This window comes from Akkermansia sp. BCRC 18949 (assembly GCF_045011645.1).
GTDB lineage: Bacteria > Verrucomicrobiota > Verrucomicrobiia > Verrucomicrobiales > Akkermansiaceae > Akkermansia > Akkermansia massiliensis.
Genome location: NZ_CP123619.1, coordinates 2,356,220 through 2,817,592 on the forward strand (window position 1 = coordinate 2,356,220; position 461,373 = coordinate 2,817,592).

A 461,373-nucleotide genomic window follows, 5' to 3' on the forward strand; every position below is an offset into this window, starting at 1 on the left:
CCATGAACCGATGTCAGGATATACGGGTAAACCGGAGGTGTTTTATCACCATATCATTCACCAGACGGTTCATATTCTCGGAAAAAGAGTCGTACACCACTTCCACGCGGCAGGGACCGGGCGTCATCACCACCTCCACCGCCGTGGAATAAATGAAATGCTCCCAGTTGCCGGAGCGTGACGTATGGGGAAAAGCCAGCGTGCCCGCGCGCCGCCCGTCCAGGTACAGGCTGCGCAGGGCGCAGGTGTTCCCGTCTGAAACGTCAAAAGTGCCGTTCGCGAAAAAGGCGTCCACCCGGTACACGCCGGGCTTGTCTATGTTGACATTATAGCACAGGGCGTCCGGAGACTCCGTAACGCGGGAAAACCAGACTTCATCCCCGCTCAGCCCGCAGGGGCGCGTCTCCATGCGGGCATCCGCGGAAGGATAGTCATTGGGTTCATTCAGATAAGACTCCCTGCCGTCCAGAGCGACCGCCATCACCTGGAAAGACACGTCCCCCCGACTGGGGGCAGGCATGTAATGGCAATACTCCGTCTGGGACACAGGAATGCCGTTCCGGTAAACACGGTAATAATCCGCTCCGGCCACGGCCTCCCAGGCGATTCCATGGCGGGCTGCCTTCCACTCCGGAGCCTCCAGGCTGCCGCCCATGTGGGCCAGATTCACCTGCCCCGCCCCTTCTTCTGCGGCAACCATCTCCAGTTCCACGAACACGCGGCCCTTCATGCCCGGAGAAAGCACGGGGGGAGCCTCCTGCCCGTTGACCAGGCACCGCGCTATCCGGCGCCCGTGGCCGCGCAAGCGCACATCCACCGTCATGCCGCGGTATTCCAGCCCGGCCAGTTCATGAACTCCTTCAAAAGACTCCGGAACACAGGGGCGGAACTCCATGGAATCCGGCTGAAGGCGGATGCCGAACAACCCCTTGTAAAAACTGCCCAGCATCCCGGCAATGCTCCAGAGCTGGCTGTCCGAACTGAGCAGCAGCCCTTCATCCAGGCCCGTTTCCAGAAGCACGTTCTCTTTGTTCGTCCCACACAGCAGGGCGGCGCGCACCATGCAGGCGAACGCCAGAGCCAGGGCAGACTCATTCTCCACCGCGGCGGCGGCCTGCGCGTAATAGCCCTCCAGGAACGGCCACATGGCACGGTTGTGGTAAGGCGGCACGCCGTCCGGCATCTGGGGATGGAAACAGGGAATGCCGTACACGCAATGGGGGAGAACGGCTACCATTCCGGCGGCATGCGGACCGTGAGCCTGCCCCAGAAGCACGCAAAGCAGATTGCCCAGGGAATCCACCTTTTCCGACAGCACGGGGTAACCCCGGCCATACAGGTACTGCCCGTACAGGGCATGCTCCGGAATCCGGAAAAACCGCTCGATGACGGCGGACAGGGAGACGCTTTTTTCCTCCCATTCCCGCGCCTTCTCCTCCAGCCCCAGTTCCCGGAACATCCGTGCCAGAACCTTGCGGGCCTCCGCATGCAGAACCATGGTGGAAAGGCTGCATGAATCCCCGATGTCCGCGGAAGTCATCCACGCCGGGTAACTCTGTTCCCGCCAGTCCAGGAAAGATGACTCCCCTTTCACCAGGCCGCCGGTAGCCGCAAGCACCTGTTCATCCCGCATGCACGTCTTTTCCAGCACGCGGCAGGAACGGGCCAGCCAGCCGGCGTCCCCCGTCAGGCAGTAAACCTCCCAGGCGGCCATTCCCCACACCACGCGGTCGGAGGAAATGGGCCAGGAACCGCCCGTGCCGGTATCCTGCTCCACCTCCCCGTTCCGCACCCGGGCATTCAGGCTCTTCATGCAGGCATGGACATTCCACAACCCCAGCCCCAGATGGGTGGCGTAGGAAATATCCCGGGTCCACACGGTGGGCCAGTTGGCTCCCGTCCGGAACGTCCCTTCTTCATTGAGCAGGGAACCGGCCTCGTTAAGCGCCAGGCTGTAGGCCTTATTGAGCACTTCAAAGCTTCCCCGGTAATGCGGGGCGTTCCCGGTCTCCGGCAAAACGCGCCATTCGGAATAACGGCCGTTCTTCATGGTCTTCACCTGGCCGTCCCGCTGCACCTCCGCCCAATGCGCGGCATCCTGGCGCACGGAATTTCCGGTCAGTGTAAAGGCCTCACCCCGGTATAATATGCGGTCTTGGTCCATAAATAAGCGGATGCTGCATCCATCTTTCTTTTTAACACGGGGGAAAACTTCTGTCCCGCAGAAAATGAGGCTTACGGAGCTTTCAAGGCACAAAAAAACCGGGCTCCCCGAAAACGGGAAGCCCGGCACAAGAGCAAATCAACTTTAATGCTTCAACAGAGAGGAAACGGCGTCACGTTCTTCCTTCAGTTCATTGACGGTGGCGTCAATCTTTTCCTGGGAGAACGCGTTGATCGGCAGGCCCTGCACGATTTCCCAGCCGCCGTCCTTGGTGGTGCGGACCGGGAAGGAGCAGATGAGGCCCTTTTCAATGCCGTAGGAGCCATCGGAGCACACGGCCACGGAATACCAGTCGCCTTCCGGCGTCTGGGTAGCCAGGCTGCGGACGGTATCCACGGCGGCGGAGGCGGCGGAGGCGGCGGAAGAAGCGCCGCGGGCCTTGATGATGGCGGCGCCGCGCTGCTGCACGGTGGTGATGAAATCACCCTTGAGCCATTCCGTATCCTTGATGACTTCCGTCACGGGCTTGCCGCCGATCCTGGCGTTGGTGAAATCAGGGTACTGGGTGGAGGAATGATTGCCCCAGATGGTCATGTTGGTCACTTCCGTCACATGGACGCCAGCCTTTTCAGCAAGCTGGCTCTTGGCGCGGTTTTCATCCAGGCGGGTCATGGCGAAGAAACGGTCGGAGGGAACGCCGCTCGCATTGTGCATGGCGATCAGGGCATTCGTATTGCAGGGGTTGCCTACAACCAGCACGCGCACGTCCTTGGCGGCGCTGCGGGCGATGGCCTGGCCCTGGCCGATGAACACCTTGCCGTTGATGTCCAGCAGGTCCTTGCGTTCCATACCGGCCTTGCGGGGCACGGAGCCTACCAGAAGGCACCAGTTGGCGCCGGCGAAGGCTTCATCCGGATCAGAGGTGGGAACGATTTCATTGACCAGCGGGAACGCGGCATCACGCAGTTCCATTACCACCCCTTCCAGAGCATTCATGGCCGGGGGAATTTCCAGCAGGCGCAGGTTGATCGGCTGGTCCGGTCCCAGCATGCTGCCGGAAGCAATACGGAACAGCAGGGAATAGGCAATTTGGCCGGCGGCTCCTGTAACGGTAACGGTGATAGGTGTTTTCATAACGTTCAAATTAAAATAAACAGATCTTTTCTGTCTGGTCCCGGTTATAGCACAGGGAAGAACGGCGCTCAATCAGGAACTTTTTATTTTGACAGAAAAAATCCTCTTCCCCATTATGCTTGAACATCAGCCCTGCAGGCCTTATCCTTTAAATCAACCAAGTTTTTACCATATATTTGCACTGATACCATGAATTTAACGATCATCGGCAGTGGCTACGTGGGGCTTACCACGGGCACCTGTTTTGCGGAAATGGGCCACCACGTCATCTGTGTGGACAATAACGCGGAAAAAATACGCACCCTCCAATCCGGGTCCATTCCCATTTACGAGCCCAAGCTGGAAGAACTCGTGAAAAAAAACGTGGCCGTCGGACGGCTGGAATTTTCCCCCTCCATTGCTGATTCCATTGCGGAAAGCGAAGTCATCTTCATTGCCGTGCCCACGCCGCCCAATACGGACGGCTCCGTGGACCTCACCTACATTGAAAAAGTGGCCCGGGAAATCGCCCAGGTGCTCCAACCGGAAATGGGCTACAAGGTCATTGTGGACAAATCCACCGTACCCGTCAAAACCGGTGAAAAAGTCCGCCAGACCATCAAGCGCTATGCAGGAACGGACGTGCAATTCGACATCGTTTCCAACCCTGAATTCCTGAGGGAGGGATGCGCGGTGGACGACCTGCTGCATCCCGACCGCATCGTCATCGGCGCCAACTCGGAACGTGCCATGGACGTCATCAAGCGCGTCTACCAGCCCATCCACGCGCCCATTCTGGAAACGGACGTCAACTCTGCGGAGCTCATCAAGCACGCCGCCAACTCCTTCCTGGCCCTGAAAATTTCCTACATCAACGCCGTCGCCAAGGTCTGCGAAAAAACGGGAGCGGACGTGGAACTGGTGGCGGAAGGCATCGGCATGGACAAGCGAATCTCCCGCCACTTCCTCAACGCGGGACTGGGCTACGGGGGCTCCTGCTTCCCGAAGGACGTCAAAGCCTTCATCAACATCAGCCGCACGCTGGGCATTCCCTTCACCCTGCTGGAGGAAGTGGAACATATCAATGACACCCAGCACATCCACTTCCTGGACCAGATCAGGGACCGCCTGTGGGTGCTCAAGGATAAAAAAATAGCCGTCTGGGGCCTGGCCTTCAAGCAGAACACGGACGACATCCGGGAATCCATCGCCCTCAAGCTGTGTGAAAAGCTCCGCAGGGAAGGAGCCATCGTCACCGCCACGGACCCCAAGGCCATGCACACCGCCGCCCCAATCCTGGAACCGCTGGGCGTTACGCTGGAGGAAGACATGTACGAATGCGCCCGGGATGCGGAAGTGCTGATCATCGCCACGGAATGGAGCGAATACGCGAATGCGGACCTGCAAAAGCTGGCGGACGTCATGCGCAACCGCATCATCTTTGACGGAAGGAACATCCTCTCTCCGGCCAACATCCGGGCCGTTGGATTTGAGTACCATTCCGTGGGCAGGCCCTCCATTGAAGAAGCCTGACCGCTGCCGGGAATAATTCCGACTCCAAACGCCCCATTTGCAGAAAGGCCCCCGGAGCGCTGAATGCTCCGGGGGCCTTTGTTATGTATTCGCTAATCCTGTTGGCCGATCAAAACTCAAACTGCAATCCCGCGCGCAGGTAGAAACCGGGATCGTAATGGTACTTCTCCAGCTCATGACTCCCGTTGCTGGTCTTGATGGTGCCGGAGTTCCCAAAGGAAAAACCGACGTCCGCCACCAGTCTGGGACGAACGCTGCCCCAGTGTCCCAGGCCTACGTCGGCTCCCACGCCGGCGACGCCGGAAATCCACTCGAACTGGCGGACGCGGCGGTCATGGTGAATCGTCCAGGTGCCGGACACCACGGAAACGAAAGGCCCCCACGTCAGCCCCTCGCTCACCTTGCTGGTATAGGAAAGCCGGGCTCCTTCCAGTTGAAGGGTCCAATTGTTCGTTGCCTTCCATTCAAACTGGATAAGGGGAAGGAGGGGAAAATCTCCCAGCTGCGGATAACAGCCGACGCCGATACCATAGCTGAATCGGTCATTCAAGGGACCTGCGAGAAGGGCATGGCCGCCGAAAAACAAATTATGGGTCGTCCAGGTATCGAAATCCGTGGAAATCTGCGGCGTTACGCCGAAAACCAGGCTCGTCTTCCCCCTGAGCTTGTAAGACGCGGTCACATTCAGCCAAATCGTGTACAGCTCATCCACATCCATCTCGCGCGCGCCTTCTCCATTGAACCAGCTCAAACGAAGGGCGGCCGTGGAGGAAAAGCCCCAGGAACCGCTGGACATCCGGCACAAATTCAGGTCCGTCATCCAATTCTGTATGTTCACGCTCCCATGTCCGTTTCTGGAATCCATGGGGCCAAGCAGCTCAAAATAGGACTGCGTGGGAAAAACGGGCTTGGAGGCGTTCTCCCCCGTGGGAGCCGGAGAGCTATTGTAGCCTCCGGAATAAGCTTCCGCATAATAGCCGGTATCATAACCGTCTGAGGAATCGGAATCCGGATAAGGCTGGGCGTTCGCCTGGGCGACCAGAGTCATGCCGGCCATGAGAGAGAAACTTGATAATAATCGAAGGAACATGATCGGAAATTATATATCAGTGCACATTCGGTCAATCAAAACATATACAAATGACTAATTAATATTTTCACGCCCGAACAGCAGCGCGATCATAATCATCACGAGTACAAGAAGTAAGTACCAGCGGGCCGCTTTGCTGCTCCGGATACACGCCCCCGCACAAACAAGAGACACGACAAAACAAACCGCCGCCGCCAGGAGCATTCCCCGCGCCAGCATGGGAAAATCCAGCGCCCCTGCCCCCGCCGCAAGAAGCGTCCCTATCACATACCCGGCAAATGACCACCTCAACCCCGCCAGCCAGGAAAAAGAGGCTGTCTTCTGTTGGCTCTGCTTCATTTCATCACTCTGCGTGCCAGTTTCCGAATCTCAAGTTAAAAATCCGGCCTTCTCCATGATATGAACAAAAAGGATCTCCCTCAACACGGGAATGCCTCCCAAAAGCAACAAAAAAACACGTTGAAAAATAGACCGGGCACAAAAAGGCGAAGACCTCCCATATCTGGTTTTATGAATTAAAAAAACTCCGGAATACTGCGCCTACAGGATTTCTTCTCAAGATAACATTATTCAGGTTCCATATACGGTTCAACATTTATTTGTTTTTCCTGACTGCTTCAAGCCTCTTATCAATTTGCTCTGCTAGGGAAAGAACAGAACAAGACGTATCCATGGAAACAAGGGCTACTACCGTATTACCGTTCACGAAAAAGAGGGACGACTCGTTGCTCGACGGAATCATTCCGCCAAAATCGCCCAATACCCCCTGCCTTCCCAAACTGTAATCTCCCAGTTTGAACGGATTGACGACCACCGTTGCTATTTCGTCATCCCAAGACCATTGTTCAGGCCTGTCCGGGGTTTTCTGAAAACGCCGTGAATACAGCTCGTTCATGGCCGCAGACTGAGACTGGCAATAGCCGACAAAAAGCCAAATATCGCTCTTGTCATCGTCTTTCCCTTCCGTATGAAGGCGCGCAACCACGCCGTTTTCCTGTTCATCCACCACATCCACGTCTCCCTTCTTCCAAACAGTCTTCAACCATGCCTGATTGATAGCACCCTGATCGGGATTGGGCAAAATAACCTTCTTGTCGGGAGAAAGCGAAAGAGATGAGAAATATGTATCAAAGTTTTTCCACTTTAAACCTTCCGATAAATCAGATTCCCCACGAACGCTAAAAGGAAACTTTCCGGGAATGCCATAGTCGGGAGCAAGTTTTTTTCGTTCTTCCCGCTGCTTCTCTTCTTTTTGCCAACGGAGTTTGGATACTTCCCTGGCCCTACGGTCCCGCTGTTTGATAGATCGGTTGAATTCCATTAATTTTTCTTGGGCTAAATCAAAATCATAAACAGCCGGCGCTTTCCCATCCAGAACGAGAGACAATGCTTTAAGTACAGGCAGCATTTCACGCGTAGAGGCATATCTCGTCTTTACCGTTTCGGGGGTAACAAAAGTAGCCGGATCGGTAAATCCCTTGAACGCCAATCCAGCGTTTTTAAAGGTAAAACAAAGAATATCATCACCTTTGGTCATAACCCAGCAATCGTCGCTTAACACTATTTCCTTATAAATGGAAGGCATGGACCAATAATTGAATGAAGCCCCTTCAAAAATAATCATATCAGTCCGTATGCCGAAAATGCTGGTGGAGTACCAAACATCCATTGATCCATCGATACGGCTGTTCTGGTTACAATAGAGAACAGAATTCCAGCTGTCGGATGTAACGAAAAAAATACCTTTCCCTACTTTTAATCCATGGAGGATTTTTTTGAGGTCTGGAGCCTTTTTCAAAAATTCTTTACTCCCAAAATGAAATCCAGTATTTTCTAACCTCTGTAATCCTTGCAACCTTATATTCTGAATAGCATCTCTTGTTGATGCCTTTGCTTCTGGGACTACTATCATCGGCTCCAGCGCAAAAGACAAAACAGGAGTATATGATAGCACAAATAGTTTCAATAATATGTTTTTCATTTTAATTCTGGGATAATTGACATAATTTTAGTTGGAATGATTATACCATTATTATCACGATATAAAGATTGTATTGTATTATTTCGATAAGAATCAGGATTTTCTCCAATCACAGGACCAGCACAAGAATCACAAATACACTCAACATTAATAATAACATTAAAACCTAAACTAATATTAATATTAGATTTAACGTACATATGATTAAAAAATCCAGATCTAATATCGTAAAGAGGATCTTTATTCGAAACAATAGGTTGCCTTAAAGATAAATAATTATTATATTTTGGGTTTTCATAAAATGGATTATTACATAAACCTTTACCTACTAAATCAACAGTATGTATTCTTCCAAATTGTTCTTGATAATTACATTTTGCATCGATTCCCAGAAGCCGGATAAGAGATGATAGAGAAAAGGCTTGATCATAACAATTAACTATTTTACCATTACTTTGTTCAAGATAGGAATCCAGATTAATGCTTATTGAAATTGGTGTTGCTTCAAAATATTTTGGAGCTCCATTTACTACATCATATTCCCACCCCATTTGATTAAAAGTGTATTTAGTAATATTCCCTATTATTAGTATGGAGGAGTTTTGATCGAAGCCTATGTTACCTGAATCTTCTATTGCTACATCCAAAGCCTTAATCCAAGGTTTCTTCTTGTTGTCATTCATATCCCATGGTGACTTGAGTGGTTCCTTGAACAAAACATACCCATTCCTAACTGTTGTTTCAAAAACAATTGTCTCGTTAGTAAGAGCAGTTCCTTGAATCTCTGTTAATCTCCAAGTCCATTGTTGATTTCCTTTATTCAATTTGGAATCAATATTATCTTTGAAAGAAATTTCAAATTCTGTGTTGTTATCAAATTCCTGTTCATCCAGTTCTGGGAGGAAATTTTTCGGAACTTTTCCCTCATCCTTTGTCTTTATCTTCGCTTTCTTTATGATTCCAGGTTTTACTTCCGCTTTAATTTTTAGATCAGGTTTTTTACCGCCAATATAGAGAAAAGGTTCCGATTTCGTTGCTTTGCCATTCTTATCAAAAGTTGCTTCCGGGACATCTATGATTTTCCCTTTATAAGTTTTTAATAAATCCATAGCATCCTTGTCATGCTTACCCTGTACGTGATTGAAACTTATTTGATGGATTAGGAGGCTTGGAGTTAATAATTTGTGTGCGGCTTCAAGATCAGTCAAATGTTTTTTCTGTCCGTTTTTAGTCTCATAAAAACTCATCTTGCATTTTACCGTGATCACTTTTCCCCACTGTTCCTTGTTAGACGAATGGACAGTACAAGTGTCCTGATCTCCATTTTTGACTTCCAACTTTTCCGTAACGGTCCATTCGTACTTTTTCTCTTCGTCCAATTCGTATCCTGCATGCGGCTGCGGCGGCTCCACGACAACAACAGTGAATTGCCCCTTAGCTTTATACTCCTTGATTTTCTCTGGTTCAAAAATGGCATATTTATTGCTGTTCTCATCTTCTGGATCCTCTCCTTCTGCTTCTTCTATAGTACATATGGGAAGTGACTGAGGATCCACCTTGATTTTACCTCCCGGCTCCCCGCTCGCCCAACTCGCTTGCAGAATCAGAGAACAGGCAATTAGAACAATATAATAATACCGCAATATACTCATATGTCTTTTATCGATTAAAATATTCATTCAGCCGTAATCTCATTTTATTTACATTTGATTCACTGTATTGCTTTGTTCCAATGATAAATTGTTTCCAATCAACTTTCCATCTATCCATCATTCTGATTTCCTGGGGAGTAAAATCAATGACATTGGGACTGTTGGGGAATTTATAGCTGGAGCGATAATAAGAATCCTTCATTTGCTCCGTTGACCATGTCTCAAGCATCTTTTGTTCAAATTTCTTGATATCGCCTTCATCCCAGATCTTTAGATGCCACTTCCAGTTTTCTTTCAATGGACCGGGAACTGAAGCCTCATTCCATAGTTTCCTGAACGTATAAAGCAGTAATTTTTGGGAAAGGCGAAGATGCAATGGAGAATCGGCCCGTTTCACAAAACAGTTGCTCCAAGCTTTCAGTAGATTTACCGGAACATCAGCATTTTTTATGGAAGTAAGTTCCGGAGGGGAAGGCATCCTGGCATTCTGATAGCCGCTTTCCAGACATGCATTCAGAAAAACACCACCAAGAGTCGCCTCTTTAGAGCCATTTCTGGAAATTCTTAAAAAATAGAATCCGGCCCGGTCCGTATAAAAATTTTTATATACTCCATTATTCCCGAAATCCCGGCATCTCGTACGGACCATAACAGGAAGCGACATGATACGGGTTAGTTCAAGGTTTACAATATTTTCCGATTTTTTCCCATTCCTTTGAATCAGAACCTCCTGAGGCAAACGAGATTCGACAAAACGAGCTTCGATCAGGTAATCCCGATCATAGCGTGAAATGTCATTGGATAAGGGTTGGTTGAAGTAGAGGGAAATTTCATTTTTACCAGCAGGAACGCGTACAAGAACCCATAAGTCTGGACCATCAAAAAAGGTACCGTGCATATAACCCTGATCACTCCATTCGGAACAGGGACGGGTCGCGTCGTTGATGTTGTACAGACAAATTCGGGACGCTGCATTTTCTTCATAGAATTTCCCCGATATCCAGGCATCTTTGATTTTCTTCCTCGGCCCGAGAGTTACTCTGGCGTCATACAAATAGCCTCGGGAATCCTTTCGTTGATCAAAACGATGCATGATATTTCCCCATGACTTTTTTGCCGAACGTCTTAAGGAAAAATGGCGTCCGTATCTGTTGCACCAGTCGCCCTGTGTTTCCCAATCATCACAGGCAAAACAAATACCATAAGGCCTTTCGCCAAGCGGCAGAGATTGAAACTGGTTCAAAGAATTATGCCATGCCTGATCATCTGGAATGGAAAAAATTTTTGGATGTTTGATTTCATCTCCAAGACGACGTCTTTTCTTTTTACTGGCTGTTGTTTTTCCAACGACCCGAAACCCTTCTCCAAAAACTCCAGCTAAAACAGTCCCATCAGGAAGATCAACAAAACAACTGACTGTGCCTCCCTTTTTTTTCTCTGCCAATTTAGTGTTCACAGAACTTTCATATTGCATATTTGCCGGATTAAGCAAGATGGGAACTTGATTGCGGAAGCCTATCCACACTCCTTCCTTTACGGGATAAAGGCTCGTCACATAATCTTCGGGAAGAGGCCTCAATTTACCTTGGGAAGATTTCATAATTCCCTTCGCTTTCAGTTTTTCCACGGCATCCATTCCCCGGATAAAAATCTCTTTGTCACCGCGTTTTATTCCCAGTCCTGACGTTGTGCCCACAAATACGGAATTACCATTGGCAGCCATGGTATTGCACAAATTTGACGGCAGCCCTGCACCGAAAAGAACCGGAGGTTGCGAAAGCTTGCGTGCATCATCCGAATGCCATTTTGACTGAAAAAACTCACAGGTCTTGTATTCATCCTTAAGAGTCATCCGGGCCATTCCTGCCGTTAAGAAGCCTACCCACAAATCTCCCGACCTATCAAAGGCTAGTGCTGAAACTTGATCTTCAGGCAAACCATCGGCCCGCGTGACATCCTTCCATGAATCCGTCAAAGGGGAATAAATAGCAATGCCTCCCGAGGTTGCTACGGCAACATCCCCTGTTGCAGAAGAGACGCTAATGTCAAAAACACGGCCACCCGGCAATGTCGTCTTACGGGTGTATGTTTTCCATTGTTTGCCATTCCAAATACACACTCCCCAACAGTCTGTTCCCACCCATATTCTTCCCTGGGCATCTTCAGCCAGGGCATAGAAATTTTCAGTATCTGGAAAATCTGCCGCTGTTCCTGCCTTTTTCCAGACATTTTTATCCAGCTCCAAGTAGAATAATCCCTCACCCTGGGTTGAAGCCCATAAAATACCTGAAGAATCCACTAAAGCATCCGTTATCCTGCTTCCGGGACAAGGAGGAAGGTTGGAGAAATTTTCCACCCCAAGAGAGAAGGAACATGATGCAAGCAAAGTTGAGACCATTAATCCCAATAGCTTCAGAAATGCCGTGAATCTCATATTCATCGGATGAAATTCTAATAATTCCTACAACAAAAAACTAAAATAGGGCTTATCAGCAACAGTAGTTCTTCTGATATTTGCTATTATGTTGAAATCAAATTAAAAAGTCAAAAATTATTTCCTTCCTTATTTTGGAATATTCAAGACTCTCCCTGGTTTTTCCCATTACTGGGAGTAAAAAATGGTCGGGAAGACAGGATTCGAACCTGCGACATCCTGCTCCCAAAGCAGGCGCTCCACCAGGCTGAGCTACTTCCCGTATAAAAAAGGGATTAAAAAATTGGGAGAAAAAAATGGTGGCTCGGGACGGGATCGAACCGCCGACACGGGGATTTTCAATCCCCTGCTCTACCGACTGAGCTACCGAGCCACTTGCTTGCACGCAGAACGTGTTTGCGGGACAGAATCTAGCACCGCATCTCCGGTATTGCAACCACAAAATATCATTTTTCCAATTTTCCTGCGTTTTGCCGTGTCCGGCCCAAGGAAGTTCTTCCCTGTGAATCAGGAGGAAGTCTGAGCCAGAATACCGCTCAGCAACAGCGGAAAGATCAGCGCCACCCAGGAGAGGGTGTACAGCAGGAGAGGGGGCATGTTCTTTTTCAACCTGTCCAGCACGAACATGAATACCCCCGCCATGGCCAGCCCGTAATAGATCCACGCGTCACCGGTGTATTCCCGGGCGGCGGCGGCCAGGCAGAAGACGACGTAGATCACAATCACCCCCATCCAGACCAGGGAAACCATGTCCCGGGCGGCGGAGTCCTGCCCGTCTTCCTCTTCTTCTTCATTCCACCGTTTGCGGCTGAACATGCTGAGGATGACCAGAGCGACGAGATACCAGGTGGGCGTGGACAGCTGGCCGCCCCAGCCTCCGCCCATCGTTCCATAGAAGTAGGCAGGGATTCCCGCTCCCGTAGAAAAGGAGACGGCGGCAAAGAATGATGCCATGACGAATCCGGAGGACAGGCTCCCCTTTTTGTGCGGATTGGAGGAAAAGTAGAGGAAAAGCAGGCTGCAAATACCCGGAAGCAGGGCAAACTGGAAGATGACCACGCCCAGTTGGAAGAACATGATCCACAGCCCCGTCACGGCCGCCACCACAATGAGCAGGGAGATGACGAAGCAGTGCTTTTTGGCAAACAGCAGGCATTCATCCGAGTATACTGCAGGGCCTCCCCGGAATATTTTAAGCACCCGGTCCAGCATGTTGACGCACCAGACGGCCACAAAGAGGAATTGGTACAGCCAGGGGGTGGAGACTACCACCAGATGGGACTGGCTGACGGCAAAAGCCCATGCAATGGCTGCAGAAGGAATCTCCAGTCCCATCAGGGAAAACCACGCCCACCAGGGGGGTCTCTTCAGCACCTGCTCCATTTTCCGTTACATCATCCCCATAACCGTTCCTCCCGCAAGCTCCCGAACCGTCATTCACAAACTTCCGCATTTTTATGCGGGGATGCTTGACATGCAATAAAACACTCCTATACTGGTGCTCCCCTTGCGTCGGAAACGCAATACATCACCATGAAGAAAGATATTCATCCCCAGTACAATCCGGTCGTTTTTGTCGACATCACCACCGGACGCCGCTTCATCACCCATTCCACCGTTCGCTCCCCCAAGACGGAAGTTATTGACGGGGTTGAACATTTCGTGGTTTCCTGCGGCATCACCTCCGACTCCCACCCGTTCTTCACCGGCAAGAACCAGTTCGTGGACACGGAAGGCCGCATCGACAAGTTCCAGAAGCGTTTCGGCGCTGTCCGCCGCAGCGGCGGCAAGCCCAAGCTCAACAAGTAAGGCTTGTCCCCAACAGTTTTCCAACCCCGTTTCCTTTCCGGAAAGCGGGGTTTTTTATTTGCAGGCTTCTCTTTGCCCCTTTTTCCTGCTTCACTGGCGGCAGCATGACGTTGACACCAGACCATTTTGACAAGCAGTCTGCGGAGCTTCTCCGCTCCGGCCGTCCCGTCCTTGCCGGAATCAGCGGCGGACGGGATTCCATGGCGCTGCTTTCCCTGCTTTCCCAAATGCCGGGGTGCCACCTCATTGCCTGCCACGTGAATCACGGGCTGCGCCCGGAGGCGGAGGAGGAGGCACAGTTCGTATGCCGGTACGCCGCCTGCCTGGGGGTTCCCTGTGTCCAGGAACGGGCGGACGTCCGCGGCATGGCCCGTTCGCGTGGAATTTCCATTGAAGAAGCGGCGCGGGATGCCCGGCAGGCCTTGTTCCTGAAATGGGCTGCCGGCTATCCGGGGGCTTTCGTGGCCCTGGCCCACCACCGGAACGACCAGCAGGAGACAGCCCTTCTCCACCTGTGCCGCGGGGCTTCCGGCATTCACGGCATGTCACCCGTTTCCACCTGGGCCAACGGATTGACTGTCGTACGCCCCCTGCTGGATTTTTCCCGGAAGGATATTACCGCCTACCTGGAGCATCGCCATATTCCATGGCGGGAGGATTCCAGCAACCAGTCTGCAGAGTATACCAGGAACGCCCTGCGCCATGAGGTCATTCCCAGGCTGGACACGCTGTTCCAGCGAGACACCAGCCTTTCCTTTTCACGCGCCTGCCGCATTGAGAACCAAATCCGCACGGCGCTTTCCCAGGCGCTGGATTCCATGAATCTGGCAGACCCCCAGGGGCGCCTGTTCCTGCCCAAGGTCAACCAGCTTCCCGCGGAGCTGAGGCAATGCGCCGTGCATGATTACCTGCGCCGGCAGCATATTCCGGACCTGACGGAGGACGCCGTGCTCCGGGTGATGAGCATTCTGGATACGGACGGTCCTTCCCGGACTTCCCTGCCCGGCGGCAAGCTGGCCGTACGCAAGGAGAAGCGCCTGATGGTCACGGATGCGCCGCGCCCAATCAATAAAGGGGAGCAACCCCCTGCGGGTACAGCAGGTGGAATTTAATGGCTTCATTCCCCACCACCAGAGCGGTGCCGAACATCCTGTCTTCATCCGTCAGCCGCGGGAGCTGGGCAATCGGGAAAAGCAGCCCTCCCAGAATGAGGCCGTAGTTGTATACGGACGGCATCATGCAGAGCAGCTTTTTGGAGATGTCCGCGGCGTCCAGGGTCGGGAAGACCCACACGTCACTGGGCTGAAGCATGGAGTTGCGGTGAACGCGCACGCTGTAGGAGTCCGGGGACAGGGCGGCGTCAATCTGGATTTCCCCTTCCACGGAGATTTCATTGTTCAGGCAGTCCTTCTGCACCATGCTCCGGGCCAGCGCGGTAGCGGCCCTGGTGCGGTCCGCAGCCAGTTCCGGCACGGACCCGGCGGTGGAGGCGCTCAACATGGCGACGCGAACGCTTTTGCCGAGCATGTGGCGGGCCATTTTGGCCGTTTCCACGGCAAAGTAGGCCATGTTTTCCACGGTGGGATCAGGGGTCACCCCGGTATCCGCCAGGAAGTAGATGCCGCGGCCGCCAGATTTTTTAGCAAATTCGGGAACGAGAACGATCGAGATGGCAAAGAGGGGCTTGGTAGGAACGGGTTCCTGCCGGTATTTGTTCACGGCGCGGAAGACGGAAGCCACCCTTTTCATGTTCCCGGCCACAATGGCGTCCGCCTGGCCGTAAAGCACCATCATGGCGGCAAAGTGGACCGGCTCGGAGACGATTTCACGGGTGTTCATGGGCAATCCGTTGCCGAACATTTGTTCCGCCCGTTCATAGCGGTCGCAGAACATTTGAAGGTCCGAGCTTTTTTCCGGCTCAATGATGCGGACGAATTTCAGGGAAATTCCGTTCATTTCCGCCATCCTCCTGATGACTTCCTTCCTGCCCAGCAGGATGGGCACGCCTGCCTGTTCCGCCACGAAGCGTTCGGACACGCGCAGCACGCGAACATCCTCCCCTTCCGGGAAAACGATGCGCTTGGGATGACGCTTCAGGTTGTCCAGGAGCGGTCCTGTAAAATCATTCAGCGGGGAAAAGCCTTGCCAATCACTCATATGTCACGTGTCCTATTTAACGCGACTCTAAAAAATCCTGTCCATAAAATCAACCCATAATGTCAAAGACGGCAAATAATCGGCAAATACGTCCTCCGGGTTGAACCGCCCGCGCCGCCGTGCTAACATGGGCATTCCTCCATGTACTGCGATTACCATACCCATACCCCCCTGTGCCTGCACGCCTCCGGCACTCCGCAGGAATATGTGCAGGCAGCCGTCCGCGCCGGCCTCCGGGAATACGGCATTTCAGATCACGCCCCAATGCCCGGGGAGCCTTTTGACGACTGGCGCATGAAGCAGGCGGACATGCCGGCCTATCTGGACTGGCTCACGGAGGCCCGGGAATGCGCCGCACCGCACGGCCTGACGGTCCGCGCCGCGCTGGAATGCGACTGGTTTCCCGGCATTGGGCCATGGATAGAGCACTTGCAGAGCCTGCACGCATGGGATTACCTGATCGGGTCCGTCCATTATCTGGGGGAGAAGGAGGAGTTTGACAATCCCTACAAGATGGATTTCTGGAACCGGACGGATGTGGAGGACGCATGGAGGCAGTATTGGGAACGCTTCCGGGAGATGGCGGCTTCAGGCCTGTTCCACATCATGGGCCATGCAGACCTGATCAAGAAGTTCGGCTTCCGCCCTTCCGGAGATTTGCGTCCTTATTACGAACCGTCTCTGGAAGCCATGAAGGAGTCCGGCGCCTGTCTGGAGCTTAATACCGCCGGCTGGCGCAACAAGTGCGCCGAACAGTATCCGGACGCGCAGTTTTTAAAGATGGCGGCGGAGATGAATATTCCCCTCACCATCAGCTCAGACGCCCACAAGCCGGAGGACGTGGGCCGGGATTTTGAGCGCGCCGCGGAACTGGCCCGCCAGACGGGCTTCACGCATCTGGCCTCCTTCCAGGAGGGCCGCATGGAGCTGTATCCCCTGCCCGGAATCTGACCTTCCCCTTTCCTCTGCGGGAAGGGAATGCTTCCCGGGGCCGCGGCGTCTGCCGCCTGGGCAGCCCGTGCCTTGAGTTTCCTGTACCGGCAGCCCGTTTGCTGCGGAGGCTGGCGCACGCTTTCCGGAAGAAGAGGAGGAACCCGCGGACGCACTTTCAACCACCGTACAAGCCAGGCTTCACAGGCAAAGGCATTGGACGCGGTGGAACGGGGCGGGGAGGGACGGGATGGGGCCTTGGCGGCAGGGGGGAAGGCCGGATAATGACGGGCGGCGGCGGATAGTTCCACGTCCTGATAATCGGAGGGACAATGATGCGCTCCGTTCTCGGCTGGCTGGCCACCTCCCTTACTTCCCCCTGCAACTGGGAGACCTGCTTGTTCAAGTCCGCAATTTTCTTCTGGGTTCCGTCCTTCAGAGCCAGGTATTTCTTTTCCAAATCCTGCCAGTACTGTTCGGCGGTCTCCCTTTTTTTACGGATGGCGTTCACCTGTTCCTGATAGGTTCCCATCCTCGCACGGAAGGTACGGGCATCCTCCGGCAGTCCCACGCGGTCCGCTTCCAGGGCATTCCATTGCAGGGCCATGACTTCCGCCTCCACCTGGGAGAGTTCCCCCAGCAGCAGAAACATGCGGGAGATATCCGCTCCTTCCAGATAACGGGGATGCCGCTCCGCTTCAGACAGGGATTCCCTGATTTTCCTGGCTTCTTCATCAGCCGCCTTTCTGGCCTCTTCCGCCTTTTTCCTGCGCGCCGCGTCCTCCAGGCGCCGCTGGTCCAGCCTGGTTTTCACGTCCTCCGGCGTCATCCTGTAATCCTTCTGCTGGGCATCCGTGAGCTCCTTGTAGGAGACCTTGGCCACCCCGTCCGTGTACTGGACGCTGACAAAGTCGTCTCCGGAAGACACCACGCTGGCGTCTTCCAGCACCCTGCCGGACCGCAGGGTCATATTTTCCGCCAGGGCCGCAGGCAGCAGGGCGCACAACATCAAAAAACAGGTTCCAGGCTTCATATGATTCTCCTCTTCTACGTTGGTAAGAGGCGTGGGGAAAGAAATTTATTCAAAAAAAATAGAACCAGAGGTTAATACTGGCGCCGCGGCCCGGTTTTCGCTAGCATCACGCGAGTCATTTACACGTGTTATGAGTCTCTATTCTTCATCCTGGTCCCCTTTACCCTCTCTTCCCGATCTGGAAGGTTTCGCCGGCATGTATGCCGGAACATGCGGAGAAACAATGATTTGTGCCGGCGGCACCAATTTCCCGGACAAACCCATGCTTGAAGGCGGCGCCAAAACGTGGACGGACCGCATTTTCACGCTGTCTCCGGGGGAGAATGGGTGGACGGAGGCAGGAACGCTCCCCGCGCCTTACGCGTACGGAGCCTCCGCCAGCACCAGGGAAGGCCTGCTGTGCATCGGCGGCTGCGGCAAGGAAGGCCACCGGAAGGACGTTTACCTGCTGAGCACTGCGGACGGAGCCGTCACTGTGACTCCCTTCCCTCCCCTTCCCATAGCCCTGGCTTACACGGCCGCCGCCGTTCTGGGCGGCAAGGTTTATCTTACGGGAGGCTGTGAGCGCCCCGGGGAGCAGGACTGCACCAACCGGGTTTTCATGCTGGACGCACGCGGGCCGGAACAGGGCTGGCAGGAGCTGGACCCGCTGCCGGGCCGCGGACGCTTCCTGCACCAGATGGCCGCGGCGGACGGCGTCCTTTACGTGCTCGGCGGCATCGGCCTCCGGGAGGAGGATGGCAAACAGGCCCGGGAATTGCTGACGGAAGCCTGGAGCTTCACGCCGGAACGCGGATGGACGCGCCTGCCGGAGATGCCTTACGCCATCGCCGCGGCCCCCACCCCGGCCCCGGTTTCCCGGAACGGCGTGATTTATTTGCTGGGCGGGGACGACGGCTCCGGAAAGAAGTATACCCCGCAGACCAACCCCGGCTTCAACAACCAGTCCCTGTGCCTGGATACAGCCGCCATGGAATGGCACGACGCAGGGCCCATCGCGGCGCCCAGGGCGGTCCTTCCGTGCTGCGCGTGGCAGGGCCGTTTTGCAGCCGTGAACGGAGAACTTAAACCCGGCAGGCGCTCCCCTGAAGTGTGGAGCATCACCCTTTCCTGATTTTTCACCCACATCCCATCCCTATCTTCCAGCATATGCACATTTCACGTCACCTTACCCGGTTTTCCAGGGCATGCGGCTCCGCTTTCGCCGCCCTGCTGCTGATGGCGGCCCCCGCTGCCAACGCCTCTTTTTCCGTGGATGTACACCCGGCCGGAGCCATTCCCGACCTGCCGGACCCGGCGGGCCGCGCTGGAATGGCGGCTGGAACCGTTACGGAAAGTGACGGCACCCAGTCCATCATCGCCGCAGGCGGCGCCAATTTCCCCCAGGCCGCTCCGGGAGCCTCAACGCCGGAAGAACGCGGGCCTAAGGCGTACCACCAGGATATTTTCAAACTCCGCAACGGCCAATGGAGCAAGGCGGGGACGCTGCCCGCTCCGCTGGGTTACGCGGCTTTTGCAAGCGTAGGCAAGGGGCTGGCGGTAGCCGGAGGCCATAATGCGGAAGGCATCCTGAAAGACGCCCTGCTGATCAAGGCGGACGGCTCCGTGGAAAAGCTTCCTCCCCTTCCCGTCCCCGTTACGGAAGCCGCCTTCGCCGCTCACGGAAACAAGCTGTTCGTCATCGGCGGACGGGACAGCGACCAGCCGGAAGCCGCCCTCAATACTATCTATATGCTGGACACCACTCCGAATACGGCCAAAATGAAATGGGCGTCCCTCCCGCCCTTCCCCGGTGCGGGCCGCATCCTCTCCACCGCCGCCGTCTGTGACAGCACCCTGTTCATCGCAGGCGGCTGCACCCTGTCCAGGGATGCCGCCGGAGAAACCGCCAGAACGTACCTTTCCGACATGATCGGCTACGACATGACGTCCAACGATCCCGCCGAATGGGGAGCCGCGGGCAAACAGCAGCCTGCCGGACCGGGAACGCCCGTAGCCGCCGCCGCAGGCCCCGCCCCGGTACGTGAAAATTCCATCATCCTCATCGGCGGGGACAAGCGCGGCAATGCGCCGGACCCGTCCAAGCCCGTGGTGCAGTCCCGCGACATCCTGGTTTATGACGTCATCGGAAACAAATGGACGCACCAGGGGGAGTGGCCCGTCGGCATCGCCACCGCGCCCGCCGTCGTGAAGGGTTCCGAGATCATGACCATCAGCGGGGAAACCGCCCCGGGCGTCCGGACCCCCGTGAACGCCTCCGCCTCCGCAGGGTACCATTTTGAAATGAGCACGGTTGATTACGCCGTTCTCATCCTGACCGTCATCGTCATGGCGATCATCATCGTTTCCGCCGTGCGCAACGGCGTTAAAAATGTTTCTGCCGTCACGGACCCGAACACCAGGCCGGGCCTGTGGGCCTGGGTGGCCGTCATCGTCCTGTGGTTCGTGGTCATGCTGAACTATTTTGACCGCCAGCTCCTTTCCGCGCTGCATGAACCCATCGTCCGGGACATTCCGCAGACGGAAGCCCAGTTCGGCATGGTTACCTCCGTCTTCCTGCTGATTTACGCCCTGCTCAGCCCGGTGGGCGGCTTCCTGGCGGACCGCTACAGCCGCCGCCTGATGATTCTCTGCTCCCTCGTCGTCTGGTCCGTGGTTACCTGGTGGACCGGCCATGCGGAGGATTACACGTCCCTGCTCATCGCGCGCGGCGCCATGGGCATCAGTGAGGCCTTTTACATCCCCGCCGCCCTGGCCCTGATTACGGACTACCACCGGGGCAGCACGCGCTCCATCGCCACGGGGCTGCACATGAGCGGCATTTACGTGGGCATGGCCGTGGCCGGCTTCGGGGCCACCATGGCTTCATGGACGGGCTGGCGCATGACGTTCGCCCTGTTCGGCCTGATCGGCGTGGCGTATGCCATCGTCCTCATCCTGTTCCTGAAAGACCCGGCCAAGGCCCCTGCGGATACGGCGCAGGCCAAAAAGCCGTCCGAACCCAAGGAAAAAACGGTCCTGATCAATGTGGACAATGACGAACGGGCCATCAAGGAACCCGCGTCCAATCTTTCCACCGGCGCCGTGCTTTCCAGCCTGCTGAGCGGCCGCCCCATGTGGATGCTCCTGGCCGTGGTCGCCTTTGCAGGCGCCGGGAACTGGTTCCTGCTCACCTGGTACCCCACCCTGCTTCAGGATAAATACCAGCTTTCCTCCGCGGAGGCAGGCCCCGCCGCCACCCTGTGGAGCTCCGTAGCCAAGTACGTGGCTGTGCTGGGCGGCGCCATTCTGGCGGACATGTGGTACCGGCGCAACGCCCGCGCCCGCGCCCTGGTGCCCGGCATCACCTTCACCATATCCGGCCCGCTGGTGGTTCTGGCTCTGCTGCCCGGCATCTTCGGCTGGGACATTGCGGTTCCCCTCGTGCTCATGCTGGGCCTCGTCGCCACGCAGGGGCTGGCGCAGGGATCGCTGGACGCCACCCTCATGCCTGTGCTACGCTCCCATATCGACGAGCGTTACTCCGCCACCGGCTATGGCCTCCTCAACCTCACGTCCGCGGGCGTGGGCGCCCTTATCTCCTTCTTCGGGGGATGGTTCAAGGACCAGGGCGTTCCGCTGACCACCACCCTGGCGGCGGCAGGATGCCTGATGCTGCTCTGCGGACTGCTGCTCCTGATGCTGCCGCGGCCCAAACATTAACAGCAACCTTCTTTCATATCCCCAACCCCAGCCTTATGAAGAATCCCGCATGCCTGTACCTGGTGACGGGAGCCCTGTGCTCCCTCTCCTTCCTTCCCCTCGCGCAGGGGCGCACCTGGACCAGCGTCCAGGGGAAAAGCCTGGAAGCCGAGTTCGTCAGGCTGGACGGCCAGAAAGCCGTGCTGAAACGCTCCGGCGGCCAAACCGTCTCCATCCCCCTCGCCCAGCTTTCCCGGGAAGACAGAGATTTCATCGCGGCCCGGGGAAAGGGAGGGGCTGCCTCCTCCAATCCCGCGGACAATTACCACCTGCCATGGCCCAGGACCGTCAAATGCCAGGACAATTTCAAGGTGGAAACCATCAAGGAGGAACAAGGGGAGTATATTTATGAAACGCCCCATTTCCGCTTCATCTGCGACGCCAAGCTGGGCGCCGGCATGATCAAGCGCCTGGGCCTTCTCTTCGAGGCCACCCACCTGGCGAACAAAACGCTTCCCATCGGCAACATCCCCCCTCACGACGATTCCGCCAAATTCCCCGCCTACCTGTACGAAAAGTTCAGCACGTACCTGGAAAACGGAGGCCGTGAAGGCACGGCAGGCATTTTCCTGGGGACGACGCGCAGCGGAGACCGCGGCAAAATCCTGGTCCCGTTTGATTCCCTGGGCGTCAAGACCATGGGGAGCACGTACATCATTGACCGCGACAAGGATTCCTCCACCCTCATCCATGAACTGACGCACCAGCTCATGTCCCCGGAGGCCAAGCAGGCAAGCTGGTTCTGTGAAGGCTCCGCGGAATACATGGGGATGACCCCGTATTCCGGAGGCCGCTTCAACTTCGGGGCCAACCGTTCCCACATTGTCTCCCGCGTGACGGAATACGGCAAGAAAAATACGGGGGGCCGCGCCCTGGGGGACGACTTTGAGGCGCCCAGCCTGGAGTCCTACATGAACATGCCCTATTCCCAGTTCACGGGAGAGAACGCCAACCTGAATTACGGCCTGGCCGCCCTGATGGCCTACTATTTCTACCACATGGACGGCAAGGGGGACGCCCAGCGCGTGAAGAACTACATGAAGGCCATCCAGTCCGGCAGCAGTGAAAAAGAAGCGCAAAAGCTCCTCCTTGATGGCCGGAGCTATGAGGAGCTGGCCAAGGAGATTGAACAGAAATGGCGCAAGGCCGGCGTTAAAATCCGCTTCCGCTCCTCCTCCTGACCCGCGCCGCGCATGCGGAAAGACGCTTCCGTCAATGGCCGGAGGACAGTCTGTGCCCTGAAAAACCGTTGACATGGCAGGGAAAGGCGGCACACTTTCCACCAGCAGGGGCTATCAGACACGCATGGCAGAAGACGCTTCCATAACCGCCCTGATGGACAGGGTGGCCCGCACCGCACCCTTTCACCGGGAACTCGCGAAACTGGGCACGGAGGAACAGGCGGTTTTCGACCATACCTCCCTGCCCGGGGTTCCGTTCGTGGCGGCCCTGTGCATCAGGACCATTCCGGACACCGCCCGGGCCTGGGTGATCGCGCCCCATCTGCGCGCGCAGGAATCCCTTGCCGCGCAACTGGAAACATGGGGAGTGCGCAACATCCTCTTCGTCCCGGAAAAAGAGGTGGCCCTGGGGGAGGAAGTGGGAGACCCGGAGCTTGCCGCGGAACGGCTGAACGTCCTTCACCGCATCGCTTCCGGCCATGTGGGCAGGCAAACCGTCGTTCTGACGGAAGGCAGCCTGAATGACGAGGTTCCCTCCCCCGACGGCATGCAGAACCAGGGAATGACCCTGAAAACGGGAGAAACGCACGCCCCTGACGATTTGATACGGCTGTTTGAGGAGGCGGGGTTCGAGGGCGTTCCTCAGGTCATTTCCCGCGGGCAGTGGTCCCGCCGCGGCGGCATTCTGGACGTTTTCCCGCTCCAGTCCTCCCATCCCGTACGCCTGGAGTTTTTTGACGACGAGATTGAATCCATCCGGGAATTTGACGTGGACTCCCAGATTTCCTTCCGGAAGACGGAGCACGTCAACCTCGTCCTGACGGAAGCGGCAGGCGTGGAAACCCTGCGGGCCTGGATCAAGCCGGGCGACCTGGTCATTACGGCCCCTTTCTGCAAGGAACGGGGGAACGTGTGCATCCTCACCGCACCGCCGGAGAACGCGGAGGGGGAGGAGGACTTCTCCCTGGCCATCCATGACAATCCCCTGGGCAGCTTTGACGCCGGGGACTTCGTGATGCAGGAGATCCGGCGGGAGCTGGCGGAACGCCAGATCCGAGAATGGCTGGACCGGAAATGGAACGTCAGCATGTTTTTTCCCAACGAAGGGGAGGAAGAGCGCTTCCGGGACATCTGCGCCGGAACGCCCGCGCTGCTGTCCATCACCGCCCTGCGCGGGGACCTGCCCGGCGGCTTCAGCATTCCGGGAGCAAAAACGGCCGTTCTCTCCTCCTCGGAGCTGTTCGGCAGGTACCAGTCCGCCACGGCGCGCCGCCGCGCCAGCCGGGAGGACAAGGCGCGCAAGGCCCGCGCGCAGGCCTCCCTGAAGGACATCAACCCCGGAGACCTGGTGGTGCATACCAGCTACGGCATCGGCAAATTCATCAACATTTCCACTTCCCCGGACTCCGGAGACGAGGAAATGAACATCCTTTACCGGGACAATACGATCCTGCACGTCCCCCTCAGCCAGGCGCACCTGGTTTCACGGTACATAGGGCTGGGCAGCAAGACGCCGGAACTCAACAAGCTGGGGGATTCCAAATGGCAGCGCGCCAAAAAGTCCGCGGAACGCTCCGTGGCGGACTACGCCGCCCAGCTCCTCAACGTGCAGGCGGAACGCCAGACCGGAAAGGGCTACAGCCACCCTCCGGACAGCAAATGGATGTGGGAGTTTGAAAGCTCCTTCCCCTTCCGGGAGACCCAGGACCAGCTCCGCGCCATCGCCCAGACGAAGGCGGACATGGAAGCCACCCGCCCCATGGACCGCCTGATCTGCGGGGACGTGGGCTTCGGCAAGACGGAGGTGGCCATCCGCGCCGCCTTCAAATGCGTGACGGGAGGCCGCCAGGTGGCCGTGCTGGTGCCCACCACCGTGCTTGCGGAACAGCACTTCCGCACCTTCAAGGAGCGCATGAGCGAATACCCCGTGCGGATTGAAATGCTCAGCCGCTTCAGCAGCGCGGCGGACGTCCGCTCCACGCTGGAAGGGCTTAAGTCCGGGGCCGTGGACATCGTCATCGGCACGCACCGCCTCATCTCCGAGGACGTGTCCATTAAAAACCTGGGCCTGGTGGTGATTGACGAGGAACAGCGCTTCGGCGTCAGGCACAAGGAGAAATTCAAGGAACGCTTCAAGGGCATCGACGTGCTCACGCTGTCCGCCACGCCCATTCCCCGCACCCTGTACATTGCGCTGATGGGAGCGAGGGACATGAGCTCCATTGAAACGCCGCCCGTCAACCGGCAGCCCGTGCAGACGAGCGTATGCCCCTATGACGAACGCATCATGAAGAAGGCCATGGAGCGCGAACTGGAACGCGGCGGCCAGATTTTCCTGCTGCACAACCGCGTCAAAACCATCGAACTGTTCCGGGACCGCATCCAGGCCCTGGTGCCCAAGGCCCGCATCGTCATCGGCCACGGACAGATGCCCAAGGACGAGCTGGAGAAAGTCATGCGCACCTTCGTGCAGGGGAAGGCGGACATCCTGCTGGCAACCACCATCATCGAATCCGGCATCGACATCCCGAACGCCAACACCATCATCATTGACCGCGCGGACCGCTTCGGCCTGGCGGACCTCTACCAGCTCCGCGGCCGCGTGGGCCGCGCGGGGCACCGGGCCTACGCCTACCTCATGCTCCCCAGGTCCGCCGCCACCACGGGAGACGCCCGCAAGCGCGTCTCCGCCATCAAGCAGTACACGGAGCTGGGTTCCGGCTTCAAGATAGCCATGAGGGACCTGGAAATACGCGGCGCGGGCAACCTGCTGGGCACCCAGCAGAGCGGCCACATTGCCGCCATCGGCTTTGACCTGTACTGCCAGCTTCTCCAGCAGTCCATCGCCCACATGCAGGGCAGGCACACGGCCCCCCGGCCGGACGCGGCCCTGAGAACGGATTTCATCGTGAACAGCGAGACGCAGTTCGCCGCCAAATCCCGCAAGGATTATCTGGGCGCCTTCCTGCCCCGGGATTACATCAGCGACGCAGCCCTGCGCATTTCCGCGTACAAGGACCTGGCGGCAGTCCGCACCCTGAAGGAGGCGGACGCCCTGCTCCGCGCGTGGGAAGACCGCTTCGGCCCTGCACCGGAAACGGTGCATCACCTGCTGGATTCCCACAAAATCAAGATACTGGCCTCCAAAGCAAACATCTCCATGGTGGAAATCAGCGGACAGCGCCTGATGCTCACCAGGAACGGGGATTTTATCCTGCTGTCCAACAAATTTCCCCGGCTGGCGGGCGTCTCTCCCGCAGACAAGCTACGGGAAGCGCTGGAAATGCTGAAGAACATCTAAACCGCGCCACAGCCTTCCCGGCCGGGCCATCCAGCGGAAACAGGAAAGCCCCGGCGCCGGGGCCTTCCGCCCCGAACGGCTTCCGACAACGGACGGAAACCGCATGCCGCGTTCTCTCCTTTCCCGTGGTAAAATCCTTCCATCAAATTCGCAGCTCTTCCGCGCCGGAAAACTCCTTCTTCCTCATCATTTCCATGATGCCGGACGTATTGGCCGGAGCCATGATGACCTCTATCGACCATTCGGAACTGTCCATTTCCTTTGCGTAATCCTCCATGTTTATGGAGACCTCCAGGACGGGAGACTCCCGGGTAAGGGCCGTACGGAAAGAACGGGACATGACCTCCTGCCCGTTCCGCAACAGAATCACCTTGTCAATAAGGATACTTCCCCCTTCCACGGAGGTCCGTACCAGCCGCAGTCCTGAAAATTGGCTCATCTTCCTGCCGGGAATGGAGCAGCGCATCCTCGTATAGGTTTCCTCCTTCTGCCCCAGAAGCTCCCAATGGGATAAAATGGGGGCCGACAAGGTAAGCCGCGACAGGTCGTAACCGGAACCGGCCAACAGCCTGGACAGGCGCGCGACCATCTCCGCGGAATATTCCACCCCCCACCCCTGGGAATACAAGACACCCAGCATATACAGCACGGAAGGATCCTGCGCGGCAAAGGACATCAGAAGGAAATCAACCGCCTGAGAATAGTTCTGGGACAGGCTGACCGGGCACTGAAGCATATCCGGGAAAAATTCCTTGCCCCCCACAAGAAGAAACGCCAGATCCCTCTGCGCCACAATAAAGCCCCCCATGGCCGCCTTATAAAGCCAGGCGCCTCCTTCCTCTCCGTATCTCCCATCCCGTTCAAAGATGAGACGGGCTATTTTATACTGGGCGGCGGGATACCCCGCCTTGGCGAACTTCCGCACCTGCGTCTTCTCCTGTTCCGTCAGCACGATGGAATCAATTTCCGTACGGTTCCTTTTCCGGGAGGCGATGAGCATTTCCCGGATCCTGCCGTTTTCCGGCCTGTTCAGCGAATCTCTCACCTCGGAGTCATACATCGCGCAAATGAATTTAAAATGGGGCCTCACGGTTTTCCCGCTCTCCAGCGTCGTAACCTGGGAAGAAACAACCTTCAGCGGATGAGGAACATTATCCTTGGTTTCAAAACTGAACCTGTAAGGCGCATCCACATTCAGCGCCGGAAGATCCACAAAGCGGAACCCGGTGAGCACAGGACTCTCGATCAAGGTGAAGGAAAAACCGTTGAGAGACCGGGAAACCAGCTTTCCCTCCTCATCACGTATGGTCAAATACAGAGGCGGGCACATCTTGTCTTCCTGAAGCACTCTCAAATGGACACACGCAAGGGAAAAGCGGTCGGGAAGCAGGGATGGAAGAGCATGGCGCGACAAAGACGGACTATCCAGCCTGACGTCAAAACGTTCCACGGGACTCAGCAAGGAAACGCCCCTGGATTCTGAAATAATCTGGGGAATGGGGGTGGACATTACACTGGGAAAGCGAAGCCCTAAAGCATCGTCCTCCTCCGGGCCGCCTCCCCAGTCATAAACAAAATAGCCGAGGGTTGCGCCAATCACGCCCGCAACAACGAAGAGCCCCAGCACCTTCCTCCATCCGGCCCCCCACTTTTCGTGCCCTTCCGACATGATGCGGGAAGAGGACAAGGCAAACAGATTGAAAAAACGCTTACGGGCGGACTTGAACTCCTCACTGGAGAACTTAATGGTTGAGAGCGCCCCTCCTTCCACTCCCAGATCCTTCATCCACTCTTCCGCGGAGTTATAACGATCTTCCACCCGAGGAGAAAGGGCCTTGTCTATGGTCCTGAGAAAATTTTTCGAATAATGGGAGGACAAGGGCGCGGACAATGCCAAAGGCTGTATAGTATCGTGAATCAGCCGCTCCTCTCCTCTGGGGGGCGCACCCCCCTTCAGCAGGGAATAGAACGTAGCGCCCAGGGAATAAATGTCGCTCCAAGGTCCCGTGTTTTTCCTGCCGAGAGCCTGTTCCGGAGAAGAAAAGCCATGAGTCGTCAGGACGGTCTGGGTATGGGTGCTCTCCATGTGGCGCGACGCGCCGAAATCCACGAAAACGGGAGTTCCCTCCTGTGTAAGCAATATATTTCCCGGTTTGATGTCCCTGTGGCAGATGCCTTTTTTATGAAGGTAATCCAAAATCTGGAGGATGTGCATCAGCAATCCCTTCAACTTGGCTTCCGAATAACAGTTTCCGGCAAGCAGCTGCTGTTCTCCCAGGTAATCCAGAGGAAGCCCCTGAACATAATCCATGGAAAAATAAGCCGTGCCGTTGCACTCAAAAACGGAAAGAACCCGGACAATACCTGGAGAATCCAGCCTCGCAAGAATGCGGGCTTCATTCAAAAAGTTGGAAAGGGTCCACTTGAAATACTCGGCGTCATGCTCATTATTGGGAACCACGCGCCCCGTAAACGGATCTCTGTAAGCATAGGAAGAAGGAAAATTCTCTTTTAAAACCACTTTCCTCTTCAGCATCAAGTCCCGGACCAGATAGGTAATGCCGAATCCGCCGCTTCCCAGCACCTTCAATATTTTATAATGCTCCAACGTCGCTCCGTCCGGGAGTTCCTTGGAATAAACGGAAAACTCGTTCCAGGAAGAGGGAGGGGTCAATTTGGATCCATGCACGGAAACATTATTCAAATGAGCATCTTTTCCCGGAACTGCCGCATGGTGAAAATCGGGAACACTATTTGAGCCGCAACTCTCCATCCTAATATCTGATCAGGAAATTACTTTTATCTTTTCCACCTAATTTGTAAAGATTATTCTTTTGCCGCTCACCGGGTTGGTTATTTCTCCATAACCTCTTGCATGGGAAACAAGACATCCGCCATTTTTCATCTTCATGAACAGCTCACGGCTTCCACGGATTTAACGGAGAACCACCCGGCCTTCACGCAGGGAGGGCCTTTTCCCCCATTCCGGAAAGTAGATGCGCTGGCTGCTGCCCTTCCAAAACATACTTTTGCAATAAACGGGCCAAGATGGACGTATTCTGACAAAGATATGATTGTAAAATCTCTCATTATTTTCAGCAATATGGCAGGATGCCTCCTGCCCGGTTCCGGACAGGCGGGAGAATTGCATGCCTCTCTGCAATCCCCGGACGGCCGTCTGTCCTGGATGCTCCACGCGGATAACCGGACCGCCCATTCCCTGAAAAAGGGAAACAGGACGGTTCTGGAGCCCTCCGGCCTGGGCATCGTGGTGAACGGCAAGGACCTTGCCGGAGGCATTACGGGATGGAGCGTGAAAAAAGTGAAGGACAACATCCGCGACACCTTTGAAACGCGCGGCAAATACCCCTCCGCTTCCGTCCATTTCAACGAATACGTGGTTTCCGGGGATAATTCCGGCCTCCGCCTCCGCGCCCGCGTTTTCAACAACGGAGTCGCCTTCCGCTACGAGTGGACGGAAGACGTGCAGAAAGCGCCCGTGCTGAACATCGGGGAAGAAAAAACGTCATTCGCCTTCCCGGAAAAAGCCGTCCTGTGGACCCAGGACTCCGCTTCCGCACTGGGTCCCTGCGAGGGAGTCTGGTCTCCTTCCAGAATAGCCGATTTCAAGAAAGACCCCGGCAATCCCCGCAGCCATGTCCGCACCATGCCGGTTGCGGCGGAACTGCCGGGCGGAGGCTTCGCCCTCATCCAGGAAGCCGCCAATTTCAACAGGCAGTGGAGCGGCATTAAATTCTCCCTTCAGGACGGCGCATGCAGGACGGTATATTTCCAGGACCCGGAAGGCTTTTCCGCCCCCTCTTCCGCAGAGATGCCCTGGCGGGTCATCCTGGTGAACGACGACCTGAACGGCCTGGTCCGGAACGACGTCATCCCTTCCCTGGCCCCGGAACCGGACAGGAACCTTTTTCCGGAAGGAGCCAAAACGCCCTGGATCAAGCCGGGCCGCTCCACCTGGACCTGGTGGGACCGCGGAAACGTCCGTGAAGAGGACCAGTACGCCTTTGTCGACATGGCCTCCGAATTCGGCTGGGAATACCACCTCGTTGACGAAGGATGGAAGAAATGGGGCAAAACCGTGCCGGAAAGCATGGACAAGGTGGCTCAACTGGCCAGCTACGCCGCCGGCAAACAAGTAGGCATCTGGGTATGGGTGCGCTGGTCAGACGTCAACACCCCCGCCAACGACTGGGAAAGCATGCGCAGCTTTTTCAGAAGCCTTGCCAAAACGGGCATCAAGGGAATCAAGATAGATTTCATGGATTCCGCCTCCCGGGAACGCCTGGCCTTTTATGACGCCGTCGCGGAAAACCTGGCTAAAAACAAGCTCATGGTCAACTTTCACGGCGCCAATACCCCCACGGGGGAAGAACGCTCCTGGCCGCATGAAATGAGCCGGGAAGGCATCTACGGCGGGGAACAGAACATCTGGGCCGCCATCGGCGGACGGCACTACTGCGCATTGCCCTTCACCCGGCTGGTCTCCGGCCACGCCGATTTCACTGGCGGCTACTTCGGCCACGGGCCCAAGCTGCGCGGCTCTTCCTGGCCCCTCCAGATGGCGGCCAATATCATTTATACGTCCCCAGTCCTCCACTGGGTATCCAACCCCGCAGACATGGAAGCCGCCTTCCCGAAAGGCTCCCCGGAACGGGAAGCCGTCCGGAACATTCCCTCCGTATGGGATGAGACCATCGTCCTGCCGCCGTCCGCCATCGGGGAATGCGCCGCCTTTGCCCGGCGTTCCGGGGACCAGTGGTACATTGCCCTGATGAACGGGGACGGACGGGAACGCACCGTTTCCATTCCCCTGGACTTCCTGAACAGGAACACCGCGTACCGGGCCACCATCCTCCGCGACCTGCCGGAAAAGAACGACGGCTGGAAGGTGGAAAACCGGGAACTCCATTCCGGGAGCACCCTTTCCTTCACCATGCGCGTCAAGGGCGGCGGCATTGCCCGCCTGGTCCCCGCCGGAAAGTAGCGTTCCCTTCCGTCTGCTCAACGGGAGTTCATCAGGAAAGGGGAAGAGGCTATTTTCCTCTTCTCCCTTTCCATTTGAAGCGGCCTTTCCGGAAAGGGAGAATTCCCATCATTTACGGCCTCCGGCAGTCACCAACTTCATTACCCGCGGAAAGACCGGAAAAGACGGCAAAAGGGTCAGTCCTGGCCAGCCTTCTCCATGGTGCTCCACGCCGGGAGCCACTGCACGTCCCGGAGGCGGTAGCCGCGTTCCAGAAGAGCTCCGTGCAGGCCGGGAAGATGGGCCGCGCCATAAAAAATGCCTATCCTGCGCACGCCCTTGCCGCGCCATTGGTCAAACACTTCCATGCACTTGGAATTCCGGCCTTCCAGAATCACGGTATCCTCCAAATCATTCGGAGCATGGGCAAAAATGCGCATCAGTTCATTCTTCAGTCCCGCCTTGTTCCCGGCAAGCAAATCCACCATCATGCCGAATTCATTCGGCTGGTACGCCCCGGGCTTCTCCACCAGGGAGGACAGCATGGATTTAAGCATCAGGCTGGCGAAGTTTTCTCCCTTACTGGCCTGCGCCTGCCGGAATTCCTCCAGCGTCATGTCCGCATGGATAAAATGGGGCGCGGAATAATCAATGCCCTGATGCTGGGTTTGAAGGCCCAGCGCGGCGCTCAATTCCCGGTACGCGCTTCCCAGCAGCCCCAGCAAAAAAGACTTTTCCTCAAGGGCGGCTCTCTTCCTCCACTCCACCATCCGGTTCCATTCCCGCGCCTCCTCCAGCGTCAGCCCTCCCATAGGCTTATTGCGGTCTATTTTACGGCGGAGCTCCTCCTCCCTCCGAAGCCCCTCCCCGCCGATCATTTCAAACAGCAGCACGTCATAACTGCCGAACAGCTTGTTCAGCCGGGCATAATAATCAGCCTCCGCCACATGAATGGCCCCGATAAGCGCCACTTCCGCGCCTTCGTCATTCACATACGCGGCCACGGGCGTAGACAGGCTCTGGCTGTTGCGGGACGAGGATTCCAGAAGCATGTACCGGGCCGGATACCCCCCATGCTCCTTCTTCCCCGCAACGGAGGCGTCCGCCGCAAGCGCGGGAGAGCACAACAGGAACACGGCCAGGAAGCTGCGCAGCATTTTCATACATGTCCAGCCTAGCGCGGGCCACACGCAGAGCAAGCTCAAAAAAGGACTGTGCCGCCTTTCCCTGCATCCCCCTCTCCGGAACCGGCAGCCACCGGAGCACGAACGGGTTTCCCTTAAACCGCGGGAGCCGGCAAACTTCCGCAGTTTGCGCCGCGTCAGCAGGGAGCAAAAAAATCCCCGCACCCGGAAACGGGCACGGGGAATGAAAAGGTTCATTCAAGGCACCATGCGGAAAACGATCCGCCGGCCGTGAACGGTTACTTCTGGCAGCAGCAGCCGCACTTGTCGGTCAGGGCTCCCACGCCGGGAAGCACCTTGCCTTCCAGCAGTTCCAGGGAAGCGCCGCCGCCCGTAGAGCAGAAGGAAAGCTTGTCCTGGACCTTGAACTTCTTGGCCGCCGTCACGGAATCGCCGCCGCCCACGATGGAGATGGCGGAGGAATCCGCCAGGGCTTCCGCAATTTCCTTGGTGCCCTTGGCAAAGCAGTCCATTTCAAACACGCCCATCGGGCCGTTCCACAGAACGGTCTTGGCGTCCTTGATGATGGCGGAGAATTCTTCAATAGCCTTGTCGCCGATGTCGATGGCCATGCCGCCTTCCGGCACCTTGCCGCCTTCCGCGAAGGGAGCCGTGCAGAAGGTTTCAGCGCCGTCTTCAAACTTCATGGCTACGCGCACGTCCGCAGGAAGCAGGAATTTCACGCCCTTGGCCTTGGCTTCCGCCAGGATTTCACGGGCCAGATCCAGCTTGTCGCCTTCAATCTTGGAAGCGCCCAGGTCATACCCTTCAGCCGCCAGGAACGTGTTGGCCATGGCGCCCCCGATCAGGAACGTATCAGCCTTTTCCATCAGCTTGGAAAGCACTTCAATCTTGTCGGACACCTTGGCGCCGCCCATGATTACCACGAAGGGCTTTTCCGGGTTTTCCAGCTTGCCTTCCAGGTATTCCAGTTCGCGTTCGATCAGGAAGCCCATGGCGCTCTTTTCCGCAAAATGCGTCACCCCTTCCGTGGAAGCGTGGGCGCGGTGGGCGGTGCCGAACGCGTCGTTCACGAACAGCGTGGCATTGCCCAGAAGAGCCTTGGCAAATTCCGGATCGTTCTTCTTTTCACCGGGATAGAAGCGGACGTTTTCCAGCAGGACCACGTCGCCGTCCTTCATGGCGGCGCGGGCGGCTTCCGATTCCGGGCCGATGGCGGCGGGAACGAATTTCACTTCCTTGCCGAGCAGTTCGGAAAGGCGGGCGGCAACGGGCTTCAGGGAAAAAGCGGGATCGGGTTCGTTCTTGGGACGGCCCAGATGGGAGGTGAGGACAAGGCGGGCGCCCTGGTCCAGCAGGAACTTGATGGTGGGGAGGGCGGCCACGATGCGGGCGTCATTGGTAATTTCCCCATCCTTGAGGGGGACGTTGAAATCCACGCGCATCAGGACTTCCTTTCCCTTGGCATCAAGGTCACGTACAGTAAGTTTAGCCATATCGGTTTATATTGTTTGGTTCAATGGAATAAAAAAGGGAGGGCATTTCTGCCCTCCCGGATAAATCCCCGGCCACCTGGACAAACCCGGTTCAGGAACCGGAAGGTTGAAGCAGGCAACCGGCAAGACTTGTCGTGCAACTGAAGAGCAAGCGTTGTTCGGAAGAACTTACTTGCCGCAGGAGCAGCCGCAGCTCACGCTGTCGCCCAGCTTCTTCATGGCTTCAGCGGCGCGGTTGGAGTAGCCCCATTCGTTGTCGTACCAGCCGCAGACCTTCACCAGGTTGCCGCCGACCACATACGTGAAGCCGGAGTCAAAGATGCAGGAGTGGGGGTCGGAAACGATGTCCTGGAGAACGAGGGCTTCTTCAGAGTAATCCAGAATGCCCTTCAGCGGGCCTTCAGCGGCTTCCTTCATGGCGGCGTTCACTTCTTCCACGGTCACGTTCTTCTTGAGAACGGCCACGAAGTCGGTCAGGGAACCGGTCGGGGTCGGCACGCGGAAGGAAGCGCCGTTCAGGGAGCCCTTCAGGTTCGGCATCACTTCGCCGATGGCCTTGGCGGCGCCGGTGGTCGTCGGGATGATGTTGATCGCGGCGGCGCGGGCGCGGCGGGGATCGGAGTGGGGAAGGTCCAGGATGCGCTGGTCGTTCGTGTAGGAGTGAATCGTGCTCATCATGCCCTTTTCAATGCCGAACTTGTCGTCCAGCACCTTCACCATGGGAGCGAGGCAGTTGGTGGTGCAGGAAGCGTTGGAAACGATGTCGTGCTTGGCGGGATCGTATTCGCTGTCGTTGATGCCCAGAACGAAGGTCAGGTCAGGATCCGGGGAGGGAGCGGAAATGAGCACCTTCTTGGCGCCGGCTTCAAGGTGCTTCTTGGCGGCGTCACGCTTGGTGAACAGGCCGGTGGATTCCAGAACGACGTCTACGCCCAGCTTCTTCCAGGGAAGGTTGGCGGGGTCGCGTTCCACGGTGATGAGGATCTTGTGACCGTCAACGACCAGATATTCTCCATCAATGGAAATTTCACCGTCAAACTTGCCCTGCGTGGAGTCATACTTGAGCAGGTGGGCGATCATTTCAATGGGGGTCAGGTCATTGATGGCAACAACCTTGTTGCGTTCTTCCTTGGACATGGCGCGCAGTACGTTGCGACCAATACGTCCAAAACCGTTAATAGCATATTTGGCCATAAGATTGAGGGCTTCAGATTTGATTAATTACTAGTCCCGGACTTATTTAAGTACCATGGACGCCGTAAGTTTAAAAACGATTCAACCAGCCGTCAACACTATTGTTCCCCCATCATGGCAGTATGCTCCCGCGCCTGCGCAGACCGCAGGAAGCCCTGCCCGCGGGCATGCTCCCGCATGGAAGTCAAATGCTTGCAGAGCCGGTCCCCGGGTGGGGAAGACGGTCAGTTCATGGAGCGCAGGGCGGCGCGGATCAGTTCGTCCGCATCCGCGTCCGGATGGTCTTTCAGGTGGGCGGCGATCGCCTTGCGGGACTCCACCTGCTTGAACCCGAGCGCAATCAACGCCAGCTCCGCATCCCCCGCTGCCTGGGAGGTGGCGCCCTGCGCCTGGGCCTCCCACGTAGCGGCCAGTCCCACCTTGTCCTTCAGCTCCAGGACAATGCGTTCCGCCGTCTTCTTGCCCACGCCCTTGGCCCGCGCAATGCCGGAAACGTCCCCGCTCACCACCGCCTGCTTGAACTGCTCCACGGACAGGGAACCAAGAATGGCGATGGCCGTGGCAGGGCCGATGCCTGAAACGCGGTCGATCAGCAGCAGGAAAATGTCCCGCTCCGCATCCGTGGCAAAGCCGTAGAGCACCTGCATGTTCTCCCGGACATGCAGGTAGGTTTTCAGCGTCAGCTCCCTGCCGGGAAGAGGGTTCAGCCTGTCAAAGGTGGAGAGGGGCACAATCACCTCATACCCCACGCCATGAACATCCAGAATCAACCGCTGGGGATATGATTCCGCTACCGTGCCGCGCAGAAAAGCTATCATGCCCATAACGTGACACAATCCGGCCCGCGCTCAAGCCAAAAACGCATCTGCGGAAACCGGCCCCATCATCTTTTCTGGAGCACGTGCAGCCTGATATGCTCCAGATCCTCCCGGTGATAAAAACAGCGCACCCGGAGGCCGCGGGCGGTCTTCATCCGGCACCGGTATTCGCGCAGCAGCCCCTTTTTCACGAGCCTGTAAATGTAGCTGCGCACCACCCCCAGCATGTCGATAGCCTCAGCCATGTCCATGTAGCACGGTGGCACGCGGCGGCGTACAGGCTCCCGCCGGGCGAGAATCCGGTCCACATCCGCACGCCGCCAGTACAGGGCCAGGGAACCCGTACCCTTGCGGACCACGCGGAAGCGGGCTCCGTGACGGTGCAGGTACTGGCGGGCGGCGGACGCGCTGCAGCAGAGCCGCGAGGCGATGGAGGACGTTTCCACGAACGCGCTGCCCGCTTCCGCATAAGGCTGGCCGGATTTGGGATTCGTTCCCCGACGGCGGATTTTCACATGTTCCGGGAAGCTCAGCTTGGGATTGTTAATGTATTCCCGTCCTCCTACTCCGATGAATGTTTTCTTAAAATGGTATATCATGGTTAATGAGTTTTTACATTGGGATTGCGAAGCTCCATGCAGACATTCCGCACGAAACTCTAACATTTTTGGAAGATTCCAAAAATGCATTGAGTCCAAGAATGTTCAACATTTTTCTTTGTTTTTCTGTTTTTCACATTCATACTGAACTCATTTCATCGCAATATATGCCCGGAGGCCGTATCAGCCAATCACGGGAAAAGGGCCTACGCCCCCGGCGAAAACAGCATGTTCCTCAACTCTTTCCGCCCCGCAGGCCTTCCGTTCCGGTGAATACAGAGGTTCACGGGCACAGGGAAAAACCCCCTTCCACCAGCGTTTTTACTGGCGCCGTACGGTTCAAGGGAAAACTTTTTTCCCGCTATGATTCTACCATACGGTTCCACGCATGCACGGCCCATTTCCAGAAAAGGGCCTGGGAAATTTCATGACAGGCCTTCCGCGTTCCATCTCCCCAGCGGCCTGTTCCCATCCCGGACGCCGGCCCACGTGTTTTTTCCGGCATTCCATGGATTTTCCGGGAACCGGGGCAATAAAAAACCCGGCTTCCCTATGGAAAGCCGGGCATGAAAAAAGAATGTTTCAGGGCAGGAGCTTCGCGGGCCGCCCTTCAAAAATCCCGCGCTGGGGAACGAAGATGCGGTCATTGGGCTGAATGGGAATCGCCCTGTCCTTGATGGAGAAGTAATCGTACGTCACGGTTTTTCCGCCGCGCGTCACCTGCACGTACCGGGAACCCCAGTCCGTAATGTCGCCCGCGCCCACAATCGCTTCCAGAAGCGTCATGCCGTGCCGCCACAGGACGTTTTTCTTCATGGCTACGCCGCCGCTCACCAGCACAATGTGCTCCGTCAGCCGCGCGTCCGAACTCTGCACCTTCACCAGAAAGGTGGGGGCCGTGTACAATTCCGCCTTCTTATAGGCGGCCATCAGCATATCTTCAATCTGGCGCGCCGTCTTGCCTACCACGCGCAGCACGTCGTGGCCCGGCGGAAGCTGGGGCATGCGTATCGTCCCGTTGCCGTCCAGCAGATACTGGCCGGAAATGGCCGTAGCGTCATCCGCAGGAATGCCGCGCACCTGAATTTCAATGGTGCCCTGCGCAGGCACGGCGTCCGGAGACTGGGCGGACGCCAGCCCCGCCGCACCCAGCAAGAGGCAAAGGAGGGAACAAATGTATTTTTTCATGGAGCAATGGGTTAGTACAGATCTTCACTATCATGGGACTGGGTGGCCGCCAGCTCCTTGGCCTTTCCGGAACGCTCGGCCTTCTTCATGGAAGAGGCGTCCGCATTCTCGCCGGAGGAACCGCCATCCGCAGAATAATAGGAGTAATAAGTCGTGTAATACTGATACTGGTGATCGGACGTGATGTCCACATTATTCATCACCACGCCGGCCAGGTTGCCGCCTACGGATTCAATCACCTGCTTCTGCCTCAGGAGGGCTTTCAGCGGCAGTTTGCGGGGCTGGACGACCATGAGCGTCATATCCACCTCGCTCACGATGACGGCGGAATCACTGACGCCGAGGATGGGCGGGGAGTCCACCAGCACGATGTCAAAGCGCTGCTTCACTTCCTGGAGCAGTTCATTGAATTTGCGGGAATTCAACGCGCCCGACGGGTCGAAGGGCGTGGGGCCCGCAGGCATCACGTACAGGTTTTCAATGGGCGTCTGGAAAATCACTTCCTCCAGCGGGTAGTCTTCCAGCAGATAGGAGGTCAGCCCCACTTCATTGTCCAGTTCATAATACCGGTGAAGCTTGGAACGGCGCAGGTCGGCGTCAATCATCAGGGTGGCATAGCCGCCCTGGGCGCAGATATAGGCCAGGTTGCACAAGGTGGTGGTCTTCCCTTCCCCGGCACTGCCGGAAACAAAGGTCAGGGAAATTTCCTCCAATCCCTTTTTATTGAATTCTATATTTGTTCGCAGAATACGGTAGGCTTCCGCGTCCGGGCCCATCACATCGGAAGAATGAAGGATCGGCACATTCTTGGGGATAATGCCCAGCACCGGAACCTGCAGGGCCCGTTCCACGTCCTCCATCGTCTTCACGGAAGTGTCCATGAATTCCAGCAGCAGGGCCAGCCCGATGCCCAGAAGCAGCCCGGCCCCGGCGCCCACCGCCAGGTTGATGGTCACGTTCGGCTTGTAGGGAGCGGCAGGATAGGTCGGAAGCTGGTACATTTCAATCGCTTCACGGGGAACGCGCAGACGGGCGATTTCATCCTTGTACCGGGAATCCAGGTCCTTGAGCTGGTCCAGCGCGGCGTCATAATCACGGCTGGCCTGTTCATACATGGGAACCTGCAGGACATGCTTCTGGAGAGCTTCCTCCTTTTGAGCGACGGTCGCCTCCCAGTGCTTCCGGCTTGCGGAAACCATTTCCAGCTTGCTTTTCAGGGAGGAGCGCAGCCCGATCAGCTCCTTGTTCAGCTTCTCTCCCAGAATCCTTTCCGTCTCCAGCAGCGCCAGCATCTTGGGGTGCCTGGCCCCGATGTTCTGGGCTTTCAGGTTTTCCTTCTCCTTGAGCTTGTCGGAAAATTCGGCATAGGTTTCACGCAGGGCCTTGGCTCCTACGGATTCCGCATTCAGCAGGTCGGAACTGATGACGTAATCCAGCAGCTTGTCGTCAGGCAGACGCTGCAGTTCCTGCACGTAGGAAGCCAGTTCCTTTTCATCCTTTTCAAACTGCATGGCCTGGGATTTGGCGTTCCGGAAGTCTTCCTCTTCCATGCCGGCCGTCAGAGTGCTCCGGTTTTCACCGTTTCTCCAGGTAGTGGGAAGGTAGGAGCTTTCCGCAATCAGCTTCTTGAGGGACATCATCTTTTCATTGACGGTATCCTCCTGTTCCCGGAGAACGTCCTTCAAACTTTTGATGGCGGTTTCCACCAGGCGGTTTTCACGCATTTCACGGTCCTGCTTGTAAGCCTCGGGAACCGTCTTGGCGATGTTCTGCACCAGTTTGGGATCCGGGCCGGAGACAATGACGTCCACCAGGTCCGTCGCACGCACGGGAGCCACCTTGATCATGCCGGCCAGATTGGATGCCGCCATTTCATCCGTCATGCCCCATTCCGCGGCAAGATTCAGCTTCCTGGACACCACCTTCAGAACTTCAGTGGAAGTCAGCACGGAATACTGCATGGGAATGTAGTTAGCCGTCACGTTGGAGGAGGCGACCACGTCCCCCCCCTGGCCGATTTCCATTACGGGCTTGGGCAGCTTGATCTGGAACTGGCTCGTCGCCCGGTAGGAGGGCGGCATCAGGAAAGTCACTACCACGGAAATGACCAGCACCAGAAGGAAGACCAGGAAGACTTCTTTCCAGCGATTTTTTAAAACTTGCAAATAGTCAATGTTGCGTACGATGCGATCACTGTTCTGCTGATCCTGGGCATTCATGAAAGATAGTGAGGTAGTAAGATAAAAACTCCTCTAATTGTGAATGAACATTCGCAATTAGAGGAGTAAGGACATTAATGGTCAGTCAAGACTTAGAAGCTGTAATTCACGCCGAAGGAGAACACGTTGCGGTTGTAGGAGGGCATCGGGTAGTTATAGCCGCCGTAGGAACCGTTGGTGTAGGAGTACTGGGCCGTAAGAGCCAGCGCATTAGTCAGCAGCAGCTTGATGCCGGCCGTAGCATTGAAGGTCAGGTCAGACGTATCACTGTTGCTGCCGGAGCTCAGGCGGCTGTACTCGCTGGAAATCAGGTTTACGCCGCAGTTCAGGCTGGCGCGGTGCGTCAGTTTCAGCGTGCTGTTCACGCCGAAGCGCCACGTTTCATTGGAATAGTAACTGGCACCGCTGTAGGGAATGTACGTATTCGTCGCTTCGTTGGAGTAGCGGATGAACGTGCCGATCATGAAGCGGTCGCTCATGCGGTGGTTCAAACCGAATTCTGCGGAAGGATAGGTCCTGGTACCGTAGCTTTCCACATATTTGAACTGGGGACCTACGCGGAGCGTGGCGGACGTATTTTCAGCCACAGCGTATTCAGCACCGGCCATGACGAAGTTGGAGAATTCGTTGTTGCCGTATTCGCGGTCGCAGTAGGAACCGTTCCAGCTCAGGGAAATAGCCAGGCGTTCCGTCCACTTGTAGCGGTTGGTGAAGTCCATGCCCACATAGTCGCGGTTGTCCGTCTTGGCGGAGTCCTCCTGATAGTTGATCATGGAGAAGTTGGCGCCCAGCGTGGTGGAGTAGCGGGAGGTCCATGCCTTGCTCACGGAGCTGGAGACGTACACGTAAATGTAGTCGCCGTCCCGGCGGGCGTTGGCAATGCCGTTGGAATAGTTGGGTTCCGGCTGCCACGCAAAGGACACGCTGCCGTTGTAGCGCAGGGTCTGGTCAAAGCTGTGGGAAAGGTTGGCGGAGAGCGTGGAGTTGGAAAGTGATTCGTTCGTCTCTCCCTCAAGGTCCTTCAGGTAAAAGATACCCCCAAGCTTGGCGGAGAAGGAGTACTGGGTCACGGAATCGTAGTTGGCCAGGGAGGCGCCGATGTCCGTGCTGATGAAAGCGGCTTCCTGCTGGTCATAGTTGGAAGCGTTGACGTTGTCGTCATAACCGCCGGCCAGATTGAATGTCCACTTCAGGGGAAGGGATTCTTCCAGACCGACCGGTCCTGCCAGGGTGTACAGGGACTGCCCGTTGGCATGGACGGCAAGCATGCCGGCAGCCATCAAGGAGAGATAAAAAAGACTCTTCATGCTATTGATAAATGGATCGGGTTAATTTCCGGCAGGATTGGAGATGGGAGCGGGGCTTGTAGCAGAGCCGCCCACGGGAAGACCGCCCGGCAGGACCAGGGCCCCTCCGGATGCCTCTTCACCAGGCCTCACCAGACCGCTGGTCTGAGTGGTCACCCCTTGCAGAGGATTGTCAGGCGTCTGGGCCGCCACGCCCACGGCAATGCCGGGAACGGCATTGGCTACCATGGAGCTGCCCAGAGCTTTCGTAACCGCTTCCGAGATGGGAGAGACGGACGCATACGGGTGGGGCTGCACAGCCACAGCAGAGGCAATCACGTTGCGTACGTTGGCTTCCGTTACCTGGGTTCCATAGCTTTTAACGGCGGCGGAAGCAACAGCGGGCGCGCTGCCCGGGAAAGCGCCTGCGGCCATGGATACCAGGGAGCCCATCACCTGGTCAGACACGCCGGCCTTGACGGCGGCGTTCAGAATCTCGGTCACGGCTTTCATATCCAGGGCGCCGGCCTTCAGGCTGGCCTGGACAACACCTGCCATTTGATTCATAAAAGCCTTTTCAACAGCAGAGGCTTTAACCTTATTAACAGCCGGAACGGCTGCCGGAGAAGCAGTTTGCTGAGCCACACCGGGGAGGGCGCCCGCAAACGCAAGTGCCAGCGCACTGAGCGCCGTCTTTGTCATGAACCTGGCTTTCATAAAGGAAGTATCTAGCAGGTGAATTTAATGAAAAAATGGAGCGGGTAACGGGAATCGAACCCGTGTGATCAGCTTGGAAGGCTGGAGCTTTACCATTAAGCTATACCCGCACAACGGAGGCATTATGTTCAAGCCTCGGGGGTAAGACAAGTTTTTTTTCATTTCTGTGTTAAAATATCAAAAAAGAAGACACGATTTTTCTGTGGTCTTGACATACCTGCCTTCTGCCGCTAAATAGGCATCCGCATTTCATGCGGGCGTCGTTCAATGGTAGGACGCGAGCTTCCCAAGCTTGAGACGTGGGTTCGATTCCCATCGCCCGTACCACTTTTATACCGCAAGCAATTGTTCCTCAATGCTTGCGGTTTTTCTTTACACTTTAAAAAGACGAGCATTCCGGAGGCTTTCGCTTTCCGGAAAATAAATTTCCCCCATCCCCGCTTCCCGGGTATTCCGGGAGAATTTCCGGATAAGAAAATGCCGCTCCCTCTTCCGCTGCGCCGGAAGCAGCCGCCTCCGGCGCAGCCGTGAATTACAGGCCTTTACCAGCCAAGAACAAATTTCCGCTGAATTTTCGCCAAAAGAAGAACCTTGCGGATCATCGTTCGGGTTTCATTAAGGAGGTTGAGGTAGAGGAGCGCCCGCCGCATGTCGGATACGTCCTCCGCCCGCAGGATGATCTGCTGCTTGACCGCCTCCGCAAATTCCTCATCCAGCGCGTCCATGCCGGCCAGGCATTGGTCCAGCCCGGTATAGTCGTTGCTTTCCATCATTTCCCGGAAACGGGGGTACAGGGAGGAAACGCGGTTGTTCATCCCCCTCAAGTGCTCTATCCTGTCCATGTCCAGCCCTTCATGATTGTTGTCTATGTAGGCATGGCTGGCCGTGGTGATGTTGGAGAGGGATTCAAAGACGGAGGTGGCGTATTCCACCATCTGCACGTAGCGCTTGCCGCGGTCCGCCTCTTCATCCGGGAGTTCCCGGACGACGGGCATGACTTCCATCGCCATCCGGTCGCTCAGGGAGCGGCGGATGCCGCGAGCTTCCTTCCGGAGCTTTTTCAGCCGCTTCCGGTCCTCTACGTTCAGGGCTTCCAGGTTCATTTCATAGATTTCCGCCATGCGTTTCATCAGCTCAATGATTTCTTCATTGTAGCGGGCGGCGCAGGCCGGATCCCGGTAATTGGCCACCTTCGCCAGCGCCCCGGCCTGGGTTCTTTTTTTATGGAGCCTGGAGCTTTTCAGCAGCAGGAAGGCAGCCAGGGCGCACATGGCGACAATGCCGAACAGGCCTCCGTAAACGATGCACGCCGCCACCATGAAGCACATGGTGAATGCGGCAAAGGCCGTAAAGAACCACCCGGAAATTACCGTAATCACCCCCGTGATGCGGTACACGGCGCTGTCCCGCCCCCAGGCTTTGTCCGCCAGGGAGGAACCCATCGCCACCATGAACGTCACATACGTGGTGGAAAGAGGAAGCCGGAGGGATGTAGCCAGGGAGATCAGCAGGGCGGCGACCGTCAAATTCACGGAAGCGCGGATCAGGTCAAAGGAGGCTCCGTTATCCGGGCCGTCCGGCACGGGCTGGAAACGTTTTTCAATGAATCTTCCCACGCAGGCGGGCATGATTTTTTCCACCGCACGGGAGGCGTTCAACGCATAGCGCACGGCCATGCGGGCCGGGGGGACGGAGCCGAACCGCTCCACGCCCCCGCCCTGCCTCGCCAGGTTGACCTCCGTATCCGTGACGGTCTGCGCCTTTTTGGAGAACATGAGGGCCAGCACCATGATGACGCCCGCACTCAGCAGGTAGCGCCAGTCCGCCGTGACGGGGACCATGAGGCCGCCCATGGTGAGGGTGGAAAGGTCCGCGCCCTGCGCCGCAGCGGCGGACGCTATCTCCATGGAGGACTGCCCCGCCATGAAAACGCCGATGAAGTTGACCAGGTCGTTTCCGGCAAAGGAGAGCGCCAGGGCCATGGTGCCCGCCAGGACGGATATTTTCAGGATGTTGATTTTGCAAATGTTCTGGAGAACGGCCATCAGGACGGTCCAGAATACCAGGCTGCAGCATACGTACAGCCAGATGTGGGCGTCCAGGTGGCGGATCATGTCCTTGGTGACCAGCGTGCTGCCTTTCAGCCCCTTGAAGATGGCGAAGTAGGTGATGGCCGTCAGGGCCAAGCCGCACCAGACGGCCCCCAGGTATTTGAATGATTTTTTGTAGTTGAAGGAGAAGATGAGGCGGGAAATCCACATGACCGTTATCCCGCAAATGAAGGCGACGAAGACGGAGGAGAAGATGCCGGAGATGATCGCCAGCGCCTTGGAGGAGTTGATGTAGCTGGACAGTTCCTGCGCTGCGCCCGGCTCTGCGGACCAGATTTTGAACAGGGCAACCGCCACGGCGCCGCCCAGCAGTTCAAAGACGATGGAGACCGTGGTGGAGGTGGGAAGACCGAAGGTGTTGAAGACGTCCAGCAGAATCACGTCCGTCAGCATCACCGCCAGGAATATCAGCATGATGTCATGGAAGGTGAACTGGGCCGGCATGAATACGCCGCTTCTGGCGATTTCCATCATGCCGCTGGAGAACAGGGAGCCAATGATGATGCCCAGGGCGGCCACCAGTATGATCGTCCTGCGCGGCGCGGCCTTGGAACCGACGGCGGAGTTCAGGAAGTTGGCGGCGTCATTGGAGACCCCGACGACGAGGTCAAAGCAGGAGAGCACCAGAATCAGCCCTATGATGAAGTAATAGATTGGGTCCATAAGCGTAATAAACGGCCCTCTATTACAGGAGGCCGCTTCCGCACGCCCGTTTTAAAACGTGAACATTCCGTCACATTGATGCAACAATATGATTTTCAATGAAAACCATAGCGCTACACCTGCTTCCCGTGAAATCTTCCGTTTCTTCCGGGTACTTCCGGAGCCTAGTTTTCCTCCGGTTCTCCGGCAGCCACGGCCCATCTTCCTGAAATCCCTTCCCGCGGAGTGGCGGCTGCCGCCTTCCATACAAAACAAAAAGGCCCCCCGGAAAACCGGGGAGCCTTGAAGTCGATTGCCGTGTCTCGCAGAAACGGACGGGGGCTTACATCATGCCCATGCCGCCCATTCCTCCCATGCCGCCCATGTCGGGAGCGCCGGAGCCGCATCCGCAGCCCTTCTTCTCGGGCTTGTCGGCAATGACGCATTCCGTGGTAAGCAGCAGGCCGGCGATGGAAGCCGCGTTCTGCAGGGCGGAACGGGTTACCTTGGTCGGGTCCACCACACCGGCGGTGAGCAGGTCTTCATATTTGTCCGTGGCTACGTTGTAGCCGTCGGCCGCTTTCTTCATCCCCTTCACCTTGGCGACGATGAGGGCGCCTTCACGGCCGGCATTGCTGGCCAGTTGGCGGAGCGGAGCTTCCACCGCACGATAGACGATTTGAGCGCCGGTTTCCTCGTCGCCTTCCAGCTTGAGGGTGTCAATGGCTTTCTGGGCGCGGATCAGGGCCACGCCGCCGCCGGGAACGATGCCTTCTTCCACCGCAGCGCGGGTGGCGTGCAGGGCGTCGTCCACACGAGCCTTCTTTTCCTTCATTTCCGTTTCCGTAGCGGCACCCACATGGATGACGGCCACGCCGCCGGCCAGCTTGGCCAGGCGTTCCTGGAGTTTTTCACGGTCGTAGTCGGACGTGGTGTCCTTGATCTGGTGGCGGATCTGGGAGATGCGGCCTTCAATGTCCGCAGACTTGCCGGCGCCTTCCACGATGACGGTTTCATCCTTGGAGACGACCACGCGCTTGGCCTGGCCGAGGTCTTCAATGCCCACGTTTTCCAGCTTGATGCCCAGGTCTTCCGTGATGCACTTGCCGCCGGTCAGGATGGCAATGTCTTCCATCATGGCCTTGCGGCGGTCGCCGAAGCCGGGAGCCTTCACCGCGCAGATGTTCAGCACGCCGCGCAAGCGGTTGACCACCAGGGTGGCGAGAGCTTCGCCTTCAATGTCTTCCGCGATGACCAGGAAGGGACGGCCGCTCTTGGCCACTTTTTCAAGCAGCGGAAGGAAGTCCTTCAGGTTGTTGATCTTCTTTTCGTGGATGAGGATATAGGGGTTTTCCAGCACGGCTTCCATCGTTTCCGCGTTGGTCACGAAGTAGGGGGACAGGTAGCCCTTGTCGAACTGCATGCCTTCCACCACGTCCAGCGTGGTTTCAATGCCCTTGGCTTCTTCCACGGTAATGGTGCCGTCCTTGCCCACCTTGTCCATGGCTTCCGCGATGATGTGGCCGATTTCGGCGTCCCAGTTGGCGGAAACGGTGGCAACCTGGGCAACTTCCTTGCTGGAGTCAACAGGCTTGCTGATTTTCTTGAGTTCTTCCACCACGGCGTCCGCGGCCTTCATGATGCCCCTCTGGAGGGAGATGGGGTTGGCGCCGGCGGTGACGTTGCGCAGGCCTTCGCGGTAAATGCTTTCAGCCAGCACGGTGGCGGTGGTGGTGCCGTCCCCGGCCACGTCGTTGGTCTTGGAGGAGACTTCCCGGACAAGCTGGGCGCCCATGTTTTCAAACGGGTCTTCCAGTTCGATTTCCTTGGCGACGGTCACGCCGTCCTTGGTGATGAGGGGGGAACCGAATTTCTTGTCGATCACCACGTTGCGGCCGGCAGGCCCCAGCGTGCTCTTGACAGCTTTGGCAATCTGTTCCACGCCGCGGAGGAGAGCCTGGCGGGCGGTTTCGTCAAATTGGATTTGTTTAGCCATAATATCAGGTTATTTTAAAATGATGTTGAGTGAGTGTGTCGTGTGATTTAGCCAATGATGGCCAGAATGTCATTTTCAGACAGGATGAGGTAGTCTTCTCCGTCCAGCTTGATTTCCGTGCCGCCGTACTTGGAAATAAGAACGTGGTCGCCCGGCTTCACGGTGAATTCAATCAAGGCGCCCTTGTCATCGCGGCCGCCGGTGCCTACGGAGATCACTTCGGCTTCCTGGGGTTTTTCCTTGGCGGTGTCCGGCAGGAACAGGCCGCCGGCCGTCTTGGTTTCAGCTTCAATGCGCTTGACCAGCACACGTTGTCCTAGGGGTTTGATGTTTGCCATAGTATGTTGTTTTTGTGTTGTTATAGATGAATATATGGATGTAATGTTCCGCCGGAGGGGAAGTTGCTCCCCCTCCGGCGGGAAGGGGTTGCTTATTTGTCGTCGTCGACGATTTCGGCGTCCACCACGCGGCCTTTCGCCTTGCGGGGGCCGTCGGAAGCTTCTTCCTCCGGAGCGGCTCCCGGCATGGGGCCGGCTGCACCGGCGGACTGCTGGGCGGCTTCCGCTGCCTTGTACAGGGCTTCCAGACGGGATTCCAGGTCTTCCTTCCCGGCCTTGATCGCGGTGTATTCCTTTTTGGAGATGGCTTCCTTGAGGTGCATCACCTTGTCTTCGATCTCGCGCTTGAGGTCTGCGGGAATCTTGTCCCCCATGTCCTTGAGCTGGCGTTCCACGGAGAAGCAGAGGGAGTCCGCCTGGTTGACGGTGTCAATTTCCTCGGCCCGCTTCTTGTCTTCTTCCGCATGGGCTTCCGCATCACGCTTGGCACGTTCGATTTCATCCTTGGAAAGGCCGCTGGAGCCCTGGATGGAAATCTTCTGTTCCTTGCCGGTGCCCTTGTCCTTGGCGGAGACGTGCAGAATGCCGTTGGCGTCAATGTCAAAGGTCACTTCAATCTGCGGCACGCCGCGCGGAGCGGCGGAGATGCCGTCCAGCTTGAAGTTGCCGAGAAGCTTGTTGTCCTCAAACATCTTGCGTTCACCCTGGCAGATGCGGATGTCCACGGCGGGCTGGTTGTCCGCGGCGGTGGAGAACACCTGGCTCTTGCGCACCGGAATGGTCGTGTTGCGCTCGATCATCGGCGTAGCGATGCCGCCCATCGTTTCAATGGACAGGGTCAGCGGGGTCACGTCCAGCAGAAGCACGTCGTTGACGTCCCCCTGGAGCACGCCGCCCTGGATAGCGGCGCCTACGGCCACCACTTCATCCGGGTTCACGCCCTTGTGGGGTTCCTTGCCAGCCAGCGTATGGGCCATTTCCTGAACGGCGGGCATGCGGGTCATGCCGCCCACCAGCACCAGTTCGTCAATGTCCCCGGTCTTCAGGCCGGAGGCGGCGATGCAGTCCAGCACGGGCTTGCGGGTACGGTCCAGCAGGTCTTCCGTGAGCTGTTCCAGCTTGGGACGGCTCAGCGTCAGCTGGATGTGCTTGGGTCCGGAAGCGTCCGCCGTGATGAACGGCAGGCTGATGTCATAGCTCTGGGTGGAGGAAAGGGCGATCTTGGCCTTTTCAGCTTCTTCCTTGATGCGCTGGATGGCGTCCGGCTGGTTGGAAAGATCCATGCCGGAGTCCTTCTTGAACTCGTCCATGATCCAGGTGATGATCGCGTTGTCCCAGTCGTCGCCGCCCAGGTGGGTGTCGCCGTCGGAAGCCTTCACTTCAAACACGCCGTCACCGATTTCCAGCACGGAAATATCGAAGGTGCCGCCGCCGAGGTCGTACACGGCAATGTTTTCATTGGACTTCTTGTCCAGGCCGTAAGCCAGGGCAGCAGCCGTCGGTTCATTGATGATGCGGCGCACCTTCAAGCCGGCGATTTCACCGGCGGCCTTGGTCGCGTTGCGCTGGGCGTCATTGAAATAGGCGGGAACGGTAATCACGGCTTCCGTGATCGTCTCACCCAGCTTGGATTCCGCGTCGGCCTTCAGCTTGGCCAGGACCATGGAGGCGATTTCCTGGGGAGAAAAAGTCTTCTTTTCCCCGCCTACGTCCACGCGGATATAGGCGTCCCCGTTGGGGGCCTCCACAATTTCATAAGGCACCTTCTTATCTTCTTCCGTCAGCTCGCTGTACTTGCGGCCGATGAGGCGCTTGGAGGAAAACACGGTGTTTTTCGGGTTGGTCACCGCCTGACGTTTGGCGGCCTGCCCCACGAGGCGTTCACCGCTCTTGGTGAAGGCAACAATGGAGGGAGTGGTGCGCGCACCTTCGCTGTTTTCAAGTACGGTACCCTGACCGCCTTCCATCACAGCCATGCACGAGTTGGTCGTGCCCAAGTCGATTCCTAATATTTTAGCCATATCGTTATCTTAGATTGTTTTAAATGGATTTCGTTGAGATTTGATTTCCCCATGACCTGAAGTGTCATGCAGGCAAACTCATGTTCTTGCCTCTCTTTCTGCAAATGGCATGCCAGCCTTGTAAGCCCTGTTGAAAAATAAACATAAACAGCATAAATTCATCGTATTATAACATCGCATCATTTCGACAGCTCTTTTTCCTGCCGAGCAGCAATGGGACATATTGTCACACCAAAAAGAGACAAAATGTCACACGCGGCCATTTTGTCCCACACCCCCCGGACAGCCTGTCCCCGGCGCCCGTCACGAAGCTTCCTTGCAGGAGGAAGCTTCCGCTCCGGTTCCGCATTTGCCGTAAGCCAGGCGTTTCATGAAATCCTTGTAAAGCAGCGTTTCCATGCGGCCGTCCCCGTATTCCACCACCGCGCTCATGGTTTCCACCCAGTCCCCGCAATTCAGGTACCGCACCTCCCCCACCATGGTATCCGCCGGATGATGCACATGCCCGGCAATGATACCGTCACACTGCCTTTTCACCGCCAGATTCTGGAGCTGCTCCTCATATTTTCCAATGAAATTGACGGCGGATTTCACGCGGCTCTTGATGGCGCGGGAGACGGAATAATATTCCCTGCCCCGCCAGGCGCGGTATTTATTGTAAAGCCGGTTGACCGTCAGCAGAACGTCGTAGCCCAGGGAGCCGAGCATCGCCAGCCACCGGTGGTTGGTGGAGATGGCGTCAAAACCGTCTCCGTGCACGCACAGGTAACGCCTGCCGTCCGCCGCCCGGTGCACGTACTCCCTGGCCATTTTCAGGCCGCCCAGATGAAAGGGAAGGAATTTTTCCAGAATATCGTCGTGGTTCCCGCGCAGGTACAGCACTTCCACATCCTCCTGCTCCATCTTTTTCAGCAGGGTGCGGATCAGGCGCGTATGCCGCCTGCGCCAGCGGCTGCCGCGGGAGAGGGCCCAGGCGTCCACAATATCCCCTACCAGAACTATTTTTTCCGCACGGACATGCTTCAGGAACCTCCGGCATTCGTCCGCCTTGCAATCCTTCGTGCCCAGATGGAGGTCTGACAAAAAGACCGTGCGGCATTCCAGCACCGCATCCCGCGGGGGGCGGGCGTAGCCGGTTCCATTCTCCTCCCGCGCCACGGAGGCCAGCAGTTCTTCAAACCTGTCATGGATGGAATCCCACGCTCTGGCGCGCACGGTCCTGCGGGCCTGTTCGCCGAGTCTCCGGATCATCCCCCTGTCCTCCAGCAGACGGCGCATGGCGGAGTAAAAACCCTCCGCGTCCCCCTTCTCCGCCTGAAGGCCGTTGATGCCGTCCAGCACCACATCCGCAGAAGCGGCGTACCGGTAGCTGACCGTAGCCAGGCCGCTGGCCATCCCTTCCAGCAGAACGTTCCCGAAGGTTTCCGTCTCACTGGCGAAGAGCAGCACGTCCATGGCGGCGTAATGGCGCGCGAGGTCCTCCCCGCTGCGCATTCCGCAAAACACGGCGTCCGGAAACTCACTGCGCAGGCTGCTCATCATGGGACCGTCCCCCACCACGACCATCTTCATGCCGCAGGCCGGGAACTCCTGCTGCAGGCGCGTGTACAATCCCAGGGCCGTCACCAGGTTCTTCTCCCGGGCCAGACGCCCCACCACGCCGAACACCACTTCATCCCGCCAGGCGCCCCATGACTGGCGCAGGCCGGCATCCCTCCTGGCAGGGTCAAACAAGGCGGCATCCACCCCGCGCCCCATTACGGAAAGGCGTTCAAATCCCAGCCCCTCCAGCGCGCGGCGCATCTCCTCCGTGGGCACCACCGTCATCCCTGCCCGGTTGTGGAGCTTGCGCAGGTAATTCACGGCGGCGGTTTCCAGCCCGGAGAAATGGTAATCCTTCATGTACTGGTGAAAATTGGTGTGGAATCCCATCACCACGGGAATCTCCAGAGCGCGGGCGGCCTTCACGGCGGAGGCCCCCATGGGGCTTTCCGTGGCAACATACACCACATCCGGCCTCTTCTTCATCCATCTGGAGCGGAACCTGTCTGCGGAAGGCAGCCCTATTTTCACATCATGATACATGGGGAGGGAGAGAGACGGCATGGCCGTCTCTCCGGGAACGGAAGCTCCGTCCCTCCCGGAAGCCCTCAGCACATGCACCAGATGCCCCCGCGTCCGAAGCCCCCGGACCAGCCGCTCCAGCGTCAGGGCCACTCCATTCACGTCAGGTTCATACGTATCCGTTGCCACATCAATTCTCATGCGCCGGCACCATGGGCAGAAAGGCCTTCCCAGGCAAGCTGAGGAGGGAAACGAAACCGTCACAGGCTGCTGTCATCCGTCCCCGTCCCCAGCAGGAGAAACAACCGTGCCGGACAGATTCCGGCATGTCCCCCCCCCCCCGCTTTTCCTGCACGGGAAACGGAACAGAGGAGGCGGCCTCCCCCACTCCCTGTTTGGAAGGTGCCGCTGCCAAAACCGCACATTTCCGTAAAAAAACAGACGAATCATTGAATATCAGACGCTCTGAAACTACATGCGGCCATCCGCGCATTATAAATCCGCCGTCAACCAAATTTTTTGAGAAAAAATGATTTTCATCGTATCCAGGACGGGAAAAATCACAATGGAATCCAAAGGCCGTGAAATCTGATATTCTTATTAACCATTGATAATGTTTCTATTATTTATTAAAAAAATTATTCCTTCCCGACAGCCGGATTTATAATCCGCCAAAATGCATGCATACGAGATACATAAAACGGAAATGAAGGAATATTTAGAAAGATTTTTAATAAAAATAATAATGATTCCCATGTTCTGAAAGCCGGGAAAACGTGGCGGAACGCCGGATGCTTATCTCTGCCTTTTCCCGGTCCGGAAACCGCAGCCTGTTACCTCCTTCATTGCTCCTGATACTCTTACATATTATCCTTCAACCTGCTTTAAACACCCCGGATTAGGAATCCGGCGTCAATACTAGTTTTTCATATCAAGCCTGTTTCTCCAAATCAATCCAGTATTTTCCTAGACGAAAGCCTTGATAAAATATGTTTGTTAGAATAAAGCATAAATACTTGAATATAATGATTGTTCATCTTATTTTAGCGCTGTCGGCCATTTCATCCGGATTCCTAATTCGCTATTGAAACAACCGACCCCCATCCCCTACCCCATTCCCCCAATGAAATTGATAGATTGCTATCGCTATGCAGCCATGCTTTATGCATCCGCCTGCTGTACCGCCTCGCCGCTTTACGGCCCTCTGGAAACAGGCTTGCAGGAAGCCCAGCTTCTGAGTTCCCTGAAAGCCTGCAAATCCCTGGAAGGTCCGGGAACGGACGCCTACCTGAGCCGCACTGGATTGAACGGCGCCTACAAAACGAAAAAGCCCATTGGCGGCCTTTTCTTTTCACTTCATTTTGAGTACAACAAGGATGGAGGCCTGAGAGCCGTCTCCTTTTACTCCAGCACCAAGGCAGGCAAGGACGAATACGATACGCGCCTGAAATCCCTGTACAAGCGCATGCTGAACGGACTGACGGGCCTCTATGGCCCGCCCATGAATCTGCCGGACTGGATTGAGAAGGAGTCCCTGCCCGCGGAACGCGTGCTGTACATGCACATGTGGCGCATTCAGCCGGGCTGCTTCCTGATGGCCGGCCTGGCCAACATGGGGGCCTCCGGCTACATTCCCGTTTTCCGGATTTCCCCGCCTGCCGGCATGCCGCCCAAGTCCAAGAAGGACAGGGACAAACTCAAATCCGAATGGGCCGCCATTCCCGAATTTTACGAATTCACCAAGGCGGAACGCTTCCTGGCCAATGCGGTGTTCGCCATGTCCCATAAAAAATATCAGGACGCGCTCCAGCTCTTCCAGAAAGCCGCAGACCTGGGCAGCCCCAACGGATACTGGGGACTGGCCTACCTGTACCGGCTGGGACCCGCCGGCGTGGAAAAGAACGCGAGCCTGGCGGATGAACACACCAAAAAAGCGGCCCTGATGGGATTTGCGCGGGCTGCCATGAAATTCGGAACAACATGGGAGCAATTCTGCAAGAACCAGGATTTCACCGAAGCTGAAGCCAGGGAATGGCAGAACAGGAACCTTCGGGCCGCCAGGGCCGGCTATGCCTCCGAACAATACAACCTGGGCATCATCTACCAGCACGGCTTCGGCGTGGAAAAGAACCTGGCCACCGCCAGGGAATGGCTGGAAAAGGCGGCCTCCCAGGACCATACCCAGGCCAAAGCGGCATTAAAGACGCTGCCGGACGCCGGAGCCGGAAACGCGGAACTCTCCTGACCATCTTCCAACAACCAACTCCCCCAATACCAAGCCGGCTGTAGCTTCTCCGGAAGTACACGCAGCCGCTCCGGCAAATCCCTATGAAATGCCAGACCGGCAGGGAGGCGGCCCCAACCGCTTCCCTGCCAAAAAGCCGGAAATGCAACGCCGGCGGAAACCGCGGGAAGCATCAGCAAATGCGGGGCAGCTGCATCCCGGAAGGCATGCCCAGCACCCGTTCCACCCCCAGCCGCCCCGTCATCAGCAGGGGCGCCGTTCCAAACTCTTCCACACGGCCTATCGCGCAGGCCCCGGCGGACACGCCGCAGCCGCGCATCAGGCGCAGGGCCTCTTCCTCATGCTCCCGGGGAAGAATAGCCAGATAACGGCCTTCACAGGCCACTTGAAGAGGGTCCAGCCCCAGCAGGCCGCAGGCTGCTCTGACATCCTCCCGCACGGGAATGGACACTTCATCCAGTTTCACCGTCAGGCCGGAGGACTCCGCAATTTCCGAGAGCGTGGCGGTTAACCCGCCACGGGTCACGTCACGCAGGCAATGCACGGGGATTCCGGCCCGGACGACGGCAGCCACGGATTCATGCAGCGGGGCGGAATCACTCTCCAGTCCCTCCCCGAAAGACAACCCGGCCCGCAGGCTCATGATCGTCATGCCGTGCCTCCCCAGATCACCGCTGACCAGCACGGAATCCCCCGGACGGACGGAAGAAGGGCTGATTTCCAACCCATGGCGCACCACGCCCGCCCCGGCGGTATTAATATAAATGCCGTCACCCTTTCCGCGCTCCACCACTTTTGTATCTCCCGTCACGATGCGGACGCCCGCCGCGCGCGCCGCCGCCGCCATATCCTGCACCACGCGGTTTAGCGCCTCCAGCGGAAGCCCTTCTTCCAGGATAAAGCCTGCCGTCAAGTACAACGGGTCCGCGCCGCTCATGGCGAGATCATTCACCGTGCCGTGCACCGCCAGGGAACCGATGCTCCCTCCCGGAAACTCCAGAGGCTGCACCACAAAGCTATCCGTGGTCATCGCCAGCCGCCCCGGCGGAAAATCCAGAACGGCCGCATCATTCTGCACGCCGCCGGAGGGAGTGCCGAACGCGTTCAGAAAGACGGAACGGATCAGGTCATTCATCAGACGGCCTCCGCCGCCGTGGGCCATCTGGATACGGTCGGAAACAGGTTCCGGAACAGGACATTCAAACATGGAATCAACTTCTTTTATAACGGTAATAGGCGGCGCAGGCCCCTTCCCCAGACACCATGGGCGCGCCCAGGGGAGCCAGCGGCGTACAGGACGTGCCGAAAAACGGGCACTCCGCAGGACGAATCAGCCCCCTCAGCACCTGGCCGGCCAGGCATCCGGAAGCTTCATCCGCGCCATGGGCGCTTTTTCCGCATCCGAAACGCAGGGCGGCATCCATGCCCTCCCACTCCCGGCGCAGCCTCATGCCGCCGCCGGGAATCAGGCCCAGGCCGCGCCAATGGCGGTCTTCCGGCTCAAAAACCTCTTTCATCCTTTCCTGCGCCGCCCTGTTCCCCTCCGGCTTCACATAGCGCCCGTAGGCATTCTGCACCGTGCACCCCCCGTTCTCCAACTGGCGGACGCACATCAGGATGCCGAGGAGCAGGTCCGGAGCCTCAAACCCCGTCACCGCCATGGGCGTCCGGTAACGAGCGGCCAAACGGCCGTAATCCCCCTCCCCCATGATGGCGCAGACATGGCCGGGGGCCAGAAAGGCGTCCGGCCTCCCCTCGTCCTGATCCATCAGCCATTCCAGTGCGGGGGGAACCTGCACATGGGCACAGAGCACGGAAAAATTGGCGTAACCCAGCGCGCGGGCCTGCTGCATGGCAAGAGCCGTGGCCGGAGCAGTCGTCTCAAATCCTACGGCGAAAAATACCACTTCCGCTTCCGGATGGCTCCCGGCGAAAGCAACCGCCTCCAGCGGTGAATACATCAAAAGGACGTCCCCGCCGCGAGCCTTGGCGGAAAACAAATCTCCGCGGGAGCCCGGCACCCGCATCATATCCCCGTAGCTGCACAAAACCACGCCGGGCCGCAGGCTCAACTCCACGGCCTGGTCAATCAAATCCACCGACGTAACGCAAACCGGACAGCCGGGGCCGTGAATCAGACGAAGCCCAGGAGGAAGCAGCTCCTCAAGCCCCAGGGAGGCAATCGCATGCGTCTGTCCCCCGCACACCTCCATCACCGTCCACGGACGCGTCACGGCATGGCGCAGCTCCTCAAGCAACTGCTGAACTTCCTCCTGCATAAGCCATTAAAAATGTTCAATCCGGCAAACGACCCTCCCCTTACACGGGATCGGTATTCTCCACGATCTCCCGCATTTCCCTACGGGTTTGAAGCGCGGTCTTCTCATCCAGCACGCTCAGGGCCATCCCTACATGAACAATAACGTAATCCCCCAGGACGGCCTCCGGCACGCAGGCCAGGTTCACTTCACGGGTCACGCCGCCGAAATCAACCACTCCCAGCCTGAACAGCGGGTCCGTCTCATTAATGCTCACGATCTTTCCGGGAACAGCCAAACACATATTATTATCCTTTCCATTGGCGCACGACTGCCGCAGCCTGCCCCAGGGAAATTCCCCCGTCATTGCACGGCACCCGCTGCGGCAGGGACAACTGGCACCTTCTAGACTGTGCCATTCCCGCCAGGCCTTCAAGCAAAAAGGCATTCTGAAAACATCCGCCGCCCAGCACCAGCCTGTCCAGTGAGAAACGCTCCGCCACGTCAAAAGCCAGGTTCACCAGGCTCTCATGAAACTTGCGGGCGATGCAGCCGCGGGAAACGCCTCTCAGCAGGTCATCGTCCACGGCTTTCAGCATCGGGCGCCAATCCAGTTCCAGCAGGCCGCCCTCCTCATGCATGACCCATTCATACGGTTCCCCCGGCATTTCTTCCCCGGAAACCGCCGCAGCCCATGACTCCAGCATCATGGCGGCATGCCCTTCGCATCCCGCCACGCCGTCAAAGCCGCACCAGAAAGCCATGGCGTCAAACAGGCGCCCCATGGATGAAGTGGCGGGAGCTTGAATATTACGGGCCATCATCGCCTCCAGGGCTTCCCGCTTCTGCAAGGTCATTCCACCCTGCAGACGTTGTTCAAGCCCATCCGTGCGCCACGGCGCCATCTGCCGCGCCAGGGAACAGGCGCACCGGGCAGGTTCCCGGACCGCTTCATCCCCCCCGGGCAGCAAAAACGGCCTGAGCCGCGCCACTCTGCGGGGAGCGCCTTCCTCCTCCATCACAAAAAACTCTCCGCCCCATACCGTCCCGTCCGTGCCGAATCCCGTGCCGTCCCAGGCCGCGCCCAGGGCGGGCAACGGCGTCTCATTCTCCACGGCACAGGCCAGAACATGGGCCTGATGATGCTGCACCGGAACGACTTCCACATTCCATGCCCGCGCCAGACGCCTGCCCAGGGTAAACGACGGGCCGTCCGGATGGGCGTCCACGGCAATCACCTGCGGCACAGCACCCAGCGTGCGCCCCAGCGTCTCCACCGTCCGTTCAAACGCGTTCAGGGAAGCCGCGCTGTCAAGATCGCCCAGATGCTGGCTCATGACGGCCACGCCGTTCTTCAGCCAGCAAACGGTATTCTTCAACCCGGAGCCCAGCGCAAGAACGTCGGGAGCTTCTGCAGACGTGCGCCACACGGGCCGCGGAGCATACCCGCGGGCACGGCGCACCATCATGGCCCTTCCGTCCATGACGCGGACCACGGAATCATCCACGGGCCGCACGACCGGACGGTCATGCACAAAAAACACATCCGCCACATGGCCCAGTTTCTGCAAGCCTTCCTCCACGGAAATGCACAGGGGCTCCCCGCTCAGATTGCCGCTGGTCACCACCAGGGGCTTTCTCCATACATCCATCAGCAGGGCATGAAGGGGGGAGGACGGAAGCATCACCCCCACAAAACGGCTGAACATGCACACGGAAGGAGCCAGGTCCACATCCTTCCTTCCGGGAGCCAGTACGATGGGGGCCGCCGGAGAAGCCAGCAGGCGCTTCTCCTCCTCCGACAAACGGCACAGCTTCCCCGCCGCGTCCACATCCGGCACCATCACGGCAAAGGGCTTGGCATCCCGCTCCTTCAGCCTGCGGAGACGCCTGACGGCGGCTTCCGAAGAAGCGTCCGCCAGCAGTTGAAAGCCGCCCACGCCCAGCAGAGCCACGATCAGGCCGTCCGCCAGCACCCACGCCACCTGTTCCGCGGGAGTGTCAAACCCGTGGCCGAACCCCAGTTCGGAACCGTCTGAAAACAGCACCTTCATGGAAGGACCGCACGACGGGCAGCCTATGGGCTGGGCATGGAAACGCCTGTCCTCCACATCCCGGTACTCCCTCAGGCACTCCGGGCACATCTGGAACTTCTTCATGCTGGTGCCCGCACGGTCATACGGCATCTCCTCAATAATGGAATAGCGGGGGCCGCAGTGCGTGCAATTGGTAAACGGGTAATGATACCGTCGGGAGGCGGGGTCGCGCATCTCCTTCAGGCACTCCGGACACGGGGCCAGGTCCGGCAGCATCATCGGAACGCCGCCGGGAGTAGAATCGCTTTCCACAATGCGGAACTCTTCAAACCCGGCAGGCTCGCACACGGTCTGCTCCACGCCATACACGCGGGCGTGCTCCGGCAAAGTATCCATCAGCGCGGCAAAAAAACGTTCCGGAGCGCCGGGCTTCCCCTCCACATGGATTTCCACGCCGGACTCCGTATTGCGCACGAACCCCTTCAATCCGTGCCGCACAGCCAAACGGTACACATGGGGACGGAAACCGACCCCCTGGACGATGCCGGCTATCTCAAACTTCAACGCCGCAGCGGCCTGTTCAATGGTGGTGATGGCCATGGTGCTGGATCCTGCCTTCCCGGACGCGGCGCGCGCGTTCCACAATCTCGTCGCACCACGCGTCCATTCCCTCTCCGGTCTTGGAGGACAACTCAATCACGTGCGCATGATGGGCTACCTTGTTCAGGGCGGCCAGGGCGGCGTCCCGGTCAAAATCCACGGCATCCGCCAGATCGGACTTGGTCACCAGGGCCACATCCGCGGAATGGAACATGGGAGGATACTTCAACGGCTTGTCCTCCCCTTCCGTCACGGAAAGCAACACCACGCGCATGCCTTCCCCCAGATCATAGGAAGCCGGGCAAACCAGATTGCCCACGTTCTCAATAATCAGAACGTCAAGATCGTTCAAAGGCATCTTCTTCATGGCTTCTGCAATCATGCGGGCGTCCAGATGACACATGGTGCCCGTCGTAATCTGCACCACGGGAATATCCGCACGGCTCAGGCGTTCCGCATCATTATCCGTCGCCAGATCCCCCACGATCACCCCCATGCGCACACGGCCGCGGAGCATCTCCGCCGTCTTCTGCAGCAGAGAGGTCTTGCCGGACCCGGGTGAAGAAAAAACATTGATAACCAGAAGGTTCTTTGCTGCGAAAAAACCTCTGTTGCGCTCTGCCAGCCGGTCATTGGCGTCCAACACAGGAACATGGACGTCCATGCCGTGGCCGTGACTTTCATGGGTGTGCTCACCTCCGCATCCGCATTCTTTACACATAATCAATACTGATATTAGATTCCAAAAAAAAGAAAAAATCTCATTTATCCTACGTCATATCCTGGAGACGGCAAGGTCAAACTCCCCTTGAACCGCATTTCAGGCCCGGACATCCCGGGGCAGAATACGCTATCAAACAATTCCCGGAAAAACCGTTTAAAGAAACAGTCCGAATAAATAAGACAAGTTTACAATGCAGCTCTTCTGGCCTACCATCCCAATCAGGAAAACAGCAATGAAAAACGCGGAAGCAACAGTCGGAAATCTCATTGACCATCAGAAAGTGGCATTCATCAGCTCTATTGATGAACAGGGCTATCCGAATACGAAAGCCATGCTGCCGCCCCGGAAAAGGAAAGGCATCAAGGTCTTCTACTTCACCACCAACACCTCCTCCATGCGCGCAAGGCAATATCAAGACAACCCGAAAGCCTGCATTTACTTTTGTGACCGGAGATTCTTCAGAGGCGTCATGCTTCTCGGCTCCATGGAAGTGCTGGAGGACAGAATCTATAAGGAAATGATTTGGAGGGAGGGTGACACCATGTACTACCCGGAGGGAGTGACCGACCCGGATTATTGCGTTTTGCGGTTTACCGCCACGCAGGGCAGATTCTACAGCAACTTCAACTCTGAAAACTTTAATATCATATAAAGCTTTCCACGCCACATGGCCCCACCTCCTATAAAGGATTCCGGGTATGGAGGCAGAACGCCGTCCTCCCGGAAAGGTTCTCCGCCGGAAGAGAGAAAAATAAAAACAATCATGGTCGTTGAGGAGGCATATTCCGATAAACGGCCTTCCGTTGAAATTCCTTCATCGTAAGCATGTGGACTTGCCAAGGCATGGGAATTCTGTAAACTGTTTCGTCCTCAGACAACATCCTTTTTCCCAGGTTATGCCAGACGCTCGCTTTCAACCACTTCCCGGATTCCGTGATTTTGCACCGGCGGACTGCGCCGTGCGCAACTATCTCTTTAACGCATGGAAGAGGGTGGCGCACCGCTATGGATTCCTGGAATGGGAAGGCCCGACCGTGGAAGCCACGGAGCTTTACCTTAAAAAGAGCGGGGGCGAACTGCCCACCCAGCTCTTCCGCTTTACGGACCAGGGAGACAGGGACATCACCATCCGTCCGGAACTCACCGCCTCCCTGGGCCGCATCGCCGCCGCCTGCCAGCGGGAATACACCAAGCCGCTCAAGTGGTTTGAAATCGGCTCCTGCTTCCGTTACGAAAAACCGCAGAAAGGACGCCTGCGCGAATTCTACCAATTCAATGCGGACATTCTTGGGGAAGGCTCCGCGTGGGCGGACTCCGAACTGATTGCCCTGGCCATCGACTGCATGAGGGAGCTGGGCTTTACGCAGAACGACTTCATCGTACGCGTCTCCGACCGCGAAGCCTGGATCAGGTTTGCCGCGGAACACAGCGTGCAGGAGCAGGACATTCCCGCCTTCCTGGGCATTGTGGACAAATTTGAACGAGACCGCCCGGAAGAATGCCAGCGCAAGCTGGACGCCTTCCACATCAGCCGCAGCGACCTGATGGCCTTCATTGAGAACCCTCCCGCCGGAGCCTCCGAACGCTATGACATCCTGCTGAAAGACCTGGAAGCCCGCGGACTGGACGGCTACGTCAGGCTGGACCTCTCCGTGGTGCGCGGCCTGGCCTACTACACCGGGCTGGTCTTTGAAATCTTTGACACGCAGCGCAGCCTGCGCGCCGTGGCTGGCGGTGGCCGCTACGATACGCTGGTAGGCGCCCTCTCCAACAATGCGGTGGACATGCCGGCCACCGGGTTTGCCATGGGGGATGCCGTCATCACCCACCTCATTGACCAGACCCCCCATGCCAAGGCGCTGAAGGATGCGGCGCTGGCCGCCGCGGGATGCGACGTCTTCATGGTGCAGGCCTCCGAAAACCGCCGCGCGGAAATGCTCTCCATCGCCTCCGCCCTCCGGGACCAGGGGTACAGCGTGGACCTTCCCCTCACACTCACCAAAATCAACGGCCAGCTCCAGAAAGCCGTCAAATCCGGCGCGCGCGCGGCCCTGATTGTGGGAGACGAATTCCCTGCCCTGGAACTGCGCGACCTGCATGCGCGCTCCTCCTCCACTGTCGCCATGGAGAACCTGTTTGACGCCCTGGCCTCCCTGACCGGCCGTGATTGATACGTTCCTTCCTCCCTTCCATTTTCAACAAAGATGAACTCATACCGCACTCATACCTGCAGCGAATTGCGCGCTGCGAACATCGGCAAGCCGACCACCCTCATCGGCTGGGTAGATTCCGTCCGTGACCACGGCGGCGTCATATTTATCGACTTGCGCGACCGCTCCGGCATCACGCAGGTAGTCTTTCACCCGGAAGTCAACCAGGACGTGGCGAAGGCCTCCCAGCAGCTCCGCTCCGAAGACATGATCCAGATATCCGGCACCGTGGCTGCGCGCCTGAAAACGGACACGGTGGACACCACCAATGCGGACCTTCCGACCGGGGAAATTGAAGTCTCCGCGGACACCCTGAACGTCATCAACAAGGCGGACGTGCTCCCCTTCCAGCTGGACCGGGCCCTCTCCAATGAAGACCTGCGCCTCAAGTACCGCTTTCTGGACCTGCGCCGCCCGTCCATGGTCCGCAACATGCAGATACGCCACCGCGTGACCAAGACCACGCGCGACTATCTGGATGAACACGGCTTCCTGGAAATTGAAACGCCCATCCTTTCCAAATCCACGCCTGAAGGCGCGCGCGACTTCCTGGTCCCCTCCCGCCTGGCACCCGGCAAATTCTATGCCCTCCCCCAGGCCCCGCAACAGTACAAGCAATTGCTCATGGTAGCCGGCATGGAACGCTACTTCCAGATCGCCCGCTGCTTCCGTGACGAAGACCTGCGTGCGGACCGCCAGCTGGAATTCACCCAGGTGGACATTGAAGCCTCCTTCATCACGCCGGAAGACATCTACAACCTGGTGGAAGGCCTGCTCAAGCGCGTGTACAAGGAATCCCTGGACGTGGACATTCCCACCCCCTTCCCCCGCATGACGTGGAGGGAGGCCATGGACCAGTACGGCTCCGACAAGCCGGAACGCCGCTTCGGCATGAAGCTGACGGACGTCTCCTCCATCTTTGAAAACAGCGGGTTCAAGGTATTCGCCTCCGCCGTAAGCAATGGAGGCGTGGTCAAGGCCATCAACGCCAAGGGGTTCGGCTCCGCCTCCGTCGGACAAATCGACGCCCTGACGAAAACCGCCGTGGAAGCCGGAGCCAAGGGCCTGGCCTACATCAAGGTGCGCGAGGAAGACTGGAGAAGCCCCATCTCCAAATTCCTTTCCGACGAAGAAAAGCAAAAACTCACGGAAGCCCTCAACATTGAAACCGGAGACCTCGTTCTCTTTGCGGCCGGTCCGTGGGAACCCTCCTGCGATATCCTGGGCCGCGTGCGTCTGCAATGCGCCGAATTCATGGAACTGCTTAAGGACAACACGGAACGCGACTTCCTGTGGGTCATCGAATTCCCGCTGGTGGGCTGGGATGAGGAAGAACAGCGCTGGGTGGCCATCCATCACCCCTTCACCCGCCCCGTCAAGGAAGACGAGGAAAAACTGCTCAAGGGAGAACTCTCCTCAGACCTGCGCGCCCAGGCTTACGACGTGGTGCTCAACGGGACGGAACTGGGCGGCGGCTCCATCCGAATCCATGAACGCGACTTGCAATCCGCCATGTTCAAGGCGCTCGGCGTCACGGAGGAACAGGCCCGCGAACAATTCGGCCACATCCTGGACGCCTTCAGCTTCGGCGCTCCGCCCCACGGCGGCCTTGCGCTGGGCCTGGACCGCCTGGTCATGATGATCTGCAACGCGGAATCCATCCGTGAAGTCATCGCGTTCCCGAAAAACAATCGCGGAGCGGACCTGATGAGCGACTCCCCCGCCGCTGCGGAAGAGCGGCAATTGCGCGACATTCACATCCAGGTGAAACTGCCCGCTAAAAAATAACCGGAATCTTTAAACACAAACCCCCGGATGGAAGTTTTTCCATCCGGGGGTTTTTCATTCAAAGAGCTTCCTGCATCCGGAACCACGCCAACGGCAAGACAGAAATCCCTTCCTATAAACCGTGCCCGGCGCCCGTCAGACGCCGCCGGATATCCGCCATCTGCCGTAAATTCTTCATGACGGGCAAACGGTGACGCTTGTCCAGCGGCTGCGGAGGAGGATTGCCCGTCGTCACCATGGTGAAACGCTGGTAACCCTTCACCTCCGGATAACGTCCCCAGTAATACGCCGTCCACCCGCTGTCCGGCGCGTCCGGACCAAAGGGAGCATAAACCATGTGCCGTTCCTCTCCAGGATATAAATTAAAAGCGCTGGTGCCTATCACAATATCTTCCGGCGCGTCCGGCAGCAGCTCCAGCCTGCGAACATACTCCCGGATTTTTACGGCCGCATACGCCTTCAAGGCATACAGGCAGCCGTAAACACGCTGTTCCACGGAACCGCTGCCCCAGAACACCATCTCCCTCCGGTCGGCAAAACGCAGCAAATCATCTCCCGACACCATCACCGTATCCGCATCTATCTTCACCAGGGTATCCCCTTCATCGTCCATGCTCCGGAGCATCTCCCCCAGCATCCCTTCAATACAGGCCTTCCCCCTCAAATTGCCGCCTCTTTCCCAAAAGGACACGCGCCATTCCGCCCCCAGTTCCTCCGCCTGCGCCTTCACCTCATCCGGGCAAGGATGGCGCCCGTCGTCAATCACGACCAAATGGGCTCCGGGGAGGGCATGCCGGACACACAGCAGATTCTCCCCGACCAGGGCGGCGTCTCCCGAATAAACGAACAAATGAACGTGAATGCTTGCTTTCTTTTTCATCATCAATAACTCTATCGCTGGAACTCTTTTTCCTGTTTGCGATCATCATGACAGGAACTGCCGGACATCTCCATCTGCCGCAACGGGCCTTGTTCAACAGGCTCCAAGGAAAGCTCCGGCAGGGAAGAAGGAGAGCCAGACACTGCGGCCTCCTTCCGCGCCTCCTGCTTCAACCGCAGCACGCCCAACTTGATTCTGGAGGCCATATTGCCCAGGGCATTCGCCCGGGAAGGAATCAGCCAGCCGCCAAGAACACCCTGATGAAGGAAATCCGTCTCTGCGGCCAGCACTTCTCCCGGCCTCAGTCCGGAAAACAGACGCACCCACAGAGCCATCAAACCTCGGCTGATGAGGGAATCGCTATCGGCATCAATCCGCACCAGACCGCCTGCAAGCTCCAGCCGCAGCCATACCCGGTACTGGCATCCCCGCAGGAGGCAGGCTTCCGTTTTCCATTCCTCCGCAAAGGGCGGCAACTGTTCCCCCTGGCGCATTAAAAAACCGTACAGAGCCCCCTCCCCGGACAGGGCGGCCAGCTCCTGCAGTAGAACCTGCCGCCGTTCTTCAAAACAATCCATATGTTCTTATTCGTTATATATTAAAAGCAATTCCGACCGTTCAGAAAACCCTCTTGAAAATTGACTTAACCGGAACGGTCCGGCTCCCTAGCCCTTCAATACACACTCGTCCCGCGCTGCCATCATGGAACCGGACCCGATTTCAATATTCAAAATCCGGCAGGGATGCTGGCGCTGTTCCGAGGCGCAATGCTGTAATCCCTGAATCAAAACCCTCAGGTCACCCGCCCGGTCATCTATTCTCCATCCGGAAATGAGCAAACGAAGACACTGCACTGCCTCATCTCCATTCGTTTGAAACCAGATGACCATCGTTTCATCCGTGGCGACGCGGCAGCCCCTTCCGGTGAGCCTGAACATTCCGGAATCTCCGATGCAGTCCATGCTGTCCCACACAACCTCCTTAATACCGCATTCGGCGGAATTCCTGACGGCAATCTTTCCACCGGGAAACCATCCCATATGGAACAATAAGCACCGCATCAGGTAGGCGCGCCTTAACGCACAATCCTCCTGATGGGTGCCAAGACCGAGCGACTTCCTGGCGCCGCAGAACTTGCTCCCCCGGTCAATGGTTAGTCTGACCTTATAACTTCCGGATGTATTCTTCCGCAATTCGATTGATCTATAGATGGACATGCAAATATTCATACAATATCCAAAAACTATATATATAAAATCAAACGGGCCTAGAATAAAAATGTTAGAAAACAGCGCAACTTCATCAAAAAAAGCAATATTAGAAAACTATGCAATAAAGAAAAAATCAAAATATTCCATATCGGGAACGCTTCTGGCGTTCATGAAGAATCCTGCGCAGCAGACCTTTCTTCCCCCTCCCGGCATTTAAAAAACCGGCAATCCTTTATAGACGGGTCTCAAGAGAGCTTTCTAAGGGAGCTTCCACTTGGCCCCTCCCTATAGCCAATCAGAGAAGGCAGGTCAAGCTGCTTTTTTTATTCCCGGCCACTTTCACCCAAAGTAAAAAAACATTCCTTCCTAACAAGCAGAAAGAACCTGAAACCATTTTAAAAACAGACAGCGAAAGCCTCTTCGCTTTTCAAGAACCAAACAGGCTTTCCGTGAATAGTCCTCAATCTTCACACACGATTCGCTCCCCGAAAGAAACGCTTCAAGTATCGGACCCATGCCAGCGAAACCAATCCTTTCATGAAGTCCATACATACCATCCCATGCACAAGACCACAGGCAATAGGACAAAAACAGCTCTCCTCAAAAGGCAGCACCATTTAAAAAGGGAATCGATACTCATCTCCCTCTCTTCCAATAGCATTGATAGTCTATCCTGACACAATGGCCAATAACCCGTAGCCCCTGGAATAACATTAGGCACCACTTGCCTTTTCTTCCCCGTTCGCGTTGTACCTTGCACCCCAAACCCCGCTTTACCCCCAGTTCAGAAAGCTCCAAAGCTGTCTCCTAATAAAAATGAATTGGAGGTGTAGGACATGCAATCCATGCTCGTTCCCATCAACTGAGCTCCCTATGAACAAAAACCGAGGCACATATGTACCTCGGCGTATAATTTACTTTATATTAAAAAATTAGATAAAGATATGATATCGCAATCTCTTTTATCAACAGTAATTTTACTTTTATCCTTATACATATTAAGAACGGCATCTACGACTGCATCAATATATTGCTCTGTTGAATCTGACCTTGCATAATTTTCCCGGCATATTGACCGTTATTTCTTTTCTGAAAATCAACCTTCGAATTTCATATTTTGTATTGTCGATTCATCCGGCCGATAACCAGTTATTCTCTTAAATACGAGAAACTTACTTCAAGAAGAAGAGGAATTTTCTACAAATTTAGAAGGATTTATATTTTCCAATTCCCCTAGCGTGTAGCTACTTTAGTCTATTTGTCTCTCTTGAGGGATCCCATCTGCGTTAGTCTTTAAATCCCAAATGATCTACCTAAGTACATTTGTACGTCTTGTCCCATCGCTCCTTTTTATTGCTGTCTAGCACATCTGTACTATCTGCTGAGATGCTGATATTACGGATAACTAAAAACATCAAAACCTATAGATGAACTGAAATGAGTGCCAGTAATCAAATAACACAGTAGAATCAATATATTAGTTAATGTAGTATATTAAGCCCAAATTCTCGTTACAGCATTCACAGGAATATCGAAATTGCATTGCCATAGCTTGGATCATTTCTATATTCAGTGTTACTCTTAGATATTTAAAAAATGAGGTTGCTTTAATTTGATAAAACAACCTCATTAAATGATGTAAAGTCAATAAAAACTAAAACTAATCCTTCTCAACTTGATTCACTATTTTATCATAAAACCATTTCTGAAAATTTTTACATTCATCCACCGTCATAGTTTTTTTAACAGTATTACCATTGAAAGAATACAAGTTATGTATTATTTTATGATTTTTTGCATCTTCATAAATGCCTAATGGACTTTGCAATATTTCCGGATCAATCAAGCCGGCATCTACTAATCCTTTAAATATTTTATTCATTAAGTCAAATTTCACTAAGCCTTTTCCATCAAATTCATAGATGGAATTTGCTATGACATTAGCAGTTATCTGATCTACAATTTGCCGTAAGAGAATTTCAAGCTCCTTCATATCACCCTTTTCTTTCCTCAATACTGCCATTTCAGCAGATAATGAAATAATATAGGAAAGTCGGTCTATTTGTTCCTGACACATTTGTATATCATCCTGTTCCGGATCACATACAGAATTCTGGGTTGAAAGAAAAATTATACTCCAAACAATATTTGCAGCGAAAAGCACCCCTATTGCACTCCATAAAAAATATTTACTTATATTACATTTCATGCTAGTTTATCTTAACTTTTTACATTTCTCTTCACATTCTTTTAATTTTGACGAAAAAAGCTTATTGAATTCTTCTTGTTTCTTTTCTTCAATTTCCTCTTTTTTTGGTATCTTGTTGATAGATCCCAATCCGTCAGTATATGGATTCCCGTTACCAAAGGTTCTGCTATTAATTGTAAATGAACCTGTCATTGGAGCAATTGCTTCTCCATACAGCGCATTTTTTAACCAACCTTCACACTTGCATTTACACCTACATGTAAATTCTACTTTTACGTTCACCTGTAAAGAAAGCAAAAAGGGTGCCGCCGTAGTGAAAGACATCCCTAAAGCATCTAATCCTTTAACTGCGGTTTTTACAAGTTTAGGACGTTTAGTGTGCTTTTCAATTACTGCTTCAGACACTTTACGTACATATCTTTCGGTTTCCCGTGTACCAGCAAACTCCTCAGTCACTGTAATATCACTAGGGTCCTGTGTTAAAACGCAACCATCTCCATACCGTTCTTCTCTGGAAGAAAAAGACAGACCTAGATACTCACTAATTGATACAGGATTATTTTTTACAAATCCATATAAATGGACACCACCTTTTTCTCCAATCGGATCTCTGGATATCCAGCGACCATCTTGTGGATTGTAATGGCGGTAATTGTAGTAAATTAAACCTAAGTCTTCGTCATGGTACTCGCAGGAATAAAGGAATGGCATAGACGCGGTCTTAATTCCTTCCGAACTCAAGGTTTCTCCGTAGGGCGTGTATTCAAACTTCGCCTGACGGTTTCCCGAGGAGTCAAACAGAGCGCTTACGCTTTTGAGCAGATCGTGCGCCACATAACGGGTGGTGGCCACGCTCTTGTCCGCATTGTGCGTGCACATCGCCAATACCCGTGTCGACTCCGATTCAGAGGGATCCCAAAACCACGTACCCAGCAAGGGCGGATTGGAGGTATTTTGCGTGCAGTCCATGCTTGCCACCATTAGATATCCCATATACGCGAATCTTGTACGTCTGGTCAAGTTATTTCCATCATATTCCACTTTTTCCACACGTCGGCCAAGATAGTCATACACACATTCCACCTTTTTGCTTCCCTGTGTAAAGACCACCGGACGATTGTCCGCATTATACTGGACAGACCATATTCCTGTGGAAGTGTTCACACTCGTTTGATTACCGTCAGAGTCATACACAGGTGCGAAGGCTGTTCCTGAACGTGTCACAGTAGCATACTGGTTCAAACTATTGCTTCGATAGGTACTGGAAATGCCTTGTTCTGCCGCCGTCTGGCGGTTGCCGATATTGTCATAGTCATAGCTGAAGGCTCCTCCCGCGTTCATGGTGTCTTCCGTCAATTCCCCTCGTGCATTGTAGCCATATGTGTGGCGACGGGAAAGAGCAGTTGAACCCACATAGTCTTCCCGTACGGAAGGACGCCGCATACTGTCCCACGTATAGGCGTGCTTGAGCGCAGGAATGGAGGAAGTTCCCTTCACGTAAGTCAGGGACACCGGCAAAGGAAGATTGGCATGAAACACTGTGTTTCTAACCAATCCATTCGGATAGGTCAAACTGTTGAGCCAGCCCGTAGCCGAATCATATCCATACGTAAAGGATGAACCATTAAGCGACATTGCAGAAAGGCGGTCTGCGACATCATATTCCAGAGCGACCTGCTGTACCATTGTTCCATTCAGAGAAAACGTATATCCGGACGAACGATCCAAAGAATCACGCTGGTACTCAAGCAGGCTTGCTACCATGCCAGAAGTTTGTTCGTAGGCAATATCTTCAAGATCCCAATAGTAAAAGGAACGTGTTCCGGATGCATCCTGGACGGAAGATAACCGATCCATCCTATCATAGGAAAATGACACAGACGGAGTTCCATCACTATGCGTTATAGAAGCTATTTTTCCTGATACAGTATCATACTGGTATTCCGTCGTCACTCCGCGGGACTGGATGCGAGTTCCCAGACGCCCCCAGTCATCATGGTAATACGAAGTCATGGAACCATCCGCATAAGTCTTATTCACCACAAGTCCACTCACAGGGCCATAAGTCCAGCGTGTGATATCGGAATCCGAGGATGGAATCGCATCCAGAACAGATCCTGATGCACGATAGGTATGCAGAGCCACAATACGGTCCATGGCATCATATTCCCATTTGATGGGCTGGACAGCCGTTCCATACTGCTGCACTAAGCGTCCACGAAAATCATAGGAAAACCATGTCTGCTTGCCATCAGGAGTTACAATACAATTTGCCAGCCCTGTAACCGCATCATAGGAGGTAGTAGTCGTCTCTCCGTCCTGGTCCGTTCGGCTTGTTTCCCTTCCTGTGGCATCGTTGACGATGGTCATGTCTTTACCACGGGCATCGCGGATTGTAAGCATATCTCCGGTCATACTGTAAGTACGCTTGTACTGGGTCATTGTCCCATCTATTTGTATCAGGCGTACGGTATCCCCGTTCAGGATGACTTCTTCCTCTTCCCTGTCACATCCCTTCCGTCCCCTTAGAACACGTATATTACCGTTTTCATTGTAAACTTTTTCCCAAATGGAACGGTATTCCGGTAGCCTCTCCCTCATAACGACTGACTCCAAAGATTGCAGGGCACTGTCCGTTCTGGAGACTAATGTATATGTATATTCGAAGTCAGCATCCAATCCCTCACAAATAGCCTGTACGTAGTCCATACGCCAGACAGCATTTACCGCTGAAGCAGACAATCCGGGAGGAGGAAAAGACAGGCGGGTATAACGGGAAACCACTGAATACCTGTATGGAGAATTATCAGGCCAGTCATTCCAACTCCTCATCCATCCCGTCAGTTCTCCTCTGTTATTATAATGGTACCACAACGGGCATTCATTCTTTTGCTGTTCACATACTATTTGCCCGAATCCGTTATATTCGGCGTTGTACTGGTCTACCATCACAGCGCCGTTAGAATGTAAAATTCTCAATATCTTGCCATCTGCATTTTCCAGAATATTTTCTATCATATCTCCGGATGAGGAAAGACGGCGTATATATTTCCAAATCCCGGACCAGTCCGCCTTATATTCATAATAACGCGCCTCCCGTCCTGTGCCGGACTCTTCCACAACCAGGCCGGAAGGAGCTTTCCTGGTCACCAGCGTAGCTCCGGGCGATGTTGTTTCAGTCATTGTCAATCCGTCTTGGGAATAAGAATAAAGGGAGGTTCGCCCCATCTTATCCGTCCGGGAAGTGACTCTTCCCAGTAAATCATATTGGGAAGAAACCGTCGTTTTCCTGTCCCCTATGGAGTGGCTCACTGACAAAATCCTCCCCATCCCATCGTATGTCGTTTCCGTTATACTATCCGGACAATCGGCATTCATATCTACATCATTCCAATTTTCCACAGCCACGGCAGCATCCCTTTCCACACACACCAGACGTTTGGCCCCATCATAGGTATAACGCGTCTGCAGCCCTCTTACATCTGTTTCCCACAACGGTCCCGCACAACTCCATTCCATCATGGAATACAAGCCATTGGCGTAATCTGTCCGGATCAAACGATGTGAAGGATCATAAGACATCCGGCGAAAGTCAATGGAGACAAATCCCGGCGAATATAAATGAACTTGATGGTCTGTAGCAATTTCATCGCCGTTCTCTGCATAATAGCGAATTATCCTGGAGGACTTTTCTGAATCCGCCACATCTATATAGTCATCCTCTGTACATTTCCAAACAGCGCCATAATCACTGCAGGTAGAATATTCGCGACGTGAAATATTTCTGGCCTCTCCATTATTTACTATATCAGGATTATCCACATCTTGCACGTTTTCATATTGATATCTGCATTTCAACCGTCCTGGCGCATACACGCAGTCATGAGCTGTGTACCATTCCTCAACCGTAGTTACCGAATTCAGAACACCCACATTTGTAGAACCCAGATAGGTGCGTGTGGCGGTTTTCGAATAAACCTGTTCTGTCTTATTGTATTCATACTGTGTTTTTTCCAGACATTCGATCCTCTGAGGAGATACCAGTTCTACAAGCTCCTGAGAAATTCTCCGGTCATTGAACAATTCATCTGCATATGAATAGGAAGTCCTCATAGAAATATCCCCATACCACGGCTCCGTCCGTTGAATCACGTTCCCGTTGGAATCATACTCCATCTCCACCACGGCTCCGTCCGGGCGCGTTTCCCTGATGCGTTTGCCATAATTGGGGGAAGAAGGATCGCTGCCGTATCCGTACGTCCATGTTCTTTCCAGCGGGGTTCCATATCCTTCCGTGCGGGAGATAAGGACGTCCCCGTACAAACGGCGCTGGTATACTTCCTTTTCTGCGGAACACAGCACGGCATGCTCGGTTCCGGCCACGCCGCTGTACACATACTTGAATTTTTCCTTCTTGTCCGTATAGTACCCTCCCGCCACCATGGCCTGTCCGTTAATATCCTTGGCAACCAGGTTTTCATGGCCGGGCGCCGGAAGGCATCTGGTGACGATGCTGATGGCGTCATCCCCCTCTCCTTTCACCAGGGTCAGATCGTCCGGGTAAAGGCCCGCGCGCCATTCACTGATAAAACCTCCCGGTTCTTCAATACGGAATGTCTGCAACAGCATCTGGGTCACTTCCGGATTTTCTTCATCCACAGCCCTGGCGACCATCGTCTCCGTATCCGCGAACGACCAGGACAGCTTCCATGTCTTGATCGGAACGGCTCCTTTGCGGATGATATACGTGCCATCGTTGTGCCGCCCCGTCACGTCTGCGGGGGCATACCATCTAATGCTCTGAACATTGCTTAGATCCAGCAAGCCGTCCGTCTTGTTCCACACCTGCTTCAGCATGAACAGGGAAAGGGAGTTGAAAGTTTCCACCGCAGTGCCGGGTTCGTCGTAGGCGTCCTGCCTGACTACCTTAAGTTCCGCGGCCAGTTCAGCAAAGGTGATTTTCACGCCGCGCGGCGTCACGATATGGTCAAATATAGCGGAATTGGGGCGGAAGCGCATGGTCATGCCGCTTTCCTGAACTTCTTCCAGATAGGAAACGCCATCCACGGTCACGCGCCGCATCCTGTCCTTGAACATCTGGGTACCGCCAAGAACCTCTGCCCCGGAAACATTTGGAGAGGCAAAGCTGTAATAACGCGGAAATCCTTTTTCAGTCTTCACCACCGCCCGGGAAACGTCTTCCGGTTCTTCCGGGCGGCTGATGGATGCATTGAGGGTTTCAGCCACTTCCAGACGGCGCTGGGAAATGTGCTCGTACTGGAAAGCGGTCCCCCAGCATAACCCGGCATCCATCATGTTCAGGTTCAGCATCAGGCGGCCTCCACTCAATTCCGGCCACTTGGGAAAGCGTCCGAATTCTATGGAGAAGTCCACGCTGTTGTTGTCCGTACTTCCTGTACCGGAGTCGCCCTCGGAACACGGGCACGGGTATTCCGTCTCCGGCCCTATGGGAGTGACAGGGTACCACGTATTGGGCCACGGCATCGGAGACGGTTCATCATTGGAAACGAATGTAACGGGATGGCTGGGCATTCCTCCGGATTGTTCCGGAGTGGATAACTGATTATCAATTTCTTTCATTGTTTTATTGTCGTTGAGGCACCTGCCGGGAAGAAGAGAAAACGCCGCCATGGAATTTCCCCGGCTCCATTCCCGTCAGATGCTTTGGGTCAGGTTCAGGCGGCAGGTTGACGGTCCACGGAAACAGGACGGTTACAGATGGCGTTCCGCAGGCATCTCATGACGGAGATGCGGGCGCGGCGCGCCACCTTGTCCTGATAACGCCGGCTCATGGATACCATGTCCATGTCCGCCAGGGATTCCGCAGACGGAAAGGTCGTCCAGTTGTAATGCCCCCACAGGGGGCCTCCGGTTCCTCGCGTCCATGCTCTGGCGAGGAGTGGGGCTCCATCCGGGAACAGGGCGGTAAACGCCCCCAGGATGACGGCGCCCTCCGGACATTTCATCACGGAGGAGGATTGCTCCAGATGCTGGAGAATGGCCCGAAGCACAGCAGGCTTCAGGGCATAAAGTTCATTGCACAGCAGGCCGGACCGAAGACAGGTTCCGGATAATCCCGCTTCGGAACGGGCAAATTCCCTTAAAAAACCGGCATGGAGAATGAGATTGTCCGGCTTGGTGCGCACCAGCACATCATGTTCATGGCGCACAGCCTGAGCCATCAGAGCCAGAATAGCGGCCGCATGTTCGGAGGACGTATCAGTTTTCTTCAGCACTTTCCATTCCACGGACATGTTCCTCAGCACTTCCCTGACGGTTTGGGGACAGCGTGCCCGGTCATCGTCCAGAATAATGACAGACGCTTCCGGAACGGCACGGCGGATGCCCTGTACAGCTTCCACCAGCAGAGGAGCGTTGTTTGCCTTGCAGGGAATGAAAAAGATGATTCCCGGCTGCTCCACAGGATCAGGCTGCGGAGAATTTGATATGGATTCATTCATACAGATAATCGTTGAGTTGTAATGAAATGATGCGTTGCATCAGTTCCAACCTTCATCATTACCCTGTATGAATGCACGCTGTTTTAACGGGCCTAGGACATTGGTTTCAAATAAATTGAGGCATTTTCACGGTGGCAGGAATGAGTCTGTCTTTTCCTCTCATGCGTTTCTTCCGGCTCTTCCTCCGCGTTGCCCCTCGGCAAGAAAAGAAAATGAATACCCGGCCCCATTTCCACCGATATGGACATTATCACAAGCAGGAGATACCCTCTTCTCCAACCAGCCGTTCAGACTGCCGGAAAAAGTCTGCAACTGCATCCATTCCGTCCACCCCTCCTGTCAAATTATCTCTTTCCTCTCATCCGACGGAAGACTCAATATGCTGAATCCCATAAAAAGGCCCTTCTCCGCCCCGTACGTTTCCGCCAGCCAAAGCCTCTTTGCCGCGTGCATGAAGAAGGGCGGTTTGAATGGACATGCAATACCCTTCAAACCGCCCTGCCTGCAGGATTTCCATGACAGAAGAAACAGCCGGTAAACGAACACCGGGTGCCCTGCCTTCAAAGATTTTACCGCCTCATTTACCGGAAACAGAAGGCACCGGGCCTTCCAGTACGGCAGTAGCGCCCCTTGGAGCCGGTGGCGCTACCTCCAGGAACCTCTCCGTCACCGTCTCTTTTCTTTCCTCCGGATGGTCGATCAAAGAGATAACACGGTCCACCGCCTCGCATGCGTTGGGGTGCATTTCCTTCCGCGCCTCCCTCACAGCGCTGCAAGCCGTCCATGTGAATTCCTCCGTATGGGCATCCGCCTGTTTCATCACAGGCGCCAGAATCATGCCCTGATAAATGATCGCTCCAATAATGATCACCAGGCCGACACACCCGCAAGTCAGCGCGCCCCTGGCAGAACCATACGTCCTGTCATCACTCCTCTTTACCGCTACCGCTCCCAGAATAATAGCCAGAATGGCACAGAGAAGGCCGGGAACAATTGCTACCCACCCCAGACATGGAAGAAAGGCGAGCAACGCGAGAATCAATCCTACAATACCCAGAACCAATGCAAGAATGGTTGAAACGGTATCGGGGACGGAACGGCGGGGATCCGAGTAGTTTATTTTGTTCATCTTTCATTTTTTCATTGGATTTCCAGACACGGAAACGCTCTAATGTTAAAGAAAGCGTGTAAAATCTGTCAAGGAACCTCCCTGTTGCCCCTTGACGGCCCTCTCCTGTTCCAACATCCCGGGCTCATGTCAAAACAAAGGCCGAACGCTTCTCAATGCGCTAAAAATAAATACCATGATTGCATGGTCAATCATACTGCTTCCCTAGCTGCATGCCTTCTTCAGAACATCGCCAGTATGACAAAAAACGCATGACACATCCATGGCCCTGCACCGGTCAGGAAGTTGTTTTTCCCTTTCCGCCTGCTGTTTTTTCATCCCGGAAGACCATTTTTCTTCCCCAAGCCTGCCCTCCTCCGCCAACACCATGCCAGATAAAACACGGCAGCTCCTCCATTGAGCAGCCCAGCCATAAACCAGACCGGAGCGCCCCGGTTCCTCTCCCATGCGGCGCGTATATTTCCGCGGGCCATTTCCACATACCCGCGCGTCATGCCGCACAAAGGGCATTCCCGGTGCGGCACGGCCACGGAAGCCGCCAGTGAATTCATCCCGGCAGGACTGACTGCCAGGGCCATGAGGGACGGCGCCAACAATAGTAAGGACAGGATGGCCCATGCAGGCAGCCACACTTTCCTGATCATCCAGCTATTGCGGCATGAACGCCACGCAGAGCGCATGCAATTCATCGCCGTGCTCCCTTGAAATCGTTTCAGAAACTACAGGTCCTGGGAACCCGTTTCATCAGCGGGGGAGGAATCCTCCGCATCCCTGAGCCTTTTCAATTGCTCCTGGTTCTGCTGCTCCATCTGTTGAAGCTCTTTCTGGATCTCCTGCGCCTTCTTTTCCACATAATCCTGGTGCTGTTCCATGTAAGTCACGGTCGCGCTGGCCATCCATGCCTGGACAATGCCTGCTGCGGCAGATGCCGCCAACGCAATAATGGCGACGACAAGAGCGCCCTTGGGAGAGCCCTTGCTCACAGCCACAATACTCATGATGAGGGCAATAATGGCCAGCAGAGCCGCAGGAATCAGGGTAATCCAGCCCAGGCACGGGAAAAATCCGATCAACGCCAGCACCAGGGCAATAATGCCGAGGACCAAAGCAGCCGTGCAGGAGGGGGAACCGCTGCAGCAGGACGGAGGGGGAGAAGAATCAGGAGCATTCATCATCGTGTTATTCTATGGAGTTCAGTGAAAATTCCCTTTGGAACCTTCATCCCTTCCCTTACTGGAAGAGAGCATTCCTGTCAAGATGTAAGCTCTGCCATTCCGGACATCCGGCTGTCATTCCACGCCTCAAAGCATCAGATACCCCACCACCACAGCGGCTGTTCCCAAGAAGGCGCTGACCAGCATTAATTTCCGCTTCCCGCGGTTTTTCCACATCAGCAGAATTCCGGTAACATACAGTATAATCAGGGAAAGAGCCGCCCCGTATCCTAACGCAGTAAACCACCATCCCGCCTTCCCCTTGTGAGCCAGCATCAGATTGGGGTAAATGCCAGGCTCCACCACTTCCGCCCGGAGGGCATGGCCTTTCCTGAGGAACAGCACATGCGTATCCGTCATAGGACCCAGGAGGTAGTTCCCTTTGAACGGCCTTACCTTTCCTTCCGGCAATGCCACTCCGCGACGTTCCAGTTCTCTGCAGGAATCCTCATAGGGCGGCTGGTCGGCGGCATTCAGCTCATGCACCGCCACATGGGAAGTGAAGTGCTGGTCCACGCCGCCCATGTACAGCAGGCCGGTCACGGCATACACCACGATCATCGGCAGGAAAAACAGGCTCAGGACCAAATGAAGGGAATGGGAAGACAACGCTTTCATCATTATTCAAGTAATTATGTTATTATCCGTGGAGCAATTCCGCCAACGCTTTTCCCAACCGCCCGATCTGGACGTCCCGATGGGCCGCCGTCACCGTAACGCGCAGACGGGCCGTTCCGCGGGGGACCGTAGGATAACGTATGGCGGGAGCCAGAAAACCGCGTTCCAGCAACGTACCCGCTGCGGCCAGGGCGGCATCATTCTCTCCCATTACCACGGGGAAGATGGAGGAAACGGGCCTGCCGGGCATTCCCAGCGCGGAGGACAAGGCATCCGCCAGCACGGAAACATGACGGCGCAGTTCCTGCCCCTCTGCGCTCCGGATCACTTCCACTGCGGCCAGGGCGGCGGCGGCCAGGGCGGGAGGCGGAGCCGTGGAATAGATCAGGGACCGCGCAGAATTGATCATCACATCCGCCCAGGCGCGGGAACAGGCTACATAACCGCCGCTCACCCCGGCGGCCTTGCTCAAGGTCCCCATCTGAAAATCTATCCGGGAGGAGACGCCCAGTTCCTCCGCCAATCCCGCCCCGTGTTCTCCCAGCACACCGAATCCGTGTGCTTCATCCACCAGCAGCAGAGCGCCGAATTCATCCTTCAGGCGCACGATTTCCTGAAGAGGCGCGCGGTCTCCGTCCATGCTGAAAACGGATTCCGTCACCACCAGGATTCCGCCGGAAGGATTCGCGCTCCGCAAATGCTCCAACTTTTTTCCCAATGATTCCATGTCGTTATGCAGGAACGTGGACAAGCGGGCACCGGACAGCCGCGCCCCGTCAATCAGGCTGGCATGGGACAGCTTGTCCATCAGCACCGTATCCTCCCGGTCCGCAATGGAGGTAATCACCCCCAGGGAGGTTGCGTAACCGGAGGAAAAGCTGACCGCCGCTTCAGTCCCCTTCAGATCAGCCAGGGCCTCCTCCAGACCGGAATGCGCCCGGCGCGTCCCCGTGACCAGGCGGGAAGCCATGGCCCCGGCCCCGCCATCACGCGCCGCACGGGAAAAAGCCTCCGCCAGGGCCGGATGATGAGCCAGGCCCAGGTAATCATTACTTGCCAGGTTGACTACCTCCCGGCCGTCCTCCATGCGGGCCATGCCGCCGGGCAGGCAATCCACATTCCGCAGAACGCGCAGCAGTCCCGCGGACTTCAACTCTGATAAAAACTGTCCAGGATTCTTCATAAGCGTTCTCGCTCCAGAAACATGTTAGCCGCCCACGTCAAGGCTCAGCACTACATTATGGCCGCCCATGGAAGCGGCGGACTTAACCAGCATCCGCCTCCCATCCAAAGGCAATTCTTCCGCAACACAAGCCGCACCTGCCGGGGAACTTACCCAGAAAGGATTAGGTGGCAAAGCCCCCTCCCTGATAAAAGCCAGCATCAGGGCCAGTTCCAGAATGCCGCTGCCGCCAATGGCATGACCCGTCCAGGGCTTCATCATCCTTAAATCCGGAAAGCCGGTTCCAAAAACCCGTTTTAAAGCGGCCCGCTCGGAAGCGGCATTCCCCGCCGTTCCACTGGCATGGGGGCAGACGGTCAAAGGAACCCTTCCATCCCAATTCCGCAGGGCGGCATCCAGCAGGGCGGCAATGCTCTTTCCATCCTCCGGCATTCCCAGCGGGCTGTAGGCATCTGAATTCACCAGATAATCCTTCACGTAAATGCCGGGACCGGAAGACAACTCCAGCGCCATGGCCGCCCCTCCCTCGGAAATGCACATGCCGTCGGCATGGGGACCGTAGGGATCATTCATTCCGTTGCGGGAAAGCATCCCGGAAGCCCAGTACGTCCCCAGCAGCTCCCGGCACAAGGGCAAATCCAGCCCGATAGCCAGCGCCCTCCTAACAATTCCCTGACGCATCAGCATGGCCGCCATGCCCACGGCATCCAGACCGGCGGCGCAGCCGCTCGCCAGCACGTGGTAAGGCCCGCGAATCCCCAGTTCAATGCTGACGCAGGAGGCAAGCTCACTGTGCAGGGAATTGGGAACGGCCAGAATCTTCATGGACCGCCGTCCGGGCCACGGGCTCAGCCAGCCGGAGGCGTTCCCCCGGGAACTGCCCACAATCAGGGCCGCATCCTTCAATTCTTCCTCTCCCCAACCGGCTTCTTCCACGGCCTGCCGCGCCAGCAGCAGCGCCAACTGGGAGGCAGGGCCGTTCCTGCGGCTGCATAAAAGCTTCCTGTCCGGAATCCACCCGCTCAAAACATCGCCCCACGGATGCCCCGCTCCCCACAGTTCCCTCAACGGCTTCAACACGCTGCGCCCTTCCCTCACTCCGGTGAGATGGGCTGCCGCCCCCATGCCAAAGCCGGAAGCCAGCCCCAGGCCGCATACCCGCGGCTCCGGTCTTCCGTGACTTTTTCCCCCCGCAATCATGACGGCGGCCAGACTACTGCCGCACCCGGAAAAACTCAAGCTTCCGGTACGTCAGGAACAGCCAGGAAAAACGGTACCCCTGCCGTCTTGCAACGGGCTTCCTTTTATGGCAATCATAGTCCCATGACCATTCAGACCGCCGGATTTTTATCTCTTCTCTTCATGGCCATTTGCCTTCCCTCCCTCTCCTTTTCCTCACCGCAAGGAAAATTCCAGGCGGCTGACTGGGCGGTACTCCATTCCTCCCGGAACGACCAGCGGCACGTCTCCTCCCGCGGCGTCGTGCAAACAATGCTGGAAAACATTCAGCCGTCATGCGCATTCTCTCCGGACATGAGACCGGAAGACTTCCCCGCCTGGCAGAAGAAAGTCTGGGAAGCCATGGAAAAACTGATGAAATTCCCCCTTCATGACAACCTTCCCGCACCCGTCCTGGTAAAAACCGTGCAGAGGGAACACTACCGGGTAGAAAAATGGGAAGCCTATCCCCTCCCGGGCGCTGCCGTACCGTTTCTGGTACTTGTTCCGGATACCGCTTCAGAAAAAAATCCGGTTCCCGTGCTATTCTGCATCCCCGGTTCTGATCAAACCAAGGAAGAACTGGCGGCGGAAACGTCTCCGGACCTGGCCCAGCCCCCCGTACCGCAGCCGGGCAGCAACGCCATGGCCTGCCACTACGTCAAACAGGGCTGGGCCGCCGTTGTGGTGGATAACGCCGGAACGGGAGAGGAGGGCGACGCCGAGCACGCCGCCGGCCGCTCTTCCCACGACTATGAAAACCTGGCCCGTTCCCTGCTGGAAATGGACTGGAGCTGGCTGGGCTACACCTCCTATATGGACCAATGCGTTCTGGACTGGGTAAAAACACGCCCCTGGGTGCAGAAAAACCGCATCATCCTGAGCGGCTTCTCCCTGGGAACGGAACCCATGATGGTGCTGGGCGTCCTGAATCCGGACATCTTTGCCTTTGTGTACAATGACTTCCTGTGCCGTACCCTGGAACGCGCCAAAGTCATGACCATGCCCAGCAGCAGGGGAGTGCGCTCCGCGCCCAACTCCATCCGCCACCTCATTCCAGGTTTCTGGAAGCAGTTTGACTTTCCAGACATTGTGGCCGCTCTGGCTCCCCGCCCCGTAATCTGCACGGAAGGCGGCCTGGACAGGGACTTCCAACTCATCTCCGCGGCCTACCGCACAGCCGGAGCGCCGGACCATTTCCAGTACCGCCACCAGCCCCGCTTTGCAGACCCGGCCCAACGCTGGCACGGAGAACATTTGCCCGCAGGGCTGGACAGAGACGCCTTTTTCCGCCTCGCCAATGTGGACCCGAGCAACCACTTCTTCAAAAAAGACCTGGTCATTCCCTGGCTCAAGGGCCTTTTAAGCAGGGGACAGCAATAAGCGGGAAAACCATCCCGTTCTCAAACACGAGTTGTGCGGAATAACGGAACAGAACGTTTCCCCTGCCTTCAGGAATGCAGAAACAATCTGCGGCACACCTTCCGGAAGGCACGGCCCAGCTTCCCGAAAAAGCCGACGACTGCACGGGCTTCCCTGTTAACGTCCATAGTCTTGAACAAATAACGCCGTACGGCATCCACCAGGGAGCAGCCTGCATACACCGCAACAGCCATTGCCAGTACCTTCACGACCATCAACGCAGGGGAAGAAGACGCGGCCCATTCAAAGACATCCCATAAAAACCATTTGCCTATCAAAACATTGCAATGCAGCACATAAACACTGAACGAGGCGGCCGCCAGCCATGAAATGCAGGCAACCGTCCTGCGGGATGAAAAACGCATGCGGGAAAAAATCAGGAACAGGGCAACCGCCGTTCCTACAATGAACGGAGAATTATAGGCAATAAACGTTCCGCCGCCCCTTATCTGTCCAATCAGGTACGGGGACACCACGTCAAGAACCATCTTGAACGCCCAGACAAAACATACACACCCGGCATAAAGCATCCATAAGGCGCCCGTCCTCATTCCAGTCAACAGGCCATGCTTTTTAATATACATTCCCAGCATGTAGAGAACGCCCAGCCACCAGATGGAATACCCTCCCTCTACAGGAAACACATCCCTGTGAAGCAAGGTGGGAACCACGGAAAACAGAACAAAAACGGTAACCAGAAGATACTGGAACTGTGATTTGGTAAGCCGGTTCCCCAGGACATTAAGGAAAGGAATAAAGAAAAACAGCCCTACATACGCCGTCACATACCAATACTGGACGGTTAAAACGGGAAACAACGAATTCAGGACGTCATTAAAATGAACCACCTGGGAGGAAAACAGCAGCACCAGCAGCAGACTGCCCGCCGTATAAAAAATCACCTGGAACCATAAGGTAACCACGCGTTCATACCTGAACGTCCCGTCACAGCATACATACCCAGTAATCAGCGCATAACAATTCACCCCGCAATAGGCGGCAATCTCCAGAAGCCACCCTACCCGGTAGGAAGCGGAATCATGATTGTCCAGCGGCAATACATGAGTGGCGGCCAAAAGATGAAGAACCAAAACCAGCATCATGGCGACAATGCGCAAGGCGTCTATTCCATAATTCCGCGACAGGGGAATATCCAGACCACCATAGGAAGAAGGCTTTCCTTTTCCCTGATCACCAGCCGACAGCAAGCTCATGGGGATATTTCAACGGATTTCTTATCCGTGGTCAAGTTCCAAGCTTGAGGGAAAAGTATTTGAGAAAAAACCTCCGCTGGTTTAAGGGTATCCCGCCGGGAACGGCAGGCTTCCGGCTTTCTGATAAAGCATAAAATCCCAGGAGGGGGAAAGCGGCATATCCTCCTGTTCATATATCTTTTCAAGGGCCGGGAGGCCCTTGTTCCCAGGGATTTCCTATTCTTTTTACACATGGCGTATCATGCTGCATCCCTGTGAAGAAAGGCTTTTCTTTCGGAAAACCTTTCCATCATTGATGAAAACGCGGATAAGAAATCCGCTGCCCATGATCAGGCAATCCGGCTGTCCAAATCGAACACCTGCCCGGAGGCTGCCGTGAGGACTTCCTGCAAAAACAGAATAAACGCCGCGGCCTGCTCCGGCGTATTAAACCTGCCCAGAACATGCCTGGACAAAGCAGACTCCTTCACGCTCTCCCTCAACCCGGCCGTCATCTCCGTCAGCATGAACCCCGGCAGCACCAGATTAACGCGTATTCCCTCCTTTCCCCATTCCCGCGCCAGGCTCTTCACCAAGCCTTCCAGCGCAGACTTGGAAGCGGCATAGGCCGCCTGGGACGGAGCCGGGCGAAGCGCCGCATAAGAACCCACCATTACCACCTGCCCCTCCCGCTTCTCCCTCGCCATGGCTGCGGCGGCACAGCGGGCGCACCAGGCGGCTCCCGTCACATTCACGTTCATCACCTCGTCCCACTCCTTCTCCGTCTGTTTCAGGAATGGCCTGTCTCTGGTAATTCCGGCGGCGCACACCGCCAGGTCATACGGAGCATGTTCGTCAAACCAGCGGCGCACGGCGGAACGGTTCCCTACGTCCAGTTCAGCGTGTGACGGAGCATCCGCCTCCCATCCTGCGGCGGTAAAACACTCCACGGCAGCCCGCGCCAAACCGCCGTGGCCGCCGCTGATAAACATCCTTCCCATGCTGGAACCTCTCCGGAATCGTTAAAAGCCTCACTTGGGGTCCACCCACCGCCCGTACTCCTTGATCAGGTCCACCAGCCGCTCCACGGCCTCCTCCTGGGGAATGTTGAACTTGACGGGGGTGTGCTTCACGTACAGGTTGATCTTGTTCGGCGCGCCGCCCACATAGCCGAAATCGGCGTCCGCCATCTCGCCGGGACCGTTCACGATGCACCCCATCACGGCAATCCTCACGCCCTTCAAATGCTCCGTGGCCTTCCGGATGCGGGCCGTCGCCTCCTGAATATTGTACAGGGTGCGTCCGCAGGACGGGCAGGAAACGTAATCCGCACGCGTCAGGCGCGTCCCCGTAGCCTGCAAAATATTGAATCCGAGGAAGGAAGCCAGCCGGGGATCCGATTCCCCCTGAATCAGCACGGCATCTCCAATGCCGTCGCTCAGCAGGGAGCCGATATTGCGGGCGGCCACCAGCGGCACGTCCTCATCGGAAACGGAACCGGGCACCAGCGTATCCTTCAGCAGAATCAGGTGCCTGTCTTCCATGCGGGAAGCCAGAAGGCGGAACGCATACACGGGTTCCATGTCCAGGCCGTTCTTCACGGTGACAACGGACGGTTCGGCCAGTTCCTTCAGCGGCTCCAGCTCGTCACCGCAGCGGGGGTCCACCTCAATGGCCTCCAGTTGGCCGAAGGCCAGCTCCGGCATCATGTCCCCCATCGCATCCCGTTCCGTCTGGAGGGCGTAAAACCCCGCATCCGGCACCACCACGCGCACGGGCTGCTCCCAGCCCAGGCGCACCCCGTAACACATCGCCAGCCCTCCCTGCCTTTTGGAAAACTTCAGGGGATCATAGCTCAACTCCGGTTCGGGGAAGGAAGAAACGGGATCATCGGAACGCTCCGACGGCTGGAACGGATTGGACAGGCGGTAGGCCACAGGCACTTCCCGCACGGCGTCCTCCGTCAGGGAAACGCGCAGGGTATCCCCAATGCCGTCCGTCAGCAGGGACCCGATGCCCACCGCGCTCTTGATGCGGCCGTCCTCTCCGCCCCCGGCTTCCGTCACCCCCAGATGAATGGGATAATTCCAGTCCGGCCCCAGGGCATTCATGCGTTCCACCAGCAGGCGGTAGGCGGCCACCATCACCTTCACGTTGGAAGCCTTCATGGAAAACACCAGGGAATGGTAATCCAAGTCCCGGGCAATCTGAGCAAACTCAATCGCGCTCTCCACCATCCCCTCCGGCGTATCGCCAAAGCGGTTCAGAATGCGGTCGGACAGGGAGCCGTGGTTGGACCCGATGCGCATCGCGCGGCCATGCTCCCGGCAAAACAGCACCAGGGGCGTAAACTCCTCCCTCAGGCGGTCCAGTTCCTCACGGTATTCGGCGTCCGAATACTCCCTCACTTCAAACTTCTTCTTGTCGATGAAATTGCCAGGATTAATGCGTATCTTCTCCACCCACTTGGCGGCCTCCATGGCGGCGTCCGGCTTGAAATGAATATCAGCCACCAGCGGCACATGGCAACCCGCCGCGCGCAATTCACGGGAAATATTCTCCAGATTGGCCGCATACGCCTTGGTCTGGGCGGTCAGGCGGATAATCTCGCACCCCGCCGCGGCCAATTCCAGAGCCTCCTTCACGCAGGCATCCGTATCCCGCGTATCGGACGTCAGCATGGACTGGACCCGGATGGGATTGGAGCCGCCCACCCCCACATCCCCCACCATGACTTCACGGGTCACGCGGCGCGTATAACGGTAAGGACTCGGACAATAGGAAGACTGCATGAAACCACTCTACCGCGCCAGATTCCCCTGTCAACCATCCTTCAAAAACGGAAAGCCTTTTCACGTCAACCCATCAACATTGAAAAGGGAACGGAGCCGTTCCCGCTGCACGAAGACTTGATACGCTTTACAGCAAATTAACTATAACCAAGAATAACCATCATGTTTGAACCGCTCAGGAATGTCTTCATGCGAATAGCAGAAAAAAAGCAGGTAAAACTCCCCTCAACAACACCGGGAACAAGCTTTGGCTTGACACACAAAAAATTAACCCTGGACCACATTTCCTCCATGGGAGTCAAGGCAGGACTCTAAAAAAGATAAAGCACTGCCGGTTCCCACTAATCGCATCATTTCATCAATCCCTGTCACTTCTCAAGTTACCCATAACGGCAACGGCATCAGGAAAAAGAGCGGGCATCAGACAAGTTTTTCCGCAACTAAAAGCCCTTCTGAATCCGGAACCGGGTTACAACCTGGGAAATGCGGTTACACTTCCCTATTTCCCTGCATCGTTTGGGCAGATTGTATAAAGTGGTTCCTTTTAACATCATAGGGCTGCGTTATTTCTTTGGCGCTTCTTCCCATTACCCGGACTCGAATCACCAATCGACGCACTTCCAAACTTGAGCTATTTTGCCAATATTCGCTAAGCAATTAAATTTCAATCACAAGAAACCTACCGTGTTTCTTCGGGTTTCATGAACAACTGCATATTCTTAAGCAAAGCTTCGTCCATTTGTTTTGCCAATGGCAAAACGGAAATATCCATCGTCTCGTTTTTCAGCATAACGGCCGTATTACCCCGTATGAAACTAATTGAGGAGTATTCTCCCTGGGGTACGGGGACTCCCAATTCATTGATTACCGGTTTGAGGCAGACATCGTAATCTCCCACCAGACCGGGATGTACCTGCAGGATTTTTTTCAGGATATCCGGCTTGATAAGTTGTTTTGATTGCTCCGCCTGCATCGCGAACATCGCTCTCAAGGCCTGGTCTTTCGTATGAAGATGCAGAATCGTGTAGGTGACGGGATAATCCCGTCCATTCTTGTTCACGCTAAAAGTACCGGAACATCCGTTGATATGAGATTCGTCATGACCTTTTTCCGCAATAAAAGGGATATTTACGTGCTTCTTGAGCCAGCGCACCGTTCCGATGCCGCTATTAATATTGGGTATCATTTCAGGCCCCTTGTCTTCGTTCCCGTCCGGCATATTCAGGTTGAGAATATTATCATTCCGTTGCAGCTCACGAGCATTCCGATCAATCCTGTCGTATAAGCCCTCGGGCATGCCTTTTGTTAATTTCCTTAATTCTTCTTCATGCCTGGTCCTCTTTTGATAAGGCATCTTTGAAATATCCTTCCACTTTTTCACCGCCTGCCGCGTCCTTTTCGGAAAATACCCGAATTGGCGTTTTCCATTAAGTGCGGCGAGTATGGTCTCTGATATTTCAAAAAGTTCTTTATCCTTAAGCTCTTTTCTAATAAGCGGAAAGAACCAGTGGTCAGCGGCAATGAGGGAAAACCCCTCCTGTTCTGCAAAGAATTCCCCACATAATTTTTTATCTTCGTCTAAAATAAACGGGACTTGCAGAAATGCCATTTTTATACCGTCACCAAACATGGTCCATCGGTATTCACGGTTACGGTTGACCGGAGGTCCCTGTTTTTGTGAGACAAGCATTTCATCTACTGCTTTCTGACGACTGTAGACGGGGTTTGGGGAGTAGAACATTTTGACGGCCATGTAGACGTTTCCCATGATATCGACAATGACCCAGTAATTCTGCTCATAGTCCCATCCCAGGTAGTACTGAGATATATTGAGCCCTTCCATGTCTTTTGCCGCCTCGGACTGTCCAGGAACAGGATTCCCGCCTGGTTTAATTTCCTCATACAGGTTATACAGACGGGCCTTGCGCTCAGCAGGATTGGATTTTATGGTGGTCTGGTTCCATACTGCGGCCGGTTTTATTTCCCAGACTGTTTGGCCGGGATACAGGTCATTCCCTGCAACAGGCGCCCCATGAAGAATCTGCCCTATGAGGGTTACGGCAATGAAGAAAAAGGGGAGAATTTTCATACTGTGCGTGCAAGTCATGATGGTTATTTGTTAAATGAGAAGTAGCAGCCGCCAGGTTCGGTAAAATTACTCCTGTTTTCATCGGATTTCAAATCGTCTTTTATGTAATCACTTTCCGATTTGTTGGTAGGACCTGCATTGTAGGGAACAGGGTTATGTACTTTACCTCCATAAAGGCACCAGGCATGGCCGGAGCGCCAGGATTTTGTCTCCTCCTGTCCTTGTGCGTTTGTTGTTTTTCTAGTTTCCGTCCACCCGACTCCTCTGGAACTGACTCCGCCCGAGCCGAGAACCGACGCAGAATATTCCATAAGACCGGCAGCTTCCACACAGATGATTTTTGCCGTTCCTTTGTCGATGGCATCTACCATTCCGGCTACCGACAAGGGCATGGGGTTTTGTTTCTGATCCACATACAGGGAGCCGGTTTTTCCCACTTCCGGGTTCCATTCATCGTAATAAGAAGCACTGTTGGATATACCGCGACTAAGCCTGTCCATAAGCTGATCATGGGTGGTCGCTCCGCTGAAGTTCCACTTCCCAAAAGCTGTTTTCAGCAGGGTTTTCCAAGGCTTGTCCAGATTACCCCTGTCAAGAAGAACATAGCATTTGCTGATGGTCATTTGTTCCTTGGCGGATAACTTCACTCCCAGAACAGAGAAACTCCAGGATGCATTTTCTGCGCGTCCCCGGCATTTTCTCTCCACGGCTTCCTTGGCGGTGACGACACCCTCGGCTTTTCCATTGGCAATGGACAATTCAGTTGCTTCAGAGGCAAATATTCCGTCGGTGCACGTTGCCTTGATTGTTTTCATGGAGTCCGGCAGCGCCTTGAAGGTGACAGTAAAGGAAGGAATATCCCCTGCATAGTACCCTACGGGTGATTTATCGTCATCCGGTGTTTTATCCTCCCTTTTGAATTCCGGAACCGGAACAGGCTTCCCTCTGAATTGATCGTGAATGGTGAAACCATTGCCCCCGGCATTTTCCCTGAACTTGGCGAACTGTATTTGAATTAACGGAGCTATGGCATCCATTTCATCTTCGGCCACCTCTCTTTTTCTCTTTGGACCGACCACCCCCATGTTCACCTTAACTTTGACCTTGAATTCAGTTCCCCAGTATTCTTCACTGGGAGAGCAAATTCCCGTAGAAGAAAATCCTCCCTTTCCCCTGGGAGGGTCGCTCGTCATGATTGGCGCAGGTTCCCATATATACTTTCTTGTTTTACCATATCGGTATTCTACCCATTCCTGTTCTGAGTCAGGAGTAAATTTGGCAACAGCTTTAAATTTGTAAACTTTGCCTTCCTGCTTGTCCAGTATGGCTTTATCCCCATCTTCGGACATGGCGACATTCTCGCCAGGAGTTATTTTTACTTCGCACTTGTAATCCTCCGCCGCGTGTAACGGCATCAGATGAAACAGTAATGCCGGCAAGAAGATGGCAGTAAATAATTTAATGCTCATTATTTTTTATTCTTTAACCATTCTTTCATTTGTTGAACGTCAAGTTCCGGTTTCTTGTTTGAACCCGGCAAATACTGTTTCCAATCAATTTTCAAAGCGGACATTTTTCTGACTTCATCGACTGAAAAGGGAATGGTGGTATCCGGCGCGAATGTAGCCCATTCAGAAGATCTGTAGAAATAGACCGTATCCTGCAAACTGGCCCACGCTTTTTTCATTTGTTGCCGGAAGTCCTTCCTGTCCTCCGTTTCCCATATTTTCAGTCTCCATCTCCAGTTCTTTTTGATTTCATCTGGAGCCTGGGTAGCAAGAAGGTGTCTGTAGGCATAAATTCCAAGTTTTCTTGATGAGAAGATTTCTTTCCCGTTTAACAGCCTCATGTCTTGGCTGGCAGCCCATAATTTTAAGAGGCTAGAAGAAAGTTTACTTGCCTGCTCGGAGTTCAAAGGAGGGGGAGATGGTATGCAAAGCCCATAGTAGAATGATTTTTGATTTAGTCTTTCCAGGAGTTTGTCGACAGCAATTTTCGTTTCGTCCAGGGATGAGATAAATACTCCGTTGAGGGTTGTAGAAACTGAGTAGTTTTTCAATATTCTGACGTAGTACCACCCTGAGCCTTCGACGATGAAATTCTTGTAAACTCCACATCCGGCAAATGATTTAACCCTGCTTCGCGCCAGAACAGGCAGGGGTATGTAATCCTTAAGCCCGTCATAGGAAGGTTCCCGGAATAAGTCTTCTTCCTGAACTTCCTCCTCTTTTCCAAGTCCCAGGAAGGAGTCAAAATCAAAATTGGCAGGTAGTTTTCTGATTTCGAGTATGTAATCCTTGAGGCTGTTGTCCAGATCATTGTCGGCAAGCGGGGTTGGATCATAAAAATAAAAGGAGAGGAGCTGTTTTTTGTCCGGAACCTGAATCAGCACGCCAAGGTCCGGACCGTCAAAGTCTCTGTCTACGGATTCTCCCCGGTCACTCCACCGGGCAAGCGTTCTGGTCGTGCTGATGGGGCAGTAAAGGATGTTTTCGTCACCCCGTTCATTTTCCCAGATAACTTTTCCGGATACACCGCTTTCACCCACTTTGACGTGTGGACCCTTGACGGATTCGCATCTGTATGCATTGTCAAAAGCCTCAAGGACGGAACCCATAGGACCGGCAGCTCCGCACAGGAGCATGTAACTCCGTCCATAGCGTTCGCACCAGTCGCCCCGGGTAGCCCAGTCTTCATACCAGAAAAGGGCTTTTGCAGGGGGATTTGTTTTTTTCATTCCATCAATTGCTGTCCTGGTTTTTAAAAGTTCCGACAGTTGTCCAATGCCCGGGAAAGAAGGATGCTTCACATCATTCAACGGGAAAATCCGTTTTCTCTCTACATGGCCCAAATGCAATAATCCTTTTCCATACGTTCCGGCATACAAGCTGCCATCCGGCAGAGAAGCAAAACTGGTCACGCTGACCAATTTTTCCACTTCATCGTCACAGGGCATATCCACAGTCTGAATTTTTTGTAAATTTTTCCGCACAAAAGAAACGCCCTTTTCCCTGAATCCTATCCACATCCCTTGGGAAGACGGATAAAAACAGGTGATATAATCCTCCGGCAAAAGAGAATCGTCATTGTTTTCCCTACGGTTCATTTTCAAGAGTTTTTGAGCATGCCGGACAGACGTTTTCTCATCCGGTTTCCATAGTCCTTCATTTTTCGCCCCATAGTCCCTGCCCCTCAGAAAGTTCCAGTCTGTTTTATTTTTAGAGTACCCGAGTCCGGAATTGGTGCCTACCCAAATCCAGCCCGATTCGGCACAAATCGCGTTGCAAAAATTTGAAGGCAGGCCTTTCCCTCTGGCTTCAAATGGTTGGCGAACTCTCTGCAGCGTATCCCAATACCACTTTGTCTGCACTACATTCCACCGTGAATATCCGTTGGAAGGTTCTGCTGAAGCCACTCCGGAAGTTTGAAAAGCTGCCCAAAGAGTTCCTTTTCGATCAAAGGAGAGAGAAGCAATCTGGTCCTCCGGCAAACCTTCCGCCCTTGTGTAATCTTTCCATGATTCCGTTTCCGGTTGATAAACAGTCAGGCCGCCGGAAGTAGCAATAGCCACATCTCCACTGACAGGAGATACAGCCATGGCGAAGATCCTCTCCCCCGGCAAGGCATTTGACTGGTTGTACTGTTGCCATGATTTCCCATTCCACACAGCCACTCCTTTATTGTCTGTCCCCACCCAGATACGCCCCTGCCTGTCTTCGAGAAGAGCATAGAAATTTGTTGTATCAGGCAGCCCGTTTCCTTTTTGCTGCTCCCATTTTTCCCCTCCGTATGGCAAGCGCATCAATCCCTTCCCTTCCGTCGCAACCCAAATATCTCCTGAACGGTTGCAAACGATAGACGTAATAAAGGAAGCTGGACAAGCAGGCAATTCTCCGCCATTTGAAGGAATGCCCATGTATAAAAAACAATAGATCCAAATAAATAAATAAGATCTAACAATCAGAAACATAAAAAAATAGTAAAATAAACACGTAAAAAGTCAATTGTTAAGTCTAATTGCCAAGGAGCGCAAAAAAGATGACTGAGCCACTGGTACAGATCCAGTTCAACGAAACCGGCCCAGTCTGCTGAAAAATAACTAAACTAAAAATGAACCCCTGAAAAGAGGAACACGCTTCCTCCCCCCCGGTTTGTTGAAAATTAATTCATTGGAAATAAACGTAGAAGATGTCAACGACATCGAACTTGACTCCGCGAGAAATAGTCTAAGCCGTTTTTAAGTCATTAATTTCATCATCAACAATTCCTCCGGGACATTTCACAAGCATAAGCTTTTCCCAAATCCGCGGCATGCTTTTCCGCCCCTGCGGAAAGCCGGATGGAGCCGGCAGGCGGAATGCCTTCAACGCAGGGCCTGTCCTCCATCAGCCCGAGGATTTCATCCCTGGTCAGCATCACGTCACGATGAAGCATCCCCATGATGCCGACGGCGGCATAGGCGGCCCACGGAGGAACGGGCAAAACCGGACGACGGGCCCCGTCACCTTTCCCAGCATGGAAAACAATCCACGGAACGTATACGTTTCCGGCCCCACTGCTTCAATCACGCTGTTTTACCCGTCTTCCCGCAACGCTTCCCGGGACCGCCAGGAGCGGTCAAATCCTGTACATGAACCGGCTGAAGGCGGCTTTCTCCATTCCCCGGAAACCGTTACAGCATGGACTGCACCACAAACAACACGACGGACCCCACATAAACGGCCGCCAGCACCACGGCGGCGCAACACAGAAAGAGCCTGTATCCACAGGCCAGTACCATCCTTCTGAGCTGGGATTCCGGATGCCGCCGCGCCCACCACGCATACAGCAGAAAAAGCAGAGCCGTTCCGGCTGAAACAAACAGAGATTCTTTCAACAGAGGCGGATAATAATCAAACACCACCCTGTTCCGCCCCTCCTGAAGGCGCACCGCCATCAATTCCCCCACCTTTTCCACGGGCACGTCCACCCCGTTCCGCGTGGCCTTCCATCCACGGTCATGCACCACCGGAACCATCAGCGCCTCCCCCTTTCCGGCAGAGAGGGACACTTCCACATGGCCTCCGCGTCCGTGCGCCTCCAACCCGTATTGATCCTGGCCTTTCCCCAGAACCGGAACATCCTGCTCCGGCATTCGCGCCGCAGCCGCCAGAAGAGGAGCCTCCACCAGCCGCCGCATCCTTCCCTCCACCACGGTTTCCCCGGTTACACCCGCACGCTTTAATTCCAATGCTCCATTATAGGTGCGGCACGTCCCGCCGGGGGCCTTCTGCGCTTCCGCCATGACGGGCACCGCGCGGCCATTGACGCGGAGTTCCTCCGTATCCGTCTGCGGGAAGCCGTACACCGCGCCGGGATATTCCGGCACGCTCATCCGGTAAAAGTTGCCATTCCTCTCCGTCCGCACTTCCACGGGAGCATACAGGGGGCCTTCCGCTGACGGGCAAAGCGCGGCATGCAGGGCATTGAGATTGCTGAACACGCCGGCTTCCGCATCCAGCCGCAGCCCCAGCGCGCTCTGGGGAACCACCAGCCCCCAGCGGGCGCCCGGAAGCCTGTATAAATACATGCCTTCCCGGGAAAGCACGCTCTCCATTCCTTCCACGGGACGGGACGCCAGCAAAAAGCCATGGCCCAGCAGCAGATCGGAAAACAGGGTACCCCCCTGACCATACGTGCGCGTGAATTCATCCCGGTACCCCAGGTTTTTCAGAAAACGGAAATGGCTGATGCTCGTGGTATGCCGGAAGTTGCCGATGCTCGGGACAGGCCCCAGGCAATCCGCGTTGTCCACCAGCAGGCGGTCCCTGTCTTTCACGCGCAGAAGCCCGGCGTACCCGTCCATTCCGCGCGCCAGCCATTCCGCATTCAGGGCCAGTACAGCGGCCTTTTCCTCTTCTCCCTGCTTCCAGAACGCGGCAGCCCCCACGGGCAGCCCCAGCAGCATCACGGCGGCTATGGACCACACCAGCCTTTTGCCTTCCGCATGCCGCCAGCACAGCCACGCGCATGAAAAAAACAGCAGAGGCAGAAGGCGCGCCACCAGGTCCATATCCGTCACGTGAAGGACAATCAGGGAGACGGCAAACGCCGCCACGGGAAGGCCAAGGCTCCATCCCCAGCCCCAGCGCCGCCCCGCCGGCTGCGGCAGCCTCCCGCCGGACAGGATCCAGGCGCAGAACGACGCCACCACCAGATTGGGAATGAACCCGAACCGGACCGGAAAATCCACGTAGCTCCACAGATGGGCGGCGCGGTGAAGGGGTTCAATGAACGCAGGGAGCACGGACGCCGCCAGCAGGAGAAGAAACAGCCGCCTCTCCCTGTTCGCCGGCGGAGCCTCCTTCCTCCCGTAAACCAGATAGACGGCAGCCAACGCGGCGCACGCCATTCCCGGCAGGCAGGCATACAGGCGTTCCAGGAATTTGGGAGGGTCAAACGGCCAGGACAGTTCAAAAAAAGTGGGGGGAGTCATGAACAGGGACCGCATGGAATCCCGGCTCATCTCCATCATGGGCAGCCAGTAATAGCAGGTCGCCAGCGTCACCGCCGCCGTGTACCAGAACACGCGCGCCAGCCGGACGCGGCGTTCTGCCGTCCCTTTCAGGGGAAGCGTGAAGGCCCACGCGAACAGCCACCCGGTCACGACGGCCATGAAAGCGCTGTACATGGAGGTAGCCAGCAGGAAGAGGCCGACGGCATACAGCCACCCCCTCCCTCCGTTCACCAGCTGGTAAAGGCCCAGGGCAAACAGGGGGAACATGGCGGCGTGGTCCAGGAACTGCATGAACCCGTACTTGGTCTGGAAAAATCCCCCCAGGGCATAACCCGCCGTCAGCAGCACGGTCCAGCATACGGGCAGGGAGGGGAAGACGCGTCTCAGGAACCAGGAAGCCGTCAGGCAGATGCAGGCCGCGTCCGCCAGCATCACCCATACCATGTCCTTCAACAGAAAGGAGTCTCCCATCGCCACCACAATCCAGGTGGAGGGAACCAGCAGCTGGTGCGGCAGGGAGGGGCTCACGCGGATGCCCGCTCCTCCATTGACATCATAAAAGAAGGATCCGTCCAACGTTCCGGTCATCAGGGCGGAGGCATAATATTTCAAGGTGGGATACACCATCTGCCCGTTATCCATGTATTCCAGGTAATGGCCGCCAAGCGGCCAAATTCCGCGCACCGCCAGGAACAGGAACAGAACGGCCAGGGCGAACGCAACAGACGCCAGAGACGTCAATACCGGGCGGGAAGAAGCGGGTTCCATGGCTCAATCAGCGGACAAACGGTTCGGCGGCCTGGACCAGGCGCAGGGCGCGGGCGCATTCCTCCACATCATGAACACGGTGAATACGGGCGCCGTGCAAATGTCCCCATACCGTCATCACGGCGGTGCTCAGCGGCGCCCGCCCCTGCTCCGCATCACCCAGAACGGCTCCCAGCATGCGCTTGCGGGAAAGGCCCAGCAATACCGGACGTCCCGCCACCTCCAGCCTGTCCATATTGGACAGCAGGGCCAGATTGTGTTCCAGCGTCTTGCCGAAGCCGATGCCAGGGTCCCAGCAAATCTGCTCCGGGACCAGGCCGCGGCCCAGCAGAAAATCATAACGCTCCTCAAAATAGCCGCGCACCTCCCGCACCACGTCTTCATAAAAAGGCGCGTTCTGCATCGTTTCAGGCCGTCCCTGCATGTGCATCGCCACTACGCCGCAGCGCGCCTCCGCACACAGCTCCGCCATTCCCTCCTCCTGCAATCCGGAAATATCATTGATCACGTCCGCTCCCGCTTCCAGCACAGCCGCCGCCACGGCGGCATGGCGCGTATCCACGGAAATCACGGCGTCCGTGCATGGGCGGAGTTCCCGCACCACGGGAAGCACCCGGTCCAGTTCTTCCTCCACGGAGACCTCCGCCGCACCCGGCCTGGTGGATTCCCCCCCAATGTCCAGAATAAGGGCTCCCTGCCGCTCAAGCTCTTTTGCATGGGAAACGGCGCGTTCCACCGTATGGAAACGCCCTCCGTCGGAAAAGGAATCCGGAGTGACGTTTACAATTCCCATCAGCACGCCGCCGCGCGCCACATTCAATATGTCTCGCCTTACAAGCCAGTTCATCTAATTACGTTCTTGTCAAAGGCACTATACATCACTTTAATAAGTCAGAAACACTTTTTTCACCATGAAAACAACGCCCCTGCTTCTCATCATCCCCCTGCTCATGACGGCCGGAGCCCTGGCGGCCAGCCAGGATGATTTCAACGTCCAGACCGCTTCCTCCCGCATGGTCAAGCATGAAGACGGGTCGCGCAGCTACTTTGAAAAGACCGGGGACGGCAAGGGGATGAAAAAAACCACTTACAACATCCACAACGTTCTCGTTTCCGTAACCCTCTACAAAAGAGGCCCCTTTGGAGAACTGCGCTCATGCCTGATCTTTGACGGGCAGAAGAACGAACTCTTTTTCGTACGCTACGGTTACGACGGCAACGCCAACCTGAGGGAGGAGCAAATGTTCGATTCCAAGAGCAAGGAACTCGTGCGCCGCTTCCTTTACACATATGACGACATGGGCAACCGCAGCAAGCCCGTGTGCATCACGCTGGTCAAGAGCACCAAGGACATTGAGACGCACGCCGTTCCCACCGCTCCGGAAAAGGACCCCTTTGCCGACGATTTTAAAAAGAAGAGCAAGTAAGCGCCGGATCCGCGGGGCAATGGTTCCCCCCTTCGCGCATGCCATCCGTTTTCTCCGTCTTTCAACCGGCCGCCGTCTCTGTGATGCGCGGCCGGTTCGACGTTATACCGCCGTGCGGGAAAATTGCGGCGAGTTCCGGAGACGGACGTTTTCTTTCCCCAGAAAAAGACCTGGTCCAAAGGCATGCCCGAGGTTTGAAACACGGCAAATCCGCGCCAACCACCCTGGCCAGGCGCACGACGGCCCATTTAAAGGAGGAACAGCTTCCTAAAAAGCCCTTTTATTCTCCATCGCTGGCTTCCAGCCTGTTACGCCAGCGGCGGGCCACCCAGGGGCGCACCAGCCCGTAAAGCAGGTAAATGGAGAAAATGACCGCGGGCATCACCCACGGGAATTTGAAGATGCAGATGACCGTCAGCACAATGAGCACGATCGCGTACATGGTCCCCCGCGTGCGCATGTTGATGTGCTTGAAGCTGGGATAAACCACCCGGCTCATCATCAGGACGGACACCCCCGCCATCGCCAGGGCAATCACGTACTTGAAGACGCCCAGGTCCATGGCCCCGTTCGGAGCCCTTCCCGCCAGGTACATCACCAGGTACATGGTGGAAACCACGGCTCCCGCCGCCATCGGAACGGGCAGCCCCACAAAGTCGCTGCTCTGCCCCTCCTTGCGGGGAGCGGCGGCCATGCAGTTGAACCGCGCCAGGCGCAGGGCGGCGCACAGCAGGTACAGGATGCCTATGCCCCAGCCAACCTCCGGCGGAGAAAGCTGGAACAAGACGGCCTTGGCCACCAGCAGCGCAGGGGCAATGCCGAAGGAGACGATGTCCGCCAGGGAATCGAATTCCCGGCCGAAGGGGCCGTCCTGCCCGCGCATGCGGGCAATGCGGCCGTCAAACAAGTCAAACAGGCACGCCGCGAAAATCAGGAACGTGGCATTCTGGTAATAGGAGAAGGCCGCCACGGCGTCGCTGTCCGCCTGGTTGATCCCTTCAAAAATCGTCAGAATGGCGAAAAACCCGCACACCAGGTTCCCTGCCGTAAACAGGTTCGGCAGAATGGGAATCTCAGGTTCGTCCGGAAAAATCTTCTTGTCCATGATCGGTGTCCAGTGGGGCGCCCCGTGAAGGGCTTACCCGTTAATAATGTTGCGGGCCGCCGCAGCCAGGGCCTGGGGATCGGCATCCTGCGGAGCGGAACCGCGGGCCTGGTCCGGACGGCCGCCCCCCTTGCCTCCGGCAAGAGCGGAAACCTCGCGGATCATATCCCCGGCGGACAATCCGTCCGCAATGGCATCTTTGCCACAATAAGCGCCCAGGAGCAAGGAAGAACTGTCCACGCACAGCAGGAAGGCGGCGCCCGCATACTGGCGCTTTTTCAGGCCGTTCAGCAATTCCTGAAGCAATTCCCCGGCCCCTTCCGCCACCTGGATCAGGGAGGCGGGGTCATCGGAAAGCCATTCATTCAGCAGGGCGTCAGCCCTGGCGGCGGACTGCCCGGCGCGAGCCTTCCTAAGCTTCTTTTCCGCCTCCAGCGCTGTCTGCTTGAAATGCTCCACGGAGGCGTCGAAACGCGCCAGGGAATCATTCACCGTCCGGATGTCGGAGGCTCCCAGGGCGGACAGCCCCGGCTTGTCTTCAATCGTGGGAACCGGAACCTGTTCCAGCCCCATGTCCGCCAGCTCATAATTGACTTCCTTGATCTTTTCCACCGCCTTGGCGATTTCCAGGCTCCGGGCGACGACGTGCTGGCGGATCATTTCCAGGGCGGCGTCCCCCGTCATGGCCTCAATGCGGCGCACGCCGGAGGCGATGGCCCCCTCGCTCTTGATCTTGAACAGGCCTATATCCTTCGTATTGGCCATATGCGTTCCGCCGCAGAATTCCATGGAAACGCCGTCCAGTTCATTCCTGCAGCCGCCCACCTGGACCACGCGCACCACGTCCCCGTACTTGTCGCCGAAGAACTGGGCAATCGCGGAATTGCCCTTTACGTCCGCATAGGCGCGTTCCGTGCAGTGCACCGGGAGGGCCGCCTCAATCCAGCCGTTCACCTTCTCTTCAATCAGGCGGAGCTGGTCCGGCGCCACGGCGGCGCTGTTAAAGTCAAAACGCAGGCGGTCTTCCGAAACGAAGGAACCCTGCTGGGCCGCATCCGGGCTGACTACCTGGTGCAGGGCGCAGTGAAGAAGGTGGGTGGCGGTATGGTGCGCCTCAATGCGGCGGCGGCGTTCCGCGTCAATGCTCAAATGCACGCGGTCGCCGGGTTTCACGTCCAGCCCTTCGCGGGCTTCCACCACATGGGCTCGGGCATTGCCGATCTGCTGGACGGCCATCACATGGTAGCTCTCCCCGCCGATTTCAATCAACCCTGCGTCAGACACCTGGCCGCCCATCTCCGCATAAAACGGAGTCTTGTCCGTAATGATGAACAGGGAATCCCCCTGGCGGCTCACTTCCAGCACCGTGGCGGCGCATTCGTCCACATCGTATCCCGTAAATTCCGTCACGGCGTCCGTCTTCAAATCCAGGGCGCGCACCACCTCGCTCTTGCGGGCGGCGCGGGCGCGTTCCCGCTGCTCCTCCATCAGCCTGTTAAACCGTTCCATGTCGATGTCCAGGCCGCGTTCCTCCGCCAGCAGCGCGGTCAGGTCAATGGGGAAGCCGTACGTATCATACAGCTTGAAGGCGAACTCGCCGCTCACCTTTCCGGCGGAAGCCGTCTCAGCGTCAAACAGCTCCAGGCCGCGGTCCAGCGTTTCATTGAAGCTGGCCTCCTCACGGTTCAGAACTTCCTTCACGGTGGAGGCGCGGGCGGACAGCTCCGGGAACACCTGGCCGAAGGATTCCACCAGCGTATCCACCAGTTCCGCCAGGAACGGCTGGGTGAAGCCCAGGCGGCGCCCGTAGCGCACGGCGCGGCGCAGAATGCGGCGCAGCACGTAATTACGGCCATTGTTGCCGGGAAGAATGCCGTCCGCTATGGAAAAACTGAGCGTGCGCAGATGGTCGGCAATCACGCGGAAGGCAATCGCCTCCTGAAGGGTGTCGTCCCCCGCCTCCACTCTCTTGGAACCGGGCGCCGGATACACGTCCGCGTACTTCCGGCCGCTCAAGGCCTCCAGACGGTCGAACAGGGGGCGGAACACGTCCGTGGCGTAATTGGAAGGCTTGCGGGAAAAATCCTTGAACCCGTCCGTGCACTGCATGATGGAGCACGCGCGTTCAAAACCCATGCCCGTATCCACGTGGCACGCCGGCAGATTGCGCATGGAGCCGTCGCTCTCCGCATTATACTGGATAAACACCAGGTTCCAGATTTCAATGCACTGGTCGGAATCCTTGTTCACCAGGCTGCCCTTCGTATTCCCCTCCGGGGTCAGGTCCACGTGCAGCTCGGAACACGGGCCGCAGGGGCCGGTTTCCCCCATCATCCAGAAATTATCCTTCACGTTCCCGTGCACGATCTGCACGTCCGGGTCCAGCCCGCGGGAACGGAACAGCTCCGCCCAGTAATCCCATGCCTCCTGGTCAAACTCCCCGGGGTCGCCCTTGGTCTTGTCCGGGGCGTACACGGTGGCGTACAGGCGTTCCGCGGGAAATCCCCACCGTTCCACCACCAGTTCCCAGGCCCAGCGGATGGCTTCCTTCTTGAAATAATCCCCGAAGGACCAGTTCCCCAGCATTTCAAAAAACGTGTGGTGGTAGGAATCATAACCCACATCCTCCAGGTCGTTGTGCTTGCCGCCGGCGCGGATGCACTTCTGGGTGTCCGTGGCGCGGGCGGGCGTCCAGGGGGGAGTCCATACGCCCAGGAAATACGGAACAAACTGGTTCATGCCGGCATTTGTGAACAACAAACCGGGGCTTTGGGGCATCAAAGAAGCGGAGGGCACGACCGTGTGCTGTTTCTCGCGGAAAAAGTCCAGAAAGCTTTGGCGTATCTCGGTGGCGGTCATCATATCAATAATAGGAAAAGTAAAAGTCGCCGGATTATGCCTGTTCCGCCCCCGTTAGTAAACCGCTAATTCCTTCTCCGTCATGACGGCTGCATTTTTGCTTGTAATAAATTATACATGCGTATAAATAAAGACATGAAAAAGCTGGTGATCCTCCTGATTCTTCTTGCGGCGGCAGGAGCGGCAGCCTGGTTCATCTACCGGGAAGCTCCGTCCGGGCCTGAGGACAAGGCCGTTCTTTACGGCAATGTGGACCTGCGCCAGGTGGACCTGGCCTTCCTGATTTCCGAACGCATTGATTCCGTGCTGGTGGACGAGGGAGATACGGTTGTTCCCGGCCAGAAACTCGCCACGCTGGAAACGGTGCGGCTGCAACAGGCCGCGGACGAGGCCCGGCAAACCGCGGAAGCCGCCCGCCAGAACTACCTGCGCGTTAAAAACGGACCGCGCGCGGAAGAAATAGCCCAGGCAAGGGCGAACGTGCAGGCGGCGGAAGCTACGCTGAACAACGCCGGGGTGCGCAGCAAGAGGCTGGTGGCTCTGGCTGAAACCAAATCCATCTCCCGCCAGGAGGCGGACGACGCCATCGCCTCCCAGCAGGTGGCCGCCGCCAATCTGGACGTAGCCAGAAAACAACTGGAGCTGCTGCTGGCCGGTTCCCGCGTGGAAGACATCGCCCAGGCCCTGGCCCAGTACAACCAGGCCAAAGCCAACCTGACCATCAGGGAACAGAACCTGAAAGACGCCGTGCTTTACGCCCCCAGCAATGCCGTGGTGCGCAACCGCATTCTGGAAAAGGGGGACATGGCCTCCCCGCAGAAACCCGTTTACAACCTTTCCCTGAACCATACCAAATGGGTGCGGGCCTACCTCACGGAATCCCAGCTCGGCAAAGTGAAGCCCGGCTTCTCCGCCACCGTGCACAATGACAGCTTCCCGGATACGGACTTCAAGGGAACGGTGGGCTTCATCTCCTCCGTGGCGGAATTCACCCCTAAAAACGTGGAAACGCCGGACCTCAGAACAGCCCTGGTCTATGAAGTGCGCATCATCGTGGACGACCCGGACAACCAGCTGCGCCTGGGCGCCCCCGCTACCGTCACCATCCCCCTGGACCAGAATGCCGGAACGCAGCCTCCGGAACAGCCCAGGCCATGACTACGGACTCCCAGCCCCTGATTGACTGCCGGAACGTCCAGAAAATGTTTCCGGACCCCGCCGGCGTTCCCTTCGCGGCGGTGGACGGCGTTTCCTTCCGCCTCTCCGCCGGGGAAATCGTGGGACTGCTGGGGCCGGACGGCGCGGGAAAAACCACCCTCATCCGCCTCATCACGGGACTGATGAAACCGCACGGCGGCTCCATCTCCGTGCTGAACCTAGACTCCGTGAAAAAAAGCCGGGCCATCCAGGCCTCCATAGGCTATATGCCGCAGAAATTCGGGCTTTACGAGGATCTCACCGTACAGGAAAACATGGAGCTTTACGCCCGCATGCACGGCGTCTACGGCCAGGACAGGGAAAAACGCTTCCGCAGCCTGCTCTCCATGACCAATCTGGAACGCTTCACCACGCGCCTGGCGGGCAAGCTCTCCGGCGGCATGAAACAGAAGCTGGGCCTGTGCTGCTCCCTGGTCTCCTCCCCGCCCCTCATCCTGCTGGACGAGCCCACCGTGGGCGTGGACCCGCTCTCCCGCCGGGAACTGTGGAACATCCTGAAGCAATTCTCCGGGGAGGAAGGCGTGGGAGTGCTGGTCAGCACCTCCTACATGGACGAATCCGCCTACTGCAACAGAACCCTCATCATGTATGAAGGGCGCCTGCTCATGGACGCCCCGCCCTCCGACGTCATTGCCCGGGCGGAAGGCATGTGCGTCACGGTGCGCACGCCGGAGGGGCTGCATGCGCGCCAGTTCCAGAGCAGGCTGGCCGCCGTGCCCGGCATCATCAACGCCACCCCGCAAGGCAACACCGTCCGCATCATCGTTCCCCCCGGCCACCCTGCGCGGGAAAAGCTGGAGGAATACCACCCCAAACCCGCGCAGCCGGACTTCTCCGACGGCTTCATGACCCTGCTGGCCGATCAAATGGACCTCGCTCCGCAGGACATCCCCGTCCCCGCCGGACCGCCGGAACCGGAACAGGCGGAAAACGGGGACACCGTCATCCAGGTAACGGACCTGGTGAGGAAATTCGGCAGCTTCATTGCCGTCAACCACGTCAGCTTCTCCGTCCGCAGGGGGCAGGTCTTCGGGCTGCTGGGCCCCAACGGGGCCGGAAAAAGCACCACCTTCCGCATGCTTTGCGGGCTGCTGCCCGCCAGCGGCGGCACACTCAACGTGGCCGGGGCGGACCTGAGGACCGCCGCCGCGCGGGCGCGCAGGAAAGTGGGATACGTGGCCCAGAAATTCTCCATGTACGGCATGCTCACCACGCGGCAGAACCTGGAATTCTTCGCCGGGGCCTACGGCATGGCCGGAAAGGAACGGCAGGAAGCCATCCGTTCCATGGAAGAGGAATTCCACCTGACCCCGTACATGAACGCCCCCGCCGCGCACCTGCCCGGCGGCTACAAGCAGCGCCTCAGCATGGCGTGCGCCCTCCTCCACTCCCCGGACATCCTCTTTCTGGACGAACCCACTTCCGGCGCGGACCCCCTGGCCCGGCGGGACTTCTGGCTGCGCATCAACGCCCTGGCGGAAAAAGGCGTCACCATCATCATCACCACGCACTTCCTGGGAGAAGCGGAATTCTGCGACAACATGCTCATCATGATGGACGGGACCACGCTGGCGGAAGGCTCCCCGGACGACATCCGCAAACACGCCCCTCCGCGGGAGGACGGCGCCCCCGCTTCCCTGGAAGACGCCTTCCTGTCCATCACGGAGGAACACATGAAGAAAGGAGGGGAAGAAGCATGATCGCCTCCCTCAAAAGAATCGGAGCCCTCATCGTCAAGGAACTCCACCAGGTGGTCCGGGACCCCGGCAACGTGGGCATTGCGGTCATCCTGCCGGCCGTGCTCCTGCTCCTCTTCGGCTACGGCATGAGCATGGACATCAAAAACGTGCGCATCGCGTACCTGGCCGTTCCCGCCTCCAGCCAGTCCACGGAGCTGGAAACGCGGCTCACCCTCTCCAGGTACTTCCAGACCGCGCGCGTCTTCTCCACCCGGGAGGCGGAAGAAAAGCTGCGCACCCATGAGGCGGACGCCTTCATCGCCCTGCAAAGCGACGCGCCGGACACGCTCAACGGCGGAGTCACGAAAGTCCAGATTGTGGTCAACGGCGTCAACGCCAACCAGGCCACCCTCATCCGCAACTACCTCCAGGCCGTCGTGGGGTCCTGGGCAGCCTCCCTGAACGGCCAGGCCGCCCCCGTGCTGGACGTGCAGACGCGCACCCGCTTTAATGAAGCCAACGACAGCCACTACTACCTGGTCCCCGGCGTCATCGTCACCATCATGACCATGATCGGGGCGCTGCTCACCTCCCTCGTCATGGCGCGGGAATATGAACGGGGCACGCTGGAAAGCCTCTTCGTCACGCCCGTGGGCAGCGGGGAAATCCTGACGGCCAAGGCAGCCACCAACTTCCTGCTGGGCATGGTCAGCCTGGCCATCTCCATGATCTTCGCCGCCTTCGTCTTTGACATCCCCATCCGCGGCTCCCTCATCCTGCTGCTGGCGGTCTCCGCCCTGTTCCTGATCGTGGCCCTGGGGCTGGGGCTGGTCATCTCCACCGCCACCAAAAACCAGTTCCTGGCCTGCCAGTTCGCCATCATGGGCACCTTCATGCCGGCGCTCATGCTCTCCGGCTTCCTGTACGACATCCTCAACATGCCCCCCGCCGTCCGGGCCATCACCTACATCATCCCGGCCCGCTACTACGTCACCCTGCTCCAGACCCTCTTCCTGGCCGGGGACATCCCCTCCGTCATCATTCCGTGCTGCATCACGCTGGGCGTCTTTGCCGTGGTGCTCATGGGCATCGCCCGGCTGAAAGCCCCCAAATCCCTCGAATAACGCCATGGACTTCCTCGTCAGAATAGCCTCCCTCGTCAAAAAGGAACTGCTGGCCGTGCTCAGGGACAAAAAAAGCCGGATGGCCCTCATCATCCCGCCCATCCTCCAGATAGCCATCTTCGGCTATGCCGCCACCATGAACGTCACCCGCGTGCCGTACGCCGTGCTGGACAAGGACGGGGGAGAAACGGCCGCCCAGTACATCGCGGACCTGGAAGGCACGGGCATCTTCCGGCGGCAGGCCACGGCGGCCACGGAAAAAGACATCGACCGCATGATTGACAACCGGGAAATCGTCGTGGGGCTCACCATCCCCCCGGACTTCTCCCGCAACCTCCAGACCGGGCGCCCCGCCTCCCTCCAGCTCATTGCGGACGGCCGCAACACGAACACGGCGGCCATCGCCCTCAGCTACGGCCAGCAAATCGCCTCCGCCTACGGGGCGGACCTGCTTGCCAAAAGCGGCGGCTCCTCCCCGGTGGAAATAGAATCCCGCGCCTGGTTCAACCCCAACCTCATCACCCGCTGGTTCATCGTCCCCGGCCTCATTGCCGTGCTCGTGCTGATCAACTCCATCCTCTCCGGCGCGCTCTCCATCGCCCGGGAACGGGAGGAAGGCACCTTCGACCAGCTCCTGGTCGCCCCGTACACCCCCGGAGAAATCCTGCTCGGCAAGGGGATTGCCTCCGTCATCACCGGAATCATGCAGGCCGTCTTCGTGGTGCTGGTAGCCATGTTCTGGTTCCGCATCCCCTTCCAGGGATCCATCTGGCTGCTCTCCGCCGCCCTCCTGCTCTTCATCGTCACGGCGGCGGCCATCGGGCTGTGCATCTCCTCCTTTGCCCAGTCCCTCCAGCAGGCCATTGTGGGCACCTTCCTGCTGCTGGTGCCCATGGTCATGCTCTCCGGCTTTGCCACGCCCATCTCCAGCATGCCGGAAATCTTCCAGGACCTCACCCTGCTCAACCCCATGAGGTACGGCCTGGAGCTCATCCAGCGCATCTTCCTGGAAGGAGCCGGATTCCTGGACCTCTGGCCCCTCTTCGCGGCCATCATGACTGTTACGGTGGTGGCCGTTCTGGCAGCCATTTTCTCCTTCCACCATAAAATCTCCTGACGGAACACTTTGCTTTCCCGGCCCCGGAACATTCTGGCGCCCTTTTGCCATTAGTCTTTCGTCTTTAATATTTTCATCACGCCAATCCCGTCACCCGTATAAAAATACTTGCATCCGGCCCGTTTTTTCTATTCTATCTCTCTCGTTCCTTGAGAACATGGGCTCGTCGTTCAATGGATAGGACATCGGTTTCCGGTACCGACGATGTAGGTTCGATTCCTACCGGGCCTACCAGATTTTTCATACCGCAAGCTACTGTTTATCAGTGCCTGCGGTTTTTGTTTGATTGAAATCGCAAGACATCGGAACGGCGTTTGATTACCCCTCCGCACCGTCTGGCGGCAACGTTCCGCCTGTGCAGGTTATTCCGCACCACATCCTGCCGGCCTCCCGGAAACATCAACCGCAGGACATTCCCCGCCCACTTAAAGGGCGGTCCCTTTCTTCGGCATGAAAAGGCGGGACATGTCCGCTCCCTCAAGCTTCAGAAGCCTGATTTTCGCGGCAATTCCGCCGGCATAGCCCGTCAGGCTCCCGCCTGCGCCCACCACCCGGTGGCATGGGATGATGATGGAAATGGGGTTATGCCCCACCGCTCCTCCTACTGCTTGAGCAGACATGCTCCTTCTATTCCCGAGCGCGGCCATCTTCCGGGCAATCTCTCCGTAAGTGGTAACCTCTCCGTAGGGAATGTCGCAGAGAATCTTCCATACGGCCTGGCGGAACTCTCCCCCCACGGGGGCCAGCGGCAATTCGGCTACCGGAGGCCTGCCGCCCGCAAAATACCTGTCCAGCCAGTCTCTTGCCGCGGCAAATACCGGCAGGCCGTCCCTTTCCTCCATGTCCCCGCTGATGGTATCTCCAAAATACTTCTGGCCCTCCAGCCACAAGCCCGCGAGATGTTCTCCATCGCTCGCCAGCGTGAGCGAACCAAGGGGTGACGAATAGTGGGTTGAGTAATACATCATCTTTCTATTGTTTCAGTGAATTCCATAAATTGACGGCAGCATAGCCGCGCCACGGCCTCCAGCCTTCCGCCAGAGCAAGAATTTCCTTTTGCGTGCGCGGGGCGAGCGCCTCTCTAATGCCGGGATCGGTTGAAGGAAAGGCATCCGTCCATCCAAAGACCCGCATGGCGATATACTGCGCCGTGCATATTCCGATTCCGGGGAGCCCCGCCAGCTTTTTCATTTCAGCCTCAGGATCGGCCCGGAAACTGAAATCAATGCTCCCTTCTTCAAACGCGCGCGCCAGCTCGACAACCGCCCTGCCCCTGGATGCGGTCATTCTGGGAATGTCCCATCCGGCGCTTCCCGGGCCGCTCAGGGAAAGAATCTTCCCCGGCGCAGGAAACGCATGGGTCAGCCCCTCCATCCCCGTCCGCACGGGCTCGCCATGGCTCCGCGCCAGCCTCCCCGCCAGAGCATTCGCGGCTTTCATGGAAATTTGCCGTCCCAGCGCTGTCCGCACCGCCAGCTCGTAAGGGTCAAAGCAGCCGGGCAAACGGGTTCCCGGAACATACAGCCCCGGAGACAGGCCGTTCATGGAAGCCAGCGTTTCATCCACCGCGGCCGGGTCACAGTACAAGTCAAACAAATGCCGCACCCTTGCAAGCACCTGGGACAAGACTGGAAGCAGAGACCTCGCGATCACCACGATCAGCGCATTTTTCACGGGGCAATGGCCCACCCGTATCCAGCCATAGACATCTTTCCCCCTTCTGGTTGCAAGACGCACGGTGCGGCCATACTCCCCGCCGCGTACGGCCTCCACGCCGGGAATGGCCCGCAGCGCGAGGAACTCAAGCAGCCTCTCCCACCGGTAGGGAGGGCGGTAAGGCAGCGTCAGCGTTATTCCGGAACCCTCCTCCTCTTTTCCCCCCTTCCCCAGCTTCCGCAATGCCGCCGGGGAAAGCCTGTATTCCTTTTTGAACAATTCATTGAAGCGCCGCAAACTGCCGAACCCCGCGCTCATGGCAACGTCCAGAACAGAAAGCCTCGTGCTTGTCAGGAGATTCTTCGCCAGCAGCAGCCGGAGAGTCTGCAAATACTGGATGGGGGAAACATTGAACTCCGCGGCAAAAGCCCGGCGCAAATGCCGCCCGGTGCAGCCAAGGTGAGCGGCAAGCTCTTCCAGGCTTTCCATGTCTCCGCAATTCTCCTCCAGGAAACCGGCCGCACGGCGCGCCAGGGAAGCGGCGGCGTCCACCGGGCCGGTTCCGGGCGCAAGCTCCGGGCGGCATTGCAGGCAAGGCCGGAATCCGGCCCGTTCCGCTTCAGCCGCTGTGGCGTAATAGGTGCAATTCCCGGCCCTGGGCAGCTTTGCGCGGCATATGGGGCGGCAGTAAATGCCCGTAGATGCCACCCCCACGAAGAAATGGCCGTCAAAACGGGCATCCTTGGATTTAAACGCGGCATACCAGGCCTTTTCATTTCCTTTCATGGTTTTGCAAACTCCACGGTTGAGGCTCATGATAGCAAACCGCGGACATGATTCCCGCCATTTTCGGACATGCATCCAAAAAAATTATTTTGACATTGGGGAATAATTATATAACCAATTACGTAATCAGTTACATTTTTAACAATACAACAGGAGACGGGAATATGGATTTCTTCAACCGGACAGGAAAAATGGCCATTGGAAGCAGACTGCGGATGCTGACGGATAAAATAACGAATGACGCCGCCCTGATCTTCCGGATGTCCGGCGTGGACATCCGTCCCAAATGGTTTCCCGTATTCTTTGTCCTGTCAGAGGGGGAAGCCAAGACCATCACCTCCATTGCCAGGGAAATAGGGCATTCCCACCCGTCCGTCAGCAACATTGTCAAGGAGATGGGCGCCAGGGGGCTGGTGAAAGAAAAGAAGGACAAAGCGGACGGACGGAGAAACCTCGTCATGCTGTCCGCCAAGGGAAAGAAAATGTCCGATATCATGGCGGAACAATATCCCGACGTGGAAGCCGCCGTGGAACAAATATCCCGCCAAACCCGGAACGACCTGTGGCGCGCCATTGAAGAATGGGAAGGGCTGCTGGCGGAAAAAACGCTGCTGGAACGGGTGAAGGAAGCAAAAAAGGAACGGGAAGGCAGGGATGTCTCCGTCGTTCCCTACGATCCCCGCTACCGGGCCGCTTTCAAGGCGCTCAATGAAGAATGGATTACGGCGCACTGGCAGATGGAAGAACCGGACCATCACGCGCTGGACCACCCGCAGGAGCACATTCTGGACAAGGGCGGCCACATCTTCGTGGCGCTTTACAGGGAAGAGCCTGTCGGCGTGTGCGCCCTGTGCAGGAAGGATGACCCCGTACATCAGTATGAACTGGCCAAACTTGCCGTCAGCCCCAGCGCGCAGGGCAAAGGCATCGGCATGCTGCTGTGCCGGACCGTCATCGCCAAGGCGAAAGAACTGGGCTGCAAAAAAATCTTTCTGGAAAGCAATACCCTGCTCCGCCCGGCCATCCAGCTATACAGGAAGGCGGGATTCAGGGAAGTGGAGATTTACCGCCCCTCCTATGAAAGGGTGGATATCCAGATGGAACTGGCGCTCCAGTAATGCGCCGCCATCCCGGCCCGTTCCGGAGGAAGGGCCACTATCCTTTCCTCCGGCCAAGAAATTCATGCCCCTCATATCGCCGTCAAATGGTCATCACTCGTTTTCCGGTGAAGCAGCCTGGCATCTGGTGAACAAATTTCATCAAAAGACACGAAGATGATACCCCCGGTTTGAGAGCTGGACATCAGGGCGCCAAAACAATCAAGGCCATAATCGTCCCTGACTGCGGGAGAATCGATGATTTTCAGAATCACGTTATGATCCTCGCCCCCGTCCGTGGTGATATGGTCGCCTATTTCAATCTCCTCTCCGGAAAAATACCTCTTCATCGCCGTTTCCTGATGTTCGGTTTTTATCATGAAGTCACCATTTCTCCAACTGGTTCCGTGCCCGGCAGTTTTTTCTTAGGGAAAAATCCGGGGCATGCCGTTCCTTCATGCCATGAACATAACACCTTCACCTCAAATACCCCGTGATCAAGAAAAAAATGTGGGCAGCCAGAGCCTCTGATCTTTTTTAAAAAATCTCCCTTGTTCCGGACGATGGCGAAAGTCGCACTGCCATCAAGGGAAAAGGCAAAGGCGTCCGCGTCCTTCGCCTTTTCCATGCCCCAACGCCAACAAGGCCGTTTCCTCCGTGCAGAGGGGAAACTGCCTGCTGTTTTTCCCTCCAGCCCGTTCCCTTCATTTTTCCGCTTCCTTATCAAGCGCAGCCACTCCCTCTTTTATCGGGTTCCCGGCAAAAAAACGAATCTCCGGACTAGGAAGAAAAGAAGTTCCTTTCAGCACGGCGCGACCGGAGAAAGAGATACTTTCCCTATTAGTCTGACGGCGCTCCATTTTCCTCTGGAAATTCCGGTGCTCAACCACCTTCCTCCAAACCGTTTCATTCAAAATCGCCGCCTTTTCCAAAAACCTCCCTTTCTTTCATTTTCAAGCCTTTCTTTACCCTGTCCAACTGGACTTGGCAGGCAAATCGCGTTATGATGCGGCCGCTCCTTTCCTCATGATTTCCGCTTTAACCGGGATCATGAAGCGCACCCATGAAACAGAGAAAAATCATCCATGTGGACATGGATGCCTTTTACGCATCCATCGAACAGCGCGACCATCCCGAGTACCGCGGCAAGCCCATCGCCGTAGGAAGACCGGAGATGCGCGGCGTGGTGGCGGCGGCCAGCTATGAGGCGCGCCGCTTCGGCGTGCGTTCCGCCATGCCTTCCATGAAGGCGATGAAGCTTTGCCCCAAGCTGATTTTCACCCGCAACCGCATGGACGTGTACAAATCCGTTTCAGCGCAGATACGCTCCATCTTCCACCGTTACACGGACCTGGTGGAACCCCTTTCCCTGGATGAAGCTTTTCTGGACGTCACGGAAAACAAGCCGGGCATTCCGCTGGCCGTCGACATTGCACGGCGCATCAAGAGGGAAATCAGGCAGGAACTTCATCTGACGGCTTCCGCTGGCGTTTCCTACAATAAATTCCTGGCAAAGATCGCTTCCGACTACCGCAAGCCGGACGGCCTGTTCACCATTCATCCCTCCCGCGCGGAGGAATTCATCGCGCGGCTCCCCATTGAGGCCTTCTGGGGCGTCGGCCACGCCACCGCCGAACGCATGCGCGCCCTCTCCATCACCAACGGGGCGCAGCTCCGGGAACGCAGCCTGGATTTCCTGCTCCGCCATTTCGGCAAGATAGGGGGGATCTTCTACAACTTCGCCCGCGGCATGGACAACCGCCCCGTGGAACCTTCCCGCATCCGCAAATCCGTGGGCTGTGAAGAAACCTACCGGACAGACGTCACCAGGGCGGAGGCCCTGGAACAACACCTTCCCCTGCTGGTGGAAGAGCTCACGGGGCGCCTGGCGCGCTCCGGCTTCCGGGGCAACACGCTTACCCTGAAGGTTAAATTCCCGGACTTCGTCCAGAAGTCCCGCTGCATGACCGTTCCGGATTCCCTGACGGAGAAGGAGGACATCCTGCCCCTGGCCCGGACTTTGATGGAAGACCTGGATTCCGGGGACCGCACGTTCCGCCTTCTGGGGCTGTCCGTCTCCCACCCCCAGGAAGAACAGCGGCAAGGAATCTGGGAGCAGCTTTGGCTGGATTTAGAGTACTAATCCTCCCACAGACTCCCATATTTTTAGTATTCTCCCCTTAAAATCAACCTTATCCACAAGATATTGGTGTATGAATGAGCGAAATCCGCTCCAACCTGGTCATAGGTACGTATGAATCAGGAAGAACGTAGACACTGGGCATCATGGATAGGAACCATTGCGGAAGGGGTGGCAGGCGTCATGGCTGTGGACGGCGGAATTCCCGCCTCCCAGGGCGTGCCTGATCCCGGCCCATCCCGAACGCGCCGTCCCCTCACGGAAACGGAAAAGCGCATCATTGAGCACCAGGGAACGGAACCGCCCTTTTCCGGGCAGTTCGTCAGCTTCTTTGAACAAGGCACCTATGGCTGCCGCAAGTGCGGGGAAGCCCTGTTCCGGTCGGAAGACAAATTCGACGCCGGATGCGGCTGGCCCTGCTTTGACGATTCCCTGCCGGACGCCGTCAGAAGCATCAACGCAGGCCAGGGGCGGCGCACGGAGATCACATGCGCCCGGTGCGGAGCCCATCTGGGGCACATCTTCACCGGAGAACGCCTGACGCCGAAAAACACGCGCTACTGCGTCAATTCCCTTTCCCTGGAATCCCAGGCTGCGCCGCAGCCGGCCATGGCGAACAGCCCCCATTGACGCGCACGGCACGGAAAAAAGGACCGGACGGAAAAGCCGGGAACCGGATAAAAGCTCCGGGAAAATTCTATTTTCCGGAAGAAACGCGCCTCTGAAACATTCATTCCCGCGCCTGCGTAATGTGGTATCATGAGAATGACCACCCTGCGCATCATCCCGGTCCTGCTGGCCCTTTTCCTGGCGCACGCCATGGGCGGGGAGCCCAGAATCGCCATTTTGGGGGACAGCATCCCCTATTCCGGACAATGGCCTGCCCTGGTGGAAGCGGCCCTGCGGCAGACTCCGGCCTACCGGCACGCGGAAATCGTCAGCATGGCGCTCCCCAGTGAAACGGTCTCCGGCCTGTCGGAACCGGGCCACGCCGGGGGCGCCTTCCCCCGCCCGTGCCTTCATGACCGCCTGGATTCCATTCTCTCCAAATACGCGCCCACCCTCGTCATTGCCTGCTATGGGATGAACGACGGCATGATGCAGCCCTTTTCCGAATCAGGCTTCCAGGCCTATCAACAAGGCATGGAACGGCTGAAAAAAAGAGTGGAAGACGCCGGGGCCCAATTCATCGCCATCACGCCGCCTCCCTATATGGCGGATACCCCGGAAAAGGATGCGGCCCGTTACAACCAGGTGCTGGACACTTATGCCGCATGGCTCGCCAGCCGTAAAAAGGACGGCTGGAAGGTTGTGGACATGCGCCCGGAGCTGGGCCGCCAAATCCGGGAAGCGAAGAAAAGGAATGCCCGCTTCATTTACGCCGGGGACGGCGTCCATCCCGGGCAGGAGGGCCACTTCATGATTGCCAGGGCCATTTGGCCTCCCCTCGCCTCCATCCTCCGCGTGCCCGTCCGCGTCCGTTTTCCGGAAGGGGACGAGTTCAGGAAAGCCCTGGAGCGCCACAACCTGTACAAGCTGGCGTGGCTGACGGAAACGGGCCACCGCCGCCCCGGCATCCCGAAGGGGGTTCCGGTCTCCGTTCTTCCCTGCATCCGGGAGGGAGTGGCCGTCTCGGAATGGCACGGCTTCCCGTCCCTTCACTTCAAGGTAGCGGGCAGGAACGCCACCCTCGTTCTCCCCAAAACCCCGGCGGAAAACAGGCCGTGGATCTGGCGGCAGGAATTCTTCGGGAACGAGCCGCAGGCGGACATAGCCCTGCTCAAGGAAGGGTTTCATGTGGCTTATGTGGACGTGCAGAACATGTACGGCGCGCCCGCAGCCATGGACATCATGGACCGGTTTTATGAAACATTGGTCCGGGACTACCGCCTTTCTCCAAAAACGGTGCTGGAAGGGTTCAGCCGCGGAGGCCTCTTTTCCTTCAACTGGGCTGCCCTGCATCCCGGCCGGGTGGCCGCCATTTATGCGGACGCCCCCGTTTGCGACGTGGCGAGCTGGCCCGGCGGCAGGGGGAAGGGAACAGGCTCCCCGGAAGACTGGCTCCGCCTGCTGGACGTTTACGGCGCTACGGAACAGGAAGCCCTGAGCGGAAAGCTGAGCCCCGTCAACAGGCTGGCGCCGCTCGCCAACGCGCGCATTCCGGTGCTCGCCGTGGTGGGGGACGCGGACAAAGTGGTGCCCCTGGAGGAGAACATGGCCGTAGTGGAACGGAAATACCGCGCCATGGGCGGCAGCATCCGGGTGATCCATAAACCGGGAGCAGGCCACCATCCCCACAGCCTGCCGGACCCGGCTCCCATTGTGGAATTTATCCTGAAATCCGTTCGCGGGACCGGCTCCGCCGCGGCGGAACAGGGAACGCCCGTATCCGGAAAGCCCTTGTCCCCCAGCAGGAAAGCCCCTTCCGCATTCCCCGTTCGCCCCGCACTGGGGAACGGGGGGGATTAGCTTGACTTTCCTGTAATGTCGCCTATTCTGACTCAAGCATTATTTGCAACCACTCACACTTATTATGACCGACCGCAGAATTGTTATCACCGGCATCGGAGTGATCAGCCCCTTGGGCAATGATCTTGCATCCACCTGGGAAGCCATGAAGGCTGGCCGCAGCGGCATTGACACCATCAAGTCCATGGATGTCACCGACTACTCCACGAAAATCGCCGGTGAAGTCAAGGATTTCGATCCCACCCCGTATTTCAAGACGCCCAAGGACGCCCGCCGCGTGGACCGCTTCACGCACTTTGCTATGGGCGCCGCCGGAATGGCTCTCAAGGACTCCGGAATGGATCTGGAAGCGGAGGACAAAACCCGCATAGGCGTCATGGTGGGCAGCGGCATCGGCGGCCTCGGCACGCTGGAAAGCCAGCACGCCACGCTTCTTTCCAAGGGGCCGGCCCGCGTGTCCCCCTTCATGATCCCGTACATGATCAGCAACATCGCCTCCGGCCTCATCTCCATGGAATACGGATTCGGCGGCCCGAACATGTCCATCGTCACGGCCTGCGCCACCTCCAACCACAACATCGGGGAAGCCTGGCGCATCATGAAATTCGGCGATGCGGACGTCATGGTCTGCGGCGGCGCGGAAGCCACCATCCTGCCTACGGGCGTCTCCGGATTCAGCAACATGAAAGCCCTCAGCTCCCGCAATGACGAACCCCAGCGCGCCTCCCGCCCGTATGATGTGGACCGCGACGGCTTCGTCATGGGCGAAGGCTCCGGCGTCGTCATTCTGGAAACGCTGGAACATGCCCAGAAACGCGGCGCCAAGATTTACGGGGAACTCGTCGGCTACGGCATCTCCGCAGACGCCCACCACCTCACCGCTCCGGACCCGGAAGGCCGCGGCGCCGCACGCTGCATGCAGATGGCCCTGGAACACGCAGGCATGAAGCCGGAGGACATTGACTACATCAACACGCACGGCACCTCCACCCCGCTGGGGGACATCTGCGAAATCAAGGCCATCAAGGCCGTCTTTGGCGACCACGCCAAAAACGGGCTGCTCATCAGCTCCACCAAATCCATGACCGGCCACCTTCTGGGCGCCGCCGGCGGCGTGGAACTGGCAGCCTGCCTCATGGCCATGCAGGAAAACATCATCCCGCCCACCATCAACGTGGACAACCAGGACCCGGAATGCGACCTGGATTGCGTGCCCAACAAGGCCCGCGAGGCCAAAGTGGACGCCGTCCTGAGCAACTCCTTCGGTTTCGGGGGGCATAACTCCTCCGTCATCGTGAAGAGATTCGCCTGACCCTTTCAGGAAACCCCTTCCTGGCGGAAGCGCTGATGTTTGTGTCCACCGCAGCCATCGCGCTTCCGCCTTCTTCATTTCACAGCCATGCCTTCCAAAACGCACCAGGACATTCTGCTCATGCGGTGGGCCCTGTTCTCCGTAGCGGGGATCATCCTGATCGTGGTGCTGTATTCCCTGGGCGTCACCCCCGCCTGGGCGCAAGCCCTGAAGGGAGCCATGGCCTCCGCTCCGTTTCTGCTGGCTGCAGATGCTCCGGCCCTCTCCCCCGGCATGGGCTTCCTGCTGTGCATTGCGCTGACGCTGGCCCTGGTTTACGACCTGATCCTGATCCGCGGAATACTCCGTAAAACGGCCGTTCTGGCCGCCTTCCTTCTTCTGCTGGCCTGCTTTACCCCGGTGCTGGGGCTGTGGGGCATCTTCTTCAACGCCGTTCCGTGCCTGCTCTCCGCGGGGAGCGCGGGTGCGCTCGCCATCCTGTGGCCCCAGCCGTCGCCCGGCCCGCATCATTCCGAACCTCCCCCCACTCATGAATAATCTGGACTATCCCCTTCCCGTGCTTGAACTGGTAACCGCCCTCAAGCAGCTTCCGGGCATCGGCACCCGCGGTGCGGAACGCATGGCCTTGTGGATGCTCCAGGGGCACATGGGGGAAGCGGAGGCGATTGCCCGCACCATCGGCCAGGCGGCGGAACACGTCACGCCGTGCCCCGTCTGCGGCTTTTTCAGCACCGCCGGAGAACCCTGCGCCGCCTGCCGGGATGAAGAACGGGACAGTCGCCTCATCTGCGTGGTGGAACAGGCCACGGACGTCATTCCCATTGAGCGCAGCAGCGCCTACCGCGGGCTGTACCATTGCCTGGGCGGCAAGCTCTCCCCGCTGGACGACGTGGAGCCGGAAGACCTCAATATCCAGTCCCTGGTGGAACGCGTCACCCGGCAGCCGGGCTGTGAAGTCATTCTGGCAACGGGGTCCGACGTGGAGGGGGAAGCCACGGCCACCTACCTCCACCACCTGCTCAAAGAACTGGACTGCAAGATTTCCCGCCCCGCCCAGGGCCTGCCCGCCGGCGCCGGCCTCAGCCATGCGGACACGCTGACGCTGATGAAAGCGCTGGAAGGCAGGACGGCCCTTTGAAAACGCTCTAAAAACAAACCCGGACTCCCTTTGAAAACAATCAGTCACGCATGTAGCAACATCGCTGACAACCAATTCATTAATACACAGCAGATTAAATCTCACGGGCGTATTGTCTGGATTGACATCTGCCGGGTACTCACCATGCTGTGTATTATAGCATCCCATGCCAATGTATGGAACTATTTCAGCGATAATATAATAGGCGCTTGGTCCGTCTTCGTTTTCTTTTTCATTTCAGCCTTGTTTATTAAGCAGGACAGTAAAAAGGCGCTCAATTACAGTCGTTTTCTCAAACTGTTCATTCCTTATCTTCTCTGGTGCCTGATTGGAGCGTTGATCTACTTCAAATTCAATCTTCATGCCATCTATGCCAACATGGTTGCCGTTTTCGGCTGTAATATCTTCAACACCTTCCCCGCCTACGGAATACTGTGGTTCTTGAGGGAACTGCTGCTGTTAAGCCTTGTCAGCCCTCTGTTAAGTAAATTGAATGATGCGGCACTGTTGTTATTTACCGTCATTTTCCAAATTCTGGGGGCTGCCCCCGAATTAATTTACCATGCGGGTTTAGATGGCATCCCCTTTTTATTTAAAGCACAGGGAGCGTACGGAATGTCCTGGTTCCTGCTTGGTATTTTTTGCGCGCGCAGGAAGCGCATCATCCGTCTTCACGCATGGATTTGCGAGCACCTTGCCCTTGTTTCATTCTTGACGCTGGTAATGCTGCTGTGCGCCGCAGTAGGCAAATACGCCATGCAGGATGCTGGAGACAGCCAGCATGCCGCCCTCATATTGATATCCGTCCAAAACATCTTCATGGTCATTTTCCCCATGGTATGCGCCATAGCCTGCACCCGGCTATCTCCGGGAACGGCTACTAAACTATCCAGCCTGGCGCCTTCCGTCTTTTTCGTCTATGTCTTCCACCCCATAGGCATTATGCTATTCTATCACAGCATACCCGCCAGCATTGAAAACAGCACGCTGCACTCCATCCTGAAATTCTTTGAACCAGTTCTTGTCTTTGCTGTTTCAGTCTTTGTATTCAACATCCTCAGACGCTTTAAAACGGTGGGAAAATGGATATGCCTTTCCACATGAAAATGCCATAACGGCTAAAAACAGAATAAAAATCCGGAGGAAGGGGCCACGGAGCCCGCATGGCAGAATCCATCCCGCAAATAAAATGGATCTGCACAAACGTACCCCCGCCGTGTGCCAAAAAGTCCACGTTCCCAAATATGAGGAGGGGAATGAAAACAGCTTGAAATATGCCGTTTCAACCTCAATCCCCCGTCATTCCGCCAGGCCGTCCACGCGGGCGCGGTCAAAATCCGCCGGGCAAATCGTCACGTTCACCCGGTCGCCCGGCTTGAGCACATCTCTTAACGGAGCGTTCTTTTTCTCCACAAAAGCCACAGTAGTCTTGCCGTTCGGCAGGGTGGCGCGGAAAGCCGTATCCGCGATGCGCTCCGCAATAACGGCCACTGCCTGCACCGTCTGGTAGGGATAAAGTTTCATCTGGAAAAATCAGGTTACAAATTCATCAATCCGTTCATCAGGTCGCTCCCGGTCTTGAGCCCCTTCTCCGCGGCGTCCTGAAGCTGGGGCATGACGGGAGCGGGAACCTGGTCTGCGGCCGGAATCCTGACCCCCCCGTTACCCTTTTCCGTGCCATCCTTCCCCCTGCCTTCCCCGGCCCCCTTGTTCAGCAGGCGCGACGCGACGTCCGCCACTTCCGCCACCTTGCCCATGCCGATCTCCGCCAGGCGGTCTCCCGCCGCCTTGATAAGCCGCGCGGACAAGTCTTCCGACGGGTTGTCCAGCGTGCCGCCAATGTTCACATTGGCCCACACCAGATTGCCTCCGGCTCCCTGGCGGGAAGCGGAAAACACGTCGGAAAAGCCCGGCAGGGCGCTCCACAGGCCGTCGGACCGCAGGCCCACCTGCAACCTTCCGTTAAGCTCGCCTCCTTTTCCGATTTCCAGCCAGCCTTCCACCCTCACCAGATTTTCGCTCTCCACCAGAATGTCGGAGACATGCCAGGCGGCTTCCTTATAGCGGAACTGGGCGGACGCCTTGTGCAGGGGGAGCTGGCGGAATCTGGAAGAACCGCAGAAAAGGGCCAGCCTGTCCAGGACGGGAAGCCCGGTCAGCATCCCGTCCTGCAATCTTACCAGCCCGGCCACATGCGTCACGCCGTCCCGGCCGCCGCGCAGGTCCACCCCGCCGCTCACACTGCCCTGGACATGCTTCTTCCAGTCATTCTCCAGGATGGAAGAGGCGGGAACGCTGTTCACCACCATATTCGCCGTCCAGGAGGAGGAAAGGCCGTCCCAGTCCCCCTTGATGTCCACATAGCCGCCGGCATCCGTGGTCAGGCGGCAGGAGGGAACGTTCACCCGCCTGCTGGAATGGTTGAACTGCGCCGTGCCGGACATCAGGGAAAACTCCGGACAGCCCTTGAAGGGAAGGAGCAGCCTGCCCCCCTGCACGTCAAACTTGTACTGGCTGGACCCGGCATCATGGGTACTCTCCACACGGGTTCCGTTCAGGGCGTACAGCCTGCCGGGAACACCGTAGGAGACGGACAGGGAATCAATGCTCCCCTTTTCCAGGCGGAACGTATCCGGCAGGATATTCTTTTCCACCCAGCTCCTGGGTCCCTCTTCCTTTTCCCGGAAACGGAAGGGCGCCGGAGCCAGTTGAAGCTTCAGCTCCGCAATATTCACGGAGGTAATCACAAAGGCGCGCTTCAGCAAATCCCAGCGGCTGAACTCCGTTTCAATGTTTTTTGCCTGGAGGGAGGTTAAGAACTCATGCCCTTCCATCGTCACGCCGTCGCACCGGATGCCGGAACCGTCCCAGTCCAGCGGGGCTATCCTGGCGGCATCCACATTCATGTCGTCAACGGCGGACTGCCCCAGCATGGTTAAAAAATCGTCACTCTTCAAATAGGACCTGACATACAGGTAGGAGCCGGCTACCGCCGCCACAGCCAGCACCAGAGCCCCCAGCACGCCCCACAGCAGCAGCTTTTTCCAAATGCCTCCGGCACGGGGCTTTTTCCTGCGTATCCTCCTCATTCTGGACATGGTAACAGACTATATCAAATCCGGCGGCGGTCAAGCCTCCGGATTGGACCTCCGGCTGCCGCAAGCCACGGATAAACGGACATCCGCGCCGGTTTTCCCCCGCCTACCGCGGGCCGTGGTACACCTTGTGCCTTCCGGACGCCATGGTGATAAAGAGCAGGAACAGGGTGTAGGCCGCCAGAAAGCCCATCGGAATAACCGCGCCATGCTCCCCGCGTCCCAGCGCTTCAATGGGGGCGGCCTGCTTCACCCAGATGTTCTGGGCCAGCCAGGTCAGGAAAATCGCCAGCAGCAGCGTGGGCGTCACGAACTTCATGATGAAGCGGTAGATTCTGGGAATGCGGATGACGGAACCGTCTTCCAGATCCATCAGCCCCCGGTCCACTCCCAGCTTCCAGGAAAACAGAATCATCATCACCATGGCGCTTACAAAGAAACACAGGGTGCCCAGGAAGAAATCATACGTATCCATCGCCAGCAGGTTGCCGCTGTACCAGGCGACGATCAGCGTGCCCGTGGCCGTGAAAAAACCCTGCACCACCACGGCCATCTTGCGTTTCAACCCCATGAACTCTTCAATAAAGGACAGGCCCACCTGCATCATGGAAATGGAGCTGGTAACCGCCGCCACGGTCAGGAGCAGGAAAAACAGGCTGCCGAAGATCACGCTGGAGCCCATCTTGGCAAAGGCCTGCGGAAGCACCATGAACCCCAGCGCAAAAGTTCCCTGCCCGGCGGCTCCGGCCACCCCCAGGAACGCCACGGCGGCAGGCACCGTCATCATGCCGGCAATGCCCACCTCGCACACCTCGTTGGAGGCGGCCGCGGAAAGGCCGCTCAATGCGATGTCCTCCTTCTTCCTGACGTAGCTCGCATAAGTCAGGATCAGCCCCGTCCCTACGGAAAGGCTCAGGAACACCTGCCCGGCCGCCGCTATCCAAAGTTCAATGTTTTTCAGACCGTCCCACAACGTCACCTCGGTCAGCCTGCGGGTTCCGCCGGACATTTCCACCTGCCGCACGGCTTCATCCATGGCCCCCCGGTGGGAGGCGGACACCATGGAAACCGTCTTCCACTCCCCGCTGTCCCGGTCCTGCTCCTCCACCAGCACCTTGCTGGGATTCCACATATACCCCAGCCCCTGCTCAATGCTGCGGTCCGGATAGGATGGGTCCGGCGTGCCGATGCACAAAATGCGCACCAGCAGCACCAGGGAAATCAGCAGGAGTATCGGCATGAACCAGCGTGAAAACATCTCGATTCCCTTGCTGATGCCCCGGTAAATGATTCCCAGGTTCAGCAGGATGACCCCGCCGACGATCCAGAGCAGCCCGTTGTCGGACAGCAGGGCGCTCCCGTCCCCGTACATCCCCGTGAAACTGAAAAAGGTCTGCGCCGTTCCCTCAGCCGTGGCAAATACCTCCGGCTGGGTCAGCATCTTCCAGAAATAGCCGCAGCACCACGCCTCCACCACCATGTAGTAAAAGGCCACGGAGGAAGGGCCCAGAACCGCGAGCACCCCCAGGAACTTCCACAGCCTGGACCCCTTGGTCAGGTACCAGAATACGCCGGGGGCGCAGTGGGCTCCCATCTGGCCGCCGCGCCGCCCGATGGACCACTCCGCCCATGCCACGGGCACGCCCACCAGCACCAGCATGAGACCGTACGCCACCATGAAGGCGCCCCCGCCGTACTGGGCCGCCAGTCCCGGAAAACGCAGAAAGTTGCCCAGCCCCACGGCGCTCCCGGCCACAGCAAGAATCACGCCAATTTTGCCGGACCACTCGTCTTGTTGCGCCTTTGAGGATGACATGCAGGCAATACTGACAAAAAAAGCTTCATTTTCAAGAGAAAACAGGCCCTTTTGCCACAGAGAAGGCATCATTGCCACTTGACTTTCGTTCGTTTTTTGGAATCATCCTTTTAGAACCAAACCAAAAAACCGACCATGCTCCTCATAGGAAAACCGGCACCTCATTTCAGTGCAAACGCAGTTGTAAACGGTACCATCGTACCGGATTTCAGTCTTGACCAGTTCAAGGGTAAAAAGTACGTGATCCTGTTCTTCTACCCGAAGGACTTCACGTTTGTGTGCCCCACTGAATTGATCGGCTTCCAGGAAGCCCTGGGCGAATTCGACAAGCGTGACGTAGCCGTCGTAGGCTGCTCCACGGACAGCGAATTCTCCCACTGGGCCTGGGTGAACACCCCCCGTGACCAGGGCGGCATCCAGGGCGTGAGCTACCCCATCGTTTCCGACATCAACAAGACCATTTCCGCCGACTACGGCGTTCTGGCCGGAGACGAGGAAATTGACGAAGACGGCAACGTGGAAGTCAACGGGGAACTGATCGCCTACCGCGGCCTCTTCCTGATCGACAAGGACGGCATCGTCCGCCATCAGCTCATCAACGACTTCCCGCTGGGACGCTCCATTGATGAAGCCATCCGCGTGGTAGACGCCCTCCAGCACTTCGAACTGTACGGAGAAGTCTGCCCCCTTGGCTGGCACAAGGGTGAAGCGGCCATGACCCCGTCCCACGAAGGCGTGGCCTCCTACCTCAGCAAGTAAGCTGCCCCGGCAATATTTCAAGGCCGTTCCCTTTTCCGGGGAACGGCCTTTTTGCCGCTTTTCTCTAACATATAAGTATTGACAACGAACCCTTCCGTTCTAATTTACCCGGAATGAACTACTTTATGCCGGCTTTCCTGTTGATTTCTGCCCTTGCAGGCTCCGTCTGGGCCGCAAATGCCCAAGCGCCTGAAAACATCAGGGACCTTGAAACAGCCTATCAAAAATTCTGCACCAGGCGCGGGGAAGCTCTTCTTCCCGCATTTTCAAAAAAACTTCTCGCCCTCCAGCAGCAGGCGGTCAATCAATCCGACTTTGAAAAAGCCAAACAGATTCAATCCGTTCTTCAAAACATCAAAAAAGATATTCTCTCTCCGCCTTCTTCCAACACCATCGACCCGTTCTTCATAGGAAAGGCGTGGAAAAAGAACGGGGACAGCAACGAATTCACGCAGTTTCTGGATGCCGGGCTGAGGCGGTTCTCAAAAGACGTTAAACAAACAGCATTCCAGCCCCAGGACCAGTGGGCGGACCCCGGAAAATCCTCCCGGGAAATAGTGGTCTTCACCGGGGAGCCCCTGCGCATCTGGGTTAAAAAAGACGACTCCACCATCATTCAGATTTACAAGGACTCCAGTACTGACTGGCTCACCCTGCAAGACGGCAGGCAAAACATCATCAAATCACCGGAGCCGGGATTGAACAACCTGCATCAGGAATTCCTGACGGAATACTCCAAGGCGTGCCAGCCGTTAACCCGGAAATATCTGGCCGCCGTGGAAAAAAGGCAGAAGCAGCTGGCCCAGCAGGGAAGCATGGAGGAAGCGATCGCCATCCACAATTACATGAAGCCATTCAATTCCGAGGGCAGACTGGTGGACCAGCTGTTAAACGGAATCTGGAAGAACCAGGCGGGAGAGCTGTATGACTTTTCCAATAAATCAAAAGCGGCCAAGAAAGGCCCGGACGGTTCCCTGAAATTTTATCTGGTTTATACGTGCGCCAGTCCTGCAGGGGAATGGAAAATGGCTCGTGTGGACCGGGGGACGGAAAAGGGCATGGAAGTCATTTTCTTTTCCGCCGGAGGAAAAGTGTACCTCATTCCGAACAGGCCCTCCCGCTTTTTCTCTATCTTGACGCGCGTATCCGGTACCTGACGGCCCTTTAAGGCGCACATTCCCGGCTATCCCTCCTTCCCCGGCCGCGGCCTCTCCCTTTCCGGAAATGCCGGAACTGTCATAAATCAGGAGGAATACGCGCACGCCCCTTGAGCCGCACAAGGGTGTTTGCTACATCCTTGGCATGAATATGGATTTCATGGCAGCCGCATCCTCCAGGGAAGATATCTGGACAAGAACCATGGATTTTCTGAATATGCCGGACTGGCTCAAGCTGGAGATGGTGCAGTCCGTGGGCGCCAAAATCCTGCATGTGGTGATATGGCTGGTAGTCAGCTGGATTCTCCTGAAGCTGCTCTGCCAGGTGCTCCGGAAAATCACCGCCCTGAAAATGTCCCCCCAGGCGTCCCGCCTGACCGTTAAAATAGTCAAGGAGGCAGGCTACATCATCATCGGCGTGGAAGCCTTCGCCCTGATGGGGTTCGACATCCTCACCCTGCTGGGCGCGGCCAGCATCATCGGCGTGGCGGTCGGCTTCGCCTCCCAGACCTCCCTGTCCAACATCATCAGCGGCCTCTTCCTGGTGGGGGAAAAGCAAATCAACCTGGGGGACATGATTGAAGTGGGCGGCATCACCGGCAATGTGGACTCCATCAACCTCATGTCCGTCCAGCTCCGGCTGCCGAACAACACCATGGTCCGCATACCCAATGAAATGATCATCAAAAACCCGGTGAGCAACATCACCCGCTTTTCCACGCGCCGCTGTGACCTGGACCTGGGCGTGGACTACAATTGCGACATTGAACACGTCGTGAGCATATTGCAGGAAGTGGTCAAACAGAACAAGCTCTGCCTGGACGACCCGGCTCCCGTCATCATGTTCACCGGATTCCAGGATTCCTCCCTGGGATTCAAAATCGGCGCCTGGTGCCTGAAGGACAACTTTCTGGACTGCCAGAAAACGCTTGCCCACGACATCAAGCACCGCTTTGCGGCAGAGGGCATTTCCTTCCCCTTCCCCACCCGCAGTCTGGAGAGCAGAAGCCCCATCCAGGTGGAAATCTCCGGCACGGCGGAGAAAAATCAGTAGGTGCTCTCTTTTTGCTTTCTTTTTGCCCCGTGAAATTTCAATCTTGTCTGCGTAAAATCCGCATCTATGTCTGACACATCCGCACCCGCCTATCAAAGAATCCTCCTGAAACTCAGCGGAGAAGCCCTGCGCAGCCCCGGCAGCATGGACAACATTTCCCCGGAAATCGTCGCCCGCATTGCTGAAGAAATCGCCCAGGCGCACCGCGCCGGCGTGCAGATCGGCCTGGTCGTGGGCGGCGGCAACTTCTGGCGCGGGGCTAAAGCCAGCGTGCGCGGCATGGACCGCGCCACGGCGGACTACGTAGGCATGCTCGCCACGGTGATGAACGCCCTGGCCCTCCAAAGCGCGCTGGAACGCGCGGGAGTCCCCTGCGTGGTGCAGTCCGCCATTGAAATGAAAAACGTGGCGGAATCCTTCATCCGCCTGAAAGCCCGCACCTACCTGGACAACAATAAAATCGTCATCTTCGCCGCCGGCACCGGCAATCCGTTCTTTTCCACAGACACTACGGCGGCCCTGCGCGCCAGCGAGATCAATGCGGAAGTGGTCATGAAGGCCACCTCCGTGGACGGCGTTTATGATGCGGACCCCAAGAAGGTTTCCGACGCCAAGCGCTTTGACGCCATTTCCTACCAGGAATGCCTGGAACGCCAGCTCAAGGTGATGGACTCCACGGCCTTCACCCTGTGCATGGACAACAAGAAGCCCATCATCGTATTCGACATGCACACGCCGGGCAACATCACGCGCGCCCTGCTCGGGGAACCCATCGGCACCACCATCAGCTGAACTCCGCACGCCCCTTTTTCCAACCTACAAAAAACACTTAGCACCCACCACAATCATGGACGCAGAAACATTAATATTGGAAACGGAGGAATCCATGCTCAAGGCCGTGGACTTCGCCAAACAGGAATTCTCCGGCGTGCGCACGGGAAAAGCCTCCCCCGGCCTCGTTGAAAACCTGGACGTGCACGTCTCCAGCTACGGCTCCGTCATGAAGCTGAAGGGCCTGGCCGTCATCAGCACGCCGGAACCCCGCCTCATCCTCATCCAGCCCTTTGACCCGAGCACCGTCCATGACATCGGCCGCGCCATCAATGAAAGCAAGTTGAACCTCAACCCGCTGGTGGAAGGCCGCTCCATCCGCCTGCCCATTCCCGCCCTCACGGAAGAACGCCGCAAGGACCTCGTGAAGCTTGTCAAATCCCAGGCGGAAGAAGCCCGCGTGCGCGTACGCGGCGCCCGCAAGGCCGGCATGGACTCCGCCAAAAAGCTCAAGGCGGACAACATCGTCACGGAAGACGGCCAGCGCGATCTGGAAACGCAGATCCAGAAGCTCACGGACAAGTACGTGAAGGACATTGACGAGCTGGTGGCCGTCAAGGAAAAGGACATCATGACCATCTGAGCCAGAACCATCCATCCCCAACCATTTTACGACAATGACAGACAACGTAACAAACTTCCTCGCCTCCGGCATTGAAATCAAGGGAACCATCCGTTTCCAGAACGACATGCACATCGACGGCAAAATCGAAGGTGAAATCATTTCCGACAAGGGAAAAGTCACCATCGGAGAAACCGCCCAGATCAAGGGCGACATCACCGCCGGAGACGTGCGCATCTACGGCAACGTAGAAGGCAAGGTCACCTCCGACCGCTGCGAACTCAAGCAGCAGGCCCGCGTCGTCGGGGACATGAAGACCCGCAGCCTCGCCATGGAAGAAGGCGCCCACCTGCTGGGCCGCACGGAAATCGGTTAAAACCGAGAACCTCATTTTTTCATCAAGCCGTTCCTTCCTGCGCGAGGGAACGGCCTTTTTACGCCCGGTGGCAGGGCAGCCCGGCAGAAAAAGAGGAATACTCCGCTTGAAAAACCGGTAAAGACGGAAAACTCCCATCCGGGAGCGGAAGGCTCCCGCCTTTCGCATTTACGTCCGTCCGAAGCAAAGCTGGGCTTTCTTCCCTTTCTCCCGCAGCCGCACTTGATGAGGACCGGGAGGCCCTCATTCCCGGGCGGAACGCCGATTCCCACTTTTGCGGCAGGCAGGCCAGGCCCCCGGTGGAACCTGGCCGCCAACAGGGAAAAAAACGGGAGGTGGAGCAAAAGCCGCTCCGTTATCCCGCTTCCTCAGGAAAGTCAGGAAAGGGGCGGACGCACGATGGACCAGGAACGCGGCTGCGCGGGGTCCAGCACCTTCTTGATAAAGGCGTTCACCTGGTCCAGCTCCATGTTCCTGATGGCGACTGTCTGCCGTTCAAACGCATCCAGGGGCAGCCCGAACAGGATATCCAGAGCCAGCATCTGGCACAGGGCTCCGTTGGACTGCATGGCCAGCAGGCGGGAGGAAAGGGCGGACGCCTTGGTGCGTTCCAGCTCCTCTTCCGTCATGCCGCGCTCATGAATCATCTCCAGAGTCTTTTCCAGCCGCCGCCCGGCTTCCTCCAGTTGTTCCGGAGAGGTGCCCAGGTAGAAGCAGATGCCTCCGGCGTCCATGCCGATGAACAGGGAGGAGCTGGCATAGTAGGCCAGCCCGGCTTCCTCCCGGATGTTGGTGAAAACGGGACCGGCCATGTCACTGCACCAGGCCTGGAACAGCAGCGCCTGCGCCATTTCCGGGGAAGCCACGTCCACGCACGGCATTCCCACCACCAGCACGGCTTGCTGCTTGTCCAGCACGGACACCTCCCGGCCAGCGCGCAGCGCGGGCGTGGGAGTCAGGACCGGCGGCATTCCGGCCCTCATTCCGCCAAGGCGCTTTTCCAGAAGAGGGAGAACCTCCTCCTTCCTGACATCTCCGGAAATGCATATCACGGCATTGGAGGCGCAGATGATGCGTTCATACTGTTCCTTCACGTCCCGCACCGTCAGTGAAGAAAGGCTCTCCGGCGTGCCGGACGGGGAATTCCCGTAGGAAACATGGCCGTAGGCCACCTTCCGTTCCTGCCGGAACGCCACGGAAAGCGGATCTTCCAAATCCTCCTCCGCATCCGCCACAAAGGACTCCTTCTCCCGGAGGAAGGCGTCCTCCGGGAAGGAGGGATTCATCACCACATCCGCCATCAGCTCCAGTCCGGAATCCAGGTCTTCCGCCAGAATCTGGCAGCCCACGCTCAGGGAATTGTTGCCTGTGGAGGTATTGATGGCCCCTCCGATGTCCTCCAGAAAACGCGCTATGTCCCCTGCAGAACGCGTGGCGGTCCCTTTCAGCAGGCATTCGGACATCAAATCCGTCACCCCGGCGTCATGTTCATTCTCCGCACGGCAGCCGGCCTTGAAGGCCAGGCAGGCATAGGCCAGCGGAAGGCGGTGGTCCTCACGAATCACCACCTTCATGCCGTTGCCAAGCACATGCTCGCTCAGGGCCGTTTCCGTCCCGGCGGCGGAACCGTCTTCCTCCGCGGCGTTGCTGCCCACGGGATCCAGGCTGACTTCCGTCACATTCGGGGAGGACAGCCAGGTGGAGCACACGCGGTGCAGGTCTTCCGTGGTCACCCGTTCAATGGCTTCCTGCCATTCTGAAGACAGGTTCAAATTGCGCGCCCCGAACCAGTCCGCCCCCATTTCCGAGGCCACTCCGGCGGCGGAACTCCTGCGGCGCAGGCGGCTGACCCGCGTCTGCTTGCAAACTCTCTTCAAATCCTCCGTAAAATCCTCCTGTGCCAGATTCCGCAGTTCCTGGAGCACCAGGTCCCGCACCTTGTCACGCTGGGCGCGGTCCACGTCAATGCTGATGGTGAACGCCCCTTCGTCAGTCTCGGACTGGTTGGAATGCACCTCAATGCTGTACACCAGCCCCAGGCGGTCGTGGAACTTTTCATAAAAACGCGCGGAACGGCCCCCGCCCAGGATGCTGGCCAGGGCGGAAAGAGCCGGCGTATCCGGATGGCCTGAACAGGGCAGGCGCCAGGCAAGGTTCAGTTTGGAATAAGGCACGGCAAATTCCTTGCGCACCCTGCGGGAACCGAACTGGTGCGGTTCATGGGGAATAAGCTCCCGGTTCAGGGGGCGGGACTTTAAATCCTCCACCAGCAGTTCCAGATGGGAAAAAATCTCCGCGGCATCCACATCTCCCGCGATGGAAAGCACCACATTGTTCGGAACATAGCGGCTGGCATGGTAATCCAGCACGTCCTGGCGCGTCAGGCAGTCAAACGCGGCGGGTTCCCCCAGCACGGGCCAGCGGCGCGGATGCTTGAGATACAATGTCTGCATCAGAAGCTGGTAAGCCACGGAATCGGGATCGTCCGCGTACATGGCCATCTCCCGGCGCACCACCCCCTTCTCCCGCTCCAGTTCATCCTCCGGGAACGTGGGGAAAAACACCAGCTCCGTCAGAAGGTTCAGGAAAATCTGCCAGGAATCCGCAGGGCCGTCTATATAATACACAGTGCGGTTCACGCTGGTATAGGCATTCCAGTGGCCGCCGCGTTCCTGGACCTTGCGGGCCAGGTCCTGCCCGGAATAATGCTCCGTTCCCTTGAACACCAGGTGTTCCAGCAAATGGGAAAGGCCGCTCCCCTGCCAGTGGCCCTCATTCATGGACCCGGTGCCCACCCAGTACTGAAGGGACACTACGGGATGGGACTTGTCCTCCTTGATCAAAACCGTCAAACCGTTTCCGAAACGGCGCGTCACAGGCTCCTTGGCTGAACTCATGTTTCTTAGCGTGCCTTAAGACGGCAGGCCATGCAAGCCGCCGCTCCGTCCACGCCGCGGCACTGTCAGACTTACCCCGGTTTTAAAAAACGCAGTTGAATCGAAAACCTTCCTAAAAAAAACATGCTGACTGCACATTTTTTTGAACAAATCTTAAACTCTGTTACTCTATCAGTCGTAGAACGGCAGATTATGTGCCGTTTATCATCAACAACACCAACCTCACACATCATCATATGAAAAAGATCCTCGCTGTAGCAGCCTTTGCTTTCGCATTCAGTGTCAACGGTTACGCCCAGGAAGCCGCCGCTCCGGCCGATTCCTCCGCCCCCGCTGCTCAGAAGTGCTGCAAGAAAGACAAAAAGTGCGACAAGAAATGCGACAAGGAAGGCAAGTGCGGCAAAAAATGCGACAAGCCCTGCAGCAAAGGTGAAAAGCCCTGCGACTGCTCCAAAAAGGAAGAAGCTCCCAAGGCCTAACCTCACGGAAACCATCACAATGAACGCGAACCCTTGCCGAACCCTTTCGGCAAGGGTTTTCTCCACCGGGTGGGCGTAAAACCGTCCGTCCCGTTGACCATGAAATTACTTGATTTGAACCTTCAACCCATTTTATAAATTGTCATCATGAAAACGACTTCCATTCTTACCATCGGCTGTGCGGCCATCGCGCTGTCCATCACCTCCTGCACCAACTTCGGTTCCCCGAACGCCTACAACCTGAACGAAATCGGCGGCGCACAGGAAACCTATACCGGTACGGTCACCAGTGTGGAAAACGTCAAAATCCAGGCCAATAACGCCAATACCGGCACCGGCATCGGTGCAGTGGCGGGCGGCCTGACCGGCGCCATGTTCGGCGGCGGCAACGCCAAGTACGCCACGGCAGCGGGCGGCGCCATTCTGGGCGGCATCGCCGGCAACCAGATTGACAAGGCCGTGAACAACACGACCGGGGAACGCATCACCGTGCGCCTGGACCAGAAAAGGAACGGCACCCGCAACTACACGGTCGTGCAGGTCGCCAGCAGGAACAACCCGATCCAGGTCGGACAGCGCGTGCGCGTGATCATCGGCAACAACGGTTCCCGCGTGCTGGCCTACTAATTGGCCCTCCTTCACTGACCAGCTACATACCGGCATGATCTTCGGCACCTTACCCGGCGGCGCTCCAGTAGAACTGTTTGAACTGTCTTCCGACAAGCTGACGGTACGCATCAGCAACTACGGGGGGCGCATCATCTCCGTCGTCAAGGACGGCATGGACATGATCGTAGGGCCCAAGCACTTTGAAGACATGCTGAAAGACACCTGTTATTGCGGTGCGATTTGCGGCCGTGTCGCGAATCGCATCGCAAAAGGCAGGTTCTCCATTGACGGAGACTCCCATTCCGTGGCCGTCAACAACGGCCCCAACCACCTGCACGGAGGCGTGCAGGGCTTCGACAGCAAAATCTGGCAGGTGCAGGAAGCCACGCGCAACACGCTGGTGCTTACCCTGCACTCCGCAGACGGGGAGGAAAACTATCCCGGCAATCTGGAAGTGGTAGCCACCTATACCGTGGTGGAAGAAACCCTCCACCTCCGGCTGGAAGCGTACGCGGACGCGGCCACCATCGTCAACCTCACCAACCACGCCTACTGGAACCTTTCCGGCAAGCCCACCATTGACTCCATGACGCTGGAGGTGCGGGCTTCCGCCTACACCCCGGTGGACGCCACCAACATTCCGGACGGCCGCATCCTTCCCGTGGAAGGAACGGACTTTGACCTGCGGAAGGCAGCCCTGCTGGGAGAACGCAACTCCGCCGCCCATCCGGACACCGCCGCCGGACTGGACCACAACTACGTGCTGGATTCCGAACCCGGCGACAAAATCGCCGCCATCCTTCTGGACCCGGAATCCCGCCACCGCCTGATCGTGGCGACGGACGCGCCCGGCCTCCAGGTGTATACCGGGGAATACCTGCCCCAGGCGCGCCAGGGAATCGCGCTGGAAGCCCAGGGCTTCCCCAATGCCGTCAACACGCCCCACTTCCCCAGCGTCATCCTGCGTCCCGGCCAGTCAGCCACGCGCAATATCACCTGGACCGTCAGGTAAAAGGCATATCCGCAGTCCCCTGCGCGGGAAAGGCAGGAAATGTTCCGGCGCGCCAAACTCCGGAACCCCGTCTTTCAGCTTTTCAGGCGTGCGCTGTCAAGACGCCGCATAAAGGGCTTCCGCCACCACCTTTTGCAGGCCTTCCGCCATGCGTTCCATGGAACGGCCCACAAAAATCAGGTCCGCCACGGAAATCAGATTGTCCTGATACTGTTCCGGCAGGCGCGTGAACGTATCCGTCATGGCCGCCGCATGCTCCGCCAGCGTCTCCAGCGCGGGAACCAGCTCCGCCAGAGCCTTCCCGTCCCAGGAGGAGACGGCCTTGTTCACCGCTCTGAACTGCTCCGCCATCTCCCGGTAAACGGGGTCCGCCTGGGCGGCCTCCCGGATGCGGGGGCGCTTGTTAAGCTTGTTGGCCCTCTTGGCGATCGTCACGGCCTCATCCCCGATCCGTTCATACATGGAAGACATGCGTATGGAAGCCAGCACCACCTTGAGATCGGAGGCTACGGGACTGAAAAAAGCCAGCAGATGCAGGCCTTCCCGGTCCACCGTCATTTCCAGCTCATCCAGCTCCTCATCCTCCGCAATGGCCTGGTTGGAGGCGGATTCATTCTGCTGCAGCAGCCCGGCGGCAGCCAGGTCAAGGGCGCTCTGCGCCTTGTAGGCCATCTGGAGCAAATGCGTATTCAGGGAGGAAAGGGCTGCGTCAAACTCCCTCAGGGTGTGCGCGTCGTGATTCATGATTAGGAATATTGGCTTGATGACTGGCGGCGCTTTTGCCGGCATGGTAAAAAATGTGCTGGCGGCGCAGGCTGTTCCTTTTGGCGGAGGATGCGGCCAGCCTCCGTACAACGCCGGAGGAAAGGGAAAAATGCCCGGCTCCCTTTCTGGAAGTAAACTTTGAAAAAACCATAAACAACTCTCTGTTAACTGAATCTTCCCGTGATATAATCCTCCGTTTCTTTCATGGAAGGATTGGAAAAAATCTTCTCCGTGGAATCAAACTCCACCAGTCTTCCCAGCATGAAAAAACCGGTCAGGTCGGAAACGCGGGTGGCCTGCTGCATGTTGTGGGTAACCACGATGATGGTGAACTCCTCCTTGAGCCGGTGCATCAGCTCTTCCACCCGCACTGTGGCAATGGGGTCCAGGGCGGAACAAGGTTCGTCCATCAGCAGGATGCGAGGCTTCACGGCAATGGAACGGGCGATGCACAGGCGCTGCTGCTGTCCCCCGGAAAGGCCGTTGGCGGAAGCATGCAGGCGGTCCTTCACTTCATCCCATAAGGCGGCATGCCTCAGGCTTTCCTCCACCGCTTCATCCAGAATGCCGCGGTTCCTTACCCCCGCCAGCTTCAACCCGTAGGAAACGTTCTCATAAATAGACATCGGGAAGGGATTGGACTTCTGGAAAACCATCCCCACCTCCCGGCGCAAATGGATGGGGTCCAGGGACGGGGAAGTCACGTCCACCCCGTCAATGCGGATGGAGCCGCCCGTGACGCGGGCCTCCGGAATGCGGTCATTCATCCGGTTGATGCAGCGCAGCAGCGTGGACTTTCCACATCCGGAAGGGCCGATGAACGCCGTCACCCGGTTCCTGGGAACCTTCATGGTGACATGGAACAGGGATTGCTTGCTCCCATAACAAAAATCCAGGGAATCCACCTCTACGGCGGTCTGGTCGGCGGCGGCTGGATGCGGAGTCATGTTCGGTCAAATGGCGCGTCCTGCGCCGTTGACCGCATGGTATCCCAAAAACGAAGCTCCAGGTCTACTACGGGTTTGTGACAATTTCTTAACCTGGCTTTTTGAGAAAAAGAAAAACACGCAGCGGATTTAGAATCCGTCAGCAGACTGGAAGAAACCAGGGAGATGTCATGGTACACCTCTCCCAAGTCTTTCAGCCGGCCGTTTTTACTGTTAGCCAGTATCGTATCAAGGGAGATGAGTTTTCTGACTGTGGACATGTCGTTTCCGGAACTCGATGCCATCATGGAAGAAAGGTTGAGGGGCTCCAAATCAGGACCGGGCGTGTCCCACGTGGAGCGCATCACCGTCAGGGCATCCGTGCTTTCTTCCGAGGCATGCGGCATCAGGTTGATGCGCGCCTTCTGGTTTTCTCCCGTTACCCACCACGCAATGTATTTGCGCACGCTGGAATTTCTTTTAAGGCCAATGGTTTTGGATGAATCGTCCACACGCACCATACGGGCGTAGATTTCCTTTTTGTCTTGGTTCTTGGCGCCTACGGGCGTTCCTACTGTGCCATGGTCCACCAAGGCGACACTGCGGAAATTCTGGTTGGTAAGGGAACGTTTGCCCAGCAGGCTTTTGCCCGCTTCCAGCGTGCTGAGCCTGCGCAGGTCCGGATCGGAAATGAGCCAGCGGCGGAACATGGACTTTCTTCCCGTATCGTAGGTGGAAGAAATGTTCATGCCCTGGGAGTTAGTCTTGTTGAGCCAGGTGTCCCAGCTGTTCCAGACGCCCAGGATGTACGGGGCGTTGCCTTCGCTGGCGCCGGAGGAAAGGATGCCCGAGTTGGCGGAAACGCGCTGGTCGGGCCCCAGCTCACACTGGAGCTGTCCGAGGGCCACTTCGAGGGAAAACCTGGCGAGGGATTTGGCCTCCGCGGCAAAGAGCTGTTTTTCGGAAATGCGGACCTGTGAAGATGCAATGGTAAGAAGGCCAACGCTGAGGAGGGCCAGGAGCATCATCAGGGTGATGGTGGCAATCAGGGCAAAACCCTTGCTTATATGTTTAAATCTTTGGGTTTGCGGAATTGTTCTTTTCATCGTAATTTTCCTGAAAATTATTAAAATATTTTATAAAAACTGGGAGACGCAAAGCTGCTGCCAATAGGTTTTCCGGCACGTCATATCAACATACAAAATAGTTCTTTCCGGGCAAGAAAAATAGTTCTCGTTTTGCAAGTAAAAACGTATCTCTAAAAAGAAAAGACCAAAAGTGTTTTTGCATTCACACTCATTTAGTTTTATAGTCAATTAAAAGTAAACGGATTCTAAATTCGGTGGATTGAAAAAAGACCTGAATATCATATTCTCTCAAGAAAAGCTGCCTGAGGAATTCCGTAGCGACACCGCAGACATCGGTCTCCGGCCGTATACGTCCGAGGACGGCAGCCCGACCGAGCAGAACCGGCCCATTGCCTCCTGGAACCAGCTCTTCCTGTGGGCCAACGTGTGGGACTCCTCCACGAAGAGGGAAGGCCAGGACGCTTCCGCCACATTGCAGTGGAACGGGACCTCCCCCAGCACATTGATTGCGTCTGACGCCACAGCGAACATGGAAATGATGGACAACCGCTACACGTACATGCGCCATCCTATTCTGCTGCGCTTCTACTCCTTCGTCGGCGTCCAGTACGCCAGATCCGGAGGAACAAACGGCCAGAATCCCTCCGTAAATGGCGGATTCATCAATCTGGCCTTCTCCGTCATTCCCGTCTATGTATGGTGGAACCCATACAACGTAGACATGAAATTCCAGGGGGCCAATGGAGAAGTATGGGGGGCCTACTTCGGCGAACACCGCTTCATGCCCCTGATGTTCTCCCACAACATCAAAAACGGCGGCGGTGTGGGGGCCATGGGCAACTATACGGAACATCCCCTGACTCCCTACGTTCAAAATGCCATAAACAAAAACGACCGCCAGGTGGCGGACTTCGGCGCGTCCTTCCGTGACAAAGTCACCTACCAGTCGGACGGCTCAACCAACAAGGGTAATCCTTCTACCCTGAAAGCCGGAGAAATCGTCATTTTCGCTCAGCCTATTCCCCTGATTGATGACGTGTCCAACCCCTTCCACGGCAACTCCGTCTACCGGTCCAAAGATAATGGTATTGACATTAAAACGGATAACTTTGCCATGAAGGAAGGCTGGTCCCTGGATTCCGCCCAGACCACAGGCTACTCCGTCAACATGTACTCCGGCCTGAAATACCAGAATTTTGACGGCAACAAGTACCTGGACGGAGACCCGTTCATGGCCTCCGCCATTTTCGCCCAGAATGATGACGACCTGAAAGGCTGGTCCGGCACGACCGCCGACCGGACACCCTCCGACCACATCCTCAGCCATAAATATACGGACGAATTCGGAGCCGGTTCCAAAAAGCTGGGAACCTTCACGATGGGGGCCGGTCTCATGAGAGCGGAGCAGATGGGACAACCCACCAAGCTGAACGGCGCCAATACGGCAGACCCCGCCATCTTCTCCAAGACGATGCCCGCCGTGCTGAACCTGAACTGGGGCGCGTGGGAAAAACCTCTGCTTGAAAACATCAAATTCCCGGCGGACATGTGGAAAAACAATACCGGACCGGAAGAGAACAAGGAAAGGCAGGGCTATTATGGCGAGGCGGATCCGGACGCTCTTTTCATCGCCTACTACGGGGTATCGGTCAAATGGGGCAAGCCCCCGGTGATCGGAGCCTACCCGGAAGGCAAGGACTACCGCGCCAAGACATGGCAGCACTCCAGCCCTCTCTTCTGGGGTGGGCAGATGCCCACCGCCTCTGAGCTCGGACGCCTCTACAGCCCCTACCAGTTTGAAGTCAAAAACGCCAACAGCGACTTCTTCCCCATCACCATCTCCAACATCCTCTCCAACGACGGCACCAGGCTCTCCCCCTTCGGCGGACCGGGCGCCGAGCAGGTCAACAAGATCGTGGCCGCGGAACTCCCCTTCCAGCAGCCCTCCAGCCTCGCCGGCTTCGCAGGCTGCCGCCTCACCCCGGGATGGTACAGGAGCGACTCCAAGGCGGCCGTCGCCAAGCGCTTCGCCTACCAGTCCGGCGTGCCGGGCGTGGGGATCGGCAACGCCTTTGCCGACCCCATGCTCCCGCCCGACAAGGTCTTCTCTCACAATGAAATCATGGGAGACGCCTCCCTGGGCGACTTCTGGGACCACGGCCTGATGGTCAACGACGCCCTCTGGGACTCCTGGTTCGCCTCCTCCCTGGCCGCGCGCCCCTCCAGCATCGGAGGCACGGGCAGGGAGGAACTTAAAACCGTGCTTCAACAGGCCTTCTCCACGGACGCCTCCTCCAACAGGGCCGCCGGCATTGCCAACAGGCGCTTCGTGCCCGACCTCCAGGGCAAGCCCTCCGAGGCCGTCGTCGAAGAACTCTCCAAGACCGACGAAGGCTACAAGCACGCCTCCAAGTACCTCACCGTGGCCGGGGGCTTCAACGTCAACTCCACCTCCCAGCGCGCCTGGGAAGCCACCCTGCTTGGGCTCAAAAAGCGCAAGCTCCTCTACTCCCGGAGCGGGACTCCCTCCGTGCTCAACAACAGCCAGACGGCCTTCTCCCGCTTCGGGGTGGCCAGCAGCGACAAGTCCCACGTGGACGACTACGGCTCGGTGGGCGTAACCCAGGGCATCCCGGACGGGGAGGCCATGGCGTGGTCCGACCTCAGAACGCTCAGCGACTCGCAGATCAAGTCCCTGGCCCGGAACATGGTCCAGGAGGTCAAGAAGAGGGGTCCCTTCCTGAACATGTCCGACTTCGTCAACCGCCGCCTGCAGAGCGGGGAGATGGGGGTGAAGGGGGCGCTTCAGGCGGCCATCGACGAAAGCTCCATCAACAGCACCTTTGACGAACTCTCCGACATGGTCATCACGCCCAAGGGAGGGTACCCGAACCAGGACGCGGCCAAGGGATCGGTGTACACGGCGGCTCCCGGCTACCTGATCCAGTCCGACGTGCTGGCGGTGCTGGGCAATATTTTAACGACGCGCGACGACACGTTTACGATCCGGGCCTACGGGGAGCTGACCAACCGCGAGGGTGTGGTGCTGTCGCGGGCGTGGTGCGAGGCGGTGGTGCAGAGAGGGATCAACTACGTGGACCCGGTGGACAGCCCGGAGACGCCGGTCAAGAAGATCAACATGAAGAGCGGAGCGCTGGAGGAGACGGAGCTGAGCGCGGTGAACAAGGCATTCGGGAGGAAGTTCAACATCGTCTCCTTCCGCTGGCTGTCTCCCGAGGAGGTGTAATAAAAGAGAGAGAGAGTTTTTTTCTTCTTCCCGGCCAGCGCCGCTTCCCATCCACGGGGAGCGGCTCTTTTTGCGCTTCCGGGGAGGGAGGGAAGGCAAGATAGGGGTTATAAGGTTTAGAGGGGTGATAGGGGGTGTTGCAATTATAGACGCATATTTTTTAAGTGAGCCTCCATTTGAGAATTACGAAAAATATAAATCTGCAAGTACGAGGCCGGCCTGCTGACATGTTTACTATCCAGAAAGAGAAAGAACGTCTTTTGTTCGCGGAACTTACAAGGCAGCCAATTAAAGAAAACAGGCCTTCTGAAATCCTGGCAAAATGGGCCTTTGCGGATTTCAAGCCGCGGGGGCCTGCATCTTTTATCCCGAACCTCCGAAAGAGGGTTTCTATCATTCCATGTAACCACCCCCGGCATGAGAATTATTCCACTGCATTCCAGAGCAGTTTTTATGTGAAGCGGGAACGGCTTTTTCACGAAATCCATCGCGACAGACAGACCAGTGCAGAGACTTCTGCATTTTTGCTCGATGGGGAAGACCTCAACGAACGAATTTTCAGGCTTTTCCCGAAGGCGAAAAAGTGAAAAGTTGTAAAGCGGATATTATTTTACTCTCCTTGCCGTTATTTAAAAGAGCCAAAGACAAGGTACAGCCCACATTCCATAGGGACGTCATTAACCCGCTTCTATAAACGTTATCCACCACTTATTTTTTAAGCTCAGCAACAGCCACTTCATGCAATATGTCAAATTCAGCAGGAGCAATTTCAGCAAGCAGTTTCATATGCTCCTGTTTCCGTGCCTATATCAAGCATATTCCGGCCACTTACACATAGTTTGCGATTGATGATTTTATCGTAAAATTCCTGCGGATAAATATCACGGAACATTGCACAGGATGCCGAAGTTCCGCCCCAGTCAAATGCTTTTCCTCCGCAGATGTCTTTATCTCACTTTTTCCGCCAAGAGGGCCCTTCCCACAAAACGCATCTTACCCGGCCAAGGCGAATAACCAAGGCTTCCTATCCTTTAAATGCAATTATTTTCCTGTGGAGATGTCACATAACTTGTTTTTCATCATTACTCCATGTACCTGCACATAAGCCATTTTATTCATTCAGATACTATTTTACCCTGTGCAGATGAGGTCATGCGTAACAGAAATGCTGAATCCGCAGGCTTTCCCGGCAGAAAAAGGGGGCCAATTACCGCTGGAATTTTCTATTTTTTATCTTCAACATCCCTACTTTGAGCTTGCACGGCCTTCCTCATTCCTGTACTTCACAAGGGATATAAAGTCCATCAAGGCTTGCGTCCGTACCCTGTTGCACGCCCCGATGGATTCAGCCTGCTGCATTCTCTCCCGCAAGACTGTCCGTCAAGGGTCCATGCGCCGGCCAAAAGCCCCCTTTTATTTTTCACTCCCCCGAATATATGCGCATTTTACCCATCCTCGCCTTTACCTGCCTTCTCGGAAGCGTTTCTTTCGTCCATGGACAGACCCGCACTCCTTCCAAGCCGGAGCCGGCTAAACCGGAAACGAACGCCCCGGCGGCTGATACCGTGGACAAGTCCCTCTCCCCCGCCGCCGTCAACGGCATCCGGTTTGTCCTTAAGACGCCCATGCCCCTCCCCTCTCCCATTTACATGCCCATTGATTCCAAAAGGCTGGAGAAAGTGGAAATCCGCGCCGCCCTTCCCGGACGCCGCAGCGTTTATCCCAGGAGCAAGATTATTACCCTGTTCGGTGGCCTGGACCAGAAGGGGATGCCGACCAACAAGCTTGTCAGCAAGCCCCTTCCGACCGACCTTGGCCCCAAAACCCTGGCGCTGGTAGGCAAGAACAGCAGCGGAGAGTTTACCCTGGATTTTATCAATGAAGCGGAACTTCCGCTTAATTGCGTTTACATTCAGAATCTGACCGGGCGCACCTTCACTCTGGAGCTTCCCAAGCCCCCCGCGGGAGAAAAGAGCGCCATTGAATTGCCCAGCAAGTCCATTTACATTTTCGGCAAGGACTCTACGGACAGCAACGTTTCCCGCACCACTGCCGCCAATTTGACGTACATGACTCGTTTGAAGAACGGCAAAGTCGTGAAGGTGAAGGACAGGGGCATGATGCTGACCACCTACCCCGGGCGGAAAGTAGTGATGATCATTTCCCCGGATTCCACCGGACGCACCGTCGTTCTAACGGAGCTGATGATTTTCAAGGAAAAACCGGTGGCAGCCTCTTCGGGCAAGTAAGTTTTCCCCCTCAGCCTCCGGCAATACGGGGGCGAAAGATATTCAAGAGCCGGAAACCAATCCGGTTTATTCGGAAAAACGGGCAGTAATGCCCGTTTTTTTACGCCATCATCCCATCCTGCCGCCATTCCCGGTGAATAAAATGCTCCGCGTTTTCCCGGCAGGAGAAATTGCCGCCGCCATTTAGTTTCCTCATGCGGCAGCCCATTCCTCCGGGACAACAACGACACGATTCCCACAAGAGAAGGAAGTAAAAACAGCAGGTAAGGCAGAAAGTTCCTCCCGGCCAAAACCGGACGGCATGAAGAGCACGAAGATGCCTCGAATACTCCAGGCTCCCGGGCAGTTCATCTCTTCACCTCCCGGAAACCAACCGAGCTTAATAGACCTTCGGCACCAGTCCCTGGCGGCTCATCTTGTCCTCCACCTTGCGGCGGTTTTCCTCCAAGCGCCGTGCGTCATAGGAGTCGTCCACAGGCTGGGCATCCGGAATGTTTTCTCCGCGGCCGGCCTGGTACTGCTGCACCTGCGGAAGCACCCCTTCCACCAGTTCCCGGCATATCCAGGAGGGGAGAATGTAGGTTTCCGTACGTCCGGCGCGGCTCAGGGCCAGCCCCACAAATTTTCCGTTAACGTCAATGACCGGGCATCCGGCGCGTTCCGGGAACAACGTCATGTCCGACTGGATGACCAGCGGGAATTCGTCCCGCTTCAGGCTCATCCGGTTGCCCATGGAGTTCATCATGTCCAGGCGCTTCTGGGGGAATTTCATCACTTTGGGCCTGGGGCCCGTGAGGAGCTTCCCTTCAACCACCTGGTCCCGGCGCTTCACTTCCACGGGAACCGTCTCACCGGGGCGCACCCCGACCATGGCGGCACGGATGGAGTACATGCCGTCCACCGGCTTCCCATTCAGCTTCATCAGCACATCGCCGGCCAGCAAACCGCTGCGGTGCGCTCCGCTTCCAGCCTCCACGCCGCCGATCATGACTCCCTCCCCGTCCCAGCGGGGATCGGAAACGATGCCCAGGTAAGGTTGGTCGTCCGCCCGCAGGCTGCGCTGCGCCACGGAAACAACCCCGAAGTCACTGACATGCCCCGTGGGGGACACGGCCGCAATCACGTCCCCTTCCTGCGCCTGCACGTAGGAGTTCAGGTCAATGGGGGGAGCGGGAAGCCCCGGGACGTCCATCATCAGCAGATCGTGTTCCGGCAGGGCAAAGAGCACCTTGGCGTCATACACCCGTCCGGAAGAGTCCACCAGCATGACCGGCCGCCGTTCCTTCTGAAGGTCGCTCAACTTGGTAAGCACTTTCCCTTTCCCCACCACCGTTCCCAGGGCCACCTGGGTATTGCCGGCCACCAGCGCCACCACGGACTGCCCCACAGGTACAGCCACCTTGTCCCATTCCCGGAAGATTTCCTTGGCCTGGCTATCCAGCACGATTTTGTCCTCCGGGGCTATCATCTGGTCCGGAGGGAGCGGGGACGCTATTTCCTGGGCACACGCGGAAGCCGCCGCGAATGCCGCCCATAAGTATTTCATGATCATCCTTGAGTTTGTTCCTGGTATTTCAGGCCGGACATCAGATCGCCGCGCCTGCCGAATGTAAGATCCGCCTTGTAGGCCGTACCTTTCCTCACCACTACCACCGGAACGGTTTCCCCGGGACGGTGCCTGCCCAGCTCACGGAGCATGTCCCGCACGGAACGGAGGCTGCGGCTGTCCATGTGGGTGATGACATCCCCCGGCTTGATGCCCGCGGTATCCGCCGGAGAGTTGACCACCACGTCTTCCACTACCACTCCGTCCACGCCCAGCACGTCCATCATGGCAAATCCCAATACGGGGGATTCCGGGTCAGCCATGGGATGAAGTCCAAGCTGGCCCCAGTGCCGCCCGGAAAGAAGCTTGTCCCAGTCCTTCCGGAATACGGAGACGGGGACATGGTTGTTGATTTTCAACATGGGGCCGATGGAGGAATGAATGCCCACCAGTTTGCCGGACAGGTCAAAGAGAGGGCCGCCGGAATCCCCGCCGATGAGCGTGCATTCCGAGATGAGAAAACGCTGTTTTCCGTCCGTGCACAGCCTTCCCATGCGGATGGGCGCGCGGCGTTCCGGGTCAAAGCCCTTGGAATGGCCCAGGGCCACCACAAAGTCCCCCACATGCAGCCCGTCGGATTCCCCCAGTTCCACATGGGGATAGTTTCCGCCGTCCATGATCTGCACCATGGCGGCGTCCCGCGTAAAGTTGGCCCCCAGCACGCGGCCCTTGACCACGCGCCCGTCGGCAAAGACCACGCGCATGATTTCATCGCCGCCCACCACGTGGGCCGCCGTCAGGATGAGCCCCTGCGGAGTGACAATCACGCCGCTGCCCGTCTCCCCCCCGTCGGAAACCAGCGCTACCGTAGCAGCCGTGACCCTGGAAGCCACCTGATGCACATGCTTCTGCAAGTCCGCCATGGAAGAGACATTCCCCGCAAGACTCATTCCTCCTAACAACAGGGACACAAGCCCCCCAACGACCAAGTAATAAAAACTCGTCATCCTGAATGCTGATATCATGAAATTATCGATAATCGAATGATAGGACATATCCTACCATATAAACGTTCAAACCGGTACGAATTTGTCTAAGGATTGCGACATGACGCTCCATCTTTTGCTTAGACCATTCCGGTTGTTTATGATAAAATTTCCTCACGGATGGGTTTAAACGACAAATCACGGAAACGAAATGCCGGCTCCTGGCGGGAACGCATCCAGGACGGTGAGGCGGCTTCCCGTCCCCAAACGGAACGTAAAAAAAGGCCTGCGCCCCGTCCGTCCTATCCCGGTTTGCCGCAGGAAGATCCCGGTCCGGCAGTCATTCCCGGCCCCACCCGCAGAACAAGAAATTCCCGCAGCGGTTCTTCCCGGCATGACACACCGCCCCCGCGCCCGCGGCGCGCTGCCCGTCCGGCTCCGCAGGAGGAGTATGAGGACTACCCTGAAGCGGAAGGAGAATCCCGTTCCGCACGCGCAGGAAGGCCGCGCAAGCCGCGCTTCACGATTTTCGGCGCCCTGCTGTTTGTCCTGCTGATGCCGTTCCGCTTCATCGGCTCCCTGACGCGGAATATCCGCTGGTTCATCAGCTGGCCCCTGCGCATCCTGCTGGGGTGCTGCTTCGTCGGCATTGTAATCGGTTCCATCCTGGTGTTCCTTTACGGAACCATTTCCAACCGCTATGACATTTCCGAGGTCAAGAGCAACATTCCGGAACGCACGGTGATTCTGGACCGCAAGAACCGGACCATCGGCACCCTGCACGGGGAAAACCGCAAGCGGGTGTCCCTCCGGGAAGTCCCCCCCATTTTCATCGACGCCCTGATTCTGCGTGAGGACAACCGCTTTTACGACCACGGCGGCGTGGACTGGATAGGCGTGGGCCGCGCCTTCGCACAGGTGCTCAAGCACAAGAGGGCCACGCAGGGAGCTTCCACGCTGACCATGCAGCTCGCCAAGATCACTTACAACCACCGGGAGCGCAACCTGCATTCCAAGCTGACGGAGGTGGCTCTGGCAAAGCGCATTGAAGCCACCTACACGAAGGATGAGATTCTGGAGACCTACATCAACCGCATTTTCTGGGGACACACTTTCCTGGGAATTGCGGCGGCGGCGCGCGGGTATTATGACAAGGAGCCCCGCGACCTGTCCCTGGCGGAATGCGCCACGCTGGCCGGCATCATTTACGGCCCGAATGATTTTTCCCCCATCAAACACCCGGAGGAAGCCAAAAAAGTGCGCGACATCGTCCTGGGACTGTTGAAAAACGAGGGCAAGATCACGGAGGTGCAGTATCAGGCGGCCCTGGCGGAACCCATCGTCACCCGGACTCCCCAGTCCCGGTCGGAGGAGAATTACGCCATGGACCTTGTGCGCCGGGAACTGGACGCCATTCTGGAAGAAGAAGACATCCGCCTGGGCGGTCTGGTGGTCCACACCACGCTGGACCTGGATTTGCAGAACGCCACGCTGGACGCCATCAACAAGCATATGGAAGCGCTGGAAGCGCGCAAGGATTTCAAGAAGCACCTGGCGTCCCTGCAAGCCAAACGTGAGAAGAAGGGAATCCTGAAGAACAAGCTGACCACCAAGGCAGAATATGAAGCAGCCCTGGCCGCCTGGAAGGCGCTGCCCGCGGAACGGAAGGAGGGAATGCAGCCTCCCATGCCCAATTACATCCAATCCGCCGCCGTAGTCATGGACAACGCCACGGGGGCCCTCCTCGCCGTCGTCGGCGGACGGGATGCGGAGGAATCCAAGCTGAACCGCGCCATCCAGTCCAGAAGGCAGACCGGCTCCCTGTTCAAGCCGTTCATTTACGCCACGTTTTTCCAGCAGGGCAATTCCGCGGACACCCGCATTTCAGACGACCGGATCGCCTACGGGGAGGTACGCGGAGCCGCCAACTGGTCCCCCCGCAATTCGGACGGCACGTACCGGGGCATGAAGCCGGCCTCCTTCGGCCTCATCCTTTCCCGCAACACCATGTCCGTGCGCATCGGCAACCGGGCCGGGCTGTCCAACGTCATCCAGTCCGCCCAACTGGCGGGCTTCCACGGGAATATTTCCCGCACCCCGGCCCTTTACCTGGGCACGTGGGAGGCCTCCCCGCTGGACATCGCCAGCGCCTACAGCGTCTTCGCCAACGGCGGCGTGCGCCCCACTCCGTACATCATTGACCACATTACAGATTCCCAGGGCCAGCCGCGCTTCGCCATCACCAAGAGCAAGCGCACCGTGTATTCCCAGCGGGCAGCCAACATCACCTCCTCCATCCTCCAGCAGGTCTGCAAACCCGGCGGCACGGCGGGCAGGATCACTGCGCTGGGCTTCAAGTCCCCCTGCGGCGGCAAGACCGGGACCACGAACAATTACACGAACGCGTGGTTTGCCGGATATACTTCCAATCTCACGTGCAGCGTATGGGTGGGGTTTGACTCCTCCACCAAGATTCTGGAGAAAGGCTACGGCGGCACGCTGGCCCTTCCCGTATGGGTGGACATCATGCTGGCCGCCCAGAAGGAGGGCTACCCCGCCAACGCCATCCGCACGCGGCCCGGTTCGGAAGGACAGGCCGTGCTCGTCTGCCGGGAGTCCAACCAGCTGGCCCATTCCGGCTGCCAGTATGCCAAGACGGCGTATTTTGAAACCTCCGCCGGCTACCAGGCCCCCACCAGGATGTGTGAAAAGCACATCCCCATGGCGGAACCGGATACGGAAGAGAATATTCCCTATGCGGAGCCGCTGGACGGCAGTGACGACAATATTCCCCTGGCCGAACCCGTAGAAGAAACGGACGCCATCCCCTACGCCACCCCCATCTGATTGCCTTACCTTTCTTATGACTTCTCCCCTGATTCCCTGGTTTCTGACCCTTCTGCTGCTGGCCGCCTGCGTGGCGCTGCTGATTCTGCTGCTGCGCTACCGGGACCGCTCCGTCCGGCTTGAAGCGGAATCCCGTTCCTGGCAGGAACGGGCGGAGGACAGAACACAGATGCTCCACCGGGCGGAAGAGGTGCTGAAGGATTCCTTCGCCGGCATCAGCGCGGAAGTCCTCCGGAATTCGGAAAAACAATTCCTGAACCTGGCGGAAACGCGGCTGCAAAGCCAGCGCCAGCAGGCCAACCATGACCTGGAATCCCGCAAACAAGCCATTGAGTCCATGCTGAAGCCGGTGAGCGAGTCACTGAAACTCGTGCAGTCCCGGCTGGGAGAGATGGAAAAGGAGCGCGTGGGCGCCTATACGGACCTGAAAACGCAAATCCGCTACATCCTTTCCGGGAATGAAGCCCTGAAGAATGAGACCGCCAGGCTTTCCCAGGCCCTGCACCACAACAGCTCGCGCGGCCAGTGGGGGGAACTCCAACTGCGCCGCGTGGTGGAGCTGGCCGGAATGGTGGAATACTGTGATTTCACGACGCAGGAGACCCGTTCCAGGGAAGAGGACCGGGTGCGCCCGGACATGGTCATCCACCTGCCGGGAGGCCGTTCCATCATCATTGACGCGAAGGCCCCCATGTCCTCCTACCTGAATGCCGGGCAGACGGACAGGCTGGAGGAGCGCAGCCAGTGGATGTCCCGCCACGCCGCGGACGTAAAGAGGCATTTGCAGCAGCTGAGCGCCAAGAATTATTTTGCCCAGTTTTCCCCGTGCCCCGAATTCGTCATCATGTTCCTGCCGGGGGAAGCTTTTTTCCAGGCGGCCCTGGAAGCGGACCCCTCCCTGATTGAATTCGGCGCGGAGAACAAGGTGATCCTTTCCACGCCCTCCACCCTGATCGCCCTGCTGAAAGCCGTCGCCTACGGCTGGAAGCAGGAGCAACTGGCAGACAATGCCAAGAAAATCTCGGAAGCGGGGGCGGACCTGTTCAATACCTGCTCCATCCTCACCGGCCATTTTTCCTCCCTGGGCAAGAGCCTGAACCAGGCAGTGACCCAGTATAACAAGACCGTTTCCTCCTTTGAGCACCGATTCATTCCCCGGGCGCAGAAGTTGAAGAATCTGGGCGTCACTTCCACCAAGGACCTGCCCGGTTCTCTGGAAGACATCACCGTGCAGGCCAAATCCGCAGACATTCCGGACATTCCGTCCTAAACGCGCAGCAGCAACACGGCAGCCATGCCCGCGTCCGGTTCCGGGCCGGGAATGCCGCCAGCCCTTGCGTCCACTGAATTACTTTGCATCCGCAGGATGCGCTGGTGTTCAAAAAAGCGTGTTCGCGACTCCCTCATTGTTTTGGATGCCGCAGGCCACGGGGCGCTCCAGGATATTCAAGGGATCGTCCTGTGGGCGGAAACGGGAAACGGCAGGCTGTCTTCATCCCGCAGCCGGGCGGACAGTTCCGTTACAGAGGCGCACACCGGCACACGGAAGGCGTCCAGCGCGGCGCGGGAACTGTAGCCCCACCCTACCAGAACAAGCCGCGTTCCGGCGTTCACGGCCGTGTTGCCGTCGTGGGCTGAATCCCCCACCATGCACACCTGCTCCGGCTCCATTCCCCAGGAACGGACGATGGACAGCAGGGAATCAGGCTCCGGCTTGCGCGGAAAGCGTTCGGAAAAGCCCATCACCTCCCGGAAGGGCACCTCTGGCAGGATATGGCGCACCAGCGGTCCCGTGACCACATGAGGCTTGTTGGACAGAACGCCCAGGGGGTGGCCTGCAGCGGCCAGTTCCAGCAGCATTTCACGGATGCCTGGGTACGGCACCGTGCCGTCCTGCCAGGTATGGGGGTATTCCCGCATGAATCCCCGGTGCACCGCTTCAAAGGCTTCCTCCGGCACTTCTCCGTTGAAACAGCCTTTCAGGGAAGCCAGGCAGAGTTCCCGCGCGCCCCTGCCCACCATTCCCCGGATGGCATTCACGGAGTGCTCCGGATACCCCAGGGACTTCAAGGCCAGGTTCAGGCCGCGGGCGATGCCGGGAATGGAGTCCACCAGCGTTCCGTCCAGGTCAAAGACAAAACCTGTTTTCATGGCCTCAGTGGCAGAAGCCCCGTTCGGAAGTTTCCACGAACTTGACGATTCTTTTCAGACAGGCATTTTCCGCGTAGTCCGAGTTCCGGAGCTCTTCCAGCGCTTCATGAACGGTCAGCTTCTTGTTGACGAAAAGCTTTTTGTAGCACATGCGTACGGCCCGCAGGTCTTCCTCGGAAAATCCGCGCCTCTGCATGCCGATGGAGTTGACGGAGCGCGTCACGGCCGGATGGCCTTCCACAATGGTGTACGGCAGCACGTCCTGGCTCACGCGGGCCATCGCGCCCACCATGGAGTGCTCCCCGATGCTGACGAATTGGTGCACGGCGCAGCATCCCGCCAGAATGGCGTAATCCCCCACCGTAACGTGGCCGGCGGCAGTGGCGAAGCCGGAGAAAATCACATGATTGCCGATCTGGCAGTCATGCCCGGCGTGGCAGGAAACCAGGAAGAGGTTGTTATTCCCTATCCGCGTCGTGCCGCCGATGTCCGTAGCCCGGTTGATGGTGGCGTTTTCACGGAAGACGTTGTTGTCCCCCACTTCCAGATAGGTCGGTTCCCCCTTGTATTTCAAATCCTGGCTTTTCAGGCCGAGGACGGAAAACGGAAAAAATTCGTTGCCGCTTCCGAAGGAGGAAGGTCCTTCAATGACCACATGGCTGTGCAGCACGCAGCCCGGGCCCAGCTTTACATGTTCTCCGACAACGCAAAAGGGACCGATTTTAACATCATCCGCGATCTCCGCAGTAGGATGCACTACTGCCGTTGGGTGTATTTCTGGCATGGCTGGGACGAGTATGAAACAAATTCAGGTGATTAAAAGGCTAAATCCCGCGCGGCCGGTCTTTTTGTCACATTTGCCCGGAGGCGCCCATGTACGCCTCCATTTCCGGCAGCCAGGGAATCAGCAGCACGTACATGACCTGGAGGCACAGGATGACAAGCACCAGCGTCATCACCACCTTGCGGAGGGTGAGTGAGTCGTTCAGCACGTCCGTGGTGCCCAGCTTCCTGTCCCAGGGAGTGAAGCCGAAGCGGCGCACCCACCACCAGGAAAAGAACAGGGCCAGCAGCATCAGGGAGGGGGCAAAGCAGCCCAGCCCCAGCACCATGACGAACAGGGAGCGCCGGAACGCCGTGGAGAAGGAAAGGCGCTTCCCCCGGTAGTCCCTGACGGAGACGCCCAGCATGGCTTTCCCCGGAGTGGTGCCCAGCGTTCCCAGAAAGGCGGTTTCAATGAGCACCATCGGGAGACAGAGGTAAAGGAGGGCTTCATAGGAACCGGGAAGAAAATCGGGGCTGAAGGCCAGGCCGAAGATCCTGAGCACGACCAGATACAGCGTCATGTGCATCATCACGTCCGCCATTCTTCCCAGAAAACGGACGTACGGGTAGGGAACTACCAGAGGCGTGCCTTCCTCCACAGCCGTTTCCTCTTCTTCCGGCAGGGAATCCGCGTCCGTGGTGCCGGCGGCGGCATCTTGCGCCGCTTCATCCTCCGGCACATCTTCCTCCACATTACGCCGTTCTTCCTCTTCCTTGCGAACGGCGAACATTTCCTTCAGCGCCGGCAGGTCATGGATGCGCACCCATTCCGCGCATCCGGCATGCCACGCCCGGGCGGTTTCCGGAATGAGGCCAGCCTCCAGCATGGAGATTACCTCCACCTCCGGCAGGGGGCCCTTTTTTTCATGATCCTGAATCCAGTAAATATCCATGGGCGGTTTCCTGTTACATGCTGCGCAGGGAGCGGGCCGGGTCCTGGCGCGCCGTGATCAGGGCCGGAATGATGGAGGCCACCACGACCATGACGAAGGCTTTCACCGCCTGCCACGCCAGCTCCGCCCAGTCAATCACCACCGGAATGTTCGCCGTGCCGTGGAAAGCCACGGGGAACGGGTCAAAGCCTATTCCCGCCAGAAAGCCCTGGATCTGCATGCGGTATTCCAGCACCAGCAGTCCCAGGCCCACGCCCAGGAGAGCTCCCACAAAGCCGATGATGACCCCCTGCCACAAGAAGACGCGCACCACCTGGAACGGCGTGGCGCCCAGGGCCTTCATCACGGCGATTTCCTTTTTCCTCTGGATGGAAACGGTAAACATCACCGCCATAATGCAGAAGGCGGAAATCAGGGAGATGAAGGACAGCACAAAGCTCATCATCATGCGCTCCTTCTGCATGAGTTCAAACCACGCGTTAAAGCGGTCATGCCAGGTTTCCAGCGTCCACGCGGAAGAGGGCTTTTCCTTTTCCAGAGCCTGCATCACGGGGGACAGCATCGTTTCCACATGGTAGGGGTCGTTCACGCGCAGGGCCACGGCCTGCACCACGTCATCCTCATAACCCAGCAATTCCTGGCCGATGACCAGCGGAATGAAGAGATCCGGGCTGGGCGTATGCTGGGAGGCCCGGTAAATGCCGATCACCTCCAGATCCTTCGGCATGACCAGCTCCCTGATCTTGCGGAAGCATTCCATGTCCGCCTCATTCCTCTGCCCCGCCTTGAAGCCGCCCAGAATGGTTTCCCATTCCTTCCGCGTGCCTTCCGGGAAGGCCACCCTGCCGTTGTCCACGGCTTCCCCGTCATTCAGCACGGCAAGCAAATCCATCAGGCTGGAGCGCTCCGCATCCCTGCGGGGGACGGACAGCAGCCCGTTGAGCAGGGTGAATACCTTGTCCACGGAGGCCTTGCCGGCCGTTTCACGCTCTCCCTCCCTTTTCAGGGACTTGCCCCACTCCTTCAAATCATTGAGTTCCCGGGCGTTCTTTTCCGCCAGCATCGGCAGTTCCGTCTGCTGGTAGGCGTGGGAAATTTCCTGGAAATTGCGGGTAGTGTACACCCGGACCACATCCCCCACGTTCAGCCCCATGTTCTCCGCCACGATGGAGGAAACCACAGCCTTTTCCCCCATGTCCAGCTCCGCATTGCCGGCCACCACCAGGTGCTTCAAATCTTCCAGCTGGGCGGCGTTTTCCGTATCGATGGCCCGGAAAAAGCAGGGCCTCTGCCGTCCCTGCACGTCTACCAGCGCGTAGTCTTCTATCAGGGCATACGTGGACTGGACTCCGGGAACGTGCTTGAGCTTCTCGCTCAATTCCATCCAGTCCGGAATCACCTCCCTCACGCCGAAGTCATTCCGGTAGCACACCTGGACGTGCGGGGAGTGCGCAAACAGGTTCCCCTGGATTTCCTTCTGGAGGCCGCCCATGACGGACAGCACGACGATAAGCACCATCACCCCCAGCGATACGCCCAGCAGGCAGATCAGGGTAATGATGGAAAAGAAAGTCCGCAGCGGGTTCAAATACCGCAGCGCCAGGCTCAGGCTGATGTACCGGCTCAATAGGTTCTTCATGAATAACGCGGCACACCTTGCCTGATAGCGGCCCCCTTTCCAAGCTTAAAACATGTTCCGGGGAAGGCCGTCCGCTACTTGGCGGCGGCGGCCTGCCATTCCGTGCACAGCCAGCGGGCCATGGAGGCGATCACCTTCTCGCAGGCGGGAGCGGAATCCTTTGAATCCATGACGAACACGGAGACCGCCATTTTCCGCCCATTGGGAAGAACGATGATGCCGACGTCATTGACGGCGGTGATCACGCCCTCCGGAGTGGTGAAGCCCGATCCGGTCTTGTGCGCCACCACATAATCCTGCGGCAACTTCCCTTTCAGGCGCGTAGTCCCCGTAGCGCAGCCGGCCATCATGTCCCAGAGAAGCCGCTGCGTGTCCTTGTTCAGTATCTTACCCTCGTCAAACGCGCGCAGCAGGGCATTCATGGCTGACGGACGGCTCGAGTTGGCGTACTGCAATTCATGATTCCGCAGCATCTCGTCTTCCGTAAACCGGACGTTGATGCCGCTGATGCCCCATTCCTTCAAATCCTTCTGCACGGTCTCCGTCCCGCCGATGAGGGCAAACAGGAGGTCGCACGTGTTGTTGTCGCTCTCCTGAACGGTCACGCGCAGCAGTTCCTTTAAAGAAAAATCACCGCCCTGCGGAAAGCGCTCCCGCAGGGGACTCCACGTGTCTTTTACCAACTGCTCCGGGCGTATATGGATGATCTGTTCCAGATTCAGGGCTCCCTGGTCCACCCGCTTGAGCACGGACAGGGCCAGCACGAATTTGAAGACGCTCTGCATGGGATAGGCAGTCTCATCACCTACCGCCACGGCCTCCCCCGTGTCCAGCATCACTGCGGCCATGCCCACACGGGCTTTCAGGGAATGAGCCAGCTTCTGCACAGCGGCGGAATCAGCCGCGGGAGACGCGGCCACCACGGGCATAACACCCAGAGAAAGAGCGCAGGAGCACACCATGCAGCCACGCAGAAAAGAACCGGTGAAAGTCATGGGCGCCATTCTATACCACGCTCGCAAAAACCGCAACAGCAATCCATGCACTTCCCCCCTTTTTTCCGTCATCCGCAAGCCGGGCAGAAGCCTTGCCACACGCCTCCCTTCCTGATAAGAAGGGAGGCATGCCACCCGTCCTTTCAGAAACCCTCGTCTGGTGCGTCACCCTGCTGCTGTTCGGCATGGGGCTGATCGGCACGCTTATTCCCATGCTCCCCGGCATCATTATCATTGCGGCAGGGTGCATCTGGCAGGGAGTGATGGGCAGCAGGCACCTGGCGTGGTGGGAATGGACCGTCCTGGCGCTGATGGTTGCGGGCGGCCTGGTCATTGACAAGCTCTCCGGAGGCATGGGGGCCAAAAAATTCGGCAGCACCGCCGCCGGCATCTGGGGAGCCATCATCGGCGCCGTGGTGGGCGGCATCCTTTTCACCCCCATCGTGGGCCTTCTGTTCATGCCGTTCCTGGGGGCGCTGCTGGCGGAACTCATCTTTGCCAGAAAAGACATCATGGCCGCCTTCAAGGCAGGCTCCGGCGCGGCGCTGGGAATGCTCACCGGGCTGCTGCTGGAATTCACCTGCGGCCTGCTCATCATCGCCTGGTTCTGCTCCTGCTACTTCCTGTTTTGACGCAAAAAACAGGCCGCGGCGCTGCCTTGCGAAAGCTTCCGGCAGAAAAAACAGACGCTTTTTCTTCCGCTGAAAAAAAACCATTTCCCTAACGTATTCCCTTAAAGACCACTCTACGTACTTATCCGGGCGAGTTGCCGCGGACTTTCATTTCCCCCATTTTTCCGGCTTATGGATGCACCTATTCTGATACCCGTCGCCATGATGGCAGGCTTCATCATTCTTGGAGTCATTCTTTCCATGGGAAAATGCTCCTTCCTCATCGCAGGCTACAATATGATGAGCAAGGAACAGAAGAAGCAGTACGATGAACGCGCGCTGTGCCGGTTCATGGGAAAGCTCATGTACTGCCTGGCCTTCGCCATGCTGCTGTGGCTCATCAGCATTATCCTCCAGAATTCCGTGCTCCTGTCCGTCTCCCTGTGCCTTCTGGTGGGCAGCATAGCGTTTGCAGTCATTTATGCCGGTACCGGAAGCCGGTTTAAAAAATAGCGGCTTTTTACATCAACCTCCTCTTTTACGGGACACCCATCCTCTCTCATGACTGTCTCTACAACCTTGAAATATTTCTTCCTCCCCTGCCTTCTTGCGGCGGCCGTCCCTCTCCGGGCCGCTCCCGCCCCCATGCAGGCCACTTCCACCGAACCTGCACGGATCTGGACGGATGGCTACGGCACGGGCAACGGAAGGCTGGGCATTCTTTCTTTTGGCGTTTTTCCGAAGGAAATCGTCGTTTTCAATGAAGGAAGCATCTTCGCGAAGAAGAATTTCCAGATGAAGGAAGGCGCCGCGGAGGCCCTGGACAAGGCGCGCGAACTTTGCAAGGAAGGAAAATACCGGAGCGCGGACCAGGTGTTCCGGAAGGATATCCTTCCCCCCGGCAGCATCGCGGGGGATTACCAGCAGGGAGGTCTCCTCCAGGTGGAATTCCAGGGGCTTCCCGCCGCTGCCTCCTACCGGCGCACGCTGGACATGCAGCGGGGCAAGGCTTCCACCCGCGTTCAATTCGGCACGGGAGAATTGTCCACGGAAATCCTGGCGGCTCCGTCCAGCGATTGCGCCGCTTACCGCATCACCTGCACCCTTCCGGCCGGGTGCCACGTTGCGCTGGACTTGCAGCATCCGGACCCGTCCGCCCGGATTGACGCACGGCCCGATGGCTGGGTCCTGACGGGACAGGGAAGCAACGGGGGCACCCGGTTTGAAAACAGGGTGGTCATCCTGGCTCCCGGCGCCGCCATATCCCGCAAGGGGAAAACGGTCGTTCTGGATTCCGCGCGGGAAGTGCTGGTGCTTTCCTCCACCTCCACGGATTACAATATCCGGAAGCCGGAAGAGCCCCTGACCCATTCCCTGGCAGACAAGAACAGGCAAATTCTGGCGAAGGCACAGAAAAAAGGCTGGAAAAAACTGGCGGCGGAAACGGAAGATTATTTTTCACGTCTCATGATGCGCTGCCAGGTGGACCTGGGGGATTCCCCTCCCGAGGTTTCCGCCATGACCACCCCTGAGCGGCTGGAACGGGTCAAACAAGGGGAAAAGGATCCGGACCTTCTGGAACAGCTTTTCCAGTTCGGCCGCTTTTGCACGATTGTCCACACCAGGCCGGGGCAGCTTCCCTGCGGCTTGCAGGGATTGTGGAATCCGGAGCTGCGGGCGGCGTGGATGGGCTGCTATTTCCTAAACATCAACAGCCAGATGAACCAGTGGCCCTCCTATGCCACCGGCCTGGGGGAATTCCAGCAGCCCTATCTTGAATTCGTCCGCAGCCTGCGCCCTCATGGAGAGGAATTTGCGCGCTTCATCAAACGGGACGGATTCTGCTTCGGCCATTACACGGACTGCTGGAAACGCACCTATTTTTCAGGAAATAACCCGGAATGGGGGGCCAGCCTCATGAACGGGGCGTGGGCGTGCGCCCACCTGGTGGACAGCTACCGCTTCACCGGAGACAGGGAAGACCTGAAGAAGTCCCTGCCCATTCTGGAATCCAACGCGCGTTTCATCATGTCCTGGTTTGAGGAGGACGATCAGGGGCATTACCTTTCCGGCCCCGGCGTCTCCCCGGAAACCGGATTTTACGCGCCGGACGGCACAGGCCCCAACGTGCTTTCCTACGTTTCCAACGGGACTTCTCATGACCAGCTTCTGGGCAGGGAGTCCCTCCGCAATTACATTTACGCCTGCGGAGAGCTGGGCATACGGACGCCTACTCTGGTTAAAGCCGTTCAATTCCTCAAAAAGATTCCCCAGCCTGCCATTGGCTCCGACGGGAGGGTGCTGGAATGGAGGCAGCCTTTTGAAGAAATGCAGAAGGGCCATCGCCATATCAGCCATCTTTACGGCTTGTTTCCCGGCACGGAATGGGACGTGCTCAATACGCCTGAATATGCCGCCGCCGTGCGCAAGTCCGCCGATTTCCGGCGCAAGTACGCGGACAAGGGGAACAACGGCATCAGGACCGGCTGGAGCACCGCATGGCTCATCAACCTTTATGCCGCCCTTGGCGACGGAAACACCGCGGAGGACAGGATGTACGCCATGCTGAGGCATTACATCAATTCCAACCTTTTCGACCTGCATCCCCCGTTCCAGATCGACGGCAACTTCGGCTTTGCCTCCGGCGTGGCCCAGTGCCTGATTCAGAGCCAGATCACGCAGGACGGCTTCCAGGTTATCCTGCTGGCTCCGGCCCTGGCGGACGATTGGAAGAAGGGTTCCGCCACGGGGCTGCGCACCCGGGGAGGGCTGAAGGTGGACCTGTCCTGGCAAAACGGCAGGGTGCAGGCCACAGCCACCGCCACCCGTCCCGGCAGGTTCCGGTTCATGCACCAGGGCAGGAAAAAGGATCTGGCCATGAAAAAGGGGGAAACGGCGCGGCTTGATTTTCCGCCGCTTCCCCACTAGCATTCCTTCCTCTCCCCACCCTCCAACTCCCCCATGAATGTCTCATCCAGAACTCTCAAGTACGGGCTGCTCACCGCGGCGGCCTGCGTCGCCCTCGGCTCCTGCTCCAAGCTTTTTTCCCCCTGCGGAAGCGGAGAAATTCCGGACACGGACCAGACGGAAACACTCCTGAAAGCACACGTGTTCCATCTGGCGGATTCCATCGGGGAACGCAACGTCTACAAACCCGGCACCATGGAGCGATCCGCCCGCTACATTGAAAAAACCCTGGCGGACATGGGCTATGCCGTCACGCGCCAGGCCGTGAACATTCCGCCCTCCGGGGAATTCGGCGCCGTGAAGGACAGGACGGCGTACAACCTCATCGCCACCAAAAAGGGAACATCCCTCCGCCCCAGAATGCTCATCGTGGGCGCGCATTACGATACCAAGGTAGGCATGGACAACTGGCACGACCACGGTCCCGCCAGACCCGCCCGTACCGGAACGCCGGGCGCCAATGACAACGCTTCCGGCGTGGCCGCCCTGCTGGAAACGGCGCGCGCCCTGACGGCCACTCCCACCCTGCACGACGTGTGCCTGGTGGCTTATGCCAATGAAGAGCCGCCCTTTTACCAGACGCCCTCCATGGGCAGCGTGGTGCACGCCAAATCCGTCGCCCGCCATCCGGGCAAGGACAGAATCATCGGCATGATTGCCCTGGAAACGCTGGGCTGCTATTCCCCGCGGGTGAACAAAAAACGCCAGTCAGCCGTGGTTGCCGGATTGGCCGGGCTGCCGGACCGCTGCGACTACGTGGCCTTCATGTCCACCAACACGGGCCGCAAGCTGGCCCGCTCCTGCGCGGAGGAATTTGCCGCTTTGAGCCGCTTTCCGGTCCGTTCCGCCGTGTTCCCGTATTACACCCGCGGCGTTTCCTGGTCCGACGACTGGGGATACATGAAGGAGGGCATTCCCTCCTTTGCCGCCACGGACACGGCCTTCCTCCGCTGCGACGACTACCATGAAACCAGCGACACGGCTGAAAAGCTGGATTATCCCCAGTTTGCGGAAGTGGTGCAGGGCCTTTCCCAACTCGTCATTTCCCTCGCCAATAAACCATGAGCATGAAGCTTGCCTTCCTCCTTCCCGCCCTTTTCCTGGCCTTCCCTCACGGCCACGCCGGAGCCGCGCCGTTTGAACCGTCCGTGCTGGAGGCCCTCCAGCCGCCCGCGGAACACGGAGCCTTTCATTCCGGGTGGATTGCCCTGGGGCTCAAGGCGGCGGACCTGGAGGAAAAACAAGTATCCCCCGGACATATTACGGACGTGGGGGAAGCGCAGATTCAGCTCTACTTTCCCGCCGGATGGAAGCCGCAGGACAGGCGCGCGGCCCTGTGCATTTTTCCGGGCGGGGGCTATGCCATCCAGGCCATTGAAAAGGAAGGCGGCCATATCGCCCGCTGGGCGGCGGAGCACGGCATGGTGGGCGTCGTCGTGAAGTACCGCGTTTCCGGGAGCAATGATGCCGTCGGCAGGTTTCCCGGCCCTCTGCTGGACGCCCGGCAGGCTCTGCGCGTAACGCGCCGGCATGCCTCCGCGCTGGGGGTTGACCCGCACCGCATCGGCGTCATGGGCTTTTCCGCAGGCGGCCATCTGGCTGCCATGGCTTCCACGCTCTGGAACCGCCCCCTGCCGGAAGAAGCGGAAAACCCGCTGAAAAGCGTTTCCGTCCGGCCGGATTTCTCCCTGCTCATCTACCCCGTCATCACCATGGACCCCAAAACCACCCACGGGGGCACCCGCAGCAGGATTCTGGGGCCTGCCCCCGGCGCAGATCTGGCGGAGCTGTGTTCCGCGGAACGGCAGGTGACGCCGCAGACGCCGCCCGTGTTCCTCGTCCACGCGCTGGACGACGGCGTAGCCAGCGCCAACAGCAGGCTGATGGAACAGGCCTGCCGGGAAAAGGGCGTTCCCTCCAGCCTGCATTTTTATCCCTCCGGAGGGCATGGGTACGGCATGGAGAAGCGCGGCCAGCCCACGGACAAATGGCCGGAGGCCGCGGAACAATGGCTCGCGGAACGGGGAATTCTCCCCTCCCCGGCTCCTGCCTGCGGGGATGCGCCTTCCGGTACGGGCGCCCCCCCGGAACACGGCGGGAATGAATGCGCTAGGCCCTGATTTGTGCCGCACCGCAGGGTTGACCGGAAACGGGCCCGGTGCTACCTTTTTCGGGCATGAGTGCGCCCGAAAAGAATTATAAAGACACCATCCTGTTGCCGGAGACCGGCTTCCCCATGAGAGGGGACCTGACGAAAAACGAACCAGTACGCCTGAAAAAGTGGGAAGACACCGGGCTGTACGAACGAATTTTGTCCCGCAGGATAGAACAGGGCGCACCCCGTTTCCTCCTTCACGACGGACCTCCCTTTGCCAACGGAGACGTGCACATGGGCACCGCCCTGAACAAGATTCTCAAGGACCTCGTCCTGAAGTCCAAGACCATGGCCGGCTACGCCGCCCCCTACGTTCCGGGCTGGGACTGCCACGGCCTCCCCATCGAATTCAAGGTGGTGCAGAAGGCCCGTGACCTGGACGCGGCTGAAATCCGCCGCCGCTGCGCGGAATTTGCCGAAGGCTTCATTGACATCCAACGGACTTCCTTCCGCCGCCTGGGCGTTTTCGGTGACTGGGAGCATCCCTACCTGACCATGAAGCCGGCGTATGAAGCCAACATCCTGCGCGTGTTCGCCAAGCTGGTGGAAGACGGCGCGGTCTACCAGAGCCGCAAGCCCGTCCAGTGGTCCTACGGGGCCTATACCGCGCTGGCGGAAGCGGAAATCGACTACAAGGAGAAGATCAGCTCCTCCGTGTTCGTGCGCTTCCCTCTGCTGGACAATCCCCTGGACCTGAAGGCCTCCATGGTGATCTGGACCACTACCCCGTGGACATTGCCTGCCAACGTGGGCATCGCCCTGCATCCGCGCTTCACGTATGTGGCCGGCAAGTTCATGAAGGACGGCCAGACGGAAACCCTCATCATCCTGAAAGACCTGCTGGACGCCTTCGCGCAGAAGACGGGCTGGGCCCTGGCGGAAACCATCCGCGAGTTCAAGGGCGCCGAGCTGGAAAACTGCGAGGCCCGGCACCCCTTCCTTCCCCGCACGTCAAAAATCATCCTGGCGGACTTCGTGACCACGGACACCGGCACCGGCGCCGTGCACATCGCTCCCGGCCACGGGGCGGACGACTACAACGTAGGCCGCCTATACGGACTGCCCGTCCTTTCCCCCGTGGACGACGACGGCAAGTACACGGAAGAAGTGGGCGTTCCCTCCCTGGTGGGCAAGCACGTCTTTGACGCCAACAAGGACATCATCTCCATGCTGGAGAAGGACGACAACCTTTTCGGCGTGGAGGAATACCGCCACCAGTACCCGCACTGCTGGCGTTCCAAGACGCCCATCATCTTCCGCGCCGTGGAGCAGTTCTTCATCTCCATGGACAGGCTGCGACCGCAGGCCCTGGAAGAAATAGACAAGGTGCAGTGGCTGCCCGCCTGGGGCCGCAACCGCATTTACGGCACCGTGGAGGCGCGCCCGGACTGGTGCATCTCCCGCCAGCGCACCTGGGGCGTGCCCCTGCCCGTCTTCTTTGACGAAGACGGAAAGGCCGTTCTGGACGCCGCCCTGGTCCGCAAAATCGCGGATATGGTGGAGGCCCACGGCTCCAACATCTGGTTTGAGCTTTCCGATGAAGACCTGTGCGAACGCCTCGGCCTGCCGAAGACCTGGAAGAAGGGCAAGGATACGCTGGACGTCTGGATCGATTCCGGCTGTTCCCACATGGCCGTCATGGACGCCCGCCCCGGGCTGGACGCCCCGGCGGACCTGTACCTGGAAGCCACGGACCAGCACCGCGGCTGGTTCCAGAGTTCCCTGATGCTTTCCGTCGCCTGGCGCGGCAAGGCCCCGTACAAGGCCGTGATGACCCACGGCTTCGTGGTGGACAAGGACACCGGGAAAAAGACCTCCAAGTCCGACGCCAAGAGCGGCAAGCCCATTGACGCCGCCTACTACTACGACAAGTACGGCGCGGACATCGTGCGCCTGTGGGCCGCCTCCGTGGACTGGCAGAATGAAGTCCCCTTCGGGGAAGACCTCTTCAAGCAGGTCACGGAGCCCTACCGACGGCTGCGCAACACCCTGCGCATCCTGCTGGGCAACATCAGCGGGTTTGACTTCGCCACGCAGGCGGTCGCCCCGGAACACATGCCCATCCTGGACCGCTGGATTCTGGAACGCCTGAACGCCGTCATCAAGGAAACGCTAAAAGCCTATGAAGCCTATGACTTCCGCAAGGCGTTCAGCGTCATCAACCAGTTCTGCACCAGCGACCTTTCCGCCCTGTACGTGGACACCACGAAGGACCGCCTGTACTGCGACGACGTCACCTCCGTGCGCCGCCGCGCCACCCAGACGGCCATGACCATCGTCTTCAAGGCCCTGTGCCGCCTGCTGGCCCCTATCCTGGTCTTCACGGCGGATGAAGCCTGGGAATACGCCGGGTATGAAGGCAGCGTGCACGAGCAGGACTTCCCCGCGCCGATGCCGGAGTACGACACCCAGGAGGCCTCCTCCGCCATCTCCCGCCTCCAGGAAATCAAGTCCGTCATCCAGGTAGCCATTGAAGAGCAGGTGAAGTCCAAGGCGTTCTCCAAGAACAATGAGGCCTCCATCACCCTCACCGTTCCCTCGAATGAAAGCGAGGACGTGGTGGCGCTGCTGGAAGACCGCGCCTTTGCCACGGAATTCTTCATCATTGCAGACCTGGACGTGAAGAGCGGTCCGGAGCTGGCAGCCACCGCCGCCAAAACGGAACACGCCATGTGCCCGCGCTGCCGCCGGTATGAACCCGCGGCGGACGGCAGCGACGTGTGCGAACGCTGCTCGGAAGTCCTTTCCTGAACTGAAACCATTCCCCGATCTTTTATGGATACCCAGACGGAAAAGGAACCCGGCCCCCATAAGAAAACGCCTCCCGGCTGGCTCTGGTGGAGCCTGCTGGGCGTAGGGCTGTATGTACTGGACCAGGCAAGCAAGCTGTGGATCGTCCACCGCTTCCCGCTGAACTACCTGAACGAGAAAGTCCACAAGTACGCCTACCTGCCGGACTTTCCGGGCTTCCACCACGTCAATGCGGACGGCACGCTGGACTTCGCCACGAACGGGCACATACCGGCGGCGGACATGGCGCAGTTCCAGGACCTGAACCCGAACACGGTGGACGCCCTGAACAGGCTGAGGGAGCTGGAACCCATTTCCTTCCTGGACGGCGCCGTGAATATCACCCGCGTGCACAACACGGGCGTGGCCTTCGGTATGGGGAACGGAACGGCATGGTCCAGCTACCTGTTCCTGGCGATTCCCGTGCTCGCCATCGTGGCCTTGGTCGTACTCTACCGGAAAAACTTCTTCCATACGGTATGGCTCAAGCTGGCCTATGTGTTGCTGCTGGCCGGGGTGGCGGGCAACCTGACGGACCGCCTGATGCAGGGCTTCCTGATTCCCTACGAACAGCCGCACGGCTTCTTCACGAAGCTCATGAACGGCTACGTGGTGGACTTCATTGACGTCACCATTCCCCTCTTCAACTACCGCTGGCCCGCCTTCAACGTGGCGGACTCCTGCATCTTCGTGGCGGCGATCATCTTCTTCATCGCCAGCATCTTCTCCGCCAGGAAGAAAGAGGAAAAACCATCCTGAAACGACCATGACCATCCGGACCATTATTCTGTCAGGACTGCTGCTGTGCGGGGGCCTCGCCTCCGGCAAAAATGAACTGTCCTTCAAGGAAACGGTGGTTCCGGTAAAGGTGGCTCCGGACCAAGACAGCATCACGGCCTCCTTCCCCTTCACCAATACCTCCGGCGTTCCCGTCACGATCAGCAAAATCCATGTCTCCTGCGACTGCACCACCGCCGGGGCGAAGGATAACAAGCTGACGTACGCTCCGGGGGAATCCGGCGTTATCAGCGCCGTGATGAAGACCGGCAACTTTTCCGGCACCGTGGACAAGGACATGACGGTGCACGCCAACGGCTCCGCCTACAAGCTGGTGATACGCGCGCAAATCCCGGACATCATCCGGATGGAACCCCGCAAGCTGGAATGGACCAGGGGAGAAGCCCCTGCCCCCAAGACCATTAAAATCACCATCTCCAAGGAACTGCCCGTCAACCTGACCACGGTGGACCTGACCGGGGACGCCTTTGACTATGAGCCCGTGACCGTGAAGAAAGGCAGGGAATACAAAATCATCGTCACTCCCAAGTCCACGGCCAAGCCGGCCTTCAACACCATCTGGGTGCGCACGGATTCCACCGTGCCGCGCTACAAGCGCCAGATGGGGTTCCTGACCATCAAGGAAAACTGACCTTCCCTTCCCCACATGAGAGACGCCCTTTCCACCGCCCTGAAGCTCCTGCTGGCCGTATTCCTGCTGGCCGTGGGCATCGCTGCGCTGGACCTGCGCGTCATCCAGCCGTTCCGCACGCCGCCCTGCAATCCGGAGACGCTGGAGGAGGGGCATGTGTGCCTGGCCCAGGTGCTGAAGGAATGGCCGGGAAAAGTCATCTGGATAGACGCCAGAAAACAGGACGACTTTGAACGCCACACTATCACGCAGGCCCCCGTCTACCCCATCCGCCCGGCGGACGCCAATTACCAGGAACTCCTGGCCAACGCCATGGAAGCCCTGATGACGGCGGAAGACAAGGGCTGCTGCATCGTCATCTTTTGCAGCAGGGACTGCACCTCCAGTGCAGCCGTAGCCAATGAACTGAAAAAGCCGGAATACGGCATCCGCGCGCCCATCTTCATTCTGGAAGGGGGCTGGGACGAATTGCGCAAAGAACCCTCACTCGTACCATAGCCATGCTTGACACAGCAACCATCCGCCCGCAGTTTCCCATCCTGGAAACCAGCGTGCACGGCAAACCGCTCATTTACCTGGACAATGCGGCCACCACGCAGAAGCCCCTGGCCGTCCTGGATGCCACCCGGAATTATTATGAAACGCAGAACGCCAACGTGCACCGCGGCTCCCACTACCTGAGCCAGCTTGCCACGGAGGCGCATGAAGAGTCGCGGGAAACGGTGGCCCGGTTCATCAACGCGCCGGAAACGGCGGAAGTCCTGTTCACCTCCGGCTGCACCATGGGCATCAACCTGGCGGCAGACACCATCGCCAGGTCCGGAATGGTCAAGCCGGGGGACGAAGTTATCCTGACCGCCTGTGAGCACCACTCCAACATCGTCCCCTGGCAGATGCTCTGCGAACGCACGGGCGCGGTCCTCAAGGTAGTCCCGCTGACTCCGGGCCAGACGCTGGACATGGAGGCCTACCGGAACCTGCTTTCCCCCCGCACCCGCATCGTGGCCGTGGGCCACGTCTCCAACACGCTCGGAACAATCAATCCCGTGCAGGAGATCACCGCGCTTGCCAGGGAAAACAGGCCGGACACCATTGTGCTGATTGACGGCGCCCAGGCCGTCTCCCACATGAACGTGGACGTTCAGGAACTGGGATGCGACCTGTACGCCTTTTCCGGCCACAAGCTGTATGCTCCCACCGGCATCGGCGCGCTGTGGGGAAAAAGGGAGCTGCTGGAAAAGCTGCCGCCGTGGATGGGCGGCGGGGAGATGATCAAGGAAGTCACCTTTGAAAAAACCGTCTACAACGACATCCCTTTCAAATATGAGTCTGGGACGCCCAACATTGGCGGAGCGGTAGGTCTGGCGGCGGCCATCCGCTACGTCTCCGGACTGGGGCTGGACAACATCGCCGCCCATGAACAGAAACTGACGGACATGGCCGTGGAAGGCCTCAAAGCCATGCCGCGCCTGACCGTGCTGGCCCCGGACGTGCCGCACAGCGCCGTGGTCTCCGTCCTGGCGGAAGGCATCCACCATTACGACCTGGGCACCCTGCTGGACCAGATGGGCATTGCCGTGCGCACCGGGCACCATTGCTGCCAGCCTCTCATGTGCGCCCTGGGAACCACGGGAACCACCCGCGCCTCCTTTGCCCTGTACAATACGGAAGAGGAAGTTCAGACTTTCCTCAAGTCCATGAACCGGGCTCTGGACATGCTCTCCTGACCTCTCCGCCCCCTTCTCTCCTTGTTCATCATGAAAACGGCTTCCGCCCTTCTTCTAGGCCTGCTCATGGGCCTTTCCGGCTGTTCCCTGCACCACCAGCAGCAGGAAAGGGCGTACGCCCATTACCAGGATGACGCCGCAGCCATCCGGGAAGCCCAGGCCGCATGGCTCATCCTCTCCTCTCCCCGCCGCAGCAGGGAATGGCCGGAAGCCAGAAAAAAATACAACGCATGCATCCGGAAGCTGGCCTCCCACCTGAAAGAGGCCAAACGGGAGGGCGGCATGAATGAGAAGAAGCGTCAAAGCCTCCCCTTCATCATTGAAAAATCTCCTTACGCCAAGGACAGCAACCCCTGGTTCTACGAGGCCATCTTCATGTCCGACGAAGTGGACCCCACCTTCCGCCTGCGGGAAAGCGTAACCGTGGAGGGAATGGGCATTCCCCTGGCGGGCCTGGCGCCCCAGGGCGTCTCCCGGCCCCATGCCAACGTGCTCAAGGACAACGGGAACGTGCACACGCTGACGGCCATCCTGGACTTTGACCGCATGGTGGACGGGAAGCCCACCCTCCGCACCATTCCCCGTCTGATGAATGAGCACGTCTTCATCGGCAAAAACAAGGTGCGTCAGCCCCTGGCGGCCAACTTCTCCGTTCCCATCGCCCTTTTCTGGAAGCTTTCCGACGCGGACGGAACGGAACTGCTGGGCGCGTTCCGTCCCAAAAAGGCCATCAATACGATGGGGCTTTATTTTTCCGAACCCTATGACCCTCGGAAAATTCCCGTGGTCTTCACCCACGGCCTGATGTCCGGCCCCGCCACCTTTGCCAACCTGACCAACCGCCTTCTGGTGGATCCCGTCATCCGGGAAAACTACCAGTTCTGGTTCTTCGGCTATCCGTCCGGCCTGGCCTGGACCATTCCGGCCAGCAGGCAGCGGAAGGCCCTGGAGGAACTCATGCAGGAATACAATCCCCGCGGCGACTCCAGGGAAATGAACAACATCGTCATGGTGGGGCACTCCATGGGCGGCCTCATCACCCGCTTCAACAACTCCACCAAGCCCTGGACGCTGATGAAGGGCCTCTTTGAGCTTCCCCCGGAAACCTTTGCAGACATGACGCTGGAGAACTGGAAAACCGGGCTGGAACCCCTGCACTGTGACGAGCCCATGCTTGAACAGCTCCAGAACAATTTTATCTTCTCCCCCGCCAGGGGCGTCACGCGCATCGTGTACATGGCCACCCCGCACCGCGGCTCCACCTTTGCGGACAACTGGATAGGGCGGCTGGGCCAGCGCCTGATCGACCTCCCGGCGGACATGCTGGAGGAAGTCACCCGCATCGCCACCCTCAGCCGCGGCATGTTCCTGCTCAATCCCCTGCAGCTGAAGGACGAACTCACCAGCATCCGCCAGCTTTCCCCGAACTCCTCCCTGGTCAAGTACATGTCGGAGCTGCGCGGGGACCCGAACGTTCCCGTCCATTCCATCATCGGGGACAGGGGCAGGAACGATACGCCCCACTCCTCCGACGGCGTGGTCAAGTACCGCTCCTCCCATCTGGACTGGAGCGCCAGTGAAAAAATCGTCCCGTCCGGGCACAGCGTGCAGGATGACCCGGCCGCCGCCGTGGAACTGCGGCGCATCCTCCGGGAACACCTGATGAAGGTCAAGGGGCGCCAGACGCTGGAGGAAGCGGACGCACGGGCCGCCACCCCGGTGTGGCAGACCAACCCCGCCCCGCCCATCATCCTGAAAAGGCCGTAATGCAGGAATGCGGCTCCCCGCCGGGCCTCTGGAAATAACCCGCTCTTTCGCATGCATGATTTCCTGTCCCAGCTCCTGTCATCCATCATGGTTGACTGGACCGCGTTCAAAGCGAAAAAGGAAGAACGGTTCCTGAGTAAAAAGGAGGTTCGGGCAATCGTGGACAAACACAAACTCCCCGCTGAATTTGCCGGTTCGGCCTTCCGGCTTCTGCCTCTCCTGTTTTAACCGGACGGCAGGGAAAAAGGCCGTCGTCCGGCCACGGAACGAAGAGGAAACAACCCTTCCTGAAAACGGAGGGGGCATCCGCCTTTTCCAACAAACTTCCCCGTCAGGAAAAACCATTGCGCCAGCGGAAGGAACAGGCCCGTCAACCGTATGGATACGGAAAGAACGGCCCCTCGGGACGCCTTCTTCAAAGGAGAGCGTCCGCCCCGCCCGGAAAAGGCCGTTCCGGCCCGGCACGAGCGGTTTCCATTCAGCGTCAGGACATCCCGCCAGCAAAATATGCCCGCTTATAGAGTTGCTTCCGGCAAGGATTTTAAGGTAGACTGTTTGCCGATACTATTCCACCTCCCTTTTCCATGCCTGCCGACGATTCCCTTTCCATGGACCAGATTTCCGCCCTCTTCCCCCAGTTGGAAAACATCCAGCTTGTCGGGGCCAAAGGCCCCCAGCAAATTTTCACCGCCACCCTGAAATCCAATTTCGCTCCCGTCATGCTGCGGGTGGTCCCCACGGAGGAAGCCGGAGTCTTCGGCTGGGATCCGGAATTCATCGTCCGCTCCCTTACCATTGTGGAACAGGCGCACCAGGGCCTTCTGCGCGTTTACGAAGTGGGACAGGCAGGACCGTTCACCTTCATCATTTCCGAACACTCCCCCTATCCGCGCCTGGCGGACCTGGAAACCCTCCCCCAGATATCCCCCCAGGCGGCGCTCAACCTGGTGCGGAACATGGCGGAAGGCCTGCTGACGCTGCACCGGAAAAACATCTTTCACGGCGGCATCACGCCCAAGCTGATTTCCCTGCGCGCGGACGGCGGAGACGCCCTGCTGCTGCCCATCAACATTTATCCCGCGCAGCCCCCGGTAGACATGGGGGACTTCGCCTCTCCGGAATGGGTCACCGGGGCGGAAGCCGCCTTCACGCCGGGCATGGACATTTACGCCCTGGGGCTGACGCTCTACATCCTGCTGACCCGCAAGACGCCGATGGAAGCGGGCTTCGCCATGCCCTCCACCCTGATCAAGTGCAGCGACGCCGTGGACGCCGTGATCTCCCGGGCCATCAATCCGGACACCCGCGAACGCTACCGGAACCTGGGGGACTTCATCACGGACCTGGACAAGGCCATCGCCAGCCCCACGGGAAGAAACGCGGCAGCCATTCCTCCCCGGCCATCCTCCACGCCCGTCCCCGCCATGAATATGCAGAAAGGGCAGACCAATGTTTACTACTACCTTATCCCGGCCCTGATCGTGGGCATTGTGCTGACCTACACCTGCATCCTGTACAAGAAGGACGTCGTCAGAATGCGCAATGACTACAACGAACAGGTGCAGAAGGAAAACAACGCGAAGGCGGATGCGGCGAGAAAAGCGAACAGGGAAGCGCGCCGCCATGCTCCGGCAACGCCTGCGCCCTCTGCCCCGGCCGTCGCGGAAAACACCACTCCGGCCCCTGCGGTTCCCGCACCTGCCCCGCTCCCGCATCCGGAGCCCGTGCCTGCAGCTCCCAAACCCTCCGCCGAACCCGGCAAAGTCAACTGGAGCCTTCAGCCCGGCGTCAAGGTGCGCCAGAGCTCCAACCGCAACATGCTGGGCGCCTACGGTCCGGAAAAGGCCGTGGACGGCAATACCAGCTCCGAGCTTTCCGACGTTTCCATCAGCGCCACCGGCGTGGCGGAAGGAAAAACCGCCTGGTTCGGCATCGACTTCGGCAAGGAGACCAACCGCACCATAGAAAAAGTGGTTATTTACACGCCAGCCAACCTGACTCTGCTGGGCACCATGGAGGAATTCAAGGTGATTCTGTACGATAATGACAAGAACGTGCTGGCGGAAAAAACCTTCAACACCACACCCTCGGAAAAATCCACCAACGTCACCACCTGGAAGCTGGAAGCTCCGGTCAAGGCGCGCGCCCTGCGCGTGGAATCCACCGATCCGGCCCATCCGCTGGCGCTGACGGAAGTGGAGGCATACGGCCCGGAAGAAGCGGCGGAAACACCGGCCCCCGCACCTGCGGAAGAATAATGCCTGCGGAAGCGTTTTCAGCCGGAATTCCGCCCCTCCGGAAGCTTGGCATCCTCTTGTTCCTCCTGTGCCTGTTTGCCCTGGCGCTGGCCGGGGGCACCCTCTATGTGCTTTTCCACGATCTTCCCCTGATTCAGCAAGCCATCTCGGAAATGCTGGCTCAAACCATGAAGGAACTCCAGGAAGGGGACCGCACCTCCCTTTCCCTCTCCCTTGCCAGGGCGGATGCAGGCTCCGCCGCTCCGTTTACGCTGGACGGCGGCCTGTTTTACCTGTCCATGGCCGGGCTGGTGGTCTGCTGGCTGATGCTGGTTTACCGGCTGGCGCAGAATGCGGAAACGGTGAAGAAGGAAGCCATGCGCTCCTCTCCCCTGCTCTGCGTCCTTTCCTTCTTCCTCCCCGTGGGCAATATCTGGATGCCCCTTCAAGCCATGCTGGATGTCAACAAGGCCCTCTCCTTCCCCGGCCCTTCACGCGGAAAAGGCTGGATATGGCTGGCCTGGGCCGTCAGCGTGCCGGGTTCCCTGCTCATCTTCCTGTATACGCTGTTCCAGCCCCTGTTCCGTTTCTCGGAGACGCTCCGGGCATGGGCGAAAGAAAGCCCGGAAAACGTGCTTGCGCTGGACCGGGAGCTGGAAGCCCTGCTGAACGGCATGGTGCGCCCCGTCATCATGTACAACGGAACGGCCTTCCTGGTGAGCCTGGCAAGTTCCGTGCTGATGATGCTCCACTTCTATTTCCTGCAAAAGAGGCTGGCCAACCGCCTGCCTTCCTGATTAGCTCCCTCCCCCCGGCAAAGCCCCGCCGGAAGAAACGGAAAAGCCGGAGGGCTTGTTCCATCCCGTTCCTTTTTCTTGCCGGCTTTCTTTCAGCCTCTCTCCCCCTTTCCGGAACTTTCACCGGGAAAAACCGTGTTGCCCTCACAGGGGGGGGCACGAAAATTTTTTCACGCCTTCCTTTCCCGTCCGACCCCTTCTTCCTCCGGGGTGGAATAAAACCTTCCGGGCATAGAAAACCCGGCCTCGCCTCACGGCGGGCCGGGCCAGCAAAAATAGCAATTTTTCCGATTACCGGTTGGCGGACTTCACGATCATGGCGTCCTTGCCGATACGGCCGCGCAGGTAGTGAAGCTTGGCACGGCGGACCTTGCCTCGGTTCACGACTTCAATCTTGGCGATGCGGGGGGTGTGCAGGGGGAACACGCGCTCCACGCCTTCACCGTAGGAAATCTTGCGGACCGTGAAAGCTTCATTGATGCCGGAACCGCGCTTGGCGATCACGATGCCCTGGAAAATCTGGATACGTTCCTTGCCGCCTTCAATAACACGAGTGTGAACCTTGATGGTATCACCTACGTTAAATGGGGTCACATCCGCCTTGAGTTGCTCTTGCTCGATTTTGTTGATAATGTTCATCTTGTGTTATCTATTGCTGGTGAATATCAGTAAAAGGAAAACTTACGGGACGCAGAATATGGGCCATAATCCCCTAAAAGGCAATCCAAATTTGCCGTACGGCCTTAATTTTATTTTTTAGGCGGGGGCGGCGGCGGAGCTATCCTTGCATGCCACTCCTCCAGCGCCGGGAGAAAGGCGGAGGAAGACATGAGGGCGCGGACGCTGTCCATCCGCAGCAGGAAGGCCTTGTCCCCGCCCTGGGCGCGGTCCGCCAGCAGGGACTCCAGCAGAAGACGGGCGCGGGTGCGGGCGTCCGGCGCGCCGTCAAGGGCGGAGAAAACCAGCTCCCCGGCCCGTGCCGGCTCCTTCCGGTACAGGTATTCCAGCGCCAGCGCTTCATAAAGGCAGGAGGAGGGTGCCTTCCGGGCGGATTCCAGCAGGCGCGCGGAACGGTCCCGCCAGCGGTCCCCGAACTGTACAGAGGAAGCCCACCAGCCCTGGAAATAGCGGTCCTCTTCCGTCGGCTTCACGTCCATGTCCTTCATGCGGGCGTACGGACGGTAGAGGGGGTCCCCGAACACCACCCCCTGCCAGGACAGTACGGGCATGCTCATCCAGGAGGCTTCCGCCACGGTATAGCCGTCCAGCAGGCGGTCCGCAAAAATGTCAAAGCGGTGGCACGCGCCCAGGAACGGTTCATACACGTTCCCCACCGTCACGTCCGCCCCCTTTTCCAGCAGGGCGGAACTCCACCCCCTGCCGGGAATCTTGAAATCGGAGGCGCTGAAGGAATGCAGGTGCATGGCGACCGCTCCGGGCCGGAAACGGAAGGTTGGGTCCGTAAACGGACCGTTCGCATTCCCGGTGTACCAGCCGCAGTAAAGCGCCGTGTCCCGGCTCAGCGGAAATTTCTCCGGAAGAGTCTGGGGCCAGTCATCCAGGTAAACGGGGATTCCCGCTTCCCGCACGCGGCGGAACACGGCGTCCAGCCACTGGTCCCCCTGGGCGTAGGGGCCGCCCCGGTCCACCACCGCCCACCCCCACAGGCCCTTCTTCTCCACCTCCGCAGGTTCCGTGACCAGCCGCAGGCAGGTATCCGCCGTCAGGCCGTCCAGGCGGCACACCAGGAACGTGGGCAGGCCGGAGCCCACAAAATCCTCCTTCCTGTCAAAATAGGGGTTTCCTACCCAGGCCTTCCTCTCATAACCGTCCACCGCCAGCAGCGCCAGTTCGGAATCCACGGCGGCGCGGTCCGTCTGCATCTGGTTGATATCTTTCCCGGGAGGGGGAACGGGCGCTTCATGGCGTATCTTCATCGGCAGGTCCGCCATCAGCACCAGCGCAAAAATCTTCCGGTCCATCATGGGGGCGGAGGCAATGCCGGACGGCACCCACCACCGCTGCTCCCGCGCCGTCCGCAGCAGGGGCGCACGGATCAGGTCTTCATACTCCTTCCGGGAAATCTCGTTGGCCGAGGGGCAGTCCAGGGAAACCAGGTTCCCTTCCGGCACGCCGCGCACCCGCGCATACTCCCTGGCCATGCGGCGGCTCAGCTCGGATTTTCCGTTGTAAACCACGGCCACATGGGCGGGCAGCAGCTCATAGGCACACGCGGCGGAAAACCACGACGCCAGCAGGAACAATACGGCTAATCCCCTCTTGAACATGCCCCTACCATACCTCATCTTCCGGGGCAATCAAGCAGGTGAAACGGAGCGGGCGCGATTTCGCCATTTTTCCGCTTTTCGCTTCACATCTAAAAAAAATCCGCTTTAATGGCTCCTGATGTATTGCAGGCTTCCACCTGCATTCCCTACAACCATCATACGCATATGATTCAACAAATTGACCATATCGGCATCGCCGTCAAGAGCCTTGACGCCACCGTTCCCTACTACCGTGATGCGCTCGGACTCGGAGAGCCCCACATTGAGGAAGTGCCCACGCAAAAGGTGCGCGTCGCCATGTTTGACGTTGCCGGAGTCCACATCGAACTGCTCGAACCCACCTCTCCGGAAAGCGCCATCGCCAAGGCCATCGAGAAGAAAGGGGAAGGCATCCACCACATCGCTTTCAAGACCAACGACATTGCTGACAACATCTCCCAGGCCAAGGAAGCCGGCCTTACCGTGCTGAACGACCCGCCCGTCCCCGGCGCGCACAATACGCAGGTCACCTTCCTGCATCCCAAGTGCACCTTCGGCGTGCTGACCGAATTCTGCCAGCACCCCGGCGGTTGCGGATGCGGCAAGTAACATTCTCCGAATCCACCATACCACTATACCAATGGCTATTGATCCCAAATTGATTGACGATCTGAACAGCCGCCGCAAGAAGGTCATCCTCAGCGGCGGTCAGGAAAAGATCGACAAGAGACACGAAAAGGGCGAAATGACGGCCCGCGACCGCATGGGGTACCTCTTTGAAGAAGGCACCTTCTCGGAAATCGGCATGCATGTGCGCCACAACTGCCACAACTTCGGCATGGGCAAGAAGGAAATCCCCGGCGACGGCGTCGTTTCCGGCTTCGGCCTCGTGAACGGCCGTCCGGTCGCCTGCGCGGCCTCCGACTTCCTGGCCCAGGGCGGCTCCCTCGGCTACATGCACGCCATGAAGATTGCGGACGCCCAGAAGTACGCCCTGAAAGCCGGCATCCCGATGGTGACGGTGAACGACTCCGGCGGCGCGCGCCTCCAGGAAGGCGTGGCGGCCCTGTCCGGCTACGCCCAGGTGTTCTACAACAACGTGCTGGCTTCCGGCGTGGTTCCGCAGATATCCATGATCCTGGGGCCCTGCGCAGGCGGCGCGGCCTATTCCCCCGCCCTGACGGACTTCATCATCATGCGCAATTCCGGCAACGCCGGCATGTACATCACCGGTCCCAAGGTGATTGAACAGGTCACGTATGAAAAGTGCACGATGGACGACATCGGCTCCGCGGCCATCCACGCATCCGTGTCCGGCAACGTCCACTTCGTGGCGGACAGCGACGCGCACGCCCTGGACATCCTGAAGAGGCTCCTTTCCTTCCTTCCCGCCAACAACGCGGAAGAACCGCCCCACAAGCTGGACACCCCGCTTGACCTGAGCGCGGACGAAGGCATGAGCGACCTGATTCCCGGCGACAACCGCACGCCCCTGGACGTCCAGCCCATCATCAGCCGCCTGGTGGATGACGGGGATTTCCTGGAAGTGCACAAGGACTTCGCCAAGAACGTCGTCGTCGGCTTCGGCCGGGTCTGCGGCGTGGTGGTCGGCATCATCGCCAACCAGCCCAACGTGAAGGCCGGCTGCCTGGACATCGACTCCTCCGACAAGGCCGCCCGCTTCATCCGCTTCTGCAACGCGTTCAACATCCCATTGGTGAACCTGGTGGACGTGCCCGGCTTCCTGCCCGGCAAGAACCAGGAACGCGGCGGCATCATCCGCCACGGCGCCAAGCTCATCTTCGCCTATTCCCAGGCCACGGTTCCCAAGGTCACCCTGATCATGCGCAAAGCCTACGGCGGCGCCTACATCGCCATGTGCTGCAAGGACCTGGGCGCTGACGCCGTTTTCGCCTGGCCCGGCGCGGAAATCGCCGTGATGGGCGCGGAAGGCGCTGTTCCGGTGCTTTACGGCCGCGAGCTGAAAGCCGTAGAAGACCCCGCGGAAAAGGCCAAGCGCCAGGGAGAACTTCTGGAAGAATACCGGGAGGCCTTCTACAACCCGTACGTGGCGGCCGGCATGGGCCAGATCACGGAAGTCATCAATCCGGAAGAAACCCGCGCCAAGATCGCCTTCGCCCTGCGCACCCTCCTGAACAAGAAGGAAGTGCGTCCGGCCAAGAAGCACGGCAACATTCCGCTCTAACATCCATCTTAACGGATTCATATGTTACTTACGACACTCGCCTTTGCGCAGGGCATGGCCAACATCATGGAGAATCTGGACTACCAGATCGTCGGCATTCTGGTGGTCATGATGTGCCTGGGTGGCCTGGCCGTCATTCTGACCATCAGCGGCTCCATTGCCGCTTCCATCCAGAACAAGGCCAAAGCCAAGGCCGCAGCGGCCTCCGCCGCTCCCGCTCCTGTGCCTGCCTCCGCCCCTGCGGCAGCAGGCAAGCCGGGCATGACTCCGGAAATGCTCGCCATCCTCTCCGCAGCCGTGGACTCCGCCATGACGGAGCTCACGCCGGAAATGGTGGCCGTCATCTCCGCCGCCGTGGACGCAGGCCTGGACGGCATGAGCCACCGCATCGTGGAAATCAAGCAATCCCCGGGCTCCGGCTATGCGGCCGCAGGCAGGGCGGAAATCTTCGCCTCCCACCGCATCCGGCCCAGTCATTGAACCACTGCATTATTCACCCTTACCCCCGCCCCCGGCGGGAATCATTTAACTTAATATTCCATACCATACATTATTATGAAGAAACTTCGCATCACCGTAGACGGCAAGGTATTTGACGTATCCGTAGAACTCCTGGACCAGGTCTCCTCCACTACCTCCGCCCCGGCTCCGGCCCCCGTTGCAGCCCCGGCTCCCGCACCCGCAGCCTCCGCCCCTGTCGCGGCGCCCGCTCCGGCTCCCACGCCCGCCCCCGCCCCGGCCGCCGCCGGTGCAGGAGACGTGCCCAGCCCGCTCGCCGGCAAAGTCGTTTCCCTGGACGTTGCCCCCGGCACCGCCGTGAAGGCCGGTGACCAGATCCTGACGCTGGAAGCCATGAAGATGAACACCATCATTTACGCTCCCGCCTCCGGCACGCTCACCGCTTTCTGCGTAAGCGCGGGCGACACGGTTCAGGAAGGACAGGCGCTGGCCAAGATTGGTTAATCTCGGCGGGAGCCGCCCGGCCCCCCTAACACAGGTCCGGACTCCGACTCAGACTAAAAACCGCTACAATAATTATTCCATATGAGTCTTTTTGATTCATTAATCACCTTTTTACAGGGGATGGGCATCTTCTCCCTATCATGGCAAATGGTAGGGATGTGGGGCATTGCCGTTCTTCTCCTGTACCTGGGTGTAGCCAAGCAGTACGAACCTCTTCTGATGGTTCCAATTGCCTTTGGCGCATTAATTGCCAACATTCCGGACAACGGAATGCTCATCACCCAGCTGAACCAGCAGGTCATCTCCTCCAATAAGGCGGGGGAAGTGACCGCCACGTCCCTCAACAACGTGGGCTACCTGCGCGTTCACGTGGCCCCGCTCCAGCAGGCCCCCGTCAAGGTGCCGGCCAACCTGACCACGCCTGAAGCCCGCGCCCAGTATCTGGCAAACATGGAACAGCCCATGCAGGTTTACCCCGGCAGCCCGCTGACCGTCTCCCAGATCAAGCCCGTGCGGGAATCCCAGGAAAAAGCCAAGGCTGACGCCGCCCTTCTGGGGGACGACAGCCTGACGGTGGACCCCAACCTGAAGGACTTCCACAACGTGACGGAAGCGGACGCCAACGATCCGGTGTACCTGCTCACGAACGGTGGAGTCACCACCGTTCTGCGCCAGAAGGGAGTCAACTACTTTGACACGGAAGGTAACCAGGTTCCGGTGAATCTGGAAACGCAGAAGCTGGAACCCCTGGTGGTCTCCGCCGCAGGCAAGTACGTGGCCGTGGGCCAGCACACCCAGGAATTACTGGTCACCTCCATCCATGGGGGTCTGTACGACTGGATCGGGCTGGGCATCAAGGCTGAAATCTTCCCGCCCATCATCTTCCTGGGCGTGGGAGCCCTGACGGACTTCGGCCCGCTGCTCGCCGCACCGCGCACCCTTCTTCTGGGTGCAGCGGCCCAGGTGGGCGTGGCCGCCACGTTCTTCATGGCCCTGTTCATGGGCTTCACGCCCAATGAATCCGCCTCCATCGGCATCATCGGCGGCGCTGACGGCCCCACCTCCATCTTCCTGACGATGAAGCTGGCTCCGCACCTGCTGGGCGCCGTGGCCGTGGCCGCGTATACGTACATGGCCCTGGTCCCGCTGATACAGCCGCCCATCATGGCTCTGCTGACCACGAAGAAGGAGCGGGTCATCCGCATGAAATCCCTGCGAACGGTCAGCAAGAGTGAAAAACTGTTCTTCGCCGTGCTGGTAACCATTGTCACCATCCTGCTGATTCCGGACGCCTCTCCGCTGATCGGCATGCTGATGCTGGGCAACTTCCTGCGCGAGTGCAAGGTAACGGAACGCCTGGTGCAGGCCTCCCAGAATGAAATCATCAACATCGTCACCATCTTCCTGGGCACCTCCGTGGGCCTCACGATGCAGGGTGACCGCTTCCTGCAGAAGGAAACGCTGCTGATCATTCTGCTGGGCATTGTCGCCTTCGGCGTAGCCACCGCGGGCGGCGTGATCGCCGCCAAGCTGATGAACCTCATCTGGCGCAAGAATCCGGTCAATCCCCTGATCGGTTCCGCAGGCGTCTCCGCCGTTCCGATGGCGGCCCGCGTCTCCCACAATGTGGGCCAGAAGTATGATCCCTCCAACTACCTTCTCATGCACGCCATGGGACCGAACGTTGCGGGCGTGATCGGCACCGCAGTCATCGCAGGCTACTACATTGCTACTCTGGCGAGATAACCTGACAGAAATTATTCCAGGCCTCGGCCCATCCCATGAATTCCACCGCCCCATCCCCCACTCCTCCAGAGGAGGAAGGACCATGCGGCGACTGGACCTATCATGAATGGGCCGAGGCTTCTTCCACCAATGACCTGGCCCGTTCTCTGCCCCCCCGCCACATTGCCGTCTGCCGCGTGCAGAAAAGCGGCCGCGGCAGGTTCAACCGCAAATGGGTAGGGGAGGAAGGCGGCCTGTGGTCCTCCTTCACCGTTCCCCTGGATACTGCGGCCGGCGTACACTGGGGCCATCTGCCCCTGGTTGCAGGGCTGGCCCTGCTCAACATGCTCCGCAGCATGGGCATTGCCAACGCGCGCCTGCGCTGGCCCAACGACGTCCTCATAGGAAAATCCAAACTGGCGGGCATTCTTGTGGAGCGCCCCTCCGCGCACATGGCCGTCATCGGCATAGGCATCAACATTTTCAATGACGTGGCCTCTATAGCCGGAGAAATCAAGGACCCTCCCGCAAGGCTCGCGGATCTTGTTCAGGACTGTCCCTCACTGCATGACGTCATGGCTTCCCTCGGCAGGCATTTGGACCAGGTTTTTTCTACCTTTGCCCACGGCGGCATCCCCACCCTTCAGGAGGGGCTGGCGCAAGCATGGGCCGGGGAAAGGTCGGTTTCCATCCTTACGGATGACGAAACCATCCGGGGAATCTTTACGGGGATTGACGATCAGGGCAATCCTGTGGTATCCCTTCCGACCGGTTCCCTCCGGACCGTTCCGGCACATCTGATCAACAGGCTTGTTGAAGAACAAGCCTGACCGCTCCGTTGACACGGAGTTTCTTTCTCTTTCATCCAACAAAAATCACTGACATGAGTTACAAGGAACTAACACCAGAAGAAGCAGCAAGCCTGATTAAACACGGCCACCACATTGGCCTGAGCGGGTTTACTCCCGCAGGGACGGCCAAGGCTGTGACGGCTGAATTGGCAAAAATTGCAGAAGCGGAACACGCTAAGGGGAACCCCTTCCAGGTGAGCGTCTTCACCGGTGCTTCCACGGGCGATTCCTGCGACGGGGTTCTTTCCCGCGCCAAGGCTATTCGCTACCGCGCCCCCTACACCACCAACGTTGACTTCCGCAAGGCGGTGAACAATGGGGAAATCGCCTACAACGACATCCACCTGTCCCAGATGGCCCAGGAAATCCGTTACGGGTTCATGGGCAAAGTAGACATGGCCATCATCGAAGCCTGCGAGGTCACGGCCGACGGTAAAATTTATCTGACGGCCGCCGGAGGGATCGCTCCCACCATTTGCCGCCTTGCCGACAAGATCATCGTGGAATTGAACGCCGCCCACAGCAAAAATGCCATGGGGCTGCATGACGTTTACGAACCCCTGGATCCTCCCAACCGCCGTGAAATCCCCATTTACAAACCCAGCGACCGTATCGGGAAACCATACATCCAGGTTGATCCGAAAAAGATCGTGGGCATCGTGGAAACCAACTGGCCGGACGAAGCCCGTTCCTTTGCCGCGGCTGACCCCCTGACCGATAAAATCGGGCAGAACGTGGCGGACTTCCTGGCCGCCGACATGAAGCGGGGCATTATCCCCTCCACCTTCCTCCCGCTTCAGTCCGGCGTGGGCAACATTGCAAACGCCGTGCTGGGCGCCCTGGGCCGCGACAAGACAATCCCCGCCTTTGAAATGTACACGGAAGTCATCCAGAACTCCGTCATCGGCCTGATCCGGGAGGGCCGCGTGAAATTCGGGAGCGCCTGTTCCCTGACCGTTACGAATGACTGCCTGGAAGGCATTTACAGGGATATGGACTTCTTCCGCGACAAACTGGTGCTCCGTCCCTCGGAAATATCCAACAGCCCGGAAGTGATCCGCCGCCTCGGCGTCATCTCCATCAACACCGCCATTGAAGCCGACCTTTACGGGAACGTCAACTCCACGCACATCGGCGGCACGAAGATGATGAACGGCATCGGCGGTTCCGGCGACTTCACGCGCAACGCCTATATTTCCATCTTCACCTGCCCGTCCGTCGCCAAGGACGGCAAGATCAGCGCCATCGTCCCCATGGTCTCCCACCATGACCATACGGAACATGACGTCAATATCATCATTACCGAACAGGGCGTTGCGGACCTTCGCGGCAAGAGCCCGAAAGAACGGGCCCAAACCATTATTGAGAACTGCGTCCATCCGGATTACAAGAACATCCTCTGGGATTACCTGAAACTGTCCGGCGGCAAGGCCCAGACTCCGCAGTCCATCCGGGCCGCCCTGGGCATGCATGCAGAGCTGGCCAGGAGCGGAGACATGAAGAATGTCGACTGGGCCCAATACCAGTAACCCCTGCCTGCCGTCATTCGCATTGACGCCCATGACTCCACGTTAACCCTACAGGACCGCTCCCGCGCAGGGAGCGGTCCTTTTCCTTTTTCCCGTCCTTCTCCACTTCCCGCTCCTCTCCCATGAACTGGATGATTTACCCCGCAGCCAAGGCATTTATCAGAGCCTGCACCTTCCTCTTCGGAGCAGGCGTCACGGCGACCGTCCTCATTCATCTTTTCATGCCCCTTTTCCTCCACTGCCCACGGACAGCCGCGCCCTTCCTGCTTTTGGGAACATGGTCGGAACTAATCTCCATCCTGGCCCTGTCTTTCCTCCTATCCTGGGGAAGCAGGGTCCTGCTGGCTTCCCAGGGGAGCAGGATCACAAGAATTCTAAGCGCGCTGGCCTTCCTGCCCGCCCTGTACTCCCTCCTCATTCCGTTTGCGGGGATGCCCGTCTTATTGCAATACGCGGAAATGGACAGGGTTTGGGAGTCCTTCCTCCTTCTGGCGGCCATCATTTCTTTCTTTTCCTTCCCTTATACGGCGGGATACGGATCCGCAGGCAGAAGGACATTCCTGGCCTGGGGCATTGCGGCGGCAGGCTGCGGACTGCAAAGCGTCCTGTTCTTCCTCTCCACCCTGTTGCGGCAGTGCCTGTCCTCCGTGGCTCCCTCCCTGGCAACGCCAGCTGCGTGGCTGGCCATTATCCTGTCCTGCGGCCTCGAAATCCTGCTAGCGGCCCTTTCCGTTATTCTGGTGCGGCGCCTTTTTAAAAACGCCATGTCCATAGCCTCCATGCCGGAATTGATGAATCCTTCCATGCCGGACAGCCGCCCGTAGGCCCCTCTCTCCATTCCTACAGGCTTTCCGAAAGAGTTCCTGCCTCATCCTGCGAAATGAATGCGCGCGCTCCGCGCCGCGGCCCTTCTTACAGCCCGGGTGCGGCTCCCGGAGCGCCGAAGCCTTTTACGGCTTTGAATAAAAAACCGGCGGCATCATTTATCCGTCCGGGAACACGGCCGTCCCTACGGGCAGGCACTGCAAGGGAGGCACCCACGCCCTCCGGGAATCCCGGGCTACGGCAGGGAGCCAACGCAACCCGGGCCATTTTCCCAGGCAGGGGAAACAGGAGCGCCGCTCGGAACGTTACTTCACCAATTCGTCCAAATAACAGCCGTAGCCGTTATTTTTCATGGCTCCGGCCTGAATACGCAGCGTTTCTGCGGAAATCCAGCCGTTGTTGAAGGCAATCTCCTCCAGGCACGCCACCTTGAAGCCCTGGTGGTGTTCCAGGGTGCGGACAAACATGGAAGCCTCCAGAAGGGTGTCGTGCGTGCCCGTGTCCAGCCACGTATAGCCGCGCGCCAGCTTTTCCACGCGCAGAAGGCCCTGTTTCAGGTACTCCTGGTTCACGGAGGTGATTTCCAGCTCTCCCCGGGCGGATTTGGGAATCCTCTTGGCGATCTCCACCACCTGGTTGTCGTAAAAATAAAGGCCCGTCACGGCGATGTCCGACTTGGGCTTGAGCGGTTTTTCCTCAATGGAAACGGCCTTTCCTTCTTCATTGAACTCCACCACGCCGAAACGCTGCGGATCGTGCACCTGGTAACCGAAAATGGTCGCCCCTCTCGTCAGTTCAGCGGCGCGCCTCAACTTCTCCGTCAGGCCGCGACCGTAAAAAATATTGTCCCCCAGCACCAGGGCCACGGTATCTTTTCCGATGAATTCCTCCCCGATGATGAAGGCCTGAGCCAGTCCCTCCGGCCTGGGCTGTTCCCGGTATTCAAAAGTTACGCCGAACCTGCTTCCGTCCCCCAGCAGATCCTGGTACAGAGGCAGGTCCCGCGGAGTGGAAATGACGAGGATTTCCCGTATCCCGGCCAGCATCAGCACGGAAATGGGGTAATACACCATCGGCTTGTCGTAAACGGGCAGCAATTGCTTGCTGACGGAAAGCGTGACGGGATGCAGGCGCGTGCCGCTTCCCCCGGCCAGAACAATACCTTTCATATCAATTTCCTAGCCATTGGTTCCCAGACGTTCCAGACGGTATTCCCCGGACAGGATTCCCCGCCACCAGTCCTCATGATCCAGATACCACTGAATGGTTTTCCTGAACCCGGAGGAATGGTCCTGGCGCGGAGACCAGCCCAGCTCCCTCCGTATTTTGGACGCATCAATCGCATAGCGCAGGTCGTGGCCGGGCCTGTCCTGCACAAAGGTGATCTGCTCCCGGTAGCTCCGGCCGTCCGCGCGGGGCCGCAATTCATCCAGATGGGAGCACAGCAGCTCCACCAGCTCCAGATTCGTTTTCTCGTTATTGCCGCCGATGTTGTACGTTTCGCCGGGTTTTCCGGAGGAAACGACCGTCAGCAGGGCTTCGCAGTGGTCCTCCACGTACAGCCAGTCCCGCACGTTTTCCCCCTTGCCGTACACGGGGATGGGCTCGCCGCCCAGGGCCTTCAGGACGACCACGGGAATCAGTTTTTCCGGGAACTGGTAAGGGCCGTAGTTGTTGGAACAGTTGGTAATCAGCACGGGCAGCCCGTACGTATCATGCCAGGCGCGCACCAGATGGTCGCTGGACGCCTTGCTGGCGGAATAGGGGGAATGGGGGCGGTACGGCGTGGATTCCGTAAACAGGCCGTCCTTCCCCAGGGAGCCGTATACTTCGTCCGTGGAAATGTGGTGGAAGCGGAAACGCTCCTTCTTCTCCCCCTCCAGGGAACGGTAATATTCCAGGGCGGCCTGGAGCATGGAAAAGGTGCCCATGACATTGGTGGTCATGAAATCCCCCGGATCGTCAATGGAACGGTCCACGTGGGACTCCGCCGCCAGGTGCATCACCCAGTCCGGTCCGTATTCCCGCAGGGTGTTCCGCATCAGGGCGGCGTCCCGAACGTCGGCGTGCAGGAAGCGGTACGCCGGAGAGTCCGCCGCGCCGTCCAGGGAACGGACGTTGCCGGCATAAGTCAGGGCGTCAATATTCAGGACTTCATGGCCGCGCTCAAGCAGCAGCCTGACCAGATTGGAGCCGATGAATCCGGCGCCCCCCGTAACGATAACTTTCATAACACTGTTTTCAGGGAAAGATGCGGCGCCATCATACAGCAGCGGCAGGGTTTTTCAAAACAAATCCGCCCATGCCGCCGGGAACATGGAGGCATGGGCGCGGAAAAGCGGGGGCAGGAACCGCGGAACCGGCTAGCAGCTCAGTTCCCGGCAGAGGTTGATGATGTCCGGATTCACGGAATACTGCTGCCCGGCCACGGCGTCCAGGGAGGCATAGCCGTACTGTCCGTCATGGTACACCATGATCTGGTTGATGTCCCCGTTGTTCAGGGCTTCCACGGCGCGGGTGGCAAAGCGGGTGCCCATCAGGCGGTCGCGGGCGGTGGGAGAGCCGCCGCGCTGCACATGGCCCAGCACGGTCAGGCGGGTGTCCATGCCGGCGCGTTCCGTCAGCCAGCGGGTCAGGTACTGCGCCACGCGGGTGCCTTCCGCCACCACGGCGATGATGCAGCTTCCTTCCTCATTGATGACGGGCTGGAGGCGCTTGTAAATGGATTCCAGGTCGTAAGGGATTTCAGGGACGATGCAGATGTCCGCCGCGCTGCAAAGGGCGGTGGTCATCGCCAGGTAGCCGCAGTCCCGGCCCATCGTCTCAATCACGAAGGCGCGGTGGTGGGAGCGGGCCGTGTCGCGGACGGAGTCGATGCAGTCCAGAATCACGTTCTGGGCGGTGTCCACGCCCAGGCAGTAGTCCGTGCCGGCGATGTCGTTGTCAATCGTGGCCGGAATGCCGGCGAAGGGTACTTCAAAATCGTTGAAAAAGTCGTTCAGCGCGCGGAAGGAACCGTCGCCGCCCATGATAACGAGCTTGTCGATGTTGCGGTCCTTCAGGTGTTCGTAGGCCTGCTTGCGGAATTCATAGTCGAAAAAGCGCTTGGACCGGGAGGAGCGGAGGAGAGTGCCGCCCCTGTAAATCATGTCGCTGGTCAGTTCCCTGGTGGCTTCCTTGATTTTTCCATCGATCAGTCCTTCCAAGCCGTCATAGACAACGTACGGGTTCATTCCAAGCTGGCGGGCATGATCCACAGCCGCCCTGATCGCCGGATTCATTCCGGCGGCGTCACCGCCTGATGTCATAATGGCTATTCCACTCATAAGTAATAAGGTTAACTTGTCCGGGGGGAAATGTTACCGGGCCGGGCAAATAATGCAAGCGCGGAGTTTTTGCTGGCGCAATAAACGGCAACGCTTCATGATGCAGCGGCATGAACGACACCGCAGCAGCCATTCTGAAGGCCACGGCCGCCCTCCGGGACGGTACGGAGCGGCTCCAGTTCGGAGACCCGGTCCACTTTACCTACAACCCGCTCACCTACGCCTGGGCGCCGCATGAGCAGTACGTGCGCGCCTACGGGAACGGGGAAAAGAGCCACTTCTTCCTGGGCATGAATCCCGGCCCCTTCGGCATGGCCCAGACGGGCGTCCCCTTCGGGGAAGTGGATGCGGTCGTCAACTGGCTGCACATCCGCGGAGAAGTCGGCAGGCCGGAGCACACCCATCCCAAGCGTCCCGTGGAGGGCTTCGGCTGCCCTCGGTCGGAAGTCAGTGGGCGCCGCCTGTGGGGGCTCTTTGCGGAAGCCTTCGGCACCGCGGAAAACTTCTTCCGTCACAACTACGTGGCCAACTACTGCCCGCTGATCTGGATGGGGGCAACGGGAGCCAACATCACGCCGGACAAATTACCGGCGGAACAGCGCGCCGCCGTGGATGCAGTGTGCATGGAGCACCTGGTTTCCCTAATCACCATCCTGAACCCGCATACGCTGGTAGGGGTGGGAGCCTACGCCACGCAGAAGCTGCGGGACGCCGCCGAACGGCTCCCCGGCAAAAGCTTCACCATCGGCACCCTGCTCCACCCCAGCCCCGCCAGCCCCATCGCCAACAAGCTCTGGCCGGAACGCCCCGTCCAGCAGCTTAAGGAGCTGGGCATTTTATGAAGGGTTGAGAGTTTAGAGTGGAGAGTTTAGTGATGGAGGGAATTACTAGAGTAAAAAGCAGGAAATTTGCTGTTCGGATCGTTCGTTTGTACCAGTTTTTGTGTAATGAGAGAAAGGAGTTCGTGCTTTCAAAACAACTGCTGAGAAGCGGTACCGGCATTGGAGCCAACCTGGCGGAAGCGGAATGCGCCATCAGCAAAAAGGATTTCCTTTCCAAAATTTACATTGCCTTGAAGGAATGCTCGGAAACCCTCTATTGGCTGGATTTGCTTAAAGACACCTCTTTCCTGACGGAAGAAATGCACGCCAGCATTTACCGGGATGGAGAAGAACTCAAACGCCTCCTCACCTCCACCACAAAAACCGTCTCCCTCCAAATCAAAAAATAATTCTTAATCTAAAACCACTCTCCACTCTCCACTCTCCACTCTCCACTCTCCACTCTCCACTCTCCACTCTCCACTCTCCACTCTCCACTCTCCACTCTCCACTCTCCACTCTCCACTCTCCACTCTCCACTCTCCACTCTCCACTCTCCACTCTCCACTCTCCACTCTCCACTCTCCACTCTCCACTCTCCACTCTCCACTCTCCACTCTCCACTCTCCACTCTCCACTCTCCACTCTCCACTCTCCACTCTCCACTCTCCACTCTCCACTCTCCACTCTCCACTCTCCACTCTCCACTCTCCCGCCTCAGGCCTTTTTACTGGACAGGGAGAAGAGGGTTCCGTACAGTTTGCGCGATATTCAAGCGTTCCGAATTTATGGCAATTTCAGATTACATCGTGACCATTGGCCTGGAAGTCCACTGCCAGATCAAGACGAAGAGCAAAATGTTCTGCTTCTGCGAGACCGGCTTTGGCTTTGAACCCAATACGCGCGTGTGCCCCACCTGCCTGGGGCTGCCGGGCGCGCTGCCCGTGCTGAATGAGTTCGCCATTGAACGCACATTGCTGACCGGCCTGATGCTGGGATGCTCCAGCCCGGAGGTTTCCCAGTGGGACCGCAAGAATTACTTCTACCCGGACATGGCGAAGAATTACCAGACTTCCCAGCTGGACCTGCCGCTGTGCCTGGGCGGGGAGGTGCCCCTGTATCCCTGGTCCTACCCGAACGACGTGATCAAGGCCGGCGTGCCCCCCTTCCGCACCGTGAAGCTGACCCGCATCCATTTGGAGGAAGACGCGGCGAAGATCACCCACCACGCCAATTATTCCCTGATTGACTACAACCGCGCGGGGTCCGCCCTGATGGAGATCGTCTCCGACCCGGACATTGATACCCCGGAGGAAGCCTACGCCTACCTCAAGTCCCTCCAGCAGATTCTGAATTACGGGGACATTTCCGACGCGGACATGGAGAAGGGCCAGATGCGCTGCGACGTGAACATTTCCCTGCGTCCCCACGGCCAGAAGGAACTGGGGGCAAAGGTGGAGATGAAGAATCTCAATTCCATGTCCGCCGTGCGCCGCGCCCTTCATTATGAAATCCAGCGACAGGCGGAAGAACTGGACATGGGCATGGCGCAGATCCAGTCCACCCGCCGCTGGGACGACGAACGCGGGGAAAGCTCCATCATGCGCACCAAGGAAGACGCGCACGATTACCGCTATTTCCCCTGCCCGGACCTGGTGCCCATACACACCGCCCCGCTGGTGGAGAGGGTGCGCAGCCAGATTCCGGAACTGCCCCAGGAACGCCAGAAAAGGTTCATGGAGGAATACGGCCTGAGCGAATATGACGCCAACGTGCTGGTGGGCGACCTGGAACTGGCCCGCTTCTTTGAAGAGGCGGCGCAGGGAACCGCCAGCGGCAAGAAGATCGCCAACTGGGTCATCAACAACATTTCCGCCGTGCTGAATGAAAAAGGCATGCGCCCGTCCGAATGCCCGGTGAAGCCCGGCGCCATCCGGGACCTGATCGCCATTATTGACGACGGCACCGTTTCCAACAACCAGGCCAAGGACGTATTCACCAAAATGTGGGAAGACCCGTCCCTCAACGCCGCGCAGGCAGCCAAGCTGCTCGGCTTTGAAAAGGCGGATTACTCCTTCCTGGACGGCATCGTGCAGGAGGTCATTTCCGCCAATCCGGACAAGGTGGCGGAAATCCGGGGCGGCAACGACAAGCTCCTGAACTGGCTCACCGGCCAGGTGATGAAAGCCGCCAAAGGCAAAGCCAACCCGAAGATCGTGACGGAAGCGCTGAAAAAGGCTCTTTCAGAACAGTGACCAAAAACTAAAGATGAAAGACCAAATATTTTCCGGCACTAGCTTTAGTATTTGGTCTTTCCTATTTAGTATTTTTGTTCAAGCCCTCAGGGCTTGAACAGCTTCCGGTTCCCGGCCAGCGTGTTCCACACCTGCTTCACTTCCCCGGTCAGCGTCTGCTTGACCATGGCCAGGGAAAAGTCCGCGGCCTGTCCCAGGCTGATGTAGGGGGGCAGCGCGATGGCATCCCGGTCCACACGGGCATCCAGCAGAGCCGCGCCCGGGTAGTCCAGGAACGTTTTCACCATCTGGTCCACCTGGCTTGACTTATCCAGCACAAAGCCCTTGATGCCCACGGCGTCCGCCACGGCGGCAAAGGAGGGGTTGTCCAGGTTGATGCCCCACGGAATCAGGCCTGCGGCCTGCATTTCCAACTGGATGAAGTCCAGGCAGTCGTTATTGTACACCACCAGCTTCACCGGCAGGTTGTACTGCGCTATGGTAATGAGGTCCCCCAGCAGCATGGACAGGCCGCCGTCTCCGCACAGGGCGACTACCTGGCGGTTCGGGTACGCCTTCTGGGCCCCGATCGCCATCGGCATGGCATTCGCCATGGAGCCGTGATTGAAGGAAGCCAGCGTTTTTCTGCCCAGCGTGGAGCACAGGAAACGCGCGCTCCAGATGCAGGGGGTGCCCGTGTCCACGGTAAACACGGCGTCCGGAGCCGCGTGCTTGTTCACGGCGGTGGTCACCTGTTCGGGGCGGATGGGCGATTCCTTGTCGTTCCCGTCCATGTAGGCATTCATGTCCTTCACATCCTTGGCGTGACGCTTCAGGGAGGCGTCCAGGTGGTCGGAATCCTTTTTCTCTTCCACCATTCCCAGCAGGGCGTCCACCGTGGCGCCCACGTCCCCGCAGATTCCCAGGTCCAGGCGGCAGCGGCGGCCCAGCACTTCCCCGCGACGGTCGATCTGGACGATGGAGGGCTTGGTGGGAAGGAAGTTGAAATAGGGGAAATCCGTCCCCCACATCACGATCAGGTCGCTCTCATGCATGGCCTTGTACGCGTCACCCCAGCCCAGCAGTCCGGTCATGCCTACGCCCACGGGGTTGTCATGCTCAAAATAGTCCTTGCCGCGCCAGGTGTAGGCAATCGGGGCCTTCACGCGGGCGGCGAGCTGCACCACCTTGCGTTCCGCTCCGGCGCAGCCGCCCCCGCAGAAGAAAGTAATGCGGTCGTGTGAAGCGAGCATCTGGGCCAGGCGTGCCACGGATTCATGGTCCGGAACCACTGTTTCCCGGGCAAAGGCGGGTGGATGCACCAGGTCTTTGGCCTCCGCCGGCGCGTCCGCCACGTCGCCCGGCAGCACGATGACGCCCACGTCATGCAGGGAATAGGCATGCTGGATGGCGGACATCAGCACGCGGGGAGCCTGCTCCGCCGTGGAAGCCAGTTCCGCATAGGAGCTGCATTCCTTGAACAGCTGCTCCGGATGGGTCACCTGGAAATAGTCCACCCCCACCTGGCTCTGGGGGATGTGGGAGGCGATCGCCAGCACGCGGGCCCTGCTCCGGTGGGCATCATAAAGGCCATTGATCAAGTGAAGATTGCCGGGGCCGCTGCTGCCGCAGCACACGGCCAGGTTACCGGTCAGCTGGGCTTCCGCACTGGCGGCAAAGGCGCCCACCTCCTCATGCCTCATGTGGATCCATTCGATGGTTTTTTTTCTGCGGAGGGCGTCCGTAATGGGGTTCAAACTGTCTCCCACAATGCCGTAAATGCGCTTTATTCCCGCTTTTTCCAAGATTTCAACAAGCTGATCAGCTACCGTATACATGCAGATTAGACCAAGACCGGTTGAAAAAAATCAATGCTTGTGTGTCATAGATACCGGAAGTTCCTTCCGCGCGGAAAACCATGACAGATTTCCAAACAGCCGCCTCTCCTGCCGGGAGGCTTTTTCCTTGAAGAAACCGCGTTGGGGTCTATCTTGGCAAGGTAGTTCCATTTTCCTTGATACCAAACCATGAAATTCCTCACTAAAGCTCTCCTGATGGCCGCCGTTCTGGGAAGCGTTGCCACCGTTCCCGCAGCAGTCGTCTTCCCGGGCCCCACCCCCGGCGCGGCCAATGCGGAGCAGGCTCCCTCCGGCTATACCCTTTCCAACAACATCCTGACGGCCAAATTCATCAACCGGGGCGGGAAGCTTTCCTTCGGAGGAATGACGTCCAAACTGGGCCCTGTAGCCAAGGCCGGGGACGAATTGTTCATCATCAACCTTCAGGACGGCCAGAGCATCAAGTCCTCCGGCCTGAAGGCGGGGGACGTCAAACTCGTCACCCTCCAGCCCAACCCCAAGGCGTTCAAACTGGCGGACCGCTTCCCTGGAAAAGCCGTCACGGCCTCCTTCCAGGCGCTGAACGGCTCCCTGCACATTTCCTGGCGCGCCGTACTCAGGGACAATTCCCACTACCTGCGGCAGGAACTCCGCCTGGTGAGCACAAAGCCCATCCAGATGAAGAGCATCGTGGCCATGCAGTATGACCTGGTGGAAGGGAAGGCGGGTTCCCCCTCCGTTTCCGGAAATGCCAGGGGCGCGCTCATCGTGAACGACCTGGCGTTCACCGCCCTGGAAACGCCCATGGGCATCAACACCGTGGGAGGCTCCGGAAACGCGGCAGGCGGGGAGTCCACGGCATGGAACGCGGACAAATGGTCCACGGTTTCATGGACGGGCAATTTCAACATTCCGCAGGAGCTGAAAAAGCAGTACGGGGAACAGGTAGCCTGCGCGGAAGGCCCCGTCACCATTGACGGCAAGGGCTCCTGCACCATTACCTTCCAGTACAAGGGAGGCGACAAGGGAAACAACAAGCTGAACACCGCCGGCGTGCAGCTCCTTTCCGCCAAGGGGGCCGTCCTTGATTCCGACTTCCACGCCGGGAGTACCGGAGACGCCAATGCCAACAATTCCTACACCGTAAAAGTTCCCGCCAAGGGGAATTACCTGCTGCGCTACTGGGTCCAGACCAAGAGCGAACCGATTGCCAGCAAGGGGGAAATCACTTTCTCCCTGCCCGTGCGCACGCTGGAGGAAAAGGAAGACGCCCAGGCGGACGATTCCCAGCTCGCCCAGGGCGTCTGGAGCCGCAAAACCACCATGCAGCCCAGGGAGGTGTGGGAGGTGTCCTCCGTCCTCGGCATCTTCGCCCCCGGCCAGCAACGCCGTTCCTTCCTGGCCTATATGGAGCGGGAGCGCGTGATGCCCTACCGTCCCTTCATCCATTACAATTCCTGGTATGAACTGAACATCAACCGGAACAATGATTCAGACCCCGCCAAGCGCATGACGGAAGAACAGTGCCTGGCCGTCCTGAAGGATTGGCAGGAACAGTTTTTCCAGAAGCGCGGCATGTCCATTGACGCCTTCGTCTGGGACGACGGCTGGGACGAGTTCAACAGCCTGTGGGATTTCCACAGGATGTTCCCGCAGGGCTTCAAGCGCATTGACGCCGCCGCGGGTAAACAAAAGGCCGGCATCGGCACCTGGCTGGGCCCGGTGGGCGGCTACGGAGCCTCCAAGGGCAAGCGCCTGGCCCACTGGAATGTGAAGCACCCGGACAACAAGATCGGCAACTTCCAGCTTTCCAACAAGGAATACTTTGACGCCTTTGTGGGCCGCTGCTCCCAGATGGTGAAGGATTACAATATGAAGTACTTCAAATTCGACGGCATCAGCACCCATTTCCACGCCAAGGGCCCCGGCAACGAGGAGGATGCGGAAGGCATCATCCGCGTGCTGAACGCCCTGCGCAAGAAGAAGGGGGACCTTTACATCAATTGCACCGTGGGCACCTGGGCCTCCCCGTTCTGGTTCCGTTATGCGGATTCCGTATGGAGGCAGGAAAACGACTTCGGAACGATCGGCGTGGGCGACAACCGCGACAAGTGGATCACCTACCGCGACCGCCTGGTGCATGAGGTCTTTGTGCAGGGTTCCCCGCTGATGCCCATCAATTCCATGATGACCCACGGCCTGATGGTCACCAAGTTCGGGCCGCCCGCGTGCATGCCCCGCGACCCTGAAAACGTGAAGAAGGAACTCCGCTGCGCCACGGCCTGCGGCACCTCCCTGCAGGAGCTTTACGTGGACAGGGACCTGATGAACGCCAAGGACGGCATGCTGTGGGACGAGCTGGCCAAGGGCATTAAATGGATACGCCGCAACGCGGACGTTCTGGACGACGTGCACTGGGTGGGCGGCAACCCGTGGAACAAGGAGGCCAATGAAGGGGCCGTGTACGGCTGGGCCGCATGGAATAAAAACAAGGCCACCCTGGCCCTCCGCAATTCCTCCGACCAGGAAAAGAGCCTGTCCGGCACCCTGCGCGGCATCCTGGACATTCCCGCGGACGTCAAGGGGTCCATCACCTTCAAGGATTCCTATGACGACCAGCGGGAGCTGGACGGCTTCTCCGGCAAGACCGTAAACATTGACAAGGAGCTCACCTTCACGCTGAAGCCCTTTGAAGTGCTGGTGTACGAAGGAGGAAAGGTCAAATAAAAGCTTCCGGAGTCCCGGAGCCACGCTCCTGCTCAAGCAGAAGCGGCACTTGAAAAGCTACATTGGGGGGAGGCTGGAAAAGCAGCCTCCCTCCATTTTTTCCACCCGTCCCTGCGCCCGGGTCAGAACGTTTTCTCAAACGTCACCGCTTCCAGCGGGTCGGAGGGGTTGACCGGCATCACCAGGCATTCCGCATTCTCCCCGCCCAGGTACAGCGTCAAACTGCTGCCGGGGGAATAAACGATGGAGACGCCGTAATATCCCCCTTTCTTCACCAGGGACCAGGTTCCGCGGCAGGAGGAAACGAGGTCCTCCTCCAGCACGGAAAGGTCATCCCTGTCTTCCGGGCGGGAAATCCACCTGCCCCACGCCTCCGGGCGCGGGAAGGAGGAAATCTCGCACGTTCCGTCTTCATTCAGGAGAAGCGTGGAGGAGCTGACCTGGAAAAAGCGCTTCAGCTCCGGAGGCCGGAAAAACCACCGCTCCCTGGGGGAGGATTCCACCTCGTACTTTCCGGACAGGGCCTGGAGCTCCGGCTCCTGGATCCACAGGAAAGTCTTTTGATGCATCACCTGGCGGCACGCCAGGCCCACCACGGCCAGCAGGGAAAGGAACGCCAGGGCAAACGCCCACAGGGCCAGCCGCTTTCTCCACCACGCATACACGGCGGCCAGTCCCGCCACGCTGCCCACGCAGACCCAGAACCCCCAGGAGCGGGAGAGGAAGGCAAGGGCGTCCGCCAGTACGGAAAGGCCATGAGAAAGATCATTCCACATAGGTACTTCAGAATCGCCGGAACTCCGTCAAAGTCAAGGCAACAATGCCGCCTTTTACGGCACGGGAGGCAAGCCGCGCCGCTCCTTTCCCAAAAACTCCCGTCATCATCCCTGAAAATCCTCCTCCGCACTTTTCTCACGGACTCCAATCAGGTAAAGAAACATCTCAACCATGAAGAGTGCAGCACATCACCAGGGACTTTCGGAACAGCAGGTTCTGGAAAACCGGACCAAATACGGGGTCAATATCCTGACGCCCCCGGTAAAGGAACCCCTGTGGAAGCAGTTCCTGGAAAAATTCTCAGACCCCATCATCAAGATTCTGCTGGTGGCCCTGCTCCTGTCCGTAGGCGTGGCCTGCTACCAGTTCTTCACCGGAGCGGAACCGGCCAGCGTCTTCCTGGAGCCCGTGGGCATCCTGGTAGCCATCCTGCTGGCTACCTGCGTGGGCTTCGCCTTCGAGGTAAGCGCCAACAAGAAGTTTGAAATCCTGAACCAGGTCAACGACGAGACCATGGTCCAGGTGATCCGCGGCGGCAATATCTGCGAACTTCCCCGCCGGGACGTGGTGGTGGGAGACATCGTCATCCTGAACACTGGGGAGGAGGTTCCGGCGGACGGCGTCCTGCTGGAAGCCGTTTCCCTCCAGGTCAACGAATCCACGCTGACGGGGGAACCCCTCATCGGCAAAACCACGAATGAGGCGGAATTCAAGAAGGACGCCACCTACCCCTCCAACCACGTTCTGAAAGGAACCACCGTGGCGGACGGCCACGGCATCATGGAAGTGACGTCCGTAGGGGACAGGACGGAATACGGCAAGGTCTATGAAGGCTCCCAGATCGACAACAAGGTGCAGACTCCCCTCAACCGCCAGCTTTCCAGGCTGGGCGACCTCATCACCTGGGCCAGCTACGCCATTGCCGCCCTCATCATCATCGGGCGCCTTACCCTGTACTTCTCCCACCTGCCCGGCCCCGTGGAATGGCTAAGCGCGGGAACCTACATTCTGAACACCGTCATGATCGCCGTGACCGTCATCGTGGTTACGGTGCCGGAAGGGCTGCCCATGAGCGTCACCCTGAGCCTGGCCCTGAGCATGAAGAGCATGCTCGCCAACAACAACCTGGTGCGCAAGATGCACGCCTGCGAAACCATGGGGGCCGCCACCGTCATCTGCACGGACAAGACGGGCACCCTGACGCGCAACCAGATGAACGTATACAAGGCGGACTTCTACGGCCTGGGGGACGCCGCCCCGGCGGATGGCGAGCTGGGCAACCTGATCCGGGAAGGCATCGCCGTCAACTCCACCGCCTTCCTGGACTATGCGGACCCGGAACACATCAAGGCCCTGGGCAATCCCACGGAAGGGGCGCTCCTCCTGTGGCTGCACGGGCTGGGCGTGAATTACCTGGACCTGCGGGAAAACGCCCGCGTGCAGGAACAGCTCACTTTTTCCACGGAACGCAAGTACATGGCTACCGTGGTGGAATCCCCCCTGCTGGGCAAAAAAGTCCTTTACGTGAAGGGCGCGCCGGAAATCGTGCTGGGCCTCTGCTCCACCGTCCTGACTCCGGAAGGCCAGGTTCCTGCCGCGGACATGCGCCCCGCCATTGAGGAACAGCTCCTGGCCTACCAGAACCAGGCCATGCGCACGCTGGGCTTCGCGTACCGAATCCTGGATGATGACGCCCCGGTGTTTGAGGACGGCCGCGTCATCCGCAAAGACCTGGTTTACCTGGGCATCGCCGCCATTTCCGACCCCGTCCGGGACGACGTGCCCCAGGCTGTGAAGGACTGCATGGACGCGGGCATCAATATCAAGATCGTCACGGGAGATACCCCCGGCACCGCACGGGAAATCGGCCGCCAGATCGGCCTGTGGACGGAGGCGGACACGCCGGACCGCCTGATGACGGGCGTGGAGTTTGAACAGACGCCGGATGCGGAACTGCTGGACCGCGTGATGGACCTGAAAATCATGTGCCGCGCCAGGCCCATGGACAAGGAACGCCTGGTGAAGCTGCTCCAGAAGAAGGACCAGGTGGTGGCCGTCACCGGGGACGGCACCAACGACGCCCCCGCCCTGAACGCCGCGCAGGTGGGCCTCTCCATGGGGGACGGCACTACCGTAGCCAAGGAGGCCAGCGCCATCACCATCCTGGACAATTCCTTCATGAGCATTTCCCGCGCCGTCATGTGGGGACGCTCCCTGTACCGGAATATCCAGCGCTTCATCGTCTTCCAGATGACCATCAACGTGGCGGCCTGCCTCATTGTGCTCATCGGCGCGTTCCTGGGCACGGAATCCCCCCTCACGGTCACGCAGATGCTCTGGGTCAACCTCATCATGGATACCTTCGCCGCGCTGGCCCTGGCCTCCCTGCCGCCGGACGAACGCGTGATGCAGGATCCGCCGCGCAAGACGACGGACCACATCATCACCCGCCCCATGGGCAGGAACATTCTGGGCGTGGGCATCCTGTTCGTGGCCTTCCTGTTCGGCCTGCTGCAATACTTCAAGCATGCGGACGTCACCAGCCTCACGCAGTTCAGCCTCAGCGGCTACTTCGGCAGCTACCTGGACTTCTCCTCACCGGAGCATGAACTGACCGGCTATGAACTGTCCCTGTTTTTCACCATCTTCGTCCTTCTCCAGTTCTGGAACATGTTCAACGCCAAGGCTTTCAACACGCACCAGAGCGCCTTTGCCCGCATGGGCGCCAGCATCGGGGGCTTCGGAGTGGTGGCTCTGCTCATCCTGGCCGGGCAATACCTCATCGTCACCTTCGGCGGCAAGATGTTCAACGTGGTGCCCCTGAGCTGGACGGACTGGGGCATCATCTTTGCCGGCACCTCCCTCGTCCTGTGGATCGGAGAGCTGGTGCGCGCCTTCACGCCGGACAAATCCTCCGCCCGCCCGTAAGACGTCCCGCCGCGTCATCCGGGTGAAAATCCACCTGCATGACACGGACGGCGCTGCCGCCCGGAAAGCCTTCTTTCAACAAAGGAGGCCGCCGGCGTGTCATTCACAGCATGGACTTGACACGCCTGACGGGCTCTATCTCCGGTTCCGCCGTTCTCCTCTTCTTGTTCTCCCTCCTTTTTTCCGGGTGTAAAAAGACGGAACAGGTGCCGCATGAAACGCCCACGCTTATTTACGAACAGCCTGTTGCCATGGACATCCCGGTGACGGGAAGCTGGGTGGGCCATCTGGACGGCGTGGACAACGCCTCCATCGTTCCCCAAATCACGGGCTACCTGCAAACGCAGAATTACGCCAACGGCGCCATTGTGAAGAAGGGGGAGGTGCTTTTCCGCATTGACGATTCCACCTTCAAGGACCAGGTCTCCAAGGCCAAAGCCACGCTGGAACAGGCGCAGGCCCAGCTCCAGCAGTTGAATTATGACGCGGAGATTTACAAGCCCCTGGCCGCGGAGAACGCCATTTCCAAGCAGAAGTACGAGGATACGCGCCTCTCCGCCATTGCCGCGGAAGCGCAGGTGCAGCAGGCCACGGCGGCCCTGGCCCTGGCTGAAAAGAATCTTTCCTATACGGTGCTGTATGCCCCCTTTGACGGAATCGCCGGCATTTCCAAGACGAATATAGGCGACCTGGTCAGCCCGGAAAGCGGCCCCCTCGCCGTCGTATCCTCCGTCAATCCCATCCGCGTCAACTTTGCCGTCACCCAGCAGGAATGGATCCAGCAGGCCGGCAAGAACGGGAATGAAGGCGTCCAGACGGGCAGCAAGCTGGATATCACGCTGAAAGACGGTACCAAATACCCGGAACAGGCTACGGTGGTAGCCATTGACCGGGCGTTCAACCCCCAGACGGGCACCATCCGCGTGCAGGCCAACCTCCCCAATGCCGATTACCTGCTGCGTCCCGGCATGTTCATCATGGCTACGGCCCGGCTGGCTACCGTCAAAAACGCGCTGACCGTTCCGGCAAAGGCTCTTCTTTCCACGCAGGGGCGCTTTTTCGTCATTGCGCTGGATGAGAACAACCACCCTTCCATCATCCCCGTGCAGGCCGGAACGCAACTCGGCGACCGGCAGCAGGTCATTCCGCTGAAACCGGGTTCCCTCACCCCGCAGAGCAAAGTGGTCGTGGACGGCCTTCTCCAGGCGGAAATGGCCTCCAGAAACCCGGACGCACGCCTGAAAGCGGTACCCGCCAGCAACCAATAAGCCCCTCCCGCCATGGCCGATTTCTTCATCAAGCGCCCCATCCTCTCCATCTGCCTCTCCATCATCATCGTCCTGCTGGGGACCTTCTCCATTCTGCGCCTGCCCATTTCCGAGTATCCGGACATCATCCCCCCTTCCATCCAGGTGACGGCCACCTATCCCGGAGCGGATTGCGAGACGGTGGTCAAATCCATCGCATCCCCCATTGAGCAGCAGATGTCCGGCGTGGACGGCATGTCCTACATGACTTCCGTCAATACCAACAACGGGCAGATGAGCATGATGATCCTCTTTGAGATCGGCACGGAGGCGAACATGGACCAGGTGCTTTCCTACCTGCGCTACGGGCAGGCCACCTCCCAGCTTCCGCCGGAAGTCAGCGAACTGGGCGTCTCCCTGCGCAAGACCAGCGGGCTGCCCGCCCTGGTCGTCAGCCTTTATTCCCCCCAGGGAACCTACGACGGCCTCTGGCTGGCCAATTACGCGTATATCAACATGGTGGACGCCATCAAGCGCGTGCCCGGCGTGGGCGACGTGCAGGTGTTCGGCTCCGGCCGCTATGCCATGCGCATCTGGCTGAATCCGGAAAAGATGGCCGCCCTGAACATCACGGCCCGTGACGTGATGCTGGCGGTGCAGGCCCAGAACGCCGTGAACCCGGCGGGCAAGATAGGCGCGCAGCCCGCTCCGCCGGACCAGCAGCTTTCCTTCACCGTGAAGGCGCCCGGACGCCTGACCAGCGTGAAGGAGTTTGAAAACATCGTGGTGCGCGGACAGGGCAGTTCCATCGTGCGGGTGGGTGACGTCGCCCGCGTGGAGCTGGGTTCGGAGACTTACAGCCTCAGCTCTTCCGTAAACGGCATGCCCGCCGCCTCCATCGGCATTTACGAAGCGCCCGGAGGGAACGCCATCCAGCTGGTGGACAATATCAAGGCCCTGCTGAACGATACGGACATGCCCCCCGGCATGGATTACCTCGTTTCCCTGGACTCCACGCTGGCCGTCCGCGCCGGGATTGAAGACATCGTCAGCACGCTGGTGATCGCCCTGGGCCTGGTTGTGCTGGTGGTCTTCATCTTCCTCCAGGGCTGGCGCGGCACGCTGATTCCGGCTTTTGCCGTGCCGGTGTCCATCGTGGGCGCCTTCATCGCCTTTCCGTTTTTCGGCTTTTCCATCAATACCATCTGCCTGATGGGCCTTGTGCTGGCCATCGGCCTGGTGGTGGACGACGCCATCGTGGTGGTGGAGGCGGTGAAGAACCATATTTCCAACGGAGAAAAGCCGCTCCAGGCCACCATCGCGGCCATGAAGGAGGTATCCGGCCCCATCGTGAGCACGGCCCTGGTGATTTCCTGCGTGTTCGTGCCCACCCTGCTGCTGCCCGGCGTCACGGGCAAGCTGTTCGAGCAGTTCGCCGTGACTATCGGCATGTCCATCATCATTTCCGCCTTCTGCGCCCTGTCCCTCAGCCCCACCCTGTCCGCCAAGCTGCTGAAAGGAGGGAAAGCGGATTCCATCCCCCTGCTGGGGCCCTTCTTCAAGTTATTCAACAAGGGCTTCAACAAGGCGCGCGACTGGTACGTGGAAATTTGTGCCAAGCTCATCCGGCACATGTGGCTTTCCATCCTGCTGCTGGCCGCCATGACCGTCCTCCTCTTCCCTCTCGCCAAGCTCATTCCCACCGGCTTCCTTCCCAATGAGGATCAGGGCTACCTGTTCGGCGGCGTGGAACTGCCGGACAATACCTCCCTGAACGTCACGGCGGCCACCGCCGCGCGGATTGAACAGATCATCCGGGAAGATCCCGGCGTGGAAGTGGTCACCACCGTAAACGGGTTCAACCTCATCAGCTCCGTCCAGAGTTCCTCCAATTCCTTCTTCTTCATTTCCCTGAAACCATGGTCCGAACGCACCGCCCCGGGTATGACGGCGGACGGCATCGCCGCCCGGCTGAAAAGCAAGCTGAACGCGGAGATTTCCTCCGGCATGGCGTACGTGGTCCCGCCGCCGCCCCTGCCGGGCGTAGGCACATCCGGAGACGTCACCTTCCTGCTGGAGGACCGCCAGGGCATCGGGGAGAAATTCCTGGCCGCCAATACGTCCAAATTCATCGAGGCTGCGGAAAAGAGGCCGGAAATCGCGGGCATCAGCAATTTCATGTCTCCCTCCAACCTTCAGTACAATCTGAACGTGAATACGGAGCAAGCCACCCTCCAGAACATGAACGTGGATGAGATTTACGCCACCATCCAGGCGTATATGGGCAGCACCTTCCTGAACAATTTCAACATTTACGGTCAGGAATGGCAGGTGTACATGCAGGCGGACGCCCCGTACCGGAACAGCATCGACAAGCTTTCCATGTTTTACGTGCGCAACAATGACGGCGACCCAGTCCCGCTGGATTCCGTCATTAACGTCACTCACGGCTGGGCGCCGGAATTCCTGATCCGCCAGAACATGTTCAACAGCTCCCAGCTCAACGTCACCCCGGCTCCGGGCTATTCCTCCGGGCAGGTCATGAATGCCCTGGAGGAAGTCTTCGCCCAGACCATGCCGTCCGGCATGGGGTATGACTACTCCGGCATGAGCTACCAGGAAAAACAGGCGCAGAAAGGCATCACCATCGGCATGATCTTTGCGGCGTCCGCCGTGTTCGTTTTCCTGATCCTGGCCTCCCTGTATGAGAGCTGGTCCCTGCCCGTTGCCGTCTTCATGACCGCCCCCATCGCCATCCTGGGCGCATTCCTGGCCCTGTGGATGTTCGGGCTGAACCTGAACATTTATTCGGAAATCGGCCTCATCGTGCTGATTGCACTGGCGGCCAAGAATGCCATCCTCATCGTGGAATTCGCCGTGCTGGAACTGAGGCAGGGCACGGACCTGCTTACGGCCACGCTGGACGCGGCCAGAATCCGCCTGCGCCCCATCCTGATGACCTGCTTTGCCTTCATCATGGGCTGCCTTCCCCTGGCCGTAGCCACGGGAGCGGGAGCGGCAGCGCGGCAGGTGGTGGGCGTGGGAGTCATCGGCGGCATGATTACGGCCGTCTTCATCGGGGTGTTCTTCATCCCCTCCTTCTTCTACCTGATTGCCAAGCTGGCCAAACTGGACAAGAAAGCGGCGCGGGAACTCCAGGAAAAGGCCCAGGGAACAGCCGCCCCGGCCAAGTAGGCCACGCCGCACGCCCGGAACGGCAAAGCCCGCGCCTGCACGGGAGCCCTTTCCGCTACATCCAGAATATCCAGGCCCAGAAAGCCTTCACGAAGACGAGCACCACATTGATCAGCAACCCTACCTTCACCATGGTCATCTGAGGGAATTTCCCTGTGGCGAAGGCCAGGGCGTTGGGAGGCGTGGAGACGGGAAGCATGAAGGCGCAAGAGGCCCCGATGCCCACCAGAAGCACCAGCGGCGTGGCGGACATGCCCATGGCGGAGGCCACCGTCACCATTAACGGAGCCACCAGGGCTGCGCTGGCCGTATTGGAGCAGAATTCCGTCAGCGACGTGATGAAGAGGCTGATGATGAGCAGGATGATAATGGGACTCTGCCCCATGGCCAGGGAAGATACCTGGTCCGCCAGAAATCCCGCCGCCCCCGTCTGGACGAGGATGCTGCTGAGCGTGATGCCGCCGCCGAACAGCAGCAGGACGCCCCAGTCCGTATTTTTGGCGATGCCGCCCCAGTTGATGACCCCGCACAGGGGCAGCAGAACCGCGGCACACAGCGCAATGAGCGTGTCCATGGACGGAATGCCGCCCAGAGCGGAGGAAAGGAAGCTGCTGCACATCCAGCTCCCGGCCACCAGCACGAAGAGAAGAAGCACGCGCACCTGCCTAGCATTCAGCCGGGCCTCCGCATCCTCCCCTTCCGCCGGGGCCATGTCCACATGCAGCCCCAGCCGCGGGCGGAAGAACAGGTACATCAGGCAGAAGACAATCACTCCGAATACCAGGACAATGGGCATGGCAATCCGGAACCATTCCGCAAATCCCATGCCGAGCTCATGCGCCGCAATGGCGTTGGGAGGGGAACCCACCAGCGTTCCCATGCCGCCGATGGAGGCGCTGTACGCCACCCCCAGCACGGCAAAGGGTGCCGTCGTCTTGAGCTTTTCCGCCGGAATGCGGTCCAGCAGGCCGATGACCAGCGGGAGCATCATGGCCGCCGTGGCCGTATTGGACATCCACATGGAGAGGAACGCCGTAGCCAGGAAAATCAGGATCAGGGCCATCCCCAGGCTTCCGCGGGCCATCCGGAGGATTTTTCCAGCCAGCCAGGTATCAATTTTCTGTTCGTGGAGAGCCCCGGCCAGCGCAAAGCCGCCGAAAAACAGGAAAATGGTGGGATCCGCAAAGCCGGCCAATGCCTTCGCCCCCGGAAGAATCCCCATGAACATGGCGAGCACCGGCACCAGCAGGGCGGTCACGGTCACATGCAGTGCTTCCGTCAGCCACAGAATACCGATGAAGGTGAGAACGGCCAGCCCCCTGGCTACCTCCGGCTCCACGGGAAGCCACTTGAGCATGGCCAGGAAAAGAAGCACGTCACACGCAATGATGATGTAATTGCGGTGTCCTTTGGCGGTGTCGGTGGTACGGTGGCGCATGGCTGGAAAAACAAAATGGTGTTATTTCCTTTTGTACGCCTCCGGGGAATAGAGTCAATATCATTCCGGAAAAGTCCGGGAGAAGCCCCCATGCCGCGGAAGCATGGGCAGGAACGGGCCATGGCCCACAGCGAAGTAATCCGCAGGGGCACCCCAGGAAAAATCAGGCCGCCCACGGTTCCTTTGTACACAAGAAGGCCATGCCATGCAAAAAGCCGCCATGCAATTGCACGACGGCTTGTAAAAACTGTTTGATTGACGCGCGGAGGCAGTAACCTACGCCCGGGCAATTATTCAGCGGCGGGTTCGGCGGCCTTCTTGGCAGCCGGCTTTTTGGCGGGAGCCTTCTTGGCGGCGGCAGCCTTGGTTTCAGTCTTCTTGGCTGGGGCCTTGGCCGCGGTCTTTTTGGCGGGAGCTTCCTTGGCGGCAGGCTTGGCGTCCTTGGCAACGGGAACGGCCAGACGGATAGGCGTATTGGAATTCAACTTGGACTGTTCCTTCTTACGCTTGATGTATTCAACACGTCTGCGGCGCTTGGTGACTTTGCGGATTTGCTGTCCCATAGTGATAATTGCTATGATATTTACTAATTCTTAAGAGCTCCATGTGGCACATGGGCGTGGATACAACTACCAACCCCGCCTCCCATACGCAAGCACAAAGCATTATTAAGGCACAGAAAGACGGCGGCAGTCCCCGCTTTTTCCAACCGGGCCGGAAAAAGGGAACGGCGGCAGGCGGGGCGGAACGAAAGGATTCCCTACCACAATTTCAGCGCATCCACCCGGACCGGATGCTCCCAGCGCAGGTGGTCCCGGATAGCGGCGGCAATGAATTCCAGGCCGCGCTCCACCGCCGCGGCCAGTCCGTCCCCGGCGGCCAGCCGCGCCGCGATGGCGGCGGACAGGGAACAGCCCGTTCCATGCGTGCTCACATCCCTCACGCGCGGGCGGTTCCATTCCCCCAGCATGCGGCCGTCCGGGCCGGCCAGCACGTCCCGGCAGTCTCCTTCCAGATGGCCGCCCTTCAGCAGGACGGGGCACCCGTACCTGATGGCAAGGCGCGCGGCAGCCTCCGGCAGTTCCTCCCTTTCAGGGTTGACGGAAGAGCGCAGCAGCACGGCGGCTTCATCCAGATTGGGGGTCAGCAAGGCCGCGCCCGGCAGCAGAAGTTCTTCATAAACGGCTACAGCCTCCTCCCTCATCAGCCGGTCTCCTGCCGTAGCGATCATGACGGGATCCACCACAACGGGGATACCCGTACCTGCCAGCACCTCATGCACCGCACGGACGATGGCCGGGGAGTACAGCATGCCCGTCTTCACGGCGCTTACCGGAAAATGCTCCAGATTGATGCGCACCTGGTCCGCCACCAGCTCAGGGTCCACCTCCTGGATGCCGCGCACCAATCCCGGCGCCTCGGACACGACGCAGGTGACGGCCGTGAGCGCAAACGCCCCCATGGCATGGGCCGCCTTCATATCCGCCTGAAGCCCGGCCCCTGCGGAGCAGTCGGAACCGGCAACCGTCATCATTACGGGAATACTCATGCCCCTGTTTTTAATCGGGAGGGAAGCCCTTGAACATCCAAAAATCCGCACGCACCGCCTCAATGTCACAAATCCGGGTGGGAAAACGCCGCGGGAATGCCACAATCCGCCCATGACGCACGCCGCCCCTGCCTCGGACGAACAGGAATTCTGGCTTTTCATTCAGGACGCCCCTCTGCCGGCGGCGGAGGAATTGCAGAAGAACATGTTCCGCCTGGACGCCTGCTTCCGGCTGAACCTTTCCGGCGCGCCGGAAAACGCGCCGGACCATGTGCTGGAAGGGGAATACCTGGACGAAGAGGGAGAATCCCAGCTTGACGTGTTCTGGGTCATGGAAACGGACGATGCCCGCCAGGCCTTCAAAAGGGACCGCTCCGCCCTCCGGCAAATAGGGGAACGCACCAAGATGCTGCGTTTCATCCTGGAGGACGAATGCGCGCTGGGCCATGTGTTCGCCATGCTTCACGCCATTCTGGAACACCGGGACGGCCTGCTGGTCATCCCGGACGACCGGGGCAACATCATTCTGGAACGGCGGCAGGCCCTGGAATTCCTGAACCGGGAAATCCGGGAAGACTAGCGTTCCTCCGTCTGCGGGACACGGCTGCCCTCCCGCTCCGCATTCAGTTGGAGCGCCTTCTTTTTCCAGACTTCCGCCATGTCCGCATCCTGCGGGGTTCCCTTTCCGGTGCTGTAGCAGACGGAAAGCATCAGCATGGCGTTGACGTGGTCCTGCCCGGCGGCCAGCCGGAGCCAGTTGAACGCCTTGCCTTCATCCACGGGTACGCCGGAGCCTTCCAGATACGCCAGTCCCACGATGTACTGGGCACGGGCGTCCCCGGCGGAGGCCGCCTGCTCATACCATTTCATCGCGCGCTCCATGTCCTGCTCCACGCCCTCCCCCTTCGCATAAATATTCCCCAGATAGACGGAGGAAGGCGTATTCCCCCCGTTGGCGGCCTTTTCCAGCAATACCCGCCCGGAAGCAGGATCCTTGTCAAAGCCCAGCTTCCCCTCCATGTAGGCCCGGCCCAGCAGGCCCATGGCCGCCGGATGCTCTTCATCCGCCGCCTTGCGCCACAGCTCCAGGGCCTTGTTCCGGTCCTGGTCCGCGCCGTCCCCCTTGAAATACATCATGCCCAGCATGTACAGGGCATTCCCCCGCTGGGTTCCTGGACGCGCCAGCCCGTATTCAAACCACTCCCTGGCCGCTCCGGCATCACGCTTGACGCCGGTTCCGTACAGGAACATGGCGCCGATAACCGTCTCCCCGGAATATCCGGAACCCGTTTCCGCCACGGAGTCACACCAGGAGCGCACATCCAGCGGATGGACCCAGCCGTTCTGCAATCCCTCCGCATACAGGGCGGCCACGTCATTGAGCGTCTTCACGTGCTCCCTGTCATTCCCTTTCTCGCGGGCGGCTTTGGCGGAGGCGGCGTCCAGGCGTTCCCGCCAGGCTGCGGCCTCCCCCTTTTCTTCGGCAGGCTCTTCCCGTTTCCCGGAAGGGGCGGCCTGCTTTTCCCCGGCAGCGGGCTTGCGGTCACACCCGCACCACAGGAGGGAGGCAGAGGCGGCCACGCACAAGACGGCAATTTTTTTCATCATGCGCATTACCATAGGACAGCCGCACGGAGCTGCCAAGAAGAGAAATGACGGAAATGCCGCAGCCGTCCCCGCATGGGGACGCACAACATGCCTCCTGCCGCCGCGGAAGCGGGATTTTCTCTTTTAGCATTGAATATTTCCCTATTTTTGTTCTACTGGAACCAGTTCAACCTCTGATGAAATCCGTACCGCGCCTGTATCTCCTGACGTGCCTGGGCCTGGCGTCCCTGGGAAGTTTCTGCTACCGGGGTTCCGCAACGGAACTTCCTGTAAAATACATCTTTGAACTGTCGGATGAACCGGTGAAAGTGCGCCCTGGAAAAATAGACACCAAGAGCGTTTTCTTCCCCAAATACGCGCGAGGCACTTCTCCGGAAGCCCTGAAGCGGCAGGCGGCCCTCTTCCAGTCCCAACTAGGGCAGGCCGCTTCCCGGAGCAAGCCTGCCATCAGCATCCACATGAATGACGACAGGACGGAAACGGACGGCAATGCCCGGTCAGGCTATGAATTCTACCATCCGGACAACCAGGAAGGGCTCATCATCACGACGGAGACGCCGGACGAGGAAGTCTGGCTGAACGATGGAGACCCGGACAGCCCCTTTTTCCACACTCCCCGCTCCGCCACCAATACGGAAATCCGTGAAATCTCCACGCCTTCCGACGTCTGGCCCGCCTGGAACGAAGCGGAAGTCAACCTGCACATGAACCTTCCGGAATCGGAGCCGCGCCCCTTTGTGATTCAGCCGGCGCCGTCCGGAGCCATCCGCACCATCATTAAATCCTTCAATGGAGCCATTTTTGAAGCGGACACCCAGCCCATGCATCCCGTGTGGGACCAGCTCCCCCCCGGATACGTTCCCATTCCGGCGCTCCCCGCTTACCAGCCCACTGTGCTGAGGAAACTGCAATAGCGGCAGGAGGGGATCAAAACTTGAACCGGACGGCCCCGAAAACAGACCATCCGTTGAAGGCCCTGGCCGTTGTTGAGTCCACCCGGCTGGTGACATATTCCACCGCCAGCATCAGCTTGACCGCATTGACGGCCTCCGGGCACAGGTAGCAGTTCAGCCCCAGGTAAAAGGAATGCATGCTGTCCACCCACGCGGGGTAATGGGTGACGCTGGGCACATACCGCGTATTCAGCTTCACGGAGCGGTTTCCGAAGGAACACTGGTACTGAAAGACGCCTTCCAAGTGGGGGGAAATCCGGTAAACGGGCTGGAGAACCAGACCGTACACGTTCTTTGCGCCCGGCTGGCCCACGATCCCCACGCCCGCCAGCAGGTTCCCCATCACGGAAAAGGCGCCGCGGCTGGCGTCCCAGCTCAGGGAAAGCACGTCCTGCGCGCCCGTTCCACAGTAATCGGAAGAGGAGGGAACCTTCCTTCCCCGCCACTCCGTAAAATTATGGGCGTACTGGTACCCCAGAGTCTGGCTGTCCCACATGGGAGAAGCCACCTTCCATTTCATGGCGTTCAGGGCAAACAGGTTATCCGCGGAATGAAACTGGATTTCATCCTTCAAATCCGTACCGTTCGCGTTCAGGTAAACGCCGTAGGAATGGTACAGGCTCTTGGCGTCCTTCTGGAAATTGGCCTCCAGCCCCCAGTTGGAGATGGGAATCAATTCATTGCACAGGGCGGACCTCTCCACCGTTTTAATCCGGGAGGAAGCCTGGCAATATTCCGACGTCAGGTGCGGCGTCAGCTTCCCGGCCCTGAACTTGACGCCGGACATGGTCTTTTCCAGATAAAGCTCATACAGGGACCACTCCGTGCGGCTGCCGGTCCATTCTCCGCGCACTTCGCGGTGGCGGCCTTCCAGATCCCCCACGTTCGTCAGGTTAGACAGGCGCCAGGAGCCGTCCCCCATCACAACGTCGCCGCCCAGATAAGCGCGGCGCCACTCGCTGTTATGGCCGCCGGAAGAAGGGCAGAACTTGTTGGCTCCATTGGGGCTGACGGCTGCCGTCTGGTACTGGCCAATCAGGGTCAGCTTCACCCTCCTGATCCATGAGGAATCATCCCGGTACAGAACGGGCCCGCGGTCCAGCACACGGCACAGGGACGGCAGAGAATCCCCGGAAGCCGGGTGAAGCTGCGCCGTTCCCGCGCCGGCCTCCGCCGCAGGAAAAGCGGCGCACCAGCAGGCGGCAAGCAGGTATTTCCCCAGAAAAACAGGCTTCATCATAGGCTCGACAAACAGGTTGCAGGACGCACACCTTAAGGGGGGCCCTCCGAAAATCAAGCCCGGATGTTTCTTTTGGCGTTGCTGTTTTTCAAAAAGCCATGTTATGAAAAGCGGCAGCTATGGACACTACAACACGACCCTCTCTCTGGAAATACTTCATCCTATGCCTGACGAAAAAGTACTGCGCCTTCTCCGGAACGGCTCCCCGGCGAGAGTTCTGGGGCTTTTTCCTTTTCATGAACCTCTTCTCCTTCATCTTCAGTCTTGTCGGCGGAGTCATCGTCGCGGTCACTCTTCCGTGGGGAGAACTGGCGGCCATGCAGGACCCGGAACAAATGCAGGCTATCCTTTTTACCCGAATAGCCTCCTTCTTCTTCATTACCCAAATCGTCTTGCTGGTCCTTTATCTTCCTACCCTGGGCGTCACTATCAGAAGGCTTCGGGACGCCGGCTTCAACACGGCGTGGGGTTACGGTTACCTGGGCCTGGGCGTCATTATTTTCCTCAACTGGGCCATCCTGGAGCGCTTCCAGTATCCAGGGGGAACCGCGACGCAATTCCTGGGTATCATTTCTACCGCCTACTGGCTGCTCCTCCTCATTCTGGCATGCTTCCCCACCCGGCCCGCGGTGGAGAGCACGCCTGAATAAGCACTTCCCGTTCCTGCCGGGAGAGGCCGTAAACGCCTTCCATCAGCTCATTCATCCGTTCATCCCCTTCCGGGCAATAGCGGGCCGTGAGGGTATCCGCCAGCTCTTCCACCTCCCGCAGCACGGAAAGGCCGGGCACCCGGATGGGAACGCGGAGGATGGGTGCCGTATCCATCTGGAAAAAGTCCCCCTGCATCTTCCCCCTGCGGAGAAACCAGAACTGCATGAGACGTGAATTGAACAGGGCGGCCAGGTACTTCATGCTTACGCGTTCCGTGCGTATCACGTTGAACGCCATCATTACATAAGCCTCATCCTCCGTGTAGGAGAAGGTGGGCCGTGCACACTTCCGGACAGCCAGAATCTTGGGACCGGGAAGGAAGAACCGTTCCTTCCGGGGCCAGTGCACATGATAGTACTTCATGCGGCCCATGCGGGTTTCCCGCCGGGCTTCCATCAGGGGGCGGAACTTTTCCAGATGCCGGAGAAGCGTGACGGCCTGTTCCGACCCGTTGGACGGAGTCAGGTAGAGCAACACCTTCTCCGGAGCTTTCAACATGTATCTTCCTGCCAGGGCGGGTTCATACAGAGGCTTGAGAAAACGCCGTTCCGCAGCCGGCAGCCGGTTGAAATACCCCTGCGGCACTACAAACACCCCTTCCCCCCTCCGGACGCCGGACCGCTGCACTGCCTCCGGCACCAGACTCTCCAGCGCACGGGCGGAAACGACATCGGGGTTCGGAACAATCCCCTGCGTCATTTCCTTTGCGGCATCCAGCCTGAAATTCCGGCATCTCTCCATCTTCTCCAGAACGTTCCATTCGGCTGCGGAGCAGAAAAACAATCCTTCCTTGACGCATGCCCCGGTATCTTCCGGCAAAGAAAACCGGCAGTACGGTTCATGTTCCAGAAAGGATTCCACCTCTTCCATGGGACCGCAAAAACGGCGGTATTCCGGAACCGGGAGTCCTCCCCCATCCCCCTTCTTTTCCGCCAGAACGGTCATGGTATGAACCCGTGCGGCTTCAAACACCCGGCAAGCCCCGAAATCCGACAAACGCAGCAATCCGCAATCTTCCAGCAGCTTGCGGCGAAGGGGAACCGCTCCGGCATTCGCCATCCACCTGTTGGGAACAACCAAATGCATCACGCCCCCCTGTTTCAGGGCATCCAGCCCCACACAGGCGAACACGTACCAGTAATCCATGCGTGAAGAACAGTAGGAAGCCAACGGAGAAGACTTCAGACGGTCAAACAGCTCCTTGTTCCCTTTTTCCCCGACAAAAGGGGGATTCCCGATTACCAGGTCAAAGCCTCCGTCCGCCATCACCGCTGAAAGGCCCTGCCGCCAGACGCCATCCGCAGACATGTCCAGGCTGTCCCCGCACAGCAGGTGGTCCCGGAAATCCCCCTTTCCTCCGGCAGCTAGCCATGCACAGTGAAAACGGAAACGGGCTACCTCCAGAGCCTCCGCACAAACATCCACCCCGTAAATATTCTCTTCCAGAATGGCACGGAATAAATCGGCCTCCGCATATTCCGGCTCCAGACGCTTTCTGCGCGCGGCAAGCTCCCGAAGCATTCCCATGGTGAATGCCCCCGCCCCGGCGGATAAATCCAGCACCCGGATATTTCTCAGCAACCCGGCTTCCTCATTACCATTCCGGGGAGCAGGCAATCTGGATGCCAGCCAGGAGGATACCGCCTCCCGGGCCATCCAGCGGACCAGGAAGCCGGGAGTATACACGGTTCCGGAACGACGGCCATCCGTCAGGGAGCGTTCCAGCAATCCCTCCAGCACGGAAGGAGTAACAGCCCGGTGAGCATCCTCTTCCCGCAGGGAAAAAGAGAATCCTTCCGGAAGACGGAATTCATGGTCCGCCTGCCGTTCCTGCAAATTGTTCACCAAAGCCTCTTTCAACCGCCTCCAGGCTTCGGGACGGCTCCCCTTTCCCTTCTCCAGGGCGAAACACCGGGCCATGAAACAATCCTGAACGCTCCGCTCCTTCACTGCCGTATTCGTACACTACCAGACCGGACCACGCAATCAAAAGCAGGAATTGCCCCGGATACCTCCCTCACTACATTTCTGTACGGGACGCTTTTCCTTAACGTTCCATACATGTTTTCCGCAGGGAAAGGCGGTCCCAGTTCTCCTGCAACCATCCGGGGAACATCCGCAGCTCTTGCAAAGATAAAACCTGTATAGTATCAAAAATATATCGTAATGCCAGAAACTCTGCACAGGAAGGCTGTGGATGCTATGTTTCAGAAATCATTCATAAAATCATGGAGGGAAGGCACTCCGGTTGCAGGTATCCCTGGCGTCCTGCTTTTCTATTACCCTGGAAAATGTGACAGCACCTATATTCTCAAGGCAATGTTTACAGCCACGACGAATGCCAAACACCGCTAGAATCACAGGCAATATGAAAAAGAATCTATTAAAAATATCTTTTCTGATTACATTGGTTATTTTAATCATTCCGGCAACTATTTTATTTACAAAAAGCAATTGTGCCCATATTCAAATAAAATCAGAATCCGGAGATATTGTTTTTTCCGATGATGTATCATTTAATCAAAATCCGTATTTTTTGAATTTTGATTCCGACAACATCCGGGATTTTCTAGGAAAAAATGATATTGGAGATACGGACAACATAATCATTTATAATAACGATCATGTCATTTACCGGGGATATAAGGGATATCTGCGGTCTTTGAACGATTCCAAGCAATGGGGACTTCCCGGAAGATTCATTAAAAACGGCACCGTATTGACGGACATGTTTGCCGTCTCCACTTATTACAATGGACATGTTTTCAAAGAACCGTATTCCAAACAATATTTTCTTGAAATGTCATGCGTGAACGAAAACGATCCTTTCCCCATGTACGGAGAAAATCAATAAGAACGGCATTCGCATGGAATTTTTTATGTTGCCGTTATTAAAACACTAAATGTAATTTCCAAGAGATTTCAACACCTGATTTTAAATAACTGCCTGTCCATATTATCGTGCATGCTTGCACCGCCCGAAAAGAGGCTTGGCAGGGCAAATGAGAATCGGAAAGAACAAATCGTTTTTTCAACGTTCCCTATCAAACAAAAGTCCGGCTTTGCCATCAGCAAGCCGGACTTAAAAAGAGATGGTACCCCGTCACGGGCTCGAACCGTGGACAAACTGATTAAGAGTCAGCTGCTCTACCAACTGAGCTAACGAGGCACTGGAATGGTGGCGTTCCTGCAAGGAACGACCGGATGGTACCCCGTCACGGGCTCGAACCGTGGACAAACTGATTAAGAGTCAGCTGCTCTACCAACTGAGCTAACGAGGCACTGGAATGGTGGCGTTCCTGCAAGGAACGACCGGATGGTACCCCGTCACGGGCTCGAACCGTGGACAAACTGATTAAGAGTCAGCTGCTCTACCAACTGAGCTAACGAGGCATGTATCCGGCAGTTCCCCGCGACAAGCTCCAACTCTGAAGATGGAGCCACTGGTCGGAATTGAACCGACGACCCACGCATTACGAATGCGTTGCTCTACCCCTGAGCTACAGTGGCATCGCGAGAAGCGCGGAAGCAAGTAACCATAAGAGCCCCCTTTTAGCAAGTCTTTTTTGCAATAAGACCGTTTTTTTACGCCTTGAATCCGGAATAGAAACCAAGTACGGCAGGTGACAGTAGAAGAGCTTGCATAGGAGGGGGAAACATGGTGGAGTTCATGTCCTCAAAGAGCTTTTCTTTCCCTACTTATCATGAAGGCATATTACATTTTCCAGCAGGCGGACGAAGAAACGATCAGCAACATTCTGGACTGGATGCGCAACCAGGAACGCGCCATTTACCGCGCCGCCGTGCGTGAACTCGGCGCCCTGAAAAAATTGCGCCCGGAATTCATCCAGCGCAAGCCCCTTCAGGAGCAATTCTCCTTCATCCAGAAAATGCTGGCGTGGAAACCCAGCAATGAAATCGGGGACCACCTGCTCCAGGTCTGGCTTCTGCGCAAGCATCAGGACATGCTGATTACTTTCCTGAATACGCTGGACATCCCCCATGACGGCAACGGCATTGTGAACGAACTGCCCGAAACGCTGGACAAGGAAAAACTCGCCAAGGCCGTGGACGAATTGTTTGAAAAATACCCTGCCGGCGTAGCGTCCGTTTACCTCCAGATGTTCCAGCTCCAGACGGAAGACGGCTGGGACGAACTGGCCGAGGTTCTGGCGAACGACCCCCGCGTCACCATTCGCTGACTTTTATCATTCTGCTCCCGTGAAGGGAATATTGGAGCCGCTCCGGAAAGGAGCGGCTCTTCTTATTTTATATTGACTGTCAGTCAGTATACTGCTATCCACGGCAGTACCCCATGAAACGTTTCCTCCTGCTGCCGTGCGCCTGCATTTCCGTCAATACGACCGCCCAGACGCTGAACGCCGGAACCGTTTACCGCAATTGGGAACTGGATGACCGCGCCTATGTGAAAAACGGCTTCGTTTACATCAAAGCCGTTCAATGCGACCAGCGCAAGGAAACTCCGGTCATCGGACCGCCCATGGCCCAGTCAGACTTCATTTCACAAATGGAGGATATTCCGGGAACGGAAAAGACCGTCTTTTTGCAGCTTAACAAGAAAGACCTTCCCGATCCCATAGAATACAAAGACCTCCTGAACATGGTACTTGAAGAGAATTTCACCGTTCCTCCCCGGTTTTCCCTGTATGGAGCGCATCAAATTACCCTTCCCCACCTGAACTTGAGCAGGAAAGAAAACGCTTCTCCTACCGTAGCAGCCGTAAAGATCATCAGCGCTCCCTCCACAGGCCGGAGAATTCTGGCGGGAGCACAGAGCTGCGTGATTGACGCCCCCGGTACCGTGATTGCCAATATCCTTCTTATTCCGGTCGGCATTGTCGTTACCCCCTGCCTGGGCATGTATAACCTGTGCTCCGGGGAATGACGAACCAGGCCGTTCCAAACAAAAACTCGCCTCCGCGTTCGTGCCCGCCCTTGCTTCATCCGCATGCGGGCAATGTTTTTCCCGCACGTGTACGTATTCCATGACCCGGGAAACTCCGGATACCTGCCGCAGCCGCCGGCTGCCGTCATGAGGGGACCGTGTCCGGCGGCTCCGGACGGAACGTCCAGCCTTCATCCCCGTGATACACCATCATCCGGGTCATGCCGCCGTCAATGACCAGGTTTTCCGCATTGACGAAGCCGGAGCGGCAGAGGAAGAACACAGCCTGAACGATATCCTCCGGCGTTCCAACGCGCCCGGAAGGATGCTGGAGGCCGTCCTCCGGGGACAAGGCTCCAAAGGCCCCCGTGTCAATCCAGCCGGGGCTGATGCTGTTCACCCGGACGCCGAGGGGCGCGAGGCTCATGGCAAGAGCGTGGGTCAGGGAGATGAGGGCTCCCTTGGCCGCGCTGTAGCTTTCCGTATCCTTCTGGGACATGGAAGCGCGGGTGGAGGCGATGTTCACGATGGAAGCCCCGCGGGAAAAATGATCACGGAACAAAAGGCTGAGCAGGTAGGGGGCAGCAACGCCCACGCGCAGAACTTCATTAAAGTCCTCATAAGAGCAGCCGGAAAGAATACCGTGGCGGGTGATGCATGCATTGTTTACCAGGACATCCACCCGGCCGAAGTGCTCCAACACTTTTTCCGCAAAAAAACGCACGTCCTCTTCCACCCCCGCATCACCCGTCACGCAGAGATGGCCTTCTCCCGGCAATTCTTCCAGCAGGGAGGCCGTTTCCTCATGCTTCACATCCAGCACCGCCACGCGTGCGCCTGCTGCGGCGCAAGCCTCCGCAATGGCGCGGCCAATGCCGCCGGCTCCGCCCGTCACGACCACGGCACTTCCGGAAAAATCAACATCCATCATGGGCAGATTGTCCCGTTCCGACGCCGGATGTCAATAGGCGCTTTCCGGCATGCAGCCCTCAGTGCGTGTACATCACATAGCGGTAAAAGCCCATGGCGCGGGAAAGAAGAGGGGAACGGGTCACAACATCCGTCTCCACGATAAGATGGGCCATGGTACTGGAAACGGCCATTTCCGCTTCCTCCGCACGGCGGCTGATGCGTTCCAGATCCCTGGTTTTTACCTGGTTCATGCGGCCGGATTTCTGAAAATCATCCACGACGTAGCGCAGCCTTTTCAGCCTGGCCACCACTTCCACCAACTCCATGGCGCGCTGGTCCGCCGTTCCGGTATCCTTAATGCCGCGCAGGAGATGCTGGATTCTTTCCAAACACAGGCAGAACTCCTCCATGGTCATGATGGGATCAGCCCAGAATTCCTGAAAATCCACCAGCCTGGGCTGTTCCATCTCAAGCCCCACCACTGCTTTCTGCATGGACGGGGAATCATACATTCTGGCCGTCACCAGCTTCAGGAGCGCCCGGAAAGCGCGTTTGCGGTTCTCGTCCGCCCTTCTCCTCATCTTCTCCAACCCGTCGTGGCAATGCCGTTCAAAACCGGGGAGCCATTCTCCGTACTCCTGCTCCAGCCGGGTGATATTGTCCATCTGTTCCCTGACCATGCGCCCCTGAAGGGCTACGGACATGGCATAAGCCTCCGCAGCCACCTTGTTGTCAATCCCCTCCAGCATGTCCACCATGGTGGCGTACTGCTCCAGATACGCTTTCAGGAACGGCAGTATCCTGTCGTTCAAATACTGGGCCATCCGTTCGTCCGTCAGGCTGAGACCGTACTTTTCCAGATCATCCCTGATGACGGCGGAATCGTAATACTTGAGTTCATGAAGCTTCAGCATCGCCTGCATCATCCGGTCGCGGGCCTTGTCCACGCGCTCCCGGAGAATGGAATGGAAGGAGGGGTGAACCTCCCGGGACTCTTCATGCACGCGCGGATTCAGAATCATCAGCCGCCCGCAGTTCATGTCGTAAAGCTTCAGCCTGTCCGTCAACCGCCCCAGTTCCACCATCACGGCCTCTCCCGCAGCCCGGTCCTGGATGGAAGCGACCAGATCCGTCATCTGCTCCACGTCCTTCAGGCGCAGGGAAAGCAGTTCTTCATAGGATTCCACCGGGGAAAGCTTTTCAGCCTCCTTTTCCTCCGCAGCCCTTTCCCCTTCCTCCTTGTCCCCGCAGGAACACAGCGCCAGCAAACACGCGCCTCCCAACAGCGGCAAATTCAGGAACAGGGAAAAACGGGAACTGAGTTTCATGAGAAAGCGGCGTTGATAAGGGAGGCTCTGGAGCCCGGCCCGCATCGTGGCAACATGGTTACCGTAAGAAAGCGTCCCCAAAGTTCAAGGCCTTTTCATTTCATCCGGAAAAAACATTCCCGCATTCTTGATGTGCGGAAATATTCTTTTAAATATCATGAACACTCTCCCGAACCCGGAGGTCACACCTTATTACCAACTCCATCCTATCCGCCGTGATTCTTGACATTCTTCAATACGGACACCCCCTTTTGAGGGAGGAATGCAGCCCCGTGGTTCATATCAACAAAGACCTTCTTTCCTTCCTGGACGACATGCAGGAAACCCTGGCCCAGGGGGGCATAGGCCTGGCCGCTCCGCAGGTGGGAAGGGCCATTCAGATGGTCACCATCAATATTCCGCCCACGGACGCCACTACTACATGGCTGGAAGTGGACGGACGCCCGGCCACGCTGGCGCAAATCATGCCCTTGAATTTCATCAATCCCGTCCTGCACCCCTTCGGCAGGAATGTGCCGTACCGGGAAGGTTGCCTGAGCATCACCAAGGTGTATGCGGACGTCCTGCGCCGCTCCTGCGTGAAGGCCATCCTGACCCTGATGGACGGACGCACCGTGACCATCAAATGCAACGGGCTCCTGGCGCGCTGCCTGCAGCACGAGGTGGACCATCTTCACGGAGGCCTGTTCACGGACCTGGTTTCCCCGGAGGACCATGACAAGGTGGTGCGGAGGCTCCGGCTGACCCATCCGGACGCCTTTGAGGAAGACGACGACAGCTACGCCCGCCGCATGAAGGAGGAACGCCGCGCCCGGGCCCGGGATGCCCAAACGCCACCCACGCCCAGAAAAACCGCTTGACGCTCCGGGAGCAAATCCTCACCCCCTATCCTGTGCCTTCTTAAAAAATGCCCCGGCGTTCCATCTGGAAGCCGGGGCATTCGTTACACGGTAAAAAAGCGGATAAATCAGACAATCCAGTCCAGAACCACCTTGCCGGACTTGCCGGAATTCATGGCCTCAAAGCCTTCCCGGAATCCCGTGTAGGGCAGCCGGTGCGTAATGATGGGCGCTATGTTCAGGCCGCTGCGGATCATGGAATCCATCTTGTGCCAGGTTTCAAAAATTTCACGGCCGTAAATGCCCTTCATCTTCAGCCCTTTCCAGATAAACTTGTTCCATTCGATGCTGGAGCCATCCGGCTGGATGCCCAGCAGGGAAATGTTGGCTCCGTTCCGGGAATTGTCGATGATGTCTTTCAGGCAGGACGGGGCGCCGCTCATTTCCAGGCACACGTCAAACCCTTCCGTCATTTCCAGCTCCTTCATTACGTCCTCCAGTTTTTCACGGGTCACGTTCACGGTACGGTCCGCGCCCAGCGTCTTGGCCAGGCTCAGGCGGAAATCATTGATGTCCGTGATAACCACCGTCTTGGCTCCGGCCTTCTTGCAGACGGCGGCGGCCATGCAGCCGATGACTCCCGCGCCCGTAATCAGGACGTCTTCCCCCACCATGTCCCAGGACAAGGCCGTATGGACGGCGTTGCCCAGAGGGTCGAAGATGGAGGCGATTTCCATCGGAATGCTCTTGTGGATGCGCACCACGTTGTCCTGGGGAATGGAAAGATACTCCGCAAAGCAGCCGGGCCTGTTCACGCCCACGCCCTTCGTGTTCGGGCACAGGTGCTTCTGACCGGAACGGCAGCTGCGGCAGTGGCCGCAGACGATGTGGCCTTCCCCGGAAACGATTTCCCCGGGCTTGTATTCCGTTATGGAGGAACCCACGGATTCAATCACGCCGCAGAACTCATGGCCCACGTGCATCCCCACGGGAATGGTCTGCTGGGCCCACTTGTCCCAGTTCCAGATATGAAGGTCCGTGCCGCAAATGGCTGTTTTATGAATTTTAATCAGGACATCGTTCGGGCCGACTTCCGGCATGGGGACATCCATCAGTTCCAAACCGGGGCCTGCCTGCGTTTTTACAAGAGCTTTCATGCCCCCCATTCATGCTCTTTTTCCCCTGCGGCGGCAAGCCCAAAATTCGTTTCCGGCGCACCGGAAAACCACTTCCGGAACGGAGGTCTGGGGCACCGCCGCATCCCCTTCTCCCCGGCCCGGTAAAACCCCGGAAAGCAAACTCCGGAAAGGCATTCCTGTTCAATCAACAATTCAGACACACACGCAATTTGCCCTTTCCAATATGGACGAATCATGATACCAAGGCATACGGTTCACCTGTTGAACGCTTTACTCTACTTACAGAACCATGGCGAAATCATTTTTACCCACCATTTTCGAACATCCGTATGAAATCGACCCCAAATACGGAAAAAGCGTAGCGTACTTCTCCATGGAATACGCCATTGACAATTCATTCAAAATCTACTCCGGCGGCCTGGGCTACCTGTCCGGCTCCCACATGCGCAGCGCGCACGACCTGCGGCAGAACCTCGTAGGCGTCGGCATCCTGTGGAGCTACGGCTACTACAACCAGATCCGGGCGGAAGACGGTTCCATGGCCACGCAATACATGCGCAAGAACTACCCGTTCCTGGAAGACCACAACATCAAATTCCTCATTCACGTCTGCGGCGCGCCCGTCTGGGTGAAGGCCTACTTCCTGAATCCTGAAACCTTCGGTACCGCCCCCATGTTCTTCCTTTCCACGGACCTGGAGGAAAACGACGAGGAAAGCCGCAACATTTCCCGCCGCCTGTACGACGCCAACGGCTTCACCCGCATCGCCCAGTACGTGCTGCTCGGCAAGGGCGGCGCCCGCCTCTTTGACGAGCTGGGCATTGAACCGGAAATCTACCACCTGAACGAAGCCCACGGCCTGGCCGCCGCCTTCCACGTGCTTGCCAAAACCGGCAGCGTGGAGGAAGTGCGCAAGCGCTTCGTCTTCACCACCCACACTCCGGAGGAAGCCGGCAATGAAAAGATGGACGTGAACACCATGAACACGTTCTCCTTCTTCGACGGGCTTTCCATGGAACAGGTGCGCGCCGCCGTAGGCCTGACGGACAACACGTTCAACTACACGCTGGCCGCCCTGCGCCTCTCCCACATCGCCAACGGCGTCTCCAAGCTCCACGGCGAAGTTTCCCGCCAGATGTGGAAGGACTATGAAGGCGTGTGCCCCATCATCCACATCACGAACGCCCAGAACCAGAAATACTGGCAGGACCCGGAACTGGCGGAAGCCTTCCAGGCCCGCAACAAGGAGGCCTTCATCCGCCGCAAGCGCGCCCTGAAAAAAGCCCTCTTCCGCATGGTGGGCGAGCAGACGGGGCGCGTTTTTGACCCGAACTGCCTCACCATCGTCTGGGCGCGCCGCTTTGCGGCCTACAAGCGTCCGGACTTGGTCACCGGCAATCCCACCATGTTTGAACGCATGCTCCAGCGCACCAACTATCCGGTGCAATTCATCTGGGCCGGCAAGCCCTACCCGATGGACCACGGCGCCATTGAAATCTTCAACCGCCTGAATGACATGACGGCCAAATACCCACGTTCCGCCGTGCTTACCGGCTATGAACTGGGCCTGAGCCGCTACCTGAAGAACGGCTCCGACGTGTGGCTGAACAACCCCGTAGTCACCCGGGAGGCCTCCGGCACCTCCGGCATGTCCGCCGCCATGAACGGCTCCATCTCCGTCTCCACCAATGACGGCTGGATCTGTGAATTCGCCAAGGACGGGGAAAACTGCTTCGTCATTCCGGAAGCTGCTCCCCATCTCTCTCCGGAAGCCCGCGACCGCTCCGACCGCGACAACTTCTACAACATCCTGGACGACAATATCCTGCCGCTCTACTACGATCACAACGACAAGTGGATGGACATCGTCTTCAATGCGATGACGGACATCTACCCCGAATTCGACTCCGACCGCATGGCGGACCAGTACTACACGGAAATGTACAACAGCTAAGGAAAACTCTTTTCCCGCTTTTACGCAACGGCCGCCCTTCCCCGTGGAAAGGCGGCCGTTCCTTTTCAAGCCTGTTTCAAAAATCCATGGACCGGAGTTGAGCAGTCCTCAAAAAAGACCGGGGGGCTATTTGGCCTCCCCTTCTTCGCCGCCGGCGTCAGCCGCGGCCTTGTCCGAGGGCCGCTTGCGGCGGTGCGCAAAAACGTTTTCCTGCTGCCACACGCGGGAAAAGGCGGACGTGATGAGACCCGTGGAAATGGCGATGATGGATACGGCAATGAACATGATCACCCCGGTAAAAATGCGCCCCATGGGCGTAATAGGCACCAGATCGCCATACCCCACCGTGCTCAGGGTCTCCACGGCGAACCAGAGAGCGTCAAAAAAGGAGCGGAACTTCTCCGGCTGGGCTTCATGCTCCGCAATGTAAATGCCCAGGGAAGTGACGTACAGCATGAACAGGATCACGGAGAAGAACAGGAAAAACTCATCCCGGATCAGGTAAAAGGCCTTTTTAAAACTGGCCGCAGTTTCGTTAAACCGGGCCAGCTTGAAGATGGCCAGCACGCGGACAATCCGCAGGGAATAAAGAATCTGCCAGTCCAACCCGAAAAACATGCCCAGGAACGGCACGCAGACGATGAAATCCAGAATGCCCATGCCGCTGAAGATATAAGCCTTCCGCGGCTTGGCGCACAGCACCCGCAGGATGTACTCAAACACAAAGAAATAGCTGATCCAGTAATTCACCTTGGCCGCAATGCGGCCTACCAGCGGGTGAACGTCCGGAATGGCATTCAGCGTGTACAGCATGAACCATACCAGAATCAGCACCCTGACGACGTTCTCCCAGGGACCGAAATTGGCTGCGCCTTGCTTGGTGCGGGTAATCAGGGGCATGGCGGGAATCAGGGATGAAGGGCGGCTTTCCATTCGTCAGCCTTGAAGCCGACGCAGATCCTCCCGTTGGTGATTAAAATGGGGCGTTTGACCAGCATGCCGTTGGTAGCCAGCAGGGCCACCTGGTCCTCCAGGCTCATGCCGGGAAGCCTGTCTTTCAAATTCATGCTCTTGTACAGCAGGCCGCTGGTATTGAAAAACCTCTTGGACGGCAAGCCGCTCTCTTCAATCCAGGTCCGGAGCTCCTCCTCCGTGGGGTTCTGCTCCACAATGTGGCGGTCCTTATAGGAAACGCCCTGTTCATCAAGCCATTTTTTGGCTTTCTGGCAAGTCGTGCACTTGGGATATTCAATAAACAAGGAAGGCATACCTGCACGCTAGCCCCGTAAACACACCGGGTCAAGCGGCCAGCACAGCCATCCTGCCGTCATGACTTGATTGGAACACGCCGGGCGCATCCGCCGCAAAAATGGCGTACCCTGAAAGAGGAACCGGAATGCGTGCAGGCGCAGCGGAAAGCCGCCAGGCACGCCAGAACGTCAGAGCACCATGGCGCTTCCCAGTTGCGCGATGGAAACGGGATTGGGCTGCCGCTCCCTGAGCGCCTCCGCCAGAGCCAGGGAAGCTTTCTCCTCCCCGTGCGCCAGGATGATGTTCCTTTTGGGCCCACCGGTCTTGTCAAAATACTCCAGCAACTCTCCATGGTCTGCATGCCCGGAGAAGGAATCCATCTCCCGTATCCTGGCCCGGACGGTGTACTGCTTGCCCAGGATGGGAACCTCCTTCCACCCGTCCATGATCTTGCGGCCCAGCGTATGTTCCGCGCAATAGCCCACAAAAAGGACCGTATTCTTCGGGTTGCCGATGTTGTTTGCCAAGTGGTGGAGGATGCGCCCGGCTTCACACATGCCGGAGGCGGAAATAATAATAGCCTGCCCGTTCATCTTGTTCAGCTCCTGGGATTCCCCTACGGAACGGATAAGCCGCAGCTGTTCAAAACAGAACGGATCCTTTTCCCGGAACAGGAAATCGTACACCTCCTTGTTGAAGCACTCCGGATGAATGCGGAATATTTCCGTGGCGCCCACGGCCATGGGGCTGTCCACATACACGGGCAGCAAAGGCAGCGAGCCTTCATGATAAGCCCTGTTCAGCAGGTAAAGAAGCTGCTGGGTGCGTTCCACGGCAAAAGCCGGAATGTAAACGCGGCCGCCCAGCGCCAGAGCCTCCTTGATGGCCCGGCAGAAGGTCTCGTCATCACGGGAGGGAGCCTCATGGAAACGTCCGCCATAGGTGCTCTCCATCAGCAAAATGTCCACATCCGGAACAGGCACGGGGTCACGGAGAAGTTCATTATCCCCACGCCCCACGTCCCCGGAAAACAGGAAGCGTTTCTTCCGTCCGTCTTCCCGGTCCTCAATATCCAGGCACACCTGGGCGGCCCCCAGGATATGGCCCGCATCATAAAACGTGAGCGTCACGCCCGGAACGACGGGAATGGGCCGATCATACCCGATATTCACGAACTGGCGCATGCACCGTTCCGCGTCCTGCTCGGAATAAGTGGGGTAAATCTCCGGCTGCTGAATGCCCCGGCGCTTGTTCATCTTATTAATGAACGCGCAATCGTGCTCCTGGATGCGGGCGGCGTCCGCCAGCATGAGCTGGCAGAGGTCCCGGGTCGCAAACGTACTGTAAATATTCCCCTGAAACCCCTGCTTCACCAGATTGGGAAGGTTGCCGGAATGGTCGATGTGCGCGTGGGAAAGAACCACCGCATCCACCTCCGCCGGAGAAAAATAGGGAAAATCCTTGTTGATGTGCCAGGCCTCCTCACGCCGCCCCTGGTACATGCCGCAATCCAGAAGAATCCTGCTCCCGTTCACCTCCAGCAAATGCTGGGACCCCGTCGTCGTACCCGCCGCGCCGCAAAAATGAATTTTCATTAATACATGTGTACAACAAGCCCCCGGCCAACGCAAGAAATCAATGCCTGAAGCTTGCAATTCAAAGGACTTGCCCCTCTGAAAAGAGAAAGAAGGAAACTGCCGGGGCGTAAACAATTTCCCGCGCCGGAAACGGCAGCCCTTTTGGAAACCGCGATACGTCAATCAAGAAGAATCATGCCCTTTCTCTCTCCGCCAGCCTTGGAGAAGAAAACTACAGTTTGAACCGTCCTCCGCTCCGTACCGCATTTCTGCAAACGTCAAGCTTCACCTCCATCCCCGCCCGGTTTCCGGCCCTTGTAAAAACTTATCCGGCAATACACACAACGCCCCGGACCTGCATCATGACTGAAAACCGGAACATCCCGCGTCTAGAAATAATACCTGTATAACTACCGGGAAAAAGAACCCGCACGAACTCTCTGAGGAAAATTCCGTTATGAACGCGCACGCCTCTTGAAAAGCCATGGCTTTTCAAGACGCTCCCTCCCACTTTTCAGAAAACCTTTGCGGCCAGGGTACAAAAAGGGCGGGAATCTCCCGCCCTGTACATGCCGCCGTCAGGCTGCAAAAACTTACTTGTCTTCCGGCTTGGTTTCCGCCGGCGTCTCCGCTTCCACGTCAATGGGCTGGGAAAGCTCGGGAGAGGGGCGGGACTCCGGCTTGGAGGCGGAAGCATCGCTCACGGTTTCCTTTTCCGTCTTCAACAGCTCCTCTTCAAACTCGGACTTGGCCTTCTTGAACTCTCCCAGGCTCTTGCCTAGGCCGCGGGCGAGATCCGGGAGTTTCTTAGCGCCGAACAGCAGGAAAACGATCACCAGAATGGCGATAATCTCCGGCGTTCCCAGACCAAAAATAGCTAACGTGTTCATCATGGAGTGCTACGGTGTTTTTAACAGATTTTTTTCATGACGGATACTCCATAATACGCTTCATGCGTCATCAGAGGATTCCTGTTCCTGTTTTTGCTGCTCCGCAAGCCTTCTAACGGCAAAACGGTGGAAACGCCAAACGATCAGGAAAATCACCAGGGAAAGCGTAGCCATGCTGCCCCACAGCAGCCAGAACGCGGCGGAAGCCGCCCCTTCATCCCCCAGTTCTCCGGCCTGGTTCCAATAATAATAGGACAGCACCGGATTCCAGGACAGGGTGCTGCCCGGCAGAAGATGGAGGCGCGCCATGCGGTTCATGGCCGGCAGATAAGCCGCCTGGGCGGATGCTTTCATCAGGGAATCCCCCTGCGCATCATCGCCCCGCGTATAATACACCTGGGCCAGCATGTACATGGCCTTGGGGTCCCCCGTTGCGTCTGCCGCGCGCCGCAGCAGCCTGTAGGCTTCATCCGCATCCAGTTCCCCGCCCTTCCCGTTCTGGAGCAATTCCGCGGCCTTCAGGGCGGCAGGGGGGTAACCGATGGCGGCGGCTTCACGGTACAGGGCCAGCGCGCGCGCCGCCTGTTCTCCGGAAGGAGAGCCTTCCATCAGCATGTCCGCCAGGGCAGCCATGCTGTACGGATCCTTCCATTCCGCGCCTTTTTCAAACCAGTTGAGGGCTTTTTCCCGGTCAGGGGGCATATACTTGCCGTCCCGGTACATCATGCCCAGTTCCATGACGGCGCCCAGATCCTTCCGTCCGGCCGCCTTTTCAAACCATTCCACGGCCTTGGCCGCATCCTGCGGAACGCCCAGGCCATCCCGGTACTTGAATGCCAGAAGCCCCTGCGCCGTCAGGTTGCCGCTTTCCGCAGCATGAAGGAGATACGGAACCGACTTTTCCGGAGAGCTGTCCGGAACCAGCTTCCGTTCATAAACAAGGGCCGCCCACAACGCCGCCTTGGAATCGCCGGCGTCCGCCTCTTTCCTCCATGTTTGGAGGGCTTTTTCATAATAGCGGGCCGCCATTTCCTCATTCTTCGGACCGCCTGTTCCCTTGGAGGCCATTACAGCCACCTGGTACTGGGCCGCGGCATTGCCGCTGTCAGCGGCGCGGGCAAACCAGTACCGGGCCTTTTCAAGATTCTTGGGGTACAGGCGGCTGCCTGTATAAAACAGCTTGCCCAAATCCAGCATGGAATCCACGTCCCCGCCATTGGCCTCCTTCTCCGCCAGGGAAACATATTCAGACATCCATTTGGACGTCTCCGGGGCATTCCCCTCCACATCATAATGCACTGCCAGTTCCCGGGCGGCAGCTTTATCCCCGTTATGGGCTTTCTCCTGAAGACTGGACAGGTACGTCCCAAAATCCCCCTCACCGGCAGGAGCCGGGGAGGGAACATCCTGAGACGCATGAAGCGGAGGCTGAACGAGGCACAGCCCACACAATCCGGCAAGGAGCCACCATTTGCACTGCTTCTTCATACCGGAACAAGTCAATCATTAACGGCCCCTGTTTCCGCGGGAGAAACCGCCGGAAGATCTGCTGCCAAAGCCCGGTTTGCGAAAACCGCCTTCACGACGCTGGAAGCCTCCCTCGCGGCGGTCTCCTCCGAAACCGCCTTCGCGGCGTTTGAAACCTCCTTCGCGACGTTGGAAGCCTCCTTCGCGGCGGTCTCCTCCGAAGCCGCCTTCACGGCGCTGGAAGCCTCCTTCGCGGCGGTCTCCGCCAAATCCTCCCTCTCGACGCTGAAAACCTCCTTCACGGCGGTCTCCGCCAAAGCCGCCTTCGCGACGTTGGAAGCCTCCTTCGCGGCGGTCTCCGCCAAAGCCGCCTTCACGACGCTGGAAGCCTCCCTCGCGGCGGTCTCCTCCGAAACCGCCTTCGCGGCGTTTGAATCCTCCTTCACGACGGTCTCCACCAAATCCGCCTTCACGGCGCTGGAATCCTCCTTCACGGCGGTCTCCGCCAAAGCCGCCTTCACGGCGCTGGAAGCCTCCCTCGCGGCGGTCTCCTCCGAAACCGCCTTCGCGGCGTTTGAAGCCTCCCTCGCGGCGGTCTCCGCCAAATCCTCCTTCACGGCGTTGGAAACCTCCCTCGCGGCGGTCTCCTCCGAAGCCGCCTTCACGGCGCTGGAATCCTCCTTCGCGGCGGTCTCCTCTGAAACCTCCTTCACGACGCTGGAAGCCTCCCTCACGGCGATTGCCACCGAAACCGCCTTCGCGGCGTCCACGGAAACCATCTTCCCGGCGTTCGCGGGAACGGAATCCGGAATCATCCCGAAGGTCTTCCCCGTCCTTGATTTCATCCTCGTCTTCCGTATCCGCAAAGCGGGTTTTCATTTCCGGAGTAGGTTCATAAGAATCCCCAGCCTCAAAATCTTCCGGATTAAATACATAACCTTCATCGGAATCATTGTCTTTCCCGCTCTGTTCGCCCTTGGCGGAAGTCCCGGCGACAAGCTGGGAAGCGCCCAGGTACTTGCGCTGGCGGGGAGGATTCTTCAGCAGCAGGGCTACGTCCGCATCATCCAGGAATCTCCAGCTTCCGGGTTCCAGATCCCCCCCCCACAGGGAGCCGATGCGCACGCGCACCAGCTTGCGGACACGGAGACCCAGGCACTGGAACATCTGGCGCACCTGGCGTTTCAACCCCTGTTCCAGAACAATGCAGGCGCGGCGCGCGGAAGCGCGGCAGACGTACTTGGCCTTGGCATTGCCTTCCGGAATGCGGACTCCGCGCAAAAACTGCATCAGCACGGAATTGTCAAAATTCTGATCTACCGTCACCCAGTATTCCTTTTCAATCCCGCCGGTGGGGTGGGAAAGGGTCTGGGTCAGCTCCCCTTTGTTCGTCATGATCAGGAGGCCTTCGGAATCCGCATCCAGCCGTCCCACGTAATTCAGATGGCGCAGGCGCGGCGGCAGCAGGTCGTAAACAGTGCCTATGGCCCCCTGGGCTTCACGGCTGCATACGTACCCGCGCGGCTTGTTCAGCAGCACTACGACTTCTTCCATGGGGGTCATGTGGCGACCGTCCACCTTCACGAAATCCTTCTCCGTCACCCTCATTCCGGGCGTATCAATAACCTTCCCGTTCACTTCCACGCGTCCTTCCTCAATCAGTCTGTCAGCCACCCGGCGGGAATCAATGCCGCAGGATGCAAGGAATTTATTAATGCGGATACCTCCGTTTTCTTCGGAGCCATGTTGTTCTTCACTCATATTGGTATAATGTCCGCTATCTCAGCGGATGGTTTTGTATTGTTTGTATTACGGCAATTCACGCGCCCCAAAAAGAGGGATGGCCTTCTTTGCCGGAAGAAAAAAGCCTCTCGGTTCATAGACATCCGAGAGGCTTCCTGTATTAGGAAAATGACTTGCCGTGCATGACTCCGCCGGGAAACTCTCCGGAGGGGGTAAAAGCAGGCTTAAGCTTCATGCTTGGTCTTCGGCAGGCCGAGGGGGCTTTGGCCCTTCTTCCATTCGCCGCGTTCCTTGAGAAGCTTGACGCGTTCAAAACGCTTCAGGACGGAACGCTTGCCGCCTACGGTACCGGTTGCTTTGAGGCTGGAATGCTTGGACATGATCTTGTGTTTTGTAAAAGGTTCAGAAAGGTGCTTTACACCACCCTCACGGTGGCAGGCGGGGTTTTATAACGGAAGGCCCCGGTCTTGGCAAGAGAAATTTGACGCGTCGGCCAAATATCTCATTCCACGGCATCCTCCGGATGCGTTCTCAGCCACTCCCTCCATAAATCCGGACGGTTCAGCCGCGTACGCTCTAGGGACTTCCCGTGCTTCCACTTTTCAATGGCGGGATGATTGCCGCCCAGCAGGATGTCCGGGACGGCCAGCCCGCGGAACACGTTCGGCTTGGTATAGGCGGGCGCCTCCAGAAGACCGTTGGAAAAAGACTCCTCCACGGAAGAGCGTTCATCCCCCAGCACACCGGGAATCAGGCGCGCCACGGCATCAATCACCACCACGGCGGCAATCGCCCCGTTCGTGAGAATATAATCCCCGATGGACAGCTCCACATCCACCAGCTCTTCCACCACGCGGTGGTCCACCCCCTCATAATGCCCGCAGAGAATGATGAGGTGGCCGCCGGATGCGGCCAGCTCCCCGGCCAGGGACTGATTGAAGGTGCGGCCCTGCGGGGTCATCAGCACCACGCGCGTTTCCGGCCTGCGGAGTTCCTCCACGGCGGCAAAAATGGGTTCCGGTTTCAGCAGCATGCCCTGCCCGCCCCCGCAGAGGTAGTCGTCCGTCTTGCGGTGCTTGTCCACCGTCCAGTCACGGATGTTATGGCAGCGCACCTCCACCAGACCCTTTTCACGGGCCTTCCCCAGGATGCTGCCGCCCAGGGGAGCTTCCACCATCTCCGGGAACAGGGAGAGAACGTCAATAACCAGTCCAGCGGCCATAAGAAGGGAAGGAAAACGTCAGCGTTCGCGCTTGTGGCCGCGCAGCATGGCCTCAATGAAGGGGTCCAGGTTGCCGTCCATTACGTCCTGAATGTTGCCGGACTCCACGCCCGTGCGCAAATCCTTCACCATCTGGTAAGGCTGGAAGACGTAGGAACGGATCTGGTTGCCCCAGCCGATGTCCCCCTTTTCACTGTACTGGCGGTCAGCTTCCGCCTGCTTCTTGTCTTCCTCAATCTGGTACAGCTTGGCGCGCAGCATGTTCATGGCCTCCTCCTTGTTGCGAAGCTGGCTGCGTTCGTTCTGGCAGGCTACGATCACTCCGGAGGGAATGTGCGTGATGCGCACGGCGGTTTCCACCTTGTTCACATTCTGACCGCCCTTGCCGCCGGAACGGTAGGTGTCCACCTTCAAATCCTTGTCCAGAATCTCAATACTGATGGAATCGGAAACCTCCGGCGTAGCGTCCAGGGAGGCGAAGGAAGTGTGCCGCTTACCGGCGGAATCAAAGGGAGAAATGCGCACCAGGCGGTGGATGCCGCGTTCATTCTTCAAATAACCGTAAGCATACTCTCCATCCACCTTCAAGGTCACGGAACGGATGCCGGCGTCATCCCCGTCCGTGCTTTCCAGATAAGTCACGGAAAAGCCGCGGCGCTCACACCAGCGGATGTACATGCGCATCAGCATGGACGCCCAGTCACAGGCTTCCGTGCCGCCTGCCCCGGCGTGAATGGTCACATAACAGGAAGCCTGGTCCTGCGGGCCGTTCAACAAGGTCAGCAGCTCAAAATCCGCCAGGGACTTCTGCCATTTGGCAAACTCCTCCACGGCCTCCCGGCCCAGGTCGTCGTCATCCGCCTCCTGGGCCAATTCAATGGTAGCGTCAATATCCTCCAGACGGGATTTCAATGCGGAAAACGCCTCCATCCTGTGTTTCAGGGGATTCACTTCCGCCATCAGCGCCCGCGCGGCATTCTGGTCATCCCAGAAATCCGGAGCACTCATGCGTTCGTCCAACTCGGCCACTCGTTGTTGAATGCCGTCCAGGTCAAAGATAGCTCCCGAGCTCGGAAAGACGGCTGTGCAAAACAGCCGTGTCGAGCGCCGAGAGATCTGCAGCGATATGGGGATCCATGCGCGGGAACCTATCACGAATCACCTGAACGGAAAAGGGCAAAATACCGATTCTCCCGGTCATTCTTTTTTCAAGGAAAATTTCTCATGGAGATACTCCATAAGATTCTGGCAAGGGACGTGAGGTCCTTGTTCCCGGCAGTGCGGCTATCGGAAAAAGCAGGGGAAAGGACATATCCCACAGCCTGAACGAATCACAGGGCCGTGTATGGAGGTATCCCGTCCTTCCCGGATAGCCGGCACCCAAAGCGCAACGGAGGCTTGATCCAAATCCCGCCCGCCACCGGAACTAAAACCTACCCGGCAGAATCTTCCCCGGAACCCTCAAAAGGCCGTATCCGGCAGGACTTGAGCTTTTCAATCTCCTCAAAAGTCATGATATGCTCAATCTGGCAGGCAACCTCATTGGCGCGTTCTTCCGGAAGAGCCAGTTCCTCCCTCAGGAAATCAAACAAAATACCGTGGCTGACAATGATTTTTCCCGCGATTCTGCGGCCCTGGGGCGTCAGCTTGACGGGAGCATACTGCGTGTACTCCACCAGCCCCATGTCCGCCAGCTGCTTGACGGCAGACGTGACGGAAGGCATTTTCACCTTAAGCATCTCTGCAATATCCCGCACCTGGGCCGTTCCGCTCTTTTCAGACAGCAGCCCGATGGCCTCCAGATAATCCTCATTGCTCTTGGTCAGCTCCAACATGGTATAAGAGAACAGTTAATCCCTTAGGTGGAACTAACTCAAGACTTTTTCCATCCTTATTTGGAATGAGAAAAAAAACCGCCGCGAATATTACCATTCGCGGCGGTTAAATCAATCAGTGAATTACGGAGATAAGCTTACTTCTCTTCAGAAGGGCTCCATTCTTCGTTTTCACGGGTAGCCAGGTTGAAGGCGTGTTCCAGGCCCACCATATCGCTACTCGGGCGGAGAGCTTCAAAGGAGGCGGTTTCACGGCGGAGCTGCTCGGTGTCGTAATTGACGGCCTTGATGGAAAGGCCGATGCGGCGTTCGATGCTGTCCACCTTGATCACGCGGGCGGTGATTTCATCACCCACCTTGATCACGTCCTTCACGCGTTCCACGTGGTCTTCGCTAAGCTGGGAAATGTGAATCAGGCCGTCGATGTCCCCGTTCAGGTTCACAAAGGCGCCGAAGCTGGCGATCTTAGCCACCTGGCCGGTCACCATGTCACCCACCTTGAAGCGGTCGTTGATGGATTCCCACGGATCAGACTCGAGCTGCTTGATGCCAAGGGAGACACGCTGGTCTTCCTTCTTGATTTCCAGAACGATGGCTTCCACTTCGTCGCCCTTCTTGAGGACTTCGGAGGGGTGGTTGATCTTGCGGGTCCAGCTCATGTCGGACACGTGGATCATGCCGTCGATGCCTTCTTCCAGACCCACAAAGGCACCGTAGGGAGTAAGGTTGCGGACCTGGCCCTTGATAACGGTGCCGATCGGGAAGCGGGATTCGATATCCGCCCAGGGATTGTCTTCCAGCTGGCGAACGCCGAGGGAGATTTTCTGTTCCTTCACGGAAATGGAAAGCACCACGGCTTCGATTTCCTGGTCCAGCTTCAGCACGTCGCTCGGACGGGTGATTCTCTTGACCCAGGACAGTTCGGAAACGTGCACCAGGCCTTCCACGCCCTTTTCCAGCTCCACGAAGGCGCCGTAAGGCAGAAGCTTGGTCACGCGGCCCTTGACATGGGAATTGATCGGGTACTTGCGTTCGATGTCCGCCCAGGGATTGTCCGTCATCTGCTTCAGGCCCAGGGAAACGCGTTCCTTTTCGCGGTCCACTTCCAGAATCACGACTTCCAGGGACTGGCCGATGTGGAGCATTTCGCTCGGGTGGTTCACGCGGCCCCAGCTCATATCCGTGATATGAAGCAGGCCGTCCATGCCGCGGAGGTCGACAAAGGCGCCGAAGTCCGTGATGTTCTTCACGAGGCCTTCCACCTTGTCGCCTTCCTTGACGGTTTCAAGGAAGCGCTGGCGCTGGTCGGCGCGTTCGGCTTCGATCACTTCGCGGCGGGAAAGGACGATGTTCTTGCGGTCGTCGTTCACCTTGACGATCTTGAATTCGTAAACCTTGCCCACGTATTCGTTCAGGTCGCGCGGGGGAATGATATCCACCTGGGAACCGGGAAGGAAGGCTTCCACGCCAACGTTGACCATGAGGCCACCCTTGACGACGCTCTTCACTTTACCCTTGACTAGGCCGCCATCGCGGTACACGCCCACGATCTTATCCCAGTTCTGCTTATGGGCGGCCTTTTCCTTGGAAAGGACGACGATGCCTTCGTCGTTTTCGAGGCGTTCCAGAAGGACCTCGATCTGGTCCCCCACTTCGATTTCCTCGTCTTCAAACTCGGAAATGGAAATAGCGCCTTCGGACTTGTAGCCGATGTCCACCAAAACGACTTGGGGACGGATTTCCTGGATGGTTCCGGTAACGATGGAACCTTCACGCAATTCGCGGAACTTGCTGTCAATAAGTTCCGCCAGTTCAGTTGTGCTCATTTAAATGGTTGATGAGTTAGTATTGCCGATTTTTCTCATGGCCCCTTATTGGCCGGCGGGCAATCGGGGCGCCTTCCCCCGCCGGGCGAAAAATCGGTTGCCTTCAATACCAGTTTCACGCAAGAACTCAAGGCTTTTCTTGAAAAACTCCTTCCGATTTTTTTACGGCCCTGCGGCGCCCCGACGGATGGCGGCAAAAACAAGCGCACAAAAACCTTGTAGCCCTCCCTCCCCATGTTAAATTCCGGCTAATGGGAAAATGCGGAACATCCGCATCCGTCAACCACTCCCGCCGCAAAGCCATGAAAAAAATCATCCTGTCCCTCCTCGCTGCGGGGCTGTCCGGAACAGCCCTCCTTCACGCCGCGGAACCCGTCAAACTGGACCAGCCGGACCTGGAACGGGGGGCGCCAATTATGAAAGCCCTGTCCGACCGCCAATCCATCCGGAGCTTTTCTGAAAAAATGCTCTCCCAAAAAGATCTGTCAGACCTGCTCTGGGCCGCCAACGGAATCAACCGCCAGGAATCCGGCAAGCGTACCGCCCCGTCCGCCATGAACCGGCAGGACGTCAAAATTTACGTATGCACGAAAGACGCCTCCTACCTCTATGACCACAAGGCCCACGCCATGGTCCCCGTAAGCGACGGGGACGCGCGCCCGGCGGACGCGCCCATTTGCCTGGTTCTTGTGACGGACACGGCGGAACCCTGGGCAGCCATGGACGCCGGCATCGTCTCCCAGAACATCTCCCTGTTCTGCTCCGGAACGGGACTGGCTACCTACCCACGGGCCAGCATGAACAAGGAGGCCCTGGCAAAAGCCCTGAAACTGGCCTCCCCCCAAACGCCCATGCTCTGCCATCCGGTAGGGTATAAAAAATAACAACTTCCGGTTCCATCCTTTGGATGGGCCGGAAAAGGGGCCATCCGGAACCGGAAATGAATTCCGCAACAGGCGGAATCAGGGCTCCGGCAGAATATCCACGTAAATGCCGGGAGAGCTCCCTTCAATGGGCATCGCGCCTACCGTCCGGGCATAAAAATCGGCTGGCCCTACCCCGCCGATGATGCCGTAGGCATGCCCCATCTCACGGAGCGCGTTCAATGCGGAAACCAGCAAAACCTTGCCCACACCGCTCTTGCGCGCCTCCTCCGCAACCCCCATGGGGCCAAGAAAACCGCGCGCCGTCACGTCATAGCAGGCAAAGCCGAGAATCTTCTTCTCCCGTGTGGCAATATAACAGGAAATGGGCTGGCGGCTGAATGCAGTCTTCGTTTCACTCACCCACTTGGGAGAAAAATTCCGGCCTACCCATCCAGCCACCAAATGGCGTTCATAAGCCCCCGGCCGCCGGATCAAAATGCCGTCCTTCTCCAGCTTCCGCAACTCTTCTTCAATATCGGGCAAATCATACAGCCGTACCAGCATATCCATCATAACCCCGGCACCGTATCACAACCAAGTGCCGCGGCGAATAAAAAAAACTGGACAAACCCTCCTTTCAACCGTAGACTTCGCCGCACCACAAACAACGAGCTGTAGCGCAGGCTGGTAGCGCGCTTCGTTCGGGACGAAGAGGTCGCAGGTTCGAATCCTGTCAGCTCGACCATATTTTCCCATTGCAAGACCTTGTAATTCATTCATGTTACAAGGTCTTTCTCTTTTTCGACTTGTGTATTCCGCGACCTTGTTGATAAACTTTCTTGCCCCCGTACTTTTACTTGAACACCAGCTTGAGCCCTCTCTCCTGCGGTTCCATGCACAACAGCATTATCTTGTTCGTACGGAGAGATATGCACAGGAAAAGCGGCCTAACCATTCCGGAAATTTAATAGACCCCGACGCTCTGACGACTTGCGACATGGCTTTTATTCAAGGCCAGGCATCTGGCATGGGACTTTATCAGTCATCCGTCAAATTCCCATTGCCCAGAGCCTGCTTCTTTTTCTAAAATACAGGTAATGAGTGAATACTTCCTGAAACTCCCCGGCGATTCCCAGCCGAGAGCCTATTCCGAATATGAAGTCCGTGAATTTCTGGGACAGGGCGTGATCGACTCAACAACGCTCACCTGGAAACAGGGCATGGATGGATGGCAGCCTGTGGACCAGGTTCTGCCGTCAATGTCCCCCGTCCGGAAAGAATTGCAGGAGGCAGAGGAGGAAAACCAGCCAGCGGAACAGGAATACCGTTTGCGTTATCCTCTGGCCGGGCTTGCCAAATTATCCATCCTGGCGTGCTTCGTGCTGCTGCCTTTCATGCTCTGGAGCAGCTGGATTGTTTTCTCCAACAACGTCACCAATTATGAGGAAATCCAGATGCTCATCCAGCAGAACATGGCTCACCTGCCGTCCTTCGCGGTTCCGCTGGTTTTCCTTTTCAGCATCCTGTTCATTCCTTCCCTGCTCATCCAGTTGATCTGGCTGTACCGGGCATCCGCCAATGTCCAGGGCTTCCAAATTCCGGGGCTGCGGTTCACGCCATTCCTGAGCGTCCTCCTGAGCTGCATGCCGGTAGTCGGCATGGTGCTCAATGCCCTGATCCTTCAGGAATTATACCGGGCTTCAAAGAATCCGGCGGCATGGATGCTGCAAGCCCCCTCCCGGTCGCTGCGGCTGTATCTGCTCGTTACCACGGCTTTGACCCTGTGCGCGCTCTTCCCCTTTGGGGCGGAACATTACCTAACGGCATTTCTGGTGATCGGCTCGCTGATGACGGCGGCCAGCATTCTGTGGCTGGTCTGCGTCCTGCAAATCACCAGGAAGCAGCAGGAGCTGGTTTCCAAAAATCCGGACACACGCTCCTGACGGGGAAAACGCCGGGGTCAGCGGTCTCCCTTTTCCTCCGTGTCCGGACGGTCATCCGGAAGGATTTTATCCAGCGCTTCCATACTATTGTCCTTGTACAGGTTCTCCAGCAGCTTTTCCCATCCCGCCGCCATTTGAACCTGTTTCAGGGCAATAACGGGATCAGGCATCATCATTTCCGGGGAGGGAGCGTATTGTTTCAATACTTCATCCGGATTGATCCGGTTGAACGTCGTTTTTCCATAGCCCGGCATTCCCGCTTCATGGGCGATGGATTCAATCATCTCAAAATGCAGATGCGCCAGATAGTTGCCGTGCGCCGTTCCGACCGTGCCGATCTGCTCTCCGCGCCCCACCAGTGCCCCCAAAGGAATGTCGCTGACGGTTTTCAAATGAGCGTACAGGCTCTGCACAAAACGCCCGTCCGGCAGGCGGTGGAGCAGGACGACGACATTGCCCCAGTCCGGCGAAGGCTCTCCCGCATAAATCAACAGCCCGCGTCCGGCGGCCCTCACGGGCAGTCCCTCATCCGTGTTCTCGCCACCAATCCCATTCAAATCCTGTCCGGTATGCCGCCCTCCACGGGCGGCATTCATATCACCCAGTCCCTGGGCAACATAGGTAAAGGCGCCGTTTTCATCTCCGAGAGGGGACGTGAACGCATCCGCCAGCGGAGCCTTTGCCAGCTCCTGGGGCGTCAGCAAAATCATCCGGTAATCCACAGGCACCGGAGCAGACCGGGGAACATCCTCATCATAAATATTATGGCGCATCCCGGCATCCGGAGAGGCGGCATGGCTGGTTTTATACCAGGCAAACGCCGTAATCAGGATGCAGGCCGTTCCCAGAAGGCCCAGAATGACGCGGGATGTCGTCTTGTCTATCATCGTGCCGACTTTATATCCAATGAGCCGGATTTACAATCACAAGATGGTCAGTCCAGCGTCTCCGGAAACTTTTCCGTCCACAATTCGCGCGCCGCACGGATATCCTCCGCGGAAGCGCGTCCGGAGAGTTCCCAGACGAGCGGAACTCCATGCGGGAAAAAAGGCAGCAGGCGTTCAAACGGCACTCCGCCGCCCAGCAGGGGAACCTGGTGGTCCCGCGACGGCCACTTGACGTCGTTTACATGCCCACCTATCAAATGGGAAGACATCCTGCGGAGAAATTGTTCATGATTCAATATAAGGAGATTGTGCTTCCTTTGAATATGACCGAAGTCATGCCAGTACCCGATGAAGGGATTTTCCCCAAATTCCTGCATCAGCAGGCCCATTTCATCCTCGCTGGGAACCTGTTCATAATGGCTGCGCCCTTCAATGCCCAGCTTTACGCCAAGTTCCGCAGCATGGGGCAGAAGCTGCCGGATGGCCTCACGGGCACGTTCCAGATAAACGGGAGCAAGCCGGTTGCGGCGGCGCACAAACTCCCCCTTGGTTCCGGCAAATGACTCCGTTTCCACCATTCCCTGACGCGCCAGGCTCTGCAAATGAGCCGTATCCGTACGCTTCACCAGAGGTTCCACCGTCCCCATGTGCAGCACAATGTATCCGGCGCCCAGGGCGGCCCCCTGCTCCATGGATTTTTTCGTCAGCTCAATCGCCTTGGCGCGCACCTGCAGCAAATCTGCGGTAAACGGCCTACTGTCCGGAGCGTCCCCCACCTCGTCGATGGGTGCCGGGAAATAATTATGGACCCCGGCCACCTGAACCTTTCCGGCTTCCATCGCCCTCATGATGCCGGGCAGAAGGGAAAGCTTGATGCCGTGGGAAAGTTCCACATGGTCAAATCCCAGGGAGAGGATTTCATCAATCATCTCTTCCCCGTCCTGATGGCGGTGGGAGTTCCAGCATGTAGAAAATACCAGCATAGGCAACGGTCAACTGTTATGAACTGATGGAGCCGGGTTCCGTATAGGAATCCTTCATCCATTCCCTGACGGCGGCAGTCATGCTGCCGGCCACATCCGCTCGCGGTTTGACGAAGGCCGGGACAAACCACGGGAACGCCCCCACCAGGTCATGAATCACCACCACGTCCCCGTCACACGTATGCGCGCCGGAACCGATGCCCAGCGTGGGAATGGGGGAATGCACGGTAATCTGGCGGGCCGCATGAGGCGTCACGCCCTCCACGACCACAGCGCAGGCACCCGCCTCCGCCACGGCTTCCACATCCTTCACCAGGGCTTCCTCCTCAGCGGAGGATTTCCCTTTGATTTTATATCCGCCTTCCTCCAGCACCTTTTGCGGCAAGAGGCCGATATGCCCTACCACGGGAATGCCGGCATCCACAATGGCACGTATCTTTTCCGCCTGGGCGGCTCCCCCCTCCAGCTTGACGGCGTCCGCTCCGGCCTGGAACAGCCTCCTTGCAGACTGCACGGCCTGCTCCACCGTATCATAGGTATGAATGGGCATATCTCCCACCAGCAGGGCATTCTTCACGCCGCGCGCCGTGGCTTCCACATGGTGAATCATGTGGTCCAGCGTCACATGGGTGGTATCCGGAAACCCCAGAAGCACCATTCCCACGGAATCGCCTACCAGCACAATATCCACGCCGGCCTCATCCAGAAGGCGGCCCGTAGGGTAGTCATAAGCAGTCACCAGCGTCACGTGCCGCCTGTTCTTGCAGGCGCGGATGCGTTCCGCTTTTTCAAGAGATTGATTCATGATGTTCTATAAACATGCAGTTACCAGCGTTCCGATACCAGGAGCGGGTCAGCCTCATCCGTATCCAGTTCCGCCAGCAGGCAGGAAACCGTTTTAGCCTGGCGGGGCAGAATGAGGTCCGACCTGATGTCGGAAAGAGGCTTCAAGACAAATTTTCTCAAATGAGCCCTGGGATGGGGGAGAATCAGGCGGGGCGGATCGTTGACCACCATGTCCCCCGCGTAAATGATGTCCACGTCCGCCGTACGGGGTTCGCAGCGGATTCCGGAGCGGATGCGTCCCAGGGCGCGTTCTATGCCCTGGCAATGCACCAGCAGTTCTTCCACCGTACCGGGCCAGGTGAACTCCACCACGGCATTCAAATAATCATCCGCGCCATGCGGACATCCCTGCGGACTGGTAGCATACAGGGAGGATTGCAGGAAAGGATCGTCGGACAGGCTCATCTTCAGCAGATGGTCCCTGGCCTGAACCATCAGGCTGTTTTTGTCCCCCATATTGGATCCCAGTGCGATGCCGGCTCTCTTCATCAGCAAAAAAGGCATCATGGCCGTTCCGGGAAAGGGGGACGGCCATGATGCGGAAAAATTATAATTGGGAAAGGCCCAGAACGTCTTCCATGGTATACAGCCCCGGTTCCCTGCCCTGCAGCCAGAGAGCTGCACGGACCGCTCCGGAGGCAAACGTCATGCGGCTGGATGCCTTGTGGGTAAGCTCCAAACGTTCTCCGTCAGAGGCAAACACCACGGTATGGTCTCCTACTACATCCCCTCCGCGCAGGGAATGCATGCCTATTTCATTGGCGGGACGGGGACCCACCAGGCCTTCGCGGCCAAAAACCACGCTGTCTTCATAATTCCTGCCAATGGCGCCGGACAGGATTTCCGCCAGCGTCCGGGCCGTGCCGGAAGGAGCGTCAATCTTGTGGCGGTGATGCATTTCCATCACCTCAATGTCGCAGCTGCCGCCCAGGATCTGGGCCGCCTTGCGCGTCAGCCAGAACAGGGCGTTCACTCCTGCGGAATAGTTGGACGCGAATACGATCGGGATGGATGCGGCTGCATCCATAATCTCCTGACGTTCCAGCTCCGTATGCCCCGTGGTGCCTATCACCAGGGGCTTGTTATTGGCTACGGCTTCCGCCAGCAGGGTGCTGGTGAAAGCATGGTGGGAAAAATCAATGGCGACGTCGCATTTGGCGAGAGCCGGATAAAGTTCCTGCCCCTGGTCGTACGTGGCGCCCACGCAGGTGTCCGGATTCTGCGTCACCGCCTCCTGGACAGCCTGGCCCATGCGGCCCGAAATGCCTGTAACAAGAATGGAAATCATATAGTTGAGATATCAAAGAACGTTGAAACGTTGAAGAAGCGCGGAAAGCTGGGCTTCCTTTTCTTCCGGCAAAGGAACCAGCGGAAGCCGCACGCCGGGCTGGATATCCCCCCTCAGCGCCAGCGCCGCCTTGATCGGGACGGGGTTGGAATCCAGTGTCATGAGGCCCTTCATCAGTGGATAAAATGTTTTCTGGAGGGAAAGCATTTCACCCATATTCTGATCCAGGCCGGCTTTCACGATGGAATTCATGATTCCGGGAACCAGATTGGACGTTACGGAAACCAAGCCACTGGCGCCACAGGCCATAAAGGGAACCGTCAGGCCATCATCACCGCACAGGACGGTAAAATCTTCCGGAACCACCTGCATCAGCTGGTTCACGCGGTCCACGCTGCCGCCGGCCTCTTTCACGCAAATAATGTGGGGACAGTCCTTTGCCAGGCGTCCCACCGTCTCCACGCTGATTTCAATACCGCAACGGCCCGGGATGCTGTACAGCATGATCGGCAGGCGGGTGGCGTCCGCAATGGCCTTGAAATGGGCATAAACGCCATCCTGGGAGGGCTTGTTGTAATAAGGGCACACCTGAAGCGTTCCGTCCACGCCCATCTTCTCCGCCTCCTGGGTCATATGGATGGCCTCCGCGGTAGAATTGGCCCCCGTACCTGCAACTACCTGAATGCGGCCTGCCGCGCTCTCCACGGCCAGTTCAATCACCCTCAAGTGTTCTTTTACAGTCAAGGTGGGGGATTCACCCGTGGTGCCGACGGCCACAATGCCGGCCACGCCGGCAGCCACCTGGGCTTCCACAAGCATTCTAAAAGCCTCTTCATCGACCCGATTGCCGACAAACGGAGTCACAATTGCTGTATAAAGACCTTGAAACTTCATAACCTTACTTGGAAATATACTATATTAACAGACACTTTTTGTCACGACAGAATACAGAAATATGGCATGCCTGTCAGGCATCCCGGAATACCGTCCGGGAACAGACGGAACAAAATTCCAGACAGGAGTTGAACAAGGAAAGGGATGCTTCCGTCCTCATGCCGGGCTTCCAAGCGGCTTTTCTTCCATTGACAACGATGTATTCACGGTGAATATGACGCCCTTCCCTCCCGCACAGAAATAACGCCGCCGCACACGCGGAGGAAGCCAGCCTGGACTGGGAGACGTGCCGAAATACCGGACGGTGAATCACAACCTGGTTTATCCGGACGTCCTTCCTATTCAGACAATTCTCCAACCCTGCGGCATCTTCCTTCCAACATTGTTCCCTCCATCTTACCTTTCTTCCGGAACGGGAGACCATATTCACGACCATGGCGCCGGAAACAAAAACGTGCTCAAGCAGAATGGACAGGCGACTGCGTGCGGAACAATTCAGGCCCTGCACCTCAACCGCGGCATCCTCACAGTTGATCAAATAATCGACTCGTCCATAGAGGGTATGTACCAGCCCTGCGAAGGAAGCCAGATCCGGAGGATGGCCCAGACAGCCCGACATGCCAAAGTGATTGCCCCCTGGCAGACAGTCCACCACGCGGGAAGACTCTTCACCGGCTTCATGCAGCATGGCAACCACAGATCCCCGGCACGCAAACGCCTTGGCGGCGAGGTATCCTATGTTGCCGGCGTTCCCCAGGATGACCGCAACGGGCTTCTGAATGATATGGGATTTCATACGCCGCCATTTTTGATGGAAGAACGGGTGCCGTCAATAGCAGGGATATCCTTAAACCGTTAAGAAAGAAAGAGGGATAGTTAAGGAAATGTTACGTAAGGTAAGAACTCTATTACGACAGGGATAGCCGTCCTCCTTGGTTGCCTCATCCTCCTTCAGTTCCACTTAGCCGGAGTAGAGGAAGAGAAGGAGATTCAAGATTTTCCATCAAGAAAAGAACAAGCCCCGCCAGTTGAGGAACTGGCGGGGCCTGATGAAAAAAATCCCGGCGGCGACCTACTCTTGCGGGACCTATCGTCCGACTACCATTGGCGCGGCAGCGTTTCACTTCCGGGTTCGGAACGGGACCGGGTGGGACCACTGCGCTCTGGCCACCGGGCTTCAGGGGGAAGAGTTTTTCATTTTCTTCATCCTGCCTGCCCGGGAGCCCTTGGGGGGCTTTGAGGGGGATTTTTTAAGGGTTGTTGTGTGTGTGGCTAAGAAGATTTCCTCTCGTTACGAGGGGAAGGAATCAGCGTAAACTGACATCTGCGTGGCTGGTGGTGTTACTTTTAAACATACATCCAATGAACAAGACAACAGCAAGTTGTTATTCACGAACGGGAGTGATGTAATATGATGAAGTCTATTGGTGATTAGTATCGCTTGGCTCAATACATTGCTGCACTTACACCTGCGACCTATCAACGTGGTGGTCTTCCACGAACCTATAGGGAAAACTCATCTTGGGATGGGCTTGGCGCTTAGATGCTTTCAGCGCTTATCCCGTCCGCACTTAGCTACTCGGCCATGCACTTGACAGTACAACCGATGCACCAGTGGTGCGTCAGACCCGGTCCTCTCGTACTAAGGTCTGAACCCCTCAATTTTCCAACGCCCACAGAGGATAGAGGACCGAACTGTCTCGCGACGTTCTGAACCCAGCTCGCGTGCCGCTTTAACCGGCGAACAGCCGGACCCTTGGGACCTTCTCCAGCCCCAGGATGCGACGAGCCGACATCGAGGTGCCAAACCACGCCGTCGATATGAACTCTTGGGCGTGATCAGCCTGTTATCCCTAAGGTACCTTTTATCCGTTGAGCGACGGCAATTCCACTTTCTACCGCCGGATCACTTGGGCCTGCTTTCGCATCTGCTCGACTTGTTGGTCTCACAGTTAGGCGGGCTTATGCCCATGCACTCGACACCCGGTTGCCAACCGGGCTGAGCCCACCTTCGCGCTCCTCCGTTACTCTTTGGGAGGATACCGCCCCAGTAAAACTGACCGGCTGACACGGTCCTCTGGCCGGATTCACGGCTCAGGGTTAGATCCTCCAGTTTCAAAGGGTGGTGTCTCATTGATGACTCCGACGCCCCCTAAAGGGCGTCTTCAGCGTCTCCCACTTACTCTGAGCATTAAAACCGAAGAAACAATGACAGCTTACAGTTAAGGTCTATAGGGTCTTTCCGTCCTTCTGCGGGTAGGCGGCATCTTCACCGCCACTACAATTTCACTGAGCGCCTGGTTGAGACAGTGCCCAACTCGTTTCACGATTCGTGCAGGTCGGAACTTACCCGACAAGGAATTTCGCTACCTTAGGACCGTTATAGTTACGGCCGACATTCACCGGGACTTGGGTTCAGAGCTTCGCCTTGCGGCTAACCCCTTGCCTTAATCTTTCGGCATTGGTCACGTGTCACACCCTATACTTCGACTTGCGTCTTTGCAGAGTGCTGTGTTTTTGATAAACAGTCGGTTGGGCCATTTCTCTGCGGCCTGCATCGCTGCAGGCACCCCTTCTTCCGAAGTTACGGGGCTAATTTGCCGAGTTCCTTAACCAGGTTTCACTCTTACGCCTTGGTATATTCTACCCACCCACCTGTGTCGGTTTGCGGTACGGGTCGCTTAGCATACGCTGGGGCTTTTCTTGGCACTCGATCCAATGATGCGCTGAGTCCGTGGACTCAACTCGGAATTCAATAACCTAGTCATCTTTTCTCATGCGTCCCCCCAGTTTAAGGGTCGCGAGCTCAGGATTATTAACCTGATATCCATCGCCTACGCCTCTCGGCCTCGGCTTAGGTCCCGGCTAACCCAGGGACGAAACACGTTGCCCTGGAAACCTCGGGTTTACGGCGGCCGGGGATTTCACCCGGCTTTACGTTACTCATGTCTGCATACTCACTTGCATGTGCTCCAGGGTCAGTCGCCATCACCCTTCAACGCGCATGCAACGCTCTTCTACCACTCTACCGTAAGGTAAAGTCCAGAGCTTCGGTATAACGCTTGATCGCCAATCATTTTCGGCGCAGGATCACTCGATGAGTAAGCTATTACGCATTTTTTAAATGGTGGCTGCTTCTAAGCCAACATCCTCACTGTCTGTGTAATCCCACATCCTTTCCACTGAGCGTTATTTAGGCACCTTAGCTGCTGGTCTGGGTTGTTTCCCTCTCGACAATGAAGCTTATCCCCCACTGTCTCACTGCCACGTTCCATTGCACGGTATTCGGAGTTTGATAAGGTTTGGTAAGCGGGTGTGCCCCCTAGCCTTGTCAGTGCTCTACCCCCGCGCATCAGCACGTGACGCTGCACCTAAATGCATTTCGAAGAGAACCAGCTATCACGGGGTTTGATTAGCCTTTCACTCCTACCCTCAGCTCATCAGAGAACTTTTCAACGTTCACCTGTTCGGTCCTCCACATGGTTTTACCCATGCTTCAACCTGGCCAAGGGTAGGTCACCTCCGCTTCGGGTCCAGTACCTGCGACTTAATTCGCCCTATTCGGACTTGCTTTCGCTGCGACTCCGGGCCGGAAGCCCTTAGTCTTGCCACAAACACTGACTCGCAGACTCATTAAACAAAAGGCACGCCATCGCAGATTGCTCTGCTCTGACACTTTGTAGACATACGGTTTCAGGTTCTATTTCACTCCGCTCACAGCGGTTCTTTTCACCTTTCCCTCGCGGTACTTGTTCACTATCGGTCGCCAACTAGTATTTAGCCTTGCGCGGTGGTCCGCGCTGATTCATACATCGTTCCACGTGTGATGTATTACTCAGGATCCCACTAATTCCCACGCTGGATTTCGTCTACAGGGCTTTCACCTTCTACGGCCAGCCTTTCCAGGCTGTTCTACTATCCAGTATGGTCGAATATCTCGTGGTCCTACAACCCCGAAGGAGTACCTTCGGTTTGGGCTCCATCCGCTTTCGCTCGCCACTACTTACGGAATCGATTTCTCTTTCTTTTCCTCCGCTTACTGAGATGTTTCACTTCAGCGGGTTTCGCGTTTCATACCCTATGTATTCAGGTATGAACGATCGAGTATTGCCTCGATCAGGTTACCCCATTCGGATACCCCCGGATCATCGCTTGCTTGCAGCTTCCCGAGGATTTTCGCAGCTTGCCGCGTCCTTCTTCGCCTGTTGGCACCAAGGCATTCACCGTACGCCCTTACTTACTTCATCATATTGCAAAAGTTTTTTACCACTTCCACAATACCACAAAGCCCTTTCGTGACTTACTGTATTGTCTTATTTCTTGGTATGCATGTTTTAAATTGTGTATTGTAGTTGTTTTTCAACTACCCACTTTGTTGGAAAGCAATTGCTTCTCAGCAATTGTTTTCTTTGCCACGCAGATGTCAATTTTCGCTTTCCCTCAATAATCGATTTTTTTTGGTGGGCCTGACAGGACTTGAACCTGTGACCCCGCGCTTATCAAGCGCGTGCTCTAACCAACTGAGCTACAGGCCCGGTTTTGGGTCTCTGAGAGACAGTTACCAAATACTAAAGTTTAGTTACTAAAGTTTTCCGGCTCCCGCCTTCTTACCGAAACTGGTGGAGGCACGGGGACTCGAACCCCGGACATCCAGCTTGCAAAGCTGGCGCTCTACCAACTGAGCTATACCCCCAGTTGCGGTTCTTTTTGAAAAAAGGTCGTCACGCACGTCGTGCCTAGTTTCGCTCCAAGCGAACTGGCTGTTTACACATCTTTGGTTCGTTGCGGGCCCTCGCGGGTTCCGCTCTCTCTTCCCTCGGGAAGAGATCCGACCTGTGCATTTTTCATGCACTTTCTCCATAGAAAGGAGGTGATCCAGCCGCAGGTTCCCCTACGGCTACCTTGTTACGACTTCATCCCAGTTACCAGTCTCACCTTAGGACCCTGCCTCCTTGCGGTTGGCTTCAGATACTTCGGGTGCGACCGGCTTCCATGATGTGACGGGCGGTGTGTACAAGACCCGGGAACGTATTCACGGCGCCGTAGCTGATGCGCCATTACTAGCGATTCCGGCTTCGTGTAGGCGGGTTGCAGCCTACAGTCCGAACTGGGCCCAGTTTTTAGGATTTCCTCCGCCTCGCGGCTTCGGCCCCCTCTGTACTGGGCATTGTAGTACGTGTGCAGCCCTGGGCATAAGGGCCATACTGACCTGACGTCGTCCCCACCTTCCTCCCAGTTGATCTGGGCAGTCTCGCCAGAGTCCCCACCTTTACGTGCTGGTAACTGGCAACAGGGGTTGCGCTCGTTGCTGGACTTAACCAAACATCTCACGACACGAGCTGACGACGGCCATGCAGCACCTGTGTAACGCCTCCGAAGAGTCGCATGCTTTCACATGTTGTTCATTACATGTCAAGCCCAGGTAAGGTTCTTCGCGTTGCATCGAATTAAGCCACATACTCCACCGCTTGTGCGGGTCCCCGTCAATTTCTTTGAGTTTTAATCTTGCGACCGTACTCCCCAGGCGGCACGCTTAACGCGTTAGCTCCGGCACGCAGGGGGTCGATTCCCCGCACACCAAGCGTGCACCGTTTACTGCCAGGACTACAGGGGTATCTAATCCCTTTCGCTCCCCTGGCCTTCGTGCCTCAGCGTCAGTTAATGTCCAGGAACCCGCCTTCGCCACGAGTGTTCCTCTCGATATCTACGCATTTCACTGCTACACCGAGAATTCCGGTTCCCCCTCCATTACTCTAGTCTCGCAGTATCATGTGCAGTCCGGGGGTTGAGCCCCCGCCTTTCACACACGACTTACGAAACCGCCTACGCACGCTTTACGCCCAGTGATTCCGAACAACGCTTGAGACCTCTGTATTACCGCGGCTGCTGGCACAGAGTTAGCCGTCTCTTCCTCTTGTGGTACTATCTTTTTAATTTGCTCCCACATGACAGGGGTTTACAATCCGAAGACCTTCATTCCCCCACGCGGCGTCGCACCATCAGGGTTTCCCCCATTGTGAATGATTCTCGACTGCTGCCACCCGTAGGTGTCTGGACCGTGTCTCAGTTCCAGTGTGGCCGGACATCCTCTCAGACCGGCTACCCGTCATCGCCTTGGTGAGCCGTTACCTCACCAACTAACTAATAGGACGCGAGCCCATCCCCAAGCGCATTGCTGCTTTAATCTTGCGATTTTATGCGGTATTAATCCCAGTTTCCCGGGGCTATCCCACTCTTGGGGGCAGGTTACTCACGTGTTACTCACCCGTGCGCCACTAGAGAATTATTAGCAAGCTAGCAATTCTCCCGTTCGACTTGCATGTCTTATCCACGCCGCCAGCGTTCGTTCTGAGCCAGAATCAAACTCTCCATCAAATATAATTTTTGAAATTGCTGGACCAAATGGAATCTTTCGATTTCATCTGCGCCATGCTTCAGTCAGCTCTTCCCTCAAGTTGTGTCTCTTGAGGTCCTCTTCGCTCTGCCAAGCACGGCGCGCGTCACGACCTTTTTTCTTTCCCCTTGCTTCTACCAATCCGCCCCTCTCGGAGCTAGGTCGCTCCTTCGGGTTTTTTCTCCCTCACACGTCTCTCGACGCATTCAGGAAAACCCTCGGCGGGTTCGGTAGTCATTCCCTTGAAATCTTCTTATCGGCCCCTTTAATGAGGCTCTTCCGGGTGGCCGGCCCCGGCTTCATTCAGGCCCTCTTTCGAGTCCCTCCTGCCGCCGGGCTTTTCATCCCGTCGCCGTGTTGGCGTGCCGAGAAGTCTACCATTTTCACCCCCCTTGTCAATTTTTTTCGAGTCGTTTTTTGTGAGAGTCTTTCATCCATTTTGTCACGTCCATTCATAACTTCCAATTTATAAAATAGTTAGGCTTTTGTCATACTCCCCCTCCCTCGTGCCATTTTTTTGAACATTTTCTTTTCGGATGGCGCAGCAGTCTTCCCAAAGGTCCAGGAGCCCTTCCCTTTGCCGGCGAGAACGAGAGGGGGTTTTCTTCCTTTTTACGATATCGGCTCCCCGGAGAAAAGAAGGGGGGAAGAAGGGCTGGCCGAGCGAGGAGTTTCAACAGCCCAAGGGGGAAGAGGTTTTCTTTTTTCCTTTTACAAGGGCCGACGGCTCGCCTTCTTTGCCGATACCTTTATTTCTATCCCTTACTTTCTTTTTCTCCAAGGCCACGCACGGACGGGGATTCTTTTTTCCGCGACCTGTCTCACTTAACCCTTCCCATGAACAATCCCCGCCTGAATTTTGTCTAATCGCGCATGAAGAATCAGGAAATCCACTTGCCAACGCCCGACCCCGAGCATCCTTATGGAGGAGGGAACGGACGTTACCGTTTTCCGGATATCAACGGCATGAATTTGCTGGGGGATAACGTTTCCCTTCCACCCATCGTGCCTAAAAGCTTCCATATCATGCTGACCGTTTTTCATCCGGAAACCCTGTACAGCATGAAGAAGTGGCTTCCGTTCTGCGAAGACCTCCGCAAGCAGTACAAGCATACGCCCACCCCGGTGGAGTACAATATTCTGCTGGTCCTGCAGCCGCCTCCCATTGAGGGGGACGTTCCCGCCTTTACACAGGCCCTGGGGGATATTCCGGATTTCTACATGAAGACCAATTCCCTTATTTCCTATTACGACCAGGCTTTCGTGCGCCGCAGGCTTTCCCTCCACAAGAAGGCGGAGACCGCGATTGTACTGCTGGACGGCAACGGCAATATCATCTGGAAGGATGACGGCGGCTTTACGCCTGCACGCGCGGAACATTTAAAGGTTATTCTGGAAACCCTTTCCCCGCTGGCGCCTAAGACAAGGACGCATTAGAGGCGGATTGCATCTTCTTTGCCTCCTTCGCACTTTCCGTTTGAGCTTCCTTCCGGAATGCCTCATACTGGCCCCATGCCTACCATTTCTCTTGCTCTCGGGGAACGTTCCTACGATATCCACGTGGAAAACGGCGCGCTGGACCGCGTGGGTGAGTTTGCCTACCGCGCCGGACTGGACGGCAAGATTGCGATTATTACGGATACCTGCGTAGCCCCGCTTTATGCGGAACGCGTGATGAAGTCCCTGGAGAGTGCTGGGTTCATGCCCAGCCTGCATGTGGTGGATGCCGGAGAAGCGTCCAAGAATATGCTGCAGGCCCAGGAACTGTGTTCCGAGCTGGTACGGGCGGGCATTGACCGCACCGGGTGCATTGCCGCCCTGGGCGGCGGCGTGGTGGGAGACCTGGCCGGCTTCGTAGCTTCCATTTATTACCGCGGCATTCCTTTCATGCAGATTCCTACGACGGTAGTCGCCCAGGTGGACAGTTCCGTAGGGGGCAAGACTGCCGTCAATATTCCGGAAGGGAAAAACCTGGCAGGCGCGTTCCATCAGCCGGCCGTTGTCGTGATCGACCCCACCACACTGGTGACCCTGGACCGCCGCACGCTGGCGGAAGGCCTGGCGGAAGCCGCCAAGCACGCGGCCATCCGGGATGCTTCCATGCTCCATGAATTGAAAGGCCTGGGACCGGAGCTTTCCATCGGCTTTTCCCTGAATACCATCGCCAAACTCCCCGATCTGATTGCCCGGAACGTGGCGATCAAGGCCCGCATCGTGGAGAATGATGAATTGGAAACGCTGGATATCCGCGCCCTGCTCAATTTCGGCCATACCATCGGCCACGGCATTGAAGCCGCTGTTCCCTACGGCACCATCCTGCACGGGGAAGCCGTGGCGCTCGGCATGCGCGCCGCCCTGTTCCTGAGCGAACGGAAAGCCGGGTTGAGCTCTTCCGACGCCAAGAAGATTCTTTGCACCCTCCAGGCTCTGGAACTTCCCCTGGTTCTCCCGGATGACATTGATACGGAAACGGTTCTCAAGAAGACAGCGTCCGACAAGAAGTTCCGGGCCGGAACCATCCGCTTCGTTCTGCTTTCCAAGGCGGGGGAAGCAGGCATTTCCAAGAAGATTACGCGGGAAGATATGGCGGAAGCCATTGAAGAATTGCGCCGCCCCCTGCCCTGAGCTTCCTTTTTACGGCGTTGCCCCATCAGCCGGGCAAAAAAATTCCGGAGAACGGAAGGGGAGCATCTTTCCGCTCCTTTTCCTCCAGCATGTTTTTCCAGCAGGAGAAAGATTCAGAGTGTTTCCCTGAACCGCAGAAAAACCGTCCCCTCCGGAACAGCCTGGAAGCCGGGACATTTATTTTCCGTATCCGGCGCCCGAAAAGCAACGCCTCTCCCTTCCCGGAAGAACGGGATGGGAAAGGCGCAGAAACAGTCCATCGTTTCCCGGCACGGGGAATTTACTTTTTCGGCTCGTCCGGGGTAGGTTCAAAGCCATCCACGTCCAGAGGCACGCTGCCCGTGTATTCCCCGGCGTCAAACTGGATGCCCTTCAAGGCGTCTTCCAGGGACAGGGAGCCATAGCATTCCCGGCTGGCCAGACGGAGCAGTTCATTCATGATGTTCACGCTTTCTTGATGGGGAATGTCCTTGGGAAGGGCCACGGCCAGCTCCTTCACCTCCGCCGCATGGGCGTTTGCCGTAGCCTGGTCCTGAATAAGAAGGAGAACGGCCAGGATTTTTTCTCCCGGCGTTTTGGGAACGGCCTGTTCGCTGGCGGCAGAGGCATCCGGGGATTGATCCTGTTTTTTGCCGCCGTCACAGGAAACAAGGGCAAATGCCGCCAAAACCGCTGTAAAAGGAATGAGATTTTGCTTCATCATGATGATTGGTTGGAAAGCCGGAGGCCTCATTGGATTTATCATGAACACTGGGGATTCCGGAGTCAAATCAGTTTTTTACTCTCACGAAATGTTTTTTCAGACAAAATATTCCGCAGCGTGCGCTTTGCTTTCTGAACAGGGGGAGTAGCCCTGTTCAACCTAATAGCCAGAATATAGTGCATTCATTGGTTCCCTCAGTAGACGCAATTTCCGGAAACGGAGGTTGCGTCTACTTTTTGCGTCACCATTTCAATACAGCGTTTGATTCCATGGGCTGACGCCGTATAATTCCGCTGAGATGGGTTACCCTATTTGGAACAGACGCCGCTTTTTGAGAACCGCCGCTGGAACGGCCGGGTTCCTGGCAGCCATGCCCTGTCTGAACGCCGCGGAAGCCCTGACGGACGCAAGACCGCTCAAGGTGGGCCTGGTAGGCTGCGGAGGCCGCGGCCTGGGCGCCATGAAGAACGCGCTGGACGCCGACCCCGGAACGGTAGTCTGGGCGCTGGCGGACGTGTTTCGGGAACGGATTGATTTCGGCTCCAATTTGCTGACGGAACAGTACGGCAGCCGCGTCCAGCTGGACAAGAGCCGCCTGTTCGACGGCCTGGACGGTTACAAGAAGCTGCTTCAAACGGATATTGACGTGGTGCTGCTCTGCACGCCTCCCGCCTTCCGTCCGGAGCATCTGGCGGCGGCCATTGACGCCGGCAAGCACATTTATGCGGAGAAGCCCGTGGCGGTGGACGTTCCCGGCGTGCTTTCCGTGCTGGAGTCCGCGCGTCTGGCAAAGCTTAAAAATCTGGTGATTCTGGACGGGTTCTGCTGGCGCTATGACAAGGCGAATGAGGAAGCCCACCGCAAGCTTTCCTCCGGAGAACTGGGACGCGTGCTTTCCTTTGACGGGCTGTATTACACCACGCCCCCCAAATCCCCGCTGGCCCTGGATTCCCGCCCTTCCTCGGATACGGACGTGGCATGGGCCCTCCGCAACTGGACCGCCTGGAACTGGCTGAGCGGCGGCCAGTTCGTGGAACAGATCGTTCACACGATCGACGGCATGGTATGGTCCATGAACGAGCAACTTCCGCTGGCGGCCTTCGGCTCCGGAGGACGCGCCCAGCGCCGGGACGACGGCGACGTGTGGGACCATTACGACGTTTATTTCGAGTACGACCACAACGTGGCCGCCCACATTTCATGCAGGCAGTGGGTAGGCTGCCACGGGGAGATCGTGGACCGGACGGTTTGTGAAAAAGGGATGCTGGTCACCCCGTACCGCCCCCATATCCAGGCGGATAAGCGCTGGCGTTTCCGCGGGGAACGGGGCAATATGTACGCGGACACGCACGTGGCCTTTTACCGTTTCCTCCGCTCCGGAACCTGGAAACAAACGCTGGAAAGCGCGGCCAATAAAACGCTGGTCGCCATCATGGGGCGTGAAGCGGCCCATACCGGGCAGCGCATCACCTGGGAACAGATTAAAAAGAGCGCCACGCGGCTGGTGCCTGAAGACCTGACGATGGATACGCCTCTGCCTCCCGCCCGCATTCCGCGGCCGGGCAGAGCGGCCTGACGGCGGGTCCCGCCTTTTCTCTCTACCGGACCATGGCCAACATCTTTCCACCCAATACCAACAGGCGCTTTTACGGAGGCGTCGCGCTGATTGCGCTTGCCGCCGCGCTGGCGCTGGGTGGGGTGTATTACGTCAATTTCCAGATTCCGGAGTATGAACCCGTGCAGCCGGTGCGTTTTTCCCACAAGCTCCACGCCGGAGACCTGAAGATGAGCTGCACGGCCTGCCACAGCGCCGCCCAGCGCTCTCCCAGGGCCGGCATTCCGGATACGAAGTCCTGCCTGGGCTGCCACCAGCATATTCTCCCGGACAGCCCGCTCATCGCTCCGCTGCGAGCGGCGGCGGACCCCCAATTTCCCGGCTATACGGGGGAACCGGTCCGCTGGGTCATGGTCAACCACCTGTCCGGCCATGCCTATTTCAACCACATGGCCCACCTGAACCGCGGCATCGGCTGCACTTCCTGCCATGGGGACGTGGCAGGCATGGAACGCATCAGGGCTCCGCGCGATGCCCGCATGCAGTGGTGCCTGGACTGCCACCGCGACCCCGCACCGCACCTGCGCCCGCTGGAGGAGACGGCCAGCTCCCATTATTCCGCCGCGGATTACCTCCGCACGCATTCCATCCGGGACGGGGAGGGAAACCGCATCCAAACTCCGCTTCAATTGGGAGATTTCCTGAAACACCAGTGGAAGATTCAGCCAAGAATGGACTGCACCGCCTGCCACCATTGACCACCGGGCGCAGGCCGGCTCCCGGCAAACATGCCTTTCCAGTCATCATACCTTCCATTTTCGCGATAGATGAATGCCGGGCCGTTACTGTATGATGAAGTTATGGAATTGGACCTCGGCATTGTTTACTCCTGCCCTCCGGAAGAAGCGGTACCGCATATTCTGGCTTATTTTCAGCAGGAATTTTCCAAACCCTTCCCCGCCCCCAAACCTGTTTCGCATGAAGAAGAACTTCTCCTGGAACAAATCGATTCCGCCTTTGACGGCGTCATTCTGGAAGACGGCATCGGCCTGATGACGACGGAACTCATCGACATGTACGCCCCCAGGGAAACCTGTGACGCCATCGGCCCCTGTGAAGAGCGGACCGACTGGCGCCGCATCACCCCTTCCATGATCCGGGCATGCCGGGACGCCCTGGTTTTTACCGATCCAAAGGGATACCGTTTTCTCCTGCCGGCATGGCTGACGCTGGACCTCCGCGGCCAGCTTGAAACCTGCGACGCCATGGACTACCTTCCCCTCGTTCCGGAAAATTGCGGGGATTATGAATCCAGGGCCATCCTGCTGAACGATCCCCAGCTTGATGCCGTAATGAATTACATTGAATACCGTCAAAAAAAGGACGGATGCCCTTTTTCCACGGACTTCCGCTGCCCTGAAGATGTGTGCAGCCGGTAATCACCGCTTGATTTCACCTTCCGGATTGCCTAAAACAAGCCGTTCCCATTTCCCGTTAATCCACATCATCCTCCGGTTTGACTCCCCTTCCCCCATTTCACCAGAATGAAGCTCCCCAGGGCCACCCCGCTTTTCTTCCGGAAGAAGAGCGGGAAATGACGCGGCGCTCCTTCATGAAATGGATGGGCGCGGGCGCAGTCCTGGTGGGGGTGGGGCTTCCGGCCTGCCGCCGTGTGGAAAAATACCTGGTTCCCTATAATGAAGGACCGGAATGGTCCGTGCCCGGCGTGGAAACGGCTTACGCCACCTGCCTGACCATGGGCGGGAGCGCGCTGCCCGTGCTGGCCGCCTGTTATGAAGGGCGTCCCGTCAAGCTGCTTCCCTCCCTGCAATATCCGGAAGGCCCGGGCTTGCCGGCCACGGCCCAGGCTTCCATTCTGGACCTTTACGACCCAGGCCGCAGCAAGCATATCCTCTTTAACGGCAAGCCGGCTTCCGAGGACGAATTCCGCGGAGCCTTTTCCTCCTGGTCCCGCAACCTGCGGGACGGCGGCCATATCGGCATCCTTCTTCCCGCCACGGATTCTCCCCTGATGCACTCCATGCTGGAGGAAATCGGCAGGAAAAACCCCGGCGTGCGGATTTACCGCTATTCTCCCGTTCCCACGCCGGGCTCCGGCATGCAGGCAGGCTTGCCGCAGGAGGTCCGCTTCCGCGTGCGTTTCGCACGCGCCAAACGCATCCTTGCCCTGGATTGCGATTTCCTTCATGAGAATCCCTACGGCAATACGCGTGATTTCATTGCCGCCCGTTCCCCGGAGGGCCTCCATTACAAGGAAGAAAACCGGAACCGCACGCGCCTTTACGCCGTGGAGGGCCGCGTTTCCCTGACCGGAGCCCATGCCGACCACAGGCTGCCCGTTTCCCCCGCGCGCCTGGCGGTCTTTCTGGAGGAATTGTTCCGCTATCTCTCCGGTAAAAAAACCTCCCTTCAGACGCTAGAGCCTCCCCGGCAGACGGACCGCTCCCTGACGGAAAGGGAATTCACCTGGCTCCGCCACTGCGCGGACGATTTATTCAGCCATCCCGGAGAAAGCGTGGTCCTGCTGGGGGACAATCATCCGGAACTGTCCGCAAGCGTCTGGAAGCTCAACCTCCTTCTCGGCTCTATCGGAACGTGCGTCCAGTTGTTGAAGGCTCCGTCCACGCCGCCCCACGGAACGCTGGAGGATTTCATCCGGGACATCCGGAAGAAAGAGGTGGATATCGCCTTCCTGCTGGATTCGGGAAATCCCGTGCTGGATTCCGGGCACGGCTCCGCACTGGCGGAAGCCCTGAACGGAACGGAGAGCATTCATCTGGGGATGTATGAGGATGAAACCTCACGCGCCTGCCGATGGCATTTGCCGGCGGCCCATTTTCTGGAATCATGGGGAGTGGAACGGGACTGCCGCGGCAGATTCTGCTACCGCCAGCCCGTCATTCTTCCCCTGTACGGGGGCATTTCTGCGGAAGAAGTGCTTTCCGGGCTGCTTTCCACCAAGGGCCACCTCATCACGGCGGACAATTCGCCCACGCACCTTTCCCCCGTTTACCACCGGGCGCGCAAATGTTTTGAACGCGCCGTGAATCCGGAAAACAAGACTGCGGCCTGGACACAGGCGCTCCAGCGCGGCTATTCGGAAGAAACGGCTTATCCCCCCCTGTCCCCGCAGGAAGAAACAGCCCTCGGAACCACCATGGAGCAAGCGCCCGTTGCTCCCTCCGGCAACGGCGGAAGCGGATTGGAAAACGGCCTGCTGGAACTGCAATTCTGCCCGGATTATTCCATCGGGGACGGCCGCTGGAAGCGCAACGCCTGGATGCAGGAATGCCCGGACCCCGTAACGGGCGTCAGCTGGGCGGCGTCCGCACAGGTTTCCCCCGCCACCTTCCGGCGGCTGGGAGGCGCGGATTCCGGGCCGATGCTCTGCACTCTGACCGTCCCCGGCGGACGGATGGAAGCCATCCTGTGCCCCATTCCCGGAGTGGCGGAGAATCTGATAGTTCTTCCCCTGGGGTATGGCGGCATGAACCACGTAGCGGAGAGGCAGGAGAATTCCAACGGTTATGCATTCCGCAGTCAGGTGAAAAAAATGGCAGGCTGCGGAATTTCCCCAGAACAGGCCGCCCTGCGCGCCCTTCCGGAACGTACGGAAGCTATTCAAAGCCCCGTCGTGCAGCCCTCCCCCTTCGCCCTTCAGTCCGGCGCCTCTCCGGCTCCGTTCACGCCGTCCGGCGCGGAGGGCGTGTACCAATGGAGGATGGCGATCGACACGTCCCGCTGCATCGGCTGCAATGCCTGCGTGATCGCCTGCCGGGCGGAAAATAACATTCCCGTGGTGGGCCGTGACCAGATGGCGAAGGGACGCGCGCTGGACTGGATTCGCATTGACCGGTATTTCACGGAGGCAGGGGCCCTCACCGCCATTCCCGTGGCCTGCCAGCAGTGCGGCAAGGCCCCGTGCGAGTCCGTGTGCCCCGTGAACGCCACCGTCCACACCACGGAGGGCCTGAACGCCATGGTATATGCCCGGTGCTGGGGTACCCGGTACTGCGCCACCAACTGCCCGTACAAGGCGCGCCGCTTCAACTTTTTTGATTATGCCAAGGCCTCCGGGGAAGCCACGCGCCTCCAGCGCAATCCGAACGTGACCGTCCGCTCCCGCGGCGTCATGGAAAAATGCACCTACTGCGTCCAGATGGTGGAACGCGCCAAAATCAGGCACAAATCCCGCCTGATGAAGGAACACCCGGGCCAGCCCTCCACTTCCATCCACGTGACGGAGAAAGACCTGCTCCTGCCGGACGGCGCGGCGCAAACAGCCTGCCAGCTCGCCTGCCCGATGGGCGCCATCACCTTCGGCAACGTTCTGGACCCCGCCGCCGCCGTCTCCCGCGCCAAATCCCTGCCGCGCCACAGGAGCCTTCTTTCCTCCCTGGGCACGGACCCCGGAACGGGATACCTGGCCCCGGCCGGGAATCCCACCCCCGCCATGGAAGCATGAAATCCCGCCGGAAGACTTGTTAAAGACGCCTTTCCCACCAAAGAATAAGGCCGCTCCTTTCAGGGAGCGGCCCTACCAGTCAAAGGTCTTTACAAGCTGATCATTTAGTCTTCCACAATTTGTTCCACGGTCGTAATCGTTTCCACCACTTCAATGTTGGCGGCGTCAGCGAAATTGTTCACCGCCTTGAGCAGGGCGGGCGTCATGAGCTTGTCCTTCTGAATGCGTTCGCAATTTTCCAGCATGTCCACGATGGTATCCTGGGCATCTCCGTTCAGTTTGGTGATCCGGATGGCCTGTTCGGAAGTGAGCTTCATTTTTTCCATGGCCTTGTCCAATTGCTTGGCCTGCTGGGTCAGGGCATTGAGCTGCTTGATGGCGATTTCAACCGCCGCATTGTCCTTCACGTCGTCCAGAACCTTGTTGGCGGACGAAATCAGGTCGACATTCTGCTTAACCATCTGCACGGGATCGGCAGCGTTCTGAGCAAGAGCGGAGGCGGAGCATACGATGGCCACCACGGGGAGTATTTGGTACGTTTGAATCATTGTTTTATCGGTGTTCGGGTTGAAGAAGAAATATCTTCTTTGCCTCTTTAGATTCATTCCAAGAGAGAAACCGTTGCACCCCATATCTGTCATACAGTCCTTACCGTCTGACTGTCAGCAAACGGCAGGAAGACAATCTTACCCCGTCACACGTTTTTCCTCCCCGTTTTCCAGCAGAAAACGGAGGGGGCGGTACTTGGCGGATTCCAGATTGGGATCCTCCGCCAGAATGGCCTCCGCCAGCTCCCGCCCGCGGTGAATCAGGCGCGCGTCCAGCAGCCATTCCTCAAAGCGCACGCCCTTCAGGCCGCTCTGGGAAGTGCCCAGCACGTCCCCGGGACCGCGGAGCTTCAAATCCTGTTCCGCCAGGTCAAAACCGTTGGCCGTGGTCTCCACAATATGCAGCTTCTCCCATTGTTCCTCCTCCGGCCGGGCCTCCGTCATCAGGATGCAGTAGGACTTGTGCGCCCCGCGGCCTATGCGCCCGCGGAGCTGGTGGAGCTGGGAGAGCCCGAAACTCTCCGCATTATTGATAATCATGACCGTAGCATTCGGCACATCCACCCCCACCTCCACCACCGTGGTAGCTACCAGCACGCTGATGCGGTTGGCGCGGAAGTCCTTCATGACCGCCTCCTTTTCCTCGGAGGACATCCTGCCGTGCAGCAGTCCCACATCCACATGCGGCAGCAGCGCCTTCCACTCGTCCAGCTCCTTTGTCACGGCTTTCCCTTTCCGGGAATCCTCCCCGTCAATGAGGGGGGAAACCACATAAACCTGCCTGCCTTCCTCCAACTGGCTCCGGACGAACTTCAATACCTTTTCCTGGTCCTTCTCCGCGCGGATGGCCGTAACCACCGCGCCGCGGCCTCCGGGAACGCCGTCCAGGATGGAAACGTCCAGCTCCCCGTAAAAAGTCAGCGTCAGCGTGCGGGGAATGGGGGTGGCGGTCATCACCAGCACGTCGGGGCGCTCTTCGCGGTCAATCAGCTTTTCCCGCTGGTTCACGCCGAATTTGTGCTGCTCGTCTATCACGACCAGCCCCACACGTTCCGGCACGTTCTTCCCGTACAGCAGGGCATGCGTTCCGACCACAATTCCCCCCTGCTTCCCGAAGGATACGTGGGATTCCTCCTTCCTGTCCGCCGTCACCAGGGACACGGGAACGTCCAGCTTGTCCAGCATCTGCCGGAACTTCAAATAATGCTGTTCCGCCAGAATCTGGGTGGGGGCCATCATCACGGCGGAATACCCGTGTTCCACGGCCAGCAGCATCGCGCACAGGGCCACCAGCGTCTTTCCGGACCCTACATCCCCCTGAAGCAGGCGGTTCATGGAACGGGGCGCCTTCATATCCCGGTAAATCTCCCTCACGCAGCGCTTCTGGGCCTCCGTCAGCTCAAACGGCAGAGAATCCGCCAAATCCTTCACCAGATGGCTGGAGCCTGCCGTCTGCATGCCGGGCACTTCATCCGCCCGCCTTCTCCTGTAAGCCACGTTCAACTGCTGCGCCAGGCACTCCTCCAGCGCAAACCGCCGCCTGGTCCGGTCGCGCACTTCCGCGGTCTCCGGAAAATGGAGGTCCCTCAACGCCGTTTTGCACGGGATGTCCGGCACAAACTCGTAAATCTCCGGTTCCGGAACCGGGGAAAGCCGGGCCAGAGCCTCCCACACGATTTCCCGCAGCCTGCGCACGGCAATCCCCATGCGGCCGCTGTAAACGGGAACAATGCGGTTCAAATGGATGGACTGGTCATCCCCCTCCCGGATGATCTCAAAATCCGGATGGACGATGCTGAGCTTCTTCCCATACGGCTTCACGCGCCCGTACACGATCATCTCCTGCCCGGCGCACAGCATCCTGGCTACGCCCGGCATGCTGAACCACAGGCAGGAAAAACGGGCCTGCCCCAAAGATTGCTCATCCACCAGCACGGCTTCCACATACCGCCCGCGGCCCTTGCCGCCCTTCCCTCCCCAGCCTTTCCAGCCCACGTCCACCACCCGCCCCCTCAGGCAGACGGGCGCACCGGATGACAGGGAATCATAACGGTCAAACATGCGGCGGTCCTCATACCTGCGCGGCAGCATGAACAGCAAATCCCGCACAGAGGCCATTCCCGCCGCCTGCATGGCCGCCAGCTCCCTGGGGCGGATGAAGGCGCACTCCTCCAGGGGGGACGTTAAAAGCAGCTCTCCGGCCATGGGTCCAGGCGTATTCCTCACAGATCGCATCATGCCCGCGCGCCCGTCAGAGAGCGGCGGCGGGGCGGGTTTCCAGACAGCGCCTGTAATAATCCACGCGGGAGACGAACCAGCTCCATTTATGCCCCGGGCGGCCGTTGGTCAGCAGCGGGGCCGGGCAGTTCTTGCCCGTCCAGTAATAATGGGGCACCACATTGCGGAGGGGAATGTTGTACTGCTTCATCAGCACCGCCGTCAGCTTGGCGGAACGGTTCCAGGTGACGATGGGGTTGTGGCTCCTCACCTCCCCCATCTCAATCCCGATGGAATACATGTCTCCGGGACCGCCGCGGTCCGCATGGCGCCCCGTCTCGTTCAGCGGAATATGCTGGATGGCCCGGTACTGGTCCACCGTAAAATGCCAGTTCAGGGAACCCATGGCCCCCCTTTTCAGCGCACGGGCATGCGCCGCGGCGTCTCCCGTGGGGTTGGCCGTGCTGTGGATGGTGATGAAGCGCGGATGCATGGAATGGGAGGCGCGCCGCGCGCGGGAGCGCGGGGACATGAAATCGCGGCTGATGTGCACTTCCCGGGACATCTGGGACATGGTGCGCGGCACGGGGGGAACGTTCTGAATCTTGAAGCTGACGGCAGGCGGGCGCGAGGCGTCCGAACACGCCGCCAGCAGGGCCGGCAGCACCAGAAACACCGCATTTGCCATCAACGTTCTAACATTCATGATTCTTCCCTAGACTATCCGGCGCGAGCTGGCAAGCAGATTTCCAGTCAAAACAGGCTTTTTCACCCTTCCCGGAGCACAGCAGCGGGGAAACGGGAGCCCCCGCGGAACGCTCCGGAGCGGCCACCGCCGGAATCAGGGCAACGCCTTCCCCTGCACGGGGTTTCCCCTCCGGGAGCAACCAAACCGCCCCATAAAAAGCCGCACGGGAGACTTGCCAACGGCCATTTCCGTGCATACACTATTTCCACCATGAGTACCACTCACGAAGCAGCTAAGAAGTGGGTCGACGAAATCGCCCAGCTTTGCCAACCCGACTCCATCTATTGGTGCAACGGCTCTCAGGAAGAAAATGATGAGCTTTGCAACATGATGGTAGAAAAGGGCACCTTTATCAAACTGAACCCCGAGAAGCGCCCTGGATGCTTCCTCGCCCGTTCCACCCCCTCCGATGTGGCCCGTGTGGAAGACCGCACGTTCATCTGCAGCGAGAAGGAAGAAGACGCAGGCCCGACCAACCACTGGGCTGACCCCGTTGAAATGAAGGCCAAACTGAAGGGCTTCTTCAAGGGCTGCATGAAGGGCCGTACCATGTACGTGATTCCCTTCTGCATGGGTCCCCTGGACTCCCCCCTGGCCAAGATCGGCATTGAAATCACGGACTCCCCCTACGTCGTGGTCAACATGCGCATCATGACCAAGATGGGTGAAACCGTTCTCAAGCGTCTGGAAGACGAAGTCAAGGGCGGCGGCAACCCGAAGCGCGACGGCTACGGAACCTTCGTTCCCTGCCTCCACACCGTGGGCGCCCCGCTTGCAGACGGCCAGATCGACGTGCCGTGGCCCTGCAACGAAGAAAAATACATCTGCCACTTCCCGGAAACGGAAGAAATCTGGTCCTTCGGTTCCGGTTACGGCGGCAACGCCCTGCTCGGCAAGAAGTGCCTGGCCCTGCGCATCGCCTCCGCCATCGCCCGCAAGAACAAGTGGATGGCCGAACACATGCTCCTTCTGGGCATTGAATCCCCGGACGGCACGAAGGCCTACGTCGGCGGCGCATTCCCGTCCGCCTGCGGCAAGACCAACCTGGCCATGCTCGTTCCCCCCGCCTCCTACCGTGAAGCCGGCTGGAAGACCTCCATCATCGGTGACGACATCGCCTGGATCTGGCCCCATGAAGACGGCACCTTCCACGCCATCAACCCGGAAAACGGCTACTTCGGCGTGGCTCCCGGCACGTCCTACAAGACGAACCCGATCGCCATGGACACCATCAAGGAAAACGTCATCTTCACCAACGTCGGCCTGACCGACGACGGCGACGTCTGGTGGGAAGGCATGGACGGCCCCGCTCCCGCCCACGCCATCGACTGGCAGGGCAATGACTGGACCCCGGACTGCGGCCGCAAGTGCGCTCACCCGAACGCCCGCTTCACCGCTCCCGCCGCCCAGTGCCCGACGATCGACCCCGAATGGCAGAACCCGGAAGGCGTTTCCCTCTCCGCGATCCTGTTCGGCGGCCGCCGCGCCACCACCATGCCCCTCGTCTTCCAGTCCCGCGACTGGACGCACGGCGTTTACGTCGGCGCTACGATGGGTTCCGAAATGACCGCCGCCGCATTCGGCAACATCGGCCAGGTCCGCCGCGACCCGATGGCCATGCTTCCCTTCATCGGTTACAACGTAGGCGACTACTGGCAGCACTGGCTGGACATGGGCAAGACCGTTGCCAATCCTCCGCTGATCTTCAACGTGAACTGGTTCCGCAAGGACAAGGACGGCAACTTCATCTGGCCGGGCTTCGGCGACAACATGCGCGTCCTCGACTGGATCCTCCGCCGCGCCAAGGGCAAGGCTGAAGGCCAGAAGACCGTGCTGGGCGTCTCCCCGACCTACGACGAACTGGACAAGACCGGCATCGACTACAGCGAAGAACAGTTCAACGCCAACATGGCTCTCAACCCGAGCGAATGGAAGGCTGAACTGGAAAGCCAGACCGAACTGTTCGACAAGGTGGGCAAAAAGCTCCCGGCCGAACTGGAAGAACAGCGCCAGATCCTCATCAAGAGCTTCTCCTAAGCGGAACTCCTGACTGAGCGTCAACTCAACAGCAGAGGCTGTCCCATCCGCGGGACAGCCTCTTTTTTATTCCCCCGCATCTTCTCCAAACACGCTCATGGAGCGCCGCGCGCCCTTGCGGCAACCGAATAGTCACTCTTGCGGCATGGTCAAAAATCTCCAACAGCCATCGGATACCGATTAAAAGGTCGTGGAAATCCGTGTCCTTTCCATGTTATGGGTACGTGGAAAATGAAGGGCTTAAAGAGCTGTAATGATACTGCATGAATAGAAAAACAAAAATCGTTTTCTTCCTGAGTAAAATATTCAGCAATCTTGTGGGTTGCAGCTTTATTTTTACTTGAGCCGCTATTTTTATTCCGGGTTCTTCTGAAAGAAAGAAATCGAAAAACGGGTATAGTAAGAATATGTCCAACCGTGTGTTTTGATGGAATTTTATGGCCGCGGCATGTGTTGCTGGGTCATTCCCGGCATGATGCCGCGGCCACTTATCCCTCCGCATTCATCCGGGACGGCTTGCATAGTACCCGGTTCAATAGGGTCATGATATAAGGAAACGGCATTTCAAGGATGTTAAAGAGATGAAATTAAGCTTCATTATACTGAGCCTGGTCAGCGGACTGGCGCTCTCCGCCCCTCCCCGCGAGCTTTCCTTTTATGCCGTCAGCCCGGTTGAAGGAAAAGCGCCGATGGTCGACGGCTGCCTGAACGAGGCAGCCTGGGAAAAAGCGGCCGTATTCCGTCATTATTATGTTTACAATTGCGCGGAACCGACTCCGGGAAAACTCAAGACGGAATTCCGCATGCTGTATGATGAAAAAGGAATCTACCTGGGCATCATCAATTTCGAGGAGCATCCGGAAAAATTGAGGAAGATCATTACCGACTTTGACAACGCCGCCATCTGGACCGACGACTGCGCCGAAATCTTTTTCGATGCCGGGGCCAATGGAATAAGCTACCATTGTTTCAAGGTCAATTGCATCGGAACGCGCGCCGATTTCCGCCGCCGGGACGCCGCCGTTTATCAGAATGACTGGAGCGGCACCGACTGGACCGCCCGGACCTCCATCGGCAAGGACCGCTGGACGATTGAAGCGTTTTTCCCCTGGAGCGACCTGCCCGCCAAAGCGGAAACGTCCGATATCTGGATGTTCTGCCACGTCCGTTATGCCTACTCCGGCGGAAATTTTGCCGGAGCCGCCAGTTCGGTGCTGGGCGGATATTCGAGCCCGCGCAACTTCGGCTATATTTACTTCCAGGGAGCAAATGACACCGTCTCGCCGGAAAAGGCATCCGCCCTGCTGTCGCGTTCCGCGGAAGAGCCCTGGTTCGCCATGGCTGGCGACACCCTGATCCTGCGAGATAAAGGTAAAAGTGTCCTTACGACACCCGGCCAGGTGAAAAACAATGAATTCGCGGAAATTGAAAAGCTATCAGCCGAACTGGCACGGGCCTGCGGGAAATCCGCTTTTAAAATGTACCGGGAAGAACTGGATGCGATCAACCGTGAATGCCGTGTTCTGGAGAAAGAAAAAACCACGATCAGCGGATTAAGGCGCCTTTACGTCCTGAAAGAGCGCTGCCGGGCGCTCAAATGGAAAATTGCCTTGGAAGAAAGCCTGAATTAACTCAAAAAAGAAAGACCATCCATTGATGAAACCATTCCCACTGTTGCTCTGCATCCTGCTGGCGGGCCTTGTTGCTCCCGTATTCGGCAAACTGGACGGCACTTACATGAATGAGGCCGGAATGACCCTGAAAACGCCCCATGCCGCATGGGATGAAAAAGGAGAGCTTCCCCATAAGAAAATACTTTTTATCATGCAGCAGACGGCCTCGCGAGAGATCATTGAGCTGGTCCAGCGTTTCCCGGGCTTTAAGTATGAAGTGGTTCTCACAGCCAGTGAACATAGCATCGGAGCGGATGATATTTACAGCAATCCGATCGCGGGGCTGAGCACCGCCAACAAACTTCAGGAACTGGATGCCAAACTGGCAAAGGATTATGATCTGGTGGTCATGGCAAACGTCGATTTTGCGGTCCTGCCGGATGAGCAGAAATTCCGCCTGATGTCGATGGTGCGGAACGGAACCGGCCTGGTCCGGATTCAATCCGGCGAACCCTGGTCCGAACTTAAGAAACTGCCTTATAAAAAACCGTACGCCCAGCCGTTGCCCCGGCCGGAATGGGTTGCCGGAAGCAACAGCCTTCCCGGAACCAGGCCTAAAAACTTTGAATCGCGTATTTTCAACGCCTGGCAATTCGGCAATGGCCGGATCGTCGAAGTCGATTACGGCGCGGGCTACCGGCCAGGAGTGGGGCTGACGCCGTATTTCAACTACACCACGGACTGGTTCTTCCTCTATGAAACGTCCCAGGCTTTTCTGGCCCAGGTGCTCTATTACGCCAGCGGAATAGAACTGCCGGCATTTTCAGTACGGCAGGGCAACGGCCAATTTGCCGTGACCTCTCCGGAAAAAACCGTTGACGAGGGCCGTATCCGGCGGACGGATAATTCCGTCATCCGGAACAGCCTTGATTTCACGAACCTTCCGGCGGGCAGATATGCCGCAGACGTATTGGTCCGCCGGAATGGCGCGCTGGTCAACTTCGGTGCCTTTCCCTTTACGGTGGAATCCGCTTTCGGGGCCGTATCAGTGGAAACGCCCAGGCTGGTGCAGGACCGCGGCCCCTTCTCCGTCACGTTGAAACTGGCTTCGCCCGCGCAGGACGGTTATTCCGCCAAAGTGGAGCTGATGGACGCACCCTACCGCAATGTATGGTTCAGCAAGACCCTTCCTTTGGAAGCCGGAAAAAAAGAGCTTTCATTCGGCCTTGAAAATTACCGGATGCCGACCATCGGCGGTTATCTGCGCTGTACCGTTTACGATGCCCGGGGACACGAGGCACATGCGGAAAACCCGGTGATTTTCCCGGATTATTCCCTGGAGGATTATCTCCAGCTTACCTGGGGCCAGGTTGGCTGCACCTTCAACCCGGCCTTCGGGGAGCGGATCATCGACCGCCTCGGCTGGAACGTATCGCTGCAATTTTTCACCAAGGGAGATACTGAAAACGCCCTGCGGAACGAAAAACTGTGTCCGTACATCTGCCGGATCGGGATGGAAGCCGGGCCGAACAATGAAACCAGAGTATTGCGCAAGCTATGGTCCGAACAGAAAGAAAACATGGTGCAGCTGGGTACGTTGAACGGTGACGAATCATTCTACCATCCATTGGTCCGGAAGCTTTGGGCCGACGATCTGCGGCGCCAGGCGGAGTACCTGAAAGACCTGAGCCCTGTGCTGTACAACCTGGGCGACGAGAATTTTTACACCTACGACGCCGGGTTCGGAGAATCGGATAAACAGCCGTTCGCCGATTTCCTGCGGGAGAAGTACCAGACCATGAAAAACCTGAACCTTGAATACGGCGCCTCCTACTCCGGTTTCGGGGAAGTGCCCCACCTCCGGCTGGACGCGGCCAAAAAAGCGGGGAATCTGGTCGCCTACAATGACCACCGGGAATATATTGAAAAAATGTACGTGGACATGCATCATTTCCTGGCGGCGGAAATCAAAAAGGTTCATCCCGGAGCCCGGGTAGGCGCGGAAGGCTCCCCTCCCGGCAACCTTGAAGAAATGATTAAGGGGCTGGACTTCTGGGGCCCTTACAGCGGCATGCAGGAGAACGAGGCATTGCGCGCATTCGGCGCGGACCGGGTCCGGACCATCTGGTGGGGAGGGTATTGCTCGGAGCGTTCATCCTATCCGTACAAACTTTGGGAACACCTGCTGCAGGGAGCGATCAACGGCCACGCCTGGTTCTTGATCAACCCCGCCCTGGGAGAAACCAGCCATTCCGGCGATCTCTCCGAGGCGGAATACCTGCGCCAGTACATGCCCTATCTTGATGACTTGAACTACGGCCTCGCACAGCTGCTGATCAAAACCCCGTTTCCGGATACCGGCATCCTGTTCTACTACAGCCACACCTCCAATTCCGCCGCCCAGGCGGACAGCCGCTGCGTCAAGCCGGACGCCAGCATGAATCCGCTGCTCCGGTATTGCTACCAGCGCGGGCTGGGCTTCAATTTCGTCTCGCCAAATACCCTGGAACGCCTGAAAAACGCACGGCTCCTCTTCCTCTGCGGAGCTTCCTCCCTGAGCGACAAAGAGTGCGCGGCCATTCTGGATTTCGTCAAATCCGGGGGCACCGTACTGGCTGACGCCAATATCGCGCTCCTGAATGAAAACCTGAAAAAACGTCCCCGGAACCCCTTGAGCGAACTTTTCGGGAACCTGACGTTCGACCAGGCGAAAGAGCTCGAAATCCAGCCTTATGAAAGCACAAGCGGAGCCCTGGCCCTGGCGGGAGAAAAGGCGCATGCGGTCCACGGCAATCCGGGCCTGCAACTCCGCAAGGCCGGCAAAGGAAACGCCATCCTGCTGAATGCCTCCCTCTCCGTTCTGGAAAATAATTCCCTGCCCGGCTCCTCCCTGAACACGTTCCTTGACCAGGTGGTGAAAAACGCCGGTATCCGTCCTCTGGCCGTCATCCCCGATTTCAGCGACACCCTGATGATCCGTCCGCGGCAGGCCGGAGAATTCGAACTGCTGGGCGCCCTCGGCCAGGAAAAGGACCTCGGCAAATCATTCACCGCCAAATTGCCGGAAGAAAAATACATCTATGAGTGCCGCAAAGGACTGGTGGGGAAATCAGACAAGCTTGTCTTTAAATTCTCCAATGCGCCGTTCCGCTGCTTTGCCCTGTTTGACCGGGAGCAGCAGCCGCCCGTGGTAACCGCTCCGGCCCAGGTGGCCAAAGGCGCCCGGGCCCTGCTTAAGATTTCCGGACCGGCCAATCCCCGGGAACGCGCGTACCGGATTACGGTAACGGCCCCGGACGGCAGGGAAATTCTGCACCGCAGCAAAACCATTTACGGCAAGACGGAATACCCGCTGGATTTCGCCTTTAACGATCTTCCCGGCGCATACCGCATCACCATTGAAGACGCGGCTACAGGCTTGAATACCCAACACGAAATAGAGGTAAAATAATCATGCAGAAACTCACCCTGACCGTACTGGCCGGATTGTGCACCACACTGCTGTACGCCGCCCCCTCCATTGAAAAGAAAGAAGAGAAATTTGACCGCAAGGGAACTCCCGTCCTTGTGACCCGCCATACCGTCAACCTTGGCAACGGAAAAATCAATTACCACACCGTTACCAATCCCAATGACAACAAGCCGGTTCAGCAGGAATGGGGGGATTTCAGATTCGGCATCGAATATTGGAGGAACCCCAATACTCCCGGAAGCTGGAGTCCCGTCAATTTCCTTGCCGTGATCGGCAAGGACGGCAAAACACTGCTGGACCGGAAAGTCGCGGAAAAAATTGACACCGTAGAAAACGGCAAGATGGAAATGGCCGTATTCACGTTCCGCCCGGAAAACAGTGTTCTGGACGTCAGGATAGCGCAGTTCAAGGATCGCCCGGACTGGCTGTTCGTCAAGGTCAGTTATCCCGGACAACTGTATGAAGTCTGGGCGTCGCCGGTTCACGGTTACGGGAAGCCGGAACTGAAGTCGCAATTCGCCCTGAAAGAAGGAGACGGGGAAAAACCATGCGGAAAGCCGGACTGGGTTCTGACGAAAACAACCGGGGGAAACGGGGTAATGAACTTCAACCGCTATGCTTACAAGGAGTTCGGCACGTTCATCGTTTTTGAAAAAGAATCCCTCCGCCAGATCCGGATTCATGGAGATGATATCAAATTTGAGCTGAAGCCGGAGTCGGACAGCTTCAGTTTTGCCATAAGTTATTTCAAAGACCGGAAGCCGGAGGAGGTGCGCCCGGAATTCTTCAACGTGACGGTTCCGGAGGTGGAGAGCTTCCTGAAGTCCATCAATTGGAGCCCGATCCCCGACCGGAAGACGTTTTCAGAGCTTGCGGATGAAACCCGGAAAAACATCTCCATCCTGAAAAGGGATGGCGGCCATGCGGCGGACTATGAAAAGAGAGTGAAAGAACTGGAAACCGATTTTTCCGAAGCGCCGAGTTTTGAAACTCTGGCCGCCCTCCGCGAACTGAATAGGGAAGTCATCAAGAAGAACCTTGAAAACCTGTAGGAACACGGTATTCATCGGCGCCGCTGGCAAGGCATCCTGTAGAAATTTCCTGGGCTCAGGACCCGGTATGTTCCAGCCGGCTTTGGTTCAGGGAAAACGGTCCCGGGAGCGGCCAAGGCTTGCGGCGATTCTGAAGCGTCAGGAAAATCCGGGGCTTCGGCAAGGGCGATGACGGCGGCTGCGGCGCTCAGGCGGGAATGGGTCATGGTCAGGAACCAGCCCGTGACGCCCTGCTCCCGGGCCGTCACTCCGGCTGTGCCGTGCAGCAGGATGGAGGGAGCGCCCGCATCATTGCGCACCACTTCCACATCCGTAAAAGCGCATTTTTCCCCTATTCCCGTTCCCAGGGCCTTCGCCACGGCCTCCTTGGCCGCAAAACGGGCCGCCAGGCTCGGCACGGGGTCCGCATGCTTCCGGCAATAGGCCCATTCATCCGGGGTGCAGATACGCAGGGCAAATGCCTCCCCGTTTTTCTGGAGGGCCTGGCGCACGCGGTCCAGGTCGATCAAATCCATTCCCAATCCTGCAATACGGCTCATGTTCCTGCAACCGGGGGTTAAAGTTGAAACGGGAATATCAGCTCAGGCGGTCGATCGCCTGGCGCATTTCCCTCACGGCCTGCTCCATCCCCACAAAGAGGGCGCGGGCTACGATCGTATGGCCTATGTTCAGCTCATGCAGGTAAGGCACGCCGTCCATCAGCTGTTCCAGATTCTGGTAGTTGATGCCATGGCCTGCATTCACCTGGATGCCCAGGGAGTGGGCCAGCTCCGCGGCGCGTTTCAAACGGGCCAGCTCCGCCGTGCGTTCCTTCCCGGCGTGGTTGGCAAAGCATCCGGTATGAAGCTCCACCATGGGCGCTCCCAGACGGGCGGCGGCGTCCACCTGGGCCAGCTCCGGATCAATGAACAGGCTCACCTGAATGCCGTTGTCAGCCATTCTTGCCATGGTGGGGGCCAGTTCCTTTTCATGAAAGACGGCGTCCAGGCCGCCTTCCGTAGTAATTTCCTCACGCTTTTCCGGAACCATGCAGACATAGTCCGGTTTCAGCCGAAGGGCAAAGTCCACCATCTCCGGGGTATTCCCCATTTCCAGGTTCAGGGGAAGGGCCACGCTCTCACGGACGCTCAGGGCGTCCGCATCCTGCATGTGGCGGCGGTCCCCCCGGACGTGGAGGGTGATGGAATCCGCCCCGCCCCTTTGCGCCGCGTAGGCGGCGTCCAAAACGCTCGGCTCCACGTTGAAGGAATCAAGCATGGTCGCATAGCGGGCCTGCCTCAGCGTGGCGATGTGGTCTATATTTACACCTAGCAACATATCGGTTTTAAGACAAGGGGACGGGGCCGATCATTCAAATTAATGGAGGAAATGGCGGTGCCCCGTGAACACCATGGCAATCCCCGCGGCGTCCGCAGCGGCGATCACTTCCTCGTCCCGGATGGAACCGCCGGGCTGGATGCAGGCGGTGGCTCCGGCGTCAATGGCTACCTGGAGGCCGTCCGCAAACGGGAACATGGCGTCGGAAGCCACCACGCTGCCCTTCAGGTCCAGGCCGGCCTGTCCGGCCTTCCAGACGGCAATGCGGGCGGAATCCACCCGGCTCATCTGCCCGGCGCCGATGCCGAGCGTGCGGTCCGTGCCGCCGAAGACAATGGCGTTGGAGTGCACCTGCTTCACGACGCGCCAGTTGAAGCGCATGGCGGTCAGTTCCTCCTCGGTCGGGGGGCGCTTGGTCACAACCTTGGCTTCCAGATTGTCCAGGCCCATCACGTCCGTATCCCGCTTCATGGTCATGAAGCCGCCGGGAGCGGAGCGGATGATGGGTTCGCGGCGCGCCTTCATCCAGGCTTCCGTGTTCATGCGGATGATGCGGCAGTTTTTCTTCTTCTGGAGAAGGGCGCGGGCTTCCGCATCGTATTCCGGGGCGATGATGACGTCCGTGAAAATGGCGCTCAGCACGCGGGCCAGTCCTTCCGTCATCGGACGGTTGACCACGATCACGCCGCCGAAGGGGGCCTGCGTGTCCGTTTCAAAGGCTTTCTGCCAGGCGTTGCGCAGGTCTTCGTCATCCTGGCCCACGCCGCAGGGGTTCGTGTGCTTCAGGATGCCCACCGTCGGGCGGCGGAACTGGGTGATCAGCTCGGCGGCGCCTTCGATGTCCAGCACGTTCGTGTAGGAAAGCTCCTTGCCCTGGAGCTGGTTGAAAATGTCCCCGAAGCTGCCGTACAGGCTGGCTTCCTGGTGGGGGTTGTCCCCGTAGCGCAGTTCCTGGTACAGGGGCGCGCAGATGCAGAAGCTGCCCTTGGTGCTTTCCGCGCTCTGGTGGCCCAGGTAGTTGGTGATGGCGTTGTCGTAATTGGAGGTGCGCATGAACACCTTCACTGCCAGGTTTTCGCGGGTTTTCAGGGTCGTGTCTCCCTTGTGGGTCTGCATTTCATCCAGAATGCGCGCGTAGTCCGCGGGATCGGACACGACGGTGACGGAGGCGTAGTTCTTGGCGGCGGAACGGAGCATGGACGGGCCGCCGATGTCGATCTTTTCAATCGCTTCTTCCAGCGTGACGTCCGGCTTGGCGACGGTTTCCTCAAAGGGGTACAGGTTCACGCAGACCAGGTCAATGGGCTTGATGCCGTTTTCCTTCGCCTGGCGCACATGCTCTTCATTGTCGCGGCGGTGCAGCAGGCCCCCGTGCACCATGGGGTGAAGCGTCTTCAGGCGTCCTTCAAACAATTCCGGTTCCCCGGTATAGTCGGAAATTTCAATCACCGGAAGGCCCAGGCCTTTCAGGAAAGCGGCGGTGCCGCCGGTGGAAATAAGCTCTACTCCAAACTCGTGCAGGCCCTTGGCAAACTCCTCCAGGCCGGTCTTGTCGGAAACGGATATCAATGCGCGCTGAATAGCCATAAGATCAAATATCTGTAATGTACCCGCGGGCGAACCCTCCTCTCCGGGAGCGAACGCGACAAATGCGGTTCCTTTCCCTACATACTACCGCCCCGTGAAGCAAGCGCAATGTCACCTATCATGACAGCCGGGGGGATTTTTTCCTCCCAAAACATAAAAAAACGCCCTTTTTATCGCTCTTGTCTTGACATTCGGGCGAATACTTACTACTTCAACCGCTCACAAATAACCATTTCTTTTTAGCCATGGCAACGATGGAAGTAATTCTCGCAACAAAAATTGAAGGACTCGGCGCGGAAGCCGACCTGGTGACCGTTAAGGCTGGCTATGGCCGCAACTACCTCATCCCCCAGGGTCTCGCCCACGAAGCAACGGCCTCCAACCGCCGTTTCATCGCCAATCTTCAGGCCGCCCGCGCCAAGCGTGAAGCGGAAGAACTCAGCGCCGCCCAGGAAGTGGCCGCCAAAATCAACGGATTGACCGTAGACCTTACCCTTGAAGTGGGTCAGGGCGGCAAGGCGTTCGGCGCCATCACCAACCAGAACATTCACGATGCCCTGACCGCTCAGGGAGTGGAAGTGGACCGCCGCGCGATTGAGCTTGAAAAGCCGATCAAGAGCGAAGGCGAACACGAAGTCGCCATCAAGGTGCATCCCCAGGTGGAAGCCACGCTCAAGGTGGTCGTCAAGGAAAACGCCTAAGCGGCGCGCATCCCTTTCTTTTTTCCGGCAGGCCCGGTTCCCACCTTGGGAACCGGGCCTCTTTTTGTCACCCTTTTTACTTCCCTTCCCTGTACAAACAAGGCATCATGCCCGCGTTGGGTGTCACTCGACATCATGCACGGCATCGTTCCATCCCCCCACCGAAATCAACGGCATGATTCGACTCTATCGTCAAACCCCGGAAGGCATTGAGCGCACCACCCAGGTGGATGCGGCTGAACAGAACTTGGACTCCGTCTTCTGGATTGACCTCCTTACCCCTGAACCGGCGGAAATCAAGTTTGTGGAACGCCTCTGCGGGCTGGAGATGCCCACCTACGACGAGATGAGGGAAATTGAGGCCACCAGCCGCCTGTACACGGAAGACGGCGCCCGCTTCATGACCACCACGGTGCTCAGCCGCGTGGATACGGAATCCCCCTCCCTGTCGGAAATCACCTTCGTCCTCATGGGGGCCAAGATCATCACCATCCGCCACTCGGACTCCTACTCCTTCCGTGTCTTCTCCCACCAGCTCCTGCGCCAGAAGCAGATCAGCCGGGACCAGGTTTTCACCGGACTGCTGGAAACCATCGTGGACCGCCAGGCGGACGTCCTGGAACGCTTCGGCGCGGAACTGGACCGCCTTTCCAAAAACATCTTCCGCAGGGACGAACCGGAAGGCAAGGCCAGCAAGCGCGTACCCGTCTCCAGCGCCCTGCGCCTCACGCTCCAGGACCTGGGCCGCGTGGGGGACCTGCTCACCCGCCAGCGGGACTGCCTGGTCAACCTTCTGCGCCTGCTCACGTACGCCAGCAATGAAGAGGCCCTGGACGACACCAACTCCACCCTGTACATCAAGCTGCGCCCCCTGAGCCGCGACGTCACGTCCCTCTCGGAATACGCCAACTTTCTTTCCAGCAACGTGAACTTCATGCTGGACGCCGTTCTGGGCCTCATCAACATCGAGCAGAACGAAATCGTCAAAATCTTCACCGTGGCGGCCGTGGTCTTCATGCCCCCCACCCTCATCGCCAGCATCTACGGAATGAACTTCTCCCACATGCCCGGCCTGGAAAACGAATACGGCTATTACATCTCCCTGGTCGTCATGCTCGTTTCCATCATTCTTCCCCTGGTTTATTTCAGGAGCAGGCGCCTGCTTTGAACGGCCCCTGCCGCGGACTCCCTCCCTCTCTTTTTGTCAACCACTCCTACCGTTTCATGATTGATATGGACTCCAAAATCACCCGCCTGATTGAACAGGCCTCCGTCATTGTCGGCGCCCTCCCCTACCTCCAGGCCTACCGGGACAAGACATTCCTCATCAAATTCGGCGGCAGCGCCATGGACGACGCCCGCCTGGTCAAGAAGCTCATGCGCGACATCGTTCTGCTGGAAGTCCTGGGCTTCAACCCCGTGATCGTCCACGGCGGCGGCAAGGCCATCTCCAAGGCCATGGCGGAAGCCGGGCTGGAGGCCCGCTTCATCAACGGTCTGCGCGTCACGACGCCGGAAGCCATTTCCATCGTGGAACGCACCCTCTCCGGAACCATCAATCCCGGCCTCGTCCAGATGTTCCGCGACTACGGAGGCAAGGGCGTAGGCATTCCCGGCACGGAAATCTTCGTGGGGGAACGCATCCAGGAAAAGGACGAACAGGGCAACCCCGTGGACATCGGTGAAGTAGGCAACGTCATCGGCTGCCTGACAGACCGCATCACGGAAGCGCTGGAACTCCAGATCACCCCCATCGTCTCCCCCCTGGCGAAAGAGCTGGGCACCCACAAGCCGCTCAACGTGAACGCGGACCTGGCGGCGGCGGCCCTTGCCAAGGAGCTCAAGCCGGTCAAGCTTATCTACATTTCCGACGTTCCCGGCATCATGAAGGACCCCGCGGACCCGTCCACCCTCATCAAATCCGTCACGCGCACGGAAGCCCTGGACCTCATTGAAGACGGCACCGTTTCCGGCGGCATGATTCCCAAAATCCACTCCGCCATTGACGCCCTGAACGCGGGCGTGCGCAAGGTGCACTTCATTGACGGACGCCTGCCCCACACCCTGCTGCTGGAAATCTTCACTCCGGACGGCATCGGTACGGAAGTCATCAGGGAACAGCGCTGACCACCCGCCGCCATGCGCCTTTTCCTCCTTCTTCCGGCCCTCTCACTGGCGGCGGCCTCCTGCTCCATGCAGCCCACTCCGTCCAGCCTTTCCGGCTCCTGGACCCAGCCCGTCCCCGGACAGCCGGGGCACGTGCAGGGAATGCAGCTCCTGCCGGACGGCAGGGCGAGATCCATCAACATGCGCACGCTTCTCTACCGGAGCTGGCAACTGGACGGCAAGCGCCTGACCCTGACGGGGAAAAGCATAGGCAACGGGAACTCCTCCCTCTTCACCACAACCTCCACCATTGACAGACTCAGCAGAACTACGCTGATTCTGAACACGGACGGAAACCGGGAGGTCTACACCCGCACGCCGGACGCGGCCGGAAGGTAAGCATCCCGGCGCCTTCCGCTATTCATCCTCCAGAAGGGACTTGTTGGCCGCTTTCGCCAGCTCGCAATTCGGGCATTTGTCAATCAGGCGGTCCATCAGGGCTTCAATGCGGGCGTCCTTCGCCATCAACTGCTCATCCTTCTTCTTGAGCAGGTTCAGCGTATAATTCACGGCAATCGTCAGAACGCCCAGGCCGCCGATGGCTCCGGCGGAAGATACGGCCGTATCTGCGGAAATATTGCCCAGGATCGTCGTGCACCCGCCTATGGAAAACAAGCACTTAGCTATGGAAAAATTCATCATGGGTTCCGTCTAGCAAACCGCTTCCCCGTCTGCATCACGCCCAATCCGTCCACATCCGCCGCGCGGCACGCCTGGGCGGCACGGCGCGGCAGCCAAATTCCCGCCGGATACACTCGGAGAAAACGCGCTCCCCCTCCCCCGGAAAGGCGCTATTGCCGGGGAACACGGTCCACCGGACCCGCGCAGGGAGCAAGGCCGCGCGGCGCGGGGAAAATACTTATACCCGTTGCCGCATTTCCTTCTTCGGCTTTGCGGTGTTTGTGCTAAAGTGGCGCCAATCTGCCCGGTCCGGGGCTCTTACCAATACTTCACTTCATCCAATAGAAAGACACAAACATCATGCATATGGCGGACGGCTTCATTTCACCGGCGGTAGGCTGCACCATGTGGGCGGCTTCCGCCGCGATCACGGCGCTCTGCGCGCGCAAGGTCAGGCAGGAAAAGGAAGTGCGGCTCGTCCCGCTCATGGGCGTTCTGGGAGCCTTCATCTTCGCCTGCCAGATGCTGAACTTCACCATTCCGGGCACCGGGTCCAGCGGCCATCTGGGCGGCGGCCTCATCCTGGCGGTCCTGCTGGGGCCGTATGCGGGCTTCCTGGTCATGGCGGCCATCCTGGCGGTGCAGGCGCTTTTCTTTGCGGACGGAGGGCTGCTGGCCCTGGGCTGCAACATCTTCAACATGGGCTTCTTCTCCTGCCTGGTAGCCTACCCCTTCATTTACAGGCCCCTGGCCGGGAAAAACCCCGGCACGGGCCGAATCACGCTGGCCAGCATCACCGCCGCCGTCATCGGGCTCCAGCTGGGGGCCTTCTCCGTCGTGCTGGAAACGACGGCCTCCGGCATCTCCGCGCTGCCCTTCGCCCAGTTCGTGGAACTGATGCTTCCCATCCATCTGGCCATCGGCGTGGTGGAAGGACTCGCCACGGCGGCCATCGTCATCTTCATCAGCAAGGCCCAGCCCTCCCTGCTGCGCCCGGCTGATCTGGAAACCGGCCCCGTCAAAAAAGCCTCCTTCACCGTTCTGGGCATCTTTGCGGTAGCGGCCCTGCTCTGCGGGGCGGCCCTTTCCTGGTTCGCCTCCGCCTACCCGGACGGCCTGGAATGGTCCGTGGCCGGCGTCACCGGGTCGGAAGAAACCAGCCTGGCGGAGCCTTCCTCCCTCCACCGCAGCCTGGAATCCGTACAGGCATCCACCGCCATCATGCCGGACTACGCCCTCCCCGCCGCGGAGGAAACAGCCTCCTCCGGAGAGACGGAGAGAGCCTCCTCCATCGTCAACCCTGAAACCAGCCTGGCCGGCGTGCTGGGGAGCGTCATCATTGCCGCCCTGGTCTTTGCGGCCGGCTTCCTGTTCGGCAGAAAACCGCACAGCCACTGCCCCCGCTGACCCCCCATGCCCCTGTTCACGGACGCCGCGCGGCAATTCCGCCAGATGGACCGGTTTTCCTGCGGAAACACCGGATTCCACCGTCTGGACGCCCGTATTAAAATAGGGGCCTTCCTCGTCTTTCAAATCTGCGTGCTCTCCTGGCCGCCGCAGGAAATCACGGGGCTGCTGCCCTTCTTCCTATTCCCGGTCTGCGTCATCCGCATGGCGGGGCTCCCCCTGGGCTACCTGCTGAAGCGCACCCTGTGGCTGCTGCCCGTCGCCGTCATGATCGGCCTCTTCAACCCGCTGGTGGACAGGACGCCGGCGGGAGAATGGTTCGGCATTCCCGTCACACAGGGCATCATCTCCTTCATCTCCATCATCCTGCGGTGCATGCTCACCATCCTGGGAGCCTTCACGCTGCTGGCCTCCACGGGCTTCGCTCCGCTCTGCCGGGGCCTGAGGCAGCTCGGCGCGCCGCGCATCCTGATCACGCTCCTGGCCTTCCTGTACCGGTACGCCTTCATCCTGATGGATGAATTCCAGAACATGCTGATGGCGTTCCGCTCCCGGAGGGGAGGCTCCGGTTCCGTCCCCCTTTCCACCTGGGGGGCCATGACCGGCCAGCTCCTGCTGCGCACCTTCGGTCGCGCGGAACGCATTTACCAGGCCGTCCTGTGCCGGGGAGGGGAAGACCCCGAATTCGTCAGCGCCCCCGGCGTCATCACCATGCGCGGCGTGGCGGGCGGCATTCTCTTCTGCGCCCTCGTCATCCTGTTCCGCTGCTTTAACGTCACCATGCTGGCGGGCCAGTGCGCCCGCAGCCTCCTCTCATGAGCCACCACCTTGTAGAAACCATCGACCTGTGCTTCAGCTACCCCGATTCTCCTCCGGCGCTGAACCGCGTCTCCCTGCGCATCACCCACGGGGAATCCGTTGCCGTCGTGGGCGGGAACGGAGCGGGAAAATCCACCCTGCTCCTGCACCTCAACGGCCTGCTGGAGCCCTCCTCCGGACAGGTGCGGGTGGGGGACATCCCCGTCACGCCCAAAACCGTCGCCCGCGTCCGGGAAAGCGTGGGAATGGTATTCCAGCAGGCGGACGACCAGCTTTTCATGCCTACCGTCCGGGAGGACGTGGCCTTCGGCCCGCTCAACATGGGCCTCCCTCCGGAAGAAGTCAGCCGCCGCGTGCGGCAGGCTCTGCGGGACGTCCATGCGGAAGCCCTGGCGGACAAGATGACCCACCACCTTTCCGGCGGGGAAAAACGCGCCGTCTCCATCGCCACCGTCCTCTCCATGACCCCGGACATCCTGGTTCTGGACGAACCCAGCGCGAACCTGGACCCGGCCTCCCGCCGCACCCTCATCAGCCTCCTGCGCCAATTCTCCCATACCAAAATCATCGCCACCCATGACCTGGACATGGTCATGGACCTGTGCACCCGCTGCATCGTGATGAAGGATGGATCCATTCTGGCGGACGCGCCCGTTCCGGACATTTTCGCCGACTGCGCTTTGCTGGAAGAAGCGCGCCTGGAACAACCCCTCAGCTACCGCCTGATGCAGTACGGCAGGGAGAGGGAGAACTCCGGCCAATTTTAAGGAGGAAAAACTCCTTACACAAACTCCAGACGGGCATCCGGCAGGGACTTGATGAACCGCGCCCCGTACCTCTTGGTGGCTACGCGGGGGTCCAGGATCACCACCATGCCGGAATCGCTCCTGGTGCGGATCAGCCGCCCCACCCCCTGCCGCAGCTTCAGAATGGCTACGGGCACGGAATACTCGTAAAACGGGTTCCCCCCGCGCGCCCTGATGCTCTCAAAGCGGGATTCCACCAGCGGGTGGTCCGGCACCTCAAACGGCAGGCGCGTCACAATAACATTGGAAAGGGCCTCTCCGGGCACGTCCACCCCGGTCCAGAAACTGTCCGTGCCGAAGAGCACGCTGTTCACATCCTTCCGGAACGCCTCCAGCATGGCATGCCGCTGCATGTCCTGCCCCTGCACGTACAAGGTCCATCCCTGTTCCTCACAGAACGGGCGCACCTTTTCCGCCACCTGCACCATCAGCCGGTAGCTGGTGAACAGCACGAAGGCCCTGCCGCGGGACTCCGCCAGATACCTTTTAATCCATTCCGGCAGCACTTCCGCATACTCCGGCTGGTCCGGCTCCGGCATGGAGCGGGCCACGATCAGCCTCATCTGCTCCCGGTAATTGAACGGACTGCCTATCTGGAGCTTCCGGACGCTTTCCGCACCCACGCGCCCCGCAAAGTAGCCCATGTCCGCATCCCCCGTCCCCAGCGTAGCGGAGGTCAGAATGGCGGAACGCCCGGCGGAAAACAGGCGCTCCCTCAGGATATCGCCCACCTCCACGGGGGCGGAGCACACGCTCATGTTCCTTCCCTCCGGACCGGACCGCTCCGCCCAGTACACGTGCCCCTCCTCCGTCATGTCCATCAGCACCTTCAGGGAGGCCTGCGCCTCCTCCATGCGGGCGGCCATGTCCGCCAGTTCATCCTTCACGGCCACGTTTTCCTCCTGCTTCGCGCCCTCCCTCTTCAATTCTCCGATCAATTCCGCCAGAGGCAGGGAAAGAATGTCCTGGGACCATTCCGGCTGGAGAATGCGGACAATCTTGCCGGAACCCGCAAACCCCAGGTCATCCCGCGCATTCTGGAAAAACAGGCCTGAAGCGTCAATCACGTCCTGCACCCGCTGGAACAGGGCCGGATTGTTCAGCGGTTTCAGCAGGCCCTTGTGCGTGCGCGGATTGAACATCCGCAGCAGTTCATAATTGAGATGCGGTTCCGAGAGCTGCACGCCCAGCTGCCGGGCAGCGATGTTCTCAATCATGTGGGCCTCATCCAGAACCACAAAATCCCCGGGAAAAACGAACCCCGCCTCCTCGGAATCCTCCGCCTGGGCCATCAGGCCGAAAAACAGGGTATGGTTCAGCACCACCACCTTGGCCTCCAGCACCCTCTTGCGGGCCACCTGGTACGGACAGGAGGGGCCGCAATGGCGCATGCTGCACGCATGCGGTTCACTGCACACCATGGCCCATACCTTGGGAGACGGACGGAACGCCATGTCGCTCAGGGTGCCGTCCTGCGTTCTCAGCGCCCAGTCCTGAATCCGCGTCAGCTCCGCGGCTTCCCCCTGCGTAAACAGGGAATCCATCTGGGCCAGCGCGCGCCGCAGGCGGGTATGGCACAGGTAATTCTGCCTGCCTTTCAGCAGGGCGGCGGAAAAATCAATCCCCAGGGCGGCGCGCAGCAGCGGAATATCCTTGTTGAACAACTGCTCCTGCAAATTGATGGTATGCGTGGAAATGACCGCTTTCCGGTCAAAATCCAGCGCAAACTTCACGGCCGGCAGCAGATAGCCCAGGGACTTGCCTACGCCCGTTCCGGCCTCCACCAGCAGCGGGGCGTCCACCTGGAGAGCCCTCGCTACGGCCAGGGCCATATTCTGCTGCTCCGCCCGGTATTCAAAATCCCTGGCGCGGGAGAACAACCCGTCCGGGGCAAATGCCCGGTGGACATAAGCCTCAAAGGCGCTAACGCCTTCCACGTCATCTGCCCCGGCGCCATTCATACGGGAACGCTTCCCTACTGGCCCACGGGAAGCTGGCGGGAGGAAACCGGCGGCAGATTCACCTTTTCCGGCAGGTCATAGAACATGGAGCGCAGGGCATTCGCATTCATCTTGGAAGCATCAATGAACGTCCAGGGCCCCTTGTCCTTCAAATCCTTCACCAGCACCAGAACGCCTGTATTCTCTATCTTTACAGGCATCCCGTCCGGACGCTTCATGGAAATGACCATCCGCGTGGGGAGCACCACCAGCACCTCGTCTCCATTCTTCACCAGATGTTCCGCCGTAGGCTGGCCTATTTCATACGTCTCCACCACCATGCCGCGCTCTTTCATCACGGCGGCGGCTCCCTGCATCTTTTCCCTCATGGTCTTCATGAAGGCGGCCTCCCCTCCCGGGAAGGAAGAAACAAGCTGCTTCTTCATGGGAGCGTACATCTTCTCAATCATCCACATCATGTCCCCCGTTTTCACCGCTCCGGAAAGCTCCCGGGCGGCCTGGACGGCGCTGTCTCCGTATTCACCGGCCTGGACGGCGCACGCAGCCGCCACCATCACACCTGCAAACAAACTTTTAATCATGGACGGAGTGTAACGGCATGCATCCCCCGCCGTCAAGGCAAGGCCTCCTGCACAACCATGTTTTTACCGGGCGCCCTCCCGCATCACAAGCCCGGACCACATCCACAGCGTGGGGTCCAGTTCCCGCGCGGCGTCCTCCATCAACTTGCAGGCCGCTTCTTCATCCTCCGCCACGGCGAACATGGTGGAGCCGGAGCCGGACATCATGGCGCCGCGCACGCCGGGCCTCTCCAGCAGCCATCGCTTCATCTCCGCCAGGAACAAATGCTTCTCAAACACGGGCCTTTCCAGATCATTCACCAGCACATGGCCGTCCACCCGCTGCTCCCCGTACGGTATGCCCGGCAATTCCCGTGAACCCGCCCAGCGGCGGTAGGCGTCCGGCGTGGAAACGCCGAACGACGGCTTCAGCAGAACGATCCAGGGGCGCCATTCCCTCCATTCCGGCAGGGGCTCCACCTTTTCCCCGCGTCCGGTGCAGCGGCACGCCATTCCATAAATGAAAAATCCCACATCGGAACCGATCTCCCCGGCCAGCTCCGCCAGACGCCTCCGGGACAGGCCGCCGTGTTCCAGCTCATTCAGGGCGGACAGCACGCACGCGGCGTCGCTGCTGCCGCCGCCCAGCCCCGCGCCATGGGGCACGTTCTTGACCAGGCGCACATGCCACGGCATGGGCCGTCCCAGCTCCCGCTCCATCAGCCGCCCCGCCTTCATGACCAGGTTGCTTTCATCCAGCGGAACTCCCGGGGCGTCGCAGCTCATTTCCAGGCCGTCCGCCGGGAAAAACTCCAGCACGTCGCACAATTCCAGGGGAACCATCACGGTATCCACTTCATGGAAACCGTCCGCCCTCTTACCCAGAACGCGGAGGGAAACGTTCACCTTGCACGGAGCCTTGCAACTGATCATACGCCATGGATTCCACCAAGGGACGGCCTCCGGGTCAAGCCCCCATTGGGCGCAAATGGACGGGCACGCATTTTTTCTTCGCAAATTCCGGGGGCTCCGCTATAATAGGCGCGACCCCGTTGCACATGGCCTACGACGAAAACAGCATTAAAACCCTGGACTGGAGGGAGCATATCCGCATGCGTCCGGGGATGTACATCGGCAAACTGGGCGACGGAACCTCTCCGGATGACGGCATTTACGTCCTGCTGAAGGAAGTCATTGACAACTCGATTGACGAATTCGTCATGGGCTTCGGCAAAAAAATCACCATTGACGTGACTCCGGACGGCCTGTGCGAGGTGCGCGACTTCGGACGCGGCATTCCGCTGGGCAAACTGCTGGACTGCGCCGCGAAAATCAATACCGGAGCCAAGTACGACAGCGACGCCTTCAAGAAATCCGTAGGGCTTAACGGCGTAGGCATCAAGGCGGTGAACGCCCTTTCCGACTTTTTTGAAATCCAGGCCTACCGCGACGGGGAAACGCGCTCCTACCAGTTCTGCCGCGGGAAGGAACTCCCCAAAGGACGGAAGGACGGCGCCACGGAGGAGCCCAACGGCACCCGCACGGCGTTCCACGCAGACCCGGACATTTTCCCCGTAACCACGCAGTTCCGTCCGGAATACATTGAAAAAATGTGCCGGTACTACTCCTACCTCAACAAGGGGCTGGCCCTGCACTTCAACGGACGCCGCTACGTCTCCAAAAACGGCCTGCTGGACCTGCTTACGGAGGCAATGAGCGAGGAACCGCTGTACCCCATCATCCATCTGGAAGGGCACGACATCGAGGTGGCCTTCACCCATGGCGGCCAGTATGGGGAGGAGCACTACTCCTTCGTCAACGGGCAGCACACCACGCAGGGGGGCACCCACCAGGCGGCCTTCCGGGAGGCCATCGTCAAAACCCTGAGGGACTTTTTCAGAGAAAACTATGAGGCCGGGGACATCCGTTCCTCCCTCGTGGCCGCCATCTCCATCAAGGTAAAGGAACCCGTCTTCGAATCCCAGACCAAGACCAAGCTGGGATCCAATACCATCAGCCCGGAAGGGGAAACCATCCGCACCTTCGTAGGCAACTTCATCGCCAGGGAGCTGGACAACTACCTGCACAAAAACCCGGAGACGGCCAAAGCCCTGGAAGCCAAGATCAAAGACTCCGAGCGGGACCGCAAGGAACTCTCCGGCATCCAGAAGCTGGCGAAGGAAAACGCCCGCAAGGCCAAAATCCACAACAAGAACCTCCGGGACTGCCGCGTGCACTACAACTCCAAGCACGCCCGCGCGGGGGAAACCACCCTCTTCATCACGGAAGGCATCTCCGCCTCCGGCTCCATCACCACGGCGCGGGATGCGGAAATCCAGGCGGTCTTCTCCCTGCGCGGCAAGCCGCTGAACTCCTTCGGCATGAGCCGCAAGGTCGTCTATGAAAACGAGGAATTCAACTTCCTCCAGCATGCCCTGAACATTGAAAACGGGCTGGAAGACCTGCGCTACGACAAGGTGGTCATCGCCACGGACGCCGATGACGACGGCATGCACATCCGCATCCTGCTGATGACCTTCTTCATCCAGTTCTTCCCGGAGCTGATCCGGGAGGGCCACCTCTTCATCCTCCAAACTCCCCTCTTCCGCGTGCGCAACAAGCAGCAGACCATCTACTGCTACTCGGACGCGGAGCGGGAAGCGGCCATCGCCCTGCTGGGCAAAAACCCGGAAATAACGCGGTTCAAGGGCCTGGGCGAAATCTCCCCCCAGGAATTCAAGGCCTTCATCGGGGAAGGAATGCGCCTGGACCGCGTTCGCCTGGAAGACTCACACAAGGTGAAGGACCTGCTCTCCTTCTACATGGGCAAAAACACTAGGGAAAGACAGGAATACATCCTGAAAAACTTGCGTGTTGAACTGGACCCGGTCATGGACTAGAGTAGCGGAGCCCCATCTATCTATGCTTACCATTCCCAAGGAAAAACTGCCGGTTCATATTGCCTGCATCATGGACGGCAACGGCCGCTGGGCGCACAGCCGCCATCTGCCGCGCCAGGCCGGCCACCGGGCGGGAGCGGATACGGTGGAGCGCTGTGTGGACTTCTGCATTGACCATGATATTCCCTGGCTCACGCTTTACGCCTTCTCCTCGGAAAACTGGAACCGCCCCAAGACGGAGGTGCACGCGCTGATGCTGCTGCTGCACGAATTCCTGAAAAAACGCCTCAGCCAGATGCAGGAAAAAGGCGTGCGCCTTCACGCCATAGGCGACCTTTCACGCCTTCCCAAGCGAACCCAGAAACTGCTGCAATCCAGCCTGGAAGCCACGGCGGGAAATACCAGGCTCAACCTGGTTCTGGCCCTCTCCTACGGAAGCAGGGCGGAAATCGCCGCCGCCGCCAGAAAAATCGCGGAGAAAGCCTCCCGCGGGGAACTCCACCCGGACGCCGTCACGGAAGACCTCTTCAACCAGCATCTGGACACTGCCGGCATGCCGGAACCGGACCTGCTCATCCGCACCTCCGGGGAAATGCGCGTCTCCAACTTCCTGCTGTGGCAGATCAGCTATGCGGAACTCTATGTAACGGAAACGCTGTGGCCGGACTTCAGCGACCGTGACATGGAAGCGGCTCTGCTGGACTACTCCCGCAGAAAACGCCGCTTCGGCGCACTTTGACTCCTTTTTTAAACCACATTCCTACGGAATCGCCATGAACCAATACGCTCTCATTCTGGCCGGCGGCAGCGGCACCCGTTTCTGGCCCCTCTCCCGCGACCACCGTCCCAAGCAGCTCCTGAACATGTTCGGGGAAGGCACCCTCCTCCGCCAGGCTATCGACAGGCTGGACGGCCTGGTGCCCCGGCAGAACATCTTCATCCTGACCAACCACCTGCAGGAGGCGGAAGTGCGCCGCCAGGCCCACGACATCCCCGTGGACAACATCATCTCCGAACCCGTGCGCCGGGACACGGCGCCCGCCATCGCCCTGGGCATAGGCCTCATCAAGGCGGCGGACCCGCACGGGGTCATGCTCGTCATCCCTTCCGACCAGCTCATCCAGGACCAGGCGTCCTTCCGCTCCCTGATGAAAGCCGCCATGGACACGGCGGCGCGGGAAAAGGCGCTCGTCACCGTGGGCATCAAGCCCACCTGGCCCTGCCCCTCCTACGGCTACATCGAACGCGGGAAGGAAATCGCTTCCGCACCGGGCTGCTCCTGCCGCGAAGTCATCCAATTCCGCGAAAAGCCTGACACGGCCACGGCCGCCGCCTACCTGAGCCAGGGCAACTTCTGCTGGAACGCCGGCATGTTCGTCTGGAGCATTCCAACCGTGTGCGAACAGCTTGACAAGCACTGCCCGGAGCTGGCCTCCTTCGTGGAGCACATCGCGGAATCCCCGGACCCGCAGGAAACCATCCGGGAGGAATTCCCGGCGCTCACGCCCATCTCCATCGACTTCGCGCTGATGGAAAACGCGGACCGGGTGCTGAACATTGAAGCCACCTTTGACTGGGACGACGTAGGCTCCTGGATATCCGTAGCCAACTATCTGGAAACCCACAACAAAAACACCACCAATACGGACATCACCGTGCAGGACGCCTCCGGCAACATCGTCTTCTCCCAGCGGGGGGACAAGCACGTGGCCCTGCTGGGCGTGGAAAACCTGATCGTGGTGGAAACGGCGGACGCCATCCTGATTGCGGATAAAAACAAGGCGGACGAAATTAAAAAAATCGTCAACCAGCTTCCGGACGAACTCAGATGACCAGCCAGCATCCGGCCCTGGGCATTGACTACGGAGAAGCCCGAATCGGCATCGCCGCCACGGACCCCGTGGGCATCATGGCGCACCCTGTGGAAACCATCCACAGGCACAAAACGGACGGCGTCACCCGCATCGTCCAGCTCGTCCAGGAGCGGGGGATACGCACCCTGGTGCTGGGCATCCCTGTCCGCATGGACGGCACGGAAGGAACCGCCGCCGCCAAGGTGCGCGCGTTCGGCAGGGAACTGGCCGCCGCCCTTCCCGGCCTTCCCATGGTATTCATGGATGAATGCCTCACCACCGTCATCGCCCAGGAAAAACTGCACGCCGCCGGCAAAAAGGAGAAAAGCTTCCGCCCCATCATCGACCAGGTGGCCGCCGTGGAAATCCTCAACACGTGGCTTGATTCCACGCTGGGCTGAAACGGCAAACGGCGCCGTGCCGCGGCGCAATCCCTGCTTTACGCGCCTACGGAACTCCGCACTTCCCTCTTCCTCAGCAGGACCGTTCCGCCGGCAAGCAGAAACGCCATCAGCCACAGGGCCCGGCGCGTTTCCGGCCACCAGATGAAGCTGTCCGCCACACGGGCGTCTTCCGGGCGTTCCGGCGGGTAGCAGACCGTCACCCGGTCCCCCCTGGAATAGGAAGACCAGAAAAGAAAAGCGGGGGACTGGAATACCACTTCCCCCTCCCCGGTCTGCGGCAGGAACCGCACTTCCGGCGCCCAGACGTCCAGAGAGGGACCGGACGTCCCCATGACCCGCGAACGGCTCCACAACTTCACCGTATCCTCCGTGATGTTCCGCACCGTCCCTTCCGTACACAGGCCCTCCCGGGCAAAACGGCTCTTTTCCAGAAAAAAATCACCGGCCTGCCATATGGAATAAAGGCTCAGCCCCGCCATCACCCAGGCCAGCAGCCAATACCAACCGAACCACGGAACGCTGAAAAAATCCCTCCAGCGCTCCGCAGCCCGGGAAAACGAAAACTCTCTCCCCCCATGCATCAGGCACGCTCCATGCTCAGCACCACCTTGCCGCTGCGGAACTCTTCCTGGGCCTTCTCCACGGCCCGGCGCACGTCGCTCAACGGATAAACGGTATCCACGGCCTGCTTCAGCCTGCCGTCCGCCATCAGGCGCGCCAGCTTGTCATAAGCGGCCTCAATCTCCGGAACGGGGGCATTCTTGAGCCACTGCGTCACCCACAGGCCTTCCAATTTAATGCCCTTGAAAATCAGGAAACCGTTCGGCACCTTGATGCTCTTCCTGCTCATGGCGCCGTACGTCACCATGCTTCCGCCGGGAGCCAGCATGTCCATCAGGCGCAGGGCGCTTTCCCCGCCCACGGCGTTGGAGGCCAGTACGGGCCTCTTTCCGTCCAGCCGGGCCAGGGTATTCTTCACCACATCCTCGTCATCCTCTCCCACTACCAGGTCGGCGCCCAGCGCGGTCAATTCATCTCTCAATTCATCCGGCCTTCTTACAAAATTCACCGTCTTCACGCCCATCTCCCGGGCCAGTTGAATAATGCACCTTCCCACGCCGGAATTGGAGGCGTTCTGCACCACCCAGTCTCCCGGAGTCAGGGAAACGAACCCTTCCAGCATGCGCAGGGCGGTCAGGGGGTTCACCTTCAGCATGGCCGCCTGCACGGGGTCCACCTTCACGGGGAGCTTCATCACGTTCACGGCGGGAACCGCCACATACTCGCTCCAGGAACCCACGCCGCGCAGCAGAATCACTTCATCGTCCTTGCGGAAGCCTTCTGCGCGGGACTCCTGCACCACGCCGCAGCCTTCCAGTCCGGCGCGTGAATGGGGCAGCACGGGCTTCACGCCGTAAACGCCCTGCACAAAATTGATGTCCGCCGGATTGATCGGGGCCGCCTTCATCCGGATCAGCACCTCCCCCTCCGCCGGAACCGGCATGGGACCGGAAACATACTCCAGCACGTCCTGGGGTTTCATGCTGCATTCGGAAAACTCTGCATAATGATTCTCACTCATGCTTTCAATCTCTCACGCCGCCTCCCTCCGTGCAAGCGCCGGATACGTTTTACACGGGCAAACAAGCCATCCGGCCGCGCGCGCCTTTCCCCGGCGCCTGCCCCCCCGGCCATGAACGGAGGGAACCAGACCGCAGGAAAGCCCGGCAGCGCTTCCGCCGGGCCGGCACAAATTCCGAGTCTTTTGTTCGGTTGTTCTTGACCTTAGGCGAAAATACGCTAGACTACCTCTCTCGCATTAACAAATAACTTCGATTGCCATGTCCCGAATTTGCATCATCAGAGGTACCATGCCTCACAAAGGTCGTCGTATCCATCGCTCCGGTCTTGCCAAGAAAAAGGGCGGTATTGGTCGTCACGTCACTAAGACTGTCAATCGTACCGTTTTCCCCAACCTTCAGGAAAAGCGCATCTGGGTTCCCGAACTCGGTCAATTCGTGAAAATGAAGATTTCCGCCAAGGCCCTGCGTACGATCAACAAGAACGGTGCTTACAACACTCTTAAAAAGGTAGGTCTCCTGTAAAAAAGATTCTTTTTTTTGAACGTTGTTACACCACTTGAACTCTAAGGCTTCAACGAGGTGAGCAACTGGCAGAAAAAGATGTCCAAAAAGACAAGGGATCATCTGCTTAAGTGAGGCGCCTCCAAGTTGAAGGTTTTATTGAAACATTAATATACCAACGGACGTAAATAAGACGTCCCCTACTGGAAAAAGATCACACAGATGAAAGCCCAAACCAAAATCGCTCTTAGAATTAATGATGACAACCCCAACCATCACCTGTGGAACAACAGGGGGGTTTGGTGGTGCCACGTCACGGTTCACAAGCCTGACTCCACGGCGGAACGCCTGAGATTCTCTCTGAAGACCCGTGACATCGAAAAAGCCCGCGCCCGCCGCGACAAGATTTTCGCCTCCATCCAGCAGCACTTCGGCATCGCCGCTTAAGGAAGCTGTACGGAGAGATTAAGGCAAGTCACATCAATCTCTTTATAAGAACCGTTCCGGTTAACCGGAACGGTTCTTTTTTATGGAAAAAATAAAGACTTTCACTCGGAAAGGGCGGCAGCGGATTTGCCGCAACACAAGCCCCCTGCAAACAAGGCTGAAACAGCCCGTTTCTTAAAGCCGCCGCCCCGCCAGGCTATTCTTGCAAAGCCGGCTATCCATTTCACCCTTTATTCCTATAATAATGGACAGGCGGTGAAACGCGGCATTCACGGACCCGCTGGCCGGCAAAAAAAGATGCCGTCCTTGAAAGCATCCATTCCTGCCCCTGCCGTCAATTCTTTTTGCTGAACCGGAACATGGCCGCTCCATGGCTGTTCAACTCCACGGCCATATCTCCCTTCACCGTTCCCTGGTCGGCGCGTCTCCAGAGGTCCCTGGCTTCATACGCGCCGGAGAGCCCCAGCTCCCTCAGGTTCACCTTCACTACGCCCTTCTCTTTCCCGGTATTGAAAAACCCCGCCGCTACGGAACCGTCGGACAACTCCTTCGTCCAGACCTGGAAATCCCCCCGGTGCCACGCCTTGCGGGCGGGACGGGCAGCAGGGTCCTGGTCCACGGCAATCACCTCGTCGTTGGTCAGGAGCCCCATCGTGAATGAATCGATATGCTCCAGGTCACAGGAAATGATGAGCGGGGCGGACAGGAGGCACCACAAGGTCACATGGGTGTACTGTTCATCCGGCGTCAGCTGCGTCTGGACAAACGTGGTATTGGGCTGGTTGGGCTTGCCCAGCTTCCCGATCTGGAGAATGTCCGGATCATTCCAGTGGCCCGGGCGCATGTGCTTCTGCCAGCGTTCCTGGGAAAAGCCGATGCCGCTGACGCTGCCCCAGTGGTCCTGGATATCCCCCGTCGTCCTCCACAAATTGGCCAGCTTCCCCAGCTCTTCCACCTGTTTATACGGGGCGGCATTGGATATGCTGAGCACAATATCCCGCCCGGAATCGTCCAGAGCCTGGCGGATGCGTTCCGTCGTCGGCACGTCATTGGGGTTCCAGTCCACCTTCACGTAATCGAACCCCCAGTCCGCCCATTGCCTGGCGTCACGGTCAAACAGCCAGACGGCGCCTACACGGTCCGCCTTCCTGCGATGCACGCCGGGGTAACTCCCGAAAATTTGATTCTTCTGCTTGCGGTCCTTTTCCGGAATGGCCATTTCCCCGTAATCCGCCTTCGCATTGGGCGAGCTTCCTCCGATGAACCCGGCATACGTCCCCATCCAGGGCGTGGAATAAATGCCCGCCTTCATCCCCATGGCATGAATGGAATCGCACATGGCCTTCATGTCCGGAAAGCGCTTGTTGGGCTGGATGGAGAAATTCCGTCCGCCTCGCTCGCCCTGCCAGCAATCGTCAATATTGATATAGGTCCAGCCATGGTTGACAAGCCCCCGCTCCACAAAAAGCCGGGCCGTCTTCAGCACATTCTCCTGCCCCACGGCCTCACTGTAGGAATACCAGCTGCTCCAACCCATGGGCGGGGTCAGGCACAACTCATCCCCCACCTTCAGAATCCACTCCTTCGCATCTTTTCCATGCCTGTTGGAAGCCTGGATCTTCACCTTGTATTCCCCCTTCTTCGCCGGGGCGGTACCCGTAACCAGCCCGCGCGAATCCATCCTCAGGCCGGAGGGAAGCCCAGCCGCCTGAATCTTCATGGGACGCTCCCCGGAAACGGGAACCTGGAACAGCACCCGCGCGCCGGGAGTGGCGCCAACAATGCGGGCGCCGTTGACGGAGGGGGAAAGCGGGGTTTCAGGAGTCAGGCGCACGCCGGGAGGGGGAGCCGGATAAGGATTCGGGAACTCCGTGCCAAATGATGAGGATACGGCGGCGCCAAGCACGGCAGGCAGGAAAAAACGGTACAATTTCATAAATGGTCTATGGAGGTGTACCTTAAAAAACGCGTCCGCTCCCCCGTTTCTTTCATCATGCTGTCTATCTCGGCCTCCGTGCGCCATCCTGTTCCTGCGTTCCTTCCGCAAAACGTGAGGAACTCCGGAAAAAAGCCGGGACGGACACTCCCGGCAACCGTGCCGCCAGGGAGCGGAAATCCTCTTCACGCATCACGTTCCCCGCCGTCGCCAGGGCATCCGCCATCGCCGCGGAAGGCGCCTGCACGCTCACCTGCCTGCCCTCCGTCATGCCCAGCCCCGTGCGGGGGTCCAGCACATGGGAATACTCCGCACCGCCGATCTTCGCCATCTGGCGGGCGCTCCCGGAGGTGGAGACGGCGGCATGGCTCAACAGCAGCACCGTATTCTTCCCATTACCTTCATCCACCAGCAGCCGCCATCCCCGCTCCCCCGGTGGGGGGGCGCCGGCCATAACGTCGCTGGTGCTGTCAATAAAGAAGGAACGGATTCCTCTTTTTCTCAAAATCTCCGCCATCCGGTCCACGGCAAACCCCTTGCCCATGCCTCCCAGGTCCACCCTCATTCCGGGAACCGTTTTGACCGCGGCCCCCTTGCCGACGGACAGCTTTTCCCATCCGGACGCCCGGAGCGCACGTTCCAGTTCCCCGCCGGACGGGAGAACGCCGTGGCGGCGGCTCTTCTTCCACAGGCGGATGCAGGGACCGAGCGTGGGGTCAAAGGCGCCCTTTGTCAGCCGGGCATAATCCAGGGCCAGCAGAAGAGCCTTTTCCAGCTCCGGGGAAACGGGGACGGAAACGCCGTTTTCCGCGGCATTCAACCGGGCCAGACCGCTCCCCGCATCCATGGCGGACATCACCTTCTCCCAGCGGACGGCGCAGGCAAGAGACTCCATGCAGGCCTTCTCCGTCTGCGCCGCATCCATCCCGTGCCCGGGATAGGCGCGCACCGTAAACACCGTTCCCATGGCCGCACCCCGCACCGTTACCCTTCCATCCGGAGCATGAACGCAGGAAAGCGGCTCCGGCGGGGCGGAAGCCGTTTCCCTCTCCCGCCCCCGGCTTGTCCCCGCAGCAGCCAGCAGGCAGGAACAGCACGCAGAAACAACGGCCAGCCGGAAAAAAGAACTCATGCGCACCTGCGGGATCATGTTCCAAAACCTACTCCGCACAAACAAACAGGAGCAAGGACCGAGTGCGCCATGGAGACGCCGTCATCCCATCCGCTGACAAAACCGGGATGACGTTATTTCATTTGAAGCTGGCGCACGCCCCCCTTTTCATGATAAATGGAACGGTTCCACGTTCTTGCAAATTTTCCCCTCTTCATCGTCATGACCAGATTCCTGCTCTCCCTGTGGCTTCTTTTAACGCTCCCCGTTTCCGCCAGCTGGTACGGTGACGAAGTAAAAGCCGGTTCCGACATCATCATGGTGGACCTGCTCTACCCCTACTGGCCGGAATCCACCTACTTTTCCTGCTGGAACCTGGACATGTTCCCCAAGGGCGGCTACTTCTATGCCGGCGTGGCGGCCAACGCCAACGACAACACGAACCTGGAAACCTACCGCCCCTCCACCGTATGGTCCTTCTGGCCCGCTCCCGTTTACGAAGGGCGGCAGGTGCGCAACGTGTACGTCAATCCGCACGTTTACGCCCAGCAATACGTGGGTGAAGGAGCTTCCGGAAAGGCCGGGGGGCGCGACGTCCCGTGGATCAAGACCAAGCAGTGGTACACCATGCTCATGCGGACCTGGGGCGCGGACGAAGCCAGGAAGGAATGCTACGCCGGCTGGTGGATGAAAGACCAGGCCGGCAACCGGTGGCACCACATCGCCACCTTCCGCATTCCCTATGCGGCCACCGGCTTCAAGGGGAACGGCGGCTTTCTGGAGGACTTCGGGCACGGGGGCCGCAAGCAGAGGGAACTGTGGCGCGGCAAGGGCTTCTACAGGCACAACGGCGCGTGGGAAAAATGTGATACCGTTTCCATTAACGTTCCCAAGGAAGGAGGCATGAAATACAGCGGCTGGACGGTCCACCAGACGGAAAACGACTCCATCCTGACCATGTCCTATACGGAAAACAGGCAATTTCCCAGAAACCTGGAGCCGGGCCGCAAGCACACGTTCAAGCTGAACCAGCCGGACAAGCCCGTGATGGACGCCATCGCGGCGGAAGGCAACGCGCGCCACAACGGCAGCCAGGTGATCGTGGACTGGACGCTGGCGGAAACGTCCTCCCCGCAGTTCGGGTACAAGATAGAGGTCTTTGACAATCCGCAATACTCCGGAACTCCCATTTACACGGTGGAGGAACAAATCCCGCACGTACGCACCAAAGCTGTCGCGCTCCCCCGGGACATCCCCCAATGCTTCGTCAGGCTCACCATCACGGACATCTTTGACCAGCAGAAAACCCTGAAACTCGCCAAGGCCGCCGCGGAAGCACCCCTCAAAGGGCTGCCCGGCAAAAAAGAACTGTCCAGCGGCCTGGAATACAAATACCTGGAAAACAAGGACGGATGGTCCAAACTGGCGGAACTGGACTTCTCCAAGCCGTTGCGGACCGGCGTCTCCCATGGATTTGACACGGCCCTGCGCGGAGCCAGGGAAGGACGATTCGCCTTTGAATATGAAGGCTTCCTGGTCGTCCCCCAGACGGGGGCCTACACCTTCGCCCTCCAAACCTGTGACGGAAGCCGCCTGGACGTCGGCGGAAAAACCGTTATTGACAACGACGGACTGCACAGCACGTCGGAAAAGCGCGCCTCCGTCTTCCTGGAAAAAGGCGTTACGCCCATCAAGCTGACCTACTTCAAGAAAAAGCCGGAACACGAATTCACCGTGGCGTGGGTGGGCTGGCAGTACGGCAACCGCCCCATGGAGGAAATACCGCTCGCCAGCCTCATGCGCCCCAAACGGGCGGACATACCGGAAGCCAGGCTGGAAGTGGGCGGCAAGGGACCGGAACGCGTGCTGAAAACAGCCATCTCCTCCGGACGGGTGAACAAGGTGGAATACTACAACGGCGCCAAGCTGGCCGCCGCCGCGGACGCAGCCCCCTTCACCACTCCCCTCATGCTCTTTGACGGAGAAAACAAACTGTGGGCGCGCGTCTTCTACAACGGTTCCCATACAGTGGACACCCCCGTCGTCCCCGTCCATTCCCAGAGCCGCATCACCCCCGGCTGGGAAGCCATGCTGCGCGGGGAACCGGGGCTGCCCCACTCCATCAGCGGCGCGGGAAACGCCTTTCGCTTCGTGGGGGAAGGGGAATACCTGGTCAGCAAAAAAATCAAGGGTGACTTCATGCTGACGGCCCACATCAGCTCCATCAGCGACAAGGCGCTGGACACCGGGGACGACTGCTGGGCCGGCATCATGGTGCGCAAGGACACGGGAGCCACCAACTACGACGATGAAATCGCCGTCTTCCGGACTGTGGGCCGCGGCCTCCGGTGCAGCGCGGACTTCAGCGACTACGGAACGGGGCGCCAATCCACCTTCACCCTGAACAAGGACCACTCCTGGGTGCGCATCATGCGGCGCGGCAATGAATTCACCTGCTTCACCTCCCCGGACATGAAAAAATGGGAAATGGGCATGCAGCGCATCATCCCGATGAAGGAGGAAGCCATCGCCGGCATCACGTTCAGGACCATTCCGGGCAAGGGCAAGGGCATCTTCTCCGCCGCCATGGACGGAATCTCCATCAAACCCGTCAAACTCCAGCCGCACAAGATAACCGCCGCCATGCCTGCCGGAAAAATCATCGGCTATTCCCTGCTCTCCCCGGATCTGGCGGTGGCGCGCTACCGTTCCGGAGCGGACCTGCTGGAACGCAAAAACGGAACCTACGCCCACAAGCCCCTCACACTGCCCAGGGGCGTCAAAACCGTCCGTTCCATGGCGCTTGCCGGGGACAAAATGTTCCTGCTGGCCCCCACCTCCCAGGGAGGAGCCCTGTTCAGCAGCAAGGATATGGGTAAAACGTGGACCGTCGCCAACGCGGATGTAAAAGTGGACCCGTCCCCCATCTCCTTCATTGCCGGGGAGCTCATCTCCGTCAATCCCCGGAATCCGCGGGAAATCATCGCCGGTTCGGACCGCGCCGGACTCTTCATGAGCACGGACGGCGGAGACACCTGGAACAACGTGGGCCTGGTGGGGGAACCCGTCACCAACGTCGGCTTCCATACGACCGCCCAGGGCAGGATTGGAGCCGTGACGGCGGACCGCAAGGCCAACACCAGCAAAATCTTCATCTCCACCAACAACGGGAAGAAATGGAACCAGAAAAACGAAGTGCAGGGAGCGGGCTTCCTGAGACTGGTGTACGACACCCGCGCCGCAGACCAGCTCTACGTCTTCTCCACCCAGGGCGTTTACACCTCCTTCAATGACTGCCGCACCATGAACCGCGTGCTCCAGGGGCTGCCCGTCACGCAGCCCACGCTGGCGATCGACAGGCGCCGCCTGGACGATACCTTCATGCTCGCCGTCCCGCTGGACGGCAAGGGCGTGTACTCCAGCGAACGCAACGCCAGAAATTGGCAGAAGCGTTCCGACAAGGAAGACTGGGGAGCCGCCTTCAACCTGCTGATTGACACCGCGAACAACAGGCACATTACCCTGTACGCGGAAAAAGGCATCTATGAAAGCACGGACGAAGGCAAAACCTGGAAACAGGTCTATCCGGGCCATTGAACCAGAATGCTCTCCTTCTTCTCCCATGAACAAAGGCACTCCGGCGCGGGGCGTTCCCTGCAACGCCAGAGGAGCTCATGCAGTTCTCTCATTTTCTCCGCCCTGGCGAGCGTTTCCGCCGACCTTAACAAGCTCCGCTTCCTGGCGCCAGGCGGCTTTCCTCTGAAACCGGACGGATTACGCCATCCTAGGCAGGAACAGCCTCCATGCGGCTTTCCCCATCACAATCATGCGCGCAGCCGCAGTGCTTCCCGCACTGCGGCCTGACAAAATCTGCCCGGGAACGCCTCCTTATCTGGCAAACAGGGCATGGATGCGGCGGCAGACCTCATCCACGTTCTCCCGTGAATTGAATGCGGAAATGCGGAAGAACCCTTCCCCCCTGGAACCAAAGCCGGAACCGGGCGTAATGACCACATTCGCCTCATACAGCATCTTGTCAAACATCTGCCAGCTATCCAGGCCGTCCGGACACTGCACCCAGACATACGGGGCGTTTTCCCCGCCCCACACGCGCATGCCCGCCTGGCGGCAGGCATTCAGCAGCAGCGCGGCATTCCCCAGGTAATGGCTGATCAGCACGGCGGTCTGCGCCATGCCTTCCAGCGTGAACAGGGCCGCGGCGCCCCGCTGGACGATGTAGGAAGCTCCGTTGAACTTCGTGCTGGTGCGGCGGCTCCACAGCTGGCTGATGAGAACCTTGTTCCCCCCGGAATCATGGCCGTGCAGCTCCTTGGGAATCACCACGTAGCCGCAGCGCACCCCCGTGAAGCCCCCCTGCTTGGAAAAGGAGCGGAACTCAATGGCGCAATCCCGCGCGCCGGGAATTTCAAAAATGGACTTGGGAACGGCGGAATCCTGTATAAATGCCTCATACGCGGAATCGTACAAAATAATGGCGTGGTTCGCCCGGGCATACTCCACCCATTTCAGCAATTCATTCCGGGAAGCCACGGCCCCGGTAGGGTTGTTCGGGAAGCACAGGTAAATCAAATCCACATGTTCATCCGGCAATTGCGGCACAAAATTGTTCTCCGGCGTGCAGGGGAGGTACACCAGTCCCTCATACGAACCGTCCGCGCTGGAATCCCCGGTATTCCCGGCCATCACATTGGTATCCACATACACGGGATAAACCGGGTCCGGCACGGCGATCCTGTTGCCCGGCCCGAAAATGTCCAGAATGTTGCCCGTATCGCACTTGGCGCCGTCAGACACGTAAATCTCATCCACTTCCACATGCACGCCGTGGACCTGGTAGGCCTTTTTGGCGATAGCCTCCCTCAGCCAGAAATAGCCTTGCTCCGGACCGTAGCCGTGAAAGCGCTCATGGGTGGACAAATCGTCCACCGCCTCGTGCATGGCTTCAATGGCCGCCATGGGCAGCGGTTCCGTCACGTCTCCGATGCCGCAGCGGATCAGCCTTTTGGCCGCCTCCGGATGGGACTCGGCAAACGCATTCACGCGGCGCCCTATTTCCGGGAACAAATATCCCGCCTGCAGCTTGAGGAAGTTATCGTTAATATTAGGCATGGTTTTAATAGTAAGTGTCTCATTCCATACCCTCCACGGGAAGGAATCAAGGCCCCGTTCCGGCATGGCTCCCCTCCCTGCGTCACTATCTCCGCACACCCCTTTTCCTGCGGGTCCCTCCGCGCGGACATGGAGCCGCTGCCTATCTGCGTTTCATGCTCCGCATCAAACTCTTGTCTTCCCGGCTAACACGCAGGGATTCAATAATTTTTTGCAAGGCCCTGTTGTAAGTGAAATCGGACAGGGACGAATTCCTCAAATACTCCAGCGTCAATGCCGGGAACTTCACATAACAGACGGAAACCGCCCAGGCCACCGCCATGCCCACGTAATAATCCTCATGCCGCACGCCATCCAGCAGGGCCAGCACCTGCTCCACGTAATCCTCCGTAATGAAATGGGCCAGCATCATCACCACGGCAAAGCGGACATCATAGACCCGTGCGGACGTTAAATACGGCTGGATGAACTCCCAGACCAGGGCAGGATGCTTTTTACAAAACTTCAGGCTGGTGCAGAAAGTATCGCAGACAGACCAGTTATCCATGCGGGGCACGAAGCGCGCGACCTGTTCCAGGCGCTCTTCCGGCTCCATGCGCGCCAGCGCTATCAGCATGCCGTCCAGCATCACTTCCTCCGCATACGGGTCAACGGCTGGATTTTCCAGCAGCTCCCGCCAATTCCCCCCCGCCACCTCGCGGGCAAGGTTCCGGAGAACGGGGAGGCGAACGCCCAGCAGACGGTTGACGCCGGGAATCAGGGAAGCGGAGAACTTCTGAAACTCCGGTTCCGCCAACGCCTCAATCCTTTCCCTCAACTGCCGCCTGCTCTCAATCATGGGCGCCATCCTACATGGAGGCTATGCGCCGCACAAGGGGGAATTCCCGTATGAGAGGCGGCGGAACCCATGCGGAATCCCCCTTGGAAGGCCCTTCCGGAGACGCGCCTAAAAAGGAATTGGCGGCTTCCCGTCTTCTGTGGTAGCCTGCGGACAGGCAGCAAGCCGTCCCCTATGCCCTCCAGCCTTCAACAATTCAAATGTCCCGGATGCGGCACTCCCTTTTCCGCGGCGGATGTGGACAACCGCCGGGACACGGTCACCTGCAGCAGCTGCGGACTTTCCACCCCCTGGACGTCCCTGGTCCGGGAGCATGAATTCCATGATGTGCCTGCGGCCCCTTCCAGGCATCTGACGGTAACATCCGCCCATGGAAAAGTCACGCTCACCTACAGGCATTCCTTTGCCAAAATACTTCTTTACACGGGACTGGCCGTGGTCTGGGGCATCATCACCCTGGTGCTCGTCCTCCTGTCCTTCGGGCCGGGGAAAACGGACTTCGCGCTGCCCGTCTTCACCACCTTCTTTGCCGTCACGGAAGCCTTCATCATCTTCCTCTGCGTTGACATGATGCTGGGAAAAGCCGTTCTCCGGGTGGAATCGGGTAAAGCGTCCCTTTTCCGGGGCATTGGTCCGGTGGGGAGCACATGGGCTTTTCTCCTTCCCGCGCAGGCCCCGATCATGATGGAGCGCAAGGGAGGGGAAAAGACGGACTATTGCCGCATCTCCGTGCCCCAGCCTTCCGGAAGGCCGTTTTACTTTTCCGGCGGCATTTCAGACCCGGAGACTCTTGAATACATCGCCGCCGTTCTGCGTCAGTTTCGCGCCTGAACCCGGAATTTTCACGGTCATGACGTGGTTCCCTGGAACGAAAAAAGCCGTTCCATGGTCCAAAAAAGACAATAAAAAATCTTATGATCATGAACGAACTGGAAATCATCGACGTCCGCGGCCGTGAAATTATCGATTCGCGGGGCAATCCCACCGTGGAAGTGGACGTGGCCCTGGCCGGCGGAGCCATCGGACGCGCATCCGTCCCCAGCGGAGCCTCCACCGGGGAGCATGAAGCCTGGGAGCTCAGGGACGGGGACGCCAAGCGCTACGGCGGCAAGGGCGTTCTCAAGGCCGTGGAAAACATCAACAAGATCATCGCGCCGGAAGTCTCCGGGCACGATGCCACCCTCCAGCCGGCCATTGACAAAATCATGATCGACCTGGACGGCACGCCCAACAAGTCCCGCCTGGGGGCCAACGCCATCCTGGGTGTTTCCCTGGCCGTGGCGAAGGCCGCCGCCATCCAGCTCAATCTTCCCCTCTTCAAATACCTGGGCGGCCCGAACGCCAAGGTGCTTCCCGTCCCGATGATGAACATCATCAACGGAGGCGCTCATTCAGACTCCCCCATTGACTTCCAGGAATTCATGATCATGCCCAAGGGCGCGCCCACCTTCCGGGAAGCCCTGCGCTACGGCGCGGAAGTCTTCCATGCGCTCAAGGACGTGCTGCACGACCGCGGCCTGTCCACCGCCGTGGGGGATGAAGGCGGCTTTGCCCCTTCCCTGAAATCCGCGGATGACGCCCTGGAATGCATCGCCCAGGCCGTGAAACGCGCCGGCTACACGCTGGGCACGGACATCTTCATTGCCCTGGACGTGGCTTCCTCCGAATTCTACGACCCTTCCCAGAACCTGTACGTCTTCAAGAAATCGGACGGCCGCGGCAGAACGGCGGAGGAACTGACGGCCTACTACCAGGAGCTCCAGAAAAAATACCCCATCATCTCCATTGAGGACGGCTGCGCGGAAAACGACTGGCTGGGCTGGGAACAGCTCACCAAAGCCATGGGCCACAATACCCAATTGGTGGGGGACGACCTCTTCGTAACGAACGTGGAATTCCTGAACCAGGGCATTTCCCGCCATGTGGCGAACGCCGTGCTGGTGAAGGTCAACCAGATCGGCTCCCTGACGGAGACGCTGGACACGGTGGAACTGGCCAAGGACAACAAATACTCCGCCATCATCTCCCACCGCTCCGGGGAAACGGAAGACGCCACCATTGCGGACATTGCCGTAGCGACCAATGCCGGGCAAATCAAAACCGGCTCCCTGAGCCGTTCCGACCGCATGGCCAAATACAACCAGCTCCTTAGAATTGAAGAGGAACTGGGGGATGACGCAGTTTATGGTGGCAAAATCCACATTTTATGATCAAAAATGTTTTGTTTAACTGCAAAGAATGCTCTGGAGACGCCGCTATTACCATCGTTTTACCTTGGCGGAGCTTGAAATCCGCCGGGAGAAACGTGCCCTGATCGTCCAGAGGGCTCTCCGCCTCTTTGCCATCGTCCTGGCCTTGTGCCTGACCATGCTGCTTTCCCTGGTGTGTTTCAAGCCATGGAAGGACCTGCGCTCTCTGGAGCATGAACGTTCCTTCCTCCAGGCGCATCTGGAAAAATCCAGGGAGCAGATGGAACAGGCTAAAAACGAATTCATCTGGATTTCCCAGGACCCCCATTATTTTGAAATGATCGCTCGAGACAAGGGCAATCTGGCCCTTCCCGGTGAACATATCCTCCGCATCGCGGAACCCAAGCGCCTGAAATAAGGCGCTTTTTTAACGAAAAAACGGGACCATGAAAACCATGTCCCGTACCGGTCAACGGAACGTTCCAGTCCAAACCAGGGCGTTTGATCCCACCCGGCCTCCATCCAGCCCGGTTATCCGCAGCGGGATAGGGGCAGCCACGGGAATGGCAACCATGCCGCGCGGCGGAAAGGGACGGTTCCGCATCCCCGCTACCCTGCCGGCAGGCGCCGCTGCGTATTGACCGCAACGCAGGGCCCCTGGCGAGACCCAATGCGGCCTCATTCAGGCTGTTTGTCCGGCGTGGCCTTGTCGTACTCCCTCATCAGCTTGGCGGACCAGCTGATGCTGTCCGGGAAACGGCACGCGGGCGTCGTGGTCAGGTACGTTCCCAGCTTCCTGGCCAGGGAATCCGCATCCTGGTGCCTGGAAAAATATAAATCCTTCTGCTCCTGGGGGTCATCCGTAACGCTGTAAAACTGCGGAGCGCGGTCCGGCACCAGCAGGTACTTCATATCCCCGTCCAGCACGGCGGACGTATAATCCGTGCACCAGAACAACGTGCGCGGAACAGGCGTTCCCCTGTTCGCCACCAGCTCCAGAATATCCATGCCGTCCAGTTTCTTGGGGATTTGACGTCCGTTTGCCTTCAGCAGGGCCGGAAGCAGGTCCACGGTGGAAACGGGCTGCTTGCAGACGCTTCCGGGAATCAGCCGCTTGTCCGCCGGATACCTGATGATGAAAGGCACGCGTACGCCCCCCTCAAAATGCTGCCTCTTGGCACCCCGGAAAGGAGCGTTGCAGGAAGACGCTTCCGGAGCGCCGCCGTTGTCCGACAGGAACACGACAATCGTGTCCTTTTCCAGACCGTCCTTCTTCAAGGCATCCAGAATGCGGCCTATTCCCTTGTCCATCGCATACACCATGGCGCAATAAATCCGGCGTTCCCTGTCCTGCACGTTCTTGAATTTGGCGATGTCCTCCGGTTTGGCTTCGTTGGGCCAATGGGGAGCATTGTAGGAAACGAACATGAAAAACGGCTTTTTATCCTTGTTGGACTCCTGGAGGAACTCAACCGCCCTGTCCGTAATATCGTCCGTCAGGTAGGTAATATCCGTCTTATCCGTAAAATTGGACACAATCATGGAGGGATTCAGGCCTTCAGCCTCCTTCTTCACGGGAAAATAAGACCGGGAACCTCCCAGGAACCCCCACCAGCGCGTGAAGCCGCGTTCCGGCGGCGTGTGTCCTTTCGTGTGGCCCAGATGCCACTTGCCGAACACCGCGCTCCGGTAGCCGCAGGGGTTCAAATACTCCGGAACCAGTTTTTCCGTCAGGGGCAGCCCGTAATGGGACTCCGGAAGGTAATCCACCTGGATATTGGGATTCGTAGTAATGCCGTAGCGCTTCGGAAAACGGCCCGTCAGCAGCCCCATGCGGGAAGGGGAGCACATCGGCGCCGTCACGTACGCCCGGGAACAGAACACGCCCTCCTTCGCCAGCCGATCAAGGGCAGGCGTTTTAATCTGCCTGGACCCCGTGCAGCCCAAATCCCCGTACCCCAGGTCGTCCGCCAGAATGACCACCATGTTCGGCGGAGTGGCCGGGCGGCTCTGCGCCCCCGCCGCCCCGCAAAGCAAACTGCACAGAATCAACAATAGATGCGCTTTCTTCATCATAGTTTAATTTACGCGGCTTGCCTGCCATATCAATCAAAATATTAATTCTGAAATTTCCGGGGCAATCCTGCAAGCGGCATCCATGACTCTTTAGCAACGAATTTGCTAAAAACAGGACGATTTGCCCATCCAATTATTTCCCGGAAATGGATACGAAGCCTTTCCTTCCGCGCTGCTCCCACGGACAGACGCCCCCCTGCTGCCGGAGAAACAGCTCCATCAAAGCGTTTCCAATCCGGCGGCAATAAAGGCCGGCTCCCCCTGTCATTCCTTCACCTTCCCTGGAATGCCGGAACAGCAGCCCTATCCTCTCATCTGCCGCAGAAGGGCCGCCACATACTGCTGGGCTTCCTTCTCCGCAATACCTGTACCGAACTCAAACGGCTTGCCGTCCGGTTGTTCCACTACAATCTTGTTCAGCACCTTATTATTCTGCTGTATATTACTCGCCTCAATGGAAATGCGGGAATCCTTCGCCAGAAGAAACTGCTGGCGGCGGCCCAGGCTCCCAACCCCGCGGAACAGCTCTCCCGTTCCGGGCGACAGGGTCAGCGTCATACGGCCGAACAACACATAAACGGCGCCCAAAAACGTACCGAACCCGACCAGAACGAAAGGAATCAGGAACAATTGCCCGAATAAACTCTCATGGGCCATTTTCCCCATCATCACAAATATGGCGGCGTATGTAATAGCATTCCAAATCAGTGCAAACAGCAACAGGAAAAATCCGGCTCCCTTGGGCTTCCTGTACGTTACTTCCAATCCCCGTGCCGTTTTTGTCACGCTCATGCGCCGGGGAATGGAATCAAGGATTTCCTCATCCCTTTCCTCCTGAACAAGCTCTGAAAACCTGCTTATCTTGTTGCAGGCGCGGCATAAAGCCATATCCGTGGCCATATTCACATCTTCCATCGCCAGCAACGCGCCGCACATCGGACACTTCAATTCAACAGGGGTAGTCATGCCCGGAATTCTAACAAACTTTTATGTTCAGAAAAGCATAAAAATCACAGCGTTACCGGCCTCTCCATCCTTCACAAAAATACCGTTTTTCCGGGAACAAGGGATAGACGGCTTTAAGTTGTCCGGAAAGGAAATTCCGTCTGCCTTGGGAAACTGTTGTCCTTAAGCGTTTGTCCTGCTTCACGGCTTTACCTTCTGCGCATCCCTAGGCATTCCCTTGTACAAAAATTCCGTGGACGGAGTACGCCCCACCGTCCGATTGATCAAGTCCGGGATTTCCTTGTCCGCATAGCCCGCCATCCGGAGGTAATTCTTCACCGCCCCGCTCTGGCCCGGAAACAGGTTCACCAGCATTTCCACAAAATACTTCATTCTGGGAACGGAAATATAATTTTTTAACCTTTTATTCCTGATATTGTTTACTGCCAGCTTGTTGAGAAAGACGTAATACTGGGGATTGACATTGCAAACGATATCACGTTTCTTGAGTTCTTCTTCCAAATACTTCCGGTTTAACGGAACGAACGACTTTTTCAGAACCTCGTGCTTCTCCTCCAAATCCGGATCGTAACGGTTCCGGAACTGCGCATAGATGGAAGCCGCATAAGTGGCCAGCAAGTCGGACAGCGTCTTGCCCCGGAGATGGAGGCGGCGCGCCATCGGAGAGGCGTCACGGCTCATCACGTAGAGGAAGGAAAACATGTCATGTTTGACGGCATGATCATTATTGTCAAAAATGCTCTCCGGCGTCGCCTTGTCGTAGTCGGCGGGATAAAGGGGAGTTTCCGCGATATAATAGAACAGCCAGAGCTGCAACGCCAGCTCCTCCCGCGTGATCTGCTTATTGCTAACAGAAGCGCATTGGCCCAGCACGGAGCGTGCCTCTGTATAAAACTCCCCCAGCCGCCCTTGCGCCAGCTTCTCCCGCAAGCCGGACAGCTCCGCAGGGGGAGATTTAAACGGGTCCAGGCACACCGGGGAAGGCAGGGCATGTCCCAGCCCTACCATACAGCATAGCATGGCGAGAAAGGTAAACACTTTCATTGGATTATTTCCAAACATATTCATAATTCATTAGATGATAGCATAAATCATAGGATATGGCGCGACCGAATTTCCTGATGGCAATTTGGACTTCTTCAAATTCTCCTTCCATTCCTTCGAATTTCACATACTCAACCTTGAACCTCTGCTCCACGGTTTCCACTTTGAGGATATCGTCACTGGTCGACTCTTTGCCGCCTTTCCCATCATGGACTTTCCAATCGCAAGTCCAAAACCATTCCTGCGGCAACTTAGCTCCATGTATGGCGTTATAATTTGCCATATATATCACCCGGTCAATGAATGAATTATTTTGTTCAATGCTCCTGGGGTCATCGCATCCATGCTCCGTATGCGGGACGCCCAATTTTATTTCATGTTTTTGCGGATCGGGAGGAGGGGTCGGCATGACATAGGTCAATCCTCCATCGCGTTCAATCAGTTGGATATTTCCAAAATTCACCTCCGTAGGTTCCACCGTCAATTTAACATCAGCAGCCACAATAATGATATTGTGATCACTGGGAAGATCGGCCTTGACGGGAACAACTGCCGTCAGCTTTGTCGGTACAAGAATCTCAAAGGCAATGGTTTTTTCCAGGCCTTCACTCGTGGTGACGGTGACTTCCACCTCTCCCTTCTTTTGTATTCTCTTATTCACCGTCAATGTAACCTCTTCGAGCCCCTCGGTTTTTTCGGGAAGAGAGGCAAGAGCTTCTCCTTTGGTAATCTTCCACTGCAACTGAGAAACATCCCCCTTGGGCTTTCCGGTCAAAGTCAACAAAACATCTTCCCCCATGCCGAGTTTTTTGCGCTCCTTGTCCGTCTTCTCATCCACATCCTTTCCCTGCTCTTTGGCAATATAGAAATCGGCCGAACACAACGTCGTTTCCGATTTTATTTCCAGCGCCTGTACTTCATCAGGAACATCTTCTCCGGCCTGGGCAAAAGCTCCAAACCAGTGGCCCATCAATATCAGGCCGATAGAACGTATTTGAAATAGAGACAACATGGCAAGGAGGGGAAGTTGGCATATCGTTGCCTTATCCGGGTAATTTATTTATTTGAAGATGTAAAGAAAAAGTTGAAAATACTAATCGTACTCCATGAATTACCAAGCTATTTCCCCTATTTTCCCGGAACGCCATTCTCTTTTCCGCAAAAAACGGCGGCTTCCGCCATGCGGAGGACGCCGGAACGTTCCGGTTATCGGACAAACTGCCGGTTCCAGCATCCCAACACCCGAATATCAGGCACTGAATTGGCCGCCTATGCTGACCGTATCAAACTCCACGATCTTCACAATAATGTTTTCCGCCGTGTCCGCCTCCCGTTGCCGGATGGCATCCAGCAGGTCGTCATGCAGCTTCATGGCCCCGGCGTCATACTGCTTCTCCTGCAGCAGGCCTTCCAGATTCTCCTGCACATGGCGGATCACCACGTTGTACAATTCCGCAAGCACCGGATTATGCGTGGCGCGGGCCACGGCGGCGTGAAACAGCATGTCGTCCTCAATGCCCGGCCTTACCCTGGCATGACAGTCCTTCAGGGCGCTTTCCAGCTCCTTCAAATCCTCCTCCGTCCTTTTAACGGCGGCCAGCCGCGCAATCTCCTTTTCCAAAGCCAGCCGCGCTTCCAGAATCTGGGGCAGTTCGGATTCCTTGAGGCGGTTGCTCACCGCAACGGCAAAGCGGTCTGACGCCATCACATACGTGCCGTCGCCGGGCCGGGCCTCCAGCATCCCCATATGAATCAGGGATTGAAGGGCCTCGCGGATGGTGTTGTGGCTGACGGAAAAAGCCCGGGCCAGTTCCGCCTCCGCGGGAATGCGGTCCCCCACCTTCCACTTGCCGGACCGTATCATGGATTCCATGGCGGTGAGCACCTGGCGGGACAGGGACACTCTTACAGGCTTCTTCAACTCCATTGTCTTGGATTTCTTCATGAAAAGTTAGCGAATAACAGTCCAGAGGCGTCCCTTCTCCGTCTTGATCAACTGGATATCCAGTTCAAAGGCGTCCTTTAGATTTTCCTCCGTCAACACCTCGTCCCGGCTTCCGTGGGCCACGATCTCACCGGACTTTAAAATCATGCCGCGGTTGAATACGGGGAGGATGTCTTCAATACGCTGGGTAATGAACACGATGGTCAGGTCAGGCCGCGTCTCCGCCAGTTCCTCAATGGTTTTCAGTAAAAATTCGCGTCCCGCCAGGTCCAGGTAAACGCTGGGTTCGTCCAGGATCATCAGCTCCGGGTTCGTCATCAGCGCCCGTGCAATGAGCACCTTGACCTGTTCTCCGGAAGACATGGCCACCACGGGCCTGTCCATCAAATGCTGCGCCTTCAGGGATTTCATGATCCCGGCGGCTTTCTCTTCCTCTTCCGGCGTCGGCTCCCGCAGAAGGCCGATAGTGCCGTCAGGGCCGGAAAGCACCATGTCGCGCCCGTTCCAGGCGCCGTCCTCCAGCCATTTGTGCATGAACGGGCTCACCCACGCGATGGACTTGCGCAGTTCCAGCAGATTCACGTGCCCGAAGGTCTTGCCCAGCACCTGTACTCTGGCGCCGAAGAGAGGCCATGCAAACCCCATCAGCACCTTGACCAGCGTCGTCTTTCCGGCGCCGTTCGCGCCCAGGATGAAGCAGCGTTCTCCGCGCTGCACCTGCCAGGAAATATTGTGCAGGATTTCGTGGCCGCCCAGGTATACCCTGGCATTCTCCACATTGACGGCCGGCAAGGAATTGTCCATAAACTGAAAAAATAGCGGGCTTCCGCGGAAAGCCCGGGAGTGTCCGGGCCGTTCCTCCGGGATAAGGCGGAACGGCCCGTGATCAACGTAAAAGAAACCTTAGTTTCTTTCAAACAGGCTGCGAATCTTGGCGCCCACGATTTCCACCGGGTGCTGGCCCAGGGCTTCGCGCTTGGCCTTGAGGTTGGGAGCGCCCTTGGCGGCTTCTTCCAGCCAGTCCTTGGCGAACTTGCCGGATTCAATGCGCTTGAGAGATTCCTTCATGCGTTCCTTCACGTCGGCGGGCAGAATCTGCGGGCCGTTGTAGTACTCGCCGAATTCAGCGGTGTTGGAAATCACGGAGTTCATCTTCTGGATGCCGCCGTTGTAAATCAGGTCCACGATGAGCTTGGCTTCATGCACGCATTCAAAGTAGGCCATTTCCGGGGGATAACCGGCTTCCGTCAGGGTTTCAAAGCCGTACTTCATCAGGTCCACCAGGCCGCCGCACAGCACGTTCTGTTCGCCGAATAGGTCTTCGTACGTTTCCTGGGCCATGGTGCATTCCAGCACGCCGCCGCGGGTCAGGCCCTCAGCCTTGGCCATGGCGAGAGCCACGTCGCGGGCCTTGCCGGAGGGATTCTGGTGCACGGCGATGAGGCCGGGGCAGCCGAAGCCTTCTTCAAACACGCGGCGCACTTCCGTGCCCGGTCCCTTGGGAGCCACCATGATCACGTCCACGTCCGCGGGGGGGACGATGGTGTTGAACACGTAGGCAAAGCCGTGGGAGCAGCAAAGCGTCTTGCCGGCCTTCAGGTGGGGCTTGATTTCAGCTTCATACACGGAGCCGTGGCTTTCATCCGGCAGCAGAATGTGGATGATGTCCGCCTTGTCCGCGGCTTCCGCTACGGTCATCACCTGGAACCCGTCCTGGGTGGCGGCGTCAAAAGACTTGCCGGGGCGAACGCCGATAATCACGTTCACACCGGAGTCACGCATGCAAAGTGCCTGGGCGCGGCCCTGGGCGCCATATCCGATCACGGCAATGGTCTTGCCGTTCAATGCGCTGAGATCAGCGGCGTTGTCATGAATAATATCCATTGTTACTCCTTCTTTAAGTAATTCATCCAAACATCCAATGTTTGGATGAATGAGAACATAGCCATCCGCCGCCCGATTGCAAGCGCTTTTCAACGAATGGCTGCGTTTTTTAAATTATGTGCATGGAGACGGGCCCGCTGGAGGGAAGAGCTTGAAAGCAGGAGAATGAAGAAAGGAAGGAGCCCATGGGGGCGCTTACGGGAAATTCCTGACAAGGGCCATGAAACCGCTTTACGGCCGGGCAGCCTTCATGGATGAACCTGTTCCGGAATACAGCGGAGGCATTTTTTACAAGGGCCGGAAGGCCCTTGTTCCCGGCGGATGCCCAGCGGGAAACACGGAGAAAATACGCCTTCCCCCGGACTGGGTAAAAACATCCCTGGCAGTAAAGGCGTTTTTCCACAAAGGAGCTTGGCTCTTCCATAAAGCCGTTATCCCTACCCCGCACTCCCATTTCAAGAACGGTATCCCTCACAGATCCCGCCCAATGCCATTATCCGTGGAAGCCTGGGAATTGGAGTAAATCAGCTGGGAGGTATCATACCCCAGTTCCTCCGCGCAATGGAGCATTGGCTGAAGCTCTTCATCCCTCAACTGCGGCGTCCGGGCCAGCAGCCACAGGTAATTCAGGGAACCGCCGGAAACCACGGCGCGGCTGTAATCCTCATCCAGAAAGGCCACTTCATACCGGCCGTACACCAGCGGCACGAAGTACACTTTCAAATGATTGGGGGCGTCTCCCACCACAGCCTTCGCATGAGCCTCCTTCCGTTCCCCGGTACGGACGTCATAACCGCTGTTGGTAACGGAAATGGTACCGTTCTCTCCATGGTCATACCGGGCAAGCACCTTGCGAAGTCCGCGCTCAAACCAGTTTTCCAGGCGCGCGATTTCGTGCCATTCCCCCAGATAACGTTCCAGATTGAAATCCGGCATGGGGTCGGTTTTGACGGAATGGCCGTGAAACAGGGAAGTAACGATGGTCTGTATGATACTCATGATTTGACAGGGAATGCTTTGTTAAAAAAGGTGCGGATATCCGGATATTGAAACTCAAATCCCTCCCGCATCAGCGTCTCCGGAATGGCGCACTGCCCGTTGGTAATCACCTGGGAGGCTTCCCCCATCAGCAGGCGCAGGACGGCGTCCGGAACATGGATGGACAGGCGGGTGTGGAAATGTTCTGCGGCAGCCTTGTAGAATTCCCGGTTGGTGGTGCGTTCCGGAGCCGTTACATTGACCGGGCCGGAAATGTCCTCCTTCCCCATGATGAAAATCAGGGCATCCACCAGGTCCTCCAGCGCCACCCAGGAAAAGGGATGGTCCGGGTTCCCTACCGCCGCCGTGATGCCGAACCGGGCCGGGCGCACCATTCTGGGGAGCGCTCCCCCATCCGGGGAAAGGACTACGCCAAACCGGGTGCGGACCAGCCGCACGGAGTCGTTCACCAGTTCCGCCTCCTTTTCCCAGGCCACGCACAATTCCGCCAGAAAGGAATCTGCCGCCGGATCGTCCTGTTCGCCATGGCAGCCGCCGGCCGGACTGTAATACCCGACGGCGGAAGTGGAAATCATCACTTCCGGAGGTTCGTGCAGACGATTGACCGCTTCCACCAGCTTGCGGGTGGTCATAATGCGGCTCTCCACCAGTTCCTGCTTGTAAGCGTCCGTCCACCGCCGGTCGATGGGCGCCCCGGCCAGATTGATGACAGCGTGGCATCCCGCCAGAGCCTCCGCCAGGCAATCCACGCTGTCCTGCGTGAACAGATAGCGCCACAAAGGCGTCACCTGATGCCCGAACACCGCAAGACGGCTGGACAAGTGGCTGCCTATAAATCCGCTGGAACCCGTAATGGCTACATTCATGACTGTAAATCAGATGGCGGCCCGTCTCCGCGGAGGGCGCTCCGGAACACTGCTGGAAATATCCCGCACGGGAACGGACAACCTTTACTGGATAAGACATTTCCACCTCTCTCCTCCGTTCAGCGGAGGACATACTTTGCCGCCTTCCTTTTCCTGAAACGCGCTCTTCACCGGAATTTCCCCTGCGGCCGGACGGAAAAAGAGAACTTGATTTTCACCGGGTGCCTTTTATGTTGGAAACCGTCACAACCACTACTCTCTCATGAATAAAACTCCCAGAACTTTCCTTTCCCTGCTCATTCCCGCCATTGTCATCATTGCTGCGGGTGCGGCGGCCTTCTCCTTTTACAATTTCAGCAACAAGCGCGTGCTGTCCGGTTTTGCCGGCTACGTCTATTCCAAGCCCATTTTCGGCCAGAACAAGTTTGAGGGCATCCTGATCGGGCCATCCTCCACGGGATGGGTATGGCGGAGGGAAGTCAGCAAGGTTTCCATCACGCCGGATACCACGGTGGAGGAATTCGATGCCCGCAACGGCGGCGCCATCCTGGGCAAGGACAAACTGCCCATCTCCTGCAAGGCCTCCCTGGTTTACCGCCTGGACCCGTCCCGAGTGAAGGAATTCATGGAGGATTACGGCGGCATCGCGCAAAGCTCCGGCCGCAATGACGACGAAGTGGCGGACGAGATCATGCTGTTTGCCTACAAGAATTTCATCCAGCAGCCCTTCCGCACCGCCGTACGGGCGGAATTGAGCCAGTACAACGCCCTGGACGCCTCCGGCAGCCTGCAAAAGATTTCCGACAACGTTTACACGCAGTTGAGCAAGCGACTGGACGGCACCCCCTTCATCGTGGATTCCGTAGCCGTGGGAGAAACCAATCCTCCGCAGGCCATCATTGAATCCGTCGTGAAGAAAGTGCAGACCACCCAGGAAAATGAACGGAAGGAGACGGAGCTGCAAATCGCCCGGAAGGACATCGCCATCCAGCGCGCACGCGGGGAGGCGGAAGGAGCCATGAAAATGGAAATAGCGCGCCAGGAAGCGAACGCCAATCTGGCACGCGGCGAGGCGGAAGCCAAAGTCATCGTCATGCAGGGGAAAGCGCGCGCGGAAGCTTCCCTGGAAGCCGCCAGGGCGGAAGCGGCGGGGCTGGCGCTGAAGGAAAAGGCCATGGGGCCGAACGTGCTCCGCGCCAAGGCCTTTGAAAACATGCTGAACAATGCCAAGGTCTACCTTCCCTCCGGCAAGGATGCGGAAGGGAACATGTCCGTGCTGGGCATCCTCAATCTGGACAGGGAGTCCGCCAAATAAGCCTCGCTTTCCCCGGCGCTGCCGGAACGGCGGCAGTCATGAAGCGGCGGGACCGGAGATGGAAAAACCGCCCTCCTCCTCTTCCCCGGCAAATTCATGCTTGAGCATGAACAAGCCGCACATGTTCATCAGCACGCAGGCGACATACAGCTTCACGGGCGCCATGGCAAAATCCATCAGAAACCCGGAAGGAAGGCTCAGAATCACCCATCCCCCCGCGCAGATGGCGCCGAGCAGCCCGGCATAGGGAAGAGGCGCCTTTCTGACAAGCCCCCACCAGCCCGCGGGAGAAAGCCCGGAAAAACTTTCCAGCACGGAAGTCCTCATGAAAACGCCCGGGAAATAAGCTGCACCCGCCGCAATGAACAGCCAGATAAGGGGGCTGTCCATGTCCCAGTCCATCACTCCCAGATAAATGACCAGAGGCAGGAAGGAGACTGCCATGCACATTACCAGCCGGATGTAAGGCATCATCAGATCGTCCAGCCATTCCTCCAACTCCGGAAAGAGGCAGATTTCCTCCTCCCCCATGGCGGACCGCTGCACCATCTTCATGAAAAAGGCGCACATGAACGGTTGCAGGAAACAAAAAATGGCAATCCAGCCGATGAGGGGCGCCCAGGCCGCCAGGAACATGGCCCATACAATGAGGACGGCAAAGGCAAAAACCATGGGCCTTCCACGGAAAGGATAGCCCAGAGAAGAGAGATAGTCGGACATTCAAAAATGTTAGAGCAGTCCGTTCACACCGTCAACGCCTTATTGCCGCTCTAACAAAATAGTTCCTCCTTGTTTCAGGAATAAAAATTCTCCACGGTCCGGACGACGCGCTCCATGTCCTGCGGCCCGCAGCGCTGGTCCACGGGAAGCGGCAGAAGATGCAGCGCCAGCTTCCGTTCCAGGCTGCCCTCCGGGGCCTGTTCCAGCACCTCCGGCCACAGCAGGGGAACCAGGATGCGTTCATCAATCAGCACATTCCTCAGCTCGGGAAAAGCCGTCCAAAACGGATAGCAAAACGGAGCGGACAAGGAATCCGGCTCCACGGAAAGGCGGTTCAGATGTCCCAGCCTTTCGTGCAGAAACAGGAAATTGTCCATGCGGCGCAATCGCGCCTGCTCGTAATCAATTCCGCGCATTAACCGCTCCGTCAGACGGGACATCTTACGCAGGGGGGCGTTTTCCAGCCTCCGTTCGTTCCGTCCGCAGGCGGCGGAAGCCCTTTCCGGCCCATGTTCCAGGCATCCCAGCAGAAAGGCGGCATCCGGCAGGGACTCATCCCGTTCCTCCGGTTCCGGCAGCGGCTGGTCTGCGTCCATGACGGCGATTCCCCCGTCCGGAAGGCCGGAAAATTTGCGCGGACTGTACAGGGACGCCACGCCGGGACGGGCGGGAGAATACAAGGCCAGCGCATTGTCCACAACCAGCCTGCCGCCATACCGGGAGGCCAGCCGGTCCACGTACTTCTCCTTGATGCCGAAGTAGTTTGTATACAGCAGGAATTCCCCTTCCTCCAGCTCCAGCAATTCTTCCGGTTCCAGATGCCCGTCAATGCGGTAAGGAATAACGGGAATGTGAAGCCGTTCCATCGGTTCCAGCATCGTTCCACATGTATAAAGGGGCACGTGGACACGGCGCACGCTCCCCAGGCGGCGCAGGATATACTCCAAAGCGCGCCTGCCGGAATTCACGGCCACGCTCCGGCCGGGATGCCACTGAGGGAAATTGCCGTATTCCGGCAATTCCAGGCCGAAAAAGCCGCCGATGTCCGTCCGCCCTTCCATACGCCACGCAATACTACATCTCCCTTTCAAAGGAAAGCGCCATCTGGAACGGCACCCTTTCCCGTACCAGGGAACCAACCGAACACGACTGGAAGGAAAAAATCAACAAGGAATGAATCTGGAGCATCCGGGAGAAAGCCGCCGGACAGCCCGGCAGCAAGCCCCTCCACACAATCTCCTGATCCCTTCCCCTCATTTTGAACGAACAACACTGAAATAAAATCCTGACCTTATGCCTTCATCATTTACACTCCACAGCAAGGACCTGGGCGGCGTTGCCACGCCTGTCCACCGGCACACCAGCATAGGCGGCGGCAATCAGTCCCCCGAGCTCTTCTGGACCAATCCGCCGGAAGGAACAAAAAGCTTTGCCGTTACCATCCACGACCGGGACGCGCCTACCGGAAGCGGATTCTGGCACTGGCTGGCCGTCAACATTCCCGCCTCCGTCAGGGAACTGCACGCGGATGCCGGAAATCCGGCCACCCGCCTGATGCCGGAGCAGGCGGTCCAAATTCGCAATGACGCCGGATTCGCGGGCTACAGCGGCAGCTTCCCTCCCCCGGGCCACGGGTGGCACCTGTACCTGGTCACCGTTTATGCGCTGGATACGGCATCCCTGCCCGTGGCTCCGGATACCCCGGCCGCCCAGGTAGGCTTCCAGCTCTGGCAGCACACGCTGGAAAAAGCGTCCCTCGTCTTTTACGACCAGGTACCGGCAAAATAACCTGTACCGGAGAAAATCACCGTTTCTACCGGGCTTCCGGCTTGGCCGCCTTTCCGGCGCCCATCCAGGTTGCCCGGTGCCACAGCCCTTCCAGCACCCCGTAACGGTGCCGCTCCAGCCACCAGCGGCAGAACCATATCTGCCCGGCCATGGCGGCGCAGCCGATTGCAAAGCTGGCCAGATACCCGCAATAAGGAGCCAGCCCCAGCGCGTACGGGAAGAAAATCAGGGAGCCTATCAGGGACTGGGAGACATAGTTGGTCAGGCTCATGCGTCCATAAGTCAGCAGAGGAACCGTCACTTTCCTGAAATATTCCAGCCGGTACAGCAGGACGAACCCGGCTACCCACACGCCGGTAAAGCAGACATTGTGCCACATGGTGAACACGGTGTGCACCGGGGCAGGCAAATCCGGCAGGGACATCACCACATAAAACGCCACGGCTCCGGCCAGGGAAAGAAGCATCCCCCGGGTCCAGAACATGGCATTCCGGTCATTCCGCAAAAAGAAATCCTGCCGCCCCAGCACGAACCCCAGCAGAAACAGTCCCGGAGCCTGCATCAGGCGCCCCGCCTCAATGCCCCAGGCCAGGCTTGCCCACTGCCCCACCGTCAGGTTCTCCCACGCCATCAGCCAGAAATTGCCCGTATCCACAGCCGTTTTCAGGGCAGCGTACGATTCCGCAACAGCCAGGGAGGGAGGCGCCCAGCCCGGATTCACCCACTGCGCTGCCGCATACGCCCATTCCAGGGGCTGGGCCAGGAAGAACAGGGATAATACCACCAGAGTGGAAGTCTTCAGCCGGCGGCACGGCACCAGGAGCAGCCCTGCGATGGCGAAGGTCAGCAGCACGTCTCCGCCCGGAAAAAACACCGCATTCATGCAGGCGAACACCGCCAGCAGGCACATGCGCCAGACAAACCTGCCCGCAAAGTCACGGCCCTTCCGGGCCTGGTTGCGGTACTGGATGGCAAAGGTGAACCCGAACAACAGGGCGAAAATGGTGTAGGACTTTCCGGCAAACAGGAAGAAAAAAGCGTCCTTGAACTGCTGGTTGGCCGCCTCCATCACCGGGGAGGAAGCCACGGGATAGGAATTGTAGATGAAATGTTCCAGAAAATGCAGCAGCATGATTGCCATCACGGCAAAACCGCGCAGGGCGTCCACCACATAAATGCGTTTGCTGTCGGGAGAGAGTAAGGGTTCCATGGCTATGATAGTACGGCGTACGGAACGCCTCTGTTTCAACAGAAGCCACCTATACACCATGAAAAAGCCTTTTACAGCCAAAATCGCAGCCGGAGCATCCTTCCGGAAAATTTATTCCATGCCGGGCGGAGGACGCGTCCCCCCGGCCATGGTTGCTGCACGGTCAAGGACATATCCGTGCCATCCCCGCCCTTCCGCATTCCGGAAAGCTCAATACCGCTTCCCAGGGATGAGCCGGAGAACGATCTTCCCCCTGCCCCCGCAGACAATGAAACCCGGTGCAGGTACCCCGGCGCTCCCCGGAAACGGGAACACCTCAGCACAAACGGCCGATATCTGCCATCAACTCCCGCACGTCTTCCTCCCGCGTGGCCCAGCTCGTGCAGAAACGCACGGTACTGTGGGAGGGGTCCTCCCGGCGCAGGTAGGCAAAGCCGTACTTCTTCCCCAACTCATCCAGGACGTAATCGGGCATCGTGACGAACTGCTGGTTCGTCCCGCTGGCAACGGGGAGCGCCAGTCCCCTGGCGCGGCAGAAATCCCGGAGCATCACGGCCAGACGGTCCGCGTGGGCCCCCAGGCGGAAATAAAGGCCGTCACGGAACAGCTCCAGAAACTGGATGCCCAGAAGCCTCCCTTTCGCGAGCCGGCCGCCCTTCTGCTTGGCAATGTAGCGGAAATCCTCCTTCAGGGCATCATGGCGCAGCACCAGGGCTTCCCCGAACAGGGCGCCGACCTTCGTGCCGCCGATGTAAAAGGCGTCGCAGAGGGAGGCAATTGCCGGCAGATCCAGATCATTGCCTTCATCGCACAAGCCGTAGCCGAGGCGCGCGCCGTCCATATACAGGTACAGCCCCCGGCGGCGGCAGACTTCGGAAATCTCCTGAAGTTCCCTCCGGGAATAAATGGTCCCCAGCTCCGTCGGCTGGGAAATATAAACCATCCGGGGCTGAGGCATATGTTCATGGGTCTCGTCGTCCCAATGGGCGTGCCACGCATCCTCAATCTGCCGGGCCGTCAGCTTCCCGTCCAGGGATGGAATGGCGGAAACCTTGTGGCCGCACGCCTCCACCGCTCCCGACTCATGGACGTTGATATGGCCCGCATCCGCGCACAGCACGCATTGATGGGGGCGCAAGGCCGCCGCAATCACCGTGAAATTGGTCTGGGTTCCTCCAATGAGGAAATGAATGTCCAGGTCCGTTCTGCCGCATAAATTAGCGATCAGCTCCCGGGCCTGGTCGCAATAGGGGTCCTCCCCGTACCCGGCTGTCTGTTCCATATTCGTTTCCGCCAGCCTGCGGAGAATATCCGCATGGGCGCCTTCACTGTAGTCACAGTTGAAAAGAATCATTGCCTTCCTGAAAAACGCGGGGACTGTAGCCCGGGGCGCCTGTCATGTAAAGGAAGATGAAGAATACCTCCGGAACAGGGGCAAGCCACGTCGCGGTTCCGGCGGAGGGCGGCAGGGCGCAAGCGGTTTCACGGCACAGATGCCGGAGGCTCAGCCATCCTCCGCTCCGCCCAGGCCGCTTATTCCGGCAGCTTCACCCTTTTCAGCGTAAACTCCATCTTGGAAATATCCCCGCTGGCTTCCTGAATGCGGGAATTGGTGAAATACAGGTACCCGTCATGAATGCTGAACGTGTCCGGCCAGCTGATTCCGTCCCCGGAAGCCAGAACCTTGATCTCCTTGCGGTCCGGAGTGAGATAGACAATGCGGTTCTCTTCCAGGTCCCCCATGTAAAGGTTGCCCCGGTCGTCCATGATCATGCCGTCCGGGGAAGGCGTTTTCATGGAAAAAATCCTGCTTTCATCCACCTTCCGGTCAATCAGTTGGCGGGTGGGTATTCCATACAGGGTTTTACCCGTCAGGGCGTGGAAATACAGGATGCCGTTCTTCCGGTCCAGGGCAATCCCGTCGGCATGGACTTTTCCGTCATGCCTCTTCCCCTCAACGGTGACATGGTCCTGTTCCGCCGTCGTATAGGGGTGATGGTCCAGCATTCGATAATTCTCTCCGCTCTTCATGTCCAGGACGATCAACCCCGGATCGTTGGAATCCGTAAAATAAATTTTGCCATGCTCACGGTCCACGCGCAGGTCATTAACATAGGAATCCGGGCTGGTGGATTCCGCCAGGGGATACTTCCTGACAAGCTTGTCCGTATTGAGGTCATACACGTACAATGCAGGAACGGCGACAGTCTTGCCGATCATGGGATTCTTCGTATCAATCACATAAAGCCTGTCTCCGTCCGCAACCACGGACTGCACGCACACAAACGCATCTCCGTCTCCGGGCATTCCCTTCTCCCACCGGTTGGTTTTCTCATCCGGATAAGGGGTATAGCTGCCGTCCTTGCGGACCTCCGCCACGGAGCACGGAATCTGCTCCCGCCAGCGGGGAAAATTGACAAAAATCCTGCCCTTGTCCGACACCGTCACTCCGGTCACCTGCGCCCCCTTGAACGAGGCGACGTCCTCAATCTTCGCCTCCGCACGCCCGGCCGGAGCAAACGCGCACATGAGGAATAAAACAACGGAAGCGGAAAAGAAAAAACATTTAACGGGGAACATGGGATTTTAATTTCTCTATTGACTGCAAGACAATACTGAGGCGCTCCGCGTTCATTCCCCGCGGGCGCAGCTTTCCTCGCAGCACCACTCCCGTCATTTGCAAAAAAATGCCCCGTTTTCCCGCACCTGATGCCATTTTGAATGGAAACCGCTATCCTCAAGAAACCAGTAAGGCCGTGCAAGCAGTTAACTTGCACGGCCTTGTTTGGTGCGCCCGAAAGGACTCGAACCTTCACGGGGGAACCCCCACTAGAACCTGAATCTAGCGCGTCTACCAATTCCGCCACGAGCGCACATGGTTTGGTAAGAACGGGGGTTATTATGCACAGCGGCGGCGGATTGGCAACTATTTTCCTGCACATGAAAGAAAATATTTTCCAGGACCTCTTTCCCCCCGGCAACCGGGACGGCATGGAAACGATATAAGGGCTTCTCAAATCCTTCCGTATGCAGTAGTCTCCCCTCAGCATCAGAGGCACCACCATTGCAGGCTTGTGAATGAGACGAGGGAAAAACCGCTATTGAACCGTTTTGAGGTCATGGAAATGGGGTTCGGCCTGTGTACGCTGGCCGCCCTGATGTGGCTGCTGTGGTGGAACGGCTTCGGCGAGATTCATGAGGACCAGCTTTCCCTGCGTTATTTCCGGGAAATCCTGTCCCTGCTGGTGCTCGGCCAGCTTACCGGAGTTCTCGGCATCCTGCGGGAGAAGTGGCTTGCCAGGTCCATCCGGAACCCGCGGTGGATGGAGCTGGGGCTGGGCCTCCTTATCCTGGTCATGCTGGCCGGGAATTTTTTCAATTCCACCTTTATTTCCAGAATAGAGCTTCAGAATATTTTCCGCGCCCTCTGCCTCTGCTACGGAGCGGCTCCCCTGCTAAACCTGAAGGAGTATTTTTTCCGCCTGGCCCGCCGGAACCGGGGGTTCCACCTGCCGCGCATCCGCCCGGCCCTGCTTTTCCTGCTCACGCTGATTGCCTTCATTACGCTGGGGGGAACCCTCCTCATGTCGCCCGGCGCTACCAAGGACGGCATCATTCTTTCCCCTACGGACGCCTATTTCATCAGCACCAGCGCCGTCTGCGTCACGGGGCTGGTGCCCCTGAACGTCCATGAGCATTTCACCAATTACGGGCAGACCATTTTGCTGGTGCTTTTCCAGGTAGGCGCTTTCGGCATCATGACGTTCACTTATTTCGTCTCCCTGATGGTGGGCCAGGGCCTGAGCCTGCGTTCCAAGGTGACCATCAGCAACCTGCTGGATGAAGAGGGCATCGCCCAGGTGGACCGGTTCATCAAGAACATCATTGCCGTCACGTTCGGGGTGGAGGCACTGGGAGCCATAGCCCTTTATTTTTCCTGGAGGAACGTACCGGGGCTGGAGGGGGACACGCTCTGGTGGTACGCCGTGTTCCATTCCGTTTCCGGCTTCTGCAACGCAGGGTTCAGCCTGTTTGCGGACAACCTGGCTACGCCGGATGTGGCCTACAATATGGGCGGCCAGATTACCATCATGGTGATGGTGCTCTGCGGCAGCCTGGGGTTTGCGATGTACCTGGAGATCGTCCGCCGCGCCAGGGTGGCCCTGGGCTGGGACAGCCGGAACACTATCAGCCGCCACTGGTCCACGTACAGCTGGCTGGTCGTGCGCATGACCGCCGCGCTGGTGCTGGGCGGCGGATTGATCCTGTTCCTGATCAAGGCGATTGACGGCAGCCTGTTCACTTCTGCCGATCCTTGGTACTGGATTCTGTGGGAAAGCCTGTTCAACGCCACGGCGCGCACCGCCGGGTTCAATATTTCAGACATGGCGCTCAACAGCGTCCCGTACGCCCTGTTCCTGGGGGCGCTCATGTTCATCGGCGGCAATCCCGGTTCCACGACGGGGGGCGTCCATACCACCGCGTTCGCCGTTTCCTGCGGGGAGGTGGCGCGCATCTTGCAGGGCAAGCAGGACGTGGTGATGCACAAGCGCCGGATTGCCCGCAGCGTGGTGGAGCGCGCCGTCATCACCGTTATCCTGGCCGGGGCCTGGGTAGGCATGATGACCACGGTCATGTGTTTTGCGGAACCGGAACTGAGCCTGGAACGCCTGTTTTTCGAGGTAGTCAGCTCCTTCGCCACGGTAGGTTTTTCCTGGAACGTCACGCCGGAACTCAGCGATGCAGGCAAATGGATTATCGTGTTTAACATGATCGTGGGCCGCGTGGGCATGGTGGCATTCGTGCTGGCGTTCATGAAACAGCCCAGCAAGTCTCCGCTGCGGTATCCGGAAACCAGGCTTCCCCTCAGCTGACCCGCGGTTTTTCTCCGTTTTTCATGACATGCATGGAGACAAACGCATTTCTTTCTTGCATGAAAACGGTTTGAGTCAAGAATGCCGGACCTTTAGCGCCTGCTCCCGGCAGATCATGCCCGCGGGACGCCCTTGTTATGAATAATCCCTCCTTTATTTCCTATCAAAAGATATGGCTCATGTCGTATCCCCTCATGATCAGCCTGATCATTGAGCACATGATCGGCCTGACGGACGCCATTTTCCTGGGCCGCGTGGGGGATGTGGCGCTGGGAGCGTGCGCCCTGGGCGGCGTGTATTACATGGCCATGTTCATGCTGGCTTTCGGCTTCGGCTTCGGGGCGCAGATCATCATTGCGCGCCGCAACGGGGAACGCCGTTACAACCGCATTGGACCCACCATGATCCAGGGCTGTTATTTCATGCTGGCCCTGGCGGTGGTTCTGTTCACCGCCTCCCAATATTTTTCGCCCATCATCCTGCGGGATATCATCGAGTCCCCGCAGGTTTACGACGCCACGGCGGATTACCTACACTGGCGCACCTACGGCATCTTTTTCTCCTTCCTCTGCGTGATGTTCCGCTCCTATTACGTGGGGATTACCCAAACGAAGATTCTGACGATCAATTCCGTCGTGATGCTCCTGAGCAACGTGGTGCTGAATTACTGCCTCATTTTCGGGAAAGGCGGCTTTCCCGTCATGGGCATCGCCGGGGCGGCCATTGCCTCCAGCGTGTCGGAGGCCGTTTCCCTCCTCTTTTTCATCATTTACACGGGCACGACGGCAGACAAGCGGAAGTACGGCTTCCGCCGGGCGTTCACGTTCCGTCCCCATCTGCTGAAAGGCATGCTGTCCATTTCCGGCTGGACCATGGTGCAGTCCTTCATTTCCGTCTCCATCTGGTTCATCTTTTTCCTGGCGATTGAACATCTGGGGGAACGCCCCCTGGCCGTGACCAACATCGTGCGCAATATTTCCGCGCTGCTCATCATGGTGATCAGCGCCTTCGCCACCACGGCGGGGGCCCTCATCAGCAACCAGATCGGCGCGGGGGAACAGCGCTACCTGTTCAGAACCTGCGGGATGACGCTTAACCTGACGTATGCCATCCTGGTTCCGCTGCTTGTCATCCTGTGCCTGTTCCCGGAACCCGTTCTCAGAGTTTTCACGGATAATCCGTCCCTGATTGCCGCCAGCATTAATTCCGTTTATGTGATGTCCACCTCCACCTTGATCATGGCTCCGGCATTCATCCTGTTTAATGCCGTATCCGGCACGGGCAACACGAAGGCGGGCTTCATCATGGAGATGATTTCCCTGACTGTTTACACCGCCGCCGTTTATTACATCGTCATCAGGCTCAAGCCTGACGTGGCTCTCTGCTGGTTCTCCGAACACGTTTACGGCATTGCCCTGATAGCACTGGCGTGGTGGTACCTGAAGAGCGGAAAATGGCGCGGCAAGAAGGTATAAACAGGAATACGGCAAAACCGCAACCCTTCCCTGCTTTTTTCCACCGTAAAAGGCGGCGGCATCCATCCATGCCCATGACGTTCCTTGATGAGAGCGGCATGGATGGAGGAGCGTCCATTCCGCCCCAGTCAAGCCAACCGGGTTCAACCCGTTTCCCTCATCCATGTCCCGGATAAAAAAGTCCGGCCATTCACAGACGCCGGAAGAATAGATCGATTCGCTCCCATTCAGGAAGAACCTTTAAGCGTGAAACAGGGGTTTTCCATTCTGCAAATCAGGGGAAAACGACGCCAGCGCATTTCCGGAACGGCCTTTCCTAGGAGAGCACCGCCACCTTTCAGAGGTCTTTCCCAAGGGCATAAAAAAGCCCCGCGGCACAAGCCGCAGGGCAAAAACGGAACAGGCCGGGATTATTCTTCGCCGGAATCCTCTTCGGAATCACGGTCTTCCTCCGGAGAGGAAGCTTTTTCCTGCTGCTGGGGGGCGGCCTTCTGGGCGTGCTTGCGGCGGGATTCTTCCATCATGAAGAATTCCGCGCAGCGGAAGGCGCGGCGCGCGGCTTCACGCGCCGTCTGGTCGTCCATCAGGGCAAGCCCTTCTTCAGACACTTCCGCCAGGAACATTTTCCAGGCGCGGGAGGCCACTTTCTTGCCATCCAGCTGCTTGAAGGAAGCGGAGTCCTGCATGGGCTGGCGGTCTTCTGAGCCGTTGCCCTTTTTATTGCGGCGGCGGCGCTTGCGCTTGTTGAAGGAACCTTCAGAAGCTCCGCCCACGGTTTCCGGCTGGGCAAAGGAGTCTCCGCCATGCTGTTCATGGCGTTCCTGCTGTTCCGGGTTGCGGTTGGGGCGGAAGGATTCGCGCTTGACCTTGACCGGAGCGGCAGCCTGGGGCCTTTGGGAAGCCTCGGGAGCGGTATTTTTTTCAACGGGAGCGGCGGGAGCCGGAGTCACGGAAGGAGCCGGCGCTTCAGCGGCGGGGGCCTTCTTGTCAGCCGCCTTTTTGGCGGGTTTCACGGTTTTTGCCTTGGCCGCGGTTTTCGGGGCGGACTTGACCGTTTTGATTTTGGGCGCTTCTACGGAAGCGGCGTCAGCAGCGGGCTTCTTTTCAGCCGCGGCGGCCTTCTTGGTCGTAGAGGCCGTCTTTTTGGCAGCCGTTTTGCGGGCAGCCGTTTTTTTGGCTGCGGACGCTTCCGGAGCACCTGTTTCTAATGGTTTTTTTGCCATAAAATTTCAAGTGAAAGAAAGGATTATGAATCAATTCCGGAGATTGTCGAGATTTATCACGGAGCCTCATCCGGAAGGGCCGGCAAATCTTTCAAAAGCGCCTTGTACTTTCCCGAATCAAAGGGGCGGCCGCCCACCACCATCTCATTAATGGTGATGGCAAGGGCCTGCGCCATCAGTTCCAGGGCTTCCTGCTCTTCCAGTTTTTCCCGGCCCGTCAGGCGCTCCAGGCAGGCCTTGACATAGGCAGTGTCCGGCGCTTCCAGCTGCTCCCGCACGGCAGGCACCAGCGTTTCAATCATTTCATCCGGTATTTCCATAAGATTTTCCTTCTGCTGTTTGGATTACCCTAACGAAGTTCAGGAGAATTTTCCCCTGTCCGCCCCTGAATTGCGCTGCCAGGATGCCGGCTCCGTAAAGGTAATATTAATTTTTCAATAATTTGATTCCAATGATCAATCCTCGATTTTTGCCTTTAATTCTTCTTTCAATTCAGAGGGAATGTCATTCCAGTGCAAGTTCAGCAACGCCCCTTCCAGAGAATACAGGTAATAACATACAGGCACCGTCTTGTCAGGATAGTTACCGCATATTTTTTTAAATGCCTCAACGGAAGTCATTTTCTCAAGATCAGCCAAGGTGAACACACCGATTTCATTAAGGCATTTTTTTATAGCCGCCCCGATGTTTTTTGCCTGCCTTAAATCGCTTGTTATCTTGAATTTCATTTTCATTGCGGCTTATTTACCGTCATCTCACTTTCGATTCCCTCCCGGTTTTTTTATCGCAACATGGCTGATGTTCCGGGTTGCTGCTCCGTTCCATTTCCACAGGGATGCCTGCTGTTTTCCCTACATGGCGCCCATGCGGCTGCGGATGACGGATTGCAGCTCCGTTTCAAATTCCCTCAGGTCATCCGCCGTGGGTTCCCCGAGCGTGGCGTCCCAGTTGATGCGGCCCGTGCGGTCGATGTCCCACACGCCCTGGGCTCCGCTCCTGAACAGAATCTTGCCGGCCATCAGGGCATGGGGAGGCGTTATCTCATCCACGGTTACCTGGGTTTTACCCAGCAGAGAGGCGGGGGGAGCCGCCGCTCCGGAAAGCTCCGCCGGCTGCTCGGCCTGGGGTTCCGGTTCCGGCTGCCTGATTTGAATATCCAGGTCCTGAAGCAGGAACCTGGTATCCATGAATGTCAGCTTGATGCCCAGGTCTTCATGCAGCCTCTTCTGGATGGCGTTTAAATCCAGCCCTTCTTCCGCCCAGTCCCGGATGGACCGGACCTGCTCCGGAGATAATTGATCAGGGTTAATCATGATATGTATTTGAGTTAGAATGATGCCTTTTTGTTCGCGGCCAGCCATGCATTCCAGCACGGAATGAACGCGGGGGAGAAGTCCTGCGGGCGGCGCTCCACCCATGCCTGGATTTGTTCCGGCGTAAACCACTGCACGCTATCCACTTCCGCCGCGGGAAAACGAACTTTCCCGGAGTACCGCCCTTCATAGAGCGCGATGAATTCCCAGCCGTTGTTTTCACCTGCGTCAAAGTCCGCAATTTTCCGCAGCTCGCAGCCGGAGATGCCCAGTTCCTCCTTCAGCTCCCGCGCCGCGGCCTCCCCATAGCTTTCCCCGGCATCCAGATGCCCGGCAGCGGAGGAATCCCACTTGCCCGGCTGCCTGTCCTTCCACAGCGATCTTTTCTGGAGGAGCACAGCCCCATGCTTGTTGACCAGGAACATGTGCACGGCGCGGTGGAGAAGGTTCCCTTCATGGATTTCCCGGCGCGTGCCCTGCCCCGTCATCTGGTTGAGTTCGTCCACCACGTCAAACAATTCGTCCCCGCTCTGCGCCACGTCCTTGAGGGGGTTGGCGTCGTAAGCCCGCGCCAGCTCCACCCACTGGGCCAAATTCAGTTCCTCGGCCCTGGCGGAAGGGGAAAGTCCCAGGGAGGCGGCTACTTCCTCCCACGGAGGGGAGGCCGGAAGCTGTTTTTTCAACTGCTTGCGCCTCTGGGAGAAAGCCTTGCGCATCAGCTCGTCCATCAGCCGGTCGTCATACGGGGGCAGGTCGCGGACGGGGCGCGGCGTGAGCAGCATCACGGTGGAATCAATCCGGGGCCGGGGATGGAACGCTTCCGGGGGAATAGTTTTCAGGGCGCGGGGAATCCAGTTTTTCTGGATGCGCAGGGACAACAGCCCGAAGGCGTCGTCATCCGGAGTCGCCAGAATGCGGTCGATGAATTCCTTCTGGAGCATCACCACGGCCCGTTCCACGGCGCTGGGCCTGGACAGGAAGTTCTGGAGAATGGCGCCTCCCGCGGAATAGGGAAGGTTGCCCAGGAACTTGACGGGAGCTTCCGCAAACAATCCCCGCGGGTCCCAGGACGCGCCGTCCGCATGGTGAACCTCCACATGGGGGTCTCCGGCCCAGCGCTCTTTCTGGTATTCCGCCAGGCGGGAGTCGAATTCCACCAGAATCAATTTGCGGCAAAGAGGGGCGGCGTGCTCCGTCAGGGCTCCGGTTCCGGGCCCTACTTCCACCACGCAGTCCTGTGGCTGAATTTCAAGCTGGCCCACAATCCAGCGCGCCACATTTTCATCCGTCAGGAAGTTCTGTCCCAGGGATTTGCTGGGGCGCACTTCGTGATCTTCCAGAACATTCCTGATCTCGGACGGTTTCATAATAAGGGGATGTTCTCAAAAATGCACATCAGGAGCCAGTAAAAAGCGGGGCAGTTTCCGGCATGAAAACGGAGGGCGGCCCGCACGCCGCCAGAGGAAAGCGCCCGGACCATGCAAAGGAGCCTTGCCCCTTGCGCACCGGAACGGGAGCGTTGCCGCCCCATGCGTCCGGCATCCTGCGCATGAGCGGCGGCAGACGTATCACAAATTGACAAAAAGGGGAAAACATGTCACTTTTACAGGTGTCCAGAACAGTGACGCAGCCTGCCGCAAACCGGAAGTTTCCGCAGGTTCCGGCGCGTACGGACACCCTTGCCGGAGAAAAGGTTGAACCGGCCCAACAGCAATTTGATAAGATCATGAAAGTACTTGTAACCGGCGGCGCCGGATATATTGGTTCCCACACGGTGCGCCAGCTCGTCAAAATCGGCGCTGACGTGACTGTGCTGGACAACATGGTGTACGGCCACATCGGAGCCCTCGTGGACCCGGAGGTGAAACTGGTCAAGGGCGACCTGGGAGACGCCTCCGTCGTGTATCCCCTCCTGATGAAGGGCGGCTTTGACGCCGTGATTCACTTTGCCGCCTTCATCAACGTGGGAGAGTCCGTCCAGGACCCCCTCAAGTACTACATGAACAACATCGCCCGTCCCCTCGTCCTCCTGGGAGCCATGCAGGCCGCCGGCGTCAAGCGCTTCGTCTTCTCCTCCACCTGCGCCACGTACGGCGTCCCCACCCAGATTCCGATCCCGGAAACGGAAAAGCAGGATCCAATCAATCCTTACGGCAGCTCCAAGTACATGCTGGAAAAGGTCTGCAAGGATTGCGACCGCGCCTGGGGCCTCAAGAGCGTTTTCCTGCGCTATTTCAATGCCTCCGGCTGCAGCGAGGACGGCCTGATCGGTGAAGACCACGACCCGGAAACCCACCTCATCCCCAACATCCTGCTCACGCTGACCGGGGAAAAGGAATACATCGAAGTCTTCGGCACGGATTACGATACGCCGGACGGCACCTGCATCCGCGACTACATCCACGTCAACGACCTGGCGGACGCCCACCTGAGAGCGGTGGACTACCTGATGAAGGGCGGCTCCACGGAATGCTTCAATCTGGGAACCGGCCTGGGGCTTTCCGTCCGGGAAATCCTGGAAACGGCTGAAAAAGTCACCGGCAGGAAAATCCCCGTCCGCTACGGCCCGCGCCGCGAAGGCGACCCGCCCCGCCTGATTGCCAATCCCAAGAAGGCCAGGGAAATCCTCGGCTGGGAAGCCCGGTGCAAGGACGCCGGAGCCATCGTGGAAACAGCCTGGAAGTGGATGACCGGTCCGCGCCACGGCCACTATTGATTCCCTTTCCTGCCTTAAAGGATCATTCCCTTTCCGCCCTGCCATGCAGCCCATGGCAGGGCTTTTTTCGCAAAACGAACGGCATCCCATCAGGCTTTTTCCATGGTCAGCCTGTGCAGGGAAAACACGCGCCTGAACATGCGGGACATTCCTTCCGTATTCCCCAGCCTTCTTCATCCGCACCCGGGACAGCCCATGCTCCGGCCCGCAAACAAAACCAGGAAACGCTCCTCCCCAGCCCGGACGACTGCCATAAAACTCGTAAACCGCTCACCATAAAACACCGTTTTATTCATATCTGGTCATCATGCAGACCAGAGGAATATTAACATCTTTGCACTCGCCCCAACCGGAAAAAACGTTATATTATTCTCAGGAACCTCCCTTACTGCATGAGCCTGCACATTGAAAGTACTGAAGACGCCCTTGCGGAATTGAAGAAACAGCGTGTCAAGACGCTGACCGCCGCCATTTCCGTCTCCTTCCTCGGCGTCGCCCTCATGGGCCTTCTCCTTTATTTGGTGCATATCATCGTCGCCATTCCGGAAGATCCCCCCATGGTGGCCTACGCCACCCAGGAAGGCGACAATCCGGACATCGACACCCCGGAAGTCACCCAGACCACCCAGCGCCCCAGCAGTTCTTCCACTGCCGCGCAGGTGAAAGTGATTGCCGCCGTAGCCACGGCGGACGTCGCGGTGGTCAACCCGGACATTGAAGTGGACGTCCCCTCGGAAGAGCTTTCCATGGGCATCGACATCGGCGACGGCTTCGGGACCGGCACGGGCGACGGGGACGGAGGCGGCATTCCCGGCATCATCTCCAAGCGCTGCGACCTGAACGACCGCATGAAGCGCATCACGGAAAACGGGGGCACTCCCCAGTGCGAGGAAGCCGTGGTCAAATCCCTCAAGTGGCTCCAGAAGCAGCAGAACAAGGATGGCTCCTGGGGCGGGACTCCCCAGAATTACAAGTGCGCCATGACGGGCCTGGCCCTGCTCTCCTATCTGGCCCACTGCGAGACCCCTCTTTCGGAAGACTTCGGGGAGACCGTCCTGAAGGGCATCTCCTTCCTCGTGGACCAGGGCGTGAAGAATCCCGTCATTTCCCTGGTGCCCCAGAGAAACGAGGTCAGCTATGACCACGCCGTAGCCACCTACGCCCTGTGCGAGGCCTACACCTTCTGCAAGCAGATGGACATTCCCTCCATCGCCAACCTGGAAAAAGTCGTCATCAAGGCCGTAGACAAGATTCTGGACAACCAGAACGTCGATGGCGGCTGGGCCTACAATTACAACACGAAGGCAGGCGCCCACACGGACCTTTCCGTCACCGGCTGGAACGTGCAGGCCCTGAAGGCCGCGGAGCACGGCGGCATCCGCCCCACCAAGGGGGAAATACGCACGGCCCTGCGCAAGGCGGCCTCCTATTGCCGCAAGTGCGGCAAGCCCGACGGCCTCTTCACCTATATGCAGGAAGGCCGGGAAGACGCTACGGCCCGCCCCTCCCTGGTGGGCGTGGGCGTGCTTTCCCTGCAAATGTGCGGCAACGGCTCGGACAGCACGGCGCGCAAGGGGCTGGACTGGATGCTCAAGAATACCAACCAGCCGTTCAACTGGAAGGCCAACAACACTTCCTCCAACCTCTACCAGCATTACTACGGGGTGCAGGCGGCCATGAACCGCGGCGGCGACGTCTGGAAGGCTTACAACAGGGCCTTCCGTGACTCCACCCTCGGCGCCCAGGCCTCCGACGGGAGCTTTGCCCCGAACGGCTTCCCCGGGCCGGGGGGCCTCGTGAACACCAACGGGGGCAGCATCAACGACAAGATTTACCGCCAGTGCCTCGCCACGCTGATGCTGGAGGTGTATTACCGCTTTCTCCCCGGGACGGGAGAAGGCACCAAGAATTCCTAATCTGATTGACAGACCGGCGCGTCTGGTTTTAGTATGCTGCCAGCCTCGTAAACAGGCAGGCCAGCAGCATCTACCTGCAACCGGGCAATTCTCCCCATTTTTCAAGGATGCGGGAGCTTTTGCCGTTGCACCAACCAGACACGTCCCTCTATGAGTCTCCACATTGAAAGTACCGAAGACGCCCTTGCGGAATTGAAGAAACAGCGCGTCAAGACGCTGACCGCCGCCATTTCCGTCTCCTTCCTCGGCGTCGCCCTCATGGGCCTTCTCCTTTATTTGGTGCATATCATCGTCGCCATTCCGGAAGATCCCCCCATGGTGGCCTACGCCACCCAGGAAGGCGACAATCCGGACATCGACACCCCGGAAGTCACCCAGACCACCCAGCGCCCCAGCAGCTCCTCCACTGCCGCGCAGGTGAAAGTGATTGCCGCCGTAGCCACGGCGGACGTCGCGGTGGTCAACCCGGACATTGAAGTGGACGTCCCCTCGGAAGAGCTTTCCATGGGCATCGACATCGGCGACGGCTTCGGGACCGGCACGGGCGACGGGGACGGGGGCGGCATTCCCGGCATTCTTTCCAAGCGCTGCGACTTGAACGACCGCATGAAGCGCATCGCGGAAAACGGCGGCACCCCGCAGTGCGAGGAAGCCGTGGTCAAGTCCCTCCGCTGGCTTAAAAAACAGCAGAACGGCAACGGCTCCTGGGGTGAAGGCCAGTTCCGCGCCTCCATGACCGGCATCTCCCTGCTGGCCTACCTGGCCCACTGCGAGACCCCCCTTTCCGAGGAATTCGGGGAAAACGTCCTGAAGGGCATCTCCTTCCTGGTAGACCTGGGAATGAAAAATCCCGTCATCTCGGAACAGCCCGCCTTGAAGGAAATCTGCTATGACCACGCCGTAGCCACCTACGCCCTGTGCGAGGCCTACACCTTCTGCAAGCAGATGGACATTCCCTCCATCGCCAATCTGGAAAAAGTCGTCATCAAGGCCGTGGACAGGATCATTGACGCCCAGTGCCCCAACGGAGGCTGGGCCTACAGCTACAACAACAAGATCAATCCGGACATCGACCTTTCCGTCACCGGCTGGAACGTGCAGGCCCTGAAGGCCGCGGAGCACGGCGGCATCAAGCCCACCAAGGGGGATATCCGCTCCACGCTGCGCAAGGCCTCAAGCTACGTGCGCAAGAATGTGATGCCGGACGGCAAGTTCGCCTACAAGGAAAACGGCAACATGCCCCGCTCCTCCCTGGTAGGCGTGGGCGTGCTTTCCCTGCAAATGACGGGCAACGGTTCTGACAGCGCCGCCCGCAAGGGGCTGGACTGGATCAAGAACAACGTCAAGACCCTCCAGTGGGGCCAGGGCAGCGGCACGGAAAACGTCAAGAGCAACCTTTACATGCACTACTACTGCGTGCAGGCGGCCATGAACCGCGGCGGTGACGTCTGGACCTCCTACAACAAAGCGTTCCGGGACGCCGTGCTCAGCGGCCAGAATGCGGACGGCAGCTTCCGGAAGAACGATGTGGGTTACGTTTCCGGCATGACCGGCAAGTCTGAAAACATCTACCGCCAGTGCCTGGCTACGCTGATGCTGGAAACCTATTACCGCTTCCTGCCCGGTACGGGTGAAGGCACCAAGAATTCCTGACGAAATTCACCGGCTTTTTCGCAGCCCTCTTTCCTTCCCGGGAAAGGGGGCTTTTCATATCCCTCGCGCGGAACGGGAGGCCGCTTTTCTTCCGCCAGGGGTATTTCCAAGCCTTCTTAAGTAACATTTTAATAACAACATGCTAAATATAAGTATATTATAAATTTTAAACTTGTACCTGCGCACTCTTGGGGAGATGGTGGAATCCTAATCAAACCCCATTCCTTCCATGAGCCTGCATATTGAAAGTACAGAAGAAGCCCTTGCGGCACTGAAACAACAGCGCGTTAAAAACCTGGCCGCGGCGGTCTCCGTCTCCGCCCTCGGCGTCGCCATGACGGGCCTCCTGCTCTACCTGGCAAATATCATCACGTTCCTTCCGGAACCGCCTTCCATCATTACCTATCCGTCGGAAAACCAGGGACCGGAGGAACCCGACACACCCGAACTCGTCAGGAAAGCCACACGCCCTTCCAATTCACCTGCCGGCCAGCAGGTGAAAGTCATTGCCTCCAGCACCCCCCTGCATATTGCCGTGCCCATTCCGGATTTGGAACAGGATGCTCTCACGGAAGAGTTTTTCACGGGTATTGAAATCGGAGACGGAATCGCGTTCGACGACGGAGAAGGCCCGGGATGGGACAAACCGGATACAGACGTCCTTTCCAAGCGCTGCGACCTGAACGACCGCATGAAGCGCATCACGGAAAACGGAGGCACCCCGCAGTGCGAGGAAGCCGTGGTCAAATCCCTCAAGTGGCTCCAGAAGCAGCAGAACAGGGACGGCTCCTGGGGGGACGGCCCCCAGAATTACAAGTGCGCCATGACCGGGCTCTCCCTGCTCTCCTATCTGGCCCACTGCGAAACACCTCTTTCCGAGGACTTCGGCGATACTGTCCTGAAGGGCATCTCCTTCCTGGTGGACCAGGGAATGAAATCCCCCGTCATCTCCCTGGTGCCGCAAATGAACGAGGTCAGCTATGACCACGCCATCGCCACCTATGCCCTGTGCGAGGCCTACACCTTCTGCAAGCAAATGGACATTCCCTCCATCGCCAACCTGGAGCAAGTCGTCACCAAGGCCGTGGACCAGATTATGAAGGGGCAGAATGCTAACGGCGGCTGGGCCTACAATTACAACACCCAGCCCGGAGCCCACACGGACCTTTCCGTCACCGGCTGGAACGTGCAGGCCCTGAAGGCAGCCGAACACGGCGGCATCAAACCTTCCAGGGGAGAGATACGCGCGGCCCTGCGGAAGGCGGCCATGTACTGCCGCAAAACCGCCCTTCCGGACGGCCTCTTTTCCTACCAGGAAAACGGCCGGGAACCACGGGCCTCCCTGGTGGGCGTGGGCGTGCTTTCCCTGCAAATGTGCGGCAGCGGCTCGGACAGCACGGCACGCAGGGGGCTGGACTGGATGCTCAAGAATACCAACCAGCCGTTCAACTGGAAGGCCAACAACACTTCCTCCAATCTCTACCAGCATTACTACGGGGTGCAGGCGGCCATGAACCGCGGCGGTGACGTCTGGAAGGCTTACAACAGGGCCTTCCGTGATTCCACCCTCGGCGCCCAGGCCTCCGACGGGAGCTTTATGCCCAACGGCTTCGGAGGTCCCGGCGGAGTGGTGCAGACCAGCCAGAACCGGCATGCCAACGATAGAATTTACCGCCAGTGCCTGGCTACGCTGATGCTGGAGGTGTATTACCGCTTCCTCCCCGGCACGGGGGAAGGCGCCAGGAATTTCTGAACCGCACGGCGCTCCCTCCACACAACGGGAAGAGAGCCGCCGGAGGCAGGCCCCGCACACGGGGGATACGCCTTCTTCCGGCGGCGCGCATGTTAAATCCTGACTTGACCGCGGCGTCTTCTCTTGTTATTCATACGGTTTCCATTTTCCAACGACGTGAATAACAATTCTTCCATCCTTTTCGGCCTTTTTGACGAATTTCTTTGGATCCGGTGCTCCGGACGCGGAAGTTTCGCCAACAGCCCGACCGTCAAATCCCTGGGGGATGATTACATCGCTTCCGGAGGACGCCTGATCGTCATTGACCTGGAAACCTGCTCCGGCATTGACTCCACCTTCATGGGCACTCTTGCGGGACTGTCGCGCCGGCTGCTGCCCATCGGCGGCTCCGTCCAGATCGCCTCCCCCAGCGAACGCTGCCTGAGCGCGCTGGAAAGCCTGGGACTGGACGCCCTGCTCAGCATTGAACCGCCTACAGCCCCCTGGAGGGGGAAAGTGGACCAGATACGCGCCAGCCTGGGCTCGGAGAACGCTCCCACCGTTCATCTGGATGCCAAGGACCAGACTCTGCACGTTCTCAACTCCCATCTGACCCTGAGCGAATTGAGCGAAGAGAACGAAGAAAAATTCCGCAACGTGACCGACTGCCTGAAGGAAGAACTGGAACGGCAGAAGGATAAATAACCTTCCCCCATCCAACATGGACATGCGCTCCATGGCCTCCCTGTACGGAGACGCCCGTTCCGCAGCAATGGAGGAAGGGGAAGGCGCCGTCAGGGAACCCGACTTTTCCCTCCCTGCCGGGCTTCCGGACGAGAGAACGCTCCAGCTTCTCCTGCTGGAAGGCGCATTTGGAACCTCCTTTACGGATGACCTGGGCAGGGAGGTCCGCATTCTGGACTTCGGTGACTGGAACAAATCCGCCGGACCGGATTTTCTAAACGCCAGGATCCGCATCAACGGCGTTCCGCAGGCGGGAGACATTGAACTGGACCCCGCTCCGGAAGACTGGGAACGCCACGGGCACGGCTCCAACCCGGCATTCAGCGGCGTCATCCTGCATCTCGCCTGCGCGCCCAGCCGCAGGGAATGGTTCACCCGCAACGCCAGGCACAAGCGCATCCCCCTGGCCGTCATTCCTCCCGCTGCGCTGGCGCGGGCAAAAACGGCCCCTTCCGGCAATGCCCCGGTGCGCCACTGCCGCCACGCCGACCTGTTAACCTCCATGCCTCCGGAGCTTCTGGAAACCCTCCTTGAGTCGGCAGCGGCCTACCGGTTCCGGAACAAGCACCGCCGCCATGCGGAACGCGCCAAATACGCAGGAGAAGAGCAAACCCTTTTTGAAAGCCTGGCGGAAACGCTGGGCTACCATGCCAACAAGGACGCCATGCTGCACCTGGCTTTGCGCGCCCCCCTGCGCGCCATCCGGGAATGCCCGGAGGCCCTCCTCTTCGGCACGGCGGGATTCCTGCTCCCCGTCCTGCCGGATTCCTGCACGGCGGAAGCCGTGGCTCATCATAAAAAACTCTGGACCCAATGGTGGCCCCTGCGGGAACAGTTTGAACTGGCGCCGGAGCGCTCCTTCCCCTGGACGTTCTCCGGCAGCAGGCCGGCCAACCATCCGCAGAGGCGCGCGGGGGCGCTGGCCGTCATCGCAGCGGATTTTGCCACGTTCAAGCGTCTTTGCCATTCCGGCCCTGCGGAAGAACTGGCGGACTATCTTTCCTCCCTCAGGCACCCCTACTGGAGCACCCATGTGACGCTGCCTTCCGCACCGTCCCCCCGCCCCATGGCCCTGATGGGCCGGGACAGAATTCTGGACTTTACCGTCAACCACCTTTTCCCGGCGAAAGGAGACGAACATGCATGGCTGCATTACCTCTCCCTCCGGGCCGGACAGGCGGGAACAAAAGTGCTCTCCGTCCACCAATCCCTGCTGGGCGGCAGGCCGGACGCGAAAGCCTTTCTTGCGAAGGCGTGGCACCACCAGGCCCTGCTTCAAATTCACGAGGACCTGTGCTCCCTCCATTCCTGCACCGTCTGCTCGCTGATCGGGCGCATGGGAAAGAAATGAGCGTCTTGCGCCTCTTTCCATAAGCAGGCACGCCAATTCCTCCGGATATTCCCCGGAATGTCTCCCGCCGTCTTTCCGTTAAGAGAAAAAATCCTTTCTCCGGGCAGTACTCATTTCCGTACCTTTCCGCTCTTTTTTGAACCAAACGCCGGTTTCTTCCCGCAGTGAAGCCGGAAAAATAAAAAACTTCCAGCCCCCATAAAGAGGGAGCTGGAAGCCATGGTCATTTTCCTGCCGGAGTTGAAACCGGGTACGGAATCGCCTCCTTTTACCTGGCAGCAGCCTGCGGAGCTTCCGCACCGGGTTTCAGCGGCAGGGTTTTCATGCGGGTCATCTTTCCGTTGACGCGCACGGGCAGCACCTTGGGCTGGTCGGAATACAGCTTCACGTTGCTCACCTTGCCGTTCTTCCAGGAGAAGTCCACCGTGACGTTGCCGCGGGCTTTCAGCCCCTTCACGGAGCCTTCAGGCCACGCCTCCACAGGGGAGGGCATGATGTCCAGGCCGCCGGCATGGGATTGCACCAGCATTTCACAAATGCCGCCCACAATCCCGAAGTTGCCGTCCATCTGCATGGGCGGGTGTGTGGTCAGCATGTTCGGCAGGGTGTTGGATTTCAGAAGTCCCTGCACCATTTCATGAGCCTTGTTCCCGTCGCCCAGGCGGGCCCACAGGGCGGTGCGCCACGGCCACGTCCAGGAACGGCGGCTGTCTCCGGTCGTGCCGCGCCATTCCAGGGAGAGGCGGGCGGCTTCCGCCAGCTTGGGCGTCTTGAGCTTGCTGATCTGGTTGCCGGGGAAAACGGCAAAGAGGTGGGACGTGTGGCGGTGGTCCGTCTTGGGGATGCGGTCAATCATCCATTCCTGAAGGTTCCCTTCCTTGCCTATCTTGTTGCCGGCCAGCCTCTTCAGCTTGCCTTCCAGGCTCTTGGCCCAGGAGGCGTCCTTGCCCAGGATGCGGGCGGCCTTGATGGTGTTGGTGAAGAGTTCCGCGATGAGCTGCTGGTCGTGCATCACGCCGTCTTCACGCGGGCCGTGCTCGGGAGACCAGCCGTTGGGGGCCACCAGGGTGCCGGCCTTTACGTCAGCCAGGTCCTTCTTCTCCTCTTCGTTCGGATCCTTGCCGTTCGTCTTGAAGCCTTCGCCCCTGGCGCCCAGCTCCTTCAAATGGTCTTCCCAGAAATGGCAGATTTCCTTCATCAGGGGATAGGCCTGCTTTTCCAGATATTTCCTGTCCCCGGTGAACGCGTAATGTTCCCAGACATGCAGCGCATACCACGCCGCGCCGGGAATGTTCCACTGCCAGCCGTTGCCGCCGAAGATGTTCTGGGAGGTACGCACCGTCCAGCCGCGCACGGGCTTACCGTCCTTGGTATTGAAACCCTTGTTGGCCTGGGAGACGTCCCGGCAGCCGGGCGCCATTGCTTCCACGTAATTGATCAGCGCCTCATGGCATTCGGAAAGATTGGCGGGTTCCGCACCCCAGTACGCCATCTGCACGTTGATGTTGTTATGGTAGTCACAGGCCCAGGGCGGATTGAGATAAACATTCCAGAGCCCCTGGAGGTTGGCCGGAAGCGTGCCGGGCCGGGAGCTGGACAGGAGCAGGTAACGGCCATACTGGAACATGGTTTCTTCCAGATCGGGATCAACCGGATTCTTCTTATAGGCTTCCAGCCGCTTTGGAATGGGCAGTTTGGCTACATCCGCCTCCGTCTTGCCGAAGTTGACCTTTACCCGGTCAAACATGGACTTGTACTGGGCGATGTGCGCCTGTTTCAGGGCGGCATAATCCGCAGAGGCCGCCTTGGCCGCATAACGGTCCAGCTTTTTGGCGGGGGCCTCTCCCTTCCAGTCCTTCTTATAGTCCATCAGGTAATCCGTCTCCATGACGATGACGACCATGCAGGAATCCGCGTTCTTCACGGAAATCTTATCGTCCGCAGTGGAAAGCGTACCGCCTTTGGGACGGATCAGGACACGGCCTTCATAATTCATGCCGTTTTTCAGGGTTCCCTTCCAGGTGATGACGGGGCCCTTGGCGGAAATAGCCGATTCAAGCTGGCTGTTGATGGAAAAATCCGCGCTGAACTGGCCGGGCTTGCTGGCCTTGTACTCCAGCACCAGCACATTGGCGGGCGTGCTGGCGAACGCTTCGCGGTCATACGTCACGCCATCCGCCTTGTAATTCACCTTGTGGATGCCGTCCCGCAAATCCAGGGCGCGCGTAAAATCCTCCACGGAAACGGAGGCTGGCTGGTCCCCCTTTTTAAAGTCTACGAACAAATCGCCGAAAGGCAGGTAGTTGCCGAACTGGTTCGTCCCGGCATTGAGCCCGTAACCATACCCACCGCCGGGATTGGGGCCGCCGGACCACAGGCTGATTTCATTCAGGGCGAACCGCTCGCGGTTGGGCGCGCTGAAAATCATGGCCCCCACGCGGCCGTTGCCGATGGGATACCCTTCCGCTTCCCAAACGGCGGAAGGCTTCTTGTATTTGCCGAAATTACCGTCGGGGTTCTTGTCCTCCTGCGGATAAACAACTACGGCCGGTTCATCAGACCAGATCAGGTTGGAGGCGGAAGGCTTGTCCAGGGCCCCCCAACCCAGAGAAACGGAGCTCACCGCAACGGCAGATAGAAATAGAGATTGGAGATGCATGCTTTAATAAGGATGTCATATATTTACTGCCGCCGCAATCTCTATCTTTCAGCCTTTTCAACTTACCCTCACGGCATGACGCACCCCTTTCCGCCGTTCTTCCTCCTGACCCGGCGCCTGTTCCGCAAATGGTAGCGCGGACAGTAAATTTCCTTGTCTTTGAGGGGCGCGCGCCTACCGTAGGCAAGCATGTTTAAACGACTTCTCTCCGCATTTTTTTCCTTCGCCCTTCTCGGGACGGCTTCCGGAATATCTTCTGCCGAGGTCACCGTTCCGGACGTTCTGAAAGACCGGATTGCCCTGAAAAAAACGGCCCAGCAGCTCAACGTCGTTTACTTTCTGGGCAGTGACACGGAACCCGTTCCGGATTACGAACGGCGCCTCAGCGAACTGCTGCTTTACCTCCAGCAGTTTTACGGCAGGGAAATGCAGCGGCACGGCTACGGCGCGCGCTCCTTCGGCCTGGACATCAAATCCCCCGGCCGCGTGAACATCATTGAATACAAGGCCAAGAACCCGGCGGCGCACTATCCGTATGAAAACGGCGGCGGCTGGAAGGCCGCGCAGGAGCTTGAAGAATTTTTCAAGGCCAATCCGGACAGGAAAAAAAGCCAGCACACCCTGGTCATCATGCCTACCTGGAACGATGAAAAGAACGGCCCCGACAATCCCGGCGGCGTTCCCTTCTACGGCATGGGCCGCAATTGCTTTGCCCTGGATTATCCGGCCTTTGACATCAAGCACCTGGGCCAGAAAACCAGGGAAGGGCAGCTGCTGACCAAATGGTACGGCGGCCTGGCCCACGAGTTGGGCCACGGCCTCAACCTGCCCCATAATCACCAGACCGCCTCGGACGGCAAAAAGTACGGCACGGCCCTGATGGGCGCGGGAAACTACACGTTCGGCACCAGTCCCACCTTCCTGACCCCCGCCAGCTGCGCCCTGCTGGACGCCTGTGAAGTGTTCTCCGTCACTCCGGCACAGAAATTCTATGAAGGCAGGCCGGAAGTGGAAATCAAGGACACGGCCATTTCCTTCAAGGGAGACCAGATTCTCATCTCCGGAAGCTACAAGAGCCCCCAGACCGTCAAGGCGCTGAACGTCTACGTCCAGGACCCGCCCTATGCGGTCAACCAGGACTATGACGCCGTTTCCTTCTCCCAGCGCCTGGGGAAAAAGAGCGGCAAGTTTTCCATGAAGATTGACAAGAAGGAACTGGACGGGCTGACCAACAACGAATTCCGCATTTCCCTCATGTTCATCCTCGCCAACGGGCTGCACATGCAGAAGCATTTCACGTTCCACTGGGACGCCCTCCAGGATTACAGGGACGAACCCAAATCCTGAACCGGTTCCCCTCCCTTGGCGGATTGCCGCGGAGACGGCGGCATCCGCATCACGGGAAAGGGCTTATTCCTTCAAACTGGTGCGCCAGCCGGAAGCGTGCTGATAATAATAAACCGCCTCCTTTTCCAGCTCCTTCATCCGGGCATCCGGCTTCACAGGCTCCCCGTCACGGAAAAACTCCGCGCCGCGCTGGGGTTTAAGCACCACCATGTCCCTTCCCTTCAAGTAGCCGATGTACTGGTAATTGCTCACGAAATACCGGGACTGGTAGGAGGGTTTCAAGGCGTCCTTTCCATAAAACGCCGCATCATACGGCCATTTCAGCAGGCCGAGCAGGGTGGGCAGCACGTCAATCTGGCTGACAGGCGTCTCAATCCGTTCCGGCTTCAGCAGGGCCGGGGCGTAGAAAATGGAGAAAATGCGGTGCGTTTCCGGATTAAGCGTCTGTTTCCCGGCGCTGCCCGCGCCATGGTCCGCCACAAACACGAACAGCGTATTCTCAAACCACGGTTTGCTCCTGGCCTCCTCCACAAAGGCCCCCACGGCATAATCCGCGTACTTGACGGCGCCCATGCGCCCGGTATGGGAAGGAATGTCTATGCGCCCTTCCGGATAGGTATAGGGGCGGTGGTTGGACGTGGTGAACACCACCTGTAAAAAAGGAGAGCCGCTTTTGAAGGACTCATCCGCCTCACGCACGGCGCGGCGGAACAGGTCTTCATCACAGACGCCCCAGATGGTGGAATGGGTCACCTCTGAATCATCCATGGAATTGCGGTCCAGAACCTGGAAGCCGTTGTTCCCGAAGAAGTAATTCATGTTGTCAAAATACCCGTAGCCGCCGTAGATCCACTTGAGGTCATACCCCTTGTCCCTGAATATGGACCCGATGGTCTGCAAATGCTCATTCCCCTCCTGGCGGAGGATGGACATGCCGGGCAGAGGCGGTATGGACGTGCTGACCGCCTCCAGCCCGCGCACGGAGCGGGTGCCCGTGGCATAGACATTCGGGAAGAAAATGCCCTCTTTGCCCAGACGGCTCAGGCACGGCGTGACATTCGCGCCGTCCTGCCGGCACTCGTTTAAAAACTCCGCCCCCATGCTCTCCATGACCACAACCACGACGTTGGGCCGGATGGCTTCCCCGGAGGGGCGCACCCGCCTCTTCACGCTGCCTGATGCGGCGTCAGGCACGGACGTGTCATCCGCCGTGAATTCCCGGGCCAGAAACGCCGCCGCATCCGCGTCCGGCAGCGTCTTGTAATAATCGCGGTAGTCCAGCTCATTCTTGAGAAAGGCGCTGAACAGGCTGTAAAGGCCGTCCTTGGCCATTTCCGAGTTATAGCGGTTGTTCACGGCATCCGCATCCTTGATGTCCACCAGCCAATACCCTCCCGTTATGCACGCCAGCAGGAACAGCACCACGCAGCCCCGCTTCCACCCCGCGGGAGCTTCCCCGCGGCGGGGAACCAGAAAACGCTTCATCCCCCAGACGGCCAGGACGGATACAACCAGAATGCCGATAAGAATCGGGATGATGGGGTAGGATTCATAAATATTCCCGATCACCTCCTTGGTATAAATCAGGTAATCCACCGCAATGAAATTGAAGCTGGCCTCAAACTCATTCCAGAAGAAGGCTTCCGCCACGTCCTCAAACAGGTTGGCGAGCACAAACAGGAAAAACCATGCGCAGGTGATCCACCGGTCCGCCTTTCCACCCGCTTTCCCGCGCGGCAGAATCCACAAATAAACGGCATAAGGCAGAAGCCAGTAGCACATGGTGATGGAAAACTCCGTCACGAAAATGTATGCCGTTTTCAGAAGGGGAATGACCCCGAAATCCATGTTGCGGTATTCAAAAAACACCGTAAACAGGTTTTCCACCGCCTCAATACCGAACGCGAGCAGGAGGAACGGCCAAAACCTCCCCCAATAATAACGAATCATCGTCCCCGGGAATATGACAGACGGGGCATGCCGTCAATGCTCCATCACAGCATCACGCAAGTATGGCTGTCATTCCGCAGAGCGGCCGCCGGGCATCCGGACTCCCTTTACACCATATCCAGCGCGGCGTCCCAGTCCTTCCAGACAGGCTCCAGGCCCGCATTCCGGATGGCGCCGACCACCTGTTCCGGAGTGCGCTGGTCGGAAATCTCAAACTGCTCCGTTGCCTTGCAGCGCCCTTTCCGGTCCTCGGGAAGGTCCACCTGGTTTCCCCGCACCGTCAAGTGGGCGGTGGCCGTTCCCACCCCCGTGTAGCCCCCCGGTTCCGTACGGGCAATGGCGGACATGTGGGTCATGCCCAGATGCATCAGGGCATCCCTCATCGGCGCGGGTTCACGGGTGCTGACGGACATGCCTATCCTGGGGAAGCAGATGCGCAGGGCGGCCATAAGCTGGACAAAATGGCGGTCGTCCAGCATCAGTTCCGGATCGGGTTCATACTCGTAATTCCCGGCGTAGGGACGCATGCGCGGGAACGCCACGGAAAGCGCGGACTTCCAGCAATGCTTCTGCAAATAGTCCAGATGGGCGGCGAGCGCCATGGCCTCCCGCCGCCAGGGGGACAGGCCGAACAGGGCGCCTATCTGAATGCGGCGGAAGCCGCCCTGGTAGGCGCGTTCCGGGCAATCCAGCCGCCAGTTGAAATTCTTCTTCATGCCCGCCGTATGCAGGGTTTCATACACCTCCCGGTTGTAGGTCTCCTGGTACACGGCCAGTTGTTCCGCCCCATGGTGGACGATTTCCGCATAGCGGTCGTCCGGAAGCGGTCCTATTTCCAGCCCCAGCGAGGGGATAAAGGAATGCAGCGCGTCCAGGCATTCCTGCATGTACCCGTCTGAAACGAACTTGGGATGCTCCCCGGCCACCAGCAGGATGCTGCGCAGGCCCAGCCCGTGCAGGTAGCGGGCCTCCTGCACCACTTCATCCACCGTAAGGGTGGTGCGGATGATGGGGTTGTCCCGGGAAAAACCGCAGTACTTGCAATTATTGATGCATTCGTTGGACAGGTAAATGGGGGCAAAGAGACGGATGGTCCGGCCGAAATGCAGGCGCGTCAGGCGGCGGCTCTCCTGCGCCATCGCCTCCAGGCGGGCGTCGTCCACCGGTTCCAGCAATGCCATGAAGCGGCGCACCAGGGAAGAGGGATGGTCCATCAGACCGTTTAATTCTTCAGAAAAGGACATAGGAAGATTAAATAAAATTTGAGAGAGCCGGCTGCCCAAGGCCATTTCCACGCCTGAACCGGAGAAGCCCAATTTGCCTCTTCCCTCACAAAGGATTCCATCTTTTACCGTGTCATTCCCCGGAGCGGAGTGCTCCATGAGGAAAGAAGGGCCCCTGCAAATCATCGTGACAGACGGCCTCTCATGGACTAATCTGGCCTTATCCTCCCATGACCGCCACGCCGAACAGCCTTTTCCGCCATTATCTCGATTCCCTGATCCAGCAGGGAACAACGCGCACGAGCCTGACGGATGAAGCCAGAAACGTTCTCAGGACGTGGTACGTGACCGCCAAACAGGGAAGCCGCCCCGCCTCTGCCGTTCCCGCAGCTCCACCCTCTCCCCCCGTTTCTCCGGAACCGCCGCCCCAGGCGGAACCTGCCCCGGCCTCCGTATCTTCCGGGGAGCCGGAACCGCCGGAGCTCTTTCCGGAGAGCCGGGAACCGGCCTCCACCGTCGCTCTCCCGGAAGGGACGATGGAAGACAAGCTGCAATACCTGCGGGATCTGGCGCAGAACTGGCAGCCGGCGCGGGAGCTCAATTCCCTGCGGGACACCATGGTCTTTGCCACGGGCAATCCCCATACGGAGCTCATGCTCATCGGGGAAGCGCCGGGCTATTATGAAGAAGTGCAGCAGGAGCCCTTTGTGGGCCGCGCCGGGGAAAAACTCAACCAGATATTGAAGGCCATGGGACTCTCCCGAGACATGGTCTACATCTCCAACATCGTCAAATTCCGTCCTGCGCTGCCTAACCAGCGGACCAACAACCGCGCCCCCACGCCGGAAGAAATTGAAGCCTGCCTGCCCATCATCATGAATGAAATCCAGGTCATCCAGCCGAAGATGATCGTAGCCCTGGGCGGGACAGCCGCCGTGGGGCTGCTGGGGATACAGGGTTCCGTCAGCTCCATGCGCGGCAGGTTCCACGACCTCAATGGCATTCCCGTGCGCGTTACCTACCATCCCAGCTACCTGTTGAGATCAGACAGCCCGCGGGAAAAACGCAAGGTCTGGGAAGACATGCTGGCCGTCATGGAACGCCTGGGCATGCCCATCTCGGAAAAACAGCGCGGCTACTTCCTGCCCAGGGAATAAAACCGGGAATTCCTGCATGCCGCCCTTCTCCCGCCACGGCAGCTGAACGGCTGTTTTTTCATGGAAAACCTGCGGAACGGTCCGTTCCCTTTTCAGCAATGCACGATCCGCTTTTTCCTTCCGTGTTCCGGCACTTCCCAGAACAGGCGTGCCCTGTCGCGGCTCACTCCCTCCATGTTCAGGTACCGCGCCCGCAGCAGGGAGGAGGAGCGGTGCCCCATCTCCATCTGAAGCAGGGGAAAATCCCGGAACCACTTGGCATGATAGGAAGCATAGGTATGCCTCAGAGCATCCGCGCTCCATTCCCCGAAGCGGTGATGCACGCCCCACCCGGCCTTTTTCCGGAGCAGCCTCCAGCGCACCGGCCAGTTGGGAGGGCATAGCAAGCCATCCCGCTCCCCTGCCCCGTATTCCGCCAGAAGCCGCCGGAGCACGGCATGAATGGTGACGTGCCGGGCTCCCCCCGTCTTACTGGCTACGGACCTTACGGAAATGACCCGTTCTTCCATATCCACGTCATTCCAGCGGAGACGCATCACTTCCCCCGGCCTGATGCCGGCATACAGCATGACCCAGACCGCCGGAGCGCAGTCACGGAATTCAGGAATTTCCACCACATCCCGGAGGCTTTTTATTTCTTCCGGGACCAGAACGGCGATGGTCCGTTCACGGAACGCAGGAGGTTCCACCCGGACAATGGGATTTTCCCCGCACCAGCCGCGCCGCAGGGAAAGGGACAGCACGCCGCTCATCACTGCACGGCCCTTGTAACGCTGTCTGCGGGAGGAAAACGCAGTTTCCAAAAAACGCGCGCAATGCTCCGGCGTCAGTTTCCGGACCGGAAAATCCTTCAATTCCGGACACCTCCGCATCAAGGCTCCGGTGAAATACCTGATATCACGCAGCGTTGTGGGACGAAGCCCGCGCTTCGCCCTCAGCGTCTCCTCCACGGCGGCGGAAAAGGAAACCGTCTTTTCCCCTTTCCTCAATTCCTCCGCTCCCAGGAAAATTGCCTTTCTGGCCCGGCGCATGCTGCGGCGCCCCCCGCACAGGCTCAGCAATTCCACGGCCAGACTGGCGGCATCCAGCATATTCAAACCGCTTCCTTTCAACAACATTTCCGCCGCCAAATATTTATTCCGGTTTTCTCCATGTTTCGCCATTCCGAACACCATGTTTTTGATATTAATGCATGATACATCACAGGATTGTTAATCCTGTTAGCAAGAAAAAAATTACAATATTTTCATCTATTAATCCCTTTTAACGGCCAATTTCTTATGTACAAATAAAAATCTATTTGTTAGATAAGCCGTGGATTCAATCTTCCGCCGCACAACGCGCCGTTCATGCGCCGGAGGCGGGAAAACGGACGGAATATATTCAGACGCACAGGATTAACAATCCTGTACATAGAAATTCAGCAGGGAAAAGGCACCCATTTCCACTTTTCCTTGAATTAATCTGAATATAACAAATCATGAATCTTCGTTTACCCCTCCCGTTGCGCCGGGCTCTGCTGGCAGCCATGTGCGTCCTTGGAAGCCAGGCCTTCGCCGCCGAATATACAGCTTCCACCCTGGAAGAATTCCAGGCCGCCTGGAACCAGATGGCCAATGGAGACACGCTGAACATTACCGGCTCCATCGACTTTGAAGGAATAGAATTGAGCGCATTGCCCGCAGACGCTGCCATCGTCCTCAAATCAGACGGGCATGGAAAAATCTCCAACTTCAACTACAAGGACATGTCCGCCGTGGAGATGCAGGATCTAAATGTGGACGGTGAAGGAACCGTCCGCGTGGGCAGCATGACGGAAGGAATGCTCAGCGGACGGAGCGACGCCGGAAATACCCTTTCCATAGAAGACGGCTCCACCCTGGACGGCACATGGCTTGTCCTGGAAAACAACAAGCTGGTGGCGGGAGACGGAACCATTCTCAACCGGAACGACGTCGTCACCAGCCACTCCACCTCCATAGAAACCAGACTGGACCCAGAAACAGGGGCCTTTATCTCCACGGTGGTCACTATTACACCGGGAGAAATTGCCATGGAGCTGGGAAAAGACGTCCAAATCAATGAAATGGATTTATCCATGAATGACGGAGTCCGCGGCCAAATTGTCTCCCATGGAGATATTGCCCTGGCTGATTCCACCCTCGTCTCCACAGGCGCCGTCAACACCACGTCCGTTTACGAAAACGAAGAGTCCGGCACTCTGATCGGCCAGTCGGAATCCGTGGGAGCCCGCGGAGGAATTGACTTCAGCGCGGGAGCCGTGACGATGACGGATACCGATCTGAGCACCGCAGGCGATGGAGACCGGTTCACGGGCGGCGAAATACTGCTGGGAAACAACAGCATCCTGAAAGCCACGGACCGGGCGGAAATTACGACGGGAGCCCTCGTCCTTTCCCATGGCATTACCAGAAAAGATGAAGACGGGGCCTACCTGCCGGGAACCAGCACGGAAGAATCCATGGGGCTGTACGGCGACATCGCCATCGGCAGCGGCAGCTCCATTGAAAATTATGACATGGACGCGAAAGGCTCCATCTTCATCGGAGAAGGGGCAAAGCTGGCATCCGTCACGCTGGATGCCGTATCCGTGGAACTGAATTCCTTCTCCATGGCTGAAGGGGAAGACGGAACCCGTACTGTCCGCATAACCACCGCAGTAGGAGACCAGGCCACCGTTTCCATCGGGGCCAATTCCACGCTGGACGACGTGGATATCTATGCGGAAGGCGGAGACATCTACATCGGCAGCAATACTGAAATCACCGGGGACAACGACCTTTCCGGCAGCCAGATGGCCGATATCTGGGCCGGGGATACGGTGGGAGCCATTGACGACGAAGGCGCCTCCTCCCGCGGAACCATCTCCTTTGAAGGAACGCTCAAGCAGAACGCGGACGGCGACTACGTGCTGGCCTCCGGCGAATACACGGAAGGAACTTATGGCGGGAACGTAGTCATTGGCGACGACGCTACGCTGACCATGACCACCGTAGCCGCGGAAAACACCATCATACTAGGGGACAACGTGACCTATCAGGGAACGGAAGAAGCGTCCGTCTACCACATGAGCGCCTTCAGCGATGCGGATAACAGCCTCGTCCACGCCAGCATCATTGACACGGATGAAAACGGAGACATCCTCAACGGAACCGTTACCGTTACGGAACGTGAAAACAAAATCACCACGGGCCGCAGCAACACGTTCATGAACAGCAAGGCCCCGGGCAGGTCCGCCGCCATGGATATTTCCAGAGGGGGCGCCCTCTACGCGCACGGAGACATTCTCATTGGAGAAAACAACCGCTTCATCGGCAATACGGCCGCCGGGTCCGGCGGAGCCGTCTTCGCCCAGAACAACATTGCCGAGGCCATCACCTATGAAAACGGGGAACGCACCTCCAAACTGACCACGGAAGTTCTTGATATCACGGTAGGGAACGGTTCCGTCTTCTCCGGCAACACGGCCGGGGCCAACGGCGGAGCCATCGCCTCCGAGCTGACGACCAATCTTGCAATGCAGGAGGGCGATAATGTGGACGACTTATTTGAAAATGAAGGCGCCAATATCTGGATAGGCAAAAATGTCACCTTCACGGACAACACCGCCGCCGGACTGGGAGGGGCCATCCATCTGATGGAAGACCGTCTTCTTCTGATTGGCTCCGGAGCCTTCTTTGACGGCAATATGGCCGGGGAAGAAGCCAACGACATTTTTGCCGAAGACGGCTCCGTCATCCTGGTGGACTCCGCCGCGGACGATGTCACCGTCATCAACAGCGGCATTTCCGACGCGGACTACTACTCCCTTGACGACGGTCCGTGGACGCGCGGTTCCGCCACGCTGGTGCAGACGGGCAGCGGCGGCCTGCTCTACGGCGGCCGGGACACGGAAGACAACGGATTCGGAGGAACATTCATCCAGGATTCCGGAGCCGGTTCCCTGATCGTGGGCCATCTGGCTGAAGTGGATGACACCCTGGTCATGGAAGGCGCGCAACTGGGCGTTGAAGGCCTGACGGACTATGAAATCAACGGAGGAGGAGTTATTCTGACGGAGGATTCCACCCTGGCCGGCGACACGCTGGAACTCAACGGAAACGCCGTGATTGAAATGGGCGAGGGATCTTCCCTCCTCCTCAATGGCATCGCGTTCAACGGCCATTCCTCCATCAAGCTCTGGAATGCCGGTGAAACGGGCGACGGAAGGGACCTCACCCACACCGCAGCCGGAACTTCTTCCGTGGACAACGTCACCATCACCGGAGCCGATGTCAGCGAACTGCCCTTGTTCAACTCCGCCTTTGTCTCCACTAACGCCGCACTTCATGAAGACGGAACCATCCGGTTGACGCAGAACATGCACGGAGTAGCCGCCCCCATGCAGGGATATTCCGGAAACGTCTCCGGCGCGGCAGCCGGCATGGAACAGGCCCGGACGGGAGTCCGGGACGGTTCAGCCGCACACAGGTTCTTTGAAACCCTCCTGGGAACCTCCAGCGCGGACGCGGCGGCAGCCATGATTCAATCCGTCAGCGGTGAAACCGTGGTCAACGCGGCGTGGGCCTCCAATGACGCCCTCAAGGGCTTTGCCGCCCTGGGCAGGACGCAGGGAGCCATTTCCGCCGCACAGGGGCTGAACGCTCCGGCGGCGAAGCCGGTCCAGTCCGCAGACGCGAAGGGCTCCCCCATCGCCATGGCGCCGGTGGCCTCAGGCCGCGGCTCCGTATGGGTGGGCGGACTGGGTTCCTGGACGGACCAGAGCGCACGGAGCGGCATCGACGGCTACAAATACGACGCAGGCGGCTATGCCGTGGGCGCGGACTGCAAGCTCTCCTCCTCCGCCCTGGCTGGGGTAGCCATCGGCCAGTCCTACGGGACCTTCCAGGACAAGGGAGGGTTGTCCAGCTATGACGCGGACTCCTTCATGGCCATGCTTTACGGCCGCTACACGCCCGCCGGGGCTTCCAAGCTGGCCCTGGACGGTTATGCCGCCTTCGGCACCACGTCCTTTGACGGAAAGGCCCGCATGGCGGACACCTCCGCCACCGGGAAATTTGATTCCGACTCCTTCGGAGCCGCCGTCTATGCCACCTGGACGGAACAGCTCCGCAGCAAACTGGTCATCGCGCCGTTTGCCGGGCTGGAATTCATGACCGGGAAGACGGACAGCTTCTCCGAACACGGAGACCTGGCCCGGACCTTTAGCGGAGCACGCGCCCAGAACTGGACGCTGCCCGTAGGCGTCACTCTCTCCCGCACCTATGCGGCAGGCGCCAAAACCACGCTGACGCCCAGCGTGACGGTTGCCGTGGCGCAGGACCTCAGCCGCCTCAACCCCAAGGGAACCGTCAGCAGTGAGCTGGGAACCTGGACGGCGCGCGGCGTTAACGTAGGCCGCACCGCCCTGCGCGTCAACGCAGGGGTAAGCGCCGCCTTCGGCAGCAGATGGGGAGCCCGCATCGGGTACTCCCTGGAAAGCAGGGCCGGGCTGACGGCCCAGGGAATCAACGGCTCCGTCAGTTACTCATTCTAACGGGCGTTCCTATTCCAGTCTCCCCGGTTCCCCACGGGACCGGGGAGGCAATCCTCAACCCTTCTCTTCATGCCTTCTTCAACAATAATCCGCCCCATCCTGACGCTGGGCTGTGCGGTCCTGCTGGCCTCCTGCGGCGGCAGCTCCGGCAAATCGGACTCCTCCGGAGTCCAGCCCCCGCAAACACTGGAAACAGGCTCCGTCATCAGCATGACGGACGGCCATGGAGTCTCCTACAAAATCATCTCCCCCACTACGCTGGAAACGGGGAACGGCCGCTTTTCCGGAACGTACTCCTATGCGCCGGGTCCGGCTTCCGCCCGGTTCTCCATGACGCTGACTGACGGAGGGGAACATCCCTCCACCATCACCAGCTCCGGAGAAATGACCTTTACTTCCGCAACGGAGGGCTACTACTCGGCAACCAAATATGAATCCACCGTTCTCTCCCCGGAAGGAATGGGCGGCCCCTTCAAAATCTCCAAATAGAAAAATTTCCCGGGAAAGTATGAATTGTTGATTAGGAACCGCTTCCTGTTGAGGGAAGCGGTTCCGCTTTAACCGGACAGACCTTTTATGGCGGCCGCCTCCGGCATGAATGCGCTGGCGTCCGCTCATTCCTGCCGGGCAGGCAATCCGGCCATACCGCTTGCCAGCCGCCTGTGAAACGGAGGCAGTCATAAAAAAACCGCTTTCCCACCAGGGAAAGCGGCTGCCATTTAAAAGGGAGCCATTATTCCCCGCGCCGGAGAACGGCGCCATTGCTGGCATTCGTGGCGAGGTGGCGGTAACGGCTCAGCCAGGAGGAGGAAACCTTGTTGTACGTGGGCTGCCAGTCCGCACGGCGGCGTGCAATCTCATCCTCGCTCAAATGGGCGTTCAGCGTACGGTCCGGAATGGAATACTCAATAATATCCCCGTTCCGCAACAGGCCGATGAGGCCGCCTTCCGCCGCTTCCGGGGAAATATGGCCGATGCAGGCTCCGTGGGTGGCTCCGGAAAAACGGCCGTCCGTGATAAGCGCCACTTCCGCGCCAAGGCCCTGCCCCATGATATAGGACGTGGGGGCCAGCATCTCCTGCATGCCGGGGCCGCCCTTGGGTCCCTCATTGCGGATGACGACCACGTCGCCGGACTTCACCTTCCCGGCAAGGATGCCTTCGCAGGCTTCCTCCTGGGACTCGAAAATCACGGCGGGTCCGCGGAAGCTCATCATGTCCGGATGCACGCCGGCCTTCTTCACCACGGCGCCTTCCTGGGCCAGGTTGCCGAACAGGATCGCCAGGCCGCCGTCACGGGAATAAGCCTTTTCCAGCGGATGGATTACCGTTTCATCCGTAATGCCGCATCCTTCAACCGTTTCACCCAGCGTCTTTCCGCTCACGGTCATGGAATCCAGGTGGAGGGCCCCGGGAATCCTGGCGATCTCATGAATGATGGCGCTCACGCCGCCGGCGCGCAGGACATCCTGCATGTGGAAGCGGGAGGAGGGGGCCACCTTGCAGATATTCGGGGTGCGTTTGGAAATGTCATTGATGCGCTGGAGGTCATACTCCACGCCGGCTTCCCGGGCGATAGCCAGCGTATGAAGCACGGTATTGGAGCTGCCGCCCATCGCCATGTCGATCGCAAAGGCATTGTCGATGGCGTCACGGTTCACGATGTCGCGCGGCAGGGGGCCGTCCGCCTTCGCCATCTCCACGGCGCGGCGCGCGGTCTGCTTCCAGAACTCCCTGCGTTCCTCGGAAGTAGCCAGCAGGGAACCGTTGCCGGGAAGGGCCAGGCCGATTACCTCGCTCAGGCAATTCATGGAATTGGCCGTAAACATGCCGGAACAGGAACCGGCGCCGGGGCAGGCGCGGCATTCCAGGGAATGGAGTTCCTCCGCATTGATTTTGCCTGCCTTGAAGCGGGCGACGGCCTCAAACACGCTGTTCAGGTCCAGTACGGTGCCGTCCTCCGCCATGCCGGCGGCCATCGGGCCGCCGCTGCAGAAAATAGTGGGAATATTGCAGCGCAGGGCGCCCATGATCATGCCGGGAACAATCTTGTCGCAATTCGGAATGCAGATCATGGCGTCAAACGCGTGGGCGCTCAGCATCGTCTCCACGCTGTCCGCGATCAACTCACGGCTGGCCAGGGAAAACTTCATGCCGCCGTGGCCCATGGCAATGCCGTCACAAACGCCGGGCAGGTTGAACTCCACGGGAGTTCCTCCGGCCTTGCGCACTTCCTCCTTGATGAGGGCGGCTACCTTGTTCAGGTGAACATGGCCCGGAATCACCTCATTAAAGGAATTGCAAATGGCAATGAAGGGACGGCTTAAATCCTCATCCGTCATCCCCGTGGCACGCATCAGACTGCGGTGCGGCGCACGCTCGAACCCTGCTTTAACTCTATCGCTTCGCATAACAATATAACTGTTGCGGCGCAAGTGTATCACATGACGCAGGGAAGAGAAGTTGAATCTAGGCCAGTCTTGCAAAACGGAAACGCCTCCGTTACAGTCTGTTTGCATAAGGAAAGACTTTAGCTGTCCGGAACACCCTTCCGGACGGGGAAATGTGAACGAATCGTCACATCTAATATCGGGACACCGCCCCTTCCTTCATCGTAAAAAACAGCCATGGCAACCATTCTTATCGCTGAAGACGATCACGCCATCTCAGACCTCGTGGCCTACAACCTGGAACGCGCAGGCCACACGCCCCTGGCGGCCTATGACGGCCTGACCGCGCTGGAAGTGGCGCGCAGGGACAGGCCGGAACTGATTCTGCTGGACCAGATGATGCCCGGCATGGACGGCCACGGCGTACTGAGAGAGCTGCGCCGGGACAGCCGCACGCAGAACATTCCCGTCATCTTCCTGACCGCCAAGGCCCAGGCGGAAGACCGCATCCAGGGGCTGGAGCTGGGAGCGGACGACTATGTGACCAAGCCATTCAGCCCCAAGGAACTCGTGCTGCGCGTAGGCAGCGTGCTGAAACGGTGCGAACACACGCCGGGCAGCGTCATCGCGGAATACGGGCCCTTCACGTTTGACAAAAACGCCCTCAAATTCTACATCGACAAGGAGGAAGTGGACCTGACGGCCACGGAATTCAAGCTCATGATCTACATGATTGAACGGGAAGGCCAGACCCTGAACCGCAACGACCTGCTCAGCTGCGTGTGGGGATACAGCCACCAGGCCCAGAGCCGCACGCTGGACACGCACATGAAACGGCTGCGCCAGAAACTGGCACCCTATGCGGACTGCATTGAAACCGTCCGCAGCATCGGCTACCGCTTTACCCTGCCGGGGCGGCGTCCCCCGGAGGAAGAGGTCTAACGCTCCGGTTCCATGTCGGCCATCGACTACATCCTCATCATCCTTGTTCTGGCCTCCCTGTACCTGAACTGGCACCTGGTCCAGGTATGCCGGTCCGCCATGAAAGCCCGGAAAAAGGCCTTGCGGGACGCCCAACGCCTGCTGAAACGCGGAGAGGAAGCCCAGGAACAGGCCATCGTGGACAAACGGCGCTTTCTGGAAGCTCTGGGTGAGGCCTTCCTGCTCATCGGTCCCGCCGGGCACATCGTGCTGGCCAATACGCTGGCCAAAGAACTCTTTCAGGAAGAAAGGCTGGAAGGACGCAAAGTGGGAGCCCTGGTGTGCAACCAGGAACTGCTGGGGCATGTTCAGGAAGCCTTTGACACGGATGGCCCCGTCACCAAGGAATTTACGCTGAGCGCCGCCAACTCCCCCGGCGGAGTGCAAAACGGCATCACGGCGTGGCACCTGGACAGCGCCATCACGGACACCCCGATCAAGGAAAAACGCATCCTGCTGCGCAACGTCACGCAAAACTACCTCACCAACCAGATGCGCCGGGACTTCGTGGCGAACGCCTCCCACGAGCTGCGCACCCCGCTCACCATCATCGTGGGATATCTGGAAAACCTGATGGAAGACAATCTGATGGAGGAAAGCCCCGGACTGGCGCGCAAATTCATCGGCGTCATGCACCAGAACAGCCAGCGGCTCATGAACATCATTGAAGACATGCTCATGATCTCCAAGCTGGAATCAGGCCACAAGGCCATCCTGAAGGAACAATGGTTCCACCTCACCTCCTGCGTAGATGATGTCTTCTCCCGCCTGGACTCCATCCGGGAGAAAAAACAGGCCGCCCTGCACATGAACATTCCGCCGGACTGGGAACTCTACGGGGACCCCTTCTACTGGACGCAGGTTCTGTTCAACCTGGTGGAAAACGCTCTCAAGCAAAACACGGAACCGGGCCTTTCCGTCACTGTGGCCGCGGCCAGAACACCGGAAGCCTGCGTGATCACCGTCACGGACACGGGCGTAGGCATCCCCGCGGAAAGCCTTCCCTTCCTCTTTAACCGCTTCTACCGGGTGGAAACCCACCACTCCTCGGAAATCAAGGGAACGGGCCTGGGCCTTTCCATCGTCAAACGCGCCGTGGAGGCTCACGACGGCGCCATCACCGTCTCCAGCACTCCCCACCGGGAAACCGTCTTCACCATCACCATTCCTCTGAAACGGTTCCGGGAAGAAAAGGAGGCATAAGATTCCGATGCGGCACAGCCTGATATGATTGCTGTTGAATCCGGGAGAAAAAACAGACTCTCCAACCCGGCGGAATTGCTTCACGGTTCACGGAATGGGCGCGTGTTGCAGTTCCACTCTTTCTACACCAGGAGACAATTGAATTTTCTTTAACTGATGCTTCTTTTCATACTCTTTCATATAATCGGAAACATCAAAATTGACGATTAATTCCTCGTCATCTTTTTTCAAACTCACCCTCTCCAAAAACTTCTTATGGAAAATCCAGGTTTCCTTTCGGGTGATTTTATAACCCGGATACTTTTTTTCCAAATATTGCTCTTGCTGTTTCTGTACTTCTTCACGGGTGACAGCCTTTTTTAATACAATAGGCTTGCGTAAGGAAATCCCTTCCGGGAAATCCATCGGTTTCACGGATTTTAAGAATTTAGAGTTAGACTTCTTATTTTGTTTCTTAACTTTATCCATATACTCCGAGATGTTAAAATACAATGAAACTTTTGCGCTTCCTTCCTTCTCCCGGCATTCCAATTCAAGTACAGTATCTTGTCCTAAAATATAAATCATCGTATCTCCTATCTCATAAGAAGGAAGATGTTGTGATACATAATTCCGGCAATATTCATCAAGTTCTTTTCTTGATTTAACTCCTTTTACAGAAATGGGATTGGTCATTTCATAACCAATTCCCTCCAGTACAGAAATATTGCTTTCGACGGCATTTGAATCTGCAATGCCTGCAAAACAAAAAATCCAAGCATTAAATAGCATTAAATATTTCATAATTATTTACTGATGTTCTTTACATTGTTCCTTCAATTCTTTTTCCAAGCCACTAAGAATTTTTCTTTTAGCATTTAAAACGGCCGCTTTAGCACTTCTTACTCCAGCCGTCCCAACTTGATAATAGTCTATACCGTTATCCATCAAGTTATTCTGTTGTTTCAATTTCCATGCAGTAACAGGTTTATGATGGTGAAGAAATCTGTAAGCGTACACTAAATGGACATTTGCAAAAAATTTCCCATTTGAATTAATAAATGCCAACAATGAAATTGTATCCACTCTCACCGAAACGACAGATCCTAATTTTTCTTCCAGTAAATCTTTTGCAGCACTCTCCCAATCAATCTCCAATTCATCCTGGGAACCTGCTATGTTGGGAACCTCCGAACCAATAGGAGTGGTAAAAAACATGATACCTACTAATTCCACTCTACAAGGGTTGGTTGCATTCTTGGCAGGACCTACAGATAACATACTCAATACGAGTAAACTTGCCACCAGGTGTCATTTCATCAAAGCATATGATAGAGCAAAAAATAGATAATCCAAGAAAAAACCACTATACCTGGCAACATAAAATTAACAATAATTACATAGATACTTCTCTTCATCTACCAGACTATTGACCGTATAAGTTTGAATAATCTCAAACCATGTTGATCACCAACCAGTCCAGAAAAGACGATTATTCTATGTAGATAGAAAGAATCACGCTATTCAATATCCAGCCTGAGTCTCCGCATAACGAACCAGCGCTTTTTTGTCTCCCAGATGCTCGGCTACTTTCAGACCTATTTCCGCCATCTTCTTCCGTACGGAAGCTTTGTCTACTTCCTTCAACCATACCGTCAGGAAGGTATCGGCCCGGGCCGACAATTGCTTGTCTTTCCATAAATCAAGCACCTGCCCATAAAACCCTAGAAACTGCAATGCCGTTTTTTCATGACTCAAGAGCGAAGGAAGCGCCTTTTCCAGCACAGCGCAGGTTTGTACCCTCACCTTCCGGTCGATTTTGTTCTCTTGGTAAAATTTCAGCCAGTTTTTGAAAAAGATTCTCTTGGTTTTCACCCCATAAGGCAACTTTCCAGCCATATCCGGAATATCTTTCCGGGCTAAAGCACAGAAATTGCGCATATACGCGTCTACAGAATCCCATGATTCATTTTGCGCCAGCAATCTTGGATAAACGGCATAGCCATTCGCCTTTTTCCAATCAAGCCCCAGTTCATTCTTCATGAAATACTCCCACAGAGTGGGATTTCCGGGAAAAGCCTCCTTGAATTGTTCCAGCAAAGCCAATTTATCTTTCTCCGCCAGGCGGACATTCCTTCTCATCAAGGCCTGCCATGCGGGATAATTGGAGGCATTCCGTCTTAATGCCTCTTTCAGCAGTGCTTCCGCCTTCTGTGGATCGGCAGCCAGCAGGGATAAATAATAACAGAGATTGGATGCAGCGGCATCCTTCCCCTTCCAAAAACGGGGGAGCTCTGTAATCGTGGAAACGGAACCTTTCCACGGTCCTCCGGACCCGCCTTCCGACCATATCCAGCCATAAATGTTATTTCCTATCTTCCATTCTCCGTCTGCCCCCTTCCACACAAAGGCGCAATGCCCTGGCTGGCCGATCGTGTAGGAAGGAATCCCCTTCGCCTTCACAAACCCGGCCGCCCCTTTGGAAACGGCGCCGCACACACCCCCATACTCCACGTAAATTTGCAAAGAAATAGGTTTATGATCGTAGAACGCTCCACCGGCATGCACGCTGATTCCCTGCTTATTCTTCATCCGGTAGGGGATCAGACCGCAACAGGCATACCCTGCGTTCCCCGCCTTGATCTTCTTTTTGCCAGCCAGGTAATCCTGTGCCCAGGCAAGCTCCTCAATACTTTCCCTGCCCCGGAAAAGAATGCCGAATTCCCACGGTTCCAGCGTAATGAACTGCGGAAACAGTTTTTTCTCCGCAAAAGACTTTTTGTAAAAATCATACCGGGCTTCGCATGCCTCCGGCTCCCGGGACGTAGAAACCAACGCCGCACCCAATGCCATGTTGAGACCAACTCCGGAAAGCTCTTTCCCTTCCTTCACCCAGATATTCCGCAATACAGCCAGCGTATTCTTTCCCGAGGCCTTGGCAAACGCCAGTTTTTCAAACACCTCCGGGTGATTCAGCAACCATTGCACAAATTCCTTGTCCTTCAATTCATGAAGGATGTAAGTCCTTTCCTTCCCCACCAACGCAAAAAAATGGGCCATGTAGCAAGCCTGCGCCACCTCCCGGTCCTTCAACAGAGATTCCACGGAAAACGTTTTTTCCGCCTCCAATTTCTTTTGAACATATTGCCGGCACAGCCCGGCAATATTCCGCACATCCCCTCCTTCCACCTGCCATGCCAGGCGCTGATGGGACAAATCTCCAGCAACAACCGCTGGCAAGAAGAACAAATAGAGGAATAAGAGTTTAAACATAAATAGGCTAAATAAGAAAACTATCTATGAGGATATTTTTTACCAATTATTTTCTGCGCTTGGGAAAACCCTTGTACAAGTAGGAAGCTTGAGGAACTCGTCCAATTGTTCTATCCAATAAATCAGGAATTTCATCATCACCATATCCCGCCAATTTAAGATATCTTTTCACCTGTACAGCTTTAGTCGGATAAAATTGGACTAACATTCCTACAAAATCCTCTTCCATATTATTGATGATTGAATTCAATTTTCTTTGTCTCCCAATTCTAACATTCATGTAATTACAATATTTTGTAAATCTATCTCTATCCTGCCTAAGATCCATGTTATATAAATATAAAAATCTATTATATTTATATGTATAAAGAAAAAGAGGATTCAATTCTTGTCGAAATTGATTCAATATCATGGATGAATATAACAGAAACAATTCTCTCATCACAAGTGCCTCGTCATGAAGTTTTGTTCCGTTAGATTTTCTAATTTCTTTCGGAAAAAATGATAAAATCATTTTTTCCTTCACTTCATAATCAAGATCAGAATTTTCGCATAGCCATTCTCCGTTACCTTCTACAGTGTCATCAATAAAGGGAACTGCGGCAACCAAATAAAAAAGCCACATCCCTTTTTGCAAATCATTTTTTATATCAGGCAGTATTTTATTAGCTTGTTCATAAAATTTAAAAATATCCCCCTGCAGGGCTGATTTTTCAGCGTTTGATAGTAGGAGATATAATTTTTCATTAGTTTCATGAAGGAGAGGTTTTTTTAAAGAACTATCAAATATTTTGGCCTCGCTTACAGTCGAAAAAACTAAAATAAAACATGATAATATATATATTACTTTCATAACAGATTGTTTGACTAACTGAATTATTATACTTACAGATCAATCATCTCTCGTTCCTGTATCTATATGAATGGCGTCCCCTCCTGTACTTCTTTCAACAGAACATCCAAATTTACAAATTTTAACTTTGAAATTTTTCAACCCATCTATACGATTCCCATCATAACTTTCATCAAATGTTTGAATATACACTACATCACCGATTAAACAACAATCTTTCCCATTGACAACAGTGTAAAACCCGCAACGCCAAAAATAAAATAATGGCAATGGAAGATTTTGGAATAATAATATTGAATTTTCCCGATGTTCCTTCGGTGGATATACTCCAATTAAATCACTCATATGTCCATTATACTCATCAATTCGTTGTGGATTTGGATTAGGCATATGAGGAGCCAATCCGTCAGTAAGATCCTCAGGTTTATCCAATGATCTTTCTATAAAGTTTATATTTGAAAAGCTCACCGTCCGCGGCTGAAAGACTAAAGCTAAATGAGTGGAAGCCCCAACTTCATTCACTTTCCCATCACGGGGACCATCAGGACTCCGTTCAGAAAGATTTATCCCTTCTATTTTGTTTGGTACCAGAACATTAAATTTTTTTGGCTTGGGCTTATCGTCCAAATTAGTTTTAACTTCCACACTTACCTCTCCTTTGATAACAGGATCCTTTTTAGCCGTTAAAACAGCTTTAAATTTATCCTTTTCATTAATTGTTAGTATTGCCCATTTTTCACTTTGTTCGGAAAGTTTCCATTCTATCTCATCCTTATTAACAAGAGAAAGTAATTTTCCCTCCAACTCTAAATCCGCTTCTTCTCCAATTCCAATATCTTCTCGTTTTTGATCTTCCTCTCTATCCAGATCAAAGATCATACATTCAGCAGAATACTTGCGTGTCTTCGAACTGATATATAAATCCCTCCCTTCGTCCTCTAAATCTCCATCTTCTGCAAAACCTAAAGAAAATGCTCCAATTGCCATGAAGAAAAAATTTCCCCACATGAATAACTGTCCTGACCGTTTCATAGAAGTATAGGTTGTAATACGTTATACAAAAAAATCAGAATTCAGGCAAAAAGTCAATGATTTTAGAATAAAATTGAGACAATATTGGATTCGCCAGGAATATGGGGACGAGAAAAAGGAGATTACCTTAGGCTGAAGAATATGATGCCCACATTAAGCAATCCGCAAAACCCCATCTCAATCCGCTTGATTACGATATTGATAAGCTCAATTCTAAATAAATTGACAGCATGACAGAGAGCGTTTGGCAGTTCATTAAATCTCTCCTATATTTCTCCAACAAAGCATTACAATTTCTTTTCCTAAAATGATTTGCTACGTTTAAACTCCTAAATTAGACTAGATAACTCTATTTTCATTTGTTTAAAGAAAAAGAAAAGATTTGTTCTTTACTGAACTCTATTACTTTCTTTAGATGTTTGCGTTTATGTTAGGAGTTGCTCAAAGTGAACTAGACTTTCTCCGAATTTCCCATGCTCAGTTCCACATCTAATCTTTCACTTCGGAACGATATAATCTGACAGCAATCGTGCGAAGGGGAATGGAGTGCGGGGGATGAGCGGAAAACCTTCTTTTACGGATTGGGAGGGAGACGACACCAGCATCGCTTCATCATCTTGACCTGTCCTTTTATTCCCTTATGCAGAGCACCATCAACCCGCATCACAAAACAATGGAATAAAGACACATGCTGTCTTTTTCTCTTCACTAAAGATATTGTTTTTGTGTTGGAAAGTTTCCTTTTAGCCAACGCTGATTCCATTGAAAAGAAAAACGGCGTCCTTCCGCTGGACGGAGGACGCCGGGATTTTCCGGAAATCGGATAGACTGCCAGTTTGAGCAGCGAAGCGCACAAACCTTAGGACTTGTAACGCAAACGCTTCTTGTGACGGTTCTGACGCATGCGCTTGCTGCGCTTATGCTTGTTGATTTTTGCTTTACGGCGTTTTTTGAGCGATCCCATGATTGTGGTTCGTTTGTTGTTTTACTGTGGTGAGAAAAAAGTTAATAGACCAGCTTGTTGAGCGGGTATTCAATGATGCCTTCCGCGCCGAGGGCCTTGAGCTGCGGAATGATATCCCGGACGACGGATTCGTCAATGACCGTTTCCACGGCCAGCCAGCCTTCTTCCGCCAGGTGGGAGATGGTGGGGCGGCGCAGGGACGGCAGGGCTTCCACGAGACCATTGAGGGAAGCGGCGGGGAGGTTCATTTTCAGACCCACTTTCCGGCGGGCTTCCAGAGCGCCCCTGAGCATCATGACCAAGCTTTCCAGCTTCTGCTTTTTCCATTCGTCCTGCATCGTTTCCCGGTTCGCGATGAACTGGGGATAGGAGGTCATCAAGGTGTCCACGATGCGGAGCTTGTTGGCCTTGATGGAGCTGCCCGTTTCCGTGATGTCCACAATGGCGTCCACCAGCTCCGGCACTTTCACTTCCGTAGCGCCCCAGGAGAATTCCACATGGGCCTTGATGCCCTTTTCCTGAAGCCAGCGTTCCGTGATGCCCACGCCTTCCGTGGCGATGCGCTTGCCCTGCAGGTCTTCCGCGCAGGTGATAGGGGAGTTTTCCGGAACCACCAGCACCCAGCGGGTGGGCTTGGAGGTGGCCTTGGAGTATTGAAGGTCCGTCAGCACTTCCACGTCCGCGCGGTTTTCATAAATCCAGTCGCGTCCGGTGATGCCGCAGTCGATGAAACCGTCATTGACGTAACGGCCGATTTCCTGGGCGCGGATCAGGAAGAGTTCCAGATCGTCGTCGTCACAGGTCGGGCGGTACCCGCGGCTGGACACGTATACATTGTAGCCGGCCTTGCGGAACAATTCCACGGTGGAGTCCTGCAAACTGCCTTTGGGAAGTGCTATTTTGAGTTTCTTCGACATGATGGGACGGGAATGAAAACCCACGCGGGCCTCATTGTCAAGTTTAGAACCGAATCCGGCCCATTTTACCGGGCCATGAGCCGTTCAATGTCATCAGGCAGCAGCGGCACGTCCCCCAACAGGTCAATGTTTTCCTTTTCCCCGATCAGGATGTCGTTTTCCAGGCGGATGCCGATGCCTTCCTCCGCTATGTAGATGCCCGGCTCAATGGTGAAGACCATGCCCGGCAGCACGACGGGGTTGGTTTCCCCCACGTCGTGCACGTCCAGCCCCAGGAAGTGGGAGCAGCCGTGCATGTAGTATTTCCGCACGATGGGAGGATCGGACGGTTTTTCCGCCACCTGCGCGGGCGTGACAAGCCCCAGCTTGACGAGTTCTCCGGCAGCGAAGACGCGCACCAGGCGCTCATATTCCGATTTCAAGATGCCGGGCCTCAGGATGCTTTTGGCATAGGTCATCATGTTCAGCACGCTTTCATACACGGCGCGCTGGCGTGGGGTGAATTTTCCGTTCACGGGAACGGTGCGGGTCATGTCGGAGTTGTAGTTTCCGTATTCCGTGCCTATGTCCATGAGCACCAGGCCGCCGTCCTCGCACCTCTTGTCGTTCTGGATGTAGTGCAGCACGCAGGTGTCCTTTCCGGAGGCAATGATAGGAAGGAAGGAGAATTTGCGCGGCCCCCGGCTGATGAATTCGTTAGCCAGAAAGCCCTCGATCTGCCATTCCCCCACCCCCGGCCTGATGAACCGGAGCAGCGCCCGGAAGCCTTCATTGGTAATGTCACAAGCCTTCCTGAGCGCCTTGATTTCCTCCGGCTTTTTGATCTGGCGCATCTCCGCCATGATTTCATAAACGTTTTTCAGAACCGCATCCGGGAATTTTTCCTTCAGTTCCTTGGTCATGCGGGCATTGCGCGTTTCCACCGGGCAGGTGCAGCGCGGATGCTGGTTGGCTTCCACAAAGACCATGATGGCGGCCGGAACCAGGGTATCCAGCAGCGTATCATATTCATTGGTCCAACGCACGTCCCGGATGCCGCTCAATTCCCTCGCCTGATCCTGCGTGAGACGGGCTCCTTCCCAGATGGCGATCTGTTCATTCGTTTCACGCAACAGCAGGACTTCATCCCAGCCGTCCTCCCGGATGGTCATGATGAGGACGGTTTCCTCCTGGTCAATCCCGGTGAGGTAAAAGAGGTTGGCATTCTGGTGCAGGGCGAAGGTGCCGTCCGCATTCGTGGGGAACACGTCGTTGGCATGCAGGATCAGCATACTGCCGGCGGGCAGGCGGGAAGCCAGTTCCGCACGATTGCCGGCAAAAAAGGAGGAAGGTAGCGGCTCGTATCTCATACCGACAGCATGCTCCGCTTTTCCAGCTTGTCAATCATGCATCCGGACACGAAACGGCCTTCCTGCGGTTCATATTAAGTTCTTGCGGCCCGGCATTCTTTTGTTCATTCTGGGCTTTATGCTTTTCCGTGCTGTTTTTTCCGCCGCAGCTATTCTTTTCACGGGCGTTTCCTGCTCTTCCGGTCCTTACCGGCCCGTTTCCCCGCTCATTACTCATGCTGCGGAGCTGAAGGAGGCGCGCGGCAACCTCGGCGGCGTCTGGTGCCATCCCTCCGCCGGGCAATTCCTCTGGAAACAGCAAAGGCGGCAGTACGTTTACATCGCCCCCGTGGAAATCAGCTCCATCCGGCAGCAGTTCCCGGAGGCTTCCCCCTACCTGGCGCGCGAATTCCGGGATTCCCTGCAAAAGGAGGTTCGCCTCTTGATTGACCGCAATAATGAGAAGCCCGGCAATCATGTCCGCTGGGTGCTGAGCGACCGCCCGCGCACGCCCGGCGTGAAGGTTTCCCTGGCGATCGTTCAATTAAAGCCCACGGACATTGGGGGAAAAGTCGTGGCCCTGAGCGTGGGAATCGTCTCGCCGATTCCGGGCGTTTCCTTCATTATCAATCATTTCGCCTCTGGAGCGGTAGGGATTGAAGGCAACATCGTTTCCCTGGACAACGGGACGATCTTGAAGGAATTTTACGGGCGCAACAGGGATCCCATCAATATTTTTTCCTGCAACAGTTTTGAGGAGTTCGCCTGCGACAAGTACAACCTGGACCGTTTTGCCCGGCAGATTGCGGAAATTCTGGAGGAGGAGCCTTCCCATTCCTGATTTCCCCCCGCCGGGGAAAACTCTTGATGACAATCGGGTCATGACTCGAACACCGGACATGCGGGCGCCGTCTTATCCTGCATGTACGGTGCTATTTCACGGCTCCTGCTGGCGCTGGGAACGGGATTGGTTTTTTCCTGTTCCAGTTCCCAGCACATGCCCGTTTCCCCCTTGATTACCCATCCTCTTCATGCGGATTCCAAACAGAGCTGCTTCCAGGGCGTCTGGTACAACCCCACAGAGCAGGCCATCTGGAATTCCCCGCGCCTGAAGGTGTATGTGGCCCCCATCAATATTGATTATATCAAGGCCAGATTCCCGAAGGAGGCCCCGGCCCTGGCGGAACAGTTCAGGACGGAGCTTCAGAAAGACATCCGCAGGGTGCTGGAGAATAAATCCAAACAGACCGGAGGAAGGATCAAGTGGCAGCTGGTTGACCGCCCCGCACCGGGCGGCGTGACTCTTTACATCGCCATGGTCAAGCTGAAGCCTACGGACGTAGGCGGCAATATCATGTCCGACCTGGTTTCCCTGGCGTCCCCCCTTCCGGGCACTTCCCTGATCCTCGGCAATTTCATGAGCGGGGACGTAGGCATTGAAGGGCGCCTGTCAGACATGCGCACAGGCACCAGCATCATGGAGTTCAAGGCCTACAATACGGACCCCATCACGCTGTTTTCCGTGAAGGAGTTCGAGCGCTTCGCCTTTGACCAGCAGAATTTGCAGCTTTTCGCCAGCGGAATTTCCGCCATTTTCAAGGGCGGACCTTCCAGTTATATTCCCAAGACGGGGGAAGTTGACCTGGACCCGTTTTAAGCGGCTTTTCCGGCTGATTCCTCCTTGTCCTTTTTTTCAGGATCATAGAAGGTGCATTCCTGCACCGTCTGCCTGGTTTTAAAGGCATAGACGAAGAAGGCGACGCCCACCAGCACGAGGAAGACGGAGAGGAACTGCCCGCGGGTCAATCCCATGGAGAAGGGGGAGTCCGGTTCCCGGTATTCCTCGCAAACGATTCTCCCGACAGCATAGAGAATGGCAAAGATGCCGCAGAACACGCCATTCCAGGCACGCGGGAATTTCACCCGGATGAACCACAGAACGGCAAAGAGAAGCACTCCTTCCGCAAATGCTTCATACAACTGGGAAGGATAGCGCGCATGGTCCTGCATCATCTGCCCCACGATTTCCTTGATGGCGGGCGTATCCCTCACCCGGTCGGTCACCCAGGCGGCAGTCATGCGGTCCGGCACGGTTATTCCGGAGAGGGAAAGCTTGTCCAGCAATCCGGGCGTTTCATAGATGCGGGAGGCCACGCGGACGAACAAGTCCGGGTCCTGGGACAGTTCCGCCGGAAAGATCATTCCCTGGGCGGATCCGGGCGATACAATGCGCCCGTACAGTTCCCCATTGATGAAGTTGGCCATGCGCCCGAAGAAGAGCCCTACGGGGGCCACAATGGCCAGCCCGTCCAGCAGGGCCACCCACTTGACGCGGTGCTTCCACGCGTAGTAGAACGTGTACAGCCCCACGCCGATCATTCCTCCGTGGCTGGCCATGCCCCCTTCCCATACCCGCAGGGCCATGAGAGGGTCCGCCAGGAACTGGGACCAGCCGTGGTTGGGTATCTGGTAAAAGAGCACGTATCCCAGCCGTCCGCCGATCAGGACGCCGAAGATCGCCACATAGGTGACAAAGTCCGCCAGCCTGTCCTGCGGAATGGGATACAGCTTCCGGCGGGACAGCCAGGAGAGCAGAAAGTATCCGCCGATGAAGCCCATCAGGTAGGCCACGCCATACCAGCGCAGGGCAATGGAGTCCGTCACCTGCCAGATGACGGGGTCCAGGTCGTGTACGTAAGCGGTCAAATTCATGGGCGTTCCTTTCAGGGCAGATAATGGGTAAGGGCTTCCACGGCTTCACGGTCCAGGGCGCGCACCAGCGCCACCGTCAGTTCCACCGCCGCGCGGTAGTCCCGCAGGTCCAGCACGCCGTTATGGGCATGAATGTACCGGGTGGGGATTCCCAGCACGATCGTGGGAACTCCCCTGCCGGAGAGATGAAGGGCCGCCGCATCCGTTCCGCCGGAACGGCGCACCGTCAGCTGGAAGGGGATGCCTGCATCCGCCGCCGTTTTCTCGGCCAGGGCGGCCAGACGGGGATTGGTGATGGCCGTAGGGTCAAACAACCTGATCTGCACGCCGCCGCCCAGGGCTCCCTGGGAATCCGCCACGGTAAAACCGGGGGTATCGTCCGCGGGGGGGCCTTCCAGCACGATCACGCAATCCGGGCGCATGGCGACTCCGGCCGTCTTCGCGCCACGCGTCCCCACTTCCTCCTGCACCGTGGCGGCGGCAATCAGTGTATTGGGGTGTCCTTCCCGGCACAATGTCTTGAAGGCCTCTATCATCACGGAAAGGCCGGCACGGTTGTCAAAGGCCTTGCCCATGACCCGGAACGGATTTTCCAGAGGCGAGAATGCCGCGTCCGGCACCACGGGATCACCCAGATGAATGCCGAATTCATTTTTCACCTGTTCCGCGCTTTCAGCGCCCACGTCCACAAACAGGGCTTCCATGCTCATGACGCTGTTGCGCTGGCCTTCCGGCAGAAAATGGGGAGGCTTGGAACCGATCACCCCCTGAACGCTGCGGCCTGAACGCGTTTTCACCAGAACACGCTGGCTCAACAGGGTATGCGGCCACCAGCCGCCTATCCCCACCAGTTGAAGAAAGCCGTTTGCCGTGATGTTCTGTACCAGGAACCCGATTTCATCCATGTGGGCGGCCAGCATCACGCGGGGGCCTGAATCGCCATTGGTGCAGAACAGGCTTCCCGAACCGTCGGAGGAAAATTCCCCGCATCCTTCAAGTTCCTGCGCCACAAGGTTCCGTACTTCATCCTCATGCCCTGAAATACCGTGGGCTTCTGAAAACTTTTTCAGCAGATCCGAATCAATCGCCATGGGTCGAGCATGTGAAAACACCCCTTCCAGGTCAAGCCCGCAGCCATGCCGCATGATTTTTTCTTGACCGCACGGGGGGAACCTCCGGATTGAGCCTCATCCTGCGCAACACCCGTTACATGGAAAGAAACAAGAGATTTTTGCTAGCCACAGTTCGGTTTTTGGTGTAACTAATCAGGGAATCGAATTGTGCTATGAAATCCATCCTTAACACTATCACGGCCATGCTGGCTGCGGTGCTTTTCATTCCTGCGGCATCGGCGCAAACCACCAGCAATCCCAGAATGCAGGTGAAGGTCACGTTGGAAAAGCTGTCCCTGTACATGCGCCAGTCCCCCAATGTCATGACCCAGGACGATCCCCGGCCGCTCCCGAAGCCGAAGAGATGGGCGGATTTTGAAATGCCCTTCAAGGTGGAAGCCGCTCCCGTGCCCAAGTCCGGCTACATTGATTCCCTGACGTTCAAATTCTATATTGCCGTAGTCAACCCGGACCGTGCCCGCCAGTACCTGAAACTGTACAAGGAAGTAAAATACGTCAATGTTCCGGTAGGGGAAGCCACGTATGCCTCCGTCTATCTCTCCCCTTCTTCCGTCAAGCGCATCACCGGTTCGGAAGGCGGCAGGGGCAAGTGGGTGAAGTACCAGGGCGTGGTGGTGGAATACAATGGCAAAATCGTCGCCACTTATTCCTCCGAACGCGGCAAGATGGAAAAATGGTGGACCATCCAGTCCCCCAGCATCGTGGAAACCTCCTATTATCCCCTCCTGAACAAGGATGAAACGCCCTTCTCCGTGTACTGGTATGACCGTTATCCGGAAATCATGAGGCCCAACAGCCAGCAGGCGGCTCCCAGCCCGGCCCCGTTCGGCACGCCCACGGAAGCTCCGGCTGCGGACGGCGAATAAAGCCCCATCAACATTTTTCTCATCTCATTTTTTATTTAACAGAAATCACCCATGGCTAATTCACGACAAATCGTCGCATTAAACGTAGGTTCCCAGAGAGTTTCAATGGGCGTCTTTTCCAAGACCTCCAAAGACGCCCTTATCCTGGACCGCTATGCTACGCGCCTCGTAGTGCTGGACCCGTCGGCGGAAGGCTTGCGCCTGACGAAAATAGGGGAGGCAATCGCCGACCTCGTCCAGGAACTCAATGTCAAAGGCAGCGTTGCCAACTATTCCGTTTCCGGGCAATCCGTTTTCATCCGCTTCGTCAAGCTTCCGGCCCTGGATGATACCGATGTGGAACAGCTCATCCGCTTTGAAGCCCAGCAGCACGTCCCCTTCCCGCTGGATGAAGTGGTGTGGGACTACCACCTCCTCCCCGCCAAGGGCCTGGAACGGGAAGCCGTCCTTGTAGCCATCAAGGCGGAAGATCTGGATTCCCTTAATGACGAAATCGTCTCCCACAACCTTTCCACCGGCAAGGTGGACTGCGCGCTGACCTCCCTGTACAACGCGTATGTGGACAGCTACCCGGATGAAAAAGAGCCGGTGATGCTCATCGACATCGGCGCCAAGTCCACGGACCTGATTTACAGCGAACAGGGCCGCTTCTTCACCCGCAGCATTTCCGCGGGCGGCATCTTCGTCACTTCCGCCATCGCCCGGGAATTCAACGTTCCCTTCATGGAGGCGGAACGCCTGAAGACCACCAGCGGCCTCGTTTCCATGAGCAACGGACAGACGGAGGGGCTGGATCCCGCCACGGCCAACCTGGCTACCGTCATCCGCACGGCCATGACCAGGCTGGCTTCCGAAATCCAGCGCACCACCAACCATTACCGCGCCCAGATGAACGGAAGCGCTCCCGTGAAGGCCTACCTGTGCGGCGGCGGCGCGTCCCTGCCCTACACCAAGGAATTCCTGGAAGACAAGCTGGGCATTCCGATTTCCTTCTTCAACCCCATGCACAACGTGGGCGTGGGTTCCGGCGTGGACGTGAACACCATCTCCCGTGAAGCCTTTATCCTGGGCGGCCTGATCGGCACCGCCGTCAACGCCATCGGCAGGGCTTCCCTCAACATTGACCTGGAACCCACGGCAATTGCCAAAAAGCGCGCCAACCAGAAGAAGATGCCCGCCATCATCGCCGGAGCCGCCATCGCCGTTCTCGGCGCCGCAGCCTATGCCGTCACCGGATATATGGGCGTGCAGAAGGCGGAGGAAACCCTCGCCGGCGTGCACCCCACCGTCACCTCCATCAAGTCGGAGCAATCCGCCCTGCGCCAGAAGGAACAGGAGCTGAAAAAACTGGACGCCACCCTGGCCTCCTACCAACAGCTCACACTACAGCGCTACGGATATGCGGACATCATCAAGCACCTGCTGGAACAGTCGGAACACAAAGATTATCCCTACTGGTTCACGGACTTCGAACCGCTGGCCCACTTCAATCCGGAGGATACCACCCAGATCACAGGCTACTCCGTTATCAAGGATTCCTTCACGTCGGATAAAAACACGTCCCTGGTGGACGACATCAGGATGGAATCCTCCGCGAACACCTCCAGTGAAGATGAACCGTCCGTTTACAGCGTTAACGCCGTGCGCCTGACCGGGTTTGTCCGGCGCAGTCTGGGCGGCCAGAGAATCATCCAGGACCTTCAGGCAAAAATAGACGGGAACAAGGAATCCCTGTTCACCTTCAAGCCCGGAGACGTAAAGCTGGAAGCCCGCCAGATCATGGAGCTGGGAGCCAAGGACGCCAAGGTAGACGCAGCGGCAGGGGCCTTTGTCCCCTTCAAGCTGGTGCTTCCGTTAAAAACTCCCATTCCCGTGAACTTTAACAAATAAGATTACCCAACCCGAACAAGACATATTTTATGAGCAATTGGATTACAGACAACAAGCCCGCCGCCATGGTGGCGGGCGTGGGGCTTCTCTTATTCCTGGGGTTATCCGTAACTGGGTACATCGTTAATTCCAAACGCAGCGAGCTGGACAAGAAAATCAGCGTCGCCTCCAAGGAGATCAAATCCGCCAACGCCGCTGAAATCACGCCGAGCCGCGCATCCAACGAGGAGCTGGAAAAGGAACTGAACCGCTATGCTAAGGCGGTCACCAGCCTGGAAACGGCATACAAGCCCTTCCTTGCTTCCTCCGCGCTGGTTCCCACCACGCCCACGGCATTCCAGAATGAACTGAAAACGTTCAGGGACGCCCTGATCGCCTCCTGCAAGAAAAAGAACATTCTGATTACGGACACTTCCTCCTGGCTCGGCTTCCAGGTTTACAGCACCCAGGCTCCGTCCGTGCAGGCGGCCTCCACGCTGGGCTTTGAATTGAAAGCCGTCAACAGCCTCGTCAACAAGCTGACGGACTGCGGACTGTCCAAATTCATCAAGGTGTACCGTCCCCAGCTCCCCATTGAAAATCCGGCGAACAATCCGGAAGAGGACGCTGACGAGCCCAACCAGGCACCCTGGACTCCCATGCCCCTGGAAATCGCCTTCCAGGGCAACCGGGAAAGCGTGCTGAAAGCCATGAACGCTATTACGGACTCCCAGGATTACCTGTTCACGGTTAATTCCATCCGGATCCGCAACGAGCGTATGATGCCTCCCCCCATCGCCAATCCGGCAGCGGCCAAACCTGCCGCCGCCCAGCCCGCTGCGGGAGCGGCATCCCTGACGCCGGCTGATGAAGCGGCTGCGCCCGCAGCACCGGCCATCCAGCAACTCATCAAACCTTACATGGGCAAGGAGCAAATCTTTGTACAGGTCTCCCTCAACCTGGTCCAGTTCAACCAGCCCAAGGCACAGGAACCGTCTGAAGATTAATTACGGCAACCAACCGCAGCAAATACTTTCAACATGTCTGAAAAACAAAACTACGACAAAATCCTGCTGGCCTCCGGCATCGTCCTGGGCCTGGGGGTAGCCGTCTATGGTACGGTGACCCTTCTGGGACTGAATGACAAGTACAAGTTCACCACGCAGGTTTCGGAAAAGGCGATTGAACCTCCTCCCGGCATCAAGAAAGCCGCGGAAGTCAATCAGGAGCTTTCCGCCTCCCATGAGCTCAAGCCCATTGCGCAGGAAACGCAGCAGTACGTGGGCTTCGTAGCTCCCAATCTCTGGATCAAGGAAGGGGGAATGGAACCCTTTGACATTATTTCAGGACCTCCCATCCACGGCAACATCCCGAACAAATGGTTCCTGGACAACGGTCTGGAAAATGAGTTCGTTTACTCGGACGTCCTCACCCGGGACCCTGACAACGACGGATTCACCGTACAGGAGGAATATGAGGCTAAAACGCATCCCAATGATCCGAACAGCCACCCACCCCTCGTCAACAAGCTCTTTGTGGACGAAATCAAGCAGTTCGGCTTTTACCTGGCCTTCACGCAGTCGGACGGCAATGACTTCACCTTCAAGGGCATGAACCGCGCCAGGCAGGAGCTTTGGAGAAACATTGTCCAGCCCAACGGCAAGTTCGGCACCCGCAAGAACACGAAAGACGAACCCAGGTTCGAGCTTGTCAGCGTCGCCAGCAAGGAATTCAAGAACCCCAGCCTGGACATGGTGGAAACGGACGAAGAAGCCGTCGTCAAGGATTTGAAGCCGACCAAAAACGGCCAAACCTATACCATCAGGCGCGGCACAAAATACGTCATTCCAATCATTGATAAGAAAGTAAACCTTACTATCGCCGCCGGCCCCGAACGGGATACCAGCTTTGAAGTGGAGGAAGGCGCCGACTTCCAGATCCCGGGAGACACCAAACAGACCTATACGCTGAAAACCGTTGATAATGCTACGCAGACCGTAACCATTGCCAACAAAACCACTGGAGAACAAACAACACTGAGCAAGAAAAAATAGACCCGGATTTAAACTTTTCTGAAAAAAAAGCTTCACAAATCCGAAAAACATGTAAAAAGAAGAACCTAACTATGGACCACGCACCACTTTATCAACCGAAGCGTTCCCTGATCGCGCTGATGGCCATTGCTGCCTCCTGCCCGTTTGCGCAGGCTGGTGATGGCGGCGCCGTCGGAACCTCCAGTGCCTTGGGATCGTCCTACGCCGGACCGGGCAGTTACTACCAGTCCGATGCAGCGCGCATAGCCATGGCCCGCCGCGAAGCGCAGACCCAGGAAGCCATGCAGCTCCTTGCAGAAGGCCGCAACCTGTACCGCGAAGGCAAGTACAAGGAAGCCCTGGACAAATACAATGCCGCTTACAACATGCTGCCCTCCGCGCCGATCAACGACCAGCGCAAGGAAGCCATCGCCAACCACATTGGCGACGCCAGCATCGCCGTTGCTCAGGAATACATCAAAGTGGGCCGCTATGACGAAGCCGACAAGCTTCTCCAGGACGCCATCAAGCTCAATCCCCGGAGCGCCAAGCTTGCCAAGCAGACGCTCGAATACATGAAGGATCCAATTCGCACGAATCCGGCGCTTACCCCCGAACACGTCAAGAACGTGGAAAAGGTGAACACCCTCCTTCACATGGCCTATGGTTACTATGACCTCGGCGACTACGACAAAGCCATCGCCGAATTCAACAAGGTTCTTTCCATTGACCCGTACAACGTGGCAGCCCGCCGCGGACAGGAAACGGTCAACCGCCGCAGAATGGCCTATTATGCGGCCGCCTACGACGAGACCCGCAGCACCATGCTTGCGGAAGTAGACAAAATGTGGGAACGCCCCATTCCGATGGAAGTCCCGACGGGAGCCGACGGAGCGGACAACGCCCCGATCACGGATGTCAACGGCGCCACGGCCAACCTGATGAAGCTCAAGAGCATCATCATCCCCTCCGTCTCCTTTGAAGACACCACCGTGGAAGACGCCATCGACTACCTGCGCAAGAAGTCCATCGAACTGGACCGTACGGTAGGCCCGAACGGCGAACGCGGCATCAACTTTGTTATCAACGACTCCCAGCCCGCAGCCGTTACTCCGACAGCTCCCGCAGCTGACGACGGCGGCTTCGGCGAGGAATCAACGGACGTCACGGAAGTCGCTCCAGTTGCCGCTCCGCAGGAAAGCATCCGCACCCGCAAGATCGGCCAGCTCAAGCTGACCAACGTTCCCATGCTGGAAGTGCTCCGCTTCATCTGCAGCAACGCCGGCCTGCGCCAGAAGGTGGAAGACTATGCCGTCACCATCCTTCCTGCCGGCGGCAATGACGTGGATCTCTACCAGCGCACCTTCTCCGTGCCTCCGGGCTTCCAGTCCGCTCTCCGCACCACCGTCGGCGACGGCGGCGGCGACGTCAGCGAAGACCCCTTCGGCGGCGGCGGTGAAAGCTCCTCCGGCCTCAAGCCCATGCCCTCCATCCGCAGCCTGCTGCAAAAGAGCGGCATCAGCTTCCCGGAAGGCGCCACGGCATTCCTTGTCAACGGCAACTCCTCCCTGGTCGTCCGCAATACCTCCGGCAACCTGGACCTGATCGAACAGCTCATTGAAAACACCCGCGGCGAATCCCAGCAGGTGCGCATCATGACCAAGTTCGTGGAAGTGACCCAGGAAAACACGGAAGAACTCGGCTTTGACTGGATCGTTACTCCGTTCTCCGTCAGCAACGACCGCAGCACCTTCCTGGGCGGCGGCACGAACTACGGCACCGGCCTCGTTCCCGATGACTTCACCCAGTCCCCTGGCGGCGTAAGCGGCTGGCCCGTGAACAACAACAGCACCAATACGGACGGCAACGGCCTGATCAACGGCCTCGCCACCGGCGGCAACCGCACGGGCGACTACGCCATTGCCAAGAACTCCGTGGACAACCTGCTGAACAGCACCAACCGCACTGAAGCCACCAAGAAGAATCCGGCTCCCGGCATCATGTCCCTGACGGGCATCTATGACGAAGGCGCCTTCCAGATGCTGATGCGCGGCCTGTCCCAGAAGAAGGGTTCCGATGTTCTCACCGCTCCCAGCGTGACCGCCAAGTCCGGTGAAACCGCCAAGATTGAAATCATCCGCGAATTCTGGTACCCCACCGAATACGAACCCCCGGAACTTCCCAACAACGTAAGCAGCTGGGGCGGCGGCAACTACAATAACCGGAACAACGTTCTGGATGACCTTGTAGGCACCGAAAACCAGGCCCAGGTCACCAGCTTCCCCGTCACTCCCGCCACTCCCGGCGTGTTTGAAATGAAGCCCGTCGGCGTGACCCTGGAAGTTGTGCCCACCATTGGTGACAACAAGTACATCATTGACCTCAACTTCAAGCCCAGCATCGTGGAATTTGAAGGCTTCGTGAACTACGGCAGCCCGATCCAGTCCACCGGCGTTGGTTCCGACGGCAAGCCGATGTCCCTGACTCTGACGGAAAACCGCATTGAGCAGCCCATCTTCTCCAAGCGTTCCGTTGAAACGTCCCTGTTCATCTACGACGGCCACACCGTGGCAATCGGTGGTTTGATCACGGAAAACGTGCAGACGGTGGAAGACAAGGTGCCGATCTTCGGTGACTTGCCTCTCATCGGACGCTTCTTCCGCAGCAACTCCGACAACCACATCAAGAAGAATCTGATGATCTTCGTGACGGGACAGATCATTGACGCCACGGGCCAGCCCGTACGCGGCAACGCCCTTCCCACCGCGGCCGCTCCGGAAAGCGCACTGCCTGCTTCCGAAGGCCTGCTGCCTCCCATGTAGGCGGCGTGCATAACGTCCATATTGGAGCGGGTGAAAGGGTGAACCTTTCACCCGCTCTTTATGTCCCATACATACCCGGTTTTTCCCTTCCCTCATGAAGACGCTGATCGTGACCGGCGGAATCGCCACCGGAAAGTCCACCGCCATCCGCCTGCTGATGAAGAAGGGGGGGCCGCGCCTGCGCCTTTTTGACTGTGATGCGGAGGCAGGCAGGCTACTGGACGGCGGCAGGCTCAGGGAGAGGCTCTCCCGCGCCTTCGGACCCGCCAGCGTGGATGAAGACGGCCGCGCGGACAGGAACTTCCTGCGGGAGCTTGTCTTCCGGAATCCGGAAAGCCGCAGGACGCTGGAAGGAATCATTCACCCCCTGCTGCACCAAGAATGTCTTGCGCAAATGCGGGCGGCGCGTCAGAATGCGGCGGTAGCCGGGTTTGTCATTGACGTGCCCCTGTTTTTTGAAACATCGGCGCGCTACCACCAGGATGCCGTGTGCGTGGTGGCCGTTTCCCGGGAAACGCAGAAGACCCGCCTGGCTCTCAGGAACGGATTCCGTGAGGACATGATTGAAGCCATTCTGGCGGCCCAGCGTCCTATCATGGAAAAAGTGGCCGCGGCCGATTTCGTCCTCTGGAACGAAGGACCGCCGGACCTGCTCCGCCAGCAAATCCAAAGACTCTACCAACATTTTTTTCATGACTGAAGAACTCGACAACAAGCGCCTCCCCTCCGGAGAGGATCCGCAGGCGGCTCCCCCCAAGCCCCTTCCCGCACCGGAAGGGATTTCTGAGGAACATCCGGCTGCCGCTCCGGAGGAAAACGCAGGGGATACGGCCTGCGCTCCGGCAGTCCCAGCCCGGGCGGAGGAAGCCGCCGCTCCCGTTCCGGAACAGATTGACATCAATGAACTGCGGGAACGCCCCCTGAACGATCTTCAGGAGATGGCGGAAAGCCTCCCTATCCGGAACGCGGCCTCCCTCACCAAGTCCCAACTGATTTTTGAGCTGGGAAAGCAGCTTCTGGCAAAGGGCCATGAAGTAGTCGTCTCCGGAGTCATGGAACAGGCCAAGGACAATTACGCCATGCTGAGGGATCCGGTCAAAAGCTTCCGCACCTCTCCGGATGATATTTACCTGGGCGGCAACCTCATCAAGCCCCTGCACCTCCGCGTAGGCCAGCAGATCAAGGTCAGGCTGCGCAAGCTGCGTCCCCATGACAAGTACCTTTCCGCCTCTTCCGTCATCAGCGTGGAAGGCATCCCCGCAGAAGAGTACCGGGCGCGCAGTGACTTTGAACGCCTCACCCCCCTCTTCCCGAAGGAACGCCTCCTTCTGGAAAACAAGGAGGTCAATTCCGCCGCCATGCGCGTGCTGGACCTCATGACCCCCTTCGGCAAAGGCCAGCGCGGCCTGATCGTGGCGCCCCCGCGCGGCGGCAAAACCGTTCTTCTGAAAACAATCGCCCGTTCCATCAGGGCCAATTATCCGGAAGTGGAATTGATCGTGCTGCTGCTGGACGAACGCCCGGAGGAAGTAACAGATTTTGAAGAAACCGTGGATGCTCCGGTGTACGCCTCCACCTTTGACGAGCCTTCCCGCCGCCACGCCCAGGTTTCCGACCTGGTCATTGAGAGAGCCAAGCGGCTGGTGGAAATGGGCAAGGACGTCGTCATCCTGCTGGACTCCCTTACCCGGCTGGCCCGCGGCTACAACGCCAACCAGACGGGGGGGCGCATCATGTCCGGCGGCCTGGGTTCCAATGCGCTGGAAAAACCGCGCAAGTTCTTTTCCGCCGCGCGCAACGTGGAGGAAGGCGGCAGCCTGACCATCATCGCCACGTGCCTGGTGGATACGGAGTCCAGAATGGATGAAGTGATTTTTGAAGAATTCAAGGGAACGGGCAATTTGGAAATCCGGCTGGACCGGGAGCTTTCCGAACGGCGCATTTATCCGGCCATCTCCCTTTCCCAGAGCGGCACCCGCAATGACGACAGGCTGTACAACGAACAGGAGTTCGTCAAGATCATGCAGCTTCGCCGCCAGCTCGCCATGAAGCCGGGCTGGGAAGGCCTCCAGGCCCTCCTGCAAAATATCTCCAAGACACAGAACAATGCGGAACTCCTGCTGACAGGGCTGCGTTAAGGTTCACCTCCCTTTTTCCGTCTTTACCGCCTCCGTTCCCTCACCGGGACGGAGGTTTTTTATGGGGATGTTCCCCGTCATTTCCGGGTTCCGCGGCAATATCATGGACATCATGGACATCATGGACATCATGGACATCATGGACATCATGGACATCATGGACATCATGGACATCATGGACATCATGGACATCATGGACATCATGGACATCATGGATAGCATGTTTGCCGGGAGCCGCTCCGCCCGGAACAAGGGGGTGGAGTGAACGGATTCTCCTCCGTCACGCGTCCAGTTTTACCCGGAAAATACGCATGGAGTTGCCCACCGCAAGCAGGCAGACGCCTACATCCGCCATGACGGCGGCCCACATACCGGCCAGCCCCAGAATACCCAGCACCATCACCAGCAGTTTGACGCCCAGGATGAGAACAATGTTCTGCACGATAATGCGCTCCGTCGCCCGTGACAGAACCATCCCCTGCGGAACGGCAACGGGGTCTCCTTTCATCACCACCACGTCCGCAGCCTGGAGAGCCGTATCAGACCCTACGCCGCCCATGGCTATGCCGATGTCCGCGGCAGCCAGGGAAGGAGCGTCATTCATGCCGTCCCCCACAAAGGCGAGCAGCCCTTCTTCCGTCTTCAGCCGGCGCACGTGCTCCAGCTTGCCGGCCGGCATCAGCCCGCTGAACACCTCGTCCAGCCCCAGCTTGCGCCCCACCTCCGCACCGGCGGAGGAGGAATCCCCCGTCAGCATCATCAGGTTGGAAACGCCCAGCGCCCTCAATTCCCGCACCGCCTGTTCCGCCCCCGGCTTGATCCGGTCAGACAGACGCAAACGTCCCAGCGGAACGCCGTCCAGAGCCACGTAAATGGTTACGCCGCGATCCTCTTCCTCCCCTGCCTCTACTCCCGCCTCCTGGAGAAAAGCCTTTTTCCCCACCAGCACAGCCTTCCCTTCCACACGGGCGGAAACGCCGCCCCCCGTTACTTCCACCAGCTCCGCCACACGGTCCGGGAACAGGCTGCCTTCATACGCCTTTACGATGGAACGCCCCAGCGGGTGGGAGGCGGAGCTTTCCGCGTGCGCCGCCCAGTACAGCAATTCCTCCGGCGTTACTCCGTCACGTGGAAGCACTTCATCCACGGAAAAGACGCCCTCCGTCAAGGTTCCGGTCTTGTCAAACACCACCGTCTTCACTTTCCGCAGGGCATCCAGGTAGTTGCTCCCTTTCAGCAGAATTCCCTGCCGCGCCGCCCGCCCTATCCCGGCAAAGAAGCCCAGCGGGATGGACAGCACCAGCGCACAGGGGCAGGAGATCACCAGCAGCACCAGCGCGCGGAACAGGCCGTCCGTCCAGCTTCCGCCCGTGACGAAGGGATAAAGCAGGAACACCAGAACGGCAATGGAGATCACCAGCGGCGTATAGATGCGTGAAAACGTGGACAGCCTTCCTTCCAGGGGGGATTTATGGCCGGAAGCGGCTTCCACCAGTTCCTGGACCCTCGCCAGGGCGGAATGCCGCCAGTCCCGGTCCGTGCGCACCTCCAGCACGCCCTGTCCGTTGATGTACCCGGCCAGCACGGTGCTTCCGGCCCCGGCCTCCACCGGAAGGGATTCACCGGTCATGGCGGAGGTATCCAGGACGGAATTCCCTTCCGTCACCGTGCCGTCCAGCGGGACACGCTCTCCGGGGCGCACTTCAATCACGGAACCGGGCCGGACCTCCGCGGGAGGAACGTCACGGACAGTGCCGCCCTCCCTCACATGGACGGATTCAGGCCTCAGGTTCATCAGTTCGCTCACGGACCGGCGGGAACTGCCCACCGCGCGCTCCTGGAGATATTCTCCCACGCGGTAAAAAAGCATCACCCCGACGGCTTCGGAATAATCCCCCAGGAACATCGCTCCCAGGGAGGCAATGCTCATCAGGAAATTTTCATCCATGGCACGCCCGTGCCTCAACCCCAGAAAAGCCGCCTTCAATACATCCCAGCCTATCAGCAGGTAGGCCGCCGCATATGCAGCCATGCCGCTCCAGGAATCGCTTCCCATCACCAGGGCGGCGACAAACAGAGCGATGCCCAGCACGGCGGGAACGGGCCTGATGGCGTCTCCGGAGCCGCAGCAGCTTCCTGAACAGCACCCTCCGGCGCAGCAGGAAGCTCCTTGTGAAAAATGTTCGTGGGAATGTTCCGTACTCATGACCTGTTCCGCTTGTACGCCTGCGTCTACGCTATGGCAAGCCCTATGTTAGTTCAATCTAACAAAGAGCTTTTGCTACTTCTTCTTTCTTAAAACGTTCCAGAACTCCCTGCCCCAGGAATTCGTCCATCGCCATGGCGCCGGCGCCCAGCAGCCCCGCTTCCGCGCCAAATCTGGCGGGCAGGATTTTCAGCTCCTCCATGTGCATGGGGAACAATTGCTCCCTGAGGTTCTTCAGCAGGGGCTTCATGAGCAGGTCTCCGGCCTTGGCTACCCCCCCGCCAATGATGAAGGCGTCCGGCACCAGCGTGTACATCAGGTTCATGATGAGACAGGCCAGCATTTCCGCCGTGTCCTCCCATAGCTGGAGGGCGATGGGACAGCCCGCGCGGGCGGCTTCGTCCAGGTCCCTGGGCGTGCATTCGTTCACGGTTTTGACGATTCCCGCCCCGGCATACCGTTTGACCGCCTCCGCCGCCAGTTCGTTGTTGCCGATGTATTCTTCAATGGCTCCCCGGTTGCCGAACGGGCCGGGCTTGCCCTGGTAATGGATGCTCGTCTGGCCCAGCTCCCCGGTGGAAAGCCGTTTCCCCCGGAGGATGCGGTCATTCACCACAATGCCGCCGCCAATGCCCGTCCCCATGGTCAGGCACACCAGGCTGGACATGCCGCGCCCGGCGCCCAGCTTCCATTCCGCATACGCCATGCAGTTGGCGTCATTGTCCAGCACGACGGGGAGGCCCAGCGCCTGCTCCATCAGCTCCTTCACCGGAACTTCATGGTCCCATACCCGGACATTGGTAAGCTGGTAAAGAGTCCCCCTGTAGTAATCGCACCATCCCGGCATCCCCATGCCCATCACGCAGGCGGACGGGAATTGCCCGCGCAGGTTCAGGGCCGCCGCAATCATGGCCTCAATAATCGCCTGGGGACTTTCAAACATGGCGGTGGGAATGCGGTCCGCTGTCGCCAGAATACGGTCCCCCGCCGTCACGCCCATTTTGATGCTCGTACCGCCGAAGTCCACGGCCAATGCGCAGGGTTCTGAAAAGCTCATGGTTCATACTTATGCCACGCACCCCCTGGAATCAACGCAAAAACGCATTCACACCCATCCCTTTCCGCGGCATGCCGAACTTCTTGTATAAAATACAATAAATATCCTCCAGAAAGGGCTTGCCAGGGATGCGCCGTCCAGTCCATGATAGGCGCCGTGATGATGGAAATGCCCGGTTCGGACGAATGGTTCATGCGCCAAGCCATGAAAGAATCCAGAAAAGCCCTGGTGAAGGGGGAGGTGCCCATCGGGGCCATCGTGGTGAAAGACGGCCGCGTGATCGGCCGGGGCTGGAACCAGGTGGAGGCCCTCAAGGACGCCACGGCCCATGCGGAGATGATCGCCCTGACGGCAGCCCAGGAGGCGCTGGGCGACTGGCGGCTGGAAGGCTGCACCCTGTACGTCACCAAGGAACCGTGCCCCATGTGCGCGGGGGCCATCGTCCACTGCCGCCCGGACCGGGTGGTCTTCGGCTGTCCGGACGCCAGGACCGGAGCCGCGGGAGGCTGGATCAACCTGCTGGATTCCAACCCTCCCCTCAACCACAAGTGCGAGGTGCGTCCCGGCGTTCTGGGGGACGAATGCCTGCACCACCTCCAGGAATTTTTCCGTGCGGCGCGGCTGGCGGCCAAAGAACGGAAGAAGCTGGCTGCGGACTCCCCCGCAATCCCGGATGAAAACGGGGAAGACGGCCCCGAATAAAGCACTTTGCATTTGCCAAAGCAGCGGACTCACGGCAAGCTAGCGGGGCTATGGAACACCGGAACGACAACGAGACTGCGGAAGGGACGGAACGCAAGCCGTCCTGGATCAAGGTGCGCCTGCCCAATGGCCGGGAATTCTGGGACGTCAAGCAGCTTGTGGAAGGCAAGCACCTGTTCACCGTCTGTGAAGAAGCCCACTGCCCCAACCGCTACGAATGCTGGAACCAGGGCACGGCCACTTTCATGATCGCCGGGGAGCGGTGCACGCGCGCCTGCGCCTATTGCGCCGTAAAAACCGCCAAGCCCTTTCCGCTGGACCCGGAGGAGCCGCAGCACGTGGCGGACGCCGTCGTGCACATGAAGCTGCGCCACGCCGTCATTACCATGGTCACCCGGGACGACCTTCCGGACGGAGCCGCCGCCCACTTCGCCCAAGTAATCCGGGCCGTCAGAAAAGCCAGTCCCTCCACCATCATTGAGGTGCTGGCCTCGGACCTGAATGAGAAGCCCTCCTCCATCCGGACGCTGATGGCGGCACGCCCCCACATCTTCGGCCACAATCTGGAAACGGTGGAACGCCTGACGCCCATCGTGCGCTTCCGCGCCCAGTACCAGCGCTCCCTGCGCGTCCTCCGGATGGCGCTGGACTGCGTAGACGGCAAGGTTTCCACCAAAAGCGGCATCATGCTGGGCCTGGGAGAGACGGAAGACGAGCTTTTCCGGTCCATGGACGACCTGCTGGAGCACGGCGTCACGGTGCTGACGCTGGGGCAGTACCTGCGCCCCTCCCGCAACCACCTGCCGGTGGTCAAATACATCCATCCGGACGACTTCGTCCGTTATGAGGAGGTCGCGCGAGCCAAGGGCTTCAGGCACGTGGCGTCCGGGCCGCTGGTCCGCAGCTCCTACCATGCCGCCAATTTCACCCCGGAAGCGGACGTGCTGGAGGCCATTAACGAAGATTTGAGAAAGGCCGGCGAACTTTAGAATAAATCTTGATATATTAACCCTTCCCTTTTACCATACAGGCAATTCCACGTCATTGAGAATCTCATGAGCAAAACACGTTCCTTCATCACGGCCGGGGCCATTCTGGGCGGCACGGTCATCGTGACGGCGGCAGTCGCGCCCCTGTTCCTGCCGAACCAGAATATCAAGCCCCTGACATCCGCCCAGGCGGCGGAAATCACCGCACATACCATGAACTCCAAGTGTGCGGACTGCCATAAGCCCGGCACCCACATTTCCGAATTGGTGAACACCCTTTCCGGCGGCCTGCTGGCGCGCCACATCCGGGACGGACAGCGTAGCTACAACATGGATGAACCGCCCACTGCCGTGACCCTTTCCAAACTGGAACACGTGCTCCAGATCAATTCCATGCCACCCACCTCCTACACCATGGTGCACTGGGGCAGCACGCTCACCCTTCCGGAAAAAGCAGCCATGCTCCAGTGGGTCAAGGATGAACGCCTGAAAATCTTCGGCGACATGGTGGGCAAGGAGTACGCCATCACCGCCATCTCCCCCATTCCAGACGCCCTTCCCACGGATCCGGCCAAGGTGGCCCTGGGCTATAAGCTGTTCCATGACGTGCGCCTCTCCACGGACAATACCGTTTCCTGCGCTTCCTGCCACTCCCTGAAGAAGGCCGGCACGGACAACCTGGCCACCTCCACCGGAGTCCGCGGCCAGAAGGGAGGCATCAACGCCCCCACCGTCTTCAACGCCGCCTTCCACACCAAGCAGTTTTGGGACGGACGCGCCGCCAACCTCCAGGAACAGGCGGGCGGACCTCCCCTGAACCCGGTGGAAATGGGTTACGAACATCCGGACGACTGGAACCAGATCGCCGCCAAGCTGAACCAGGACACCGCGTTTGCCGCGGAATTCAGGAAGGTTTATCCCCAGGGCTTCAACGGAGAAACCATCACAAACGCCATCGCGGAATATGAAAAGACCCTCATCACGCCGAACAGCCCGTTCGACCGTTATTTGAAGGGTGATGAAAACGCCATCAGCGAGAATGCCAAGAAGGGCTACAGGCTCTTCCTCAAGCTCGGTTGCCAGACCTGCCACACCGGCCCCGCCATGGGCGGCCAGTCCTTTGAATACGCCGACCTCAAGGGAGACTTCTTTGCCGGACGCGCCAAGACCAATGACGACAACGGCCTGATGAACTTTTCCAAGAAGGAATCAGACAGGCACAGGTTCCGCGTTCCCACCCTCCGCAACGTGGAGCTTACCTGGCCGTACATGCATGACGCCTCCGCCCAGACGCTGGAGGAAGCCATCACCAAGATGTACCACTACCAGCTCGGCTACGACAAATTGGACAAGAAAGAGGTGAGCTTGCTGGTGGCCTTCCTGAAAACCCTGACCGGGGAATACAACGGCAAGCCCGTCCAGGGCGAAGTCTGCCCCGCCTCCTGAGCCAGAGGAAAGCATTTTTTCCAGCCGCGCCATGAACCTTCATGGCGCGGCTTTTTTGTATTCCCCCTTCCGGCTTATTGCCGGAAAACCCCCGTTTCCGGCTTTTCCTCCGCGTCATACTTAGATTAAACTAATGGGTAAATGATTCATGATGAATAATTTTTATCCAAATTGAAAACACAGGCACATAATATCATTGACTTACTAGTTTGATGAAACTAACTTTCTCCCGGATTTGATTCATACACACACCATGCCACTCTCCATGCTCAACATCGGCGATATTCGCCAGGTTAACAAAATTCATGGCAGGGATGAAACCCGGCGTTTTCTGGAAAGCCTGGGCTTCGTTGCCGGCAGCACGGTTTCCATCGTTTCTGAAAACGGCGGAAACTTCATCGTCAATGTCAAGGGGTCCCGGATAGCTCTCAGCAAGGCTCTTGCATGCAAGATATTCGTGGCCTGAACCTTCTCATCCAACAATCAGCCATCATTCTATGACCAAACACCGTACATTAAGAGACGCCCTGATCGGGGAAACCGTGACCGTCGGGAAACTGGCGGGGGAAGGCCCGGTCAGAAGGCGCATCATGGACATGGGAGTCACCAAGGGAACGCAGATTTTCATCCGCAAAGTCGCCCCCCTGGGAGATCCCATTGAAGTCACTGTCCGCGGCTACGAACTCTCCATTCGCAAATCGGAAGCCGAGAACATCCATATCCATTGATTCCGCCCTTATTACCGCACGTTTCCTGACCTGACAGCAAGACGGCGCACCCATACATCAAGACAAGGAAACATCCATGAGCAACATTACCATCGCCCTGGCGGGCAATCCCAACTGCGGAAAAACCACTCTCTTCAACGCCCTGACAGGCGCCAGCCAGTACGTCGGGAACTGGCCCGGCGTTACTGTGGAAAAAAAGGAAGGCCGCCTGAAAGGCCACAAGAACATCATCATTGAAGACCTTCCGGGCATTTATTCTCTTTCCCCCTACACCCTGGAGGAAGTCGTCAGCCGGAATTACCTGGTCACGGACCATCCCTCCCTCATCCTGAACCTGGTTGACGGCAGCAACCTGGAACGCAATCTTTACCTCACCACCCAGCTTTGCGAGCTGGGCGTTCCCGTCATCATCGCCCTGAACATGATGGACATTGTCCGGAAGCGCGGCGACCGCATTGACACGGAAAAGCTTTCCCGGGATCTCGGCTGCCAGGTGCTGGAAATCAGCGCCCTGAAAGGGACCGGAATCCGTGAACTGGTGGACGCCGTCGTAAAAACGGCCACCTCGGAGGATGCCCGGGCCCCGCGCGCCGTGCACTTCCCGGACCGTCTGGAAAAAGCCATCGGGGAAATAGGGGAAATAATCACCGGCAAATGCCTGGACCAGCAGAAAAAATGGTTTGCCGTCAAGGTTTTTGAAAGGGACCAGAAAGTCGCGGACCAGCTCGCGCTCACCTCTGAGGAGCAGTCCCGCATCAACGGGATCATTGAAGCCATGGAACAGGAGATGGATGACGACAGCGAATCCATCATCACCAACGAGCGCTACAATTCCATTTCACGCATTACCGCGGATTCCGTCGTCAAGGCCGGCATCGGCAGCCTGACGGGCAGCGACAGGATCGACCGCATCATCACCAACCGCTGGCTGGGCCTCCCCATCTTTGCCGTCGTCATGTGGGCGGTGTATTACATTTCCATCCAGACGGTGGGCGCATGGGGAACGGACTGGGCCAATGACACCTTCTTCGGGGAATGGGTTCCGGAATGGGTGGGCGGCCTGCTGGAAAGCGCCAACTGCGCCCCGTGGCTGGAAAGCCTGATTCAGGACGGCGTGATTGCCGGCGTGGGGGCCGTCCTAGGCTTCCTGCCGCAGATGGCGGTGCTGTTCCTGTGCCTGGGTATTCTGGAAGATTGCGGCTACATGGCCCGCGTGGCCTTCATCATGGACCGCATTTTCCGCAAATTCGGCCTTTCCGGGAAGTCCTTCATCCCCATGCTCGTTTCCATGGGCTGCGGCGTTCCGGGCATCATGGCCACCCGCACCATTGAGAATGAAAAGGACAGGCGCATGACCATCATGACCACCACGTTCATTCCATGCGGAGCTAAAACGCCCATCATCGCCCTGATTGCAGGCGCCTTCTTCCCGGAAAATTCCTGGGTGGCCCCGGGAGCCTACTTCATCGGGGTGGGCGCCATCATCCTTTCCGGCCTCATTCTGAAAAAGACCGCCATGTTCTCCGGGGATCCCACCCCCTTCGTCATGGAACTTCCCATTTACCACGTTCCCGCCTGGAAGAACGTCATCATCCACGCGTGGGAACGCTGCAAGGCCTTCATGCAAAAAGCCGGGACGGTTATCTTCGTTTCCAGCGCCCTGATCTGGTTCCTTTCCAGCTACAACTGGAAGGTTGATTCCGTGGAGCAAAATGACAGCATGCTGGCTTCCATCGGCAACGTGGCCGCACCCGTCTTCCAGCCGCTGGGCTGGGGCGAATGGAAACCTACCATGGCCACCATCACCGGACTGATTGCCAAGGAAAACGTGGTCGGCACCTTCGGCGTCCTGTATGCGGACGGCAGTTCCGGGGAAGAGGCGGAGGAAGAACCCGCCGAAACGCAGGAAATGTCCCCCGCCGGCCAGGAGCTCCAGGCATCCCTGGAGGGCGCCTCTGAAGAAGCTGCCGCCGAGGAAGCCGCCGCTGAAGAGGAGGAAGATGAAGACGCTGAAATCAGGGAAACCGGGGACCGCCTGGTCCAGGCGGGAGCCTTCACGTTCCTGAGCGCCTTCTCCTTCATGATTTTCAACCTTCTCTGCGCCCCCTGCTTTGCCGCCATGGGAGCCATCAGAAGGGAAATGAACAGCGCCAAATGGACTTTCTTCGCCATCGGCTACATGTGCGCCCTGGCGTACTGCCTGGCCTTCCTGATTTACCAGATGGGAGCATGGCTTTATGCGGAAGCTTCCTTCGGCATCGGGCAGGGGCTCGCCGTATTGCTCCTGCTAGGCCTCATTTACCTGGTGGTGAAGAAACCCTCCGCATCCTCCAAATAACCCTCATACCCACTCCTAACCCCCTCACCAACATGGGAACATATATCATTGCCACCCTCCTTTTCCTGGCCCTGGCCTACGCGCTGTATAAAACGTTCAGCAAGCGCGGCAAGTGCTGCGGCAACTGTGACGGGTGCGGCAACGGCGGCGATAGCTGCTGCGGCAGCGGCGGCGGTTGCTGCGGAGGCCACCATCACGACGACGATCAAGAAAAACAGGACTGAGCCCAGTCTCAGCCCTTTCTTTCAGAACCTGCAGACCGCCCGCGGTTTGCAGGTTCTTTCCTTCTGCGCATGCCACATGCGCTCCCTCCTTAACCGATCCAGCCGTGCTGGTACGCCGCCATGGCCGCAATCACCAGCGCGATAAACAGGAAGATGAACCACATCACATTGTGGCGGTGGCGGTACTCCACGGCCATCAGGGGCTCCCATTCCTTTTCCACAAAGGAGAAGTCGTCACCGCTGGCAAAACGGTCGTACAGCGTTTCCAGCTCCTGCCCCGTCACCCCTTCCGGAGCGGCGAATACCGGCGGGCAGCATGAGCCCGTCTTGAACACGATTTCACAGTGGTAGATGCCGTCCGCTTCCTTGTAGGACTGGAGGCACGCGCCGTCACGGGCGCATACCACATGGCCAGTCGTTCCCTCCTGCAAGCGGCGCAGAGCAGTATCACGGTCGGTCACTTCATCATTTGAAATTTCCCATTGAACCTTACTCATTCTGTCAGTTTAAGACAGTTCCCATCCAAGTCAACATGGTTTTAAATGTTTCCTGACGCCGGAAATGTCATCAATTGTCATAAATCCGGCAGCGTGCAAGGCGCTGACCTTAACGTTCTTCTTCGTGTTTAATTCACCTAACTTGTTGTTAGTCAAACCAAAGAACTTTCAACAGATGGGAAGAAGTGCTAATCTAACCATCAGCGGCTACAACCAGCCGCACAACATAAGATGATGAACAAGTACACATGTATCATGATAGGAGCCGCCTGCCTGCTGGCAGCCTCCTGTCAGGCGGATACGGCCCGCAGGGAACCGGTGCGGAATACGGCGCCGGCCTCCTCCGTACAGGCCTCTTCCGCAGCGCCCCAGTCCGGACAACGGAATGACGGGGTTCAGGAACACAGGCGTTTCAAGCGCCTCTCGCTTCCTTTGAGATAAAGAATAAGCAACGCCGCACCCCCTACCTGATCGAGAATGCGACGTTGCCGCCAGGTCATGCAGACCCCTTCAATGCCCTTGCACGCAGGATTCCGCTCTCTGCATGCAGACGGACAAGGAAGACTTGATTATTATTGCGCTTCCACAGATTCGGGACATTTCCCGCCTAGAACGTGACGACGCATTGTACGGAGAAGATATTGGCGGAGTTGACGTCATCCCGCCCGGAAGGATTCTTCACATACTGGTAGGAAGGCTGGATGAGGCAGTACGGCGTAATGGAGAAGCTGTACGTGCATTCCAGAATCATTTCCCGGTCATGCCCGGGCCGCGTTTCCGCCAGCGTGTCGGCATCCGGCTTGCTCACGGAGAAGCCTACGCCGAAGAAGTTGCCGTCCGCTTCTTTCAAGCCGGTCATGACTTCCAGAGGTTTCTTGAAAATGACCCCGGCGGACGCCTGGGCTTCCGCTCCGCAGATGTTGCCTGATTCGGCGCTGCTCCAGCCGGCGCGGGCGAACAGGGCGAACGGGCTGCTGCCCAGGTCCTGTTCCAGGTTGAACGCCACGCCTCCATGGTTCTTGCCGTCCGCATGGAACATGAACGGCTGCAGGCGGTACGTGCCCGTGCCGATGCCGAAGGCCTTTTCATGCGTCCAGCCGATTTCACCGAGCAGGTTGAAGGATTTTCCGGTCGTGTGGTGGAACGGGTTGCGGCGGGGTTCATTGTCCATCATGTTGCCGCCCACCTGGATGAACCAGTTTTCATTGAACTGGTACTGCCCCACGAACCCGAAGTTGGAGTCCCCCAGCGGAAGCACCTGGTTGTTGACGAAGGGAGCGCCGCCGAACTGTCCGAAGGTGGTGTTGGCATACGTATTGGCGTCAAAATAGTTCGTCTGGTTGATCATGCCGCCCATGATGACGAGCTGGCCGTCCATGAAACCCTGGGAAAGGAGGAGTTCCGGCAGGTAGAAGTAGCCGTCTTCAAAAACGTCGCAGTTGGCGGGGCCGCTCGCGCCCCAGGAGTCGTCCAGCGTGGTGCGGTGCGTATGCCTGTTCAGGGCCACGGAGCCGGAGAGCTCGCTCTTGATCCAGGTTCCCTGGTTGCGGCTGGATTTGAACAGCTGCAGCCCGGCCTGGGCGTGGAATTTGTACCAGCTCTGGCTGGAACCGGCAGTCTCTTCGTTCGCGGCCGCATGGTGGCCCTTGGTATAGAGGAACGCCTGCTCCACCAGAAACTGGAAGCCGGCTTTCTCGTAAGCGCCTTTATGCAGATCCGTCAGGGCCCTGGTCAGAAGATCGTTCGGAATGGGCGTGCTTTCATCGCCGTATTCGTCCCCGAACAGGTCGATGTCGTCCAGAATGGAACCTTTGCCTTCAGCCTCTTCCGCAGCCGGAGCGGCGGCGGTAGTGGCTACGGATGCCGTACCGGCCATGCAGAAGCCGGAGCAGGCCAGCAGGGCGGGTATCATGTAGCGTTTCTTCATAGTAATGCTGTATCTTGAGTCTTCCTCGTCAATCGCGGATGTTCAGCCTTCCATGGCGGAGGAGCATTCCTGCTCCCGGCCTGCGGCGGACTGCGCATCCACGGCTTTGCCGCATGCGCCCATACAGAACTCACAGTCCCCGCAGAGCAGGCGGTATCTGGGACGCCGGACGAGAAGCCCGGCCAGTTTCCGGTACCGGCAAATCCGGCGGAAGAAACGGTGAAGTCCTGTATGGGTCAAGTTCATGCAACGCGGCAAAGTTAGATAGAACTAACTATTGAGTCAACACTTTTTCTCCCTTAGCCCTTTTCCAATTTGGAACTCCTTCCATGAAGCACGTTTCATACCTCTTTTATGATCAATGTATTGAAAAATCTTTAAAATAATTTTACGTACCGTAAAAAAATTAGTTGGAACTAATTCAACTTGACCTGAAACCTGCGGAACGTTACAAAAAAGCAGGCCTATTGGAGATCATCCAACCCTTCCGGGAAAGAAACGGCTGCATGCCGCCAAGGCCGGCTGAACCCAACAAAAAACATTACCATGAGTTACATCAACAACAAGGGCCTCTGGGGCTTCGTCGGCGGAGTCATCGCCGCCGCCATCGGCACGAAAGTGGTTAAAAGCCCCGCTACCAGGAAATTGGCCGTCCAGGGGCTTTCCAAAGCCATGCTCATCCAGCAGAAGGCCATGGAGCAACTGGCCAATATCCGTGAAGAAGCGCAGGACTTGTGCCACGAGGCCGCCGCTGAAAACCGCAAGCCGGAACAGTAACAATCTCATTGTTCATCATCATACTGGGGCAGCCCGTTTCCTTCTCCGCCGGCGGAACGGGCAGCCTCCAACGGGGGAAACGCACGGAGAAGGGCGTTTCCCCCTTTTTCATTTTTCCAAACCGATGCACTATCAGGTTATCCACCATACGCCCGGCAGGCTCCGGGTGCGCTGCGGCCGCGGCATGTTCAACCATGACCAGGCCTGCGGCATTGAATGCAGGCTCCTGAAGCTGAAAGGGGTCAGCTCCGTCAAGGCCACTCCCTGCAACGGGGGGGTGTTCATCCTGTACGAAGGGGCGAATCCCCAGACCATTTTCCGCGCGCTGGACAGGCTCAGGCCGGAAACGCTCCGCAGCCATGAACCGGAAGAACGAGCGGAAGCCAGGAAACTGGGCCAATCCTTTTCCCTTAAGATAGCCGGGAAAGTTTCTTCCTTCCTGCTCTGCAAATTATTCCTGCCGCCCCCTCTCAGAATGGCCAAGGCTTTCTGGAATTACGGCTCCTATTTCCGGCGCGGAATGGCGGGCCTGGGCAGCGGCAGGCTCAATGTGGCGGTTCTGGACGCCGTATCCATCGGGGTCTCCATCGGCACCAGGGCCTACGGAACGGCCAATTCCATCATGTTCCTTCTTTCCATTTCAGACCTGCTGGAAAATTACACGCGGAAGAAGACCCGGGCGGCGCTTGCGGCCAGCCTGAGCATCAACGTGGACCAGGTCTGGAGGGTGGAAAAGGACGGCATGCGCCAGGTTCCCATGGAACAAATCCGGCCCGGGGACAAGATCCGAGTGGACGCAGGCAACGTCATCCCTGTGGACGGCGCCGTCCTGTCCGGGGAGGCGGAAGTGAACCAGGCCGCCATGACGGGGGAATCGGAAGCGGCAGCCAAGCAGGAAGGCTCCGTCGTCTTCGCCGGGACCACGCTGGAAACAGGCTCCCTCGTCATCCGGGTGGACGCCATGGGCGACCAGTCCCGCATCAACAACATCATCGCCCTGATTGACCATTCGGAGGAATTGAAAGCCCGCATCCAGAGCCGGGCGGAAAAACTCGCGGATTCCATCGTTCCCCTCACCCTGCTCACGGCGGGGGCGCTGTTCCTGTTCACCCGGAACATCTCCAAGGCGCTCTCCGTGCTGATGGTGGATTATTCCTGCGCCATCAAGCTCGCCACGCCCATTTCCGTCATCTCCGCCATGAAGGAAGCTTCCGCGCGCAAGATCATGATCAAGGGCGGAAAATTCATGGAGCTGTTCGCCAGGGCGGACACCATCGTTTTTGACAAGACGGGCACGCTGACCTCAGCCTGCCCCCAGGTAACGCAGATTGTCCCCCTGAGCGACTGCAGCCGGGAATACATCCTGAAAACGGCCGCCTGCCTGGAAGAGCACTTCCCCCACAGCGTGGCGCGGGCCGTCGTGCGCAAGGCGCTGGAGGAAGGCCTGCACCATGAGGAAGAGCACGCGGAGGTGGAATACATCGTGGCCCACGGCATCTCCTCCCGCCTGCATGGGAAGAAGGTCCTCGTGGGCAGCTACCACTTCCTTTTTGAAGATGAAGGCATCCCCCTCACGGAAGAACAGCGGCAGACTATCCGCAGCCACGCCAGGGGCAAATCCAACATCTTCCTGGCCATAGGCCGCAGGGCGATCGGCATGATCGGCGTCAGCGATCCTCCCAGGCCGGAAGCCAGGGAAACGATCGCCCGGCTGAAGCGGCAGGGCATTTCCTCCATCATCATGCTCACCGGAGACAGCGAGTCCGCCGCCCGCGCCATCAGCCGCCAGCTGGGCATCACGGAATACCGCTCCCAGGTTCTGCCGGAGGACAAGGCGCGCTTCATCCAGCAGTTGAAGCAGTCCGGAAGAACGGTGTGCATGGTGGGTGACGGCATCAACGATTCCCCCGCCCTTTCCTGCGCGGACGTCTCCGTCTCCATGAAGGATTCTTCCGACATCGCCCGTGAAGTAGCGGACATTTCCCTGCTGTCCAGCTCCCTGAGTGAACTGGCGGTTTTAAGGGAACTAAGCTGCGCCGTCCTTGAAAAAATAGAGCGCAACTACCGCTTCATCGTCGGGTTCAACACCTCCCTGATTCTGCTGGGCATGTTCGGGCTGATTACCCCGGCCCTTTCCGCATTCCTCCACAATGCCTCCACGGTGTACGTCAGCGCGCGCAGCACGCGCCGCTGCCTGCCCCCGGTTGGCACTCCGCAGTAAAAGGAAAGGGATGGTTCATGTGGAAATGAACCATCCCTTTGAAAAACGTCCTGGGCCTTCCTATTCTCCGCTCTTCCGGCAATGCTCCGTCAGGAGCTGGAACCGGGAAATTTCCTCCAGCGTCATGATGTGTTCAATGCCGCAGGCCACTTCGTCCGCGCGCTTCTCCTCCATCTTCAGCACCGTGATCAGGAATTCTTTCACCATGGTATGGCAGGAAATAACCCGGTCCGCGTAATAACGGCCCTCCCGGGTCAGCACAATGGGGGAATACTGCGTATATTCAACCAGGCCGCGTTCCTTCAACTGCTTCATGGCCAGGGAGACGGAAGGCTTCTTCACGTTCAGCGCCTCCGCGATCTCTCCTACGGCGGCGCACCCTTTTTCCAGCTCGATGTTGCGGACGGCCTCAATGTAATCCTCCAGGCTGTTGCTCAGCTCCAGGGAGGGAAAGTTTTTGCGTATCATGACTGATGCTTATTAGGTTTAACTAACAAAAACAATAACCCAAGCTCCGGTCAAGTCAACCTCTTCTTGAAAAATATTAGGTGAGACAAACTTTTTTCTTGCAAAACAAGTTAGATTACACTAACTTTCATTCATGGTCAGCCCAAACCCGGAAAGAAACAACGGAAGAAAATGCTCCGGCGGCGTTCCCGCCAGAACGGAGTCCTTCTTCTCCAGGTTCTTTCCCGCCTCGCGCCCCTGCTGCTGCCGGGGCTGCGCCCTGAAATGCTCCGGGAAAAATTGTCCCTCCGGCAACAAGGGAAAACAGGCGCGGCCAAACTCCTTGGGGAACGCGTCCACAAACTGTATGGACTAGTCATCCGGTGCTCTAACACATTATCGCCTAAACACGGGCGCGTTCCCCTTCCCTTTTTTCCTTCCTCTGCGGGACGCGGTCAGCGGAGAACCACCGCCGGACCGTCATACCCTTCAGGCGTATAGCTGCGGATGGAGACGCCCCCCTCCGCCGTCACGTCCGCCGCCCAGCACTCGGCATGGTGGAAGCAGGCGCCCAGATTGACGTACAGCCGCCCTCCCCTTTTCCCGGTCACCGCACGGCGGTGCAGATGGCCGAAGATGACGACTTCCGCTTCCGGGAAAAAGCGTTCCGTGAATTTCCGCATGCGCCGCATCATCGTCAGCCATGCCAGAAGAATCTGCGCGGGCCGCTCCGGCGGCCAGGCGGAATGCGCCAGAAAACGCACCAGCTTGTTCCGGCACGCCCCGGAACGCGTGTAAATGGGGGGAACCAGCACGCTCATGGCGCGCGCCAGTTCCAGCCGCCGCCGCAAATCCGTATCCGCCTCCGGGAACGCGGCAATCAGCTCACGGGAGGCCTGCTTGTTTTTCAAATATTCCCATCCCCACGGGGCCACCTCCTTGAACAGGGCATGACCGTGCAGGGCGCAGACGCGTCCCCCCTGCAATTTCAGCAGTCCGGCCTTCTCATCCGGGTCATGGTTGCCGGCCAGCAGCACGGGCTGCACTCCGGCATCCCGGCACATTTGCAGGAAACGGGCGCGTTTTTCCAGCCCTTCCGCCTGGCAGGGGCTTTCACGGGTTTCACTGAGGTCCCCGCACACCACCAGATGAGTGCACCCCTCCAGCAGGAAAGCCAGTTCCTCCGGCTCCCGGGCCAGCGCCTTGGCATGGCCGAAGTGGACGTCTGAAATGAACCGGGCACGTTCCCCCGGAGCAAGGTCAAGTTCCTGAATCATAAGGGCGGAGGGAGGAGGAAAACAACCATGGAATCAGGAGCGCAGCCGCTGCCGCACCATCTCATACAGGCACACGCCCGTAGCTACGGACACGTTCAGGCACGGAACGCTCCCCTTCATGGGAATCCTGATCAGGAAGTCGCAATTCTCTTCCGTCAGCCGCCTCATTCCTTCCCCTTCCGCGCCCATCACCAGCGCGGCCGGCCCCGTGAAATCCGTTTCATACAGGTCGCGGTCCCCCTTGTCCGAGGTGCCGAATATCCAGATGCCGCGGCCCTGGAGCTGCTTCATGGTGCGCGCCAGGTTGGTCACCTGGATGAAAGGCACCTTTTCCGCCGCCCCCACGGAGACGCGCAGCACGGTCTCCGTAATGCCCACGGACTTGTCACGCGGAGCGATTACGGCATCCACGCCCGCGCCGTCCGCCGTCCGCAGAATGGCTCCCAGGTTGTGGGGGTCCTGCACGCAGTCCAGAATCAGCAGCAGGGGGTTGGGGGACTTGTCCAGAATCCCGTCCAGCACATCCTCTCCCAGCGCCTTCACGGCAATTTTGGCCGGAGCGCTGCGCACATGCTTGTTCCGGCGCGCCTCCTGTTCGTTCCCTTGGGGTCTCATGCCCATGAATTAGCGTGTTTCACGCTTCTTTTCCAGACAAATATGCCCCGCCGCCCCATCATTGGGCGTGACTTGAGGGTCTCCGTTATGCTACAGTTCCGTACCATTCAAGATGAAGACGAGCGACTTTTTAGTCATTGGGGCAGGTGTTGCCGGATTGAGTTTCGCCTTGAGAGCGGCGGAACACGGCAAGGTTGCCGTCATTACAAAAGGCAAATTTCTGGATTGCAGTTCCGCCAAGGCGCAGGGCGGCATAGCCGCCGTTTGGGACCGCAACGACTCCTTTGAAGACCACATTGCGGACACGCTGGACGCCGGCGCGGGCCTCTGCAACGAACAGGCCGTACGCACCATTGTGGAGGAAGGCCCCGGCGCCATCCGGGAACTGCTGGAATGGGGCGTCAATTTTGACCCCGGCAACCAGGGGGAGGATTACGAACTGGCCCGGGAGGGAGGCCATACCAAGCGGCGCATCCTCCACGCCAAGGACGCCACCGGCCTGGAAATCACCTCCAAGCTGCTGGAGGCGGCCAAGCTCCACCCCAACATCCAACTGCTGGAAGACCACTTCGCCATCGACCTGATTACGACGACCAAACTAGGTCTGGTCACGGAAGACCGCGTGCTTGGGGCCTACGTGCTGGACCGCGCCTCCGGGGAAGTGGAAATTTTCCGGTCAGACCGCGTGCTGCTCGCCACCGGCGGCTGCGGACGCGTGTACCTGTACACCACCAACAATGATTCCGCCACGGGGGACGGCGTAGCCATGGCCTGGCGCGCGGGAGCCACCATCGCCAACATGGAATTCGTGCAGTTCCACCCCACCTGCTTCTTCAACACCCGCGCGGAAGGAGCGGAAGCGCGCTCCTTCCTCATCTCCGAGGCCGTGCGGGGCGAAGGCGGCGTACTGATCGGAGCGGACGGGAAGGAATTCATGCACAAGTACGATCCCCGCAAATCCCTGGCCCCGCGCGACATTACCGCCCGCGCCGTGGACTCGGAAATGAAGAGGACGGGCAGCATGTGCGTCTATCTGGATATCTCCCATAAGCCGGAGGGCTTCGTCCAGGAGCGCTTCCCCCTGATTTACGAGACCTGCAGCCGCTACGGCATCAACCCCGCCAGGGAGCCCATTCCGGTCGTTCCCGCAGCGCACTTCCAGTGCGGCGGCGTCCTGACGGACGTCAACGGCCAGACCAGCCTGGATGGCCTTTACGCCGCCGGGGAAACCGGGTGCACGGGCCTCCACGGCGCCAACCGCCTGGCCTCCAACTCCCTGCTGGAATGCGTGGTGGTCGCCAAGCGCGCGCTGGACTCCATGCTCTCCCTCCAGCCGCTGAGAAAGGATGCCCCCACTTCTTACGACATCCCCGCGTGGCACCACGGGGATACCGCCCTGCCGGACGAACTTTCCGTCATCTATCACAATTGGGATGAAATCCGCCGCCTGATGTGGGATTATGTCTCCATCGTGCGGACCAACAAAAGGCTGGACCGCGCGGCCACGCGCCTCCGGATGCTTCACCGGGAGGTGAAGGACTTCTACTGGGGGTACCGCATCACGCCGGACATCCTGGAACTGCGCAACCTGGTGGCGGTGGCCTCCCTGATCGTGGACTGCGCCATGCGGCGCAATGAAAGCCGCGGGCTCCACTTCAACACGGATTATCCCGGCAAGCTGGATCACCGCTTCGTCACTCAACTGCACCGATGGTAAAACACTGGCAACGTCAACAGGCATTCCGGAAGGGTTCCGCTGGGAACTCCTTCCTTTCCGCATGCCTGCTTGCGTTGCTGGCCCTGGCTCCGGCAGGGGCCGCCAGGGCGGACATCCAGACGGGCCGGAGCGCAACCCGCGCCCTGGCGGACAGCTCCGGACGGCCCAAAGGCCCCGTCATCATCACCCCCACGCAGCGGGACCCGCTGCCCAGGGTCATCGTCAAATCGCCCGCCGCGGCCGCGGGCGGCAAACGCCCGGCACCCCAGCCCCGCATCCTTCCCAGGACGGCCAGGCGGAGCCCCGGCACCTATCCCTGGCGGCTCAATATCACCGCCACGGTCTTCTGGGTGGGGGAGGATTCCACGGAGCGCAACCCGGTAGCCAACCACAAGAGCTCGTGGGACTCCGCCTGGCGGGAAAACTTCGGCGGTTTCGACAATCCGGACCCCGTGTGCCGCACCGTGGACTTCCGCCCGAAAACGTTCGTCCCCCGGCAAAATCCTTTTTACGTGGCGCTGCCCTACAATGACGTTTGCAAGGGAGAGCACAAGACGGAGGCGTCACGCGTCATCCCGTGGTTCCGCCGGGAATACACGGGGAAAGGGCAATCCGTCTGCAAAGGCAGGTGGGTGCAGATCGTCTACAACAAGCGCTCCTGCTTTGCCCAGTGGGAGGACTGCGGCCCCTTCACCACGGAAGACTGGCCCTATGTCTTCGGCGACAAGCCCCCCGTCAACACCCAGAACAAGGGAGCGGGCATCGACATCTCCCCCGCCGTGCGCGACTACCTGGGCATCACCGGCGGAACGGCCGTCGTCCACTGGCGCTTTGTGGAATTCTACCGCATCCCCCGCGGCCCCTGGTCCAAATGGGGGGATAACAACCCCTTCGTCAATTCCGAAGTAGGCCCCGGGAGAAAAGCCCTCCAGTCCCGGGAAGACCGCCTGCGCCAGCAGCAGGAAGCCATCCAGAGGGAGCTGTTGAAGGATCCCCAGAAGCTCAGGAGGGAACTCCAGGGATAGTCCGTTCCGCCGCGGCCATGCAACGTCCACGCATTCTACATATTTTCAGCCGCTACGGCGACGTGGGGGGGGAGGAAGTCTGCTTCCGCGCCATCACGGAAGAGCTGCGTGCCGTGGCGGACGTCACCCCCTTTGTCTATTCCACCGCGGAGCTGTTCCAGAGCCCCCACGGCGCGCTGACGAAAATGCGCTACATGCTCCGCAACAGGGACGTGGAGGAAAAGCTGCGCGAATGCCTGCGCAGAGACCGCTATGACGCGTGGATCATCCACAACACGTTCCCGGCCATGTCCCCCTGCGTCTACGGGCTGGCCCTGGAGCAATCCGTTCCCGTCATCCACTACCTGCACAACTACCGCGCCGGATGCCTCAACGGGGTATTCTACCGGGACGGCTTCCCCTGCTTCTCCTGTAAAAACGGCAACTACCTTCCCGGCGTCCTGCACGCCTGCTGGCGCGGCAGCGCGGCCTATTCCGCCCTGGCGGCCGCTACGCTATATAAAACGCGCCGCATGGGCACCTGGAACCGCCTTTCCTCCTACATCGCCGTCAGCCGCCGCCAGCGGGAGCTCCTCATCCAAACCGGAATACCGGAGGACAAAATCAGGGTCATCCCCCACTTCATCCGGCAAAAAACCACCCCCCGCCGAACCACCCCCCGCCGGGACGTTCTTTACGCCGGACGCCTTACGCAGGAAAAAGGCGTCCTCCCACTGGTTCAGGCGTGGGAACGCCTTGCCCCTCCCGGCCGCACCCTCTACCTGATGGGGGACGGCCCCCTGCGCGGGGAACTGGAGCGCTACGTCGCTTCCCGCCGCCTTGAATCCATCCGCCTGACCGGGTTCATTCCCCATGAGGAACAGGGCGCCGTGCGCGCCGCCTGCGGACTGGCCGTGGCGCCCTCCCTGTGGGAGGAAACCTTCGGCATGGTCGTCCTGGAATCATGGCTCCACGGCACGCCCGTCATCGTCACCCCCCGCGGCGGCCTGCCGGAGCTCATCAGCCACGGCCGGAACGGCTGGATTGCCCGGGAACCTTCCGCGGACGCGCTGGCGGAAACGCTGCGCACCGCCCTGGAGGAAGAGGAACGCTGGCCGTCCATGGGCGCGCACGGGCAGCAGCTCCTGTCCTCCACGTATTCCCCCGCCGCATGGCTTCAGTCCATGGGCAGCCTTCTTGAGGAACTCCGCCTCTTCCGTCAATCCCCCAACATCACGGCATCATGAAATGGTACACCTGCACTCCCGTTCCCTTCAAAGGGGACCACACCTTCTTTTCCCGTGATTCCGGGGCTTTCTGCAAAGCCTTCCAGCGGATCGGCTTGGAAAGCAGGGCCATCATGCCCACGCCCGTCCAGGAGGGGGACGACCCCGACCTCATCCGCACGGAGTACGCCAACCTGGAAGACGCCGCCTGGTGGAAATCCCTGGGCATTGACGGACTGGTCCTGTACGCCTGGGGCACGGGCAAATATCTTCCCATCGCCAGGGCCATCCATGACGCGGGCATCTTCCTGGTGGTGTACATGGATTCCTCCGGACTGTTTTTTCCGTGGCAATACTGGCTCCCCATCGCGGAAAACATGTGGACCAGGGACGTCTTCGCCCGCGGAAAAATCAGGGGCACCGCCTTTTTCCTGCTGCGCCTGCTGAAACAGCACACCTGGAACCTGGCCAGCCGGGGAAGAAGAAAACACCTGGACCAGGGGGACATGGTAGCCTTCCCCATGCCGGCAGCCGTCAAATCCATTCAGGACCGGGAATGGCTCTACGGAAAATCCATCGTCCGGAAACTGGCCCTCATTCCCAACCCCATTTCCTCCACCTGCCGCTATGCCGGGGAGAAACGCAACATCATCATGGCCGTGGGCCGCTGGGACGACCTTCTCTACAAACGCCCCTTCCTGCTGATGGCCACGCTGGAACAGGCCCTGCCCCGCGCACCGCACTGGGAAGCGGAAATCTACGGGAACATCCCTCCCCTCCTCCGGGAATGGCACGGCAATCTTCCGGAAGACCTCCGCGCCCGCATCCGCCTGGCCGGCTACCTGCCCAACGCGGAGCTGCAAAAGAAATACTCCCAAGCCAGAATCAGCCTCTGCACCTCCCGGTCCGAGGGAACGCACGTCGCCTCCGCGGAAGCGCTCTGCGCCGGGGCTTCCGTCGTTGGTCCGCGCCTTACGCCCCTGCTGAACTGCCTGCAATGGTACGTTTCCCATGATTCCGGCACGCTCAGCCCAAAAGACACCCCGGAAAGCGTCTCCGGGGCGCTGCTGGAGGAAATCCGCGCCTGGGATGAAGGAAAACGCAGCCCGGAGGAAATTTCCCGCTACTGGTGCTCCCTGCTGCATGCGGAAAACTCCTGCAAGCGCATCATTGCCGCTTATGAGGCCGCCAAAGGCGGCAGCTGACCGCTAATTCCCCAACAGGGCGCGGGCCTCTATCCACACGTCCTCCCAGCTTCTGTCCGCCAGCGTCCCGTAAAGGGGGTGCCCCCACAGCCGCGCGCGCATGGCCGCCGGAGAAGCCAGCCCCAGCAGAAAACGCGTCAACTGGGAAGGGCGGGCCAGCGCGGGCTTCCTCTGCGCCGCCAGCTCCATGACGGCGGAACGCAGTTCTTCCGGAAGCGGTCCGGGGTCCTCCAATTCCATCTCCGCAGGTACTGCGCCGCAGCACCCCGGACAATGCCCGCAGGGTCCGGACGGCTCCCGGAAGCCGAAGTAGGCGTCCAGGCTCCTGTTGAGGCAGGCGGAAGACGTCAGCGTGGAAACGCACGTTTTCCAGCGTTCCAGCCCGTTCAGCCGGGACCGGGAAAAATACTGCGCGAATTCCTCCGCGGCTTCTTCCGCATCAAACCCTTCCGAATGCAAGTGAAGGGCTGTCTGGCGCAGGTCCACCTTCCATTCCCCGGAAAGGACCAGCTCGTCAAGCCATGCGCCGGCTTCTTCCCAGGAAATCCCCCATTCCGCGGCCAGAGCCTCCACTTCCCCCTCCCGGTGGCCGTCCATCCATTGCAGCCGGGAACGTTCCTCCCCATCGCGGCCGCACAGGATTTCCTCCATCCGGAACAGGGGGCGCACCTTGTAATACTTGTACCCCATGCCCTGTTCCCGGACGGAACCGGAACGCTTCAGGTCAAAGAGCATCCGGTCCACCGCCACATCCGGCAAGTCATGGACCGCGGAGGCCTCATACAGGGACACAATATGCTCTCCCCTCCGGGACAGCAGGGACGCCAGCCCTTTTACGCCATGGCGTTCCGGCTCCGCCGCATGCAGGCGGTTGACCACGGCCACGCCGTCGCGCCCGGACAGCATCACCAGACTGAAGGAAGGCAGCCCGTCGCGCCCGGCACGGCCGGATTCCTGCACATACGCCTCCAGGCTGGCGGGGGGATGGTAATGCACCACGGAGCGCACGTCCGGCTTGTCAATTCCCATGCCGAAGGCGATCGTCGCCACCAGCACGTCCGCCGCCCCCGCCAGGAACTCATCCTGAACCAGCCCCCGCGTTTCCGGCGGCATGCCCGCATGGTAGGACTTGACGGAAAAACCGGCCTTCCCCAGTTCATAGGAAAGATTCTCCGCATCCTTCCGGGTGCGGATGTACACCACGGCGGGACGGTGGCCGTCCTCTTTCAAAAACTGCACCAGCCGCGCGGTTTTATCCTGCTCCTTCAGCACTTCCGCCTGGCGGAAAATATTCGCCCGGTAAGGCGCGGCGCGGAAGATGCAGTCCTCCTGCACGTCAAACAGGGCGGCCAGGTCGCGGCACACCCGTTCCGTAGCCGTGGCCGTCAGGGCCATAACGCTCCGGAACCCATGCTTTTTAAAAAAAACGGGAAGCCCCAGGTAATCCGGGCGGAAACTGTGCCCCCACTCCGAGAGGCAGTGCGCCTCATCCACCACGAACAAGCCGGGAGAAACAAACTCCATGGCCTGCCGCATCCACGGGGATTCCAGAGACTCCGGCGCGGCGAACAGCAGGCGGACGGCCCCGGACTTCAGGCTGTCCAGCAGGGCGCCCTTCTCTTCCTCCGCCAGGGAGGAATCATACCTGGCCGCGGCCACGCCCAGCTTTTCCAGCCCGGCCACCTGGTCTCGCATCAGGGCGATCAGCGGGGAAACCACCACCGTCACCCCGTCTCCCAGCACTGCCGGAATCTGGTAACAAAGGCTCTTGCCGGAACCCGTAGGCAAAATGCCGATGCAGGACCGACCCGCCAGCGCGCACTCCATCAGCTCCCGCTGCATGGGGCGGAACCGCTCCTTGCCGAACAAACGCAGCGTGTCTTCCAACGGGGAGGAATGCATGGGAAAATGATATCATAACGGAAAATCCCGGCAAAAGGAATCCTATGACATTGACACGGTGGCTTCATCCTATATCCTCCATGCAATATGAGACCTTTGAAAACCATCATTGCCGGAACTCTGGTCCTGCTGGCGGCAGCTCCCCTCACAGCCCAGACCAAGGCTGCGGGGAATAAAAAGCCGAACATCCTTTTCATCATCACGGACGACCACGCCTACCAGACGCTGGGCACCTCCAAGAACGATTCCCCCGTCTCGCTGCCCAACTTCAACAAGCTGGGCAGGCAAGGCATGGTCTTTGACCGCAGCTACTGCGCCAACTCCCTGTGCGGACCCTCCCGCGCCTGCATCCTGACCGGAAGACACTCCCACATGAACGGCTTCGTCTTCAACGGCCAGAGGCCGCTGGACGGCTCCCAGCCCACCTACCCGAAGATGCTGCAAAAAGCCGGCTACCAGACGGGCCTGTTCGGCAAATGGCATCTGGAATCAGACCCCACCGGCTTTGACACGTGGGAAATCTTCCCCGGCCAGGGCAGTTACTACAATCCGGATTTCATCAGCCTCAAGCCGAACGGGAAGCGCCAGACGAAGCGCTTCCCCGGCTACGCCACGGACGTGGTCACGGACAAATCCATCCAATGGCTGGAAAACCGGGACAAGGACAAGCCTTTCCTTCTCGTCGTAGGCCACAAGGCTCCTCACCGCGCCTGGTGCCCCGCCCTGCGCCATCTGGGCAAGGTAAACACGTCCAAGCTGACGCCGCCCGCCAACTTCCATGACGACTACGCCAACCGCCCGGAATTCCTGAAGAAAAACCAGCAGACCGTAGCCAGGCACATGGCGATTTATTCTGACCTCAAGGTGCTCAAGGACCAGGTGCCGGAAGACATGCGCAAGAGCATCGTCTCCCCCGGCTACGGCTGGGACCTGGGCGAACTGAACCGTATGACCCCGGAAGAAAAGAAAACCTGGACGAACTACTACGCCAAGCGCACCAAGTCCCTGGTGGACGGCATGAAATCCGGGAAGCTGAAAGACCCGAAAGCCTTCGCGGAATGGAAATGGCACGCCTACATGGAAGACTACCTGGGCTGCCTGCTTTCCGTGGACGACAGCATCGGACGCCTCATGAAATACCTGGACAAGGAAGGCCTTTCCAAAGACACGCTGGTCATCTACTGCGGCGACCAGGGCTTCTACATGGGCGAACACGGCATGTACGACAAGCGCTGGATTTTTGAGGAATCGCTCCGCATGCCCCTCATCATGAGATGGCCCGGCAAAATTCCCGCGGGCATCCGCAACACCACCATGGTGCAGAACATCGACTACGCTCCCACCATCGTTTCCGCGGCAGGAGCAGACACCCCGGAAAACATGAGCACCTTCCAGGGCGTTTCCCTGCTTCCCACGGCCTTCACGGGCAAGAAGCCGGACAACTGGAGGGACGCCATCTACTACTGTTTCTACGAGAATCCCGGCGAACACAACGCCCCGCGCCACGACGGCATCCGGACGGACCGCTACACGCTCTCCTACATCTGGACCAGTGACGAATGGATGCTCTTTGACATGAAGAAGGACCCCATGCAGATGAAGAACGTCATTGACGATCCCGCCTACAAGTCCACCGTGGAACAGCTCAAGAAGCGCTACAACGAACTCCGCAAGGCGTACAAGGTACCGGAAAACTGCCCCGGAGGAAAGGGAACGCCCATCCCCAAATTTGACGCTTCCTGGTAGGAAGCCGTTCCAGCGGAACTTTTCCCAGGCGCCGGAAGATTCCGGCGCCTTTTTATTCCCTGCGTATCCCGCCCCGGTAACGGCTATTCCACCCCGGCCTTACCCGTAAAAACCTTTGAGGGGCCCCAATCCGGCGATCTTGGACAATTTATTCACGGCCTTCTCGCAAAAAGCAATCCCCTGGTGAACGCCGGAGAGAAAGGTAAGCAAAGGCCTTTCCACCCTCTCCGCTCCAAGCTCTCCCAAAAAGAAGTCCGGATCCTTATCATCAAATCCGGGGTGCCGTAAAAAGGGCTGCCTCCCGTCAAGATGGATGACTCCCTTCCCGGAATAAAGGCAATCCAGATGGTTCATGGCCGCAACAAGCGACCACAGCGTCTGGTCATGCGTATGGTCCGCAAAATTGTCACGGCAGCGGCTTTTTTCCTCCGGAGTCGGGGAAGACACCAGGCTGAACTGCCGGCATAGTTCCATCCATTCACGAAGAATCCGGACGCTTTCTTCCGATTTTTTCAGGAAACACGGAGTCGGCTGAATCAGGGGGCTATGCTCGAAATCCCTGATATCCAGATTCAATGCGTCAAAAACGCTCTGCTTGCACCACCTTGACAAATCTCCCGTGTAATAGGAGATATTCACTCCCGGCAGGATATCCTGCCCCTTCTCCTCCAGCCATTGGACAAGAGGCTGTACTGAATGGCGGAAAAGCGTTCCCGGCGGACGCCCCGCATCCGTGTAAAGCAAATAGTCCCCTTCCTGCAGGCTTTCCAGTTCCCTGAGCATGATGAAGGGTTTCCAGCACCAGTAACCAGCCCCATGCAAATGAGGGTCAAACCAGGGCACTTCGCGCCTGATGCCTGCGGACAGCAGGCGGCCAAGATTCCAGAAAGACAATTCCACGGAAGGCTCCGCCAGCTTTAAACTTGTCATCCGCATCCACTGCCGCCAGCGGTAGCCGCGTGTCGCGAAAGAACAATAACGAATAGCCATGCGCGTTGATTCCGGGTAAACGCATGGCCGGGTAGAACATGGGCCATGCTTTCTGCACGCCCTTTCTAGCGAGTTGTTAATCCGCTTGTTTGGAGAAAATAAAAGAGGACCTGTAAAAATATAACCCTGAAAAAGTTGTCTGTTCAGGCCATCCTACGGGGATGATGGAAAATCTTTTTTATTACACGTCAAATATCTGGAATTCGTTCTCCGTTAAAATTTTCCATTGACAGCGGATTAACAATCCACAGCGTTGGCCGGATACTTGCCGATAAAAGTCTTTCTTATATTCCCGCGTCCGCGGGGGGCGCCCTTATGGCTGAAGCTCCGCGTCCAGCCTCTTGTCCAGGTCCATGGCGGCGCCGATGGCCGCATCCATGTTGTAATATTCCCACTCCGCAAAACGCCCCAGCAGGTAAATGCCCCTGGGTTCCAGGCGCTCCTTCAGCTCCCGGATCAGGGCGCGGCTGGACGCATCCTGCACGGGATAGGTGTATTCCTCCCAGTGATGGGCCAGGTAGGAGGGTGAAAAGGGAATAAGCTCCAACTGCCGCCTGATTTCCTCTTCCGTCATTTGCTCGGAAAACTCAATGGTGGCGGTGGTAATGTCTCCGTTATTGTTGTTCCTGGAAAAATTCCCCGTGCAGATGATGCGGTGGGAACGGTGGTCCGGGGAGGGCATGTAAATCCAGCTATAGCCGTTGGGGTCAATCCGGCACAGCACGGAGGTGGTGCCGTGGGAGCGCAATGCCGAAATTTGGGGAAGGAACGGACGGAGTTCATCCACGCCGGGAAAGCAGTCCGCAAGCTGCCTGGCATTCCCTGTAAAAACAACCCGGTCAAACAATTCTCCCTGCACGAGCCATTTTCCATCCTGCGCACGGATGTCCGCAGCCTCCGCCCGGTACCTGACCTTCAGGCCGCGCGCCAGCGTATCCGCCAGGAACTGGGAGCCGCCGCGCTTTGCATAAAAGAAGGAGCTGTGCACCATGGCGCTTTCATTGACGCGACCAATGTTATTCAACAGGATTTCCGCCACGGTCGGCATGGGCAGCTTGTCTTCCAGCCAGTCCATGGCGATTCCGTTGATGTCCTGCCGCCACACCTTGTTGTTGTAGGGCGTGAAATAAAGGTCGTTCAGGGTCTTCCCGAAACGGTTCCGGAAAAATTCTCCCAGGAAACTGGGTTTCGCAGGGGGATTCCTGTAAAGCTCCAGCAGTTCATGGACAATGGAGGAACGGACGGCCTCCGGAAACTGGTCGAGATGGTTCTCAATGGGATAATCCACCACAGCCCCGCCCTCCAGGGAAATGACGGCACGGCGGCGGGCGGAAACAAAATCACGCTCCTTGTCAAACCGGGACCAGAACCAGTCCAATACCTCCTGCCGCCGGGAATTGAACACATGACCGCCTACCAGGTGGTACAAATTGCCCTGCACCTCCGCGCACTTGACTAGGCCGCCGGGGCGGCTGTCCTTCTCGTAAACCACCACCTCATACCCCTTTTTCAAGAGCATTCCGGCCATGGACAATCCGGAAACTCCGGCTCCGATCACAGCATATTTCATCATGGAATAAAGAAAATCAATGGATTAAAGACCACGCGCACCGAATTTGGACAATTTCACGGGATGGAGGTACAGGTATTCCTGCGGAAAGGAGGCAAGCAATTTGCCCAGGTCTCCGCCGGAAGAGGACACCAGCCCGTCAATGACGGCGTTCATGGCCTCAAAATGTTCCGGATCCTGCGGGAACCAGACGTTTCCGGACTTGTACTGCGTGTCTTCCAGCGTAGCCAGCCGCGTTCCGGGAAGGAGCTGCAAGGCTGTGGGAATAGCAAGCTCCACAAACATGTTCCATGCGGAAAATACCTCAAGGATGCGGCAAAAATCGTCAAACTTCCCTTTCGGAATGCACACGATGTCCGAATAACCGAAGACGACGGGATAGGAATACCGGTACTTTTTGATCCGGTGCTTCCAGTGGTTCAGCAGATGCCAGATTCTGCCCTTCAGCACCTTCCAGTTGGCATGAATGCCGCCGCCGGGATTCCACTTGGGCAGGAACATGCGCACGCGGGACAGCTCGTCATGCTGCATGAGGTTCCTGGATTTCAAAATCTGACGGGCTTCCCCGTACGGCGGAACATTCTTGTTGACGCTGTCCGCATCAATGCCGGCGGGAGCCGTGGAAAAACGGTGGGCCTCCACCGTTCCACGGTAGCACACCGGCAGGGAGACATCCACAAAACCGTCCAGGTAGCACGTATCCTCCCCATGGATTCCCAGCAGGGACGGCGTGGAAAACTCGTCAAACCGGGGATTCAGGAGCAGGTCGTCTCCGATGATGAGAATATAATCGCCATCCAGATTCCTGATTCTTTCCCGGGCCTGTAAAATATAATTATAAAACTGGAATGAATTGCCGAATACGGAACATACGTCCGGAGCGTCCCCCCTGTAATAGGGCATTAATTGAAGCAGCCCGGAAAAACGCCTTGAATAAATCTCCCTGATTACCGGAATGTTGCGGTCATACTGGTGGTTGAACAACACAACGAGAGCCGTTTTCCGGGAAGAAGTATCCATGGTACGTTTGATGTAGGGGAGCAACCCGCGCCCTTCAACGGAAGGCATTGGAAAAACATGGATTGCACCCTGGGAGCATGCGCCATTAAAACGGCTTCATGAATACATTACGGATTTGAAATCCGGGGTCAAGCCTGCACATTTGAAAGAAAAACATTTTCGGAAAATTCCGTTTGCCAATACTCCGGCATCGACAGAGGCCGTTCTTGACGTAAATAAGCTTTCTTTTCATTTCAAAAAAGCCGGGAGGGTATAACACAAAAAAATGGCGCAGGCAGGAACGGGAACGGCGCGACGGTGATGAACGGCGAAGCTGCGGCTCCGGCTCCCGGGAACGGAAGATTCCGGCCTCTCGTGGCTGAAACCCCTTCCGGAGCATGGCGTAAGCTCTTGCTTGCATAACCGTCTCTGCGCTCCGGAGGGAATGTCCATCAGGCCCGGGAGGCCCTGGCTCCCAGGCGACATGCACCCGTGAAAAAGAACTGATGGAGCGTTGATTCAGGATTTGCGCCCACCATCCCGGAGCATAACTTTTCCGGACTGCAGAGTCTCACCGGATTTCAAACCCGCCCGTGAAACAGGGCTGTTTTAAGCCTGCAAGCAAGCCGCATGATACCAGCAGGAAACAAGCCGGTGCTACTTTAATTTTCCCGAATTCCTCCCTGCGTTCCGGAACCGGCTTCTTCTTTTCTCCGGCAGTGGTGTGTTCAAGGGGAAACGTTGAGTTGGAATACTGGCTGATATAACAGGAAAGCAAAACATGAAGCTCACTCCGGAAGAATATTTCTTTCATTCCCTCCATCCAGGGCGCGGAACCAAAACCCCATTCTGCGCCGGAAACGGACTTCATTTTCCCGCTCCTTCAACAATGGCCGATGCCGGAAAGCATTTTCTCCCCTCTTATCTTTTCACGGAAAAAACAGTGGGCACACCTGAATTCCCTCCCCTGCTCCGCCGCGAAAATGGAAAAAGCCGTTCCACCGGGAAAGCTTCCCGATGAAACAGCCGGAAAACGGAGCCCCCCGCCGGATCAATACCTGTAAAAGTCCGGCTTGTACGGGCCTTCCACCGGAACGCCGATGTAGTCCGCCTGTTCCGGACGCAGGACGGTAAGCTTGCAGCCGATCTTGCCGAGGTGCAGGCGCGCCACCTCCTCATCCAGCACCTTGGGAAGCACTTCCACGCCCACGGGGCGGTTTTCACGGGTATTCCACAGTTCCAGCTGCGCCAGAACCTGGTTGGCGAAGCTGTTGGACATCACGAAGCTGGGGTGCCCCGTGGCGCAGCCCAGGTTGACTAGGCGGCCTTCCGCCAGCAAGTACAGGCTGTTGCCGGACGGGAACGTGTAACGGTCCACCTGCGGCTTGATGTTCAGGTGCTTGATGCCGGGATAGGTCTGGAGCTTGTGCACCTGGATTTCATTGTCGAAGTGGCCGATGTTGCACACAATGGCCTGGTCCTTCATCTTTTCCATGTGCTCAATGCGGATGATGCCGCAGTTCCCCGTGGTGGTTACGTAAATGTCCGCCCAGCCCAGCGTGTCCTCCACCGTCAGCACGCGGTAGCCTTCCATGGCGGCCTGGAGCGCGCAGATGGGGTCTATTTCCGTCACGACCACCTGGGCGCCCATGCCGCGCAGGGACTGGGCGCAGCCCTTGCCCACGTCCCCGTAGCCGCAGACCACGGCCACCTTCCCGGCGATCATCACGTCCGTGGCGCGCTTGATGCCGTCCACCAGGGACTCGCGGCAGCCGTACAGGTTGTCAAACTTGGACTTGGTCACGGAATCGTTCACGTTGATGGCTGGAATCAGCAGGCGTCCCGCGGCCTGCATCTGGTACAGGCGGTGCACGCCGGTAGTCGTTTCCTCGGAAACGCCCTTCAGCTCGGGCAGCCAGCGGTGGAAAATGCCGGGCGTTTCCGCGGCGATCTTTTTCAGGAGGTCCTTGATGACTTCCTCTTCTTCCGACTCCGACGGGGTGTTCACCCAGCCGGAACCTTCCTCCATCTCATACCCGCGGTGAATGAGCAGGGTGGCGTCTCCGCCATCGTCCACAATCAATTGCGGTCCCAGGCCTTCCAGAAAGTTCATGGCCTTCCAGGTGCAGTCCCAGTATTCCCGGAGCGTTTCCCCCTTCCAGGCGAACACGGGCGTGCCGGATTTGGCAATGGCGGCGGCGGCGTGGTCCTGGGTGGAGAAAATATTGCAGCTTGCCCAGCGGACGGAGGCGCCCAGGGCCGTCAGCGTTTCAATCAGCACGGCCGTCTGCACCGTCATGTGCAGGGAGCCCATGATGCGCACGCCCTCCAGGGGCCTGGCGGCCGCGTACTTTTCACGCACGGCCATCAGGCCGGGCATTTCATGTTCCGCAATGTCCAGTTCCTTGCGTCCGAAATCCGCCAGGCTGATATCGCGCACCTTGTATTGTTCCGTTTCTGAAAACATGTCTGTAAACGTTGTCGTTGGATTAATGAAGAAGTTGTTTCAGGGAGGCCAGGCGCGTTTCGTCCAGTTGTTCCCAGGGAAGCTCCGGATTGGTGAAATGCCCGTAGTGCGTCGTCTTCCGGTAAATGGGTCGCAGCAGGTCGAGCTGGTCCACCATGTCCGCAGGCTTGAAGGAGAAAATGCCTTCCAGCGCGCTTTCAATGGCTTTTTCCTCCACCTTTCCGGTGCCGAAGGTATCCACCCGGATGGAAACGGGGGTGGGGTAGCCGATGGCGTAGGCCACCTGCAATTCACACTTGTCCGCCAGCCCGGCGGCTACGATGTGTTTGGCGACCCAGCGGCACATGTACGCCGCGGAACGGTCCACCTTGGACGGGTCCTTCCCGGAGAAGGCGCCGCCGCCGTGGCGGCCCATGCCGCCGTACGTATCCACAATGATCTTGCGGCCCGTCAGGCCGGAATCCCCGTGGGGGCCGCCCACCACGAATTTCCCCGTGGGATTGATGAAGTACTCCGTCCTGTCATCCAGCAGTTCCGCAGGAAGCACGGTCTTAATGAGTCTGACGCAGTAATTGTAAATCGTATCATGGTCCACTTCCTCCGTGTGCTGGGTGGAGATAACCACGTTCTCAATATGCACGGGGCGTCCGGCCTCATCATAGGCCACGGCCACCTGGGACTTGCAATCCGGTCGCAGCCAGTCCACATGCCCGCGCTTGCGGCGCTTGGCCAGTTCAATGAGCAGCTTGTGGGCGAACACGATGGGGGCCGGCAGCAGCTCCGGCGTCTCGTTCGTCGCGAAGCCGAACATGATGCCCTGGTCCCCGGCGCCCTGCTCCGCGTGGCCCTTGCCCTCCGCTTCCCGCGCGTCCACGCCCTGGGCGATGTCCGGAGACTGTTCCGTGAGCAGGTTCGTGAAAAAGACGGTATCCGCATGGAACACGTCGTCGTCCTGCCGGTTGCAGTACCCGATCTCCCGGATGGCCTGGCGGGCGATCTTTTCCGGATTGATTACCGCCTTGGTCGTCAGCTCTCCGGCGATGATGACCATGTTGCTCTTCACCAAAGTTTCGCACGCGACGCGGCTAGTTTTGTCTTGAGCCAGGCAGGCGTCTAAAATAGAGTCGGAAATGTAGTCGGCCACCTTGTCCGGATGGCCTTCTCCAACGGATTCCGACGTGAAGATGTGAGGGTTGTTTTTACTCATATCGATAAATCTCGATGCGTTGATATATTATTCTACCATGAAGTCAATCCTAAAAACGCTCAAACTCCTGACGGACCCCACCCGCCTGCGCATCATCAACGTTCTGAATGAAGAATCCCTGAGCGTTGCGGAGCTCCAGGAAATTCTCGGCATGGGGCAGAGCCGCATCTCCACGCAGCTTGCCCAGCTCCGGCAGGAAGGAGTGGTGGAGGACACCCGCTCCGGGAAAAACGTTTTTTACACCCTCTCCCTGGCCAACGACCTGCACAACGTGGCCCTGAAAGCCTGCGAGGAACTGCCGGAGGCGGAAACGGACAAAAAAGCCCTCCAGGTCATTCTGGACAAGCGCAAGAACCGCACGCAGGCCTACTTTGATGAAGTCGTTTGCCGCCTGGGCAAGAACTACGCTCCGGGCCGTTCCTGGAAGGCGCTGGCCGGAGCCCTGCTCCGCATCCTGAATTATGACGTGGTGGCGGACCTGGGCGCCGGGGAAGGCTTCGTCTCCCAGCTCATTTCCCCCAGCGCCAAGCAGGTGATCGCCGTGGACAACTCCCCCAGCATGGTGGAACTGGGGCAGGAACTGGCGCGCAAGCACGGGCTGGACAATCTGGAATACCGCCTGGGCGACATTGAAACGCCGCCCATTGATCCCGGCACCGTGGACCTGGCCCTGCTCAGCCAGGCCCTGCACCATGCCCAAAAGCCGGTCAAGGCCCTGGAAGCCGCCTGGAACATCCTGAAACCCGGAGGCTGCCTGGTCGTTCTGGACCTGCTCCAGCACGGGCAGGAGGAAGCCCGCGAACTCTATGCGGACCGCTGGCTGGGCTTCACGCCCGCCGCTCTGGAAAGCATGCTCAAGGAAGCCGGCTTCCGGAACATCCATACGGACATTGTGGACAGGGAACCGGAACCTCCCCATTTCCAGACCCTGATGGCCGCCGCCTGGAAACCGTAACCGGAAGGCGCCCCACTCCTTTTTCCAACCGTTTTTTCAGACAAAATTCTGCCGGGCAACCGCTCACCTATTGTGAGCATTAAATCCGCATTAATCATTTCAGGCGCCATCCTCGCTGCCGCCCTGGGCATTTACTGGATAGCCGCCCCGAGGAACTGTACCGGCAATACATGCAGCTTTCCCCCTTTGAGCAATTTGACCAGAAGGAGAAACTGTTGAAAAAAGCGGCGCAGGCTGGCTGCATTCCCGCCATGCGCCAAATGGCGGATCATAACTTCATCTCCAAAAACGATCTCAAAGCCGAGGAATACAATTACTGGATCAAAAAAGCGGCGGACCATGGAAGCCCGCAGGCCCAGTATGAAGCTTTCACGGAATGCATTTCCGAAAACCCTTCCGAGGTCCTCGCTTATCTGATACAGGCGGACAGGCAGTCTTACGCACCCGCCTCCCTGGAACTGGGACGGCTGTATGCCTGCGGAGACGAAGAATACGGCATCATGCGGGATGAACGGAAAGCCATGGAGTTTTACCAAAAAGCCGCCGCGCTGAATAACCCGGAGGCCCTTTACCTGCTCTACCTGATGGGAAAACTGGAAATTCCGTCCAGGGGGGAAGCGGAACGGCACCCGGACGCCTATGCCCGCTATCTTCAACAGGCACAGCGGCAGAAAGCGTTCCCGATCATGCCTGCCGCCATGGACGGAGAGGTCCCCGCGAACCGTCAATCCAGGGAGCGTATCAGGGAAGTTTTAAAAACCTACCTGCCGCAAAACCCGAAAGCTGTTGAATGGATTCAACAAAACTACAGGTGAAAAACAGGCCATGCCTCATTCCCTGTCCTCCGGAGCCCTTTCCGCAGGAAAGGGGCGTTTGCCGGATTGGAGGGCCTCCCGCACTTCCCGGACAATGTCCATCATCTGCTCCGGAGACAGCTCCTCTTTACCTTCCACCTCTTCATCCACCAGCGCTTTCATTTCCTCCAGAAGATGCTCCGGCTCCAGACGGTAGTTCAGCAATACCCGGAAAAGCTCCCTTCCGGCCTCCTGCAAGGGAACGGACGGAAAATCCCGCACGCTTTTCAAATCTTTTTCTTCAAAGGAATTCAGCAGTCCGGCATAACGGCGGAACGCGCGTTTGAATTCCTCCGGGCAGCCGGCCAAATCTACCGCGGCAAGATACCGCCGGAAGGAAATCTCCGCTTTCAGGTGAAGGGCGGCTTCCCCCGTGGACTCCGCCAGCCACGTTTCCTTCTGCTTCAAATGTACGAGCAGAAGGGCCTTCCGCATGGCTTCCCTCTGCCTGCCCTTGGGCCCCTTCTTCAATTTAACCAGGTCCAGGTCCAGCTCTGCGGCATCCGGACTCGCCACATCCTGGGCCGGAGACACTCCGAGAGCCGCCGCCATCAGAACAAACGGCAGCCACTTCCTCATGCATTCCCGGATATGGACCATTGCGGTCAGCAATTACATGAAAAGCTCCGGGAAAGCAATCCCAATCCAACGGCTCCGCAGATAAAAGAGCCGGCTCCATCACGGCTGTTTTTCCCCGCCTCCCGGCCGGGAAGGCGGAAAATTCCCGGCGGTTACTTTGCGGACATGGAGAAACAGGATGCCGGAATTTCTTCCGGGGCGCCCCGGTCTCCGGACTGCATTCCGTCGTTCCCACGGCAGAAGAGGAATCCGCCCGGTCTCCCGGCTTATAATGAAAATCGGCATCCACCAATTGCATGTCATGCAGGCGCACAAAGGATTTGGAACCTTCATTGGAATCCGTTTCCAGGAAAAAGGTATAAACTCCCGTTTCCGGCACGCTCAGAAACCCCTTCCATTCCCCGCAAAAAGGTTGTCTGGAAATGCCGCCCGGAACAAGACAACCGGAAGTCTCCGTCACCGCAAGGTTTTCATACCCCCTGACCGCCTCAGGCTTGGGCACCCAGGGACACGCCTTGGAGGAAAGAAGCCTGAACGCCAGTTTTCCGCCTACTTCCCCGCCCTTCTCCAGAGGCGGCACGGGGACGGAATCATAAGGCCTGCCAGACAGACAGCCGCGGACGGAATTGTCATAGTCATAAATCCTCCTGACCTGCAATACCCTGTTCCTGAAATAGTCCCCGTATTTCCTGCCCTCCGGCGTTTCCGCCAGATTGCGGGATTCCCTGGGGTCTTTTTCAATATCATAAATCTGGAAGGGATCCTCGTGGGAACGGATATTCTGCCTGACTCCCTTGTACCTGCCTGCATAAATAATCTGCTGCTGGAGCCTGGAAACGTTCCGGTGCTCCGGAAGGAAGTTTTTATAATTGGGCGTTTTGCCCTTCACGTTATATTCCACATAAAGTATGCCCGGCTTTTGCTTTCCTTTCCCCGTAAGGGTAGGCAGGATGGAAACTCCATCCGTTTTTGCCGGAACCGGCATCCCTCCGGCCTCTGCAAACGTGGCCATCCAGTCATGGAACTGGCTGGGAGCATGGCTAACGCGGCCTGAAGGAATGGCCGCCGGCCAGCGCACAATAGCCGGAACCCTGATGCCGGCCTCCCAGGTATCCCTTTTGATTCCGTCAAACGGGCCATAAGACTCGAAAAAGTTGGGGTCCTGCGTAGGGCCTATGAAACTGCCTTCATTATGGGGACCGTTATCGGAGGTAAAAACCACGATCGTGTTTTTATCTATTTTCAAATCGGAGAGGAGTTTGAGCAAATCCCCCACGGCATCGTCAATCCGGGCTATCATGGAAGCATGCTTTTTTGCTCCCTCCGGCCATTTCTGGGAGGCATACCGGGGATAAACGTATGAATTGCGCACGCCGTTGGCCGTATTGATCAATTCCCCCTTTTTACCCAGCCACTGCAATCCGCCGTTCAGACCGGCGCCGGCGGGATAGGCTTGCGTGGGTACTTCCAGCGCGGAATGGGGAGCGGTAAAAGTCAGCGCCAGGAAAAACGGCTGGCCTCTTGATTTTTTCCTGTGGTCCACGATCCATTTCTTGGCACGGGCCGTAAACAAATCCGTGGAATAGGAATTCGTACAGGATTTGGTGATGTTTTCATGCATGTCCCAGATCACGTTGGTACCCGTCTGGGAACGGCGGTCCGCGGGATCATCCGCCGCATAGTGCCGGTGCGCTCCGATGTGGTCCAGATGGCCGAAGAAGTAATCAAAGCCCCTTTTGTCGGGAAAAGCCGTGGACTCTCCGGGATTGCCTCCGCATTCCGTTCCGCCTCCAATCCCCCATTTGCCGATCAGCGCCGTTGCGTATCCGGCTTTCTTCAACATGGCCGGCAACGTCAGCGCATCCTCCAGGGGCATGTCAAACGTATTGTCCCTCACCACGCGGGCATGCCCCTGATGGACGCCAGAAAACAGCGAGGCGCGCGAAGGGGCGCAGACGGGAGAACCCGCATAATGCCTGCACAACTGAATTCCCTCCGTAGCCATCCGGTCGAGGGCCGGAGTCTGAATGGCGGGCTTCCCTTCACGAGCGCGGCGGTTCTGGTGGAACACCCCAAGATCCCCCCAGCCCAGATCGTCAACCAGGATAAAGAGAATGTTGGGCCGTCCCGGCGCAGGAGCGGGGGCCGCCCATCCCAGGCAGCCCGAAAACATCAGAAGCAAGGCAAGAAAACGGGAGAACGGCGCAAACATGACGGATTGTTGTACTTAACGCCTGCCGTGTTAAGCAAGCTGAAAAGACCGCTTTCATGCCATCCGGGGAGATTGACGGGCATCCGGACGTATGCGAAAAAGCCGTCTATGCTATTCGCAGTAGTGATATTCCTTTCCGTGGTCGTGCTCGGCGTCATTGCCGCGTTGCGCTTCACCAAGGGGGTCATTCCGCTGCGTACCTACGAATCGCGGGAATTGCCGGGATTTCCGGGTCCGGCGGGGCTGATTCACCGCCTGGACGGCGCGGAAAAACGCCAGCGGAAACTGGCGGAGGCCCGTTTTCCCGGCGTGGATGAAAACGGGCTCATCAGCCTTCCCCCCGCCTGGGAGGGCAAGGTGACTGCGGGACGCCTGGCCTGCGTGGCCCACACCTGGGCCATGAGCAGCCTGGTCCGGGAAGACCCTGCTGCGGCCAAAGCCCGCAAAACCGCCGCAGCCCGCGCCATGATGATTCCCTTCTTCACAGCCCTCATCCTGCTGGGGATGCTGGCCACCGGGCTGTTGAAGTTCCAGATTGCGCTGGCTATCGGGCTGGCCTGCTGGGCCTTCTTCACCTTCTCCGCCCTTCCCACCCAGTTCCGTGAATGGAAGGCGGCGGAAATAGCCAAATCCGGGCTGAAGGAAGCCGGATTGTGGCCCCTGCTGCCCTCAGACGCCATGGCCGTGGAACAATGCCTGAAAGCATTGTCATGGTGCAATGTGGCGGGCTTCCGGCGCATTCTTCCCAGATAGGGGATGCGCCGTGACGGAGGCGCGCATTTTTCCGGTTAATCCGGCTTTTGAGAGAAAAAAACTTGAAACGGGGGTGCGGGTAACCCACTCTTCCACCGTCGTCAAAATTTACTCTCTTCTGCATGAACGAGTCCGCCAACCCTATCATCAAGTACTTTTCCGAGTTCAAAATCCTAAAAACCGTATCCAAAGATTTCTGGCTCACCAACGTCGTACAGTTCTTCGACGGCATGGCCTACTTCTCCCTGATTACGGTTTTTGTCCTCTACCTGACGGATTACTGCAGTTTCAACGATGCGGACGCGGCCCTGTGGGTGGGGCTGTATACCCTGTTCATCTCCGCCTTCGTCTTTGCGGTGGGTTCCATCTGCGACATCATCGGCATACGGCGCACGTACCTGATCGGCTTCATCATCCTCATCGCCGGGCGTCTCATCATGGGATTCGGGCCGGATCTGAGCCCAACCGTGGACTCCGGGAGGCTGGTGGTCATGACAGGGATTCTGATCATGTCCTTCGGCACGGCGTTCATGTCCCCCGTCATCCAGACCTCCATCCGGCGCTTCGCCCCGCTGAATGCGCGCGCCACGGGGTTCAATATTTATTATCTGCTGATGAACATCGCCGCCGTGATCGCGAACGTATTCCTGATTGAATTCTTCCGCAAGCACTTCGGCGCTGTGGACGGCGGCTACTGGATCATCAACTTCGGCACGCTGATGGTGCTGCTGGGCTGCATCACCACCCGCTTCATTGACGAAAACAACTACGCGGAACCCAGTGAAAAGGAGGCCAACCTGAAAGCGCCCCTCCGCCGGCCCCTGCAGCTTTTCCGGGAAGTGTGGAAGGAATCCGCCTTCCGCAAGCTCATCCTCTTCCTGGTGCTGACCATGGGCGTGCGCATCGTCTTCACGCTGCAATTCCTGGTCATGCCCAAATACTACGTGCGCACCCTGTATGATGACTTTGCCATCGGCTCCATCAATGCCATCAACCCGGCCATCATCGTCTCCGGCCTCATCCTGCTCATTCCGGTGCTGGGCCGCTTCTCTACCGTTGGCCTCATGATCGTGGGCATGTCCATTTCCGCTTTCTCCCTTGTCTTCATGGCCATTCCCATTGAATGGTACTATGTGGTGCCCGGCATTGAAACGCGCTCCCAGGCGTATCTGGTAGCCATTGTGACGCAGATTCTGGTGTTCGCGTTCGGGGAACTGCTGTTCTCCCCCCGTTTCTCGGAATATGTGGCCCGTGTGGCCCCCAAGGACAAGGTGGCCTCCTACATGTCCCTGGCGGCATTGCCCATGTTCATTGCCAAGCCCATCAACGGCATCATCGGCGGCCTGCTGGTCGCCTACCTCTGCTACGACGGCATCTGCGCCAAGATGGATACCGGGCACATCGGCTTCTGGGATTCACCCGAATTCATGTGGACCATTTACCTGGCCATGGCCGTCATCAGCCCCATCGCCATCATCATGACCCGCAAGACCATCACCTCCGACCATCCGGAGGAAGATGCGGACTCCCCGCCCATTGCGGCCATTGAAACGGAAATGGACCCCGCCGTTACGGCGGAAGAACTCACGGAAGCCAACTCCTAACCTCTCAAGACGATGAACCAGCACACGCGCAACATCATTGTGGACTCCCTCATCCTGGTGGCTTTCAGTTCCATTCTGGGCGGGATCAGCCTGGTGGTTTCCAAATCCTTCTCCGGAGACCCCAATCCGGCCCTGGACCTTATCACCGTGATGAAAAAAGCGGAGGCCAAGGAAGTCAATGCCTCCTCTGAACAGGAGGAACAGGAAGCCAGGATCAAGGGAATGAAGGAGTTCGACCAAACCTTGGAAGAAGGGGAACAACTGGCGGCGAAGGAAGGAAAAGCCTTCGTCAACATGACGGACCCCCACGGCAGAACGCCCGTCATGTGGGTGTGCTACGCCAACTACAACAACATTGAAACCACGCTGAAGCTGGAAGCCAAGCGTGCGCCCTACCTGGGACGCCTGCTGGAAGACCCCCGCGTGGAAATCGACCAGAAGGACAAGGACGGATGGACCGCCCTGCACTGGGCTTCCTGGAGCGGGCTAGACCGCTTGTCCGACATGCTGATTGAAAAGAAGGCGGACATCAACAACCGGGAAGGCAACGGCTTTACGCCGCTGATGCTGGCGGCCATGCGCGGCAACTTCCAGGTGGCGGCCCTGCTGCTGGAAAAAGGGGCGGACATGAATGCCGTCAACAAATTCGGCAAGAACGCCCTTCAACTGGCGGAGGAAGGGGCCCTGGCCTACCAATCCAGCTTTGACCTGACCAAGACGGAAGTTTCCAAGGCCCCGGTGAACACCTTTGCACAGGCTTATGAAAAAGCCGTTGCAGCCCTCTCGCCTGAACACGCCCCCGAATTCATGGAAGCCATGAAAAAGGCGGTAGGCCGCCAGTCCTTTGTGGAAACGGAGTACGTTCTCCAGCTCATTACGCGCTCCCTGATCTCCAAAAACCTGTTCACGGAGGAACAGGCCGGAAAATTCAAGGAGGAAATCACCGGGGCCGTAGCGGAAAAATCCCAGATCATTGACGTGCGCGGCGTAGCCTTTGAACACACCGTGGACCTGCTCCGTAAAGCGGCTGGGAAATAACAGCCCGGTTTCTTCAAGGTTCCGACATCCGCCACTTTGCTCTTGACGCTTTCACGGCTCCTTTCTAGGATTCGCGGCATACCATGGTTAGAGCATTGCGCAACGGCATCATGCTGCTCACCCTTCTGCTGGTCATTGTAGGCGGAACGGGCATGGTTTCCGTATGCCCCTGCCATCAGGAGGTCTTCCTCTTTTCCTGCTCCTGCCATCACGATGCCGCACCCTGCGGATGCCGTGGGGACCACGGTCCCGGCAGCAGCACTTCCAGCCCGCTGGCCGGGCACCTCTGCGAACACCAGCGTCTGGAGATTGACGACCTGACGCTGCCCGTTCTTCATGCGCCGCTTCCCCAGCCCTGCATTATCTGGCAGACCTTCCCGGATTTCCATCATCTGGCACAGTCTCTTCTTTTAACAAGCCAAACATCGGATTCCGCAATACCCGCCCCCCCTGACCCCTTCAGGGACGACGGCCCGATACATGAAGGCTTTCAACTTCCCCTGCTGATTTAACGGCCCTTTTTCGGAAACGTCCCAAGGACGTTTCCGGCTGAACGCTGCTTGCTGATTGCGTCCGGCCTTATTTGTTTCCGCGGAATTATTTGCCGCATTGTCCAAACCTGATTGGACCGAACTATTTCTATTCTCTTTTTCATCATGAAATCCATACCATTTTTCGCTGGGCTAGGCCTGACCGCCTTCCTCAGCTCATGCAGCGTCTATCACAGCGCGCCCATCGACCTGAACGCGGAGGAAGCCTCCTGGAAAGAGGCATCCCGCGTGGACACACACATCTCCGTTACCCGGAACCAGGCACGCCAGATCGGCCTGGTCATGAATCCGGATCTGAACAAGGCACGCCTGAAACTGGCTTCCAGCAATGAAGCAGCCAAACAATCGGGCTGGTGGAACGATCCGTCCTTTTCCTGGGATATTGAACAAGTCCTCCAGGAAAATACGCTCAACATGTCCGGCAGCCTGGGCTTCACCATTCCCGTGACGGGTCTTCCCGCCCTGGAAAAAAAGGTGGCGGAACAGTACAAGGAGGCGGACTTCTGGACCCTCCGCCAGGCGGAACTGGATTTTCTCAGTTCCCTGGACCAGGCCTGGAGCAAGCTGGCCGTTACCCAGCGCCGCAAGGCCGTCATCCGGGAACGCCTGGATGCGGTGCGGCAGGAAAACGGCGTGATTGAAAAACTCATTGGCGCAGGGGAAGTGGAATTTTCCTCCCGCCAGGTGGCTTCCCAGCGCATGAACGACGCCATCCGGGAACTCCAGACCGTGACGGAAACGGAACTGGAGCAGAAGATGGAGCTGGTCAGGCTGATGGGGCTGCATCCCTCCGCGGCACGGAAGCTCGGCTTCCTGACGGGACAGGGCTTCCAACTGCCTGCCGCCGTTCCGGCCCCCGGCCCCGCCGCCCTGGCCTCAGCCCCGAAAATCAAGGCCCAACTGGCAACCTACGCCACCACGGAAACCCTGTTCAAGACGGAGATCCGCCGGCAGTACCCGGAACTGGAGCTCGGGCCCTCCTTCACCCGTGACGACGGGGAAAAGGAAGTGGGCGGAGAAATAGGGTTCAATCTTCCCCTCTGGAACCGCAACCGCAAGGCCATTGCGGAAGCGCGCGGCACACGGAACCTGTCCAGGCAGGAAACCATCCAGCTTTGGAAAACGGAGTTGTTCAACGCCCGACAGCTTGACGCCAGCCAGCAGATGGTGCTCCGCCACTGCCGGACGGAGCTTCAGCGCATGGAGTCCTTCGCCTCCTCCGTCCGGACCATGGAAAAACTGCACGGCATCGGGGAAGCCTCCCTGCTGGAGCTGGCGGAAAACCGCCACCAGCTTTATGAAAGCCGTCTGGCTTTCCTGGACAATCTGGACAAGCTGCTGGCCATTCAGGCCCAGCTGCGCTACCTCACCCACGCCAACCTTCAATCCAAATAAAAATCTTCATCATTTTAACGAACATGAAACGTCTCTATTTTTCCATTATCCTGGGCCTGACTCCCGTTTTCAGCCTCAATCCCGCACGCGGAGAGCAGCCGGCACCTACGGAACACAAACACGAGGACGGCACCGCCTGCACGGCGGACCACGGCCATGAAGGCCACCAGCACAAGGAAGGGGAAACCTGCGCCGAGGGCCACGCCCATGAGGAACACAAGCACGCGGACGGCTCCGTCTGCACAGGCGACCACGAGCCTGAGGGCCACCAGCATGCAGAGGGGGAAGCCTGCACGGGCGACCACGAACATGAAGAGGCCGCGGAGAAAGGTTCCGGCCAGTCGGGGGACATGATTCCCGTGCATGTGGATGAAAAGGCGCGCCATTCCCTGGACATGCGCTTTGAAAAGGTGACGGAAGCCACTCACGGCGCGGAAAAGACCCTTCACGGCCAGATGGTTATTCCTCCCCATGCGGTAACGACGTACGCCCTTCCCGCCGCCGGGCGCGTCACCTTCAACGTCAAGTCCGCCCAGCAGGTACGCAAGGGGGAACTGCTGTACACGCTGGCCTCACCGGACATCGTGGAGATGGAAGGAAACGCCTCCCAGGCGCAGGCTGCCCTTGACCGCGCCGCGGCGGAACTCAATACCCTCAAGGAACGCCGGGCCCAACTGGAAAAAATCGGCACCCGTAACAGTGAGCTGAATACTTCCATTCAATTCAAGGAGGCAGAAATCCACAGCCTCCGCGCCGCCCTGGATGCCAGCAATAATAAACTGAAGCTGGTGACGGATTCCGGAGCTTTGAAAAACAACCTCCTTTACGTGTACGCCGCGGCGGACGGCTCCGTCCAGTCCGTGAACATGACCCAGGGTTCCTGGGGGGAACAGGGCGCGCCCGCCCTCGTCATGACCAACAAGGGGGAACTGGAATTCGCCACCACCATTTACGGGGCTGACCCCGTCCATTATGCGAAGGCCCAGCTGGCCCTGACCAGCGGAAAAAATACGGAAGTGCTGGACGGCACCCTGCGGGTGGCGGACCAGGTGGACCCCGCCACGCAGTCCCGTGCCCTGTACTTCGTTCCGGACCGCATGCCGGAAGGGACGCATGCCGGACAGCTTGCCCGGCTGGACCTGTATTCCCATGACGCCGCTACGGACGGCTTTATTCCCGTTCCCAACAGCGCCGTCGTCAAGGTGGGGGTGAACGACGTGGTCTTCATCAAGGCGGCGGACGATACCTTCGTCATGAAGAAGGTGGAAACACTGCCCGCACGGCAGGGAAAAACGCCCGTCAAAGGGTTGACGCCGGGACAAACCATCGTGACCAAAGGCGGCTATGAATTGAAATACATCCTGCCCACGGGAGACGCCGGGAGCAAGAAGGCGGCCGGGCATTTCCATGCGGACGGCCAGTTCCACGAAGGAGAACACTGATTTTCAGCTCAACGTGATTAGAGAACGGTTAATAGAAACAGGAATTCGATGAACTTTCTAATTTCATTCTGCCTGAATAACAGAATCACCGTGATTTTGCTGACGCTCGCGCTGGCGGTCATCAGCATTTTCGTGGTGAAAAATATTCCCGTGGACGTGTTTCCGGAACTGAAGGTTCCGCGCGTCACCATCCAGACGGAAGCCCCCGGCCTCACCGCTGAGGAAGTGGAGCAGTATATCACTATTCCCATTGAGTCCGCCATGAACGGCACCGCCGGGGTCAAGGGCGTGCGCTCCTCCTCCGGGAGCGGCCTCTCCTTCGTATGGGTGGACTTTGACTGGGACAAGGACATTTACCAGGCCCGCCAAATCGTAACGGAACGCCTGGGCGCGGTCCGGGAGTCCTTGCCGGAAGGCACGTCCCCGGAGCTGGCGCCCATCGTCTCCGTAACGGGGGAAATCATGCTGATCGCCCTGACGGGGGACAAGGACACCTCCACGCTGGACATGCGGCAATTGGCGGAATACAAGCTGCGCACGCGCCTGCTGGCCATCCCCGGCGTGGGACAGGTCACGGTGCTGGGCGGCCGCCTGCCGGAATACCAGGTGGTTTACGATCCCAACAAGCTCAAGCTGGCAGGGGTGGACCTTTCCAGCCTGAAAACGGCCATTGAGGAATCCCAGTCTTCCGTGCCCGCCGGGTACCTGGAGGACGTGGCCGGGCAGGAGCTCCCCATTCAGCAGGATACCCGCACCGCCAATATTGAACAGCTGAACCGCGCCCTGGTTCCGGACCACGCCTCCGGCATTCTCCGGCTTCAGGACGTAGCGGAGGTCAAGATAGACGGCGCGCCGCGACGGGGTGACGCCGGGTTCATGGGGGAAGACGCCGTGGTGCTTTCCGTGCAGAAGGTGCCGGGAGCCAATACGCTGGCCCTGACGCAGGCTGTGGACGCAGCCGTCAAGGAGTTCAGCCAGAGTCAGCTTCCCAAGGGCATGAAACTGCACACCACCGCCTACCGCCAGGCGGATTTCATTGAAATGTCCCTGGACAACGGCACGGAGACCCTGCTCATTGCGGGAGCGGTGGTCATGATCGTCATCTTCCTGACGCTGCTGAACCTGCGCACGGCCATCATCACGCTGATTTCCATGCCCCTGTCCGTCCTGTTCGGGATGATGATGTTCCCCATTTTCGGGCTGGCCATCAACATCATGACCCTGGGCGGCCTGGCCGTAGCCGTGGGGGACGTGGTGGACAACGCCATCATTTTCGTGGAAATAGCGTGGCGGCACCTGAACCGGAACGCCGCCCTGCCGGAGGACAGGCGCAAGAGCAAGTATGAGGTGCTGATGGAGGCCAAGGGGGAAATCGTGGGTTCCATCTCCTTCTCCTCCATCATCATCCTGCTGGTGTTCACGCCGGTCCTCTTCCTGTCCGGGCTGGAAGGCCAGTTCTTCCGCCCCCTGGGCATCTCCTACATGCTGGCCCTGCTCTCCTCCCTCATCGTAGCCGTCACCATTACCCCGGTGCTCTGCTACATGTGGTTCAAGAAGAGCAAAAACGCCGCCACGCTGGAAAGCGGGGACTCCTTCAGCTCCCGCCTCATCAAGCGCATTTATGCGCCCATTCTTGAATTCTGCCTGCGCTTCTCCAAGACGGTCTGCGCCATCATGGCGGCCATCACGCTGCTGGCCCTGTGGCTGGGGTCCACCTTCGGAACCAGCTTCCTGCCGCCGTTCAACGAGGACTGCTACACGGTCTTCGTCAGCACGGTGCCGGGCACTTCCCTGGATGAAACGGAGCGCATCTCCCGAACGGTGATGAAGGACATTGAACGCATTCCCGGCGTTCTCAGCGTCACCCAGCGCACGGGACGCGCGGAAAACGACGAACACGCGGAACCCGTCAGCGCCTCCGAACTGCTCGTGCGCGTAGACCTGGAGAAGGACCAGAAGGAACTGCGCGCCGCCATCAAGAAGTGCATTGACGATATTCCCGGCACCAGCTCCATGATCGGCTATCCGCTGGCGCACCGCATCAGTTCCGCCCTCTCCGGCTCCAACTCGGAAATCGCCATCAATATTTACGGCACGGAGCTGCCCCAGCTCCGCCTGGCGGCCCAGAAGGCCAAGGAGATTCTGGCAAAGATGCCGGAGGTGGCGGACGCGCGCGCCAACCGGGAGATCATGGTGGATACCATCCGCGTGCAGTACAACCAGGAAGCCCTGGCCTCCCACGGCCTGACCATGGCGAACGCCGCGGAACAGGTTTCCACGGCCATGAACGGCCAGAAGCTGGGGGAAGTGATCAAGAACCAGGACCACTGGAACATTGTCCTGCGCATTGATCCCAGGCTGAAGACGTCCATTGAAGACATCAAGAACCTGGAACTCATTTCCCCCAATAAAAAGACCGTGCGCCTGGCCGACGTGGCGCAGGTGTACCGGGAGGAGGTTTCCAACCTCATCCTGAGGGACAACACCATGCGGAAGGCCATGATCTCCTGCAACCCCTCCCCCAATTCCAACCTGGGGGACCTGGCGAAAGCCTGCCGGGAGCAATTGGACCCGGTGATGAACGCCATGGGCTGCACGGTGGATTATGACGGCACCATCAAGGCGCGGGAATCCGCTTCCCAGCGGCTTTACGTGCTGGGCGCCATCGTGATGGTGCTCATCGTTCTGCTTCTCTCCTCCGCGCTGGGGAGCGTCCGGCGCGCCATGCTGACGCTGGTGAACATTCCGCTGTGCCTGGTGGGCGGCATTGTGGCCGTCTTCCTGGCCTCCCCCGGCACGCTGTCCTCCCTGTTCGGCGCCGCGTACATTCCGCCCATCCTCTCCGTGGCTTCCATCGTGGGGTTCGTTACCGTCATCGGCTTCGCCATCCGCAGCGTCCTGATCCTGCTCAACAGGTACCGGGCGCTGGAACACAAGGGCATGAACCCGGCGGAAGCCATCCGGGAAGGTTCGCTGGAACGCGTGGTTCCCATCATCATGACCTCCCTTACAACGGTGCTCGGCTTGCTCCCCCTGATCTGGGCCATTGACAAGCCCGGGGGCGAACTGCTCGGGCCGCTGGCCATCGTCCAGTTCGGCGGACTGGTTTCAGCCACCATCCTGAACCTGCTCATCATTCCGGCCACAGCCAAACTCTTCTCCCGCTGGATTTCCTCCCGCCGGAAAGAATTGGAAGCAACCTCCTGATCCATTCGGGATTCCAGCGGCGGAACCGGGGAAGGACGAGGCCCCGGTTCCGCCTTTTACAATGACAGACGTAACAAGTCCTTGCCTTCCGGGCCGATAAGGAGCACACATGGGTGCTTAAGCTTCACCGTCATGCCCAAACGGAAATCCACCAGAGAGCACCTGCTCAATACGGGAGCCATGATCGTCGGGGAATCCGGGCTCCGCGCTCTCACCATCCGCGGCCTGTCCCTGCGCGCCGGCACCAATACGGGGAGCTTTGTCTATCACTTCGGCAACCGGGAAGCTTTTCTGAACGAACTGCTGGAACGCTGGTACGAACCGTTGTTCACCGGCGTCAGAACCCACGCCAACATTCATCTTCCGGCCTTTGAAAAACTGGAAGCCATCCTGGAAGACGTCATGGAGTTCCTGCTGCGCCACGGCCAGTTCATTGCCCAGCTGGTGCTGGACGCCCTGGCGGGAGAACGGGCGGCCATCCGCTTCATTTCAGGAATCCATACGCGCCACCCCCTCGTCCTGCTGGAAACCATACGGGAAGCCCAGGAGGAAGGTTCCGTGCTCCAGGGAGACCCCATGAACATCCTCATCTACCTCGTCTGCTGTGGCGGGGCTCCTTTTATCCTTTCCGGACAACTCCAGGTGCACGACCCGAATGCCGTGCGGCCCGTGCTGGATCTGCTGGGCTCCATCCTCAATGACCCGGAAAGCGCCAGGCAGCGCATGACCTGGGCGCTCCGCGGCATCCGCCAGTCCTGAGAACCCACCGGACTCCGGAAATACCACGTTGCGCCGCGCTCTTCCTGCAAAGCTGGAGCGCCGCAGGATTTGCGGGCCATGGGCTTTCCCTTACCGCCTCCAATGGGGGCGGTGGGGCGGACGGGGCGGCGGAGGCGGAGGATTGTGGTGATGCCAGTCATTGCGATACCTGTCCTTGTCGCGGTCATGCTGGACCGCCGCGCCGATGGCAGCCCCGGCGGCCAGCGCGCCCACGCCGATGGCGGCGGCCCCGCCAGGCGTCACGGTGCTGTTTCCGTAACTGTCCGTCGTGCAGGACGGCATCAGGGAAAGAGACAGCCCGGCCAGGGGAAGGAGCCAGAGGGATTTGATATGCTTGTTCATGGTGTGAAATATTGGTAATGCCGGCAACCCGGCTTGCATCCAGTAAGCGCGGCGTGCCCGCATGATTTGTTTAAGCATGTCACAGCCCGGAGAGGAATTCCCGGAATCATGACGCCTGTTATGCCCAGCGGATCCTTTGGAACGCCCTGTTCCGGCGCGCCTGGACACGAAAATCCGCATGCGCTGCAAAAGAACAGACATGCGGATGTAGAAAGCGTTCATCTTCCGGAAAGCTCCGGAAAAGTCCGCCCGGATTATTTCTGCTCCGCAGCGGGTTCGATGCGGACGGGGCTCTGAATATCAAACAGGCTCTTGCGCAGCAGGTAGCCTCCGCGCTGGAGGACAAACGCGCTGGACGGGAACTTTTCCGCCAATTCACGGTAAAAGGCTCCCGCGGCGGCATTGTCCTTCTTCGCCCGGGCAATGTCCCCCAGGCACATAGTGGCAAAACCGGAAAAAGTGGGATCCCCCGCGTCCACCACGGAACGGAACAGGCCATCCGCCTCATCCGCCTTCCCACGGTTCATCAGGCGGCATGCCAGGGTAACGGAAGCCTGCGCCTTCCATTCCTCCGTGGGAGCGGAATCAATAAAAGCTTTCATCCTGGCTACGCCTTCATCCTCCTTGCCGGCGTTCCACAGAGCGACCGCCTGAAGATAGGTGGCGGTGACGGCGGCGCGGGAATCGTCAAAATCCGCCACCACCTGCTGAAGCCCCTGTTCATTCAGGGAGATTTCCCCGGTGGCGGGGGATTCCGGCATGGCGGCCACCAGCGCGGCGCCTGCCTTTCTTTCCATGGAATCCTGCATGCCGTTGTAAATGATCCATCCGGCGGCTCCGAGAACGCACAGCAACACGACCAGCGCAACCTTTCCGTAGTGTTCATCCAAAAACTGTTCATGCTTGGCCGGACCGACGGAGATTTCCGCAAACGCGCTTCCGTCGCCCATCGGCATGTTGTCCATGGCCCGTTTAATATCCTTGATATCCATAATATGTTGAAGAGGTTTCTATCGTGTTGTCCCGGTCAAATCAATCAGCTTTTTACTTATCTTCGCCATGTTCCAGAAGCTGGAGGGAATCCTTCAGGCCCAGGTTCCTGTAGATCTGCCGCGTGGCGCGGCTCTGGTTGAGCGTATAAAAATGAATGCCGTCCACGCCGGAATCCAGCAGCTCCGCACATTGGCTGGAGGCGTACTGGATGCCTACCTCCTGAACGGCGTCCGGATTGGAGCCGGCGCGTTTCAGCGCCTTGAGCAGCCGGGCCGGAAAACACGTGCCCCCGGAAAGTTCCGCCATGCGGTTCATGCCGGACAGGCTGGTTACGGGCATGATTCCGGCCAGAATGGGCACCTTGATGCCGGCCAGCAGGCAGCGTTCCCGGTAATCCAGAAAAGAATGGTTGTCAAAAAACAACTGGGTGCAGATATAATCCGCGCCGGCATCCACCTTCGCTTTCAGAAAATCCATCTCGCGCAGGCGGTTGGGCGTGGACGGATGGCCTTCAGGGAAGCCGGCCACGCCTATGGCGAACCCGTCCGGGTCCGGATGGCGTCCGGATTCGTTATATTCACGAATAAAAGCCACCAGTTCCGCCGCATGGCGGAAGGCATCCGCATCACGGTTGTAATTTTCCGTGCCGCGCGGGGGATCTCCCCGCAGGGCCAGAACGGCCCGCACCCCTGCCTGGGCGTACTGGTCCAGAATGCTCCATACTTCCTCCCGGCTATGGCCTACGCAAGTAAGGTGGGGCACCGTGGGAATGCGGGATTCATGCTGGATGCGCAGCACCACCTCCCGGGTAAGCTCACGGGTGGAGCCGCCCGCGCCGTACGTCACGCTGACAAAACTGGGATGGTACGGTTCCAGTTCACGGATGGTCTGGTACAGGGCCGCCGCAGCCTGCTCGTTCTTGGGCGGGAAAAATTCAAAGGACAGACTGGGGCCTGCGCCCGACTGCAATCTTTCTCTCAGATGCACTTTTTCTTTATTTGGCTTGGCTCTATCCGGACCCGCATTACGGCTCCATGGGAATCATCACCGGCTGGGGAGCCGCCGCAGGAGCGGGAGCGGCAGACGGGGCCGCGCCGGGCTCGCCTTCTCCCATCATGTTTTCCTGCCAGCTTGCGGGCGGGACAATCACTTCATCCCCCGGCTTGATGGGCTCCTTGTCATTGTTGTCAAAAAGCGTGTTGCGCTTCACGTAGGACTGGAACACCTTCCCGTCCGGGTCAACTCCGTCGATAATCAGGGAGACAAAGATGCTTCCGCGCCTGCGGATGCCCAGTTCCTGCCCCACTTTCAGGTCAGGCTGGCCGATGGACTGGAACAGGACAAGATTGGCGTCACGGTAGTATTCCGTCACGCGTCCCACCTGTTCGGCGTCCTTGATCTCATTGAGCCATTGCAGGCGGGGGTCTCCCTTTTCAATGCTCCGGCGTTCCAGCAGGGCGCGTTCCTCCTCCGCCATGGCGTGGCGCTTCTTCAAATCTTCATTCTCCTTCTTCATCCGTTCCAGCTCGGCCGTGGCATGGGCCAGCTCCTCGCTCACCACCGGATCCGCCACGACTACCGGCTGAACGGCGGTGCCGGGCGTCTGCGTGGGCATGGGAAGGTAAGGAGAGGGATTGACGGCTACCGGAGCGGGCACGGGGGCTATCTGCTGCTGTTGAATCACATCCATCCTTGAGGAAATGTTCACATAGATCATTCCCAGAACGGCCAGCACCACCACCAGGAACACCAGAATAAGGATGCGGAAATTGCTCATGTCGTCAAATGGTAGAGGGATTATTGAATAAAATTAGTAGGAATAGTTGAGATAGAACTGGAATTGTCCTCCGCGGTCGATGGCGTTGTTCTTCTGAATCGGAATGGCATAGTCCACCGCCAGAGGACCGATGGGCAGGTTCAGGCGCAGGCCGATCCCGTAGTCGGAAACGATCTTGGATGCGCTGAAGTCAAAGGCGTCCCCGTTGACGAAGCCGATGTCGTAGAACACGGCGACGCGCACTTCTTCAATCACCGGAATGGAATATTCAAACTGGCAGAAGAAGGAGGAACGGCCGCCCATCGTTTCATCACCGCTCAAAGCCGGATTGTACGGAGCCACGTCCCGGAAGCGGAAGCCGCGCATGTTGTACGGGCCGCCGAGGTAGAGGCGTTCAAAAATGGGTACGTCATGGTCGCCGTAGGAATCCACGGTGGCCGCACCGGCATTGATGCTGAAAATGGTGTCTCCGCGCAAGTTCCAGTAATAAGAGCCGTTGATGCCGAAGTTGTAAGTCTTCACATCGCCGCCCAGGCCGGAATAACCGGCCAGCACTTCAAACTTGCCGCCCTTGCGGGGGAAGATTTGCGCGTCACGGGTATCAATGGTGTAGGAAAGTTCCACGTGGCTGCGCAGGTAATCGCCGTCCTGCAGCCAGAAGAAGATGGGGGCGTTACCCTTGGCGTCAATCTGGTACTGTTCCAGGCGGTATTCCAGCTTCACGTAATCCAGTTCCCCGATCGGCTTGCGCAGGGAAACGGCAAAGCCGTAGTTCTGCTGGTCGTAATAGTCGGAGAAGTACGTGGAATTGCTGTAGAAGATTTCCGTGCCGAAGGCCAGCTTGCGGTGCAGGAACCACGGGTCCACCCAGGAGATGCTGGCATCCTGCGTTTCAAAACCCACGCGGGTATTGATGGCGAAGCGCTGGCCGCCGCCCACGAAGGAGGACCAGTCATACATGTCGAAGTTGGACTGGGTGATGCCCGCGAAGAGGTACACGCTTTCAATGGAGGAGAACGCCACGCCAATGTTCAGGGAACCGGTGCGTTTTTCCGCCACTTCAATGTTGATGTCACGGTAGCCGGGCCGCGTGGAACCCACCTGGGCCACGTCCACCATGTCAAAATAGTTCAGGTTCTGGAGACGCTTCTGGGCGGTATCCAGGTCCACGGAATTCATGGGGTCGTTGGACTGGAGGGGAAGTTCCTGGCGGATGACGTAATCCTTGGTGCGGTTGTTCCCGGTCAGGCGGATGTTGCCTACGCGGTAGGGGCTGCCTTCCGTCACATGGTAAACGATGTTGATCTGCCCGTAGCCGGTCCTGGGATCAATGCCCACTTCCTGGATGTCCGGGCGCACGGCGGCGTCCGCATACCCGCGGGAGCCGTAATAACGGCGAATCATCGTCACGTCGTCGGCCACCTTCTGGGCGGAATAGGTATCCCCGTTGTACATGCTCAAGCCGGGAATCAGCTCCTGGGCCGTAAACACCTTGGTGGGGCCGAAGGCGACCTGGTTGACCTTGTAGCGCCGCCCTTCGGTAAGCGTGATCCTCATCGTCAGCTTCTGCTCGTTGCCCTTGCCGGCGTCAAAGTATTCCACCTTGTCCAGCTTGACGCGCAGGTAACCCTTGTTGCGGTAATAAGTCACCAGTTCCGCCAGATCGTCCTCCAATTGCTCGCGGTCAATGCGGCCGGACTTGGTAATCCAGGTCAGCCAGCCCTTCTCCTTGGTCTTCATCACCTGGCGGAGGTCCTTGGCGCTGATGTGGTCGTTGCCTACAAAATCGATGTTGATGATATTGGCCTTCTTGCCTTCATTGATGTCAAAAACCACGTCCACAAAGCCGGGGCGCTCCGTCTTCTGGTAAAAATAGGAAACGCGCACATCCGGATACCGGGCTTCCTGATAATAGGTGCGCAGCTTGGAGATGGCGCTGCTGAGGGCCTTGTCGCTGAGGGCTTCCCCTCCCTTCAAGCCGCATTCCTCGGAAAGGTCCCGGTTGTCGAACGCGGTGTTGCCGCGGAAGCCCACGCCGCCCAGCAGGTTCTGGGCCGCCATTTCAAACACCACGGTCACGCCGTCGCCGGAAGGTTCCACAGCCACCGTCGTATTGCCGCCTACCAGGCCGCTTTCCAGCAGCCGTTCCAAGTCCTTGTTCACCACTTCCGGGGAATAATTGGTGCCCGGCTGGGTAGCCAGCAGGTTTTTCAGGCGGTCTTCGGACACGGTCTTGCCGGTGCTTCTATAACGCACGGAGACGCTTTTCACGGGACGCCCCTCATACGCCTGGTCACCGGGCAGAAGCCCCGTTTCCGGACCGAGTTCCCGCACCACCTGTTCCGGGGTCATTACGGAACCGTAGCCGCCTCTGTTAAGGGAAGTCTTATCCTGGGCCAAAGCAGCCGAACATGCTATCAGGGGAAAGGAAACACACAAAAAAACGGGACGAATCATGAGAGCTGAACTTAATGCTTGGGATATAAAGGACTTTTCCGTCCGCATAGTCAAGACGTGATTCCGCGTAGAACGCAGTTGCCCTGCATTTCTTACGTTGCGCGCGCATGTGCGCCTGAGAAAGGCAATTGTGTCATTCCCGTGCAATAGCTTGCACTCCAGATACCCGCTCATTACATTTATTGCCGCTCGTGTTTTGACCGCTGCCGCCATACCGGAGCCGAGACAGAACCACTTTCAATTAACACTGACCGTATTATTTATGGAAATCAACGTTGATATTCAACCGGACTGCACAGCCACGCTGAAAGCTTCCATCCCCGCAGAAACCACGGCCGCGCGCCGCGCCTCTATTGTGGATTCCTACGCCGGCAAAGCCAAGCTGCCCGGCTTCCGCCCCGGCAAAACGCCCAAGTCCATCATTGAAAAACGTTTCAAGAAGGAAATTGAAGAAGAACTGCTGGACACTCTTTTTGAAACGGCCTGCTCCGCCGCTCTGGAAGAAAATCCCAAATTGAAAGTGCTCAACTTCGGCAAGCCGGAACAATCCCTCGACGACCAGGGAAATTACACCGCCACCAGCGCGATGACCGTGGTTCCCGAATTCGAACTGCCGGAATACAAGGGCATCGAAGTCAAGGTCCCCTCCTCCGAAGTGACGGAAGCGGACGTGGAGGAAGCCCTGAACTCCCTGGCCGAACAGATTGCGGAATTTACCCCCGTGGACCGCGCCGCGAAGAAGGATGACGTGGCGATCATTGATTTCAAGACCACCCTGGACGGCAAGCCCGTAGCGGAAGCCGCGGGCAAGCCCGTAGGCTTCCTGGAAGGCCGCGACGGCCAGTGGATGAAAGTGGAGGAAGACCAGTTCCTGCCCGGCTTCGCCTCCGCCTTGGAAGGCTTGAAGGCCGGCGACAGCAAGGATATCACCGTCACCATTCCGGATACCTTCCCGATGGCGGAACTGCGCGGCAAGGAACTCGTGTTCCACACCACCGTGAAGGAAGTGCGTGAAAAGCAGCTCCCGGCCATGGATGACGCCTTTGCGGAAAAGGTGCTTCCCGGCAAGAACCTGGAAGAACTGAAAACCGCCCTGAAGGAAAACCTGGCCCAGCGCAAGACCATGCAGATTGACGAAGCCAAGGCCGACCAGATCACGGAAAAGCTGGCGGACATGCTTGACTTCAACCTGCCGGAAGCCGTCGTGGAACGCGAAGTGTACGGTATCCTCCAGCAGAAGATGCAGCAGGCCATGTACAGCGGGAACGCCCCGGCGGACATGGACAAGTTTGTGGAGGAAGCCCGCGAAGAAGCCAGAAAGGAAGCCAAGCGCAACCTCAAGGTCTTCTTCATGCTCCAGGAAGTGGCCCAGGTGGAAAAAATCGCCGTCACGGAAATGGAACTCTACAATGAAGTGGCCCGCCAGGCCCGCCAGCAGAAAAAGAACCTCAAGTCCTACATCCGCGAACTTCAGCGCGAAGGCCGCGTGCATGGCATCAGAATGAGCCTGCTGACAGCCAAGGTTCTGGACTTCCTGACAAAAGAGGCCAAAGTAACGGTAGACGAGCAATAACCCTCCTCTGCACAAGACACCTTACCAGGGGGAGTTGGCGCGCACATGCCCGACTCCCCCGTTTTGCATCCTGCAGACGGGTAGCATACATTAAATAAAACAACATCCCATCTTCAACAAACATGTTTCAAGACCAATCTTCCAAATCAGGCCCCATGAACGCCTACTACGTCCCCATGGTGGTGGAGCAGGACGGCCGCGGCGAACGAGCCTTTGACATTTACTCCCGCCTCCTGAAGGACCGCGTCATCTTCATCGGTTCCGCCATTGACGACGATGTGGCGAACTCCGTGATTGCCCAGCTTCTGTTCCTCCAGATGGCCGACCCGAAAAAAGACATCCACGTGTACATCAACTCCCCCGGCGGCTCCGTCACCGCGGGCCTGGCGATTTACGACACGATGCAGTTCGTCTCCTGTGACGTGAACACGTACTGCCTGGGCATCGCCGCCTCCATGGGGTCCGTCCTTCTGGCGGCGGGCACGCCCGGCAAGCGCTTCTGCCTGCCGAACTCCCATGTGATGATCCACCAGGTTTCCGGCGGCGCCCAGGGCACCGCCTCCGACGTGGAACGCACCATCGGCTTCATGTTCAACCTCAAGAAGCGCCTCAACGGCATTCTGGCCAAGCACACCGGCAAAACGGAAAAGCAGATTGAAAAGGACGCCGACCGCGACAACTACATGACCGCTGAGGAAGCCGCGGCCTACGGCCTGGTGGACAAGGTGCTGACGCATCATTCCGACGGACGGGACGACAAGAAAAAGGCCAAGGCCTGACCCCTGCCTCCCCCATTTCTCTCTCCCTGAAAAACCATGTCCGGTTCCAACCCTCATATTCCTGCCTGTTCCTGCTGCGGCAAGCCCGGGAACAAGGTGGACAAGCTCATCCAGATAGCGGAAGACTTCTATATCTGCAACAATTGCGTTGAAATTTGCGTCAACATGATTGTGAAGGATACCGGCCTTCCGCTGGCGACCCGCTTCATCCGCGGCATTCTGAGCATGGAGCCCTCCGCCTATGCCATGTGCCAGGCGGAGGCCCGCAAGGCCGCTGCCGCGGATATGCTCAAGGAAACGCCGGGCGCCCCGGCCTCCTACGAAGGACCGCTGCCCACGCCGGAAGAAATGTGCGCCACGCTCAACCAGTACGTCATTGGCCAGGATTACGCCAAAAAAGTGCTCTCCGTAGCCGTGTACAACCACTACATGCGCCTGCGCCAGAGCGCCGTGATGCTGGAGGACGAATCCCTGGACGACGTGGAAATTGAAAAATCCAACATACTGCTGGCCGGCCCTACCGGCTCCGGAAAAACCCTGCTGGCGAAAACGCTGGCGAAAATGCTCAACGTCCCCTTCTGCATTGTGGACGCCACCACGCTGACGGAAGCCGGCTACGTGGGGGAAGACGTGGAAAACATCATCCTGCGCCTTCTCCAGGCCGCGAACTTTGACGTAGCCAAGGCGGAACAGGGCATCATCTATGTGGATGAAATCGACAAGATCGGCCGCAAGACCCAGAACGTCTCCGTCACGCGGGACGTCTCCGGGGAAGGCGTGCAGCAGGCCCTGCTGAAAATCATTGAAGGCACCATCTGCAACGTTCCGCCCACCGGGGGCCGCAAACACCCGCAGCAGGAATACATCCGCGTCAACACGGAAAAAATCCTCTTCATCGTGGGCGGGGCCTTCGTCGGACTGGAAGACATCATCCGCAAACGCCTCGGCGCCACCCAGATGGGGTTCGGAGCCATCACGGAACAGCGCGACCGCAAGGAATACTCGGAAGAGGAAGTGCTGGCCCAGGCGATGCCGGAAGACCTCTTCTCCTTCGGCATGATTCCGGAGCTCGTAGGACGCCTGCCCATCTTCTGCCCGCTCTCCAAGCTGGATGAAGGCCAGCTCGTCCGCCTGCTCACGGAACCTAAAAATGCCCTGGTCAAGCAATACTCCAAACTGCTCGCCATGTACGGCGCCAGGCTGGATGTGCAGCCGGACGCCCTGAAAGCCATGGCCGCGGAAGCCATGGAACGCGGCACGGGAGCCCGCGCCCTGCGTTCCATCTTTGAAACCCTCATGCTGGACGTCATGTACAAGGTGCCCAGCATGGAAGACGCGGACTCCGTCACCATCACCAGGGAAACGGTTACCGACAAAAAACCGGCGCAAATCCGCCAGGCCTCCTAACTCCCCCGCTTCTCCGCCATGCCGGAATCCCTCACCGTTCTGGGAATAGAATCCTCCTGTGATGAAACGGCGGTCGCCATCCTGCGTTCCGCCGGGGAGGGAAAAGCGCCGGAAATACTCTCCTCCATCATCTCCTCCCAGATCGCCATCCACCGCCGGCACGGCGGCGTGGTGCCGGAGCTGGCCTCCCGCAACCACTCGGCGGACCTTCCCGGAGTCATCCGGGCCGCGTGCCGTGAAGCCGGCGTGACCCCGGCGGACATCGATGTCTTCGGCGCCACGGGCGGCCCCGGCCTGGTAGCCGCCCTGCTGGTAGGCAACAGCACGGCCAAGGCGCTGGCGCTGGCGACGGGAAAGCCCTTCGTCTCCGTCAACCATCTGGAAGGCCATTTGCTCTCCCCCTTCCTTAAACGTCCCGGAGGCCCCGTTCCCCATCTGGGCATGGTCGTCTCCGGCGGCCATACCCTCTTTGTGGATGTGCGCGGCGTGGGGGACTACCGCCTCCTGGGCCGTTCCCTGGACGACGCCGCAGGGGAAGCCTTTGACAAGGTGGGAAAAATGCTCGGCCTCCCCTACCCCGGCGGCCCGGAAATCGACCGCATGGCGGCGCACGGCGACCCGCAGGCCTTCTCCTTCCCCCGCGCCCTGATGAAGGAGCACACGGCCAATGTCTCCTTCTCCGGCCTGAAAACGGCCGTTCTCTACACCCTCCCCAGGCTGACGGCAAGCGGCGACCCTCACGACCTGCCGGAACAGACCCTGCGCGATCTCTGCGCCTCCTTCCAGCGTGCCGTGACGGACGTACTGATTCACAAGGCGCTGCATGCCCTGCGCGTTTCCGGCCACCGCACCCTTTCCGTTTCCGGCGGCGTCTCCTGCAACGGGGAACTGCGCTCCCGCCTGAAAGCCGCCTGCAACCGTGAAAAAGTGGAACTGGTCCTGCCGGACTTTGACCTGACGACGGACAACGCCGCCATGATCGCCTATGTCACCTGCCTCAAAGCCCGCAGGGGACTGTTCCACTCTCTGGATGAAGACGTTGACCCCAATCTCAAATTGACGGAGGATCTGAACAGATCCAAATATTCAACGCATTCCTGATAAAGATATTACACATGAACACCCCGTATTTGCGGCATAATGATAAAAAAATGTTCATGTTTTCATTGACATCCCGTATTTAAAAACGTAACATAGCGTCCGCTTTTCGTCAGGCAACACGGGAGGATGCTATTTATCCGCTAGAACCGCAGGTTTGGGCGGATTTACAACTCTCTAAGAGCAGCGAAAGGCGGAAGAAGTCTATGCTTCTGTAGCTCAGGGGTAGAGCGCATCCTTGGTAAGGATGAGGTCGCGGGTTCAATTCCCGCCAGAAGCTCCATCTTCAAGCTAGACCCATAGCAGCCCAAACCTAAACAAAACATTATGGCTAAAGAGCAATTCCAGCGCAACAAGCCCCACGTGAACGTGGGCACCATCGGTCACGTTGACCACGGCAAAACCTCCCTTACCGCCGCCATTACTTCAGTGCTCGCTAAGAAGGGTTTCGCCGAAGCACGCGGCTATGACCAGATCGACGCCGCTCCCGAAGAACGCGAACGCGGCATTACCATCTCCACGGCCCACGTTGAATACGAAACGGAAAACCGTCACTATGCCCACGTTGACTGCCCCGGACACGCCGACTATGTGAAGAACATGATCACCGGCGCTGCCCAGATGGACGGCGCCATCCTTGTGGTTGCCGCTTCCGACGGCCCGATGCCGCAGACCCGCGAACACATCCTCCTTGCCCGCCAGGTGGGCGTCCCCGCCATCGTCGTTTACATGAACAAGTGCGACCTGGTTGACGACCCCGACCTGATCGAACTCGTGGAAATGGAAATCCGCGAACTTCTCAACGAATACGAATTCCCGGGCGACGACACCCCCATCATCAAGGGTTCCGCCGTTAAGGCTCTGGAAGGCGACGCCGCCGCTGAAGACTCCATCATGGAACTCATGGCTGCCGTTGACTCCTACATCCCGCAGCCCGAACGCCCCGTGGACCAGCCCTTCCTCATGCCCGTGGAAGACGTGTTCTCCATCTCCGGCCGCGGCACCGTGGCTACCGGCCGTATCGAACGCGGCATCGTCAAGAAGATGGAAGAAGTCGAAATCATCGGCATCAAGGACACCCAGAAGACCGCCGTTACGGACATCGAAATGTTCCGCAAGCTGCTTGACGAAGGCCAGGCCGGTGACAACGTTGGCCTGCTCCTCCGCGGCCTGAAGAAGGAAGACATCGAACGCGGCCAGGTGATCATCAAGCCCGGCACCGTGAAGCCCCACAAGAACTTCAAGGCTGAAGTTTACGTCCTGACCAAGGAAGAAGGCGGCCGTCACACCCCGTTCTTCAACAACTACCGCCCGCAGTTCTACTTCCGCACGACGGACGTGACCGGCTGCTGCACCCTTCCCGAAGGCGTGGAAATGGTGATGCCCGGCGACAACGTCAACCTGGAAGTCCAGCTCATCACTCCGATCGCCATGGAAAAAGCCATGCGATTCGCTATCCGCGAAGGCGGCCGCACCGTGGGTGCCGGTCGTATCAGCGAAATCCTTGACTAAGTTCCCCTGGAACTTGTAGAGGAATCTACATAGGTTTAATGAGGGGGCCTCCCCGCAGGCCCCCTCATTTCCCACGAAAGAAGAGACACCAACAGGTCAGTAGTTCAATTGGTAGAGCGTTGGTCTCCAAAACCAAAAGTTGGGGGTTCGAGTCCCTCCTGACCTGCCACTTCTTTCCAAATACATCACCCCACCTTGAAGCATGTTTCGCAAGATTTCTCAATTCATCGCCGAAGTTAAGGGCGAACTTAAGAAGACCACCTGGCCCTGGGAAAGCGATCCCAAGGTGAAAGGTTTTAAAAAATTCCGCGAACTCTGGGGTTCCACTCTCGTCGTACTGATTGCCATGGTCTTCCTTGGCGCGTTTGTTGCATCGTTCGACATCTTCCTTCACAGCGTGGTCAACTACCTCATCCAGTTGGCAATCTAGTTTTACTCCCACTTTCTTTCTCCGATCATGCCCAGTACCCCAGAGCCTCACGAACAATGGTATGTTCTTCACGTCCTCTCCGGACAGGAAAACAGCGTTCGTGACCGCATTATCCGCAAGGCGAAGGACGCCGAACTTTCCGACTTCATCTACCGGGTGGAAGTCCCCACGGAACTCATCTCCGAAGTGCGCAACGGCAAAAAGACGGAACGCCACAGCAAGCTTTTTCCCGGGTACGTCTATGCCAACATGTACCTGCTGGAAGCGGACGGCACCCTGAACAAGGACCTCTGGTACTTCATCCAGCAGATTGACGGCGTCATCAGCATCGCTGGTTCCCGCAACGCTCCCCTGCCCATGCGCAAGCGCGAGGTGGAGGATCTTCTGCCCCTGCTGGACGCGGAAGCCGTCGCCGCCCGTCCCAAGGTGGAATTCGCCGTCGGCGATCCTGTGCGCGTCTGCGAAGGCCCGTTCCAGAGCCAGGAAGGCACCATCGAAGAAATCGACCCTGAAAAAGGCAAACTGCGCGTCAGCGTCTCCATCTTTGGCCGCGCCACTCCGGTGGACCTGGAATACTGGCAGGTGGAAAAAGCCTGAGCCCCATTCGCCGGCAGGCAGCAAGCTTCTCCCGTTCATTTTCTCCGCTAACAAAGCAAAACCATGGCAAAAGAAATAACCAAAATCATCAAGCTCCAGATCAATGCCGGAGCCGCTAACCCCTCCCCGCCCGTGGGTCCGGCACTTGGTCAGGCCGGTGTAAACATCATGGCATTCTGCAAGGAGTTCAACGCCGCCACGCAAAAGCAGGCCGGCGACCTCCTGCCGACCGTCATCACCGTTTACAAGGACAAATCATTCTCTTTCATCACCAAGCAGCCCCCGGGCAGCCTGCTTCTCAAGAAGGCCGCCGGCATCGCCTCCGGCTCCGGCGAACCGAACAAAAAGAAGGTCGCCACTCTTTCCAAGGCCAAGCTGATGGAAGTCGTCAACACCAAACTCCCGGACCTCAACACGAAAGACCCCGAACGCGCCGCCCGCATCCTTGCCGGCCAGGCCCGCCAGATGGGCATTGAAGTTGAAGGTATGTAACACTCACCGCAGGAGGATTAACCAATCCGAACGCACTGCCAAATACACACATGTCTACCAAACGCAGCAAGCGATATCAAGAAGCAGCCAAGCTTGTTACCCCTAACAAGAACTACAGCATCACGGAAGCCGTGGAAACCATGAAATCTTTCCCGGCCCCGAAATTTGACCCGACTGTCACCGTTTCCTTCCACCTGACCGTGGACCCCCGCAAATCCGACCAGATGGTCCGCGGCAGCGTCTCCCTGCCCAACGGCACGGGTAAGAACGTCCGCGTCCTCGTCTTCGCCCAGGGTGATGCCGCCAAGGCCGCCCAGGAAGCCGGAGCCGAATTCGTGGGTTTTGAAGACCTCATCAAGAAGGTCCAGGAAGGATTCGTCGACTTTGACACGGCCATTGCCACCCCCGACGCCATGACGGAGGTTCGCAAGGTTGCCCGTGTGCTGGGTCCGCGCGGCCTGATGCCCAACCCGAAAACCGGCACCGTTACGGATGATACGGCCAAGGCCGTGAAGGAAGTGAAGGCCGGCCGCGTTGACTACAAGGTTGACAAGAACGCCAACATCTCCGCCGCTGTAGGCAAGCTGTCCTTCTCCAACGAAGGCATCACTGAAAACATCGTTGCTCTGATTGATTCCGTCGTCAAGGCCCGCCCGGCTTCCGCCAAGGGCGCCTACATCGAATCCGTCACCGTTTCATGCGCCATGTGCCCCGGTCTGCCGGTTGACACCGCTTCCATCGCCAAACTGTAACCCGAACCGATTTAGCACACCATGAATCCTGACAAGCGTATCATCATTGACGACCTGACCGCCCGCGTCAACGCCTCCCCGTTCCTGATCGTCGTGGACTACACCTCGATCACCGTGCCTGAGTTCACCAACCTGCGTTCCGCCCTGGCCGCCTGCGGCGCCCAGTGCCACGTAGCCAAGAACAACTTCATGCGTACGGCCCTGACGGATGCAGGCCTTCCCGACATCGGGGAACACCTCGTCGGCCAGACCGCCTTCGTGACCGGCGCGTCCGACGTGGCCGCCGCCGCCAAGGCCATCAATACCTTTGCGAAGGCCTCCAAGAAGGCCGAATACAAGGTGGCGATCCTGGACGGAGCCATCCTCTCCGCGGACGACATCCGCGCCATCGGTGAACTGCCTCCCCGCGACCAGCTGCTTGCCAAGCTCCTTGGCACCATCAACGCGGCCGGCTCCGCTCTTGCCCGAGTTCTTCAGGCATATGTGGACAAAGAAAACGGCGGCAGCGAAGAACCCGCCGCCTAATACTAACCCCTTGACCGGACGGCCCGGTTGCACTCTAGCCAAATGTGTGAAAACCGGGCCCGACTCTCCTACAGGTTCCTTGTCGGAACTCCAGCCGGAGAACTGAAATGCCAAGTTGGCTCTTGGCGCGACTCGAAACCAAACTAGAAAACAATACAATGGCTGATATTAACAAAATCGCTGAAGAACTCGGTACCCTCACCATCCTGGAAGCTGCCGACCTCGTCAAGCTTCTGGAAGAAAAGTGGGGCGTTTCCGCCGCTGCTCCCGTAGCCGCCGCTGCCGCTGCCGCTCCTGCCGAAGCTGAAGAAGAAAAGACCGAATTCAACGTCGTCCTGACGGAAGCCGGCGCCAACAAGATCGCCGTGATTAAGGCCGTCCGCGAAGTGAAGACCGGTCTCGGCCTGGTGGACGCCAAGAAACTGGTTGAAGGCACCCCCGCCGTCATCCTGGAAGCCGTCTCCAAGGACGAAGCTAACGCCGCCAAAGCCAAGCTGGAAGAAGCTGGCGCCAAGGTGGACGTCAAGTAAGCTTTTTACTTCCCGCGCAACAGGAGAAGACCCGTTTTTCTCCTGTTGCGCTTCCTCGTCTTCACATCCCGCGTGACCGACTAGAGGCTTTTTACCCGTCAAAACGCTTCCAGTCGGTTCCGTCTCCCAAGGAAGGAACCAATCAACCCAGCATCCGGGTTTTCAGGATGCAAACCCATAACATCTCCGCCACAGCAGCCCATGTCAAAGCGACTCTACTTCGGGAATATCAAGGAAGTCATCGAACCTCCGAACCTTATTGAGATTCAACTTCAATCATACTTCGATTTTCTACAACAGGACACCCCGGCCGCGGCCAGGAAAAACATCGGGTTACACGGCGTTCTGAAGGAAATCTTTCCTATCAAGAGCTATGACGAAAACATTGAGCTCGACTTCGTCTCCTACGACATCGAACAGCCGAAGATGAGCGATTACGAGGCTATCCGCGCCGGGGAAACCTACAGCGCCGCCCTCCAGGTCACCTTCAAGCTCAAGTCCGACAACGAATCCAAGGAAGAAACGGTCTACATGGGTGAACTCCCCATGATGACCAACCGCGGCACCTTTGTAATCAACGGCGCCGAACGCGTCATCGTGTCCCAGCTCCACCGTTCTCCGGGCATCTGCTTTGAAAGCGCCCAGCACCTGAACGGCAAACTGCTCCACTCCTTCCGCATCATTCCGGACCGCGGCTCCTGGCTGGAAGTCCAGTTTGACACCAACGACCTGCTCTACGTCTACCTTGACCGCCGCCGCCGCCGCCGCAAGTTCCTTGCGACGACGTTCATGCGTTATCTGGGCTTCAAGACGGACCGCGATATCGTCAGCCAGTTCTACGACATCCGCACGCTTCCCCTGAGCGAAGACATGACGGAGGAAGACCTGCACAACCTCGTGGCCGTGGACACGATCAAGGACAAGGACCTCGTTCTTGCCAAGGCTTTCGAACAGCTCAACATGGGCGTGGTTCGCCAGCTCCTCCAGTTCGGCATCAAGGAAATCGACGTCATCGACCAGAGCGAGGACGACGTGCTGATCAAGACCCTGAAGAAGGATCCCGCCCATGACGAGGAATCCGCCCTCAAGGAAATCTACAAGCGCCTCCGTCCCGGCGATCCCGCCACGGCCGCCCAGGCCCGCACCCTGCTCAAGAGGCTCTTTGACGATCCCAAGAAATACGACCTCACCCGCGTGGGCCGCTACAAGATCAACCAGAAGCTCGGTCTGGACACCAGCCTGGACCAGCGCCTGATGACGGCAGAAGACTTCCTGGCCGCCCTCAAGTACCTCCTGCGCCTCAAGAAGGGCGAAGGCATGGTGGACGACATCGACCACCTGGGCAGCCGCCGCGTGCGCGCCGTGGGCGAACTCATGGCCAACCAGTGCCGCGTGGGCCTCGCCCGCACGGAACGCCTGGTGAAGGAACGCATGACCCTCATTGACCAGAACATTGAAGGCGTGACGCCCAGCAAGCTCATCAACCCGAAGGCCCTCAGCGCCGTCGTGCGCGACTTCTTCGGACGTTCCCAGCTCTCCCAGTTCATGGACCAGATCAACCCCCTTGCGGAACTGACGCACAAGCGCCGCCTCTCCGCCCTGGGGCCCGGCGGCCTGAACCGCGACCGCGCCGGATTCGAAGTGCGAGACGTGCATCCCTCCCACTACGGCCGTATCTGCCCGATTGAAACGCCGGAAGGCCCCAACATCGGTCTGATCAACTCCATGTGCACCTACGCCCGCATCAATGAATTCGGATTCATTGAAACGCCCTACCGCAAGGTGGAAAACGGCCGGGTCACCAACACCATCGAATACGTCACCGCCGACCAGGAGGAAGGCTACCTCATCGCCCAGGCCAACAACCCGCTGGACGAACAGGGCAACTTCACCACCTCCCGCGTGACCGCCCGCGAAAAGGGCGAGTTCATTGAAGTGGACCCGGCGGACGTGCACTACATGGACGTGTCTCCCAAGCAGCTCGTCTCCATCGCCGCAGGCCTCATTCCCTTCCTGGAACACGATGACGCCAACCGCGCCCTGATGGGCTCCAACATGCAGCGCCAGGGCGTGCCTCTCATGGTGGCGGAATCCCCGTACGTGGGAACCGGCATTGAAGGCAAGTGCGCCAGGGACTCCCGTTCCGTCGTTCTGGCGGAAGCGGACGGCATCGTGGCTTCCGCCACGGCTGAAGTCATTATCACCACGAAGGACGGGGAATTGCCCGTGCGTCCGGAAGTCTTCCTGTCCGATCCGGACAGCGTGCGCACGGACCGCGACAACGGCGTATACGTCTATCCCCTGCGCAAGTTCATGCGTTCCAATGCCGGAACCTGCATCAACCAGCGTCCGATCGTGCGCCGCGGCGACAAGATCAAGACCGGCGACGTGCTGGCGGACGGCCCGAACACGGACCAGGGCGAACTGGCCCTCGGCCGCAACGTGCTGGTGGCATATATGCCGTGGAACGGTTACAACTTCGAAGACGCCATCGTCATCTCCGAAAAAACCGTGAAGGAAGACACCTTCACCTCCATCCATATCTCCGAGTTTGAAGTGCAGGCCCGCGACACCAAGCTGGGCCCGGAAGAAATCACCCGCGACATTCCGAACGCCGGTGATGAAGCCCTGAAAAACCTGGACCATGACGGCGTCATCCGCATCGGCGCGGAAGTGAAGCCCGGCGACATCCTCGTCGGTAAAATCACTCCCAAGTCTGAAACGGAACTGGCTCCGGAAGAACGCCTGCTGCGCGCCATCTTCGGTGAAAAGGCTGCGGAAGTGAAAGACACCTCCCTCCGCGTCCCCTCCGGCTGCACCGGCATCGTGATGGACGTTCGCATCTCTTCCACGGGCTCCGGCCACCACCGCGGCGACCTCGTCGTGGACAGCGCGGAAAAGAAAAAGCAGTTCAAGAAGATCAATGACGAGCACAAGAAGAAGAAGGAACAGCTCATTGACCAGCTGACCAAGAAGCTCTCCGACATTCTTCTGGGTGAAAAGATCCCGCTGGACGTGGTCAACGAGCAGACCGGTGAAATCATCATCCCGGCCAACCGCAAGATCACCAAGACCCTGCTGCGCAAGCTGGCCCTGGTGCACGACCACATCGAAATCGAACCCAGCCCGATCCGCAACAAGATCCTGGAAATCATCACCTCCTTCGAAGGCCGCTTCACGGAGCTGGACGACGAACGCGAACACAGGCTGGACCAGATGGAATCCGGGGACGAATCCGAACCCGGCGGACTGAAGGAAGTCAAGGTGTACATCGCCGCCAAGCGCAAGCTCGGCGTGGGCGACAAGATGGCCGGCCGCCACGGCAACAAGGGCGTCGTCGCCAAGATCGTCCCGGAACAGGACATGCCCTTCCTCGCGGACGGCACTCCGGTGGACATCGTGCTGAACCCGTTGGGCGTGCCTTCCCGAATGAACGTGGGCCAGGTGCTTGAAGCCCACCTTGGCATTGCTGCCAGGGCCCTCGGCTTCAAGGTGGCTACCCCGGTGTTCGACGGCATCAGTGAAGAAACCATCTGGAACTACATGTCCGAAGCCAAGAAGGTGGACGGATTCACCTGGATCGGTGACGGCAAGGACGGCACCGTGGGCGGCAAGAGCACCCTCTATGACGGCCTGACCGGCGAACCCTTCCACAACCCGGTGGTGGTAGGCCAGACCTACATGCTCAAGCTGAACCACCTGGTGGCGGACAAGATCCACGCCCGCGCCGTGGGTCCGTACAGCCTGGTCACGCAGCAGCCCCTGGGCGGCAAGGCCCAGTACGGCGGCCAGCGTTTCGGGGAAATGGAAGTGTGGGCGCTGGAAGCCTATGGCGCCGCCTACACCCTCCAGGAGCTTCTCACCGTCAAGTCCGACGACGTGCAGGGCCGCACCCGCATTTACGAATCCATCGTGAAGGGTGACAATACGCTGGAAGCCGGAACTCCGGAATCCTTCAACGTTCTGATGAAGGAAATGCAGTCCCTGGGCCTGAACGTGCGCCCCGGCAGCAAGGATGAACAACCCTCCCTGCAGCTCGGCGATACGGACCTCACTCCCGTGGACGGCATGACGGAAGGCTTTGACAGCGACGACATGGCCGGCCTGGCGGACGTCGACTTCTCCGACCTCAAATTCTAATATCCACCGTATTCCACTCCCGTGCCGCAAGACGCGGGAGTGGGCATCAAACATTCTTCAAAACTTTTAATATATGTCTGATACCCCCACCATCAGGGAAATGCACGGTCTGAGCGACAAGCCCCGGACCTTTGACCAGGTTGCCATCACCGTGGCGGACCCGGATACCATCCGCAGCTGGTCCTTCGGTGAAGTCGTCAACCCGGAAACCATCAACTACCGCACGTTCAAGCCGGAAAAAGGCGGCCTGTTCTGCGAACGCATCTTCGGGCCCACCCGCGACATGGAATGCGCCTGCGGCAAGTACAAGCGCATCAAGCATAAGGGCATCACCTGCGACCGCTGCGGCGTGGAAGTAACCAACGCGCGCGTGCGCCGCGAACGAATGGGCCATATTGAACTGGCCGTTCCGGTTTCCCATATCTGGTTTTACAAATGCATGCCCAGCCGCATTGGCCTTATGCTGGACATGACAGCCCGCCATTTGGAACGCGTGATTTACTATGAAGACTACATCGTGGTAGATCCCGGCAGTACCCCTCTGGAAAAGGGGGCCATCCTGACGGAAGAAGAATTCCGCAATGCGGAAGACGAATACGGCTATGACAGCTTTGAAGCCGGCATGGGCGCGGAAGCCATCCAGAAAATGCTGGCGGCCATTGATCTGCCCACCCTCGTCGCGGATCTTCAGGAACAGCTGGACAATACCAACTCCAAACAGAACAAACGCAAGATTGCCAAGCGTCTGAAACTGGCCCAGGGGTTCCTTCAGTCCAACACACGCCCGGAATGGATGATTTTGAACGTTCTGCCCGTCATTCCTCCGGACCTGCGCCCGCTGGTTCCTCTGGAAGGCGGCCGTTTCGCAACGTCCGACCTGAATGACCTGTACCGCCGCGTCATCAACCGCAACAACCGCCTGAAAACCCTCCTGAGCCTCAAAACTCCGGAAGTCATCATCCGTAATGAAAAACGCATGCTTCAGGAAGCCGTGGATGCCCTGTTTGACAACGGCCGCCACGGCCGTGCCGTCACCGGCGCCGGCAACCGCCCCCTCAAATCCCTCTCCGACATGCTGAAGGGCAAGGGAGGCCGTTTCCGCCAGAACCTGCTCGGCAAGCGCGTGGACTACTCCGGCCGCTCCGTTATCGTCATCGGCCCGGAATTGAAACTCAACCAGTGCGGTCTTCCCAAGAAGATGGCGCTCATTCTGTTTGAACCCTTCATCATCCACCGTCTGAAAGAGCTGGGTTACGTGCACACGGTGCGCTCCGCCAAGAAGCTCATTGACCGCAAGACGCCGGAAGTGTGGGATATTCTGGAAGAAGTGACCAAGGGCCACCCGGTCATGCTCAACCGCGCGCCCACCCTGCACCGCCTCTCCATCCAGGCTTTTGAACCGGTTCTGATTGAAGGTTCCGCCATCCGTCTGCACCCGCTCGTCTGTAATGCGTACAACGCGGACTTCGACGGCGACCAGATGGCTGTGCACGTGCCTCTGTCCGTGGAAGCGCAGATGGAAGCCCGGCAGCTCATGCTGGCGCCCAATAATATTTTCTCCCCTGCTTCCGGCAAACCCATTGCCACACCCACGCAGGACATTATTCTGGGCGCGTACTTCCTGACGCACACCCGTGCTGCGGAAGTACAGAACAATCAGGATAATCATCACCATCTTCCCCTCTTCGAATCCATTGACGAGGTGGAATACGCCATTGCCGCCCGCAAAATCGGCTACCATGACTGGATCCGCCTGCACAACCCGGACTACGGCAAAAAGCCTTCCGAAGTAGTGTATGGGGATGTCACCAAGAAGGTTATCATCACTACTGCCGGACGCGTGCGTTTCAATGAAATCTGGCCCCGGGAACTCGGTTATATTAACCGCAACGTAGGCAAGAAACAGATGGGCGACATCATCTGGCGCTGCTACCAGACCGTCGGCAAGGAACGTACCGTGCAGACTCTGGACGCCCTGAAAAACCTGGGCTTCAAGGAAGCAACCCGTTCCGGCTGCTCCATCGGCATCGTGGACATGGTGGTTCCCTCCCAGAAAAAGACGGAAATTGAAAAAGCCTATGCGGAGCTGGACAAGGTGACCCGCCAGTATAAGAACGGTATTATCACGGATGGGGAACGCTACCAGAAGGTGGTGGACATCTGGACCCAGACTACGGATGTCATCCAGGCGGCTCTGTACCGCAAGCTGGAACACAACGAAGGCTCCAAGATGGCCAGCCCGCTCTTCATGATGGTGGACTCCGGAGCCCGAGGCAACAAGGCGCAGATCAAGCAGCTCTCCGGCATGCGCGGTTTGATGGCGAAACCCAGCGGCGAAATTATCGAACGCCCCATCACGGCCAACTTCCGTGAAGGCCTTTCCGTGCTGGAATACTTCATCTCCACCCACGGCGCCCGCAAGGGTCTGGCAGACACCGCGCTGAAAACGGCGGACTCCGGCTACATGACCCGCAAACTCGTGGACGTGGCCCAGGATGTCATCGTCCATGCGGAAGATTGCGGCACCAGCAACGGCATCACCGTTCACGCCATCTATGACGGCGACGAAGAAGTGGCGTCCCTTGCCTCCCGTATCTACGGCCGGACTTCCTGCGAACGCATCGTTGACCCCGTCAGCGGCGAGGTTATCGTAGACATCAACGACCTCATTAACGAAAAGCAGGCGGAACAACTGGAAAAAATCGGCATTGAACGGCTGAAAATCCGCTCCGTACTCACCTGCGAACTCAAAAAGGGCTGCTGTGCCAAGTGCTACGGCCTGAACCTGGCCACCGGACAGGAAGTGAAGATCGGGGAAGCGGTCGGCATTATTGCCGCCCAGTCCATCGGCGAACCCGGCACGCAGCTCACCATGCGTACGTTCCACGTGGGCGGAACGGCTACCACGGCGTTCAAGCAGCCCATCGTGAAAGCCAAGAACGACGGCCGCGTTATCTACACGGAAGATCTCCGCACGGTGGAAAACGCAGACGGTAACTTCGTCGTCCTGAATAAAAACTGCTCCGTCCGCATCGAAAACGAACAGGGCCGCGAACTGGAATCCTACCAGCCCGTCATCGGCACCATCCTGTACGTGCCCAACGGCGGCACTATCAAGAAGGATGAAACCCTCGCCACCTGGGATCCGTACAATGTGCCCGTGATTGCAGAAAAGGGCGGCATCGTCGAATTCAAGGATATGATCGTCGGCATCACCGTTTCCAAGGAAACGGACCGGGAAACCGGTGCCTCCTCCCTTGTCGTGATGGAACACAAGCAGGAACTTCACCCGCAGGTGGTCATCCGCGATGCCAAGACCCGCGAAGTTCTGGCTCATCATGCCATTCCCGCAGGCGCCAACCTCACCGTGAAGGACGGAGAAACCATCTCCGCCGGCACAATGGTGGCCAAGACGCCCCGCAAGGTAGCCAAGACGAAGGACATCACCGGCGGTCTGCCCCGCGTGGCGGAATTGTTCGAAGCCCGCAAGCCCAAGGACGCCTGCACCATTGCACGCGTGGAAGGCATTGTGCGCCTCAGTAGCAAGAATACCTCCCGCGGCAAGAAGGTCATTACCATTGAAACACCCACGGGCGAACTGGTGGACCATCTGGTTCCGATGAACAAGCACGTTATCGTTCATGAAGACGACCATGTGCATCTGGGCGACCAGCTTACGGAAGGCCCCGTCTCTCCGGAAGAAATTCTGGATGTCTGCGGCAAGGAACGCCTTCAGGAACACCTCGTCAACGAAGTTCAGGAAGTGTACCGCCTCCAGGGTGTGGAAATCAACGACAAGCATGTGGAAATCATCGTGCGCCAGATGCTTCGCAAGGTAGTCATCACGGAACCCGGCAATACCGAATTCCTGTGGGGAGACCAGGTGGACAAGACTACGTTCGACCGCATCAATGAACAAACCGTAGCCCAGGGAGGCCAACCGGCCGCAGCCAAGCCCGTTCTGCTCGGCATCACGAAGGCCTCCCTGGAAACGGAATCCTTCATTTCCGCGGCATCCTTCCAGGATACCACGCGCGTTCTGACGGAAGCATCCACCCTCGGCAAGACCGATACGCTGGAAGGCTTCAAGGAAAACGTCATCATGGGCCACCTCATTCCCGCCGGCACCGGATTCTCCCGTTACAGCAAGATTGAAGTGGAACCCGCAGAGGGCGCAGAAGAAATCGCGTCGGCCAGCGAAGAAGAGGAAGCGGCGGAACTTGCCGAAGACATGTTGAACGATACCATCAACTTCGACAACGAACGCTAACCTGTTCTCTCCACCCACACTTCAAGGGCCGCTCCCCGTTTCCGGGGGGCGGTCTTTTTTATGTCTTCTCCGCGTTATTTCACGAAAAGAGGAAAAGCGGATTGAAAATTCGGCGATGATTCCAATATTGGCCCATGCAATATAAAATTTGATATTTTATATTCAAAATGAAAGTCTTATAGTATACCTCCCTTGCTTCAAGGGGGGAGGTAAATGAAAAGGTGAAAATCCCATTTTAGAAATTTAAAAAATCATAATGCACTTACAGTAAAAGTATGAGAATCCGGGAACTGGTATTTTCAACTTGACATCGAATTTTCAATCCGTTATATACATAAAAAATTAACATCTAATATTTTTATAATGCGTCTCCATCTGCCTATTACCCTGCTGGCGGCTGTTCTGGCTTGTTACACCAGTGTTTCCCTGGCCGTCCCAACATCTGAATCCCCCGCATGGGGAGCGAACTCCACCTTTAATAACAATGAGCCCGCCAATGAGTATTCAGTTACTGGGAGCCAATCCGTCAACCTTGATGTAAATTCAGGAAACAACAATTATTCCACAGGACTTTATATCGGAGCAGGCTCCTCGTTTACCATTAATCAGAATACGAACGGCGCCTGTACCATCAATTTGAACGGGGCATTTGCCGGAGAAGGAAATTTGACGCTGGTAGCGGCTAACGGCAATGCCGGCTATGCCTCCAAGTTTGTGCTTGGTTCCCAGGAAAGCAGTTTTTCCGGGAACATTATCCTTTCCCAGAAGGGGACGCAGCCCGGCGGGGCCATTCTCCAGATTACGGGAACGGCTCTCGCCAACGCAACGGTAGATTTGTCAGGCTCAATCAATCAAAGTTCCAGCGCCCTGACGTTGCAAATTTCCAATGCCGCCTCTCTGGCCGGTTTAAATGATGCTGACGGCTTCGGCGGAACACATAAAGGACGCGTCCAGTCGGCTAATTCCTCCAGAGCGAATCTTACCCTGACGGGCAACGGAAATTACACGTATGGGGGAAGTATCGGGGCAACCACGCAGCATTCCGGAGTAAACGGCAACACTACTCCCACGGGAGGAATAAATCTGATTATGGCCGGAACAGGCACGCAAAACCTGACGGGAACCGTCATCAACGCGAATATTACGGCCCAAGGTGGCACCTTGAAAATCAACAATTCTTCCCTGGCCTATTCCGGAATAATCATCATGGCGGGAGGAACGCTGGATTTCACCTCCGCCACTCTGGGGGCAAATTCCGTTCTGAACATGAACGGCACCGGCATATTGAAAAACGCAGCAATTGACGGAGCCAAGCTAACCTATACGGAATCCGGTTCCTCCTTTACCAAGGAAAATGTAACTTTCACTTCAGGCACCATTGACATCGGCGGCGCGCTTGACAGCCTGGTAGAGGGAGAGCAGGGATACACGTTTGATTTAGGGAACAACCTTGGTACGAATTTTACCGTATTGGGCTTAGAGACAGGGCAATATAGAATAGAAGGCAGCGTGCTGACGATAGAAGACGAGGCGATATCCCGTGTGACGTGGGTATCTGCGGGAGCGGGAGGGACATTGGAAAAAACGGTCAAGAATGCCTTTACGCTGGCTCTTGGGGAGGGAAGTGCGGCCAACGTCAGCCTGGGCTATCTGAACGGTACGCTGACGACGAGCGGGGACAAAGTCTATCAAATCACCAACACCGGCGGAACCAAAATCAACCTGTCCGGGGTATACAACAGCGGGGCGACGCTGCCGTCCGGCAACCTCAACTACCAGGGGGACATCTGGATGGACATCAACGGAGGAGCATTCGGCATCATCGCCGGAGGTGTCACCAATGAATGGAGCACCAAACTCCAGACCAGCACGCTGACGGGAGACACCCATGTGCAGCTTTCCGGAAACGCCACGGCGGAACACGTCATCGGCGGGAACAACAAGGGAGCGTCTACAACATTAACGGGAAACACCAACGTTACCGTCAAGGATAACGCCATCGTGGCGGGAGCCATCATCGGCGGGAGCACCTCCGCCCACAACGCCGTCACCACCATCACGGGCAACACGAGCGTGCTGGTAACCAATGTCCAATATTCCAACACGGCCCAGAACCTGGATGGGGGACTCTCCAACTCATACATCATCGGAGGAAGCTCCTGGTCAAGCAATACCACTTCCGGAACAACGATTCAAGGCAGCACGTCGGCTACAATCAACCTGAACGGAATCACGCTTTCCGGAACAGAGGAACACAACAGCTTCGTCAAAACAATCATTGGCGGCAGTTATGGCAATGTAAACAACGCCGGAACGGTCAACAACATCAACGGAGACACCTCCGTTTCCATCATCGGCAGGGAAGGAATCACCTTCACGGGGGACATCATTGGGGGTTCCTTTGAAAATTCAGGCCAGGCCCAATACACGATTGGAGGAAATTCCTCCATCTCCATTAGCGGAGGCTCCACCTTCACCGGCAACATCTACGGTGGCTCCTACTCCAAAGTGCCAGGAAACACAGGCAGCACCATGACCACTGCAGGCAATATCACGGTAGAACTCGGAACAGGCGCCTACCTGGGAGACATCTACGGGGCGGGCAACTGTGGCACGGCAGGAGGCGACGTCCTCGTCTCGCTGACGGGAGGAAGCGTCTTTGGGGCGGAAGGGGAACAAAGCGGCATCACCATCGGCGGAAGCGCCGGAGCGGCGGTCGAAGGAAACAGGACGCTGGAACTCAAGGGAACCTTTGGAACCGGGGACTTCCAAAACGTCACCTTCACCCGGTTTGATGAAATCAATATCGCGCAGGAAGGAGCCTCGGCCACCATCTACGCGCTGACCGACAGCCCGGCCCTGACCAAAACGGGAGCGGGAACCCTGACACTCGGGGCGGACGCGGCAGGAGCGGAAACCATCCTTGACGGAACCACGGAAGGAATCACCATCTCGGAAGGCAGCCTGAACCTCTCCGGCGCCGGCGGCAGCCATATGAAAGGAACGTGGAACATCGCCTCCGGCTCCCGTCTCACCGGAGTCAGCGGAACCGTAACCGTAGGAGAAGGAGGCCTGGACGGACTGACCATCGCCCTGGGAACGGAAAACATCGGCCAGGACACGCAGGCGTCTGGCGCCGTCATCAGCAACGGCAGCGGAACGGGAAGCGACCCGAACCTGTCCATAAAGGGGGAAGGGCTGACGCTGGACCTGAGCAACGACGCCGTCGTCAACCTTCTGCTGGACCACAAAACCGACGACTCCTCCAGCTACCTGACCCTGACCAGCGGAACGCTGACCGTCGGCGACCTGGGCGACATCGCCTTCACGACCGACCTTCTGTCCAACTACGGCATCCGGGTCACCGGAACGGACGGAGGAAGCCTGGTGCTCAGCGGAGCGGCCACCGGCCTCTACCGCGTGCAGGAGGAAGGAGGAAACGCCCATGAAGTCAACTCCTATCAAACGCTCTCCGGCTACGCCGGCGTCGTCATCGGCGGCGGCCAGACCCTGACGGTCAACCTGGCCGGAGCCCCGGGCGAATCCGACGGACAGGGAGCTAAAATCAACAACCTGATGGGAGCCACGGGCAGCAGCCTAGTCGTCAACAACACCGGAGACGGCACGGCCGTCGTCATCCTCAACAACAAACAAATGACGACGGGAGAAGACGATATCGACCCGGCCGGCCAGGACACCGTCATGGGCGGCAGCATCACGGGAGGCAACAACGTCGCCTTCATCAAGGAAGGAACCGGGACGCTGACGGTCGGAGGAACGATGGACGTGGAAACCCTCGCCCTGCGTGAAGGAAACATCGTCCTCAACGGCGCGTCAAACACCCTGGACACCCTCACTCTGGAAGGAGGCGGCCTGACCATCAACGGCAACGCCGAAGTCGGAACCATCACCGGCACGGAAGCCGGAGGCTCCCTGACCATCCAGGGAACTCTCAACCTGACTGGAACAGGCGAAATAAACGACGGCTCCATCACCGGAACCGGCACCCTCCGCATCCAGGAAGGAGCGGAACTGGCCCTGGGCGGAGAAGCCCGGCTGGACGGAACCTCAGTCACCGCCGACGGCACGCTGACCCTCACCGGAACGGAATCCGGCACCATCAGCAGCCTCTCCGGCAGCGGCACCCTGTCCATGAACGGAGGCCGCCTCTCCATCTCCTCGGCAACAACCTCCTCCGGAACCTTCTCCGGCACGCTGGCAGGCAGCGGCACCCTGGACATCTCCGGGCAAGCCACCCAATACCTGCAAACCGGCAATAAGGACTACGACCTCGCCGTCCGTGACGGAGGCGTCCTGGTCCTGAAAGGCGCCGCGGACGCCCCCACGCTGAACTACAACAGCATCACCGCCGGAAACAACGGCACCCTGCGTATTGAAGCCACCGGGGACGCCCAGGGCAGCGCCAACACCACGCTCAACGTGGAAAACATCACCTTCCAGAACGGCTCCACGACGGAACTGATCTACAACTTCAACCAGGACGCCCCCTTTGGCGCCCCCATGCTGACGGCGGGCACCATCACCGTGCAGGACGGAGCCGGCTTCCTCCTCTCCAACATGGAAGGAAACGCCGCCATGAACGCGGGGAGCGACCTCCATGACGTCGTCCTGATGAGCGCTACCGGCAGCATCAGCGGCCTGGAAGACGGGCAGAGCCTCGCCGCCCGGATATCCGGCCTCTTCGCCGTCTACTACCAGGACGCCACACTGAGCCGCGACGGAAACGACATCCTGCTCAATGCCACACTCCGGCAGGAAAACCTCTTCGCCTCCGCGGCCGACACGTGGAACTCCGCCGCCGGAGCCGGCCTGCTCTGGGAAGCCCGCAAAAACCTGGACCCCGACTCCCAGCTGGCCCAATTCATGAACGGCGTCAGCACCATGATTACGGGAGATAATCCCGACTTGGCGGGGGCATCCAGGGCTTTGGCAGCAGTGGCTGGGAGCACGGTCAACGCGCTGGGGACGGCACAGAGGGACGCCCTGCGCGACCAGATGGGCTGGATCAGGAACCGGACCACCCTCATGGGCGTCAACCCGGCCTACGTCAACGACGACCTCCCCCGCTTCCACATGTGGATGGAAGGCACGGGCTCCTACGCCAAACTCGACACCCGTGGCGATGAAAGCGGCTACCAGCTCACCACCTGGGGAGGCACCGTGGGCATGGACGCGGACCTCAGCGACCGCCTCACGGTGGGAGCGGCCTTCACGGCCGGCTACGGCGACCTGACGGCCAGCGCGGCGGACAGCGCCGACGGGCACCTGGACAGCTACTACGCCAGCCTCTTCGGGCGCTATCAGAACAAACGCTGGGCGCACACGCTCATCCTGACGGGAGGATGGAACGACGCGAAACTCAACCGTACGGTCAACTACGGGGAAGGAAGCTACGGGACGCAGGGAAGCACCAGCGGGTGGGGCTTTGGAGCGATGTACGAACTCACCTGCGACGTGTACCTCGACGAAAACCGCAGCAGCGTGCTGCAGCCGCTGTTCAACGCCTCGGTGGTGACGACGCGGATGGACGGCTATGAGGAAACGGGAGCGGGCAACGCGGGCCTGAACGTCGGCCGGCAGGACTGGACGACGGGGACGCTGGCGCTGGGCGGCCGTTGGATGGGTCTGATAGGCAGCAACATCTTCGGCCGGGAATCGCTGGCGGAAATCCGGGTCAACGCGGCGCAGGACCTGGGAGACCGGAGAGGGGAAACGAACGTCTCCCTGCTGGGCAACCCCGGCTTCGCGCAAAGCGTGAGAGGGGCGAAAACGGGAACGACGGCGCTGCAGCTGGGAGCCGGACTGAGCGTGCCTGTAGGAACGAAGGGAACCATCTACGTGAACGGGAACGCGGACATCCGTGACGGGTCCAGCTCGGTCAACGGAAGCGTCGGCTACCGCTACGACTTCTAAAAGAAAGAAAACCCAAGGAGAAGGCACCCCACCTACCCCCGAAAAGCCTTCCTCCTGGCCCTCCAGAGCCGCTCCGGAACAACTCCGGAACGGCTCTGAGTTTTTGTTTATCGGAAGATTATTCCTTTGACCTGTTTCCAAAAAGGACGATTAATTCAAATGACGTTTTACAAGAACAAACGGCCAAGATATCAACATTTCTGTTGCGGAAACCATTGTATCCGGCAGATGATCAATTAGGAAACAATTTCTCATTCATTTCCAGAGGAAACCTGCTCTGTAAAAAAATTCCAAAAACAAAGATAACATCCGAATGAAGAACAAAAACATCCCGGCCTCTCTATTTGGAAGAATAAATCTGAAGCATGGCGAAAAACAATTTTCCGGGCAGTTTTTCTTTCCATAGCCGGGAATACTCGATTCCCGGTACATTGCATTCTGTTATCCCCCTCCAGTAAAAATAAAAAAGACGGCCTCCATGCGGAGACCATCCTATGATTAATTTGTCTGCCGGCAGGATGCCTTAAGACCGGCGACGGCGCACCATCAGGGCGGCCAGTCCCAGCAGTCCCAGAGAAGCCGTGGCAGGTTCCGGCACTGAAGCCAATTCTCCCGTCATGGAAGCCGTGAATATAGAATCATTACCCCTTCCCTGATTTGACTCAACGAATACATAAACGTTTTCAGAAGTCAGTTTGTTTCCGGAAAGATCTGCCGTCACAGTAATCGTGCCGGACGTCGCCTGCGACTCTACCGCCTGCCAGCCATTTTCCGTCTGGTAGGCCAGATAAACCCGATAAGTGCCGCCGGTGGAGGTAGCCAAATCCACTGTGAATGTCAGAGAAGAAAAAGCATCAGCAGAATACCCCGCAGCATCCAGGGAAACTTTGAGGCCTACGCCGGAACCGCCATATCCCTGCCTATTGGTATAGGTCACCGTTACAGAACCGTCTTCGTTCCCAACAGCGCTTTTAAAATAACTTGAGGTTTCAGAAGATGTATTGGCTTTAGATCCGCACCATCCGGAAGAATTCGCCAACCACTCATTCAAGTGATTCGCCATGGCGGAAGGATCGCCACGGTAGGCTTGGAAGGAAGAATTAACATCGCTTCCTGAATCATACCCTGACAGATCAATCTGGACGGTTGCGGCCGTTGCGGAAAGAGCGGCAGCCCCCAGCAATACAATTGTGGTTCCCAGTATTTTTTTCATCGTTTACTAATGTTAGTAACTATAAAACGGAGATAGCGGATTTTGAATCCGAATTTATCGATAAAATATTTATTGTTAAAAAATTACAATAAATAATATATCAAAAATTATAGATAGAATATCGGTAAGAACAAAATACTGATTTCTATAATTTTCTTACCACCAATTTTTTTTATTGATACCGGATTCAAAATCCTATTTGTTGAAGAATCAACGTCTCCCATCCGATCCGATTTTTCAAGACAGACGGGGTCATTAACAAATTCAAAACAGTTGTGCTGACGTTTCCCCTGTAAACAAATCGAAGTCCGTTAAAAAAGAATCCGCGGATTCCACTGGCACCAACAAACCCGTTAACATTGCAAATACCGGTATCAAGAAGAATGACGCCGCTATGAACGGCGCATTCCTTCCGCAACCTCAGGGAATGAATGCCGCTGCCGGTCCGCAGGATGCTCTGCTCTTTCGGCCATCCTGGCCGTGAAGCCGAAACGGCAGGCATCATTCATTGTCCATGAAATAGGCCTGCAAAATACAAATGATATGCAGGACAATAGGAACGAGTGCAAAGATGAACCAATACAGGAGGCCGTAAGCCGCACCTACCACCAGGAACCAGAGAATGGCCTGGACAAAGTGGCCCTTGTACAACTGGCCGAGGCCGGGAATAAATAGGCTTAAAATGGCTGCTAAAAAAGATTTCATATGCTGGCTGGGTAAGAAATGGCCGCACGGGAAAAGGTTCGCGTGCCTGTACCAGTTGAGAGCCTTCCTTCTTCCCTCACGTTCAATCTCCCGGCGCAGCCCCTGTCATGAATGACGGTTTTCCCGGAGCGAATGAAGCCGACGCGGCAGGGAACGGGAGGCAGTCATGTTCAAGTCTTGACCGCCGCATGGGCTATGTTACCCTCCCCGCGCACAGGGCACTCACGTTAGAAGGGTAGAGACCACCATGTCCATTGAACTGACTCGCAATTTCTCCATTATCGCTCACATCGACCACGGAAAGACCACCCTTTCCGACCGGCTGCTGGAAAAGACGAATACCATTTCCGAACGGGAGAAGCAGGATCAGCTTCTGGACGCCATGGACCTGGAGCGGGAAAAGGGCATCACCATCAAGTCCCACCCCGTTACCATTTTCTACAAGGCCGGGGACGGAAAGACTTACAAGCTCAATCTGCTGGATACGCCGGGCCATGTGGATTTCTCCTATGAAGTGTCCCGTTCCCTGGCGGCATGCGAGGGAGCCCTTCTTATTGTGGACGCAGCCCAGGGAGTGGAAGCCCAGACACTTGCCAACATGCACCTGGCCATGGATCTGAACCTGGCCATTATCCCCGTCATCAATAAGATTGACCTTCCCAGCGCCAACCTGCCCAAAGTGTACCGCCAGCTGGAGGACATCGTCTGCATCCCCCATGAGGAAGCCATCCATGCCTCCGCCAAGATGGGCATCGGCATTGACGATATTCTGGAAGCCGTTGTTCAGCGCATCCCTCCGCCTAAAACGGAGCAGGACGGCCTTCTGCGCGCCCTGGTGTTCGATTCCGTTTACGACGCCTACCGCGGCGTAGTCTCCTATGTGCGCGTCATTTCCGGCAGCGTGCACCGCGGCATGAAAGTCAAACTTTTCGCAACGGACGAAGTGTATGAAGTGAAGGAAGTGGGTATCTTCACCCCCAAAATGACCCGAACGGATTCCCTGGAAGCCGGCGACGTAGGCTACATCATCGCCAACATGAAATCCGCGGCGGATGTCAAGATCGGGGACACGTATACGGATTACATGCGCCCCTGCCCATCCCCCCTGCCCGGTTTCAAGGAAATCCGCCCCATGGTCTTTTCCGGCATTTATCCGGTGGATTCCTCCGATTTTGAAGCCCTGAAAGCGGCCATGGCGAAGCTTCAGATTAATGACGCCGCTTTCTCCTTCCAGGCGGAATCTTCCGTAGCTCTGGGCTTCGGGTTCCGTTGCGGCTTCCTTGGCCTGCTCCATATGGAAATCATCCAGGAGCGTCTGCGCCGGGAATTCAACATGGATATCATCTCCACCTACCCCTCCGTGATTTATGAGGTCACCAAGACCAATGGAGAGGAAATCAATGTGGACAATCCCAGCCTGCTCCCGGAACCGCAGGAAATTCAGGAAATCCGGGAACCTATCGTCAAGGTGTTCATTATGCTTCCTGGGGAATACATCGGGGATATCATGCAGCTTGTCCTGGAAAAACGCGGCAGCGTGGACAATACGGAGACCATTGACGATATGCGCGTAATGCTCACCTGCACCGTTCCTCTGGCGGAAATTCTGGTGGATTTCAACGACAAGCTCAAATCCATGACGCGAGGCTACGGCTCCATGGATTATGAATACGCCGGCTATCAGGCCGCCAAGCTCATTAAAATGGACATGCTCATCGCCGGGGAACCGGTGGATGCCTTCTCCATGATTGTTCACCAGGACAAGGCAGCCTCCCGCGGCAGGGAACTGGCGGAACGCCTGAAAAACGTCATTCCCCGCCAGCTCTTCACCGTCGCCATTCAGGCCTGCATTGGCGGAAAAATCATTGCCCGGGAAAGCATCTCCCCCATGCGCAAGGACGTGACGGCCAAATGCTACGGCGGGGACGTCACCCGCAAGCGCAAACTTCTGGAAAAGCAGAAGGAAGGCAAAAAGCGCATGAAGGCCATCGGAAAAATCAACATTCCGCAGGAAGCGTTCATCAAGGTGCTGAAAACGGGGGATTAACCCATTTTCTTTCCACAGGGCCGCTAAACGGGTGCTTTCCCTCTTCCTCCCGGTTTTATATCAGTTCTCCGTTTGAACATGGAGAGACTGTTTTCCCGGGGTTCTCTCGGCCTGTGTTTTGGCGAGCATTCATGCCCCTGCCAGCGGGGAGGATGAGGTCAGGATGGGTATTTACGAGCAGATCTTTCTTTTTGACGGCAAAACAACCGGAGACGTCACGCGCGTGGTAACACGCCGTCAGCAAATTATCGCCATACGGAACCGGAAGCAGAAGGAACAGGACGCCAAGAAACACTGAAACCGCCGCAGTCGTTGAACAATTCCCGGTTGCGCATTTTTTCCTGTTATGCTATCAGGTCAGTCATGAGTCTGCCAAGGCTGTCCATGCTCTTTCTTGCTTCCGCCGCCCTCTGCTCCTGCGTAGGGACCTCTCCGGAACAGGAAGAACCGAAGGTAAAAAAAAGCCTTTCGGAATACATGCAGGACAATAAGGCCAATTCCATCGCCAATGTTCCGACGGGGCTGTTGAGCACTACTCCGAATCAGCAACAGGCCACCCATCTTACCGCCACCACACAGGAGGAAATGACCAAGGCAGACAGTGGGGCCATCTATTACACGGACGCTCATGACCCGGACGCCCCCATCCCCGGGCTGGAAGAGGCTTTCGCCCAGCGTAAGGAAAACGAACGCTGGATTCAAAGCTATCCCACCGCCCTCCGGGAAGCCCAGAGTTCCGGAAAACCCATTCTCATCTGGTTCCACCATTCCGTGGGCAGCCCTCCCAGCAAAAAACTTGGAACCGAACTTCTCCATACGAAGGAATTTGAAGACTGGGCAAAAAAGAATGTCGTCCGCGTCTGTTACGACCAGGCGGAAAAATTTGAAAGCGAACCTGTTTACAGGAAGCGCCAGAAGATGCTGGAGTATGTGAAAAAGGCTCCCTCCCTGTTTGGCGTGAGAGGAACGCCCGTGCTTCTGGTCATGTCTCCGGACGGCTCCAAAGTGGATACGCTGCGCGGTTACTACACCGGACAAAACGCCCTTTACTTTGACCAGATCAAGAACAGCGTCAAACTGGCGAAGCAACAATATGAAGAGTTTAAAAAAACGCTGATTCCCAAAGGCTACCGGGTCTGGACAGGAGTCAACGGAAATACCGTCTTCGCCAAGCTTTCCCGTTATTCGGAAAAGACCCAGACCCTCTGGCTTCAGGAGCTGGACGGACACCAGAGCAGAACATCCCTGAAAAGGCTCAGCCTTGAAGACAGAACATGGCTCCTGGAACAGAAAGAATCCCATGAAAACAACGGTCGGAACAAGCGCTCCGGCCCACGTGGCACCTGAACGGCTTTTCCCCTGCCGTCCGGCTGCGGAACGGTTTATTCATGGGCTTCCGCTCCATCCCCATTTTTGTATTGAAATATGAAACTGATGTTTTATTTTTCCTAAAACTCTCTTCCAGCATTTTTTCTTTCGGGGATGTGGTCTTTTCCGTACCGGCAGGAATGCCCTTGCGGACAAATTCCGCCGCTTCCCCCTCTCCAACCATTGCCTGTTTAATTCATGATTTTAACAATGAACCGTCATGCCGCCATCGCCCTGATGCTTGCGGCCTGTCCCCTGTCCGCTTCCGCGGACCAGCCTCAAAAGCAGACGCCGGACCAGCGCCCCAACATCGTGGTCATTGTCACCGACGACCATTCCTACCAGACCCTGGGCACCTGTGAAAAGGATTCTCCCATGCCTTATCCAAACTTCCGCAAACTGGCGGACGAAGGCATGGTCTTTGACCGGAGCTACTGCGCCAACTCCCTGTGCGGACCTTCGCGGGCTTGTATTTACACTGGCCGCCACTCCCATATGAACGGGTACCTCTTCAACGAACATGCGGCTCCCTTTGACGGTTCCCAGCCCACTTTCCCGAAAATGCTCCAAAAGGCCGGTTACCAGACAGCCATTGTCGGCAAGTGGCACCTGGAAGCCATTCCGCCGGGCGCCAAGGGAGATACGTCCAAATATGAATCCGACCCCACCGGATTCGATTACTGGGAAATTTTCCCCGGCCAGGGCAACTATTTCAATCCGGATTTCATCACTCCCGGCAAGGACGGCAAACGCGTGGTGAAAACGGAACCCGGCTATGCCACGGAACTGGTCACGCAAAAAAGCCTCAAATGGCTGGACCAGAGGGACAAGGACAAACCCTTCATGCTCGTCGTGGGCCACAAGGCACCCCACCGTTGCTGGTGCCCCTCCATTCAGAATCTGGGCCGCGCCAAACAGTATGCGGACGCCATTGACCCGCCCGCCAATCTGGAAGACGATTTTGCAGACCGCCCGGAATTCCTGAAAATGACGGAACAAACCCTGCTCAACCATTTCAACGTATGGTCTGACGAGCACCTGATCAAGGAGGTGGTCCCGGAAGACATCCAGAAAATGCTTTCCTGCCCGGAATCCAAGACCCTGCATACTCAGTATGACTGGGAAATGCCGGAATGGGTGCGCATGGACCCGCAGCAGAAGGAAGCCTGGTACAACTATCACAAGGCCCGTACTGTACAGCTTGTCAAAGATATTAAAAACGGGAAAATCAAAACGCAGCGCGACATTTTGCTGCGCCGCTGGCGCCATTATATGGAAGACTATCTGGGCACCGTTCTTTCCGTGGACGAAAGCGTCGGCCAGATCATGGACTATCTGAAACAGAACGGCCTGGACAGGAATACGCTGGTGCTCTACTGCGGAGACCAGGGATTCTACATGGGCGAACACGGCCTGTACGACAAGCGCTGGATTTTTGAAGAATCCTTCCGCATGCCCCTCATCATGAGATGGCCGGGCCACATCAGGCCGGGCGTGCGCTCCTCCGCCATGGTGCAGGAACTGGATTATGCTCCCACTTTCTGCGACGTAGCCGGGGTAAATACCAAGGAAAATATGAATACCTTCCAGGGCCGCAGCCTCACTCCCCTGTTCAAGACCGGAGAACATCAGGATTTCAAAAACCGTTCTCTTTACTACGCTTTTTACGAAAATCCGGGTGAACACAACGCTCCGCGCCATGACGGCCTGCGCACGGACCGCTACACGCTGTCCTATATCTGGACCAGCGACGAATGGATGCTTTTTGACAACCAGAAGGACCCGGCCCAAATGCACAACGTCATCAACAAACCGGAATATGCGGAAACCGTGAAGGAGCTGAAGGAACTGTACGGCAAGCTCCGCAAGGACTGCCAGGTGCCGGAAGGCTTCCCGGGAGCCACGGGCAAGCTGGCCGTCAAGCCGCAGTGGGACTGCGCACCCGCCAAAGACTGAGAACTTCCACGCCCCGGTTCCTTTTGAAAGAACGCTTTCCGGGTCCAACCCGGACGGCGGCGGAACGGAATCCGTACATCCTCCCAAACAACAACCATCACCAAACATCATCACATGAAAGCATTAATGCTAGCGGCCGCGTTCCTGGGCTCCCTCTGCTGGGCCGGAACCAATCCCTACAACATCATTCCGGAACCCGTCAAAGTGACGGCGGCCTCCGGCACCACCAAAAACCTCAAAATCCTGAACGAACAGAAGGTCGCCGGGCTGGGAAACGAGGGCTACACCATGAAGCTGACGCCCGGCGGCGTGGAGCTCCGCTACAGCACGCCCAACGGGAAAGCCATGGCCATGGCTACCCTTCTCCAGCTTCAGGACCAGCTCTCGGACACGCCGGAGGGCCTCCCCTGCGGCAGCATCCAGGACTCCCCGGACTTTGGCTGGCGCGGCATGATGGTGGACGTGGGCCGCTACCACTACCCGATGAAGGAGCTCTACAACTTCGTGGACGCCATGCACTACTACAAGTACAACGTCCTGCACCTCCACCTGACGGAAGACCAGGGCTGGCGCCTCCCCGTGCCGGGCTACGACAAGCTCCGCACGATTGGAGCGGTCCGCCCTTCCGCTCCGGAAGGCCAGAACAACTCCCTGCTGGCCAATGAAGGCATGTACTCCAAGAAGGAACTCCAGGACCTGGTGGCCTACTGCAAGGCGCGCGGCATCCAGGTGCTGCCGGAAGTGGAAATGCCGGGCCACAACATGGCCCTGGCCGCATCCTACCCCGAATTCTGCTGCAACACCAAGCGGGCCCAGGTATGGACGCACGGCGGCGTTTCCTCCAAGCTGATCTGCCCGCAGAAACCGGGCACCAAGAAATTCCTCAAGGACACCTTTGACACCGTCAACCAGATATTCCCCTTCTCGTACGTCCACATCGGCGGGGACGAATGCCCCATGGGCGACTGGAAGAAGTGCCCGGACTGCCAGGCCGCGCGCGCCAAGAAGGGCCAGGGGGACGACGTGGAAGCCCAGATGAGCGACTTCACGAAGAGCCTTGGAGCCATGCTTGCCAAGAACAAGAAAAAGCCCATCCTGTGGTACGACATCAACAAAGGCTACTACCACAAGGGGGAAACCGTCATGTCCTGGCTGCCGGGAGAATTCCCCCGCTGCATTGACAAGACGAAGGAACAGGGCATCGACCTCATCGTCACTCCCCAGTACAAGTACTACCTGGCCCGCACCCAGATGAAATTCCCGGCGGACGACGTGCGCGCCCGGCCCGGCGGCGGCCCCATCCTGCTGAAAGACTGCTACAACTTCGACCCCCGCAACGGGCGTGACAAGAACGACGTCAAGCACATCAAGGGCATCAACCTCTGCATGTGGGCGGAATGGATTCCCTCCGGGGAACTGCTGATGTACATGACCTATCCGCGCGCCATGGCGGTCTCTGAAACCGCTTGGGGCAGCCATAAGGACCGCCCCAGCCTGGAAGACTTTGAAAAGAAGATGGAAACCCATAAGAAGCGCTTCCAGAAGCGCTTCGGCTACACCCTGGAACGCACGGTGGAAAACAAACCCTACCGGGAATCCTCCATCACCCAGGAAGAAATAGACCGCATCAACGCGAACTATAAGAAGGGCCAGCAGGACGCGGGCAAATAACCTTTTCCAGCCTCTCGCCACCATCTGATTCCTTCAAGGCCGGGGACGCGCGCAGCCGCAGGTCCCCGGCCTTCTTTTCCCGCTTGACCGGAGGGCCCTCTTCCCTTCTAATCGTTCCGCCATGTTACACCTTTACGATACCCGCACCAGAACGGCACAGGACATTTCCCCCATGGACGGAAAAACGCTGCGTTTCTACTGCTGCGGACCCACGGTGTACGGCCCCGCCCACATCGGCAACTTCCGGACCTTCGTGATGCAGGATATTTTCCGCCGCGTTCTGGAGCTGGGCGGAACCCCCACCATGCACGTCCGCAACCTGACGGACGTGGATGACAAGACCATCCGGGATTCCCAAAAAGCCGGAGTATCCCTGGCGGAATTCACCGCCGGCTGGGCGGACCTGTTCCACCGGGACTGCACCGCCCTCAACTGCCTTCCACCCCACGTGGAACCCTCCGCCGTAGGCCACATTCCCGAACAGATACGGATGGTCCAGGCTCTGGTGGAAAAAGGCCATGCCTATGTCTCTGAAGACGGTTCCGTGTACTTCAGGATCTCCTCCTTCCCGGAATACGGAAAGCTTTCCCACCTGGATGAACGGGAACTGGATCTGGGCAAAACCGCCAATGCCCGGTCCAACGCGGATGAATATGAAAAGGACTCCGTGGCGGACTTCGTCCTGTGGAAAAGCCGCCGCCCTGAAGACGGGGACAATTTCTGGCCCTCCCCCTGGGGGGAAGGCCGCCCCGGCTGGCACCTGGAATGCTCCGCCATGATCCACAAATACTTCGGCAATGACTTCGATCTCCACTCCGGCGGCGTGGACCTGGTGTTCCCGCACCATGAAAACGAGGTTGCCCAGTCCCGCTGCGCCTGCGGCGGCGGTTTTGCGCGCCTGTGGTTCCATATCACGCACCTGCTGGTGGACGGCGGCAAGATGTCCAAATCCCTGGGCAACATGTACACCCTGGCGGACCTGGATAAATTGGGCCACAAGCCGTCAGCCGTCCGGTACGTGCTGGCAGGGGGCTATTACCGCCGCCCGCTGAACTTCACCCTTTCCTCCCTGGAGGACGCCAAAGCCGCGCTGAACCGCCTGTCCAAATTCGACGCGCAGCTCCGGAACGCCTCCGGAACGGACTCCGTTCCGTCCTATGAGGAATTCTGCGCCGCCCCCCGGGAACCGGGCATCTTCCAGCCGGCCTGGGACAGCCTGAATGATGACCTGAACACTCCGGAAGCCCTGGGCCACGTCTTCAGCGCCATCAGGAAGGCGGATGTTCCCTCCCTGACTCCGGAGGAAGCGCGCCGCATGCGGAACGCCTTCCACTTCATTCTGGCCGCTTTCGGCATTCTTCTGCCGGAAGAGGAACAGGCGGAAGCGCCGGAGAACGTGCGCACCCTGGCGGAACAGCGCTGGCAGGCCAGGCAGAACCGGGACTGGGCGGAAGCCGACCGCCTGCGGGCGGAAGTAACGGCGCTGGGCTGGACCATCAAGGACCGCAAGGACGGATACGACCTGGCGCGCAACTGAACGGCATGGACGCTTTCTCCCCTATCCCCAACCACACGGGCTTCACGGCCAGGAGCCTGTTCACGGATGCGCAGGGAACCCTGAAGGACGGAGCCTTCGCCAACATGGAACCCGGAGGCGGCGGCCCTCTTTCCCCGCACCGCCACGCCCACGCCCATTTATTCATTGTCACCCGCGGAACGGTCGTTATCCTGCTTGACGAAGAGGAAAAAACGGTCCGTGAGCATGAATCCCTGCTCGTGCCCGGCGGCGGCCGTCATGCCGTCTGGAACAGGAGCGCGGAACCGGCGGAAATCGTAGGCCTTACGCTGGAAGCCGCCCGCGCCCCCCAACTACCTACAACCCGATGAACTCCCGCCAACGCACGCTGGGCCATGCCGCCGCCCTGATGACCATCCTGATCTGGGGGACCACCTTCGTGTCCACCAAGGTGCTTCTCCGGGACTTTACCCCCGTCACGGTGCTCTTCACCCGCTTCGTGATCGGGTACGCCTTCCTCTGGTGCCTGAGGCCGCGCCTGCTTCCGCTCTCCGGCTGGAAAAAGGAACTCCTGTTCGCGGGAGCGGGCCTCACCGGCGTCACCCTGTACTTCCTGCTGGAAAACATCGCCCTGACGTACACCTTCGCCTCCAATGTGGGCATCATCGTGGCCGTGGTGCCTTTCTTCACGGCTCTTCTGGCCCACTTCCTGCTGAAAGGGGAGGGCTTCTCCCGCCGCTTCTTCCTGGGCTTCGCCGCCGCCTTCACAGGCATCTTCCTCATCATGGCGAACGGCGCCTTCGTGCTGGAACTGAACCCGGCGGGGGACGTGCTGGCTCTGGGCGCGGCCTTCGTCTGGGCGGTCTATTCCATCCTGATGAAAAAAATCGGCGTCAACACGTCCAACATGATCATCTGCACGCGCCGCATCTTCTTTTACGGCATCGTGCTGATGATTCCGGCCCTGTTCGTCCTTCCGGTGAACATGGACTGGCATCTGATGGTGAAGCCCGTCAACGCCCTCAATCTGCTGTACCTGGGCCTGTTTGCCTCCGCCCTGTGCTTCCTCTCCTGGAACCGCGTGGTGGAAATCCTGGGAGCCGTCAAATCCAGCGTGTACATTTACATGGTTCCGGTCGTGGCCGTAGTGGCCTCCGCCATCATCCTGGGGGAACGCCTGACCTGGATATCCCTGACGGGGATTCTCCTGACCCTCTGCGGCGTCACGATTTCCGAGTACAGGAAAAAAACGCGGAAGAGCGTCAGAGAAAAGGGAGAAAAGCCCGTTCTGCAAAAAGGCTGATTCCCCCTGCTTTCCGGAATCATGCTGTTTTTTCCAGGAAGAAAAACGGCTGGCGAATATTCCCGGACGGAATGCCTCCGGCGTTGCAACGCTTTCCGCCCCCAGAGGATGGCTGTTAGCGGATTAGATATCCGCAGACAACAAAATTTTTTGAAAAAAAACGAGTTTCACCGCGGGCAAAGGGGAATAATCAGAAATACGTTCAAGATGCAATGAAGTTCCGTATTCATGAATCATTGAGGATGTGTTCCATCATTCACTTCCATTTTCCCTTCTCCGTTACCGGATATCTAATCCGCTAGTATGGCGCGCATGAAAAAGCTCCTTTCCATCCCAGCTTTTTTACTGTGCATTTCCGGGGTACAGGCGGCAACGACATTGTATGAAACCCAGTTCCGCCAGACCGCCATCAATGTGGACAGTGACTTTCTGGACGGCGCTTCCGTCTCGCTCACCAATCCTTCCACATCCCTTTCCGGCAATTTGGCCGCGGACCTCCTTGTCCCCAATGTCCAAATGCAGAATAACAACGCCGGATGGACCGTTACCTTTTCCTTCACGGCTACGCAGGACATCATCATCTCTTCCCTGAACCTGGGCTTCCAATTCGTCACCGGTACCGGAACACGGCACGGAAACACAGATTCCAAAACGGGAACCGCTACCGTCACGCTGGCCGCCGGAGATTCCTCTGCCACGGCTGATCTGAGCTTCGAACGCGTCCAGGCCGACAAGAACGGCACGCCGACAGCGGACATCCAGCAAGCCTCCTTCAATACCCCGGTCACGGTCAAGGCGGGAGAAACCTTTACCCTCACCGTGAACGCCAAGGCACCCAACACCGGGGGCACCTTCCTGGGGCTTTCCCAACTGGCCCTCCACGGGGACGCAGTGCCGGAACCGGCCACAGCCTCCCTCGGACTGCTCGGACTGGCCGCCCTGCTCCTGCGCCGCCGCGTATAAGCGGGAGCATCATTTAATCTCTGCTTTATTCCTTTACTAAAACAGGACCGTCCCCCACCGGGAAACGGTCCTGTTTTTTTAAATAAAAATCCGCTCAATTTCCGGAAACGTTTCTTTCCGCCTCTTCTTCAATACGGGCTTCCGTCTCTTCAATCTTTTCTGAAAGATCGGCCCACTGCGTAAAACAGGTTTCCAACTGGCGGTCCGCCTGCTGGAACCGGGTGGTGAGCTCCATGACGGCCTCCGTATCAGCCGCCACCTCCGGACGTTCCAACTGGGAGGCGATCTCCGTCTTTTCCGTTTCCAGACGCGCTATCTCCGCTTCCAACTGTTCCAGTTTTTCCTGGAGGGGACGGAGCAGGCGCGCCTTTTTCTGGCGGATTTCCGCCTCCATGCGCCTGCGCGCCTTGCGGTCCGCCCCGGCTCCCGGGTCAGCCGCTCCGGAGACGGCAGACGCAGCGGAGGAAGCCAGAGCCTGGTCCCGCTCCACCTTCTCCAGATAATCGGAAACGTTGCCTATGTAAACGCGCGGTTTCTCTCCCGGCACGAATTCCAGCACCTTCGTCACAATGGGGTCCAGGAAGCTGCGGTTGTGGGAAACGATGCAGTAGGAACCCGGATATTCGGACAGCGCCTGCTGAAGCACCTGCTGGGACTGGATGTCCAGGTGGTTCGTCGGCTCGTCCAGAATCAGGAAATTGGCCGGATGCAGCAGCATGCACACCAGCGCCACGCGGGAGCGTTCCCCCCCGGAGAGCACGCCCACGCGCTTGTGCACGTCGTCCCCCCGGAACAGGAAGCAGCCCAGCAGGTTCCGCACCATGGGCGCGGATTCCCGCGTAGCGGCCCCCTCCACGCATTCCAAGACGGTCTTTTCCGGGTCCAGGTCATCGGCATGCGTCTGGGAGAAAAAAGCGATCTGCGTATGGCGCCCCATCGTCACGCTCCCGGAGCTGGGCTCCTCCCCGCCGGAAATGAGGCGGGAAAACGTGGACTTGCCCGCTCCGTTCACCCCCACAATGGCGATGCGGTCCCCCTTTACGATTTCAAAATCCACATCCTCAAAGACGGAAATGGAGCCGTACCGCTTGGAAACCTTTTCCAGCCTGACCACGGAATGCGCGCCGGCAGGCGGGGTGGGAAAATGAAAATTCATCACGGCGTCATCCTCCTCCACCTCAATCAGCTCCACCTTCTCCAACTGCTTGATGCGGGACTGCACCAGGGAGGCCTTGGTAGCCTTGTAGCGGAACCGGTCGATGAACTCCTTCGTCTTGGCGATTTCCCGTTCCTGGGCCTTTTTCTGGCGCAGCAGAATCTCCTTCCGCAGCACGCTTTCCTTCAGGAAATAGGAAAAATTGCCCGCGTACTCCTCCGCGCGCCCGTGGTAAAAGGCAATCGTTCGGGAAACCAGGGAATCCAGCAGCGCGACGTCGTGGGAAATGAGGATGATGGCCCCCTGGTAGGTGCGCAGGTACTGTTCCATCCACCGCTGGGACTGAATGTCCAGGTGGTTCGTGGGTTCGTCCAGCAGCAGCACTTCCGGTTCCCGGAGCAGCAGCTTGGCCAGCGCAATGCGCATCTGCCAGCCGCCGGAAAATTCCCCGCAGTCCCGGTCAAAGTCCCGGTCCTTGAACCCCAGGCCGCGCAGGATGGACTCCGTGCGGGGGCGCAGCCGGGCGGAATCATGGGCGTGCAGCACCAGCTCCAGTTCCCCGATCTCGTTGAGCACTTCGGAATAGGCGGCGGAACGGGGGTCCAGTTTCTCCATCTCCTGCGTCAGGGCGTCAATGCGCTCCTGGAGGTCCATCAGGTCCGCAAAGGCGGACATGGCCTCGTCAATCAGCCTGCGCCCGCGGACATGGATGCCCTCCTGGGGCAGATAGCCCACCTGGGAGTGCCTGGACTTGATGATGGAGCCGGAATCCGGCTCATTCAGGCCGGCCATGCACTTCATCAGCGTGGACTTGCCCGCGCCGTTATGCCCCGCCAGGGCAATTCTTTCCCCATCCTCCACCGTGAAGGAAAGATCATTGAACAGGACGCGCGCGCCGTACTGCACGCGCAGATTTTGAACGGCCAGAACCATGTACCGAATGAGTAGAGAGAGGAAGGCGGCGGAACGCGGCGTTGCATCGCCTGTTCCGCCGCCAGGAAAAGCCGGATAAGCTTATTTGTCCAGAACCTTGTTCCACGCGGCGATGCGGTCGGCCTGCTCCGTGAACAGATCATCCGCGCCATCTTCAATCGTGATACCGGAAATGGTATCCCCCTGCCCGATGGAATCCACCACGTCCTGGCCTTCCGTCACCTTGCCGAAGACGGTGTGCTTGCCGTTCAGCCAGTCGGTAGGTACATGCGTGATGAAGAACTGGGAACCGTTGGTGCCGGGGCCCGCGTTCGCCATGGAAAGCACGCCGGGGCCGTCATGCTTGAGGTCCGAGCGGCACTCGTCCTCAAAACGGTAGCCGGGGCCTCCCATGCCCGTGCCGGTGGGGTCGCCGCCCTGGATCATGAAATTCGGAATCACGCGGTGGAACTTGAGGCCGTCATAGAAGCCCCTGGAAGCCAGGTTCAGAAAGGAAGCCGCCGTCACGGGCGTCTTGGAAGCGAATACCGTCAGCTTGATGTCGCCCTTGGAAGTGTGGATGGTGATATTCTTGTCAGTTGCCATGGGTGCATGTTAAACGCGCGGAAAGGCATGGTAAAGACTGTATTGCGTGCTGCCGCCGGGCCTGCGCCCCCATTTCCCCGCCAGCCTCTTTTCCTCCTTTTCCATGCCGGGCAAGGAGGCCGCCCCCGCGGCGCCTACCTGTCATGACGGGCCCTAATGACAGGAGGAACGGTTGATTTTCTACCGGAAAGGGCCGAATTTGAATGATATGAGCGAAGAATTGGTAGAAGAATTCGTTACGGTTGAATCCATCTTTGTCCGTGGGCGCAACTGCCTGGCGCTGAAGGCGAAATTCTCTCCCCTGTTCACAGACTACTACCTTCATCTCATGCAGTACGGCCTGCGTAACGAGGAACCCTACGACAGCCTGCTGAAAGAGCTGATGGCCTACTTCACCCTCTACATGGTCGCGCGGCCCTGGGCGGAACAGCACGCCTGGACGGTCAACCTCAGAACGCCCGCCGTAGCCAACCTGTTCGTTACGGGCTCCTCCCTGACGGAATCCGTAGTGGGGCGCATCTTCACGCAGGACATCAAGGAGCCTGAGGAAAACACGCTGTACTCCACCCTGCTCCGCAAGGGCTTTGAACCGCGGTACTCCGTCGTCCCCATTCCGGGAACCTCCCCCGCCCGGTGGGTGGAGGAATTCTACAAGCAGAGCGAACAGAGAAACGCGCGCTGCATTGAACTGCCGGATGAATGCTACACCATGGTGACGGCCCAGCCGGACGCGGATGAAGAATGGCTGAATTCCCTAACCCGGGAAAAAATGGCCCATCTGGAAGAGGATGAAGATACCCGAGTGCTGGAAACGCGCCGGTTCCGCTTTTACTGCGGCTGCACGCTGGACCGCATCCTGCCGACGCTCAAGGCGCTTCAGGAAAGGGAGGAAGACCTGTTCCAGGGGGAAGAGGCGCTGGAAGTCACCTGCCCCAGGTGCGCCGCCATTTACCGTGTGACGAAAGAAAATCTGGAAGATTGAGACATACATGATTTCTTTCTGACAATTAGCCTTTTCGGCAGCGAATTTCGTGCTTAAACTTTCCCCGTGCCGACTTGTCCGAAGTGTTTACATAATTTCCACCGCGGGGCGGAATCATTGTGCCCTCACTGCGGCTTTTCCCTGGAAAACCTGGACAAGAAATACGGCAGGGACTCCATCCCCTACCGCCGCGTATGCGACAACGCCGGCGCCCTGCGGCAGCAGGACCGCGTAAAGCTGAACGCCCTGCTGGAAAAACTGGAGCGCCGCATTCCCCCCGTCCTCCTTTCCGTCTATTTCCCCAACATCCTGGAGCCCTTTTCCCTCATTCCCCACAGCTTCTGGGTGATGAACCACCTGACGG

At 57.9% G+C, this 461,373-nt stretch carries 367 protein-coding genes, 15 tRNA genes and 3 rRNA genes (1 of these 385 running past the window's edge); 191 read left to right on the top strand and 194 right to left on the bottom strand.

The annotated features are described in order from the left end of the window. Window positions 1–13: 13 nt before the first annotated feature. A complete protein-coding gene (locus P8A25_RS09900) occupies window positions 14–2,164 on the bottom strand; it encodes a hypothetical protein (RefSeq protein WP_215443175.1) in 2,151 nt (716 codons plus the stop codon). A 144-nt stretch (window positions 2,165–2,308) separates the two neighbouring features. Further along, window positions 2,309–3,298 carry a malate dehydrogenase gene (locus tag P8A25_RS09905; RefSeq protein WP_215443177.1) on the bottom strand — a complete coding sequence of 330 codons (990 nt, stop codon included), beginning with the start codon at window positions 3,296–3,298 and terminating at the stop codon, window positions 2,309–2,311. A gap of 189 nt (window positions 3,299–3,487) precedes the next feature. Here P8A25_RS09905 and P8A25_RS09910 point away from each other — a divergent pair, with 189 nt between their 5' ends. Then, the gene (locus P8A25_RS09910; protein ID WP_102727379.1) at window positions 3,488–4,810 is read left to right on the top strand and encodes a UDP-glucose/GDP-mannose dehydrogenase family protein; all 1,323 of its coding nucleotides are present in this window, start codon (window positions 3,488–3,490) and stop codon (window positions 4,808–4,810) included. Between the two features lie 109 nt (window positions 4,811–4,919). Here P8A25_RS09910 and P8A25_RS09915 read toward each other — a convergent pair whose 3' ends face one another. The 8 genes from P8A25_RS09915 to P8A25_RS09950 all read right to left on the bottom strand — a co-directional run bounded on the left by P8A25_RS09915 (window position 4,920) and on the right by P8A25_RS09950 (window position 13,341). Further along, complete coding sequence (locus P8A25_RS09915) at window positions 4,920–5,900, bottom strand: Amuc_1434 family mucin 2-degrading aspartic protease (protein ID WP_222705415.1); 981 nt, start codon at window positions 5,898–5,900, stop codon at window positions 4,920–4,922. A 54-nt stretch (window positions 5,901–5,954) separates the two neighbouring features. Next, entirely contained in the window at window positions 5,955–6,239 is a 285-nt protein-coding gene (locus P8A25_RS09920) for a hypothetical protein (RefSeq protein WP_215443179.1), read from the bottom strand. A 256-nt stretch (window positions 6,240–6,495) separates the two neighbouring features. After that, window positions 6,496–7,881: a hypothetical protein gene (locus P8A25_RS09925; protein ID WP_215443181.1), complete on the bottom strand. Its 1,386-nt coding sequence runs from the start codon at window positions 7,879–7,881 to the stop codon at window positions 6,496–6,498. After that, window positions 7,878–9,560, bottom strand: coding sequence for a hypothetical protein (locus P8A25_RS09930; RefSeq protein WP_215443183.1), 1,683 nt, complete (start codon window positions 9,558–9,560; stop codon window positions 7,878–7,880). The genes P8A25_RS09925 and P8A25_RS09930 overlap by 4 nt, the downstream gene beginning before the upstream one ends. Next, on the bottom strand, window positions 9,541–11,973 hold the full coding sequence (locus tag P8A25_RS09935; protein WP_215458362.1) for a two-component regulator propeller domain-containing protein: 2,433 nt from the start codon (window positions 11,971–11,973) through the stop codon (window positions 9,541–9,543). Before P8A25_RS09935 ends, P8A25_RS09930 begins: the two co-directional genes overlap by 20 nt. A gap of 179 nt (window positions 11,974–12,152) precedes the next feature. Next, window positions 12,153–12,229 (bottom strand) — tRNA-Pro (locus P8A25_RS09940). Window positions 12,230–12,264: 35 nt separating this feature from the next. Beyond that, window positions 12,265–12,340, bottom strand: a tRNA-Phe gene (locus P8A25_RS09945). A 134-nt stretch (window positions 12,341–12,474) separates the two neighbouring features. Then, complete coding sequence (locus tag P8A25_RS09950) at window positions 12,475–13,341, bottom strand: hypothetical protein (RefSeq protein WP_215443193.1); 867 nt, start codon at window positions 13,339–13,341, stop codon at window positions 12,475–12,477. Between the two features lie 159 nt (window positions 13,342–13,500). Between P8A25_RS09950 and P8A25_RS09955 the strand changes: the two genes are divergently transcribed. Then, complete coding sequence (locus P8A25_RS09955; protein WP_022396217.1) at window positions 13,501–13,776, top strand: type B 50S ribosomal protein L31; 276 nt, start codon at window positions 13,501–13,503, stop codon at window positions 13,774–13,776. A 104-nt stretch (window positions 13,777–13,880) separates the two neighbouring features. Further along, window positions 13,881–14,888, top strand: a complete 1,008-nt coding sequence (gene tilS / locus P8A25_RS09960; protein ID WP_215443195.1) for a tRNA lysidine(34) synthetase TilS — start codon at window positions 13,881–13,883, stop codon at window positions 14,886–14,888. Here tilS and P8A25_RS09965 read toward each other — a convergent pair. Continuing rightward, window positions 14,842–15,933, bottom strand: a complete 1,092-nt coding sequence (locus P8A25_RS09965) for a phosphate acyltransferase (RefSeq protein ID WP_404838680.1) — start codon at window positions 15,931–15,933, stop codon at window positions 14,842–14,844. The two genes, tilS and P8A25_RS09965, sit on opposite strands and share 47 nt — an antisense overlap. Window positions 15,934–16,074: 141 nt before the next feature. Between P8A25_RS09965 and P8A25_RS09970 the strand changes: the two genes are divergently transcribed. After that, the gene (locus P8A25_RS09970) at window positions 16,075–16,884 is read left to right on the top strand and encodes a histidinol-phosphatase (protein WP_404838681.1); all 810 of its coding nucleotides are present in this window, start codon (window positions 16,075–16,077) and stop codon (window positions 16,882–16,884) included. Between the two features lie 157 nt (window positions 16,885–17,041). Here P8A25_RS09970 and P8A25_RS09975 read toward each other — a convergent pair whose 3' ends face one another. Then, window positions 17,042–17,875: a hypothetical protein gene (locus P8A25_RS09975; RefSeq protein WP_404838682.1), complete on the bottom strand. Its 834-nt coding sequence runs from the start codon at window positions 17,873–17,875 to the stop codon at window positions 17,042–17,044. 151 nt (window positions 17,876–18,026) lie between these two features. On the opposite strand from P8A25_RS09975, the gene P8A25_RS09980 reads away from it, so the two are divergent. From P8A25_RS09980 to mfd, 4 genes are all read left to right on the top strand, one after another. Continuing rightward, on the top strand, window positions 18,027–19,010 hold the full coding sequence (locus tag P8A25_RS09980) for a hypothetical protein (RefSeq protein WP_404838683.1): 984 nt from the start codon (window positions 18,027–18,029) through the stop codon (window positions 19,008–19,010). 35 nt (window positions 19,011–19,045) lie between these two features. Further along, window positions 19,046–21,598 (top strand): MFS transporter, encoded by a 2,553-nt coding sequence (locus tag P8A25_RS09985; RefSeq protein ID WP_404838684.1) that lies wholly within the window; start codon window positions 19,046–19,048, stop codon window positions 21,596–21,598. A gap of 35 nt (window positions 21,599–21,633) precedes the next feature. Beyond that, window positions 21,634–22,818, top strand: coding sequence for an SHD1 domain-containing protein (locus P8A25_RS09990; protein ID WP_022396224.1), 1,185 nt, complete (start codon window positions 21,634–21,636; stop codon window positions 22,816–22,818). Window positions 22,819–22,942: 124 nt separating this feature from the next. Next, on the top strand, window positions 22,943–26,119 hold the full coding sequence (mfd, locus tag P8A25_RS09995) for a transcription-repair coupling factor (protein WP_404838685.1): 3,177 nt from the start codon (window positions 22,943–22,945) through the stop codon (window positions 26,117–26,119). Between the two features lie 142 nt (window positions 26,120–26,261). On the opposite strand, the gene P8A25_RS10000 is transcribed toward mfd, so the two are convergent. Continuing rightward, window positions 26,262–28,808 (bottom strand): protein kinase domain-containing protein, encoded by a 2,547-nt coding sequence (locus tag P8A25_RS10000; RefSeq protein WP_404838686.1) that lies wholly within the window; start codon window positions 28,806–28,808, stop codon window positions 26,262–26,264. A 414-nt stretch (window positions 28,809–29,222) separates the two neighbouring features. Here P8A25_RS10000 and P8A25_RS10005 point away from each other — a divergent pair, with 414 nt between their 5' ends. Next, window positions 29,223–31,124: a glycoside hydrolase family 97 catalytic domain-containing protein gene (locus P8A25_RS10005; protein ID WP_404838687.1), complete on the top strand. Its 1,902-nt coding sequence runs from the start codon at window positions 29,223–29,225 to the stop codon at window positions 31,122–31,124. 176 nt (window positions 31,125–31,300) lie between these two features. On the opposite strand, the gene P8A25_RS10010 is transcribed toward P8A25_RS10005, so the two are convergent. From P8A25_RS10010 to P8A25_RS10055, 10 genes are all read right to left on the bottom strand, one after another. Next, window positions 31,301–32,266 (bottom strand): hypothetical protein, encoded by a 966-nt coding sequence (locus P8A25_RS10010; RefSeq protein ID WP_102736422.1) that lies wholly within the window; start codon window positions 32,264–32,266, stop codon window positions 31,301–31,303. A gap of 260 nt (window positions 32,267–32,526) precedes the next feature. After that, window positions 32,527–33,744, bottom strand: a complete 1,218-nt coding sequence (locus P8A25_RS10015; protein WP_102722426.1) for a phosphoglycerate kinase — start codon at window positions 33,742–33,744, stop codon at window positions 32,527–32,529. A gap of 168 nt (window positions 33,745–33,912) precedes the next feature. Further along, window positions 33,913–34,938: a type I glyceraldehyde-3-phosphate dehydrogenase gene (gene gap, locus P8A25_RS10020; protein ID WP_022396231.1), complete on the bottom strand. Its 1,026-nt coding sequence runs from the start codon at window positions 34,936–34,938 to the stop codon at window positions 33,913–33,915. 224 nt (window positions 34,939–35,162) lie between these two features. After that, window positions 35,163–35,756, bottom strand: coding sequence for a Holliday junction branch migration protein RuvA (ruvA, locus tag P8A25_RS10025; protein ID WP_102714792.1), 594 nt, complete (start codon window positions 35,754–35,756; stop codon window positions 35,163–35,165). A 65-nt stretch (window positions 35,757–35,821) separates the two neighbouring features. Next, window positions 35,822–36,355 carry a helix-turn-helix domain-containing protein gene (locus tag P8A25_RS10030; protein ID WP_102722427.1) on the bottom strand — a complete coding sequence of 178 codons (534 nt, stop codon included), beginning with the start codon at window positions 36,353–36,355 and terminating at the stop codon, window positions 35,822–35,824. A 582-nt stretch (window positions 36,356–36,937) separates the two neighbouring features. Next, window positions 36,938–37,543, bottom strand: coding sequence for a polysaccharide biosynthesis/export family protein (locus P8A25_RS10035; protein WP_404838688.1), 606 nt, complete (start codon window positions 37,541–37,543; stop codon window positions 36,938–36,940). A gap of 11 nt (window positions 37,544–37,554) precedes the next feature. Continuing rightward, complete coding sequence (locus P8A25_RS10040) at window positions 37,555–39,762, bottom strand: polysaccharide biosynthesis tyrosine autokinase (RefSeq protein WP_102722429.1); 2,208 nt, start codon at window positions 39,760–39,762, stop codon at window positions 37,555–37,557. 92 nt (window positions 39,763–39,854) lie between these two features. Beyond that, window positions 39,855–41,069 carry a hypothetical protein gene (locus P8A25_RS10045; protein ID WP_102749521.1) on the bottom strand — a complete coding sequence of 405 codons (1,215 nt, stop codon included), beginning with the start codon at window positions 41,067–41,069 and terminating at the stop codon, window positions 39,855–39,857. 21 nt (window positions 41,070–41,090) lie between these two features. Beyond that, on the bottom strand, window positions 41,091–41,606 hold the full coding sequence (locus tag P8A25_RS10050) for a hypothetical protein (protein WP_102722430.1): 516 nt from the start codon (window positions 41,604–41,606) through the stop codon (window positions 41,091–41,093). A gap of 195 nt (window positions 41,607–41,801) precedes the next feature. Continuing rightward, window positions 41,802–41,875, bottom strand: a tRNA-Gly gene (locus P8A25_RS10055). Between the two features lie 143 nt (window positions 41,876–42,018). On the opposite strand from P8A25_RS10055, the gene P8A25_RS10060 reads away from it, so the two are divergent. Next, window positions 42,019–42,092 (top strand) — tRNA-Gly (locus P8A25_RS10060). Between the two features lie 215 nt (window positions 42,093–42,307). On the opposite strand, the gene P8A25_RS10065 is transcribed toward P8A25_RS10060, so the two are convergent. The 5 genes from P8A25_RS10065 to P8A25_RS10085 form a co-directional block, all read right to left on the bottom strand. Next, the gene (locus P8A25_RS10065) at window positions 42,308–44,539 is read right to left on the bottom strand and encodes an anion permease (RefSeq protein WP_404838689.1); all 2,232 of its coding nucleotides are present in this window, start codon (window positions 44,537–44,539) and stop codon (window positions 42,308–42,310) included. A gap of 322 nt (window positions 44,540–44,861) precedes the next feature. Then, the gene (groL, locus tag P8A25_RS10070; RefSeq protein WP_102722434.1) at window positions 44,862–46,517 is read right to left on the bottom strand and encodes a chaperonin GroEL; all 1,656 of its coding nucleotides are present in this window, start codon (window positions 46,515–46,517) and stop codon (window positions 44,862–44,864) included. Window positions 46,518–46,561: 44 nt separating this feature from the next. Further along, window positions 46,562–46,852 carry a co-chaperone GroES gene (groES, locus tag P8A25_RS10075; RefSeq protein ID WP_022396241.1) on the bottom strand — a complete coding sequence of 97 codons (291 nt, stop codon included), beginning with the start codon at window positions 46,850–46,852 and terminating at the stop codon, window positions 46,562–46,564. Window positions 46,853–46,944: 92 nt separating this feature from the next. Then, complete coding sequence (dnaK, locus tag P8A25_RS10080) at window positions 46,945–48,873, bottom strand: molecular chaperone DnaK (protein WP_022396242.1); 1,929 nt, start codon at window positions 48,871–48,873, stop codon at window positions 46,945–46,947. Between the two features lie 303 nt (window positions 48,874–49,176). After that, the gene (locus tag P8A25_RS10085; protein WP_215443204.1) at window positions 49,177–51,138 is read right to left on the bottom strand and encodes a glycosyltransferase; all 1,962 of its coding nucleotides are present in this window, start codon (window positions 51,136–51,138) and stop codon (window positions 49,177–49,179) included. Window positions 51,139–52,060: 922 nt separating this feature from the next. On the opposite strand from P8A25_RS10085, the gene P8A25_RS10090 reads away from it, so the two are divergent. Beyond that, window positions 52,061–53,182 carry a tetratricopeptide repeat protein gene (locus P8A25_RS10090; protein WP_215443206.1) on the top strand — a complete coding sequence of 374 codons (1,122 nt, stop codon included), beginning with the start codon at window positions 52,061–52,063 and terminating at the stop codon, window positions 53,180–53,182. 172 nt (window positions 53,183–53,354) lie between these two features. Here the strand turns inward: P8A25_RS10090 and hypE are convergent, their stop codons facing one another. Genes hypE through hypB form a run of 5 tightly spaced genes read right to left on the bottom strand, consistent with a single transcriptional unit; the run spans window position 53,355 to window position 58,740 of the window. After that, entirely contained in the window at window positions 53,355–54,389 is a 1,035-nt protein-coding gene (gene hypE, locus P8A25_RS10095; RefSeq protein ID WP_102730493.1) for a hydrogenase expression/formation protein HypE, read from the bottom strand. 4 nt (window positions 54,390–54,393) lie between these two features. Beyond that, on the bottom strand, window positions 54,394–55,461 hold the full coding sequence (hypD, locus tag P8A25_RS10100) for a hydrogenase formation protein HypD (protein WP_215443208.1): 1,068 nt from the start codon (window positions 55,459–55,461) through the stop codon (window positions 54,394–54,396). Window positions 55,462–55,501: 40 nt separating this feature from the next. Beyond that, on the bottom strand, window positions 55,502–55,744 hold the full coding sequence (locus P8A25_RS10105) for a HypC/HybG/HupF family hydrogenase formation chaperone (protein ID WP_102720978.1): 243 nt from the start codon (window positions 55,742–55,744) through the stop codon (window positions 55,502–55,504). Between the two features lie 4 nt (window positions 55,745–55,748). After that, entirely contained in the window at window positions 55,749–58,076 is a 2,328-nt protein-coding gene (hypF, locus tag P8A25_RS10110; RefSeq protein WP_022396248.1) for a carbamoyltransferase HypF, read from the bottom strand. After that, window positions 58,057–58,740, bottom strand: a complete 684-nt coding sequence (hypB, locus tag P8A25_RS10115) for a hydrogenase nickel incorporation protein HypB (protein ID WP_240454295.1) — start codon at window positions 58,738–58,740, stop codon at window positions 58,057–58,059. Before hypB ends, hypF begins: the two co-directional genes overlap by 20 nt. Window positions 58,741–59,032: 292 nt before the next feature. Between hypB and P8A25_RS10120 the strand changes: the two genes are divergently transcribed. The 3 genes from P8A25_RS10120 to aspS all read left to right on the top strand — a co-directional run bounded on the left by P8A25_RS10120 (window position 59,033) and on the right by aspS (window position 62,798). Then, a complete protein-coding gene (locus P8A25_RS10120; protein ID WP_022396250.1) occupies window positions 59,033–59,452 on the top strand; it encodes a pyridoxamine 5'-phosphate oxidase family protein in 420 nt (139 codons plus the stop codon). 244 nt (window positions 59,453–59,696) lie between these two features. Beyond that, window positions 59,697–60,971, top strand: a complete 1,275-nt coding sequence (hisS, locus tag P8A25_RS10125; protein WP_215443210.1) for a histidine--tRNA ligase — start codon at window positions 59,697–59,699, stop codon at window positions 60,969–60,971. A gap of 33 nt (window positions 60,972–61,004) precedes the next feature. Next, the gene (gene aspS / locus P8A25_RS10130) at window positions 61,005–62,798 is read left to right on the top strand and encodes an aspartate--tRNA ligase (protein ID WP_022396252.1); all 1,794 of its coding nucleotides are present in this window, start codon (window positions 61,005–61,007) and stop codon (window positions 62,796–62,798) included. A 112-nt stretch (window positions 62,799–62,910) separates the two neighbouring features. Here aspS and P8A25_RS10135 read toward each other — a convergent pair whose 3' ends face one another. The 8 genes from P8A25_RS10135 to P8A25_RS10170 form a co-directional block, all read right to left on the bottom strand. Beyond that, window positions 62,911–63,681, bottom strand: a complete 771-nt coding sequence (locus P8A25_RS10135; protein WP_022396253.1) for a hypothetical protein — start codon at window positions 63,679–63,681, stop codon at window positions 62,911–62,913. A gap of 8 nt (window positions 63,682–63,689) precedes the next feature. Beyond that, window positions 63,690–64,256, bottom strand: coding sequence for a SufE family protein (locus P8A25_RS10140; RefSeq protein ID WP_102729181.1), 567 nt, complete (start codon window positions 64,254–64,256; stop codon window positions 63,690–63,692). Between the two features lie 87 nt (window positions 64,257–64,343). Beyond that, window positions 64,344–64,718: a hypothetical protein gene (locus P8A25_RS10145; RefSeq protein ID WP_146017767.1), complete on the bottom strand. Its 375-nt coding sequence runs from the start codon at window positions 64,716–64,718 to the stop codon at window positions 64,344–64,346. A 1,831-nt stretch (window positions 64,719–66,549) separates the two neighbouring features. Further along, entirely contained in the window at window positions 66,550–67,098 is a 549-nt protein-coding gene (locus tag P8A25_RS10150) for a hypothetical protein (protein WP_102720983.1), read from the bottom strand. A 6-nt stretch (window positions 67,099–67,104) separates the two neighbouring features. Continuing rightward, window positions 67,105–72,699: an RHS repeat-associated core domain-containing protein gene (locus P8A25_RS10155; protein WP_404838690.1), complete on the bottom strand. Its 5,595-nt coding sequence runs from the start codon at window positions 72,697–72,699 to the stop codon at window positions 67,105–67,107. Between the two features lie 95 nt (window positions 72,700–72,794). After that, window positions 72,795–73,580 carry a hypothetical protein gene (locus P8A25_RS10160; protein WP_215443214.1) on the bottom strand — a complete coding sequence of 262 codons (786 nt, stop codon included), beginning with the start codon at window positions 73,578–73,580 and terminating at the stop codon, window positions 72,795–72,797. A gap of 577 nt (window positions 73,581–74,157) precedes the next feature. Beyond that, on the bottom strand, window positions 74,158–74,709 hold the full coding sequence (locus tag P8A25_RS10165) for a hypothetical protein (RefSeq protein ID WP_022396259.1): 552 nt from the start codon (window positions 74,707–74,709) through the stop codon (window positions 74,158–74,160). Between the two features lie 314 nt (window positions 74,710–75,023). Further along, window positions 75,024–75,287, bottom strand: a complete 264-nt coding sequence (locus P8A25_RS10170) for a DUF2752 domain-containing protein (RefSeq protein WP_180970975.1) — start codon at window positions 75,285–75,287, stop codon at window positions 75,024–75,026. Between P8A25_RS10170 and P8A25_RS10175 the strand changes: the two genes are divergently transcribed. After that, window positions 75,202–75,414 (top strand): hypothetical protein, encoded by a 213-nt coding sequence (locus P8A25_RS10175; RefSeq protein WP_180973131.1) that lies wholly within the window; start codon window positions 75,202–75,204, stop codon window positions 75,412–75,414. The two genes, P8A25_RS10170 and P8A25_RS10175, sit on opposite strands and share 86 nt — an antisense overlap. Window positions 75,415–75,428: 14 nt before the next feature. Here the strand turns inward: P8A25_RS10175 and P8A25_RS10180 are convergent, their stop codons facing one another. The 4 genes from P8A25_RS10180 to P8A25_RS10195 form a co-directional block, all read right to left on the bottom strand. Further along, window positions 75,429–75,884, bottom strand: coding sequence for a hypothetical protein (locus P8A25_RS10180; protein WP_102729176.1), 456 nt, complete (start codon window positions 75,882–75,884; stop codon window positions 75,429–75,431). Window positions 75,885–76,010: 126 nt separating this feature from the next. Next, window positions 76,011–76,544: a hypothetical protein gene (locus P8A25_RS10185; protein ID WP_102720988.1), complete on the bottom strand. Its 534-nt coding sequence runs from the start codon at window positions 76,542–76,544 to the stop codon at window positions 76,011–76,013. A 19-nt stretch (window positions 76,545–76,563) separates the two neighbouring features. Then, window positions 76,564–77,724 (bottom strand): 8-amino-7-oxononanoate synthase, encoded by a 1,161-nt coding sequence (locus P8A25_RS10190; protein WP_215443216.1) that lies wholly within the window; start codon window positions 77,722–77,724, stop codon window positions 76,564–76,566. Between the two features lie 24 nt (window positions 77,725–77,748). Continuing rightward, window positions 77,749–78,963 carry a beta-ketoacyl synthase N-terminal-like domain-containing protein gene (locus tag P8A25_RS10195; protein ID WP_146019549.1) on the bottom strand — a complete coding sequence of 405 codons (1,215 nt, stop codon included), beginning with the start codon at window positions 78,961–78,963 and terminating at the stop codon, window positions 77,749–77,751. Between the two features lie 84 nt (window positions 78,964–79,047). Here P8A25_RS10195 and P8A25_RS10200 point away from each other — a divergent pair, with 84 nt between their 5' ends. Then, window positions 79,048–80,325 carry an alpha/beta hydrolase family protein gene (locus tag P8A25_RS10200; RefSeq protein WP_215443218.1) on the top strand — a complete coding sequence of 426 codons (1,278 nt, stop codon included), beginning with the start codon at window positions 79,048–79,050 and terminating at the stop codon, window positions 80,323–80,325. Between the two features lie 68 nt (window positions 80,326–80,393). Here P8A25_RS10200 and P8A25_RS10205 read toward each other — a convergent pair whose 3' ends face one another. From P8A25_RS10205 to ispG, 3 genes are all read right to left on the bottom strand, one after another. Further along, a complete protein-coding gene (locus P8A25_RS10205; protein ID WP_102727348.1) occupies window positions 80,394–81,578 on the bottom strand; it encodes an acyltransferase in 1,185 nt (394 codons plus the stop codon). Window positions 81,579–81,907: 329 nt separating this feature from the next. Continuing rightward, a complete protein-coding gene (locus tag P8A25_RS10210) occupies window positions 81,908–82,558 on the bottom strand; it encodes an SDR family NAD(P)-dependent oxidoreductase (protein ID WP_102729172.1) in 651 nt (216 codons plus the stop codon). Between the two features lie 30 nt (window positions 82,559–82,588). Further along, on the bottom strand, window positions 82,589–84,349 hold the full coding sequence (gene ispG, locus P8A25_RS10215; protein ID WP_022396268.1) for a (E)-4-hydroxy-3-methylbut-2-enyl-diphosphate synthase: 1,761 nt from the start codon (window positions 84,347–84,349) through the stop codon (window positions 82,589–82,591). A gap of 162 nt (window positions 84,350–84,511) precedes the next feature. Here ispG and P8A25_RS10220 point away from each other — a divergent pair, with 162 nt between their 5' ends. After that, entirely contained in the window at window positions 84,512–84,664 is a 153-nt protein-coding gene (locus P8A25_RS10220; RefSeq protein WP_180975283.1) for a hypothetical protein, read from the top strand. 364 nt (window positions 84,665–85,028) lie between these two features. Here P8A25_RS10220 and P8A25_RS10225 read toward each other — a convergent pair whose 3' ends face one another. The 6 genes from P8A25_RS10225 to folP form a co-directional block, all read right to left on the bottom strand. Continuing rightward, a complete protein-coding gene (locus tag P8A25_RS10225; protein ID WP_102729170.1) occupies window positions 85,029–86,438 on the bottom strand; it encodes a hypothetical protein in 1,410 nt (469 codons plus the stop codon). A gap of 23 nt (window positions 86,439–86,461) precedes the next feature. Continuing rightward, complete coding sequence (locus P8A25_RS10230; protein WP_022396270.1) at window positions 86,462–87,907, bottom strand: hypothetical protein; 1,446 nt, start codon at window positions 87,905–87,907, stop codon at window positions 86,462–86,464. Next, on the bottom strand, window positions 87,907–90,354 hold the full coding sequence (locus P8A25_RS10235) for a two-component regulator propeller domain-containing protein (RefSeq protein ID WP_180973133.1): 2,448 nt from the start codon (window positions 90,352–90,354) through the stop codon (window positions 87,907–87,909). The genes P8A25_RS10230 and P8A25_RS10235 overlap by 1 nt, the downstream gene beginning before the upstream one ends. 341 nt (window positions 90,355–90,695) lie before the next feature. Continuing rightward, on the bottom strand, window positions 90,696–90,920 hold the full coding sequence (locus P8A25_RS10240; protein WP_102729168.1) for a hypothetical protein: 225 nt from the start codon (window positions 90,918–90,920) through the stop codon (window positions 90,696–90,698). 190 nt (window positions 90,921–91,110) lie between these two features. Continuing rightward, a complete protein-coding gene (locus P8A25_RS10245; RefSeq protein WP_215443222.1) occupies window positions 91,111–93,702 on the bottom strand; it encodes a YfhO family protein in 2,592 nt (863 codons plus the stop codon). Window positions 93,703–93,709: 7 nt separating this feature from the next. Further along, window positions 93,710–94,549, bottom strand: coding sequence for a dihydropteroate synthase (folP, locus tag P8A25_RS10250; RefSeq protein WP_022396274.1), 840 nt, complete (start codon window positions 94,547–94,549; stop codon window positions 93,710–93,712). Window positions 94,550–94,613: 64 nt separating this feature from the next. On the opposite strand from folP, the gene P8A25_RS10255 reads away from it, so the two are divergent. Then, complete coding sequence (locus P8A25_RS10255; RefSeq protein ID WP_102720996.1) at window positions 94,614–95,129, top strand: hypothetical protein; 516 nt, start codon at window positions 94,614–94,616, stop codon at window positions 95,127–95,129. Window positions 95,130–95,409: 280 nt separating this feature from the next. Here the strand turns inward: P8A25_RS10255 and pssA are convergent, their stop codons facing one another. Both pssA and alaS read right to left on the bottom strand, forming a co-directional pair. After that, a complete protein-coding gene (gene pssA, locus P8A25_RS10260) occupies window positions 95,410–96,234 on the bottom strand; it encodes a CDP-diacylglycerol--serine O-phosphatidyltransferase (RefSeq protein ID WP_022396276.1) in 825 nt (274 codons plus the stop codon). A 33-nt stretch (window positions 96,235–96,267) separates the two neighbouring features. Then, window positions 96,268–99,096: an alanine--tRNA ligase gene (gene alaS / locus P8A25_RS10265; protein ID WP_215443225.1), complete on the bottom strand. Its 2,829-nt coding sequence runs from the start codon at window positions 99,094–99,096 to the stop codon at window positions 96,268–96,270. A 132-nt stretch (window positions 99,097–99,228) separates the two neighbouring features. Here alaS and P8A25_RS10270 point away from each other — a divergent pair, with 132 nt between their 5' ends. From P8A25_RS10270 to P8A25_RS10290, 5 genes are all read left to right on the top strand, one after another. Next, window positions 99,229–100,251, top strand: a complete 1,023-nt coding sequence (locus tag P8A25_RS10270) for an efflux RND transporter periplasmic adaptor subunit (protein WP_022396278.1) — start codon at window positions 99,229–99,231, stop codon at window positions 100,249–100,251. Continuing rightward, complete coding sequence (locus P8A25_RS10275; RefSeq protein WP_102727832.1) at window positions 100,248–102,011, top strand: ATP-binding cassette domain-containing protein; 1,764 nt, start codon at window positions 100,248–100,250, stop codon at window positions 102,009–102,011. Before P8A25_RS10270 ends, P8A25_RS10275 begins: the two co-directional genes overlap by 4 nt. Further along, the gene (locus tag P8A25_RS10280) at window positions 102,008–103,114 is read left to right on the top strand and encodes an ABC transporter permease (protein ID WP_022396280.1); all 1,107 of its coding nucleotides are present in this window, start codon (window positions 102,008–102,010) and stop codon (window positions 103,112–103,114) included. Before P8A25_RS10275 ends, P8A25_RS10280 begins: the two co-directional genes overlap by 4 nt. 4 nt (window positions 103,115–103,118) lie before the next feature. Further along, complete coding sequence (locus tag P8A25_RS10285; protein WP_215443227.1) at window positions 103,119–104,231, top strand: ABC transporter permease; 1,113 nt, start codon at window positions 103,119–103,121, stop codon at window positions 104,229–104,231. A gap of 159 nt (window positions 104,232–104,390) precedes the next feature. After that, a tRNA-Arg gene (locus tag P8A25_RS10290) sits at window positions 104,391–104,465 on the top strand. Between the two features lie 191 nt (window positions 104,466–104,656). Here the strand turns inward: P8A25_RS10290 and P8A25_RS10295 are convergent. Together P8A25_RS10295 and P8A25_RS10300 are read right to left on the bottom strand one after the other, a co-directional pair. Then, window positions 104,657–105,196, bottom strand: coding sequence for a methylated-DNA--[protein]-cysteine S-methyltransferase (locus tag P8A25_RS10295; protein WP_343212640.1), 540 nt, complete (start codon window positions 105,194–105,196; stop codon window positions 104,657–104,659). A 7-nt stretch (window positions 105,197–105,203) separates the two neighbouring features. Further along, window positions 105,204–106,673 carry an AlkA N-terminal domain-containing protein gene (locus P8A25_RS10300; protein WP_215443231.1) on the bottom strand — a complete coding sequence of 490 codons (1,470 nt, stop codon included), beginning with the start codon at window positions 106,671–106,673 and terminating at the stop codon, window positions 105,204–105,206. A 164-nt stretch (window positions 106,674–106,837) separates the two neighbouring features. Between P8A25_RS10300 and P8A25_RS10305 the strand changes: the two genes are divergently transcribed. Beyond that, the gene (locus tag P8A25_RS10305) at window positions 106,838–107,791 is read left to right on the top strand and encodes a bifunctional helix-turn-helix transcriptional regulator/GNAT family N-acetyltransferase (protein WP_215443233.1); all 954 of its coding nucleotides are present in this window, start codon (window positions 106,838–106,840) and stop codon (window positions 107,789–107,791) included. Window positions 107,792–107,862: 71 nt separating this feature from the next. On the opposite strand, the gene P8A25_RS10310 is transcribed toward P8A25_RS10305, so the two are convergent. After that, the gene (locus tag P8A25_RS10310; RefSeq protein ID WP_102733122.1) at window positions 107,863–108,150 is read right to left on the bottom strand and encodes a hypothetical protein; all 288 of its coding nucleotides are present in this window, start codon (window positions 108,148–108,150) and stop codon (window positions 107,863–107,865) included. Then, entirely contained in the window at window positions 108,147–108,398 is a 252-nt protein-coding gene (locus tag P8A25_RS10315) for a hypothetical protein (protein ID WP_215443235.1), read from the bottom strand. Before P8A25_RS10315 ends, P8A25_RS10310 begins: the two co-directional genes overlap by 4 nt. A gap of 435 nt (window positions 108,399–108,833) precedes the next feature. Here P8A25_RS10315 and dinB point away from each other — a divergent pair, with 435 nt between their 5' ends. The 7 genes from dinB (at window position 108,834) to P8A25_RS10350 (ending at window position 115,933) form a co-directional block, all read left to right on the top strand. Next, window positions 108,834–109,913 carry a DNA polymerase IV gene (gene dinB, locus P8A25_RS10320; RefSeq protein WP_215443244.1) on the top strand — a complete coding sequence of 360 codons (1,080 nt, stop codon included), beginning with the start codon at window positions 108,834–108,836 and terminating at the stop codon, window positions 109,911–109,913. Between the two features lie 111 nt (window positions 109,914–110,024). Then, complete coding sequence (locus P8A25_RS10325; RefSeq protein ID WP_404838691.1) at window positions 110,025–110,540, top strand: peptide-methionine (R)-S-oxide reductase; 516 nt, start codon at window positions 110,025–110,027, stop codon at window positions 110,538–110,540. A 129-nt stretch (window positions 110,541–110,669) separates the two neighbouring features. After that, window positions 110,670–112,379, top strand: a complete 1,710-nt coding sequence (locus P8A25_RS10330; RefSeq protein WP_215443246.1) for a GDSL-type esterase/lipase family protein — start codon at window positions 110,670–110,672, stop codon at window positions 112,377–112,379. Window positions 112,380–112,443: 64 nt separating this feature from the next. Beyond that, window positions 112,444–113,691, top strand: a complete 1,248-nt coding sequence (gene fabF, locus P8A25_RS10335; RefSeq protein ID WP_102721008.1) for a beta-ketoacyl-ACP synthase II — start codon at window positions 112,444–112,446, stop codon at window positions 113,689–113,691. A gap of 87 nt (window positions 113,692–113,778) precedes the next feature. Further along, window positions 113,779–114,228, top strand: coding sequence for a hypothetical protein (locus P8A25_RS10340; protein WP_102727826.1), 450 nt, complete (start codon window positions 113,779–113,781; stop codon window positions 114,226–114,228). Beyond that, window positions 114,221–114,829 (top strand): recombination mediator RecR, encoded by a 609-nt coding sequence (recR, locus tag P8A25_RS10345; protein ID WP_022396291.1) that lies wholly within the window; start codon window positions 114,221–114,223, stop codon window positions 114,827–114,829. The genes P8A25_RS10340 and recR overlap by 8 nt, the downstream gene beginning before the upstream one ends. A 30-nt stretch (window positions 114,830–114,859) precedes the next feature. Next, window positions 114,860–115,933, top strand: coding sequence for an acyltransferase family protein (locus P8A25_RS10350; protein WP_285467446.1), 1,074 nt, complete (start codon window positions 114,860–114,862; stop codon window positions 115,931–115,933). A gap of 195 nt (window positions 115,934–116,128) precedes the next feature. On the opposite strand, the gene P8A25_RS10355 is transcribed toward P8A25_RS10350, so the two are convergent. The 3 genes from P8A25_RS10355 to P8A25_RS10365 form a co-directional block, all read right to left on the bottom strand. Further along, window positions 116,129–116,353, bottom strand: coding sequence for a translation initiation factor IF-1 (locus P8A25_RS10355; RefSeq protein WP_022396293.1), 225 nt, complete (start codon window positions 116,351–116,353; stop codon window positions 116,129–116,131). A gap of 14 nt (window positions 116,354–116,367) precedes the next feature. After that, window positions 116,368–117,927, bottom strand: a complete 1,560-nt coding sequence (locus P8A25_RS10360; RefSeq protein ID WP_102727823.1) for a hypothetical protein — start codon at window positions 117,925–117,927, stop codon at window positions 116,368–116,370. A gap of 103 nt (window positions 117,928–118,030) precedes the next feature. Beyond that, entirely contained in the window at window positions 118,031–119,740 is a 1,710-nt protein-coding gene (locus P8A25_RS10365; RefSeq protein WP_180971681.1) for a sodium:calcium symporter, read from the bottom strand. Window positions 119,741–119,875: 135 nt separating this feature from the next. On the opposite strand from P8A25_RS10365, the gene P8A25_RS10370 reads away from it, so the two are divergent. The 6 genes from P8A25_RS10370 to P8A25_RS10395 all read left to right on the top strand — a co-directional run bounded on the left by P8A25_RS10370 (window position 119,876) and on the right by P8A25_RS10395 (window position 124,479). After that, the gene (locus tag P8A25_RS10370) at window positions 119,876–120,499 is read left to right on the top strand and encodes a peroxiredoxin (protein ID WP_022396296.1); all 624 of its coding nucleotides are present in this window, start codon (window positions 119,876–119,878) and stop codon (window positions 120,497–120,499) included. Between the two features lie 113 nt (window positions 120,500–120,612). Continuing rightward, a complete protein-coding gene (locus tag P8A25_RS10375; RefSeq protein WP_215443248.1) occupies window positions 120,613–121,656 on the top strand; it encodes a hypothetical protein in 1,044 nt (347 codons plus the stop codon). Window positions 121,657–121,801: 145 nt separating this feature from the next. Then, entirely contained in the window at window positions 121,802–122,710 is a 909-nt protein-coding gene (locus P8A25_RS10380) for a mechanosensitive ion channel family protein (RefSeq protein ID WP_102721015.1), read from the top strand. Window positions 122,711–122,776: 66 nt separating this feature from the next. Continuing rightward, window positions 122,777–123,502: a UMP kinase gene (pyrH, locus tag P8A25_RS10385; RefSeq protein ID WP_022396299.1), complete on the top strand. Its 726-nt coding sequence runs from the start codon at window positions 122,777–122,779 to the stop codon at window positions 123,500–123,502. Between the two features lie 55 nt (window positions 123,503–123,557). Next, window positions 123,558–124,124 (top strand): ribosome recycling factor, encoded by a 567-nt coding sequence (gene frr, locus P8A25_RS10390; protein ID WP_022396300.1) that lies wholly within the window; start codon window positions 123,558–123,560, stop codon window positions 124,122–124,124. Between the two features lie 34 nt (window positions 124,125–124,158). Beyond that, a complete protein-coding gene (locus tag P8A25_RS10395) occupies window positions 124,159–124,479 on the top strand; it encodes a polymer-forming cytoskeletal protein (protein ID WP_012420356.1) in 321 nt (106 codons plus the stop codon). Window positions 124,480–124,856: 377 nt separating this feature from the next. Here P8A25_RS10395 and P8A25_RS10400 read toward each other — a convergent pair whose 3' ends face one another. Then, complete coding sequence (locus P8A25_RS10400; RefSeq protein WP_102721017.1) at window positions 124,857–127,376, bottom strand: pitrilysin family protein; 2,520 nt, start codon at window positions 127,374–127,376, stop codon at window positions 124,857–124,859. Between the two features lie 236 nt (window positions 127,377–127,612). On the opposite strand from P8A25_RS10400, the gene P8A25_RS10405 reads away from it, so the two are divergent. From P8A25_RS10405 to P8A25_RS10415, 3 genes are all read left to right on the top strand, one after another. Then, window positions 127,613–127,855, top strand: coding sequence for a hypothetical protein (locus P8A25_RS10405; RefSeq protein WP_022396302.1), 243 nt, complete (start codon window positions 127,613–127,615; stop codon window positions 127,853–127,855). Window positions 127,856–128,002: 147 nt separating this feature from the next. Then, entirely contained in the window at window positions 128,003–128,482 is a 480-nt protein-coding gene (locus P8A25_RS10410) for a glycine zipper 2TM domain-containing protein (protein WP_022396303.1), read from the top strand. A gap of 34 nt (window positions 128,483–128,516) precedes the next feature. Beyond that, entirely contained in the window at window positions 128,517–129,476 is a 960-nt protein-coding gene (locus P8A25_RS10415) for an aldose epimerase family protein (protein ID WP_022396304.1), read from the top strand. A gap of 96 nt (window positions 129,477–129,572) precedes the next feature. Here P8A25_RS10415 and P8A25_RS10420 read toward each other — a convergent pair whose 3' ends face one another. The 3 genes from P8A25_RS10420 to P8A25_RS10430 all read right to left on the bottom strand — a co-directional run bounded on the left by P8A25_RS10420 (window position 129,573) and on the right by P8A25_RS10430 (window position 132,273). Next, window positions 129,573–130,220 carry a PhoU domain-containing protein gene (locus P8A25_RS10420; RefSeq protein ID WP_180970978.1) on the bottom strand — a complete coding sequence of 216 codons (648 nt, stop codon included), beginning with the start codon at window positions 130,218–130,220 and terminating at the stop codon, window positions 129,573–129,575. A gap of 185 nt (window positions 130,221–130,405) precedes the next feature. Next, window positions 130,406–131,188: a phosphate ABC transporter ATP-binding protein PstB gene (gene pstB / locus P8A25_RS10425; RefSeq protein ID WP_215443249.1), complete on the bottom strand. Its 783-nt coding sequence runs from the start codon at window positions 131,186–131,188 to the stop codon at window positions 130,406–130,408. Further along, window positions 131,185–132,273 (bottom strand): hypothetical protein, encoded by a 1,089-nt coding sequence (locus P8A25_RS10430; protein ID WP_404838692.1) that lies wholly within the window; start codon window positions 132,271–132,273, stop codon window positions 131,185–131,187. The genes pstB and P8A25_RS10430 overlap by 4 nt, the downstream gene beginning before the upstream one ends. A gap of 241 nt (window positions 132,274–132,514) precedes the next feature. Here P8A25_RS10430 and P8A25_RS10435 point away from each other — a divergent pair, with 241 nt between their 5' ends. From P8A25_RS10435 to P8A25_RS10445, 3 genes are all read left to right on the top strand, one after another. Then, window positions 132,515–135,502, top strand: coding sequence for a hypothetical protein (locus tag P8A25_RS10435; protein ID WP_404838693.1), 2,988 nt, complete (start codon window positions 132,515–132,517; stop codon window positions 135,500–135,502). A 227-nt stretch (window positions 135,503–135,729) separates the two neighbouring features. Further along, window positions 135,730–136,089 carry a hypothetical protein gene (locus tag P8A25_RS10440; protein ID WP_102721021.1) on the top strand — a complete coding sequence of 120 codons (360 nt, stop codon included), beginning with the start codon at window positions 135,730–135,732 and terminating at the stop codon, window positions 136,087–136,089. A gap of 849 nt (window positions 136,090–136,938) precedes the next feature. Continuing rightward, window positions 136,939–137,751, top strand: coding sequence for a hypothetical protein (locus P8A25_RS10445; RefSeq protein WP_022395928.1), 813 nt, complete (start codon window positions 136,939–136,941; stop codon window positions 137,749–137,751). Window positions 137,752–138,130: 379 nt separating this feature from the next. Here P8A25_RS10445 and P8A25_RS10450 read toward each other — a convergent pair whose 3' ends face one another. Both P8A25_RS10450 and P8A25_RS10455 read right to left on the bottom strand, forming a co-directional pair. Continuing rightward, entirely contained in the window at window positions 138,131–139,297 is a 1,167-nt protein-coding gene (locus P8A25_RS10450) for a PDZ domain-containing protein (RefSeq protein ID WP_180971141.1), read from the bottom strand. 2 nt (window positions 139,298–139,299) lie between these two features. Continuing rightward, the gene (locus P8A25_RS10455; protein ID WP_180973635.1) at window positions 139,300–140,220 is read right to left on the bottom strand and encodes a S1C family serine protease; all 921 of its coding nucleotides are present in this window, start codon (window positions 140,218–140,220) and stop codon (window positions 139,300–139,302) included. 375 nt (window positions 140,221–140,595) lie between these two features. Here P8A25_RS10455 and P8A25_RS10460 point away from each other — a divergent pair, with 375 nt between their 5' ends. Together P8A25_RS10460 and P8A25_RS10465 are read left to right on the top strand one after the other, a co-directional pair. Continuing rightward, window positions 140,596–143,130, top strand: coding sequence for a transglycosylase domain-containing protein (locus tag P8A25_RS10460; protein ID WP_215443832.1), 2,535 nt, complete (start codon window positions 140,596–140,598; stop codon window positions 143,128–143,130). A 16-nt stretch (window positions 143,131–143,146) separates the two neighbouring features. Next, window positions 143,147–144,400: a DNA recombination protein RmuC gene (locus P8A25_RS10465; protein WP_102721024.1), complete on the top strand. Its 1,254-nt coding sequence runs from the start codon at window positions 143,147–143,149 to the stop codon at window positions 144,398–144,400. A 176-nt stretch (window positions 144,401–144,576) separates the two neighbouring features. Here P8A25_RS10465 and P8A25_RS10470 read toward each other — a convergent pair whose 3' ends face one another. The 5 genes from P8A25_RS10470 to bla all read right to left on the bottom strand — a co-directional run bounded on the left by P8A25_RS10470 (window position 144,577) and on the right by bla (window position 149,633). Beyond that, window positions 144,577–145,281: an HAD-IA family hydrolase gene (locus P8A25_RS10470; protein WP_215443831.1), complete on the bottom strand. Its 705-nt coding sequence runs from the start codon at window positions 145,279–145,281 to the stop codon at window positions 144,577–144,579. 4 nt (window positions 145,282–145,285) lie between these two features. Next, window positions 145,286–146,065 (bottom strand): acyl-ACP--UDP-N-acetylglucosamine O-acyltransferase, encoded by a 780-nt coding sequence (gene lpxA / locus P8A25_RS10475; RefSeq protein ID WP_102727233.1) that lies wholly within the window; start codon window positions 146,063–146,065, stop codon window positions 145,286–145,288. A gap of 67 nt (window positions 146,066–146,132) precedes the next feature. After that, window positions 146,133–146,999 carry an RDD family protein gene (locus P8A25_RS10480; RefSeq protein ID WP_215443829.1) on the bottom strand — a complete coding sequence of 289 codons (867 nt, stop codon included), beginning with the start codon at window positions 146,997–146,999 and terminating at the stop codon, window positions 146,133–146,135. A gap of 13 nt (window positions 147,000–147,012) precedes the next feature. Next, window positions 147,013–148,638 (bottom strand): ABC transporter permease, encoded by a 1,626-nt coding sequence (locus P8A25_RS10485; RefSeq protein ID WP_102721028.1) that lies wholly within the window; start codon window positions 148,636–148,638, stop codon window positions 147,013–147,015. 74 nt (window positions 148,639–148,712) lie between these two features. Then, the gene (bla, locus tag P8A25_RS10490) at window positions 148,713–149,633 is read right to left on the bottom strand and encodes a class A beta-lactamase (RefSeq protein ID WP_180975269.1); all 921 of its coding nucleotides are present in this window, start codon (window positions 149,631–149,633) and stop codon (window positions 148,713–148,715) included. A gap of 128 nt (window positions 149,634–149,761) precedes the next feature. Here bla and P8A25_RS10495 point away from each other — a divergent pair, with 128 nt between their 5' ends. From P8A25_RS10495 to P8A25_RS10560, 14 genes are all read left to right on the top strand, one after another. After that, window positions 149,762–150,265 (top strand): DUF456 domain-containing protein, encoded by a 504-nt coding sequence (locus tag P8A25_RS10495; protein WP_022395939.1) that lies wholly within the window; start codon window positions 149,762–149,764, stop codon window positions 150,263–150,265. A 171-nt stretch (window positions 150,266–150,436) separates the two neighbouring features. Further along, window positions 150,437–150,757 carry a DUF3784 domain-containing protein gene (locus tag P8A25_RS10500; protein ID WP_022395940.1) on the top strand — a complete coding sequence of 107 codons (321 nt, stop codon included), beginning with the start codon at window positions 150,437–150,439 and terminating at the stop codon, window positions 150,755–150,757. A 48-nt stretch (window positions 150,758–150,805) separates the two neighbouring features. Next, the gene (locus P8A25_RS10505; protein ID WP_215443827.1) at window positions 150,806–153,172 is read left to right on the top strand and encodes a glycosyl hydrolase family 95 catalytic domain-containing protein; all 2,367 of its coding nucleotides are present in this window, start codon (window positions 150,806–150,808) and stop codon (window positions 153,170–153,172) included. Between the two features lie 33 nt (window positions 153,173–153,205). Further along, the gene (locus tag P8A25_RS10510) at window positions 153,206–154,276 is read left to right on the top strand and encodes a M20/M25/M40 family metallo-hydrolase (RefSeq protein WP_102721032.1); all 1,071 of its coding nucleotides are present in this window, start codon (window positions 153,206–153,208) and stop codon (window positions 154,274–154,276) included. After that, window positions 154,273–155,331 carry an alpha/beta hydrolase gene (locus tag P8A25_RS10515; RefSeq protein ID WP_215443825.1) on the top strand — a complete coding sequence of 353 codons (1,059 nt, stop codon included), beginning with the start codon at window positions 154,273–154,275 and terminating at the stop codon, window positions 155,329–155,331. The genes P8A25_RS10510 and P8A25_RS10515 overlap by 4 nt, the downstream gene beginning before the upstream one ends. Window positions 155,332–155,387: 56 nt before the next feature. Further along, window positions 155,388–158,117: an isoleucine--tRNA ligase gene (gene ileS, locus P8A25_RS10520; protein WP_215443823.1), complete on the top strand. Its 2,730-nt coding sequence runs from the start codon at window positions 155,388–155,390 to the stop codon at window positions 158,115–158,117. 24 nt (window positions 158,118–158,141) lie between these two features. Further along, entirely contained in the window at window positions 158,142–158,915 is a 774-nt protein-coding gene (locus tag P8A25_RS10525) for a signal peptidase II (RefSeq protein WP_215443821.1), read from the top strand. A gap of 7 nt (window positions 158,916–158,922) precedes the next feature. After that, window positions 158,923–159,585 carry a DUF1573 domain-containing protein gene (locus tag P8A25_RS10530; protein ID WP_215443819.1) on the top strand — a complete coding sequence of 221 codons (663 nt, stop codon included), beginning with the start codon at window positions 158,923–158,925 and terminating at the stop codon, window positions 159,583–159,585. A 15-nt stretch (window positions 159,586–159,600) separates the two neighbouring features. Beyond that, on the top strand, window positions 159,601–160,083 hold the full coding sequence (locus P8A25_RS10535) for a rhodanese-like domain-containing protein (protein ID WP_022395947.1): 483 nt from the start codon (window positions 159,601–159,603) through the stop codon (window positions 160,081–160,083). Window positions 160,084–160,085: 2 nt separating this feature from the next. Next, window positions 160,086–161,312 (top strand): cysteine desulfurase, encoded by a 1,227-nt coding sequence (locus tag P8A25_RS10540; RefSeq protein ID WP_215443817.1) that lies wholly within the window; start codon window positions 160,086–160,088, stop codon window positions 161,310–161,312. A 30-nt stretch (window positions 161,313–161,342) separates the two neighbouring features. Continuing rightward, window positions 161,343–163,079: an alpha/beta fold hydrolase gene (locus tag P8A25_RS10545; protein WP_215443815.1), complete on the top strand. Its 1,737-nt coding sequence runs from the start codon at window positions 161,343–161,345 to the stop codon at window positions 163,077–163,079. Window positions 163,080–163,166: 87 nt separating this feature from the next. Then, window positions 163,167–163,307: a hypothetical protein gene (locus P8A25_RS10550; RefSeq protein ID WP_215443813.1), complete on the top strand. Its 141-nt coding sequence runs from the start codon at window positions 163,167–163,169 to the stop codon at window positions 163,305–163,307. Window positions 163,308–163,663: 356 nt separating this feature from the next. Beyond that, window positions 163,664–165,337, top strand: coding sequence for a discoidin domain-containing protein (locus P8A25_RS10555; RefSeq protein ID WP_215443811.1), 1,674 nt, complete (start codon window positions 163,664–163,666; stop codon window positions 165,335–165,337). Then, on the top strand, window positions 165,337–166,113 hold the full coding sequence (locus P8A25_RS10560; protein ID WP_215443809.1) for a DUF4328 domain-containing protein: 777 nt from the start codon (window positions 165,337–165,339) through the stop codon (window positions 166,111–166,113). The genes P8A25_RS10555 and P8A25_RS10560 overlap by 1 nt, the downstream gene beginning before the upstream one ends. Window positions 166,114–166,404: 291 nt before the next feature. On the opposite strand, the gene rplS is transcribed toward P8A25_RS10560, so the two are convergent. Both rplS and P8A25_RS10570 read right to left on the bottom strand, forming a co-directional pair. Continuing rightward, window positions 166,405–166,752, bottom strand: a complete 348-nt coding sequence (gene rplS / locus P8A25_RS10565; protein WP_012419257.1) for a 50S ribosomal protein L19 — start codon at window positions 166,750–166,752, stop codon at window positions 166,405–166,407. A 110-nt stretch (window positions 166,753–166,862) separates the two neighbouring features. Continuing rightward, window positions 166,863–168,401, bottom strand: a complete 1,539-nt coding sequence (locus tag P8A25_RS10570) for a TIGR03790 family protein (RefSeq protein ID WP_180971848.1) — start codon at window positions 168,399–168,401, stop codon at window positions 166,863–166,865. A 165-nt stretch (window positions 168,402–168,566) separates the two neighbouring features. On the opposite strand from P8A25_RS10570, the gene mce reads away from it, so the two are divergent. From mce to P8A25_RS10610, 8 genes are all read left to right on the top strand, one after another. Continuing rightward, window positions 168,567–168,989 (top strand): methylmalonyl-CoA epimerase, encoded by a 423-nt coding sequence (gene mce, locus P8A25_RS10575; protein WP_102722924.1) that lies wholly within the window; start codon window positions 168,567–168,569, stop codon window positions 168,987–168,989. Between the two features lie 31 nt (window positions 168,990–169,020). Continuing rightward, window positions 169,021–170,586, top strand: coding sequence for an acyl-CoA carboxylase subunit beta (locus P8A25_RS10580; protein WP_022395955.1), 1,566 nt, complete (start codon window positions 169,021–169,023; stop codon window positions 170,584–170,586). A 21-nt stretch (window positions 170,587–170,607) separates the two neighbouring features. After that, the gene (locus P8A25_RS10585; RefSeq protein WP_215443807.1) at window positions 170,608–171,066 is read left to right on the top strand and encodes an OadG family transporter subunit; all 459 of its coding nucleotides are present in this window, start codon (window positions 170,608–170,610) and stop codon (window positions 171,064–171,066) included. 75 nt (window positions 171,067–171,141) lie between these two features. Next, entirely contained in the window at window positions 171,142–171,549 is a 408-nt protein-coding gene (locus tag P8A25_RS10590; protein ID WP_180971744.1) for an acetyl-CoA carboxylase biotin carboxyl carrier protein subunit, read from the top strand. Window positions 171,550–171,705: 156 nt separating this feature from the next. Next, window positions 171,706–173,295, top strand: coding sequence for a sodium ion-translocating decarboxylase subunit beta (locus P8A25_RS10595; RefSeq protein WP_343123161.1), 1,590 nt, complete (start codon window positions 171,706–171,708; stop codon window positions 173,293–173,295). 35 nt (window positions 173,296–173,330) lie between these two features. Continuing rightward, the gene (locus P8A25_RS10600) at window positions 173,331–174,104 is read left to right on the top strand and encodes a biotin--[acetyl-CoA-carboxylase] ligase (RefSeq protein WP_102722866.1); all 774 of its coding nucleotides are present in this window, start codon (window positions 173,331–173,333) and stop codon (window positions 174,102–174,104) included. 53 nt (window positions 174,105–174,157) lie between these two features. Further along, window positions 174,158–175,654: an acetyl-CoA hydrolase/transferase family protein gene (locus P8A25_RS10605; protein ID WP_102722867.1), complete on the top strand. Its 1,497-nt coding sequence runs from the start codon at window positions 174,158–174,160 to the stop codon at window positions 175,652–175,654. A gap of 122 nt (window positions 175,655–175,776) precedes the next feature. Next, window positions 175,777–176,478 carry a hypothetical protein gene (locus P8A25_RS10610; protein WP_102731740.1) on the top strand — a complete coding sequence of 234 codons (702 nt, stop codon included), beginning with the start codon at window positions 175,777–175,779 and terminating at the stop codon, window positions 176,476–176,478. Window positions 176,479–176,784: 306 nt separating this feature from the next. Here the strand turns inward: P8A25_RS10610 and rfbA are convergent, their stop codons facing one another. From rfbA to P8A25_RS10625, 3 genes are all read right to left on the bottom strand, one after another. After that, window positions 176,785–177,648 (bottom strand): glucose-1-phosphate thymidylyltransferase RfbA, encoded by an 864-nt coding sequence (gene rfbA, locus P8A25_RS10615; RefSeq protein ID WP_102722869.1) that lies wholly within the window; start codon window positions 177,646–177,648, stop codon window positions 176,785–176,787. A gap of 9 nt (window positions 177,649–177,657) precedes the next feature. After that, a complete protein-coding gene (gene rfbB, locus P8A25_RS10620; protein ID WP_102722870.1) occupies window positions 177,658–178,710 on the bottom strand; it encodes a dTDP-glucose 4,6-dehydratase in 1,053 nt (350 codons plus the stop codon). A gap of 132 nt (window positions 178,711–178,842) precedes the next feature. Further along, window positions 178,843–179,805: a 6-phosphofructokinase gene (locus P8A25_RS10625; protein ID WP_102722871.1), complete on the bottom strand. Its 963-nt coding sequence runs from the start codon at window positions 179,803–179,805 to the stop codon at window positions 178,843–178,845. A gap of 110 nt (window positions 179,806–179,915) precedes the next feature. On the opposite strand from P8A25_RS10625, the gene P8A25_RS10630 reads away from it, so the two are divergent. From P8A25_RS10630 to gatB, 3 genes are all read left to right on the top strand, one after another. Beyond that, window positions 179,916–180,647: a uracil-DNA glycosylase family protein gene (locus P8A25_RS10630; RefSeq protein ID WP_102722872.1), complete on the top strand. Its 732-nt coding sequence runs from the start codon at window positions 179,916–179,918 to the stop codon at window positions 180,645–180,647. A 32-nt stretch (window positions 180,648–180,679) separates the two neighbouring features. Beyond that, window positions 180,680–181,036: a four helix bundle protein gene (locus tag P8A25_RS10635; protein ID WP_022397428.1), complete on the top strand. Its 357-nt coding sequence runs from the start codon at window positions 180,680–180,682 to the stop codon at window positions 181,034–181,036. A 378-nt stretch (window positions 181,037–181,414) separates the two neighbouring features. Then, entirely contained in the window at window positions 181,415–182,881 is a 1,467-nt protein-coding gene (gene gatB, locus P8A25_RS10640) for an Asp-tRNA(Asn)/Glu-tRNA(Gln) amidotransferase subunit GatB (RefSeq protein ID WP_102722873.1), read from the top strand. Between the two features lie 86 nt (window positions 182,882–182,967). On the opposite strand, the gene P8A25_RS10645 is transcribed toward gatB, so the two are convergent. Continuing rightward, window positions 182,968–184,698 (bottom strand): thiamine pyrophosphate-dependent enzyme, encoded by a 1,731-nt coding sequence (locus P8A25_RS10645; RefSeq protein ID WP_215443715.1) that lies wholly within the window; start codon window positions 184,696–184,698, stop codon window positions 182,968–182,970. Between the two features lie 189 nt (window positions 184,699–184,887). Here P8A25_RS10645 and P8A25_RS10650 point away from each other — a divergent pair, with 189 nt between their 5' ends. Further along, on the top strand, window positions 184,888–187,425 hold the full coding sequence (locus tag P8A25_RS10650) for a hypothetical protein (protein WP_215443714.1): 2,538 nt from the start codon (window positions 184,888–184,890) through the stop codon (window positions 187,423–187,425). A 122-nt stretch (window positions 187,426–187,547) separates the two neighbouring features. On the opposite strand, the gene P8A25_RS10655 is transcribed toward P8A25_RS10650, so the two are convergent. Continuing rightward, window positions 187,548–188,201, bottom strand: a complete 654-nt coding sequence (locus tag P8A25_RS10655; RefSeq protein WP_102722876.1) for a hypothetical protein — start codon at window positions 188,199–188,201, stop codon at window positions 187,548–187,550. Window positions 188,202–188,373: 172 nt separating this feature from the next. On the opposite strand from P8A25_RS10655, the gene P8A25_RS10660 reads away from it, so the two are divergent. The 3 genes from P8A25_RS10660 to P8A25_RS10670 all read left to right on the top strand — a co-directional run bounded on the left by P8A25_RS10660 (window position 188,374) and on the right by P8A25_RS10670 (window position 195,572). Beyond that, on the top strand, window positions 188,374–191,130 hold the full coding sequence (locus tag P8A25_RS10660) for a calcium-translocating P-type ATPase, PMCA-type (RefSeq protein WP_022397433.1): 2,757 nt from the start codon (window positions 188,374–188,376) through the stop codon (window positions 191,128–191,130). A 110-nt stretch (window positions 191,131–191,240) separates the two neighbouring features. Then, window positions 191,241–192,398 carry an efflux RND transporter periplasmic adaptor subunit gene (locus P8A25_RS10665; RefSeq protein ID WP_215443712.1) on the top strand — a complete coding sequence of 386 codons (1,158 nt, stop codon included), beginning with the start codon at window positions 191,241–191,243 and terminating at the stop codon, window positions 192,396–192,398. Window positions 192,399–192,410: 12 nt separating this feature from the next. Beyond that, entirely contained in the window at window positions 192,411–195,572 is a 3,162-nt protein-coding gene (locus P8A25_RS10670) for an efflux RND transporter permease subunit (RefSeq protein ID WP_215443710.1), read from the top strand. 55 nt (window positions 195,573–195,627) lie between these two features. On the opposite strand, the gene P8A25_RS10675 is transcribed toward P8A25_RS10670, so the two are convergent. From P8A25_RS10675 to thiD, 3 genes are all read right to left on the bottom strand, one after another. Further along, window positions 195,628–197,010, bottom strand: coding sequence for a DASS family sodium-coupled anion symporter (locus P8A25_RS10675; RefSeq protein WP_102722879.1), 1,383 nt, complete (start codon window positions 197,008–197,010; stop codon window positions 195,628–195,630). A 290-nt stretch (window positions 197,011–197,300) separates the two neighbouring features. Then, window positions 197,301–197,573, bottom strand: coding sequence for a hypothetical protein (locus P8A25_RS10680; protein WP_022397437.1), 273 nt, complete (start codon window positions 197,571–197,573; stop codon window positions 197,301–197,303). A gap of 197 nt (window positions 197,574–197,770) precedes the next feature. Continuing rightward, window positions 197,771–198,559 (bottom strand): bifunctional hydroxymethylpyrimidine kinase/phosphomethylpyrimidine kinase, encoded by a 789-nt coding sequence (thiD, locus tag P8A25_RS10685; RefSeq protein ID WP_215443706.1) that lies wholly within the window; start codon window positions 198,557–198,559, stop codon window positions 197,771–197,773. Between the two features lie 112 nt (window positions 198,560–198,671). Here thiD and P8A25_RS10690 point away from each other — a divergent pair, with 112 nt between their 5' ends. Beyond that, on the top strand, window positions 198,672–199,139 hold the full coding sequence (locus P8A25_RS10690) for a hypothetical protein (RefSeq protein WP_404838694.1): 468 nt from the start codon (window positions 198,672–198,674) through the stop codon (window positions 199,137–199,139). Here P8A25_RS10690 and P8A25_RS10695 read toward each other — a convergent pair. After that, entirely contained in the window at window positions 199,136–200,167 is a 1,032-nt protein-coding gene (locus P8A25_RS10695; RefSeq protein WP_215443703.1) for a tetratricopeptide repeat protein, read from the bottom strand. The two genes, P8A25_RS10690 and P8A25_RS10695, sit on opposite strands and share 4 nt — an antisense overlap. Window positions 200,168–200,343: 176 nt before the next feature. Between P8A25_RS10695 and P8A25_RS10700 the strand changes: the two genes are divergently transcribed. Next, window positions 200,344–201,081: a hypothetical protein gene (locus tag P8A25_RS10700; RefSeq protein ID WP_022397441.1), complete on the top strand. Its 738-nt coding sequence runs from the start codon at window positions 200,344–200,346 to the stop codon at window positions 201,079–201,081. Window positions 201,082–201,094: 13 nt separating this feature from the next. Here P8A25_RS10700 and P8A25_RS10705 read toward each other — a convergent pair whose 3' ends face one another. Then, on the bottom strand, window positions 201,095–202,360 hold the full coding sequence (locus P8A25_RS10705) for a hypothetical protein (protein WP_215443700.1): 1,266 nt from the start codon (window positions 202,358–202,360) through the stop codon (window positions 201,095–201,097). Window positions 202,361–202,479: 119 nt separating this feature from the next. On the opposite strand from P8A25_RS10705, the gene P8A25_RS10710 reads away from it, so the two are divergent. After that, window positions 202,480–203,010 carry a DUF805 domain-containing protein gene (locus P8A25_RS10710; protein ID WP_102722885.1) on the top strand — a complete coding sequence of 177 codons (531 nt, stop codon included), beginning with the start codon at window positions 202,480–202,482 and terminating at the stop codon, window positions 203,008–203,010. On the opposite strand, the gene P8A25_RS10715 is transcribed toward P8A25_RS10710, so the two are convergent. Next, window positions 202,958–204,991 (bottom strand): Eco57I restriction-modification methylase domain-containing protein, encoded by a 2,034-nt coding sequence (locus P8A25_RS10715; protein ID WP_215443698.1) that lies wholly within the window; start codon window positions 204,989–204,991, stop codon window positions 202,958–202,960. The two genes, P8A25_RS10710 and P8A25_RS10715, sit on opposite strands and share 53 nt — an antisense overlap. 373 nt (window positions 204,992–205,364) lie before the next feature. On the opposite strand from P8A25_RS10715, the gene P8A25_RS10720 reads away from it, so the two are divergent. Then, a complete protein-coding gene (locus P8A25_RS10720; RefSeq protein WP_215458446.1) occupies window positions 205,365–205,925 on the top strand; it encodes a hypothetical protein in 561 nt (186 codons plus the stop codon). A gap of 239 nt (window positions 205,926–206,164) precedes the next feature. Here P8A25_RS10720 and P8A25_RS10725 read toward each other — a convergent pair. The 4 genes from P8A25_RS10725 to P8A25_RS10740 form a co-directional block, all read right to left on the bottom strand. Further along, window positions 206,165–206,240: transfer RNA gene (locus P8A25_RS10725), tRNA-Lys, on the bottom strand. Window positions 206,241–206,276: 36 nt separating this feature from the next. Then, window positions 206,277–206,352: transfer RNA gene (locus P8A25_RS10730), tRNA-Lys, on the bottom strand. 36 nt (window positions 206,353–206,388) lie between these two features. Beyond that, window positions 206,389–206,464: transfer RNA gene (locus P8A25_RS10735), tRNA-Lys, on the bottom strand. 42 nt (window positions 206,465–206,506) lie between these two features. After that, a tRNA-Thr gene (locus P8A25_RS10740) sits at window positions 206,507–206,581 on the bottom strand. A 194-nt stretch (window positions 206,582–206,775) separates the two neighbouring features. Between P8A25_RS10740 and P8A25_RS10745 the strand changes: the two genes are divergently transcribed. Both P8A25_RS10745 and P8A25_RS10750 read left to right on the top strand, forming a co-directional pair. Beyond that, the gene (locus P8A25_RS10745; protein ID WP_022396083.1) at window positions 206,776–207,273 is read left to right on the top strand and encodes a hypothetical protein; all 498 of its coding nucleotides are present in this window, start codon (window positions 206,776–206,778) and stop codon (window positions 207,271–207,273) included. A gap of 113 nt (window positions 207,274–207,386) precedes the next feature. Beyond that, window positions 207,387–207,977, top strand: coding sequence for a hypothetical protein (locus P8A25_RS10750; protein WP_215443694.1), 591 nt, complete (start codon window positions 207,387–207,389; stop codon window positions 207,975–207,977). A gap of 145 nt (window positions 207,978–208,122) precedes the next feature. Here the strand turns inward: P8A25_RS10750 and P8A25_RS10755 are convergent, their stop codons facing one another. Together P8A25_RS10755 and P8A25_RS10760 are read right to left on the bottom strand one after the other, a co-directional pair. Continuing rightward, entirely contained in the window at window positions 208,123–208,908 is a 786-nt protein-coding gene (locus P8A25_RS10755; RefSeq protein ID WP_180973031.1) for an SDR family oxidoreductase, read from the bottom strand. Between the two features lie 58 nt (window positions 208,909–208,966). Beyond that, window positions 208,967–210,217, bottom strand: a complete 1,251-nt coding sequence (locus tag P8A25_RS10760) for a hypothetical protein (protein WP_022396086.1) — start codon at window positions 210,215–210,217, stop codon at window positions 208,967–208,969. Window positions 210,218–210,432: 215 nt separating this feature from the next. On the opposite strand from P8A25_RS10760, the gene def reads away from it, so the two are divergent. Next, entirely contained in the window at window positions 210,433–211,077 is a 645-nt protein-coding gene (gene def / locus P8A25_RS10765; protein ID WP_215443693.1) for a peptide deformylase, read from the top strand. A 107-nt stretch (window positions 211,078–211,184) separates the two neighbouring features. Here the strand turns inward: def and tdh are convergent, their stop codons facing one another. Next, window positions 211,185–212,222 (bottom strand): L-threonine 3-dehydrogenase, encoded by a 1,038-nt coding sequence (tdh, locus tag P8A25_RS10770; RefSeq protein WP_404838695.1) that lies wholly within the window; start codon window positions 212,220–212,222, stop codon window positions 211,185–211,187. 262 nt (window positions 212,223–212,484) lie between these two features. Here tdh and glgP point away from each other — a divergent pair, with 262 nt between their 5' ends. Continuing rightward, complete coding sequence (gene glgP / locus P8A25_RS10775) at window positions 212,485–214,149, top strand: alpha-glucan family phosphorylase (RefSeq protein WP_102711335.1); 1,665 nt, start codon at window positions 212,485–212,487, stop codon at window positions 214,147–214,149. A 126-nt stretch (window positions 214,150–214,275) separates the two neighbouring features. Here the strand turns inward: glgP and P8A25_RS10780 are convergent, their stop codons facing one another. The 11 genes from P8A25_RS10780 to P8A25_RS10830 all read right to left on the bottom strand — a co-directional run bounded on the left by P8A25_RS10780 (window position 214,276) and on the right by P8A25_RS10830 (window position 225,960). Continuing rightward, entirely contained in the window at window positions 214,276–215,049 is a 774-nt protein-coding gene (locus P8A25_RS10780) for an ion transporter (RefSeq protein WP_215443689.1), read from the bottom strand. An 8-nt stretch (window positions 215,050–215,057) separates the two neighbouring features. Further along, window positions 215,058–215,417 (bottom strand): arsenate reductase family protein, encoded by a 360-nt coding sequence (locus P8A25_RS10785; RefSeq protein ID WP_102737230.1) that lies wholly within the window; start codon window positions 215,415–215,417, stop codon window positions 215,058–215,060. Between the two features lie 171 nt (window positions 215,418–215,588). Then, on the bottom strand, window positions 215,589–216,995 hold the full coding sequence (locus P8A25_RS10790) for an MBL fold metallo-hydrolase RNA specificity domain-containing protein (RefSeq protein WP_102727784.1): 1,407 nt from the start codon (window positions 216,993–216,995) through the stop codon (window positions 215,589–215,591). Between the two features lie 575 nt (window positions 216,996–217,570). Then, window positions 217,571–217,870, bottom strand: coding sequence for a twin-arginine translocase TatA/TatE family subunit (gene tatA / locus P8A25_RS10795; protein WP_404838696.1), 300 nt, complete (start codon window positions 217,868–217,870; stop codon window positions 217,571–217,573). Between the two features lie 57 nt (window positions 217,871–217,927). Continuing rightward, window positions 217,928–219,355 (bottom strand): SEL1-like repeat protein, encoded by a 1,428-nt coding sequence (locus P8A25_RS10800; RefSeq protein WP_215443685.1) that lies wholly within the window; start codon window positions 219,353–219,355, stop codon window positions 217,928–217,930. A gap of 18 nt (window positions 219,356–219,373) precedes the next feature. Next, window positions 219,374–221,095 carry a pseudouridine synthase gene (locus tag P8A25_RS10805; RefSeq protein ID WP_215443683.1) on the bottom strand — a complete coding sequence of 574 codons (1,722 nt, stop codon included), beginning with the start codon at window positions 221,093–221,095 and terminating at the stop codon, window positions 219,374–219,376. Between the two features lie 206 nt (window positions 221,096–221,301). Further along, complete coding sequence (locus tag P8A25_RS10810; RefSeq protein WP_012419301.1) at window positions 221,302–221,457, bottom strand: small basic protein; 156 nt, start codon at window positions 221,455–221,457, stop codon at window positions 221,302–221,304. Between the two features lie 122 nt (window positions 221,458–221,579). Continuing rightward, window positions 221,580–222,299: a tRNA (guanosine(37)-N1)-methyltransferase TrmD gene (gene trmD / locus P8A25_RS10815; RefSeq protein ID WP_215443681.1), complete on the bottom strand. Its 720-nt coding sequence runs from the start codon at window positions 222,297–222,299 to the stop codon at window positions 221,580–221,582. An 18-nt stretch (window positions 222,300–222,317) separates the two neighbouring features. After that, window positions 222,318–223,437 (bottom strand): peptide chain release factor 2 gene (gene prfB / locus P8A25_RS10820; RefSeq protein WP_215443679.1). Its coding sequence is split into 2 segments (ribosomal slippage): window positions 222,318–223,352 and window positions 223,354–223,437, totalling 1,119 coding nucleotides; the frame shifts between segments, so codons are not numbered across the junction. 295 nt (window positions 223,438–223,732) lie between these two features. Further along, on the bottom strand, window positions 223,733–224,134 hold the full coding sequence (locus P8A25_RS10825) for a metal-dependent transcriptional regulator (RefSeq protein WP_102722898.1): 402 nt from the start codon (window positions 224,132–224,134) through the stop codon (window positions 223,733–223,735). Window positions 224,135–224,271: 137 nt separating this feature from the next. After that, window positions 224,272–225,960 (bottom strand): 30S ribosomal protein S1, encoded by a 1,689-nt coding sequence (locus P8A25_RS10830; protein ID WP_102712389.1) that lies wholly within the window; start codon window positions 225,958–225,960, stop codon window positions 224,272–224,274. 302 nt (window positions 225,961–226,262) lie between these two features. On the opposite strand from P8A25_RS10830, the gene P8A25_RS10835 reads away from it, so the two are divergent. Continuing rightward, complete coding sequence (locus tag P8A25_RS10835; RefSeq protein WP_215443677.1) at window positions 226,263–226,844, top strand: SagB/ThcOx family dehydrogenase; 582 nt, start codon at window positions 226,263–226,265, stop codon at window positions 226,842–226,844. A gap of 78 nt (window positions 226,845–226,922) precedes the next feature. Here the strand turns inward: P8A25_RS10835 and P8A25_RS10840 are convergent, their stop codons facing one another. Continuing rightward, window positions 226,923–227,399, bottom strand: coding sequence for a GNAT family N-acetyltransferase (locus P8A25_RS10840; protein WP_102722899.1), 477 nt, complete (start codon window positions 227,397–227,399; stop codon window positions 226,923–226,925). 95 nt (window positions 227,400–227,494) lie between these two features. On the opposite strand from P8A25_RS10840, the gene P8A25_RS10845 reads away from it, so the two are divergent. Together P8A25_RS10845 and P8A25_RS10850 are read left to right on the top strand one after the other, a co-directional pair. After that, a tRNA-Pro gene (locus P8A25_RS10845) sits at window positions 227,495–227,571 on the top strand. A 352-nt stretch (window positions 227,572–227,923) separates the two neighbouring features. Continuing rightward, window positions 227,924–228,769: a GYF domain-containing protein gene (locus tag P8A25_RS10850; RefSeq protein ID WP_022396960.1), complete on the top strand. Its 846-nt coding sequence runs from the start codon at window positions 227,924–227,926 to the stop codon at window positions 228,767–228,769. Between the two features lie 17 nt (window positions 228,770–228,786). Here the strand turns inward: P8A25_RS10850 and P8A25_RS10855 are convergent, their stop codons facing one another. The 6 genes from P8A25_RS10855 to dapA are packed head-to-tail and all read right to left on the bottom strand — an operon-like array spanning window position 228,787 to window position 233,667. Further along, on the bottom strand, window positions 228,787–229,656 hold the full coding sequence (locus P8A25_RS10855; RefSeq protein ID WP_102729114.1) for a M23 family metallopeptidase: 870 nt from the start codon (window positions 229,654–229,656) through the stop codon (window positions 228,787–228,789). Window positions 229,657–229,703: 47 nt separating this feature from the next. After that, complete coding sequence (locus P8A25_RS10860) at window positions 229,704–230,639, bottom strand: sugar phosphate isomerase/epimerase (RefSeq protein WP_215443675.1); 936 nt, start codon at window positions 230,637–230,639, stop codon at window positions 229,704–229,706. A gap of 16 nt (window positions 230,640–230,655) precedes the next feature. Beyond that, a complete protein-coding gene (gene panB, locus P8A25_RS10865) occupies window positions 230,656–231,444 on the bottom strand; it encodes a 3-methyl-2-oxobutanoate hydroxymethyltransferase (protein ID WP_022396963.1) in 789 nt (262 codons plus the stop codon). Between the two features lie 20 nt (window positions 231,445–231,464). Further along, the gene (folK, locus tag P8A25_RS10870) at window positions 231,465–231,992 is read right to left on the bottom strand and encodes a 2-amino-4-hydroxy-6-hydroxymethyldihydropteridine diphosphokinase (protein WP_215443673.1); all 528 of its coding nucleotides are present in this window, start codon (window positions 231,990–231,992) and stop codon (window positions 231,465–231,467) included. A 40-nt stretch (window positions 231,993–232,032) separates the two neighbouring features. After that, window positions 232,033–232,773, bottom strand: a complete 741-nt coding sequence (dapB, locus tag P8A25_RS10875; protein ID WP_102722906.1) for a 4-hydroxy-tetrahydrodipicolinate reductase — start codon at window positions 232,771–232,773, stop codon at window positions 232,033–232,035. 12 nt (window positions 232,774–232,785) lie between these two features. Continuing rightward, window positions 232,786–233,667, bottom strand: coding sequence for a 4-hydroxy-tetrahydrodipicolinate synthase (gene dapA, locus P8A25_RS10880; RefSeq protein ID WP_022396966.1), 882 nt, complete (start codon window positions 233,665–233,667; stop codon window positions 232,786–232,788). 304 nt (window positions 233,668–233,971) lie between these two features. On the opposite strand from dapA, the gene P8A25_RS10885 reads away from it, so the two are divergent. After that, window positions 233,972–234,526 (top strand): hypothetical protein, encoded by a 555-nt coding sequence (locus P8A25_RS10885; protein WP_215443671.1) that lies wholly within the window; start codon window positions 233,972–233,974, stop codon window positions 234,524–234,526. A 200-nt stretch (window positions 234,527–234,726) separates the two neighbouring features. On the opposite strand, the gene rrf is transcribed toward P8A25_RS10885, so the two are convergent. From rrf to P8A25_RS10910, 5 genes are all read right to left on the bottom strand, one after another. Beyond that, window positions 234,727–234,842: ribosomal RNA gene (rrf, locus tag P8A25_RS10890) — 5S ribosomal RNA — on the bottom strand. Between the two features lie 236 nt (window positions 234,843–235,078). Further along, window positions 235,079–237,914 (bottom strand): 23S ribosomal RNA (locus P8A25_RS10895). Window positions 237,915–238,125: 211 nt separating this feature from the next. Continuing rightward, window positions 238,126–238,202 (bottom strand) — tRNA-Ile (locus tag P8A25_RS10900). An 82-nt stretch (window positions 238,203–238,284) separates the two neighbouring features. Next, window positions 238,285–238,360 (bottom strand) — tRNA-Ala (locus tag P8A25_RS10905). Window positions 238,361–238,530: 170 nt separating this feature from the next. Next, window positions 238,531–240,042, bottom strand: a 16S ribosomal RNA gene (locus P8A25_RS10910). The 16S, 23S and 5S rRNA genes sit together here with 2 tRNA genes alongside, the layout of an rRNA operon. Before the next feature lie 892 nt (window positions 240,043–240,934). On the opposite strand from P8A25_RS10910, the gene P8A25_RS10915 reads away from it, so the two are divergent. Beyond that, entirely contained in the window at window positions 240,935–241,498 is a 564-nt protein-coding gene (locus tag P8A25_RS10915; RefSeq protein WP_022398101.1) for a hypothetical protein, read from the top strand. A gap of 75 nt (window positions 241,499–241,573) precedes the next feature. Then, complete coding sequence (gene aroB / locus P8A25_RS10920) at window positions 241,574–242,686, top strand: 3-dehydroquinate synthase (protein ID WP_022398102.1); 1,113 nt, start codon at window positions 241,574–241,576, stop codon at window positions 242,684–242,686. 280 nt (window positions 242,687–242,966) lie between these two features. On the opposite strand, the gene P8A25_RS10925 is transcribed toward aroB, so the two are convergent. After that, window positions 242,967–243,389, bottom strand: a complete 423-nt coding sequence (locus tag P8A25_RS10925; protein WP_022398103.1) for a hypothetical protein — start codon at window positions 243,387–243,389, stop codon at window positions 242,967–242,969. A gap of 370 nt (window positions 243,390–243,759) precedes the next feature. On the opposite strand from P8A25_RS10925, the gene P8A25_RS10930 reads away from it, so the two are divergent. The 4 genes from P8A25_RS10930 (at window position 243,760) to P8A25_RS10945 (ending at window position 249,430) form a co-directional block, all read left to right on the top strand. Further along, window positions 243,760–244,965, top strand: a complete 1,206-nt coding sequence (locus P8A25_RS10930; RefSeq protein WP_180971644.1) for a Gfo/Idh/MocA family protein — start codon at window positions 243,760–243,762, stop codon at window positions 244,963–244,965. A 32-nt stretch (window positions 244,966–244,997) separates the two neighbouring features. After that, complete coding sequence (locus P8A25_RS10935) at window positions 244,998–245,702, top strand: cytochrome c3 family protein (RefSeq protein ID WP_215442319.1); 705 nt, start codon at window positions 244,998–245,000, stop codon at window positions 245,700–245,702. A gap of 102 nt (window positions 245,703–245,804) precedes the next feature. Further along, window positions 245,805–246,383: a DUF6714 family protein gene (locus P8A25_RS10940; protein ID WP_215442320.1), complete on the top strand. Its 579-nt coding sequence runs from the start codon at window positions 245,805–245,807 to the stop codon at window positions 246,381–246,383. Window positions 246,384–246,460: 77 nt separating this feature from the next. Then, a complete protein-coding gene (locus tag P8A25_RS10945; RefSeq protein WP_215442321.1) occupies window positions 246,461–249,430 on the top strand; it encodes a 4Fe-4S dicluster domain-containing protein in 2,970 nt (989 codons plus the stop codon). A gap of 104 nt (window positions 249,431–249,534) precedes the next feature. On the opposite strand, the gene P8A25_RS10950 is transcribed toward P8A25_RS10945, so the two are convergent. The 3 genes from P8A25_RS10950 to P8A25_RS10960 form a co-directional block, all read right to left on the bottom strand. Then, window positions 249,535–249,978: a hypothetical protein gene (locus P8A25_RS10950; protein ID WP_102721285.1), complete on the bottom strand. Its 444-nt coding sequence runs from the start codon at window positions 249,976–249,978 to the stop codon at window positions 249,535–249,537. Between the two features lie 138 nt (window positions 249,979–250,116). Then, entirely contained in the window at window positions 250,117–252,183 is a 2,067-nt protein-coding gene (recG, locus tag P8A25_RS10955) for an ATP-dependent DNA helicase RecG (protein WP_404838697.1), read from the bottom strand. Window positions 252,184–252,229: 46 nt separating this feature from the next. Beyond that, window positions 252,230–252,901: an N-acetylmuramoyl-L-alanine amidase family protein gene (locus P8A25_RS10960; RefSeq protein WP_022398110.1), complete on the bottom strand. Its 672-nt coding sequence runs from the start codon at window positions 252,899–252,901 to the stop codon at window positions 252,230–252,232. A gap of 252 nt (window positions 252,902–253,153) precedes the next feature. On the opposite strand from P8A25_RS10960, the gene P8A25_RS10965 reads away from it, so the two are divergent. The 4 genes from P8A25_RS10965 to P8A25_RS10980 all read left to right on the top strand — a co-directional run bounded on the left by P8A25_RS10965 (window position 253,154) and on the right by P8A25_RS10980 (window position 261,117). Continuing rightward, window positions 253,154–254,980, top strand: a complete 1,827-nt coding sequence (locus tag P8A25_RS10965; protein WP_022398111.1) for a phosphoenolpyruvate carboxykinase (GTP) — start codon at window positions 253,154–253,156, stop codon at window positions 254,978–254,980. A 581-nt stretch (window positions 254,981–255,561) separates the two neighbouring features. Continuing rightward, window positions 255,562–256,611: a carbohydrate-binding family 9-like protein gene (locus P8A25_RS10970; RefSeq protein WP_215442323.1), complete on the top strand. Its 1,050-nt coding sequence runs from the start codon at window positions 255,562–255,564 to the stop codon at window positions 256,609–256,611. Window positions 256,612–256,636: 25 nt separating this feature from the next. Next, entirely contained in the window at window positions 256,637–260,044 is a 3,408-nt protein-coding gene (locus P8A25_RS10975; protein ID WP_215442324.1) for an alpha-amylase family protein, read from the top strand. Window positions 260,045–260,046: 2 nt separating this feature from the next. Further along, a complete protein-coding gene (locus P8A25_RS10980; protein WP_102728693.1) occupies window positions 260,047–261,117 on the top strand; it encodes a hypothetical protein in 1,071 nt (356 codons plus the stop codon). A gap of 11 nt (window positions 261,118–261,128) precedes the next feature. On the opposite strand, the gene acpS is transcribed toward P8A25_RS10980, so the two are convergent. From acpS to purH, 3 genes are read right to left on the bottom strand one after another with little or no spacing between them, the layout of a single operon-like run. Further along, complete coding sequence (gene acpS / locus P8A25_RS10985) at window positions 261,129–261,656, bottom strand: holo-ACP synthase (protein ID WP_404838698.1); 528 nt, start codon at window positions 261,654–261,656, stop codon at window positions 261,129–261,131. 37 nt (window positions 261,657–261,693) lie between these two features. Next, the gene (locus P8A25_RS10990; RefSeq protein ID WP_022398116.1) at window positions 261,694–262,434 is read right to left on the bottom strand and encodes a pyridoxine 5'-phosphate synthase; all 741 of its coding nucleotides are present in this window, start codon (window positions 262,432–262,434) and stop codon (window positions 261,694–261,696) included. Window positions 262,435–262,473: 39 nt separating this feature from the next. Next, window positions 262,474–264,021, bottom strand: coding sequence for a bifunctional phosphoribosylaminoimidazolecarboxamide formyltransferase/IMP cyclohydrolase (gene purH / locus P8A25_RS10995; RefSeq protein WP_022398117.1), 1,548 nt, complete (start codon window positions 264,019–264,021; stop codon window positions 262,474–262,476). 245 nt (window positions 264,022–264,266) lie between these two features. Between purH and rplI the strand changes: the two genes are divergently transcribed. The 4 genes from rplI to P8A25_RS11015 all read left to right on the top strand — a co-directional run bounded on the left by rplI (window position 264,267) and on the right by P8A25_RS11015 (window position 267,227). Beyond that, complete coding sequence (gene rplI / locus P8A25_RS11000) at window positions 264,267–264,722, top strand: 50S ribosomal protein L9 (RefSeq protein WP_022398118.1); 456 nt, start codon at window positions 264,267–264,269, stop codon at window positions 264,720–264,722. 175 nt (window positions 264,723–264,897) lie between these two features. Then, window positions 264,898–265,890 carry a magnesium transporter CorA family protein gene (locus tag P8A25_RS11005; RefSeq protein WP_022398119.1) on the top strand — a complete coding sequence of 331 codons (993 nt, stop codon included), beginning with the start codon at window positions 264,898–264,900 and terminating at the stop codon, window positions 265,888–265,890. 56 nt (window positions 265,891–265,946) lie between these two features. After that, complete coding sequence (argB, locus tag P8A25_RS11010; protein WP_022398120.1) at window positions 265,947–266,849, top strand: acetylglutamate kinase; 903 nt, start codon at window positions 265,947–265,949, stop codon at window positions 266,847–266,849. A gap of 12 nt (window positions 266,850–266,861) precedes the next feature. Then, window positions 266,862–267,227, top strand: a complete 366-nt coding sequence (locus tag P8A25_RS11015) for a lipocalin family protein (protein ID WP_102728692.1) — start codon at window positions 266,862–266,864, stop codon at window positions 267,225–267,227. A gap of 18 nt (window positions 267,228–267,245) precedes the next feature. On the opposite strand, the gene P8A25_RS11020 is transcribed toward P8A25_RS11015, so the two are convergent. Beyond that, the gene (locus P8A25_RS11020) at window positions 267,246–267,530 is read right to left on the bottom strand and encodes a hypothetical protein (RefSeq protein WP_022398122.1); all 285 of its coding nucleotides are present in this window, start codon (window positions 267,528–267,530) and stop codon (window positions 267,246–267,248) included. Window positions 267,531–267,869: 339 nt separating this feature from the next. Here P8A25_RS11020 and P8A25_RS11025 point away from each other — a divergent pair, with 339 nt between their 5' ends. The 3 genes from P8A25_RS11025 to P8A25_RS11035 are packed head-to-tail and all read left to right on the top strand — an operon-like array spanning window position 267,870 to window position 270,502. Then, entirely contained in the window at window positions 267,870–268,916 is a 1,047-nt protein-coding gene (locus P8A25_RS11025; RefSeq protein WP_102728691.1) for an energy-coupling factor ABC transporter permease, read from the top strand. Window positions 268,917–268,922: 6 nt separating this feature from the next. Continuing rightward, window positions 268,923–269,735 carry a cobalt ECF transporter T component CbiQ gene (gene cbiQ, locus P8A25_RS11030; RefSeq protein ID WP_102728690.1) on the top strand — a complete coding sequence of 271 codons (813 nt, stop codon included), beginning with the start codon at window positions 268,923–268,925 and terminating at the stop codon, window positions 269,733–269,735. Next, complete coding sequence (locus P8A25_RS11035) at window positions 269,732–270,502, top strand: energy-coupling factor ABC transporter ATP-binding protein (RefSeq protein WP_102728689.1); 771 nt, start codon at window positions 269,732–269,734, stop codon at window positions 270,500–270,502. The genes cbiQ and P8A25_RS11035 overlap by 4 nt, the downstream gene beginning before the upstream one ends. 14 nt (window positions 270,503–270,516) lie before the next feature. On the opposite strand, the gene P8A25_RS11040 is transcribed toward P8A25_RS11035, so the two are convergent. From P8A25_RS11040 to ispE, 3 genes are all read right to left on the bottom strand, one after another. Then, entirely contained in the window at window positions 270,517–272,502 is a 1,986-nt protein-coding gene (locus tag P8A25_RS11040; RefSeq protein WP_102731592.1) for an ATP-dependent DNA helicase, read from the bottom strand. A gap of 14 nt (window positions 272,503–272,516) precedes the next feature. Next, window positions 272,517–273,083 (bottom strand): hypothetical protein, encoded by a 567-nt coding sequence (locus tag P8A25_RS11045; protein WP_146018182.1) that lies wholly within the window; start codon window positions 273,081–273,083, stop codon window positions 272,517–272,519. Window positions 273,084–273,146: 63 nt separating this feature from the next. Then, a complete protein-coding gene (gene ispE, locus P8A25_RS11050; RefSeq protein WP_102728687.1) occupies window positions 273,147–273,995 on the bottom strand; it encodes a 4-(cytidine 5'-diphospho)-2-C-methyl-D-erythritol kinase in 849 nt (282 codons plus the stop codon). Window positions 273,996–274,120: 125 nt separating this feature from the next. Between ispE and P8A25_RS11055 the strand changes: the two genes are divergently transcribed. From P8A25_RS11055 to ruvX, 4 genes are read left to right on the top strand one after another with little or no spacing between them, the layout of a single operon-like run. Beyond that, window positions 274,121–275,962: a DNA topoisomerase IV subunit B gene (locus tag P8A25_RS11055; RefSeq protein WP_404838699.1), complete on the top strand. Its 1,842-nt coding sequence runs from the start codon at window positions 274,121–274,123 to the stop codon at window positions 275,960–275,962. Window positions 275,963–275,984: 22 nt separating this feature from the next. Beyond that, window positions 275,985–276,701 carry an isoprenyl transferase gene (locus P8A25_RS11060; RefSeq protein WP_102721271.1) on the top strand — a complete coding sequence of 239 codons (717 nt, stop codon included), beginning with the start codon at window positions 275,985–275,987 and terminating at the stop codon, window positions 276,699–276,701. A 34-nt stretch (window positions 276,702–276,735) separates the two neighbouring features. Next, the gene (locus tag P8A25_RS11065; RefSeq protein WP_022398131.1) at window positions 276,736–277,794 is read left to right on the top strand and encodes a mannose-1-phosphate guanylyltransferase; all 1,059 of its coding nucleotides are present in this window, start codon (window positions 276,736–276,738) and stop codon (window positions 277,792–277,794) included. After that, window positions 277,791–278,216, top strand: coding sequence for a Holliday junction resolvase RuvX (gene ruvX, locus P8A25_RS11070; RefSeq protein WP_102721270.1), 426 nt, complete (start codon window positions 277,791–277,793; stop codon window positions 278,214–278,216). Before P8A25_RS11065 ends, ruvX begins: the two co-directional genes overlap by 4 nt. A gap of 38 nt (window positions 278,217–278,254) precedes the next feature. On the opposite strand, the gene P8A25_RS11075 is transcribed toward ruvX, so the two are convergent. Both P8A25_RS11075 and P8A25_RS11080 read right to left on the bottom strand, forming a co-directional pair. Beyond that, window positions 278,255–278,800, bottom strand: a complete 546-nt coding sequence (locus P8A25_RS11075; protein ID WP_022398133.1) for a DUF3592 domain-containing protein — start codon at window positions 278,798–278,800, stop codon at window positions 278,255–278,257. Then, window positions 278,800–279,801 carry a 2-enoyl thioester reductase domain-containing protein gene (locus P8A25_RS11080; protein WP_102726503.1) on the bottom strand — a complete coding sequence of 334 codons (1,002 nt, stop codon included), beginning with the start codon at window positions 279,799–279,801 and terminating at the stop codon, window positions 278,800–278,802. The genes P8A25_RS11075 and P8A25_RS11080 overlap by 1 nt, the downstream gene beginning before the upstream one ends. Before the next feature lie 259 nt (window positions 279,802–280,060). Between P8A25_RS11080 and rpmB the strand changes: the two genes are divergently transcribed. Together rpmB and P8A25_RS11090 are read left to right on the top strand one after the other, a co-directional pair. Continuing rightward, a complete protein-coding gene (gene rpmB / locus P8A25_RS11085) occupies window positions 280,061–280,324 on the top strand; it encodes a 50S ribosomal protein L28 (RefSeq protein WP_012420229.1) in 264 nt (87 codons plus the stop codon). A 201-nt stretch (window positions 280,325–280,525) separates the two neighbouring features. After that, entirely contained in the window at window positions 280,526–280,750 is a 225-nt protein-coding gene (locus P8A25_RS11090; protein WP_012420228.1) for a hypothetical protein, read from the top strand. A gap of 334 nt (window positions 280,751–281,084) precedes the next feature. Here P8A25_RS11090 and P8A25_RS11095 read toward each other — a convergent pair whose 3' ends face one another. Further along, window positions 281,085–282,686, bottom strand: coding sequence for a glycoside hydrolase family 27 protein (locus P8A25_RS11095; RefSeq protein WP_215442327.1), 1,602 nt, complete (start codon window positions 282,684–282,686; stop codon window positions 281,085–281,087). Between the two features lie 64 nt (window positions 282,687–282,750). Continuing rightward, a complete protein-coding gene (locus P8A25_RS11100; protein WP_215442328.1) occupies window positions 282,751–283,818 on the bottom strand; it encodes an FAD:protein FMN transferase in 1,068 nt (355 codons plus the stop codon). 201 nt (window positions 283,819–284,019) lie between these two features. Here P8A25_RS11100 and P8A25_RS11105 point away from each other — a divergent pair, with 201 nt between their 5' ends. After that, a complete protein-coding gene (locus tag P8A25_RS11105) occupies window positions 284,020–287,394 on the top strand; it encodes a DUF3472 domain-containing protein (protein ID WP_215442329.1) in 3,375 nt (1,124 codons plus the stop codon). Between the two features lie 291 nt (window positions 287,395–287,685). Here P8A25_RS11105 and P8A25_RS11110 read toward each other — a convergent pair whose 3' ends face one another. Then, window positions 287,686–288,927, bottom strand: a complete 1,242-nt coding sequence (locus P8A25_RS11110; protein WP_022398138.1) for an LL-diaminopimelate aminotransferase — start codon at window positions 288,925–288,927, stop codon at window positions 287,686–287,688. Window positions 288,928–289,069: 142 nt separating this feature from the next. Next, on the bottom strand, window positions 289,070–289,765 hold the full coding sequence (locus P8A25_RS11115) for a DNA alkylation repair protein (protein ID WP_215442330.1): 696 nt from the start codon (window positions 289,763–289,765) through the stop codon (window positions 289,070–289,072). A gap of 174 nt (window positions 289,766–289,939) precedes the next feature. Here P8A25_RS11115 and P8A25_RS11120 point away from each other — a divergent pair, with 174 nt between their 5' ends. From P8A25_RS11120 to P8A25_RS11130, 3 genes are all read left to right on the top strand, one after another. Beyond that, on the top strand, window positions 289,940–290,596 hold the full coding sequence (locus tag P8A25_RS11120) for a hypothetical protein (protein ID WP_215442331.1): 657 nt from the start codon (window positions 289,940–289,942) through the stop codon (window positions 290,594–290,596). Between the two features lie 89 nt (window positions 290,597–290,685). Further along, entirely contained in the window at window positions 290,686–291,975 is a 1,290-nt protein-coding gene (eno, locus tag P8A25_RS11125) for a phosphopyruvate hydratase (protein ID WP_102721326.1), read from the top strand. 28 nt (window positions 291,976–292,003) lie between these two features. After that, window positions 292,004–292,372 (top strand): septum formation initiator family protein, encoded by a 369-nt coding sequence (locus P8A25_RS11130; protein ID WP_022197005.1) that lies wholly within the window; start codon window positions 292,004–292,006, stop codon window positions 292,370–292,372. Between the two features lie 260 nt (window positions 292,373–292,632). Here P8A25_RS11130 and P8A25_RS11135 read toward each other — a convergent pair whose 3' ends face one another. The 9 genes from P8A25_RS11135 to P8A25_RS11175 all read right to left on the bottom strand — a co-directional run bounded on the left by P8A25_RS11135 (window position 292,633) and on the right by P8A25_RS11175 (window position 301,734). Then, window positions 292,633–294,030 (bottom strand): sulfatase-like hydrolase/transferase, encoded by a 1,398-nt coding sequence (locus tag P8A25_RS11135; RefSeq protein ID WP_215442332.1) that lies wholly within the window; start codon window positions 294,028–294,030, stop codon window positions 292,633–292,635. Between the two features lie 303 nt (window positions 294,031–294,333). After that, window positions 294,334–294,996: a hypothetical protein gene (locus tag P8A25_RS11140; protein WP_022398143.1), complete on the bottom strand. Its 663-nt coding sequence runs from the start codon at window positions 294,994–294,996 to the stop codon at window positions 294,334–294,336. Window positions 294,997–295,176: 180 nt separating this feature from the next. Further along, a complete protein-coding gene (locus P8A25_RS11145; RefSeq protein ID WP_146020119.1) occupies window positions 295,177–296,040 on the bottom strand; it encodes a hypothetical protein in 864 nt (287 codons plus the stop codon). A gap of 4 nt (window positions 296,041–296,044) precedes the next feature. Next, window positions 296,045–297,052 carry a hypothetical protein gene (locus tag P8A25_RS11150; RefSeq protein ID WP_102731588.1) on the bottom strand — a complete coding sequence of 336 codons (1,008 nt, stop codon included), beginning with the start codon at window positions 297,050–297,052 and terminating at the stop codon, window positions 296,045–296,047. A 237-nt stretch (window positions 297,053–297,289) separates the two neighbouring features. Continuing rightward, window positions 297,290–297,985 (bottom strand): FadR/GntR family transcriptional regulator, encoded by a 696-nt coding sequence (locus P8A25_RS11155; protein WP_022398146.1) that lies wholly within the window; start codon window positions 297,983–297,985, stop codon window positions 297,290–297,292. A gap of 6 nt (window positions 297,986–297,991) precedes the next feature. Further along, window positions 297,992–298,789: an ABC transporter ATP-binding protein gene (locus tag P8A25_RS11160; protein WP_022398147.1), complete on the bottom strand. Its 798-nt coding sequence runs from the start codon at window positions 298,787–298,789 to the stop codon at window positions 297,992–297,994. Between the two features lie 99 nt (window positions 298,790–298,888). Beyond that, window positions 298,889–299,869 (bottom strand): ketol-acid reductoisomerase, encoded by a 981-nt coding sequence (gene ilvC / locus P8A25_RS11165; RefSeq protein ID WP_102721257.1) that lies wholly within the window; start codon window positions 299,867–299,869, stop codon window positions 298,889–298,891. Between the two features lie 471 nt (window positions 299,870–300,340). Further along, a complete protein-coding gene (locus P8A25_RS11170; protein WP_102730236.1) occupies window positions 300,341–300,868 on the bottom strand; it encodes a lipocalin family protein in 528 nt (175 codons plus the stop codon). After that, window positions 300,865–301,734 carry a TIGR01777 family oxidoreductase gene (locus P8A25_RS11175; RefSeq protein WP_022398150.1) on the bottom strand — a complete coding sequence of 290 codons (870 nt, stop codon included), beginning with the start codon at window positions 301,732–301,734 and terminating at the stop codon, window positions 300,865–300,867. Before P8A25_RS11175 ends, P8A25_RS11170 begins: the two co-directional genes overlap by 4 nt. A gap of 262 nt (window positions 301,735–301,996) precedes the next feature. On the opposite strand from P8A25_RS11175, the gene P8A25_RS11180 reads away from it, so the two are divergent. Next, complete coding sequence (locus tag P8A25_RS11180) at window positions 301,997–303,049, top strand: SPFH domain-containing protein (protein WP_022398151.1); 1,053 nt, start codon at window positions 301,997–301,999, stop codon at window positions 303,047–303,049. Window positions 303,050–303,085: 36 nt separating this feature from the next. Here P8A25_RS11180 and P8A25_RS11185 read toward each other — a convergent pair whose 3' ends face one another. Continuing rightward, complete coding sequence (locus P8A25_RS11185; RefSeq protein WP_102730239.1) at window positions 303,086–303,769, bottom strand: hypothetical protein; 684 nt, start codon at window positions 303,767–303,769, stop codon at window positions 303,086–303,088. A gap of 74 nt (window positions 303,770–303,843) precedes the next feature. After that, window positions 303,844–304,830: a hypothetical protein gene (locus tag P8A25_RS11190; RefSeq protein WP_215442333.1), complete on the bottom strand. Its 987-nt coding sequence runs from the start codon at window positions 304,828–304,830 to the stop codon at window positions 303,844–303,846. Between the two features lie 232 nt (window positions 304,831–305,062). Between P8A25_RS11190 and P8A25_RS11195 the strand changes: the two genes are divergently transcribed. Continuing rightward, a complete protein-coding gene (locus tag P8A25_RS11195) occupies window positions 305,063–305,557 on the top strand; it encodes a YbhB/YbcL family Raf kinase inhibitor-like protein (RefSeq protein WP_102726516.1) in 495 nt (164 codons plus the stop codon). Window positions 305,558–305,582: 25 nt separating this feature from the next. On the opposite strand, the gene P8A25_RS11200 is transcribed toward P8A25_RS11195, so the two are convergent. From P8A25_RS11200 to P8A25_RS11215, 4 genes are all read right to left on the bottom strand, one after another. After that, complete coding sequence (locus P8A25_RS11200; protein WP_215442334.1) at window positions 305,583–306,767, bottom strand: DUF418 domain-containing protein; 1,185 nt, start codon at window positions 306,765–306,767, stop codon at window positions 305,583–305,585. Between the two features lie 316 nt (window positions 306,768–307,083). Continuing rightward, window positions 307,084–308,121 (bottom strand): low specificity L-threonine aldolase, encoded by a 1,038-nt coding sequence (locus P8A25_RS11205; protein ID WP_215442335.1) that lies wholly within the window; start codon window positions 308,119–308,121, stop codon window positions 307,084–307,086. A gap of 179 nt (window positions 308,122–308,300) precedes the next feature. Beyond that, entirely contained in the window at window positions 308,301–309,296 is a 996-nt protein-coding gene (locus tag P8A25_RS11210; protein ID WP_180972870.1) for an L-dopachrome tautomerase-related protein, read from the bottom strand. Between the two features lie 257 nt (window positions 309,297–309,553). Next, window positions 309,554–309,640, bottom strand: a tRNA-Leu gene (locus tag P8A25_RS11215). Between the two features lie 201 nt (window positions 309,641–309,841). Between P8A25_RS11215 and P8A25_RS11220 the strand changes: the two genes are divergently transcribed. Beyond that, window positions 309,842–311,641: a TrkH family potassium uptake protein gene (locus P8A25_RS11220; RefSeq protein ID WP_146018176.1), complete on the top strand. Its 1,800-nt coding sequence runs from the start codon at window positions 309,842–309,844 to the stop codon at window positions 311,639–311,641. Between the two features lie 137 nt (window positions 311,642–311,778). Further along, window positions 311,779–313,116: an MATE family efflux transporter gene (locus P8A25_RS11225; protein WP_215442336.1), complete on the top strand. Its 1,338-nt coding sequence runs from the start codon at window positions 311,779–311,781 to the stop codon at window positions 313,114–313,116. A 410-nt stretch (window positions 313,117–313,526) separates the two neighbouring features. On the opposite strand, the gene P8A25_RS11230 is transcribed toward P8A25_RS11225, so the two are convergent. The 5 genes from P8A25_RS11230 to rsmA form a co-directional block, all read right to left on the bottom strand. Continuing rightward, entirely contained in the window at window positions 313,527–314,339 is an 813-nt protein-coding gene (locus tag P8A25_RS11230; RefSeq protein WP_146019179.1) for a hypothetical protein, read from the bottom strand. 56 nt (window positions 314,340–314,395) lie between these two features. Beyond that, window positions 314,396–314,659, bottom strand: a complete 264-nt coding sequence (locus P8A25_RS11235; RefSeq protein WP_022398161.1) for a hypothetical protein — start codon at window positions 314,657–314,659, stop codon at window positions 314,396–314,398. 135 nt (window positions 314,660–314,794) lie between these two features. Further along, window positions 314,795–315,073, bottom strand: a complete 279-nt coding sequence (locus tag P8A25_RS11240; protein WP_208050637.1) for a TfoX/Sxy family protein — start codon at window positions 315,071–315,073, stop codon at window positions 314,795–314,797. Between the two features lie 117 nt (window positions 315,074–315,190). Further along, a complete protein-coding gene (locus P8A25_RS11245) occupies window positions 315,191–315,652 on the bottom strand; it encodes a hypothetical protein (protein ID WP_102728674.1) in 462 nt (153 codons plus the stop codon). A 14-nt stretch (window positions 315,653–315,666) separates the two neighbouring features. Then, entirely contained in the window at window positions 315,667–317,019 is a 1,353-nt protein-coding gene (gene rsmA, locus P8A25_RS11250) for a 16S rRNA (adenine(1518)-N(6)/adenine(1519)-N(6))-dimethyltransferase RsmA (protein ID WP_022398163.1), read from the bottom strand. 359 nt (window positions 317,020–317,378) lie between these two features. Here rsmA and galE point away from each other — a divergent pair, with 359 nt between their 5' ends. The 6 genes from galE (at window position 317,379) to P8A25_RS11280 (ending at window position 325,764) form a co-directional block, all read left to right on the top strand. After that, window positions 317,379–318,368 carry a UDP-glucose 4-epimerase GalE gene (gene galE / locus P8A25_RS11255; RefSeq protein ID WP_102721324.1) on the top strand — a complete coding sequence of 330 codons (990 nt, stop codon included), beginning with the start codon at window positions 317,379–317,381 and terminating at the stop codon, window positions 318,366–318,368. Window positions 318,369–318,760: 392 nt separating this feature from the next. After that, window positions 318,761–320,284, top strand: coding sequence for a prenyltransferase/squalene oxidase repeat-containing protein (locus tag P8A25_RS11260; protein ID WP_102730277.1), 1,524 nt, complete (start codon window positions 318,761–318,763; stop codon window positions 320,282–320,284). 150 nt (window positions 320,285–320,434) lie between these two features. Continuing rightward, complete coding sequence (locus tag P8A25_RS11265) at window positions 320,435–321,937, top strand: prenyltransferase/squalene oxidase repeat-containing protein (protein ID WP_102726523.1); 1,503 nt, start codon at window positions 320,435–320,437, stop codon at window positions 321,935–321,937. Window positions 321,938–322,166: 229 nt separating this feature from the next. After that, window positions 322,167–323,690 (top strand): prenyltransferase/squalene oxidase repeat-containing protein, encoded by a 1,524-nt coding sequence (locus tag P8A25_RS11270; RefSeq protein WP_215442337.1) that lies wholly within the window; start codon window positions 322,167–322,169, stop codon window positions 323,688–323,690. 156 nt (window positions 323,691–323,846) lie between these two features. Then, window positions 323,847–324,374: an STAS domain-containing protein gene (locus tag P8A25_RS11275; RefSeq protein ID WP_022398168.1), complete on the top strand. Its 528-nt coding sequence runs from the start codon at window positions 323,847–323,849 to the stop codon at window positions 324,372–324,374. Window positions 324,375–324,390: 16 nt separating this feature from the next. Beyond that, complete coding sequence (locus P8A25_RS11280) at window positions 324,391–325,764, top strand: DUF2851 family protein (RefSeq protein ID WP_102728672.1); 1,374 nt, start codon at window positions 324,391–324,393, stop codon at window positions 325,762–325,764. Between the two features lie 268 nt (window positions 325,765–326,032). Here P8A25_RS11280 and P8A25_RS11285 read toward each other — a convergent pair whose 3' ends face one another. Beyond that, window positions 326,033–328,387, bottom strand: a complete 2,355-nt coding sequence (locus P8A25_RS11285) for a glycosyl hydrolase family 95 catalytic domain-containing protein (protein WP_404838700.1) — start codon at window positions 328,385–328,387, stop codon at window positions 326,033–326,035. Window positions 328,388–328,612: 225 nt separating this feature from the next. On the opposite strand from P8A25_RS11285, the gene P8A25_RS11290 reads away from it, so the two are divergent. After that, window positions 328,613–329,770: a hypothetical protein gene (locus P8A25_RS11290; protein WP_215442339.1), complete on the top strand. Its 1,158-nt coding sequence runs from the start codon at window positions 328,613–328,615 to the stop codon at window positions 329,768–329,770. A 63-nt stretch (window positions 329,771–329,833) separates the two neighbouring features. Here the strand turns inward: P8A25_RS11290 and P8A25_RS11295 are convergent, their stop codons facing one another. Both P8A25_RS11295 and thiH read right to left on the bottom strand, forming a co-directional pair. Further along, the gene (locus tag P8A25_RS11295) at window positions 329,834–331,720 is read right to left on the bottom strand and encodes an LTA synthase family protein (protein ID WP_215442340.1); all 1,887 of its coding nucleotides are present in this window, start codon (window positions 331,718–331,720) and stop codon (window positions 329,834–329,836) included. Between the two features lie 107 nt (window positions 331,721–331,827). Then, window positions 331,828–332,964, bottom strand: coding sequence for a 2-iminoacetate synthase ThiH (thiH, locus tag P8A25_RS11300; protein WP_215442341.1), 1,137 nt, complete (start codon window positions 332,962–332,964; stop codon window positions 331,828–331,830). A gap of 209 nt (window positions 332,965–333,173) precedes the next feature. On the opposite strand from thiH, the gene P8A25_RS11305 reads away from it, so the two are divergent. After that, window positions 333,174–334,100, top strand: a complete 927-nt coding sequence (locus tag P8A25_RS11305) for a uracil-DNA glycosylase (RefSeq protein WP_215442342.1) — start codon at window positions 333,174–333,176, stop codon at window positions 334,098–334,100. Between the two features lie 92 nt (window positions 334,101–334,192). Here the strand turns inward: P8A25_RS11305 and P8A25_RS11310 are convergent, their stop codons facing one another. Then, on the bottom strand, window positions 334,193–335,191 hold the full coding sequence (locus tag P8A25_RS11310) for a tyrosine-type recombinase/integrase (protein WP_249853094.1): 999 nt from the start codon (window positions 335,189–335,191) through the stop codon (window positions 334,193–334,195). Between the two features lie 389 nt (window positions 335,192–335,580). Between P8A25_RS11310 and P8A25_RS11315 the strand changes: the two genes are divergently transcribed. Both P8A25_RS11315 and P8A25_RS11320 read left to right on the top strand, forming a co-directional pair. After that, window positions 335,581–339,657 (top strand): autotransporter outer membrane beta-barrel domain-containing protein, encoded by a 4,077-nt coding sequence (locus P8A25_RS11315; protein WP_215442343.1) that lies wholly within the window; start codon window positions 335,581–335,583, stop codon window positions 339,655–339,657. Window positions 339,658–339,726: 69 nt separating this feature from the next. After that, window positions 339,727–340,146, top strand: coding sequence for a hypothetical protein (locus P8A25_RS11320; protein ID WP_022398177.1), 420 nt, complete (start codon window positions 339,727–339,729; stop codon window positions 340,144–340,146). A gap of 244 nt (window positions 340,147–340,390) precedes the next feature. Here P8A25_RS11320 and ilvD read toward each other — a convergent pair whose 3' ends face one another. After that, the gene (gene ilvD, locus P8A25_RS11325) at window positions 340,391–342,067 is read right to left on the bottom strand and encodes a dihydroxy-acid dehydratase (protein ID WP_102721232.1); all 1,677 of its coding nucleotides are present in this window, start codon (window positions 342,065–342,067) and stop codon (window positions 340,391–340,393) included. Between the two features lie 216 nt (window positions 342,068–342,283). Between ilvD and P8A25_RS11330 the strand changes: the two genes are divergently transcribed. Both P8A25_RS11330 and P8A25_RS11335 read left to right on the top strand, forming a co-directional pair. Continuing rightward, window positions 342,284–342,988, top strand: coding sequence for a response regulator transcription factor (locus P8A25_RS11330; protein ID WP_022398179.1), 705 nt, complete (start codon window positions 342,284–342,286; stop codon window positions 342,986–342,988). Window positions 342,989–343,000: 12 nt separating this feature from the next. Next, complete coding sequence (locus P8A25_RS11335) at window positions 343,001–344,230, top strand: cell wall metabolism sensor histidine kinase WalK (protein ID WP_102721231.1); 1,230 nt, start codon at window positions 343,001–343,003, stop codon at window positions 344,228–344,230. 87 nt (window positions 344,231–344,317) lie between these two features. On the opposite strand, the gene P8A25_RS11340 is transcribed toward P8A25_RS11335, so the two are convergent. The 8 genes from P8A25_RS11340 to P8A25_RS11375 form a co-directional block, all read right to left on the bottom strand. After that, window positions 344,318–345,013, bottom strand: a complete 696-nt coding sequence (locus tag P8A25_RS11340) for a hypothetical protein (RefSeq protein ID WP_102728670.1) — start codon at window positions 345,011–345,013, stop codon at window positions 344,318–344,320. Between the two features lie 6 nt (window positions 345,014–345,019). Next, the gene (locus tag P8A25_RS11345) at window positions 345,020–345,514 is read right to left on the bottom strand and encodes a hypothetical protein (RefSeq protein WP_215442344.1); all 495 of its coding nucleotides are present in this window, start codon (window positions 345,512–345,514) and stop codon (window positions 345,020–345,022) included. A gap of 219 nt (window positions 345,515–345,733) precedes the next feature. Continuing rightward, on the bottom strand, window positions 345,734–347,302 hold the full coding sequence (locus tag P8A25_RS11350) for a hypothetical protein (protein WP_404838701.1): 1,569 nt from the start codon (window positions 347,300–347,302) through the stop codon (window positions 345,734–345,736). A gap of 226 nt (window positions 347,303–347,528) precedes the next feature. After that, the gene (locus P8A25_RS11355) at window positions 347,529–348,335 is read right to left on the bottom strand and encodes a hypothetical protein (RefSeq protein WP_022398182.1); all 807 of its coding nucleotides are present in this window, start codon (window positions 348,333–348,335) and stop codon (window positions 347,529–347,531) included. Between the two features lie 39 nt (window positions 348,336–348,374). Next, the gene (locus P8A25_RS11360; RefSeq protein ID WP_022398183.1) at window positions 348,375–349,367 is read right to left on the bottom strand and encodes a hypothetical protein; all 993 of its coding nucleotides are present in this window, start codon (window positions 349,365–349,367) and stop codon (window positions 348,375–348,377) included. A gap of 859 nt (window positions 349,368–350,226) precedes the next feature. Next, entirely contained in the window at window positions 350,227–350,331 is a 105-nt protein-coding gene (locus P8A25_RS11365; protein ID WP_012420149.1) for a hypothetical protein, read from the bottom strand. Window positions 350,332–350,372: 41 nt separating this feature from the next. Beyond that, window positions 350,373–351,248 carry an ATP phosphoribosyltransferase gene (hisG, locus tag P8A25_RS11370; protein ID WP_022398184.1) on the bottom strand — a complete coding sequence of 292 codons (876 nt, stop codon included), beginning with the start codon at window positions 351,246–351,248 and terminating at the stop codon, window positions 350,373–350,375. Between the two features lie 65 nt (window positions 351,249–351,313). After that, window positions 351,314–352,597: an aminopeptidase P N-terminal domain-containing protein gene (locus tag P8A25_RS11375; protein ID WP_215442345.1), complete on the bottom strand. Its 1,284-nt coding sequence runs from the start codon at window positions 352,595–352,597 to the stop codon at window positions 351,314–351,316. A 118-nt stretch (window positions 352,598–352,715) separates the two neighbouring features. Between P8A25_RS11375 and P8A25_RS11380 the strand changes: the two genes are divergently transcribed. After that, complete coding sequence (locus tag P8A25_RS11380; protein WP_215442346.1) at window positions 352,716–353,417, top strand: hypothetical protein; 702 nt, start codon at window positions 352,716–352,718, stop codon at window positions 353,415–353,417. An 81-nt stretch (window positions 353,418–353,498) separates the two neighbouring features. After that, complete coding sequence (locus P8A25_RS11385) at window positions 353,499–354,233, top strand: DUF3313 family protein (RefSeq protein ID WP_102726533.1); 735 nt, start codon at window positions 353,499–353,501, stop codon at window positions 354,231–354,233. Here P8A25_RS11385 and lgt read toward each other — a convergent pair. Both lgt and P8A25_RS11395 read right to left on the bottom strand, forming a co-directional pair. Then, the gene (gene lgt, locus P8A25_RS11390) at window positions 354,230–355,288 is read right to left on the bottom strand and encodes a prolipoprotein diacylglyceryl transferase (protein ID WP_215442347.1); all 1,059 of its coding nucleotides are present in this window, start codon (window positions 355,286–355,288) and stop codon (window positions 354,230–354,232) included. The genes P8A25_RS11385 and lgt overlap by 4 nt on opposite strands. A gap of 11 nt (window positions 355,289–355,299) precedes the next feature. Beyond that, the gene (locus P8A25_RS11395) at window positions 355,300–356,379 is read right to left on the bottom strand and encodes a M42 family metallopeptidase (RefSeq protein ID WP_022398189.1); all 1,080 of its coding nucleotides are present in this window, start codon (window positions 356,377–356,379) and stop codon (window positions 355,300–355,302) included. Between the two features lie 194 nt (window positions 356,380–356,573). Between P8A25_RS11395 and P8A25_RS11400 the strand changes: the two genes are divergently transcribed. The 8 genes from P8A25_RS11400 (at window position 356,574) to P8A25_RS11435 (ending at window position 366,414) form a co-directional block, all read left to right on the top strand. Further along, window positions 356,574–357,287 (top strand): Amuc_1102 family pilus-like protein, encoded by a 714-nt coding sequence (locus P8A25_RS11400; protein ID WP_022398190.1) that lies wholly within the window; start codon window positions 356,574–356,576, stop codon window positions 357,285–357,287. 51 nt (window positions 357,288–357,338) lie between these two features. After that, window positions 357,339–359,177 carry an Amuc_1101 family PilM-like pilus complex protein gene (locus tag P8A25_RS11405; RefSeq protein WP_022398191.1) on the top strand — a complete coding sequence of 613 codons (1,839 nt, stop codon included), beginning with the start codon at window positions 357,339–357,341 and terminating at the stop codon, window positions 359,175–359,177. A gap of 29 nt (window positions 359,178–359,206) precedes the next feature. Then, window positions 359,207–360,163 carry an Amuc_1100 family pilus-like protein gene (locus P8A25_RS11410; RefSeq protein WP_215442348.1) on the top strand — a complete coding sequence of 319 codons (957 nt, stop codon included), beginning with the start codon at window positions 359,207–359,209 and terminating at the stop codon, window positions 360,161–360,163. 33 nt (window positions 360,164–360,196) lie between these two features. Next, window positions 360,197–361,210 carry an Amuc_1099 family pilus-like system protein gene (locus P8A25_RS11415; RefSeq protein ID WP_022398193.1) on the top strand — a complete coding sequence of 338 codons (1,014 nt, stop codon included), beginning with the start codon at window positions 360,197–360,199 and terminating at the stop codon, window positions 361,208–361,210. A 71-nt stretch (window positions 361,211–361,281) separates the two neighbouring features. Continuing rightward, entirely contained in the window at window positions 361,282–364,011 is a 2,730-nt protein-coding gene (locus P8A25_RS11420; protein WP_102721220.1) for an Amuc_1098 family type IV pilus outer membrane protein, read from the top strand. Between the two features lie 94 nt (window positions 364,012–364,105). Next, window positions 364,106–364,711 carry a dephospho-CoA kinase gene (gene coaE / locus P8A25_RS11425; RefSeq protein ID WP_215442349.1) on the top strand — a complete coding sequence of 202 codons (606 nt, stop codon included), beginning with the start codon at window positions 364,106–364,108 and terminating at the stop codon, window positions 364,709–364,711. After that, window positions 364,704–366,149 (top strand): transcription termination factor Rho, encoded by a 1,446-nt coding sequence (rho, locus tag P8A25_RS11430; protein WP_215442350.1) that lies wholly within the window; start codon window positions 364,704–364,706, stop codon window positions 366,147–366,149. Before coaE ends, rho begins: the two co-directional genes overlap by 8 nt. Window positions 366,150–366,216: 67 nt before the next feature. Beyond that, window positions 366,217–366,414 carry a hypothetical protein gene (locus P8A25_RS11435; protein WP_404838702.1) on the top strand — a complete coding sequence of 66 codons (198 nt, stop codon included), beginning with the start codon at window positions 366,217–366,219 and terminating at the stop codon, window positions 366,412–366,414. Between the two features lie 15 nt (window positions 366,415–366,429). Here P8A25_RS11435 and P8A25_RS11440 read toward each other — a convergent pair whose 3' ends face one another. Together P8A25_RS11440 and P8A25_RS11445 are read right to left on the bottom strand one after the other, a co-directional pair. Continuing rightward, window positions 366,430–368,355, bottom strand: a complete 1,926-nt coding sequence (locus P8A25_RS11440; protein ID WP_215442351.1) for a heavy metal translocating P-type ATPase — start codon at window positions 368,353–368,355, stop codon at window positions 366,430–366,432. Between the two features lie 58 nt (window positions 368,356–368,413). After that, window positions 368,414–369,412, bottom strand: a complete 999-nt coding sequence (locus P8A25_RS11445; RefSeq protein ID WP_022398199.1) for an ROK family protein — start codon at window positions 369,410–369,412, stop codon at window positions 368,414–368,416. Between the two features lie 159 nt (window positions 369,413–369,571). On the opposite strand from P8A25_RS11445, the gene tadA reads away from it, so the two are divergent. The 7 genes from tadA (at window position 369,572) to P8A25_RS11480 (ending at window position 375,839) form a co-directional block, all read left to right on the top strand. Continuing rightward, window positions 369,572–370,114, top strand: a complete 543-nt coding sequence (gene tadA, locus P8A25_RS11450; RefSeq protein WP_251841018.1) for a tRNA adenosine(34) deaminase TadA — start codon at window positions 369,572–369,574, stop codon at window positions 370,112–370,114. Continuing rightward, entirely contained in the window at window positions 370,111–371,103 is a 993-nt protein-coding gene (lipA, locus tag P8A25_RS11455) for a lipoyl synthase (RefSeq protein WP_257228125.1), read from the top strand. Before tadA ends, lipA begins: the two co-directional genes overlap by 4 nt. Window positions 371,104–371,169: 66 nt before the next feature. Continuing rightward, window positions 371,170–372,549, top strand: a complete 1,380-nt coding sequence (locus P8A25_RS11460; protein WP_215442352.1) for a cytochrome c peroxidase — start codon at window positions 371,170–371,172, stop codon at window positions 372,547–372,549. 253 nt (window positions 372,550–372,802) lie between these two features. After that, on the top strand, window positions 372,803–373,015 hold the full coding sequence (locus tag P8A25_RS11465) for a FeoA family protein (protein WP_022398203.1): 213 nt from the start codon (window positions 372,803–372,805) through the stop codon (window positions 373,013–373,015). Between the two features lie 31 nt (window positions 373,016–373,046). Beyond that, window positions 373,047–373,277 carry a ferrous iron transport protein A gene (locus tag P8A25_RS11470; protein WP_012420130.1) on the top strand — a complete coding sequence of 77 codons (231 nt, stop codon included), beginning with the start codon at window positions 373,047–373,049 and terminating at the stop codon, window positions 373,275–373,277. Window positions 373,278–373,353: 76 nt separating this feature from the next. Beyond that, entirely contained in the window at window positions 373,354–375,615 is a 2,262-nt protein-coding gene (gene feoB / locus P8A25_RS11475) for a ferrous iron transport protein B (protein ID WP_215442353.1), read from the top strand. A 32-nt stretch (window positions 375,616–375,647) separates the two neighbouring features. Beyond that, window positions 375,648–375,839 carry a FeoB-associated Cys-rich membrane protein gene (locus P8A25_RS11480; protein ID WP_102721214.1) on the top strand — a complete coding sequence of 64 codons (192 nt, stop codon included), beginning with the start codon at window positions 375,648–375,650 and terminating at the stop codon, window positions 375,837–375,839. Between the two features lie 89 nt (window positions 375,840–375,928). On the opposite strand, the gene P8A25_RS11485 is transcribed toward P8A25_RS11480, so the two are convergent. Next, window positions 375,929–376,336 carry a hypothetical protein gene (locus tag P8A25_RS11485; RefSeq protein WP_022398206.1) on the bottom strand — a complete coding sequence of 136 codons (408 nt, stop codon included), beginning with the start codon at window positions 376,334–376,336 and terminating at the stop codon, window positions 375,929–375,931. A 255-nt stretch (window positions 376,337–376,591) separates the two neighbouring features. Between P8A25_RS11485 and P8A25_RS11490 the strand changes: the two genes are divergently transcribed. Continuing rightward, entirely contained in the window at window positions 376,592–376,777 is a 186-nt protein-coding gene (locus P8A25_RS11490; RefSeq protein WP_102721212.1) for a hypothetical protein, read from the top strand. A gap of 166 nt (window positions 376,778–376,943) precedes the next feature. Here the strand turns inward: P8A25_RS11490 and P8A25_RS11495 are convergent, their stop codons facing one another. Together P8A25_RS11495 and P8A25_RS11500 are read right to left on the bottom strand one after the other, a co-directional pair. Then, a complete protein-coding gene (locus P8A25_RS11495) occupies window positions 376,944–378,263 on the bottom strand; it encodes a carbohydrate porin (protein ID WP_215442354.1) in 1,320 nt (439 codons plus the stop codon). 42 nt (window positions 378,264–378,305) lie between these two features. Next, the gene (locus tag P8A25_RS11500) at window positions 378,306–378,509 is read right to left on the bottom strand and encodes a hypothetical protein (protein WP_022398209.1); all 204 of its coding nucleotides are present in this window, start codon (window positions 378,507–378,509) and stop codon (window positions 378,306–378,308) included. Window positions 378,510–378,809: 300 nt separating this feature from the next. Here P8A25_RS11500 and P8A25_RS11505 point away from each other — a divergent pair, with 300 nt between their 5' ends. Continuing rightward, complete coding sequence (locus P8A25_RS11505) at window positions 378,810–379,040, top strand: hypothetical protein (protein WP_022398210.1); 231 nt, start codon at window positions 378,810–378,812, stop codon at window positions 379,038–379,040. 124 nt (window positions 379,041–379,164) lie between these two features. Beyond that, window positions 379,165–381,261: a heavy metal translocating P-type ATPase gene (locus tag P8A25_RS11510; RefSeq protein ID WP_102721210.1), complete on the top strand. Its 2,097-nt coding sequence runs from the start codon at window positions 379,165–379,167 to the stop codon at window positions 381,259–381,261. 60 nt (window positions 381,262–381,321) lie between these two features. Here P8A25_RS11510 and P8A25_RS11515 read toward each other — a convergent pair whose 3' ends face one another. The 3 genes from P8A25_RS11515 to rlmB all read right to left on the bottom strand — a co-directional run bounded on the left by P8A25_RS11515 (window position 381,322) and on the right by rlmB (window position 383,606). Beyond that, window positions 381,322–381,729, bottom strand: coding sequence for a metal-dependent transcriptional regulator (locus P8A25_RS11515; protein ID WP_022398212.1), 408 nt, complete (start codon window positions 381,727–381,729; stop codon window positions 381,322–381,324). A gap of 434 nt (window positions 381,730–382,163) precedes the next feature. Continuing rightward, window positions 382,164–382,985 carry a metallophosphoesterase gene (locus P8A25_RS11520; protein ID WP_022398213.1) on the bottom strand — a complete coding sequence of 274 codons (822 nt, stop codon included), beginning with the start codon at window positions 382,983–382,985 and terminating at the stop codon, window positions 382,164–382,166. Between the two features lie 33 nt (window positions 382,986–383,018). Continuing rightward, window positions 383,019–383,606, bottom strand: coding sequence for a 23S rRNA (guanosine(2251)-2'-O)-methyltransferase RlmB (rlmB, locus tag P8A25_RS11525; protein ID WP_022398214.1), 588 nt, complete (start codon window positions 383,604–383,606; stop codon window positions 383,019–383,021). A 106-nt stretch (window positions 383,607–383,712) separates the two neighbouring features. Here rlmB and nadB point away from each other — a divergent pair, with 106 nt between their 5' ends. From nadB to P8A25_RS11545, 4 genes are read left to right on the top strand one after another with little or no spacing between them, the layout of a single operon-like run. Then, window positions 383,713–385,317 carry an L-aspartate oxidase gene (nadB, locus tag P8A25_RS11530; protein WP_022398215.1) on the top strand — a complete coding sequence of 535 codons (1,605 nt, stop codon included), beginning with the start codon at window positions 383,713–383,715 and terminating at the stop codon, window positions 385,315–385,317. After that, window positions 385,311–386,342: a hypothetical protein gene (locus P8A25_RS11535; RefSeq protein WP_215442355.1), complete on the top strand. Its 1,032-nt coding sequence runs from the start codon at window positions 385,311–385,313 to the stop codon at window positions 386,340–386,342. The genes nadB and P8A25_RS11535 overlap by 7 nt, the downstream gene beginning before the upstream one ends. A gap of 17 nt (window positions 386,343–386,359) precedes the next feature. Beyond that, window positions 386,360–387,568 (top strand): glycosyltransferase family 4 protein, encoded by a 1,209-nt coding sequence (locus tag P8A25_RS11540; RefSeq protein ID WP_290531458.1) that lies wholly within the window; start codon window positions 386,360–386,362, stop codon window positions 387,566–387,568. Continuing rightward, on the top strand, window positions 387,565–388,752 hold the full coding sequence (locus P8A25_RS11545) for a glycosyltransferase (protein ID WP_022395897.1): 1,188 nt from the start codon (window positions 387,565–387,567) through the stop codon (window positions 388,750–388,752). The genes P8A25_RS11540 and P8A25_RS11545 overlap by 4 nt, the downstream gene beginning before the upstream one ends. 3 nt (window positions 388,753–388,755) lie before the next feature. Here the strand turns inward: P8A25_RS11545 and P8A25_RS11550 are convergent, their stop codons facing one another. Beyond that, complete coding sequence (locus P8A25_RS11550) at window positions 388,756–390,654, bottom strand: ATP-dependent DNA helicase RecQ (RefSeq protein ID WP_022395898.1); 1,899 nt, start codon at window positions 390,652–390,654, stop codon at window positions 388,756–388,758. 87 nt (window positions 390,655–390,741) lie between these two features. On the opposite strand from P8A25_RS11550, the gene P8A25_RS11555 reads away from it, so the two are divergent. Then, on the top strand, window positions 390,742–392,400 hold the full coding sequence (locus P8A25_RS11555) for a sulfatase (protein ID WP_022395899.1): 1,659 nt from the start codon (window positions 390,742–390,744) through the stop codon (window positions 392,398–392,400). A 99-nt stretch (window positions 392,401–392,499) separates the two neighbouring features. Here P8A25_RS11555 and P8A25_RS11560 read toward each other — a convergent pair whose 3' ends face one another. From P8A25_RS11560 to metK, 5 genes are all read right to left on the bottom strand, one after another. Beyond that, complete coding sequence (locus tag P8A25_RS11560) at window positions 392,500–393,390, bottom strand: hypothetical protein (RefSeq protein WP_022395900.1); 891 nt, start codon at window positions 393,388–393,390, stop codon at window positions 392,500–392,502. Between the two features lie 313 nt (window positions 393,391–393,703). Further along, on the bottom strand, window positions 393,704–394,963 hold the full coding sequence (locus P8A25_RS11565; RefSeq protein ID WP_022395901.1) for an NAD(P)/FAD-dependent oxidoreductase: 1,260 nt from the start codon (window positions 394,961–394,963) through the stop codon (window positions 393,704–393,706). A gap of 21 nt (window positions 394,964–394,984) precedes the next feature. After that, window positions 394,985–395,980, bottom strand: a complete 996-nt coding sequence (locus P8A25_RS11570; protein WP_146017926.1) for a hypothetical protein — start codon at window positions 395,978–395,980, stop codon at window positions 394,985–394,987. 1,030 nt (window positions 395,981–397,010) lie between these two features. Further along, window positions 397,011–398,426 carry an adenosylhomocysteinase gene (ahcY, locus tag P8A25_RS11575; RefSeq protein ID WP_215442357.1) on the bottom strand — a complete coding sequence of 472 codons (1,416 nt, stop codon included), beginning with the start codon at window positions 398,424–398,426 and terminating at the stop codon, window positions 397,011–397,013. A gap of 22 nt (window positions 398,427–398,448) precedes the next feature. Then, window positions 398,449–399,633 carry a methionine adenosyltransferase gene (gene metK / locus P8A25_RS11580; protein ID WP_022395905.1) on the bottom strand — a complete coding sequence of 395 codons (1,185 nt, stop codon included), beginning with the start codon at window positions 399,631–399,633 and terminating at the stop codon, window positions 398,449–398,451. Between the two features lie 37 nt (window positions 399,634–399,670). On the opposite strand from metK, the gene P8A25_RS11585 reads away from it, so the two are divergent. Then, a complete protein-coding gene (locus tag P8A25_RS11585) occupies window positions 399,671–400,588 on the top strand; it encodes a metalloregulator ArsR/SmtB family transcription factor (RefSeq protein WP_102728642.1) in 918 nt (305 codons plus the stop codon). Between the two features lie 170 nt (window positions 400,589–400,758). Beyond that, window positions 400,759–401,403 carry a tetratricopeptide repeat protein gene (locus P8A25_RS11590; protein ID WP_404838703.1) on the top strand — a complete coding sequence of 215 codons (645 nt, stop codon included), beginning with the start codon at window positions 400,759–400,761 and terminating at the stop codon, window positions 401,401–401,403. A gap of 15 nt (window positions 401,404–401,418) precedes the next feature. Here the strand turns inward: P8A25_RS11590 and P8A25_RS11595 are convergent, their stop codons facing one another. Together P8A25_RS11595 and P8A25_RS11600 are read right to left on the bottom strand one after the other, a co-directional pair. Then, a complete protein-coding gene (locus P8A25_RS11595; protein WP_215442359.1) occupies window positions 401,419–401,994 on the bottom strand; it encodes a hypothetical protein in 576 nt (191 codons plus the stop codon). Further along, window positions 401,915–404,233 carry a sulfatase-like hydrolase/transferase gene (locus P8A25_RS11600; protein ID WP_404838704.1) on the bottom strand — a complete coding sequence of 773 codons (2,319 nt, stop codon included), beginning with the start codon at window positions 404,231–404,233 and terminating at the stop codon, window positions 401,915–401,917. Before P8A25_RS11600 ends, P8A25_RS11595 begins: the two co-directional genes overlap by 80 nt. A 123-nt stretch (window positions 404,234–404,356) precedes the next feature. Between P8A25_RS11600 and P8A25_RS11605 the strand changes: the two genes are divergently transcribed. The 8 genes from P8A25_RS11605 (at window position 404,357) to P8A25_RS11640 (ending at window position 414,982) form a co-directional block, all read left to right on the top strand. Continuing rightward, window positions 404,357–404,986 carry a hypothetical protein gene (locus P8A25_RS11605; protein WP_102721198.1) on the top strand — a complete coding sequence of 210 codons (630 nt, stop codon included), beginning with the start codon at window positions 404,357–404,359 and terminating at the stop codon, window positions 404,984–404,986. Window positions 404,987–405,108: 122 nt separating this feature from the next. Then, window positions 405,109–406,590, top strand: a complete 1,482-nt coding sequence (locus P8A25_RS11610; RefSeq protein ID WP_215442361.1) for an MFS transporter — start codon at window positions 405,109–405,111, stop codon at window positions 406,588–406,590. Window positions 406,591–406,602: 12 nt separating this feature from the next. After that, window positions 406,603–407,628, top strand: a complete 1,026-nt coding sequence (locus tag P8A25_RS11615) for an ankyrin repeat domain-containing protein (protein WP_215442362.1) — start codon at window positions 406,603–406,605, stop codon at window positions 407,626–407,628. Window positions 407,629–407,711: 83 nt separating this feature from the next. Then, on the top strand, window positions 407,712–408,140 hold the full coding sequence (locus P8A25_RS11620) for a hypothetical protein (RefSeq protein WP_022396928.1): 429 nt from the start codon (window positions 407,712–407,714) through the stop codon (window positions 408,138–408,140). A gap of 144 nt (window positions 408,141–408,284) precedes the next feature. Continuing rightward, the gene (locus tag P8A25_RS11625) at window positions 408,285–409,574 is read left to right on the top strand and encodes a TolC family protein (RefSeq protein WP_022396929.1); all 1,290 of its coding nucleotides are present in this window, start codon (window positions 408,285–408,287) and stop codon (window positions 409,572–409,574) included. A 23-nt stretch (window positions 409,575–409,597) separates the two neighbouring features. Next, window positions 409,598–411,016, top strand: a complete 1,419-nt coding sequence (locus P8A25_RS11630; RefSeq protein WP_215442363.1) for a hypothetical protein — start codon at window positions 409,598–409,600, stop codon at window positions 411,014–411,016. A gap of 48 nt (window positions 411,017–411,064) precedes the next feature. Continuing rightward, window positions 411,065–414,223, top strand: a complete 3,159-nt coding sequence (locus tag P8A25_RS11635; protein WP_404838705.1) for an efflux RND transporter permease subunit — start codon at window positions 411,065–411,067, stop codon at window positions 414,221–414,223. Window positions 414,224–414,355: 132 nt separating this feature from the next. Next, complete coding sequence (locus P8A25_RS11640; RefSeq protein WP_022396937.1) at window positions 414,356–414,982, top strand: TetR/AcrR family transcriptional regulator; 627 nt, start codon at window positions 414,356–414,358, stop codon at window positions 414,980–414,982. A 90-nt stretch (window positions 414,983–415,072) separates the two neighbouring features. Here the strand turns inward: P8A25_RS11640 and P8A25_RS11645 are convergent, their stop codons facing one another. The 5 genes from P8A25_RS11645 to bamA form a co-directional block, all read right to left on the bottom strand. Then, window positions 415,073–415,345, bottom strand: a complete 273-nt coding sequence (locus P8A25_RS11645) for a hypothetical protein (protein WP_022396938.1) — start codon at window positions 415,343–415,345, stop codon at window positions 415,073–415,075. Between the two features lie 254 nt (window positions 415,346–415,599). Further along, window positions 415,600–416,337 (bottom strand): tetratricopeptide repeat protein, encoded by a 738-nt coding sequence (locus P8A25_RS11650; protein WP_022396939.1) that lies wholly within the window; start codon window positions 416,335–416,337, stop codon window positions 415,600–415,602. 52 nt (window positions 416,338–416,389) lie between these two features. Next, on the bottom strand, window positions 416,390–417,325 hold the full coding sequence (gene metF / locus P8A25_RS11655) for a methylenetetrahydrofolate reductase [NAD(P)H] (protein ID WP_022396940.1): 936 nt from the start codon (window positions 417,323–417,325) through the stop codon (window positions 416,390–416,392). Between the two features lie 37 nt (window positions 417,326–417,362). Beyond that, window positions 417,363–418,115, bottom strand: a complete 753-nt coding sequence (locus P8A25_RS11660; protein WP_215442365.1) for a hypothetical protein — start codon at window positions 418,113–418,115, stop codon at window positions 417,363–417,365. A 33-nt stretch (window positions 418,116–418,148) separates the two neighbouring features. Further along, the gene (gene bamA, locus P8A25_RS11665) at window positions 418,149–420,467 is read right to left on the bottom strand and encodes an outer membrane protein assembly factor BamA (protein WP_180971103.1); all 2,319 of its coding nucleotides are present in this window, start codon (window positions 420,465–420,467) and stop codon (window positions 418,149–418,151) included. Window positions 420,468–420,834: 367 nt separating this feature from the next. Here bamA and tig point away from each other — a divergent pair, with 367 nt between their 5' ends. From tig to P8A25_RS11745, 16 genes are all read left to right on the top strand, one after another. Then, a complete protein-coding gene (gene tig, locus P8A25_RS11670) occupies window positions 420,835–422,145 on the top strand; it encodes a trigger factor (RefSeq protein ID WP_102721186.1) in 1,311 nt (436 codons plus the stop codon). 122 nt (window positions 422,146–422,267) lie between these two features. Then, window positions 422,268–422,924: an ATP-dependent Clp protease proteolytic subunit gene (locus P8A25_RS11675; RefSeq protein ID WP_102721185.1), complete on the top strand. Its 657-nt coding sequence runs from the start codon at window positions 422,268–422,270 to the stop codon at window positions 422,922–422,924. 36 nt (window positions 422,925–422,960) lie between these two features. Beyond that, on the top strand, window positions 422,961–424,331 hold the full coding sequence (gene clpX, locus P8A25_RS11680; protein ID WP_102721184.1) for an ATP-dependent Clp protease ATP-binding subunit ClpX: 1,371 nt from the start codon (window positions 422,961–422,963) through the stop codon (window positions 424,329–424,331). An 18-nt stretch (window positions 424,332–424,349) separates the two neighbouring features. Beyond that, window positions 424,350–425,432 carry a tRNA (adenosine(37)-N6)-threonylcarbamoyltransferase complex transferase subunit TsaD gene (gene tsaD / locus P8A25_RS11685; protein ID WP_404838706.1) on the top strand — a complete coding sequence of 361 codons (1,083 nt, stop codon included), beginning with the start codon at window positions 424,350–424,352 and terminating at the stop codon, window positions 425,430–425,432. A 205-nt stretch (window positions 425,433–425,637) separates the two neighbouring features. Then, a tRNA-Thr gene (locus P8A25_RS11690) sits at window positions 425,638–425,712 on the top strand. 44 nt (window positions 425,713–425,756) lie between these two features. Beyond that, the gene (gene tuf / locus P8A25_RS11695; RefSeq protein WP_022396947.1) at window positions 425,757–426,941 is read left to right on the top strand and encodes an elongation factor Tu; all 1,185 of its coding nucleotides are present in this window, start codon (window positions 425,757–425,759) and stop codon (window positions 426,939–426,941) included. Window positions 426,942–427,034: 93 nt separating this feature from the next. After that, a tRNA-Trp gene (locus tag P8A25_RS11700) sits at window positions 427,035–427,110 on the top strand. Window positions 427,111–427,143: 33 nt separating this feature from the next. Beyond that, on the top strand, window positions 427,144–427,371 hold the full coding sequence (locus P8A25_RS11705; RefSeq protein ID WP_012420088.1) for a preprotein translocase subunit SecE: 228 nt from the start codon (window positions 427,144–427,146) through the stop codon (window positions 427,369–427,371). A 27-nt stretch (window positions 427,372–427,398) separates the two neighbouring features. Next, window positions 427,399–427,968: a transcription termination/antitermination protein NusG gene (gene nusG, locus P8A25_RS11710; protein ID WP_012420087.1), complete on the top strand. Its 570-nt coding sequence runs from the start codon at window positions 427,399–427,401 to the stop codon at window positions 427,966–427,968. Between the two features lie 63 nt (window positions 427,969–428,031). Further along, window positions 428,032–428,460, top strand: a complete 429-nt coding sequence (gene rplK, locus P8A25_RS11715) for a 50S ribosomal protein L11 (RefSeq protein ID WP_022396948.1) — start codon at window positions 428,032–428,034, stop codon at window positions 428,458–428,460. A 50-nt stretch (window positions 428,461–428,510) separates the two neighbouring features. After that, window positions 428,511–429,212 (top strand): 50S ribosomal protein L1, encoded by a 702-nt coding sequence (gene rplA, locus P8A25_RS11720; protein ID WP_022396949.1) that lies wholly within the window; start codon window positions 428,511–428,513, stop codon window positions 429,210–429,212. Between the two features lie 21 nt (window positions 429,213–429,233). Beyond that, a complete protein-coding gene (rplJ, locus tag P8A25_RS11725) occupies window positions 429,234–429,737 on the top strand; it encodes a 50S ribosomal protein L10 (RefSeq protein ID WP_022396950.1) in 504 nt (167 codons plus the stop codon). A gap of 158 nt (window positions 429,738–429,895) precedes the next feature. Further along, window positions 429,896–430,267, top strand: coding sequence for a 50S ribosomal protein L7/L12 (gene rplL, locus P8A25_RS11730; protein ID WP_022396951.1), 372 nt, complete (start codon window positions 429,896–429,898; stop codon window positions 430,265–430,267). A 201-nt stretch (window positions 430,268–430,468) separates the two neighbouring features. Then, window positions 430,469–434,407 carry a DNA-directed RNA polymerase subunit beta gene (rpoB, locus tag P8A25_RS11735; protein WP_102727664.1) on the top strand — a complete coding sequence of 1,313 codons (3,939 nt, stop codon included), beginning with the start codon at window positions 430,469–430,471 and terminating at the stop codon, window positions 434,405–434,407. Window positions 434,408–434,480: 73 nt separating this feature from the next. After that, window positions 434,481–438,677, top strand: coding sequence for a DNA-directed RNA polymerase subunit beta' (rpoC, locus tag P8A25_RS11740; protein ID WP_102739820.1), 4,197 nt, complete (start codon window positions 434,481–434,483; stop codon window positions 438,675–438,677). Between the two features lie 363 nt (window positions 438,678–439,040). Continuing rightward, window positions 439,041–444,611 (top strand): autotransporter domain-containing protein, encoded by a 5,571-nt coding sequence (locus tag P8A25_RS11745; protein WP_404838707.1) that lies wholly within the window; start codon window positions 439,041–439,043, stop codon window positions 444,609–444,611. A 523-nt stretch (window positions 444,612–445,134) separates the two neighbouring features. Here P8A25_RS11745 and P8A25_RS11750 read toward each other — a convergent pair. Further along, complete coding sequence (locus P8A25_RS11750) at window positions 445,135–445,824, bottom strand: PEP-CTERM sorting domain-containing protein (protein ID WP_123051842.1); 690 nt, start codon at window positions 445,822–445,824, stop codon at window positions 445,135–445,137. Window positions 445,825–446,325: 501 nt separating this feature from the next. Further along, entirely contained in the window at window positions 446,326–446,529 is a 204-nt protein-coding gene (locus P8A25_RS11755; RefSeq protein WP_022197112.1) for a hypothetical protein, read from the bottom strand. A 247-nt stretch (window positions 446,530–446,776) separates the two neighbouring features. Between P8A25_RS11755 and lepA the strand changes: the two genes are divergently transcribed. From lepA to P8A25_RS11800, 9 genes are all read left to right on the top strand, one after another. Further along, a complete protein-coding gene (lepA, locus tag P8A25_RS11760) occupies window positions 446,777–448,576 on the top strand; it encodes a translation elongation factor 4 (protein ID WP_102744340.1) in 1,800 nt (599 codons plus the stop codon). A gap of 118 nt (window positions 448,577–448,694) precedes the next feature. Next, window positions 448,695–448,874 carry a hypothetical protein gene (locus P8A25_RS11765; RefSeq protein WP_102747550.1) on the top strand — a complete coding sequence of 60 codons (180 nt, stop codon included), beginning with the start codon at window positions 448,695–448,697 and terminating at the stop codon, window positions 448,872–448,874. Window positions 448,875–448,939: 65 nt separating this feature from the next. Next, a complete protein-coding gene (locus tag P8A25_RS11770; protein ID WP_022197460.1) occupies window positions 448,940–449,923 on the top strand; it encodes a thioredoxin family protein in 984 nt (327 codons plus the stop codon). 231 nt (window positions 449,924–450,154) lie between these two features. After that, window positions 450,155–451,900, top strand: coding sequence for a sulfatase (locus P8A25_RS11775; protein WP_102749284.1), 1,746 nt, complete (start codon window positions 450,155–450,157; stop codon window positions 451,898–451,900). 114 nt (window positions 451,901–452,014) lie between these two features. Next, window positions 452,015–453,571, top strand: a complete 1,557-nt coding sequence (locus tag P8A25_RS11780; protein WP_102727658.1) for a beta-N-acetylhexosaminidase — start codon at window positions 452,015–452,017, stop codon at window positions 453,569–453,571. Window positions 453,572–453,692: 121 nt separating this feature from the next. Next, entirely contained in the window at window positions 453,693–455,108 is a 1,416-nt protein-coding gene (gene cysS / locus P8A25_RS11785; RefSeq protein ID WP_404838708.1) for a cysteine--tRNA ligase, read from the top strand. Window positions 455,109–455,113: 5 nt separating this feature from the next. Next, a complete protein-coding gene (locus P8A25_RS11790; protein ID WP_102728628.1) occupies window positions 455,114–455,458 on the top strand; it encodes a cupin domain-containing protein in 345 nt (114 codons plus the stop codon). Continuing rightward, entirely contained in the window at window positions 455,455–456,390 is a 936-nt protein-coding gene (locus tag P8A25_RS11795) for a DMT family transporter (RefSeq protein ID WP_022397906.1), read from the top strand. The genes P8A25_RS11790 and P8A25_RS11795 overlap by 4 nt, the downstream gene beginning before the upstream one ends. Before the next feature lie 312 nt (window positions 456,391–456,702). Next, window positions 456,703–457,353, top strand: coding sequence for a PEP-CTERM sorting domain-containing protein (locus tag P8A25_RS11800; RefSeq protein ID WP_180971104.1), 651 nt, complete (start codon window positions 456,703–456,705; stop codon window positions 457,351–457,353). Between the two features lie 94 nt (window positions 457,354–457,447). Here P8A25_RS11800 and P8A25_RS11805 read toward each other — a convergent pair whose 3' ends face one another. Together P8A25_RS11805 and P8A25_RS11810 are read right to left on the bottom strand one after the other, a co-directional pair. After that, entirely contained in the window at window positions 457,448–459,442 is a 1,995-nt protein-coding gene (locus P8A25_RS11805) for an ABC-F family ATP-binding cassette domain-containing protein (protein ID WP_215442376.1), read from the bottom strand. 81 nt (window positions 459,443–459,523) lie between these two features. Then, window positions 459,524–460,027 carry a peptidylprolyl isomerase gene (locus P8A25_RS11810; RefSeq protein ID WP_215442377.1) on the bottom strand — a complete coding sequence of 168 codons (504 nt, stop codon included), beginning with the start codon at window positions 460,025–460,027 and terminating at the stop codon, window positions 459,524–459,526. A gap of 208 nt (window positions 460,028–460,235) precedes the next feature. On the opposite strand from P8A25_RS11810, the gene P8A25_RS11815 reads away from it, so the two are divergent. Both P8A25_RS11815 and P8A25_RS11820 read left to right on the top strand, forming a co-directional pair. After that, window positions 460,236–461,009 carry an Hsp33 family molecular chaperone HslO gene (locus P8A25_RS11815; protein ID WP_102721167.1) on the top strand — a complete coding sequence of 258 codons (774 nt, stop codon included), beginning with the start codon at window positions 460,236–460,238 and terminating at the stop codon, window positions 461,007–461,009. A gap of 117 nt (window positions 461,010–461,126) precedes the next feature. After that, window positions 461,127–461,373, top strand: partial view of a hypothetical protein gene (locus tag P8A25_RS11820; RefSeq protein ID WP_102737141.1) — the start only. The gene runs 323 nt beyond the window's last position; 247 of the gene's 570 nt are visible here — the first part of the coding sequence; its start codon is at window positions 461,127–461,129; the stop codon falls past the right edge of the window.

What these genes read in the sequence shown, in the direction of transcription:
- P8A25_RS11065 (WP_022398131.1), top strand. Translation starts at nt 276,736, where the DNA reads ATGAACCAATACGCTCTCATTCTGGCCGGCGGCAGCGGCACCCGTTTC.
- tsaD (WP_404838706.1), top strand. Translation starts at nt 424,350, where the DNA reads ATGCCGGAATCCCTCACCGTTCTGGGAATAGAATCCTCCTGTGATGAA.
- P8A25_RS10530 (WP_215443819.1), top strand. Translation starts at nt 158,923, where the DNA reads ATGACCATCCGGACCATTATTCTGTCAGGACTGCTGCTGTGCGGGGGC.
- P8A25_RS09935 (WP_215458362.1), bottom strand. Translation starts at nt 11,973, where the DNA reads ATGAATATGAGATTCACGGCATTTCTGAAGCTATTGGGATTAATGGTC.
- P8A25_RS10700 (WP_022397441.1), top strand. Translation starts at nt 200,344, where the DNA reads ATGAAATCCGTACCGCGCCTGTATCTCCTGACGTGCCTGGGCCTGGCG.
- P8A25_RS10275 (WP_102727832.1), top strand. Translation starts at nt 100,248, where the DNA reads ATGACTACGGACTCCCAGCCCCTGATTGACTGCCGGAACGTCCAGAAA.
- P8A25_RS11545 (WP_022395897.1), top strand. Translation starts at nt 387,565, where the DNA reads ATGAAATGGTACACCTGCACTCCCGTTCCCTTCAAAGGGGACCACACC.
- P8A25_RS10605 (WP_102722867.1), top strand. Translation starts at nt 174,158, where the DNA reads ATGAGTTACAAGGAACTAACACCAGAAGAAGCAGCAAGCCTGATTAAA.
- rsmA (WP_022398163.1), bottom strand. Translation starts at nt 317,019, where the DNA reads ATGAAACCGTCCGAGATCAGGAATGTTCTGGAAGATCACGAAGTGCGC.
- P8A25_RS10855 (WP_102729114.1), bottom strand. Translation starts at nt 229,656, where the DNA reads ATGATAGACAAGACGACATCCCGCGTCATTCTGGGCCTTCTGGGAACG.
- P8A25_RS11140 (WP_022398143.1), bottom strand. Translation starts at nt 294,996, where the DNA reads ATGACTACCCCTGTTGAATTGAAGTGTCCGATGTGCGGCGCGTTGCTG.
- P8A25_RS10835 (WP_215443677.1), top strand. Translation starts at nt 226,263, where the DNA reads ATGAAAAAAATCATCCTGTCCCTCCTCGCTGCGGGGCTGTCCGGAACA.
- alaS (WP_215443225.1), bottom strand. Translation starts at nt 99,096, where the DNA reads ATGATGACCGCCACCGAGATACGCCAAAGCTTTCTGGACTTTTTCCGC.
- P8A25_RS10940 (WP_215442320.1), top strand. Translation starts at nt 245,805, where the DNA reads ATGGAATTGGACCTCGGCATTGTTTACTCCTGCCCTCCGGAAGAAGCG.
- P8A25_RS09910 (WP_102727379.1), top strand. Translation starts at nt 3,488, where the DNA reads ATGAATTTAACGATCATCGGCAGTGGCTACGTGGGGCTTACCACGGGC.
- P8A25_RS10410 (WP_022396303.1), top strand. Translation starts at nt 128,003, where the DNA reads ATGAAAACGACTTCCATTCTTACCATCGGCTGTGCGGCCATCGCGCTG.
- P8A25_RS11745 (WP_404838707.1), top strand. Translation starts at nt 439,041, where the DNA reads ATGCGTCTCCATCTGCCTATTACCCTGCTGGCGGCTGTTCTGGCTTGT.
- P8A25_RS10140 (WP_102729181.1), bottom strand. Translation starts at nt 64,256, where the DNA reads ATGGATTGTTTTGAAGAACGGCGGCAGGTTCTACTGCAGGAGCTGGCC.
- lgt (WP_215442347.1), bottom strand. Translation starts at nt 355,288, where the DNA reads ATGAATTTGACCGCTTACGTACACGACCTGGACCCCGTCATCTGGCAG.
- P8A25_RS11410 (WP_215442348.1), top strand. Translation starts at nt 359,207, where the DNA reads ATGAGCAATTGGATTACAGACAACAAGCCCGCCGCCATGGTGGCGGGC.
- P8A25_RS10370 (WP_022396296.1), top strand. Translation starts at nt 119,876, where the DNA reads ATGCTCCTCATAGGAAAACCGGCACCTCATTTCAGTGCAAACGCAGTT.
- P8A25_RS11775 (WP_102749284.1), top strand. Translation starts at nt 450,155, where the DNA reads ATGAACCGTCATGCCGCCATCGCCCTGATGCTTGCGGCCTGTCCCCTG.
- P8A25_RS11495 (WP_215442354.1), bottom strand. Translation starts at nt 378,263, where the DNA reads ATGAAGAAACGCTACATGATACCCGCCCTGCTGGCCTGCTCCGGCTTC.
- P8A25_RS10710 (WP_102722885.1), top strand. Translation starts at nt 202,480, where the DNA reads ATGGACACTACAACACGACCCTCTCTCTGGAAATACTTCATCCTATGC.
- P8A25_RS10325 (WP_404838691.1), top strand. Translation starts at nt 110,025, where the DNA reads ATGAATCAGGAAGAACGTAGACACTGGGCATCATGGATAGGAACCATT.
- P8A25_RS10255 (WP_102720996.1), top strand. Translation starts at nt 94,614, where the DNA reads ATGAAAACAACGCCCCTGCTTCTCATCATCCCCCTGCTCATGACGGCC.
- P8A25_RS11280 (WP_102728672.1), top strand. Translation starts at nt 324,391, where the DNA reads ATGGACATGCGCTCCATGGCCTCCCTGTACGGAGACGCCCGTTCCGCA.
- P8A25_RS11635 (WP_404838705.1), top strand. Translation starts at nt 411,065, where the DNA reads ATGAACTTTCTAATTTCATTCTGCCTGAATAACAGAATCACCGTGATT.
- P8A25_RS11755 (WP_022197112.1), bottom strand. Translation starts at nt 446,529, where the DNA reads ATGAAATCTTTTTTAGCAGCCATTTTAAGCCTATTTATTCCCGGCCTC.
- P8A25_RS10160 (WP_215443214.1), bottom strand. Translation starts at nt 73,580, where the DNA reads ATGAATGAATCCATATCAAATTCTCCGCAGCCTGATCCTGTGGAGCAG.
- P8A25_RS10970 (WP_215442323.1), top strand. Translation starts at nt 255,562, where the DNA reads ATGAAATTAAGCTTCATTATACTGAGCCTGGTCAGCGGACTGGCGCTC.
- P8A25_RS11510 (WP_102721210.1), top strand. Translation starts at nt 379,165, where the DNA reads ATGCACTATCAGGTTATCCACCATACGCCCGGCAGGCTCCGGGTGCGC.
- P8A25_RS11790 (WP_102728628.1), top strand. Translation starts at nt 455,114, where the DNA reads ATGGACGCTTTCTCCCCTATCCCCAACCACACGGGCTTCACGGCCAGG.
- P8A25_RS10785 (WP_102737230.1), bottom strand. Translation starts at nt 215,417, where the DNA reads ATGCCTTCCTTGTTTATTGAATATCCCAAGTGCACGACTTGCCAGAAA.
- P8A25_RS10495 (WP_022395939.1), top strand. Translation starts at nt 149,762, where the DNA reads ATGCCACCCGTCCTTTCAGAAACCCTCGTCTGGTGCGTCACCCTGCTG.
- P8A25_RS10535 (WP_022395947.1), top strand. Translation starts at nt 159,601, where the DNA reads ATGAGAGACGCCCTTTCCACCGCCCTGAAGCTCCTGCTGGCCGTATTC.
- dinB (WP_215443244.1), top strand. Translation starts at nt 108,834, where the DNA reads ATGAAACAGAGAAAAATCATCCATGTGGACATGGATGCCTTTTACGCA.
- P8A25_RS11595 (WP_215442359.1), bottom strand. Translation starts at nt 401,994, where the DNA reads ATGGCGGCGGCTCTCGGAGTGTCTCCGGCCCAGGATGTGGCGAGTCCG.
- P8A25_RS11540 (WP_290531458.1), top strand. Translation starts at nt 386,360, where the DNA reads ATGCAACGTCCACGCATTCTACATATTTTCAGCCGCTACGGCGACGTG.
- P8A25_RS10670 (WP_215443710.1), top strand. Translation starts at nt 192,411, where the DNA reads ATGGCCGATTTCTTCATCAAGCGCCCCATCCTCTCCATCTGCCTCTCC.
- ilvD (WP_102721232.1), bottom strand. Translation starts at nt 342,067, where the DNA reads ATGCGAAGCGATAGAGTTAAAGCAGGGTTCGAGCGTGCGCCGCACCGC.
- P8A25_RS10570 (WP_180971848.1), bottom strand. Translation starts at nt 168,401, where the DNA reads ATGTTCAAGAGGGGATTAGCCGTATTGTTCCTGCTGGCGTCGTGGTTT.
- trmD (WP_215443681.1), bottom strand. Translation starts at nt 222,299, where the DNA reads ATGGCCGCTGGACTGGTTATTGACGTTCTCTCCCTGTTCCCGGAGATG.
- P8A25_RS10470 (WP_215443831.1), bottom strand. Translation starts at nt 145,281, where the DNA reads ATGAAAACAGGTTTTGTCTTTGACCTGGACGGAACGCTGGTGGACTCC.
- rplK (WP_022396948.1), top strand. Translation starts at nt 428,032, where the DNA reads ATGGCAAAAGAAATAACCAAAATCATCAAGCTCCAGATCAATGCCGGA.
- P8A25_RS09955 (WP_022396217.1), top strand. Translation starts at nt 13,501, where the DNA reads ATGAAGAAAGATATTCATCCCCAGTACAATCCGGTCGTTTTTGTCGAC.
- hypE (WP_102730493.1), bottom strand. Translation starts at nt 54,389, where the DNA reads ATGTTTGAATGTCCTGTTCCGGAACCTGTTTCCGACCGTATCCAGATG.
- folK (WP_215443673.1), bottom strand. Translation starts at nt 231,992, where the DNA reads ATGATGCCTTTTTTGCTGATGAAGAGAGCCGGCATCGCACTGGGATCC.
- P8A25_RS11245 (WP_102728674.1), bottom strand. Translation starts at nt 315,652, where the DNA reads ATGATTAACCCTGATCAATTATCTCCGGAGCAGGTCCGGTCCATCCGG.
- rplL (WP_022396951.1), top strand. Translation starts at nt 429,896, where the DNA reads ATGGCTGATATTAACAAAATCGCTGAAGAACTCGGTACCCTCACCATC.
- cbiQ (WP_102728690.1), top strand. Translation starts at nt 268,923, where the DNA reads ATGCCCCTGTTCACGGACGCCGCGCGGCAATTCCGCCAGATGGACCGG.
- P8A25_RS11105 (WP_215442329.1), top strand. Translation starts at nt 284,020, where the DNA reads ATGACCAGATTCCTGCTCTCCCTGTGGCTTCTTTTAACGCTCCCCGTT.
- P8A25_RS10340 (WP_102727826.1), top strand. Translation starts at nt 113,779, where the DNA reads ATGCCTTCCAAAACGCACCAGGACATTCTGCTCATGCGGTGGGCCCTG.
- P8A25_RS11610 (WP_215442361.1), top strand. Translation starts at nt 405,109, where the DNA reads ATGAACGAGTCCGCCAACCCTATCATCAAGTACTTTTCCGAGTTCAAA.
- P8A25_RS10315 (WP_215443235.1), bottom strand. Translation starts at nt 108,398, where the DNA reads ATGGAAAAGGCGAAGGACGCGGACGCCTTTGCCTTTTCCCTTGATGGC.
- P8A25_RS11515 (WP_022398212.1), bottom strand. Translation starts at nt 381,729, where the DNA reads ATGATACGCAAAAACTTTCCCTCCCTGGAGCTGAGCAACAGCCTGGAG.
- P8A25_RS11560 (WP_022395900.1), bottom strand. Translation starts at nt 393,390, where the DNA reads ATGGCTATTCGTTATTGTTCTTTCGCGACACGCGGCTACCGCTGGCGG.
- P8A25_RS11020 (WP_022398122.1), bottom strand. Translation starts at nt 267,530, where the DNA reads ATGATGAATTTTTCCATAGCTAAGTGCTTGTTTTCCATAGGCGGGTGC.
- rpmB (WP_012420229.1), top strand. Translation starts at nt 280,061, where the DNA reads ATGTCCCGAATTTGCATCATCAGAGGTACCATGCCTCACAAAGGTCGT.
- P8A25_RS10555 (WP_215443811.1), top strand. Translation starts at nt 163,664, where the DNA reads ATGCCTGCCGACGATTCCCTTTCCATGGACCAGATTTCCGCCCTCTTC.
- P8A25_RS10595 (WP_343123161.1), top strand. Translation starts at nt 171,706, where the DNA reads ATGTGGGGCATTGCCGTTCTTCTCCTGTACCTGGGTGTAGCCAAGCAG.
- P8A25_RS11180 (WP_022398151.1), top strand. Translation starts at nt 301,997, where the DNA reads ATGAATAAAACTCCCAGAACTTTCCTTTCCCTGCTCATTCCCGCCATT.
- aspS (WP_022396252.1), top strand. Translation starts at nt 61,005, where the DNA reads ATGAACTCATACCGCACTCATACCTGCAGCGAATTGCGCGCTGCGAAC.
- P8A25_RS11120 (WP_215442331.1), top strand. Translation starts at nt 289,940, where the DNA reads ATGCCCTCCAGCCTTCAACAATTCAAATGTCCCGGATGCGGCACTCCC.
- P8A25_RS11405 (WP_022398191.1), top strand. Translation starts at nt 357,339, where the DNA reads ATGGCTAATTCACGACAAATCGTCGCATTAAACGTAGGTTCCCAGAGA.
- P8A25_RS10010 (WP_102736422.1), bottom strand. Translation starts at nt 32,266, where the DNA reads ATGAAAATGCTGCGCAGCTTCCTGGCCGTGTTCCTGTTGTGCTCTCCC.
- rfbA (WP_102722869.1), bottom strand. Translation starts at nt 177,648, where the DNA reads ATGAAAGGTATTGTTCTGGCCGGGGGAAGCGGCACGCGCCTGCATCCC.
- P8A25_RS10805 (WP_215443683.1), bottom strand. Translation starts at nt 221,095, where the DNA reads ATGAGTGAAGAACAACATGGCTCCGAAGAAAACGGAGGTATCCGCATT.
- recR (WP_022396291.1), top strand. Translation starts at nt 114,221, where the DNA reads ATGAATAATCTGGACTATCCCCTTCCCGTGCTTGAACTGGTAACCGCC.
- P8A25_RS11520 (WP_022398213.1), bottom strand. Translation starts at nt 382,985, where the DNA reads ATGATTCAGGAACTTGACCTTGCTCCGGGGGAACGTGCCCGGTTCATT.
- fabF (WP_102721008.1), top strand. Translation starts at nt 112,444, where the DNA reads ATGACCGACCGCAGAATTGTTATCACCGGCATCGGAGTGATCAGCCCC.
- P8A25_RS10980 (WP_102728693.1), top strand. Translation starts at nt 260,047, where the DNA reads ATGCAGAAACTCACCCTGACCGTACTGGCCGGATTGTGCACCACACTG.
- P8A25_RS10750 (WP_215443694.1), top strand. Translation starts at nt 207,387, where the DNA reads ATGAAACGTTTCCTCCTGCTGCCGTGCGCCTGCATTTCCGTCAATACG.
- P8A25_RS11810 (WP_215442377.1), bottom strand. Translation starts at nt 460,027, where the DNA reads ATGGCAACTGACAAGAATATCACCATCCACACTTCCAAGGGCGACATC.
- P8A25_RS11485 (WP_022398206.1), bottom strand. Translation starts at nt 376,336, where the DNA reads ATGAGTAAGGTTCAATGGGAAATTTCAAATGATGAAGTGACCGACCGT.
- P8A25_RS10790 (WP_102727784.1), bottom strand. Translation starts at nt 216,995, where the DNA reads ATGAAAATTCATTTTTGCGGCGCGGCGGGTACGACGACGGGGTCCCAG.
- ispG (WP_022396268.1), bottom strand. Translation starts at nt 84,349, where the DNA reads ATGCAGTCTTCCTATTGTCCGAGTCCTTACCGTTATACGCGCCGCGTG.
- P8A25_RS10650 (WP_215443714.1), top strand. Translation starts at nt 184,888, where the DNA reads ATGAAATTCCTCACTAAAGCTCTCCTGATGGCCGCCGTTCTGGGAAGC.
- P8A25_RS11385 (WP_102726533.1), top strand. Translation starts at nt 353,499, where the DNA reads ATGTACGGTGCTATTTCACGGCTCCTGCTGGCGCTGGGAACGGGATTG.
- P8A25_RS10715 (WP_215443698.1), bottom strand. Translation starts at nt 204,991, where the DNA reads ATGGCCCGGTGTTTCGCCCTGGAGAAGGGAAAGGGGAGCCGTCCCGAA.
- P8A25_RS10330 (WP_215443246.1), top strand. Translation starts at nt 110,670, where the DNA reads ATGAGAATGACCACCCTGCGCATCATCCCGGTCCTGCTGGCCCTTTTC.
- P8A25_RS11290 (WP_215442339.1), top strand. Translation starts at nt 328,613, where the DNA reads ATGTTTAAACGACTTCTCTCCGCATTTTTTTCCTTCGCCCTTCTCGGG.
- P8A25_RS11015 (WP_102728692.1), top strand. Translation starts at nt 266,862, where the DNA reads ATGCGCCTTTTCCTCCTTCTTCCGGCCCTCTCACTGGCGGCGGCCTCC.
- P8A25_RS10155 (WP_404838690.1), bottom strand. Translation starts at nt 72,699, where the DNA reads ATGAAAGAAATTGATAATCAGTTATCCACTCCGGAACAATCCGGAGGA.
- ileS (WP_215443823.1), top strand. Translation starts at nt 155,388, where the DNA reads ATGAGTGCGCCCGAAAAGAATTATAAAGACACCATCCTGTTGCCGGAG.
- P8A25_RS10135 (WP_022396253.1), bottom strand. Translation starts at nt 63,681, where the DNA reads ATGATGAAAAAGAAAGCAAGCATTCACGTTCATTTGTTCGTTTATTCG.
- P8A25_RS11650 (WP_022396939.1), bottom strand. Translation starts at nt 416,337, where the DNA reads ATGGATATCAAGGATATTAAACGGGCCATGGACAACATGCCGATGGGC.
- P8A25_RS11200 (WP_215442334.1), bottom strand. Translation starts at nt 306,767, where the DNA reads ATGGAACCCTTACTCTCTCCCGACAGCAAACGCATTTATGTGGTGGAC.
- P8A25_RS11380 (WP_215442346.1), top strand. Translation starts at nt 352,716, where the DNA reads ATGCTTTTCCGTGCTGTTTTTTCCGCCGCAGCTATTCTTTTCACGGGC.
- P8A25_RS10190 (WP_215443216.1), bottom strand. Translation starts at nt 77,724, where the DNA reads ATGAAGAATCCTGGACAGTTTTTATCAGAGTTGAAGTCCGCGGGACTG.
- P8A25_RS11750 (WP_123051842.1), bottom strand. Translation starts at nt 445,824, where the DNA reads ATGAAAAAAATACTGGGAACCACAATTGTATTGCTGGGGGCTGCCGCT.
- P8A25_RS11005 (WP_022398119.1), top strand. Translation starts at nt 264,898, where the DNA reads ATGATTCGACTCTATCGTCAAACCCCGGAAGGCATTGAGCGCACCACC.
- P8A25_RS11375 (WP_215442345.1), bottom strand. Translation starts at nt 352,597, where the DNA reads ATGAGATACGAGCCGCTACCTTCCTCCTTTTTTGCCGGCAATCGTGCG.
- P8A25_RS11045 (WP_146018182.1), bottom strand. Translation starts at nt 273,083, where the DNA reads ATGATTAAAAGTTTGTTTGCAGGTGTGATGGTGGCGGCTGCGTGCGCC.
- clpX (WP_102721184.1), top strand. Translation starts at nt 422,961, where the DNA reads ATGTCCGGTTCCAACCCTCATATTCCTGCCTGTTCCTGCTGCGGCAAG.
- P8A25_RS10050 (WP_102722430.1), bottom strand. Translation starts at nt 41,606, where the DNA reads ATGGCAGGTGTTGTCCAGGCCAGCCTGAAGGCCGGCGCCCTGGATATG.
- P8A25_RS11795 (WP_022397906.1), top strand. Translation starts at nt 455,455, where the DNA reads ATGAACTCCCGCCAACGCACGCTGGGCCATGCCGCCGCCCTGATGACC.
- P8A25_RS11435 (WP_404838702.1), top strand. Translation starts at nt 366,217, where the DNA reads ATGTTCCCCGTCATTTCCGGGTTCCGCGGCAATATCATGGACATCATG.
- P8A25_RS11055 (WP_404838699.1), top strand. Translation starts at nt 274,121, where the DNA reads ATGGCCTACGACGAAAACAGCATTAAAACCCTGGACTGGAGGGAGCAT.
- P8A25_RS10825 (WP_102722898.1), bottom strand. Translation starts at nt 224,134, where the DNA reads ATGTTGGAGCTGACCAAGAGCAATGAGGATTATCTGGAGGCCATCGGG.
- P8A25_RS11080 (WP_102726503.1), bottom strand. Translation starts at nt 279,801, where the DNA reads ATGAGTGAGAATCATTATGCAGAGTTTTCCGAATGCAGCATGAAACCC.
- P8A25_RS11270 (WP_215442337.1), top strand. Translation starts at nt 322,167, where the DNA reads ATGAGCCTGCATATTGAAAGTACAGAAGAAGCCCTTGCGGCACTGAAA.
- P8A25_RS10120 (WP_022396250.1), top strand. Translation starts at nt 59,033, where the DNA reads ATGAAAAACGCGGAAGCAACAGTCGGAAATCTCATTGACCATCAGAAA.
- P8A25_RS10145 (WP_146017767.1), bottom strand. Translation starts at nt 64,718, where the DNA reads ATGGGATGGTTTCCCGGTGGAAAGATTGCCGTCAGGAATTCCGCCGAA.
- P8A25_RS11420 (WP_102721220.1), top strand. Translation starts at nt 361,282, where the DNA reads ATGGACCACGCACCACTTTATCAACCGAAGCGTTCCCTGATCGCGCTG.
- rplI (WP_022398118.1), top strand. Translation starts at nt 264,267, where the DNA reads ATGGCAACGATGGAAGTAATTCTCGCAACAAAAATTGAAGGACTCGGC.
- pstB (WP_215443249.1), bottom strand. Translation starts at nt 131,188, where the DNA reads ATGACTCCGCATCCAGCCGCCGCCGACCAGACCGCCGTAGAGGTGGAT.
- ispE (WP_102728687.1), bottom strand. Translation starts at nt 273,995, where the DNA reads ATGATCAGTTGCAAGGCTCCGTGCAAGGTGAACGTTTCCCTCCGCGTT.
- P8A25_RS10295 (WP_343212640.1), bottom strand. Translation starts at nt 105,196, where the DNA reads ATGTATTACTCAACCCACTATTCGTCACCCCTTGGTTCGCTCACGCTG.
- nusG (WP_012420087.1), top strand. Translation starts at nt 427,399, where the DNA reads ATGCCCAGTACCCCAGAGCCTCACGAACAATGGTATGTTCTTCACGTC.
- P8A25_RS10645 (WP_215443715.1), bottom strand. Translation starts at nt 184,698, where the DNA reads ATGTATACGGTAGCTGATCAGCTTGTTGAAATCTTGGAAAAAGCGGGA.
- P8A25_RS11490 (WP_102721212.1), top strand. Translation starts at nt 376,592, where the DNA reads ATGATAGGAGCCGCCTGCCTGCTGGCAGCCTCCTGTCAGGCGGATACG.
- P8A25_RS11550 (WP_022395898.1), bottom strand. Translation starts at nt 390,654, where the DNA reads ATGCATTCCTCCCCGTTGGAAGACACGCTGCGTTTGTTCGGCAAGGAG.
- P8A25_RS11170 (WP_102730236.1), bottom strand. Translation starts at nt 300,868, where the DNA reads ATGAGTATCATACAGACCATCGTTACTTCCCTGTTTCACGGCCATTCC.
- frr (WP_022396300.1), top strand. Translation starts at nt 123,558, where the DNA reads ATGGACGCAGAAACATTAATATTGGAAACGGAGGAATCCATGCTCAAG.
- P8A25_RS10455 (WP_180973635.1), bottom strand. Translation starts at nt 140,220, where the DNA reads ATGGCGGACTTGCAGAAGCATGTGCATCAGGTGGCTTCCAGGGTCACG.
- P8A25_RS11770 (WP_022197460.1), top strand. Translation starts at nt 448,940, where the DNA reads ATGAGTCTGCCAAGGCTGTCCATGCTCTTTCTTGCTTCCGCCGCCCTC.
- P8A25_RS11205 (WP_215442335.1), bottom strand. Translation starts at nt 308,121, where the DNA reads ATGATTCTTTTCAACTGTGACTACAGTGAAGGCGCCCATGCGGATATT.
- P8A25_RS11175 (WP_022398150.1), bottom strand. Translation starts at nt 301,734, where the DNA reads ATGAATGTAGCCATTACGGGTTCCAGCGGATTTATAGGCAGCCACTTG.
- rplS (WP_012419257.1), bottom strand. Translation starts at nt 166,752, where the DNA reads ATGAACATTATCAACAAAATCGAGCAAGAGCAACTCAAGGCGGATGTG.
- P8A25_RS11645 (WP_022396938.1), bottom strand. Translation starts at nt 415,345, where the DNA reads ATGAACAAGCATATCAAATCCCTCTGGCTCCTTCCCCTGGCCGGGCTG.
- gatB (WP_102722873.1), top strand. Translation starts at nt 181,415, where the DNA reads ATGGCAATTTCAGATTACATCGTGACCATTGGCCTGGAAGTCCACTGC.
- P8A25_RS11440 (WP_215442351.1), bottom strand. Translation starts at nt 368,355, where the DNA reads ATGAGTACGGAACATTCCCACGAACATTTTTCACAAGGAGCTTCCTGC.
- P8A25_RS11620 (WP_022396928.1), top strand. Translation starts at nt 407,712, where the DNA reads ATGGTTAGAGCATTGCGCAACGGCATCATGCTGCTCACCCTTCTGCTG.
- recG (WP_404838697.1), bottom strand. Translation starts at nt 252,183, where the DNA reads ATGGCCGGAGAGCTGCTTTTAACGTCCCCCCTGGAGGAGTGCGCCTTC.
- P8A25_RS11225 (WP_215442336.1), top strand. Translation starts at nt 311,779, where the DNA reads ATGAATAATCCCTCCTTTATTTCCTATCAAAAGATATGGCTCATGTCG.
- P8A25_RS09990 (WP_022396224.1), top strand. Translation starts at nt 21,634, where the DNA reads ATGAAGAATCCCGCATGCCTGTACCTGGTGACGGGAGCCCTGTGCTCC.
- P8A25_RS10810 (WP_012419301.1), bottom strand. Translation starts at nt 221,457, where the DNA reads ATGTCCAAGCATTCCAGCCTCAAAGCAACCGGTACCGTAGGCGGCAAG.
- P8A25_RS10680 (WP_022397437.1), bottom strand. Translation starts at nt 197,573, where the DNA reads ATGGGACAGCAAATCCGCAAAGTCACCAAGCGCCGCAGACGTGTTGAA.
- P8A25_RS11185 (WP_102730239.1), bottom strand. Translation starts at nt 303,769, where the DNA reads ATGTCCGACTATCTCTCTTCTCTGGGCTATCCTTTCCGTGGAAGGCCC.
- P8A25_RS10285 (WP_215443227.1), top strand. Translation starts at nt 103,119, where the DNA reads ATGGACTTCCTCGTCAGAATAGCCTCCCTCGTCAAAAAGGAACTGCTG.
- P8A25_RS10210 (WP_102729172.1), bottom strand. Translation starts at nt 82,558, where the DNA reads ATGGGAAGGATGTTTATCAGCGGCGGCCACGGCGGTTTGGCGCGGGCT.
- P8A25_RS11815 (WP_102721167.1), top strand. Translation starts at nt 460,236, where the DNA reads ATGAGCGAAGAATTGGTAGAAGAATTCGTTACGGTTGAATCCATCTTT.
- P8A25_RS11235 (WP_022398161.1), bottom strand. Translation starts at nt 314,659, where the DNA reads ATGGAAATACCGGATGAAATGATTGAAACGCTGGTGCCTGCCGTGCGG.
- rho (WP_215442350.1), top strand. Translation starts at nt 364,704, where the DNA reads ATGACTGAAGAACTCGACAACAAGCGCCTCCCCTCCGGAGAGGATCCG.
- gap (WP_022396231.1), bottom strand. Translation starts at nt 34,938, where the DNA reads ATGGCCAAATATGCTATTAACGGTTTTGGACGTATTGGTCGCAACGTA.
- P8A25_RS11060 (WP_102721271.1), top strand. Translation starts at nt 275,985, where the DNA reads ATGCTTACCATTCCCAAGGAAAAACTGCCGGTTCATATTGCCTGCATC.
- P8A25_RS10400 (WP_102721017.1), bottom strand. Translation starts at nt 127,376, where the DNA reads ATGAGTTCAGCCAAGGAGCCTGTGACGCGCCGTTTCGGAAACGGTTTG.
- P8A25_RS11260 (WP_102730277.1), top strand. Translation starts at nt 318,761, where the DNA reads ATGAGCCTGCACATTGAAAGTACTGAAGACGCCCTTGCGGAATTGAAG.
- dnaK (WP_022396242.1), bottom strand. Translation starts at nt 48,873, where the DNA reads ATGGCTAAAATATTAGGAATCGACTTGGGCACGACCAACTCGTGCATG.
- P8A25_RS10600 (WP_102722866.1), top strand. Translation starts at nt 173,331, where the DNA reads ATGAATTCCACCGCCCCATCCCCCACTCCTCCAGAGGAGGAAGGACCA.
- P8A25_RS11675 (WP_102721185.1), top strand. Translation starts at nt 422,268, where the DNA reads ATGTTTCAAGACCAATCTTCCAAATCAGGCCCCATGAACGCCTACTAC.
- P8A25_RS11305 (WP_215442342.1), top strand. Translation starts at nt 333,174, where the DNA reads ATGACCGCCACGCCGAACAGCCTTTTCCGCCATTATCTCGATTCCCTG.
- tdh (WP_404838695.1), bottom strand. Translation starts at nt 212,222, where the DNA reads ATGGGGGGCATGAAAGCTCTTGTAAAAACGCAGGCAGGCCCCGGTTTG.
- hypF (WP_022396248.1), bottom strand. Translation starts at nt 58,076, where the DNA reads ATGGCCATCACCACCATTGAACAGGCCGCTGCGGCGTTGAAGTTTGAG.
- P8A25_RS10175 (WP_180973131.1), top strand. Translation starts at nt 75,202, where the DNA reads ATGCCGCACAAAGGGCATTCCCGGTGCGGCACGGCCACGGAAGCCGCC.
- P8A25_RS10185 (WP_102720988.1), bottom strand. Translation starts at nt 76,544, where the DNA reads ATGATGAAAGCGTTGTCTTCCCATTCCCTTCATTTGGTCCTGAGCCTG.
- P8A25_RS11460 (WP_215442352.1), top strand. Translation starts at nt 371,170, where the DNA reads ATGAGCAAAACACGTTCCTTCATCACGGCCGGGGCCATTCTGGGCGGC.
- P8A25_RS10040 (WP_102722429.1), bottom strand. Translation starts at nt 39,762, where the DNA reads ATGAATGCCCAGGATCAGCAGAACAGTGATCGCATCGTACGCAACATT.
- P8A25_RS10745 (WP_022396083.1), top strand. Translation starts at nt 206,776, where the DNA reads ATGAAGGCATATTACATTTTCCAGCAGGCGGACGAAGAAACGATCAGC.
- tilS (WP_215443195.1), top strand. Translation starts at nt 13,881, where the DNA reads ATGACGTTGACACCAGACCATTTTGACAAGCAGTCTGCGGAGCTTCTC.
- P8A25_RS10840 (WP_102722899.1), bottom strand. Translation starts at nt 227,399, where the DNA reads ATGATGGATATGCTGGTACGGCTGTATGATTTGCCCGATATTGAAGAA.
- purH (WP_022398117.1), bottom strand. Translation starts at nt 264,021, where the DNA reads ATGGCTATTCAGCGCGCATTGATATCCGTTTCCGACAAGACCGGCCTG.
- P8A25_RS10705 (WP_215443700.1), bottom strand. Translation starts at nt 202,360, where the DNA reads ATGATGAAGCCTGTTTTTCTGGGGAAATACCTGCTTGCCGCCTGCTGG.
- P8A25_RS10515 (WP_215443825.1), top strand. Translation starts at nt 154,273, where the DNA reads ATGAGCATGAAGCTTGCCTTCCTCCTTCCCGCCCTTTTCCTGGCCTTC.
- P8A25_RS10230 (WP_022396270.1), bottom strand. Translation starts at nt 87,907, where the DNA reads ATGAGCATTAAATTATTTACTGCCATCTTCTTGCCGGCATTACTGTTT.
- P8A25_RS11585 (WP_102728642.1), top strand. Translation starts at nt 399,671, where the DNA reads ATGAAGTCAATCCTAAAAACGCTCAAACTCCTGACGGACCCCACCCGC.
- P8A25_RS11195 (WP_102726516.1), top strand. Translation starts at nt 305,063, where the DNA reads ATGCCTTCATCATTTACACTCCACAGCAAGGACCTGGGCGGCGTTGCC.
- rlmB (WP_022398214.1), bottom strand. Translation starts at nt 383,606, where the DNA reads ATGGGCATGAGACCCCAAGGGAACGAACAGGAGGCGCGCCGGAACAAG.
- P8A25_RS11415 (WP_022398193.1), top strand. Translation starts at nt 360,197, where the DNA reads ATGTCTGAAAAACAAAACTACGACAAAATCCTGCTGGCCTCCGGCATC.
- P8A25_RS11025 (WP_102728691.1), top strand. Translation starts at nt 267,870, where the DNA reads ATGCATATGGCGGACGGCTTCATTTCACCGGCGGTAGGCTGCACCATG.
- P8A25_RS11480 (WP_102721214.1), top strand. Translation starts at nt 375,648, where the DNA reads ATGGGAACATATATCATTGCCACCCTCCTTTTCCTGGCCCTGGCCTAC.
- P8A25_RS11160 (WP_022398147.1), bottom strand. Translation starts at nt 298,789, where the DNA reads ATGGACAATTCCTTGCCGGCCGTCAATGTGGAGAATGCCAGGGTATAC.
- P8A25_RS10170 (WP_180970975.1), bottom strand. Translation starts at nt 75,287, where the DNA reads ATGGCCCTGGCAGTCAGTCCTGCCGGGATGAATTCACTGGCGGCTTCC.
- rpoC (WP_102739820.1), top strand. Translation starts at nt 434,481, where the DNA reads ATGTCTGATACCCCCACCATCAGGGAAATGCACGGTCTGAGCGACAAG.
- rplA (WP_022396949.1), top strand. Translation starts at nt 428,511, where the DNA reads ATGTCTACCAAACGCAGCAAGCGATATCAAGAAGCAGCCAAGCTTGTT.
- P8A25_RS10760 (WP_022396086.1), bottom strand. Translation starts at nt 210,217, where the DNA reads ATGAAACTCAGTTCCCGTTTTTCCCTGTTCCTGAATTTGCCGCTGTTG.
- P8A25_RS11190 (WP_215442333.1), bottom strand. Translation starts at nt 304,830, where the DNA reads ATGGAAGGGCGGACGGACATCGGCGGCTTTTTCGGCCTGGAATTGCCG.
- P8A25_RS10580 (WP_022395955.1), top strand. Translation starts at nt 169,021, where the DNA reads ATGGCTATTGATCCCAAATTGATTGACGATCTGAACAGCCGCCGCAAG.
- P8A25_RS10045 (WP_102749521.1), bottom strand. Translation starts at nt 41,069, where the DNA reads ATGAAGAGTCTTTTTTATCTCTCCTTGATGGCTGCCGGCATGCTTGCC.
- coaE (WP_215442349.1), top strand. Translation starts at nt 364,106, where the DNA reads ATGAAGACGCTGATCGTGACCGGCGGAATCGCCACCGGAAAGTCCACC.
- P8A25_RS10270 (WP_022396278.1), top strand. Translation starts at nt 99,229, where the DNA reads ATGAAAAAGCTGGTGATCCTCCTGATTCTTCTTGCGGCGGCAGGAGCG.
- P8A25_RS10465 (WP_102721024.1), top strand. Translation starts at nt 143,147, where the DNA reads ATGACTTCTCCCCTGATTCCCTGGTTTCTGACCCTTCTGCTGCTGGCC.
- P8A25_RS10310 (WP_102733122.1), bottom strand. Translation starts at nt 108,150, where the DNA reads ATGATAAAAACCGAACATCAGGAAACGGCGATGAAGAGGTATTTTTCC.
- lepA (WP_102744340.1), top strand. Translation starts at nt 446,777, where the DNA reads ATGTCCATTGAACTGACTCGCAATTTCTCCATTATCGCTCACATCGAC.
- P8A25_RS11640 (WP_022396937.1), top strand. Translation starts at nt 414,356, where the DNA reads ATGCCCAAACGGAAATCCACCAGAGAGCACCTGCTCAATACGGGAGCC.
- P8A25_RS11660 (WP_215442365.1), bottom strand. Translation starts at nt 418,115, where the DNA reads ATGAGCAATTTCCGCATCCTTATTCTGGTGTTCCTGGTGGTGGTGCTG.
- tuf (WP_022396947.1), top strand. Translation starts at nt 425,757, where the DNA reads ATGGCTAAAGAGCAATTCCAGCGCAACAAGCCCCACGTGAACGTGGGC.
- P8A25_RS11600 (WP_404838704.1), bottom strand. Translation starts at nt 404,233, where the DNA reads ATGTTTGCGCCGTTCTCCCGTTTTCTTGCCTTGCTTCTGATGTTTTCG.
- P8A25_RS10015 (WP_102722426.1), bottom strand. Translation starts at nt 33,744, where the DNA reads ATGGCTAAACTTACTGTACGTGACCTTGATGCCAAGGGAAAGGAAGTC.
- P8A25_RS11570 (WP_146017926.1), bottom strand. Translation starts at nt 395,980, where the DNA reads ATGGATACTTCTTCCCGGAAAACGGCTCTCGTTGTGTTGTTCAACCAC.
- P8A25_RS10405 (WP_022396302.1), top strand. Translation starts at nt 127,613, where the DNA reads ATGAAAAAGATCCTCGCTGTAGCAGCCTTTGCTTTCGCATTCAGTGTC.
- P8A25_RS10975 (WP_215442324.1), top strand. Translation starts at nt 256,637, where the DNA reads ATGAAACCATTCCCACTGTTGCTCTGCATCCTGCTGGCGGGCCTTGTT.
- P8A25_RS10935 (WP_215442319.1), top strand. Translation starts at nt 244,998, where the DNA reads ATGGCCAACATCTTTCCACCCAATACCAACAGGCGCTTTTACGGAGGC.
- P8A25_RS10030 (WP_102722427.1), bottom strand. Translation starts at nt 36,355, where the DNA reads ATGATATACCATTTTAAGAAAACATTCATCGGAGTAGGAGGACGGGAA.
- P8A25_RS10800 (WP_215443685.1), bottom strand. Translation starts at nt 219,355, where the DNA reads ATGAAGAAGCAGTGCAAATGGTGGCTCCTTGCCGGATTGTGTGGGCTG.
- P8A25_RS11800 (WP_180971104.1), top strand. Translation starts at nt 456,703, where the DNA reads ATGAAAAAGCTCCTTTCCATCCCAGCTTTTTTACTGTGCATTTCCGGG.
- P8A25_RS11210 (WP_180972870.1), bottom strand. Translation starts at nt 309,296, where the DNA reads ATGTGCGCGTTTGCTCCGGCCGGGCGTGCGGAGGCGAAGATTGAGGAC.
- P8A25_RS10440 (WP_102721021.1), top strand. Translation starts at nt 135,730, where the DNA reads ATGTTTACTATCCAGAAAGAGAAAGAACGTCTTTTGTTCGCGGAACTT.
- dapA (WP_022396966.1), bottom strand. Translation starts at nt 233,667, where the DNA reads ATGAAGTTTCAAGGTCTTTATACAGCAATTGTGACTCCGTTTGTCGGC.
- panB (WP_022396963.1), bottom strand. Translation starts at nt 231,444, where the DNA reads ATGAATCAATCTCTTGAAAAAGCGGAACGCATCCGCGCCTGCAAGAAC.
- P8A25_RS10635 (WP_022397428.1), top strand. Translation starts at nt 180,680, where the DNA reads ATGGAGGGAATTACTAGAGTAAAAAGCAGGAAATTTGCTGTTCGGATC.
- P8A25_RS11625 (WP_022396929.1), top strand. Translation starts at nt 408,285, where the DNA reads ATGAAATCCATACCATTTTTCGCTGGGCTAGGCCTGACCGCCTTCCTC.
- P8A25_RS11075 (WP_022398133.1), bottom strand. Translation starts at nt 278,800, where the DNA reads ATGCATGGGGGGAGAGAGTTTTCGTTTTCCCGGGCTGCGGAGCGCTGG.
- P8A25_RS10625 (WP_102722871.1), bottom strand. Translation starts at nt 179,805, where the DNA reads ATGAGTGGAATAGCCATTATGACATCAGGCGGTGACGCCGCCGGAATG.
- tig (WP_102721186.1), top strand. Translation starts at nt 420,835, where the DNA reads ATGGAAATCAACGTTGATATTCAACCGGACTGCACAGCCACGCTGAAA.
- P8A25_RS10545 (WP_215443815.1), top strand. Translation starts at nt 161,343, where the DNA reads ATGAAAACGGCTTCCGCCCTTCTTCTAGGCCTGCTCATGGGCCTTTCC.
- P8A25_RS11565 (WP_022395901.1), bottom strand. Translation starts at nt 394,963, where the DNA reads ATGATGAAATATGCTGTGATCGGAGCCGGAGTTTCCGGATTGTCCATG.
- thiD (WP_215443706.1), bottom strand. Translation starts at nt 198,559, where the DNA reads ATGAGTATTCCCGTAATGATGACGGTTGCCGGTTCCGACTGCTCCGCA.
- lpxA (WP_102727233.1), bottom strand. Translation starts at nt 146,065, where the DNA reads ATGCCAGAAATACACCCAACGGCAGTAGTGCATCCTACTGCGGAGATC.
- P8A25_RS09925 (WP_215443181.1), bottom strand. Translation starts at nt 7,881, where the DNA reads ATGAAAAACATATTATTGAAACTATTTGTGCTATCATATACTCCTGTT.
- acpS (WP_404838698.1), bottom strand. Translation starts at nt 261,656, where the DNA reads ATGAGCCGTATTGCAGGATTGGGAATGGATTTGATCGACCTGGACCGC.
- P8A25_RS11315 (WP_215442343.1), top strand. Translation starts at nt 335,581, where the DNA reads ATGAATCTTCGTTTACCCCTCCCGTTGCGCCGGGCTCTGCTGGCAGCC.
- P8A25_RS11360 (WP_022398183.1), bottom strand. Translation starts at nt 349,367, where the DNA reads ATGAAACGGTCAGGACAGTTATTCATGTGGGGAAATTTTTTCTTCATG.
- P8A25_RS10915 (WP_022398101.1), top strand. Translation starts at nt 240,935, where the DNA reads ATGAAGAATCAGGAAATCCACTTGCCAACGCCCGACCCCGAGCATCCT.
- P8A25_RS11630 (WP_215442363.1), top strand. Translation starts at nt 409,598, where the DNA reads ATGAAACGTCTCTATTTTTCCATTATCCTGGGCCTGACTCCCGTTTTC.
- P8A25_RS11505 (WP_022398210.1), top strand. Translation starts at nt 378,810, where the DNA reads ATGAGTTACATCAACAACAAGGGCCTCTGGGGCTTCGTCGGCGGAGTC.
- P8A25_RS10200 (WP_215443218.1), top strand. Translation starts at nt 79,048, where the DNA reads ATGACCATTCAGACCGCCGGATTTTTATCTCTTCTCTTCATGGCCATT.
- pyrH (WP_022396299.1), top strand. Translation starts at nt 122,777, where the DNA reads ATGTCTGACACATCCGCACCCGCCTATCAAAGAATCCTCCTGAAACTC.
- P8A25_RS10065 (WP_404838689.1), bottom strand. Translation starts at nt 44,539, where the DNA reads ATGGACCCAATCTATTACTTCATCATAGGGCTGATTCTGGTGCTCTCC.
- hisS (WP_215443210.1), top strand. Translation starts at nt 59,697, where the DNA reads ATGCCAGACGCTCGCTTTCAACCACTTCCCGGATTCCGTGATTTTGCA.
- hypD (WP_215443208.1), bottom strand. Translation starts at nt 55,461, where the DNA reads ATGCAGGAGGAAGTTCAGCAGTTGCTTGAGGAGCTGCGCCATGCCGTG.
- P8A25_RS10585 (WP_215443807.1), top strand. Translation starts at nt 170,608, where the DNA reads ATGTTACTTACGACACTCGCCTTTGCGCAGGGCATGGCCAACATCATG.
- P8A25_RS10990 (WP_022398116.1), bottom strand. Translation starts at nt 262,434, where the DNA reads ATGTTGCTAGGTGTAAATATAGACCACATCGCCACGCTGAGGCAGGCC.
- P8A25_RS10610 (WP_102731740.1), top strand. Translation starts at nt 175,777, where the DNA reads ATGAACTGGATGATTTACCCCGCAGCCAAGGCATTTATCAGAGCCTGC.
- bamA (WP_180971103.1), bottom strand. Translation starts at nt 420,467, where the DNA reads ATGACCCCGGAACAGGTGGTGCGGGAACTCGGTCCGGAAACGGGGCTT.
- P8A25_RS11590 (WP_404838703.1), top strand. Translation starts at nt 400,759, where the DNA reads ATGCAGCTTTCCCCCTTTGAGCAATTTGACCAGAAGGAGAAACTGTTG.
- ruvA (WP_102714792.1), bottom strand. Translation starts at nt 35,756, where the DNA reads ATGATAGCTTTTCTGCGCGGCACGGTAGCGGAATCATATCCCCAGCGG.
- P8A25_RS10380 (WP_102721015.1), top strand. Translation starts at nt 121,802, where the DNA reads ATGAATATGGATTTCATGGCAGCCGCATCCTCCAGGGAAGATATCTGG.
- P8A25_RS11035 (WP_102728689.1), top strand. Translation starts at nt 269,732, where the DNA reads ATGAGCCACCACCTTGTAGAAACCATCGACCTGTGCTTCAGCTACCCC.
- P8A25_RS10660 (WP_022397433.1), top strand. Translation starts at nt 188,374, where the DNA reads ATGAAGAGTGCAGCACATCACCAGGGACTTTCGGAACAGCAGGTTCTG.
- P8A25_RS10280 (WP_022396280.1), top strand. Translation starts at nt 102,008, where the DNA reads ATGATCGCCTCCCTCAAAAGAATCGGAGCCCTCATCGTCAAGGAACTC.
- galE (WP_102721324.1), top strand. Translation starts at nt 317,379, where the DNA reads ATGAAAGTACTTGTAACCGGCGGCGCCGGATATATTGGTTCCCACACG.
- P8A25_RS10180 (WP_102729176.1), bottom strand. Translation starts at nt 75,884, where the DNA reads ATGATGAATGCTCCTGATTCTTCTCCCCCTCCGTCCTGCTGCAGCGGT.
- P8A25_RS11145 (WP_146020119.1), bottom strand. Translation starts at nt 296,040, where the DNA reads ATGAAAGTGTTTACCTTTCTCGCCATGCTATGCTGTATGGTAGGGCTG.
- P8A25_RS09915 (WP_222705415.1), bottom strand. Translation starts at nt 5,900, where the DNA reads ATGTTCCTTCGATTATTATCAAGTTTCTCTCTCATGGCCGGCATGACT.
- P8A25_RS10950 (WP_102721285.1), bottom strand. Translation starts at nt 249,978, where the DNA reads ATGATTCAAACGTACCAAATACTCCCCGTGGTGGCCATCGTATGCTCC.
- P8A25_RS11445 (WP_022398199.1), bottom strand. Translation starts at nt 369,412, where the DNA reads ATGAGCTTTTCAGAACCCTGCGCATTGGCCGTGGACTTCGGCGGTACG.
- P8A25_RS10090 (WP_215443206.1), top strand. Translation starts at nt 52,061, where the DNA reads ATGAAATTGATAGATTGCTATCGCTATGCAGCCATGCTTTATGCATCC.
- P8A25_RS11040 (WP_102731592.1), bottom strand. Translation starts at nt 272,502, where the DNA reads ATGAATGGCGCCGGGGCAGATGACGTGGAAGGCGTTAGCGCCTTTGAG.
- P8A25_RS10695 (WP_215443703.1), bottom strand. Translation starts at nt 200,167, where the DNA reads ATGATGAAAAAAATTGCCGTCTTGTGCGTGGCCGCCTCTGCCTCCCTC.
- folP (WP_022396274.1), bottom strand. Translation starts at nt 94,549, where the DNA reads ATGAACTGGCTTGTAAGGCGAGACATATTGAATGTGGCGCGCGGCGGC.
- P8A25_RS11355 (WP_022398182.1), bottom strand. Translation starts at nt 348,335, where the DNA reads ATGAAAGTAATATATATATTATCATGTTTTATTTTAGTTTTTTCGACT.
- P8A25_RS10590 (WP_180971744.1), top strand. Translation starts at nt 171,142, where the DNA reads ATGAAGAAACTTCGCATCACCGTAGACGGCAAGGTATTTGACGTATCC.
- aroB (WP_022398102.1), top strand. Translation starts at nt 241,574, where the DNA reads ATGCCTACCATTTCTCTTGCTCTCGGGGAACGTTCCTACGATATCCAC.
- P8A25_RS09980 (WP_404838683.1), top strand. Translation starts at nt 18,027, where the DNA reads ATGAGTCTCTATTCTTCATCCTGGTCCCCTTTACCCTCTCTTCCCGAT.
- P8A25_RS10630 (WP_102722872.1), top strand. Translation starts at nt 179,916, where the DNA reads ATGAACGACACCGCAGCAGCCATTCTGAAGGCCACGGCCGCCCTCCGG.
- P8A25_RS11535 (WP_215442355.1), top strand. Translation starts at nt 385,311, where the DNA reads ATGGTAAAACACTGGCAACGTCAACAGGCATTCCGGAAGGGTTCCGCT.
- P8A25_RS11095 (WP_215442327.1), bottom strand. Translation starts at nt 282,686, where the DNA reads ATGAAATTGTACCGTTTTTTCCTGCCTGCCGTGCTTGGCGCCGCCGTA.
- P8A25_RS10780 (WP_215443689.1), bottom strand. Translation starts at nt 215,049, where the DNA reads ATGCCCCTGATTACCCGCACCAAGCAAGGCGCAGCCAATTTCGGTCCC.
- P8A25_RS11320 (WP_022398177.1), top strand. Translation starts at nt 339,727, where the DNA reads ATGCCTTCTTCAACAATAATCCGCCCCATCCTGACGCTGGGCTGTGCG.
- P8A25_RS11110 (WP_022398138.1), bottom strand. Translation starts at nt 288,927, where the DNA reads ATGCCTAATATTAACGATAACTTCCTCAAGCTGCAGGCGGGATATTTG.
- P8A25_RS10500 (WP_022395940.1), top strand. Translation starts at nt 150,437, where the DNA reads ATGGATGCACCTATTCTGATACCCGTCGCCATGATGGCAGGCTTCATC.
- P8A25_RS11555 (WP_022395899.1), top strand. Translation starts at nt 390,742, where the DNA reads ATGAGACCTTTGAAAACCATCATTGCCGGAACTCTGGTCCTGCTGGCG.
- P8A25_RS10925 (WP_022398103.1), bottom strand. Translation starts at nt 243,389, where the DNA reads ATGATGAAGCAAAATCTCATTCCTTTTACAGCGGTTTTGGCGGCATTT.
- hypB (WP_240454295.1), bottom strand. Translation starts at nt 58,740, where the DNA reads ATGGACGTCCATGTTCCTGTGTTGGACGCCAATGACCGGCTGGCAGAG.
- ruvX (WP_102721270.1), top strand. Translation starts at nt 277,791, where the DNA reads ATGACCAGCCAGCATCCGGCCCTGGGCATTGACTACGGAGAAGCCCGA.
- P8A25_RS11335 (WP_102721231.1), top strand. Translation starts at nt 343,001, where the DNA reads ATGTCGGCCATCGACTACATCCTCATCATCCTTGTTCTGGCCTCCCTG.
- dapB (WP_102722906.1), bottom strand. Translation starts at nt 232,773, where the DNA reads ATGATTTCCATTCTTGTTACAGGCATTTCGGGCCGCATGGGCCAGGCT.
- P8A25_RS11465 (WP_022398203.1), top strand. Translation starts at nt 372,803, where the DNA reads ATGCCACTCTCCATGCTCAACATCGGCGATATTCGCCAGGTTAACAAA.
- hisG (WP_022398184.1), bottom strand. Translation starts at nt 351,248, where the DNA reads ATGTCGAAGAAACTCAAAATAGCACTTCCCAAAGGCAGTTTGCAGGAC.
- mce (WP_102722924.1), top strand. Translation starts at nt 168,567, where the DNA reads ATGATTCAACAAATTGACCATATCGGCATCGCCGTCAAGAGCCTTGAC.
- P8A25_RS10525 (WP_215443821.1), top strand. Translation starts at nt 158,142, where the DNA reads ATGGATACCCAGACGGAAAAGGAACCCGGCCCCCATAAGAAAACGCCT.
- P8A25_RS10035 (WP_404838688.1), bottom strand. Translation starts at nt 37,543, where the DNA reads ATGAAAAAATACATTTGTTCCCTCCTTTGCCTCTTGCTGGGTGCGGCG.
- P8A25_RS10375 (WP_215443248.1), top strand. Translation starts at nt 120,613, where the DNA reads ATGAACTACTTTATGCCGGCTTTCCTGTTGATTTCTGCCCTTGCAGGC.
- P8A25_RS11115 (WP_215442330.1), bottom strand. Translation starts at nt 289,765, where the DNA reads ATGATTGAGAGCAGGCGGCAGTTGAGGGAAAGGATTGAGGCGTTGGCG.
- P8A25_RS11150 (WP_102731588.1), bottom strand. Translation starts at nt 297,052, where the DNA reads ATGTTGTCTCTATTTCAAATACGTTCTATCGGCCTGATATTGATGGGC.
- P8A25_RS10395 (WP_012420356.1), top strand. Translation starts at nt 124,159, where the DNA reads ATGACAGACAACGTAACAAACTTCCTCGCCTCCGGCATTGAAATCAAG.
- P8A25_RS10225 (WP_102729170.1), bottom strand. Translation starts at nt 86,438, where the DNA reads ATGAAAATTCTCCCCTTTTTCTTCATTGCCGTAACCCTCATAGGGCAG.
- P8A25_RS09985 (WP_404838684.1), top strand. Translation starts at nt 19,046, where the DNA reads ATGCACATTTCACGTCACCTTACCCGGTTTTCCAGGGCATGCGGCTCC.
- P8A25_RS11155 (WP_022398146.1), bottom strand. Translation starts at nt 297,985, where the DNA reads ATGAAGAAATCCAAGACAATGGAGTTGAAGAAGCCTGTAAGAGTGTCC.
- P8A25_RS10085 (WP_215443204.1), bottom strand. Translation starts at nt 51,138, where the DNA reads ATGAGAATTGATGTGGCAACGGATACGTATGAACCTGACGTGAATGGA.
- P8A25_RS11135 (WP_215442332.1), bottom strand. Translation starts at nt 294,030, where the DNA reads ATGATGAAGAAAGCGCATCTATTGTTGATTCTGTGCAGTTTGCTTTGC.
- P8A25_RS10430 (WP_404838692.1), bottom strand. Translation starts at nt 132,273, where the DNA reads ATGAAAAGAACAATTCCGCAAACCCAAAGATTTAAACATATAAGCAAG.
- feoB (WP_215442353.1), top strand. Translation starts at nt 373,354, where the DNA reads ATGAGCAACATTACCATCGCCCTGGCGGGCAATCCCAACTGCGGAAAA.
- P8A25_RS10420 (WP_180970978.1), bottom strand. Translation starts at nt 130,220, where the DNA reads ATGAATCACGACGCGCACACCCTGAGGGAGTTTGACGCAGCCCTTTCC.
- P8A25_RS10105 (WP_102720978.1), bottom strand. Translation starts at nt 55,744, where the DNA reads ATGTGTTTGGCTGTTCCCGGAAAGATCGTGAGCATTAATGAGACGGAC.
- P8A25_RS10860 (WP_215443675.1), bottom strand. Translation starts at nt 230,639, where the DNA reads ATGCTGGTATTTTCTACATGCTGGAACTCCCACCGCCATCAGGACGGG.
- metK (WP_022395905.1), bottom strand. Translation starts at nt 399,633, where the DNA reads ATGAGTAAAAACAACCCTCACATCTTCACGTCGGAATCCGTTGGAGAA.
- P8A25_RS11400 (WP_022398190.1), top strand. Translation starts at nt 356,574, where the DNA reads ATGAAATCCATCCTTAACACTATCACGGCCATGCTGGCTGCGGTGCTT.
- P8A25_RS11780 (WP_102727658.1), top strand. Translation starts at nt 452,015, where the DNA reads ATGAAAGCATTAATGCTAGCGGCCGCGTTCCTGGGCTCCCTCTGCTGG.
- P8A25_RS10960 (WP_022398110.1), bottom strand. Translation starts at nt 252,901, where the DNA reads ATGAATGTTAGAACGTTGATGGCAAATGCGGTGTTTCTGGTGCTGCCG.
- P8A25_RS11395 (WP_022398189.1), bottom strand. Translation starts at nt 356,379, where the DNA reads ATGGCGATTGATTCGGATCTGCTGAAAAAGTTTTCAGAAGCCCACGGT.
- P8A25_RS10415 (WP_022396304.1), top strand. Translation starts at nt 128,517, where the DNA reads ATGATCTTCGGCACCTTACCCGGCGGCGCTCCAGTAGAACTGTTTGAA.
- P8A25_RS10510 (WP_102721032.1), top strand. Translation starts at nt 153,206, where the DNA reads ATGAATGTCTCATCCAGAACTCTCAAGTACGGGCTGCTCACCGCGGCG.
- ahcY (WP_215442357.1), bottom strand. Translation starts at nt 398,426, where the DNA reads ATGTTTTCAGAAACGGAACAATACAAGGTGCGCGATATCAGCCTGGCG.
- P8A25_RS10965 (WP_022398111.1), top strand. Translation starts at nt 253,154, where the DNA reads ATGAGTACCACTCACGAAGCAGCTAAGAAGTGGGTCGACGAAATCGCC.
- argB (WP_022398120.1), top strand. Translation starts at nt 265,947, where the DNA reads ATGATTGATATGGACTCCAAAATCACCCGCCTGATTGAACAGGCCTCC.
- P8A25_RS10205 (WP_102727348.1), bottom strand. Translation starts at nt 81,578, where the DNA reads ATGAGCTTGCTGTCGGCTGGTGATCAGGGAAAAGGAAAGCCTTCTTCC.
- bla (WP_180975269.1), bottom strand. Translation starts at nt 149,633, where the DNA reads ATGACTTTCACCGGTTCTTTTCTGCGTGGCTGCATGGTGTGCTCCTGC.
- P8A25_RS10165 (WP_022396259.1), bottom strand. Translation starts at nt 74,709, where the DNA reads ATGAACAAAATAAACTACTCGGATCCCCGCCGTTCCGTCCCCGATACC.
- P8A25_RS11100 (WP_215442328.1), bottom strand. Translation starts at nt 283,818, where the DNA reads ATGAGTTCTTTTTTCCGGCTGGCCGTTGTTTCTGCGTGCTGTTCCTGC.
- P8A25_RS10485 (WP_102721028.1), bottom strand. Translation starts at nt 148,638, where the DNA reads ATGAAGAACCTATTGAGCCGGTACATCAGCCTGAGCCTGGCGCTGCGG.
- groES (WP_022396241.1), bottom strand. Translation starts at nt 46,852, where the DNA reads ATGGCAAACATCAAACCCCTAGGACAACGTGTGCTGGTCAAGCGCATT.
- P8A25_RS10850 (WP_022396960.1), top strand. Translation starts at nt 227,924, where the DNA reads ATGAGTGAATACTTCCTGAAACTCCCCGGCGATTCCCAGCCGAGAGCC.
- P8A25_RS10300 (WP_215443231.1), bottom strand. Translation starts at nt 106,673, where the DNA reads ATGAAAGGAAATGAAAAGGCCTGGTATGCCGCGTTTAAATCCAAGGAT.
- P8A25_RS11310 (WP_249853094.1), bottom strand. Translation starts at nt 335,191, where the DNA reads ATGCTGGATGCCGCCAGTCTGGCCGTGGAATTGCTGAGCCTGTGCGGG.
- P8A25_RS10005 (WP_404838687.1), top strand. Translation starts at nt 29,223, where the DNA reads ATGGCAGGATGCCTCCTGCCCGGTTCCGGACAGGCGGGAGAATTGCAT.
- P8A25_RS09930 (WP_215443183.1), bottom strand. Translation starts at nt 9,560, where the DNA reads ATGAATATTTTAATCGATAAAAGACATATGAGTATATTGCGGTATTAT.
- P8A25_RS09900 (WP_215443175.1), bottom strand. Translation starts at nt 2,164, where the DNA reads ATGGACCAAGACCGCATATTATACCGGGGTGAGGCCTTTACACTGACC.
- cysS (WP_404838708.1), top strand. Translation starts at nt 453,693, where the DNA reads ATGTTACACCTTTACGATACCCGCACCAGAACGGCACAGGACATTTCC.
- glgP (WP_102711335.1), top strand. Translation starts at nt 212,485, where the DNA reads ATGGCGAAATCATTTTTACCCACCATTTTCGAACATCCGTATGAAATC.
- P8A25_RS10355 (WP_022396293.1), bottom strand. Translation starts at nt 116,353, where the DNA reads ATGAAACTTTATCCCTACCAGACGGTGCAGGCAGTGGCCGTTATTGCG.
- P8A25_RS10550 (WP_215443813.1), top strand. Translation starts at nt 163,167, where the DNA reads ATGGTTGACTGGACCGCGTTCAAAGCGAAAAAGGAAGAACGGTTCCTG.
- P8A25_RS10235 (WP_180973133.1), bottom strand. Translation starts at nt 90,354, where the DNA reads ATGGGCATTCCTTCAAATGGCGGAGAATTGCCTGCTTGTCCAGCTTCC.
- P8A25_RS10480 (WP_215443829.1), bottom strand. Translation starts at nt 146,999, where the DNA reads ATGGATATTTACTGGATTCAGGATCATGAAAAAAAGGGCCCCCTGCCG.
- thiH (WP_215442341.1), bottom strand. Translation starts at nt 332,964, where the DNA reads ATGTCCTTTTCTGAAGAATTAAACGGTCTGATGGACCATCCCTCTTCC.
- P8A25_RS10220 (WP_180975283.1), top strand. Translation starts at nt 84,512, where the DNA reads ATGTTTGAACCGCTCAGGAATGTCTTCATGCGAATAGCAGAAAAAAAG.
- mfd (WP_404838685.1), top strand. Translation starts at nt 22,943, where the DNA reads ATGGCAGAAGACGCTTCCATAACCGCCCTGATGGACAGGGTGGCCCGC.
- P8A25_RS11240 (WP_208050637.1), bottom strand. Translation starts at nt 315,073, where the DNA reads ATGAAAATGAAATTCAAGATAACAAGCGATTTAAGGCAGGCAAAAAAC.
- P8A25_RS10675 (WP_102722879.1), bottom strand. Translation starts at nt 197,010, where the DNA reads ATGCGCCACCGTACCACCGACACCGCCAAAGGACACCGCAATTACATC.
- P8A25_RS10560 (WP_215443809.1), top strand. Translation starts at nt 165,337, where the DNA reads ATGCCTGCGGAAGCGTTTTCAGCCGGAATTCCGCCCCTCCGGAAGCTT.
- P8A25_RS11295 (WP_215442340.1), bottom strand. Translation starts at nt 331,720, where the DNA reads ATGATTCGTTATTATTGGGGGAGGTTTTGGCCGTTCCTCCTGCTCGCG.
- P8A25_RS09965 (WP_404838680.1), bottom strand. Translation starts at nt 15,933, where the DNA reads ATGAGTGATTGGCAAGGCTTTTCCCCGCTGAATGATTTTACAGGACCG.
- P8A25_RS11340 (WP_102728670.1), bottom strand. Translation starts at nt 345,013, where the DNA reads ATGAAATATTTAATGCTATTTAATGCTTGGATTTTTTGTTTTGCAGGC.
- tadA (WP_251841018.1), top strand. Translation starts at nt 369,572, where the DNA reads ATGATGGAAATGCCCGGTTCGGACGAATGGTTCATGCGCCAAGCCATG.
- P8A25_RS10360 (WP_102727823.1), bottom strand. Translation starts at nt 117,927, where the DNA reads ATGTCCAGAATGAGGAGGATACGCAGGAAAAAGCCCCGTGCCGGAGGC.
- P8A25_RS11615 (WP_215442362.1), top strand. Translation starts at nt 406,603, where the DNA reads ATGAACCAGCACACGCGCAACATCATTGTGGACTCCCTCATCCTGGTG.
- P8A25_RS10690 (WP_404838694.1), top strand. Translation starts at nt 198,672, where the DNA reads ATGACGCACGCCGCCCCTGCCTCGGACGAACAGGAATTCTGGCTTTTC.
- rplJ (WP_022396950.1), top strand. Translation starts at nt 429,234, where the DNA reads ATGAATCCTGACAAGCGTATCATCATTGACGACCTGACCGCCCGCGTC.
- P8A25_RS11090 (WP_012420228.1), top strand. Translation starts at nt 280,526, where the DNA reads ATGAAAGCCCAAACCAAAATCGCTCTTAGAATTAATGATGACAACCCC.
- rfbB (WP_102722870.1), bottom strand. Translation starts at nt 178,710, where the DNA reads ATGAAAGTTATCGTTACGGGGGGCGCCGGATTCATCGGCTCCAATCTG.
- P8A25_RS10245 (WP_215443222.1), bottom strand. Translation starts at nt 93,702, where the DNA reads ATGGAACCCGCTTCTTCCCGCCCGGTATTGACGTCTCTGGCGTCTGTT.
- rpoB (WP_102727664.1), top strand. Translation starts at nt 430,469, where the DNA reads ATGTCAAAGCGACTCTACTTCGGGAATATCAAGGAAGTCATCGAACCT.
- P8A25_RS10930 (WP_180971644.1), top strand. Translation starts at nt 243,760, where the DNA reads ATGCCCTGTCTGAACGCCGCGGAAGCCCTGACGGACGCAAGACCGCTC.
- P8A25_RS10450 (WP_180971141.1), bottom strand. Translation starts at nt 139,297, where the DNA reads ATGAAATACTTATGGGCGGCATTCGCGGCGGCTTCCGCGTGTGCCCAG.
- P8A25_RS09920 (WP_215443179.1), bottom strand. Translation starts at nt 6,239, where the DNA reads ATGAAGCAGAGCCAACAGAAGACAGCCTCTTTTTCCTGGCTGGCGGGG.
- P8A25_RS09905 (WP_215443177.1), bottom strand. Translation starts at nt 3,298, where the DNA reads ATGAAAACACCTATCACCGTTACCGTTACAGGAGCCGCCGGCCAAATT.
- P8A25_RS10540 (WP_215443817.1), top strand. Translation starts at nt 160,086, where the DNA reads ATGCTTGACACAGCAACCATCCGCCCGCAGTTTCCCATCCTGGAAACC.
- P8A25_RS11365 (WP_012420149.1), bottom strand. Translation starts at nt 350,331, where the DNA reads ATGGGATCGCTCAAAAAACGCCGTAAAGCAAAAATCAACAAGCATAAG.
- P8A25_RS10305 (WP_215443233.1), top strand. Translation starts at nt 106,838, where the DNA reads ATGGATTTCTTCAACCGGACAGGAAAAATGGCCATTGGAAGCAGACTG.
- P8A25_RS11130 (WP_022197005.1), top strand. Translation starts at nt 292,004, where the DNA reads ATGCTCTGGAGACGCCGCTATTACCATCGTTTTACCTTGGCGGAGCTT.
- P8A25_RS10665 (WP_215443712.1), top strand. Translation starts at nt 191,241, where the DNA reads ATGGACTTGACACGCCTGACGGGCTCTATCTCCGGTTCCGCCGTTCTC.
- P8A25_RS11330 (WP_022398179.1), top strand. Translation starts at nt 342,284, where the DNA reads ATGGCAACCATTCTTATCGCTGAAGACGATCACGCCATCTCAGACCTC.
- nadB (WP_022398215.1), top strand. Translation starts at nt 383,713, where the DNA reads ATGAAGACGAGCGACTTTTTAGTCATTGGGGCAGGTGTTGCCGGATTG.
- P8A25_RS10505 (WP_215443827.1), top strand. Translation starts at nt 150,806, where the DNA reads ATGACTGTCTCTACAACCTTGAAATATTTCTTCCTCCCCTGCCTTCTT.
- P8A25_RS10150 (WP_102720983.1), bottom strand. Translation starts at nt 67,098, where the DNA reads ATGAAATGTAATATAAGTAAATATTTTTTATGGAGTGCAATAGGGGTG.
- P8A25_RS10445 (WP_022395928.1), top strand. Translation starts at nt 136,939, where the DNA reads ATGCGCATTTTACCCATCCTCGCCTTTACCTGCCTTCTCGGAAGCGTT.
- P8A25_RS11265 (WP_102726523.1), top strand. Translation starts at nt 320,435, where the DNA reads ATGAGTCTCCACATTGAAAGTACCGAAGACGCCCTTGCGGAATTGAAG.
- ilvC (WP_102721257.1), bottom strand. Translation starts at nt 299,869, where the DNA reads ATGGATATTATTCATGACAACGCCGCTGATCTCAGCGCATTGAACGGC.
- P8A25_RS11705 (WP_012420088.1), top strand. Translation starts at nt 427,144, where the DNA reads ATGTTTCGCAAGATTTCTCAATTCATCGCCGAAGTTAAGGGCGAACTT.
- P8A25_RS11470 (WP_012420130.1), top strand. Translation starts at nt 373,047, where the DNA reads ATGACCAAACACCGTACATTAAGAGACGCCCTGATCGGGGAAACCGTG.
- P8A25_RS10755 (WP_180973031.1), bottom strand. Translation starts at nt 208,908, where the DNA reads ATGATGGATGTTGATTTTTCCGGAAGTGCCGTGGTCGTGACGGGCGGA.
- eno (WP_102721326.1), top strand. Translation starts at nt 290,686, where the DNA reads ATGAACGAACTGGAAATCATCGACGTCCGCGGCCGTGAAATTATCGAT.
- P8A25_RS10830 (WP_102712389.1), bottom strand. Translation starts at nt 225,960, where the DNA reads ATGAGCACAACTGAACTGGCGGAACTTATTGACAGCAAGTTCCGCGAA.
- P8A25_RS10365 (WP_180971681.1), bottom strand. Translation starts at nt 119,740, where the DNA reads ATGTCATCCTCAAAGGCGCAACAAGACGAGTGGTCCGGCAAAATTGGC.
- P8A25_RS09970 (WP_404838681.1), top strand. Translation starts at nt 16,075, where the DNA reads ATGTACTGCGATTACCATACCCATACCCCCCTGTGCCTGCACGCCTCC.
- P8A25_RS10655 (WP_102722876.1), bottom strand. Translation starts at nt 188,201, where the DNA reads ATGTGGAATGATCTTTCTCATGGCCTTTCCGTACTGGCGGACGCCCTT.
- tatA (WP_404838696.1), bottom strand. Translation starts at nt 217,870, where the DNA reads ATGATGAACACGTTAGCTATTTTTGGTCTGGGAACGCCGGAGATTATC.
- pssA (WP_022396276.1), bottom strand. Translation starts at nt 96,234, where the DNA reads ATGGACAAGAAGATTTTTCCGGACGAACCTGAGATTCCCATTCTGCCG.
- P8A25_RS11230 (WP_146019179.1), bottom strand. Translation starts at nt 314,339, where the DNA reads ATGGCAAAAAAACCATTAGAAACAGGTGCTCCGGAAGCGTCCGCAGCC.
- P8A25_RS11805 (WP_215442376.1), bottom strand. Translation starts at nt 459,442, where the DNA reads ATGGTTCTGGCCGTTCAAAATCTGCGCGTGCAGTACGGCGCGCGCGTC.
- P8A25_RS11500 (WP_022398209.1), bottom strand. Translation starts at nt 378,509, where the DNA reads ATGAACTTGACCCATACAGGACTTCACCGTTTCTTCCGCCGGATTTGC.